This window comes from Bacillus sp. BC08 (genome assembly GCF_054326875.1).
In genome coordinates, this window is the sequence record NZ_JBTGPA010000035.1 from 284,653 (window position 1) to 746,025 (window position 461,373).

499 protein-coding genes, 3 tRNA genes, 5 pseudogenes, 3 riboswitches and 11 other annotated features (1 of these 521 only partly in view) are annotated in these 461,373 nt (G+C 36.4%); of the genes and pseudogenes, 391 read left to right on the forward strand and 116 right to left on the reverse strand.

Annotated elements, in window-relative coordinates:
• Positions 1–75 precede the first annotated feature (75 nt).
• Positions 76–196, forward strand: a sequence feature (ribosomal protein L20 leader region).
• A gap of 62 nt (positions 197–258) precedes the next feature.
• The 5 genes from infC (at position 259) to ACXVYO_RS19580 (ending at position 3,495) form a co-directional block, all read left to right on the forward strand.
• Positions 259–762, forward strand: coding sequence for a translation initiation factor IF-3 (infC, locus tag ACXVYO_RS19560; RefSeq protein ID WP_000973214.1), 504 nt, complete (start codon positions 259–261; stop codon positions 760–762).
• A gap of 21 nt (positions 763–783) precedes the next feature.
• A complete protein-coding gene (rpmI, locus tag ACXVYO_RS19565; protein ID WP_001125946.1) occupies positions 784–984 on the forward strand; it encodes a 50S ribosomal protein L35 in 201 nt (66 codons plus the stop codon).
• A 37-nt stretch (positions 985–1,021) separates the two neighbouring features.
• Positions 1,022–1,378 carry a 50S ribosomal protein L20 gene (gene rplT / locus ACXVYO_RS19570; RefSeq protein ID WP_001138364.1) on the forward strand — a complete coding sequence of 119 codons (357 nt, stop codon included), beginning with the start codon at positions 1,022–1,024 and terminating at the stop codon, positions 1,376–1,378.
• Positions 1,379–1,848: 470 nt separating this feature from the next.
• Positions 1,849–2,340 (forward strand): dUTP diphosphatase, encoded by a 492-nt coding sequence (locus ACXVYO_RS19575; protein WP_000365057.1) that lies wholly within the window; start codon positions 1,849–1,851, stop codon positions 2,338–2,340.
• Positions 2,341–2,409: 69 nt separating this feature from the next.
• Positions 2,410–3,495: a M42 family metallopeptidase gene (locus tag ACXVYO_RS19580; RefSeq protein ID WP_458468260.1), complete on the forward strand. Its 1,086-nt coding sequence runs from the start codon at positions 2,410–2,412 to the stop codon at positions 3,493–3,495.
• 40 nt (positions 3,496–3,535) lie between these two features.
• On the opposite strand, the gene ACXVYO_RS19585 is transcribed toward ACXVYO_RS19580, so the two are convergent.
• The gene (locus ACXVYO_RS19585) at positions 3,536–4,153 is read right to left on the reverse strand and encodes a TetR/AcrR family transcriptional regulator (protein WP_458468261.1); all 618 of its coding nucleotides are present in this window, start codon (positions 4,151–4,153) and stop codon (positions 3,536–3,538) included.
• Between the two features lie 297 nt (positions 4,154–4,450).
• Here ACXVYO_RS19585 and ACXVYO_RS19590 point away from each other — a divergent pair, with 297 nt between their 5' ends.
• A complete protein-coding gene (locus ACXVYO_RS19590; RefSeq protein WP_458468262.1) occupies positions 4,451–5,104 on the forward strand; it encodes an HlyD family secretion protein in 654 nt (217 codons plus the stop codon).
• A gap of 12 nt (positions 5,105–5,116) precedes the next feature.
• A complete protein-coding gene (locus ACXVYO_RS19595) occupies positions 5,117–6,904 on the forward strand; it encodes a DHA2 family efflux MFS transporter permease subunit (RefSeq protein ID WP_458468263.1) in 1,788 nt (595 codons plus the stop codon).
• 21 nt (positions 6,905–6,925) lie between these two features.
• Here the strand turns inward: ACXVYO_RS19595 and ACXVYO_RS19600 are convergent, their stop codons facing one another.
• Positions 6,926–7,282 (reverse strand): ammonia permease, encoded by a 357-nt coding sequence (locus ACXVYO_RS19600; RefSeq protein ID WP_458468264.1) that lies wholly within the window; start codon positions 7,280–7,282, stop codon positions 6,926–6,928.
• Positions 7,283–7,320: 38 nt separating this feature from the next.
• Positions 7,321–7,664, reverse strand: a pseudogene (locus tag ACXVYO_RS19605) (DNA-binding protein).
• Positions 7,665–7,836: 172 nt separating this feature from the next.
• Between ACXVYO_RS19605 and ACXVYO_RS19610 the strand changes: the two are divergent.
• On the forward strand, positions 7,837–8,379 hold the full coding sequence (locus ACXVYO_RS19610; protein WP_458468265.1) for a sigma-70 family RNA polymerase sigma factor: 543 nt from the start codon (positions 7,837–7,839) through the stop codon (positions 8,377–8,379).
• Positions 8,380–8,400: 21 nt separating this feature from the next.
• A complete protein-coding gene (locus ACXVYO_RS19615) occupies positions 8,401–9,426 on the forward strand; it encodes a DUF4179 domain-containing protein (RefSeq protein ID WP_458468266.1) in 1,026 nt (341 codons plus the stop codon).
• Between the two features lie 27 nt (positions 9,427–9,453).
• On the opposite strand, the gene ACXVYO_RS19620 is transcribed toward ACXVYO_RS19615, so the two are convergent.
• The 4 genes from ACXVYO_RS19620 to sspI all read right to left on the reverse strand — a co-directional run bounded on the left by ACXVYO_RS19620 (position 9,454) and on the right by sspI (position 12,175).
• Positions 9,454–10,128: a CPBP family intramembrane glutamic endopeptidase gene (locus ACXVYO_RS19620; RefSeq protein ID WP_458468267.1), complete on the reverse strand. Its 675-nt coding sequence runs from the start codon at positions 10,126–10,128 to the stop codon at positions 9,454–9,456.
• A 250-nt stretch (positions 10,129–10,378) separates the two neighbouring features.
• Positions 10,379–11,092: a CPBP family intramembrane glutamic endopeptidase gene (locus tag ACXVYO_RS19625; protein ID WP_458468268.1), complete on the reverse strand. Its 714-nt coding sequence runs from the start codon at positions 11,090–11,092 to the stop codon at positions 10,379–10,381.
• Between the two features lie 139 nt (positions 11,093–11,231).
• A complete protein-coding gene (locus ACXVYO_RS19630) occupies positions 11,232–11,789 on the reverse strand; it encodes an HD domain-containing protein (protein WP_061677062.1) in 558 nt (185 codons plus the stop codon).
• A 176-nt stretch (positions 11,790–11,965) separates the two neighbouring features.
• Positions 11,966–12,175 (reverse strand): small acid-soluble spore protein SspI, encoded by a 210-nt coding sequence (gene sspI, locus ACXVYO_RS19635; protein ID WP_000009509.1) that lies wholly within the window; start codon positions 12,173–12,175, stop codon positions 11,966–11,968.
• An 82-nt stretch (positions 12,176–12,257) separates the two neighbouring features.
• Here sspI and ACXVYO_RS19640 point away from each other — a divergent pair, with 82 nt between their 5' ends.
• From ACXVYO_RS19640 to ACXVYO_RS19660, 5 genes are all read left to right on the forward strand, one after another.
• Entirely contained in the window at positions 12,258–13,055 is a 798-nt protein-coding gene (locus tag ACXVYO_RS19640) for a TrmH family RNA methyltransferase (protein ID WP_458468269.1), read from the forward strand.
• Between the two features lie 48 nt (positions 13,056–13,103).
• Positions 13,104–13,332, forward strand: a binding site (T-box leader).
• Positions 13,333–13,375: 43 nt separating this feature from the next.
• The gene (gene pheS, locus ACXVYO_RS19645) at positions 13,376–14,410 is read left to right on the forward strand and encodes a phenylalanine--tRNA ligase subunit alpha (RefSeq protein ID WP_000388217.1); all 1,035 of its coding nucleotides are present in this window, start codon (positions 13,376–13,378) and stop codon (positions 14,408–14,410) included.
• Between the two features lie 18 nt (positions 14,411–14,428).
• Positions 14,429–16,849, forward strand: a complete 2,421-nt coding sequence (gene pheT / locus ACXVYO_RS19650; protein ID WP_458468270.1) for a phenylalanine--tRNA ligase subunit beta — start codon at positions 14,429–14,431, stop codon at positions 16,847–16,849.
• Positions 16,850–17,002: 153 nt separating this feature from the next.
• Positions 17,003–17,254: a binding site (T-box leader), on the forward strand.
• A 52-nt stretch (positions 17,255–17,306) separates the two neighbouring features.
• Positions 17,307–18,698: an asparagine--tRNA ligase gene (gene asnS, locus ACXVYO_RS19655; protein WP_000432171.1), complete on the forward strand. Its 1,392-nt coding sequence runs from the start codon at positions 17,307–17,309 to the stop codon at positions 18,696–18,698.
• A 92-nt stretch (positions 18,699–18,790) separates the two neighbouring features.
• Positions 18,791–18,925, forward strand: coding sequence for a YuzL family protein (locus tag ACXVYO_RS19660; RefSeq protein ID WP_060486527.1), 135 nt, complete (start codon positions 18,791–18,793; stop codon positions 18,923–18,925).
• A gap of 44 nt (positions 18,926–18,969) precedes the next feature.
• Here ACXVYO_RS19660 and ACXVYO_RS19665 read toward each other — a convergent pair whose 3' ends face one another.
• Together ACXVYO_RS19665 and rnhC are read right to left on the reverse strand one after the other, a co-directional pair.
• On the reverse strand, positions 18,970–19,221 hold the full coding sequence (locus ACXVYO_RS19665; protein ID WP_458468271.1) for a hypothetical protein: 252 nt from the start codon (positions 19,219–19,221) through the stop codon (positions 18,970–18,972).
• Positions 19,222–19,772: 551 nt separating this feature from the next.
• Positions 19,773–20,708, reverse strand: coding sequence for a ribonuclease HIII (gene rnhC / locus ACXVYO_RS19670; RefSeq protein ID WP_458468272.1), 936 nt, complete (start codon positions 20,706–20,708; stop codon positions 19,773–19,775).
• A gap of 124 nt (positions 20,709–20,832) precedes the next feature.
• On the opposite strand from rnhC, the gene zapA reads away from it, so the two are divergent.
• The 12 genes from zapA (at position 20,833) to srtB (ending at position 35,913) form a co-directional block, all read left to right on the forward strand.
• Positions 20,833–21,102 (forward strand): cell division protein ZapA, encoded by a 270-nt coding sequence (zapA, locus tag ACXVYO_RS19675; protein ID WP_000082701.1) that lies wholly within the window; start codon positions 20,833–20,835, stop codon positions 21,100–21,102.
• A 1-nt stretch (position 21,103) separates the two neighbouring features.
• Complete coding sequence (locus tag ACXVYO_RS19680; RefSeq protein ID WP_000565411.1) at positions 21,104–21,643, forward strand: CvpA family protein; 540 nt, start codon at positions 21,104–21,106, stop codon at positions 21,641–21,643.
• A gap of 55 nt (positions 21,644–21,698) precedes the next feature.
• On the forward strand, positions 21,699–23,417 hold the full coding sequence (polX, locus tag ACXVYO_RS19685) for a DNA polymerase/3'-5' exonuclease PolX (protein ID WP_458468273.1): 1,719 nt from the start codon (positions 21,699–21,701) through the stop codon (positions 23,415–23,417).
• Between the two features lie 19 nt (positions 23,418–23,436).
• Positions 23,437–25,797, forward strand: coding sequence for an endonuclease MutS2 (locus tag ACXVYO_RS19690; RefSeq protein WP_458468274.1), 2,361 nt, complete (start codon positions 23,437–23,439; stop codon positions 25,795–25,797).
• A 196-nt stretch (positions 25,798–25,993) separates the two neighbouring features.
• Complete coding sequence (locus tag ACXVYO_RS19695) at positions 25,994–26,683, forward strand: 23S rRNA pseudouridine(2604) synthase RluF (protein ID WP_458468275.1); 690 nt, start codon at positions 25,994–25,996, stop codon at positions 26,681–26,683.
• A 109-nt stretch (positions 26,684–26,792) separates the two neighbouring features.
• Positions 26,793–27,043 (forward strand) — a binding site (T-box leader).
• A 113-nt stretch (positions 27,044–27,156) separates the two neighbouring features.
• Positions 27,157–28,482, forward strand: a complete 1,326-nt coding sequence (gene brnQ6, locus ACXVYO_RS19700; RefSeq protein ID WP_458468276.1) for a branched-chain amino acid transport system II carrier protein BrnQ6 — start codon at positions 27,157–27,159, stop codon at positions 28,480–28,482.
• A gap of 498 nt (positions 28,483–28,980) precedes the next feature.
• Complete coding sequence (isdC, locus tag ACXVYO_RS19705; RefSeq protein ID WP_458468277.1) at positions 28,981–29,688, forward strand: heme uptake protein IsdC; 708 nt, start codon at positions 28,981–28,983, stop codon at positions 29,686–29,688.
• A gap of 19 nt (positions 29,689–29,707) precedes the next feature.
• Positions 29,708–32,395: an NEAT domain-containing protein gene (locus ACXVYO_RS19710; protein ID WP_458468278.1), complete on the forward strand. Its 2,688-nt coding sequence runs from the start codon at positions 29,708–29,710 to the stop codon at positions 32,393–32,395.
• Between the two features lie 69 nt (positions 32,396–32,464).
• Positions 32,465–33,346, forward strand: coding sequence for a heme ABC transporter substrate-binding protein IsdE (gene isdE, locus ACXVYO_RS19715; protein WP_458468279.1), 882 nt, complete (start codon positions 32,465–32,467; stop codon positions 33,344–33,346).
• Between the two features lie 27 nt (positions 33,347–33,373).
• On the forward strand, positions 33,374–34,357 hold the full coding sequence (locus ACXVYO_RS19720; protein WP_001036817.1) for a FecCD family ABC transporter permease: 984 nt from the start codon (positions 33,374–33,376) through the stop codon (positions 34,355–34,357).
• Positions 34,347–35,117: an ABC transporter ATP-binding protein gene (locus ACXVYO_RS19725; RefSeq protein ID WP_458468280.1), complete on the forward strand. Its 771-nt coding sequence runs from the start codon at positions 34,347–34,349 to the stop codon at positions 35,115–35,117. Before ACXVYO_RS19720 ends, ACXVYO_RS19725 begins: the two co-directional genes overlap by 11 nt.
• Before the next feature lie 31 nt (positions 35,118–35,148).
• Positions 35,149–35,913, forward strand: a complete 765-nt coding sequence (srtB, locus tag ACXVYO_RS19730) for a class B sortase (protein ID WP_458468281.1) — start codon at positions 35,149–35,151, stop codon at positions 35,911–35,913.
• 65 nt (positions 35,914–35,978) lie between these two features.
• Here srtB and isdG read toward each other — a convergent pair whose 3' ends face one another.
• The gene (isdG, locus tag ACXVYO_RS19735; RefSeq protein WP_458468282.1) at positions 35,979–36,302 is read right to left on the reverse strand and encodes a heme oxygenase; all 324 of its coding nucleotides are present in this window, start codon (positions 36,300–36,302) and stop codon (positions 35,979–35,981) included.
• A gap of 300 nt (positions 36,303–36,602) precedes the next feature.
• Here isdG and ACXVYO_RS19740 point away from each other — a divergent pair, with 300 nt between their 5' ends.
• The gene (locus tag ACXVYO_RS19740; protein ID WP_458468283.1) at positions 36,603–37,802 is read left to right on the forward strand and encodes a class I SAM-dependent rRNA methyltransferase; all 1,200 of its coding nucleotides are present in this window, start codon (positions 36,603–36,605) and stop codon (positions 37,800–37,802) included.
• A 39-nt stretch (positions 37,803–37,841) separates the two neighbouring features.
• On the opposite strand, the gene ACXVYO_RS19745 is transcribed toward ACXVYO_RS19740, so the two are convergent.
• The gene (locus ACXVYO_RS19745; RefSeq protein ID WP_001014310.1) at positions 37,842–38,036 is read right to left on the reverse strand and encodes a YwbE family protein; all 195 of its coding nucleotides are present in this window, start codon (positions 38,034–38,036) and stop codon (positions 37,842–37,844) included.
• Positions 38,037–38,210: a hypothetical protein gene (locus ACXVYO_RS19750; RefSeq protein ID WP_001293582.1), complete on the reverse strand. Its 174-nt coding sequence runs from the start codon at positions 38,208–38,210 to the stop codon at positions 38,037–38,039.
• Between the two features lie 169 nt (positions 38,211–38,379).
• Here ACXVYO_RS19750 and ACXVYO_RS19755 point away from each other — a divergent pair, with 169 nt between their 5' ends.
• The 7 genes from ACXVYO_RS19755 (at position 38,380) to ACXVYO_RS19785 (ending at position 43,579) form a co-directional block, all read left to right on the forward strand.
• Positions 38,380–39,072 (forward strand): response regulator transcription factor, encoded by a 693-nt coding sequence (locus ACXVYO_RS19755; RefSeq protein ID WP_458468284.1) that lies wholly within the window; start codon positions 38,380–38,382, stop codon positions 39,070–39,072.
• Position 39,073: 1 nt separating this feature from the next.
• Positions 39,074–40,009 (forward strand): HAMP domain-containing histidine kinase, encoded by a 936-nt coding sequence (locus ACXVYO_RS19760; protein ID WP_458468285.1) that lies wholly within the window; start codon positions 39,074–39,076, stop codon positions 40,007–40,009.
• Between the two features lie 126 nt (positions 40,010–40,135).
• Positions 40,136–41,059 (forward strand): ABC transporter ATP-binding protein, encoded by a 924-nt coding sequence (locus ACXVYO_RS19765; RefSeq protein WP_458468286.1) that lies wholly within the window; start codon positions 40,136–40,138, stop codon positions 41,057–41,059.
• Positions 41,052–41,213, forward strand: a complete 162-nt coding sequence (locus ACXVYO_RS19770) for a hypothetical protein (RefSeq protein WP_176523314.1) — start codon at positions 41,052–41,054, stop codon at positions 41,211–41,213. Before ACXVYO_RS19765 ends, ACXVYO_RS19770 begins: the two co-directional genes overlap by 8 nt.
• Before the next feature lie 34 nt (positions 41,214–41,247).
• A complete protein-coding gene (locus ACXVYO_RS19775; RefSeq protein WP_458468287.1) occupies positions 41,248–41,952 on the forward strand; it encodes an ABC transporter permease in 705 nt (234 codons plus the stop codon).
• Positions 41,953–41,989: 37 nt separating this feature from the next.
• Positions 41,990–42,859, forward strand: a complete 870-nt coding sequence (locus tag ACXVYO_RS19780) for a DUF4097 family beta strand repeat-containing protein (protein WP_458468288.1) — start codon at positions 41,990–41,992, stop codon at positions 42,857–42,859.
• Positions 42,860–42,883: 24 nt separating this feature from the next.
• A complete protein-coding gene (locus tag ACXVYO_RS19785; protein WP_458468289.1) occupies positions 42,884–43,579 on the forward strand; it encodes an ABC transporter permease in 696 nt (231 codons plus the stop codon).
• 62 nt (positions 43,580–43,641) lie between these two features.
• Here ACXVYO_RS19785 and ACXVYO_RS19790 read toward each other — a convergent pair whose 3' ends face one another.
• From ACXVYO_RS19790 to ACXVYO_RS19800, 3 genes and pseudogenes are all read right to left on the reverse strand, one after another.
• A complete protein-coding gene (locus ACXVYO_RS19790; protein ID WP_458468290.1) occupies positions 43,642–43,974 on the reverse strand; it encodes a YfjL-like protein in 333 nt (110 codons plus the stop codon).
• A gap of 138 nt (positions 43,975–44,112) precedes the next feature.
• Complete coding sequence (locus tag ACXVYO_RS19795; RefSeq protein ID WP_458468291.1) at positions 44,113–44,616, reverse strand: DinB family protein; 504 nt, start codon at positions 44,614–44,616, stop codon at positions 44,113–44,115.
• 171 nt (positions 44,617–44,787) lie between these two features.
• Positions 44,788–45,024: pseudogene (locus ACXVYO_RS19800) on the reverse strand (iron chelate uptake ABC transporter family permease subunit); the annotation flags it as partial.
• A gap of 154 nt (positions 45,025–45,178) precedes the next feature.
• On the opposite strand from ACXVYO_RS19800, the gene ACXVYO_RS19805 reads away from it, so the two are divergent.
• The 8 genes from ACXVYO_RS19805 to uvrC all read left to right on the forward strand — a co-directional run bounded on the left by ACXVYO_RS19805 (position 45,179) and on the right by uvrC (position 54,034).
• A complete protein-coding gene (locus tag ACXVYO_RS19805) occupies positions 45,179–46,351 on the forward strand; it encodes a BclA C-terminal domain-containing protein (RefSeq protein ID WP_458468292.1) in 1,173 nt (390 codons plus the stop codon).
• Positions 46,352–46,541: 190 nt separating this feature from the next.
• Positions 46,542–48,227 carry a long-chain-fatty-acid--CoA ligase gene (locus ACXVYO_RS19810; RefSeq protein ID WP_063261313.1) on the forward strand — a complete coding sequence of 562 codons (1,686 nt, stop codon included), beginning with the start codon at positions 46,542–46,544 and terminating at the stop codon, positions 48,225–48,227.
• Between the two features lie 106 nt (positions 48,228–48,333).
• Positions 48,334–48,921 carry a TetR/AcrR family transcriptional regulator gene (locus tag ACXVYO_RS19815; RefSeq protein ID WP_080492543.1) on the forward strand — a complete coding sequence of 196 codons (588 nt, stop codon included), beginning with the start codon at positions 48,334–48,336 and terminating at the stop codon, positions 48,919–48,921.
• Positions 48,922–48,932: 11 nt separating this feature from the next.
• Entirely contained in the window at positions 48,933–49,709 is a 777-nt protein-coding gene (locus ACXVYO_RS19820) for an enoyl-CoA hydratase (protein WP_458468293.1), read from the forward strand.
• Positions 49,710–49,787: 78 nt separating this feature from the next.
• Complete coding sequence (gene etfB, locus ACXVYO_RS19825) at positions 49,788–50,561, forward strand: electron transfer flavoprotein subunit beta (RefSeq protein ID WP_063261310.1); 774 nt, start codon at positions 49,788–49,790, stop codon at positions 50,559–50,561.
• Positions 50,562–50,597: 36 nt separating this feature from the next.
• Positions 50,598–51,575, forward strand: a complete 978-nt coding sequence (gene etfA / locus ACXVYO_RS19830; RefSeq protein WP_061677092.1) for an electron transfer flavoprotein subunit alpha — start codon at positions 50,598–50,600, stop codon at positions 51,573–51,575.
• 211 nt (positions 51,576–51,786) lie between these two features.
• Positions 51,787–52,101: a thioredoxin gene (gene trxA, locus ACXVYO_RS19835; protein WP_001018943.1), complete on the forward strand. Its 315-nt coding sequence runs from the start codon at positions 51,787–51,789 to the stop codon at positions 52,099–52,101.
• A gap of 148 nt (positions 52,102–52,249) precedes the next feature.
• Positions 52,250–54,034: an excinuclease ABC subunit C gene (gene uvrC, locus ACXVYO_RS19840; RefSeq protein ID WP_061677093.1), complete on the forward strand. Its 1,785-nt coding sequence runs from the start codon at positions 52,250–52,252 to the stop codon at positions 54,032–54,034.
• Positions 54,035–54,148: 114 nt separating this feature from the next.
• On the opposite strand, the gene ACXVYO_RS19845 is transcribed toward uvrC, so the two are convergent.
• Positions 54,149–54,598 carry a YslB family protein gene (locus ACXVYO_RS19845; RefSeq protein ID WP_000042227.1) on the reverse strand — a complete coding sequence of 150 codons (450 nt, stop codon included), beginning with the start codon at positions 54,596–54,598 and terminating at the stop codon, positions 54,149–54,151.
• Between the two features lie 300 nt (positions 54,599–54,898).
• Between ACXVYO_RS19845 and sdhC the strand changes: the two genes are divergently transcribed.
• The 4 genes from sdhC (at position 54,899) to ACXVYO_RS19865 (ending at position 58,625) form a co-directional block, all read left to right on the forward strand.
• Positions 54,899–55,525, forward strand: coding sequence for a succinate dehydrogenase cytochrome B558 (gene sdhC, locus ACXVYO_RS19850; RefSeq protein ID WP_000678354.1), 627 nt, complete (start codon positions 54,899–54,901; stop codon positions 55,523–55,525).
• A gap of 13 nt (positions 55,526–55,538) precedes the next feature.
• Positions 55,539–57,332: a succinate dehydrogenase flavoprotein subunit gene (gene sdhA, locus ACXVYO_RS19855; protein WP_064472621.1), complete on the forward strand. Its 1,794-nt coding sequence runs from the start codon at positions 55,539–55,541 to the stop codon at positions 57,330–57,332.
• Entirely contained in the window at positions 57,325–58,086 is a 762-nt protein-coding gene (gene sdhB, locus ACXVYO_RS19860; RefSeq protein ID WP_001291830.1) for a succinate dehydrogenase iron-sulfur subunit, read from the forward strand. Before sdhA ends, sdhB begins: the two co-directional genes overlap by 8 nt.
• 92 nt (positions 58,087–58,178) lie before the next feature.
• A complete protein-coding gene (locus tag ACXVYO_RS19865; protein ID WP_097844056.1) occupies positions 58,179–58,625 on the forward strand; it encodes an acyl-CoA thioesterase in 447 nt (148 codons plus the stop codon).
• Between the two features lie 36 nt (positions 58,626–58,661).
• Here the strand turns inward: ACXVYO_RS19865 and ACXVYO_RS19870 are convergent, their stop codons facing one another.
• On the reverse strand, positions 58,662–59,441 hold the full coding sequence (locus ACXVYO_RS19870; protein WP_458468294.1) for a M15 family metallopeptidase: 780 nt from the start codon (positions 59,439–59,441) through the stop codon (positions 58,662–58,664).
• 265 nt (positions 59,442–59,706) lie between these two features.
• Between ACXVYO_RS19870 and motA the strand changes: the two genes are divergently transcribed.
• Positions 59,707–60,501, forward strand: coding sequence for a flagellar motor stator protein MotA (gene motA, locus ACXVYO_RS19875; protein ID WP_076540523.1), 795 nt, complete (start codon positions 59,707–59,709; stop codon positions 60,499–60,501).
• Complete coding sequence (gene motB / locus ACXVYO_RS19880) at positions 60,491–61,279, forward strand: flagellar motor protein MotB (RefSeq protein WP_098238397.1); 789 nt, start codon at positions 60,491–60,493, stop codon at positions 61,277–61,279. The genes motA and motB overlap by 11 nt, the downstream gene beginning before the upstream one ends.
• Before the next feature lie 26 nt (positions 61,280–61,305).
• Here the strand turns inward: motB and ACXVYO_RS19885 are convergent, their stop codons facing one another.
• The gene (locus ACXVYO_RS19885; protein WP_097844053.1) at positions 61,306–62,133 is read right to left on the reverse strand and encodes a 5'-nucleotidase, lipoprotein e(P4) family; all 828 of its coding nucleotides are present in this window, start codon (positions 62,131–62,133) and stop codon (positions 61,306–61,308) included.
• Between the two features lie 344 nt (positions 62,134–62,477).
• On the opposite strand from ACXVYO_RS19885, the gene ACXVYO_RS19890 reads away from it, so the two are divergent.
• The 3 genes from ACXVYO_RS19890 to ACXVYO_RS19900 all read left to right on the forward strand — a co-directional run bounded on the left by ACXVYO_RS19890 (position 62,478) and on the right by ACXVYO_RS19900 (position 65,134).
• Positions 62,478–63,362 (forward strand): ABC transporter ATP-binding protein, encoded by an 885-nt coding sequence (locus ACXVYO_RS19890; RefSeq protein ID WP_340421147.1) that lies wholly within the window; start codon positions 62,478–62,480, stop codon positions 63,360–63,362.
• Positions 63,363–63,364: 2 nt separating this feature from the next.
• Positions 63,365–64,585 carry an ABC transporter permease gene (locus ACXVYO_RS19895; protein WP_132131029.1) on the forward strand — a complete coding sequence of 407 codons (1,221 nt, stop codon included), beginning with the start codon at positions 63,365–63,367 and terminating at the stop codon, positions 64,583–64,585.
• Between the two features lie 117 nt (positions 64,586–64,702).
• The gene (locus ACXVYO_RS19900) at positions 64,703–65,134 is read left to right on the forward strand and encodes an Rrf2 family transcriptional regulator (RefSeq protein WP_000512998.1); all 432 of its coding nucleotides are present in this window, start codon (positions 64,703–64,705) and stop codon (positions 65,132–65,134) included.
• A 59-nt stretch (positions 65,135–65,193) separates the two neighbouring features.
• Here ACXVYO_RS19900 and ACXVYO_RS19905 read toward each other — a convergent pair whose 3' ends face one another.
• Positions 65,194–65,859: an MIP/aquaporin family protein gene (locus ACXVYO_RS19905; protein ID WP_000913204.1), complete on the reverse strand. Its 666-nt coding sequence runs from the start codon at positions 65,857–65,859 to the stop codon at positions 65,194–65,196.
• A 143-nt stretch (positions 65,860–66,002) separates the two neighbouring features.
• The gene (locus tag ACXVYO_RS19910; protein ID WP_458468295.1) at positions 66,003–66,968 is read right to left on the reverse strand and encodes a DMT family transporter; all 966 of its coding nucleotides are present in this window, start codon (positions 66,966–66,968) and stop codon (positions 66,003–66,005) included.
• 100 nt (positions 66,969–67,068) lie between these two features.
• On the opposite strand from ACXVYO_RS19910, the gene ACXVYO_RS19915 reads away from it, so the two are divergent.
• Positions 67,069–67,641 carry a helix-turn-helix domain-containing protein gene (locus ACXVYO_RS19915; RefSeq protein WP_098764102.1) on the forward strand — a complete coding sequence of 191 codons (573 nt, stop codon included), beginning with the start codon at positions 67,069–67,071 and terminating at the stop codon, positions 67,639–67,641.
• 65 nt (positions 67,642–67,706) lie between these two features.
• Here ACXVYO_RS19915 and ACXVYO_RS19920 read toward each other — a convergent pair whose 3' ends face one another.
• Positions 67,707–67,892 (reverse strand): PspC domain-containing protein, encoded by a 186-nt coding sequence (locus ACXVYO_RS19920; protein WP_000044335.1) that lies wholly within the window; start codon positions 67,890–67,892, stop codon positions 67,707–67,709.
• A 180-nt stretch (positions 67,893–68,072) separates the two neighbouring features.
• Between ACXVYO_RS19920 and ACXVYO_RS19925 the strand changes: the two genes are divergently transcribed.
• From ACXVYO_RS19925 to ACXVYO_RS19950, 6 genes are all read left to right on the forward strand, one after another.
• Complete coding sequence (locus tag ACXVYO_RS19925; protein WP_458468296.1) at positions 68,073–69,314, forward strand: amidohydrolase family protein; 1,242 nt, start codon at positions 68,073–68,075, stop codon at positions 69,312–69,314.
• Positions 69,315–69,416: 102 nt separating this feature from the next.
• Complete coding sequence (locus ACXVYO_RS19930; RefSeq protein ID WP_458468297.1) at positions 69,417–70,712, forward strand: purine/pyrimidine permease; 1,296 nt, start codon at positions 69,417–69,419, stop codon at positions 70,710–70,712.
• 165 nt (positions 70,713–70,877) lie between these two features.
• On the forward strand, positions 70,878–71,102 hold the full coding sequence (gerE, locus tag ACXVYO_RS19935; protein WP_000659484.1) for a spore germination transcription factor GerE: 225 nt from the start codon (positions 70,878–70,880) through the stop codon (positions 71,100–71,102).
• Between the two features lie 382 nt (positions 71,103–71,484).
• On the forward strand, positions 71,485–72,261 hold the full coding sequence (locus ACXVYO_RS19940; RefSeq protein WP_458468298.1) for an HNH endonuclease: 777 nt from the start codon (positions 71,485–71,487) through the stop codon (positions 72,259–72,261).
• Between the two features lie 198 nt (positions 72,262–72,459).
• The gene (locus ACXVYO_RS19945; protein WP_458468299.1) at positions 72,460–73,122 is read left to right on the forward strand and encodes a type 1 glutamine amidotransferase domain-containing protein; all 663 of its coding nucleotides are present in this window, start codon (positions 72,460–72,462) and stop codon (positions 73,120–73,122) included.
• A gap of 155 nt (positions 73,123–73,277) precedes the next feature.
• The gene (locus tag ACXVYO_RS19950) at positions 73,278–73,916 is read left to right on the forward strand and encodes a TetR/AcrR family transcriptional regulator (RefSeq protein ID WP_458468300.1); all 639 of its coding nucleotides are present in this window, start codon (positions 73,278–73,280) and stop codon (positions 73,914–73,916) included.
• Between the two features lie 49 nt (positions 73,917–73,965).
• Here ACXVYO_RS19950 and ACXVYO_RS19955 read toward each other — a convergent pair whose 3' ends face one another.
• Complete coding sequence (locus ACXVYO_RS19955) at positions 73,966–74,649, reverse strand: type 1 glutamine amidotransferase domain-containing protein (RefSeq protein ID WP_458468301.1); 684 nt, start codon at positions 74,647–74,649, stop codon at positions 73,966–73,968.
• Positions 74,650–75,172: 523 nt separating this feature from the next.
• On the opposite strand from ACXVYO_RS19955, the gene ACXVYO_RS19960 reads away from it, so the two are divergent.
• From ACXVYO_RS19960 to ACXVYO_RS19995, 8 genes are all read left to right on the forward strand, one after another.
• Positions 75,173–76,498: an MFS transporter gene (locus ACXVYO_RS19960; RefSeq protein ID WP_458468302.1), complete on the forward strand. Its 1,326-nt coding sequence runs from the start codon at positions 75,173–75,175 to the stop codon at positions 76,496–76,498.
• A gap of 189 nt (positions 76,499–76,687) precedes the next feature.
• Entirely contained in the window at positions 76,688–77,497 is an 810-nt protein-coding gene (racE, locus tag ACXVYO_RS19965) for a glutamate racemase (protein ID WP_458468303.1), read from the forward strand.
• A gap of 130 nt (positions 77,498–77,627) precedes the next feature.
• Complete coding sequence (gerM, locus tag ACXVYO_RS19970; RefSeq protein WP_458468304.1) at positions 77,628–78,677, forward strand: spore germination protein GerM; 1,050 nt, start codon at positions 77,628–77,630, stop codon at positions 78,675–78,677.
• Between the two features lie 128 nt (positions 78,678–78,805).
• The gene (gene rph, locus ACXVYO_RS19975) at positions 78,806–79,543 is read left to right on the forward strand and encodes a ribonuclease PH (protein ID WP_001261765.1); all 738 of its coding nucleotides are present in this window, start codon (positions 78,806–78,808) and stop codon (positions 79,541–79,543) included.
• Positions 79,544–79,554: 11 nt separating this feature from the next.
• Entirely contained in the window at positions 79,555–80,163 is a 609-nt protein-coding gene (locus ACXVYO_RS19980; protein WP_000815930.1) for an XTP/dITP diphosphatase, read from the forward strand.
• A gap of 13 nt (positions 80,164–80,176) precedes the next feature.
• Positions 80,177–80,680 (forward strand): metallophosphoesterase, encoded by a 504-nt coding sequence (locus tag ACXVYO_RS19985; protein ID WP_064474675.1) that lies wholly within the window; start codon positions 80,177–80,179, stop codon positions 80,678–80,680.
• A gap of 109 nt (positions 80,681–80,789) precedes the next feature.
• Positions 80,790–80,863: transfer RNA gene (locus ACXVYO_RS19990), tRNA-Gly, on the forward strand.
• Between the two features lies 1 nt (position 80,864).
• Positions 80,865–80,938: transfer RNA gene (locus ACXVYO_RS19995), tRNA-Arg, on the forward strand.
• Between the two features lie 165 nt (positions 80,939–81,103).
• Here ACXVYO_RS19995 and ACXVYO_RS20000 read toward each other — a convergent pair.
• Positions 81,104–81,460, reverse strand: a complete 357-nt coding sequence (locus ACXVYO_RS20000) for a DUF6572 domain-containing protein (RefSeq protein WP_458468305.1) — start codon at positions 81,458–81,460, stop codon at positions 81,104–81,106.
• 12 nt (positions 81,461–81,472) lie between these two features.
• Positions 81,473–82,083: pseudogene (locus tag ACXVYO_RS20005) on the reverse strand (pre-toxin TG domain-containing protein); the annotation flags it as partial.
• A gap of 190 nt (positions 82,084–82,273) precedes the next feature.
• On the opposite strand from ACXVYO_RS20005, the gene ACXVYO_RS20010 reads away from it, so the two are divergent.
• A complete protein-coding gene (locus tag ACXVYO_RS20010) occupies positions 82,274–82,474 on the forward strand; it encodes a cytoplasmic protein (RefSeq protein WP_088021607.1) in 201 nt (66 codons plus the stop codon).
• 85 nt (positions 82,475–82,559) lie between these two features.
• Here ACXVYO_RS20010 and ACXVYO_RS20015 read toward each other — a convergent pair whose 3' ends face one another.
• Positions 82,560–83,174 (reverse strand): PH domain-containing protein, encoded by a 615-nt coding sequence (locus tag ACXVYO_RS20015; RefSeq protein WP_000473869.1) that lies wholly within the window; start codon positions 83,172–83,174, stop codon positions 82,560–82,562.
• Between the two features lie 483 nt (positions 83,175–83,657).
• On the opposite strand from ACXVYO_RS20015, the gene ACXVYO_RS20020 reads away from it, so the two are divergent.
• The 7 genes from ACXVYO_RS20020 to ysxC all read left to right on the forward strand — a co-directional run bounded on the left by ACXVYO_RS20020 (position 83,658) and on the right by ysxC (position 93,097).
• Positions 83,658–83,906: a hypothetical protein gene (locus tag ACXVYO_RS20020; protein ID WP_087957083.1), complete on the forward strand. Its 249-nt coding sequence runs from the start codon at positions 83,658–83,660 to the stop codon at positions 83,904–83,906.
• A 197-nt stretch (positions 83,907–84,103) separates the two neighbouring features.
• Positions 84,104–85,102, forward strand: a complete 999-nt coding sequence (locus ACXVYO_RS20025; protein WP_000358261.1) for a hypothetical protein — start codon at positions 84,104–84,106, stop codon at positions 85,100–85,102.
• Positions 85,103–85,411: 309 nt separating this feature from the next.
• Complete coding sequence (gene tig / locus ACXVYO_RS20030) at positions 85,412–86,689, forward strand: trigger factor (RefSeq protein WP_458468306.1); 1,278 nt, start codon at positions 85,412–85,414, stop codon at positions 86,687–86,689.
• Positions 86,690–86,953: 264 nt separating this feature from the next.
• On the forward strand, positions 86,954–88,213 hold the full coding sequence (gene clpX / locus ACXVYO_RS20035) for an ATP-dependent protease ATP-binding subunit ClpX (RefSeq protein WP_000472286.1): 1,260 nt from the start codon (positions 86,954–86,956) through the stop codon (positions 88,211–88,213).
• Between the two features lie 106 nt (positions 88,214–88,319).
• The gene (lonB, locus tag ACXVYO_RS20040; protein WP_458468307.1) at positions 88,320–89,990 is read left to right on the forward strand and encodes an ATP-dependent protease LonB; all 1,671 of its coding nucleotides are present in this window, start codon (positions 88,320–88,322) and stop codon (positions 89,988–89,990) included.
• A gap of 183 nt (positions 89,991–90,173) precedes the next feature.
• Positions 90,174–92,504, forward strand: coding sequence for an endopeptidase La (gene lon / locus ACXVYO_RS20045; protein ID WP_458468308.1), 2,331 nt, complete (start codon positions 90,174–90,176; stop codon positions 92,502–92,504).
• Entirely contained in the window at positions 92,501–93,097 is a 597-nt protein-coding gene (ysxC, locus tag ACXVYO_RS20050) for a ribosome biogenesis GTP-binding protein YsxC (RefSeq protein ID WP_000869115.1), read from the forward strand. Before lon ends, ysxC begins: the two co-directional genes overlap by 4 nt.
• Before the next feature lie 35 nt (positions 93,098–93,132).
• On the opposite strand, the gene ACXVYO_RS20055 is transcribed toward ysxC, so the two are convergent.
• Entirely contained in the window at positions 93,133–93,549 is a 417-nt protein-coding gene (locus ACXVYO_RS20055) for an organic hydroperoxide resistance protein (protein ID WP_061677128.1), read from the reverse strand.
• A gap of 2 nt (positions 93,550–93,551) precedes the next feature.
• Positions 93,552–94,004 (reverse strand): MarR family winged helix-turn-helix transcriptional regulator, encoded by a 453-nt coding sequence (locus tag ACXVYO_RS20060; RefSeq protein ID WP_000138544.1) that lies wholly within the window; start codon positions 94,002–94,004, stop codon positions 93,552–93,554.
• Positions 94,005–94,419: 415 nt separating this feature from the next.
• Between ACXVYO_RS20060 and hemA the strand changes: the two genes are divergently transcribed.
• The 32 genes from hemA to pheA all read left to right on the forward strand — a co-directional run bounded on the left by hemA (position 94,420) and on the right by pheA (position 127,877).
• Complete coding sequence (hemA, locus tag ACXVYO_RS20065) at positions 94,420–95,754, forward strand: glutamyl-tRNA reductase (RefSeq protein ID WP_063261285.1); 1,335 nt, start codon at positions 94,420–94,422, stop codon at positions 95,752–95,754.
• Between the two features lie 17 nt (positions 95,755–95,771).
• On the forward strand, positions 95,772–96,605 hold the full coding sequence (locus tag ACXVYO_RS20070) for a cytochrome c biogenesis protein (protein WP_000008998.1): 834 nt from the start codon (positions 95,772–95,774) through the stop codon (positions 96,603–96,605).
• A 15-nt stretch (positions 96,606–96,620) separates the two neighbouring features.
• Complete coding sequence (gene hemC, locus ACXVYO_RS20075; protein ID WP_458468309.1) at positions 96,621–97,550, forward strand: hydroxymethylbilane synthase; 930 nt, start codon at positions 96,621–96,623, stop codon at positions 97,548–97,550.
• A 2-nt stretch (positions 97,551–97,552) separates the two neighbouring features.
• Positions 97,553–98,305 (forward strand): uroporphyrinogen-III synthase, encoded by a 753-nt coding sequence (gene hemD / locus ACXVYO_RS20080; RefSeq protein WP_458468310.1) that lies wholly within the window; start codon positions 97,553–97,555, stop codon positions 98,303–98,305.
• Between the two features lie 69 nt (positions 98,306–98,374).
• The gene (gene hemB, locus ACXVYO_RS20085) at positions 98,375–99,364 is read left to right on the forward strand and encodes a porphobilinogen synthase (RefSeq protein ID WP_001087079.1); all 990 of its coding nucleotides are present in this window, start codon (positions 98,375–98,377) and stop codon (positions 99,362–99,364) included.
• Positions 99,364–100,653 (forward strand): glutamate-1-semialdehyde 2,1-aminomutase, encoded by a 1,290-nt coding sequence (hemL, locus tag ACXVYO_RS20090; protein WP_048541355.1) that lies wholly within the window; start codon positions 99,364–99,366, stop codon positions 100,651–100,653. Before hemB ends, hemL begins: the two co-directional genes overlap by 1 nt.
• A 109-nt stretch (positions 100,654–100,762) precedes the next feature.
• On the forward strand, positions 100,763–101,746 hold the full coding sequence (gene spoVID, locus ACXVYO_RS20095; RefSeq protein ID WP_458468311.1) for a stage VI sporulation protein D: 984 nt from the start codon (positions 100,763–100,765) through the stop codon (positions 101,744–101,746).
• A gap of 63 nt (positions 101,747–101,809) precedes the next feature.
• Positions 101,810–102,835 carry a spore coat protein YsxE gene (gene ysxE / locus ACXVYO_RS20100; protein WP_458468312.1) on the forward strand — a complete coding sequence of 342 codons (1,026 nt, stop codon included), beginning with the start codon at positions 101,810–101,812 and terminating at the stop codon, positions 102,833–102,835.
• A gap of 119 nt (positions 102,836–102,954) precedes the next feature.
• Positions 102,955–103,186, forward strand: a binding site (T-box leader).
• A gap of 38 nt (positions 103,187–103,224) precedes the next feature.
• Positions 103,225–105,870, forward strand: coding sequence for a valine--tRNA ligase (locus tag ACXVYO_RS20105; protein ID WP_458468313.1), 2,646 nt, complete (start codon positions 103,225–103,227; stop codon positions 105,868–105,870).
• Positions 105,871–105,962: 92 nt separating this feature from the next.
• The gene (locus ACXVYO_RS20110; protein ID WP_458468314.1) at positions 105,963–107,264 is read left to right on the forward strand and encodes a bifunctional folylpolyglutamate synthase/dihydrofolate synthase; all 1,302 of its coding nucleotides are present in this window, start codon (positions 105,963–105,965) and stop codon (positions 107,262–107,264) included.
• A 165-nt stretch (positions 107,265–107,429) separates the two neighbouring features.
• Positions 107,430–108,392 (forward strand): stage II sporulation protein B, encoded by a 963-nt coding sequence (locus tag ACXVYO_RS20115; RefSeq protein ID WP_458468315.1) that lies wholly within the window; start codon positions 107,430–107,432, stop codon positions 108,390–108,392.
• Positions 108,393–108,613: 221 nt separating this feature from the next.
• Positions 108,614–109,189, forward strand: a complete 576-nt coding sequence (locus ACXVYO_RS20120; protein ID WP_458468316.1) for a Maf family protein — start codon at positions 108,614–108,616, stop codon at positions 109,187–109,189.
• Positions 109,190–109,236: 47 nt separating this feature from the next.
• Positions 109,237–109,914, forward strand: a complete 678-nt coding sequence (gene radC / locus ACXVYO_RS20125; RefSeq protein ID WP_001013378.1) for a DNA repair protein RadC — start codon at positions 109,237–109,239, stop codon at positions 109,912–109,914.
• A 157-nt stretch (positions 109,915–110,071) separates the two neighbouring features.
• Positions 110,072–111,091 carry a cell shape-determining protein MreB gene (gene mreB / locus ACXVYO_RS20130; protein WP_000466737.1) on the forward strand — a complete coding sequence of 340 codons (1,020 nt, stop codon included), beginning with the start codon at positions 110,072–110,074 and terminating at the stop codon, positions 111,089–111,091.
• Positions 111,092–111,132: 41 nt separating this feature from the next.
• Entirely contained in the window at positions 111,133–111,984 is an 852-nt protein-coding gene (gene mreC, locus ACXVYO_RS20135; RefSeq protein WP_458468317.1) for a rod shape-determining protein MreC, read from the forward strand.
• A gap of 14 nt (positions 111,985–111,998) precedes the next feature.
• Positions 111,999–112,544 carry a rod shape-determining protein MreD gene (gene mreD, locus ACXVYO_RS20140; protein ID WP_458468318.1) on the forward strand — a complete coding sequence of 182 codons (546 nt, stop codon included), beginning with the start codon at positions 111,999–112,001 and terminating at the stop codon, positions 112,542–112,544.
• Between the two features lie 35 nt (positions 112,545–112,579).
• Positions 112,580–113,266 (forward strand): septum site-determining protein MinC, encoded by a 687-nt coding sequence (gene minC, locus ACXVYO_RS20145; RefSeq protein ID WP_000391511.1) that lies wholly within the window; start codon positions 112,580–112,582, stop codon positions 113,264–113,266.
• A gap of 2 nt (positions 113,267–113,268) precedes the next feature.
• Positions 113,269–114,066 carry a septum site-determining protein MinD gene (minD, locus tag ACXVYO_RS20150; RefSeq protein WP_000503310.1) on the forward strand — a complete coding sequence of 266 codons (798 nt, stop codon included), beginning with the start codon at positions 113,269–113,271 and terminating at the stop codon, positions 114,064–114,066.
• A 133-nt stretch (positions 114,067–114,199) separates the two neighbouring features.
• A complete protein-coding gene (gene spoIVFA / locus ACXVYO_RS20155) occupies positions 114,200–114,946 on the forward strand; it encodes a stage IV sporulation protein SpoIVFA (protein ID WP_144612403.1) in 747 nt (248 codons plus the stop codon).
• Positions 114,939–115,799 (forward strand): stage IV sporulation intramembrane metalloprotease SpoIVFB, encoded by an 861-nt coding sequence (gene spoIVFB, locus ACXVYO_RS20160; RefSeq protein WP_097818280.1) that lies wholly within the window; start codon positions 114,939–114,941, stop codon positions 115,797–115,799. Before spoIVFA ends, spoIVFB begins: the two co-directional genes overlap by 8 nt.
• A 67-nt stretch (positions 115,800–115,866) precedes the next feature.
• Positions 115,867–117,255 carry an Rne/Rng family ribonuclease gene (locus tag ACXVYO_RS20165; RefSeq protein ID WP_458468319.1) on the forward strand — a complete coding sequence of 463 codons (1,389 nt, stop codon included), beginning with the start codon at positions 115,867–115,869 and terminating at the stop codon, positions 117,253–117,255.
• Between the two features lie 77 nt (positions 117,256–117,332).
• Positions 117,333–117,410: a sequence feature (ribosomal protein L21 leader region), on the forward strand.
• Positions 117,411–117,424: 14 nt separating this feature from the next.
• Positions 117,425–117,733, forward strand: coding sequence for a 50S ribosomal protein L21 (rplU, locus tag ACXVYO_RS20170; protein ID WP_000270907.1), 309 nt, complete (start codon positions 117,425–117,427; stop codon positions 117,731–117,733).
• 11 nt (positions 117,734–117,744) lie between these two features.
• A complete protein-coding gene (locus ACXVYO_RS20175) occupies positions 117,745–118,089 on the forward strand; it encodes a ribosomal-processing cysteine protease Prp (protein ID WP_048565744.1) in 345 nt (114 codons plus the stop codon).
• A 3-nt stretch (positions 118,090–118,092) separates the two neighbouring features.
• Positions 118,093–118,383, forward strand: coding sequence for a 50S ribosomal protein L27 (rpmA, locus tag ACXVYO_RS20180; protein WP_000944957.1), 291 nt, complete (start codon positions 118,093–118,095; stop codon positions 118,381–118,383).
• Between the two features lie 63 nt (positions 118,384–118,446).
• Positions 118,447–118,995, forward strand: coding sequence for a sporulation initiation phosphotransferase B (locus ACXVYO_RS20185; RefSeq protein WP_061677164.1), 549 nt, complete (start codon positions 118,447–118,449; stop codon positions 118,993–118,995).
• Positions 118,995–120,281: a GTPase ObgE gene (obgE, locus tag ACXVYO_RS20190; RefSeq protein WP_458468320.1), complete on the forward strand. Its 1,287-nt coding sequence runs from the start codon at positions 118,995–118,997 to the stop codon at positions 120,279–120,281. The genes ACXVYO_RS20185 and obgE overlap by 1 nt, the downstream gene beginning before the upstream one ends.
• A gap of 138 nt (positions 120,282–120,419) precedes the next feature.
• Positions 120,420–121,127: a response regulator transcription factor gene (locus ACXVYO_RS20195; RefSeq protein ID WP_063261314.1), complete on the forward strand. Its 708-nt coding sequence runs from the start codon at positions 120,420–120,422 to the stop codon at positions 121,125–121,127.
• Positions 121,117–122,199, forward strand: a complete 1,083-nt coding sequence (locus ACXVYO_RS20200; protein WP_458468321.1) for a HAMP domain-containing histidine kinase — start codon at positions 121,117–121,119, stop codon at positions 122,197–122,199. The genes ACXVYO_RS20195 and ACXVYO_RS20200 overlap by 11 nt, the downstream gene beginning before the upstream one ends.
• Before the next feature lie 93 nt (positions 122,200–122,292).
• Complete coding sequence (locus ACXVYO_RS20205; protein ID WP_000114530.1) at positions 122,293–123,069, forward strand: ABC transporter ATP-binding protein; 777 nt, start codon at positions 122,293–122,295, stop codon at positions 123,067–123,069.
• Positions 123,044–124,966 (forward strand): ABC transporter permease, encoded by a 1,923-nt coding sequence (locus ACXVYO_RS20210; protein ID WP_458468322.1) that lies wholly within the window; start codon positions 123,044–123,046, stop codon positions 124,964–124,966. The genes ACXVYO_RS20205 and ACXVYO_RS20210 overlap by 26 nt, the downstream gene beginning before the upstream one ends.
• A 49-nt stretch (positions 124,967–125,015) precedes the next feature.
• Positions 125,016–126,929: an FtsX-like permease family protein gene (locus ACXVYO_RS20215; protein WP_458468323.1), complete on the forward strand. Its 1,914-nt coding sequence runs from the start codon at positions 125,016–125,018 to the stop codon at positions 126,927–126,929.
• Positions 126,930–127,025: 96 nt separating this feature from the next.
• Positions 127,026–127,877, forward strand: coding sequence for a prephenate dehydratase (gene pheA / locus ACXVYO_RS20220; protein WP_458468324.1), 852 nt, complete (start codon positions 127,026–127,028; stop codon positions 127,875–127,877).
• A 93-nt stretch (positions 127,878–127,970) separates the two neighbouring features.
• On the opposite strand, the gene ACXVYO_RS20225 is transcribed toward pheA, so the two are convergent.
• The 3 genes from ACXVYO_RS20225 to ACXVYO_RS20235 form a co-directional block, all read right to left on the reverse strand.
• Complete coding sequence (locus ACXVYO_RS20225; RefSeq protein WP_458468325.1) at positions 127,971–128,618, reverse strand: MOSC domain-containing protein; 648 nt, start codon at positions 128,616–128,618, stop codon at positions 127,971–127,973.
• Between the two features lie 79 nt (positions 128,619–128,697).
• Positions 128,698–129,240, reverse strand: a complete 543-nt coding sequence (locus ACXVYO_RS20230; RefSeq protein WP_458468326.1) for a 3H domain-containing protein — start codon at positions 129,238–129,240, stop codon at positions 128,698–128,700.
• Entirely contained in the window at positions 129,240–130,382 is a 1,143-nt protein-coding gene (locus ACXVYO_RS20235) for an IscS subfamily cysteine desulfurase (protein ID WP_458468628.1), read from the reverse strand. Before ACXVYO_RS20235 ends, ACXVYO_RS20230 begins: the two co-directional genes overlap by 1 nt.
• A gap of 152 nt (positions 130,383–130,534) precedes the next feature.
• On the opposite strand from ACXVYO_RS20235, the gene nadB reads away from it, so the two are divergent.
• From nadB to ACXVYO_RS20260, 5 genes and pseudogenes are all read left to right on the forward strand, one after another.
• Complete coding sequence (gene nadB / locus ACXVYO_RS20240) at positions 130,535–132,064, forward strand: L-aspartate oxidase (protein ID WP_458468327.1); 1,530 nt, start codon at positions 130,535–130,537, stop codon at positions 132,062–132,064.
• A gap of 19 nt (positions 132,065–132,083) precedes the next feature.
• The gene (nadC, locus tag ACXVYO_RS20245) at positions 132,084–132,917 is read left to right on the forward strand and encodes a carboxylating nicotinate-nucleotide diphosphorylase (RefSeq protein WP_458468328.1); all 834 of its coding nucleotides are present in this window, start codon (positions 132,084–132,086) and stop codon (positions 132,915–132,917) included.
• Positions 132,918–132,947: 30 nt separating this feature from the next.
• On the forward strand, positions 132,948–134,054 hold the full coding sequence (gene nadA / locus ACXVYO_RS20250) for a quinolinate synthase NadA (protein WP_458468329.1): 1,107 nt from the start codon (positions 132,948–132,950) through the stop codon (positions 134,052–134,054).
• A gap of 226 nt (positions 134,055–134,280) precedes the next feature.
• Positions 134,281–134,437: pseudogene (gene safA / locus ACXVYO_RS20255) on the forward strand (SafA/ExsA family spore coat assembly protein); the annotation flags it as partial.
• Positions 134,438–136,205: 1,768 nt separating this feature from the next.
• Positions 136,206–136,853 (forward strand): YhcN/YlaJ family sporulation lipoprotein, encoded by a 648-nt coding sequence (locus ACXVYO_RS20260; RefSeq protein ID WP_061677182.1) that lies wholly within the window; start codon positions 136,206–136,208, stop codon positions 136,851–136,853.
• 33 nt (positions 136,854–136,886) lie between these two features.
• Here the strand turns inward: ACXVYO_RS20260 and ACXVYO_RS20265 are convergent, their stop codons facing one another.
• Positions 136,887–137,321 carry a branched-chain amino acid ABC transporter substrate-binding protein gene (locus ACXVYO_RS20265; protein WP_458468330.1) on the reverse strand — a complete coding sequence of 145 codons (435 nt, stop codon included), beginning with the start codon at positions 137,319–137,321 and terminating at the stop codon, positions 136,887–136,889.
• Between the two features lie 445 nt (positions 137,322–137,766).
• Here ACXVYO_RS20265 and ACXVYO_RS20270 point away from each other — a divergent pair, with 445 nt between their 5' ends.
• The 3 genes from ACXVYO_RS20270 (at position 137,767) to ACXVYO_RS20280 (ending at position 139,735) form a co-directional block, all read left to right on the forward strand.
• Positions 137,767–138,087 carry an ArsR/SmtB family transcription factor gene (locus tag ACXVYO_RS20270; protein ID WP_458468331.1) on the forward strand — a complete coding sequence of 107 codons (321 nt, stop codon included), beginning with the start codon at positions 137,767–137,769 and terminating at the stop codon, positions 138,085–138,087.
• A 67-nt stretch (positions 138,088–138,154) separates the two neighbouring features.
• Positions 138,155–139,084, forward strand: a complete 930-nt coding sequence (locus ACXVYO_RS20275; RefSeq protein ID WP_458468332.1) for a DMT family transporter — start codon at positions 138,155–138,157, stop codon at positions 139,082–139,084.
• 120 nt (positions 139,085–139,204) lie between these two features.
• Positions 139,205–139,735: a BofC C-terminal domain-containing protein gene (locus ACXVYO_RS20280; protein ID WP_088022447.1), complete on the forward strand. Its 531-nt coding sequence runs from the start codon at positions 139,205–139,207 to the stop codon at positions 139,733–139,735.
• A 10-nt stretch (positions 139,736–139,745) separates the two neighbouring features.
• Here the strand turns inward: ACXVYO_RS20280 and ACXVYO_RS20285 are convergent, their stop codons facing one another.
• Entirely contained in the window at positions 139,746–140,690 is a 945-nt protein-coding gene (locus tag ACXVYO_RS20285; RefSeq protein ID WP_458468333.1) for an iron-hydroxamate ABC transporter substrate-binding protein, read from the reverse strand.
• Positions 140,691–140,878: 188 nt separating this feature from the next.
• On the opposite strand from ACXVYO_RS20285, the gene ruvA reads away from it, so the two are divergent.
• Genes ruvA through yajC form a run of 6 tightly spaced genes read left to right on the forward strand, consistent with a single transcriptional unit; the run spans position 140,879 to position 145,211 of the window.
• Complete coding sequence (gene ruvA / locus ACXVYO_RS20290) at positions 140,879–141,496, forward strand: Holliday junction DNA helicase RuvA (protein WP_061677193.1); 618 nt, start codon at positions 140,879–140,881, stop codon at positions 141,494–141,496.
• 5 nt (positions 141,497–141,501) lie between these two features.
• Positions 141,502–142,503, forward strand: coding sequence for a Holliday junction branch migration DNA helicase RuvB (gene ruvB, locus ACXVYO_RS20295; RefSeq protein WP_000344450.1), 1,002 nt, complete (start codon positions 141,502–141,504; stop codon positions 142,501–142,503).
• Positions 142,500–142,700: a DUF2905 domain-containing protein gene (locus ACXVYO_RS20300; protein ID WP_101164916.1), complete on the forward strand. Its 201-nt coding sequence runs from the start codon at positions 142,500–142,502 to the stop codon at positions 142,698–142,700. The genes ruvB and ACXVYO_RS20300 overlap by 4 nt, the downstream gene beginning before the upstream one ends.
• 19 nt (positions 142,701–142,719) lie before the next feature.
• On the forward strand, positions 142,720–143,772 hold the full coding sequence (queA, locus tag ACXVYO_RS20305) for a tRNA preQ1(34) S-adenosylmethionine ribosyltransferase-isomerase QueA (protein WP_458468334.1): 1,053 nt from the start codon (positions 142,720–142,722) through the stop codon (positions 143,770–143,772).
• Between the two features lie 12 nt (positions 143,773–143,784).
• On the forward strand, positions 143,785–144,924 hold the full coding sequence (gene tgt / locus ACXVYO_RS20310) for a tRNA guanosine(34) transglycosylase Tgt (RefSeq protein WP_000125362.1): 1,140 nt from the start codon (positions 143,785–143,787) through the stop codon (positions 144,922–144,924).
• Between the two features lie 26 nt (positions 144,925–144,950).
• Entirely contained in the window at positions 144,951–145,211 is a 261-nt protein-coding gene (gene yajC, locus ACXVYO_RS20315) for a preprotein translocase subunit YajC (RefSeq protein ID WP_001068068.1), read from the forward strand.
• Between the two features lie 36 nt (positions 145,212–145,247).
• On the opposite strand, the gene ACXVYO_RS20320 is transcribed toward yajC, so the two are convergent.
• Positions 145,248–145,631 carry a TIGR04086 family membrane protein gene (locus tag ACXVYO_RS20320; RefSeq protein WP_073516596.1) on the reverse strand — a complete coding sequence of 128 codons (384 nt, stop codon included), beginning with the start codon at positions 145,629–145,631 and terminating at the stop codon, positions 145,248–145,250.
• A 103-nt stretch (positions 145,632–145,734) separates the two neighbouring features.
• Here ACXVYO_RS20320 and ACXVYO_RS20325 point away from each other — a divergent pair, with 103 nt between their 5' ends.
• Positions 145,735–146,391, forward strand: coding sequence for a DUF421 domain-containing protein (locus tag ACXVYO_RS20325; protein WP_458468335.1), 657 nt, complete (start codon positions 145,735–145,737; stop codon positions 146,389–146,391).
• 29 nt (positions 146,392–146,420) lie between these two features.
• Here ACXVYO_RS20325 and spoVB read toward each other — a convergent pair whose 3' ends face one another.
• Positions 146,421–147,980, reverse strand: coding sequence for a stage V sporulation protein B (gene spoVB / locus ACXVYO_RS20330; protein ID WP_098341754.1), 1,560 nt, complete (start codon positions 147,978–147,980; stop codon positions 146,421–146,423).
• Positions 147,981–148,165: 185 nt separating this feature from the next.
• Between spoVB and ACXVYO_RS20335 the strand changes: the two genes are divergently transcribed.
• From ACXVYO_RS20335 to ACXVYO_RS20385, 11 genes are all read left to right on the forward strand, one after another.
• Positions 148,166–148,450, forward strand: coding sequence for a post-transcriptional regulator (locus ACXVYO_RS20335; protein ID WP_048562231.1), 285 nt, complete (start codon positions 148,166–148,168; stop codon positions 148,448–148,450).
• Positions 148,451–148,720: 270 nt separating this feature from the next.
• Positions 148,721–150,985 carry a protein translocase subunit SecDF gene (gene secDF, locus ACXVYO_RS20340; protein WP_458468336.1) on the forward strand — a complete coding sequence of 755 codons (2,265 nt, stop codon included), beginning with the start codon at positions 148,721–148,723 and terminating at the stop codon, positions 150,983–150,985.
• Positions 150,986–151,138: 153 nt separating this feature from the next.
• Complete coding sequence (locus ACXVYO_RS20345; RefSeq protein WP_270729377.1) at positions 151,139–152,032, forward strand: cation diffusion facilitator family transporter; 894 nt, start codon at positions 151,139–151,141, stop codon at positions 152,030–152,032.
• A gap of 101 nt (positions 152,033–152,133) precedes the next feature.
• Positions 152,134–154,473, forward strand: coding sequence for a single-stranded-DNA-specific exonuclease RecJ (recJ, locus tag ACXVYO_RS20350; protein ID WP_458468337.1), 2,340 nt, complete (start codon positions 152,134–152,136; stop codon positions 154,471–154,473).
• 47 nt (positions 154,474–154,520) lie between these two features.
• Complete coding sequence (locus tag ACXVYO_RS20355) at positions 154,521–155,033, forward strand: adenine phosphoribosyltransferase (RefSeq protein ID WP_000346221.1); 513 nt, start codon at positions 154,521–154,523, stop codon at positions 155,031–155,033.
• 210 nt (positions 155,034–155,243) lie between these two features.
• Positions 155,244–157,427: a GTP diphosphokinase gene (gene relA / locus ACXVYO_RS20360; RefSeq protein WP_001262800.1), complete on the forward strand. Its 2,184-nt coding sequence runs from the start codon at positions 155,244–155,246 to the stop codon at positions 157,425–157,427.
• Between the two features lie 17 nt (positions 157,428–157,444).
• On the forward strand, positions 157,445–157,885 hold the full coding sequence (locus ACXVYO_RS20365; protein WP_001266958.1) for a D-tyrosyl-tRNA(Tyr) deacylase: 441 nt from the start codon (positions 157,445–157,447) through the stop codon (positions 157,883–157,885).
• 166 nt (positions 157,886–158,051) lie between these two features.
• Complete coding sequence (locus ACXVYO_RS20370; protein WP_001242605.1) at positions 158,052–158,228, forward strand: hypothetical protein; 177 nt, start codon at positions 158,052–158,054, stop codon at positions 158,226–158,228.
• 54 nt (positions 158,229–158,282) lie between these two features.
• Positions 158,283–158,513: a binding site (T-box leader), on the forward strand.
• A gap of 69 nt (positions 158,514–158,582) precedes the next feature.
• Positions 158,583–159,854 (forward strand): histidine--tRNA ligase, encoded by a 1,272-nt coding sequence (gene hisS, locus ACXVYO_RS20375; RefSeq protein ID WP_327799537.1) that lies wholly within the window; start codon positions 158,583–158,585, stop codon positions 159,852–159,854.
• 12 nt (positions 159,855–159,866) lie between these two features.
• Complete coding sequence (gene aspS, locus ACXVYO_RS20380; protein ID WP_000840887.1) at positions 159,867–161,642, forward strand: aspartate--tRNA ligase; 1,776 nt, start codon at positions 159,867–159,869, stop codon at positions 161,640–161,642.
• 501 nt (positions 161,643–162,143) lie between these two features.
• Entirely contained in the window at positions 162,144–162,911 is a 768-nt protein-coding gene (locus tag ACXVYO_RS20385; RefSeq protein ID WP_000903182.1) for a tRNA threonylcarbamoyladenosine dehydratase, read from the forward strand.
• 460 nt (positions 162,912–163,371) lie between these two features.
• On the opposite strand, the gene ACXVYO_RS20390 is transcribed toward ACXVYO_RS20385, so the two are convergent.
• Together ACXVYO_RS20390 and ACXVYO_RS20395 are read right to left on the reverse strand one after the other, a co-directional pair.
• The gene (locus ACXVYO_RS20390; RefSeq protein WP_458468338.1) at positions 163,372–164,013 is read right to left on the reverse strand and encodes an RsfA family transcriptional regulator; all 642 of its coding nucleotides are present in this window, start codon (positions 164,011–164,013) and stop codon (positions 163,372–163,374) included.
• Between the two features lie 37 nt (positions 164,014–164,050).
• Positions 164,051–165,337, reverse strand: a complete 1,287-nt coding sequence (locus tag ACXVYO_RS20395; RefSeq protein ID WP_458468339.1) for a replication-associated recombination protein A — start codon at positions 165,335–165,337, stop codon at positions 164,051–164,053.
• A 294-nt stretch (positions 165,338–165,631) separates the two neighbouring features.
• On the opposite strand from ACXVYO_RS20395, the gene cymR reads away from it, so the two are divergent.
• From cymR to ACXVYO_RS20430, 7 genes are all read left to right on the forward strand, one after another.
• Positions 165,632–166,048 carry a cysteine metabolism transcriptional regulator CymR gene (gene cymR, locus ACXVYO_RS20400; RefSeq protein WP_000704116.1) on the forward strand — a complete coding sequence of 139 codons (417 nt, stop codon included), beginning with the start codon at positions 165,632–165,634 and terminating at the stop codon, positions 166,046–166,048.
• Positions 166,049–166,083: 35 nt separating this feature from the next.
• A complete protein-coding gene (locus ACXVYO_RS20405) occupies positions 166,084–167,229 on the forward strand; it encodes a cysteine desulfurase family protein (RefSeq protein WP_458468340.1) in 1,146 nt (381 codons plus the stop codon).
• Between the two features lie 16 nt (positions 167,230–167,245).
• On the forward strand, positions 167,246–168,361 hold the full coding sequence (gene mnmA / locus ACXVYO_RS20410; protein ID WP_048531354.1) for a tRNA 2-thiouridine(34) synthase MnmA: 1,116 nt from the start codon (positions 167,246–167,248) through the stop codon (positions 168,359–168,361).
• A gap of 110 nt (positions 168,362–168,471) precedes the next feature.
• A complete protein-coding gene (locus ACXVYO_RS20415) occupies positions 168,472–169,131 on the forward strand; it encodes a tetratricopeptide repeat protein (RefSeq protein ID WP_097844006.1) in 660 nt (219 codons plus the stop codon).
• A 97-nt stretch (positions 169,132–169,228) separates the two neighbouring features.
• Positions 169,229–171,565, forward strand: a complete 2,337-nt coding sequence (gene recD2, locus ACXVYO_RS20420) for an SF1B family DNA helicase RecD2 (protein ID WP_458468341.1) — start codon at positions 169,229–169,231, stop codon at positions 171,563–171,565.
• Between the two features lie 127 nt (positions 171,566–171,692).
• Positions 171,693–171,881 carry a hypothetical protein gene (locus ACXVYO_RS20425; RefSeq protein WP_000469281.1) on the forward strand — a complete coding sequence of 63 codons (189 nt, stop codon included), beginning with the start codon at positions 171,693–171,695 and terminating at the stop codon, positions 171,879–171,881.
• An 18-nt stretch (positions 171,882–171,899) separates the two neighbouring features.
• A complete protein-coding gene (locus tag ACXVYO_RS20430) occupies positions 171,900–172,028 on the forward strand; it encodes a YrzQ family protein (RefSeq protein WP_001053553.1) in 129 nt (42 codons plus the stop codon).
• Between the two features lie 34 nt (positions 172,029–172,062).
• Here the strand turns inward: ACXVYO_RS20430 and ACXVYO_RS20435 are convergent, their stop codons facing one another.
• Positions 172,063–172,275: a hypothetical protein gene (locus ACXVYO_RS20435; RefSeq protein ID WP_000242555.1), complete on the reverse strand. Its 213-nt coding sequence runs from the start codon at positions 172,273–172,275 to the stop codon at positions 172,063–172,065.
• A gap of 176 nt (positions 172,276–172,451) precedes the next feature.
• Here ACXVYO_RS20435 and ACXVYO_RS20440 point away from each other — a divergent pair, with 176 nt between their 5' ends.
• Positions 172,452–173,519 carry an AI-2E family transporter gene (locus ACXVYO_RS20440; protein WP_458468342.1) on the forward strand — a complete coding sequence of 356 codons (1,068 nt, stop codon included), beginning with the start codon at positions 172,452–172,454 and terminating at the stop codon, positions 173,517–173,519.
• A gap of 38 nt (positions 173,520–173,557) precedes the next feature.
• Here ACXVYO_RS20440 and ACXVYO_RS20445 read toward each other — a convergent pair whose 3' ends face one another.
• Positions 173,558–173,902, reverse strand: a complete 345-nt coding sequence (locus tag ACXVYO_RS20445; RefSeq protein ID WP_458468343.1) for a PH domain-containing protein — start codon at positions 173,900–173,902, stop codon at positions 173,558–173,560.
• A 222-nt stretch (positions 173,903–174,124) separates the two neighbouring features.
• Positions 174,125–174,344 (forward strand) — a binding site (T-box leader).
• Positions 174,345–174,384: 40 nt separating this feature from the next.
• Between ACXVYO_RS20445 and alaS the strand changes: the two genes are divergently transcribed.
• The 12 genes from alaS (at position 174,385) to ACXVYO_RS20505 (ending at position 186,471) form a co-directional block, all read left to right on the forward strand.
• The gene (gene alaS, locus ACXVYO_RS20450; RefSeq protein ID WP_458468344.1) at positions 174,385–177,027 is read left to right on the forward strand and encodes an alanine--tRNA ligase; all 2,643 of its coding nucleotides are present in this window, start codon (positions 174,385–174,387) and stop codon (positions 177,025–177,027) included.
• Between the two features lie 76 nt (positions 177,028–177,103).
• Positions 177,104–177,370, forward strand: coding sequence for an IreB family regulatory phosphoprotein (locus tag ACXVYO_RS20455; RefSeq protein WP_000348590.1), 267 nt, complete (start codon positions 177,104–177,106; stop codon positions 177,368–177,370).
• A 3-nt stretch (positions 177,371–177,373) separates the two neighbouring features.
• Positions 177,374–177,787: a Holliday junction resolvase RuvX gene (gene ruvX / locus ACXVYO_RS20460; RefSeq protein WP_001221203.1), complete on the forward strand. Its 414-nt coding sequence runs from the start codon at positions 177,374–177,376 to the stop codon at positions 177,785–177,787.
• A gap of 12 nt (positions 177,788–177,799) precedes the next feature.
• Positions 177,800–178,078: a DUF1292 domain-containing protein gene (locus tag ACXVYO_RS20465; RefSeq protein WP_000392245.1), complete on the forward strand. Its 279-nt coding sequence runs from the start codon at positions 177,800–177,802 to the stop codon at positions 178,076–178,078.
• Positions 178,079–178,297: 219 nt separating this feature from the next.
• Positions 178,298–179,368 (forward strand): endolytic transglycosylase MltG, encoded by a 1,071-nt coding sequence (gene mltG / locus ACXVYO_RS20470; RefSeq protein ID WP_458468345.1) that lies wholly within the window; start codon positions 178,298–178,300, stop codon positions 179,366–179,368.
• Between the two features lie 202 nt (positions 179,369–179,570).
• Entirely contained in the window at positions 179,571–180,212 is a 642-nt protein-coding gene (locus ACXVYO_RS20475; RefSeq protein ID WP_458468346.1) for an O-methyltransferase, read from the forward strand.
• A gap of 7 nt (positions 180,213–180,219) precedes the next feature.
• On the forward strand, positions 180,220–181,149 hold the full coding sequence (locus ACXVYO_RS20480; RefSeq protein ID WP_458468347.1) for a peptidase U32 family protein: 930 nt from the start codon (positions 180,220–180,222) through the stop codon (positions 181,147–181,149).
• 18 nt (positions 181,150–181,167) lie between these two features.
• Positions 181,168–182,448 carry a peptidase U32 family protein gene (locus ACXVYO_RS20485; protein WP_000217964.1) on the forward strand — a complete coding sequence of 427 codons (1,281 nt, stop codon included), beginning with the start codon at positions 181,168–181,170 and terminating at the stop codon, positions 182,446–182,448.
• A gap of 18 nt (positions 182,449–182,466) precedes the next feature.
• On the forward strand, positions 182,467–183,105 hold the full coding sequence (udk, locus tag ACXVYO_RS20490) for a uridine kinase (RefSeq protein WP_000537082.1): 639 nt from the start codon (positions 182,467–182,469) through the stop codon (positions 183,103–183,105).
• 278 nt (positions 183,106–183,383) lie between these two features.
• A complete protein-coding gene (gene greA / locus ACXVYO_RS20495; RefSeq protein ID WP_000179964.1) occupies positions 183,384–183,860 on the forward strand; it encodes a transcription elongation factor GreA in 477 nt (158 codons plus the stop codon).
• A 92-nt stretch (positions 183,861–183,952) separates the two neighbouring features.
• The gene (locus tag ACXVYO_RS20500) at positions 183,953–185,707 is read left to right on the forward strand and encodes a peptidoglycan D,D-transpeptidase FtsI family protein (RefSeq protein ID WP_458468348.1); all 1,755 of its coding nucleotides are present in this window, start codon (positions 183,953–183,955) and stop codon (positions 185,705–185,707) included.
• A gap of 116 nt (positions 185,708–185,823) precedes the next feature.
• Positions 185,824–186,471, forward strand: coding sequence for a YrrS family protein (locus ACXVYO_RS20505; protein ID WP_458468349.1), 648 nt, complete (start codon positions 185,824–185,826; stop codon positions 186,469–186,471).
• A gap of 35 nt (positions 186,472–186,506) precedes the next feature.
• On the opposite strand, the gene ACXVYO_RS20510 is transcribed toward ACXVYO_RS20505, so the two are convergent.
• Positions 186,507–186,722 (reverse strand): YrzA family protein, encoded by a 216-nt coding sequence (locus ACXVYO_RS20510; RefSeq protein ID WP_000010984.1) that lies wholly within the window; start codon positions 186,720–186,722, stop codon positions 186,507–186,509.
• A gap of 136 nt (positions 186,723–186,858) precedes the next feature.
• Between ACXVYO_RS20510 and ACXVYO_RS20515 the strand changes: the two genes are divergently transcribed.
• From ACXVYO_RS20515 to ACXVYO_RS20575, 13 genes are all read left to right on the forward strand, one after another.
• Positions 186,859–187,497: a class I SAM-dependent DNA methyltransferase gene (locus ACXVYO_RS20515; protein WP_063260761.1), complete on the forward strand. Its 639-nt coding sequence runs from the start codon at positions 186,859–186,861 to the stop codon at positions 187,495–187,497.
• Between the two features lie 14 nt (positions 187,498–187,511).
• Positions 187,512–188,207, forward strand: a complete 696-nt coding sequence (mtnN, locus tag ACXVYO_RS20520; protein WP_001217038.1) for a 5'-methylthioadenosine/S-adenosylhomocysteine nucleosidase — start codon at positions 187,512–187,514, stop codon at positions 188,205–188,207.
• 82 nt (positions 188,208–188,289) lie between these two features.
• Entirely contained in the window at positions 188,290–189,213 is a 924-nt protein-coding gene (locus ACXVYO_RS20525; protein WP_073516577.1) for an O-acetylserine dependent cystathionine beta-synthase, read from the forward strand.
• Positions 189,214–189,216: 3 nt separating this feature from the next.
• On the forward strand, positions 189,217–190,350 hold the full coding sequence (locus tag ACXVYO_RS20530; protein WP_061677223.1) for a bifunctional cystathionine gamma-lyase/homocysteine desulfhydrase: 1,134 nt from the start codon (positions 189,217–189,219) through the stop codon (positions 190,348–190,350).
• 260 nt (positions 190,351–190,610) lie between these two features.
• Entirely contained in the window at positions 190,611–193,214 is a 2,604-nt protein-coding gene (gene adhE, locus ACXVYO_RS20535) for a bifunctional acetaldehyde-CoA/alcohol dehydrogenase (RefSeq protein ID WP_458468350.1), read from the forward strand.
• A gap of 126 nt (positions 193,215–193,340) precedes the next feature.
• Complete coding sequence (locus ACXVYO_RS20540) at positions 193,341–193,568, forward strand: YrhC family protein (RefSeq protein WP_458468629.1); 228 nt, start codon at positions 193,341–193,343, stop codon at positions 193,566–193,568.
• Between the two features lie 157 nt (positions 193,569–193,725).
• Positions 193,726–194,673, forward strand: coding sequence for an ABC transporter substrate-binding protein (locus ACXVYO_RS20545; protein WP_458468351.1), 948 nt, complete (start codon positions 193,726–193,728; stop codon positions 194,671–194,673).
• Between the two features lie 5 nt (positions 194,674–194,678).
• Complete coding sequence (locus tag ACXVYO_RS20550) at positions 194,679–195,707, forward strand: FecCD family ABC transporter permease (protein ID WP_458468630.1); 1,029 nt, start codon at positions 194,679–194,681, stop codon at positions 195,705–195,707.
• Entirely contained in the window at positions 195,694–196,512 is an 819-nt protein-coding gene (locus tag ACXVYO_RS20555; RefSeq protein WP_458468352.1) for an ABC transporter ATP-binding protein, read from the forward strand. The genes ACXVYO_RS20550 and ACXVYO_RS20555 overlap by 14 nt, the downstream gene beginning before the upstream one ends.
• Complete coding sequence (locus ACXVYO_RS20560) at positions 196,479–196,874, forward strand: ankyrin repeat domain-containing protein (RefSeq protein WP_458468353.1); 396 nt, start codon at positions 196,479–196,481, stop codon at positions 196,872–196,874. The genes ACXVYO_RS20555 and ACXVYO_RS20560 overlap by 34 nt, the downstream gene beginning before the upstream one ends.
• Before the next feature lie 236 nt (positions 196,875–197,110).
• On the forward strand, positions 197,111–197,689 hold the full coding sequence (locus ACXVYO_RS20565) for a GNAT family N-acetyltransferase (RefSeq protein ID WP_458468631.1): 579 nt from the start codon (positions 197,111–197,113) through the stop codon (positions 197,687–197,689).
• A 56-nt stretch (positions 197,690–197,745) separates the two neighbouring features.
• Positions 197,746–198,204 (forward strand): GNAT family N-acetyltransferase, encoded by a 459-nt coding sequence (locus tag ACXVYO_RS20570; RefSeq protein ID WP_458468354.1) that lies wholly within the window; start codon positions 197,746–197,748, stop codon positions 198,202–198,204.
• Between the two features lie 109 nt (positions 198,205–198,313).
• Positions 198,314–198,691: a hotdog family protein gene (locus tag ACXVYO_RS20575; RefSeq protein ID WP_000025011.1), complete on the forward strand. Its 378-nt coding sequence runs from the start codon at positions 198,314–198,316 to the stop codon at positions 198,689–198,691.
• Between the two features lie 33 nt (positions 198,692–198,724).
• Here ACXVYO_RS20575 and ACXVYO_RS20580 read toward each other — a convergent pair whose 3' ends face one another.
• On the reverse strand, positions 198,725–199,270 hold the full coding sequence (locus tag ACXVYO_RS20580) for a helix-turn-helix domain-containing protein (protein WP_001020698.1): 546 nt from the start codon (positions 199,268–199,270) through the stop codon (positions 198,725–198,727).
• Positions 199,271–199,426: 156 nt separating this feature from the next.
• Here ACXVYO_RS20580 and ACXVYO_RS20585 point away from each other — a divergent pair, with 156 nt between their 5' ends.
• Together ACXVYO_RS20585 and ACXVYO_RS20590 are read left to right on the forward strand one after the other, a co-directional pair.
• Complete coding sequence (locus tag ACXVYO_RS20585; RefSeq protein WP_458468355.1) at positions 199,427–199,831, forward strand: DoxX family protein; 405 nt, start codon at positions 199,427–199,429, stop codon at positions 199,829–199,831.
• A gap of 20 nt (positions 199,832–199,851) precedes the next feature.
• Positions 199,852–200,709, forward strand: coding sequence for a VOC family protein (locus tag ACXVYO_RS20590; RefSeq protein ID WP_458468356.1), 858 nt, complete (start codon positions 199,852–199,854; stop codon positions 200,707–200,709).
• Between the two features lie 15 nt (positions 200,710–200,724).
• Here ACXVYO_RS20590 and ACXVYO_RS20595 read toward each other — a convergent pair whose 3' ends face one another.
• The 3 genes from ACXVYO_RS20595 to ACXVYO_RS20605 all read right to left on the reverse strand — a co-directional run bounded on the left by ACXVYO_RS20595 (position 200,725) and on the right by ACXVYO_RS20605 (position 206,412).
• Entirely contained in the window at positions 200,725–201,039 is a 315-nt protein-coding gene (locus ACXVYO_RS20595) for a 4a-hydroxytetrahydrobiopterin dehydratase (protein ID WP_000979537.1), read from the reverse strand.
• Positions 201,020–202,774 carry an aromatic amino acid hydroxylase gene (locus tag ACXVYO_RS20600; RefSeq protein ID WP_458468357.1) on the reverse strand — a complete coding sequence of 585 codons (1,755 nt, stop codon included), beginning with the start codon at positions 202,772–202,774 and terminating at the stop codon, positions 201,020–201,022. Before ACXVYO_RS20600 ends, ACXVYO_RS20595 begins: the two co-directional genes overlap by 20 nt.
• A gap of 163 nt (positions 202,775–202,937) precedes the next feature.
• Positions 202,938–203,165: a binding site (T-box leader), on the reverse strand.
• Positions 203,166–203,215: 50 nt separating this feature from the next.
• Positions 203,216–203,444, reverse strand: a binding site (T-box leader).
• A 220-nt stretch (positions 203,445–203,664) separates the two neighbouring features.
• Positions 203,665–206,412, reverse strand: a complete 2,748-nt coding sequence (locus tag ACXVYO_RS20605) for a S8 family serine peptidase (protein WP_458468358.1) — start codon at positions 206,410–206,412, stop codon at positions 203,665–203,667.
• Between the two features lie 296 nt (positions 206,413–206,708).
• Between ACXVYO_RS20605 and ACXVYO_RS20610 the strand changes: the two genes are divergently transcribed.
• The gene (locus ACXVYO_RS20610; RefSeq protein ID WP_458468359.1) at positions 206,709–207,947 is read left to right on the forward strand and encodes an eIF2A-related protein; all 1,239 of its coding nucleotides are present in this window, start codon (positions 206,709–206,711) and stop codon (positions 207,945–207,947) included.
• Between the two features lie 43 nt (positions 207,948–207,990).
• On the opposite strand, the gene ACXVYO_RS20615 is transcribed toward ACXVYO_RS20610, so the two are convergent.
• Both ACXVYO_RS20615 and ACXVYO_RS20620 read right to left on the reverse strand, forming a co-directional pair.
• On the reverse strand, positions 207,991–208,113 hold the full coding sequence (locus tag ACXVYO_RS20615) for a DUF4023 domain-containing protein (RefSeq protein ID WP_000071861.1): 123 nt from the start codon (positions 208,111–208,113) through the stop codon (positions 207,991–207,993).
• A gap of 69 nt (positions 208,114–208,182) precedes the next feature.
• Positions 208,183–208,521, reverse strand: coding sequence for a phosphoglycerate mutase (locus tag ACXVYO_RS20620; protein WP_242253306.1), 339 nt, complete (start codon positions 208,519–208,521; stop codon positions 208,183–208,185).
• A 68-nt stretch (positions 208,522–208,589) separates the two neighbouring features.
• Here ACXVYO_RS20620 and ACXVYO_RS20625 point away from each other — a divergent pair.
• The 3 genes and pseudogenes from ACXVYO_RS20625 (at position 208,590) to ACXVYO_RS20635 (ending at position 210,614) form a co-directional block, all read left to right on the forward strand.
• A pseudogene (locus tag ACXVYO_RS20625) lies at positions 208,590–209,295 on the forward strand (histidine phosphatase family protein).
• Between the two features lie 17 nt (positions 209,296–209,312).
• Complete coding sequence (locus ACXVYO_RS20630) at positions 209,313–209,849, forward strand: delta-aminolevulinic acid dehydratase (RefSeq protein ID WP_458468360.1); 537 nt, start codon at positions 209,313–209,315, stop codon at positions 209,847–209,849.
• Between the two features lie 264 nt (positions 209,850–210,113).
• Positions 210,114–210,614, forward strand: a complete 501-nt coding sequence (locus ACXVYO_RS20635; protein WP_458468361.1) for a DoxX family protein — start codon at positions 210,114–210,116, stop codon at positions 210,612–210,614.
• 41 nt (positions 210,615–210,655) lie between these two features.
• Here ACXVYO_RS20635 and ACXVYO_RS20640 read toward each other — a convergent pair whose 3' ends face one another.
• Both ACXVYO_RS20640 and ACXVYO_RS20645 read right to left on the reverse strand, forming a co-directional pair.
• Positions 210,656–211,540: an alpha/beta fold hydrolase gene (locus ACXVYO_RS20640; protein ID WP_073516563.1), complete on the reverse strand. Its 885-nt coding sequence runs from the start codon at positions 211,538–211,540 to the stop codon at positions 210,656–210,658.
• Positions 211,541–211,555: 15 nt separating this feature from the next.
• Positions 211,556–212,389 carry a GNAT family N-acetyltransferase gene (locus tag ACXVYO_RS20645; RefSeq protein ID WP_458468362.1) on the reverse strand — a complete coding sequence of 278 codons (834 nt, stop codon included), beginning with the start codon at positions 212,387–212,389 and terminating at the stop codon, positions 211,556–211,558.
• Between the two features lie 261 nt (positions 212,390–212,650).
• Between ACXVYO_RS20645 and ACXVYO_RS20650 the strand changes: the two genes are divergently transcribed.
• Positions 212,651–214,036: an alkaline phosphatase gene (locus ACXVYO_RS20650; protein ID WP_458468363.1), complete on the forward strand. Its 1,386-nt coding sequence runs from the start codon at positions 212,651–212,653 to the stop codon at positions 214,034–214,036.
• Positions 214,037–214,090: 54 nt separating this feature from the next.
• Entirely contained in the window at positions 214,091–214,561 is a 471-nt protein-coding gene (locus ACXVYO_RS20655) for a hypothetical protein (protein ID WP_458468364.1), read from the forward strand.
• 152 nt (positions 214,562–214,713) lie between these two features.
• On the opposite strand, the gene ACXVYO_RS20660 is transcribed toward ACXVYO_RS20655, so the two are convergent.
• Positions 214,714–215,364 carry a GTP pyrophosphokinase gene (locus ACXVYO_RS20660; protein ID WP_073516560.1) on the reverse strand — a complete coding sequence of 217 codons (651 nt, stop codon included), beginning with the start codon at positions 215,362–215,364 and terminating at the stop codon, positions 214,714–214,716.
• Between the two features lie 337 nt (positions 215,365–215,701).
• On the opposite strand from ACXVYO_RS20660, the gene rpmG (ACXVYO_RS20665) reads away from it, so the two are divergent.
• A complete protein-coding gene (gene rpmG / locus ACXVYO_RS20665; RefSeq protein ID WP_001265617.1) occupies positions 215,702–215,851 on the forward strand; it encodes a 50S ribosomal protein L33 in 150 nt (49 codons plus the stop codon).
• Positions 215,852–215,919: 68 nt separating this feature from the next.
• Positions 215,920–217,419, forward strand: a complete 1,500-nt coding sequence (locus ACXVYO_RS20670) for a YcdB/YcdC domain-containing protein (RefSeq protein WP_458468365.1) — start codon at positions 215,920–215,922, stop codon at positions 217,417–217,419.
• 159 nt (positions 217,420–217,578) lie between these two features.
• On the opposite strand, the gene ACXVYO_RS20675 is transcribed toward ACXVYO_RS20670, so the two are convergent.
• Positions 217,579–218,373: a hypothetical protein gene (locus ACXVYO_RS20675; protein WP_458468366.1), complete on the reverse strand. Its 795-nt coding sequence runs from the start codon at positions 218,371–218,373 to the stop codon at positions 217,579–217,581.
• A 187-nt stretch (positions 218,374–218,560) separates the two neighbouring features.
• Here ACXVYO_RS20675 and sigK point away from each other — a divergent pair, with 187 nt between their 5' ends.
• Both sigK and ACXVYO_RS20685 read left to right on the forward strand, forming a co-directional pair.
• Positions 218,561–219,274: an RNA polymerase sporulation sigma factor SigK gene (gene sigK / locus ACXVYO_RS20680; protein ID WP_000051382.1), complete on the forward strand. Its 714-nt coding sequence runs from the start codon at positions 218,561–218,563 to the stop codon at positions 219,272–219,274.
• Between the two features lie 290 nt (positions 219,275–219,564).
• Positions 219,565–220,353 (forward strand): phosphatidylserine decarboxylase, encoded by a 789-nt coding sequence (locus ACXVYO_RS20685; RefSeq protein ID WP_458468367.1) that lies wholly within the window; start codon positions 219,565–219,567, stop codon positions 220,351–220,353.
• A gap of 148 nt (positions 220,354–220,501) precedes the next feature.
• Here ACXVYO_RS20685 and sda read toward each other — a convergent pair whose 3' ends face one another.
• A complete protein-coding gene (sda, locus tag ACXVYO_RS20690) occupies positions 220,502–220,657 on the reverse strand; it encodes a sporulation histidine kinase inhibitor Sda (protein WP_000850097.1) in 156 nt (51 codons plus the stop codon).
• 247 nt (positions 220,658–220,904) lie between these two features.
• Here sda and ACXVYO_RS20695 point away from each other — a divergent pair, with 247 nt between their 5' ends.
• From ACXVYO_RS20695 to ACXVYO_RS20730, 8 genes are all read left to right on the forward strand, one after another.
• Positions 220,905–221,417, forward strand: coding sequence for a YqeG family HAD IIIA-type phosphatase (locus ACXVYO_RS20695; RefSeq protein WP_000765308.1), 513 nt, complete (start codon positions 220,905–220,907; stop codon positions 221,415–221,417).
• 3 nt (positions 221,418–221,420) lie between these two features.
• Positions 221,421–222,527 (forward strand): ribosome biogenesis GTPase YqeH, encoded by a 1,107-nt coding sequence (gene yqeH, locus ACXVYO_RS20700; protein WP_073516556.1) that lies wholly within the window; start codon positions 221,421–221,423, stop codon positions 222,525–222,527.
• A 15-nt stretch (positions 222,528–222,542) separates the two neighbouring features.
• Positions 222,543–223,376, forward strand: a complete 834-nt coding sequence (aroE, locus tag ACXVYO_RS20705; protein ID WP_458468368.1) for a shikimate dehydrogenase — start codon at positions 222,543–222,545, stop codon at positions 223,374–223,376.
• Positions 223,377–223,381: 5 nt separating this feature from the next.
• Positions 223,382–223,675: a ribosome assembly RNA-binding protein YhbY gene (yhbY, locus tag ACXVYO_RS20710; RefSeq protein WP_046957575.1), complete on the forward strand. Its 294-nt coding sequence runs from the start codon at positions 223,382–223,384 to the stop codon at positions 223,673–223,675.
• Positions 223,676–223,813: 138 nt separating this feature from the next.
• Positions 223,814–224,383 (forward strand): nicotinate-nucleotide adenylyltransferase, encoded by a 570-nt coding sequence (gene nadD, locus ACXVYO_RS20715; RefSeq protein ID WP_001226041.1) that lies wholly within the window; start codon positions 223,814–223,816, stop codon positions 224,381–224,383.
• On the forward strand, positions 224,373–224,942 hold the full coding sequence (gene yqeK / locus ACXVYO_RS20720) for a bis(5'-nucleosyl)-tetraphosphatase (symmetrical) YqeK (protein ID WP_458468369.1): 570 nt from the start codon (positions 224,373–224,375) through the stop codon (positions 224,940–224,942). Before nadD ends, yqeK begins: the two co-directional genes overlap by 11 nt.
• A complete protein-coding gene (rsfS, locus tag ACXVYO_RS20725) occupies positions 224,939–225,295 on the forward strand; it encodes a ribosome silencing factor (RefSeq protein ID WP_000653203.1) in 357 nt (118 codons plus the stop codon). The genes yqeK and rsfS overlap by 4 nt, the downstream gene beginning before the upstream one ends.
• A complete protein-coding gene (locus ACXVYO_RS20730; protein ID WP_000873065.1) occupies positions 225,292–226,041 on the forward strand; it encodes a class I SAM-dependent DNA methyltransferase in 750 nt (249 codons plus the stop codon). The genes rsfS and ACXVYO_RS20730 overlap by 4 nt, the downstream gene beginning before the upstream one ends.
• A gap of 171 nt (positions 226,042–226,212) precedes the next feature.
• Here the strand turns inward: ACXVYO_RS20730 and comER are convergent, their stop codons facing one another.
• On the reverse strand, positions 226,213–227,040 hold the full coding sequence (gene comER, locus ACXVYO_RS20735; RefSeq protein WP_458468370.1) for a late competence protein ComER: 828 nt from the start codon (positions 227,038–227,040) through the stop codon (positions 226,213–226,215).
• 77 nt (positions 227,041–227,117) lie between these two features.
• Between comER and ACXVYO_RS20740 the strand changes: the two genes are divergently transcribed.
• From ACXVYO_RS20740 to ACXVYO_RS20750, 3 genes are all read left to right on the forward strand, one after another.
• The gene (locus ACXVYO_RS20740; RefSeq protein ID WP_458468371.1) at positions 227,118–227,717 is read left to right on the forward strand and encodes a helix-hairpin-helix domain-containing protein; all 600 of its coding nucleotides are present in this window, start codon (positions 227,118–227,120) and stop codon (positions 227,715–227,717) included.
• A gap of 63 nt (positions 227,718–227,780) precedes the next feature.
• The gene (locus ACXVYO_RS20745; protein ID WP_458468372.1) at positions 227,781–228,338 is read left to right on the forward strand and encodes a ComE operon protein 2; all 558 of its coding nucleotides are present in this window, start codon (positions 227,781–227,783) and stop codon (positions 228,336–228,338) included.
• A gap of 14 nt (positions 228,339–228,352) precedes the next feature.
• Positions 228,353–230,674, forward strand: a complete 2,322-nt coding sequence (locus tag ACXVYO_RS20750; RefSeq protein WP_458468373.1) for a DNA internalization-related competence protein ComEC/Rec2 — start codon at positions 228,353–228,355, stop codon at positions 230,672–230,674.
• A 29-nt stretch (positions 230,675–230,703) separates the two neighbouring features.
• Here ACXVYO_RS20750 and ACXVYO_RS20755 read toward each other — a convergent pair whose 3' ends face one another.
• On the reverse strand, positions 230,704–230,838 hold the full coding sequence (locus ACXVYO_RS20755) for a YqzM family protein (RefSeq protein ID WP_000997609.1): 135 nt from the start codon (positions 230,836–230,838) through the stop codon (positions 230,704–230,706).
• A gap of 347 nt (positions 230,839–231,185) precedes the next feature.
• Here ACXVYO_RS20755 and holA point away from each other — a divergent pair, with 347 nt between their 5' ends.
• Positions 231,186–232,196: a DNA polymerase III subunit delta gene (holA, locus tag ACXVYO_RS20760; RefSeq protein WP_073516550.1), complete on the forward strand. Its 1,011-nt coding sequence runs from the start codon at positions 231,186–231,188 to the stop codon at positions 232,194–232,196.
• An 83-nt stretch (positions 232,197–232,279) separates the two neighbouring features.
• Here the strand turns inward: holA and rpsT are convergent, their stop codons facing one another.
• Positions 232,280–232,537 carry a 30S ribosomal protein S20 gene (gene rpsT, locus ACXVYO_RS20765; protein ID WP_001274014.1) on the reverse strand — a complete coding sequence of 86 codons (258 nt, stop codon included), beginning with the start codon at positions 232,535–232,537 and terminating at the stop codon, positions 232,280–232,282.
• 181 nt (positions 232,538–232,718) lie between these two features.
• On the opposite strand from rpsT, the gene gpr reads away from it, so the two are divergent.
• From gpr to ACXVYO_RS20925, 32 genes are all read left to right on the forward strand, one after another.
• Positions 232,719–233,822, forward strand: coding sequence for a GPR endopeptidase (gene gpr / locus ACXVYO_RS20770; protein WP_000662642.1), 1,104 nt, complete (start codon positions 232,719–232,721; stop codon positions 233,820–233,822).
• Positions 233,822–234,184 carry a DUF3679 domain-containing protein gene (locus ACXVYO_RS20775; RefSeq protein WP_141524218.1) on the forward strand — a complete coding sequence of 121 codons (363 nt, stop codon included), beginning with the start codon at positions 233,822–233,824 and terminating at the stop codon, positions 234,182–234,184. The genes gpr and ACXVYO_RS20775 overlap by 1 nt, the downstream gene beginning before the upstream one ends.
• A gap of 210 nt (positions 234,185–234,394) precedes the next feature.
• The gene (lepA, locus tag ACXVYO_RS20780; RefSeq protein ID WP_063260785.1) at positions 234,395–236,218 is read left to right on the forward strand and encodes an elongation factor 4; all 1,824 of its coding nucleotides are present in this window, start codon (positions 234,395–234,397) and stop codon (positions 236,216–236,218) included.
• Between the two features lie 149 nt (positions 236,219–236,367).
• Positions 236,368–236,742: a winged helix-turn-helix transcriptional regulator gene (locus ACXVYO_RS20785; protein ID WP_001293536.1), complete on the forward strand. Its 375-nt coding sequence runs from the start codon at positions 236,368–236,370 to the stop codon at positions 236,740–236,742.
• Between the two features lie 51 nt (positions 236,743–236,793).
• Positions 236,794–237,933 carry a radical SAM family heme chaperone HemW gene (hemW, locus tag ACXVYO_RS20790; RefSeq protein ID WP_458468374.1) on the forward strand — a complete coding sequence of 380 codons (1,140 nt, stop codon included), beginning with the start codon at positions 236,794–236,796 and terminating at the stop codon, positions 237,931–237,933.
• Positions 237,934–238,066: 133 nt separating this feature from the next.
• Positions 238,067–239,083, forward strand: a complete 1,017-nt coding sequence (gene hrcA / locus ACXVYO_RS20795; protein ID WP_458468375.1) for a heat-inducible transcriptional repressor HrcA — start codon at positions 238,067–238,069, stop codon at positions 239,081–239,083.
• Between the two features lie 114 nt (positions 239,084–239,197).
• The gene (grpE, locus tag ACXVYO_RS20800) at positions 239,198–239,764 is read left to right on the forward strand and encodes a nucleotide exchange factor GrpE (RefSeq protein WP_000392717.1); all 567 of its coding nucleotides are present in this window, start codon (positions 239,198–239,200) and stop codon (positions 239,762–239,764) included.
• Between the two features lie 26 nt (positions 239,765–239,790).
• Entirely contained in the window at positions 239,791–241,626 is a 1,836-nt protein-coding gene (gene dnaK / locus ACXVYO_RS20805; protein ID WP_000034698.1) for a chaperone protein DnaK, read from the forward strand.
• Positions 241,627–241,819: 193 nt separating this feature from the next.
• Positions 241,820–242,935, forward strand: coding sequence for a chaperone protein DnaJ (gene dnaJ, locus ACXVYO_RS20810; RefSeq protein WP_000043953.1), 1,116 nt, complete (start codon positions 241,820–241,822; stop codon positions 242,933–242,935).
• 28 nt (positions 242,936–242,963) lie between these two features.
• Entirely contained in the window at positions 242,964–243,902 is a 939-nt protein-coding gene (prmA, locus tag ACXVYO_RS20815; protein ID WP_087956980.1) for a 50S ribosomal protein L11 methyltransferase, read from the forward strand.
• A gap of 144 nt (positions 243,903–244,046) precedes the next feature.
• Entirely contained in the window at positions 244,047–244,796 is a 750-nt protein-coding gene (locus ACXVYO_RS20820) for a 16S rRNA (uracil(1498)-N(3))-methyltransferase (protein WP_458468376.1), read from the forward strand.
• A 6-nt stretch (positions 244,797–244,802) separates the two neighbouring features.
• The gene (mtaB, locus tag ACXVYO_RS20825) at positions 244,803–246,155 is read left to right on the forward strand and encodes a tRNA (N(6)-L-threonylcarbamoyladenosine(37)-C(2))-methylthiotransferase MtaB (RefSeq protein ID WP_061677306.1); all 1,353 of its coding nucleotides are present in this window, start codon (positions 244,803–244,805) and stop codon (positions 246,153–246,155) included.
• 423 nt (positions 246,156–246,578) lie between these two features.
• Positions 246,579–246,752: a 30S ribosomal protein S21 gene (gene rpsU / locus ACXVYO_RS20830; protein WP_000048061.1), complete on the forward strand. Its 174-nt coding sequence runs from the start codon at positions 246,579–246,581 to the stop codon at positions 246,750–246,752.
• 15 nt (positions 246,753–246,767) lie between these two features.
• A complete protein-coding gene (locus ACXVYO_RS20835) occupies positions 246,768–247,211 on the forward strand; it encodes a GatB/YqeY domain-containing protein (protein WP_000054579.1) in 444 nt (147 codons plus the stop codon).
• Positions 247,212–247,319: 108 nt separating this feature from the next.
• A complete protein-coding gene (gene yqfC / locus ACXVYO_RS20840) occupies positions 247,320–247,613 on the forward strand; it encodes a sporulation protein YqfC (protein ID WP_000732264.1) in 294 nt (97 codons plus the stop codon).
• A 178-nt stretch (positions 247,614–247,791) separates the two neighbouring features.
• Positions 247,792–248,991, forward strand: a complete 1,200-nt coding sequence (gene yqfD, locus ACXVYO_RS20845) for a sporulation protein YqfD (protein WP_458468377.1) — start codon at positions 247,792–247,794, stop codon at positions 248,989–248,991.
• Positions 248,992–248,994: 3 nt separating this feature from the next.
• Positions 248,995–249,954 (forward strand): PhoH family protein, encoded by a 960-nt coding sequence (locus tag ACXVYO_RS20850; protein ID WP_458468378.1) that lies wholly within the window; start codon positions 248,995–248,997, stop codon positions 249,952–249,954.
• Between the two features lie 193 nt (positions 249,955–250,147).
• Positions 250,148–252,292: an HD family phosphohydrolase gene (locus ACXVYO_RS20855; protein WP_458468379.1), complete on the forward strand. Its 2,145-nt coding sequence runs from the start codon at positions 250,148–250,150 to the stop codon at positions 252,290–252,292.
• Positions 252,289–252,759 (forward strand): rRNA maturation RNase YbeY, encoded by a 471-nt coding sequence (gene ybeY, locus ACXVYO_RS20860; protein ID WP_000054689.1) that lies wholly within the window; start codon positions 252,289–252,291, stop codon positions 252,757–252,759. Before ACXVYO_RS20855 ends, ybeY begins: the two co-directional genes overlap by 4 nt.
• The gene (locus tag ACXVYO_RS20865; RefSeq protein ID WP_000715483.1) at positions 252,756–253,109 is read left to right on the forward strand and encodes a diacylglycerol kinase family protein; all 354 of its coding nucleotides are present in this window, start codon (positions 252,756–252,758) and stop codon (positions 253,107–253,109) included. Before ybeY ends, ACXVYO_RS20865 begins: the two co-directional genes overlap by 4 nt.
• A 99-nt stretch (positions 253,110–253,208) precedes the next feature.
• Positions 253,209–253,607, forward strand: a complete 399-nt coding sequence (locus tag ACXVYO_RS20870; RefSeq protein ID WP_458468380.1) for a cytidine deaminase — start codon at positions 253,209–253,211, stop codon at positions 253,605–253,607.
• Entirely contained in the window at positions 253,600–254,505 is a 906-nt protein-coding gene (gene era / locus ACXVYO_RS20875) for a GTPase Era (protein ID WP_061677310.1), read from the forward strand. The genes ACXVYO_RS20870 and era overlap by 8 nt, the downstream gene beginning before the upstream one ends.
• Positions 254,506–254,681: 176 nt before the next feature.
• The gene (locus ACXVYO_RS20880; protein WP_000883924.1) at positions 254,682–254,825 is read left to right on the forward strand and encodes a YqzL family protein; all 144 of its coding nucleotides are present in this window, start codon (positions 254,682–254,684) and stop codon (positions 254,823–254,825) included.
• A gap of 33 nt (positions 254,826–254,858) precedes the next feature.
• On the forward strand, positions 254,859–255,605 hold the full coding sequence (gene recO, locus ACXVYO_RS20885; protein ID WP_000487012.1) for a DNA repair protein RecO: 747 nt from the start codon (positions 254,859–254,861) through the stop codon (positions 255,603–255,605).
• Between the two features lie 107 nt (positions 255,606–255,712).
• Positions 255,713–256,345: a helix-turn-helix transcriptional regulator gene (locus tag ACXVYO_RS20890; protein WP_000583755.1), complete on the forward strand. Its 633-nt coding sequence runs from the start codon at positions 255,713–255,715 to the stop codon at positions 256,343–256,345.
• A gap of 29 nt (positions 256,346–256,374) precedes the next feature.
• The gene (locus ACXVYO_RS20895) at positions 256,375–257,187 is read left to right on the forward strand and encodes a pyruvate, water dikinase regulatory protein (protein WP_000368939.1); all 813 of its coding nucleotides are present in this window, start codon (positions 256,375–256,377) and stop codon (positions 257,185–257,187) included.
• Positions 257,188–257,554: 367 nt separating this feature from the next.
• Positions 257,555–257,710, forward strand: a complete 156-nt coding sequence (locus ACXVYO_RS20900) for a hypothetical protein (protein WP_175562452.1) — start codon at positions 257,555–257,557, stop codon at positions 257,708–257,710.
• A gap of 330 nt (positions 257,711–258,040) precedes the next feature.
• Entirely contained in the window at positions 258,041–259,837 is a 1,797-nt protein-coding gene (gene dnaG, locus ACXVYO_RS20905; protein WP_073516535.1) for a DNA primase, read from the forward strand.
• A gap of 59 nt (positions 259,838–259,896) precedes the next feature.
• The gene (gene rpoD, locus ACXVYO_RS20910) at positions 259,897–261,024 is read left to right on the forward strand and encodes an RNA polymerase sigma factor RpoD (protein WP_000764063.1); all 1,128 of its coding nucleotides are present in this window, start codon (positions 259,897–259,899) and stop codon (positions 261,022–261,024) included.
• Between the two features lie 385 nt (positions 261,025–261,409).
• On the forward strand, positions 261,410–261,766 hold the full coding sequence (cccA, locus tag ACXVYO_RS20915) for a cytochrome c550 (RefSeq protein ID WP_000828147.1): 357 nt from the start codon (positions 261,410–261,412) through the stop codon (positions 261,764–261,766).
• A 165-nt stretch (positions 261,767–261,931) separates the two neighbouring features.
• Entirely contained in the window at positions 261,932–262,639 is a 708-nt protein-coding gene (locus tag ACXVYO_RS20920) for a tRNA (adenine(22)-N(1))-methyltransferase (protein ID WP_458468381.1), read from the forward strand.
• Complete coding sequence (locus tag ACXVYO_RS20925; RefSeq protein ID WP_458468382.1) at positions 262,636–263,757, forward strand: Nif3-like dinuclear metal center hexameric protein; 1,122 nt, start codon at positions 262,636–262,638, stop codon at positions 263,755–263,757. The genes ACXVYO_RS20920 and ACXVYO_RS20925 overlap by 4 nt, the downstream gene beginning before the upstream one ends.
• Before the next feature lie 39 nt (positions 263,758–263,796).
• Here the strand turns inward: ACXVYO_RS20925 and ACXVYO_RS20930 are convergent, their stop codons facing one another.
• Together ACXVYO_RS20930 and vrrA are read right to left on the reverse strand one after the other, a co-directional pair.
• Entirely contained in the window at positions 263,797–264,747 is a 951-nt protein-coding gene (locus ACXVYO_RS20930; protein ID WP_458468383.1) for a 4-hydroxy-3-methylbut-2-enyl diphosphate reductase, read from the reverse strand.
• 89 nt (positions 264,748–264,836) lie between these two features.
• A complete protein-coding gene (vrrA, locus tag ACXVYO_RS20935) occupies positions 264,837–265,577 on the reverse strand; it encodes a VrrA/YqfQ family protein (RefSeq protein ID WP_458468384.1) in 741 nt (246 codons plus the stop codon).
• Between the two features lie 180 nt (positions 265,578–265,757).
• Here vrrA and ACXVYO_RS20940 point away from each other — a divergent pair, with 180 nt between their 5' ends.
• Together ACXVYO_RS20940 and ACXVYO_RS20945 are read left to right on the forward strand one after the other, a co-directional pair.
• Positions 265,758–267,068 carry a DEAD/DEAH box helicase gene (locus tag ACXVYO_RS20940; protein WP_458468385.1) on the forward strand — a complete coding sequence of 437 codons (1,311 nt, stop codon included), beginning with the start codon at positions 265,758–265,760 and terminating at the stop codon, positions 267,066–267,068.
• Positions 267,069–267,259: 191 nt separating this feature from the next.
• Positions 267,260–268,156, forward strand: a complete 897-nt coding sequence (locus tag ACXVYO_RS20945; RefSeq protein ID WP_000912459.1) for a deoxyribonuclease IV — start codon at positions 267,260–267,262, stop codon at positions 268,154–268,156.
• 26 nt (positions 268,157–268,182) lie between these two features.
• On the opposite strand, the gene ACXVYO_RS20950 is transcribed toward ACXVYO_RS20945, so the two are convergent.
• Positions 268,183–268,437 carry a DUF2624 domain-containing protein gene (locus ACXVYO_RS20950; RefSeq protein WP_001048965.1) on the reverse strand — a complete coding sequence of 85 codons (255 nt, stop codon included), beginning with the start codon at positions 268,435–268,437 and terminating at the stop codon, positions 268,183–268,185.
• 149 nt (positions 268,438–268,586) lie between these two features.
• On the opposite strand from ACXVYO_RS20950, the gene ACXVYO_RS20955 reads away from it, so the two are divergent.
• From ACXVYO_RS20955 to ACXVYO_RS20970, 4 genes are all read left to right on the forward strand, one after another.
• Positions 268,587–269,465, forward strand: a complete 879-nt coding sequence (locus ACXVYO_RS20955; RefSeq protein ID WP_000435956.1) for a YitT family protein — start codon at positions 268,587–268,589, stop codon at positions 269,463–269,465.
• A 243-nt stretch (positions 269,466–269,708) separates the two neighbouring features.
• Entirely contained in the window at positions 269,709–270,479 is a 771-nt protein-coding gene (locus tag ACXVYO_RS20960) for a metal ABC transporter ATP-binding protein (RefSeq protein ID WP_458468386.1), read from the forward strand.
• On the forward strand, positions 270,479–271,312 hold the full coding sequence (locus ACXVYO_RS20965) for a metal ABC transporter permease (protein ID WP_078417931.1): 834 nt from the start codon (positions 270,479–270,481) through the stop codon (positions 271,310–271,312). Before ACXVYO_RS20960 ends, ACXVYO_RS20965 begins: the two co-directional genes overlap by 1 nt.
• Positions 271,313–271,325: 13 nt before the next feature.
• Positions 271,326–271,739, forward strand: a complete 414-nt coding sequence (locus ACXVYO_RS20970; protein WP_001054512.1) for a Fur family transcriptional regulator — start codon at positions 271,326–271,328, stop codon at positions 271,737–271,739.
• Between the two features lie 77 nt (positions 271,740–271,816).
• Here the strand turns inward: ACXVYO_RS20970 and ispG are convergent, their stop codons facing one another.
• The 3 genes from ispG to ACXVYO_RS20985 all read right to left on the reverse strand — a co-directional run bounded on the left by ispG (position 271,817) and on the right by ACXVYO_RS20985 (position 274,286).
• Positions 271,817–272,920: a flavodoxin-dependent (E)-4-hydroxy-3-methylbut-2-enyl-diphosphate synthase gene (ispG, locus tag ACXVYO_RS20975; RefSeq protein WP_075308387.1), complete on the reverse strand. Its 1,104-nt coding sequence runs from the start codon at positions 272,918–272,920 to the stop codon at positions 271,817–271,819.
• A 164-nt stretch (positions 272,921–273,084) separates the two neighbouring features.
• Positions 273,085–273,456, reverse strand: a complete 372-nt coding sequence (locus ACXVYO_RS20980) for a hypothetical protein (RefSeq protein ID WP_000825411.1) — start codon at positions 273,454–273,456, stop codon at positions 273,085–273,087.
• 71 nt (positions 273,457–273,527) lie between these two features.
• On the reverse strand, positions 273,528–274,286 hold the full coding sequence (locus tag ACXVYO_RS20985) for a DUF1189 domain-containing protein (RefSeq protein WP_458468387.1): 759 nt from the start codon (positions 274,284–274,286) through the stop codon (positions 273,528–273,530).
• Between the two features lie 242 nt (positions 274,287–274,528).
• Here ACXVYO_RS20985 and ACXVYO_RS20990 point away from each other — a divergent pair.
• From ACXVYO_RS20990 to glcK, 14 genes are all read left to right on the forward strand, one after another.
• Positions 274,529–274,602 (forward strand) — tRNA-Ile (locus ACXVYO_RS20990).
• A 221-nt stretch (positions 274,603–274,823) separates the two neighbouring features.
• A complete protein-coding gene (gene sodA / locus ACXVYO_RS20995) occupies positions 274,824–275,435 on the forward strand; it encodes a superoxide dismutase [Mn] (RefSeq protein ID WP_001052034.1) in 612 nt (203 codons plus the stop codon).
• 116 nt (positions 275,436–275,551) lie between these two features.
• Positions 275,552–276,829: an MFS transporter gene (locus tag ACXVYO_RS21000; protein WP_458468388.1), complete on the forward strand. Its 1,278-nt coding sequence runs from the start codon at positions 275,552–275,554 to the stop codon at positions 276,827–276,829.
• 109 nt (positions 276,830–276,938) lie between these two features.
• Positions 276,939–279,065 (forward strand): peptidoglycan D,D-transpeptidase FtsI family protein, encoded by a 2,127-nt coding sequence (locus ACXVYO_RS21005; protein ID WP_458468389.1) that lies wholly within the window; start codon positions 276,939–276,941, stop codon positions 279,063–279,065.
• Positions 279,066–279,394: 329 nt separating this feature from the next.
• Positions 279,395–280,312 (forward strand): phosphate ABC transporter substrate-binding protein PhoX, encoded by a 918-nt coding sequence (gene phoX, locus ACXVYO_RS21010; protein ID WP_458468390.1) that lies wholly within the window; start codon positions 279,395–279,397, stop codon positions 280,310–280,312.
• A gap of 27 nt (positions 280,313–280,339) precedes the next feature.
• Positions 280,340–281,290, forward strand: a complete 951-nt coding sequence (pstC, locus tag ACXVYO_RS21015) for a phosphate ABC transporter permease subunit PstC (RefSeq protein WP_458468391.1) — start codon at positions 280,340–280,342, stop codon at positions 281,288–281,290.
• A 1-nt stretch (position 281,291) separates the two neighbouring features.
• On the forward strand, positions 281,292–282,158 hold the full coding sequence (pstA, locus tag ACXVYO_RS21020; protein WP_458468392.1) for a phosphate ABC transporter permease PstA: 867 nt from the start codon (positions 281,292–281,294) through the stop codon (positions 282,156–282,158).
• A gap of 28 nt (positions 282,159–282,186) precedes the next feature.
• Positions 282,187–283,002: a phosphate ABC transporter ATP-binding protein gene (gene pstB, locus ACXVYO_RS21025; RefSeq protein ID WP_000226681.1), complete on the forward strand. Its 816-nt coding sequence runs from the start codon at positions 282,187–282,189 to the stop codon at positions 283,000–283,002.
• Between the two features lie 165 nt (positions 283,003–283,167).
• A complete protein-coding gene (phoU, locus tag ACXVYO_RS21030; protein ID WP_458468393.1) occupies positions 283,168–283,824 on the forward strand; it encodes a phosphate signaling complex protein PhoU in 657 nt (218 codons plus the stop codon).
• 380 nt (positions 283,825–284,204) lie between these two features.
• Positions 284,205–286,559 (forward strand): sugar phosphate nucleotidyltransferase, encoded by a 2,355-nt coding sequence (locus ACXVYO_RS21035; RefSeq protein WP_458468394.1) that lies wholly within the window; start codon positions 284,205–284,207, stop codon positions 286,557–286,559.
• Positions 286,560–286,628: 69 nt separating this feature from the next.
• Complete coding sequence (rpmG, locus tag ACXVYO_RS21040) at positions 286,629–286,778, forward strand: 50S ribosomal protein L33 (protein WP_001265616.1); 150 nt, start codon at positions 286,629–286,631, stop codon at positions 286,776–286,778.
• Between the two features lie 104 nt (positions 286,779–286,882).
• Complete coding sequence (locus tag ACXVYO_RS21045) at positions 286,883–287,461, forward strand: 5-formyltetrahydrofolate cyclo-ligase (RefSeq protein ID WP_270605872.1); 579 nt, start codon at positions 286,883–286,885, stop codon at positions 287,459–287,461.
• Between the two features lie 102 nt (positions 287,462–287,563).
• Entirely contained in the window at positions 287,564–287,764 is a 201-nt protein-coding gene (locus ACXVYO_RS21050) for a YqgQ family protein (RefSeq protein ID WP_000253699.1), read from the forward strand.
• 19 nt (positions 287,765–287,783) lie between these two features.
• The gene (gene glcK, locus ACXVYO_RS21055; protein ID WP_073516517.1) at positions 287,784–288,767 is read left to right on the forward strand and encodes a glucokinase; all 984 of its coding nucleotides are present in this window, start codon (positions 287,784–287,786) and stop codon (positions 288,765–288,767) included.
• Between the two features lie 80 nt (positions 288,768–288,847).
• Here the strand turns inward: glcK and ACXVYO_RS21060 are convergent, their stop codons facing one another.
• On the reverse strand, positions 288,848–289,021 hold the full coding sequence (locus ACXVYO_RS21060; RefSeq protein WP_000524846.1) for a DUF2759 domain-containing protein: 174 nt from the start codon (positions 289,019–289,021) through the stop codon (positions 288,848–288,850).
• Between the two features lie 170 nt (positions 289,022–289,191).
• Here ACXVYO_RS21060 and ACXVYO_RS21065 point away from each other — a divergent pair, with 170 nt between their 5' ends.
• Positions 289,192–289,821: an MBL fold metallo-hydrolase gene (locus ACXVYO_RS21065; RefSeq protein WP_237979501.1), complete on the forward strand. Its 630-nt coding sequence runs from the start codon at positions 289,192–289,194 to the stop codon at positions 289,819–289,821.
• A gap of 9 nt (positions 289,822–289,830) precedes the next feature.
• Positions 289,831–290,943 (forward strand): class I SAM-dependent methyltransferase, encoded by a 1,113-nt coding sequence (locus tag ACXVYO_RS21070; RefSeq protein WP_458468395.1) that lies wholly within the window; start codon positions 289,831–289,833, stop codon positions 290,941–290,943.
• A gap of 144 nt (positions 290,944–291,087) precedes the next feature.
• Here ACXVYO_RS21070 and ACXVYO_RS21075 read toward each other — a convergent pair whose 3' ends face one another.
• The 4 genes from ACXVYO_RS21075 to metI all read right to left on the reverse strand — a co-directional run bounded on the left by ACXVYO_RS21075 (position 291,088) and on the right by metI (position 294,758).
• Positions 291,088–291,378, reverse strand: coding sequence for an ArsR/SmtB family transcription factor (locus tag ACXVYO_RS21075; protein WP_000894375.1), 291 nt, complete (start codon positions 291,376–291,378; stop codon positions 291,088–291,090).
• A 433-nt stretch (positions 291,379–291,811) separates the two neighbouring features.
• The gene (locus ACXVYO_RS21080; RefSeq protein ID WP_458468396.1) at positions 291,812–292,324 is read right to left on the reverse strand and encodes a cysteine hydrolase family protein; all 513 of its coding nucleotides are present in this window, start codon (positions 292,322–292,324) and stop codon (positions 291,812–291,814) included.
• A 161-nt stretch (positions 292,325–292,485) separates the two neighbouring features.
• Positions 292,486–293,649: a cystathionine beta-lyase gene (gene metC, locus ACXVYO_RS21085; protein ID WP_073516513.1), complete on the reverse strand. Its 1,164-nt coding sequence runs from the start codon at positions 293,647–293,649 to the stop codon at positions 292,486–292,488.
• The gene (metI, locus tag ACXVYO_RS21090) at positions 293,646–294,758 is read right to left on the reverse strand and encodes a cystathionine gamma-synthase/O-acetylhomoserine thiolyase (RefSeq protein ID WP_458468397.1); all 1,113 of its coding nucleotides are present in this window, start codon (positions 294,756–294,758) and stop codon (positions 293,646–293,648) included. Before metI ends, metC begins: the two co-directional genes overlap by 4 nt.
• A 241-nt stretch (positions 294,759–294,999) precedes the next feature.
• A riboswitch (SAM riboswitch) is annotated at positions 295,000–295,109 on the reverse strand.
• 203 nt (positions 295,110–295,312) lie between these two features.
• Positions 295,313–295,422: riboswitch (SAM riboswitch) on the forward strand.
• A gap of 70 nt (positions 295,423–295,492) precedes the next feature.
• Between metI and ACXVYO_RS21095 the strand changes: the two genes are divergently transcribed.
• The 6 genes from ACXVYO_RS21095 to ACXVYO_RS21120 all read left to right on the forward strand — a co-directional run bounded on the left by ACXVYO_RS21095 (position 295,493) and on the right by ACXVYO_RS21120 (position 303,195).
• Entirely contained in the window at positions 295,493–297,325 is a 1,833-nt protein-coding gene (locus ACXVYO_RS21095; RefSeq protein ID WP_458468398.1) for a bifunctional homocysteine S-methyltransferase/methylenetetrahydrofolate reductase, read from the forward strand.
• A complete protein-coding gene (metH, locus tag ACXVYO_RS21100; RefSeq protein WP_458468399.1) occupies positions 297,325–300,723 on the forward strand; it encodes a methionine synthase in 3,399 nt (1,132 codons plus the stop codon). Before ACXVYO_RS21095 ends, metH begins: the two co-directional genes overlap by 1 nt.
• A gap of 18 nt (positions 300,724–300,741) precedes the next feature.
• Positions 300,742–301,800 carry an undecaprenyldiphospho-muramoylpentapeptide beta-N-acetylglucosaminyltransferase gene (gene murG / locus ACXVYO_RS21105; RefSeq protein ID WP_458468400.1) on the forward strand — a complete coding sequence of 353 codons (1,059 nt, stop codon included), beginning with the start codon at positions 300,742–300,744 and terminating at the stop codon, positions 301,798–301,800.
• 66 nt (positions 301,801–301,866) lie between these two features.
• The gene (locus ACXVYO_RS21110) at positions 301,867–302,157 is read left to right on the forward strand and encodes a DUF3966 domain-containing protein (protein ID WP_097864753.1); all 291 of its coding nucleotides are present in this window, start codon (positions 301,867–301,869) and stop codon (positions 302,155–302,157) included.
• A gap of 95 nt (positions 302,158–302,252) precedes the next feature.
• Positions 302,253–302,627: a nucleoside 2-deoxyribosyltransferase gene (locus ACXVYO_RS21115; protein ID WP_458468401.1), complete on the forward strand. Its 375-nt coding sequence runs from the start codon at positions 302,253–302,255 to the stop codon at positions 302,625–302,627.
• Positions 302,628–302,706: 79 nt separating this feature from the next.
• Positions 302,707–303,195, forward strand: coding sequence for a hypothetical protein (locus tag ACXVYO_RS21120; protein WP_000764239.1), 489 nt, complete (start codon positions 302,707–302,709; stop codon positions 303,193–303,195).
• Between the two features lie 38 nt (positions 303,196–303,233).
• On the opposite strand, the gene ACXVYO_RS21125 is transcribed toward ACXVYO_RS21120, so the two are convergent.
• Positions 303,234–303,545, reverse strand: a complete 312-nt coding sequence (locus ACXVYO_RS21125; protein ID WP_001093241.1) for a hypothetical protein — start codon at positions 303,543–303,545, stop codon at positions 303,234–303,236.
• Positions 303,546–303,797: 252 nt separating this feature from the next.
• Here ACXVYO_RS21125 and ACXVYO_RS21130 point away from each other — a divergent pair, with 252 nt between their 5' ends.
• Positions 303,798–304,013: a DUF3912 family protein gene (locus ACXVYO_RS21130; RefSeq protein ID WP_073516506.1), complete on the forward strand. Its 216-nt coding sequence runs from the start codon at positions 303,798–303,800 to the stop codon at positions 304,011–304,013.
• Between the two features lie 216 nt (positions 304,014–304,229).
• Here the strand turns inward: ACXVYO_RS21130 and ACXVYO_RS21135 are convergent, their stop codons facing one another.
• From ACXVYO_RS21135 to ACXVYO_RS21145, 3 genes are all read right to left on the reverse strand, one after another.
• Positions 304,230–305,624 carry an L-cystine transporter gene (locus ACXVYO_RS21135; RefSeq protein ID WP_001094341.1) on the reverse strand — a complete coding sequence of 465 codons (1,395 nt, stop codon included), beginning with the start codon at positions 305,622–305,624 and terminating at the stop codon, positions 304,230–304,232.
• Between the two features lie 106 nt (positions 305,625–305,730).
• Positions 305,731–305,973: a DUF2626 domain-containing protein gene (locus ACXVYO_RS21140; protein ID WP_000440719.1), complete on the reverse strand. Its 243-nt coding sequence runs from the start codon at positions 305,971–305,973 to the stop codon at positions 305,731–305,733.
• 125 nt (positions 305,974–306,098) lie between these two features.
• Complete coding sequence (locus ACXVYO_RS21145) at positions 306,099–306,794, reverse strand: helix-turn-helix transcriptional regulator (RefSeq protein ID WP_458468402.1); 696 nt, start codon at positions 306,792–306,794, stop codon at positions 306,099–306,101.
• Between the two features lie 205 nt (positions 306,795–306,999).
• Between ACXVYO_RS21145 and comGA the strand changes: the two genes are divergently transcribed.
• The 10 genes from comGA to ACXVYO_RS21195 all read left to right on the forward strand — a co-directional run bounded on the left by comGA (position 307,000) and on the right by ACXVYO_RS21195 (position 312,765).
• The gene (comGA, locus tag ACXVYO_RS21150) at positions 307,000–308,043 is read left to right on the forward strand and encodes a competence protein ComGA (protein ID WP_458468403.1); all 1,044 of its coding nucleotides are present in this window, start codon (positions 307,000–307,002) and stop codon (positions 308,041–308,043) included.
• Entirely contained in the window at positions 308,036–309,067 is a 1,032-nt protein-coding gene (comGB, locus tag ACXVYO_RS21155) for a competence type IV pilus assembly protein ComGB (RefSeq protein WP_458468404.1), read from the forward strand. Before comGA ends, comGB begins: the two co-directional genes overlap by 8 nt.
• A gap of 11 nt (positions 309,068–309,078) precedes the next feature.
• Complete coding sequence (gene comGC, locus ACXVYO_RS21160; protein ID WP_088022485.1) at positions 309,079–309,378, forward strand: competence type IV pilus major pilin ComGC; 300 nt, start codon at positions 309,079–309,081, stop codon at positions 309,376–309,378.
• Positions 309,375–309,830 carry a comG operon protein ComGD gene (gene comGD / locus ACXVYO_RS21165; RefSeq protein WP_000810390.1) on the forward strand — a complete coding sequence of 152 codons (456 nt, stop codon included), beginning with the start codon at positions 309,375–309,377 and terminating at the stop codon, positions 309,828–309,830. The genes comGC and comGD overlap by 4 nt, the downstream gene beginning before the upstream one ends.
• Entirely contained in the window at positions 309,823–310,125 is a 303-nt protein-coding gene (gene comGE, locus ACXVYO_RS21170; protein ID WP_458468405.1) for a competence type IV pilus minor pilin ComGE, read from the forward strand. The genes comGD and comGE overlap by 8 nt, the downstream gene beginning before the upstream one ends.
• Entirely contained in the window at positions 310,095–310,565 is a 471-nt protein-coding gene (gene comGF, locus ACXVYO_RS21175) for a competence type IV pilus minor pilin ComGF (RefSeq protein ID WP_458468406.1), read from the forward strand. Before comGE ends, comGF begins: the two co-directional genes overlap by 31 nt.
• On the forward strand, positions 310,562–310,933 hold the full coding sequence (gene comGG / locus ACXVYO_RS21180) for a competence type IV pilus minor pilin ComGG (protein ID WP_458468407.1): 372 nt from the start codon (positions 310,562–310,564) through the stop codon (positions 310,931–310,933). Before comGF ends, comGG begins: the two co-directional genes overlap by 4 nt.
• A 326-nt stretch (positions 310,934–311,259) precedes the next feature.
• Positions 311,260–311,910: a 2OG-Fe(II) oxygenase gene (locus ACXVYO_RS21185; RefSeq protein ID WP_458468408.1), complete on the forward strand. Its 651-nt coding sequence runs from the start codon at positions 311,260–311,262 to the stop codon at positions 311,908–311,910.
• A gap of 118 nt (positions 311,911–312,028) precedes the next feature.
• Positions 312,029–312,526 (forward strand): shikimate kinase, encoded by a 498-nt coding sequence (locus ACXVYO_RS21190; RefSeq protein WP_458468409.1) that lies wholly within the window; start codon positions 312,029–312,031, stop codon positions 312,524–312,526.
• A 38-nt stretch (positions 312,527–312,564) separates the two neighbouring features.
• A complete protein-coding gene (locus tag ACXVYO_RS21195) occupies positions 312,565–312,765 on the forward strand; it encodes a YqzE family protein (protein WP_000106080.1) in 201 nt (66 codons plus the stop codon).
• 67 nt (positions 312,766–312,832) lie between these two features.
• Here the strand turns inward: ACXVYO_RS21195 and ACXVYO_RS21200 are convergent, their stop codons facing one another.
• Positions 312,833–313,465, reverse strand: a complete 633-nt coding sequence (locus ACXVYO_RS21200; protein ID WP_001073110.1) for a VC0807 family protein — start codon at positions 313,463–313,465, stop codon at positions 312,833–312,835.
• 141 nt (positions 313,466–313,606) lie between these two features.
• Positions 313,607–313,723, reverse strand: a complete 117-nt coding sequence (locus tag ACXVYO_RS21205) for a GTP pyrophosphokinase (protein ID WP_071721462.1) — start codon at positions 313,721–313,723, stop codon at positions 313,607–313,609.
• Positions 313,724–313,796: 73 nt separating this feature from the next.
• Between ACXVYO_RS21205 and ACXVYO_RS21210 the strand changes: the two genes are divergently transcribed.
• Together ACXVYO_RS21210 and ACXVYO_RS21215 are read left to right on the forward strand one after the other, a co-directional pair.
• On the forward strand, positions 313,797–314,024 hold the full coding sequence (locus ACXVYO_RS21210; protein ID WP_000032702.1) for a hypothetical protein: 228 nt from the start codon (positions 313,797–313,799) through the stop codon (positions 314,022–314,024).
• A gap of 97 nt (positions 314,025–314,121) precedes the next feature.
• Entirely contained in the window at positions 314,122–314,253 is a 132-nt protein-coding gene (locus ACXVYO_RS21215) for a hypothetical protein (protein ID WP_087956938.1), read from the forward strand.
• A 36-nt stretch (positions 314,254–314,289) separates the two neighbouring features.
• Here the strand turns inward: ACXVYO_RS21215 and ACXVYO_RS21220 are convergent, their stop codons facing one another.
• Positions 314,290–315,084 carry a YqhG family protein gene (locus ACXVYO_RS21220; protein ID WP_458468410.1) on the reverse strand — a complete coding sequence of 265 codons (795 nt, stop codon included), beginning with the start codon at positions 315,082–315,084 and terminating at the stop codon, positions 314,290–314,292.
• A complete protein-coding gene (locus ACXVYO_RS21225) occupies positions 315,071–316,753 on the reverse strand; it encodes a DEAD/DEAH box helicase (RefSeq protein WP_458468411.1) in 1,683 nt (560 codons plus the stop codon). Before ACXVYO_RS21225 ends, ACXVYO_RS21220 begins: the two co-directional genes overlap by 14 nt.
• Before the next feature lie 392 nt (positions 316,754–317,145).
• Here ACXVYO_RS21225 and gcvT point away from each other — a divergent pair, with 392 nt between their 5' ends.
• The 12 genes from gcvT to ACXVYO_RS21285 all read left to right on the forward strand — a co-directional run bounded on the left by gcvT (position 317,146) and on the right by ACXVYO_RS21285 (position 326,276).
• Positions 317,146–318,246 (forward strand): glycine cleavage system aminomethyltransferase GcvT, encoded by a 1,101-nt coding sequence (gene gcvT, locus ACXVYO_RS21230; RefSeq protein WP_000631760.1) that lies wholly within the window; start codon positions 317,146–317,148, stop codon positions 318,244–318,246.
• A 20-nt stretch (positions 318,247–318,266) separates the two neighbouring features.
• Positions 318,267–319,610 carry an aminomethyl-transferring glycine dehydrogenase subunit 1 gene (gcvPA, locus tag ACXVYO_RS21235; RefSeq protein WP_063260821.1) on the forward strand — a complete coding sequence of 448 codons (1,344 nt, stop codon included), beginning with the start codon at positions 318,267–318,269 and terminating at the stop codon, positions 319,608–319,610.
• Positions 319,607–321,082: an aminomethyl-transferring glycine dehydrogenase subunit 2 gene (gcvPB, locus tag ACXVYO_RS21240; protein WP_061677399.1), complete on the forward strand. Its 1,476-nt coding sequence runs from the start codon at positions 319,607–319,609 to the stop codon at positions 321,080–321,082. Before gcvPA ends, gcvPB begins: the two co-directional genes overlap by 4 nt.
• Before the next feature lie 363 nt (positions 321,083–321,445).
• Entirely contained in the window at positions 321,446–321,649 is a 204-nt protein-coding gene (locus ACXVYO_RS21245) for a DUF3929 family protein (RefSeq protein WP_061677400.1), read from the forward strand.
• 70 nt (positions 321,650–321,719) lie between these two features.
• On the forward strand, positions 321,720–321,911 hold the full coding sequence (locus tag ACXVYO_RS21250; protein ID WP_000535935.1) for a hypothetical protein: 192 nt from the start codon (positions 321,720–321,722) through the stop codon (positions 321,909–321,911).
• 118 nt (positions 321,912–322,029) lie between these two features.
• Positions 322,030–322,404, forward strand: coding sequence for a GntR family transcriptional regulator (locus ACXVYO_RS21255; protein ID WP_001021351.1), 375 nt, complete (start codon positions 322,030–322,032; stop codon positions 322,402–322,404).
• A 3-nt stretch (positions 322,405–322,407) separates the two neighbouring features.
• Entirely contained in the window at positions 322,408–323,280 is an 873-nt protein-coding gene (locus tag ACXVYO_RS21260) for an ABC transporter ATP-binding protein (RefSeq protein WP_458468412.1), read from the forward strand.
• Positions 323,261–323,929 (forward strand): ABC-2 transporter permease, encoded by a 669-nt coding sequence (locus tag ACXVYO_RS21265; protein ID WP_098373999.1) that lies wholly within the window; start codon positions 323,261–323,263, stop codon positions 323,927–323,929. Before ACXVYO_RS21260 ends, ACXVYO_RS21265 begins: the two co-directional genes overlap by 20 nt.
• Positions 323,930–323,943: 14 nt before the next feature.
• Positions 323,944–324,576 carry an ABC-2 transporter permease gene (locus tag ACXVYO_RS21270; RefSeq protein WP_458468413.1) on the forward strand — a complete coding sequence of 211 codons (633 nt, stop codon included), beginning with the start codon at positions 323,944–323,946 and terminating at the stop codon, positions 324,574–324,576.
• A gap of 31 nt (positions 324,577–324,607) precedes the next feature.
• Positions 324,608–325,231 (forward strand): ABC-2 transporter permease, encoded by a 624-nt coding sequence (locus ACXVYO_RS21275; protein ID WP_458468414.1) that lies wholly within the window; start codon positions 324,608–324,610, stop codon positions 325,229–325,231.
• Positions 325,215–325,841, forward strand: a complete 627-nt coding sequence (locus tag ACXVYO_RS21280; RefSeq protein WP_458468415.1) for an ABC-2 transporter permease — start codon at positions 325,215–325,217, stop codon at positions 325,839–325,841. The genes ACXVYO_RS21275 and ACXVYO_RS21280 overlap by 17 nt, the downstream gene beginning before the upstream one ends.
• 249 nt (positions 325,842–326,090) lie before the next feature.
• Complete coding sequence (locus tag ACXVYO_RS21285) at positions 326,091–326,276, forward strand: hypothetical protein (RefSeq protein WP_458468416.1); 186 nt, start codon at positions 326,091–326,093, stop codon at positions 326,274–326,276.
• Positions 326,277–326,292: 16 nt separating this feature from the next.
• On the opposite strand, the gene ACXVYO_RS21290 is transcribed toward ACXVYO_RS21285, so the two are convergent.
• The 5 genes from ACXVYO_RS21290 to ACXVYO_RS21310 form a co-directional block, all read right to left on the reverse strand.
• Positions 326,293–326,550, reverse strand: coding sequence for a DUF3975 family protein (locus ACXVYO_RS21290; protein WP_458468417.1), 258 nt, complete (start codon positions 326,548–326,550; stop codon positions 326,293–326,295).
• A gap of 15 nt (positions 326,551–326,565) precedes the next feature.
• Positions 326,566–326,880 (reverse strand): DMT family transporter, encoded by a 315-nt coding sequence (locus ACXVYO_RS21295; protein ID WP_000312621.1) that lies wholly within the window; start codon positions 326,878–326,880, stop codon positions 326,566–326,568.
• 1 nt (position 326,881) lies between these two features.
• Complete coding sequence (locus ACXVYO_RS21300; RefSeq protein ID WP_131934236.1) at positions 326,882–327,214, reverse strand: DMT family transporter; 333 nt, start codon at positions 327,212–327,214, stop codon at positions 326,882–326,884.
• 71 nt (positions 327,215–327,285) lie between these two features.
• A complete protein-coding gene (locus ACXVYO_RS21305) occupies positions 327,286–327,867 on the reverse strand; it encodes a TetR/AcrR family transcriptional regulator (RefSeq protein WP_002073006.1) in 582 nt (193 codons plus the stop codon).
• A 97-nt stretch (positions 327,868–327,964) separates the two neighbouring features.
• Positions 327,965–328,942: a LacI family DNA-binding transcriptional regulator gene (locus tag ACXVYO_RS21310; RefSeq protein WP_458468418.1), complete on the reverse strand. Its 978-nt coding sequence runs from the start codon at positions 328,940–328,942 to the stop codon at positions 327,965–327,967.
• A gap of 378 nt (positions 328,943–329,320) precedes the next feature.
• Here ACXVYO_RS21310 and ACXVYO_RS21315 point away from each other — a divergent pair, with 378 nt between their 5' ends.
• Entirely contained in the window at positions 329,321–329,857 is a 537-nt protein-coding gene (locus ACXVYO_RS21315) for a DNA polymerase III subunit delta (RefSeq protein ID WP_458468632.1), read from the forward strand.
• 39 nt (positions 329,858–329,896) lie between these two features.
• On the opposite strand, the gene ACXVYO_RS21320 is transcribed toward ACXVYO_RS21315, so the two are convergent.
• Positions 329,897–330,280 carry a rhodanese-like domain-containing protein gene (locus ACXVYO_RS21320; RefSeq protein ID WP_048531103.1) on the reverse strand — a complete coding sequence of 128 codons (384 nt, stop codon included), beginning with the start codon at positions 330,278–330,280 and terminating at the stop codon, positions 329,897–329,899.
• Between the two features lie 171 nt (positions 330,281–330,451).
• On the opposite strand from ACXVYO_RS21320, the gene ACXVYO_RS21325 reads away from it, so the two are divergent.
• Positions 330,452–331,288 (forward strand): lipoate--protein ligase family protein, encoded by an 837-nt coding sequence (locus tag ACXVYO_RS21325; protein ID WP_000514071.1) that lies wholly within the window; start codon positions 330,452–330,454, stop codon positions 331,286–331,288.
• A gap of 28 nt (positions 331,289–331,316) precedes the next feature.
• Here ACXVYO_RS21325 and ACXVYO_RS21330 read toward each other — a convergent pair whose 3' ends face one another.
• From ACXVYO_RS21330 to ACXVYO_RS21340, 3 genes are all read right to left on the reverse strand, one after another.
• On the reverse strand, positions 331,317–332,156 hold the full coding sequence (locus tag ACXVYO_RS21330) for a hypothetical protein (RefSeq protein ID WP_088022494.1): 840 nt from the start codon (positions 332,154–332,156) through the stop codon (positions 331,317–331,319).
• A 200-nt stretch (positions 332,157–332,356) separates the two neighbouring features.
• Complete coding sequence (locus ACXVYO_RS21335; RefSeq protein ID WP_458468419.1) at positions 332,357–333,028, reverse strand: DUF1129 family protein; 672 nt, start codon at positions 333,026–333,028, stop codon at positions 332,357–332,359.
• A 5-nt stretch (positions 333,029–333,033) separates the two neighbouring features.
• Positions 333,034–333,351 (reverse strand): PadR family transcriptional regulator, encoded by a 318-nt coding sequence (locus ACXVYO_RS21340; RefSeq protein ID WP_000556083.1) that lies wholly within the window; start codon positions 333,349–333,351, stop codon positions 333,034–333,036.
• A 156-nt stretch (positions 333,352–333,507) separates the two neighbouring features.
• Here ACXVYO_RS21340 and splB point away from each other — a divergent pair, with 156 nt between their 5' ends.
• The 3 genes from splB to ACXVYO_RS21355 all read left to right on the forward strand — a co-directional run bounded on the left by splB (position 333,508) and on the right by ACXVYO_RS21355 (position 335,822).
• Positions 333,508–334,533, forward strand: a complete 1,026-nt coding sequence (gene splB, locus ACXVYO_RS21345; protein ID WP_270339969.1) for a spore photoproduct lyase — start codon at positions 333,508–333,510, stop codon at positions 334,531–334,533.
• Positions 334,534–334,677: 144 nt separating this feature from the next.
• A complete protein-coding gene (gene mntR, locus ACXVYO_RS21350; protein ID WP_001143071.1) occupies positions 334,678–335,106 on the forward strand; it encodes a transcriptional regulator MntR in 429 nt (142 codons plus the stop codon).
• Positions 335,107–335,159: 53 nt separating this feature from the next.
• The gene (locus tag ACXVYO_RS21355) at positions 335,160–335,822 is read left to right on the forward strand and encodes an HAD family hydrolase (RefSeq protein ID WP_458468420.1); all 663 of its coding nucleotides are present in this window, start codon (positions 335,160–335,162) and stop codon (positions 335,820–335,822) included.
• Here the strand turns inward: ACXVYO_RS21355 and ACXVYO_RS21360 are convergent.
• Both ACXVYO_RS21360 and ACXVYO_RS21365 read right to left on the reverse strand, forming a co-directional pair.
• Complete coding sequence (locus ACXVYO_RS21360; protein WP_046956360.1) at positions 335,819–336,220, reverse strand: SA1362 family protein; 402 nt, start codon at positions 336,218–336,220, stop codon at positions 335,819–335,821. The two genes, ACXVYO_RS21355 and ACXVYO_RS21360, sit on opposite strands and share 4 nt — an antisense overlap.
• A 79-nt stretch (positions 336,221–336,299) precedes the next feature.
• On the reverse strand, positions 336,300–337,220 hold the full coding sequence (locus tag ACXVYO_RS21365) for a DUF1385 domain-containing protein (RefSeq protein WP_000807116.1): 921 nt from the start codon (positions 337,218–337,220) through the stop codon (positions 336,300–336,302).
• Between the two features lie 244 nt (positions 337,221–337,464).
• Here ACXVYO_RS21365 and ACXVYO_RS21370 point away from each other — a divergent pair, with 244 nt between their 5' ends.
• Genes ACXVYO_RS21370 through efp form a run of 4 tightly spaced genes read left to right on the forward strand, consistent with a single transcriptional unit; the run spans position 337,465 to position 340,091 of the window.
• A complete protein-coding gene (locus ACXVYO_RS21370; protein ID WP_073516477.1) occupies positions 337,465–337,953 on the forward strand; it encodes a YqhR family membrane protein in 489 nt (162 codons plus the stop codon).
• 52 nt (positions 337,954–338,005) lie between these two features.
• Positions 338,006–338,446, forward strand: a complete 441-nt coding sequence (gene aroQ, locus ACXVYO_RS21375; RefSeq protein ID WP_000757087.1) for a type II 3-dehydroquinate dehydratase — start codon at positions 338,006–338,008, stop codon at positions 338,444–338,446.
• 4 nt (positions 338,447–338,450) lie between these two features.
• Entirely contained in the window at positions 338,451–339,512 is a 1,062-nt protein-coding gene (pepQ, locus tag ACXVYO_RS21380) for a Xaa-Pro dipeptidase (protein WP_458468421.1), read from the forward strand.
• A gap of 21 nt (positions 339,513–339,533) precedes the next feature.
• Positions 339,534–340,091: an elongation factor P gene (gene efp, locus ACXVYO_RS21385; RefSeq protein ID WP_000626520.1), complete on the forward strand. Its 558-nt coding sequence runs from the start codon at positions 339,534–339,536 to the stop codon at positions 340,089–340,091.
• 35 nt (positions 340,092–340,126) lie between these two features.
• Here efp and ACXVYO_RS21390 read toward each other — a convergent pair whose 3' ends face one another.
• Positions 340,127–340,447, reverse strand: coding sequence for a hypothetical protein (locus ACXVYO_RS21390; RefSeq protein ID WP_458468422.1), 321 nt, complete (start codon positions 340,445–340,447; stop codon positions 340,127–340,129).
• 289 nt (positions 340,448–340,736) lie between these two features.
• On the opposite strand from ACXVYO_RS21390, the gene ACXVYO_RS21395 reads away from it, so the two are divergent.
• The 9 genes from ACXVYO_RS21395 to ACXVYO_RS21435 are packed head-to-tail and all read left to right on the forward strand — an operon-like array spanning position 340,737 to position 346,258.
• On the forward strand, positions 340,737–341,018 hold the full coding sequence (locus ACXVYO_RS21395) for a YqhV family protein (protein WP_000816054.1): 282 nt from the start codon (positions 340,737–340,739) through the stop codon (positions 341,016–341,018).
• A gap of 27 nt (positions 341,019–341,045) precedes the next feature.
• Positions 341,046–341,972, forward strand: a complete 927-nt coding sequence (gene spoIIIAA, locus ACXVYO_RS21400; protein WP_458468423.1) for a stage III sporulation protein AA — start codon at positions 341,046–341,048, stop codon at positions 341,970–341,972.
• Positions 341,966–342,481, forward strand: a complete 516-nt coding sequence (gene spoIIIAB / locus ACXVYO_RS21405; protein WP_073516470.1) for a stage III sporulation protein SpoIIIAB — start codon at positions 341,966–341,968, stop codon at positions 342,479–342,481. The genes spoIIIAA and spoIIIAB overlap by 7 nt, the downstream gene beginning before the upstream one ends.
• A gap of 14 nt (positions 342,482–342,495) precedes the next feature.
• A complete protein-coding gene (gene spoIIIAC, locus ACXVYO_RS21410) occupies positions 342,496–342,699 on the forward strand; it encodes a stage III sporulation protein AC (RefSeq protein WP_000020914.1) in 204 nt (67 codons plus the stop codon).
• 23 nt (positions 342,700–342,722) lie between these two features.
• Positions 342,723–343,106: a stage III sporulation protein AD gene (gene spoIIIAD / locus ACXVYO_RS21415; protein WP_077393170.1), complete on the forward strand. Its 384-nt coding sequence runs from the start codon at positions 342,723–342,725 to the stop codon at positions 343,104–343,106.
• A 10-nt stretch (positions 343,107–343,116) separates the two neighbouring features.
• Positions 343,117–344,289: a stage III sporulation protein AE gene (spoIIIAE, locus tag ACXVYO_RS21420; protein WP_458468424.1), complete on the forward strand. Its 1,173-nt coding sequence runs from the start codon at positions 343,117–343,119 to the stop codon at positions 344,287–344,289.
• 12 nt (positions 344,290–344,301) lie between these two features.
• Positions 344,302–344,934, forward strand: a complete 633-nt coding sequence (gene spoIIIAF, locus ACXVYO_RS21425) for a stage III sporulation protein AF (RefSeq protein ID WP_458468425.1) — start codon at positions 344,302–344,304, stop codon at positions 344,932–344,934.
• A complete protein-coding gene (gene spoIIIAG, locus ACXVYO_RS21430; protein ID WP_144612675.1) occupies positions 344,924–345,586 on the forward strand; it encodes a stage III sporulation protein AG in 663 nt (220 codons plus the stop codon). The genes spoIIIAF and spoIIIAG overlap by 11 nt, the downstream gene beginning before the upstream one ends.
• 15 nt (positions 345,587–345,601) lie before the next feature.
• Positions 345,602–346,258: a SpoIIIAH-like family protein gene (locus ACXVYO_RS21435; protein WP_073516467.1), complete on the forward strand. Its 657-nt coding sequence runs from the start codon at positions 345,602–345,604 to the stop codon at positions 346,256–346,258.
• Positions 346,259–346,357: 99 nt separating this feature from the next.
• Here ACXVYO_RS21435 and ACXVYO_RS21440 read toward each other — a convergent pair whose 3' ends face one another.
• Complete coding sequence (locus ACXVYO_RS21440; protein ID WP_033678013.1) at positions 346,358–346,552, reverse strand: hypothetical protein; 195 nt, start codon at positions 346,550–346,552, stop codon at positions 346,358–346,360.
• A 469-nt stretch (positions 346,553–347,021) separates the two neighbouring features.
• On the opposite strand from ACXVYO_RS21440, the gene accB reads away from it, so the two are divergent.
• From accB to ACXVYO_RS21515, 15 genes are all read left to right on the forward strand, one after another.
• Entirely contained in the window at positions 347,022–347,510 is a 489-nt protein-coding gene (accB, locus tag ACXVYO_RS21445; protein ID WP_000472874.1) for an acetyl-CoA carboxylase biotin carboxyl carrier protein, read from the forward strand.
• Positions 347,511–347,526: 16 nt separating this feature from the next.
• On the forward strand, positions 347,527–348,879 hold the full coding sequence (gene accC, locus ACXVYO_RS21450) for an acetyl-CoA carboxylase biotin carboxylase subunit (protein WP_061677463.1): 1,353 nt from the start codon (positions 347,527–347,529) through the stop codon (positions 348,877–348,879).
• 23 nt (positions 348,880–348,902) lie between these two features.
• Complete coding sequence (locus ACXVYO_RS21455; protein ID WP_000807630.1) at positions 348,903–349,295, forward strand: Asp23/Gls24 family envelope stress response protein; 393 nt, start codon at positions 348,903–348,905, stop codon at positions 349,293–349,295.
• A 347-nt stretch (positions 349,296–349,642) separates the two neighbouring features.
• Positions 349,643–350,035, forward strand: coding sequence for a N utilization substance protein NusB (nusB, locus tag ACXVYO_RS21460; RefSeq protein WP_000830249.1), 393 nt, complete (start codon positions 349,643–349,645; stop codon positions 350,033–350,035).
• Between the two features lie 23 nt (positions 350,036–350,058).
• Complete coding sequence (gene folD / locus ACXVYO_RS21465; RefSeq protein ID WP_000226732.1) at positions 350,059–350,919, forward strand: bifunctional methylenetetrahydrofolate dehydrogenase/methenyltetrahydrofolate cyclohydrolase FolD; 861 nt, start codon at positions 350,059–350,061, stop codon at positions 350,917–350,919.
• A 26-nt stretch (positions 350,920–350,945) separates the two neighbouring features.
• Positions 350,946–352,304 (forward strand): exodeoxyribonuclease VII large subunit, encoded by a 1,359-nt coding sequence (gene xseA, locus ACXVYO_RS21470; protein WP_458468426.1) that lies wholly within the window; start codon positions 350,946–350,948, stop codon positions 352,302–352,304.
• The gene (gene xseB, locus ACXVYO_RS21475) at positions 352,294–352,524 is read left to right on the forward strand and encodes an exodeoxyribonuclease VII small subunit (protein ID WP_000428423.1); all 231 of its coding nucleotides are present in this window, start codon (positions 352,294–352,296) and stop codon (positions 352,522–352,524) included. The genes xseA and xseB overlap by 11 nt, the downstream gene beginning before the upstream one ends.
• Positions 352,524–353,414 carry a (2E,6E)-farnesyl diphosphate synthase gene (gene ispA / locus ACXVYO_RS21480; protein ID WP_073516463.1) on the forward strand — a complete coding sequence of 297 codons (891 nt, stop codon included), beginning with the start codon at positions 352,524–352,526 and terminating at the stop codon, positions 353,412–353,414. Before xseB ends, ispA begins: the two co-directional genes overlap by 1 nt.
• Before the next feature lie 302 nt (positions 353,415–353,716).
• Positions 353,717–355,609, forward strand: a complete 1,893-nt coding sequence (dxs, locus tag ACXVYO_RS21485; protein WP_097818201.1) for a 1-deoxy-D-xylulose-5-phosphate synthase — start codon at positions 353,717–353,719, stop codon at positions 355,607–355,609.
• Positions 355,610–355,612: 3 nt separating this feature from the next.
• On the forward strand, positions 355,613–356,452 hold the full coding sequence (locus tag ACXVYO_RS21490) for a TlyA family RNA methyltransferase (protein ID WP_061677472.1): 840 nt from the start codon (positions 355,613–355,615) through the stop codon (positions 356,450–356,452).
• Positions 356,453–356,594: 142 nt separating this feature from the next.
• Positions 356,595–357,044: an arginine repressor ArgR gene (gene argR, locus ACXVYO_RS21495; RefSeq protein WP_001032581.1), complete on the forward strand. Its 450-nt coding sequence runs from the start codon at positions 356,595–356,597 to the stop codon at positions 357,042–357,044.
• Between the two features lie 267 nt (positions 357,045–357,311).
• A complete protein-coding gene (gene recN / locus ACXVYO_RS21500) occupies positions 357,312–359,051 on the forward strand; it encodes a DNA repair protein RecN (RefSeq protein ID WP_073516461.1) in 1,740 nt (579 codons plus the stop codon).
• Positions 359,052–359,169: 118 nt separating this feature from the next.
• The gene (gene spoIVB, locus ACXVYO_RS21505) at positions 359,170–360,468 is read left to right on the forward strand and encodes a SpoIVB peptidase (RefSeq protein WP_458468427.1); all 1,299 of its coding nucleotides are present in this window, start codon (positions 359,170–359,172) and stop codon (positions 360,466–360,468) included.
• A gap of 287 nt (positions 360,469–360,755) precedes the next feature.
• The gene (gene spo0A, locus ACXVYO_RS21510) at positions 360,756–361,550 is read left to right on the forward strand and encodes a sporulation transcription factor Spo0A (RefSeq protein WP_033656399.1); all 795 of its coding nucleotides are present in this window, start codon (positions 360,756–360,758) and stop codon (positions 361,548–361,550) included.
• Between the two features lie 291 nt (positions 361,551–361,841).
• Positions 361,842–363,368: a hypothetical protein gene (locus tag ACXVYO_RS21515; RefSeq protein ID WP_458468428.1), complete on the forward strand. Its 1,527-nt coding sequence runs from the start codon at positions 361,842–361,844 to the stop codon at positions 363,366–363,368.
• 186 nt (positions 363,369–363,554) lie between these two features.
• Here the strand turns inward: ACXVYO_RS21515 and ACXVYO_RS21520 are convergent, their stop codons facing one another.
• Complete coding sequence (locus ACXVYO_RS21520; RefSeq protein ID WP_001247671.1) at positions 363,555–363,701, reverse strand: YycC family protein; 147 nt, start codon at positions 363,699–363,701, stop codon at positions 363,555–363,557.
• A gap of 50 nt (positions 363,702–363,751) precedes the next feature.
• On the opposite strand from ACXVYO_RS21520, the gene ACXVYO_RS21525 reads away from it, so the two are divergent.
• Positions 363,752–364,480: a glycerophosphodiester phosphodiesterase gene (locus ACXVYO_RS21525; protein WP_262740597.1), complete on the forward strand. Its 729-nt coding sequence runs from the start codon at positions 363,752–363,754 to the stop codon at positions 364,478–364,480.
• Between the two features lie 203 nt (positions 364,481–364,683).
• On the opposite strand, the gene ACXVYO_RS21530 is transcribed toward ACXVYO_RS21525, so the two are convergent.
• Positions 364,684–364,917, reverse strand: coding sequence for a DUF2627 domain-containing protein (locus tag ACXVYO_RS21530; RefSeq protein WP_073516457.1), 234 nt, complete (start codon positions 364,915–364,917; stop codon positions 364,684–364,686).
• A 136-nt stretch (positions 364,918–365,053) separates the two neighbouring features.
• Between ACXVYO_RS21530 and ACXVYO_RS21535 the strand changes: the two genes are divergently transcribed.
• The 19 genes from ACXVYO_RS21535 (at position 365,054) to ACXVYO_RS21625 (ending at position 383,893) form a co-directional block, all read left to right on the forward strand.
• Positions 365,054–367,126: a sigma 54-interacting transcriptional regulator gene (locus ACXVYO_RS21535; RefSeq protein WP_458468429.1), complete on the forward strand. Its 2,073-nt coding sequence runs from the start codon at positions 365,054–365,056 to the stop codon at positions 367,124–367,126.
• Positions 367,127–367,321: 195 nt separating this feature from the next.
• Entirely contained in the window at positions 367,322–368,221 is a 900-nt protein-coding gene (gene yqiS, locus ACXVYO_RS21540; protein ID WP_458468430.1) for a phosphate butyryltransferase, read from the forward strand.
• Between the two features lie 34 nt (positions 368,222–368,255).
• Positions 368,256–369,356 carry a leucine dehydrogenase gene (locus ACXVYO_RS21545; RefSeq protein ID WP_000171356.1) on the forward strand — a complete coding sequence of 367 codons (1,101 nt, stop codon included), beginning with the start codon at positions 368,256–368,258 and terminating at the stop codon, positions 369,354–369,356.
• Between the two features lie 87 nt (positions 369,357–369,443).
• Positions 369,444–370,547 carry a butyrate kinase gene (gene buk, locus ACXVYO_RS21550; protein ID WP_000056194.1) on the forward strand — a complete coding sequence of 368 codons (1,104 nt, stop codon included), beginning with the start codon at positions 369,444–369,446 and terminating at the stop codon, positions 370,545–370,547.
• A gap of 4 nt (positions 370,548–370,551) precedes the next feature.
• On the forward strand, positions 370,552–371,973 hold the full coding sequence (lpdA, locus tag ACXVYO_RS21555) for a dihydrolipoyl dehydrogenase (RefSeq protein WP_000090438.1): 1,422 nt from the start codon (positions 370,552–370,554) through the stop codon (positions 371,971–371,973).
• Positions 371,974–372,000: 27 nt separating this feature from the next.
• On the forward strand, positions 372,001–373,002 hold the full coding sequence (bfmBAA, locus tag ACXVYO_RS21560; RefSeq protein ID WP_000852551.1) for a 3-methyl-2-oxobutanoate dehydrogenase subunit alpha: 1,002 nt from the start codon (positions 372,001–372,003) through the stop codon (positions 373,000–373,002).
• A gap of 13 nt (positions 373,003–373,015) precedes the next feature.
• Positions 373,016–373,999, forward strand: coding sequence for a 3-methyl-2-oxobutanoate dehydrogenase subunit beta (bfmBAB, locus tag ACXVYO_RS21565; RefSeq protein ID WP_000290073.1), 984 nt, complete (start codon positions 373,016–373,018; stop codon positions 373,997–373,999).
• Positions 374,000–374,014: 15 nt separating this feature from the next.
• Positions 374,015–375,331: a dihydrolipoamide acetyltransferase family protein gene (locus ACXVYO_RS21570; protein WP_000257676.1), complete on the forward strand. Its 1,317-nt coding sequence runs from the start codon at positions 374,015–374,017 to the stop codon at positions 375,329–375,331.
• Positions 375,332–375,671: 340 nt separating this feature from the next.
• A complete protein-coding gene (locus ACXVYO_RS21575; RefSeq protein WP_000831199.1) occupies positions 375,672–376,850 on the forward strand; it encodes an FtsW/RodA/SpoVE family cell cycle protein in 1,179 nt (392 codons plus the stop codon).
• 106 nt (positions 376,851–376,956) lie between these two features.
• A complete protein-coding gene (locus tag ACXVYO_RS21580) occupies positions 376,957–377,661 on the forward strand; it encodes a DUF421 domain-containing protein (RefSeq protein WP_458468431.1) in 705 nt (234 codons plus the stop codon).
• Positions 377,662–377,730: 69 nt separating this feature from the next.
• Complete coding sequence (locus tag ACXVYO_RS21585) at positions 377,731–378,195, forward strand: NUDIX hydrolase (RefSeq protein ID WP_458468432.1); 465 nt, start codon at positions 377,731–377,733, stop codon at positions 378,193–378,195.
• A 122-nt stretch (positions 378,196–378,317) separates the two neighbouring features.
• Complete coding sequence (locus ACXVYO_RS21590) at positions 378,318–378,725, forward strand: YjdF family protein (RefSeq protein ID WP_458468433.1); 408 nt, start codon at positions 378,318–378,320, stop codon at positions 378,723–378,725.
• A 143-nt stretch (positions 378,726–378,868) separates the two neighbouring features.
• The gene (locus ACXVYO_RS21595; RefSeq protein ID WP_002008492.1) at positions 378,869–379,282 is read left to right on the forward strand and encodes a BrxA/BrxB family bacilliredoxin; all 414 of its coding nucleotides are present in this window, start codon (positions 378,869–378,871) and stop codon (positions 379,280–379,282) included.
• Positions 379,283–379,685: 403 nt separating this feature from the next.
• On the forward strand, positions 379,686–380,465 hold the full coding sequence (locus tag ACXVYO_RS21600) for a transporter substrate-binding domain-containing protein (protein WP_458468434.1): 780 nt from the start codon (positions 379,686–379,688) through the stop codon (positions 380,463–380,465).
• A 36-nt stretch (positions 380,466–380,501) separates the two neighbouring features.
• Positions 380,502–381,161 (forward strand): amino acid ABC transporter permease, encoded by a 660-nt coding sequence (locus ACXVYO_RS21605; RefSeq protein ID WP_073516447.1) that lies wholly within the window; start codon positions 380,502–380,504, stop codon positions 381,159–381,161.
• Positions 381,154–381,876 carry an amino acid ABC transporter ATP-binding protein gene (locus tag ACXVYO_RS21610; RefSeq protein WP_073516446.1) on the forward strand — a complete coding sequence of 241 codons (723 nt, stop codon included), beginning with the start codon at positions 381,154–381,156 and terminating at the stop codon, positions 381,874–381,876. Before ACXVYO_RS21605 ends, ACXVYO_RS21610 begins: the two co-directional genes overlap by 8 nt.
• 100 nt (positions 381,877–381,976) lie before the next feature.
• Positions 381,977–382,945 (forward strand): aromatic acid exporter family protein, encoded by a 969-nt coding sequence (locus tag ACXVYO_RS21615; protein ID WP_073516445.1) that lies wholly within the window; start codon positions 381,977–381,979, stop codon positions 382,943–382,945.
• Between the two features lie 16 nt (positions 382,946–382,961).
• On the forward strand, positions 382,962–383,522 hold the full coding sequence (locus tag ACXVYO_RS21620; protein WP_458468435.1) for a L,D-transpeptidase: 561 nt from the start codon (positions 382,962–382,964) through the stop codon (positions 383,520–383,522).
• A gap of 131 nt (positions 383,523–383,653) precedes the next feature.
• Positions 383,654–383,893 carry a DUF3894 domain-containing protein gene (locus ACXVYO_RS21625; RefSeq protein WP_061678088.1) on the forward strand — a complete coding sequence of 80 codons (240 nt, stop codon included), beginning with the start codon at positions 383,654–383,656 and terminating at the stop codon, positions 383,891–383,893.
• 72 nt (positions 383,894–383,965) lie between these two features.
• Here the strand turns inward: ACXVYO_RS21625 and prli42 are convergent, their stop codons facing one another.
• A complete protein-coding gene (gene prli42, locus ACXVYO_RS21630; protein ID WP_458468436.1) occupies positions 383,966–384,058 on the reverse strand; it encodes a stressosome-associated protein Prli42 in 93 nt (30 codons plus the stop codon).
• A gap of 189 nt (positions 384,059–384,247) precedes the next feature.
• Between prli42 and ACXVYO_RS21635 the strand changes: the two genes are divergently transcribed.
• A complete protein-coding gene (locus ACXVYO_RS21635; protein WP_033657628.1) occupies positions 384,248–384,793 on the forward strand; it encodes a GNAT family N-acetyltransferase in 546 nt (181 codons plus the stop codon).
• Positions 384,794–384,920: 127 nt separating this feature from the next.
• Positions 384,921–386,039, forward strand: coding sequence for a tripeptidase T (locus ACXVYO_RS21640; protein WP_458468437.1), 1,119 nt, complete (start codon positions 384,921–384,923; stop codon positions 386,037–386,039).
• A 44-nt stretch (positions 386,040–386,083) separates the two neighbouring features.
• On the opposite strand, the gene ACXVYO_RS21645 is transcribed toward ACXVYO_RS21640, so the two are convergent.
• Positions 386,084–386,284, reverse strand: a complete 201-nt coding sequence (locus ACXVYO_RS21645; RefSeq protein WP_375810881.1) for a hypothetical protein — start codon at positions 386,282–386,284, stop codon at positions 386,084–386,086.
• A 141-nt stretch (positions 386,285–386,425) separates the two neighbouring features.
• Here ACXVYO_RS21645 and ACXVYO_RS21650 point away from each other — a divergent pair, with 141 nt between their 5' ends.
• Positions 386,426–387,664 (forward strand): DNA polymerase IV, encoded by a 1,239-nt coding sequence (locus ACXVYO_RS21650; RefSeq protein ID WP_458468438.1) that lies wholly within the window; start codon positions 386,426–386,428, stop codon positions 387,662–387,664.
• Positions 387,665–387,922: 258 nt separating this feature from the next.
• Here the strand turns inward: ACXVYO_RS21650 and ACXVYO_RS21655 are convergent, their stop codons facing one another.
• A complete protein-coding gene (locus ACXVYO_RS21655) occupies positions 387,923–388,174 on the reverse strand; it encodes a DUF3932 family protein (protein ID WP_000656495.1) in 252 nt (83 codons plus the stop codon).
• Positions 388,175–388,363: 189 nt separating this feature from the next.
• Here ACXVYO_RS21655 and rnz point away from each other — a divergent pair, with 189 nt between their 5' ends.
• The 4 genes from rnz to sdaAA all read left to right on the forward strand — a co-directional run bounded on the left by rnz (position 388,364) and on the right by sdaAA (position 391,478).
• Entirely contained in the window at positions 388,364–389,287 is a 924-nt protein-coding gene (gene rnz, locus ACXVYO_RS21660) for a ribonuclease Z (RefSeq protein WP_458468439.1), read from the forward strand.
• 451 nt (positions 389,288–389,738) lie between these two features.
• Positions 389,739–389,876, forward strand: a complete 138-nt coding sequence (locus ACXVYO_RS21665; RefSeq protein ID WP_426831303.1) for a hypothetical protein — start codon at positions 389,739–389,741, stop codon at positions 389,874–389,876.
• A gap of 45 nt (positions 389,877–389,921) precedes the next feature.
• Positions 389,922–390,581: an L-serine ammonia-lyase, iron-sulfur-dependent subunit beta gene (sdaAB, locus tag ACXVYO_RS21670; RefSeq protein WP_000877441.1), complete on the forward strand. Its 660-nt coding sequence runs from the start codon at positions 389,922–389,924 to the stop codon at positions 390,579–390,581.
• An 18-nt stretch (positions 390,582–390,599) separates the two neighbouring features.
• Positions 390,600–391,478 carry an L-serine ammonia-lyase, iron-sulfur-dependent, subunit alpha gene (gene sdaAA / locus ACXVYO_RS21675; protein ID WP_458468440.1) on the forward strand — a complete coding sequence of 293 codons (879 nt, stop codon included), beginning with the start codon at positions 390,600–390,602 and terminating at the stop codon, positions 391,476–391,478.
• 205 nt (positions 391,479–391,683) lie between these two features.
• Here sdaAA and proI read toward each other — a convergent pair whose 3' ends face one another.
• The gene (gene proI, locus ACXVYO_RS21680; protein WP_458468441.1) at positions 391,684–392,523 is read right to left on the reverse strand and encodes a pyrroline-5-carboxylate reductase ProI; all 840 of its coding nucleotides are present in this window, start codon (positions 392,521–392,523) and stop codon (positions 391,684–391,686) included.
• Between the two features lie 165 nt (positions 392,524–392,688).
• On the opposite strand from proI, the gene ACXVYO_RS21685 reads away from it, so the two are divergent.
• Complete coding sequence (locus ACXVYO_RS21685) at positions 392,689–393,642, forward strand: MBL fold metallo-hydrolase (RefSeq protein WP_458468442.1); 954 nt, start codon at positions 392,689–392,691, stop codon at positions 393,640–393,642.
• A 9-nt stretch (positions 393,643–393,651) separates the two neighbouring features.
• Positions 393,652–394,446 (forward strand): SDR family oxidoreductase, encoded by a 795-nt coding sequence (locus ACXVYO_RS21690; protein WP_458468443.1) that lies wholly within the window; start codon positions 393,652–393,654, stop codon positions 394,444–394,446.
• A 30-nt stretch (positions 394,447–394,476) separates the two neighbouring features.
• On the opposite strand, the gene ACXVYO_RS21695 is transcribed toward ACXVYO_RS21690, so the two are convergent.
• Positions 394,477–394,662 (reverse strand): YqzH family protein, encoded by a 186-nt coding sequence (locus ACXVYO_RS21695; protein ID WP_048530994.1) that lies wholly within the window; start codon positions 394,660–394,662, stop codon positions 394,477–394,479.
• Between the two features lie 224 nt (positions 394,663–394,886).
• Here ACXVYO_RS21695 and argC point away from each other — a divergent pair, with 224 nt between their 5' ends.
• From argC to ACXVYO_RS21730, 7 genes are all read left to right on the forward strand, one after another.
• Positions 394,887–395,924: an N-acetyl-gamma-glutamyl-phosphate reductase gene (argC, locus tag ACXVYO_RS21700; RefSeq protein ID WP_458468444.1), complete on the forward strand. Its 1,038-nt coding sequence runs from the start codon at positions 394,887–394,889 to the stop codon at positions 395,922–395,924.
• A 10-nt stretch (positions 395,925–395,934) separates the two neighbouring features.
• On the forward strand, positions 395,935–397,158 hold the full coding sequence (gene argJ / locus ACXVYO_RS21705; protein WP_458468445.1) for a bifunctional glutamate N-acetyltransferase/amino-acid acetyltransferase ArgJ: 1,224 nt from the start codon (positions 395,935–395,937) through the stop codon (positions 397,156–397,158).
• Between the two features lie 11 nt (positions 397,159–397,169).
• On the forward strand, positions 397,170–397,937 hold the full coding sequence (argB, locus tag ACXVYO_RS21710) for an acetylglutamate kinase (protein WP_458468446.1): 768 nt from the start codon (positions 397,170–397,172) through the stop codon (positions 397,935–397,937).
• Positions 397,934–399,094: an acetylornithine transaminase gene (locus ACXVYO_RS21715; RefSeq protein WP_458468447.1), complete on the forward strand. Its 1,161-nt coding sequence runs from the start codon at positions 397,934–397,936 to the stop codon at positions 399,092–399,094. The genes argB and ACXVYO_RS21715 overlap by 4 nt, the downstream gene beginning before the upstream one ends.
• 12 nt (positions 399,095–399,106) lie before the next feature.
• On the forward strand, positions 399,107–400,057 hold the full coding sequence (argF, locus tag ACXVYO_RS21720; RefSeq protein ID WP_458468448.1) for an ornithine carbamoyltransferase: 951 nt from the start codon (positions 399,107–399,109) through the stop codon (positions 400,055–400,057).
• 179 nt (positions 400,058–400,236) lie between these two features.
• Positions 400,237–400,797: a DUF2062 domain-containing protein gene (locus ACXVYO_RS21725; RefSeq protein ID WP_458468633.1), complete on the forward strand. Its 561-nt coding sequence runs from the start codon at positions 400,237–400,239 to the stop codon at positions 400,795–400,797.
• Positions 400,798–400,855: 58 nt separating this feature from the next.
• Positions 400,856–401,062, forward strand: a complete 207-nt coding sequence (locus ACXVYO_RS21730) for a hypothetical protein (RefSeq protein ID WP_458468449.1) — start codon at positions 400,856–400,858, stop codon at positions 401,060–401,062.
• A 24-nt stretch (positions 401,063–401,086) separates the two neighbouring features.
• Here ACXVYO_RS21730 and ACXVYO_RS21735 read toward each other — a convergent pair whose 3' ends face one another.
• On the reverse strand, positions 401,087–401,533 hold the full coding sequence (locus tag ACXVYO_RS21735) for a MarR family winged helix-turn-helix transcriptional regulator (RefSeq protein ID WP_000445817.1): 447 nt from the start codon (positions 401,531–401,533) through the stop codon (positions 401,087–401,089).
• A 74-nt stretch (positions 401,534–401,607) separates the two neighbouring features.
• Positions 401,608–402,387 carry a GDSL-type esterase/lipase family protein gene (locus ACXVYO_RS21740; protein ID WP_458468450.1) on the reverse strand — a complete coding sequence of 260 codons (780 nt, stop codon included), beginning with the start codon at positions 402,385–402,387 and terminating at the stop codon, positions 401,608–401,610.
• Between the two features lie 357 nt (positions 402,388–402,744).
• On the opposite strand from ACXVYO_RS21740, the gene cpdB reads away from it, so the two are divergent.
• Positions 402,745–405,045, forward strand: a complete 2,301-nt coding sequence (cpdB, locus tag ACXVYO_RS21745) for a bifunctional 2',3'-cyclic-nucleotide 2'-phosphodiesterase/3'-nucleotidase (RefSeq protein WP_458468451.1) — start codon at positions 402,745–402,747, stop codon at positions 405,043–405,045.
• 51 nt (positions 405,046–405,096) lie between these two features.
• On the opposite strand, the gene nhaC is transcribed toward cpdB, so the two are convergent.
• Positions 405,097–406,470, reverse strand: coding sequence for a Na+/H+ antiporter NhaC (nhaC, locus tag ACXVYO_RS21750; protein ID WP_458468452.1), 1,374 nt, complete (start codon positions 406,468–406,470; stop codon positions 405,097–405,099).
• Positions 406,471–406,747: 277 nt separating this feature from the next.
• Positions 406,748–406,968: a binding site (T-box leader), on the reverse strand.
• A gap of 142 nt (positions 406,969–407,110) precedes the next feature.
• Between nhaC and ACXVYO_RS21755 the strand changes: the two genes are divergently transcribed.
• The 8 genes from ACXVYO_RS21755 to ACXVYO_RS21790 all read left to right on the forward strand — a co-directional run bounded on the left by ACXVYO_RS21755 (position 407,111) and on the right by ACXVYO_RS21790 (position 413,873).
• On the forward strand, positions 407,111–407,467 hold the full coding sequence (locus tag ACXVYO_RS21755; protein WP_458468453.1) for a hypothetical protein: 357 nt from the start codon (positions 407,111–407,113) through the stop codon (positions 407,465–407,467).
• 122 nt (positions 407,468–407,589) lie between these two features.
• Entirely contained in the window at positions 407,590–408,978 is a 1,389-nt protein-coding gene (gene bioA / locus ACXVYO_RS21760) for an adenosylmethionine--8-amino-7-oxononanoate transaminase (protein ID WP_458468454.1), read from the forward strand.
• Positions 408,978–409,706, forward strand: coding sequence for a dethiobiotin synthase (gene bioD / locus ACXVYO_RS21765; RefSeq protein WP_458468455.1), 729 nt, complete (start codon positions 408,978–408,980; stop codon positions 409,704–409,706). Before bioA ends, bioD begins: the two co-directional genes overlap by 1 nt.
• Complete coding sequence (gene bioF / locus ACXVYO_RS21770) at positions 409,672–410,859, forward strand: 8-amino-7-oxononanoate synthase (RefSeq protein ID WP_458468456.1); 1,188 nt, start codon at positions 409,672–409,674, stop codon at positions 410,857–410,859. The genes bioD and bioF overlap by 35 nt, the downstream gene beginning before the upstream one ends.
• Positions 410,856–411,596 carry an alpha/beta fold hydrolase gene (locus ACXVYO_RS21775; protein ID WP_458468457.1) on the forward strand — a complete coding sequence of 247 codons (741 nt, stop codon included), beginning with the start codon at positions 410,856–410,858 and terminating at the stop codon, positions 411,594–411,596. The genes bioF and ACXVYO_RS21775 overlap by 4 nt, the downstream gene beginning before the upstream one ends.
• Complete coding sequence (gene bioC, locus ACXVYO_RS21780) at positions 411,562–412,371, forward strand: malonyl-ACP O-methyltransferase BioC (RefSeq protein WP_458468458.1); 810 nt, start codon at positions 411,562–411,564, stop codon at positions 412,369–412,371. Before ACXVYO_RS21775 ends, bioC begins: the two co-directional genes overlap by 35 nt.
• Position 412,372: 1 nt before the next feature.
• Positions 412,373–413,371 (forward strand): biotin synthase, encoded by a 999-nt coding sequence (gene bioB, locus ACXVYO_RS21785; RefSeq protein ID WP_000815865.1) that lies wholly within the window; start codon positions 412,373–412,375, stop codon positions 413,369–413,371.
• Between the two features lie 181 nt (positions 413,372–413,552).
• The gene (locus tag ACXVYO_RS21790) at positions 413,553–413,873 is read left to right on the forward strand and encodes a hypothetical protein (protein ID WP_000549787.1); all 321 of its coding nucleotides are present in this window, start codon (positions 413,553–413,555) and stop codon (positions 413,871–413,873) included.
• A gap of 29 nt (positions 413,874–413,902) precedes the next feature.
• On the opposite strand, the gene ribH is transcribed toward ACXVYO_RS21790, so the two are convergent.
• The 5 genes from ribH to ACXVYO_RS21815 form a co-directional block, all read right to left on the reverse strand.
• Positions 413,903–414,364: a 6,7-dimethyl-8-ribityllumazine synthase gene (gene ribH, locus ACXVYO_RS21795; RefSeq protein ID WP_458468459.1), complete on the reverse strand. Its 462-nt coding sequence runs from the start codon at positions 414,362–414,364 to the stop codon at positions 413,903–413,905.
• A gap of 18 nt (positions 414,365–414,382) precedes the next feature.
• Positions 414,383–415,576, reverse strand: coding sequence for a bifunctional 3,4-dihydroxy-2-butanone 4-phosphate synthase/GTP cyclohydrolase II (ribBA, locus tag ACXVYO_RS21800; RefSeq protein ID WP_458468460.1), 1,194 nt, complete (start codon positions 415,574–415,576; stop codon positions 414,383–414,385).
• A gap of 12 nt (positions 415,577–415,588) precedes the next feature.
• Positions 415,589–416,233, reverse strand: coding sequence for a riboflavin synthase subunit alpha (gene ribE / locus ACXVYO_RS21805; protein ID WP_229133811.1), 645 nt, complete (start codon positions 416,231–416,233; stop codon positions 415,589–415,591).
• The gene (gene ribD, locus ACXVYO_RS21810) at positions 416,215–417,327 is read right to left on the reverse strand and encodes a bifunctional diaminohydroxyphosphoribosylaminopyrimidine deaminase/5-amino-6-(5-phosphoribosylamino)uracil reductase RibD (RefSeq protein WP_458468461.1); all 1,113 of its coding nucleotides are present in this window, start codon (positions 417,325–417,327) and stop codon (positions 416,215–416,217) included. The genes ribE and ribD overlap by 19 nt, the downstream gene beginning before the upstream one ends.
• Positions 417,328–417,636: 309 nt before the next feature.
• A riboswitch (FMN riboswitch) is annotated at positions 417,637–417,780 on the reverse strand.
• A gap of 190 nt (positions 417,781–417,970) precedes the next feature.
• The gene (locus ACXVYO_RS21815; protein ID WP_001151582.1) at positions 417,971–418,177 is read right to left on the reverse strand and encodes a CDGSH iron-sulfur domain-containing protein; all 207 of its coding nucleotides are present in this window, start codon (positions 418,175–418,177) and stop codon (positions 417,971–417,973) included.
• Positions 418,178–418,316: 139 nt separating this feature from the next.
• Here ACXVYO_RS21815 and ACXVYO_RS21820 point away from each other — a divergent pair, with 139 nt between their 5' ends.
• Entirely contained in the window at positions 418,317–418,562 is a 246-nt protein-coding gene (locus ACXVYO_RS21820) for a YqkC family protein (RefSeq protein ID WP_458468462.1), read from the forward strand.
• Between the two features lie 9 nt (positions 418,563–418,571).
• Here the strand turns inward: ACXVYO_RS21820 and ACXVYO_RS21825 are convergent, their stop codons facing one another.
• Positions 418,572–419,495, reverse strand: coding sequence for an alpha/beta hydrolase (locus ACXVYO_RS21825; RefSeq protein WP_458468463.1), 924 nt, complete (start codon positions 419,493–419,495; stop codon positions 418,572–418,574).
• Positions 419,496–419,576: 81 nt separating this feature from the next.
• Here ACXVYO_RS21825 and ACXVYO_RS21830 point away from each other — a divergent pair, with 81 nt between their 5' ends.
• Positions 419,577–420,056 carry a GNAT family N-acetyltransferase gene (locus ACXVYO_RS21830; protein WP_458468464.1) on the forward strand — a complete coding sequence of 160 codons (480 nt, stop codon included), beginning with the start codon at positions 419,577–419,579 and terminating at the stop codon, positions 420,054–420,056.
• 102 nt (positions 420,057–420,158) lie between these two features.
• Positions 420,159–421,022, forward strand: coding sequence for a LacI family DNA-binding transcriptional regulator (locus tag ACXVYO_RS21835; RefSeq protein ID WP_458468465.1), 864 nt, complete (start codon positions 420,159–420,161; stop codon positions 421,020–421,022).
• A 23-nt stretch (positions 421,023–421,045) separates the two neighbouring features.
• Here ACXVYO_RS21835 and ACXVYO_RS21840 read toward each other — a convergent pair whose 3' ends face one another.
• Together ACXVYO_RS21840 and ACXVYO_RS21845 are read right to left on the reverse strand one after the other, a co-directional pair.
• Positions 421,046–422,365: a Na+/H+ antiporter family protein gene (locus ACXVYO_RS21840; RefSeq protein ID WP_000994830.1), complete on the reverse strand. Its 1,320-nt coding sequence runs from the start codon at positions 422,363–422,365 to the stop codon at positions 421,046–421,048.
• A 130-nt stretch (positions 422,366–422,495) separates the two neighbouring features.
• Positions 422,496–423,494 (reverse strand): alpha/beta fold hydrolase, encoded by a 999-nt coding sequence (locus ACXVYO_RS21845; protein ID WP_458468466.1) that lies wholly within the window; start codon positions 423,492–423,494, stop codon positions 422,496–422,498.
• Positions 423,495–423,615: 121 nt separating this feature from the next.
• Here ACXVYO_RS21845 and ACXVYO_RS21850 point away from each other — a divergent pair, with 121 nt between their 5' ends.
• On the forward strand, positions 423,616–424,092 hold the full coding sequence (locus tag ACXVYO_RS21850) for a ribbon-helix-helix domain-containing protein (RefSeq protein ID WP_458468467.1): 477 nt from the start codon (positions 423,616–423,618) through the stop codon (positions 424,090–424,092).
• 124 nt (positions 424,093–424,216) lie between these two features.
• Here ACXVYO_RS21850 and ACXVYO_RS21855 read toward each other — a convergent pair whose 3' ends face one another.
• A complete protein-coding gene (locus ACXVYO_RS21855) occupies positions 424,217–425,806 on the reverse strand; it encodes a bifunctional metallophosphatase/5'-nucleotidase (protein WP_458468468.1) in 1,590 nt (529 codons plus the stop codon).
• 201 nt (positions 425,807–426,007) lie between these two features.
• On the opposite strand from ACXVYO_RS21855, the gene ACXVYO_RS21860 reads away from it, so the two are divergent.
• The 3 genes from ACXVYO_RS21860 to ACXVYO_RS21870 all read left to right on the forward strand — a co-directional run bounded on the left by ACXVYO_RS21860 (position 426,008) and on the right by ACXVYO_RS21870 (position 427,814).
• Complete coding sequence (locus ACXVYO_RS21860) at positions 426,008–426,271, forward strand: YqkE family protein (RefSeq protein ID WP_000727552.1); 264 nt, start codon at positions 426,008–426,010, stop codon at positions 426,269–426,271.
• 69 nt (positions 426,272–426,340) lie between these two features.
• Positions 426,341–426,865: a GrpB family protein gene (locus ACXVYO_RS21865; protein ID WP_458468469.1), complete on the forward strand. Its 525-nt coding sequence runs from the start codon at positions 426,341–426,343 to the stop codon at positions 426,863–426,865.
• A gap of 121 nt (positions 426,866–426,986) precedes the next feature.
• Positions 426,987–427,814: an aldo/keto reductase gene (locus tag ACXVYO_RS21870; protein ID WP_458468470.1), complete on the forward strand. Its 828-nt coding sequence runs from the start codon at positions 426,987–426,989 to the stop codon at positions 427,812–427,814.
• Positions 427,815–427,843: 29 nt separating this feature from the next.
• Here ACXVYO_RS21870 and lolS read toward each other — a convergent pair whose 3' ends face one another.
• Together lolS and mciZ are read right to left on the reverse strand one after the other, a co-directional pair.
• Positions 427,844–428,758: an aldo/keto reductase gene (gene lolS, locus ACXVYO_RS21875; protein ID WP_458468471.1), complete on the reverse strand. Its 915-nt coding sequence runs from the start codon at positions 428,756–428,758 to the stop codon at positions 427,844–427,846.
• 198 nt (positions 428,759–428,956) lie between these two features.
• Positions 428,957–429,091: a Z-ring formation inhibitor MciZ gene (gene mciZ / locus ACXVYO_RS21880; protein ID WP_000870297.1), complete on the reverse strand. Its 135-nt coding sequence runs from the start codon at positions 429,089–429,091 to the stop codon at positions 428,957–428,959.
• A gap of 74 nt (positions 429,092–429,165) precedes the next feature.
• Between mciZ and ACXVYO_RS21885 the strand changes: the two genes are divergently transcribed.
• The gene (locus ACXVYO_RS21885) at positions 429,166–429,705 is read left to right on the forward strand and encodes an NUDIX hydrolase (protein WP_000067041.1); all 540 of its coding nucleotides are present in this window, start codon (positions 429,166–429,168) and stop codon (positions 429,703–429,705) included.
• Between the two features lie 24 nt (positions 429,706–429,729).
• Here the strand turns inward: ACXVYO_RS21885 and ACXVYO_RS21890 are convergent, their stop codons facing one another.
• Positions 429,730–430,281: a GNAT family N-acetyltransferase gene (locus tag ACXVYO_RS21890; protein WP_458468472.1), complete on the reverse strand. Its 552-nt coding sequence runs from the start codon at positions 430,279–430,281 to the stop codon at positions 429,730–429,732.
• 155 nt (positions 430,282–430,436) lie between these two features.
• Between ACXVYO_RS21890 and spoIIM the strand changes: the two genes are divergently transcribed.
• The 9 genes from spoIIM (at position 430,437) to corA (ending at position 438,493) form a co-directional block, all read left to right on the forward strand.
• On the forward strand, positions 430,437–431,054 hold the full coding sequence (gene spoIIM / locus ACXVYO_RS21895) for a stage II sporulation protein M (protein WP_226544967.1): 618 nt from the start codon (positions 430,437–430,439) through the stop codon (positions 431,052–431,054).
• A gap of 106 nt (positions 431,055–431,160) precedes the next feature.
• Complete coding sequence (fur, locus tag ACXVYO_RS21900; RefSeq protein ID WP_000392657.1) at positions 431,161–431,616, forward strand: ferric iron uptake transcriptional regulator; 456 nt, start codon at positions 431,161–431,163, stop codon at positions 431,614–431,616.
• Between the two features lie 103 nt (positions 431,617–431,719).
• Complete coding sequence (locus ACXVYO_RS21905) at positions 431,720–431,950, forward strand: YqzK family protein (RefSeq protein ID WP_001250433.1); 231 nt, start codon at positions 431,720–431,722, stop codon at positions 431,948–431,950.
• A 6-nt stretch (positions 431,951–431,956) separates the two neighbouring features.
• Complete coding sequence (gene xerD, locus ACXVYO_RS21910; RefSeq protein WP_000390083.1) at positions 431,957–432,847, forward strand: site-specific tyrosine recombinase XerD; 891 nt, start codon at positions 431,957–431,959, stop codon at positions 432,845–432,847.
• Between the two features lie 145 nt (positions 432,848–432,992).
• Positions 432,993–433,736 (forward strand): FixH family protein, encoded by a 744-nt coding sequence (locus ACXVYO_RS21915; RefSeq protein ID WP_458468473.1) that lies wholly within the window; start codon positions 432,993–432,995, stop codon positions 433,734–433,736.
• Positions 433,737–434,138: 402 nt separating this feature from the next.
• On the forward strand, positions 434,139–435,323 hold the full coding sequence (gene deoB / locus ACXVYO_RS21920; protein ID WP_061679094.1) for a phosphopentomutase: 1,185 nt from the start codon (positions 434,139–434,141) through the stop codon (positions 435,321–435,323).
• A gap of 12 nt (positions 435,324–435,335) precedes the next feature.
• On the forward strand, positions 435,336–436,157 hold the full coding sequence (locus ACXVYO_RS21925; protein WP_458468474.1) for a purine-nucleoside phosphorylase: 822 nt from the start codon (positions 435,336–435,338) through the stop codon (positions 436,155–436,157).
• 7 nt (positions 436,158–436,164) lie between these two features.
• Positions 436,165–437,469 (forward strand): pyrimidine-nucleoside phosphorylase, encoded by a 1,305-nt coding sequence (locus ACXVYO_RS21930; protein WP_458468475.1) that lies wholly within the window; start codon positions 436,165–436,167, stop codon positions 437,467–437,469.
• Positions 437,470–437,530: 61 nt separating this feature from the next.
• Positions 437,531–438,493 (forward strand): magnesium/cobalt transporter CorA, encoded by a 963-nt coding sequence (gene corA / locus ACXVYO_RS21935; protein WP_002008459.1) that lies wholly within the window; start codon positions 437,531–437,533, stop codon positions 438,491–438,493.
• Between the two features lie 36 nt (positions 438,494–438,529).
• Here corA and ACXVYO_RS21940 read toward each other — a convergent pair whose 3' ends face one another.
• Together ACXVYO_RS21940 and ACXVYO_RS21945 are read right to left on the reverse strand one after the other, a co-directional pair.
• Positions 438,530–439,819 carry an NCS2 family permease gene (locus ACXVYO_RS21940; RefSeq protein WP_458468476.1) on the reverse strand — a complete coding sequence of 430 codons (1,290 nt, stop codon included), beginning with the start codon at positions 439,817–439,819 and terminating at the stop codon, positions 438,530–438,532.
• 134 nt (positions 439,820–439,953) lie between these two features.
• Positions 439,954–440,625 carry an SIMPL domain-containing protein gene (locus ACXVYO_RS21945; protein ID WP_001161443.1) on the reverse strand — a complete coding sequence of 224 codons (672 nt, stop codon included), beginning with the start codon at positions 440,623–440,625 and terminating at the stop codon, positions 439,954–439,956.
• 159 nt (positions 440,626–440,784) lie between these two features.
• On the opposite strand from ACXVYO_RS21945, the gene ACXVYO_RS21950 reads away from it, so the two are divergent.
• Together ACXVYO_RS21950 and ACXVYO_RS21955 are read left to right on the forward strand one after the other, a co-directional pair.
• Positions 440,785–441,204 carry a MarR family winged helix-turn-helix transcriptional regulator gene (locus tag ACXVYO_RS21950; protein WP_001003309.1) on the forward strand — a complete coding sequence of 140 codons (420 nt, stop codon included), beginning with the start codon at positions 440,785–440,787 and terminating at the stop codon, positions 441,202–441,204.
• 102 nt (positions 441,205–441,306) lie between these two features.
• Complete coding sequence (locus ACXVYO_RS21955) at positions 441,307–441,852, forward strand: hypothetical protein (protein ID WP_458468477.1); 546 nt, start codon at positions 441,307–441,309, stop codon at positions 441,850–441,852.
• 24 nt (positions 441,853–441,876) lie between these two features.
• Here the strand turns inward: ACXVYO_RS21955 and ACXVYO_RS21960 are convergent, their stop codons facing one another.
• Genes ACXVYO_RS21960 through ACXVYO_RS21975 form a run of 4 tightly spaced genes read right to left on the reverse strand, consistent with a single transcriptional unit; the run spans position 441,877 to position 445,274 of the window.
• Entirely contained in the window at positions 441,877–442,941 is a 1,065-nt protein-coding gene (locus ACXVYO_RS21960; protein WP_458468478.1) for an ABC transporter permease subunit, read from the reverse strand.
• Between the two features lie 12 nt (positions 442,942–442,953).
• Positions 442,954–444,018 carry an ABC-2 transporter permease gene (locus ACXVYO_RS21965; protein ID WP_458468479.1) on the reverse strand — a complete coding sequence of 355 codons (1,065 nt, stop codon included), beginning with the start codon at positions 444,016–444,018 and terminating at the stop codon, positions 442,954–442,956.
• A complete protein-coding gene (locus tag ACXVYO_RS21970; RefSeq protein WP_458468480.1) occupies positions 444,008–444,889 on the reverse strand; it encodes an ABC transporter ATP-binding protein in 882 nt (293 codons plus the stop codon). The genes ACXVYO_RS21965 and ACXVYO_RS21970 overlap by 11 nt, the downstream gene beginning before the upstream one ends.
• On the reverse strand, positions 444,855–445,274 hold the full coding sequence (locus ACXVYO_RS21975) for a GntR family transcriptional regulator (RefSeq protein WP_063260891.1): 420 nt from the start codon (positions 445,272–445,274) through the stop codon (positions 444,855–444,857). The genes ACXVYO_RS21970 and ACXVYO_RS21975 overlap by 35 nt, the downstream gene beginning before the upstream one ends.
• 166 nt (positions 445,275–445,440) lie before the next feature.
• Between ACXVYO_RS21975 and dacF the strand changes: the two genes are divergently transcribed.
• The 14 genes from dacF to ACXVYO_RS22045 all read left to right on the forward strand — a co-directional run bounded on the left by dacF (position 445,441) and on the right by ACXVYO_RS22045 (position 456,059).
• Positions 445,441–446,631 (forward strand): serine-type D-Ala-D-Ala carboxypeptidase DacF, encoded by a 1,191-nt coding sequence (gene dacF, locus ACXVYO_RS21980; RefSeq protein ID WP_000831998.1) that lies wholly within the window; start codon positions 445,441–445,443, stop codon positions 446,629–446,631.
• 170 nt (positions 446,632–446,801) lie between these two features.
• Entirely contained in the window at positions 446,802–447,152 is a 351-nt protein-coding gene (spoIIAA, locus tag ACXVYO_RS21985) for an anti-sigma F factor antagonist (RefSeq protein WP_000059133.1), read from the forward strand.
• Complete coding sequence (gene spoIIAB, locus ACXVYO_RS21990) at positions 447,153–447,593, forward strand: anti-sigma F factor (RefSeq protein ID WP_001243399.1); 441 nt, start codon at positions 447,153–447,155, stop codon at positions 447,591–447,593. It abuts the gene before it with no gap.
• Between the two features lie 12 nt (positions 447,594–447,605).
• Positions 447,606–448,364, forward strand: a complete 759-nt coding sequence (gene sigF, locus ACXVYO_RS21995) for an RNA polymerase sporulation sigma factor SigF (protein ID WP_000350734.1) — start codon at positions 447,606–447,608, stop codon at positions 448,362–448,364.
• Between the two features lie 133 nt (positions 448,365–448,497).
• Complete coding sequence (locus ACXVYO_RS22000; RefSeq protein ID WP_458468481.1) at positions 448,498–450,024, forward strand: sodium-dependent transporter; 1,527 nt, start codon at positions 448,498–448,500, stop codon at positions 450,022–450,024.
• Complete coding sequence (locus ACXVYO_RS22005; RefSeq protein WP_000016826.1) at positions 450,024–450,122, forward strand: methionine/alanine import family NSS transporter small subunit; 99 nt, start codon at positions 450,024–450,026, stop codon at positions 450,120–450,122. Before ACXVYO_RS22000 ends, ACXVYO_RS22005 begins: the two co-directional genes overlap by 1 nt.
• A gap of 116 nt (positions 450,123–450,238) precedes the next feature.
• Complete coding sequence (spoVAA, locus tag ACXVYO_RS22010; RefSeq protein WP_458468482.1) at positions 450,239–450,859, forward strand: stage V sporulation protein SpoVAA; 621 nt, start codon at positions 450,239–450,241, stop codon at positions 450,857–450,859.
• Positions 450,852–451,268 carry a stage V sporulation protein SpoVAB gene (gene spoVAB, locus ACXVYO_RS22015; RefSeq protein ID WP_000572949.1) on the forward strand — a complete coding sequence of 139 codons (417 nt, stop codon included), beginning with the start codon at positions 450,852–450,854 and terminating at the stop codon, positions 451,266–451,268. The genes spoVAA and spoVAB overlap by 8 nt, the downstream gene beginning before the upstream one ends.
• 14 nt (positions 451,269–451,282) lie before the next feature.
• The gene (spoVAC, locus tag ACXVYO_RS22020) at positions 451,283–451,741 is read left to right on the forward strand and encodes a stage V sporulation protein AC (protein ID WP_458468483.1); all 459 of its coding nucleotides are present in this window, start codon (positions 451,283–451,285) and stop codon (positions 451,739–451,741) included.
• 13 nt (positions 451,742–451,754) lie between these two features.
• Entirely contained in the window at positions 451,755–452,771 is a 1,017-nt protein-coding gene (gene spoVAD / locus ACXVYO_RS22025) for a stage V sporulation protein AD (protein WP_458468484.1), read from the forward strand.
• Between the two features lie 3 nt (positions 452,772–452,774).
• On the forward strand, positions 452,775–453,125 hold the full coding sequence (gene spoVAE, locus ACXVYO_RS22030) for a stage V sporulation protein AE (protein WP_029439815.1): 351 nt from the start codon (positions 452,775–452,777) through the stop codon (positions 453,123–453,125).
• Between the two features lie 5 nt (positions 453,126–453,130).
• Complete coding sequence (locus tag ACXVYO_RS22035) at positions 453,131–453,700, forward strand: stage V sporulation protein AE (protein WP_073516360.1); 570 nt, start codon at positions 453,131–453,133, stop codon at positions 453,698–453,700.
• A complete protein-coding gene (gene spoVAF / locus ACXVYO_RS22040) occupies positions 453,687–455,159 on the forward strand; it encodes a spore germination protein SpoVAF (protein ID WP_458468485.1) in 1,473 nt (490 codons plus the stop codon). The genes ACXVYO_RS22035 and spoVAF overlap by 14 nt, the downstream gene beginning before the upstream one ends.
• Positions 455,160–455,255: 96 nt before the next feature.
• On the forward strand, positions 455,256–456,059 hold the full coding sequence (locus ACXVYO_RS22045; protein WP_458468486.1) for a Cof-type HAD-IIB family hydrolase: 804 nt from the start codon (positions 455,256–455,258) through the stop codon (positions 456,057–456,059).
• A 30-nt stretch (positions 456,060–456,089) separates the two neighbouring features.
• Here ACXVYO_RS22045 and ACXVYO_RS22050 read toward each other — a convergent pair whose 3' ends face one another.
• On the reverse strand, positions 456,090–456,956 hold the full coding sequence (locus ACXVYO_RS22050; RefSeq protein WP_000850509.1) for a DUF1002 domain-containing protein: 867 nt from the start codon (positions 456,954–456,956) through the stop codon (positions 456,090–456,092).
• 187 nt (positions 456,957–457,143) lie between these two features.
• On the opposite strand from ACXVYO_RS22050, the gene ACXVYO_RS22055 reads away from it, so the two are divergent.
• The 3 genes from ACXVYO_RS22055 to ribT all read left to right on the forward strand — a co-directional run bounded on the left by ACXVYO_RS22055 (position 457,144) and on the right by ribT (position 458,420).
• Positions 457,144–457,581: a peptidylprolyl isomerase gene (locus tag ACXVYO_RS22055; RefSeq protein WP_000853785.1), complete on the forward strand. Its 438-nt coding sequence runs from the start codon at positions 457,144–457,146 to the stop codon at positions 457,579–457,581.
• A gap of 220 nt (positions 457,582–457,801) precedes the next feature.
• On the forward strand, positions 457,802–457,984 hold the full coding sequence (locus ACXVYO_RS22060) for a hypothetical protein (protein ID WP_458468487.1): 183 nt from the start codon (positions 457,802–457,804) through the stop codon (positions 457,982–457,984).
• 67 nt (positions 457,985–458,051) lie between these two features.
• Positions 458,052–458,420 carry a GNAT family N-acetyltransferase RibT gene (gene ribT / locus ACXVYO_RS22065; RefSeq protein ID WP_060632142.1) on the forward strand — a complete coding sequence of 123 codons (369 nt, stop codon included), beginning with the start codon at positions 458,052–458,054 and terminating at the stop codon, positions 458,418–458,420.
• A gap of 19 nt (positions 458,421–458,439) precedes the next feature.
• Here the strand turns inward: ribT and ACXVYO_RS22070 are convergent, their stop codons facing one another.
• Together ACXVYO_RS22070 and ACXVYO_RS22075 are read right to left on the reverse strand one after the other, a co-directional pair.
• Positions 458,440–458,958: a DUF309 domain-containing protein gene (locus tag ACXVYO_RS22070; protein WP_458468488.1), complete on the reverse strand. Its 519-nt coding sequence runs from the start codon at positions 458,956–458,958 to the stop codon at positions 458,440–458,442.
• A 97-nt stretch (positions 458,959–459,055) separates the two neighbouring features.
• The gene (locus ACXVYO_RS22075; protein WP_000510194.1) at positions 459,056–459,151 is read right to left on the reverse strand and encodes a YjcZ family sporulation protein; all 96 of its coding nucleotides are present in this window, start codon (positions 459,149–459,151) and stop codon (positions 459,056–459,058) included.
• A 169-nt stretch (positions 459,152–459,320) separates the two neighbouring features.
• On the opposite strand from ACXVYO_RS22075, the gene scpA reads away from it, so the two are divergent.
• From scpA to ACXVYO_RS22090, 3 genes are all read left to right on the forward strand, one after another.
• The gene (scpA, locus tag ACXVYO_RS22080) at positions 459,321–460,064 is read left to right on the forward strand and encodes a segregation/condensation protein A (RefSeq protein WP_458468489.1); all 744 of its coding nucleotides are present in this window, start codon (positions 459,321–459,323) and stop codon (positions 460,062–460,064) included.
• Positions 460,065–460,223: 159 nt separating this feature from the next.
• Positions 460,224–460,796: a segregation/condensation protein ScpB gene (gene scpB / locus ACXVYO_RS22085; RefSeq protein ID WP_458468490.1), complete on the forward strand. Its 573-nt coding sequence runs from the start codon at positions 460,224–460,226 to the stop codon at positions 460,794–460,796.
• 78 nt (positions 460,797–460,874) lie between these two features.
• A protein-coding gene (locus ACXVYO_RS22090; RefSeq protein ID WP_458468491.1) for a ComEC/Rec2 family competence protein crosses the window boundary here: on the forward strand, positions 460,875–461,373 show its 5' portion. 404 nt of this gene lie beyond the right edge of the window; only the first 499 of its 903 coding nucleotides appear in the window; the start codon lies at positions 460,875–460,877; the stop codon falls past the right edge of the window.

The window sequence follows — 461,373 nt, forward strand, 5'->3', positions numbered from 1 at the left end:
TAAAACACATCGCGTCTTCTTGACAGACGTCATGTCCTATGATAAACTCATCAAGGATAATAGAATATTGTTTTGTGGAACAAGTAGAAGCACCCGCTTCTCACCTGATGGACGCATTCGCAGTTTACAGGTAAATGTATTTCTTACTTAAGAATTTACAAGTGTGGGTGTCGTATGCCCGCACTTTTTTTGTCGGGTTCTATGACTACAAAATATGTTCTGAGAAAACCTTGGAGGTGGCTTACTATTAGCAAGGATATGATGATTAACGAGCAAATTCGTGCACGTGAAGTACGTTTAGTTGGTGCCAATGGCGATCAACTTGGAATCAAGTCTCGTAATGATGCTTTAGACTTAGCTGCAAATCTTAATCTTGATTTAGTATTAGTTGCTCCAAATGCGAAACCGCCAGTATGCCGCATTATGGACTACGGTAAATTCCGCTTTGAGCAACAGAAGAAAGAAAAAGAACAGCGCAAAAATCAAAAAGTAATTAGCATGAAAGAAGTTCGTTTAAGTCCAACAATTGATGAACACGACTTTAACACAAAACTTCGTAATGCTATCAAGTTTTTAGAGAAAGGCGACAAGGTTAAAGCGTCAATTCGCTTTAAAGGACGTGCCATTACTCATAAAGAAATCGGTCAACGTGTTTTAGATCGCTTCTCAGAAGCTTGTGCTGAAGTTAGTACAATTGAATCTAAGCCTAAAATGGAAGGACGTAGTATGTTCTTAGTTTTAGCACCGAAAAACGATAAGTAATAGATAGAGGAGGAAATACCTATGCCTAAACAAAAAACTCATCGCGGCTCTGCAAAGCGTTTCAAAAAGACTGGATCAGGTAAACTGAAACGTTCTCACGCTTACACAAGCCATTTATTCGCTAACAAATCTACAAAAGCTAAACGTAAACTACGTAAAGCTGGTGTAGTAAGCGCTGGTGACTTCAAACGCATTCGTCAAATGCTTGACAACTTAAAATAAGTTCGGCTGATATATAGAACAATTAGGAGGTAATATTATGCCAAGAGTAAAAGGTGGTACAGTTACTCGTCAACGTCGTAAAAAAGTTATAAAATTAGCAAAAGGTTACTACGGTTCTAAGAGTACATTATTCAAGGTTGCTAACCAACAGGTTATGAAATCTCTAATGTATGCATTCCGTGACCGTCGTCAAAAGAAACGTGACTTCCGTAAATTATGGATTACACGTATCAACGCAGCAGCTCGTATGAATGGTCTTTCTTACAGCCGCTTAATGCACGGTCTTAAAAATGCTGGCATCGAAGTTAACCGCAAGATGCTTGCTGACTTAGCTGTTCATGACGAAAAAGCTTTCGCTGAATTAGCAACAGTTGCAAAAAACAACATTAACTAATTAATTAGTTGAAACCTTAGAAGATTTTTCTTCTAAGGTTTTTTTATTTGTATGCAAAGAGAAGTATGTCGTTATCGATATGACAAAATCAATATAAAAGCTATAGCGATATAGAAGAATATATATATGAAGCTAGGAGAATTCTCCTAGCTTTTTTCAATTATCCCTCATTGGAAAGAAGAGTATCTTTCCTACCTGAAACGACACTGCTATAATGGAAAGATGATATGGAACTTTCATCAGATAAAATAAATTTTTTATCAGTGGACAATCCCCGGATAATGATTAACTATCACCAATCGGAGTGAACAATCTAATAGTGATGATTGAAACGTATTTGTAAATTAAGGACAAGCTATTTTGTAAAGAGATAAATGGCTGACTTATTAATAAGAAACGAAAAATAATAATGAACTTTGAGATGAAACAACATTGTTGCGTAAAATGCGATGTTGGAGGAGGACAATAGAATGGACTTACTACAACTATTTAAATTACAAAAAGAATTAGATGACCGTATTGTGAAAGAGCATGATTTACAACCGAAAAAGTTGTTAAAAGAAAAAATGTTAGCTCTTCTTGTAGAAATTGGAGAACTTGCAAATGAAACACGTTGTTTTAAATATTGGAGCAACAAACCAGCATCAGAACGTGAAGTAATATTAGAAGAATACGTAGATGGCTTGCATTTTATTTTATCAATCGGAATTGATTTAGGTATTGATAAAAACTTCCTATTCTATAAATGTGCACAAACGAATAAAACACAAGTAGAAATTTTCTTAGACACATATGCGAAAGTAATTCGTTTTACGGATCAACCATCTATTACGAACTATATTGAATTATTTACAAGCTACCTTCGACTTGGGCAAGCGCTAGAGTTTGAGCAAGAAGAGATTGAAAAGGCATATTTAGATAAAAATGAAGTAAATCATCAGCGTCAAACACAAGGATATTGATTTAATTTTTGAATATTTCAATTTCCTTTTGTATAATGAAGTGACTGAAGAAAAAGGAGGGTGTTGGCAATGACAAAATTAGACGCGACATTGACAATGCTAAAAGAATTAACAGATGCACGTGGCATTGCGGGCAACGAGCGTGAACCACGCGAAGTAATGAAGAAATATATTGAGCCGTTTGCGGACGAACTTTCTACTGATAATTTAGGAAGTTTAGTTGCGAAAAAAGTAGGGGAAGAAAGCGGCCCGAAAATTATGGTTGCAGGTCATTTAGATGAAGTTGGCTTTATGATTACACAAATTGATGACAAAGGTTTCCTTCGTTTCCAAACAGTGGGTGGCTGGTGGTCACAAGTTATGCTTGCGCAGCGTGTGACAATTGTAACGCGTAACGGAGATGTAACAGGTGTAATTGGTTCAAAACCACCGCACATCTTACCTCCAGAAGCGCGTAAAAAGCCAGTAGATATTAAAGATATGTTCATCGATATTGGTGCTTCTAGCCAAGAGGAGGCAATGGAGTGGGGCGTACGACCAGGAGATCAAGTTGTACCTTACTTTGAATTCCAAGTGATGAAGAATGAAAAAATGTTACTTGCAAAAGCATGGGATAACCGAATTGGTTGTGCAATTGCAATTGATGTATTAAAACAATTAAAAGATGAAAAGCATCCAAACGTTGTATATGGCGTAGGGACTGTACAAGAAGAAGTCGGTCTTCGTGGTGCGAAAACATCTGCAAACTATATTAAACCAGATATCGCGTTCGCAGTAGATGTTGGTATCGCTGGTGACACGCCTGGTGTAACGGCAAAAGAAGCACAAAGTAAAATGGGTGATGGACCACAGATTATTTTATATGATGCGTCTGTTATTGGTCATACTGGTTTACGTGATTTTGTAGTTGATGTTGCTGACGAATTAGAAATTCCATATCAATATGATTCAGTAGCGGGCGGTGGAACGGATGCAGGTGCAATTCACATTGCTGTAAATGGTATTCCGTCTATGGCAATTACGATTGCAACGCGCTACATTCATTCTCATGCGGCGATGTTACACCGTGATGACTATGAAAATGCAGTGAAGTTAATTGTAGAAGTTATTAAACGTCTTGATAAAGAGGCTGTACATAACATTACATTTAATTAATAGAAAAAGCGAAGGAGGTGCTCCTTCGCTTTTTTGTATTTTAAAAAGGTCTTTCTAATCCAGCGGCAGTATGAGCTCCTAAAATAATTAAACGAGTTAATTGCATGGCCATAAAATGAGGAGTGTATATCATCCCTCTTTTTAACCATGACATAATCATCCCGATATGAGCCCCTGTCACATAGCTAATCAAAATATCACGAGGAACCATAAGATCTTTATCATCTGGCTGTGAAATCGATAAGCTTAATGTTAAGTGAGTTTGTATTGTTTTCATCATTTTATAAGAGTAGTTTCCGGCAGCTTTATCGCCAAGCATAACGTTATAGAAGTTCACATTTTCTGCAATATGTTCGAATAAAGCTAAAAAGGTTGGATTTGGTGAATCAAATGTAAGTTGAAACTCTTCTTTATTTCTATTTTTTGGTTTAATAACTTCTGCTAATTTTTCTAGCATTTCTTCAATGCTTTTGTCTAATAAGTCATATTTATCGTGGTAATGGCTATAAAACGTAGCACGATTTACAGGAGCGCGTTCTGCGATATGTTGAACAGTTACATCGTCAAATCCTTTTTCGCCTACTAAAGCGACAAAAGCATCCTGTATGAGTTGTCTCGTCCGCTTTACACGTGGATCATTTGTATTTTTAATAGACATTTTTACTTCCCCTCGTTTAATTTTCTATACTTAAACAACATATAGGTATTATATTGTTGTTTAAGCAACATTTCATACGTAAATTGTCGGTTGTAGATTCGAAATAATTATTTATAATTATAAACGATAGTCCTTCAGAAATCAGCACCGCTCGCAGGTAGATAAATTTCGATTTACACCGCAGATGGTGTGATTTTTTTGTTTAAAAGTTAATATAATTAACAATTAAACAGTCTAAACAATAAGGACGTAAATAGTTTAGAAAAAAATTATATGCGATATAAGGAGAGGAATGCAATGAATCAGTTTCGAAGAATGGTGATTATCAACATTATCACATTAATTGTACTAGTTGGCGGCGGTATTGGCGGTTATTACTATTACAATCAAGCGGAAAATTATTTAAAAACAGAAAATGCAAAAATTGATGGAAAAGTAATTCCAATTGCATCACCAGTAGCAGGTAAATTAACTGACTGGAAAGCTGAAGTAGGAAAGAATTACAATGAGAACGATAAATTAGGTGCTGTTACTGTAGCAGCAGCAAATGGGGAACAAACAGTAGATGTAACAATTCCGCAAAATGCAACAGTTGTACAATCAAACGCGACGACAAATGCTTTCGTTGGAGCGGGTAGCCCAATTGCTTATGCATTTGATATGAACAATTTATGGGTAACAGCAAATATTGAAGAAACAGATGTTGACGATGTACAAAAAGGTCAAGACGTAGATGTGTATGTAGATGCATACCCAGATACAACGTTATCAGGAAAAGTAGAGCAAGTTGGATTAACAACAGCTAACACATTCTCTATGTTACCATCAAGCAACGCAACAGCGAACTATACGAAAGTAAAGCAAGTTGTGCCAGTTAAAATTTCTTTAGACCATAGTAAATCAGTAAATATTGTTCCTGGAATGAATGTGTCAGTTCGTATTCATAAGTAAGGGGGAGATGAGATGTCCTCAATTGCAATTGTAGGATATGCACTATTTTGTATAATCGTCTTCTTCCTTGTAAATCGTCTTTTACGAAAGAAAAAAACGAACGCGGGAGAAGAACAAGTCCCAGCCGTAAGTAAAATAGAAGTAAGTAAAGTAGAAACAGAAGAGAAAAAGCAAGAAGCAGAAATTTCTAATGTAGTTGAATTAGAAACAGGCAAGCAAGAAGAAGTAAAACAAGAAAAAGAAATACCGAAAAAACAAACGTCTATGCCTATAGAGAATGTAAATGTAAAAGCAGTTGTAACAGTATTAATTCTTGGTATGTTCGTTTCTATTTTAAACCAAACGATCATTAACGTTGCATTGCCTCCATTAATGAATGAATTTAACGTATCAACTTCAACAGCGCAATGGTTAATTACAGGCTTCATGCTTGTAAATGGTATTTTAGTACCGATTAGTGCCTTTTTAGTTTCACGATTTACGTATCGTAAATTATTTGTAGCGGCCATGTTATTCTTCACGGTAGGATCTATCATTTGTGCTATATCAGGAAACTTCACAATGATGATGACAGGTCGTATTATTCAAGCGGTCGGTGCAGGTATTTTAATGCCAGTTGGTATGAATATTTTCATGACATTATTCCCGCCTCATAAGCGCGGAGCAGCGATGGGATTACTAGGCGTTGCAATGATTTTAGCACCAGCTATCGGACCAACTGTAACAGGCTGGGTTATTGAAAACTATAGCTGGAACTTAATGTTCTACGGAATGTTTGTAATTGGTTTAATTATTACGTTCTTATCTTTAAAATTCTTTACACTAGCTCAGCCAGTGTCTAATACAAAATTAGATGTATTTGGTGTTGTTAGTTCAAGTATTGGACTAGGTAGCTTATTGTACGGATTTAGTGAAGCAGGAAATAATAGTTGGACTAGTGCAGAGGTTGTTATTTCACTTATCATTGGTGTAGTAGGTATTGCGGTATTTATTTGGAGAGAGCTAACAACGGACAATAAAATGCTTGATTTACAAGTGTTTAAATACCCAGTATTTACTTTTACTTTAGTAATTAACGCAATCGTTACGATGGCATTATTCGGAGGTATGTTATTACTTCCAGTATATCTGCAAAACATTCGCGGCTTTACGCCGATTGAATCAGGTTTATTATTACTACCAGGATCATTAATTATGGGTATCATGGGACCTATTGCAGGTAAACTATTTGATAAATACGGTATTCGTCCGTTAGCGATTGTTGGATTAGCCATTACAACGTTTGCGACATATGAATTCACAACGTTATCGATGGATACACCGTATAGCGTTATTATGATGGATTATATTATACGTTCAATTGGTATGTCATTCATTATGATGCCAATTATGACAGCTGGTATGAACGCACTGCCGATGAAATTAATTTCTCACGGTACAGCAACGCAAAATACGTCAAGACAAGTAGCTGGTTCAATTGGAACAGCGATATTAATTACACTTATGACGCAACAAACGACTGCTCACGTAGCAGATTACGGCAACATGTTAACAACGTCAAATCCAATTTTAGTTGATAAAGTACACGGTATGGGCCAAAGTTTAGCAGCAATTGCTGGATCGGCTCAAGCAGGAGATGCGATGAGCACGCAGCTATTATTTGGACAAATTTCGAAGTTATCTGCAATTAACGGTATTAACGATGCCTTCTTAATTGCAACGATACTCGCAGGTATTGCTTGGGTATTATCGTTCTTTTTACCATCAGGCAATAAACCAAATAGAAAAGCAGGGAATTAAATTCCCTGCTTTTTTGTCTTTTTAAAGAGTTAGATATAAAAAATGGTAACCAGTTACGGAGCACAGACCTGTTATAAACAAAATCGTTCCCATAGCACGAAGACTTGATATTTGTCTTCCGCTTATAATAGCTAATAGTCCAGCTAAAGAGAAAAAACTCCAATATAAAGTTCCTGAAATTGGAACGATCCCCTCTAAATCCATTCCATAACCTATACAAATGATAGGAACAAAGATAAGCGATATGCTAATCAAACCAGCTATAATAGTAAGTGATTTACGATATTTAATGCCAGCAATAATTAAAAAAATGCCAACGATGAATTGGCATAACATCAAAGTAAGAGCTAAAATCATCCAAGTTAATATTCCAAACACTTCTGTATTACCTCCGATTTATGAATTTCTAAAAAATATTATATATAGAATGAATCACCTACAGACATGAGCTCCCAGAAGATACCCCCTAATACTCCATCTGTACAAATAATGAATCCCATATTACGTATACTTTTAAGTTTTGCTTGTACTCCACTTATCCCTGCTAATAATCCAGTTAAAGAAAATAGCGTCCAATATAAAGTAGTTGAAATAGGGAGGATTGTATCGATATGAATCCCTACACTTAAAAAAACAAAAGGTAGTGTGACAAAGGAGAAGCTAAGTAGCCCCATTAAACCAATAAATAATTTATGGTGTTTCATGCTAGTAATAATTAAAAAATACCACCGAAAAATCCACATAAAACAAGGAGTGGCATATAAACAACCTAAAGCAAGCTCAACATATATAATCTCCTTCTATGCAATCAGTTATATTTTACTACATGAGGTTTATTTTGGATATTATTAATAAATATGTATAAATTGATAGAAATGAGAAGTAACGATACGAATTAATAGATATAGAGAACGTTAGAGAGGAGGGTGTATATGAAAATTACAGAAGAGAACGTTGCAATACAGCTAAGGAAAAGGAACGAAAAAGCATTATACTTTATTATCGACCAGTACGGTGGACTTATAAAAAGTATTATTCAGAAGCATTTAGCTTCGTTTCAAGATGTGCAAGAGGAATGTATGGATGATGTGTTATTGGCGATTTGGAATCATATTGAAAAGTATGATGAAGAGAAAAATACTTTAAAAAATTGGATCGCAGCTATTACAAAATATAAATCTATCGATTATGCGAGGAAATATGCGAAAACAGTAAATGAAAAAGGGTTAGATCAAATAGGTGAAATAGCGGTGCATACCGATAAGACTAAAAATGAAATTAGCAATGATATGGAACATATATTAGATCATTTAAAGAAGAATGATAAAGAAATCTTTATGAAGCATTACGTGGAAGAAGACAGTGTAGAAAATATTGCAGAGAAAATGGGAGTGAAAACTTCTTTTATATACAATCGTCTATCTAGAGGACGGAAGAAGTTAAGGTCATTATTTTTACATAACCGGATGAAATAAATAAGAAAAGAGGTGAAGAAAATGAAAAATCCATATGAAATGTTAAATGATATAAAAATGGATGAGAATGAATATGAAGAGGTTAACTTAACTCACATAGAGAAACAGAAAATAAAAAAGCGAATTCGTAAAAAAATAAACAAGAACAAAGCTCATACGAAACGGAATGTAGCGATTGTAACATCGGCTGCGGCATTATTTATTATGATGATGACTGTAGATATGAGAAGGATGATTGCGGATATACCGTTAATCGGAAGTAAAATGGAAGACTACGTAAACAGTAGAGGGGAACCTTTAAAAGAATATAAAACGACAATAGGACAAACAGTTTATGATAACGGTGTAGAAGTACGGTTAGATGAAGTGATGATAGATGAAGGGCAGATTATTGTTAATAGTACGTTTAAGTCTAGTCGAATCAATTTAGAAGGTTCTTATCCTAGTCCTGATATTTATATAAATGGAAAACAGTTAAATGGAAGTGGTAGTGGTGGAGACAAGAAAATAAATGAGTACACATATACATTTTTCTCAAATATAGATTTAAAAGATGATGAAATGGATCCTCTAGAAATTCGTGGAGAATGTGATGTACAAGTTGTATATAGGGATATTTCTTTAAAAGAGGGCAATTCAACATGGAAAGGAGAATGGGGCTTTTCCTTCAAAGCGTCTGGAGACAAAATAAAAGCTGAAACGAAAACAATCCCAATCCATAAGCATTTTAAATTAGAAAATGGTCAAAAAATAGAAGTGGAAGATTTAAAAGTGTCTCCTATATCTGCAAAGTTGAACTATAAAATGTTGAATGGAACGAAATTAGAGGTGAAATTTATCGCGAAAGATCAAGATGGAAAAGAGTTAATACCACATTCAGGCCTTACATTATCGAAAAATAGTTATTGGCGATTTGAAAAACTAGAGGATAGTGTAACGAAAATTGTACTGACGCCTGTGCTAACTTCTGGTGAAGAGGAAGAAACGAAAACGGATTATCGAAAAGTGTTAACGGAAGAAGAGTTTGAAGTTGTTATAAAAGAGTAAAGAGAGGTATCGTGATGATACCTCTCTTTATCCTAAAAAGGCTAACATATTATTCATAATATGAAGTAATATAGCTGGAATAATGGATTTTGTTTTTTTACATAAAATGGCCATAAATAGACCCATGATGAACATACTAAACATCACACCAGTTGAGTATATATGACCTATTCCGAAGAGGAAGCTAGACCCAAACGCTGCAATCCAAAATGGGAAGCGCTGTTGTAGGAAGTGAAGAATAATACCGCGGACTATAAGTTCTTCAAAAATAGGTACAAGTATAGCGCCACCTATTAGCAATAATAGTTTGTATTGTTTTAACATTTCTAGGTCTAAAGCGGATGACTGCTCTTTTACCGCATCAGGAAAAAGATTACTAATTATAAATATATCATTAACGATATGTAGTCCATAAAAAAGAATGATATAGATGTATGTGCTTACTTTTTTTAATGCTGTAAAGTTTAGTGTTGGGACAATTAAATTTCTTAATGGCTTATATGCATAAATCAAAATTAATAAAATGCATAATACAAATAAATGCCTCCCAAAAGTAGTAAGTGATTTTGTTAAAGCAATTTGTTTTGGATCGGTTAAACCTTCTGTATAAATAACGGTAGGAAGACCTATAAAGAGGTCGGCTAGGAATCCTGTTCCCCAAATCGCAAAAACGAGTGAAAATAGAAATTGTGAGAGTGACATAGGTTGTTTTTGTGGGTAAGTTAGTTGCGTGGCTTGTATAATAGTGAATCACCTATCCTTGTTCGTTTTGTAGTTATATATAAAGATTATAGGATATTTATGTAAAAAAGTCATTATTGTAGTCAAAATGATATTTTGAAGCTAATATTTACAGACAGTAATGATTTTACATTGATGTTATGTGCAAACGGAAGAAGAGTTTGCAGTTGTTACAAAAGAGTAGGGAGAGGTATCGCGATGATACCTCTTTCTAACTCAAGAATGCCAACGTATTATTCATAATATGAAATAACATAGCTGGAATAATGGATTTTGTTTTTTTACATAAAATAGCCATTAATAATCCCATGAAGAAAGTAATTACCATTACTCCAAGTGAGTATGTATGAGCGATACCGAAGAAGAAACTTGTTATGATGGCTGCAATCCAAAATGGAAAGCGCTCTGAGAAGAAGCGAAGTATAAAGCCACGGAAAATAAGCTCTTCAAAAATTGGTGTAAGTATTGCGAAACCGAGAAGTAATAATATTTGATACTGCTTAAAAACGTCTAAGTTTAATGCGGAAGATTGCTGCTTTGTTGCGTCTTGGAACACATAATTTAACAAGATGTAGTTGAGTAAAATGTTTATAGCGAAGAAAAGAAGTAAGTATACGTATGTACGCCATTCTTTAAGTGCTTTAAAGTTAAATGATTGTAGTAGTAATTTTTTTGCGGGTTCGAATTTGAAAATGAAGAACAACAATACGGCTAGTTGTAATACGATACTTGCAGTATTTACGATCGATTCGTACAGGGCAATTTGTTTTTTATCTGTAAGACCTGTTGTATAAATTGTTAAGGGCATTGCGAGGAACACAGTAATAAGTCCGGTTCCGAAAAAAGCGAATAAAACGGAGCTAATAAATTGTCCCCATGACATAGAGTATTTCTGCTCATTAGAAAGTTGTGTAGCGGGTTGCATGTATAAAATCACCTCTTTATATTTGTATATTTAATTATAAGGTGTTTTATTTTTATATGTAATATTTAAATATTACATATAAAGGTGTATTTTTCGCAAAATAATAAAAGAGGTATCACCCTATAGTGATGCCTCTTTCTCATTGATAACTATGTTCTGCTTTATTATTAGATTTTTGTTGCTCTATTTGCAATTCACGTTCTACCAATCGGTCTAACTGTTGAATAGCTTTTAATGCTTTTTCATAAGAAATCGTTCTATAATGGTGCGCTCCGCCCGGTTCTTCATCTGCTTCGTCTGCCCATTTAATAATGTTTTGAAGAGATGTTCTTTCAATTTCTTGCTGTACTAAGAAAGAATCTGTATGAAGAAGAATCGCGATAGAAATTTCTTTTGCTAGTTTCGGATGTTCTCCTAATCTAATAAGCAATTTATGAGCTCTTTCTGCTCCTTTAATCGCATGGATATCATTCTTTTTATACAAGTCATAGTCCCATTCTCCCTCACTGTACCATGTGTGATGTCCGATATCATGAAGGAAACCAGCTTTTGTTGCAGCATCGACTGAGGCGTGATGCTTTTTTGCTAAGTGAAACGCATGGTAAGCGACAGCAATCGCGTGGACCATTCCGGAACGGTTCACATATTTTTGTGTAATGTGGTGTTTAAAAACTTGTTCAAGCGTAATACGTTGCATAAAACATTCACTCCTTTTTATCTAATGGTGTCTATAAGAAAATCGATCGGTTTAAATGTATTTTGAACATTGTACTCCATCGGGGTAGCGTTAGTAAAGTAGAAATGTTTAGGAGAAGGAAAAAATTTTTCGTAAAAAAATCACCTTAGCTTATGCGAAGGTGATTTTCAAATTGCTTATTTTTTTAGTCCTTGCTCTAATGTTTCTAACATTTCGTGCTTTTCATTTTCATCAGCATTTTTCCAAATGACTTCGAATAAAACACCAAGACCTGGAAGCATTTTTTCTTCACCGCTTTGAATTGCATCGACAATTGTTTCTTGTAATTGATCTTGTGAATTTCCAGATACATTTGCTAATACAGCACCACGTAAATTAAAACTCATTGCTTTCACCTCTTCTTCAGAATTGAAACTGACGTTAGTTTTTGTTCTTTTTTATGTAAATATGTATGAAAAATAGGCTATAATGATAAGACAAGAAGAGAGGGAAATACATATTATGAAAAACATTGATTCAGTACAAAATCCGCGTGTGAAGCAGTGGAAAAAGCTGCAAACGAAAAAAGAGCGCGATAAAAAGGGTTTATTCTTTGTAGAAGGATTCCACTTAGTCGAGGAAGCTTTAAAAGCAGGAGTTGTAACAGAACTGATCGCTTCTGATCAGACAGATCTTCCGAAAGATTGGACAGTTAATGATGTGGAAATGTATATCGTACCTGAAGCAATCGTAAAAATACTTCGTGAAACAGAAACGACGCAAGGCGTATTTGCTGTTTGTGAGAAACACGAGAGTGAAGTGGCTCTTGCTGATGGGAAGTTTCTTTTATTAGATGGCCTGCAAGACCCAGGTAACTTAGGGACAATTATTCGTACAGCTGATGCAGCTGGTATTCATGCCGTTGTGCTTGGAGAAGGCTGCGTTGATGCATATAATAGTAAAGTGCTTCGCTCTACACAAGGTTCTATTTTCCATTTACCAGTTGTAAAAGGTAACTTAGAAGAATGGGTAGACAAGTTAAAAGAAAACAACGTTCCTGTATATGGAACAGCTCTTGAAAATGGAGTTCCGTATGGTGAAGTAACACCAGCTGGTAGTTTTGCATTAATTGTAGGAAATGAAGGAAGCGGCGTAAGCCAAGAAATTCTTGCGAAAACGGATCAAAACTTGTATATTCCGATTTACGGCGGGGCAGAATCATTAAATGTTGCGGTTGCAGCAGGGATTTTAACGTATTATTTGCAAAGCCCAGTTGCGAACAAATAAAAAACTTCTTATAATAAGTTGAAGTATATTATATTAAAAGTTAAATAACGAAAAACGTTGATAGAGAAGAGTAACTTACAAAATCGCCATATAGGGAGAGAATGCCTTAGACTGAAAGTATTCTTATGGTAGACGGAAGTGAATTCACCTCTGGAGTTGACGCCAGGACCATATATATGTAAAGGCGTTCCGGTCAGAATTGATCGTTATAACTAATGAGTGGGCAGACTTGTTCTGTCAATTTAGGGTGGTACCGCGAATTTACCTCGTCCCTTTTTGGGAGCGAGGTTTTTTTATTTTTAAAATTAGGAGGGTTCCAAATGGAAGCACGTTTAAAAGAGCTAAAGCAAAAAGCGTTAGAGCTTATTGAAGAAGCGAAAGAGCTAAAAGGCTTAAACGACGTACGCGTAGCGTACTTAGGAAAAAAAGGTCCAATTACAGAAGTATTACGCGGCATGGGGAAATTATCAGCAGAAGAGCGTCCACGTATGGGAGCATTAGTAAATGAAGTACGTGAAGCGATTCAAACGCGTCTAGACGACAAAATTGGTAACTTAGAAAAAGCAGTAATTGAAGCGAAATTAGCTACTGAAACAATTGATGTTACACTACCAGGTCGTCCTGTTGAAACAGGTTGTCACCATCCGTTAACAGCTGTTGTTGAACAAATTGAAGATGTATTCATCGGTATGGGTTATGAAGTAGCTGAAGGAACAGAAGTAGAAAAAGACTACTACAACTTCGAAGCATTAAACTTACCGAAAGATCACCCAGCGCGTGATATGCAAGATACATTCTACATTACAGAAGAAACGTTACTACGTACACATACATCTTCTGTGCAAGCACGTACGATGGAAAATAATAAAGAAAAAGGTCCGATTAAAATTATTTGTCCTGGTAAAGTGTATCGCCGCGATGACGATGATGCGACGCATTCACACCAGTTCATGCAAATTGAAGGTCTTGTAATTGATAAAAACATTCGCATGAGTGACTTAAAAGGTACACTGCAAGTATTCGTGAAAAAGATGTTCGGTGAAGATCGTGAAATTCGTCTTCGTCCAAGTTTCTTCCCATTCACAGAGCCATCTGTAGAGATGGATATTTCTTGTATGATGTGTCACGGCAAAGGTTGCGGCACTTGTAAAGGAACTGGCTGGATCGAAATTTTAGGCGCAGGTATGGTTCACCCGAACGTACTTGAAATGGCTGGTTATGATTCAAAAGAATATCAAGGTTTCGCATTCGGTATGGGCGCAGAGCGTATCGCAATGTTGAAATACGGCGTAGATGACATTCGTCATTTCTATACAAATGATGTACGTTTCTTACAACAATTCAAACGAGCGTAAGGGAAGGAGAGGATAAGTATGTTCGTATCATATCGTTGGTTACAAGAGTATGTAGATATTAAAGATGTAACAGCACAAGAACTAGCAGACAAAATCACGAAAAGTGGTATTGAAGTAGAAGGTGTTGAAGTATTAAATAAAGGTGTAAAAGGTGTTGTAGTTGGTCACGTATTAGAATGTGAAAAACACCCAGAAGCTGATAAATTAAGCAAATGCTTAATCGATATTGGTGAAGAAGAGCCAGTTCAAATTATTTGTGGAGCTGCTAACATTGCAAAAGGTTTAAAAGTACCAGTTGCAAAAGTTGGAGCTGTACTTCCTGGCAACTTCAAAATTAAAAAAGCAAAACTACGTGGTGAAGCTTCTCACGGTATGGTTTGTGCTCTTCAAGAGCTTGGTATCGATGGGAAACTAGTTGCGAAAGAATACGCAGACGGTATCTTCATCTTCCCAAGTGACGCTGAAGTTGGTGCAGATGCACTTGAAATTTTAAACTTACATGATGAAGTACTTGAGCTTGGTTTAACACCAAACCGTGCAGATTGCTTAAACATGTTAGGTGTTGCATATGAAGTCGCTGCTATTTACGGCCGTGAAGTAAAACTTCCAGCTATCAACTTACAAGAAACAGCAGAAAAAACTGCTGATTACATTTCTGTAAGTGTAGAAGCGAAAGAAGAAAATCCGTTATATATTGCGAAAATGGTAAAGAACGTAAAGATTGGTCCATCACCAATGTGGATGCAAACGCGCCTTATGGCAGCTGGCATTCGTCCAATTAGCAATGTAGTTGATATTACAAACTACATTTTAATGGAATATGGTCAACCGTTACATGCATTCGATTACGATAAATTAGGTTCAAAAGAAATCGTTGTTCGTCTTGCAAAAGAAGGCGAAAAAATTGAAACGTTAGATGATCAAGAGCGTACGTTACAAGATCACCATCTTGTAATTACAAACGGTACAAAAGCTTTAGCTGTTGCTGGTGTAATGGGCGGAGCGGATTCTGAAGTTACAAACGAGACAGTAAACGTTTTAATTGAGTCTGCATACTTTGCAGGTCAAACAGTACGCCGTACATCAAAAGACTTAGGTCTTCGTAGTGAATCAAGTGCACGTTTTGAAAAAGGAATCGATCCAACACGTACATTTGAAGCAATTCAACACGCAGCTGCTTTAATGGCGAAATACGCTGGCGGAGAAGCACTTGAAGGTGTAGTAGAAGCTGATAACTTACAAGTACAAGAACGTACAGTATCTGTTACTGCTGAAAAAGTAAACCGTGTATTAGGTACAAATATTTCTGCAAGTGAAATGGGTACAATGTTCACAAACTTGAAGTTCCCATTCACAGAAGTAGAAGGAACATTCCATGTGAATGTACCAGCACGTCGTCCTGATATTACAATTTCAGAAGACTTAGTAGAAGAAGTGGGTCGCCTATACGGTTATGACCACATTCCAGTTACATTACCTTCTGGAACAATGACTCGTGGTAAATTAACATCAGCACAAACGAAACGTCGTAAAGTACGTCGCTTCTTAGAAGGTGCTGGTTTATATGAAGCAATCACGTATTCATTAACAAGCGCTGACAAAGCGAAACAATATATGGTTGAGCCAAACGAAAAGGCGCCGGTAAACCTTGCACTTCCAATGAGTGAAGAGCGTAGCCAACTTCGTTTAAGCTTAGTACCGCAATTACTAGAAGCAGTTTCATACAATGTTGCACGTAAAAACGATAGCGTTGCTTTATACGAAGTAGGTTCTATCTTCTTACCGACAGAAGCAGGAGAACTTCCGAAAGAAGAACAACATCTTGCAGGTGTTATGACAGGTCTTGCTCTTCACCATGCATGGCAAGGTGAGAAGAAAGTAGTAGACTTCTTCGTTGTGAAAGGTGTACTAGAAGGATTATTCGACGTACTTGGCGTTTCAAACCAAATCACTTATGCACCAGCAAAACGTGAAGGTATGCACCCAGGTCGTACAGCTGACATCGTATTAGATGGCGAAGTAATTGGTTTCATCGGTCAATTGCACCCAGAAGCAGAAAAACAATTAGATGTGAAAAATACATTCGTATTCGAACTATCTCTTGTAAAAGTATTCGGTGCAGACGCAGAAGAAACATACTATGCAGCAATTCCACGTTTCCCATCTATGACACGTGATATGGCTGTTGTTGTAACGAAAGAAACAAAAGCTGGCGAAATGAAGCAAGTCATTGCTGAAGCTGGTGGAGAACTTCTGAAAGACGTAACACTATTCGACTTATACGAAGGTGAAAAAATGGAAGAAGGCAAGAAATCACTTGCATTCTCTATGACTTACTTCGATGCAGAACGTACGTTAACAGATGAAGAAGTAACAGAAGCACATAACCGTGTATTAACAACGGTAGAAGAGAAATTTGGTGCGGAGTTACGTAAGTAATGAGAAATTGCCGGATTCATTCCGGCAATTTTTTTTATGGCATGATTGTCTGGAAATGTCGGTAAGTCGATCCGTGATAAAAATCGCCGATAAATATTAAGGCATCTTGCATCTTTCTCTCGAATGTAGTACATTAATTTTAGTTTAACAAAATGAAAGACGATGATAAGGAAAAGTAGTATATACTATAATCCAAAGCGAGTCAGGGACGGTGAGAGCCTGATGAGGCGGTATATGTGAAGAACACCTTGGAGTTGCTAACCGAAATTGAATCTTGTATTCAAGAGTAGACTTAGACGGGAATCCGGCCTGTTACAAACCGGGAAGTATGTATTACATACGAGTTAAAGTTGGTCTTTATGACAAATTGGGTGGTACCGCGAAGTTTAACCTTTCGTCCCTTTATGGATGAAAGGTTTTTTTGTATTTAAATATATCAGCAAAGGAGAATTTCACTATGGAAAACACATTAGTAAAAAGTCTGTATAGAGATACAGATAAATATGCAGGTCAAACAGTACAAGTATCAGGGTGGATTCGTAACTTACGTGATTCAAAAGCATTTGGTTTCATCGAATTAAACGACGGTAGCTTCTTCAAAAGCGTTCAAATCGTTTTCGATACAGAGTTAGAAAACTTCAAAGAAATTGCAAAACTTCCACTTAGCTCTTCAGTTAAAGTAGAAGGTAAAGTAATTGCAACGCCTGGAGCGAAGCAACCATTTGAAATCAAAGCAGAAAAAATTGATATCGAGGGCTTATCAGATTCTGATTACCCACTTCAAAAGAAACGTCACACGTTTGAATACTTACGTACAATCGCTCACTTACGTCCAAGAACAAATGCATTCTCTGCAACGTTCCGTGTACGTTCTGTCGCAGCATTTGCGATTCACCAGTTCTTCCAAGAGCGTGGATTCGTACATGTTCACACACCAATCATCACTGGTAGTGACACAGAAGGTGCAGGCGAAATGTTCCGCGTAACAACGCAAGATTTAAACAACGTACCAAAAGGTGAAGACGGACAAGTTGATGAATCAAAAGACTTCTTCGGCAAAGAAACAAACTTAACAGTAAGTGGACAGCTGAACGCTGAAGCTTATGCATTAGCATTCCGTGACGTATACACATTTGGACCTACATTCCGTGCGGAAAACTCAAACACAACTCGCCATGCTGCTGAGTTCTGGATGGTTGAGCCGGAGATTGCATTCGCTGAATTAGGCGATGTAATGGATCTTACAGAAGATATGCTGAAATATGCAATGAAATACGTACTAGAGCATGCACCAGAAGAAATGGAATTCTTCAACAGCTTCGTTGATAAAACAGTTCTAGAGCGCATGAACAATGTAATCAACTCTGACTTCGGTCGTATCACATATACAGAAGCAATTAAAGTGCTTCAAGAGTCAGGTGCTGACTTCAAATACCCAGTAGAATGGGGTATTGACTTACAAACAGAGCACGAAAGATACTTATCAGAAGAAATCTTCAAACGTCCTGTATTCGTAACTGACTATCCAAAAGACATTAAAGCGTTCTACATGCGTATGAATGAAGATGGAAAAACAGTAGCTGCTACTGACCTTCTAGTTCCTGGCATCGGCGAATTAATCGGCGGAAGTCAACGTGAAGAAAGAATGGACGTTTTAGTAGATAGAATTAAAGAACTAGGCATGAACGAAGAGGACTACTGGTGGTACTTAGAACTTCGAAAATACGGCGGTACAAAACACGCTGGATTCGGTCTAGGTTTCGAGCGCTTCCTAATGTACATCACAGGCATGGCTAACATCCGTGACGTAATTCCATTCCCAAGAACTCCAGGTTCTTCTGAGTTCTAAAATATGAAAAAAGCGAGAGGATTTCCTCTCGCTTTTTATTTTGCATAGTTTATTAGCTCGTAGCAAAAAGTAACGCGAAGGGGTGAATATAAATGAGTAAAAAAGTGAAAAAAGATCATTCAAGATCAAGCCTTGGTTCTCCAGAAGTAGAAGGACAAGGAACGACGGCACATGAAACAGGTTCTCATAAAGTATCTTCATCAAATAAGAAGCAGAAAAGAAGTTAACATAAAAAAGGAGAGTCTTGGCGGCTCTCCTTTTTTTATATGTATTACACCTTATTATCATTAATTTCTTTTGTAATCTTATCTACATCTTTGTCTAATCGATCTAAATAGAAAAACCATAGTAAGCTCATGAGCACGTAATAGATGGCCATCACACCAAAATTATCAGATATATTTTCGAATGTGGATTTAGTAGTGAAAAAAGCTCCCCAAATGGTAGAAATAGTGAGGTAAGAAAGCGGGCCTACAAGGTGTGCAAAAACATATAATAACTTTTTAACTTTTACAGCATTCATATGAATTCCCTCCTTATGTAAACAATCCTTTTCTTCTAATCATAAACTCAAGTTCCTCACAGAAGTGTTGTAGTTTTGTTGGATTATGTATTAACAAGCGGGCATCGTGTTTCCTGATAAAGTGAAACTTTAATCAGTGGGGGTTTTCTTCATCCCCCACTGATTATTAGTTGAACCAATCGGACTTTTATGGACAGTTGATCCCCCACCTAACTTCTTTGCTTTCGCTGAAATTTGAGGTGGGGGTCTTACTGTCCATTAAAGCGGGATAAATCTTCGAATCCGAAAGTTTAATAAGAAAGACCGGCCATAACGCTCTATTAAATCGTTGAACTCTCGTTGCTCACTTAGTAGCTGAATGTTTTCTCTAATTTCAAACTGTCTTTCGTAGGGATCGCCTAGTAAAATATTTAGAATCATTTGTAGAAGTATCTATGGAAATATCCTCCTACATTAGAATAATCTGTATATTTTAAATGTAACAAAATAATAAGGATAATAGTAGAGTGAAACAAAAAACAGGAGTTTGTAGGCTCCTGTTTTTGTCGATACTATTTTAATAAGCGAAGCGCCTTCTCCTTATTAGCGAAATGCATTTTCACAAACTCAGGTAATCGTTCTTTACCAAGTTTTTGAATTAATTTAGCAGCGGCGATATCAACTTGTTTACCGGCACCTTTTGGAAGTGGCATACCAGCTTTTTTGCTTAGTTCGTCAAACTGTTTTACGAATGAGTAACGAGCTAAAATAGAAGCTGCAGCTACTGCTAAATGGACGCTTTCGCCTTTCGTCGCGAAGTAAACATTTTCACGCTGTACCTGTTTTTGTTTAGCTAAATATTTATAGTATGTATCAGGTTGTGTGAATTGATCGATTAAGACGCCTTCAGGCTTTGTAGGTGCGATTTTTGCTAATAAGTTTGTAATAGCTTTATTATGTAGTAAAGCTTTTAACTTACCTTGGTTGTTTCCTTTATCAAATAGTTCGTTATATTTTTCATTATGAAGGACAAGAGAGCTGTAAGGAACAACATGTAGAAGTTGTTTTGCAATGGCAGTAATTTGATCGTCATTTAAGTTTTTAGAGTCTTTTACACCAAGTTCTTTTAAAAGTGGAATTTGCTTCGCATCCACATATACAGCAACTACTGTCATCGGTCCGAAGAAATCACCAGTACCAACTTCATCTGATCCTACGATAGACATTGTACCGATGGAAGCAGGGGGTGCATAACGGTGTGAATCGACAGATTTTTTTACAGCTGTTTTCGGTGTTTGAGAGACAGTTTGCCAACGAGAAGCTTCTGCTTCAGCACGGCTTCCTTGGAACATCACTTTTCCAGATTTATACGCTGTAATCGTGCAAGATGGCACCTTTGCCATGAAGATTCCGCCTTGTGGAATCTTCGGGCTAAGCGATTGTTTATATTGTTGTTTCATGTCTTCAATTACTGTAGAATTTGTTTGAATTACGATAGAATTTGACATAGTGGTCGCCCCTTTTTTTATATTGTTATTTTTATCATATCGGATTGTTCTTTCTGTTTCCATAATATGATGGTTCATGGTATGATAAACTTTAGGATTCTGTACGTGATTGGAGGCCGGTGAGTTGTCACAACAAAAGGGAAAGAAAAGTCGAATTAATGTAGAAATCTATGGTCAACAATATTCAGTTGTTGGCGATGAAAGTACAAGTCATATCCGCATGGTAGCAGCGATTGTGGATGATAAAATGCGCGAACTCAATGCCAAGAATCCTTCGCTTGACACGAGTAGACTAGCGGTATTGACGGCGGTAAACGTCATACACGATTACATAAAATTAAAAGAAGAACATGAGAAATTGAAAGAAAGTATGACAAAAAAAGGAATGGAATAACATGATTGATATTATTATCATTTTACTGCTTGTTATGGGATTTTTCCTCGGCTTACGCAGAGGGTTTATTCTGCAACTTGTAAAGTTAACAAGCTTTATTATCGCATACCTTGTTGCATACTGGTACTGTAAAGATTTAGCGCCAGCACTTGCGAAATTTATTCCGTATCCATTTGATAAAAACGTATCTGTTCCAGAATGGATTGATGCAAATAATATTGAGACAGTATTTTATCAAGCACTTGCGTTTATCATATTGTTTATTATTACAAAAATTGCACTTTCATTACTTGGTAATTTGTTAAATATGTTTGCAGAAATACCGGTTTTAAAGCAAGTCAATGCGTTTGCGGGGGCAATCCTCGGATTTTTAGAAGTATATATTATTTTGTTTGTTTTAATTATCGTTGGAAACATCCTTCCGATTGAGCAAATACAAACACCATTACAAAAATCATCAATTAGCAAAATAATTGTAGACGATACACCGATTCTTTCTGAAAAGGTGAAGGAACTATGGCAGACAGGTAGCAGAGTATAACTTCTCTTTTTTCGGAAAGAGGAGTTTTTTTCTATGAAAGAAAGGCGGGGCAATGATGAAAGTAAATAAAAAACAAGTTATTAAATTATTAGAGACAATCGGCCTGTTTATGGAACTAAAGGGCGCGAATCCATTTAAAATATCTGCATTTCGTAAAGCGGCAGCAGCACTAGAAAGTGATGATCGTAGTCTTTCTGAGATTGAAGATTTCACGAAGATTCCGGGCATTGGAAAAGGAACAGCAGCAGTGATTCAAGAATATATAGAATCGGGAACATCTGAAGTGTTACAAGAGCTTGAACAAGAAGTGCCAAGTAGCTTATTACCGTTATTAAAATTGCCAGGCCTTGGTGGTAAAAAGGTAGCTAAGTTATATAAAGAACTTGGTGTTGTTGATATGGAATCGCTAAAAGCGGTTTGTGAGGAAAATAAAGTACAAGCTTTAGCAGGCTTCGGTAAGAAGACAGAAGAGAAAATATTAGAAGCAATCGATCAAGTAGGATCTCGTCCAGAGCGTTTACCAATCGCAATGGTATTGCCTATTGCCGGGGAAATAGAGGAGAAATTGTCGAATATTGCTGAAGTAATTCGTTTCTCTCGTGCTGGTAGTTTGCGCCGTGTTCGTGAAACAGTGAAAGATTTAGACTTTATCATTGCAACGACAGAACCAGCTGCAGTACGTGAGCATTTACTTCAATTTGATAATATGATTGAAGTAATCGCAAGTGGAGATACGAAAGTTTCTGTTCGTCTTCAATATGAATATGATATTTCAATCGATTTCCGTTTAGTAAAACCAGAAGAATTTATTACAACCCTTCACCATTTCACAGGATCAAAAGACCATAACGTAAAAATGCGTCAAATCGCGAAAGATAGAGGCGAGAAAATTAGTGAGTACGGGGTAGAAAACTTAGAAACAGGTGAAGTGAGAACATTTGAAACAGAAGAGGAGTTCTTCGCTCATTTCGGTCTTCCATTTATCCCGCCAGAAGTGCGTGAAGATGGAAAAGAAATTGAATTAATTAAAGAGTATCCAAACTTAATTCAATTCTCTGATATACAAGGTGATTTACATATGCATACAACATGGAGTGACGGTGCTTTTTCAATTGAGGAAATGGTACAGGCATGTCGTGCTCGTGGTTATAAATTTATGGCAATTACCGACCACTCTCAATACTTAAAAGTAGCGAATGGTTTAACGAAAGAGCGCCTTTCTGAACAAGCGAAAGAAATTGAACGTATGAACGAAAAGTATCCAGACATTACAATTTTACGCGGAATTGAAATGGATATTTTACCGGATGCAACACTTGATTTTGATGATGAAGTATTAGCAGAATTAGATTATGTTATTGGGGCGATTCACTCTAGCTTCTCACAAGACCGTGAAACGATTATGAAACGTCTTCGCGCTGCGCTAGAGAATAAGCATGTCACAATGATTGCTCATCCGACAGGACGTCTTCTTGGACGACGCGCAGGCTATGATGTAGATACAGATTTATTAATCGAACTCGCAAAAGAAACAAATACAGTTTTAGAATTAAATGCGAATCCAAACCGTCTAGATTTAAGCGCGAAATTATTAAAACAAGCACAAGATGCTGGTGTAAAAGTAGCGATTAATACGGATGCTCATACGCTTGAAATGTTAGAAGATATGGAAACAGGTGTAGCAGCAGCACGTAAAGGTTGGATTCAAAAAGATAACGTGATTAACACGTGGGATATTGAACGTTTATTAGACTATATTAAACGTAATAAGTAACACAAGGGGGACCTGCAACATGTTAGAAAGAACGTTGCGTGTATTAGAATATAATAAAGTAAAAGAGCAATTACTTGAACATACAGCCTCTTCACTTGGCCGTGACAAAGTGAAACATTTAGTGCCGAGCACTGATTTTGAAGAAATTGTAGAAATGCAAGATACAACGGATGAAGCAGCGAAAGTCATTCGTTTAAAAGGTAATGCACCATTAGGTGGTATTACGGATATTCGCTCAAATGTGAAGCGTGCAAAGATTGGAAGTATGTTAAGCCCAAATGAACTACTTGATATTGCCAATACGATGTATGGTAGTCGCAATATGAAACGTTTCATTGAAGATATGGTTGATAATGGTGTTGAGCTGCCAATTTTAGAAACTCATGTCGCTCAAATTGTATCTTTATATGATTTAGAAAAGAAAATTACAAATTGTATTGGTGACGGCGGAGAAGTAGTCGATAGTGCGAGTGATAAACTGCGTGGTATTCGTACTCAAATTCGTACTGCGGAAAGCCGTATTCGTGAAAAGTTAGAAAATATGACGCGTTCTTCAAACGCGCAAAAGATGCTATCTGACGCGATTGTAACGATTCGTAACGAACGTTACGTAATCCCAGTAAAACAAGAATACCGCGGCGTATATGGCGGTATTGTTCACGATCAATCAGCTTCTGGACAAACGTTATTTATTGAACCGCAAGTCATTGTAGAATTAAATAACGCGCTTCAAGAAGCACGAGTGAAAGAAAAACAAGAAATTGAACGCATCTTATTGATGTTAACAGAAGAAGTGGCAGTAGAAGCGGATATCGTTTTATCTAACGTAGAAGTAGTTGCGAATCTTGATTTCATTTTTGCGAAAGCTTTTTATGCGAAGCGTATTAAAGCAACGAAGCCAATCGTAAATAACGAGCGTTATATGGATTTAAGACAAGCGCGCCATCCGCTTATTGATCCAGAAATTATCGTGCCAAATAACATTATGTTAGGTAAAGATTTCACGACAATTGTTATTACAGGACCGAATACAGGTGGTAAAACAGTTACGCTGAAAACAGTTGGTATTTGTGTATTAATGGCGCAATCTGGTCTTCACATTCCAGTAATGGATGAGTCAGAGATTTGTGTATATAAAAATATCTTTGCTGATATCGGTGATGAGCAATCGATTGAACAAAGTTTAAGTACGTTCTCTTCACATATGGTGAACATTGTTGATATTTTAGAAAAAGCTGATTTTGAAAGCTTAGTTTTATTCGATGAATTAGGTGCTGGAACAGACCCGCAAGAAGGGGCTGCACTAGCAATTTCAATTTTAGATGAAGTATGTAATCGTGGTGCTCGCGTTGTTGCTACGACGCATTACCCAGAATTAAAAGCATACGGATATAATCGTGAGCAGGTTATTAATGCGAGCGTTGAGTTCGACGTGAATACATTAAGCCCAACGTATAAATTATTGATCGGTGTACCAGGACGTAGTAATGCCTTTGAAATTTCGAAGCGTCTTGGCTTATCTGATCGCGTGATTGATCAAGCTCGTAGCCACATTAGTACAGATACAAACAAAATTGAAAATATGATTGCGAAGTTAGAAGAAAGTCAAAAGAACGCAGAGCGTGACTGGAACGAAGCAGAAGCACTTCGCAAGCAATCTGAAAAACTGCATCGCGAATTACAGCGTCAAATTATTGAATTTAATGATGAGCGCGATGAAAAATTATTAAAAGCGCAAAAAGAAGGGGAAGAAAAAGTCGAAGCTGCAAAGAAAGAAGCAGAAGGCATTATTCAAGAACTTCGTCAATTGCGTAAAGCACAGCTTGTAAACGTGAAAGACCATGAACTTATTGAAGCGAAGAGCCGTCTAGAAGGTGCGGCGCCAGAGCTTGTGAAGAAACAAAAAGTAAACGTGAAAAACACAGCACCAAAACAACAATTACGTGCAGGCGATGAAGTAAAAGTATTAACATTCGGTCAAAAAGGTCAATTACTTGAAAAGGTAAGTGATACAGAGTGGAGCGTACAAATTGGTATTCTGAAGATGAAAGTAAAAGAATCCAATATGGAATACATTAATACACCGAAACAAACAGAGAAAAAAGCAGTCGCAAGTGTGAAGGGTAGAGATTACCACGTTTCATTGGAACTTGATCTTCGCGGTGAACGTTATGAAGATGCAATGATGCGCGTTGAAAAATATTTAGACGATGCACAGCTGGCAAGCTATCCTCGTGTATCAATCATTCACGGTAAAGGAACAGGAGCACTTCGCCAAGGTGTACAAGATTACTTGAAGAAGCATCGCGGTGTGAAAAACTACCGCTACGGTGACATGGGCGAGGGAGGCCTAGGCGTAACAGTGGTCGAATTAAAATAGCAAACAATGAAACAAAGGGGAAACCATTATATGTTTATGGACAAACTTGCAAAAGTATTGTTAGCTTGTTGTGGAATATTTTTGGTGATTGGGGTTATTTATTTAGTTGTTTTTGCGAAGTAAAAAAAGCGTCAATCGTGGCAGAATGATATTGCCATAGATTGACGCTTTTAATATATATGAAAAGGAATAAAACATGAAAATCAACCAATACATAAGTGAAGCAAAATCTTGCTCAAGACGTGAAACAGATCGCCTTATCAAAGCAGGACGCGCTGCAATTAACGGCGAAATTTGTAAGCACGGCGCAATCGTGAACGATGGTGATGTTGTAACGATTGATGGACAGGTTCTTGCAAAAGAAGAGAAAGAAAAGGTATATATCGCCTTTCATAAACCAGTTGGTATTACTTGTACAGCAGCTGATCATATTGAAGATAATATTATTGATTATATTAATTATCCAGAGCGTATCTTTCCTGTGGGACGATTAGATAAAGCGTCGGAAGGACTTATTTTATTAACGAATGACGGCGGGATTGCGAATCAAATTTTACATGGTGATCATGAGCACGAAAAAGAATATGTTGTTACTGTCGATAAGCCGTTTACAGATTGGTTTATTAATGAAATGTCCAGCGGTGTAAAGATTAAAGATGGAATGACGAAGCCATGTAAAGTGACGAGAGTGGATCAATCTACATTTCGCACCGTTTTAACGCAAGGAATGAACAGACAAATTCGTAGAATGAGCCGTGCCTTCGGGTTTACTGTAACTAAGCTAAAGCGAGTTCGTATTATGAATATAGAGCTAGATGGATTGGAATCTGGAAAGTGGCGGGATGTTACAGCGGAAGAATTAGAAATATTAATAGGGCAGTTATAGGGAGGAAATATTTTCTCCCTATATTTTTTTGTCAGAAAAAATAAAACTATTGATTTTTTAAAAAATAGCCCATATAATAAAAAAACAACAAGTTTCGACAAGATATTTTATAAAAGTAATGATGAGGACATGAGTTGTTTTTGACGATTCTCAGAGAGGGAAGCCTAGGCTGTGAGCTTCCTAATACGGAAAGACAAACTTACCACCTCTAAACTTCAAGAGTGAACTGCATGATGCATTGTAATTCTTGGCGGATAAAACCGTTATTAATTTACACGAGCTATAAAATGAGCTTATTTTGCTATAAATTCATTTTATTAGAATAAGGGTGGAACCACGATTTCAACACTCGTCCCTTTGTTAGGGACGGGTGTTTTTTGCGTTCTTTTACGGGGAAGTATGCTTGAAAGAGGACATATGACGGATTTTAATTCAGAATATTTTGTCAATAAATTATTTAGGAGGTAGTAGAAATGAAATCATCTTTAAAGTTTTCTGAGATGTTTGCAATAAGTTTAATGTTATTTGCACTATTTTTCGGTGCAGGTAATATGATTTTTCCGCCAGCGTTAGGACAAGGTGCTGGAACAGATGTATGGATTGCGTTGTTTGGTTTTATCGTAACAGGTGTTGGGTTGCCTTTATTAGGAGTTATCGTTATCGCTCTAAAAGGAGATATTAATGAGCTAGCAGGACGTGTACACCCTGTATTCGCGCTCGTTTTTATCACTGCAATTTATTTATGTTTAGGCATATTTGTAAGTGTTCCACGTACAGGAACTGTTGCTTATGAAATGAGTGTTGCACCGTTTTTACCAAGTGAGATAGCTGGTCAATCGTATCCACTTGTTATCTTTACATTCATTTTCTTTGCCGTAACTTTCTATTTAGCTTTAAACCCATCGAAATTAGTGGGCCGCATCGGTAAAGTATTAACTCCGATTTTATTAGCTGTTATTGCAATTATCGTAGGTAAAGCGCTTATTACACCAATTGGAGAATTTGGTGCACCGACAGAAGCGTATAGTGCTCCGCTCTTTAAAGGTTTTATTGATGGATATTTAACTTTAGATGGACTTGCAGCACTTGTTTTCGGAAATGTTGTTATTAATGCGTTAAAAACAAAAGGTGTTACAAATAAAAACAGCATTGCAAAAGTAACAATCTTTGCAGGGTTTATTGCAGCGCTTGGTTTACTACTTGTTTATTTAGCGCTTGCTTACCTTGGAGCTTCTAGTGTGTCTCTTGGAATGGGGGCAAACGGAGGAATTATTTTAACAAACGTTGTAAATCATTTATTTGGTAGTTACGGAACTTTATTATTAGGAATTGCAATTACAGCAGCATGTTTAACAACTTCTGTAGGTATTGTTGCAGCTTGTGGGGAATATTTTTCTTCCTTATTACCAAAGCTTTCTTATCAAAAGGTTGTTTTCATCTTCTGTGTATTAGCATTTATGGTAGCAAACCTTGGATTAACTCAGTTAAACGCATTAGCATTACCGATTTTAATTGCAATTTACCCAATTGGTATCGTACTGATTGTATTATCACTTGTTGAAAACTATATTCGTCTTCCATTAGCTATGTATGTAGGCGGTATTGTAGGTTCATTTGCAATTAGCTTCTTTGATGGATTGCATAATGCAAATCTTCAAGTAGCGGCCCTTGCTCCTATCTTAGATAAGATTCCATTATATAGTGTAGGGATTGGTTGGCTAGTTCCGGGTATCATTGGAATTGCAATTGGATATGTAGTTTCTTTATTCCAAAAGCAAGAAGTTGCTGTAGAAAAATAGTGAAAAGAGGCTTTCTATGAAAGAAAGTCTCTTTTTTTGTAGGGAAAATCATATATAGGGAAATTTAGATATTAAAAGTTTTATACGTAATATAGTTGACAAAAAAATTAGCATTAGGCTAAGATTGATTTAGTTGTGGAAATATTGGAAGGAAAGTGAGGAGTGAAAGGTATAAAGTTTTCTATAACGATATCATTTTTGTAGATAGAGGTGATAGAGTAGGTGAATGGTAGTTTTATTTTTTTTGATCTCCATTGAGAATGATAATCAACAAAAGAGATAGGGACTTATGTTAAAATGCGAATCGCTCTTTATAAGGAATAGGGAGGGATATTATTTTTAACACGCAGTGAGAATGATAATCAATAATATCTATAGTACATAAACAAATTACAGGTAAATAATGATAGAGGATTATTATTTTTTTCTCATAAATTGAGAATAATTATCATTTTCAAAAAGTATGGATGAAGGATAAACAAGGAGGAAGTAAGCCAAATGAGAAAGATTTCTGTATTACCCGCTTTTATTATAACGTTCGTATGTATGCTAGCTTTTCTTGTCATGCCATATGGGAAAGTTTCAGCACAACTAGCTGACGGTACGTATGATATTAACTATGTCATTCAAAAAGCGGAAAATGATTCAGCTTCAATGGCAAATGATTATTTTGAAAAACCAGCTAAGCTAGTTGTGAAAAATGGCGAAATGAAAGTACAAATTCCGATGAATCATAGTGCTTGGATTACAGAATTTAAAGCACCTGAGAACGGGAATTTTGTTGATGCAAAAGTTGTTAGTAAAGATGAATCAGCAGATAAAAGAACTGTAGAGTTTAAAATAGACGATTTATCTAAGCCAGCAGCTGCAAAAATTCACGTTGTTGTACCTAACGTAAATTATGACCATAACTACACAATTCGCTTTGCGTTTGATGCAAATGTAAAAGCGGTAGGTGGAGAAAATAAAGCAACTACTGTAACAAAGAATAATGATCAAACAAAAACAGATACACAAGTAAAAGAAGAAGAGAATAAAGAAGAGAATAAAGAAGCAAATAAAGAGGCGAGCAAAGGAACAAATGAAAGTGGAAAAGCTGAAAAAACAGATAATCCAAAAACAGGTGATGAATCACGCATCGGATTATTTGCAGCGTTAATTCTTATTTCAGGTGTTTTCTTAATTCGTAAAGTACGTCAAAACTAAATAAAGGAGCGTTATTCCATTGAATAGATATCTTAAAATTGTTGTTGCGATGTGCTTAATGATATTTACGTTCATCTCAACATTACAACCTCTCGCAGTTCAAGCAGCAAGCCAACTAGCTGACGGTGAATATTCAATCGGTTTCAAAGTTCTTAAGGATACATCAGATGAAGAATCTATGATGAATCAATATTCTGTAAGTCCAGGAACTTTAAAAGTGAAGGATGGGAAGAAGAAGGTATCCTTTACGTTAGAACATAGTTCATGGATTACGAAGTTTGAAACAGAAAAAAATGGCCAGTTTGTTGCAACAAATGTAATTAGTGAAGATAAAGAAAAAGATACAAGAGTAGTAGAATTTGAAGTGAACGATGTAGAGAAAGTATTAAATGCGAAAGTAAAAGTAGACATAGACTTTTTAAATTATCATCATGACTATGATGTGCGTATTGCATTTGATCAAAATAGTATTACACCGATTCATGTAGAAAAACCAAATGAAAAAGAGGATCCAGCAAATAAGCCAGATCCAAATGAAAAACCGGATCCAAGTCAGAAGCCCGACCAAAAGCCTGACCCAGATCAACAACCCAATTCTAACACAATTAACGATGGAAATTATAGTATTCCATTTAAAGTGTTAAAAGATCAAACAGATGAAGAATCTAAGATGAATACTTACATGGTAAATCCAGGAGTATTAAAAGTAGAAAACGGTAAGAAAAAGGCAATTGTAACACTAAAAAGTAGCTCATTAATTAAAAATTTCCAAACGGAAAAAGATGGTGCATTTGTTGATGCAAAAGTAGTGAGTGAAGATAAAGAAAAAGATACAAGAGTAGTAGAGTTAGAAGTGGACGATTTATCAAAAAAACTAAATACAAAAGTATTTATCGAAATGGCATCAAGAAACTATAAGCAAACACATGATGTACAACTTTTATTTGAACAAGATAAACTTGAGCCAATTAAAAACGAAGAAAAGCAACCAGACGGTGATAAAAAGCCAGAGGTAGAGAAACCAGAAGTAGAGAAGCCGAATGTTGAAACAATTAAAGACGGCGAATACAGCATTAACTTTAAAGCGTTAAAAGATCAATCAGAAGAAATTTCAATGATGAACACGTACACGAAGAGTCCAGGTGTGTTAAAAGTGAAAGATGGTAAAAAATATGTATCATTCACATTAACGAATAGTGCATGGATTACAAAGTTTGAATTTGAGAAAAATGGTTCGTTTGTTGATGCGAGTGTATTAAGTGAAGATAAAAAAGCTGATACACGCGTAGTGGAAGTAGAAGTAGATGACTTATCGAAAAAATTAAATGGAAAAGTAAAAGTAGATATCGATTCAATGAATTATCATCATTTCTACGACATTCAATTTGCATTTGATAAAGATAGCATTAAACCGTTAGACAACCAAGGTGGAAATGGCAACCAAGGCGGAAACAACAACCAAGGCGGAAACGATAACCAAGGTGGAAACAACAACCAAGGCGAAAACAATAACCAAGGCGGAAACAATAACCAAGATAATAACACAACCATTGATCCAAAAGCTCTTAAAGATGGTGAATACAGTATTGGCTTTAAAGTTTTAAAAGATAAAACAGAAGAAATTTCAATCATGAACACATATACAAAGAGTCCGGCTGTACTAAAAGTGAAAGATGGCAAGAAGTATGTATCGTTTACATTAACGAATAGTGCATGGATTACAAAATTTGAGTTCGAGAAGAATGGCTCTTTTGTTAACGCAAAAGTGTTAAGTGAGAATAAAGAGCAAAATACAAAAGTAGTAGAGTTAGAAGTAGATGATTTATCGAAAAAATTAAATGCAAAAGTAAAAGTGGATATTGATGCAATGAATTATCATCATTTCTACGATGTTCAATTTGTATTTGATGAAAATAGTATTAAAGCTTTAGGTAACCAAGGCGGAAATGATAACCAAGGCGGAAATGATAACCAAGGTGGAAACGACAACCAAGGTGGAAACAACAACCAAGGCGGAAATGACAACCAAGGTGGAAATAATAAACCAAAAGTAATAGTTGATCCAAAAAATTTAGTAGATGGTGAATATGATATTCCATTTAAAGTGTTAAAAGATAAAACAAATGAGCTTTCAAAGATGTATGACTACACTGTACATCCAGCAAAATTAATCGTTAAAGATGGTAAAAAGTACATTGAAATGACACTGAAAAATAGTGCGTGGATTACGAAATTCCAAACAGAAAAAAATGGTCTATTTGCTGATGCAAAACTCGTGAGTGAAGATAAAAATGCAAATATGAGAGTAGTGCAATTTGAAGTAAGTGATTTATTTGCAAAATTAAATGCAAAAGTAAAAGTTGATATCAATGAAATGAACTACCACCATTTCTACGATGTCCAAATTCAGTTTGATACAAATAATATTGGTGCGTTAGGAACGATTAAAGAGGATCCAAAAAAAGATCCGAAAAATGATCCGAACAATCCAGTGATTACACCGAAAGTAGATAATGTAAAAAAAGTAGATAATCCTAATTTTAACCGAAATGCAGATGATAAGAAGAAAAAAGAAGAACAAAAAAATGATCCAAAAAAAGAGAAAAACTCAAAAACGGCAGATACAGCACAACTAGGTTTATACATGGTGCTACTGCTTGGATCACTTGCTTTGCTAGTTCGTAAATATAGAGCAGGTAGATTGTAATTTTTGAAGTCTTGATGCATGTTCGCATGCATCAAGACTTGTTTCATATTGTTTGGAAAGGAGTGGTGATTGAGAGTGAAGAAACTTGCAAGTGTACTAATGGCTATCATTTTATTAGTGAGTATAGCTGGATGCTCGGCGCCCAAAAAAGAAGCAGCAAAGCAGGTAAAGAGTGAGAGTAAAGAGAGAGTTGTTGCCACGACAGTCGCTGTTACTGAAATTATGGATGCGTTAGAAGTAGATTTAGTTGGTGTTCCAACAAGTACGAAAGATTTACCAAAGAGATATAAAGGTATACCTGAAGTCGGGAATCCGATGAGTCCTGATATGGAAAAGGTAAAATCATTAAAGCCGTCAGAAGTATTATCCGTGACAACACTTGAATATGAATTAAAGCCAGTTTTTGATGGTATAGGTATGAAAGCAAACTTTGTAGACTTAACTAGTTTAAAAAATATGCAAAATTCCATTAGTAAATTAGGTAAGCAATATGGACGTGAGAAGCAGGCGGAAGCAGTTGTAACGAAGTTAGATAACAAAGTTACAGAGATTCAAAAAGCAGTAAAGGGAAAGAAAGAACCGACAGTGCTTATTTTATTAGGTGTGCCGGGGAGTTATTTAGTAGCAACGGAGCATTCTTACATTGGAGATTTAGTGAAGCAATTAGGCGGTAAAAACATTGTACAAGGTGAGCAAGTAGAGTATTTAGCCTCTAATACAGAGTATTTAAAAAAAGCAGATCCAGACATTATTTTACGAGCGGCACATGGTATGCCTGATGAAGTTGTAAAAATGTTTGATAAAGAATTTAAAACAAATGATATTTGGAAACACTTCGCTGCAGTTAAAAATAATCGTGTTTACGATTTAGAAGAGCGTTTATTTGGAACGACAGGAAATTTAGAAGCAATTGAAGCGTTAGATGAATTGAAGAAAATGATGTATCCGTGATGCATTTTAATATAAAGGAAGAGTGGAATGAATAAAAAAACTTGGAGTTTCTTCATTGTTACTGTATTACTTATTGTTATGACATCATTGTCAGCAATGAAAGGGAGTTTAGAAATAGGGATAGTGGACCTTGTGCAAGGAATATTTACAGGAGCCAATGAAGATGTTGAAGTAATTAAAGATTTACGTTTCCCGCGTATTATTATTGCGCTGTTCACCGGGGCGGCTCTTGCTGTTTCAGGTGTGCTTTTTCAAGCGGTTATGAAAAATCCACTTGCTGATGCTGGAGTGATCGGTATTTCTTCAGGAGCAAGTTTTATGACACTTGTTATTATTACGTTATTCCCGCAATTCTTTTTCTGGACACCAGTATTCGCCTTTTTAGGTGGTGCGTTCGCATGTTATCTCGTTTATGCATTTTCGTGGAAGTCAGGGCTAAGTCCACTTCGCATTATTTTAGTTGGTATAGCGATTAATGCGATGTTTACTGGATTAAATGAATCATTCATTACAATTTGTGGATATTTCATTAAGAGTATTAAGCAAACGACGACTTCTAACATAACGATGAAGACGTGGGGCGATGTAGAAATAATGGTTACGTATGGAACAATTGGTCTTATTCTTGCTCTGTTTGTAGGAGCGTGGTGTAACTTATTATCGCTACAAGATAAGACTGCGAAAAACTTAGGTTTGCACGTGACGAGAGTTCGTCTTATTATCTCTGCTATTGCAGTACTTTTAGCGGCAGTATCAACAGCGATTGCAGGTGTTATTGCTTTCGTAGGATTACTCGTTCCGCACATTTCAAGACAATTAGTCGGTTCAGATCATAAAGTATTAATTCCATTTTCTGCTCTTGCAGGAGCGTTATTAATTTTGACGGCGGATACGATTGGAAGGTTAATTGTGCCACCTAACGAAATTCCAGCGGCGACGATTATGGCAGTTATTGGTGGCCCATTCTTAATATTCTTGCTTAGAAAGAGTGATAAAGTTCATGGAAATTAAAAATGTAACCTTTTCGTATGATAATGTAACGGATCGATTAAAGTCGGTTAGTAGTGAAATAGAAATTGGTAAAATTACAACAATTATTGGTCCAAACGGCTGTGGGAAATCGACATTACTTGGCGTGATGTCAAGAAATTACGATCCTCGTAGCGGAGAGGTAATACTGGATGGGAAGGCGATTAGCCAATATAAACCGAAAGAGTTTGCTAGAAAGTTAGCCGTTGTCCATCAACAAAATGAAGCACCGGCAGATATGACGGTGGAGAAATTAACAAGTTTTGGTCGTATGCCTCATAAAAATATTTTTTCCTCGCAAACTGATGAAGATAGAGAAGCAATCGAAAGGGCTTTAGCATGTACGAATTTACTAAGTAAACGTGATAAAGAGATTCATGCTTTATCTGGTGGAGAAAGACAACGTGTTTGGATTGCTATGACGTTAGCTCAGAAAACACCAATGCTCTTTTTAGATGAACCGACCACCTATTTAGATATTTATTATCAACTTGAAATATTAGAGTTAGTAAAAGAGTTAAATGAAGTACATGGATTGACGATTGTTATGGTATTACACGATATTAATCAGGCGATTCGCTATAGTGATCATATCATTGTTATGAAAGACGGTGAGATTGTTACGAAAGGTAAGCCGAATGATGTTGTGACAGAAAGTATGATAAAGACGATATACGGTGTAGATGTCGTTGTAAAGCAAGATGAAGATACAGGGCTGTATATGGTCCCAATGGGTATTTAAATATGCGAACAATCCGTTTTGAGGTGATAATTTGAGTAGTAAAAAAGAACGGAAGAAGAATTCTTTTTTTCAACGAATACTTACAGTTGTTTTTTTAGGTACCTTTTTCTATTCAGTATATGAATTAGGGGATATTTTCATGGATTACTATGAAAATCGTAAAGTAATGGCCGAAGCACAAAACATTTATGACAAAAGTCCGATGGAAGAGCAATCACAAGACGGGGAAGTGCGTAAACAGTTCAAAGCTCTGCAGCAAATTAACCAAGAAATAGTTGGGTGGATTACGATGGATGATACACAAATTAATTATCCAATCGTTCAAGCGAAAGACAATGATTACTATTTATTTCGTAATTATAAAGGTGAAGATATGAGAGCAGGAAGCATCTTTATGGACTATCGTAATGATGTGAAATCTCAAAATCGAAATACTATTTTATATGGTCACCGTATGAAAGATGGTTCTATGTTTGGAAGTTTAAAGAAAATGTTAGATGAAGAGTTTTTCATGTCACATCGTAAATTATATTACGATACATTATTTGAAGGATATGACCTTGAAGTGTTCTCGGTGTATACAACAACAACTGATTTTTATTACATTGAAACGGATTTTAGCAGTGATACAGAATACACATCATTTTTGGAGAAAATCCAAGAAAAATCGCTGTACAAAACGGATACAAAATTGGCAGCAAGTGATCAAATCGTAACACTTTCGACGTGTGACTATGCACTTGATCCGGAAGCAGGAAGGTTAGTCGTGCATGCGAAACTAGTAAAAAGACAGTAAATAAAAAAGTATAGAATATGAGAAGTGGTAACGCTTCTCATATTCTATACTTTAAAGAAATATGTTTACTGTGCTGCAGCCATTGGCATACGTACAACTTTCACATCATAGTAAGAGATTTTATTATCAAGAATATAATCTGGCATTCCGCCTTGATGTGAGTGAGCTGCTTTAAATGCTGAGCTCTTCGTCCAACCTTGGAAATCTTCTTTTGCATTCCAGCGTGTGCTAATTGTTACTTCATCATAATCAACTGTATTTTGAGTTAAAAGAACTTCTAATCCTAAAAAGCCTGACATCGTTTCAACTTGACCTACTTTATTAAAACGATCAATTAATTTATGTCCATTTCCCTTTGTAATTTTAGCTGTATTTGTAACAATAATCATGTTTTATTCCTCCTATTAAATGTAGCCTGTATTTTCGAGAACTCATATACATTAAATGATAATGAAAATCATTATCATTGTCAATGGTAAATATGAAATATATAAGGATTTTTTCTATTATGTTGGACAGTAAGAAATTCAGTTCAAAATGTAGTAAATATGGGGCAGTTAAGCGAGAGAATGAGCGAGTTGTACTAGCAAAGCAATAATATGGTATAGTGAAACGAGGCTGTTTTTTTCAGTCTCTTTTTTTAAATGCTTCCTCTTGAGAAAGCATGCAAATGGAAAGGAAGTTATTATATGCGATCAGAAGTTACTATAAAAATAAAATCGAAATTTATAAAAGAAATTAAAAGTGGATATCCGCTTATTTTAAAAGATGCAATTCAAAATTTAAATGATGTTCAGGAAGAAGGAACAATCATTAAAGTAGTAGATGAGAAGAACCATTTTGTCGGAAAAGGTTATTATGGAAAACAAAATAAAGGATACGGCTGGATTTTGACGAGAAAAGAGAGTGAACAAATTAATCAATCTTTCTTTGAAAGTAAAATAAAATCTGCCTTACATAAACGAAAGCAATTTTACAAATCAAGTGATACAACAGCATTCCGCGTCCTGAACGGTGAAGGTGATGGTCTTGGAGGCTTAATCATCGATTATTATGATGGCTATTATGTAGTAAGTTGGTATAGTGAAGGGATTTATACTTTCAGAGATGAGATTATAGCAGCTCTTCAAAAAGTAGCAAACTTTAAAGGTATTTATGAGAAAAAGCGTTTTGATACGAAAGGGAAATACATTGAAGGTGATGATTTCGTAGCAGGAGAGCGTGGCGAGTTCCCGCTTATCGTAAAAGAAAATGGTGTGAACTTTGCGGTGTATTTAAACGACGGAGCGATGGTTGGTGTATTTTTAGATCAGCGTAACGTTCGAAAACAAATTCGTGATACATATGCAAAGGGAAGAACCGTGTTAAATATGTTCTCTTATACAGGTGCTTTTTCTGTATTTGCAGCGCTTGGCGGAGCGAGCAAAACGACGAGTGTGGATCTTGCAAATCGTAGTTTAAGTAAAACGATTGAGCAGTTTAGTGTAAATGAAGTTGATTATGAAGCACAAGATATTATTGTAGAAGATGTCTTTCTGTACTTTAAATATGCAGCGAAGAAAAAGATGAAATTTGATATGGTCGTACTTGATCCTCCAAGCTTTGCACGCTCAAAGAAATATATATTTAGTGCAGCGAAAGATTATAAAAACTTATTAAAAGAAACAATTGCCATTACAGAAAATAACGGGATTATCGTTGCTTCTACAAATTGTAGTGCGTTCGATATGAAAAAGTTTAAAGGATTTATCGATACGGCATTTAAAGAAATGAATGGCAAATATAAAATATTAGAAGAACATTCTTTACCAGAAGATTTCCGTACCATTGATCAATTTAAAGAAGGAGACTATTTAAAAGTAGTTTTCATCGAGAAAATTAAAGGTTAATAAAGAAAAAGGAGCTCGAGTTTACTTGAGCTCCTTTTCTTATTGAACGATATTTTGTACTCTACCGACTTGCCCGTCCTGCAATCGCACTTTAATGCCATGCGGATGGGAAGGGGAATTTGTTAAAATATCTTTTACAATTCCACGTGTTAATTTGCCTGTGCGTTGATCTTGTTTTAATACAATATCAACTTCAAGGCCGGGTGCGATATTAGAACGTTTTTGTCCGTTCATTTATACACCTGTACGTCTACGTTGGTTGTTTGTTTTCTTCGTTTGTTGGTTTTGTAATTTTTTTGTTTCTTGGCTTTGGTTTTTGGCAGTTTGACCGTTACCGTTACCTTGCTTTTTCTTTGCAAGTTGTTCACGCATTAAATCAGCTAAGCTTACTTTTTTGTTTTCTGACATGATAAGTCTCCTTTATATAAAGTTAATTATGAACTATCGTAGTAAATTTCATCATATCATTGTTATGGAAGGAAGGGAAGTTGGTTTGAAAATTCATATAATTCTTCACAGTATTCATTCGTTACGATACAATTAAAATGCTAATGTTTGTAAAAAAGGGGATAGACATATGTCAAATCAAATTTTATTAGTTGAAGATGATATTTCAATTCAAGAGATGGTGGAAAAGTATTTAATAAAAGAAGGCTTTCAAGTTACAATCGCGTCTGATGGAGAAGAAGGCGTGAACACATATTTAAAAGGTTCATTTGATTTGATTATTCTCGATATTATGATGCCAAAGTTAGATGGCTTAGAGGTTGTGCGAATCATTCGAGAAAAAAGTGCTGTTCCGATTTTAATGATGTCGGCAAAAGATACAGATGTTGATAAAGCTGTTGGATTAGGACTTGGAGCAGATGATTACATTTGTAAGCCGTTTTCTATGATTGAATTAGCTGCACGTGTAAAGGCAGGTATTCGGAGATCTACGAAATACTCGGCTACAGAAGAAACAGAAAAGATGATTCAAATTGGTGATTTAACAATTGATCTAATTAATTTTACGGTTGAAAAAAACGGGAAATCGCTCAAACTTACTTTAAAAGAATTTGAGATTTTAAAACTGTTCGTAAAAAATCAAAATCGTGTATTTACGAAAGCACAAATCTATACGTTAGTTTGGAACGAAGAGTATTACGGTGATGATAACGTTATTAACGTTCATATGAGAAGATTGCGTGAGAAAATTGAAAGTGATCCATCTAATCCAGAATATATTAAAACGTTATGGGGCATCGGCTATAAGTTGGAAGTGATGTAATATGGTCAATTTGTTACTGGGTATTATTTTTATATTGTTATGTATCATTTACATACAATATAAAATGAGAAAAAATAGTAGTAAAAATTTACGATACACATATGAAAAGTTGGGGAGTATTGTAAATGAACAAACAGGCGAGAAGTTACTCGTTATGACAGATGATCTAGAATTGCAAAAATTATTAGTGGCAATTAATCAATTATTAGATGCAAAACAGAAAACGAATGCAGATCATGCAAAAGTAGAAATTTCGATGAGAAAAATGCTTTCAAATATTTCGCATGATTTAAAGACACCATTAACAGTTATTCTTGGATATACAGAAATGTTAAATAAGGATAAAACGATGAATAAAGAAGAACAGCAAATATTACTTGAAAAGGTGCATGTGAAAACACTAGAAGTAATGGAACTGATTCATAAGTTTTTTGATTTAGCAAAATTAGAATCTGGTGACAAAGCAATTGAGATGACGAAAGTAAATATGAATGAAGTTTGTCGTGAGAAGATTTTATCTTTTTATGATTTAGTGACTGTGAAAGGATTTCAAGTTCATATTGATATACCAGAAAGAAATATATATGCACTTGGAAATGTAGAAGTATTAGGTAGAGTATTGAATAATTTAATATCAAATGCGATTACATATGGAGACGATGGAAAGACACTTGGTATGATGCTAAGAGATGATGAAACGAGTGTGTATATAGATGTATGGGATACAGGAAAAGGAATTGATGAATCTCATGTTGATAAAGTGTTTGAGCGTATGTACACACTTGAAGATTCGAGAAATAGGTTGTATCAAGGGAGCGGTTTAGGGTTAACGATTACAAAACGGCTTGTGGAAGCGATGGACGGAAAAATACATCTTTCTAGTAAGCCATATGAAAAAACAATTTTTACAGTTGTATTAAAAAAGATGCTGTTTTAGCTTGTAGAGAAGTAGATTCTACAAGCTTTTTTTTCAGCGTAAGGAATTTGTAAGGAACGGGTAAGAAAAAAGAGAATTCCGTTGTCTATTATAGAAGTATAAGGTAGTGCGAAAGGAGACAGTGACATGACATATATATTAAAAACGAATCAGTTAACGAAAGTATTTAAAGGGAAAGAAGTTATTTCTAGCGTTAACATGCATGTGAAAAAGGGAGAGATATACGGTTTCTTAGGACCGAATGGCGCAGGTAAAACAACGATTATGAAAATGATCACAAATTTAATAAAACCGACGAGCGGTGATATTGAAATTTTTGGTGAGAAGTTAACGGATACATCTTATGAATTGTTAAAGCGCATGGGGACAATTATCGAATATCCAATTTTTTATGATAAATTAACGGCGAAGGAAAACCTAGAGTTACATTGTGAATATATGGGGTATTACGATAAGAACGCAATTGATCATGCTTTACATTTAGTAAAACTGCACGGTATAGATGATAAAAAAGTAAAAGATTTTTCATTAGGGATGAAGCAACGACTTGGTATTGCAAGGGCGATCATGACAAAGCCAGAATTACTCATTTTAGATGAGCCAATTAACGGTTTAGATCCAATAGGTATTAAAGAATTACGAGACTTATTTAAAATGCTTTGCAAAGAATACGGCATTACATTATTAGTTTCTAGTCATATTTTAGGCGAGATGGAACAAATGGCAGATACAATTGGTGTGATTCAAAATGGAAAACTAATAAAAGAAGTTTCGATGAAGAGTATTAACGGAAAACAAACAGAGTACATTGAAATTACTGTTCCTGATGTGAAGCGTGCAGCTTATATTTTAGAAGATAAACTCGGTATAAAAAATTACAAAATAATGAGTGGAAACATGATTCGTGTATATGATACGTCAGCGTCTCAGCAAGCTATTTCAAAAGCACTTATTATGAACGATGTAGAAATTGAAAGTATTAATAAGAAACATAGTTCCTTAGAAGAATATTTCTTAAATGTAATGGATGGAGAAGGCATTCATGCTTAATGGATTGTTAGTGAATCTAGTAAGTGGATTGATTGTAATGTTCATAAGTGGGATTTTATATTATAAAAAACCTGAGTGGAAATGGCCGTTAATTTTACTAGTGATCGGAATGGTAAGCGTAGTTACGACTGGAATTAGAATGCTAGTAGCATAGAGATAGTTATGTCAGTAATGGAGGCTTGGTTTATATGTTTAAATTAATGAAACTTGAATGGAAGAAACATAAATTATCTAGTTACTTTAAAGGGGTAGCCATTTGTATTATAGCAATTTTTGCTGCGGTAAGTCTTATGGGGGTAGGAGCGAAAGGTGAAGGAGATGCGGCGCTCACTGATTTCACAAAGTATATGACTTTAGCAAACCTATTTATTAGGATGACTTTTCTTATTTTTAGTGCGGTCATTTTATCACGTTTAGTAATTGATGAGTATAAGAACAAAACAATGCAACTATTGTTTATGTATCCACTACAAAGGAAACTGCTAATGAGAGCGAAATTAACACTTGTTTTTAGTTTTTGTTTTATTAGCATGATTATCGCTACGTTCACTATTAGTTTGCTCATATTTTTTATGAACCCAATGATAGGGCTAATTGAAACACCTATTACGATGGGGGAAATAATAGCTACCGTTCCAGCTACTTTTATAAGTGCATTTATGATATCTGGTATTAGTTTAATTCCTTTATTTTTTGGGATGAGAAAGAAATCGGCACCGACAACGATTACTTCTGCAGTAATAATTGGGATGTTAGTGAACAGTAACGTTGGTCCTGGAAACGGTCAAGTAAGTATGTATGATTTTATATTTATCCCAATTGTACTCTGTTTATTAGGAATGTTTATTAGTTATCTATCGTATCGTAACATCGATAAGATCGATGTAGCGTGAAGGAAGCTTAAAACAACGACGAACTGGGGTATGAACAGTGAAAAAAATAATAGTAATTGCAATATTACTAATTACAATTGCTAGTGTGGTTTTTGGCTTTAAGACATCTCAGGGGAAAGATTTTAAGAAAGAAAAGTCTTTTGAGATAAATCATATAAAAGAAATAGAAGTGGACAATGAAAACTGGGATGTTGAATTTAAAAGTACAGACGCTAATAAAATAGTAATTTCCGCTCAAGGTCAACGAGTAGATAAAGAGGTAGATCCTGTCGAAATAGAACAAGCGGGGAATAAAGTTATAGTTAAGCAAAAACAAAAGGCGATCAGATTTTTTAATGGTTTTACGTTTCGGAAGAAAAATAGTATATCTATAGCTATTCCAAAGAAAGAAATAGATAAAATTGTATTAAATAATAAATCGGGTGATGTGAAAATAAGCGATATAGTAGTAAAAAGTATCGTGACAAAAAGCAAGTCTGGAGATGAAATGGTTGTAGGACTATCAGCCGAGAAAGGTGAATTCATATCGCAAAGTGGAGAGTTAGCTGTAAAAGATAGTTCAGTACAAGAATTAAATATAAAGTCTACGACTGGTGATAACTATATAACAAATGTAAAGAATTTAAATATGAACATCACTTCAACATCCGGTGAAGTATTACTGAAAGATATGAAAGAAGGAAAATCATTATTTGTAGAAACAAAATCAGGAGATATTGGTGTACGGTATAAAGGTGTTCCGACATCTTTAAAACTTGCGGCTAAAAGTAATTCGTCTGACGTAATGGTGAATGTAAATGGAATTAAAAAAGATAAAAATACAGAAAAAATAAAAGAAGGAACGATTGGTGATGCAAAAAACGAAGTGAAGATTTTAAGTAAAACAGGAGCGATTTATATCGATTAAAATGTAAAGGAAAGGAGGACTATCATGCTACGTCTTATGAAACTAGAAATGAAGAAGTTTAAGCTTGGATGGTATGTACGGGGAGCGATTATTGCAAATATCGCTATACTGGCATTATTGATCTCTATGAGCATCGTTTCTCAAATAGAAGGAGATCCAGAAATAAGAGATCCGCAGATGATTTTGTTAGCGGCTAGTACGTTAGTCAGAGCAACATTTATTATTTTTGGTAGTGTATTAATCGCAAGGTTAATAATTAATGAATATAAAAATAAAACAATACTACTTATGTTTTCTTATCCAATTAACCGAAAGAAAATGATGGTTAGTAAGTTGGCTATTACAGCAATATTAACATTTATAACAGTCATTTTATCTAATATTTTAGTAGTAGGAGTGTTCTTTGGGATAGATAGCTATTTTTCAATTCTTCCTAATTCATTCACAGTAGATCAATTGACGCGAGAAGGGATAAACCTTGTTCCTTTAGCTATTGCCACTGCTGGAATAAGTTTAATACCTCTATACTTCGGAATGCGTAAACGTTCAGTGCCAACTACAATTGTTTCATCCCTTATCGTTGTAGCAATTGCAATTAATAACAATCCAATGTTATCTACAGCAACTTTTCTTCCCCTTCAACTAGCACTTGCAGCAATTGGAGTTGTAATTGCATATTACGGAATTAAAAATATAGAGAAGGAAGATATAACTGTATGATAAGAATAAGAAAAAAGAGTTGGCGTTACACCAACTCTTTTTTGTATATGTATGCTTCGTTACTACTCTGTAAATTTGGAGTGTTTGCTTAAATACTCTTGCACTCCTGGAGAAATATTAAAGTTATTAGGACTTTTATATTCGATAGTAAATTCTCCATCTCTACTTGTCTCAAAGGAGATGGCATAGCTATTCATTTTAGCATCGTAAGAAGTATTTTTGACTTCCGCATCTAGATCAAAGTATTTTGTAATATATTCTTTTGATTCTGTAACTGCTGTTTGTTTCCCCCAAGGGGTACCATAACTTGTGAAATAAAGAGTTGCGCTAATAACTCCAATAATAGAAGTTAGTAAAATAGTTCCCATAACTATTTTTTTATTTTTTGTATTCAATTTGGTTACTCCTCTTCATAATATGTATTTATTTTAACCTATCTTTTCCATAAAACAACCATTTAGTAAAAAATAGTTTCACATGAAACAAGTTACAGAAAAAGACAAGGTTTGTAAATCCCTTGTCTTTTTTTGTTGTTACATTTTAGGAGCTTCCATTCCAGCTGCAGCCCATTCTTCTTTTGCTGGGCCATATACGCCAGGGACTGTTAAGCCAGCTTGTCGCATTAAAACCGTCATTTGTCCGCGATGGTGATTTTGGTGATTAATAAGTGTCATTAAAAATATAGAATTTGGCATAGGACGACCAAAGAAGTCATTAATAGTAGCTAAGTCTTTATCCATCCATTCGCCTTGAAGAGCTTCAACAAAAGCTACATTCACTTTACAGTATTGATTAGCAATTGTTGTTGCAGAAGTTGGTACAGGATAATCCTTCGTTTCTCCTTCAAACTTAAGCCCTGTGCCAGATAGTATAACAGGAATTGCAGTCACGATATGCCAAGCAACTCTGCCTAATGTCCAGTGCCCAGATGCAATTTCTTGTGATAAAGACTCATCTGTTAATGCATCGAGCATCTTTTGAGTAGACTCAGCTTCGTATGTCCATGATTGCAAGAAGCCTTCAATAGTTTGGTACATATTTATCCCTCCTAGTTATGTTCATAAGTTACATTCGTGAAAAAAAGATAGTTTCCTTTTGAACTATAAGAACGAATATAAAAAAAAGGCTTCTAACAAGAAGCCTCTTTTTTAACTAACCTTCTTCCCACTCTTCCTCATCAACCATAAGAAATAAGGTGCTTCAAGTACAGCAACGTTCAAGTTTGTGCTAACGATAAAGATTTGCATAATCGCTGAGCTAAGGGCTGAAATACCGATTCCTATTAAAGCAAGGGCTGTTGGGCTAAATCCTGATTTCCATGAAAAGAAAAGAACAATTCCAACTGCAAGTAGTCCGCTGATAAATGCACCAATTGGATTGAAATTTATATGTATATGCAGAATGGAGAAAAAGAATTTCGTTTGAGCAAGAAGGCGAAAGTACAAGCAAAAAGAGAGAGAATCGCATGTAATAATTACTAGAGTGTATGGAATGAATCTGTGTTTATCCCCACTAGGTAAAGTATTTCTTTGTTATTTAGATAGGTGTTCTAACTCGGTGATTGTACTTAAAAGATTGAATGTAAAGGACGTGATCAACATGTCTTCATGGAGCAATAATATAAATGGATATTGTGGGTGTAATAATCAAAATGGTGTACATGTTGATTCATGCTGTTTTAGTTGTGATGGGACAGTTCCTAAGCTGGGTCCAACAGGTCCGACGGGAGCAACGGGAATAACAGGAGTAACAGGTCCAACGGGAGCGACGGGAGCAACAGGAGCAACGGGTCCAACAGGTGACACAGGTCCAACGGGAGCAACGGGAATAACAGGAGCAACAGGTCCAACAGGAGCGACAGGAATAACAGGAGCAACGGGTCCGACGGGAGCAACAGGAATAACAGGAATAACAGGAGCAACGGGTCCGACGGGAGCAACAGGAATAACAGGAGTAACAGGTCCAACGGGAGCGACGGGAATAACAGGCCCAACGGGAGCAACGGGAATAACAGGCCCAACGGGAGCAACGGGAGCGACGGGAATAACAGGCCCAACGGGAGCAACGGGAGCAACGGGAGCAACGGGAGTAACAGGTCCAACAGGAGCGACGGGAATAACGGGAGCAACAGGTCCAACAGGAGCGACAGGAATAACAGGAGTAACGGGTCCGACGGGAGCAACAGGAATAACAGGAGCAACAGGTCCAACGGGAGCGACGGGAATAACAGGTCCAACGGGAGCAACGGGTCCAACAGGAGCGACAGGAATAACAAGCCCAACGGGAGCGACAGGAATAACAGGAGCAACGGGTCCAACGGGTCCAACAGGAGCAACAGGAGACACGGGGGCAACTGGTACAAGTATAACGGCAACATACGCTTTTGCAAATAATACATCGGGAACAGCGATATCGGTACTTCTTGGTGGAACGAATGTCCCGCTTCCAAATAATCAAAATATTGGTCCAGGTATTACTGTTTCTGGGGGGAATACAGTATTTACGGCTGCAAATGCTGGGAATTATTATATTTCATATACGATTAATATAACGGCTTCATTATTAGTCAGTTCGCGGATTACAATTAATGGTGCACCTCTTGCTGGAACGATCAATTCTCCAGCGTTAGCAACTACATCATTTAGTGCAACAATTATTACGACTCTTGCGGCTGGAAGTGCCATTAGTTTGCAACTATTTGGTTTGTTAGCTGTTGCAACGTTATCCACAACTACACCAGGAGCTGTGTTAACGATAATAAGATTAAGCTAAATAATAACTCTCTTATTCTTTTATAGATTAGGAGAGTTTATACATATAATAAGAAGTTAATGGAGTGAAGCATAGTTATATAAAAGTCAGAATATTATGATTGTAACGTTATGGCGACTATAATATAATGAAAACAACCATCATGAATGAACATTCATTTATTTTTTATGTATTTGAAGGGGGAATGAAGGTGGAAAAACCATGGTTGAAAAGTTATCCAGAAGAAATTCCAAGTACGATTTCTTATGATATTCAGCCGCTTCATGGATATGTGGAACAGGTGGCTTCTCGCTATCCAGAAAAGAAAGCGCTTCACTTTTTAGGGAAGGATATTACATTTTCAGACTTCCATGATAAGGTGAAGAGGTTTGCAAATTATCTCCAAAAGCTCGGTGTGGAAAAGGGTGATCGAGTTGCTATTATGTTGCCGAACTGTCCGCAATCTGTAATTGGTTATTATGGTACATTACTTGCAGGAGGTATCGTAGTACAAACAAATCCACTATATACAGAAAGAGAATTAGAGTACCAGCTTCATGACTCGGGAGCAAAAGTAATTCTTTGTCTTGATTTAGTGTTTCCAAGAGTAACAAATGTTCAAGCTGCTACAAAAATTGAACATATTATCGTAACCCGTATTGCGGACTTTTTACCCTTCCCTAAAAATTTACTTTACCCATTTGTACAAAAAAAGCAGGCAAATCTTGTTGTGAATGTGTCGGAAAGTGAAACGATTCATCTATGGAAATCAGTAGAACGAGAAAGTAATGTTAATGTTGAAGTTCCTTGTGATCCTGAAAATGATCTAGCTCTTTTACAGTATACAGGGGGAACAACGGGATTTCCAAAAGGGGTTATGTTGACGCATAAAAACCTTGTTTCGAACACTTTAATGGGAGCACATTGGCTATATAATTGTAAAGAAGGAGAAGAAGTAATTCTTGGTGTTCTTCCGTTCTTTCATGTGTATGGGATGACAGCTGTAATGAATTTAAGTATTATGCAAGGGTATAAAATGGTGCTGATTCCGAAGTTTGATATGAAAATGGTTTTTGAAGCAATAAAAAAACATAAAGTCACACTATTTCCAGGGGCACCAACCATTTATATTGCTCTATTAAATAGTCCCCTCTTAAAAGAATATGATATTTCTTCTATCGAGGCTTGTATTAGTGGATCTGCCCCGCTTCCTGTAGAAGTGCAGGAAGAGTTTGAGAGAGTTACAGGTGGCAAATTGGTAGAAGGTTATGGATTAACGGAGTCGTCGCCAGTTACACATGGGAATTTTTTGTGGGAAAAACGCGTGCCAGGAAGTATTGGTGTGCCGTGGCCAGATACAGAGGCAAACATTATGTCACTTGAAACTGGAGAGGCTTTACCTCCGGGTGAAATTGGTGAAATTGTTGTAAAGGGTCCTCAAATTATGAAAGGGTATTGGAATAAGCCAGAAGAAACAGCCGCTGTATTACAAGACGGATGGCTTCATACAGGGGATGTTGGTTACATGGATGAAGATGGATTTTTCTATGTGAAAGATCGTAAGAAAGATATGATTGTTGCGAGTGGATTTAATGTGTATCCTCGTGAAGTAGAAGAAGTATTATATGAGCATGAAAAAGTGCAAGAAGTAGTAACGATTGGAATTCCAGATCCGTACCGAGGAGAAACAGTTAAAGCATTTGTTGTGTTAAAAGAAGGTATGGAGTGTTCTGAGGAAGAATTAAACCAGTTTGCGCGTAAATATTTAGCGGCTTATAAAGTGCCGAAAGTATATGAGTTTAGAGATGAACTGCCGAAAACGACAGTCGGAAAAATTTTACGTCGTGTCCTAATAGATGAAGAGAAAAAAAAGAATGAGGATGAGCAAACGGGCTAAGGCCCTTTCTTTTTGAAAAAATAGGATTGACACTTTTCTAAATAGTCAGTATTATAAGAATATGAATGACTATTCATTCAGTCATCTTCTTGAAGGGGACAGTAAAGTGAAGAAAAATAGACCGAAATACAATCAAATTATTGATGCGGCAGTCATTGTGATTGCGGAGAATGGGTACCACCAAGCGCAAGTTTCTAAAATAGCAAAGCAAGCTGGGGTAGCTGATGGCACGATTTACTTATATTTTAAAAATAAAGAAGATATATTAATATCCTTATTCCAAGAGAAGATGGGAGAATTTGTCGAAACAATTCGTCAAAAAACAGCAGGAATTGAAAGCGCTGTATCGAAATTGTTCATGTTGGTAGAAACGCACTTCTTGCTGTTGTCACAAAATTTTCCTCTTGCTATCGTTACGCAATTAGAGCTAAGACAGTCCAATCAAGACTTACGCCTGAAAATAAATGAAGTATTAAAAGGCTACTTACAAGTTATGGATGAGATTTTAGAGACAGGTATAAAGCAAGGTGAATTCCAAGCGGATTTAAATGTTCGCGTGGCAAGACAAATGATCTTTGGAACAGTAGATGAAGTTGTGACCAATTGGGTAATGAGCGATCATAAGTATGATCTGGTCGCACTTTCAAAAACGGTACATGGGCTACTTATTGCAGCTTGTGGTTATCGTCAATAATGGGAGGGATCATGTTGAAATTCCTATCTGTAAGAGTTGAAGATCATATTGGGGTGGCGACGTTAAATCATGCGCCAGCTAACGCGATGTCTTCACAAGTTATGCATGACGTTACTGAATTAATTGATCAAGTGGAGAAGGATGATAACATTCGTGTTGTTGTTATTCACGGTGAAGGGCGCTTCTTCTCGGCGGGAGCAGATATTAAAGAATTTACATCTGTTACTGAAGCGAAGCAAGCGACAGAATTAGCGCAGCTTGGACAAGTTACGTTTGAGCGTGTTGAAAAATGTTCAAAACCAGTTATCGCGGCAATTCATGGAGCGGCACTTGGCGGCGGCCTTGAGTTTGCTATGTCTTGCCACATGCGCTTTGCAACTGAAAGTGCAAAACTTGGTTTACCTGAGTTAACACTTGGATTAATTCCTGGATTTGCAGGTACACAGCGATTACCACGTTATGTTGGGAAAGCGAAAGCTTGTGAAATGATGTTAACAAGTACACCGATTACTGGTGCAGAGGCATTAAAATGGGGACTTGTTAACGGAGTTTTTGCTGAAGAAACATTTTTAGATGATACGCTTAAAGTTGCAAAACAGATTGCTGGAAAAAGCCCAGCGACGACTCGTGCTGTACTAGAGTTATTGCAAACGACGAAATCGTCTCATTATTATGAAGGTGTACAACGCGAAGCTCAAATCTTTGGTGAAGTATTTACGGGTGAAGATGGAAGAGAAGGTGTAGCAGCGTTTTTAGAAAAGCGTAAACCTTCATTTAGTGGCAGGTAGTTCAATTATTTTTTTAATATAAATTAACAGAAAATTAAAATTGATAGAATCTTTCTGAAAAACAAGGGGGTAAATGGAATGAACATCTACGTACTCATGAAACGAACATTTGATACAGAAGAAAAAATCGTAATTAAAAACGGTGCAATTTACGATGGCGAAGCGGAATTCATCATCAACCCTTACGACGAATATGCGATTGAAGAAGCAATTCAAGTAAGAGACGCACAAGGTGGCGAAGTTACTGTTGTAACAGTCGGTGGCGAAGAAAGTGAGAAAGAACTTCGTACGGCATTAGCGATGGGCTGCGATAAAGCGGTATTAATTAATATTGAAGATGATGTTGAAAATGGTGACCAGTTCACGACAGCAAAAGTACTTGCTGAATATTTAAAAGATAAAGATGCAGATTTAATTTTAGGTGGGAACGTTGCAATTGATGGTGCATCTGGACAAGTTGGTCCACGTGTAGCTGAAGCGTTAAATATTCCATACGTAACGACAATTACAAAACTTGAAATTGACGGTACAAATGTGAAGATTGAGCGTGATGTTGAAGGTGATACGGAAGTGATTGAAACTTCATTACCAGTTTTAGTAACAGCACAACAAGGTTTAAATGAACCGCGTTATCCATCGCTTCCAGGTATTATGAAGGCGAAGAAAAAGCCACTAGAAGAAGTAGAATTAGATGATTTAGATTTAGAAGAAGATGATGTGGAAGCAAAGACAAAAACAATTGAAATCTATTTGCCTCCTAAGAAAGATGCAGGAAAAGTGTTACAAGGCGAGCTGCAAGATCAAGTAAAAGAACTTGTATCGTTGCTCCATACAGAAGCGAAAGTAATCTAATAAAATACGAAATTATATATGCAGGAGGGAAAATCTATGGCTCGTAAAGTATTGGTAATGGGTGAGGTTCGTGATGGATCGCTACGTAACGTTTCGTTTGAAGCGGTAGCAGCAGCAAAAACAATTGCAGAAGGCGGTGAAGTAGTAGGTCTTCTAGTTGGAGACAGCGTTGCCTCTTTTGCAAATGAATTGATTCATTACGGTGCAGATCGCGTTGTGACAGTTGAAAATGATAAATTAAAATCATATACATCTGATGGATATGCACAAGCATTTTTAGCTGTATATGCTGAAGAAAAGCCAGAGGGTATTGTATTTGGGCATACAGCACTTGGTAAAGATTTATCACCAAAATTAGCAGCGAAACTTGAAGCTGGTCTAGTTTCTGACGTAACTGCTTTAGAAGTTGAAGGTGGAAATGTTATCTTCACACGTCCAATCTACTCTGGTAAAGCATTTGAGAAGAAGATTGTAACAGACGGTATCTTATTTGCGACAGTGCGTCCAAATAACATTGCAACGCTTGAAAAAGATGAGTCTCGCAGTGGTGACGTATCTTCTATTACAGTAGATGTAAAAGACCTACGTACAATCATTCAAGATGTCGTCCGTAAAACTGCAGAAGGTGTTGATCTTTCTGAAGCGAAAGTTATTATCGCTGGCGGACGCGGTGTGAAGAGTGAAGAAGGATTCAAGCCATTAAAAGAGTTAGCTGACGTATTAGGCGGCGCTGTTGGAGCATCTCGTGGTGCTTGTGACGCTGAGTATTGCGATTACTCATTACAAATTGGTCAAACTGGTAAAGTTGTTACGCCAGACTTATACATTGCATGCGGTATTTCGGGCGCGATTCAGCATTTAGCTGGTATGTCTAACTCGAAAATAATCGTTGCGATTAATAAAGATCCAGAGGCAAGCATCTTCAAAGTAGCTGACTATGGTATTGTTGGTGATTTATTTGAAGTCTTACCTCTTTTAACAGAAGAGTTTAAAAAGTTAAAAGTACATTCATGATTTGAGTACCCTTGAGTTCCAAGTGAAGTACCCCTATATATAGAAAAAGGTGAGAGATCCCCTGTCTCTCATCTTTTTAGTATGTAATCCGTATTTTTATATAGTATAAAGGAACACTTTTTTGTTACAATACATAACGATACATATTATTCGCCACGTATATAAGTTAATGATATACTCTTGGTAGAATATACTTGAAGGAGGAAATAAAATGGCAATTGTAAACGCAAATGACCAAAGCTTCGCAGCTGAAACTAGCGAAGGTGTTGTATTATTAGATTTCTGGGCACCATGGTGTGGACCTTGTAAAATGATCGCTCCTGTATTAGAGGAAATTGATGCAGAACTAGGCGAAAAAGTAAAAGTAGTAAAAGTAGACGTGGATGAAAACCAAGAAACTGCTCGTCAATTCGAAGTAATGAGTATTCCAGCTCTTTTCGTATTAAAAGACGGTAAAGTAGTTGATCAAGCGTTAGGTTACAAACCGAAAGAAGCGTTAGTAGAATTAGTTTCTAAACACTTCTAAAATAAAGGAGCTGCCATTTGGTAGCTTTTTTTATTTTCCTTTTTTACACCTTTCCGTTACAATGAAAGAACGTATGTTGGGTGTTTTGGCATAGTATGTTTTCATGTGAAAATAAAGATGCTAAGCATGTAGAAATGGAGGGTGACGAGTGCACGAACATTTAAAAGAGAAGCTGGCTATTTTACCAGATCAACCTGGTTGTTATTTAATGAAAGATAAGCAAGGAACGGTTATATATGTCGGAAAGGCAAAAGTGCTTAAAAATCGTGTGCGCTCGTACTTTACTGGTTCACATGATGGAAAAACACTTCGGCTTGTAGGAGAAATTGTAGATTTTGAATATATTGTAACCTCCTCAAATCTAGAGGCTCTCATTTTAGAGTTAAATTTAATAAAAAAACATGATCCAAAATATAATATTCAATTAAAAGACGATAAAACATATCCTTTTATTAAAATTACAGCTGAGAAACAGCCGCGATTACTCATTACACGAAACGTAAAAAAGGATAAAGGAAAGTATTTTGGCCCTTATCCGAATGCACAATCAGCTCATGAAACGAAAAAATTGCTAGATCGTATGTATCCGCTTCGTAAGTGCTCAAATATGCCTGATAAAGTTTGTTTATATTATCATATGGGTCAATGTTTAGCACCGTGTGTGAAAGAAGTGACGGAAGAACAAAACAAAGAAATTGTAGATGAAATTATTAAATTTTTAAATGGTGGACATAAAGAAGTTCGTTCAGAATTAGAAACAAAGATGTATGAAGCTTCAGAGAAACTAGAATTTGAACGTGCAAAAGAGTTACGTGATCAAATTGCGCATATCGATGCGATTATGGAAAAACAAAAGATGATCATGAGTGACTTAGTGGATCGTGATGTGTTTGGATATGCAGTTGATAAAGGATGGATGTGTGTTCAAGTTTTCTTCGTTCGAAAAGGAAAGCTAATTGAACGTGACGTTTCTATGTTTCCAATTTACGATGAACCAGAAGAGGGGTTTTTAACGTTTATTGGTCAATTTTATGAGAACAGCAGTCATTTTAAGCCGAAGGAAGTTGTCGTTCCAGGAAGTATAGACTCAGAGTTAGTAGAGCGCTTTTTAGAAGTGGAAGCGACACAACCGAAACGTGGTAAGAAAAAAGATCTTGTAGAATTAGCAAATAAAAATGCGAAGATTGCTCTTGAAGAGAAATTCTATTTAATTGAACGTGATGAAGAGCGAACGATTAAAGCGGTAGATCAGTTAGGAAAGCAGCTTGGGATTGAAACACCTTATCGTATTGAGGCGTTTGATAACTCAAATATTCAAGGGACGAATCCTGTTTCTGCAATGATTGCTTTTATCGATGGGAAACCAGCTAAGAAAGAATACAGGAAATATAAAATTAAAACGGTTCAAGGGCCAGATGATTATGAGTCTATGAGAGAAGTTGTGAGACGCCGTTATACAAGGGCACTGAAAGAGAGTTTGCCTTTACCAGATTTAATCATTATTGATGGTGGAAAAGGTCATCTGGCAGCTGTAAGTGATGTTCTAGAAAATGAACTCGGTTTATATATTCCGATGGCAGGTCTTGTAAAAGATGACAAACATAAAACCTCCCATTTAATTATTGGAGATCCACCTGAACCTGTGATGCTTGAGCGAAATAGCCAAGAATTTTATTTATTGCAGCGCATTCAAGATGAAGTGCATCGATTTGCGATTACATTTCATCGTCAATTACACGGGAAATCTGTTATTCAATCAGCACTAGATGATATTCCAGGAATCGGTGATAAACGGAAAAAGGTATTGTTAAAACATTTTGGTTCATTAAAGAAGATGAAGGAAGCTTCTGTAGCTGAATTTGTCGAAGCGGGTATGCCGAAAAATGTCGCAGAAACGATTTATACTTATTTAGCGGATAAGAAGACGTTGTAGTTTACAACGTCTTCTATTTCTTGGTATAATTTCTGAAGATTTAAAATAAACCTAACTGAATGAAAATACAAAAAAGTCAACTAAACTTATATGTCTAGTTGACTGTAGGTAATGCTACACTTCAATGAGATCTTTTATATCCCATTTCACAAGAAATGTAATAGAGTCTGAACGTTTTTTCTTTTCTTCATAGGACTCTGCAACGACGTTTCGTTGTTTTTGAATTTGTTCAGCGATGAATCCAGCTTCTAATTGATAAGAAGAATGTCTGTTTTGTTTTTGGCGTTCAGCGATGAGTGTGCCTTTAAGTTGGAACTGCATTTCACGACGCTTATGTTCAATAATGCTTAAAGTGCCCCAGCCAGCTTTTTCGAAGAACTGAATGACTTCTTCAGTTGTTTCTAGTGGATATTTTCTTGCAAGGTTTCTACCGGACCAGTATAAAATACCATCTAAATCGTTACCGATTAAATCAGGTAGTAATTCTTCACGTAGCAATTCATAAGCGAAGGCGTTCAATGAAACATCTTCTAAAGATGTTGTATCGATTGTATTTTTACTCACAATATTCCCCTCTTTCTATAGGGATTATTATATAACATTTCTCATTTATAAAAACAGATTTTTCTTTGGGAAAATCTGAATATATAAGAAGAAAAAAAGAATTGGCAAATTATATGCAAATTATGTATACGTTTTCTTGACGCTTCGACAAAAATAGGAGTAAAATGAACTTGGTATCAAATTATGCTGAAATATTTCGAATAATTTTTTCAGTTTTTCTTATGCCAATAGTGAAAAAACATTATTGTTGTAAACTAATCTGAAAACAGCAGTCAAACATTCAAGGGGGGTAATGGGGACATGAAAGGCCGCGAGTATACGTTTCGTAAGTGGCACTCATTAATGGGGGTCATCCCGGTTGGTGTCTTTTTGACGCAACATTTAATTGTAAACAACTTTGCAACACGAGGAGCAGAGGCTTTTAACAAAGCTGCAGGCTTTATGGAGCTCCTTCCATTCCGGTACGCGCTAGAGATTTTCATCATCTTTTTACCGATACTGTACCATGCTATATATGGCTTATATATTGCATTTACAGCTAAGAACAATGCGGTTTCTTACGGTTATTTCCGTAACTGGATGTTCGTCTTCCAAAGAATTTCAGGTATCGTTACGCTGATTTTCATTTCTTGGCACGTCTGGGAAACTCGTATTCAAGCAATGTTAGGTAAAGAGGTAAACTATGATATGATGGCAGATATTTTAAACAATCCAGCTATGTTTGCATTCTACTTAGTCGGTGTTGTTTCAACAATTTTCCACTTTGCAAATGGACTATGGACATTCTGCATCAGCTGGGGAATTACAGTATCTCCACGTTCACAAAGAATCTCTACTTATGTAACATTAGCTATTTTCTTAGGTCTATCTTATGTAGGTGTGAGTGCATTATTAGCGTTCATCGATCCACAGCTAGCAAACCAGTAAGGAGTGGGAGAGCATGAAAGGGAAACTTATAGTAGTCGGCGGTGGCTTGGCTGGCTTAATGGCAACGATTAAAGCGGCGGAAGCAGGAGTAAATGTTGAACTGTTTTCTTTAGTACCAGTAAAACGTTCGCATTCTGTATGTGCCCAAGGTGGAATTAACGGTGCCGTAAATACGAAAGGTGAAGGGGATTCTCCATGGATCCACTTTGACGATACAATTTATGGTGGGGACTTCTTAGCGAACCAACCACCAGTTAAAGCAATGTGTGAAGCAGCACCTGGTATCATTCATTTAATGGACCGTATGGGTGTTATGTTCAACCGTACGGAAGAAGGACTTCTTGATTTCCGTCGTTTTGGTGGAACACAACATCACCGTACAGCATTTGCTGGTGCAACAACTGGACAGCAATTACTATACGCATTAGATGAGCAAGTACGTCGTCACGAAGTAGCAGGACTTGTAACGAAATACGAAGGTTGGGATTTCTTACGAGCTGTTGTGGATGACGAAGGTGTGTGCCGAGGAATCGTTGCACAAGACTTACAAACAATGGAGATTAAAAGTTTCCAAGCTGATGCCGTGATTATGGCAACAGGGGGCCCTGGTATCATCTTTGGAAAATCAACTAACTCTATTATTAATACAGGTACAGCAGCTTCTGCTGTATATCAACAAGGCGCATATTATGCAAACGGCGAGTTCATTCAAATTCATCCAACGGCAATTCCTGGAGACGATAAATTACGTCTTATGAGTGAATCTGCACGTGGTGAAGGTGGCCGTGTTTGGACATATAAAGATGGTAAACCATGGTACTTCCTAGAAGAAAAATATCCGGCTTACGGAAACCTTGTACCTCGTGATATTGCAACGCGTGAAATCTTTGACGTTTGCGTAGAGCAAAAACTAGGTATTAACGGTGAAAACATGGTGTACTTAGATCTTTCTCATAAAGATCCAAAAGAACTAGATATTAAACTTGGTGGAATTATTGAAATCTATGAGAAGTTTACAGGTGATGATCCTCGTAAACTACCAATGAAAATCTTCCCAGCAGTTCACTATTCAATGGGCGGACTATGGGTTGATTATAAGCAGATGACAAGTATTCCAGGTTTATTTGCAGCAGGTGAGTGTGATTATTCTATGCACGGTGGTAACCGCCTTGGTGCGAACTCACTATTATCAGCAATTTACGGTGGTATGGTAGCAGGACCGAATGCGATTGAGTATATGAAAGGTCTTTCTAAATCATCTGATGCAGTTTCATCTACTGTATATGAACAAAATGAATTAATCGAAACAGAGAAATTTAACAATATTTTAACGCTCAATGGTAACGAAAATGCGTATGTTCTTCATAAAGAGCTTGGAGAATGGATGACAGATAACGTTACAGTAGTTCGTGAAAATAAAAAGTTATTAGAAACAGATGCGAAAATTGAAGAGCTAATGGCTCGTTACAAACGTATTAACATTAACGATACAGCAAGATGGAGTAACCAAGGTGCTTCATTTACACGCCAACTTGCGAATATGTTTGAATTAGCACGTGTTATTACAATTGGCGCATATAACCGTAATGAGAGCCGCGGGGCGCATTACAAACCTGAATTCCCAAATCGTGATGATGCAAACTTCTTAAAAACTACGATGGCGAAATTTGAAGGAGAAGGAAATGCACCAGCATTCCATTACGAAGAAGTGGATGTTTCATTAATTAAACCACGTAAACGTGACTATTCCTCAAAACATGATGTAGCTGCTAAGGGTGAAGAGAAGGGGGATAAGCAACATGTCTGAGAAAACAATCCGCCTCATCATTACGAGACAAGATGGACCAGATGCACAAGAGTTTGACCAAGAGTTTGAAATTCCATATCGTCCAAATATGAACATTATTTCGGCACTGATGGAAATTCGTCGTAATCCTGTTGATTCAAAAGGAAATCAGACGACTCCGATTGCATGGGATATGAACTGTTTAGAGGAAGTATGTGGCGCATGTTCGATGGTGATTAACGGAAAACCACGTCAATCATGTACAGCTCTTATTGATCAGTTAGAACAACCAATCCGCTTAAAGCCGATGAAGACATTCCCAGTTGTACGTGACTTACAAGTTGACCGTAGTCGCATGTTTAACGCTCTAAAACGCGTTAAAGCTTGGATTCCAATTGATGGTACGTATGACTTAGGACCAGGACCAAGAATGCCTGAGAAGAAACGTCAATGGGCTTATGAGCTTTCAAAATGTATGACATGTGGTGTTTGCTTAGAGTCATGTCCAAACGTAAATAGTAAATCTGACTTTATTGGACCAGCACCGTTATCACAAGCTCGTTTATTCAACTCACATCCAACGGGTGAAATGCATAAAGCAGATCGCTTACGTGCAATTATGGGAGATGGAGGACTTGCAAACTGTGGTAACTCTCAAAACTGTGTGCAATCATGTCCAAAGGGTATTCCATTAACAACTTCAATTGCGGCATTAAACCGTGATACAACAATTCAATCGTTCAAAGATTTCTTTGGTAGCGACAATAACTATTAATAAATATTGCCTCTTCATGTTGAAGAGGCAATATTTATAACTTTATTTTTCTGTTTATTCTGTTTATTTTAAGGCGAAAAGGAGAGGGAACAATGAAGAGAATTTCTTATATTGAAGATTTTGAGCAATGGGAAAGTGGTTTTTCATTTTATAATCCTGTAAAAGTTCGTTTTGGTGAAGTAGATATGTTTGGACATGTAAATAATGTCGTTGCCTTTACTTATTTTGAAGAAGCACGTATCGCATTGTTTAAAGAACTTGGATTTATGCAAGAATGGACGCATGAATCTTCAGAAGCGATGATCGTTGTTGCAGATTTACAATGCAATTTTATTAAGCAAATATATTTTGATGAACAGTTGAAGGTGTATGTAAAAGCGGGAGCGGTTGGGAATTCTTCTTTAGATTTGCATTATATGGTGAAGAATGCAGAAGGAGAAGTTTGTTTAGTTGGTCGTGGAATGATGGTTCAAGCATCGAAAAAAACAGGAAAAGGCGAACCGTGGCCTGAAGAGTGGAAGAAAAAATTACTACAATGATAGAGTAAAAGAAAAATAAGAGAGCAATTTGCTCTCTTATTTTTTGTCTTTCATTGCTTCTTCTAATGTTAAATGATGTTTATATATGTATGTAGCGTATGGATTACCAACGTAGCGCAAATGCCACGGTTCATATGCGTATTCTGTTGTTTCTGTTTTATCTTCTAAATAGCGAATGACAAAGCCAAATTCATGAGCATGTTCCGCAACCCATTTTCCTTCGGCTGTCTCTCCGAAAATAGGCTCTAGTTGGAATTTAGCAGATTTTGAACTAATATCCATTGCTAAACCAGTTTGATGTTCACTCGTACCAGGAATGGCACTTACTGAATCAGCTTCAGCTTTTCCTTGACGTCTAACGTATGTATCATGTAATGATTTCTGGCGTTTGTATGAACGATAACCAGATACAGCTGTAAGTTCTAGTCCTTCTTTCTTTGCTGCTTCAAACATATTTTCAAGCGCATCTGCAGCATCTTTACGCAGCAATGTTTTTTCTTTATCTTTTGGACTAGTAAATGGTACGTTTGGTCTTGTTAAGTCTTCAGGTATGTATCCGTCTGGTAGTTTTCGATGTTTATTAACTAAGACAAGGTTAGACTCTGGATTTGTTACAACGGAAAAATCATTCTCTAGCTTCTTTGCATTATGATCAGCTTTTGGAAAAGCAGGAATCTCTTCTTTTTGGTGATTACTATGCTGTTGACTTTCGACAGCTTTCGCCTCATTTTGTAGTGGTGATTTAGAACTAAAGTAAGCGAAAGAAGTGATACCGATTACAATAGTAGTGGCAGAAATAATGATTATCTTTTTCATGATACCTTGTAATCACATTCCTTTCTTAATAAAATATGTATCGTTTTTTATTATAAGTCTAGTTTACTGAAAAAGAAATATAAGAGTCGTAACGTAATAGAAATGCAAAGAAAATGTCAGAAAATGTGTGAAATTGTAGTATTTTTTCATTTAATTCATTTCTTATCTTTCATGAAATGAATTTTTTATGTAATATATATACATAAGAAGATGTAGCGATTATCGAGAATAAAGAACTTCTTGTATAGACTAGGAGTGAATGGGAATGGATTTTGCAACAATTATTGGGCTTATTTTAGGATTTGTAGCGGTAGTAGTAGGGATGGTCGTCAAGGGCGCTGACGTAAATGCCTTATTGAATCCTGCCGCAGCATTAATTATTTTTATCGGTACATTTGCTGCAGTATGTATAGCATTTCCGATGAATCAACTAAAAAGGGTTCCAAAATTATTTAAAGTTCTTTTTGGTTCAAATAAAAAGGATTTAAGTTATGAACAGTTGCTAGAATTGTTTGTTCATTGGACATCAGAAAGTAGAAAATACGGTATTTTGTCTTTAGAGCAACAATTAGACAAAATTCAAGATGAATTTCTTTTGCGTGGTATGAAATTTGTGATTGATGGCGTATCCGCAGAAGATTTAGAGCAGATTTTAGAAGCTGAATTAGAAGCAATTGAAGAAAGGCATGCAAAAGGAGCGGCAATTTTTTCTCAAGCTGGTACATATGCACCGACATTAGGGGTATTAGGTGCTGTTATTGGTCTTGTAGCTGCACTTGGCAATTTAACTGATATTGAAAAGTTAGGTCACGCTATTTCGGGTGCGTTTATTGCAACGATTTTTGGTATTTTTTCAGGCTATGTATTATGGCATCCATTTGCAAATAAATTAAAGCAAAAATCTGCAGCTGAATTAGAGAAAAAACGTTTAATTATTGATTGTTTATTAATGTTACAAGAGGGTACATATCCGTTTATTATGAAGAACCGCATTTTAGGTGCACTTTCTGCAACTGAGCGTAAAAAGCTTGAAAAAGGGGCAGAAAAAAATGCGGAGTAAAAAAAATAGAAGACGTAAGAAGAAAAAGCATGATGAACATATCGATGAAACTTGGTTAATCCCTTATTCTGATATGTTAACGTTGTTATTTGCATTGTTCATCGTTTTATTTGCGATGAGTAGTATAGATGCTGCGAAGTTTAAACAGATGGCAGTTGCTTTTCGAAGTGAATTAGCCGGTGGAACAGGTAACAAAGAATTTTTAAGTGATCAAAAGCCAAATGATGAAAAAGAATTATCAGCAAGTAGCCTTGAGGCAGAACAAGCAAAAAAACAAGAAGAAGCTAGAGCGAAAGAAAAAAAAGAGATGGATGAATTGAAAGCATTACAAAAAAAGATTGATCAATATATTAATGAAAAACAATTATCCTCTTCTTTTCAAACTAAATTAACTGAAAAGGGATTAATGGTGACAATATTAGAGAATATACTGTTTGATTCGGGGAAAGCAGATGTGAAATTAGAATCTTTAGGGATTGCAAAAGAGATGTCTAGCTTACTTGTTTCAGCGTCACCTCGTGAAATTACAGTATCGGGCCATACGGATAATGTCCCTATTGCCAATGCGCAATTTGCATCGAATTGGGAATTAAGTACGCAGCGGGCAGTTAATTTTATGCAAGTATTACTGCAAAATAAAGAATTACAACCAGAAAAATTTAGTGCGATTGGTTACGGAGAATACCGTTCGATTGCTCCAAACGATACACAAGAAGGAAAGGCAAAGAATAGACGTGTGGAAGTATTTATCTTGCCTTTAACAGAGAAAGTAAAATAAAAGAGGATGGCGAATGCCATCCTCTTTTATTTTGCATCAAATGATTTTAAGTTGTCGCGACGGATTTTATCTTTTTCTGCATCTGATTTTTTGAAATCATAATCATATAAAGCGCCTTCCCAATCACCATACATCGGATTCGGGAAAATAATAAATTTCTCACCAAATTGTGCTTTTGAATCTGCGACTGCTTGATTTCGATCTTTTACAGATTTTCCATCAAAACCAGTGAAATCAGATAAGTTATCGCCGAAGAATAAGACGATATCATGTGTTTGCGAAACGAGTTCACGGCGTTTTTCTTTTCCTTTTTCTTTCGGATCTTGTAGTAATATATGTTCTTTCGTTGCTTGAGGAGCACCTACACGCTCAAGATTTTTAATTGTTGCATCTAGTTGATTCGTTTTACGATTTGAGATGTAGTAAATATCTACACCTTTAGATTCTGTATATTTTAAGAAATCAATTGCGCCTGGAAGGGCTTCAGCTTCAGCTTTATTAATCCAGTCATCCCATTTATACGGGTAGCCTTTTCCTGTCTTTACACTCATTGCTTGATGAGGACTGTTATCTAAAACAGTTTCATCTAAATCCAGTACGATAGCAGGTTTTTTCTCTGTCCCTTTTGCAAGAATTGCATCGAGCTTTAATTGACCGATATTGTATCCTTGGTAGTAAAGTGCTTTCGTCTCACCAGCTGTTTGATACCATAAATCAGCCATTAATTGCTGGTCTGTTAATTTTGCCGTCTCTTCTTTCGCCACAGTTTTCTCTTGTGTTCCTGAACATGCTACAAGCGATGTAGATAGAACCGCTACAGATAATAAAGTGGTAATGCCCCTCTTCATCTTCATATGTATCCTCCTTGATGTTAGAAAATCAGTTAATATTATATATCGAAAAATAATATTTTTTGTATGAACATTTGCATATTGTCTTTTGTATATATAGTAGTATGTCCTATATTAGAAAGATGAGAAAAAATGATGGGAATTATTTTGACAAGTTTAATTGTCGAAATGACAATTATAATTGACAAATCGCATGATATTATTTACAATTTTAACTAAATAGAACAAATGATGGATTAAGGAGATGTTACATTTTAAAAGGGTGAAGCGTAGTGCTATATTTTATCCTGCATAAACATAGTCTTTGAAAGAGAGTATGAATGATATTAAAGGGGAGGCTTTATACTTTGAGTTTACAAATTCAAAACTTAACGAAACTATTTGGAGAATCAAAAGCAGTTAACGGCTTGCAAATTTCGTTACCTAAAGGTGAAGTGCTAGGATTACTTGGGCGAAATGGTGCAGGGAAAACAACGACAATCAAAATGCTTCTCGGATTATTAACGCCTAATGAAGGCTCTATTACATGGGATGGAAAAACATTTGGGACTAGTGGGGTAACAATTGGATATTTACCAGAAGAGAGAGGTTTATATACAAAAAGTAGAGTAATAGACCAGTTGCGATATTTTGGTAGATTAGAAGGAATGACGAAAAAAGAAGTAGATCTTGCTATTGATCACTGGTTAGAGCGATTGGCAATACCGGAATATAAATTTAAAACGGCAGGAGAGCTTTCAAAAGGGAACCAGCAAAAAATCCAATTGATTGCTGCTCTTCTTCATAATCCTGAACTTCTCATTTTAGATGAACCATTTAGCGGACTGGATCCAGTTAATGCTGGGATGTTAGCTAGCATTATTGAAGAACAAGTACAGAGCGGAAAGACAATTATTTTATCCAGTCATCGTATGGAACAAGTAGAGGCTTTTTGCCAACATGTATGTATTTTGAAAAAGGGCGAAGCAGTCGTAAAAGGCCAGTTAAGTGATATTAAAAAAGAATACGGTTTCCGCAATTTAACGATTGAAGATACAGAAGAGAATGCGAAGGGATTAAAAGCTATTCATGTATCGTATGAAAAACAACAAGGTCTTCTTTATGTGCAAGTACAAGATGATGCAGAAGCTCTAAAGATTTTACAACAGTTGCAAGAACAAGGTATTAGCTTACGACAATTTAAAATGTTAGAGCCGACGTTAAACGAAATCTTTGTAGAGAGGGCGAAATAACGATGCGTAAATTTTCTCATGTATTTTCATTTTATTTCAGGGAAGCGTTTTTATCTAAAAAATCATTAATTACGAGTGCGATTTTATTTTTAGTTGTGTTTGGGCTTTTCGCATTTAATCATTTCACTGCTGATAACGATAAAGGAAAAGATAAATTTGCGGTAGTAACTGAAAGCGATACTTATAAAGTGCAAGAAAGTGATGTAACAAAGTTACTTCCGTCTGCTAAAGTAACTGTAGAAAATAAGGATAAATTTAATGAGCTACGTAAGCAAGTGGAAGATGGGGATTTAGACGGTTTATTCCATATTACAGAAAAGAATGGTATTCCAGAAGTGACGTATATGTATAGTGGTTTTCCGAGCCAATCAACGGCTACACTTATGGCAAGTTATTTAAAAGAACAGTATACAGCGGTAATGATTGAAAAAAATAATGTATCTGCAGAAGTAGCCAAACAGTTACAGATGGAAATTCCGTTAAAGCAAGAGGCAGTAAAGGATCATGCATCTTCCTTTGGAATTGGTTATGTTTTCTCGTTTGCCTTATATATGTTTATTATTGTGTTTGGAACTGCAATTGGGATGACGATAGCATCTGAAAAGTCATCTCGTGTTATGGAGTTAATGCTTCCGAAAGTAAAACCATTAACAATGCTACATGCTAAAATTTTAGCAATTGTTTCTAGTGCTTTACTATTACTAGTTATTGCTTCCTTCGGCTTTCTTGTACCATATTTATTAGGTTGGGTAGATTTAGAAAACGCATCTTTAATAGGACTTACACTAGACTTTTCTAAATTGGATGCGGTAGTAATTAGTATGTTCGTTGTATATTTTGTTACGGGCTACTTACTATATGCAATGTTATATGCAGCGGTTGGGGCTGTTGTATCAAAAATTGAGGATGTGCAATCTCTTTCGTTCCCAATTACAATGTTAGGTGTAGCAGCATTTTTCATTAGTATTAAATCATTATTTGATCCTAATAGTACATTAGCTGTAGTTAGTTCATATATTCCATTCTTTACACCTATGGTTACATTTTCAAGACTTGTAGCTGGTGAAGCTGGGGCTGTAGAAATTGGTGTGACGTTAGTAATTTTATTGGTGACTATCGTTATCATCAATATGCTTGCAAGCCGCATTTATGTAAACGGCGTAATGAATTACTCAGACAAAGTGAAATTTAAAGATTTAGCGAAATTTATAAAGCGTCAATAATGAGAGAAAGCATGATTTCCTATTGAAATCATGCTTTTTCTTTATGTATAAATTAAAAATAGTATATAATAATAAGAGTCGTCTTTTAATAGAATGAATGCAAAGGAGGGTGTGCAGATGGGAATTAGTAGTCGTTTTACAGTAGGTGTTCATATGTTAACGTTACTTGCGATTGATCGAAACTCTCGCTGTACCTCTGAATGGATTGCTGGTAGTGTGAATACAAATCCGGTTGTGATTCGTCGCATTACAGGAATGTTGAAGAGAGCAGGACTTGTTGATGTACAAGCTGGTAAAGGTGGTACAACACTTGCTCGTGATTTAGAAGAAATTACATTACTTGATGTATATAAAGCAGTGGAAGTTGTAGAAGAAGGACAGCTATTTTCCTTCCATGAAAATCCCAACATTGAATGTCCAGTAGGAGCTAATATTCAATCAGTATTAGAAATTATTTTAATGCAAGCGCAAGAAGCGATGGAAAACGTACTTGCAAATGTAACGGTAGATCAATTAGTTACAAACTTAAAGTCTAAAATGAAAGAGTAAAAAAGCGAGCATCCTCATAATGAGGGCTCGCCTTTTTTTATTCAGAAATATTGAAAATTCTATTTTTCAGTATTTAAAATAAATTTACCAACAATAGCTGCTACGATACCACCAAGAATTGGTGCAACGATGAATACCCATAGTTGAGAAAGTGCTTCTCCGCCAGCGAATAAAGCTGGTGCGATACTACGAGCTGGGTTAACAGAAGTTCCAGTTAACGGGATACCTAATAAGTGAACTAAAACTAATGTGAAACCAATTACTAATCCTGCTAGAGAAGAACTTCCTTTTTTACCTGTTACAGCAACGATCACTAAAATGAATACGAAAGTTAAAATAAATTCAACTAGAAATGCTCCAGATAAACCAAGAGTTCCAAAACCATTTTGTCCTAAATTATCTAAAGGTGTTTTAGCAGAGCGTAAAATTGTTACTAATGTTGCAGTTCCTAATAAACCACCTAAAATTTGAGCTAATACATAATAACAAAGTTCCATAGCGTTCATTCTTTTGTTGATGAACATAGCTACTGATACTGCTGGGTTGATGTGACATCCAGAAATTGTTCCGATGCTATATGCCATAGCCACAATAGATAGACCGAAAGCCATAGCGATTCCTAATGTTCCAATTCCTTCAATTCCGCCGCCAATGACAGCTACTCCAGTTCCGAATAATACAAGTACAAATGTACCAATAAATTCAGCGATTGCTTTTTTTAACATAATTTACCTCCTAATATTGCGCATGAAACGTATTATAACATAGGTTTTAGTATAAACAGCTAATGAAATACTATTCTGATAAGGCGAAATAGGGGGACAATAAAAAAAGAGTATGGTTCTTTGTTATAGAACCATACTCTTTTTTATGCTGTTTTTTTCTGCTTAACGATTGGAACGGATCGATTTAAAATACTATTTGCAACCATTCCTAACATAATAATAATCATTCCAAGTAGGGAAAGCCCACCAGGGAATGAACCATTCAAGAAAACAATTTCGCCAAGCACGGTAAAGACCATCGTTCCAGCCTGCGTTGCTTCAACAGCTCCAAGTAGGGCGAGGTTATCTTTTGCTAAGTCAGTAGCAAAGAAAAATGTCATCGTTGCAATTACGCCTGAACATAATGCTAACAAAAAGCCTTGCAGCATTTGGCTTGATGTTGGAATACCGGTAGTAGAAAATCCATATATACCAAGTAAAATTGTTATAGGAAGACTTCCGATTGCCATTCCTAATACGCGTTGGAACGTATCGAGACGGCCGCCAACAAGCTCCATCATTTTTCGGTTGCCGAATGGATATAAGAAAGCAGCCACCACGACAGGTAAAAATCCTGAAATAAACTGAGTCATTGTAATATGACCTGCTGTAGTTGCTTGCATACAAATTACACCAAGTAAAATAAATAATGCAACATATAAACTACGAAGTGGAATTTTTCCGCGTACAAGTTTTGCGCCTGATTTCGTTTCTATTTTAACGAAGAACAATGGTGATAAAAGTAATCCTGCTAATATCGTAACTTGCCAAGTTCCAGCAACGAGCCACGCTGGAGAAAAGACAGCTGCGAAACTTAATAAAGAATAGAAACCAATACCAGCAACGGAACCCCATCCGATCCACGCTAATGGATGTTTCTTTAATTCTTCCCATAACCCCCTTAAGTTTTTGCGAAATAAAACGATAAAGAATAAAATAGGGAGAGCGAATAAAAAACGGAAGGAAGCTGTCCAAGCCCAGCTCGTTCCAGATACATTCATCGCTCTATTAATAATAAAGGTTGCAGAAAAAAAGGCTGATGATAAAAGGCCTAATAAAATTGCGCGCATGAAGTATAGCACTCCTTTCGGGATTTGATAATTATGTATAGTATAATATACTTAAAAATAATAAAAGTAAACTATTTTATACTTTAAGGTGGTTTTATAGATGAAAGAACATGAAGATATGCAAACGAAAGAAGTCATTCAGCAAGTAGGTCAGCTATTAAGACAAATTCGAAATGAACAAAAATTAAGTTTAGAAGAATTAGCTCAAAAAACAGGTGTTAGTAAATTAACATTAGGAAAGATTGAAAGAGGCGAAACGAATCCGACGTTAGCTGTCATTTGGAAAATAACGAAAGGGTTATCGATTCCTTTATCGAGATTGATGGTTGTTGGAGAACCTGTAGCTGTTGCGCGCTGCGGAGAAGGATTTGCAGTAGATGTAGGACAAGCATGGCACTTAGAAACGATGTTCCGTTATACGAAAGAAACAGGGATGGAAATGCATCGTGCTTGTTTAAGATCGAATAGTATATATGAACCAGAAGCTCATCATGAAGGTGCTATTGAGCTTGTAACGGTCATGAAGGGGAAAGTATCGATTCAAGTGGAAAACGATGTATACGAATTAAATGAGTTTGACTCTATTCAATTTGAAGCGAACAAAAAACATAGTTATAGAAATGAAGAAGATGAAGTAGCGGTATTACATTTAACGATGAAATATTCTTCATAAAAAAATCACCTATAGAATTCTATAGGTGATTTTTTATATTTCGATTAAGTATATGCAGGATGACACTAGTACGAACGTGGCATAAGTAATAAACAAATGAAATAAACTAAAAAACCAGTCCCAAAACATAAAATAGCAATGACCCAAAGTATGCGAATGAGGGTAGAGCTAATATCAAAATATTCTCCTAAACCGCCACATATACCAAATAGCATTTTATCAGTTTCGGATTTACATAACCTTTTTGACATCTTTCAATCCACTCCTTTTTTAGCAAGCTATATACTTCTATTCTATATAGAAATTTATGAGAAGACTATGAGGTTGTATTACATTTTTTTAGGGAACAGTCGTAATAATTGTCTTAATTTTCAGTTGATATTAGAATTATAGGTAAGAGGTAACTTTTAATAAAGGGTGGGGGAATAGAGATGACAGTATATTGGTTGACTAATGTAATGCTTGAATCAGGGTATACATATGAAGAGGGGAGAATTTCCCAAACAGAAACAGAGTTATGTAGTTTACTCATTGAGGATGGACGAATTAAAGAAATAATAGCAGGGGCTGTTCAAGAGGAAGGGATACTGATTCTTGATGCTAATCGTTTATTAATTTTGCCTGCTTTCGAAGAAATGCATATTCATATTGATAAGACGTATTATAGTGGCCCTTGGAAAGCTTGTATGCCAGCAGAGAATATTTTTACACGTTTTAATGAAGAAGAAAAAATTTTGCCGAAGCAATTAGCAACTGCTCAAGATAGGGCGGAAAAGATGCTAGCGTTATTGCTTCAAAATGGTGCAACGAATATAAGAACGCATTGTAATGTTGATCCGATTATTGGACTTGGTAATTTGGAGGCGACGTTAGCGGCGCTGGAAACATATAAAAATCAGGTTTCTGGTAGAATCGTTGCTTTTCCGCAACATGGATTATTGCGCAGTAATTCTGTGCAGCTTGTGAAAGATGCGATGCGTATGGGTGCGGATCTAGTCGGTGGAGTAGATCCAGCTACAGTGGATAATGATATTGAAAAATCATTACATACCATTATGGATATCGCAGTAGAATTTAATGCGGATGTTGATATCCATCTGCATGATGCGAATAATCTTGGAACGTTTACAATGAAGAGATTGGCAATTCTAACAGAAGAAGCGGGATGGCAAGGCCGCGTAACAATTAGTCATGCGCTTGGACTTGGTGGTGTTACGGATAAAGAAGCTGAAGAAGTGGCGGAAAGACTAGCTGCTTTAAAAATTGATATTACTTCAACGGTGCCAATTGGGAAACAAGTAATCCCAATACCATTATTAGATAAAAAAGGTGTGAAAGTTTCATTAGGAAATGATAGTATTACTGATCATTGGTCGCCGTTTGGCACGGGGGATATGCTACAAAAGGCAAATCGATTAGCGGAGCGTTTCGGATGGAGTGATGAAAGGTCTTTAGGAAAAGCACTTCGCTTTATTACAGGAGGAAAAGAAACGTTAAACGATGAAGGGAAGCGAGCTTGGCCAAATGTAGGAGATGAAGCGAGTTTTGTTTTGACAAATGCAACATGCGTCGCTGAAGCAGTAGCGCGTCAAACAGAGAAGTGTTTCGTTGTACATAAAGGAAATATTGTTGTTGGTAGTTTAAATGAGGTGGAATTAAATAATCTTGTGTAAAAGAATCGTTTGAATGTTTTGAGGAGGGTTCTAATTGTGAGTGTAGAACCCTTCTTTTTTATGCTTACAATATATTTCTTATAGGTTAGCTAGCTAGGAAGGATGAAAAATTTGGACAATCAACATAACCAAAATCATATTATGGGAACTTTGCAATGGTTTATATTTTTATTAGCGAATTCAATCGCTTTACCAATTGTCGTTGGCGGATTATTTCATCTTACGACGGAAGAAATATTTTATTTAATGCAGCGTACATTCTTTGTAGTTGGTATATCTTCTTTTTTACAAGGTTGGCTTGGACATAGACTACCAATTGCGGATGGACCAGCTGGATCTTGGGTTGGCGTATTTACCGTACTTGCTTACGCAACTGCCGGACAAGATCAATTACATAGTACGTTGCAAATTTTAGAATTAGGAATGATAATTTCCGGTGTTGTTTTAATAGGATTAGGAATTACTGGTTTTATCGGACGTATTTTATTTTTATTTACGCCGCTTGTGACAGGAACGTTTTTACTTTTATTATGTTTACAGTTAAGTGGTGTGTTTCTAAAAGGAATGCTAGGAATTACTGCTACCGTTTCTCAAATCGATGGATTTACAGCAATAATTGCGTTTAGCATATTTCTTTTTGTTATTATACTATCTAACTTCGGAAAAGGTTTTGTCAAAAGTTATGCGGTTTTAATAGGATTAATTAGTGGGTGGATTCTTTTTCTAATTGCAGGAAAAGTGACGATTCCATCTCAAGTAACTCATTTTGTGCAACTTCCACAAATATTTGCTTGGGGACTTCCGAAATGGAATACAGGTATGGCTGTATCAAGTTTCGTTATGGTATGTATTTTAGTTTCTAATACAGTGGCAGCTATTATAGCAATTAATCAAGCTACCATTCAAAAAGGGACTATTGAACAGAAACAGTTGAAGGATGGTACGTGGGTTGGAGGGATTTCTCATATCATTTCTTCTGTATTTTCAACTGTAGGTGTCGTGCCATTACCAGCAACGGCAGGATTTATACGTTTAACGAAACAAAAATATATAAGATCGTTCTTACTAGCATGTATGTTACTAGTCGTAATGTCGCTGTTTCCGAGTATTATTCGTTACTTAGCATCGTTGCCATCCGCTGTCGCATCTGCGGTTTTAATGGCTTCGTTCGTACAGCTAATTGGAATTGGATTTCATAATATAAAACAAGTGCCGATGGGCGAAAGGAATGTAACGATTTTAGGAGTTGCTGTATTATTTGGAAGCGGTGTTATGTTTTTACCGTCTGGAGCACTCCAATCACTGCCGTCTGTGATGCAATATATATTCGGAAATGGTTTGTTTGTAGGTACAGTTGTCAGCATATTACTAGAACAAATATGGCGTACTGAAAAGTGAGTGGATACAAAGAGTGTCTGCACTGTATAAAAGTCTAAAATAACATGTGAAATAAAGCCCATTTTCATTCACCACCCGCACATTTCGTTCATACAATATCTTGACTAAATAAACACCCAACTTACACATACACGGCTCTGGCTTAAGCAAGGAGGGTTATACCAGTTGAAGGAAAAAGCGTATCAATCTAAACCGTTACTCACAAAGAGAGAGAGAGAAGTATTTGAATTACTAGTTCAAGATAAAACAACGAAGGAAATTGCAGGTGAACTTTTTATCAGTGAAAAAACAGTACGCAACCACATCTCAAACGCAATGCAAAAGCTAGGAGTTAAAGGACGTTCACAAGCAGTTGTTGAGCTTCTTCGCATGGGAGAGCTCGAACTATAAAAAGAAAGCCGACTTTTAAATGAAGAGTCGGCTATTTTTCTGTTTATATTTTGAAGTGCGTAAAGGTTCTTGAGCTTAAGGAAGTAATGGGAAGAATCCGTCGCGATGATAAGTGATTATATGCGTTTCATAATGCATAAATCCGAATAACTATAATGTGAAGAGACTAGTAAGAGATGCAGAAATTTAAAGGTTAAGAGAATAGGTGAAAGAAAAGTTTAATGCGGATTTACTAAATTGAAGAAAATATTGTTTATCCTAATGAGATGATTGATATAACATACACTGCATTGATGGTTGAATGTTTTTATGTGGTTTATATAAAAGGTCAGTTAAACTTGACTATTATTTGTTATAGTTAAAATAAAAAGGGGTTAAGGATATGAAGTGGATAATTTCAGCAAACCCGAACAAATATGACGTAGTAAGTGCTTTTAATCAATATGATTATATTGATTGGAGCCAAAGTGCAAATCACGAGATTGGGGATGTTATTTACATTTATTGTTCGGCTTTTATAGGGAAAATAAAGTTTAAATGTATTGTAGAAGATGTAAATATACCGTGGGAAAACGTTAACGATGAAGATGAATTTTGGATGGAGAAAGAAGATTATCAAAAGGCGAAAACAAAAAGATTTATGCGTTTGTGTTTACAGCAACAGATTGAGTCTGACGATTTAGCTCTTGAAAGGTTAAGGGAAAACGGATTGTTAGGCAATATTCAAGGTCCAATGAAATTAGAATCAAAAGTTGATTTACTAAGCTATATTGAAGAATGTTTTAATGAGGATATTTCAAAATCCGTCTATCCAGATGAGGTGCCAGAACAATTATCTATTATGGAAGGGCATCGAAAAACAGTAGTCGTCAATCAGTACGAGCGTAGTGCTGTAGCAAGAAGGAAATGTATTGAACACCATGGTTGTTATTGTCACGTTTGTCATTTTGATTTTGAAAAACAATACGGTTCTTTAGGCAAGGGATTCATTCATGTTCATCATAAAATACCACTTAGTGAAATAGGGGATGAGTATGAGGTGGATTATGTGAATGATTTGATACCAGTTTGTCCTAACTGCCATGCGATGCTTCATAGAAAAAGCATGAATGGTTCCTTTTTAACACCTGAAGAATTGAAATTGTTAATGAATAAATAATGTAAGATGGGGGAATTGTGGGTGTTATTTGAAGGGGATTTAATCTGATATTAGAGAACGGCTAGATTAGATACTGAATCATTTGATGTAGAAGAAAGTAGCCGACTTATATAAAGAGTCGGCTATTTTTCTGTCTGTTTCATGTTCTATAAGAATGATAAGAACACTCCATACATAAATAGGTAGTAAGGAGGGGATATGTTGAAAAGGGTATTGTTAGTTTCAACAAGCGCTCATGATATGAATGGACACCCGACTGGTTTGTGGCTGGAAGAGCTCGCAGCTCCTTATCATGTATTTAAAAAGGCTAAGTTCGATGTTGATATTGTGTCGATAAAGGGTGGTAGAGTACCTATTGATAGAGTGTCTATTCCGAACGGGATACCTCGTGAATTTAAGCATGTTGCTTCTTTATTGCAAAATACGAAGCCGATCTCAACGGTTCAGTTTTCGGATTATGATGCGGTTTTATTTGGTGGTGGGCACGGAGCGATTGTAGATTTTCCAGGTAATCCATATGTTGCAAATTTGATTGAGAATATGTACAACAATAACAGGATTGTAGCAGCTGTTTGTCACGGAGTAAGCTCTTTAGTCCGTGTGAAAAATAAAGATGGCTCGTTTTTTGTTGCCGGTAAGCGTATAACAGGTTATACGAATGATGAGGAAAAAGCTGTACATTTAGAAAAGCGAGTGCCTTTTTTATTAGAAAGTAAATTGAAAGAAGAAGGGGCTTTGTTTTATGTTGCTCCAAATTTCACGCCACATGTCGTAGTAGATGGGCGTTTAATTACAGGGCAAAATCCGCAGTCTAGTATGGAAATAGGGAAAGCAATAAGAAGAGCTATAAATAAATTATAGAAAAAGTGCTCGTTACTCATAAAGGTAGCGGGCATTTTTTCTATAGTATAAATGACTCTTAAACTAAAAAGATGTATTGCGTATAGTGACTTCATTTATAATTAATCGTGAATTTGCTATACTATTTTGTATGGACAAAAGGGGAGGCTCTTTTAATGAGAAAAGTTGCGTGTGCAAACACTTATATTAATAAAATAAAGCCCGTTATTAGAAAAACGAGTTTTAGCCAATTGAAAATAGATGAAATTGCGAGATATATGGATATTAGTAAAGCTACTTTATATAAACGTTTTTCTTCAAAAGATGAGATTATTGAAGCTGTGGTAGAAGATTTTATGAACTACCTTCTTGAAGGAGATGCGGATAATCAAGATGAAAATATGTCTTTTGCAGAACGTTTCCAAAAGACGTTTATCCACTCTTTAAAATGTGTGACATATATTTCTGATGTCTTTTTACAAGATTTGAAAGAGGCATATCCGCACTTATCTGATCAGTTAGTCGCTGCACAACAAAATCGTAATCATAATTTGCAAATGTTTTTTGAAGCTGGTATGGAACAAGGCTACTTTAATAAAATGAACGCACAATTATTTATGGTGCAAGATGACGTGATGTTAAGACGTATTATAGATCATTCTTTTTGTATTCAGTACGATATTACGTTAAAGAAAGCGATACTTGATTTTTATCAACTAAAGAAGTATCAACTGTTTAAACCAGAGTATATAGAAGCAATTGATGATTCTGAAGTTGAAAAAGAAGTTATTGCTATTTTGCAAATGATTTCGTAAAAAAGAAGATTTTCCTATAGTAATGGAAAATCTTCTTTTTTATTACCTATTATTTGTTTATATGTTGTAATACTAATTCAGCTACTGGGCCACCTGAAGCTGGGTTTTGACCGGTGATAATACGATTATCTTCTACAGCGTAAGCTTCCCAAGGTTGCGCAGCTTTTTCGTAAAGCCCTCCGTTTTTAATGAGTTCATCTTCTGTTAAAAATGGAACGAATTGATCTAATTCAGCCAATTTCTCCTCTTCATTTGAGAATCCTGTTACTTTTTTTCTGCTAATTAAACGTTCTCCATTACTTAATGTGATGTGAAATAAACCAGCAGCTCCGTGACAAACAGAGGAAACAATTCCGCCATTTTCATAAATGTTGCGGCTAATCATTTGAAGTTCTTTATTTTCTGGGAAGTCCCAAATTACACCGTGGCCGCCTGCATAATAAATAACAGCGTAGTCTTCTGGGTTCACTTCACTCGGCTTCATTGTAGAACCGAGACGATTCATAAATTCTTTCTTGTGATACCATTCCCAATCGATGCTCTCCGCCATTGCTAAACTATGAGGATCAATCGGTGTATAGCCGCCTTGTGGGCTGACATAATCTACTTCGTAACCAGCGTCTTCTACTTTTTTAACAAAATGGACAGCTTCACCAAGCCAAAGACCAGTAGCTCGATTTAAATTTGGATATTTTTCTACGCTCGTTAATACGACTAACATTTTTTTCTTCATCATAACCCTCCTGTGATGTTTCTTCTATATAAAAATTCTTTATTTACTTACTTGGTTTTATTAAGTTAGAAATTGCAAATTTGAATAACCATGTCAGTCCTTCTTATATCGGATTCGAAATTAGTGTATAACAATTTTTGAACAAAGTAAACTAAAAACACCAAATTAGTTTACTTTGTATATTTTTCGTTGACAAACTGTAATGCTGAAATTATGATAGTTCCATGAATATCGAACAACGTACATGTCTCGTTTCAAATTCAATTTGTCGTGCGATGAATGTATACATTTGATGAAGTTGTTTAGTGGTAATAGGGGAGCTAAAAAACTTTACCACGCATTAACGGGCAGTAAGATCCTCCACCTCTAAATTCAGCGAAAACAAAGAAGTTAGGTGGAATCAACTGTCCGTAAAAGCCCGATTGGTTCAACTAATAATCAGCGGGGGATGAAGAACCCCCGCTGATTAAAGTTTCACTTTATTTTTCATTTACAGTTACTACAATCAGGAGAGGTGTTACACATGGGGAAAGATATAAGTAACCATTCAAAATGGTTTGTTTTCACATTATGTTTTATCGTTTTATTAGGACCGATGAATGCAGTTTTATTTAATGTAGCGTTAGAGGATATGGCGCGTGATTTATCCATTAGCCAATCGAAGGTAAGTTGGGTTGTAGTAGGTTATTCCTTAGTTGTCGGTATTGGTTCGATGATATATGGAAAGCTGGCTGATCGTTACAGTGTAAAAAAACTATTAATTATTTCAATTATCATATTTGTAGCGGGTTCTATTATTGGATTTATGAATCAATCTTATGCGGTTACCATTCTTGCAAGATTAGTGCAGGCGAGTGGAGGAGCGGCGTTTATTGCGCTTAGTATGATTGCAGTGGCAAAGTTAGTTGTTCCTGCTAAGAAGCCTGGTGCGTTAGCTATGATTAGTTCTTCTATTGCATTAGCGATAGGTATCGGTCCTTTAGTTGGCGGCGCTATTACAAATACATTAGGGTGGCCATATTTATTTTTATTTATGGTTATTTCAGTAGTGGGGATTTTCTTGCTTATAAAATTTATGCCAGAAGAAGTGCGGCATACGGACGAAGCGTTTCATTTTGATTACACCGGAGCGGCGTTATTATTTGCATTCATTACGACTGTTTTATTAGGAGTAAATATTAATAGTTGGCTATTTGTGTTATCGGTTGTTTTCTTATTTTTATTCACGGTTCGTATGAAGAACACGGAGCATCCATTTATTGATATTGAGTTGTTTACAAATAAACCATTTCTTCGTTTAATAGCGGTCGGATTTATAATGAATGTGGCGCTATGTGCTAGTTTATTATTATTGCCATTATTGTTAGGGAGAGAGCACGGATTGTCTCCATTCGTTATCGGAATTGCACTGTTTATTGCATCACTCTTTGGTATTGTATCTAGTTTTCTTACTGGAAAGATCGTCCCTTCGTTTGGAAATGTGAATATGATTTATGTAGCATCTGCCATTATGATCGTTGGCTTTTTAATTTTAGGGCTTATTCCAAACGGGAACATAGCCGTTATTGTATTGGCGATTATTTTAACGTTTATGAGTTATTCAGCTATTCAAGTATCAGTAAACACATTTATACCGAAAACATTACATCCAGCTAAAGTTGGAGTCGGTCTTGGTTTATATAATTTAATTAACTTTTTCGGTATGGCATTTGGACCAGCTGTATCGAGCAAAATTATGGAATCTACAAATAGTTATCGTTTGAATTTTATTTTAATTGTCATGTTAATTTCCGCTCATTTCTTCTTATTAATAGGAATGTCTTCTTTCCAAAAAAAGATGGAGCAATAAATATGCGCTTTATATAGAAGGTCGGTTATTTTTCTGTCTTGCAAATTATGAAAAAAAGGAGCAAAATAAAAAAGGTCCTAGTCTATACAGGTACAAATGAAAATTTTCATACAGAAGCAGTTTAAGTTAGCGAACTTAAAGTGTGTAAAATATAATGATAAAAAAAGATGATGAATGAGAAAACGGGTGATGAAGTTGAATAGAGCAATCGGTGTTATCGATTCAGGAGTTGGCGGTTTAACAGTAGCGAAGGAATTAATTCGTCAGTTGCCGAAAGAGCGTATTATATATTTAGGGGATACGGCACGTTGCCCTTATGGTCCACGTTCTCGAGAAGAAGTGCGTCAATTTACGTGGGAAATGACGGAGCATTTACTAGATTTAAATATCAAAATGTTAGTTATTGCGTGTAATACAGCAACTGCGGTTGTATTAGAAGAGATGCAGAAACAATTACCAATTCCAGTGGTAGGAGTTATTCACCCAGGATCACGTACAGCTTTAAAAGTAACAGACACGTATCATGTTGGGATTATTGGAACGATCGGAACGGTGAAAAGTGGTGCATACGAAGAAGCATTAAAGTCGATTAATAACCGTGTTATGGTAGAAAGTTTAGCGTGTCCGCCTTTCGTTGAACTTGTAGAAAGTGGCAATTTTGAAAGTGAAATGGCATATGAAGTTGTAAGAGAAACGTTGCAACCGCTGAAAAATACTGATATTGATACACTTATTTTAGGTTGTACACATTATCCGATTTTAGGTCCTGTTATTAAAAAAGTAATGGGAGATAAAGTGCAACTAATTAGTTCAGGTGATGAAACAGCACGCGAAGTAAGTACAATTTTATACCATAGTAAAATGTTGAATGAGGGAGAGGAACAAAGTGATCATCTCTTCTTAACAACAGGAAAAATAGGCCTATTTAAAGAAATTGCATCAAAATGGTTCGGTCAACCGATTGAAAATGTGAAACATATTTATTTAGAAAAAGAATAATAGTAGAATTCATATAAGTGAACTCCTGAGAAATCAGGAGTTTTTTGTTTAGAAGAAGCACAGCTTGTTCTAAAACATGAAACAGCTCGTATACATAATAGTACAAACTTAGATTTTAGGGGGGAATGGCATGCCTAAATCCACTTTTAAATGGGTTGTTGGTGCTACTGTGAGCGCTGTTTTACTAACGGGGTGTGGCTTTATAAATCAGGAAAAAGCAACGGAACAAATTGATCCGCCAAAACAAGTTACGTATACAGAGGGTGGAAAGAAAGACGTAGCTAAGAAAGATAAGCAAGGACAAATGGTGAATAGAGAACTATACCTTGTTGATAAAAATGGTTATGTTGTACCACAAACGTTAGCTGTACCTACTCCGAAAGCAAATGAGGTTATTCAGCAAACGTTAGAGTACCTTGTGAAAGATGGACCGGTAACGAATTTATTACCGAATGGGTTCCGTGCAGTCATTCCAGCGAATACATCAATGACCTTAAATTTGAAAAAAGATGGGACGGCAGTCATTGATTTCTCACAAGAAATGAAAAACTATGCAAAAGAAGAAGAGCGTCAAATCGTTGAGTCAATAGCGTGGACGTTGACGCAATTTAAAGAAATAAAACAAGTGCAGTTCCAAATAAATGGTGAGAAATTGGCGAAGATGCCTGTTGGTGGTACACCGCTTGGTGAAGGGGTGAGCCGTGCTAACGGTATCAACTTCGATGATGAGCAAGTAGCGGATGTAACAAATACAAAACCAGTAACACTTTATTTTATGGCACAAAATAATAATAAACAGCAATACTACGTACCAGTAACACGCCGCGTTGTAGAAGGAAAAGAAAATGATTATGCAGCAATTATAGATGAGCTTGTAAAAGGACCGATTCATCAGTCGCTTCTAAATGATTTTAATCCAGGAGTTAAGCTTATTACGAACCCGAAATTACAAGATGGAAATCTTACATTAAACTTTAACGAAAATATATTTATAAACCCAGATAAAAATATGGTTTCGAATTACGTATTGAAGTCGTTAGTTTTATCTTTAACAGAAAAGAAAGGCGTGAAAAGTGTTTCTATTGAAGTAAATGGTAAAGCAAATCTTATAGATGAAAAAGGCGGAAAGTTAATAAAACCTGTAGATCGTCCAGAAAACGTGAATACAGGTAGTTTTTAATCGTCAATAATTTGATATACTTAAGTAAGAAAGGGGAATTGCTTTTTGGGTTCCTCTTCTTTTATTGTATACATATCATACATTTAAATTTGGCTATACTAACAAGTAGTTATGAGGAGGTTATTTTTATGCGAGTAGATGGTAGAGAGAAAACAGAATTACGCCATATACATATTCATACGAATTATTTAAAACATCCAGAGGGATCAGTATTAATTGAAGTTGGGGATACAAAGGTAATTTGCTCAGCGACAATTGAAGAGCGTGTCCCGCCGTTTATGCGTGGAGAAGGAAAGGGCTGGGTAACAGCTGAATATGCGATGATTCCACGTGCAACAGAACAACGTACAATTAGGGAGTCAAGTAAAGGGAAAGTAACAGGACGTACAATGGAAATCCAGCGCTTAATTGGACGAGCTTTACGTGCGGTAGTTGACCTAGAAGCACTTGGTGAAAGAACAGTTTGGATTGATTGCGATGTTATTCAAGCGGATGGTGGAACGAGAACTGCTTCTATTACAGGTGCATATGTAGCAATGGTATTAGCGTTTGAGAAGTTATTACAAGCAGAAAAAGTATCTAAAATTCCAGTAAAAGATTATTTAGCAGCAACGTCAGTAGGGATTGTTGAAGAACAAGGTGTTGTTTTAGATTTAAACTACGCAGAAGATTCTAAAGCAGACGTGGATATGAACGTAATTATGACTGGAAAAGGTCAGTTTGTTGAAGTGCAAGGAACTGGAGAAGAAGCGACGTTTAGCAGAGCGCAGTTAAATGAATTACTTGATGCTGCTGAACAAGGTATTTTCCAACTGATTGACATGCAAAAAGAAGCGTTAGGCGACATCGTATCTCATATAGAGTAGAGGTGGAAAGTATGAAACAAGTTGTTGTAGCGACAAAAAATATGGGGAAAGTACGTGAATTTGCTGAGTTATTTGAGCGATTTGATTTAGAAGTGAAATCATTACACGATTTTCCTCATATTGAAGAAGTCGAAGAAACTGGTGAAACATTTGAAGAAAATGCGATTTTAAAAGCGGATAGTCTGAGCAAACAGCTAAATGCGATCGTAATTGCGGATGATTCAGGTCTTATTGTAGATGCTTTAAATGGAAAACCAGGCGTTTATTCAGCTCGTTTTGCTGGAGAGCCGAAAGATGATCAAGCGAATATTGATAAAGTGTTACAAGAATTAAATGAGGTAGCGTTTGATAAGCGTAAAGCTCGCTTCTACTGTGCATTAGCAGTGGCTTTCCCTGAAGGTGATAAAAAGCCTGTCATTGTAAACGGGACGTGCGAAGGGTATATTTTAGAACAGCGCCGCGGAGAAAACGGCTTTGGATATGATCCGATTTTTTATGTGGAAGAATATAAAAAAGCGATGGCGGAACTAAGTTCAGATGAGAAAAATGCCATTAGTCACCGCGGACGTGCTCTTCGTAAGCTAGAAGAAAAAATCCCTGAATGGTTTTTAGGAGAATAAGGGAGAGAGATTGATGAAAGCTTTAATCGTAAGCGATAGTCATAGCTCTGTGAAGGAATTACAGCAGTTAAAAGAGAAATATGAAGGGAAAGTAGATATCATGATTCATTGTGGTGATTCAGAGCTAACGCCTGCTCATGAAGAGCTGCAAGGTTTCCATGTTGTAAAAGGGAATTGTGATTATGCTAACTTTCAAGATGAAATTGTAACTGATGTAGATGGCATTCGTTTCGTAGTTGTGCACGGACATCGTCATAACGTGAAAATGACACTACAAACATTAGCGTATCATGCAGAAGAGGTAGGAGCGCAAGTTGCATGCTTCGGACACTCTCACGTATTAGGTGCGGAATTAATCGATGGCGTTTTATTTATTAATCCAGGTAGTATTTTATTACCACGTCAACGTGTAGAAAAGACATTTGCTTTATTAGAAATGGATGAAAATCAAATGGAAGTTCGTTTTGAAACATTAGACGGGCAACTAGTTGAACAAGCAGTTTTTAAAAGAGGATAAGAAAAATTATCCTCTTTTAAAAAAGGTGTTGACTTTATGTATGGTTATACATATAATAAATATTGTCGATAGGGCAACGGCGCTAACGAAGAAAAATAAAATGACATATGCGGGTGTAGTTTAGTGGTAAAACAAGAGCCTTCCAAGCTCTGGTCGAGAGTTCGATTCTCTTCACCCGCTCCATGTCCCAGTAGCTCAGCCGGATAGAGCATACGCCTTCTAAGCGTACGGTCGGGAGTTCGAATCTCTCCTGGGACGCTAAAAAAACCTTGTTATCTTTTGATAACAAGGTTTTTTGTTTGTCTAAAAATTGATGTATGTGCAAGAGGTTTAAAAAATATAACGTAACATACGGTAATTATTATATACAACAGACTAAAGTGCATTAAAAAGAGCGCCATTTATGCGCCCTATTCCTCTTATTTAATTTAAAGAATCAATAGGTTTATGATGGAACTCAAATCCATATCCAGATTCTCCTAATTGTTCACTTACAATATTATAAAACTTTTTCCCGTAAAAACTAGGTTCATTCTGCGAATACACTTGTATAATGAAATGTGTTCTTCCTATTGTACTTGGAACTTTTTCGTAGATTTCATCACTTTTAATGAATCCTAAATATGTATTGATTTTGTCTTGTAAAAGTAAAATGTGTTCATCGTCAAGTTCTTCGCTTTTATTCCACTCTAAAGCATCAAAGATTGTTAAGTATACATTATCTTTATTATCCTCATCTATTAAAACTAAATCGACTTGATCTGTATCATGTAATGCCATATAAAAGCCTCCTTATTCTTCTTTTCTTATTACATTTATTTTCGTTGGTGGAATCTCTTCTAAATGTTCAAATGGTGGTTTGTTCCTACTTTTAACTATTGCACCTGATTCCGCAATTTCAGGGAAGGCTTTTTTCTGATTTTTAGTAAGAGGTGCAGTAGGTGAAGATTTTAACTCTACTAAGTCAATCTTGCCATTTGCGTCCTTGCCTCCTGTATCTATACGAGTGCGTACACCCGATTTTGTTTGTACGGTTATTTGTTCATTCAATTCAGATTTAGGTTTTTGTTGTTTTATAACCTCGAACATTTTTGTTTCGTATTCTTTACCTGCTAAGCTATTAGCTTTTAAAGTTTTCCGTTGTTTTTCTAGTGTGGCTGCTGCATCTATTGCATTGGAAACTTTTATGCGCCTTTGACTACTTTTATTCCCTTACCAACAGGCGTAAGTCCCGCAAAAACCATGACACCAGCACCAGTGCGTTCCCACCATGAAAGTTTTTCGCCAGTATCGGGATCAACACCTTCTATAACACGTCGTACATCGTATTCTCCCAATAACTCGCCCACTAGGTCTCTAGTAACTTTCTCTAAACTTTCACCATCTTTTTTCGAAGAAGATGCCCCTAATTAATCACTTACAATGTTATAAAACTTTTTACCATTCTAGTACGATTGAGCACCCGTTGTCGGAACTTATCCCCGGCAGTGTGTTACAATTAATAGAAGCGGAAAACGAGAATCTCCAATTGACTGGACGTGTGATTGATTGGACAGTTTAAGAAGGTTGTATAAAAAGGGAGATGGCGCAAAGATGGCGAGATCAAACGAGAATAATTTAACGGAGAAATTGGCAGAAGGTCACCGGAAATATGGTGACGGCAACTTTACAGTACAGAACATCGGTGATGAAACTAACCCGAATTGGACTGTTGTAAAAAATGTGAGGAAGGGATCGGCAGGCATTCGCGAAGGAGAAGATATATTAAGACTGCGATCAAAATATATAAAATAGTACGGAAATGGGCGGAGCGGGAGTTCGAATCTCTCCTGGGACGCTAAGAAAACCTTGTTATCTTTTGATAACAAGGTTTTCTTGTTTAGTTATTAATAAACTTCTCAAATACAAAACCATAATCTTTCACGTTATATTGTTTCTTCGTATCAACGAGCCAGTTAAAGGCGATTTCGTTCATTTCTTTAAACTGTTCTGCTAAATTTACTTGTGCGTTTGAAATACGGCTGAAAGCGTTAGATGCCATATCTAGACTTTTATGTGCATACTGCAATGTAATATCGTTGTCGTATGAAATTTCTTCGATCTTAAGTAAAGCTTTATATAAATCTTTTAATTCTTCAATATGTTTTTTATGAACATCAATTGAATAATGCTCGTCGCCCATCTGGAACTTAATTTCTACATCTAAATCAATTGTTCCCGCAGTTTCAAGTGCTACGTTTTTAATTTGATATTTACTATAGCTAAAGCGGCGTAGTGTCCGTTTTTTACTCGTTGCGCTTGTTCCATCTAGGTGGATTAATCCTTTGTTTGTGAAACAATATTCATCTGATTTTGATTTAATTAGAAAATAAATTTTCTCCCCATCTTCATGCATCACGTAATCATCAGCATCAACTTTATCGTAATCTTTCGGTGTGATGACAGATCCTACATCACTTAGTCCTAATACATCTGCAGCCATTTTTTTAAACATATATAATCCCCCTTTTAAATTCTTAATTGTACAAAAATATATTAACACGATTTCAGTAAAGTGTTTTCTTATAATTAAAAACATTTGAAGGTAAGTTAGGGAAAGTAACGAATATTTAGTAAATCTACTAGTTTAAGAGTGTAATCTCCGAAAAATAACCAAGAGAAAAACAAGTGATTATAGAGAAATTCCGTGAAGACCTCTCAAGTGATATGAGGTGTTTTTCTATCCTTTTTTGAAATCTTACAATTCTGTAAGGTAACTGTAAGGAAGTTCGATGGAAACAAATTGCTAATCCACTATAATGAAGGTAACAACGATAAAACGAGGAGGAAGAAATGATGAAAGGGTTAATCGTAACGGGTTTAACAGTTGCTTTTGGATTTGTAGCGTATGAGAAATTAACGTATGTAGTTGATGTTGTAAAACATTTAATCGCTTAGTAAAAAACTGCCATGAGAGGGAAAGGGAATGAGTGAATGAATGGAATGGTTATTTGGAATTATAGGTACTTGTAGTGTAGTGTTATTGTTCTTTGTCCCGAGTGGTATACTTAGTTCGGCAACGAGTTTGTTCTTCTTAAGTTTGTTTGCTTGTACGATGCTTATTATTATGTTTTTAATGAAGCGAAGTAAACCAATCTTCTATTTTAGCATGATTGTTATGGCAATTATTGTTCTCCAAATTATTACCCTTGTTATATACCCCACTATTATAAAAGCTTTCCATTAATGATGAATCCTCTGCTTTAATTGCTGAGGATTTTTATTTGCACATTTTTAATTTTTAGTAAGGATTTGTTTATATTGAAATATAAAAATTAAATATTTTCATATTTCAAACAAATGGTTTTGGGATGTTGTGTTCTCATTACTCATTTGATATATTTACTTTAAAGATAATTAAAATCTAGAAAAAGAGGCGGACGTATGGATAAAAAAGAAAATACGGTCGTATTGTTTCCGCAACTATCAGAGCGATATATTGATGAAGGTTTTTTAGCACTGAAAGAGCGGAAATTCGAAGATGCATTGCGCTGCTTTGAAATATTACGTCAGTATAATGCAGAAACGGAACAAACGGAACTCGCTTCTGTTATTTGTTTGTTAGAATTAAAACATATGGAAGAAGCGAAAGACAAATGTGAACAGTTACTTGAAACAGGGGCTGTATTATTTGGTGATATTCTTGAAACATATGTGACGATTTTAGTTCAAACAAATGATTATGAAGGTGTCATTGAAATCGTTGAAAAGGTTTTGCAAACGAAAGATGTAATGCCTGAGCAAAAGGAAAAATTAGCACAGCTCGCTTTATTTGCAGAAGGTATGTTAAGTGAAGTAGATACGTCACTAGTCGATTCGAATTTTGAATTGGATGAGTTTACTAATGAAATGTTTGGAGAAAACTTTGGACAAAAGCTAAGAGCGATTCAGCAACTGTCGTTAAAAGACTTGGATCTTGCATTACCTATTTTAAAGAAATTTTTAATAGACGAAAAACAGCACCCTTATTTGAAAACTTCTATTTTATATAAAATGATAGAAAATCAAATAGAAGAAGAGATAGAGGTAGAAAAGTTTGGGAATACGATCAAGGTGATTCCAGCATTTACAGGTCATAATGAGGAGCAATCCGATAACATTATACATACATTATCAAGCCGATTAGAGCAAAATTATCCCGATATATTTGATGCGATGGTTACATATTGGAAAGAATTGCGAATTAGCGTTTTCCCATTCGCTCTATTAATGGATAAAGTGGAGATTTGGGCTGCTGTTTTAGAGAGAATTGGAAGAAAGCGTTTCGGATTGACTATTGATGAAGAAGAGCTTATGACAGCGTATAATATTGAATTGGAAGAGTTTCATATTGCCTATCAATGGTTATTACGTGTTGAAAGAGAAGGATATTTGCCCGTATAATTATGAAAAAGAATCGTTCGGTTCTTGAAACGAGCATATTCTATGTTATAATGTAAGGGTTGCAAAAGGCAGAAATCTGCCTGTTTGTAAGAGAAGAGAAGTGTAATTCTCTTACTTAATATGTTTCATATTATTCTCGAACAAAATATACCGTAGTTGTCTTTTAGGCAATTAGTAGATTGGAACATTATATCTGAAAGCTTTTGCTAGAGGATTATTTGTACTTTTGTTATTTCAAAAAAGAGATAATGAAGATTTTAATCTATAAAGGTATGTGCATACATTATTATAGTTGGAGGGAAAGAATAAATGGCTACAAAATGGGAAAAATTAGAAGGTAACGTAGGCGTTTTAACAATCGAAGTTGATGCTAAAGAAGTAAACAACTCTATCGACGCTGCGTTCAAAAAAGTAGTACAAACAATCAACGTACCAGGTTTCCGTAAAGGAAAAATGCCTCGTCCGTTATTCGAACAACGCTTTGGTATCGAATCTTTATATCAAGATGCTATAGATATCATCTTACCAAAAGCATACGGTGAAGCAATTGATGAAGCTGGTATCTTCCCAGTTGATCATCCTGAAATCAACATCGAGAAGTTCGAAAAAAATGCTAACCTTATCTTCACTGCAAAAGTTACAGTGAAACCTGAAGTTAAATTAGGTGAGTACAAAGGTTTAGCAGTAGAAAAAGTTGAAACAACTGTAACTGATGAAGATGTAGAGAACGAATTAAAATCTTTACAAGAGCGTCAAGCTGAACTAGTTGTTAAAGAAGAAGGAACTGTTGAAAACGGTGATACAGCTGTAATCGACTTCGAAGGTTTCGTTGATGGCGAAGCATTTGAAGGCGGAAAAGGCGAAAACTACTCTCTTGCAATCGGTTCTGGTACATTCATCCCAGGTTTCGAAGAGCAAGTAATTGGTCTTAAATCTGGTGATTCTAAAGACGTTGAAGTATCATTCCCAGAAGAGTACCACGCTGCTGAATTAGCTGGCAAACCAGCAACATTCAAAGTAACAATTCACGAAATCAAAACAAAAGAACTTCCTGAGTTAAACGACGAGTTCGCTAAAGAAGCTGACGAAGAAGTTGCAACTCTTGATGAATTAAAAACAAAACTTCGTACAAACTTAGAAGAAGGCAAAAAGCACGAAGCTGAGCACAAAGTACGTGACGAAGTAGTAGAATTAGCTGCTGCTAACGCTGAAATCGAAATTCCAGAAGCTATGATCGACACTGAGTTAGATCGTATGGTTCGTGAATTCGAGCAACGTTTAAGCCAACAAGGTATGAACCTTGAGCTTTACTACCAATTCACAGGTACTGACGCTGACAAGTTAAAAGAGCAAATGAAAGAAGACGCTCAAAAACGCGTAAGAATCAACCTTGTTCTTGAAGCTATCATTGAAGCTGAAAACATCGAAGTTACTGAAGAAGAAGTAACTACAGAAGTTGAAAAAATGGCTGAAATGTACGGTATGCCAGTAGACGCTATCAAGCAAGCTCTTGGAAGCGTAGACGCTTTAGCTGAAGATCTTAAAGTGCGTAAAGCTGTAGATTTCTTAGTAGAAAACGCTGCATAATAAAATAACAAGGCACGATTTTAATCGTGCCTTGTTTTATAAATATAGAAATATATTTATAAAACTTTTTGATGAAGAAGGAAAAGTTCCTTTGTAAGTCGAATATACATATTTCAAAAGTTTTAAAATTTTTTTATTTGTACATAACTAGTCATATTATTTGTATTTCTCGCTACGTAGTGACATAATATGTATTTACATACGATACATTTATCGTGTACATACGAAGGCAAGAGGTTAGCACTTTGTAAGGGGTGTGAAAATATGTTTAAATTTAATGATGAAAAAGGTCAATTAAAATGTTCTTTCTGTGGTAAAACACAAACGCAAGTTCGAAAGTTAGTTGCAGGTCCAGGTGTTTACATTTGTGACGAGTGTATCGAACTTTGTACTGAAATTGTACAAGAGGAGCTTGCGAAGGACGAAGAAGTAGAATTCAAAGATGTACCGAAACCGGTAGAAATTCGTGAAATCCTAGATGAGTATGTCATCGGACAAGATAACGCGAAAAAAGCACTAGCGGTAGCGGTATATAACCATTACAAACGCATTAATTCTAACAGCAAAATTGATGATGTAGAATTAGCGAAGAGTAATATTTCACTTATTGGGCCAACTGGTAGTGGTAAAACATTATTGGCACAAACATTAGCGCGTATTTTAAATGTTCCATTTGCGATCGCGGACGCAACATCTTTAACAGAAGCTGGATACGTTGGGGAAGATGTAGAAAACATCTTACTAAAATTAATCCAAGCAGCTGATTATGATGTAGAGAAAGCGGAAAAAGGAATCATTTATATTGATGAGATTGATAAAGTGGCACGTAAGTCCGAAAATCCATCAATTACACGTGATGTATCTGGTGAAGGTGTGCAGCAGGCACTTCTGAAAATTTTAGAAGGTACTGTAGCAAGCGTTCCACCTCAAGGTGGTCGTAAGCATCCGCACCAAGAGTTTATTCAAATTGATACAACGAATATCTTATTCATCTGTGGTGGAGCGTTTGATGGCATCGAGCCAATTATTAAACGTCGTCTTGGTGAAAAAGTAATTGGATTTGGTTCTGAGAAGAAAAATGCTGATGTAAATGAGAAGCATGTTTTATCTCACGTATTACCAGAGGACCTTTTAAGATTTGGTTTAATTCCAGAATTTATCGGTCGTCTTCCAGTTATTGCGAACTTAGAGCCGCTTGATGAAGATGCTCTTGTTGATATTTTAACGAAACCAAAAAATGCACTTGTTAAGCAATTCCAAAAACTATTGGAGCTTGACGATGTTGAGTTAGAGTTTGAAGAAGGTGCACTAATTGAAATTGCGAAAAAAGCAATTGAACGTAAAACAGGTGCTCGTGGACTTCGTTCTATTATTGAAGGCTTGATGCTTGATGTAATGTTCGAGCTGCCATCTCGCAAAGATATTGAGAAGTGTATTCTTACGAAAGAAACAGTAGCTGATAATGAACCGCCGAAATTGGTGTTACAAGACGGTACTGTACTTGATACAAAAACATCTGCATAGTGCAAAGGAGAAACAGCAATTTTTATAATTGCTGTTTTTCTTTATGTTTAGCTATGTTCCTCCGCGGAAATACTAAGGGATAAAACATTGCGGGAGGAAATAAATTATGAGCTGGACAAATATATTTTTACTTGTTCAACTTGTTTTTGGTGTAATTGTCGGATTGTATTTTTGGCACTTACTTCGAAATCAGCGAACACAAAAAGTTTCAATTGATCGAGAATCGAAAAAAGAATTAGAGCAGCTTCGTAAAATGCGCGAGATTTCTTTAACAGAGCCGCTTGCGGAAAAGGTGCGTCCTACATCCTTTTTAGATATTGTAGGGCAAGAGGACGGGATTAAGTCGTTAAAAGCGGCTCTTTGTGGTCCGAACCCGCAACATGTGATTATATATGGTCCACCAGGTGTTGGAAAGACAGCGGCAGCACGTCTTGTTTTAGAGGAAGCGAAACGAAATCCAAAATCTCCATTTCGCACGAATGCAACATTTATTGAACTGGATGCGACGACAGCTAGGTTTGATGAACGTGGTATTGCAGACCCTTTAATCGGTTCGGTACATGATCCGATTTATCAAGGTGCAGGTGCAATGGGGCAAGCGGGTATTCCGCAACCGAAAAAAGGTGCGGTAACAGATGCACATGGTGGTATTTTGTTTATTGATGAGATTGGCGAACTACATCCGATTCAAATGAACAAAATGTTAAAGGTGCTAGAAGACCGGAAAGTTTTTTTGGAAAGTGCATACTATAGTGAAGAGAATACGATGATTCCAACATATATACATGACATTTTTCAAAAAGGTTTGCCAGCCGATTTTCGCTTAGTCGGGGCGACGACACGTTCGCCAGAGGAGATTCCACCTGCTATTCGATCACGCTGTTTAGAAGTGTTTTTCCGTGAGTTAGATACAGAAGAAATTCAAAAAGTAGCGAAGAATGCGGCTGATAAAGTGGAAATGCAAATAGGTGAGAACGGTATTGAAATGATCGGGATGTATGCAAGAAATGGACGAGAAGCGATTAACCTTGTACAAATTTCTGCTGGTATGGCAATAAATGAAGAACGTCCTTTCATTAAAGATGAAGATATAGAGTGGGTTGTTCACTCTAGTCAACTTACACCGAAATATGAAAAACATATTTATCCTATTCCAAGAATCGGTCTTGTAAATGGACTTGCTGTATACGGACCGAATACAGGCGCGTTATTAGAAATTGAAGTAACAGCAATCAAGGCGAAAGATAAGGGATCGGTAAATGTTACCGGAATTGTTGAAGAGGAAAGTATTGGTAGTCAAACGAAATCCATTCGTCGTAAAAGTATGGCGAAAGGTTCTGTAGATAATGTATTAACAGTACTTCGTTCTCTTGATGTGTTGCCAGAAGGGTACGATATACATATTAATTTTCCAGGTGGTATCCCAATTGATGGGCCTTCGGCAGGTATTGCTATGGCAACGGGTGTATATTCAGCAGTGCATCGTACGTATGTGAATAATGAAGTAGCAATGACCGGTGAAATAAGTATACACGGTGAAGTGAAACCTATTGGTGGTGTGTACGCAAAAATAAAAGCTGCGAAAAAAGCAGGTGCGAAGACAGTCATCATTCCTGCTGAAAACATGCAACCGTTTTTGTACACAATAAAAGGAATTGAAATCATTCCTGTTCGTAAGTTAAAAGAAGTATTTGAGCTAACATTTATGCAGGAAAATATGCATCGAGATATTGATATACATACTACTGTAGACGAAACAGATGCACAATCAATGTGAGAATGAACGATAATAAAATTTGCCAGACTTCGTTTAAGTTTGTATGCTTAAGCGGAGTCTTTTTTCTTTTTAAAAGGGAGAAAAAACGAGGGATTTACAATTGCGGAAAATCTCTGCAATTGCATCTAGATGTATTGTAATATAAAATAGTTGAACAGGAGTTTAATTTATTATGGAGGTGCTATGTCTAGTATGAATACGAATGAAAGAATCGTACCCCTCCTACCATTAAGAGGCGTTCTCGTATATCCAACGATGGTTCTGCATCTTGATGTAGGACGTGATAAATCGATACAAGCACTAGAGCAGGCGGCAATGGATGAAAATATCATCTTTTTAGCGATGCAAAAAGAAATGAATATCGATGATCCGAAAGAAGATGACATATATAGTGTAGGTACAGTGGCGAAAGTGAAGCAAATGTTAAAATTGCCGAACGGTACGCTTCGTGTCCTTGTAGAAGGTTTACATAGAGCTGAAGTAGTAGAGTTTATCGAAGAAGAAAATGTAGTGCAGGTTTCTATCAAAACGGTAACTGAAGAAGTGGAAGATGATCTAGAAGAGAAAGCTCTTATGCGTACATTACTGGAGCATTTCGAACAATATATTAAAGTTTCGAAAAAAGTTTCAAATGAAACATTTGCAACGGTAGCTGATGTAGAAGAGCCAGGAAGATTAGCTGATTTAATTGCTTCTCACTTGCCGATTAAAACGAAACAGAAACAAGAAATCTTAGAGATCGTATCTGTGAAGGAACGATTACATACACTTATTTCAATTATTCAAGATGAACAAGAGTTACTTAGTTTAGAAAAGAAAATTGGACAAAAAGTGAAACGTTCAATGGAGCGCACGCAAAAAGAATACTTTTTACGTGAGCAAATGAAGGCGATTCAAACTGAACTTGGCGATAAAGAAGGTAAGGGCGGGGAAGTTGAAGAACTTCGTGAGAAAATTGAACAGTCGGGAATGCCGGAAGAAACAATGAAGGCTGCACTGAAAGAATTAGACCGTTATGAAAAGTTACCAGCAAGTTCTGCGGAGAGCGGTGTTATTCGCAATTATATAGATTGGTTATTAGCTCTTCCATGGACAGAAGCGACAGAAGATATGATTGATCTTGCTCATTCTGAAGAGATTTTGAACAAAGATCATTACGGTCTTGAGAAAGTGAAAGAGCGCGTACTTGAATATTTAGCTGTACAGAAGTTAACGAATTCATTAAAAGGACCTATCCTGTGCTTAGTAGGACCTCCTGGGGTCGGAAAAACTTCGTTAGCGCGTTCGATTGCAACATCATTAAATCGTAATTTTGTCCGTGTATCTCTTGGTGGTGTACGTGATGAATCTGAAATTCGTGGTCACCGTCGTACGTACGTTGGGGCAATGCCAGGACGCATTATTCAAGGTATGAAAAAGGCGAAAACAGTTAATCCAGTCTTTTTATTAGATGAGATTGATAAAATGTCTAACGATTTCCGTGGAGATCCATCAGCAGCATTACTTGAAGTGTTAGACCCGGAGCAAAACCATAACTTCAGTGATCATTACATTGAAGAACCATATGATCTATCGAAAGTTATGTTTGTAGCAACTGCGAATACACTTTCAAGTATTCCAGGTCCGTTGCTTGACCGTATGGAAATTATTTCGATTGCTGGCTATACAGAACTTGAAAAAGTGCATATTGCCCGTGAACATTTATTGCCGAAACAATTAAAAGAGCATGGTTTACGAAAAGGTAATTTACAAGTACGTGATGAAGCGCTTCTTGAAATTATTCGTTATTATACACGTGAGGCTGGTGTTCGTACACTAGAGCGTCAAATTGCAAAAGTTTGTCGTAAAGCAGCAAAAATTATCGTTACAGCAGAACGCAAGCGTATTGTAGTAACAGAGAAAAACATTGTTGATTTACTTGGTAAGCACATATTCCGTTATGGGCAAGCTGAAAAAACAGACCAAGTTGGTATGGCGACAGGGTTAGCGTATACAGCAGCAGGCGGCGATACACTTGCGATTGAAGTGTCTGTAGCGCCAGGTAAAGGGAAATTAATTTTAACTGGGAAACTTGGGGATGTTATGAAAGAATCCGCACAAGCAGCGTTTAGCTATATTCGTTCTCGTGCAGAAGAGCTTCAGATTGATCCGAATTTCCATGAGAAAAATGATATTCATATTCATGTTCCAGAAGGAGCAGTTCCAAAAGATGGACCGTCAGCGGGTATTACGATGGCAACGGCACTTATTTCTGCACTAACAGGTATTCCTGTAAGTAAAGAAGTGGGGATGACAGGTGAAATTACACTTCGTGGTCGTGTATTACCAATTGGTGGTTTAAAAGAAAAAACATTAAGTGCTCACCGCGCAGGCTTAACAAAAATTATTTTGCCAGCAGAAAACGAGAAAGATTTAGATGATATTCCAGAAAGCGTAAAAGAAAACCTTACGTTTGTGCTTGCATCTCATTTAGATGAAGTATTGGAGCACGCATTAGTAGGAGTGAAACAATGAAAGTAACAAAAGCAGATATTGTAATTAGTGCTGTTAAACCAGAACAATATCCAGACAGTGATTTACCAGAAATTGCATTAGCAGGTCGTTCAAATGTCGGGAAGTCTTCCTTTATTAATAAAATTTTAAATCGTAAAAAGTTAGTACGTATTTCTTCTAAACCAGGGAAAACGCAAACGCTGAACTTTTTCTTAATCAATGAGATGATGCATTTTGTTGACGTTCCAGGTTATGGATATGCGAAAGTATCTAAATCAGAGCGCGCAGCATGGGGCAAGATGATTGAAACATACTTTACAACGCGTGAGCAATTAGACGCAGCTGTATTAGTAGTTGATTTACGTCACCAACCAACAAACGATGACGTGATGATGTATGATTTCTTAAAGCATTATGAAATCCCAACAATTATTATTGCGACGAAAGCCGATAAAATTCCGAAAGGGAAATGGCAAAAGCATTTAAAAGTTGTAAAAGAAACGCTTGCTGTTGAAATTGGCGATGAAATTGTTCTATTCTCTTCTGAAACAGGACTTGGAAAAGAAGAAGCGTGGAAGGCAATTCATAGAATGACAAAAACAAAAAACGCGTGACGAATGTCGCGCGTTTTTTTATTTACTACATTTTTTTATTTTACGTTTAATGTAACCTCAATATTACCTCTTGTTGCTTTCGAATAAGGACATACACCGTGAGCAGCTTCTACAAGTTCTTGTGCTTCAGCGTGAGAAACACCAGCAACGTGTACATCAAGTACAGCAGATAGGCCGAAACCGCCATCTGTATCTTTTCCGATAGAAACGTGAGCAGTTACTTCTGTGCTTTCTACTTTCACACGTTTTGTACGAATGACAAGTTGTAATGCACTATCAAAACAAGCGGCATAACCAGCAGCAAATAGCTGTTCAGGATTTGTTGCCTCTCCGCCTGCACCACCTAGTGCTTTCGGCATTTTTACATCAAGATTTAATATGCCGTCATCTGAAACTACTTTTCCGTTTCTTCCACCTGTAGCAGTTACTGAAGCAGTATATAATTTATCCATGTTTATTCCCCTTTTCTATCATTAATTGTTTTCATTGTTTCAATTAGTTTATTTAATTGAATTAATAAAGAACGATATTCTTGTTCTGTAATTCCTAAATTTGTTGCCATTGTTGTCGGCAATGAACAAGCCTTCTCTTTTAAATCTTTACCTTGTTCTGTTAATTCAATACAAACTTTGCGCTCATCTTCTTTGGAACGAACGCGTTTTACAAGTTGCAATGATTCCATTCGTTTTAACATAGGTGTTAACGTACCAGAATCTAAAAATAGACGTTCTCCAATTTCTTTTACTGTTAGTCCATCTTGCTCCCATAGTACGAGTAAAGTAATGTACTGGGGATACGTAATGCCCATCTCTTCTAAATATGGTCGATAAAAGCGGGTCACTTCTTTAGAACAGGCGTAAATGGAAAAACAAAGTTGATTATCTAGATGTAAAGAATTCTCTGTCATACATAACTCCTCTCTAATTAAGTTGTGCACAATTTAATTTTGTAAAATCAATATAACGAAAAAGAAATACAATGTCAAATACATTGTATTGAGAAAGTTTGTGCTACAATTTGGAACAATCATACATATTTTCCTTCATGATGAAAGAAGATAGGAAAGATGATGTTATAATTCATATGGAATAGTTTCCATCACTTGATTATGAGGACTTTTTTTGGTAACGTACAAATAGAGTTATTAATTTATAATCATTATAAAGTAGAAAGTCTTTATTAGTTTTACTGAATCTCCTTTATTACATACGGAGAATAAATAAAAAATAATCGGTTGTTCACACGATTGTCAGATTCATAAGAGGAAAGTTGTATTATGATAGTAGATAAAGTGATAAAACGGGTGAAGGGGGACATGCTGCGTGCATATTCTTGTTGTTAGTGTAAATTATCGAACAGCCCCTGTAGAATTTCGTGAGAAACTCACATTTCAGGCAGCAGAGCTAGAGCAAGCAATGACTACATTACAAAATCAAAAGAGCGTGTTAGAGAATGTCATTGTATCCACTTGTAATCGCACTGAGATTTACGCTGTTGTCGATCAATTACACACGGGACGGTATTATATTAAGAAGTTTTTAGCTGATTGGTTTCAGCTTGAAATAGAAGAAGTCGCACCATATTTAACGATTTTTGAACAAGATGGTGCAATAGACCATTTATTCCGCGTAACGTGCGGTTTAGATTCTATGGTAGTCGGAGAAACGCAGATTTTAGGTCAAATAAAAGATAGCTTTTTAGAAGCACAACAAGTAAAAGCAACAGGCACAATTTTTAATGAATTGTTTAAGCAAGTGGTGACGTTAGCGAAACGTGCGCACTCAGAAACGACGATTGGTGAAAGTGCGATGTCGGTAAGTTATGCTGCTGTCGAGCTTGGGAAGAAAATATTCGGCGAGCTAACAGATTGTCACGTACTTATTCTTGGTGCTGGCAAAATGGGTGAACTGGCACTGCAAAACTTATATGGAAGCGGTGCTCGAAAAGTAACAGTTATGAATAGGACGTTTACGAAAGCGGAAGTAATGGCTGAGAAATATATGGGACATGCAAAGCCTTTAAGTGAATTGCAATGTGCATTATTAGAAGCGGATATTTTAATTAGTTCAACTGGTGCATCTGAGTATGTTATTACGAAAGAGATGATGACAAAAGTAGAGAAAATGCGCTCTGGTCGTCCGTTATTTATGGTGGATATTGCAGTGCCGCGTGATATTGATCCAGCGATTGATGAACTAGAAGGTTCTTTCTTATATGACATTGATGATTTGCAAGGAGTAGTGGAAGCAAATCGTGCTGAGCGTTTGAAAGAAGCAGAGAAAATTCAATTTATGATTGAAGAGGAAATTGTTTTATTTAAAACGTGGTTAAGTACACTTGGTGTTGTTCCGTTAATAGCAGCTCTTCGTGATAAGGCACTTGCTATCCAAAGTGAAACGATGGAAAGTTTGGAACGCAAAATACCGAATCTTAGTGATCGTGAGAGAAAAGTAATTAGTAAGCATACGAAAAGTATTATTAATCAATTATTAAAAGACCCAATTTTAGTAGCGAAAGAAATAGCTGCTGAAGAGGGAGCAGACGAAAAATTAGCGTTATTTGCAAAGATTTTCGATTTAGAAATGGAAGACGTAGAGAGTAGTGCGGAAGAAGTAGAACATAAAAGAGCGTGGACACCATCCGTTCCATCTTTATAATTTGGAAGGATGATCGGATGAGTTTTTTAAATAACAGTATTATTTATCATATTGCAATTATTTTATATGCTTGTAGCATTAGTTTATATTTTATAGATTATTTCCAAAGTAACCGAAAGGCGAACCGATTTGCTTTTTGGTTACTTTCGATTGTATGGGTTCTGCAGTCTATCTTCATGTTACTTCGGGCTACAGATTCAGAAACGAACCCTATATTAACTTTATTATCAGGGATTTATTTTTATGTTTGGCTATTGATTACGATGTCGTTAGTCATTAATCGCTTTATGAGAATTGACTTTTTAGTCTTTTTTACAAATGTTGTCGCATTTGGCGTAAGCGCTTTTTCTATTTTTACACCGCTCGGAAAGATGTCGCCGGTACTTGCGGAGCAACTAGTTTCAGAACTTGTATATGTACATGTCGGTATGGCTATTATTTCTTATGCAACTTTCACTGTATCGTTCATTTTTTCTATTATGTATTTATTGCAATATCGCCTATTAAAAAAGAAAAAATGGAATGCGAGATTAAGAAGGTTAGGGAATTTACCGAAGTTAGAATCGATGTCTTACGGATTAAATTTATTTTCTGTTCCATTTTTCCTACTAGCTATTTTATTAGGGTGCATTTGGGGATATACGAAATTGGATAATTTCCATTGGTATGATACGAAAGTTATCGGATCTTTTGTCGTTCTATTTGTATATTGTGCTGGCCTATATTTACGAGTGGCAGATGTGTTGCAAGGGAAGAAAATCGTGCAGTGGAACATCGGAGCATTTCTCGTAATGTTAATCAATATTTTTCTATTAAGCAGTTTATCCAACTTCCACTTTTGGTATTTATAATGAGGAGAGAGAATTATGCGCAAAATTATTGTAGGGTCACGAAAGAGTAAATTAGCATTAACGCAAACAAACTGGTTTATTGATCAGTTAAAAGCGCTAGGTTTACCATATGAATTTGAAGTGAAAGAAATCGTCACAAAAGGTGATGTTATTTTAGATGTTACTCTTTCAAAAGTAGGCGGAAAAGGCTTGTTTGTGAAAGAGATTGAACATGCGTTACTTACGAAAGAAATTGATATGGCTGTACATAGTATGAAAGATATGCCAGCCGTACTTCCAGAAGGATTAATGATTGGTTGTATACCGAAGCGTGTTGACCCTCGTGATGCTTTTATCTCAAAAAGCGGAGCATCGTTTAAAGATTTAGTAGAAGGCGCTATTTTAGGTACGAGTAGTTTAAGACGCAGTGCACAATTATTAGCTGCAAGACCAGATTTACAAGTGAAGTGGATTCGAGGAAATATCGATACACGTTTACGTAAATTACAAGAAGAAGATTACGATGCAATCATTTTAGCGACAGCTGGATTACAAAGAATGGGCTGGGATAATGAAGTTATTACAGAACATTTAGATGAGACGTTATGTGTACCTGCTGTAGGACAAGGTGCATTAGCGATTGAGTGCCGTGAGGACGATAAGGATTTACTACAGCTGTTGGCGCATATGAATGATGCAGTAACAGAAAGAACAGTGGCAGCAGAGCGAGTATTTCTTCATAAACTTGAAGGTGGATGCCAAGTTCCGATTGCTGGATATGCAACCCTTACAGAAAACGATGCAATCGAATTAACAGCTCTTGTCGGTTCTATGGAAGGTTCTGTTTTATTGAAAGAGACAGTAGTAGGAACTAATCCAGAGGAAGTAGGATTAGAGGCTGCGGACCGTTTAATTAAACAAGGCGCAAAGGAACTCATCCTTGCTGCAAATAAGGGGCAACAATAAATATGAACGCTCTCGCTGGCAAAACGGTATTGATTACACGTGCCCAGCATCAAGCAAAACAAATGAGTGTAGTGGTGAAAGAAAAGAGCGGAATTCCATTGGAAATTCCGCTTTTGCGTATGGAAGGTATGTCCCATAGACAGATTCAACATATAGCAGGACAACTACATTCGTATGACTGGGTTATTTTTACGAGTAAAAATGGGGTAGCTTTTTTTCTAGATAGTTTGAGAAACAGGCTTCCCGTAACGACTAAAATTGCTGCAGTAGGCGTGAAAACAAAGTTAGAGTTAGAAAAGCGGGGCTATGAAGTGGACTTCGTTCCAACTGCATTTGTTGCAGAGGTGTTTGCAGAAGAGTTTGTAAAAAGACTAAGTGGAAACGAATGCATTTTATTTCCGAAAGGGAATTTAGCAAGAGATGTAATTCCAGTTGCACTTCGCGAAATTGGTGTTTCTCTAGATGAGCTAATCGTATATGGTACGAAAGAAAATGCAGAGAAAAAACAAGAGTTGATAGAAGCGTTAGAAGTAGGGAAAGTAGACATTATTACATTTACGAGCCCTTCAACTGTTACTAGTTTTGTTCGTTTACTTGAGGGTACAAACTGGAGAGAATGGACAAAAAAATGTACAATTGCTTGTATAGGGCCTATTACGGAAAAAGAGGCGAGCCTTTATTTTCCGCATATTATTATGCCGAAAGAGTACACTGTAGAAGCATTGCTACAATGTATTTGTGAATCTATAAAGTGAAACTTTAATTAGTAGGGTCTTACTGCCCGCAAATAGCGGGATAAAATAAAAGAATGGGGATAGAAATCTATGAACTCTTTACAATTTAATCGTCATCGTCGCTTAAGACAAAGTGGTAATATGCGTGCGCTTGTGCGTGAAACGTTTTTACATACGGAAGATTTTATTTATCCTATTTTTGTATTAGAAGGAGAAAACGTTCGTAATGAAGTGCCTTCTATGCCAGGCGTATATCAAATGTCTTTAGATTTATTGCAAGCTGAAATGCAAGAGGTTGTTGATTTAGGTATCCGTTCTGTTATTGTATTTGGTTTACCTGCTGAAAAAGATGAAGTTGGATCATCAGCATATTGTGATCATGGAATTGTGCAACGTGCAATTCAGCAAATTAAAGGTGAATTCCCTGAGTTAGTAGTAGTTGCGGATACATGTTTATGTCAATTCACAAGCCATGGTCATTGCGGTGTAATTGAAGATGGTATTATTTTAAATGATGAGTCTCTTGCAGTTCTTGCGAAAACAGCTGTCAGCCAAGCGAAAGCGGGAGCGGACATTATTGCGCCATCAAACATGATGGACGGATTTGTAACAGCGATTCGCCACGCATTAGATGAAAATGGCTTTGGACATGTGCCAGTAATGTCGTACGCTGTGAAATATTCATCAGCATTTTACGGGCCATTCCGTGATGCGGCGCACGGTGCACCACAATTTGGTGATCGTAAAACATATCAAATGGACCCAGCGAACCGTATGGAAGCGTTCCGTGAAGCGGAATCAGATGTAATGGAAGGGGCAGATTTCTTAATTGTAAAGCCAGCTCTTTCTTACTTAGATATTGTTCGTGATGTGAAAAATAACTTTAATTTACCAGTTGTTGCTTATAACGTAAGCGGCGAATATTCAATGATTAAAGCGGCAGCGCAAAATGGCTGGATTAATGAAAAAGAAGTTGTACTTGAAAAATTAATTAGCATGAAACGTGCAGGAGCAGATTTAATTATTACGTATCATGCGAAAGATGCAGCAAGATGGTTACAAGAAGGAGGCGCTAAATAATGAAAAAGTTTGATAAGTCGATTGCGGCGTTTGAAGAGGCGCAAGATTTAATGCCTGGTGGCGTAAATAGCCCAGTTCGTGCCTTTAAGTCTGTTGGTATGAATCCGTTGTTTATGGAGCGTGGAAAAGGCTCTAAAGTATATGATATCGATGGAAATGAATACATCGATTACGTATTATCATGGGGACCTTTAATTCATGGTCATGCGAATGATCGTGTTGTTGAAGCTTTAAAATCTGTTGCTGAAAGAGGTACAAGCTTCGGTGCTCCAACGGAAATTGAAAATAAATTAGCGAAACTTGTTATTGAGCGCGTACCATCAATTGAGATTGTACGTATGGTTAACTCTGGAACAGAAGCGACAATGAGTGCGCTACGTTTAGCGCGTGGTTATACAGGTCGTAACAAAATTTTGAAATTCATCGGTTGTTACCACGGTCATGGTGATTCGTTATTAATTAAAGCGGGTTCTGGTGTGGCGACGCTAGGTTTACCAGATAGCCCTGGTGTACCAGAAGGTGTAGCGAAAAATACGATTACAGTAGCGTATAACGATTTAGAAAGTGTGAAATACGCTTTCGAACAATTCGGTGATGATATTGCTTGTATAATTGTAGAACCAGTAGCAGGGAATATGGGTGTTGTTCCTCCGCAACCAGGATTTTTAGAAGGTCTTCGTGAAGTAACAGAGCAAAATGGTGCATTGCTTATTTTTGATGAAGTAATGACAGGATTCCGAGTTGCTTATAATTGTGGACAAGGTTATTACGGTGTAACACCTGATTTAACTTGTTTAGGTAAAGTAATCGGTGGTGGATTACCAGTAGGAGCATACGGTGGTAAAGCAGAAATTATGCGACAAGTTGCACCGAGCGGACCGATTTACCAAGCGGGTACTTTATCAGGTAACCCACTTGCAATGGCAGCAGGTTATGAAACGTTAGTACAGTTAACGCCAGAATCATATGTAGAATTCGAGCGTAAAGCTGAAATGTTAGAAGCTGGCTTACGTAAAGCGGCTGAAAAACATGGCATTCCGCATCATATTAACCGTGCGGGTTCTATGATTGGTATCTTCTTTACAGATGAACAAGTTATTAATTACGATGCAGCAAAATCTTCAAACTTAGAATTCTTTGCAGCTTACTATCGTGAAATGGTAGAGCAAGGTGTATTCTTGCCGCCATCTCAATTCGAAGGCTTATTCTTATCGACAGCACATAGTGATGCAGATATTGAAGCGACAATTGCAGCGGCTGAGATTGCCATGTCAAAATTAAAAGCTTAATTGAATAAAGAAAATCGCTCTCCATAAGGGGGGCGATTTTTTTTATTCATAAAGTCAGCTTTCCGTACATAAATCTGTAATGACATATAGTTTGGGAGGGGGAAAAGAAGTGGCAACAGATCATTCATTACGTTTTTCATTAAAAGAATCTGTTTGGTTCCAAAAAGGACAGGAAGTCGAAGAACTTTTGTCAATTTCGTTAGATCCAGACGTTGAGATAGAAGAGCTTGATCATGAAGTTATCGTGAGAGGGCAATTAGATTTAACGGGAGAGTATGTTGCAAGGCAAGATGATTCGGCTTATTCATTAAGAGATCTATCACCAGCGAAGTCAATTGATTATGTAGAAACAAGAGAAGATGGGGTTAATGAACTTGTTCATTCCTTTCCGCTTGAAATATCAATTCCGAGAAACCGTGTGAAACTAATTGAAGAACTATATGTATCTATTGAGGAATTTGATTATGAATTAAAGGAAAATGGTTGCTTACAATTATTAGCGGATATATCTATTACAGGTTTATGTGATGAAGAAAGAATTGAGGATGAAGAGGAAGAAACGGCGTATGCTGAGTTAGAGGATGATGTAGCGCAAGAGTATGAAACTAGACCGACGCCACAAGTAGAAGAACCAGCTTATAAGGAATCAGATGAGTGGGAAGATTACGCATTTGAACCGTTCCAACTAGAAGAAAGAAAAGAGCAGGAAGTAGAGGAAGAGGAAATAGAAGAACATGAATTTGTAGAGCGCGAAGAAGAGAAAGAAACAACGCCGCAATTTGAATTGTTCGGACGAAAAGATTTCAAGAAAGAGAAAGATAAAAAGAAAAAGCAAGAAGAGCAAGAAGAAGAAGCGTATTCACAGCGAGATGAAAATGCGCTGTATTTAACGAAATTATTTACGAAAGAGCCAGAAGAAGAATTTACAAAGTTAAGAATGTATTTCGTGCAAGAAGGAGATACGATCGAATCCGTTGCAGATCGTTATGAAACGTCTGTACAAAACTTATATCGTGTCAATCAAACAGAAGATATATATTTAACAGCAGGGCAAATTATTTATATTCCCGTTTCAAGGGCAAAAGCGAAATAAGTGAGTGTTTTTCACTCACTTATTTTCCTAAAGGCTATGTTTTGAATAGAAAGGGTTATTCGTATGGATATGGAATTACGAAATCGCTATGAACCCATTGTAAGGCAATATAGATTGGATACGCAGCATATGGAAGAGCACGGAAGCGTAACGAAAATTTACACGAATCAAGGTCCATATGCGCTCAAGAAAATAGAAGGCAGAAAGTTAGAGCGGAATAACTTTCTGCACCATATTCAATATTTGAAAGAGAAAGGTTTTTCAAATTATGTACCTATATACCATGCGACGGATGGTAATTATATTTTAAATGATGGTACGTATAATTATTATTTAATGCCTTGGTTAGAACGTGCGGAAGGGAACGGCGAGGATAATGATCAATACCATAAAATGTTCCAGACTCTCGGAGCGTTGCATCAAAAAACGGTAAAAGAAGAAACGTATACAGAAGAAGATTTAGAGAAACATTATACAAATATATCCGATCGTTGGGAAAATGATGGTGAGATGTTAGAAGAGTTTCTTGTAGAATCTGAAGCGAAGTGGTATATGTCTCCGTTTGAATTGCAATATTGTACGTATTATCATCATGTCATGAGGGCGCGTGAGTTCGCAACGAAGCAATTAAATGAGTGGAACGATGCGATGAAGGAAAAAGAAAAAACACGTATTACTTTTGTGCATGGTAACGTATCACTTAATCATTTTTTATTTGATTATGAACGGAACGGCTATTTTATTAGTTTAGAAAAATCGAAGTTTGCAACACCGGTGCAAGATATAGTAGGGTTTTATTCTCGGTCTTTAAACACATATCCAATTGCGCGAAGTGATCGGTTTGAATGGTATCAAATGTATCAAAAAAATTTCCCTTTTACGAAAGAAGAGCAACTACTCATGTTTGCGTATATGACGTATCCATCGCAATTTATTCGGCAAATCCAGTCTTATAAGAAAAGAAGAGAGAGTCGCAATGAGGAAAATGAACTTCTCGGAGTAAAGAGCTTACAACAATCGCATTGGCTCGTTAGCAATATAGAATATTTCCTTTCGCAATTACAAGCTGCCCAGCAAGGGAACGGATAAAAAGATAAGTAGCATCCTCTACTTATCTTTTTTGTGCGTCAAAAATTCGTAGTCTTAAATTTATCTTGACGAATAGGGTTTCGTTTTTTACACTATTGTATATAATAATTAACAATCATATAAATGCCTTGAAGGGGAAGAGTATAACAAGAAACGTCTTCAGAGAGGAGAATCATTAGCTGGGAGATTCTCTAGATAGTTATGTTAGAAGGTAGCCCTGGAGCATCTTTTCTGAACGGAATAGTTCTCATTAGGAAAAGACGGATTTGTCCGTTATCAAATTAAGAGTATAAGCAAATTCTGAATTTGTTTGTAAATAAAGGTGGTACCGCGATGTCCCTCGTCCTTTTTTGGATGAGGGACATTTTTTATTTTAAGGAGGGAAAATAATGTCAAACACGGAAAAGAATTTACCAACTAAATATGATCATATGTCCGTTGAAGAAGGCCTTTATCAGTGGTGGTTAGAAGGCAAATATTTTGAAGCAACAGGAGACGAGAAGAAACAACCGTATACAATTGTAATTCCACCTCCGAACGTAACTGGTAAGTTACACTTAGGTCATGCTTGGGATACAACTCTTCAAGATATTTTAACTCGTACGAAGCGTATGCAAGGCTACGATGTATTATGGCTTCCAGGAATGGACCATGCGGGTATTGCAACACAAGCGAAAGTAGAAGGGAAACTTCGTGAAGAAGGTATTTCACGTTACGATCTTGGCCGTGAGAAGTTCCTTGAAAAAGCTTGGGAGTGGAAAGAAGAATACGCGTCTCACATTCGTCAACAATGGGGGAAAGTTGGTTTAGGACTAGACTATTCTCGCGAGCGTTTCACATTAGACGAAGGTTTATCTGATGCAGTTAATAAAGTATTCGTTCAATTATACGAAAAAGGCTTAATTTACCGCGGTGAATATATCATTAACTGGGACCCAGCAACACGCACAGCTCTTTCTGATATTGAAGTAATTCATAAAGAAGTTCAAGGTGCATTCTACCATATGAACTACCCATTAACAGATGGATCTGGTCATATTCGTCTTGCGACTACTCGTCCAGAAACGATGCTTGGTGATACAGCGGTAGCAGTTCATCCAGAAGACGATCGTTACAAACATTTAATCGGAAAAACAGTTACACTTCCAATCGTAGGCCGTGAGATTCCGATTATTGCTGATGAGTACGTAGAAAAAGATTTCGGAACAGGCGTTGTAAAAATTACACCAGCTCATGACCCGAATGACTTTGAAGTAGGTAACCGTCATGACTTACCACGTATCTTAGTAATGAACGAAGATGGATCGATGAACGAAAAAGCTGGTAAGTATAACGGCATGGATCGTTTCGAATGCCGTAAAGCGTTAGTAAAAGATTTACAAGAAGCGGGCGTATTAGTAGAAATCGAGCCTCATATGCATTCAGTAGGTCATAGTGAGCGTAGTGGTGCAGTTGTTGAGCCTTACTTATCGACACAATGGTTCGTAAAGATGGCTCCACTTGCGGAGAAGGCAGTAGCGCTTCAACAAAAAGAAGAAGAGAAAGTAACGTTCGTACCAGAGCGTTTCGAAAACACATATTTACGTTGGATGGAAAACATTCACGATTGGTGTATTTCTCGTCAATTATGGTGGGGACACCGCATTCCAGCTTGGTATCATAAAGAAACTGGTGAAGTATACGTAGGTACAGAAGCACCAGCAGACATTGAAAACTGGAATCAAGATAACGATGTACTTGATACATGGTTCAGTTCAGCACTATGGCCATTCTCAACACTTGGTTGGCCAAATGAAGATGCAGCAGACTTCAAACGTTACTATTCAACAGATGCACTAGTAACGGGTTATGACATCATCTTCTTCTGGGTATCTCGTATGATTTTCCAAGGTTTAGAGTTTACAGGCGAGCGTCCATTTAAAGATGTATTAATTCACGGCTTAGTTCGTGATGAGCAAGGACGTAAAATGAGTAAATCTCTTGGTAACGGTATTGATCCAATGGATGTTATCGAGAAGTACGGTGCAGATGCAATGCGCTATTTCTTATCAACAGGAAGTGCACCAGGTCAAGATTTACGTTTCAGCATGGAGAAAGTAGAATCTACTTGGAACTTCATTAATAAAATTTGGAATGCATCACGTTTCGTATTAATGAACATGGATGATATGAAGTATGAAGAAATCGATTTAACTGGTGAAAAATCAGTTGCGGATAAGTGGATTTTAACTCGCTTAAACGAAACAATCGAAAGCGTAACGCGTAACATGGATAAATATGAGTTCGGTGAAGCTGGTCGTTCATTATACAACTTCATTTGGGACGATTTCTGTGACTGGTACATTGAAATGGCGAAACTTCCATTATACGGTGAAGATGAAGCGGCTAAGAAAACAACTCGTTCTATTTTAGCTTACGTATTAGACCAAACAATGCGTCTATTACACCCATTCATGCCATTCGTAACAGAGAAAATTTGGCAACATTTACCACATGAAGGCGAGTCTATTACAGTAGCAGCGTGGCCAACAGTTCGCGAAGATTTACAAGATAAAGAAGCGGCAGCAGAAATGCACCTTCTAGTTGATATTATTCGCTCTGTTCGTAACATCCGTGCAGAAGTTAATACGCCAATGAGCAAAAAAGTTCAAATGCAAATTAAAGCAAAAGATGAGGCTATACTTGCTCAACTTACAAAAAACAGCTCTTACATTGAGCGTTTCTGTAACCCAAGCGAATTAATAATTCAAACGGATTTACAAGCACCAGAAAAAGCAATGACTGCAATCGTATCAGGTGCAGAGTTATTCTTACCGTTAGCTGATCTTATCAATCTTGATGAAGAGAGAGCACGTCTTGAGAAAGAATTTGAGAAGTTCGACAAAGAAGTAGAACGTGTACAGAAGAAACTTTCAAACCAAGGTTTCGTAGCGAAAGCTCCTGCAGCAGTTATTGACGGAGAGCGTGCGAAAGAGCAAGACTACCTAGAAAAACGTGAAGCAGTTCGCCAACGTCTAGCAGATCTTGAGAAATAAAATGTTTTTTAGAGACTCACTATATTGGTGAGTCTCTTTTCTTTGCGTATAATAGGAGTATGAAGGTTGTCTTTTGAAAGGGGAAAGCATACGTGATACATACATACGAAGAAGCGATAGGGTGGATTCATAGCCGATTGAAGTTTGGTATAAAACCAGGATTAGAAAGAATGAGATGGATGCTAGAAGAGCTTGGAAATCCAGAGCGTCACATAAAATGTGTTCATCTTGCTGGTACAAATGGAAAAGGTTCAACGTTAACATATATGCGCTACATGTTAGAAGATGCAAAATATAAGGTAGGAACATTTACCTCTCCTTATATTGAAACATTTAACGAACGTATTAGTGTGAACGGAACACCAATTGCAGATGAAGAGATTACTGAACTGGTAAAGATGGTAAAGCCAGTCGTTGAAAAACTAGATGAGACGGATTTAGGGGAAGCGACTGAGTTTGAAATTATTACTGTTATGGCAATTTGTTATTTCGGTAAAGTTAATTTCTGTGATGTTGTTTTATTTGAAACAGGGCTTGGAGGACGCTTTGATTCTACGAATGTTATTCATCCTGTTCTCACGATTATTACAAATATCGGCCATGACCATATGCATATTTTAGGGAATACAATAGGAGAAATTGCATATGAAAAGGCGGGGATTATTAAGTCTGGTGTTCCGGTTATTACTGGTGTACAAGATGAGGAAGCATTGCAAGTCATTCAAAAGGTTGCAAAGGAAAATCATGCAAACTTATACGAGATGGGCAAGCATTTTACAGTGTTACATAAACAGTCTAGCGAAAATGGAGAACAGTTCGATTTCACTTGTCCTTTCGCTACTTTTGAAGATGTGCGAATCTCAATGAAAGGTAGTCACCAAGTAGGAAACGCAGCACTTGCACTTATGGCAGTCATGTATGTCAAAACATACTTATCATTTTTAATTGAGGAAAAAGAAATGAGAACTGGATTACAGGAAGCGTATTGGATTGGACGATTTGAAAAACTGCAAAGTAATCCAGATATTATTATAGATGGTGCCCATAATCCAGAAGGTATCGAAAGTCTTGTGAAAACAGTAGAATCACATTACAAAGATAAAAATGTAATAGTTTTATTTACTGCCCTTGGTGATAAACAGTTGCATAATATGGTAGGTCAATTAGAAACAATTGCCGATGAAATTATTTTTACAACATTCGCCTTTGATCGAGCTATTTCTGCTGATAAGCTTGCATCGTATGCAAAGAAAGAGTCAAAACTAGTTTTTGAAAATTGGAAAGAGGCAATTGATACGAAGGTTGAAATGATTGGAGAAAATGATGTTTTTATCATAACAGGTTCTCTTTATTTCATTTCGGAAGTTCGAAAATATATTCGCGAGAAAAACTAGATAGTCTTTGCTATCTAGTTTTTTTGTTCTACAAATGAAGTCAAATGCATACATATAAGATAAATATATAGGGTTATTTGGCGAATTCCTCTGACAAATATCTCGTTTTTTTGTGAAAGGAATATGATATGATGCGGACAACGATAAGAGGTGAGGTGTGAGTGTATGGACAAGCAATCACGAACGATCTCAGTGAAAGTGAATGGAACAGAAGCGAAGTATGAGGAGAAAAAGAAAGATGAATTTGAATGGATGGTAGTAGAAAGCGAAAGGCCGAAAAACGTTGTTCCGTTTCAAAAAGCGAAATTAGTGTCTACGGAAAAAAAACGAAAGAAGTGGAGCAATACGTTAATTGCAATCGTTGCAACTGCGATTATTATTGGTACGGCGTTTGGGATGGGAATGCTACAGTTACTTAAAGGGCAAGGAGCGACAGGCGGAAGTGAAGTAACAGCTTCGAAGCAGGTGCAAAATGAAGAAGCAAAGGTGGGTGGAACGTCAGAAAAAACACCGGCACAAAAAGAGGAAAAACAAAAAGCGCAGACAGGAACGCCATTATATCCAATGAAATTATTTTTTGTTCAAGGAGGGATTTATTCTTCCGAAGAAAAGGGACAGGCCGCTCTTGAAGAGTGGAAAGGTAATGGAGGCATAGCAGCTTTAAAACCGAGCGGTGATAAGTATGCATTAGTTGTTGGTATTGCTAGTGATGAACAAGGCATAAACCAATTGATGACGCAGTATAAAAATGATAACGTCTCTGTATTGAAAAAGAACTGGGATATAACAGATAAAGCGTTACTCAAAGATGATAAAGAAGTTGGGGCATTTTTAACAAAAGTACAGCCATTATATACTCATTTAGCAAAATATGCTTCTAGCTTACAAGCTAGTGGAAAAAGTAATGCAAAAGATATAGGTGCGATTGAAAAAGAGTGGAAAGCAATTGAAAAAGAAGGAAAAAGTATGAAACAGGAAGAAGCGAAGAAATTGTATATGTATACGTCAGTAGCTGTGCAAACAGTGAAGGATGGAAAAGGTGATAAGGAATCTTTGGCAAAATTAAATCAAGTTATTATTGATGGTATACTTTCATATGAAAAAGTTGTTTCACAAAAGGTGAAATAATAGGATAATGAAATGACGAAGGAAGAAGTATAGGTACTTCTTTCTTTTCTTTTGAATTTAGAGCAAAGTGCTTTCTCTACGGCAGGAATATAATCGTATTTTAGTAAAAAAGTATTATTTTGTTTAGAGAAAATAATATTTCTTTCATTTGTGGACAAACTATTCCTTTGATACGATTAATATAAATGATTCTGCTTCATGTGAGAAAGGAAGGAGAAAATATGAGAAAAATCATTTTAGCATCAGGGTCACCTCGCAGGAAGGAACTGCTTGAGTTAGCGGATGTACCATTTGAAATCATTGTAAGTGAAGTAGAAGAAACGATAGGTGCGTACTCATCACCTTCTGATATTGTTATGTCCCTTGCCCTGCAAAAAGCATCTGCGGTAGCGGAAAATAACTGTGATCATATTGTGTTAGGTGCAGACACAATTGTTACATATGAATCGCGTATTCTTGGAAAGCCATCTAATGAGGCTGAGGCGAAAGAAATGTTGCAATTATTATCAGGGAAAACACATGAAGTGTATACTGGTGTTGCAATTATAACAAAAGACAAAACAGTCACTTTTTACGAGCGTACAGAAGTTACGTTTTGGGAATTAACAGAAGAGGAAATTGACGCATACGTTGCATCAAAAGAGCCTCTTGATAAAGCAGGAAGTTATGGAATTCAAGGTAAAGGATCTATTTTTGTTCAACATATTCAAGGGGACTACTATAGTGTAGTTGGTTTACCGATTTCACGTCTTGTTCGGGAGTTAAAACAATTCAATATTGATGTAACCCATGCGTAAAATTGCATGGGATTTTCTTTGAGAGAACAAATAAAAGGGGTGGAGAAATGAACGGTATTCGTGATGTTGTCAAAGAAGAACAGCCACGGGAGCGTTTATTGTTAGAAGGAGCAGGAAGTTTATCGAATCGGGAGCTTCTTGCGGTGTTACTCAGAACAGGTTCTAAAGAAGAAACAGTTTTAAAGTTATCAGATAAAATTTTACATCACTTTGATGGTTTACGTATGTTGAAAGATGCAACGTTAGAAGAGCTTGTTAGTATACATGGTGTTGGGATTGCAAAGGCAGCCCAGCTTATAGCTGCTTTTGAACTTGGTAGAAGAATGGTACGTTTAGAATATCAAAATAGATACAGCATTCGAAGCCCAGAAGATTGTGCGAGATATATGATGGAAGAAATGCGCTTCCTGCAGCAGGAGCATTTTGTATGTTTATATTTGAACACAAAGAATCAAGTTATACATAGGCAAACGATTTTCATTGGAAGTTTAAACACATCAATTGTACATCCAAGGGAAGTTTTTAAAGAAGCGTTCCGCCGTGCAGCAGCCTCTATCATATGTCTTCATAACCACCCTTCAGGAGACCCCACGCCGAGCCGAGAGGATATTGAAGTAACAAAACGCTTAGTAGAATGTGGCCAGATTATCGGAATTGAAGTGCTTGACCATATTATAATAGGTGACCATAAATTCGTGAGTTTAAAGGAAAAAGGTCATATTTAAGACTATGCTTTTTACTTATTTTGTTTTATAATGTGATTTATGAGTTTTTTGTAGAAATTTATCTACAAGAAGGATAAAGATATAAAAAACGTACTGTTTTTATAATATAAAGTAAGAAAAAATGAGTCCGTGAAAACAAGAAAGGAAGATAAATAATATGTTTGGATTTGGTGGCTTTACTCGCGATCTTGGAATAGATTTAGGAACTGCGAACACGCTTGTATATGTAAAAGGAAAAGGTGTAGTTTTACGTGAACCTTCAGTAGTAGCGTTACAAACTGATACGAAACAAATCGTTGCTGTAGGTAGCGATGCAAAACAAATGATTGGTCGTACACCAGGAAACGTTGTGGCACTTCGCCCGATGAAAGACGGTGTAATTGCTGATTACGAAACGACAGCAACAATGATGAAATACTACATTCAACAAGCTCAAAAATCAAATGGATTCTTCTCACGTAAACCATATGTAATGGTATGTGTACCTTCTGGTATTACAGCTGTAGAAAGACGTGCAGTAATCGATGCGACTCGTCAAGCGGGTGCTCGTGATGCTTATCCAATCGAAGAACCATTTGCAGCAGCAATTGGTGCAAACTTACCTGTTTGGGAACCAACTGGTAGCATGGTTGTTGATATCGGTGGTGGTACAACAGAAGTTGCAATCATTTCTTTAGGTGGTATTGTAACAAGTCAATCAGTTCGTGTTGCTGGTGATGATATGGACGATTCAATCATTCAGTACATTAAGAAAAGCTACAACTTAATGATTGGTGAAAGAACAGCTGAAGCATTAAAATTAGAAATCGGTTCTGCAGGCGAGCCAGAAGGTATCGAGCCTATGGAAATTCGCGGTCGTGATTTAGTAAGTGGTTTACCAAAAACAGTACTAATTCAGCCCGAAGAAATTGCAGATGCATTAAAAGATACAGTAGATGCAATTGTAGAATCTGTTAAAAATACGTTAGAGAAAACTCCACCTGAATTAGCGGCAGATATTATGGACCGTGGTATCGTATTAACAGGTGGCGGAGCATTACTACGTAACTTAGATAAAGTGATTAGTGAAGAAACAAATATGCCAGTTCTTGTTGCAGAAGACCCATTAGATTGCGTAGCAATTGGAACGGGTAAAGCATTAGACAATATCGACCTTTTCAAAACTGCTGCTCGATAATATTGCAAAATAAAAATCAATGAAATTAAGAGGGTGTGAACGTGCCACAGTTTTTCTTAAACAAAAGATTAATTGTTTTGTTAGTTAGTATTATTCTTCTCGTGGCATTGATTGGAATCTCATTGAAAGAACGGAACAGTTTAACATGGCCAGAGCAGTTTGTTAAAGACACTGTCGGTGTTGTAGAACGTGTATTCCAAAAGCCAGCGAAATACGTAGCTGGATTCTTCGAAAATGTAGAGGATGTAAAGCGCACGTATGAAGAGAATAAAGAATTAAAAGCAAAATTAGATAATTATGCAGGTCTATCAGGGAAAGTAAAACAATTAGAAGATGATAACAAGAAGTTACAAGAGTTAACGGGTAAAAAAGAGTTGAATAGCCAATATACTGAAATTCCATCTACTGTTGTTTCTCGTAATCCAGACAAATGGTACGATTTAATCGGAATTGATAAAGGAGCACAGCAGGGAATTAAAAAAGATATGGCTGTAGTAACTTCACAAGGTCTAGTTGGACGAGTGAAAAGTGTATCCCAGTTTACATCATCAGTAGAATTGCTAAGCTCTATGAGCCGAACAAATCGTGTTTCTGCTATCGTACAAGGTGATGAGAAAATCTTCGGATTGATTGAAGGTTACGACAAAGAAAAGCACTTACTTCTTTTCACAAAGATTGGCTCTGATGCAGAAGTAAAAAAAGATCAATTAGTTGTAACATCTGGACTTGGTGATATTTTCCCGAAAGGTCTTGTAATTGGAACAATCGTTGATGTTCAGCCAGATCCATACGGCTTAACAAAAACAGCTTATGTAAAACCGGCCGCTGACTTGAATGACGTAGAGCATATTATGGTTGCTAAACGTGCAACGCCTTCAGCGCCATTAGAATAGGAGGGGGAGAAGAGATGATGAAGATTTTAAAAAGAGCAGCTCTTCCTCTTTTGCTCCTTTTTGTTTTTCTATTTGAAAATATGTTTGCTACTATTGTTCCAACAGAGGTTTTTTGGAAAAACAGTATAGCAGCACCACATTTCTTTATAATTGTGTTATGTTTTATTACTGTGTACTATAGTCCGGTCCAAGGGATTTATTACGGACTCTTATTTGGTTTCTTATTTGATACCGTATACACAGAACTTGTCGGTATATATATATTTGCGTATCCGATCTTAGCTTATTTAGTTTATAGTGTGATGAAGGTACTACAATTGAATTTATTTATTGTTGCTTCTATTGTACTAGCTAGTATTGTAGCACTAGAGTATTATGTGTATGGATTTTTAACTTTGTTAGGACGTACTCATATGTCAGCGTATGTCTTTTTCACAGATCGTCTCCTGTCTACTGTATTGCTAAATGCAATTTTCTTATTGATAGTTTGTTTCCCACTGAGACGATATTTAGTGCGTCTTTCAAAAGCGATGGAAGAAAAAGAAAAAAGGATTTTCTAATTTTATGTCGAATTGAATCGGTGGGGTGAACTTTAGTGGAAGAAAAAAAGCAACAAAATGTAACAATAAAAGGGACAAAAGATGGAATAACGCTTCATTTAGATGATTGTTGTTCATTCTCTGAATTACTGGAGGAATTGGATGAAAAGCTTTCTACACATTACTATGATGGTGATGGGCGCTCTTTAATTGAAGTGCATGTGAAAGTGGGGAATCGTTATTTAACAGAAGTCCAACAAGAAGAGATTCGTACGTTAATTCGTAATAAAAAGAATCTTGTTGTGGATTCAATTGAAAGTGATGTTATAACGAAAGCAGAAGCAATAGCTTGGAAAGAAGAAACAGAAATTGTCCCTATTTCCAAAATTGTTCGCTCTGGACAAGTTTTACATGTAAAAGGAAATTTATTGTTAATTGGAGATGTTAATCCAGGCGGAACGGTTATCGCTGGGGGGAATATTTTTGTCGTAGGATCATTAAGAGGAATTGCACATGCTGGGTATTATGGGGATTCGGATGCTGTAATCGCTGCATCTGATATGAACCCGATGCAACTTCGAATTAGTGATGTGGCAATGCGGGCTCCGGAAGAGAAAGAAGACGGAGCGGAGGCGGCAGAATGTGCGTATATTAATGAGAACAATCACATTGTTGTCGATCGACTGCAACTTCTCACTCATCTTAGACCTAATTTAACAAAGTTAGAAAGGGGAATTGTATAGCTGTGGGAGAGGCAATAGTAATTACATCTGGAAAAGGCGGAGTAGGTAAAACTACAACGTCTGCGAACATTGGTACAGCCCTAGCGTTATCTGGAAAGAAAGTGTGTTTAATTGACACAGATATCGGTCTTCGAAACTTAGACGTAGTAATGGGGCTGGAAAATCGTATTGTATTTGATCTTGTTGATGTCGTTGAAGGGCGTTGCCGTTTACCTCAGGCGCTTATTAAAGATAAGCGTTTTGATGATCTTTATTTATTACCTGCAGCACAAACGAGTGATAAATCAGCGGTAACACCTGAACAAATGGATGAATTAATACAAGTATTACGTCAAGATTATGATTACATATTAATTGATTGTCCTGCGGGGATTGAGCAGGGATTTAAAAACGCGGTAGCTGGTGCGGATAAAGCAATCGTTGTTACGACGCCAGAAGTATCCTCAATGCGCGATGCGGATCGTATTATCGGGCTTTTAGAAAAAGAGGATATTGAACCACCAAAACTTGTTATTAATCGTGTGCGTAGTCATATGCTTCATGAACAGGATATGTTAGATGTTGATGAAATCGTACGTACATTGTCAATCGAGCTTCTTGGTGTTGTTGAGGATGATGATGAAGTTATTCGTGCTACAAATACAGGTGAGCCTGTAGCGTTGCAACCGAGCGGAAAAGCAGCGTTAGCTTATCGTAATATTGCAAGACGCTTGTTGGGTGAGAATGTACCATTGCAAGCATTTGAACAAGAAAAGGTATCGGTATTTACAAAGATGAAAAACTTCTTTGGAATCCGTTAAAAGCACTTCGCACATATGCGAAGTGCTTTCTTTTTTCTTCACACGAATATCTTTCTTTCTTAGCTCATACATATGTACAAACTGTATACAACTGTTTCTAATTTAATTAGCTTAACGAAAGAAAGGAGACAGTATGAAGAATAGACGTGTAGAAGAAATTAAAAAACGGATTGCGAAAAGGAAGGCAGAGCAAGAAAGGATGGAGGAAGAGCAGTATTTTGCTGGAGGGAATTTTGATAGTGAAACAGTATTTATTGAAGATGGAGAAAAGGAAATTCATCCTTTATTTCGAAAAGAAGTATTTTTCTTCAAAGTTTTGTTATCAGCAATATTAGTTCTTTCTGTCGCTATTTTATATAAGAATGCACCCTCTTCTTTCGACGGTGCTAAAGCTGTTACAGAAAAAGTGATGAAAGAAGAATTTCAGTTTGCTACTGTGGCGAAATGGTACGAAAAGCAGTTTGGAAAACCGCTCGTATTTTATTCACCTACTGAGAAAAAAGAAGGAACCATTCAGCAAAAAGATTATGCAATTCCTGCTTCCGGAAAGGTAATGCAAGGGTTTCAAAAAAATGGCCAAGGTGTATTTGTTCAAACAGCTACTAATGCAACTGTTGAGTCAGTGAATGAAGGGCTAGTTGTTTTTGCAGGAAAGAAAGAGGAACTTGGTAATACAGTTCAAATTCAGCATGCAGATGGAACGGAATCGTGGTATGCGAATTTAAATGACATGTCAGTGAAATTATATGATTACGTTTCAAAGAAACAAAAAATTGGAACGGTGAATAATGATGCAAATAATAAAAATGGTAAGTTTTATTTCGCGATAAAAAAGAATGAAAAATTTATTGACCCGATTCAGGTGATTTCATTTGATTAAATATAGAGAAGTTTTAACGAAGATTTCAGTGCATCCGTTGTTTTGGGTTATTATTGTCATTGGTATTTTTACGGCACGTTTTAAAGAGTTACTACTGTTATTTTGTATCGTTCTTATCCATGAACTTGGGCATGCCTTTGCGGCGGCACACTACAATTGGCGTATTAAAAAGATTCAACTTTTACCGTTTGGCGGTGTGGCTGAGCTTGAGGAACATGGGAATAAGTCATTGAAAGAGGAACTCGTTGTCGTAATTGCAGGGCCTATACAACATATTTGGATGATGGCAGTAGGTTATATAGTGTTTGAAGCTGGTTGGCTGGGTGCGGATTTATATTATTTCTTTATATGGAATAATATAATTATTTTAGCATTTAATTTACTGCCTATTTGGCCGCTTGATGGCGGGAAAGTATTGTTTAACGTATTATCATATCGTTTTCCTTATTTACAAGCACATGAAAAGATGATGAAATTATCATGTGTTTTTTTTAGTGTAATACTAGTGTGGCAGTTACTTTGGAATAGTAACAATATTATGATGTGGGTACTACTCATATTTTTAGCGGTGTCGTTATATCAAGAGTGGAAACAAAAACAGTATGCCTTTATGCGTTTTTTATTAGAACGTTATTATGGGAATAAAAGAGGAATTGAAAAGATTGCACCTATTGAAGTGCAATCAGAAGATCGTTTATATACGATCTTCACAAAATTTCGTAGAGGGTATAAGCACTCTATTATCGTACATGGAAAATATAAAGAACATTACACATTGGATGAAAATGAATTACTCTATGCGTATTTTACTGAAAAACGAACAACTTCATCTGTTGAAGAATTAATCGGTTAGTGTTGACGATAGCACTAACCTTTTATTATTGTAAAAGCAAAGAAGATTATAAAGTGAGGAAAGAATTTTGAAAACGTTATATATGAACTACGCAGGATCGGAAAAACGCGTTGCAATTGAAGAGAAGAAAAAAATTGTTGAGTTTTTATGGAAACGAAATGAAGAACAAGAGATTGTTGGGCATATTTATGTCGGACGTATTGTAAGAACGATAGCTGGAATGAATGCAGCATTTGTAAACATCGGTTTAGAAAAACATGCGTACCTTTCATATGATGATGTACCATCTTCCTATCGTATACATGAAGGGCAAGCGGTGCTCGTACAAGTTGTGAAAGAGGCAATTGATACGAAAGGGCCGAAATTGACAGCAAACATAGAATTTACCGGGAAATATGTCGTTTATATGCCATATGATGAAATGCGTGCAGTTTCTCGAAAGATAAAAAATAATAAAAGAAAGCAACAGCTACTCCAAATTGAGGTAGAAGGGACAGGAGGGTACATTTTCCGCTCTGCTTCTGAAAAAGGAGAAATTGAAGAAGTACAAGCTGAAATGCAAAGGTTACAGCAGTTATATGAAGAGTTAAAAAGAAAAGAGGGGCAAGGAAAGGCACCGTTACTACTTCATCGACCGGCGACCTTTTTAGATCGTGTATTTCAAGAGAATCCAATTGAAACGATTGAAAAAGTAGTTGTAGATACAAGAAGTATAGTGAAAGAATTAGAAGAAAAAGTAGGAAAAGAAAAAGTATCTTTTTATAATGAAAAATCTTCAATGTTTAACCATTTTGGAATAGAGCGTGAGATTGAGAAAGCACTTCAAAAAATTGTGTGGCTCCCGAATGGTGCTTATTTAATTGTGGAACAAATGGAGACGATGACTGTAATTGATGTGAACACGGGAAAGTTTACTGGAAAACAGAATTTACAAGATACAGTCCTTCTTACAAATGAGGCGGCAGCGGAAGAGATTGCACGTCAATTAAGACTGCGTGATATCGGTGGTATGATATTAATTGATTTTATTAATATGAAAAGAAGAGAAGATAAAGAAAAGGTAAGAGAATGTCTCATGGCTGCTATGCAAAATGATCGCACATATACGAGAGTGCTCGGGTTTACAGAGTTAGGGATTTTGGAGATGACACGTAAACGTAAGAAACATTCCTTACGCGACGTATTACTAGAAGAGTGTGTACCGTGCAAAGCGACGGGGTATGTAATGTCAAATGAAACAATTGCGTATGAATTAGAGAGAGAGCTAATTACATATGGCGATATAGAGGATGAGGCAGTATTAATCGCTGCACCTAAAGAATTACAAAAACAATTTATGCAAAAAGAATTACAAAAAAATATTCCATTTGAAATTTATTTCAAAGATGATATGATCGAAAAGTACGCCATTATCCGTTTTGGAAGCAAAAAAGAAATTGTAGAACGGAAAAAATAGTTAGCAGAACATTTATTGACAACCGTCTATGATTCATGATAACATCTTTATGTTATAGTTTATAGCACCTAAACGGCTATATGCTACAACCGCACAAAACAGGTTCCCTAAAGACATTTATGTCTACCTCGTTTTTGGCGAGTCTTAGTAATTAAGAGGAGGTGCAAGTATGTACGCAATTATCGAAACAGGTGGAAAACAAATTAAAGTTGAAGCTGGTCAAGCAATCTACATTGAAAAATTAGATGTTGAAGCTGGTGAAACTGTTACTTTTGACAAAGTTCTTTTCGTTGGTGGCGAAAACGTTAAAGTTGGTAGCCCAGTTGTAGAAGGTGCAACAGTTACTGCGAAAGTTGAAAAACAAGGTCGCGCTAAGAAAATCATCGTTTTCAAATACAAAGCGAAAAAGAACAATCGTAAGAAACAAGGTCATCGTCAACCTTACACTAAGCTAGTTGTTGAAGCTATCAACGCTTAATCCAGGTTAACATGATTAAAATTACGATAAGTCGCACGAAATTAGGAAGTATCCAATCATTTAAAATGACTGGACATGCCAATTATGCGCCACATGGACAAGATCTTGTCTGTGCAGCAACTACAGCGGTTGTGTTTGGTTCTATAAATGCAGTGGAAGAACTTTGTAATGTGCAGGCAACTATTGAACTCGGAAGTGATGGCGGATTCTTAACGTATGAATTGCCTAATGATTTAGACGTTCATGCAGCAGAAAAAGCACAAACGCTTTTAGAAGGATTGGTTGTTTCGCTTAAGACGATCGAACTTGATTACGGAAAGTATATCCGTTTAATAGAAAAAGTGCAGGAGGTGTAACGTATGTTAAGATTAGATCTTCAGTTTTTCGCATCTAAGAAAGGTGTAGGTAGTACAAAGAACGGTCGTGACTCTCAGTCAAAACGTCTTGGTGCTAAACGCGCAGATGGTCAAACGGTTTCAGGTGGTTCAATTCTTTACCGTCAACGCGGTACAAAAATTTATCCAGGTGTTAACGTTGGTCGTGGTGGCGATGACACTTTATACGCGAAAGTTGACGGCGTAGTACGCTTTGAGCGTCTTGGCCGTGACCGCAAACAAGTGAGCGTATATCCTGTTGCTCAAGAAGCATAAGAACTCACGGAAAACTCTAACCTGAGTGCAGGTTAGAGTTTTTCTATATTAAGGGGTATCTAAATGAATGAAAAATGGACAATTATAGATGCGTTGCGTCATTCAAGACATGATTGGCTCAATCGTATGCAGATGGTGAAAGGAAACCTTTCCCTTGGAAAAGTGGAAGAGATTCATAGTCTCATCGATCGTTTTGTCCAAGAAGCGAGACAAGAATCCAATCTGATAGGGCTATCAATGCCTTTATTTTCAGAGTGGATTTTAACATATAATTGGAAACAGCAGCCGTGCTTATTGGAGTACGAAGTATTAGGGAAATTACATAACTTATCTCACTTAGATGAGACTGTATGTACATGGACGAATCAATTTTTCTCAATGCTTCAGCATAGTTTAGACGTATATGTTGAAAATTATGTTTGTATCACAATTGAATGTGACGCGGAGAATGCTCGTTTCTTTTTTGATTTTCGTGGTAAGCTAACGAGTGTAGAAGAACTACAGAATTGGCTTGCGACCCAAAACAATAAATGGTATTCCATTTCTTATACAGTACGAGACGAAGAAGTCTCAGTTATATTACAACCAATTGAAAAAAGTGTGGTGAAATAATGTTTGTAGATCAGGTCAAGATATATGTAAAAGGCGGCGACGGTGGTAACGGAATGGTTGCGTATCGTCGTGAGAAGTATGTACCTAAAGGTGGCCCAGCAGGTGGCGACGGTGGTAAAGGTGCAGATGTTGTTTTCGTTGTTGAGGAAGGCTTACGTACATTAATGGACTTCCGCTACCAACGTCATTTCAAAGCTGATCGTGGTCAGCACGGAATGAGTAAAGGTCAGCACGGTCGTAAATCTGAAGATTTAATCGTAAAGGTTCCACCAGGAACAATAGTAAAAGATGAAAAAACAGGACAAATTCTTGCCGATTTAGTAACGCATGAGCAAACAGCTGTAATCGCAAGAGGTGGTCGTGGTGGCCGTGGTAACTCACGTTTCGCAACAGCAACGAATCCAGCGCCAGAAATCGCTGAGAACGGGGAACCAGGTCAAGAACGTGATGTCATTCTAGAACTTAAAGTACTAGCAGATGTTGGACTTGTTGGATTCCCAAGTGTAGGTAAATCTACATTATTATCTGTTGTATCATCAGCGCGTCCGAAAATTGCAGAGTATCACTTTACAACAATCGTTCCAAATCTTGGTGTTGTTGAAACGGGTGATAACCGCAGCTTCGTTATGGCTGACCTTCCTGGACTAATTGAAGGCGCACATGCTGGCGTCGGACTTGGACACCAATTCTTACGTCATATTGAACGTACACGTGTAATCGTACACGTTATTGATATGTCTGGTTTAGAAGGCCGTGAACCATATGAAGATTACGTAACAATCAATAATGAATTAAAAGAATACAATATGCGTTTAACAGAGCGTCCACAAGTTGTTGTTGCAAACAAAATGGATATGCCAGATGCAGAAGAAAATTTACAAGCATTTAAAGAGAAAGTGGGAGACGAAGTAAAAATCTTCCCAATCTCAGCTGTAACGAAACAAGGTGTTCGTGACTTACTATTTGAAGTAGCGAACTTACTAGAAACAACACCAGAATTCCCAATGTACGATGTTGTCGAAGAGTCTGAAACAAGTGTAATGTACAAATTTGATGCTGAAAGTCTTAAATTTGAAATTACACGTGAAAGTGACGGCACGTTTGTTATTTCTGGTTATGATATTGAGAAGACATTCAAAATGACAGACTTCTCACGTGATGAATCTATACGTCGTTTCGCTCGCCAAATGCGCGGAATGGGTATTGATGAAGCGCTTCGTGCACGTGGTGCAAAAGATGGAGATATTGTAAAAATTCTTGAATATGAATTTGAATTTATCGACTAAGACTGCCGAAATATGGCAGTCTTTTTTTTATGTAAATGTCTGATTCATATAGGAAAAAATACCCACTAATTAAATTTTCAATTTATAATAGAACAAGGAGTGGTGTTGGAAGAATTTTTTTATGGGGAGAAAACGAACATGTATAAAATATTAATTGTAGAAGACGATGAAAAAATAGCTGGAATATTAGAGGAGCATTTAGAAAGGTATGGATATCAATCATTTAGAGCAAGTGATTTACGCCATATAAAAGATGAATTCGTGAAAATAAATCCTCATCTCGTATTACTGGATATTAATTTACCATACTTTGATGGGTTTTATTGGTGTCGTCAAATTCGTACAGTATCGAATGCGCCGATTATTTTTGTTTCTGCAAGAACAGGGGAAATGGATCAAGTAATGGCGATCGAAAATGGCGGAGATGATTACATTACGAAGCCGTTCCATTTAGATATCGTAATGGCAAAGGTGAAAAGTGCACTTCGCCGTGGCTATGGTGAGTATGCCTCTGTTGCTGAGAGTGATTGTTTAGGTGTAAATGGACTGTTGTTATTCCCGTCACAACACATTGTTGAGTGGCAGGGACAACAAACGGAGCTGACAAAAAATGAATTTTACTTATTAGAGTGTTTAATGAAACAAGCAAATCAATATGTAACGCGCGAAGAACTGTTAGAAGCCCTGTGGGATGAGGTAGCTTTTGTTGATGATAATACCTTAACCGTTAATGTAAAACGCGTAAGGAAGAAACTAGAGGAGCTAGGCATTAAGAATGCAATTGTAACGAAACGTGGATATGGTTATGCGCTTCTTACAGAGTGGGGCGAAGGGCATGAAGGTTAAAAATTACCTCATGGACCGCTTTTCTTTACTTCTTTCTTATATTGTTAGCCTTTGTTTATTTGGGCTTGTACTGCAGTTGCAAAGTCTTTTAGAAAAGCGATCCATTGATTGGAGTACGTGGTTATATGGGCTTTTATTAGGGACAGTTGTATTTACTGTATACCTCATTTACGATTATCGAAAACGAAGTGTGTTTTTAAAAAGAATTGAAAAATATGTTGCCAGCGGAAATACATTACACGATTCTTTACTTATTGATACTTCTTATACGTCAGAGCAAGAGATGGTCGTTGAATCATTTACGCTATTAAGACAGCAATATATGAATGAAATTCATAAACAACACGCGAAAGAACAACAGCAAATGATATTTATGAACCAGTGGATTCATCAAATGAAAACACCAGTATCGGTTATAGAATTACTATTACAGAAGTTTGGTAAAGAGCATCGTGAAGCAAGAGCAACAGTTGAAAGTATTCGTGAAGAAAATAACCGTATACTAAATGGTTTAGATTTAGCGTTACATATGGCAAGGTTAGAGCAATTTGCGAAAGATTATAAAGTAGAAGTAGTAAATGTGGTAGATATTATTCGAGGTATTATTAATGAAAATAGAAAGTCGTTCATTCAATCGTCTGTATTTCCAAAAGTAATGTTTGAAGAAGATACTTGTATGGTTGCATCTGATAGAAAATGGCTCAGTATTGCTATAGGGCAAATTGTTGTAAATGCAATTAAGTATACAAAAATTTCAGAAGTAGAGAAAAAGGAAATTCAATTTCAAATTGAAGAGAAAGATCAAAAGGTGTTACTACATATTAAGGACAATGGAATTGGTATTCCAGAGCAAGATGTAAAGCGAGTATTTGATCCGTTCTTTACAGGAATAAATGGCCGCAAAACGAGAGAAGCGACTGGAATGGGTTTATATATTACAAAGGAAATTTGTGATAATTTACACCACGGTATTTATGTGCAATCGGCTGAAGGAGAAGGGTCAACATTCACGTTCCAATTTGCAAAAGATGAAGAATATCATACATTAATGAGAAAAATGACAAAACTGTAAGATAACAAAACGTTTTGTAAGGGAAATCACTCGTTTCTATTTCTTATTTTTCTTATAGTAAATGTAAGAAGAAAACGCATAGGGGGATTAGAAATGAGTGTTCTTGAAGTAAAAGGATTAACAAAGGTGTATCAATCAAAAGGTTCAGTAGCGACGACTGCTTTAAATGATATAAATTTTAAAATAGAAGAAGGCGAATTTGTAGGGATTATGGGTCCTTCAGGAAGCGGGAAAACAACGCTTTTAAATTTATTAGCAACAATTGATAAGCAAACTTCAGGTCATGTGCTTGTAAATGGTGAAGAAATTAATCAAATGCGTGCTGCAAAATTAGCAGAGTTTCGCCGTACACATTTAGGGTTCATTTTCCAAGATTTTAACCTACTTGATACGTTATCGATTAAAGAAAATATTATTTTACCACTTGTCATGGCGAAGAAATCTGTAAATGAAATCGATGCAAAGGTGCTTGAGATTGCAAAGTTTTTAAATATTGAAGAAATTTTAAATAAAAAAGTATATGAAGTATCAGGCGGACAACAACAACGTGCAGCAGCAGCGAGAGCAATTATTCATGAGCCTACGTTAATTTTAGCGGATGAACCAACTGGTAACTTAGATTCGAAGTCAGCAAAATCATTAATGAGTGCGTTGCAAGACTTACATGAACAAAAGAAAGTAACAATTGCAATGGTAACGCATGACCCAGTAGCGGCGAGTTATTGCGAACGTATTCTATTCATTCGCGACGGAGAAATTTTCTCGGAAATACATAAAGGAAGAACGAAACAAGCCTTTTTCCAAGAAATTCTGGACGTACTTGCGATGCTAGGAGGAGAATATCATGAACTTTCGCCAGCTCGCGCTTAATAACGTAAAAGGAAATTGGCGTAATTATAAAGCGTTTCTTATAAGCAGTTGCTTATCGATAGTCGTATTTTTCATGTATGCTTCCTTTATTTATCATCCAGATGTCGTAAGCGGTAATATTAGTATGAGGGAGATGATTTCAAAAGGATTAGAATCGATGAATTATATTGTAGTCATCTTCTCAGCACTCTTTATTTTATATGCAAATTCAACATTTTTACGTGCAAGGAAAAAAGAGTTTGGTCTACTAACATTAATAGGTGGAACAAAATCACAACTTGGCCGAATGATTATATTAGAACAGCTTATGTTAGGTAGTATTGCAATTGTAGTAGGTATTGGGCTTGGTATGCTTTGTTCAAAATTATTCTTCCAAGCATTAAGTGTAATATTGAAAATAGATAAAACACTTCCACTCGTATGGAATAGTAAAGCAGTTTTGATTACAGCAGGTGTATACTTTATTCTATTTTTAATCTTATCATTGTTTAGCGTTTGGACAGTAGGACGCTTACAAATTATTGATTTATTAAGAGAAGCAAGAAAACAAAAAGTAGAACCTTTTGCATTTACATCGTTATGTGTAGTTGGTATAGGATGTATTATTGTTGCATATGTACTTAGCTTCCAAGTGACATTTATGAATTTTATCATGCTGTTTTTACCGATTGTAGGGCTTACGATAGGCGGAACTTATTTACTGTTTACACAAGGTAGTACAGTCGTATTGAAGGCGTTACAAAAACGAAAAAAATCTTTTTATACATATCCAAATATGTTCGTACTTAGCAATCTTATTTATAAAATGAAAGATAATGCTCGTTTTCTATTTGTAATTTCTATCATTACGGCCGTTGTATCTTCAGCAGTTGGTACACTGTATGTATTTTTTGAGGATATGAGTTATAAGGCAGTAACTAGTACCCCGCATGCTATTTCGTATGAGGAAAAAGGAATTCATACGCATAATGTTATAAAAGAAGGAAAAACAAAAGAATTAATAAAAAGACACGGATTTGAAGATGCGCGAGAAGTAACGTATGTAAAACTTCCTGGAACTCAAAAAATCACGATGTTTAATAGTGAACATGAAGTACCGATGGCGATTGTTTCAGAAAAAGAATATAATGCTGAAGTACGTAAACAAAAAAGAGAGCAAGTTAGAGAAGTTCATAATGCACCAGGTAGTGCAACGATGGTCATAATGGATATGGCGAACGATATGATGAAGCTAGATCTTGCCAAACCGTATGAAATTAAAATTAACGGACAAACGCAGTCTGTTCAATTAAATGAGCCAACTACATTTTCTGTTTTTAATGATAGTGAATATCTCATTGTAAATGATCAAGATTTTGAGAAATACGCAAAGCTCGTACCAGATGAAGAAAAGACGAAATATTACGGTTATTATATAGAAGACTGGAAAAGTACGGAAGATCTTGTATTAGATTTGAAAAAGGAAGTTGCACCAGATAAGCAAGAGGAATTAAATAACTCGGTGCTCGCTTATAAAAATATAAGGGAATCAGGAGCGATTACGATGTTTATCGGTTTCTTTGTAGCTGTACTGTTCTTCTTCTTCGCTTGTAGTATGACATACTTTAAATGGTTTAACGATAAAGAACAAGATCGTATTCAATTTAAATCGTTAAAGAGAATCGGTATGACAGATAAAGAAATTCGTAAAATTGCCATTCGACAAATGGGCGTTATCTTCTTTATCCCAATTTTGATCGGTGCAATTCATAGTGGATTTGCTCTTCATACGTTAGGGAAAATGCTTTATATTGATTTATGGAAATCAGGTGCGATTGTAATTGGAACATACGTTGTGGCTTCTGCGATTTACTTTATGATTGCACAAAGAGGATATTTGAAACACGTGCAAAGCTAGAGAAACCTCTAGCTTTTTGCTTATGTAGTAAGTTATAGGGGGACGATAGATGAACATTCGGCAACTAGCGCTGCAAAATATAAAAGGAAATTGGCGTAATTATAAAGTGTTTTTCTTAAGTAGTTGTTTTGCAATATTTGCGTCTTTTGCATACATGTCTGTCATTGTACATCCGTATATGCAGGAGACGATTTGGTATCAAAATGTACGCTGGGGACTTATCATATGTAATGTTATAATCGTTTCTTTTTTCGTCATATTTATTTTGTATTCTACTTCTATTTTCATAGAGGCACGTAAGAAAGAATTAGGATTATATATGTTAATGGGAGCAACGAAATCTAACGTAATAGGAGTGATTATGACCGAGCAAATATTAATCGGGGTATTTGCTAATATTTGCGGGATTGGGCTTGGTATAATCTTTTTAAAGCTCTTTTTCATGGTGTTTAGTATGTTACTAGGGCTTCCGAAAGAACTCCCTGTCATATTTGACGTGAGAGCAATTGGGGGAACGTTTATTGCGTATATGGTCGTATTTGTTGTCTTATCATTTATAAGTGCTTTACGTATATGGAATATAAAAATCATTCGGCTATTGAAAGAATTTCGAACAGATAAAAAAGAGAAGAAAACATCGATGTGGCTTTGTATATTCGGTTTTATTTGTTTAGGGATAGGATATGCGTTAGCGTTACAAGCGACGATGCCAACGATAGCATTCTATTTTTTTCCTGTATCTATACTTGTCTTTTTCGGAACGTATTTTTCTTTTACACATGGAACTGCTCAAATATTAGAAGTGATAAAACGAAATAAAAAGATTATGTATACATATCCGTATTTATTTATAGTGAATCAATTGTCACATCGAATGAAGGAAAATGGTCGTTTTTTCTTTCTAATGTCAATGGCAACGACGTTTGTAGTTACGGCAACAGGTACGGTGTTCTTGTATTTTTCTGGTATGCAAGATATGTGGCGGGACGGGGGAGTACACTCATTTTCTTACATAGAAAAAGGCACTTCTTCTCACGAAGTCTTTGCGGAAGGTACGGTTGAACAATTATTGCATCAATATGGGTATAATGATTTTCAATCTATGAGTTTTGTTGGAGTGTATGCATATTTTCAGTCCAACAAGGGAGAGACAGAGGAAGCGCCGCTCATTAAAGAAAGTGAATACAATCAAGAGGCAAGAAAACAAAAACAGAAAACGTATCATCCTAAAAAAGGAACAGTTACACTCGTTTATTATAGTAAATACAATCATCCGTATTTATATGATAAAAAAGAGATTCAATTACAAGTAATGAAACAAACATATGCATTCGTATTTAATGGTCAGAAGGAAGGGGTACAATTTAACCATCACCCTTCGCACATTAATGGTCTGTTCTTCGTCATGAATGATGAAGACTTTGACAGTATAGCAAATAAGGTTCCTGATTCTGAAAAAATGATATATAGAGGCTATACATTACCAAATATCGAAAATACGAAAAAATTAAATGAAGATTTACGGAAACATATGAAACAAGATAATAATCATGCATTTCGAAGTAATATGGAGTTGTATTTGAATATGAAATCGTTCGGTGATATTACTCTATTTATCGGTTCATTCATTAGTATATTATTTTTCCTTACATCGTGTAGCATCGTATATTTTAAATGGTTTCATAATATTGCATCGGATCGTAAAGAGTACGGGGCGCTCTCTAAGCTTGGAATGACGAAAGAAGAAGTGTGGAAAATTTCCCGTTGGCAATTGTGTATGCTATTTTTTGCGCCAATTATAGTAGGGAGTATGCATAGTGCAGTTGCGTTATATACGTTTCATAATACGTTCTTTATGGATGGTTCATTACGAAAAGTAGGCTTGTTTATTCTATTTTATATCGCTGCATGCATCATGTATTTCTTTTTCGCTCAAAGAGAATATAGGAAACATTTAGACTAGCGAATGCTAGTCTTTTTTAAATATTCGAAATTTACATAGAAGAATATAAAAAAGTATGGTATAACAGTAAGAAAACGAAAAAGAGGGGAAAAGACGATGATTCGAGTAGGATATTTAGGACCAGAAGCAACATTTACAAATATGGCGGTGAGTCGTTTTTTTCCGGAAGCAGAGCATGTACCGTATCGCACGATTCCAGATTGTATTGATGCAGCTGCAAATGGAAATGTAGACTTCGCAGTTGTACCGTTAGAAAATGCCATAGAAGGTTCAGTGAATATAACGGTTGATTATCTTGTACATGAGCAGCCGCTCTCCATTGTAGGAGAAATTACAGTACCAATTCAGCAGCATTTACTTGTACATCCGCAGTATGCAGAAGTGTGGGATGAAGTATATGCGGTGCATTCTCATCCGCATGCTATTGCACAATGTCATAAGTTTTTAAATGAAGAATTAAAAGGGGTAACCGTCCGAGATATGACATCAACAAGTGCAGCTGCGCAATATGTGAAAGAACATCCTGAAGAAAAAATCGCCGCCATTGCAAATGAAGCGGCCGCAGAAAAATACGGTTTAACAATTGTAAGGCGTGATATTCATACGCACAAAAACAATCATACACGCTTCCTCGTGCTCCATAAGAAAAAGAAAGCCATACTCTCAAATAACGGAGAAAACCGCGGAGAGAAAACGACGCTTATGATAACGTTACCTGCTGATTATGCAGGGGCACTATACCAAGTGTTATCAGCTTTCGCATGGAGAAAATTAAATCTATCAAAAATCGAATCTCGCCCGATGAAAACAGGTCTTGGAAATTACTTTTTCTTAATCGATGTCGATAAAGCATACGATGATGTATTATTGCCAGGCGTAACGATGGAACTTGAAGCACTCGGCTTTTCTGTTACTGTGCTGGGGAGTTATTCTTCTTATTGGTTGTAAAGGGGAGTATTTGTAGTTAAGTCGATATCATTTCAGTCGCTAGTATAATGCGCGATAGATAAATAAAATCCCACCTATAAATGGTGGGATTCTTTATTTTAATTTCGCAAGACGATCCTCTAACTGACCACGCCAAATATCGGCTAGTTCTGGAACAGCAAGAATTTTTTCAATGCCATCTTTATCTTTTCTATTATGAAAATAAATTTCGTTAGAGAACAAAACAGAAACATTGCTCGGTTGACGTTCTAGTAATGTGATTTTTGAATCTTTACGTACAGTACCTTCTTGAAGAACACGGCATAAGTAGCCAGTAAATCCAGTTGCTACAATGCGCGGCAAAATGCCAGGGATGCCAAGACGTTTTGAAATTGTGCTACAAGGTACTCGCGATTGTGTCACTTGAATGATTGCTTCACCTAGTTGATATGTATCTCCGATGCATACATCACGCTCTAACATATTTGTTACGGTAATGTTTTCACCAAATGTGGAAGCTGGAAGTTTTGTTTGAAATTCCTCTTCCCATAGTGCGTAATGCTCATGTGGGTATACACAAACAGCGCGATCAGGTCCCCCGTGATGTTTTAAATCTGCTACGTCATCACCAAGGAAGCCATCTTTTGAGAGAAAAGCTTCTTCTATAGAATCTTTACATATACCTGTTATCATTTCTTTATCTTCGCCATATTTCATTTGTTTCGGTTTGCCAATGCTAAAGTGAACGAGTTCAATTCCCATATGTGATCTCCTTTACGATTGATTACAATATTATAGCACTAAAAAAGCACAGAGAATGATAAAAACTCTGTGCTTTACATTAATAAACGAGAAATCCTGCTTTATCTAAAGCCTCGCAAGCAGCGTCTAATTTTTCTTTAGAATCTGCTTCAATTGTATGTAAGTGAATACCATCGGTTAGTTGCGAAAGATAGGAAGCATTTGTGTTTTCGATTTTTTGTAAATATTGCTCTACATCAAAGCGATTACTTACCATGATGGATGCTGTTAAGTCACCGTATACAGGATGCTCAACTTTCACATCTTTAATTGTAACGCCGTGGTCAACAAGCATTGTAAGTTCTTTACGTACTTCCGCTGGTTTATGTTGGCATACAATTACGCGTTCAAAAGCTTGTTGTTTCTCTTGTGGTTTTAAATATAAATACCCTTGAGCAGTTGCAATAATCGGTTCGTTTCGTGCTTTAAGTAAGGAAATATCTTGCACGATTACTTGTCGACTTACGTTTGTTTTTTTCGATAGTTCATTCCCAGATAACGGTTCATTTGCAGCAAGAAGCCACTGAAGGATAAGTTGTCGTCTTTCTTCGCCTAAAATCTTTTTTTGTTCATTTTGTTTCATTATGATTTAACACCTCTATAAAATTGATTTCCAATTGTGTGTAGTGCATGAATAGTAGTATCAATTTGATCTTTCGTTGTTTGTTTCCCGAAAGAGAAGCGGACATATTGTTTCGCCTCTTCATACGTTTTTCCAATTGCAAGCATTGTTTTCGAAGGTTCTTGTTTACCGACTTGGCAAGCACTTCCGGTGGAAATGGCAATACCGTGGCGATTACATTCTAGCATTGTATATTGACCTTCTATTCCTTTTATTGTAACCCCAATAATATGTGGTAAACAAGAAGTAGAATGACCTTCTACTTGAATTTCTATAGGAAGTGTTTGTAATCGCTCTAAAAAGTAGGATCGTAACTCTTTAAAACGTAAGCTTTCTTCCTGTTGATTTTTTAATATATTCTCAGCAGCTGTTAAAAAAGATGCGATGCCAGGAACGTTTACTGTACCTGGGCGAAACCCTTTTTCATGAGAAGTTCCCGGAAATATTTGTGCCCAGCGAACTTGCGGATTTATATAGCAAGCACCAACACCCTTTGGTCCGTATATTTTATGTGCTGAAACAGAAAGACTATCAATTCCCATCTCAAAAACATTGATAGGAAGTTTACCAAATGTTTGCACACAATCTGAATGAAATAAAACGTTATATTTTTTTAAAAGTGCCCCGATTTCTGCGATGTTTTGAACGGTTCCAATTTCAGAGTTTCCGTGCTGTATGCTTGCTAGAACAGTATTTTCTGTAATAGCTGTTTCTAAATCATCTAAATGAATTAGCCCGCCTTCATCAACAGGAATTTCAGTAATTGTATACCCTTCTGATTGTAAGGATTGAAAATAACTTCGAATGGATGCATGCTCCATAGGTGTTGTAATAATATGTTTCTCGCTTCTAGCCTTTAAAAGAGATTGAATCGCAAGGTAGTTGGATTCCGAGCCACCGCTCGTGAAGAATACCCCTTGTTCCTTTCCACCAATCATGTCAGCAAATGTTTTTCTGCAAACTTGTAGTAAAGAAGAAGCTGTTCCTCCAATATCATGTAAACTTTGTTCATTTCCGAAGTATTGCGATGCTGCTTTCATATATGTTTGTAATGCTTCTTCACTCATAGGTGTAGTAGCTGCATAGTCAAGATATATCATTATGTAAGTTCCTCTCCCTAGTAAGAGTTACATTTCTTGTATTTTTTAAATGGTAGTGAAAATAAGAATTATAAAAAAACTCTTGTCATTATTTTAAAACTATGTAAATATAGGTGTCAAGACAGTTGAAAAGTGTAAAGTAGGAGGCAACAATTATGCCAAGTGCAGATGTCTTAATTATTGGAAGTGGCGTTGCGGCACTTCGTGTTGCGAAAGAGATTTGTCACGAAAAGAATGTAATTATTATCACAAAGGAAACGAATCGTAATAATAATACATATTTAGCGCAAGGTGGAATTGCAGCAGCGGTTGCTACATATGACAATCCAAATGATCATTTTGAAGATACGTTAGTAGCAGGATGTCATTATAACAATGAAGATGTGGTCCGTTATTTAGTCGAGGAAGGACCGAAAGAAATGAATAATCTCATTGAAAATGGAATGAAATTTGATGGAGATGAAACGGGTCCTCATCTTGGAAAAGAAGGCGCACATCGAAAGCGTCGTATTTTACATGCAGGTGGCGATGCAACAGGAAAGAATGTATTAGAGTATTTCATTCAAGAAGTAGCTCCGCACGTTACGGTAGTGGAACAGGAAATGGTGCTCGATTTTATTATAGAAAATGATAAATGTATTGGAGTTTTAACAAGAACTAGTGAAGGGAAGTTGAAGCGTTACGTTGCAGATTACACAGTGTTAGCAACAGGTGGGATTGGGGGTTTATATGCCTTTACTTCTAATGATAAGACGATTACGGGTGATGGACTTGCAATGGTGTACCGCGCAGGCGGGGAGCTCGTAGATTTAGAATTTGTACAATTTCATCCAACAATGTTATATGCAAACGGGAGATGCTGCGGCCTCGTCTCTGAAGCTGTCCGTGGTGAAGGAGCTGTCCTTATGAATGGAAAAGGGCAGCGTTTTATGATGGATATACACCCTGATCACGATCTCGCGCCGCGCGATGTAGTAGCAAGAGCGATTCATGAGCAACTTTTGGTGGGTGAAAAAGTGTATGTAAATATCGAGTCTATCCAAAATTTCGAAGAACGTTTTCCGACTGTATCATCATTGTGTAAAAAGAATGGTGTCGATATAAATGAAAAACGCATTCCAGTCGTACCTGGTGCTCATTTTCATATGGGCGGCGTGAAAACGAACTGTGATGGGGAGACATCCATTCCAAATTTATATGCGGTCGGTGAAGTAGCTTGTAATGGTGTTCACGGTGCAAATAGGCTAGCAAGTAATTCATTATTAGAAGGTCTTGTGTTTGGAAAAAGAATAGGACAACATATTTTAACGAAAGCGACAAAAGAAAGCTGGAACAACGTGGCTGAGAAGGAAAAGAAGTTTATTGTTCTGAATCATTTGCCGGCGAAAGAAGAAATACAAGAATGCATGATGAAATATGTTGGGATTGTGCGAACAGAGCAAAGTTTATCTTATGCAAAGAGATGGCTTAGTAAGTACGGTGTTCGAAATATGATCTTACAACATGATGCTCTTTCAAATGAAGAGATAACGCTTATTAATATGTTAACAGCCTGTGAGCTTATAGTCGTATCAGCTTTGCAAAGAGAAGAAAGTATTGGTGGCCATTATCGAAGTGATTATCCAGATAGAAATAGCGTAAAAAAAGAGATTGTTCGAGTGAAAAGAAAACTACAACTTGTGTGATGAAGGGAAGAGGGGCTTTATGAACACGATAAAAGTGAAAGAAGCATTAAATCGATTTTTTCTAGAAGATATAGGAGAACGAGATGTAACATCTCAGCTTATTTTTCCAGACAATTTACTTTCAAAAGGAACGTTTCTTGCGAAGGATACAGGGGTCTTTGCGGGGCGTTTAGTAATTGAAGAAGGATTTAAATTAATTGATGAAAGAATTGAAGTGGAGCTTCATAAAAAAGATGGAGATCTTGTAGAAAAGGGCGAAATAATAGCAACTGCGCAAGGACCGATTGCTTCGTTATTAACGGCAGAGCGCGTTATATTAAACGTTATCCAGCGTATGAGCGGGATAGCTACGATGACACATAAAGCTGTACTTGCTTTAGATAGCAGCCATACACGTATTTGTGATACGCGAAAAACGATGCCAGGGCTACGTATGTTTGATAAGTATGCAGTCGTGTGCGGAGGTGGATTTAATCACCGTTTCGGTTTATATGACGGTGTCATGATTAAAGACAATCATATTGCTTTTTCTGGTTCTATTACGAAAGCTGTTACATCGGTGAAAGAAAAATTAGGACATATGGTGAAAGTAGAAGTGGAAACAGAAACAGAGGAACAAGTGAGAGAAGCTGTAGCTGCTGGTGCGGATATCATTATGTTTGATAATCGTACGCCAGATGAGATTCGGGAGTTTTCAAAGATTGTACCAAGTGCCATCGTTACGGAAGCATCAGGAGGCATTACAATTGAAGATTTATCGAAATATGGAAGAACAGGGGTAGATTATATTTCACTTGGAGCGTTAACACATTCAGTGAAAGCACTTGATATTAGTTTCAATATTGAGGCGTAAGGAAAGTGGCTTAGAGGGGGAGAAAGGAATATGAGTATTTTAGAAAAAGTACAACCGATTGAAACGATGTTACCAGAGCGTTATTACACGATGTCAACAGAAGATATGGAAAAGCGTGTGCGTGAAATTAAAGAAAAAATGGGGAAAACACTATTTATTCCAGGACATCATTACCAAAAAGATGAAGTGGTACAATTTTCTGATGCAGCAGGAGATTCACTTCAGCTTGCACAAGTTGCAGCGAGTAATAAAGAAGCGAAATATATTGTATTTTGCGGCGTACACTTTATGGCAGAAACAGCAGATATGTTAACGACAGACGATCAAATCGTTATTTTGCCAGATATGCGTGCAGGCTGTTCGATGGCAGATATGGCAGATATTGAACAAACAGAAAGAGCGTGGAAAGGGCTCACGAAGTTATTTGGAGATACGATGATTCCGTTAACGTATGTTAACTCTACAGCTGCAATTAAAGCGTTTTGTGGTCGTAATGGCGGAGCAACAGTAACTTCTTCTAATGCAAAACAAATGGTATCTTGGGCGTTTACAGAAAAAGAGCGTCTTGTCTTTTTACCGGATCAACATTTAGGAAGAAATACAGCATACGATTTAGGTATCCCGTTAGATAAAATGGCAGTATGGGACCCACATACAGATTCATTAGAGTACGATGGAGATATAGAAGAAATTCAAGTGATTTTATGGAAAGGGCATTGTTCGGTTCATCAAAACTTTACAGTGAAAAACATTGAGAATGTACGGAAAAATCATCCGGATATGAATATTATTGTACATCCAGAATGTTGTTATGAGGTTGTTGATGCTTCTGATTACGCAGGATCAACGAAATATATTATTGATATGATTGAAGCAGCGCCACCTGGAAGTAAATGGGCAATTGGTACAGAGATGAATTTAGTGAATCGAATTATTCAGCAACATCCAGATAAAGAAATTGTTTCACTTAATCCTTTTATGTGTCCGTGTTTAACGATGAACCGAATTGATCTGCCGCACTTATTATGGGTGCTTGAAACGGTAGAAAGAGGAGAAGAAATTAACGTTATTAGCGTAGATAAACAAGTGACCGAAGAAGCGGTTCTTGCATTAAATCGTATGTTAGAGCGTGTGTAAAGCAGCGGGATTTCCGTTGCTTTTTTTCGTACATATAATCATAACGAGAATGAAATGGGCATACATTGTTGTGAAGAAATCATTGCGATTTTTTTATACTTATTCCACTTCGAACTATATTGAAAATAGAAGAAGTGTTAAAAGTGAAAAGAAGTTAACGTTATTTAGAAGATGTTACTTCATGAGATTTGTTACTTATAGATAAGTTATACAGGAGGGGGAAAATTTGAAAATTCATATCGTGCAAAAAGGGGATACCCTTTGGAAAATTGCGAAAAAGTACGGAGTGGATTTTGATACGTTGAAAAATACAAATACACAACTTAGTAATCCGGATTTAATCATGCCAGGTATGAAAATTAAAGTACCATCAAACAGCGTTCACGTAAAACAACATGCTGGAGCAGGTTCAGCACCTCCAAAACAATACGTAAAAGAAGTGCAACAAAAAGAATTTGCAGCAACGCCAACTCCGCTTGGAATAGAAGATGAGGAAGAAGTTACGTATCAATCAGCACCAATTACACAGCAACCTGCTATGCAACAAACACAAAAAGAAGTGCAAGTAAAACCACAGAAGGAAATGCAAGTGACACCGCAAAAGGAAATGCAAGTGCAGCCGCAAAAAGAAGTACAGGTAAAACCACAGAAGGAAATGCAAGTGACACCGCAAAAGGAAATACAGGTAAAGCCACAAAAAGAAGTGCAAATAGAAAAACCAGTTGAAAAACCGTCTGTTATTCAAAAACCACCGGTTATAGAAAAACAAAAACCAGCAGAAAAAGAAAACACAAAGTTTTCGGTAAATGTATTACCACAGCCACCGCAACCACCAATAAAAGCGAAAAAAGAATATAAAATTTCAGATGTAATTAAAAAAGGAAGCGAGTTAATTGCTCCTCAAATTACTAAAATGAAACCTAATAACATCATTTCTCCGCAAACGAAAAAAGATAATATCGTGTCACCACAAGTAAAGAAAGAAAACATAGGAAATATCGTGTCACCACAAGTAAAGAAAGAAAACATAGGAAATATCGTGTCACCGCAAGTAAAGAAAGAAAATGTAGGGAATATCATGTCACCGCAAGTAAAGAAAGAAAATATAGGGAATATCGTGTCACCGCAAGTGAAAAAAGAAAATGTAGGAAATATCGTGTCACCGCAAGTAAAGAAAGAAAATGTAGGGAATATCGTGTCACCGCAAGTGAAGAAAGAAAATGTAGGAAACATAGTGTCACCAAATGTATCGAAAGAAAATGTAGTTATTCCACAAGTAATACCGCCAAATATTCAAATACCAAACATCATGCCAATCATGGACAATATCCAACCACCGAATATTATACCGATCATGGATAACAATCAACCACCAAATATCATGCCAATCATGGATAACAATCAACCGCCAAACATCATGCCAATTATGGATAATAGCCCAATACCAAACATGATGCCGATAATGGATAACAATCAAATGCCAAATATGATGCCGATAATGGATAATAATCAAATGCCAAACATGATGCCGATAATGGATAACAATCAACCGCCAAATATGATGCCGATAATGGATAATAATCAACCACCGAATATGATGCCATATCAAATACCATACCAACAGCCTATGATGCCGCCAAATCCGTACTATCAACCACCAAATCCATATCAAATGCCATATCAGCAAGGAGCACCGTTTGGACCGCAATATACGTCTATGCCAAATCCAAATATGATGCCAATGGATAATAATATGCCGCCGCTCGTGCAAGGTGAGGAAGATTGTGGATGCGGAGGAGAGAGTAGGTTATATAGTCCGCAACCAGGTGGTCCGCAATATGCGAATCCTTTATATTATCAACCAACTCAATCGGCATATGCACCACAGCCAGGAACGATGTATTACCAACCAGATCCACCAAATGTATTTGGAGATCCAGTTTCAGAAGAAGAGGACGAAGAGGAAGTTTAAAAAAGGTGGGATTATTCCCACCTTTTTTGTATGTAGAGTCGTTCTGAAAATGGAAGATTTACATCAAATGTTAGAAAATCCCCAGTGAAATATTAACAGTGTAAAAACCTTATCTGTTACTCATCATAAGAGGGAGCTTTTCAGAAGAGAAGTTCATTCTAACAGAGGGGGTTTTTGTATTGAATACGAAAGTAAAAGTGATTGCTGCTTCTTTGTTAGTTACCAGTGCATTAGCTGCATGTGGTACACCAAAAGATAACAATGCAATGGATGGACGTAACTACAATTACGAGCGTACATCTTATAATGATACACATCAGTATCGTGATAATGTAACGCGTAATGATCGTTATACAGATTATGTAACATATAGAAATGGTCGTAACGATACAGGATATAACAATTATTACCGCGATGTAAATTACAACGGTCAAATTGCTAATCCGCATCCAACACGTAATATTACAATGAACAATTCATACATTAACAATGATGGTAAAACAGCAGAAAGAATTACAAATCGTGTGAAACGTATGAATAACGTAGACCGCGTGTCTACAGTTGTATATGGAAACGATGTGGCGATTGCGGTAAAACCGCGTAATCCAGTATCAAATGAAACGGCACTTGCAAATGAAGTTCGTCAAGCTGTTGTAAATGAAGTTGGAAACAGAAATGTATATGTTTCTGTAAGAAATGATATGTTTACTCGTGTCGATGCAATGAGTACACGACTACGTAACGGTACAGTTACAAACGATTTTAATCGTGACATAACAAATATGTTCCGAGACATTCGTTACGGTTTAACTGGTACTATGCGATAGCAAAACAAAAGAGGAAGGGGTAGCCCTTCCTCTTTATTCATCGTCGTCTTGTAATCGACGTTTTTTTATAAAATAACTAACGGAGTAAGAACCTAAAAAGCATATGAAGAGAATACCACCTGTTAAAATAGCTTCAAAGAGAGGTCTTTCTGGACTGAAAATAATATAAATAACAGCCATAACGATTCCTACAATAAGAGAGCGTAAAACAATTTTGTAATAAGGAGTTAACTTTATATCCTTTTCGCTTTCTTCTACATCGATAGAAACGCTTAACTGCAAATAACTGAGTACGATACTCGTAAGTATAAATAATAGCCATAATGGAGATTTTGTAATTTGATCCATTCCTTCAGTGAATCCGATATAGCCTAAAATGCCAATTATACCGAGTGATTGAAAAAGAAAAGCGATGCGTATGTTTTTTAATGTTTGTAGAATGAGACGTTCATCCTTTATTTTTTTCACAATATCCATCCCCTGTTTATTATGATTTCGCTGTTATATTAATTGTAACATATATATTACATTTATCAATTTATAATTTACATATAATTCGTTTGGATGAAAGAGAAAATAAAATATTTTTATAAACATGTTGCACTTATACGTTATTAATGTTATATTAGCAAAGCGATGAGCTAATTTACGTAAGACGAGAGATATGCTTAAGTGCTAAACACGCGAATGTGGTCGCCTGGTCTCTCGCCGTAAACGCATCAAGACGCCTGCTTTGCAGGCGTCTTTCATTTTATATGAATGTAATGGGAAGAATGGAGAAATCCAAGCTTCCCTTTTTTATTGGAATAAAAGTCGGAAAATAAAGTTATTTACAAGTATATATGAAAGAGTTACTATTTAATGGTAATATATTACATGTTTTTTAGATATAAAAAGTTGGGATGAATAGGATATGGAGAACTTTGAATGTAGAAATACAGAAGTTGTATTAGAGAAATTTCAGGTCGTAACCCCTATATTTCAGGCGTTGGGAGATGAGAATCGTCAGCAAATTATTATGCTGTTATTAGAAAATAAACAGATGAATGTAACGCAAATAACAGATGAAATGGGGATTTCTAGACCGGCTGTTTCGCATCATTTGAAAATTTTAAGACAAGCAGAACTAATTGTAGCGGATCGAAATGGAAAAGAAATTTTTTATTCTATAATAGCTGGAGAATTTTTAAAACAGGTGAAGGATTTACTTCAAGCAATAGAATCAAATTATTAATTTTTTTTAACTAACACGTAAACAAGTTTAAACTTTTAAACTTGTTTACGTGAAAGGGGTAATAAAAATGAACAGAATAAATAGTATGTATTTCATTATGTTGCTTGTTCCGTTATTTTGGGGTGGATCTTTTGCAACAGCAGAGCATGTTATTACTGAAATTCCACCGATTACTGCGGCAACAATTCGTTTTGGCTTAGCGGGTTGTATTTTAATAGGCATCGTGTTTATGAAATCTGAGTGGAATACAAGTTTGTTATTAAAGAATTGGAAAGGACTGTTATTTGTATCGTTAACAGGTATTTTTGGCTACAATGTTTTCTTCTTTATGGGACTTAACTATACTTCCACTCTGAATGGCTCGCTTATTATTGCTACAATGCCCGTTTTTGTAACATTGGGAGCAATATTGTTTTTTAAAGAGTCTTGGAGTATAAAAGTCGGAATAAGTTTAACTTTGTCCCTTGTTGGTGTAATAGTGGTTATTATGGGTGGTTCAATGAATATACTTATGTCTTTGTCATTTAATAAGGGAGATCTTTTATTTATAGCTGCTTTAACCTGTGGGGTTTTATATAGCTTAACAGGAAAAAAGGTTATGAGTGGTGTCTCCCCTTTGTTAACAACAATGAGTATGACGGTATTGGGTACTGTGTTTTTAGCAGGCCTTTCTCTATATGAAGATGGGTGGGGAAAGGTTGCAACGCTCTCTTTACAGGGATGGATAGAAATGTTGTATATGGTCGTATGCGGGACGTTAGTTGGATATATCGTGTTTAATAAAGGGGTTGAAGAACTAGGTGCAAGCAAAGCTAGTATGTATTTAAATCTAACTCCTATTGTGGCTACTGGTATATCAGTTATATTGTATGGAGCAGCTGTTTCGTGGCAACAAATAGTGGGGATGATAATTGTATTAATTGGGGTTTATATAGCAACGGTACAATCAAATAAAGGTATAAAAAAGTTTTCACGTAATCAATACGTTTCGAAATAGGTAGAAATCATTGGACTCTATAAGTCTTAATGAGAGTAATCTATGAGTTAGGGATAAAACCCCCATTTCCGGAAAAACTACTAATGAAAGTTTGATCTTTCCTAAAAGAGGTGAACGGAAATGAGATGGATACTGATTGCGATGCAAGCTTTCGTTATGATGTTTTGTTTCGTTTATGAAACGAATGTGAAGGCGGAAGGTCCAGTACCAGAAGTAACAGAAAAAGAGCCTGAAGTTACAATTTTATTAGAGCGAATGTATGTTGATGGAGAAGTAAGTGAGGAAATCTTTACAGAAAAAGTAGCGGACTTAGAAAAGTTTTTACAGCAATATAAAGAATGGCAGCTCGTTGATCGTGATGATGTACAAATCGTATTACAAAAGAAAGTTGATGATATTTCTCCGTTATTAAAGACGAGCGGTTATTTCGGTGTGTCAGAGGAAGGGATATTACAAATTTTCAAAGGTGTACCGAAAAGTGATAATGCGATTCATTCCTTCTTTCAAATTGATATGAAAAAGCTGGAGAGTTATGAGCGTGCAAAATTGAAGCGTGGTATTCGGATTAAATCAAAAGAAGGTTTTGTGAAGACGATTGAAAAAATGAAGCAATACGCAGTGCAAAGTAAGAAAAAAAGCAGCTCATGGTGAGCTGCTTTTTTTACTTGTTTTTATCTAGAATTTGTTTTGCGATTTCATCAATTAACATATCTTTTCCGATTGGATTGAAAGCTTTCGTATTGAAGATTTCATTTGATACTTCATATACGTGATTGTTTTTTACGGCTTTATTGTCTTTCCAAACGGCACTATTTTTGTAGTCTTCGTAAACTTTATCAGCTTCGCCGCCGAAGTTTACAACGAACATTTGATCAGGTTGGAATGCAACAAGACCTTCTAGCGATACTTGTGCCATCGTTTGTTTTAAATCTGTACCTTTTGTTGCTGGAAGTTTTAAGTCGTTAAAGATGATGTCACCGTATCCGAAGCTACCGTATACACGGAAGTTTTGTGGTGTAACTGCGACGAACATAAAGTTTTCATCTTTTGTTTTTTCTTTAATTTTTTTAGATAAAGAGTCTGCTTTTTTATCGTAGTCTGCAATCCATTTGTCTGCTTTCTTTTCTTCGTCAAATAGTTTACCTACTTCTTTAAACTTACCACGCCAGTCTTCTAAGTTTGTTTCTAGAACAACTGTCGGTGCAACCTTTTCTAATTGATCATAAATCTTCAATTGACGATTATTTAAAATAATTAAGTCTGGTTTTAAAGCAGTAACAGCTTCTAAATCAACTTTAGGTGCCCAGTACCAACCTACTGCTTTTACGCCATCTAATTTCTCTGTTAAATGATTTTGGATTTTATCTTTATATGTATTTGCTGTACCAACAGGTTTGTGTCCAAGAAGTAATAATTCTTCTGTTGATCCAGATAAGTCAACAATTCTCTTTGGATTTACTGGAATTGTCGTTTCCCCTTTAGCGTGTTTTACAACTTTTGTTTTCGGTTGTTCTTTTGCTTTCGTTTCCTCTTTTTGAGAAGAACAGCCAACGATAGAAAGAACAACTAGCATAATCGTAAATAAAATAAATAGCTTCTGTTTCATCCTGATGTAACCCCTTTAATTAGTATTGATAATCATTATCGACTTCTGTATATTAAGGTGATTTTTATTTTCTGTCAATGGAAAATAACAGAAGTTTCTAATAGAGAACATTTGTTGGGGTAGTCTCGCTTTTCTATCATTAAATATGTTAAAATGGAATACATGATTTAAGAGGGAGAGATCGTATTTTGTTTGAATATGTTACAGGTTACGTGGACTATGTAGGACCGGAATATGTCGTAATTGACCATAATGGAATTGGGTATCAAATTTTTACACCAAATCCGTATGTATTTCAAAGAAGTAAGCAAGAAATCCGTGTCTTTACATATCATTATGTGAGAGAAGATATTATGGCACTTTACGGGTTTAAAACACGTGAAGAGCGTTTATTATTTACAAAGTTGTTAGGGGTATCTGGCATTGGACCAAAAGGCGCTCTTGCAATTTTAGCTTCTGGTCAAACAGGACAGGTCGTTCAAGCGATTGAACATGAAGACGAGAAGTTTTTAGTGAAATTCCCGGGCGTCGGAAAGAAAACAGCACGCCAAATGATTTTAGATTTAAAAGGAAAGCTAGCAGATGTCGTACCAGATGCATTTGTTGATTTATTCTCAGATACAGAACGTTTTGATGAGAAGAAAGGTTCATCAGCTGAGCTTGATGAGGCGCTGGAAGCCCTGCGCGCACTTGGATACGCAGAACGAGAAGTTTCTCGCGTTGTACCAGAGTTATTAAAAGAATCATTAACAACGGATCAGTATATTAAAAAGGCACTTAGTCTTTTACTAAATGGTAAGAGGTGAGTATAATGGACGAACGTCTCCTTTCAGGGGAATCTGCATATGAAGATGCGGATTTAGAATATTCATTACGGCCACAGACGCTCCGTCAGTATATTGGCCAAGATAAAGCGAAACATAATTTAGAAGTATTTATTGAAGCGGCGAAAATGCGTGAAGAAACGTTAGATCACGTGCTTTTGTATGGACCACCAGGTCTGGGTAAAACGACGCTTGCAAATATTATTGCAAATGAAATGGGCGTTAATGTTCGAACAACTTCAGGTCCAGCAATTGAAAGGCCAGGAGATTTAGCAGCTGTATTAACAGCGCTTCAGCCAGGGGATGTATTATTTATTGATGAAATTCATCGCTTGCATAGATCGATTGAAGAAGTGCTATATCCTGCGATGGAAGATTTTTGCCTTGATATTGTAATTGGGAAAGGGCCATCAGCTCGGTCTGTACGTTTAGATTTACCGCCATTTACATTAGTTGGAGCGACGACACGTGCAGGGGCATTATCAGCGCCGCTTCGTGACCGTTTCGGTGTACTTTCGAGATTAGAATATTACACAGTAGATCAGCTTTCTGCGATTGTTGAACGTACAGCAGAAGTATTTGAAGTTGAAATTGATTCGTTAGCTGCACTAGAAATTGCAAGACGTGCTCGTGGTACACCTCGTATCGCGAATCGTTTATTACGACGTGTACGAGATTTCGCACAAGTTCGTGGTAACGGAACAGTTACAATGGAAATTACACAAATGGCGTTAGAACTACTGCAAGTAGATAAATTAGGTCTAGATCATATCGACCATAAATTATTGCTTGGTATTATTGAGAAATTCCGCGGTGGCCCAGTCGGGTTAGAAACGGTTTCGGCAACGATCGGAGAAGAATCTCATACGATTGAAGATGTGTATGAGCCGTATTTATTACAAATTGGCTTTTTACAACGAACGCCAAGGGGCCGAATTGTAACGCCGCTTGCATATGAGCATTTCGGAATGGAGATGCCAAAAGTATGATGGAGATGCCAAAATTGCTTATTACAGCAGGTATCTTACTCATTGTTGTCGGATTAGCTTGGAAGTTCATTGGAAGACTTCCAGGCGATATTTTTGTGAAAAAAGGAAACGTTACCTTTTATTTTCCTATCATTACATGTATTGTGTTAAGTATTGTATTATCTTTTATTATGTATATAATAAATCGATTCAAATAAGAAATAGGTGGATATAGTTATGGATATAAATCTGTTTGATTTTCATTTACCAGAAGAACTTATTGCACAAGTCCCGTTAGAAGATCGTGAAACATCAAGATTAATGGTGTTAGACCGTGAAACAGGCGATATTGAGCATAAACATTTTACGGACATTCTTTCTTACTTACATGAGGGGGATTGCTTAGTTTTAAATGAAACGAAAGTTATGCCTGCTCGTTTACACGGTGTGAAAGAAGATACAGGCGCGCACATTGAAGTACTTCTTTTAAAACAAGAAGAAGGCGATACGTGGGAAACGCTTGTTAAGCCAGCAAAACGTGTAAAAGAAGGAACTGTTATCTCTTTTGGCGAAGGGAAATTAAAAGCAACTTGTACAGGAACTGCAGATCAAGGTGGACGTCAGCTTGAATTTTCATATGATGGCATCTTCTATGAAATTTTAGATGAACTTGGGGAAATGCCACTTCCTCCATATATTAAAGAGACGCTAGAAGATCGCGATCGCTATCAAACTGTATATGCGAAAGAAATCGGCTCAGCAGCAGCGCCAACTGCAGGACTTCACTTTACAGAAGAGTTACTGGAGAAGTTAAAACAAAAAGGCGTCGGATTAGCTTTCATTACACTTCACGTAGGGCTTGGAACATTTAGACCAGTTTCTGCCGATACGATTGAAGAACACCATATGCACGCAGAATATTACCATATGTCTGAAGAGACAGCGGCATTATTAAATCGTGTGAAAGAGAGTGGTGGACGTATTATTACGGTAGGTACGACTTCAACTCGTACGTTAGAAACAATTGCGACAGATCATGACGGCAAGCTTTGTGCTGCTTCTGGCTGGACAGACATTTTTATGTATCCAGGTTATGAATTTAAAGCAATTGATGGTTTAATTACAAACTTCCATTTACCGAAATCAACATTAATTATGCTTGTAAGTGCATTTTCAAACAGAGATAATGTACTTCATGCTTATAATGAAGCAGTAAAAGAAAAATATCGTTTCTTTAGTTTTGGTGATGCAATGTTCGTTGCATCTCATGCTAAGATGGGAAACAAATAAAAGGAGTAAATTATGACAGCAATTCGTTATGAATTTATTAAAACTTGTAAACAAACGGGTGCCCGTTTAGGACGTGTACATACGCCGCACGGTTCATTTGATACACCAACATTTATGCCAGTTGGTACACTTGCAACAGTTAAGACAATGTCACCAGAAGAATTAAAAGCAATGGATTCTGGCATTATTTTAAGTAATACGTATCACTTATGGCTACGCCCAGGTCACGAAATTATTCGTGAAGCAGGTGGTTTGCATAAATTTATGAACTGGGATCGTGCAATCTTAACGGATTCTGGTGGTTTCCAAGTATTCAGTTTAAGTGACTTCCGTCGTATTGAGGAGGAAGGCGTTCATTTCCGTAATCACTTAAATGGAGATAAATTATTCTTATCACCAGAAAAAGCGATGGAAATTCAAAATGCATTAGGATCAGATATTATGATGGCATTTGATGAGTGTCCACCGTTCCCAGCTACTTTTGAATATATGAAGAAGTCTGTAGAGCGTACAAGCCGCTGGGCAGAGCGTTGTTTAAAAGCGCATGAACGTCCACAAGATCAAGGTTTATTCGGTATTGTACAAGGTGGAGAGTTCGAAGAGCTTCGTCGTCAAAGTGCAAAAGATCTTGTTTCAATGGACTTCCCTGGTTACGCTGTAGGTGGTTTATCTGTAGGTGAGCCGAAAGATATTATGAACCGTGTACTTGAGTTTACAACGCCACTTCTTCCAGATAATAAGCCACGTTACTTAATGGGAGTAGGTTCTCCTGACTCATTAATCGATGGTGCAATTCGTGGTATTGATATGTTTGACTGCGTACTTCCAACTCGTATCGCTCGAAATGGTACATGTATGACAAGTGAAGGCCGTCTAGTTGTGAAAAATGCGAAATTCGCAAGAGACTTCGGTCCACTTGATCCAAATTGTGATTGCTATACATGTAAAAATTACTCTCGTGCGTACATTCGTCACTTAATGAAATGTGATGAAACGTTCGGAATTCGTTTAACGTCTTATCACAACCTTCATTTTCTGTTAAACTTAATGGAGCAGGTGAGACAAGCTATTCGTGAAGACCGTCTTGGCGATTTCCGCGAAGAATTCTTTGAACAGTATGGCTTTAATAAACCGAATGCTAAAAACTTCTAATACATAATTTAAAAGGAGGAAAAAAGATGAATCCAGGTATGATGAATATCGTTATGATCGTTGCGATGTTTGCGATTTTCTATTTCTTATTAATTCGCCCGCAACAAAAGCGTCAAAAAGCAGTTGCTCAAATGCAAAGTGAGTTATCAAAAGGTGATGCTATCGTAACAATCGGTGGTTTACACGGTACAATTGAATCAGTAGATGATACGAAAATCGTTATTAAATCTGGTGGTTCACATTTAACTTTCGATCGCAATGCGATTCGTGAAGTTGTGAAAAACTAATGAGGAAGGCCCTGCATGAAATATGCAGGGCTTTTTTTAGTTATTTTGTTTTGACATATTTACCCCGAAAATACCACCGAGTGTACTCGCCCCCATTAATGCTAATTGATAAAGTAACTGTGAGTTCGATAAAGTTTGAGAGAAGCCTAAATAGTTAACTAGAAAAACAAGTATAGCGAATGTAAGACCTGTTGTGAAACCTACTAGCCAACCTTTCCCTTGTGCTTTTTTGCCGGCAGTAAATCCGGATATAAGCATAGATAAAAGAGCAAGTATAAAAATAGTAACGGCTAATGTCCCTTCATTCATATCTGTAAACTTTAATAAAAGAGCCATAACCATGCTAATAATTGTTGCCAGAAGTAATAAGGTAATGATACCAAAGCCGATTGCGGTTGATAATTTTTTCGTTCCATCCATTTATACATTCCCCCTTTTTAATACAAGCATATTTTCTTTTTGCTGAAGTTAGACTAGTTTATTTTTTATAGGGGAGTCTATATGTAAAAAAGGAGATGTAGAAATGGAATGGGTATCAATCATTGGCCGGACGATGCTTTTGTATATCATTATATTAATTATTTTTCGTCTTATGGGTAAACGTGAAATTGGAGAGCTAAGTGTATTAGATTTAGTCGTATTCATTATGCTTGGTGAAATGGCTGTAGTCGCAATTGAAAATACCGATAAATCACTTTGGCACCAATTAGTTCCGATGACTTTTCTTATGTGTATACAGATCATTTTGTCAGTCATTTCATTAAAGTTTCAACGATTTCGGCATTTAATAGAAGGTGAGCCGGCTATTCTTGTAAACGCGGGAAAGATTGATGAAAAGAAGATGAGAAAGCAACGTTATAATATAGATGATTTAATGATGCAATTAAGGGAGCAGGGAGTCGGGGATGTAAGGGATGTAGAATACGCCATTTTAGAACCTTCAGGAAAGTTATCTGTCTTTCAAAAACAAAAAAGTAAAAAGAGTCAAAATGATACGCCGGTTTTTACACTCCCGTTAATTATTGATGGAGAAATCCAATCGAATCATTTACAAATGATTGAACATACAGACGAATGGCTTATTGAGAAATTAAAAAACTTAGGTTATAACGATATCGCGCAAATTTTATACTGCAGCTTTCAAAATGGACAATTTTTTGTTGATGCGAAAGAAAACTAGAGGCTTACTATATGAAATAGTAAGCCTGTTTATTTCAAAAATGAAAGTTTTCGGATGATAGGGAGCCTACTTAACTCTTCTTTTCGAATGAGTTTGAAAGTGAAGAGGAGGATAATATAAACGATTGTTGTTAAAGTAATTTCCCATAATGTTTGTACGCCCAGTGAATGAGAGAAAATCATATATTTATGAAGGTAAAAACCGAAAGCGCCTGCAATGCCGATGGCAAGTCCACCGAAAATATAGTCCTTTGCGTAAATGGTAAATGTAATTTTCTTTAAAACAGTAGCGTAATGAAGGAATGTTACCGTTACTATATTTGCAGCGATAGCGAGTGCAACCCCCATCATCTGAAAATCTGGCCTTGAAGCTAGTACAAAAATAACAATTAATTTCACGATGGCGCCAATAAATGTATTCATCATCGCAGCCCGTGCTAAGTTTAAAGCTTGTAAAACAGAGGTAAGTGGACTTTGAAAGTAATGAAATAAAAAGCAAGGTGCAAGAAGCTGGATGAATGCTGTTGCACTATCTGATCCATACATAAGAGTTAAAACAGGAGAAGCAAACACGTATAATATAACAACTGACCACCCACCAGTAATTAATGAAATGCGAAGAGCTTGTTGCAAGCGGTGTTCCACTAATTTATGCTGTCTTTTGGCCATCGCTTCACTAATAGACGGAACGAGTGCTGTAGAAAGAGCGTATGTAATAAAGGCTGGCAGTGATAATAGCGGGAAGGCATAACCGTTTAATATACCGTATTGCTGGGTTGCGACAGAGGCAGCAACGCCGGCAATCGCTAAGCTTTGCATAACGACGATAGGCTCAAAGAAATATGAAACGGAACCGATTAAACGACTTCCTGTAGTTGGAAGAGCGATATCCATAAGAGAATAAAATGTCCCCTTGCTTTCCTTTACAGTAGTGAAAAATCCAGAGCGTATAGATAAATGTTTTTCGCGCTGAAATAAAGTGAGTAAAAATAATAACGATGCAACTTCACCGAGAACGGCTGATAACATAGCACCAGCTGCAGCATATTCTACACCGTAAGGTAAGAATAACTGAATGCATATAGCGATAATTGTAATGCGGACAACTTGTTCTATAACTTGAGCGTAAGCACTAGGTTTCATATTTTGTTTTCCTTGGAAATAGCCGCGTAAAACAGAAGAAACAGCAATAACAGGAACGACAGGTAAAATGGCCATTAATGGATAGTACGTTCTTTCATCAGTTAATAATGTTTTTGCTAAAATAGGTGTGAGGAGCATAATTCCAATTGTTAAAATGATACTAATAACGGATGTAACAGCTAATGATACTGTTAATATTTTTTTTACTCTTTGTTTATCGTTCACTGCTTCCGCTTCTGCTACAAATTTTGCGATTGCGACAGGAAGACCGATTTGTGTTAATGTAATTGCTAGAATGAATGTAGGAACGGCCATCATATAAAGACCAACGCCTTCTTCCCCTAAAATACGTGCCATTACAATCCGGTTAATAAATCCAAGGATTTTGGTAATAAAGCCGGCTATCATTAAAATAAATGCGCCTTTTAAAAAGCTTTGTCTCGTCATGGTCTTCTCCTACCTTCTCAAAATCAGTGGAATGATTTACAATAATTTATATGCACGTATGAGACAAGAATGACAAGCATTTAAGAGAGTGAAGCATGAGAGTGCTCTTGAAAGTAGTTATTGCTGTCCATTAGAGCGGGATTAAAAGCGACTTTTCGTGCTGAAATAAGAAGGAGATGTTATATATGTTAGAAAAAGAGGCTTTGGTAGAATCGTACCGCGGACAGTTACAAGTCGTTTTAGAAAGTAAAGTAGAAGAGTTTCACATGTTTGGTTACGACCGAGTGACAGATAATGATATTTGGAAGTTTCTTAAAGTGAAAAAGTGGAAAAAGATAAACGGTGATGTTAGATTATATGAATTAGTAAATGATGTATTAAGAGTAAGTACTAATGAATATATGAATTATTTAACTGTTGAAGCATATCAAGCGCCACTTTGGTCATTTGATGAATATGAAAATAAATAACCGACTGCAATTGGTTTGTTCTTCCTTTTGCAGTATAATGATAGGTATTGATGAAGAGGAATTAATTATGTCTAAGATTATATATAAAGGGGGTAGTGAAGAGAGAAAATAAATAATGAAAGTGTAGGTATTGTGAAAAACTTACCGACACAGCTAGTGATGAACTAGCAAAATTATAGAAAGGAAGTCTACTAACTAGGCGTATGCACACGTGTAAAAGTGAATCGTAAGAGATTTATTTAAAGTGTTAGTAGCAGAAAGAGGGTACATATGGCAAAGCGTGGTACGAGAATTGCCGCCTTTTTCCTCATCGTTTTATTAATCGGTGGAGTAATTGGTGCGGCAGGAAAAGACATAGCAAAAGGAATTAGTCTAGGACTAGACCTTCGCGGTGGTTTTGAAATTCTGTATGAAGTAAAACCAGCCAAAAAAGGTGATAAAATTGACCGAGAGGCACTTGTAAGTACAGTAGGTGCTCTTGAAAATCGTGTCAATGTTCTCGGTGTAAGTGAGCCGAATATTCAAATTGAAGGACAAGATCGAATTCGCGTACAGCTTGCTGGTGTACAAGATCAGCAAAAAGCACGTGAAATGTTATCAACACAAGCGAAATTAACATTCCGTGATGTAGATGACAACCTTCTTATGGACGGAACGGATTTAAAAGGCGGCGGAGCGAAACAAACATTTGATGAGCAAGGCCGTGCGAGCGTAGGTCTTACACTAAAAAGCGCTGATAGATTCCGTGAAGTAACTGAAAAAATTTCAAAAATGCCACCACCAACGAATTTAATGGTAATCTGGCTTGACTTTGAAGAAGGAAAAGATTCGTATAAAGCAGAATCTGCAAAACCGAATCCGAAGTTCTTATCAGCAGCAACAGTAAGCCAAGTGTTTAACCAAGCTGAAGTATCTATCGTAGGTGGAAACTTCACAGTTGAAAGTGCGAAACAACTTTCATCTTTATTAAATGCAGGTGCACTTCCTGTTGATTTAAAAGAAATGTATTCAACATCAGTTGGAGCGAAATTTGGTCAACAAGCATTAGACCAAACGATTTTCGCTAGTGCGATCGGTATCGCTCTTATTTTCTTATTTATGCTTGTATATTACCGTTTACCAGGGCTTGTAGCTGTAATTATGTTAGGTCTATACATTTTTGTTACGCTACTTGTATTTAACTGGATGCATGCGGTTCTTACATTACCAGGTATTGCGGCATTAGTGCTCGGGGTAGGTATCGCGGTTGATGCGAATATTATTACGTACGAGAGACTGAAGGAAGAGCTGAAAATTGGTAAGTCAATGATGTCAGCATTCCGTGCTGGTAACCATCGTTCATTAGCGACAATTTTAGATGCAAACGTTACGACTCTTGCAGCTGCAGGTGTGTTATTCGTATATGGTACAAGCTCAGTACAAGGGTTTGCGACAAGTTTAATTGTAAGTATTTTAGTTGGTTTCGTTACGAACGTATTCGGTACTCGTTTCTTATTAGGATTACTTGTAAAGAGCCGTTACTTTGATAAAAAACCAGGATATTTCGGTGTGAAACAAAAGGATATTATTCCGTTAACAAAAGGTGTAGTACATCCACCAACAAGATTTGATCGTATTAACTTTGTAAATATCGGTCATAAATTCCTTGTCTTCTCGATTGTAGTTGTAATTGCAGGTGCAATTATACTACCAATTTTCAAATTGAATCTTGGTATTGACTTCGCGAGTGGTACACGTATGGACTTGCAATCAAAACAAGCACTTACTGTGTCTGATGTTCATAAAGATTTTAAAGAATTGAAAATTGACGTGAAGGAAGAAAATATTGTACCGACTGGAGATGACAATAAAGGGTTCGCAGTTCGTACATTAGGTGTTCTATCAAAAGATGAAATTGCGAAAACAAAAACATTCTTCCATGATAAATATGGTACAGATCCAAACATAAGTACAGTTTCACCAACAATTGGTAAAGAAATTGCACGAAATGCATTTATCGCTGTACTGATTGCTTCTGCAGTTATTATCTTATACGTAAGTATTCGATTCCGCTTTACGTATGCATTATCTGCAGTACTTGCATTACTACATGATGCATTCGTTATGGTTGTTATGTTTAGTATTTTCCAATTAGAGGTAGACTTAACGTTTATCGCTGCAGTATTAACAATCATCGGTTATTCTATTAATGACTCGATTGTTACATTTGATAGAAACCGTGAATTATACAAACAGAAAAAACGAGTTCGCGATATAAAAGACTTAGAAGAAATCGTAAATGCAAGTATTCGCCAAACCCTTGGTCGTTCGATTAACACCGTATTAACAGTGTTATTCCCAGTAATTGCGTTACTTATCTTCGGTAGTGAGTCATTACGTAACTTCTCGTTTGCTTTACTTGTCGGATTAGTTGTAGGTACGTACTCTTCTGTTTTCGTTGCTTCTCAAATTTGGTTAATGCTTGAAAACCGTCGTTTGAAAAAGGGCAAAAACAAGAAAAAGGTTGAGAAAGTAGAATCTGAACCGCAAGTATAAAAAGGATGATGTCTCTTTATGAGGCATCTCTTTTTTCGTTTGTGGATACAATAAGATAGCAACTTTGAAATAGAAAAGTGGAAGAAAGTGGGGATATTATCGCTGTTTTTGCTACAATAAAAAGATAGGTTAAGAAAAGAAGGGATTTTAATTATGGAAAAAGATGAACGTTTTAAACAGGCCGAGTTTGGTGCTATTGTCGGGATCGTTGGTAATATTATATTAGCGATTGTAAAGGCGGTAATTGGTTATATTGGGAACAGTAAAGCGCTATTAGCGGATGCCGTGCATTCTGCATCAGATGTAATTGGTTCGCTAGCTGTACTGTTTGGATTGCGAGCAGCAAAGCAGCCGCCTGATGAAGATCATCCGTATGGTCATGGTAAAGCGGAATCGATTTCAGCGATTATTGTTGCAGTATTATTATTTATTGTAGGAATCGAGATAGCAATTTCGTCTATAAAAGCTTTTTCGCAAGAACTAGAACCACCGAAAGGAATTACGATTTTTGCTGTTGTTCTTTCGATTGTCGTGAAAGAAGGAATGTTTCAATATAAATTCCGATTAGGGAAGAGGGTAAATAGTGATGCAATTATTGCAAATGCATATGAGCACCGTTCGGATGTGTTTTCTTCAATTGCAGCTTTAATCGGTATTTGTGCAGCGATTATCGGTGGTAAGTTCGGATTAGATTGGCTTGTATATGCCGATCCAATTGCAGGATTATTTGTTTCACTTCTTGTTGCAAAAATGGCGTGGAGTATTGGGGCAGAAGCAATTCATGCAACGCTTGATCATGTTCTGCATGAGGAAGATGTTGTTCCGCTTAGAAAAGCAGTACTTCAAATAGATGGTGTGAAAAAAATCGGTTCTTTATATGCAAGGGAGCATGGCCATTACGTCATTGTTGATATTAAAGTTTCTGTAGACCCATACATTACTGTAGAAGAAGGGCACCGCATTGGAAAGCATGTGAAAGAAACACTTATGGAACAAGATAACGTACAAAATGTGTTTGTACATATAAATCCGTATTCTCCAAATTAAACATTATTAACATTTTGGTATATAGATATTGCATCGTAGTTTGCATAATATTGTCACCCCTTAATCTGTCTTGTATAATGAACAGGTTAAGGGGTGATTTCGTGTTACAACCGAAGACGCGTTGGAAAGAAAAAGAATATAATAATGAGCGAGTGAGTGAATTAGCAAGTAAATTACAATTATCACCACTTGTCGTTTCGTTATTCCTCGGTAGAGGACTAGATACAGAAGATAAGATTTTAGATTTTTTAAATACAGAAAATCAAGAATTTCATGATCCATTTTTATTAGAAGGAATGGATAGAACGGTAGAACGTGTAAATAAGGCAGTTCAAAATGGAGAGCAAATATTAATATTTGGTGACTACGACGCGGACGGAGTAAGTAGTACGACTGTGTTATATCTTGCCTTGCAAGAATTAGGTGCAGACGTAGAATTTTATATTCCAAACCGTTTTACAGAAGGGTATGGACCAAACGAAGAAGCATTTCGTTGGGCACATAGCGCAGGATTCTCACTAATTATTACTGTCGATACTGGTATCGCAGCAGTACATGAAGCGAAGGTAGCGAAGGAGCTTGGAATAGATCTTATTATTACAGATCACCATGAGCCACCACCAGAATTGCCAGAAGCACTTGCGATTATTCATCCGAAATTAGATGGCGGTGTATATCCGTTTCACTATTTAGCTGGTGTAGGTGTTGCGTTTAAAGTTGCACATGCACTACTAGGCCGTGTACCAGAACATTTATTAGAAATTGCAGTAATTGGTACAGTAGCCGATTTAGTGTCACTTCATGGTGAGAATAGATTGCTAGTGAAGCGCGGTTTAAAGCATATGCGCATGACGAAAAATATCGGACTAAAGGCGCTATTTAAAGTTGCTAACGTTTCGCAAAGTGAAATTACAGAAGAGAGTATTGGATTCTCACTCGCACCGCGTATTAATGCAGTTGGACGTTTAGAAGATGCTACGCCGGCTGTACATCTTTTATTATCAGATGATCCAGAAGAAGCGAAAGAGCTAGCTGAAGAAATTGATGAGCTGAACAAACTGCGAAAAGATATTGTAAAGCAAATTACAGAAGAAGCTATTGCTGAAGTGGAAAATAATTTCCCGTCAGAAGACAATAAAGTACTAGTACTGGCAAAAGAAGGCTGGAATCCAGGTGTAATTGGAATTGTCGCATCTAAATTAGTTGAACGTTTTTATCGTCCAACGATTGTATTATGTATTGATCCTGTAAAAGAAACAGCAAAAGGTTCAGCACGTAGTATTGCAGGATTTGATTTATTTGCAAACTTGTCAGATTGTAGAGAGTTATTGCCACACTTCGGAGGACATCCGATGGCAGCGGGAATGACGCTACATATGAATGATGTAGCTGAATTGCGCCGCCGCTTAAATGAACAAGCAGAGGTAATTTTAACAGAAGAAGATTTTATTCCAATTACAGCTGTTGATGTTTTTTGTAAAGTGGAAGATGTAACACTTGCAGCAATTGAAGATATGCAAAAGTTAGCGCCATTTGGTGTTGGGAATCCAAAACCACGTATTGCAGTGAAGGATGCAGAGCTAGAAAGTATTCGTGCAATCGGATCAGATGGTTCTCATTTGAAAATGGCTCTTCGCGATGGACAAGCGACACTGGATACAATTGGATTTGGTTTTGGTGCGTATGCGAAAGAAATTTCTCCAGTTGCAAAGGTATCTGTAATAGGAGAAGCATCTATCAATGAATGGAATAATTTTAAGAAGCCGCAATTAATGGTACAAGATATTGCTGTAGAAGCGTGGCAATTATTTGATTGGCGTAGTATGCGTAACGTAGAAGCGAATGTAGCAGAACTTCCGAAAGAAAAAATTACGATGGTGTATTTTTCTGAAGAGGTATTGAATAAATTTTCTTTAGAAGACTATAAAGAGCATATTGTGCATGCATCAGAAGTAACCCAATTGGATGATCAATACATCGTGTTACTTGATTTACCAAAAGGAACAGATGAATTACGAGATTTATTTAAAGTTGGGTTCCCATCGCGAATTTATACGCTATTTTATCAAGAGAATAATCATTTATTTAGTACTGTTCCAACGAGAGAACACTTTAAATGGTACTATTCGTTCTTGAGCCAAAAAGCACCATTTTCTTTAAGGCAATACGGAGCACAACTCTGTCAACATAAAGGTTGGTCAAAAGATACAGTAAATTTCATGACACAGGTGTTTTTTGAGTTAGAATTTGTTACAATAAAAGATGGCGTCATTTTTATGGCAGACAAAAAACAAAAGCGTGATTTAATTGAATCGAACACATATCGTGAGAAAATGAACCACTTACAATTAGAAAAAGAATTGGTTTATAGCACATATCAGCAACTATATACATGGTTTGAAACGATTCGTAATCATAAAGAAGTAGAACAGTTAGGGTAAAGGATTTGTATTTACAAACCTTTTAGATCTGAGGAGGATTCAGAAATATGGATTTCAAGCAACATATCGCAATTGTACCGGATTATCCAAAAGAAGGTATTGTATTTAAAGACATTACACCGTTAATGAATGACGGTAAAGCATACAAAGCAGCAACAGATGCAATCGTTGAGTATGCAAAGAAAAGAGACATTGACGTTGTAGTGGGGCCAGAAGCACGTGGCTTTATTATCGGTTGCCCAGTTTCTTATGCATTAGAAGTAGGCTTTGCACCAGTTCGTAAATTAGGAAAATTACCACGTGAAGTAATTACAGTTGACTACGGTAAAGAATATGGTAAAGATGTTTTAACAATCCATAAAGATGCAATTAAGCCAGGTCAACGCGTATTAATTACAGATGATCTATTAGCTACAGGTGGAACAATTGAAGCGACAATTAAGCTAGTTGAAGAACTTGGCGGAGTTGTAGCAGGAATTGCATTCTTAGTAGAGCTTACTTACTTAGATGGTCGTAAAATGTTAGATGGTTACGATGTATTAGTATTAGAAAAATACTAATCACTATATAGGTAAAACTACGGTGATAAGAAGTACCCGTGAATCTCTTGGAGAGGAGCGGGTACTTTTGTATAATTGCACAAAAAAACAAGGTAAAATGTCAGTAAAATCTTTTCCTTTTCACAATTCACAATCATTAGGTTATAATGATAGAATATAATTTATTCTACTTAATTAAGATAAAGTCAATTTTCAATAAAAGGTGATTCGATGGCAAATGAGCAGGTACTAACAGCTGAACAGGTACTCGAGAAAGCAAGTCAATATTTAGCAGATGAAGATATTGAGCTAGTGGCACGTGCCTATGAATATGCACGTGATGCGCATAGCGAACAATACAGAAAATCGGGTGAACCGTACATTATTCATCCAATTCAAGTTGCAGGTATTTTAGTTGATTTACACATGGATCCAGCTACAGTATCAGCAGGTTTCTTACATGATGTAGTGGAAGATACAGAGATTACATTAGAAGATATTGAACGGGAATTTAATAAAGAAATTGCTATGCTTGTCGATGGTGTAACAAAGCTCGGAAAGATTAAATATAAATCTCATGAGCAACAACAAGCAGAAAACCATCGCAAAATGTTTATTGCAATGGCTCAAGATATTCGAGTTATTTTAATTAAACTAGCTGATCGTCTTCATAATATGCGTACATTGAAACATTTGCCTCAAGAGAAGCAGCGTCGCATTGCGAATGAAACATTAGAAATCTTTGCACCTTTAGCACATAGACTCGGAATTAGTACTATTAAATGGGAGCTAGAGGATACGTCACTTCGCTATTTAAATCCACAGCAATATTATCGTATTGTAAATTTAATGAAGCGTAAACGTGCAGAGCGTGAAGAGTATTTAGATGAAGTAATGACTGGTATTCGTGAGAAGTTAAAAGAGGTTTCAATTCAACCTGAGATTTCTGGAAGACCAAAACATATTTACAGTATTTATCGTAAGATGGCACTGCAAAATAAACAGTTCAATGAAATTTACGATTTACTAGCTGTACGTGTCGTTGTCAATAGTATTAAAGATTGTTATGCAGTACTTGGAATTATTCATACGTGCTGGAAACCGATGCCAGGTCGTTTTAAAGATTATATTGCAATGCCGAAAGCAAATCTATATCAATCTCTTCATACGACTGTAATTGGGCCGAAAGGTGATCCGCTTGAAGTGCAAATTCGTACGAAAGAAATGCATGAGATTGCAGAATTCGGGATTGCGGCGCACTGGGCGTATAAAGAAGGAAAAACAGCAGAAACAACAGGTACATTAGAGAAGAAACTTACTTGGTTCCGTCAAATATTAGAATGGCAAAATGAAGCTTCTAATGCAGAAGAGTTTATGGAGTCATTAAAAATTGATTTATTCTCTGACATGGTATTCGTCTTTACACCAAAAGGCGACGTAATGGAATTGCCACTTGGATCTGTTCCGATTGACTTTTCGTATCGCGTGCATTCAGAGATTGGAAATAAAACAATTGGTGCAAAAGTAAACGGCAAAATGGTGACGCTTGATTATAAATTAAAAACTGGTGACATCATTGAAATTTTAACATCGAAACATTCGTATGGACCAAGTCAAGACTGGGTGAAACTTGCTCAAACATCTCATGCGAAAAACAAAATACGTCAATTCTTTAAGAAACAACGTAGAGACGAAAATATTGAAAAGGGCCGTGAACTTGTTGAAAAAGAAGTACGTGGCTTAGAGTATGAGATGAAAGAAGTGCTAGCTCCTGACAATTTAAAACGTGTTGCTGAGAAGTTCAATTTTGCAAATGAAGAAGATATGTTTGCAGCAGTTGGATATAGCGGGATTACAGCGTCGCAAATTGTTACGCGACTAACGGACAAATTCCGTAAGCAACGTGAAGAAGAAGAAATCGTTGAAGTTAAAGAAGTTCGTAAACCGATGAAAATTCGAAAATGGGATTCTGGCGTTAAAGTAAGTGGTGCGGATAATTTATTAATTCGTTTATCAAAATGCTGTAACCCGGTTCCAGGTGATGATATCGTTGGGTATATTACGAAAGGCCGAGGTGTATCGATTCACCGCCGTGATTGTGTAAATGTTCATACAGAAGAAGCTATAGAACGTTTATTGGAAGTAGAGTGGGAAGGTAGCCCTGAAAAAGAAATTGAGTATAATGTTGATATCGAAATTTCAGGTTACGATCGCCGTGGCTTATTAAATGAAGTATTACAAGCTGTTACAGAGACGAAAACGTACATTTCGGCAGTTTCTGGTAGAAGTGACCGTAATAAGATGGCGACAATTAATATGTCAATCTCTATTCGTAACTTACAGCACTTGAAAAAAGTAGTAGAACGCATTAAACGTGTTCCAGAAATTTATGCAGTACGACGCATGATGCATTAATAGGGAGTGTAGAAAAGATGAGAGTTGTTTTACAACGATCAAAAGAAGCGTCTGTCACAGTAGACGGTGAGATCGTAGGACAAATTCCGTTCGGTTTAACATTACTAGTTGGCATTACGCATGAAGATACAGAAAAAGATGCAACTTACATTGCAGAAAAAATTGCGAACTTACGTATTTTTGAAGATGAGAGCGGAAAGATGAACCATTCTGTACTTGATGTAGAAGGACAAGTTCTATCAATTTCGCAGTTCACATTATACGGAGATTGCCGCAAGGGAAGACGTCCAAACTTTATGGATGCTGCAAAACCTGACTATGCAGAGCGTTTATACGATTTCTTTAATGAGGAAGTTCGTAAGCAAGGATTGCATGTAGAAACAGGGACGTTCGGAGCAATGATGGATGTTTCTTTAATCAATGATGGTCCGGTGACCTTAATTGTGGATAGTAAATAGTGTTACTTAAGAAGAGGGTGTGATATCATCCTCTCTTTTTTATACATTTTTGTATGTTTTGTTCACTTACTTTGGAATCAATAGCGTTTTCGTTTATGTATAACTCTCTAATCAATATGGAACAATAAAGAGTAAAACATCCATATTGAATGTGAGGGATATACGTATGCGTATGAATGAAAAAGGGCATTCTGTTACAAATGGTGCAAATCAATTGTTTAACGTGAATTTTCATGATTTTATTTCAAAAGAGCAAAACAATACTTCAATGGAGCTCGCTTCTGAGTTTGGAATTTCTCTTCAAGATGTAAAGCGTTTAAAGAAGCAGATTGAACGCTCTTAGAGTACTTGACAATCCTACTCAACAAACGTATAGTAATTTTATATTTACATATGAATATAACCGTTGATAGAGAAGAGTAAATGAGACACACATGGCAAGAGAAGAAATGTCTTAGGCTGAAAACATTTCTACATGATGACTGATTGAATGACACTCTAGAGGTTTCAACTTGAACGGCGTATATGCTTAGTAGGGATGAACGCACATTTAAGCGTTATTAAAAAAGTGGAAGCATACGTGCTTCAATTAGGGTGGCACCACGGGTATAATACTCTCGTCCCTACTGTTCAAACAGTAGAGGCGGGAGTTTTTTTATTTTTATTAAGATTAAAACAATTTGAGGAGGAACTGAATATGTCTATTCAAATCCCACGCGGAACGCAAGATATTCTTCCAGGTAGCGTTGAGTTATGGCAGTATATCGAAGGGCAAGCACGCGAAATTTGCCGTCGTTACAATTATAAAGAAATTCGTACACCAATTTTTGAACACACTGAGTTATTTTTACGTGGTGTTGGTGATACGACAGATATCGTACAAAAAGAAATGTACTCATTCCAAGATCGTGGAGAGCGTAGTTTAACATTACGTCCAGAAGGTACGGCACCTGTTGTACGTTCTTACGTTGAAAACAAAATGTTCGGTGACGCAACTCAACCAACGAAATTATACTATATCGGTCAAATGTTCCGTTATGAAAGACCACAAGCAGGTCGCTATCGTCAATTCGTACAATTCGGTATTGAAGCAATCGGTAGTAACGATCCTGCAATTGATGCAGAAGTAATTGCACTTGCTGTAGAGTTTTACCGCGGCATGGGCTTAAAAAATATTAAAGTTGTATTAAACAGCTTAGGTGATGCGGCGAGCCGTCAAGCGCACCGTGATGCGTTAATCGCACACTTCGAGCCACGTATCGGCGAGTTCTGTTCTGACTGTCAATCTCGTTTAGAAAAGAACCCTCTTCGTATTTTAGATTGTAAGAAGGACCGTAACCATGAATTAATGGGAACAGCACCATCTATTACAGAATACTTAAACGAAGATTCAGCAGTGTACTATGACAAAGTTCAAGAGCTATTAACGATGATGGATGTTCCATTTGAAAAAGATCCGAACTTAGTACGTGGTTTAGACTACTACCAACATACTGTTTTTGAAATTATGAGTGAAGCAGAAGGTTTCGGTGCTATCACAACATTAAGCGGTGGCGGCCGTTATAACGGACTTGTACAAGAAATCGGTGGACCAGAAATGCCAGGTATCGGTTTTGCGATGAGTATTGAACGTTTAATTATGGCACTAAAAGCTGAAAACATCGAATTACCAATTGAACATAGTATCGATTGTTACGTTGTAGCTCTTGGTGAAAAAGCGAAAGACCATGCTGCAAAAGTTGCGTTTGATCTTCGTAAAGCAGGATTATCAGTTGAAAAAGATTATTTAGATCGTAAAATGAAAGCACAATTTAAATCAGCAGATCGTCTAAAGGCAAAATTTGTAGCTGTATTAGGGGAAGATGAGCTAGATAAAGGCATCATTAACTTAAAAGATATGACAACAGGCGAACAAGAAGAAGTAGCATTAGATGTATTTGCTTCATACGTAGCAGAGAAATTAATATAGGGGGAACTTACAGTGGCTGAAAGAACACATGCATGTGGAAAAGTAACAGTAGAAGCAGTTGGACAAACAGTTCAATTAAAAGGTTGGGTACAAAAACGCCGTGATTTAGGTGGATTAATCTTTATCGACTTACGTGACCGTACAGGTATCGTACAAGTTGTATTTAACCCAGAAACATCAAAAGAAGCGCTAGAAGTAGCAGAAACAATTCGTAGCGAGTACGTATTACACGTAGAAGGTACAGTTGTTGAGCGTGGTGAAGGCGCAATTAATGACAATATGGCAACTGGTCGTATTGAAGTGCAAGCAACGAAAGTAAACGTATTAAATGCAGCGAAAACAACGCCAATCATTATTGCTGATGATACAGATGCATCAGAAGATGTGCGTTTAAAATATCGTTATTTAGACTTACGTCGTCCTGTAATGTTCAACACATTCAAAATGCGTCACGACGTAACGAAAACAATTCGTAACTTCTTAGACACAGAAGATTTCTTAGAAGTGGAAACACCAATTTTAACGAAGAGCACACCAGAAGGAGCTCGTGACTATTTAGTACCAAGTCGTGTACATGATGGTGAATTCTATGCATTACCACAGTCTCCACAGCTATTTAAACAGCTTCTTATGGTCGGCGGATTTGAGCGTTACTATCAAGTAGCACGTTGTTTCCGTGACGAAGATTTACGTGCAGACCGTCAACCAGAATTCACGCAAATCGATATCGAAGCTTCATTCTTAACACAAGATGAGATTTTAGATATGATGGAGCGCATGATGACGAAAGTTATGAAGGATGCAAAAGGTGTAGAAGTGAGTGCACCATTCCCTCGTATGAAATATGCTGATGCAATGGCTCGTTACGGTTCTGATAAGCCAGATACACGTTTTGAAATGGAACTAACAGACCTATCTGAATTTGCAGCAGGTTGTGGCTTTAAAGTATTTACAAGTGCTGTAGAAAGCGGCGGACAAGTAAAAGCAATTAATGCAAAAGGTGCTGCGAGCAAATACTCTCGTAAAGATATCGATGCATTAACTGAATTCGTAAAAGTATACGGTGCAAAAGGTCTAGCTTGGCTTAAAGTTGAAGAAGACGGCTTAAAAGGACCGATTGCGAAATTCTTCGGTGAAGAAGAAGCGAACGCGTTAATGGCTACATTAGAAGCTACTGCTGGCGACTTATTACTATTCGTAGCAGATAAGAAAAGCGTTGTTGCAGATAGCTTAGGTGCACTTCGTTTACGTCTAGGTAAAGAGCTTGAGTTAATTGACGAAAGTAAATTTAACTTCCTATGGGTAACGGATTGGCCACTTCTTGAGTATGATGAAGATGCAGATCGTTACTTCGCAGCTCACCACCCATTCACAATGCCATTCCGTGAAGACGTTGAGCTATTAGAAACAGCACCAGAAAAAGCACGTGCACAAGCATATGACCTTGTATTAAACGGTTATGAGCTTGGTGGTGGATCACTTCGTATTTACGAGCGTGACGTACAAGAAAAAATGTTCAAAGCACTTGGATTCTCACAAGAAGAAGCGCAAGAGCAATTCGGATTCTTATTAGAAGCATTTGAATACGGTACGCCACCACACGGCGGTATCGCATTAGGTTTAGACCGTCTTGTTATGTTACTTGCAGGCCGTACGAACCTTCGTGATACAATTGCATTCCCGAAAACAGCAAGCGCAAGCTGCTTATTAACAGAAGCTCCAAGCCCAGTTGCAGAAGCACAGCTTGAAGAGTTGAACTTAAAATTAAGCTTAAAAGAAGAGAAGTAAGAATGAAGTCTAGATGGTTATACTATAGCCGTCTAGACTTTTTTTGAGAGGAAGTTTAAAAAGTCCGGTTCAGAGGGCAGGCGCATCTCGTCGTTGCTTCGCCAGTCCGGTGCTCGAGTAGTAACGCTACACTGCGCTCCTCCTGGCCTCAGCGCCTCGATCTGCTTGGCCCTCTGAATCCTCCTTTTTAAACGTGTATTGAAAGGAAGTTTAAAAAGTCCGGTTCAGAGGGCAGGCGCATCTCGTCGTTGCGTACGCTAGTCCGGTGCTCGAGTAGTACTTCTACACTGCGCTCCTCCTAGCATACGTGCCTCGATCTGCTCGGTTCTCTGGATTCTCTTTCTAAAACGTGTATTTGGGAAGAACTAAAATCCGGTTTATACTATGTTTTTATGCTCGAAATATGTATTTTTAGGAATTCTATAACTTTTTCTATACAAATAGTCGGAAAAACGCTAGAATACATGGTAGACCATTTTTGTAATAGGAGTGTAGAGCTGAATGTTACATCAATTTTCACGTAATGAATTAGCCTTCGGTAAAGAAGGACTTGAAATATTAAAAAATAGTACAGTCGGTATTTTAGGAATTGGCGGCGTAGGGTCATTTTCGGCAGAGGCGTTAGCGCGTTCTGGCGTTGGGCGTCTCGTATTAGTTGATAAAGACGTTGTAGATATTACAAACGTAAACCGTCAAATTCACGCTTTAGTATCTACTGTAGGACGTTCAAAAGTAGAGTTAATGAAAGAGCGTATCGCAGACATTAACCCAGAGTGCGAAGTAATTGGACTAGAAATGTTTTATACTGATGAAACATATGAAGAGTTCTTTAAACACGGTTTAGACTTCGTAGTGGATGCATCGGACACGATCACGTTCAAAATTCATTTAATTAAACAATGTTTACGTCGTAAAATTAAAATTATCTCATGTATGGGTGCAGCAAATAAAATGGACCCAACTCGTTTCCGTATTGCAGACATCTCTAAAACACATACAGATCCAATTGCGAAAGTAATTCGTACGAAACTTCGTAAAGAGGGTATTAAAAAAGGTGTAAAAGTTGTCTTCTCTGACGAAAACCCAATCGTAATTCGTGAAGAAGTACGTAAAGAAATCGTACCAGACGAAAATGCAAAAATTCGTAAAGCGAAATTACCACCTTCATCAAATGCATTCGTACCATCTGTGGCAGGCTTAATTATGGCAAGTCACGTTGTACGTGAACGCATTAAAAACGTAGAAGTGAAACGTGTAGGGCAAGAATAAAGTAAAAGCATATATCCATTTTGGATATATGCTTTTTTTGTATGTATTAAAGAAATAGGGATATTTGCATTACTACTAGTTCAAATGTAAGTAAGGCTAGTAAGTAATGATCATATTTATCTGATTTATAGGCGGACGTCTTTTTTAAACTGTTAATGGTGAAAAGAGCCAAAGTTAGGACGAGAACACCGAGTGTTATTTTGAAAACTATTAAAGAAATAGTAACCAGCTCCCTTTAAAAGTATATGTTTATAATAACATTTAAGCGGAAAATATCCAATTATTTCCGGGTGTTTCCTTGTTTGAACTTAAGGGTTTTTATTGTCAACTTTTGTCGGTAAGTCGATATATTTGAAAAATCGTTGATATAATTTCATTTACCGACACACACATACATATATACTCTCCACCAAAAAAACAAAAAGGGATGTCACTCAGTCAAAAAAGTGACATCCCTTTTCTAATTCTCTGCAGAATATATAATATCTAAATTTCCATTTTGATCTGTCTTGAAAATGGGAGCGATCTGTTCTTCTTGTTCTTCAACTGAAACGAGTTTTCGAGCGCGGTCCATAATTCTAACAAGCATTGCATAATCTTCTTCGATTGCTTGTTGTTTTTTTGAGAGTACTGCTAATTTTGCTTCGAGTTCATGATTCGTTTTTTGCAAGGACGTGAGCTGAGATTGTAATACGTCATTTTCAGTTTGTAACTTTGCGAGTGAAGGATTGGTATGCTCCAAGTTTTGCAAAAATGAAATGACACTTTGCATCGTAAGTTCTTGTTTATTTGGCGTAAGGTCTTCTGAAAACTCGGCATCAATTACAAGTTGTTTCGTTTGCGTGAAATGTTCTTTTTCTATTTTAGCTTCAGAGCGTTTTAATTCTTTCCGTTGTTTTTTTGCAAGCTGCACCGCATCTTCGTAATTCGGCCGTACTTCAGCATTCCATCTAAATCCGCAAGCGGCTGAAGTACGGTTTAATGTATCGCCGACTTCATCGAATGCTTTTATTTGTGTACTGCCGCTACGAATATGTCGTAAAACAGTTTCTGCTAAAAGGAGATCGTCTTCTCTTGTCCATGCATCTTGACGTGTTTTCATAAGCGAAGCCTCCGTAATGGTGACGTTTTCGTTTATGTTACCCTTTATTTTTCGTTTTATTCGAACTTTGTAATCTTTCATAAACAGTAGAAAGTGCTTGCTCAAATTTCCCTGTTGTTTTCGGTTTATAATATTGCTTGTTTTTTATTTTATCAGGTAAGTATTGTTGGTGTACCCAGCCATTTGGATGGTCATGTGGATATAAGTATCCAATGCCTCGACCTAACGATTCAGCGCCTTTATAGTGACTGTCTTTTAAATGACCTGGAATGTCACCTGTTTGACCGTTACGTAAATCGTGCAATGCAGCATCAAGTGCTTTATAAGCTGAATTTGATTTTGGTGATAAGCATAGCTCGATAACGGCATTTGCAAGTGGTATGCGTGCCTCTGGGAATCCAACTCGTTCAGCTGACTCGATCGCTGCTAGTGTACGCGGTCCGGCTTGCGGGCTAGCAAGTCCGATATCTTCATATGCCATAATAAGAAGCCGTCTACCAATGCTCTGTAAATCACCAGCTTCAATAAGGCGTGCTAAATAATGAAGTGCTGCATTTACATCACTTCCGCGCACCGACTTTTGAAATGCCGATAATACGTCATAATGAGCATCTCCACCTTTGTCGTGAACGAAGCTCTTTTTTTGTAAGCATTCTTCCGCGATTTCTAGCGTAATTTCCGCAGCTTTTTCATCTGTTGTAAAGCTAGATAAAACAGCTAGTTCAAGTGCATTATAAGCGGAACGCATATCTCCGCCTGAAGCATTTGCAAAGTGATGTAATGCTTCAGGCGTAACAGTTACATCATATTCCCCAAGACCTTTTTCTTTATCTTCAAGTGCTCGTTTTAAGCCGATTAAAAGATCATCTTCTGTTAATGCGTGTAATTCGAAGATTTGACAACGACTTCGAATAGCAGAATTAATAGCATGGAACGGATTACTCGTCGTTGCACCAATTAAGGTAAGGAGTCCGCTTTCTAAATGAGGTAATAGAAAATCCTGTTTTGCTTTATCTAGACGGTGTACTTCATCTAAAATTAAAACGAGGTGTCGATGCATCTTTGCCTCTTGTACGACAACTTCCATATCTTTTTTATTATGAGTAACAGCGTTTAATAGGCGAAAAGGGGTTCCGGTACTTCCTGCAATTGCGCTCGCAATGGATGTTTTTCCAGTGCCTGGAGGGCCGTATAAAATCATAGATTGAAAATGATTCGCTTGGACCATTCGCCATAAAATCTTTCCTTCACCAACTAAATGTTGTTGTCCGATAATTTCTTGAATATTTGTAGGGCGCATTCGATGTGCGAGTGGTTGTTTCATTTTTACCGTCTCCCTTAATGTATATAATCTCTTTCTATCGTATCATTTTTTTTAGTGGAATTTGAAATGGGATGCTGTTTTGTGGAAAAAATGAACATAAATATTTTCATTTTTCTTTCAATTGTAATAATTTCCGAGTTTTTCAATGTGATTTTATGTTATCATTTTGATACACAAGTTGAAATTTCTTATAATACTATATTATGCTATAATTTCATAGGATTTTAAATTGTGTTCTTTTATAAATAAGATATAACCAATAGAAGTGAAAATTTGAAAAGAGGTGCAAAATAGATGAAGATTTCAACGAAAGGCCGCTACGGCTTAACAATTATGATCGATCTTGCAAAAAAGTTTGGTGAAGGTCCGATTTCCTTAAAATCAATTGCGCAGGCACATGATTTATCGGAACATTACTTAGAGCAATTAATTTCACCACTTCGTAACGCTCGTCTAGTAAAGAGTACGCGCGGAGCATATGGCGGATATGTATTGTCAGATCAGCCAGCTAACATTACAGCTGGGGATGTAATCCGTGTACTAGAGGGTCCAATTAGTGTTGTAGAAATGATAGAAGAAGAAGAACCAGCACAACGCCAATTATGGATGCGTGTTCGTGATGCGGTGCAAGAAGTGTTAGATAGTACAACGTTAGAAGATTTAGTACGTTATGAGGAAGAAAATCACGGGGGCTATATGTTTTACATTTAATTCCTTGTGAAACGATTTGGAAAGAAGGAGATTTAATGGAACGCATTTACTTAGATCATGCTGCGACATCTCCGACTCACCCAGAAGTGGTCGAAAGGATGATTCCATATATGACAGAAACATTCGGAAACCCGTCTAGTATTCACTTTTATGGACGTCAAACGCGCCATGCAGTAGATGAGGCGAGACGCGTGTGCGCGCGTAGCATTCATGCGAATCCGAATGAAATTATATTTACGAGTGGTGGTACAGAAGCTGATAATTTGGCACTTATCGGTGTAGCACGTGCGAATCGCCATAAAGGTAACCATATTATAACGACGCAAATTGAACATCACGCAATTTTGCATACGTGTGAATTATTAGAGCGTGAAGGGTTTGAAGTCACATATTTACCTGTTGATGAAGCAGGACGCGTTCAAGTTTCTGACATACAAAAGGCATTAACGGAAGAGACAATTCTCGTATCCGTTATGTTTGGGAATAATGAAGTTGGAACGATGCAATCAATTGCGGAAATAGGTAAGCTGTTAAAAGAGCATCAAGCTTATTTCCATACAGATGCGGTACAAGCTTACGGATTAGTAGAAATAGATGTGAAAGAGTTCGGCATTGATTTATTATCGATTTCAGCTCATAAAATTAACGGGCCGAAAGGTGTAGGGTTCTTATTCGCTGGTGCAAATGTGAAATTTGAACCGTTATTAATAGGCGGGGAGCAAGAAAGAAAACGCCGTGCTGGTACTGAAAATGTACCGAGTATCGTTGGTTTACAGCACGCAATTTTGCTAGCTGAAAAAACTCGTGAGCAAAAAAATGCCCAATACGAAGAGTTTAAAGATATAATGGTATCTGTCTTCAAAAATGAAGACATTACTTTCGAGGTAAACGGAAACTTAGAATATCGCTTACCGCATGTGCTTAATATTAGTTTTACAGGAATGAACATTGAACCGTTTCTTGTGAACTTAGACTTAGCTGGCATTGCGGTATCAAGTGGTTCTGCTTGTACAGCTGGTTCAATTGATCCATCACATGTATTAGTAGCGATGTTCGGAAAAGACTCCGATCAAATACGTTCATCCGTACGCTTTAGTTTCGGACTTGGAAATACGAAAGAGCAAATTGAGAAAGCGGCGTACGAAACAGTGAAAATCGTGAAGCGATTAACACAAAATTAGCATAGGAGGTGACATGATGAACAAACTACCTCAAGAAACACGCGTTGTCATCGGGATGTCCGGTGGCGTCGATTCATCTGTGGCAGCTCTTTTATTAAAAGAGCAAGGTTATGATGTAATCGGAATTTTTATGAAAAACTGGGATGATACAGATGAGAATGGTGTCTGCACAGCAACAGAAGATTACAATGATGTAATTGAAGTGTGTAACCAAATTGGCATTCCATATTATGCAGTAAACTTTGAAAAACAATACTGGGATAAAGTGTTTACGTACTTCTTAGATGAGTACCGAGCTGGTCGTACACCAAACCCAGATGTAATGTGTAATAAAGAAATTAAATTTAAAGCATTTTTAGAGCATGCAATTGCGCTTGGTGCTGATTATGTAGCGACAGGCCATTATGCACGCGTTGCTTATATGGACGGCGAATATAAAATGCTTCGCGGCGTTGATGACAATAAAGACCAAACGTATTTCTTAAATCAATTAAGCCAAGAGCAATTATCAAAAACAATGTTCCCGCTCGGTGAACTGAAGAAACCACAAATTCGTGAAATGGCGAAAGAAGCTGGTTTAGCAACAGCGGCGAAGAAAGATAGTACTGGTATTTGCTTCATTGGTGAGCGTAACTTTAAAGATTTCTTAAGTAACTATTTACCAGCACAACCAGGTGTGATGCAAACATTATCTGGTGAAGTGAAAGGAAAGCATGACGGTTTAATGTACTATACAATTGGACAACGTCATGGCCTTGGTATTGGTGGTAACGGTGATCCGTGGTTTGCTGTTGGGAAAAACTTAAAAGAAAACATTTTATATGTTGATCAAGGATTCCATAACGAACTTTTATATGGTGATGAAGTTATTGCTACGAATATCGGCTGGGTAAGTAATGAAGCGAAAGAAAAAGAATTTAAGTGCACAGCGAAATTCCGTTATCGTCAAGAAGACAATAAAGTAACGGTTCAAATCGTTGATGAAAATACAGTTCGTATTCTTTGTGACGAGCCAATTCGTGCAATTACACCAGGACAAGCAGTTGTTTTCTATGATGGAGATGAGTGCTTAGGCGGTGCTACAATTGATGAAGTGTACCGTAGCGGTAAGAAATTGGATTATTTAGGATAAAACGAGAAGCCTCTGCCGATTCGCGGTTAGAGGTTTCTTTTACATAAAGCGAATTTTCGTTCGCTTGGAAAATACATTCTTTGTTATAATTTGTTGTAGAGGTGAAGGACATGTCAAACAAACTTGAAACAGGTATTCAATATATGCAAGAAGGAAACTGGGAAGAAGCTGCTAAAAATTTCACAGAAGCAATCGAAGAAAACCCGAAAGATGCGCTTGGATACATTAATTTTGCGAACTTATTAGATGTACTAGGTGATAGTGAAAGAGCAATTTTATTTTATAAACGTGCATTAGAGTTAGATGATAAATCTGCTGCTGCTTATTATGGATTAGGAAACGTTTATTACGGTCAAGAGCAATTTGCAGAGGCTAAAGCTGTATTTGAACAAGCGATGAAAGCTGGATTACAATCAGCTGATGTAACATTTATGCTAGGCATTACACATGTGCAACTTGGAAATGATCGTCTTGCGCTGCCATTTTTACAAAGAGCAACAGAATTAGATGAAAACGATGTAGAAGCTGTGTTCCAGTGCGGACTTTGCTTTGCACGTTTAGAACATATTCAAGAGGCAAAACCTTATTTTGAAAAGGTATTAGAAATGGATGAAGAGCATGCAGATGCGTATTATAATTTAGGTGTTGCGTACGTATTTGAAGAAAATAACGAGAAGGCTCTTGCTTTATTTAAGAAAGCAACTGAAATTCAACCAGATCACTTTTTAGCTGGTAATGGTGTTCGTTTATTAGAGCAAGAAGCTGAATAAGATGAAAATATAGTTTAATGGGTAGTTATCCCTCATCTAAAAAGGTGGGGGATGTACTGCTCATTAAAGTGAAATGAAACCGGAAAGGAGAGGAAGAATGGGAAATCAACATGCAATGGATTTGTTTGAAGAAGAGAAAAAGTTTATAAAAGCGCAAGTTCTTCATACCATTTTCCACAACGAAGAAAACCTCTATTCCGTTGTCAGTATGAAAGTCATTGAAACGAATGAAACGTACGACGAAAAAAAAGTGATGATAAACGGTCATTTTCCCCGCATGCATGAAGATGAAGTGTTTACATTGACAGGGCATTTTAAAGACCATCCGAAGTATGGGAAACAATATTTAGTTGAAACGTTTAAGAAAGAATTACCGCAAACAAAAGCTGGTATGGTGCAATATTTAGCGAGTGATTTATTTAAAGGGATAGGAAAGCGTACAGCTGAAAAAATCGTGGACCATCTCGGGGAACATGCCATTTCTAAAATTATGGATGATCCTGATGCGTTAAATGGCGTTGTCAACAAACAAAAAGCTCAGGAAATATATGAGACGATTGTTGAACATCAAGGGTTAGAGAAAGTAATGAGCTTTTTAAATGGCTACGGTTTTGGAACGAAGCTTTCTATTAAGATTTACCAACAATATAAAGAGATGACATTAGAAGTGATCCGTAATAATCCATATCAGCTTATTGAAGAAGTGGATGGTATTGGATTTGGAAGAGCGGATGATATAGGACGTGCATTAGGGATATCGGGTAATCATGATGATCGTGTCCGTGCGGGATGTTTTTATACGTTAGAAAATGTATCATTGCAACTTGGTCACGTTTATATGAGGAAAGATCAACTCGTAAGAGAAACGATGTCACTTTTAAATAATCAAGAAGGAAGAGTGACGGAGGAAGATATTGTAGGTTGCGTTGAAATGATGCAAAGTGAAGGGAAAGTTATCATAGAAGAAGAACGAGTGTATTTAGCTTCGTTATTCTACTCTGAAAAAGGTGTTGTAAAGTCTATCCGCAGGCTCATGAATCAAGAGGAAACACCTTCATTTCCTGAAGCAGAAGTATTAAAGACGTTAGGGCAAATTGAAGAACAGCTGAATGTGCAGTATGCACCATTTCAGCAAGAAGCGATTCAAACGGCACTTCATAAACCGATGATGTTATTGACAGGTGGACCAGGAACGGGTAAAACAACAGTTATTAAAGGCATTGTTGAAATGTATGCATCACTTCACGGGCTATCGTTAAATCCGAATGAATACAGTGATGATAATCCATTTCCGATATTATTAACGGCTCCAACAGGAAGAGCAGCGAAGCGAATGAGTGAATCAACAGGGCTTCCAGCTTGTACAATTCACCGTTTACTTGGCTGGACGCCAGAAGGGTCTTTCCAGCGTAATGAAACGGATCCGGTACAAGGGAAATTACTCATTATTGATGAATTTTCAATGGTTGATATTTGGCTTGCAAATCAGTTGTTTAAGTCATTGCCGACTAACATTCAAGTTATCGTTGTAGGCGATGAAGATCAATTACCATCTGTAGGCCCTGGACAAGTGTTAAAAGACTTATTGAATGCAGGTGCAGTTCCGACAGTAAAGCTTACTGAAATTTATCGTCAAGCGGAAGGCTCATCTGTTATTCAACTCGCCCATGCGATAAAAAATGGAACGCTCCCGCCAGATTTAGCGCAAAATCAAAAAGATCGTTCATTTATCGGCTGTACAGGAGCTCAAATTGTTGAGGTTGTTAAGAAGGTTTGTGACAATGCTAAAACAAAAGGGTTTAGCGCAAGGGATGTACAAGTACTGGCCCCGATGTACCGTGGACCTGCCGGTATTAATGTACTAAACGAAGCGTTGCAAGAAGTGTTTAATCCGAAAAGGGAAAAGAGTAAAGAAATTGCTTACGGTGATGTTGTATACCGAAGAGGCGATAAAGTATTGCAGCTCGTTAATCAGCCGGAGAGCCAAGTGTTTAATGGTGATATCGGAGAAATTGTTTCGGTGTTTTATGCGAAAGAAAACGTTGAGCAACAAGATATGATTATTGTTTCATTTGATGGAATTGAAGTAACGTATACAAAGCCGGACTTAAATCAAATTACACATGCCTATTGCTGTTCGATTCATAAGTCGCAAGGTAGTGAGTTCCCGATTGTGATCATGCCGATAGTAAAAAGTTACAATCGTATGTTACGACGTAATTTAATTTATACTGGTATTACAAGAAGTAAGAAGTTTCTTATTATTTGCGGGGAGGAAGCCGCTTTCCAGTCTGGTGTAAATCGCCTTGATGATGCAATGCGTCAAACAACTTTAGCGAGTCGCTTGCAAGAATCACAAGGAGAAGTACAGATGGTAACAGTGAATGGCGAAGAAATGGACGTGGAAAACATTACACCGTATGATTTCATGTAACAAGGTGAAATTATATAGTGAAACTTTCAAACGTATAACGTTGAAAGGCTCCAGCAATGTATAAATGAATGCGGTTTGGACATAATGGCGAATAGAATCTGGGAGACTGTAAGGAGATGAAAGCCATATGTTCATTTGTCCAAATTGCAAAGGGAAAGACATTGGGAAAATAGGTGTCAACCAATTTTATTGCTGGAATTGTTATATCGAATTATCGGTTTCAAAGGGGAAAATCCATACGCATCAAGTAGAAGAAGATGGTTCATTAAGCTCACTTGATGATTTATTTGATGAGAACGAAAGAACGATCGGATAACGAAAAGGGGGATTTACTTTGAATCTACGCAATTCATTAATCGCGTTAGGTGTTGGAGCGGCAGCATACCAATATGCTCGCAAGCAAGATGTATTTTCAAAACGAAATATGAAAAAAGCACGTAAGATGATTAAATCTTATCTATAAGCGCAAAAAACTCCCTTCATCATAAGGGAGTTTTTTATGCACTTGTATGTAAATATAAAAGTCCAATTTCAGAGAAGAGATAAGATAGGCCGTAACATCCAACGCCAAGCATTCCGTAATGAAATAATTGCTTCGCTCTTTCTTTTCGTGAGGAACGAATAAAGAAACCTTTCCAAATACCAAACCCGATACAAACCCATTCAAGAATCATAAAAAGTGCTGATAATACGAGCATAAATAAAACCATCATGAACCCTCCTGATTATATTGTTTCATGCTGCATTCTCAGGGGTGGTTGTCCTTGTTATGTTATGTATATGTACGTCTTTACAAAACAGTATGGTCTGGATAAAAAGATTTTAAAACTTTTGCACATAACCTACCCTATTTATTTTCAAAATAAAGGTGGAGGAGGTTTTTCGTGTGAAGAATCTTAAAATTATTTGGATATATCGTTTAGGGTTATTGTTACTCGTATTTCTTTGCTTGCTCGTCTTTTTAAAAATTAAGCCGCTATGGGCACCGATTGTTTTTGTATTTAAAGTGGCCATTACACCGTTTCTTATTGCGTGTTTTATTGCGTATTTATTGCATCCTTTAATTGAAAAAATTCATAAGGAAGGGATGCCACGCACACTCGCTATTTTGCTCATTTACATCCTTTTCTTTGGTGGGATTGGTTATGGAATTTATAAAGGAACGCCAGTTGTGATTAAGCAATTACAAGAAATCAATGAACAATTCCCGCAGTTTACAAAAATGTATGATTCTTGGATGGATGGCGTTACGGAACAAACAGCGAATTTCCCATCATTTATTCATGAAAAGGTGAAACAAATTTTTGGTGGAGTAGAAACGAAGATACAATCACTTTTGAATAAAGTGATGAGCACAGCTCGTGGTGTACTCGATTCGTTACTCATTATTTTCTTAATACCGTTCATTGTATTTTACATATTAAAAGATTACGGTGAGTTTTATCATATCTTTTGGAAACTAGTCCCGAGTAAGTGGCGGAGTACTGGGCAAATGCTGGCGAAAGAAATTGATAAGTCACTCGGAAGTTATATTCGAGGACAGCTATTTGTTTGCTTAGTATTAGGGGGCGTATCTGTTCTTTCTTTTTGGTTTATCGGTATGAAATATCCATTATTACTCGGCATTATTATTGGGGTAACGGATATAATCCCGTACTTCGGTCCTATTTTAGGAGCTATCCCGACATTAATGATTGCGGCAACGGTATCAACGAGTTTACTTATTAAGGCGGGAATTACGATTGCTATTTTGCAGTTTTTGGAAAGTAACATTTTATCCCCTTACATCGTTGGTAAGTCGCTTCGCATGCATCCTGTTATTATTATGCTTGCATTACTGGTTGGAGGAGAAGTGGCAGGAATTGTAGGATTATTAATATCAGTTCCAATTTTAGCAGTCATTCGTACAGTGATCGTTCATGTAAGGCCTCTTTTGAAAAAAGAAAATGTGTAATAGGAAAGCCCTCTACCTATAAAGGTAAAGGGCTTTCCTTATTTAGATAGTTGTGCGTGTATTTGTTGAACGAGAGAGCTTACATCATTTGTTTGAATATGTTTTATTTTTTTCCATTCATTATTATACATAAAGATAATTTGATTGCTGAAAAGGCGCTTTTGTTCTTTTAGGTCAGAAATTTTTTCGAAAGAGTACTCCTCAAATAATGGATTCTTACTTACATCTGGTCCATAAAAGAAGAGCCGTTTGTTCGTTAAAATTAACAGACCTGGCCTTGCGACGGAGCGATAAATAAATATATCTAATGAACATGCTACGTAAAACAATATTGTCTCGTCAGTCGTTAATATGTTTTTGGCTTTGCTTAATAAGGTTGTCATTGTAATCGCTCCTTTATTGTTGATAATTTAATTATAACAAAAATATAATATTCAGAAAAGTTTGTAGAGGTAGCGCAATTTGTTAATACATGCATAATATATGAAAAGGCTGTTAAGAATGACTAGTAGAATAGCTATGATTAATAAGCAATTGATATAATATAAATGATTATCTACATTGACAAACTTAAGAGAATTCTATTATATTTAGTCATATAATACATTAAATCAATGACGGAACAAGTACGTTACAGTCCATTTATAGAGAGAAGCTTCCATATGGCTGAAAGAAGCTTTAAATGAAGGGTAACAGAAAGCTAATCCTGAGAGCAGCTAATCACTGCCGTTTTGCCACGTTACGGCACCATGAGGTGATGAGTTGATTGTTATAGTAATCAATTCATAATTAGGGTGGTATCGCGAGTTAACTCTCGTCCCTTTTATAGGGGCGGGAGTTTTTTATATTTAAGGAGGAAAATACAATGAAACAACTAACAGGCGCACAAATTCGTCAAATGTTTTTAGACTTTTTCCAAGAAAAAGGACATGCAGTAGAACCTAGTGCATCACTAGTTCCACATGAAGATCCATCTCTTTTATGGATTAACAGTGGTGTAGCAACATTAAAAAAATATTTTGATGGACGTGTAATCCCGCAAAATCCACGTATTACAAATGCTCAAAAATCAATTCGTACAAACGATATTGAAAACGTAGGGAAAACAGCTCGTCACCATACATTCTTTGAAATGTTAGGAAACTTCTCAATCGGTGATTACTTTAAAGAAGAAGCAATTACTTGGGCTTGGGAGTTCTTAACGAGCGACAAATGGATTGGATTCGATAAAGAATTACTTTCAGTTACAATCCATCCAGAAGATGAAGAAGCATTCACAATTTGGAATGAGAAAATGGGTGTTCCAAAAGAGCGCATCATCCGTTTAGAAGAAAACTTCTGGGATATTGGTGAAGGACCAAGTGGACCGAACACAGAGATTTTCTATGACCGCGGAGAAGCTTATGGTAATGACTTTAGTGACCCAGAATTATATCCAGGTGGAGAAAATGAGCGTTACTTAGAAGTATGGAACCTTGTATTCTCTCAATTTAACCATAATCCAGACGGTTCATATACACCACTTCCTAAGAAGAACATCGATACAGGGATGGGTCTAGAGCGTATGACATCTATCGTTCAAGATGTACCTACAAACTTTGACACAGACTTATTCATGCCGATGATTGGTGCAACAGAATCAATCTCTGGTGAGAAGTATCGTAATGGTGACTTAGAAAAAGATATGGCGTTTAAAGTAATTGCTGACCATATCCGTACAGTAACATTCGCTGTTGGTGACGGTGCTCTTCCATCTAACGAAGGCCGTGGTTATGTATTACGTCGTTTATTACGCCGTGCGGTTCGTTATTCGAAGAAATTAAACATCAACCGTCCATTCATGTTTGAATTAGTGCCAGTTGTTGGAGAAGTAATGAAAGACTTCTATCCAGAAGTACTTGAGAAGAAAGATTTCATCGCAAAAGTTGTGAAAAACGAAGAAGAGCGTTTCCACGAAACACTTCATGATGGTGAAGCAATTTTAGCTGAAGTTATCGCAAAAGCAAAAGAAGAAAAAACAACTGTTATTTCGGGAGTAGATGCGTTCCGTCTATATGACACATACGGTTTCCCGATTGAATTAACAGAAGAATATGCAGAAGAAGCTGGTATGACAGTTGATCAAGAAGGCTTTGAAAATGAAATGGAAAAACAACGTGAGCGCGCACGTGCTGCTCGTCAAGACGTTGACTCTATGCAAGTTCAAGGCGGTGTCCTTGGAGAAGTGAAAGTAGCGAGTGAGTTCGTTGGTTACGGTACAGTTGCAACAGAAAGTAACGTTGTTGCACTTGTGAAAAACGGCGAATACACAGACAGCTTACAAGCTGGTGAAGAAGGACAATTAATGCTTGATGTAACACCATTCTATGCTGAGAGCGGCGGACAAATTGCAGACCGTGGTTACCTTCTTGCTGACGGCGTGAAAGTTCTTGTAAAAGACGTACAAAAAGCACCAAACGGTCAAAACTTGCACAAAGTTGTTGTTGAAGAAGGTACATTAACGAAAGATGCTGCTGTGAAAGGTATCATTGATACGAAAAACCGTAGTAGCGTTGTGAAAAACCATACAGCAACTCACTTACTACACCAAGCATTAAAAGACGTACTTGGAACGCACGTAAACCAAGCGGGTTCTCTTGTAACTTCTGAACGTTTACGCTTTGACTTCTCTCACTTCGGTCAAGTACAAGCTGACGAATTAGAAAAAATTGAGCGTATCGTAAACGAGAAAATTTGGGAAAGTATTGATGTTGAGATTTCTCAAAAAGCAATCGAAGAAGCGAAAGAAATGGGCGCAATGGCATTATTCGGTGAAAAATACGGTGATGTTGTACGCGTTGTACAAGTTGGCGATTACAGCTTAGAGCTTTGTGGTGGTTGTCACGTTGATAACACAGCTTCTATCGGTATTTTCAAAATCGTTGCTGAGTCTGGTATCGGTGCAGGAACTCGTCGTATTGAGGCGGTAACTGGTAAGTCTGCATACGAATTAATGAACGATCAAGTAGGTTTATTAAAAGAAGCAGCAGGAAAAATGAAAACAAATCCGAAAGATATTTTAACAAGAGTTGACGGTTTATTTGCTGAAGTAAAACAACTTCAAAAAGAAAACGAATCTCTTGCGGCAAAATTAAGCAATATTGAAGCTGGAAACTTAACTGATTCAGTAATGACAGTTGATGGCGTGAACGTATTAGCAGCAAAAGTAAATGTTGCAGATATGAACAACTTACGTACGATGATGGATGACCTAAAAAATAAATTAGAATCTGCAGTTGTCGTATTAGCGTCTGTAAATGATGATAAAGTAAACATCTTAGCTGGCGTAACGAAAGATTTAATTAGCCAAGGATACCATGCTGGTAAACTTGTGAAAGAAGTAGCTTCTCGTTGTGGCGGTGGCGGTGGTGGCCGTCCTGATATGGCACAAGCGGGCGGTAAAAACCCAGCGCAAGTTGAGGAAGCTTTAGCATTTGTACAAGAGTACGTTAAATCTGTTTCAAAATAAAGAGATAGTAGTGTACAATGGTAGGGAGAGGAGAAGTTCTTCTCCCTATACTTACTATATAAGTGAGGTGCTTGAAATGGACGGTTTTGATAAAACAATGAAGTTTAGCATTCAAGATGAAAAACAGAGTGTCCATGTAAATGATGTACTTTTAACTGTGTATGATGCACTTCAAGAAAAAGGTTATAATCCGATTAACCAAATCGTCGGTTATTTATTAAGTGGAGACCCAGCATACATACCTCGCCATAAAGATGCACGAAGCATCATTCGCAAGCTTGAACGTGATGAGTTAATTGAAGAGCTTGTGAAGTCTTACTTGAAACATCATCGTGAGGAGTAATTTATGCGGATATTAGGTTTAGATGTAGGTACAAAAACAGTCGGAGTTGCGATGAGCGACGAAATGGGCTGGACAGCGCAAGGACTGGAAACAATCAGGATTAACGAAGAACGAGGCCACTTTGGTTTTGATCGTATTTCTGAGTTAGTAAAGCAGTACAATGTGGACAAAATAGTAGTAGGTTTACCTAAAAATATGAATGGTACAATTGGCCCACGTGGTGAAGCGTGCCAACAATTTGCAGAAAACCTACGAGAGCTGTTACAATTAGACGTTGTAATGTGGGACGAGCGTTTGTCGACGATGGCAGCGGAACGTCTGCTCATTTCAGCTGATGTAAGTCGTAAGAAGCGAAAGCAAGTAATCGATAAGATGGCTGCAGTCGTAATCTTACAAGGATTTTTAGATAGTAAATAAGAGGTGACCAAAATGGAAGAAAATCAAATTACAATTGTAGACGAAAAAGGTAACGAACATTTATGTGAAATTATTTTCACTTTTGATGCTGAAAAATTTGGCAAAAAATCATACGTAGTCTTCTCTCCAATCGGTGAAGTAGACGAAGATGGAGACCCAATTTATGATGCAATGGCTTATGAGCAAAATGAAGAAGAGGGCGGAAGTTTACTTCCAATCGAATCTGAAGAAGAGTGGGAAATGGTACAAGAAATGTTCAACACTCTAGCTGATGAGCAAGAAGCTGAATAATAAGTACTGAAAAGATGGACGACATATAGTCCATCTTTTTTTATATGTAAAATGAAAGATTTTTTGTCGAAACCTTGCAATCCTTTGTAGTATAATGAGACGGATTGTAGAAAAATAAAATGTCTATCTCAAAAAGATAAATAAATTTATTGTGTTTTTATGTCGTGTTGTATAGAAAGATATACATACGGTCTACAATTTAATTAAGGAGGAAGAGTGTTGATAGAGAATCAAGTGAAAAAGAAGCGTAGACGTCTTTTTTTATTTTCGATTATTGCACTGCTTTTAGTTTGTGGTTCAGTCTATGCGTATATTTCATCCGCATTAGGACCAGTTGATAGCGGGAATAAAAAAGAGATTGAAGTAGAAATTCCCAAGGGATCATCTACTAGTAAAATTGGTGAGATTTTAGAAGAAAAAGGTGCTGTGAAAAACGGTACAGTTTTTAGTTTTTATACAAAGGCTAAATCGAAAAATTTACAAGCGGGTACATATTTATTAAATCCTTCAATGAGTGCTTCAGATGTAATTGAACAAATGTCATCTGGTAACGTTCATCGTCCAGCTCTTTATAAAGTGACGATAAAAGAAGGGGCGCAAGTAACTGAAATTGCAGAAATGGTTGCAAACGAATTAAAGTGGAATAAAGATGATGTTGTACGTCAATTAAACGATAAAGCATTTATTCAAAAAATGCAGCAAAAGTATCCGAAGTTATTAACGGATAAAATCTTTGATAGCAATATTAAATATCCATTAGAAGGTTATTTATATCCTGCGACGTACTCTTTCTATAAAAAAGATACAACGTTAGAAGAAATTGTAATTCCGATGCTTGAAAAAACGAATGCAATCATTGTTCAAAACGAGGCGAAAATGAAAGCGAAGAACTGGGATGTTCATCAGCTGTTAACATTGTCTTCACTTATTGAAGAAGAGGCAACAGGCTTTACAGATCGTCAAAAAATCTCTAGTGTCTTTTATAATCGTTTAGCGAAAGGTATGCCACTGCAAACTGATCCAACGGTATTATACGCACTTGGAAAGCATAAACAACGTGTATTATACGAAGATTTAAAGATAAACTCACCGTACAATACGTATGTTGTGAAAGGATTGCCAGTTGGTCCAATCGCAAACTCTGGTAAACATTCAGTAGAGGCGGCGTTAGAGCCTGCGCAAACAGATTATTATTATTTCTTAGCTGCACCAACTGGTGAAGTGTACTATGCGAAAACATTAGAAGAGCATAATGCATTAAAGCAAAAATATATTACGAAAAAACAGTGAAATGGGGAGGGATAGCGAAAAAAGTCGCACATCCCTCTTTTTTGTGGTAAAATATATCGGGTTAAAAACTGGCAGAAGAATCGTTTTTAATATCAAAACGGGACGTACAAGCTAAGGGTGAAACTGGCTTGTATTTTTATTGCATTCTATGTGTGAAAAGACGTCATAGAGGCACTTCTCCATGTAAATAAGGAGGACCATTATGGAGGATGCAGTTAACGAGTACCTATTATCATTTATTGATCCAAAAGATAAATTAATTCTTGAAATGGAAGACTATGCGAAAGAAAATCATGTGCCGATTATGGATCGACTTGGAATGGAATTTATGCTGCAATTTTTACGTTTAATTGGACCAAAAAGTATTTTAGAGCTTGGTACAGCAATTGGTTATTCTAGTATTCGTATGATGCAAGTTATTCCAAATTCTCGTATTGTGACAGTTGAACGCAATCGCGAGCGATATGAAAAAGCACTTGAATATATAGAACGTTCACCAGTTAAAGAGCGTATTTCTGTTATTTACGGTGATGCTTTAGAAACAGGTGAGCAAGTAGAAGAACATGGAACATTTGATGTTATTTTTATTGATGCAGCAAAAGGACAATATCGTCGCTTCTTTGACTTATATGAACCGTTATTAAATCCTGGTGGCGTAATTATTTCAGATAATGTTATGTACCATGGGCTTGTAACGACAAAAGAGAAAATTGAAAACAGACGTACACGTGGTTTAATCCGTCGTATTAAGACGTACAATGAATGGCTTATGAATCATGAAGGATATGATACAACGATTTTCCCAATTGGTGATGGAGTAGCTGTTAGTAAAAAGAGAGGGTGACCAAGGTATGAAGAAACCTGAATTGTTAGTAACGCCAAAAGCAGTGGCGGATATCGAACCTCTTGCGAAAGCAGGAGCAGATGCGGTAATGATCGGTGAGCAAAAGTTTGGTTTACGTTTAGCAGGGGAATTTTCACGTGAAGATGTGAAACAAGCTGTGAAGATTGCACATGAGAACGGTGTGAAAGTATACGTAGCAATGAACGCTATGTTTCACAATGATAAAGTAGACGCATTAACAGATTATGTTGCATTTTTAAACGAAGTAAGTGTAGATGCAATTGTTTTCGGAGATCCAGCAGTATTAATGGCGGTCCGAGAAGTAGCGCCAAATATGCAATTGCACTGGAATACAGAAACAACAGCAACAAACTGGTTTACTTGTAACTACTGGGGACAAAGGGGAGCCAAACGTGCTGTATTAGCTCGTGAGCTTAGTTTAGATGAAATTGTTGAATTAAAAGAAAATGCTGAAGTGGAACTTGAAGTACAAATTCACGGTATGACTTGTATGTTCCAATCGAAGCGTTCATTAGTAGGAAACTACTTTGAGTATCAAGGACGTAATCTTGACATTGAAAAGAAAAAATATGAAGAGAATATGTTCTTATATGACCCAGAGCGTAACAATAAATATCCAATTTATGAAGATGAAAATGGTACTCACATTATGAGTCCAAACGATATTTGTTTCATCGATGAGTTAGAAGAGCTAATTGATGCTGAAGTCAATAGCTTAAAAATTGATGGTGTACTAAAAAGCTCTGCATACATTATTGAGGTAACGAAGAAATATCGTAAAGCAATTGATTTATGTGTAGAAGATCGTGATGCGTATTATGACGTGAAAGACGATTTATATAAAGAGATAGAAGAAATGCAACCAGTAAATCGTCCGTTAGACACAGGATTCTTCTTTAAAGAGACGGTTTACTAAACGAGGAGGGTGTAGGAAATGACTGTACAAGAAATTTCACGAGTGATCGATGGCAAACGCGTTATTGTGAAGAAACCTGAACTGTTAATCCCTGCGGGTAACTTAGAAAAATTAAAAGTAGCTATCCATTATGGGGCAGATGCTGTATATTTAGGTGGACAAGAATTTGGTCTTCGTTCGAATGCAGGTAACTTTACACTGGAAGATATGGCAGAAGGTGTTGAATTTGCGAAGAAATATGGAGCAAAAATATATGTAACAACAAATATCTTTGCACATAATGAAAATATGGACGGGCTAGAGGAATATTTAAAAGGGATTGAAAAAGCTGGCGTAACGGGAATTATCGTTGCTGATCCGCTTATTATTGAGACTTGTAAACGTGTAGCGCCTTCTGTTGAAGTGCATTTAAGTACACAACAATCACTATCCAACTGGAAAGCGGCACAGTATTGGAAAGAAGAAGGTTTACATCGTCTTGTGTTAGCTCGTGAAGCAAGCTATGAAGAAATGAAAGAAATTAAAGAAAAAGTGGATATTGAAATTGAAGCATTTGTCCATGGTGCAATGTGTATCGCATATTCAGGCAGATGTACGTTAAGTAACCATATGACAGCACGTGACTCTAACCGTGGTGGTTGTTGTCAATCTTGCCGTTGGGACTATGATTTAGTTCAAACAGTATCACAACATAAAGATGCAAAAGAGCTTCCTCTATTCCAAGAAGAAGATGCTCACTTTGCAATGAGTCCAAAAGACTTAAATTTAATTTTATCAATTCCAAAAATGATTGAAATTGGAATTGATAGCTTAAAAGTTGAAGGACGTATGAAATCAATCCATTACGTAGCGACTGTAGCAACGGTATACCGTAAAGTAATTGATGCGTATTGTGCGGATCCGGATAATTTTGAGTTTAAACAAGAATGGTTGGATGAGCTTGATAAATGTGCAAATCGTGATACAGCTCCGGCATTCTTTGAAGGGGTTCCAGGACATCAAGAGCAAATGTTTGGAAATCATAGTAAGAAAACAACGTATGATTTCGCTGGTTTAGTGTTAGATTATAATGAAGAAACGGGCATCGTAACGATTGAGCAACGTAATCATTTCAAACCAGGACACGAAGTGGAGTTCTTTGGACCAGAAATAGAAAACTTTACGCAGACGGTGGAGAAAATTTGGGATGAGGATGGAAACGAATTAGATGCAGCGAGACATCCGCTGCAAATCGTGAAATTCAAAGTGGATCAACCAGTGTATGTGAATAATATGATGCGCAAAAGCATACTTCAATAAGAAAGAGTTGATAGTCGAATGGGGACGAATAAGCCTGTTGTAATTGGAATTGCTGGTGGTTCGGGGTCAGGTAAAACGAGTGTAACGAAAGCGATTTTTGACCATTTTAAAGGTCATTCTATTTTAATCTTAGAGCAAGATTATTATTACAAAGATCAAAGCCATTTACCAATGGAAGAGCGTTTAAAAACAAATTATGATCATCCGCTTGCGTTTGATAATGATCTGTTAATTGAACATTTGCAGCAGTTACTTGCATATGAGCAAATTGATAAGCCTGTATATGACTATACATTGCATACGCGTTCAGAAGAAGTTATTCCAGTTGAGCCGAAAGATGTAATCATTTTAGAAGGAATTCTTATTTTAGAAGACCCACGTCTTTGTGAGTTAATGGACATAAAGCTATTCGTTGATACAGATGCAGATCTTCGTATTTTACGCCGTATGCAGCGTGATATTAAAGAACGCGGTCGTACTATGGATTCAGTTATTGATCAATACGTAAGTGTTGTACGTCCAATGCACAATCAATTTATTGAGCCTTCTAAGAAATTTGCGGATATTATTATCCCTGAAGGTGGACAAAACCATGTTGCAATTGATATTATGGTGACAAAAATTGCAACAATTCTTGAACAAAAAGTAAATTTGTAATAGCATAGTAAAAGATATACGATAGGAAGGGATTTTTTCCCTTCCTATCGAATACAATGAAACATGCAACCTCATCTATATATAGGTGAGGGCATATTTATATCAACTTTCCATACATATCTTCTTTATATAAAGAAGAATTGGGAATACGGGGTTGTATGTGACAACTCCGCTAGTACAGGCGTGCTAGAAACCTCCGCTATATATATAAGTGGGGGAGTTTTCATATGGAACTCCTCTTTTTTTCGGGGGATTGGTATATAAAAGGAGTGGAAAATATGGCAACAGAAAAAACATACCCTATGACGCAAGAGGGTAAGCAAAAGCTAGAGAACGAACTTGAAGATTTAAAAACGGTAAAACGTAAAGAGGTTGTAGAGCGTATTAAGATTGCACGTAGCTTCGGAGATCTTTCTGAGAACTCTGAGTACGATGCAGCGAAAGATGAGCAAGCGTTCGTAGAAGGACGTATTACACAATTAGAAAACATGATTCGTAACGCAGTTATCATCACAGATAACGGTGAAGAATCTACAGTTGTTACATTAGGTAAAACAGTAACATTTAAAGAGTTACCAGGTGGAGATGAAGAATCTTACACAATCGTAGGTAGCGCAGAAGCAGATCCATTTGAAGGAAGAATTTCTAACGATTCTCCAATTGCAAAAAGCTTATTAGGTAAGCAAATTGGTGAGAAGGTAGCAATCCAAACTCCAGGTGGAGAAATGCAAGTAGAGATTATCTCTGTAAAATAATAAAAAATCACTCGTGAAAAAGCGAGTGATTTTTTTATTTGTATAAAAGATGAAACACTCCGTCCAAACTATAATAGACGAGGTGTTTTTTTATGAAAATAAAACGGAGAATCACAATTGTTTTAATTTGTTTTATATGTATCATGTTTATTTTACTTTGTCGTTTAATTCAAATACAAATTATAGATACAGAATCATTTACAGATCGTAAGATAAATTTAATTGAAAAAAGTGTTACACAACGGACGCAGTCCATTACGGTAGATGATGGACGAGGTCATTTTATAGATCGGAACGGTAAGGAAATAGGTGAGAAAAAGTATCCTGTTTTAATTGTTTTTCCATTTCTACAAATAAAAAATGACATGTTAGAGAAAATTGCGCATATCATTGGTGTGTCGAGACAAGAGATTGAAAGTCAAATGAAAGACAAGAAAAGTGCATTTATCATGCAAAGGGGAGATGGACCATTTCACTTGGCACGAGAGCAGATGGAGAAGGTGAATCAATTAAATGTATTAGGTATTGTAGCAGCTGAAGTTCGTTTACGGAAAACTGACGCGATGAATCATTTAATTGGCAATGTGGGGGAGAATGAACGAGAATTTCAAAAACGATACGGAGAAGTAAGAAAAATTTCAAGGAAAACGCCAATTGGCATTTCAGGATTGCAGCAATCATTTGATGAATTTCTTTTGACCGATGGAGAGGCGAAAGTATTGTATCAAGTGGACCGACAAGGAGAACCGATTTTTGGAAAACAAGCGAAATATACTGCGTCAGGAAATCCATTTTATCCAGTGACGATTCAAACTACTTTACATAACGGGTTACAGCAAAAAGCAGAAGAAGTGGTTGAAGCAAGCGAAATAAAGAAGGGAGGACTAGTATTACTTGATGTAAAGAAAAATGAAATTTTAGCGATGGTCAGTAAACCATCTGTGCAGGTGAAGGATGAGCGCTTATATACAACTACACTTGAAAATCAAATGTTAACACCACATTTTCCCGGTTCTGTTTTTAAAACAATAGTTGCAGCGGCAATGATTGATCAAAATGAAAATGTGTTAAATCGTACATTTAATTGTAATCAAGATTTATATGGTGAAGACAACCCGCAAGTTATGATGGGTACACTTAGTTTTAAAGAGAGCTTTGCTAGAAGCTGTAACAGGACGTTTTCAGAGTTAGGTAATGAGCTAATACAAAAGGATAAGATGGTGTTAGAAACTTACGTAGCAGCTTTAGGAGCCGCTGGTAAGGTTGGATGGAAAGGTTCTGTATTTCATACAACTCATTTTGAGCAAATGCCAGAGGAGAAGAAGGGTACGATTTGGGGGAGTGAAGGAAATAAGAATAGTAAAAAGGCGGTAGCGCAAACAGCGATTGGACAGAAAGATGTACGTATGTCACCTCTAGCGCTTGCAAATATGATGGCGACGATTGCTAGGGATGGAGAAAAGATGGAAGTGAAAGCTGTGGAAAAAATAATGTATAAAAATGGAACGGACTTTTATACATTTGAAGACCATACATTAGGTGGAAAACAGCTTTCGTATGAAGCGGTAAAAACATTACAAGAGTTATTAAGAGGCGTTGTAACAACAGAGAAAGGAACAGGAGAAGCATTCAGGTCGTTGCCACTAAGTGTCGCCGGGAAATCTGGGACAGCGCAAACAGGAAAAGGGACGAAAGTGAATCGTTGGTTTGCAGGTTATTTTCCATATGAAAACCCAAGATATGCTTTAGTTGTCGTGGATATAGAAACGAATAGCGGTGAAAATAAAGTTACACCTATTTTCAAAGCTATCGTAGAATCAATCTATCGATTAGAGAATGAAAAGTAATCTTGCAATTCATAGTGAAATGTTTTCATTTCGTGAAAATATTATTGTAAATGTTCAACCTTTCTAGATTTAATGTTACAATAGCAAGTATGAAAAACTGCATGGAGGTTTGAAGAATGGCAGGAGGATCTAGATTCCAACAGAAACAACAAAAACGTCGTCAAAACGGTGTTTTAAATATTGCAATCGCAATTGTATTAATATTAGTAGCTATTGTATCATATCAATTGTTTGTTCCTGAAAGAAAAGAACAAGCGTCTTCTAGTGATAAAAAAGCAGCTCAGCAAACAACGAAAGAGAATAAGACTGAGAAAGCTAAAGGTAAAGAAGAGACGAAGAAGAACGAGCAAGATGAGGCAGATGCTAAGAAGCAGGAAGAAGAGAAGCAAAAGGCTGAAGAAGAACAGAAAAAAGCTGAAGAAGAAGCGAAAGCTAACGAGAAAGTATCAGCTGAAAAAACACAGCCAAAGGCAACTGACGCTTATACGAAACCTTCTTGGAAGCCAGTAGGTACAGAGCAAGGTGCAACACCTGCGATGACGTTTAAAAAAGGTACAGCAGATTGGAATGAGATGAATCAAGCTATTTCAGCTGCAATTGACGTTCCAGTAGAGCAATTAGTTATCCATAGAATTGGAAATAACGGTAAGAATAAAGCTTACGGTAACGTACAAGATAAACAATCAGGCAAAAAATATTATGTGAATATTGATTGGGTAGACAATGAGGGCTGGAAACCAGTACTTGTTCAAACTCTAAACTAAAAAAGAGAAGCTCCTTAGGGGCTTCTCTTTTTTAGTTAGCGTAATTTCTTTAATTTAAAATGAACAACCGCGCTATAATATGGTCTTTTGCTTTCGGGATCCATAACCATTTGATGCGAGATGTGATGAACTTCAAGCATAAGTGCTTTATTATTATCGATTTGTTCACTAATTTTTCGTTCCAAAGAAGCTAAGTCTCCTGCTTCGAAAAACTCTACTTTATCTTCTAACATTTCAAAGGTAAATGACACGAAGACGACCCCTCTCCTATGTAATCAACTATAGTGTAACAAAGAAAAGAAGGAAATACCATGTACATTTCAATTGACATTTTTGGAAAGAGGGCATATTATACTGATAAAACCGATAAGAAAAAGGGGAATTTTTATGGGTACAGAATTTAATGGTTTATTTGATGAGTGGGCTCATACGTACGACTCGTTTGTACAAGGCGAAGATATACAATATAAAGAAGTTTTCGCCCGTTATGAGGACATTCTAGAGGATGTAGTTAACAAGTCATTTGGTAATGTATTAGAATTTGGTGTTGGTACAGGTAATTTAACAAATCAATTATTACTTGCTGGCCGCACAGTTTACGGTATAGAACCGTCACGTGAAATGCGTATGATTGCAAAAGAGAAATTACCGCAAGAGTTTTCCATTACAGAAGGTGATTTTCTTTCTTTTGAAGTCCCAAATTCAATTGATACCATAGTAAGCACCTATGCATTTCATCATTTAACAGATGATGAAAAAAATGTAGCGATTGCGAAGTATAGTCAATTGCTAAACAAAGGTGGTAAAATAGTGTTTGCTGATACGATATTTGCAGATCAAGATGCATATGATAAAACTGTTGAAACAGCAAAGCAAAGAGGCTTTCATCAGTTAGCGAACGATTTGCAAACGGAATACTATACACGTATTCCAGTCATGCAGTCTATTTTTGAAAACAATGGCTTCCATGTAACGTTTACGAGATTAAATCATTTCGTTTGGGTAATGGAGGCAACTAAGCAATAGAAAGAGGGATTAGATTGAGAATTGCTGTAATTGGAGCAATGGAAGAAGAAGTACGTATTTTACGTGACAAATTAGAACAAGCAGAAACAGAAACGGTTGCGGGTTGTGAATTTACGAAAGGACAATTAGCAGGACATGAAGTAATCTTGTTAAAGTCTGGTATTGGTAAAGTAAATGCAGCGATGTCAACGACAATTTTATTAGAAAGATATAAGCCTGAAAAAGTAATTAATACGGGTTCAGCTGGTGGCTTCCATCATTCTCTAAATGTTGGAGATGTAGTTATTTCAACAGAAGTTCGTCATCATGACGTAGATGTAACAGCATTTAACTATGAGTATGGTCAAGTACCAGGAATGCCGCCTGGATTCAAGGCTGATGAAGCATTAGTTGCACTAGCTGAGAAATGTATGCAGGCAGAAGAAAATATTCAAGTTGTAAAAGGTATGATTGCAACAGGTGATTCATTTATGAGTGATCCGAACCGCGTTGCAGCAATTCGTGATAAATTTGAAGATCTTTATGCAGTAGAAATGGAAGCAGCAGCTGTTGCACAAGTATGCCACCAATATGAAGTTCCGTTTGTTATTATTCGTGCACTTTCTGATATTGCTGGTAAAGAATCAAATGTTTCATTTGATCAATTTTTAGATCAAGCAGCTCTTCATTCTACAAACTTTATCGTAAAAGTACTAGAAGAGTTAAAGTAATGTAACAAAAAGGCAACTGTCTCATATAAAGAAAATACATACAGTTGCCTTTTCTTTATTGGCAAATAAGGGGGAGAACACGATGAATGTATATCGTGGAGTTCATGAGTTGATTGGTCATACACCAATTGTAGAAATTACTCGTTTTTCACTTCCGGAAGGGGTCCGTTTATTTGCAAAGCTTGAATTTTATAACCCAGGTGGAAGCGTTAAGGACCGTTTAGGAAGAGAATTAATCGAAGATGCGTTAGAAAAAGGGCTTGTTACCCAGGGTGGAACAATTATTGAACCGACTGCTGGAAATACTGGTATTGGACTGGCACTTGCAGCGTTACAATATGATTTACGCGTTATTGTTTGTGTACCAGAGAAATTTAGTATTGAAAAACAAGAATTAATGAAAGCACTAGGCGCAACGGTCGTGCATACACCAACTGAGCAAGGAATGACCGGTGCAATTGCAAAAGCAAAAGAATTAGTAAATGAAATACCGAATTCGTACTCTCCAAGTCAGTTTGCGAATGAAGCAAACCCGCGTGCTTATTTCAAAACACTAGGTCCTGAACTTTGGTTGGCACTGAACGGAGAGATTAACATATTTGTTGCTGGGGCAGGAACTGGTGGTACATTCATGGGGACTGCATCTTATTTGAAAGAAAAAAATGTAGATATAAAAACGGTTATTGTGGAACCAGAAGGGTCCATTTTAAATGGTGGTAAAGCTGGTTCGCATGAAACCGAAGGGATTGGCCTTGAGTTCATCCCACCATTTTTGAAAACATCTTATTTTGATGAAATTCATACAATTTCTGATCGAAATGCATTTTTACGAGTGAAGGAATTAGCCCAAAAAGAAGGACTGCTTGTTGGGAGCTCGTCAGGAGCAGCATTTCATGCAAGTTTACTTGAAGCAGAGAAAGCGGCGCCAGGTACAAACATTGTAACGATTTTTCCTGATAGTAGTGAGCGCTATTTAAGTAAAGACATATACAAAGGATGGGAATAAAAAATGAGAGCAAAGACAAAGTTAATTCATGGTATTCGCATAGGAGAACCTTCGACTGGATCTGTGAATGTACCGATTTATCAAACAAGTACGTACAAACAAGAAGCAGTTGGTAAGCATCAAGGATATGAATATTCACGTACAGGCAACCCAACACGTGCAGCTTTAGAAGAAATGATTGCTGTATTAGAAAACGGTCATGCTGGTTTTGCATTTGGTTCAGGAATGGCTGCTATTACAGCTACAATTATGTTGTTCTCAAAAGGTGACCACGTTATTTTAACAGATGATGTGTATGGTGGAACGTACCGCGTTATCACGAAAGTATTAAATCGCTTCGGTATTGAGCATACATTTGTAGATACAACAAATCTAGAGGAAGTTGTAGAAGCAATTCGTCCAAACACGAAAGCGATTTATGTGGAAACACCAACGAACCCATTACTGAAAATTACTGATATTAAGAAAATATCTACTCTTGCTAAAGAGAAAGATTTATTAACAATTATCGATAACACATTCATGACGCCATATTGGCAGTCGCCGATTTCTTTAGGAGCAGACATTGTACTTCATAGTGCAACGAAATATTTAGGAGGTCATAGTGACGTAGTTGCAGGCCTAGTAGTTGTAAATAGCCCGCAATTAGCAGAAGACCTTCACTTTGTACAAAACTCAACAGGAGGCATTCTTGGCCCGCAAGATAGCTTCTTACTACTTCGTGGTTTAAAAACATTAGGAATTCGAATGGAAGAGCATGAAACGAATTCACGTGCAATTGCTGAGTTTTTAAATAACCATCCAAAAGTAAATAAAGTATATTATCCAGGTCTTGCATCACATCAAAACCATGAATTAGCAACAGAACAAGCAAATGGATTTGGTGCTATTATCTCATTTGATGTAGATAGTGAAGAAACATTAAATAAAGTACTAGAGAAATTACAATACTTTACACTTGCTGAAAGTTTAGGAGCAGTAGAAAGTTTAATTTCTATCCCATCTCAAATGACACATGCATCAATCCCAGCAGATCGCCGCAAAGAATTAGGAATTACAGATACATTAATTCGTATTTCTGTCGGTATTGAAGACGGTGAAGATTTAATTGAAGATTTAGCACAAGCGCTAGCGTAATAAAAATGCACTGCCCATATAGAGCAGTGCATTTTTATTATATTATTTTGTGAAATATTTCACAAAAAAGACATACACAAATGAAATAATTTCATGTATATTAAGTTCATGAAGTATTACTCACGAACAAACTTGTGAAATACTTCACAAACAATGAGATTCATGTAGGAAAGCAATTCTATTTTTTTTGCGCTAATCGGGACTTATTATGACCTATAGGGTCTTATTTAGTCCATAGTAGCTGAATAGGAGGAATTTACATGGTAGTCAAAGAGAAAGTTGTAAATGAAATGCAGGAAGTAAAAGAGATGATTGATACGTTAGTGAATAACGGTCAAAAGGCCTTACAAGCATTAGAAAGTTTTACACAAGAGCAAATTGACAACATTGTTCATGAAATGGCATTAGCAGGTGTTGATCAGCATATGCCGCTTGCGAAGTTAGCTGTTGAAGAAACGGGTCGTGGTGTATATGAAGATAAATGCATTAAAAATATTTTTGCTACTGAATATATTTGGCATAGCATAAAGAAAGATAAAACAGTAGGGATTATTCACGAAGATCCTCATGAAGAAATAATAGAAATTGCGGAACCTGTCGGTGTAGTAGCTGGGGTAACGCCAGTAACGAATCCAACATCGACAACAATGTTTAAAGCATTGATCGCGATAAAAACGAGAAATCCAATTATTTTCGCATTTCATCCTTCAGCACAAAACTGTTCCATTGCAGCGGCGAAAACAGTATATGATGCAGCGGTGAAGGCGGGTGCACCAAAACATTGTATTCAGTGGATTGAAAAACCTTCTGTAGAAGCAACGAAACAATTAATGAACCATGAAGGTGTTGCGCTTGTTTTGGCAACTGGAGGAGCAGGTATGGTGAAATCAGCTTATTCTACTGGAAAACCAGCACTAGGTGTAGGTCCTGGTAATGTACCATGCTATATAGAGAAATCAGCGCATATAAAACGAGCTGTTAATGATTTAATTTTATCAAAAACATTTGATAACGGTATGATTTGTGCATCAGAACAAGCAATCATTGTAGACAAGGAAATTTATGATGATGTGAAAACAGAAATGATTGCAAACAATTGTTACTTTGTAACAGAAGAAGAGAGAAGAAAATTAGAAAAGCTTGTTATTAATGAAAATACATGTGCAGTAAATAGTGATATTGTAGGGAAATCAGCACAGTATATTGCTGCATTAGTTGGAATTGCTGTGCCTGAAAATACAAAAATGCTTGTAGCTGAAATACAGGGTATCGGAGCAGCATATCCACTATCTCGTGAGAAACTGAGTCCAGTATTAGCTTGTGTAAAAGCAAATTCACTAGAAGAGGGACTTACATATTGCGAAGACATGTTAGACCTTGGTGGTTTAGGACATTCAGCAGTCATTCATTCTACAAATAAAGAAGTACAAAAGCAGTTTGGATTACGTATGAAAGCTTGCCGTCTTATTGTAAACGCCCCTTCATCACAAGGTGGAATCGGTGACATATATAATGGATTTATTCCATCACTTACGCTTGGTTGCGGTTCGTATGGGAAAAACTCAGTTTCTCAAAACGTAACAGCAACGCATTTATTAAATATAAAAAGGTTGGCAAATAGAAAAAAGAATATGCAGTGGTTCAAATTACCACCAAAAATTTATTTTGAAAAACATGCGACAGCATATTTAGCAAATATGCCTAACATTTCACGTGCATTTATTGTAACGGATCCAGGAATGGTTGAGCACGGATATGTAGATACGGTTACGCATTATTTACGTAAACATGCAAATGATGTAAAAGTTGAAGTATTCTTTGAGGTTGAGCCAGATCCATCAGATGAAACTGTCTTTAAAGGTGCGGAAATGATGAGAAGTTTTAAGCCAGATGTAATTATTGCACTTGGTGGTGGTTCAGCGATGGATGCAGCGAAAGGGATGTGGCTTTTCTATGAGCACCCAGAAACAACATTCTATGGAATTAAACAGAAGTTTTTAGATATAAGAAAACGTACATGTAAATATCCGAAATTAGGAAGTAAGGCACAGTTTGTTGCCATTCCAACAACATCAGGAACAGGATCAGAAGTGACGCCATTCGCGGTTATTACAGATAAGAAAAATAATATAAAGTATCCACTCGCAGATTATGAATTAACACCAGATGTAGCAATTGTTGATCCACAGTTTGTAATGACAGTACCACCACATGTAACAGCAGACACTGGTATGGACGTTTTAACGCATGCAATCGAGGCGTATGTGTCTGTTCTAGCAAATGACTATACAGATGGATTTGCATTAAAGGCCATTGATCTCGTATTTAAATATTTACCAAGAGCATTTAAAGATGGAAATGACGAAGAAGCACGAGAAAAAATGCATAATGCTTCTGCAATTGCAGGGATGGCATTTGCAAATGCTTTTCTAGGTATTAATCACAGCTTAGCACATAAAATTGGACCGGAATTTCATATTCCGCATGGGCGTGCGAATGCAATTCTTATGCCGCACGTAGTTCGCTATAATGCTATTAAGCCAAGAAAACACGCATTGTTCCCAAAATATGAGTACTTTGTAGCTGATGAACGCTATGCACATATTGCGAGAATGCTTGGGCTTCCAGCAGGCTCAACAACAGAAGGCGTGGAGTCACTCGTCCAAGCAATTATTGAACTTGGAAAAAGTTTAAATATTAATATGAGTATCGCGGGACAAGGAGTTGCTAAAGACCAGTTTGAAGAGGTTGTTGGATTATTAGCAGAAAGAGCTTTTGAAGATCAATGTACAACAGCTAATCCAAAATTACCTCTTATTTCAGAGCTGAAAGAAATTTATATGGAAGCATATAAAGGAGAGTAATGCTTATGAAAGAGTCGCAATAAAGCGGCTCTTTTTCTTTTGGAAAACATCTCCCAGAATGTCTGTATTTACTTGTCTTTAAGTGTAATAGAATATGATACAGTGAAATGGAGGAGTGAGAATATGATGAAAGAATTACAAGAAAAAATAGCAGATTATACTCGTTTCGGACAAATTCTTCTCGCTGTAAGTACATTGTTAATGGTTGGCTTGTTGATTCCGAATGGAGCAAAAGAAGCAATACAATCTTTTGTTATGATGGGGAGCATCGTTATATTTTTAAGTTTATCCTTCTTTTTCTTCCAGCGTGTGAAAGTGATGCGAGATGAGTTAGAGGAAAACGAATGTGAATAATATTGATAAATAGAGCGTTATAAAAAGCAGGAATCTTTTTTGTAACGCTTTTTGTTTTTTCTAGAAAATGTATGCGTTTTATATTGACAATGATAATCCTTATCAATTAAAGTAGAGTAGTAGTTAATGATTATCATTATCAGTTAGAGGTGGAAGAATGAAAAAATCTATTACGCTATTCACAGCGATTTTATCTATTTTTTTCTTGTTAATAGGTTGCAATGCAAAGGAAAACGAAAAAGCATCTGCAACAAAAACGGAAAAAGGAAAAGAGAAAATCGAAGTTACCGACCTGTCAGGAAGAAAGGTAACATTCGATAAGGTGCCAGAGAGTTTTGCAACATTAAGTATGGGAGACATGAATATTATTCATGCGTTAGGCGGAAAAATAGTAGGTCGTCCGGATGCAAAAATAACTCTTCCAGAGGATATAAAGAAAGTACAAGTAATCGGGAATGCGCATCAGCCGAATTTTGAGCAAATTGCCAGCTTAAAGCCAGATGTACTTATTGCTAATAATGGGTTTCAAAAGAATGTTCCAACGGTGGAAAGACAAGGAACGAAAGTAATGATTTCTTCTGCAAATTCTGTACTAGATATTCAAAAGAATATTGAACTATACGGAACGATTATGAAGAAAGAAGATAAAGCAAAAGAACTTAACCAAAAAATTAATGATCAAATGAAGACATATGAGAAAAAAAGCGATGTAAAAGCATTGCTAGTGTATGGGGCACCAGGTACGTATTTAGCGGCATTACCAACATCTTTATCAGGTGATATTTTAGAAAAAACAGGCGGAAAAAATATTGCAGCTGATTTTCCGGAAATGAAGGAATATCCGCAATATGCGCAGCTAAGTGTAGAACGTATTATTGAGGCAAATCCAGATGTGATTTATTTAATTACACATGGAGATCCAAATAGCGTTAAAAAAGCATTTGAAGGCGAAATGATGAAAAATGAAGCGTGGAAAAATTTAGATGCAGTAAAACAAAATCGTGTAGTGATTTTGCCACCAGGCTTATTTGGATCAAATCCTGGAACAAAAGTTACAGAAGCGATGGACTTTATGTATAAAAGTATACAAGATGTAAGGAAATGATACGTATGGAAAGTAGTGAAGTGGTAAGGGAAAAGGAACATCCTTTTGCGAAAAAAAGATGGATAATAGCAGTTACCTTAGCAGTATTAACGATTTTAGGTCTTTTTTACGGCCTTTTCGCAGGAAGTTTATCCTTTTCATTACGAGATATTCTGGTAGGGATACAAGATGAAGATTCGACGGTTCATCGAATTGTATGGGATCTTCGTATACCGAGAGTGCTCGTTGGATTTATAGTAGGAACGTGTTTAGCAGCATCTGGTGCCCTGCTACAAGGGGTTATGAGGAACCCTCTTGCAGACCCTGGTATAATCGGGGTTTCATCTGGAGCAGGCCTTGTAGCAATTGTAATTATGATTTTATTCCCTCAGCATATGGCTTTTTTACCGTTCGGAGCGTTTTTAGGAGCTTTCATAACGGCGATGGTCATTTATGCTTTATCGTGGCAAAAGGGGGCACCGCCTTCAAGGATTGTTTTAGTAGGTGTGTCAATCAATGCATTAATTGGCGCAGCCACGTCAGCGTTAATGTTATTACATAGTGATAAAGTACAATCCGTGTTGCCATGGTTAGCAGGTGGCATTGGTGGTGTAAGTTGGGCGCATTTAAACATGATAATTTATTATGCAATATTCGCTATTATATTGGCCTTCTTTGGCATTAAGCATATTCGAGTATTAATGCTTGGAGATGAAATGGCGAAATTATTAGGACATAACGTGGAGAGAAGCCGGTTTTATTTAATAGTTGTAAGTACACTATTAGCTGGAATTGCGGTTAGTGTTTCTGGTCTTATTGGATTTGTCGGTCTTGTCGTACCACATATGTTACGTTTATTAGTTGGAAATGACTATAAATATTTACTGCCATTATCATGCCTTGGCGGAGGAATATTACTTGTTTTCGCGGATGCGATAGCTCGAAGTTGGTTCGATCCAATTGAATTGCCAGTTGGTATTTTATTATCCTTCTTAGGCGGTCCGTTCTTCTTATATTTAATTCATAGAGGAGGGAAACAGAGTGATTTCCGTTAATAAAGTGTTTTACGCACATTCTGAAAGATTTCAAATGCAGAATATGAATGTACATATTAAAGCTGGAGAGGTCGTTAGTTTAATTGGGCCGAATGGATCGGGGAAATCTACTTTGCTTCGTTTAATGGCAAGACTACTTAAACAAAGCGAAGGGGATATCATTCTAGATGGAAAAAATATTCATACGATGAAAAGTGCCGATGTAGCGAAGCAATTAGCGATGTTACCACAAATGCATGATCATCAATTAGATTTAACAGTGAAAGAATTAATCGAATTTGGAAGAGGCCCTCATAAATCATGGAGCAGTCGCTTAAATAAAGAAGATGAAGAAATTGTTGATTGGGCATTGTCAGTTACAAATCTTGAAGGGTATGAATATCGTCTTTTACAATCTTTATCAGGAGGAGAAAGACAACGAGCCTGGATTGCAATGACGCTAGCACAACGTACAAATGTTTTATTATTAGATGAGCCAACAACCTTTTTAGATATCGTTCATCAGTTGGAAGTAATGGAACTTGTGAAACGATTAAACGAGGAGTTTGGCATGACAATTGTAATGGTTTTACATGATATTAATCAAGCGGCTCAATATAGTGATCGTTTACTCGTATTAAAGCGAGGGCAGCTTCAGTATGATGGTATACCAGAAGAAGTGTTATGTCATGAAATGTTTCAACATGTGTTCGGCATCGAGGTAGATATTTTTCAAGGAAGCGACAAGCCATTTTTTACACCGAAAAGAATTTCTAAAAGGAGAGAAGCGCGATGCGAACAGAAGAACGTATTACCACTGAGTTAGTGAGAGAATTTGTTATGGCAGCTCACGGAGATTTAGAAAAAGTACAAGAACTGTTGGCTGAATCGCCAAGCTTACTTCATGCAGCTTACAATTGGGGTGGATCAGATTGGGAAAGTGCATTAGGAGCAGCGGCACATGTAGGCCGTAAAGATATTGCTCTCTATTTACTAGAAAAGGGTGCTCGAATGGATATTTTCGCAGCCGCGATGCTTGGAGAATTAGAAGTTGTACAAGCTATTTTAGTGGCACAACCAGAGGCATTGCGTGCATCGGGTCCACATGGTATTTCCCTTCTTCAACATGCACGAATGGGTGGAGAAAAAGCGCAGCGTGTATTTGAGTACTTAACGGTGCTCTCTTAATGACCGCAAAGGTTCTTGTGTGCGGTAAACTTTTCACTTTCATATAATTGAAAAGTTTACCGCCCGTTAGAACGGGATAAGTATCTAGTATATTTGAAAATCCTACACCCCCCTCAATTGTAGTTTTCTTTATGCTAGTTATGATATGGATGCAGTAGACAATATTTGTCTACTGCCTTTTTTATATTTAGTGAAATTGAATATTCTGCGTTTTGTTGCGGAGTCATTTATAATAAATAGTAACAATTCATATACATACAAAACATGATCGTGTAGTTAAGTACAAATTTGCGGGAAGGAGTGCAGAAATGTTTCATACAGATCGTTTACAAATTCGTAAATATACAATGGATGATTTACAGTTCTACGCTTCACTATGGGGAAATGAGAAGGTAATGCGCTATATTGGAAATGGGATGTTAAAAACATATATGCAATGTAAAAAAAGTTTGGAGGAGTGGGTGATTCCTAGCTATAAAAACGGCCTCGGTTTATTTGTATTGATTGAAAAAGAAACGGGGATACGAATTGGTCATGCAGGATTAGTAAAGCAGCAGATAGATGGAAAAGAGGAAATTGAAATTGGGTATTGGCTACTGCCTCAGTATTGGGGAAAAGGGTATGCGAAAGAAGCAGCGGCAGCATTTCGAGACTATGGCTTCCAAGCGTTACGAATGAATAAATTAATTTCTCTTATTAATCCGGACCACCCGGCCTCCATCTTTGTTGCTAGAAAAACAGGACTTAGTTATGAGAAAACAACTTCATTTCATGGGATGGATGTTCTCGTTTATTCCATTAAGCGCGTTGGATGAAAAAGGGTAAATTACATCTTTTGAAGAATGGTATATAAAAATAAAGGGGGGATTACATGTATATTTATCATAATGGACTTATTATTCGTGAGGGAACGAATGGTGTACCTGCATATGCAATTAAAACTTTATTCGAAGATGCCGGTTGGAGCAATGATGATATCCCTTCTTGGCAAATTGAAAAATTCACGATAGCATTTGAAAATTCAACATGGGCATTCACAATTTGGGATGAAGAAGAGATGATTGCGATGGTTAGAGTCATTTCTGATGGAATTATGGTCGCGAACATAGTAAATTTAGTTGTGAAATGTGAATATAGAGGGAAGGGATTAGGTAAGAAACTTGTCGCTCTTTGTTTGCAAAAGCTGCCACATGGTGATTGGTTTGCGCATACATCTGCTAGTAATTTTGATTTTTATAGAAGTTGTGGCTTTGAGGTGAGGGAGTTATCGAGAAATGGAACATGTGCGTACTACGGGTATCAAGCAGCAAAAAAAGATGGGTACCGATAAAAATAAGATAATGTAGAAAAAGGATCGCTATTTTAATAATATAAACTGAACTGAGACTCCTTTTATGATAAAATGAAAGAAAATTCTGTTTATTATTAGGGGGATAAAAATGAGTATAAAAGTTGGGGATGTATTTAAATACGAAAGAAGATTTACTGAGGAAGAGGTTTTTGAATTTGCAAATATTACAGGAGATAAAGGTAGGCATCATATGGAATATGATGAAAATGGACGTTTAATGGTTCATGGTTTATTGACTGCTAGTATTGGAACGAAAGTAGGCGAAGAATTACATTACATAGCAAGAGAATTAGTAAGTGAGTTTATTAGACCGGTTTTTACAGGGGATACGATCACTTGTGAATTGACTTTAACAAATGTTGAACAGATGGAAGGATACAAAAAGGTTTCAATCGAGTCAGTTTATCGCAATCAACACGAAAAGACTGTACTAGTTGGGACAAGCTATGGAGTTATAAGGGGATAAAAAAGAAGCCTAATTTACAGGCTTCTTTTTTATTTAATAAACACGTTTTCGATTTTCTGCATGACTAGAGATGAGTAATAATGCCGTTTCTTCTCCTATATTACGCACGATATGAGGAACACATGCATTCCAAGAGAAAGAATCCCCTTCTTCTACAATTGCAATATCTTCTCCATGTTGAACTTCTAGTTTTCCGCGTAATACAAGGTGACACTCTTCCCCCTCATGGGCATTTGGTGAGTTTTCTTTCGGAAACCCAGCAGGAATTTCTACAAGATTGAGGCGGAGGCCACCTTGCTCTGCAACATGTTCAATTCTTTGTTCATCTTTTCCGTATACACTGTATTTACGCTCTACCTTTTTGACAACTTTTAACCGATCTTTTTGTTCTAACAATAAATAGGGAAGAGGAACGTTTAAAAAATTGGAGATCGTTTCTAAAGTTGAGATAGATGGTGAAGTTTTATTATTTTCAACCTGACTCATAAATCCTTTAGAAAGACCTGTTCCCTCACAAATTTGTGCGATTGTTATGCCTCTACGTTGACGAATTTCACGTATTGCAGAACCAATATTCATAAAATCAAGCTCCTTTTTGTAAACAACTATTTGTATCATAGCAAAAAAAATATATTTTTTCCCAGTGAAAATGAATTGACGAATAAAAAAAAGTAGTGTATGTTTTGTAATGTAAATAAAAGTTTTGTATAAGGAAACTATAAAGGAGAGAAAGAAATGAATCAACATATCGGTAACTTAATTATTCGTATCGTGTTAGGGGTAACGTTCTTTATGCACGGTTTAACAAAATTTCAATCGGGGATTGACAATATTGCAGGGTGGTTTACAAGCATTGGTTTACCAGGAGGACTTGCATACGGAGTAGCAACAGCGGAAGTAGTTGGTGGTATATTGTTAATTCTAGGTTTAGGAGTAAGATATATTGGATTATTATTTGCACTTGTTATGGTTGGAGCAATTGTGAAAGTAAAATGGTCAGCTGGTTTATTAGGAGATGGAAAAAATCCTGGCTTCGAATTAGAGCTTGCATTGTTAGCAATGGGTGCGTACTTATTTGTTGCGAAAGTAGACGGTTTTGTAGATAATTTCTTAAAAGAGAAAATGTTAAAGAAGAACTAAATGAAATGGGGGCTAACAAGATGAGTTTTCAACTTCATCCCGACACAACACTTGATGTTGTTCATTTATATGTATCAAATATAAAGAAATCACTAGAGTTTTATACAGAAGTACTAAGTATGAAAGTACTAAAAGAAGATGACATGGTCGTTACATTTGGGAATGAAAATAACGAACCACTCCTTATCATTGAAGAAAAGAAAGAAGCCTTACCAAAGCAAAGAGGGAGAACGGGGTTATATCATTACGCAATTTTATTACCGAGCAGACAAGATTTAGCGAATATTCTTCGTCATCTTGTAGAAATGGTATATCCACTGCACGGCGGAGCCGACCATTACTTTAGTGAGGCCCTTTATTTAGCTGATCCAGATGGAAACGGGATTGAAATTTATCATGATCGCCAAAAAGAAGTTTGGCGTGATGAGAATGGAGAACTACCGTTTGTTAGTAACCCGTTAGCTGGTGAAGAATTATTACAACAGGGAAGTGTGTGGAATGGTTTTCCAACGGGTACTGTGATGGGGCATGTTCATTTCCATGTAGCTGATTTAGAAGAAGCAAAACGTTTCTATGTGGATGGTCTTGGTTTTGAAGTAACAATCCCAGCTCGTAATGGCGCGTTGTTCGTATCGGCAGGTGGCTATCATCACCATATCGGTTTAAATACGTGGCAAGGTGAAGGAATACCACCGCAAATGCCAAATTCTGTTGGCTTGAACTATTTCACAATTGTACTAGCGGATGAAAAACAAAAAGAGCAAGTATGTGAAAGCTTAAAAAATATTGGCAAGATTGCTACGTACAAAGATGGAATATTGCAAGTCGAGGATCCATTTGGACATTGTATCCAATTCAAAGTAAAAGGAGAAGCCTAAAAAGGCTTCTCTTTTTTATTTTCTTATAATCGCTTTTTCGTTTTGTAAAAATAGTTCATCAAATTGCTTTGCAAGCTCAAAATCTAGTTTCGTTAAACCTTTTGCATTCCAAGATGACAAAGTAATAATGACTGCTTTATACTGGATAAGGATAAATGGATGGTGATTATGTTCTTCTGATAGTTTGGCGGCTTCAGAGACAAATTCGACTCCTTTTAAGTAGTCGGAAAACATATATTTTCGTTCAATCCATTTCTCATCTTTTACCATCCATTTATCTACCTTCAATAATTCCTCGTGAACTTCTTCTTCAGTTAATCTTAGCATCATTTTTCACATCCTTTATTGGAAGTAACGCAAGACCATTGTTAATAAGGCGTGTTACAGCTTCGTCAGTTGTGAAAGTAGAAAGTTGATGTAGTAATGTTGCCGATGTTTCATGCCCTTTGTTATGCTCTAAAAGTAACTCTAATACTTCAAGGCGCAGCAACCATTCTTTCGTATAAAATTTATTTAATACTTCTTGAATTGCTACTAATTGATCGATATGCGCGTCGTGTAAGATCCCCTCACTTCGAATATCTCGAACTGTTTGATACATACGTTCAAGTTCATTCAGTACAAGTGGAGCAGGAATTTCTTGAACTTCTTCATCCATTGGGAAAAATGCTGCTGCATCTGCGGCACCTGGGAATACGGAAGTGATTTGTGAGCCAACAGCCATATCAAATGCGCCCCATGAAGCATCAAATAAAACGCGGGCGTTATAAGTAACTGTGCAATCGATAAAGGAAATAAGAGCAATTTTCTTATTGTTTTTTACAATATCTGTTACTGTTCCTTTTACATGAATACCACTTGCAAAAGTAAACTCAGCGATAGTTCCAATTGTAATTCCTAATGATTGTAGTTGTTCGTCTATACAAGTTTCTAATGCAATATTTTCAGTGAGTAATCCAATCGGTGTTCCAAATCCATCACTGTGTACAGAAGTAGAATGATTCGCTAACTGTTTATTATGAAGCGCTAAAGCCGTTGGCGAATTTGTTCGCATGTAAATTAATTCACCTGCATCGTTTTCAATTGTCTCGCTAAATGTACCTGTAATTTGTAATCCGCTATTTAGCTCAGCAGTTGCATAGTTCTCGGAGCGAATTGCTTTTTCTAAACCTTCTTTTCCACCTGTTTTAAAGGCCATCGTTTTAGAAAATGTTTCAAGCGCATCTGTTAATTCTTCAAAGGATTTACAAACAAATAGTTGTGGTTGCATTTTTGTTACGTCATAAGTTGTCCCTGTACATGCTTCGATAGAAAATGGAACCTTTTCTACAGCGTCTGTTAAGCAATGTTTGCTTTCGCCAACAGAAGAAAGGAGGCCAGCACCATATATTTTTGGATCATCTATATTTCCAATCAATCCATATTCTACTGTCCACCAGAAAAGACGTGAAATTTGTTCAGCTTCTGATAAACCAGAAACTAAGTTTTGTTTTTCAATTACAGCATTTTCAGCAGCCTTAACTTCATCAGGAGTAGAAGTAGGGCTTTCTTTTACTATCGTTAATGTACGAACAGCTTCAAATGTATCATGTTCTTCTTTTGTAGAGAAAGCTTTTGCACCAATTTGTCCAAAACGTTTCACATATTTTGCATATGTAGGATCAAGTAAAATCGGTGCGTGTCCTGCTGCTTCGTGTACGATATCTGGAGCTGGTGTGTACTCGATATTTTCTACTTTCCGAATATCTGTTGCGATCGGTAGTAATCCATGTCCTTGAAAATCGAAGAATGCTACGCCGGGAATAAGTCCGTCAATCGTTACAGCCCCCCAGCCACTTGGTGCCAAACACTCATTCATTTCTTCTACTTTTGGAATTGCATCTATATTAATACCAGATGATTGTAGTCCGTTCACATAGGCTGGATGAGCAACGTCTTTTAAGAAGCTATGATTTTGTCTCATAATATAACGCCACACAGCGTGATTCACCGGTGTGTATTGATCATAATGTTGTGTGGATACGAATGGTTTTAAATGCGATGGAATTTCTGTTTTCTTTGTCATTTAGACATCCTCCTTTTTTTCAATAAAATTGAATATCGATTTCGTATAGCTTGTATCACCTCCTTTCATTTTTTGTAAGCGCTTATAAAATTTTATCATAAGATTCGGAATTATTTAACATCTGTTTCTGTGAGAAATAGAAAAAGCCCCTATCGGAAAATCCGATAGGGGCGAAAGAATCGCGGTACCACCCTATTTGTAAGTGAAAATATACTTACATCTCAATTAATGATAACGGAAAAATTCCGTCTTTTCCTTCATGCATAAAAGCACTACGAAAAAGAAGCTCCAGAATTGTAATTCATACTTATATATGTGCTAATTTCCACCGACCATTAGCTCTCTGTAACAGGGATATAAGATACTACTGCGATTCTTTCAACGCGTATATATGAAATTGTGTAAGAGGTTGGGCGCAAAAAAGTCCCTATCGGAAAATCCGATAGGGACGATAAAAATCGCGGTACCACCCTATTTGTAAACAATTAATTGTTTACCACTCACTTTACGATAACGGAAAGATCCGTCTTTCTCTTCATGCATAAAAAGCACTACGGGAAAGAAGCTCCAGAATTGTAATTCACCCTTGTATATGTACTGATTCGCACCAACCATCAGTTCTCTGAGACAGTGATATAAGTCGCTACTAGTATTCCTTCAAAGCCGATATATAATTCGTTCAACTAAACTATGTTTTGTATTATAAAACTATATTAAAAAAATTGTCAATAAAAATTTTTCATCCCATGTTAATGAGCAGTAAAACTCCTACCTCAAAATTCGGTGGGAGTAAAGAAGTTAGATGGGAGACTAACTACTCGTGAACCCCGAGTGGTGAAGGCTAATAATCAGTGGGGGATGAACAAAACCCCACTGATTAAAGTTTCACTTTATTTTACTTCTAAATCAACATTTAAATTAGTTGTATTTCCAGCTGCATCTGTTGCAACAAGATGAATTGTATTCTTTCCTTGTTGTAATTGGTTACGATCGAAATAAATGTCATAACTTTTCTCCCAAGGATTCAGGAACGCACTTTCCCACATACCATTTCCGTTAATTTCATATTGCATTCTCACTGGAATGCCAGGTGCAACCCAACCGGATTCTGTCATCCAATCTAGTAGAATATCGTCAACTTTTCCTCTAATTATGAGGTTTTCTTGATCAACTTCGTGCGTTAACTTAGGTGCTGTTCGGTCAACAAACACAGCTCCTGTTTGCTTTGTTTCTCCACCAGAGTTAGAAGCAACAGCTTCGATTTGGTATAAGCCATCAGGCAACGGAGATCCGTCAGTTCTTGTACCATTCCATTTGAAAGATTTATAACCTGGTGTTTCGTTTTTACCTTGATATACTGTGCCTTGATATGTCACACGGTCTTTCGTAATTAAATTGGCATGAAACGCTATATCTTCAACTGGTGTAACTAAATAGTAATTGATTAGGTTGTCATCTAGTATTTTGTCATTATTTGGACTGAAAGTAGAATTAATGATTTCAAGGCCATCAATACGCTTGTATTCTTTCGGATCGATGCTAAATGTAAATGGAATACGCATCTCTTCAGTTTTCCCTTGCTCTTTTACATACAGATTCCCTGTATATACGCCTTGTGGTAAGGAGCTATCTACAGTAATAGTAAAAGGTTTTTCAATATTACTATTCGGTTTCATACTAATAGAAGAAGGGAAAGAAGTCTGGATTTTTGTTTTTGTATCTAATAATTCAATACGAGTTGAAAAGTTTTTCTTTTTGTTAGAAAGATTTTCTAAAGTAATATTTTGTGTTAGTTTCAGTTTGCCGCTATTCGGTTTAATAAGACCGAAGCTTACGTTGTTCGGTTTCACTAACGCATCCGTTTGAGCTGCTTTCGGAATGTTAATTAAACCTGATCCTTGCGCCATGACAGGATATGTATTTTCATTGACATCCTTTAATGTTTTTGCAGTGTTGGCAAGAGCAGATTTCACTTGTTCTGTCGTCCAATCAGGATGCATTTGACGTAGTAAGGCAACGGCTCCTGCTACTTGTGGCGCAGCCATACTTGTTCCGTTGTGAGATTCATAGCCACCCCTTGGTACCGTACTAGTAATTTGTACGCCAGGTGCAACAACATCAGGTTTTATGAGCCAACTTCCTTGTGATGGTCCTCTTGAACTGAAGTTACCAATCAGTTCGGTTTTATTTGGTTGTCCAATCTTTATGTTTTTCTTTCGTTTTGTAATTAAATTTTTCAACTCTTCGCCATTTGTATTTGATAGTTGCATAACTGGAAGAGCTATATCTTCACGTCCAAAATATTCGGGCATGATATTAATTTCTTTTTCGTTAGAAATTAATAGCACGCCGAGAGCACCAGCTTGTTTTGCTTGCTCTGCCTTTACTAACGTGCTCGAAGTTCCTTGTAAAACAAGGGCGAACTTACCTTTCACACCTTGTTTAGCGTAATCGCTTGAATTACCGTAGCCAACATAGACAAGCTGGGCATCGTTTCCTACTTGGAAGTCCGCTTTTGATAACGGTAATCCTTGATAAGATTTATTAGAACCAGCTACTTGGAATGTTGGAAATGGAATAGAAACAGTAGATGCACCAACAGAGATGACGCTACTCGCGTTACCAGGAGCATCAACAGACCAAGGCTTTGGTCCATCATTTCCATTTGAAACGACTGCAGTAACACCAAGTTTTGCTGCACGTTCTAACGTCATTGTTACAGGTTGATCAGGGACATTCAAATCTTGACCGAGAGATAGATTTAAAACGTCAGCGCCATCTTGAATAGCACGCTCAATACCTTGAAGAATATCTTCGGTCGTACCAGTACCGCTATCATTCATTACACGATAGGCTAGAATAGACGCATTTGGAGCAACACCTTTAATTTTTCCGTTACCAGCAATAATGCCAGCTACATGAGTACCGTGTACGTTGCCATCCATTGGATCGTTATCCTCATCGACAGTATCATAGCCACCGATATAGTTTGCTTGCAAGTCAGGATGTGTATAGTCTACGCCAGAATCAATAATAGCGACTTTCATACCTTTTCCATCAAGCGGTTTGCCAGATGGATCTTTTAAATTCCATGCTTCAGGTGCACCGATTGTCGGTCCGCCGATATTTGGCGCTTCTTCTTTAGTAGCGCTTTTTGCTGTTTCATGCAATTTATATGTTAAGTTTGGATAAACAGCTTTTACTTCAGGTAAAGAAGCTAAAGCAGCAACTTGATCTCCTGGGATAGAAATAGAGAATCCAGAAAATAACGTACTATACGTTTCTTTTATCTTTGCTTTTGGTGCTTTTTCTTTAATTTTCTTTGTTGTATCCTCTTGTGCCTTTTTTAATTGTGCATGGTATGATTGCGCATTTCCATTTTTTAAATCTGGAGCGTGCTGAATGTTACTTTGTGAAGCGAGCGGAGCATGTTGCAATTCTACAATGACTGAAATTTCTTTTGCTGTTTTTGTTTCAACATTTTGCGCGATTTTGTTTTCTCCCCATTGCTCAATATTGGCTTTTAACTGTGGACTAAATTGCTTCTCCTTTTGCAGCGATTCAGCATGCGCGCTTAAAGCTCCAAAACTAGAAAAGACAAGCGCCATACTTAATATTGCAGATGTAGTTTTTTTCATTGAAACTCCCCCTAATAAAAAGTGCTAATATTCCGAAAAGTTATCTTACATTTTTGTTATGAAATATAAAATCGAATGTTGGCTAAACTATACTTTCGACATAATTCATACCAATCCTCTTTGAATTAAAAATTTCTTGGGAAATCTTTTGGGATTATGTCGAATGGCTCATATTCAGTGAAGAAAGCCCATTCTTATTGAGGATAAATCCACACCAATTCTGCAATTAATAAGGAGTGAAATTCGCATATAGTAAGCGAAATATGAGGAATGCTATAAGAAAAATGGAGGAATGTATGAAAAAAATTATCGTGAGTAGTAGTTTGGGTTTATTCATTTTTATATCTTCAATTTTTAGTGCGAGTGCGGAACATAATGGGGCGAAAGTTGCTTTCATTCGTCATCATGACCTTTGGATTAAAATTGATGGAAAAGAAAAACAAATAACAAAAGGTGAGTACATAACAGGGCCGAAGTGGTCTCATGATGGCGAATGGATTGCCTATGCTAAAGGAAAGCAGCAAAATACTTTTGAATTGTACCGACTGGAAGATGGAAAGAAAGTTAGACCATTTCAATCTGAAGTATCAAATTATCAATGGTCACCGAAAGAGAATATAATTGCATTTGTATTTACGAATACATTAAATACGTTTGATGTCCAAAAAAAGAATGCAGATTTTGAAAATGTATCAGCTGGTGTAGGTGATTATGCATGGTACCCTGATGGAAAGAAGTTTCTTGTATCTTCTGAAGCACACTTACTTCCAACAGGATGGACAGGAGCCCAGCTATATGAAGTGCAAAAAGATGCACATATGAACCCTCATAAAATGAAACATTTATATGCATTACCAAATGAACATGATGATTTTCTAGCGCTAGTTGCAAGCGGGTTTGAGTGGTCACCAGATCGAAAGTGGATTTCATTTTTAGCGGTACCGACAGCTTCATGGTCAGCAGATAGTAATACACTTTGCTTAGTTCGAGCAGATGGCAGTCGGTTTGAAAAAGTAGATCAAATGTTATTAAACACAGAATGGCTCAAATGGGCGCCATCCAACAATATATTAGCTTATATTGAAGGAAGCGGGAGAGTTGCGTTAGAGAATAAACATTTAAAAGTAAAAGAACTGCCAGCACTTCAGCAGAACACATTTACGCCGAAAGGATATGTCGATTGGGATTTTGCATGGAAGAATGATAAAGTAATTATCGTTTCACGGGCAAAAGAGGCAGGGATAGAAACTCCGCCAGAAAAAAGGCCACTGCCATCTTTATATGAGATCAATCGTACAAGCGATAAACAACAGCAAATCACAAAGCCGCCTCATAAGCAAGGTGATTATCATCCGATTTTTATGAATAAGAGCAATCAATTAGTATGGATACGTTCAGACCGTAAGAAAGCCAATGTATGGGTCGCCAATAGTGATGGAAAACAGGAAAAGAAGTGGATTGAAAATATAGATGTACCAGAGTGGTATTATGAGAAATGGAATTGGGAAAATGTTATTTCGGTGAAAGCAGAATAAAAAAACGTGCCTAAAAGATAATTTTAGGCACGTTTTTTTATTGTTATTTATGTGTTTTATTTGGCTTTTTTTTCGCTGGGTTCCCGTTTCCCTGACGCTTTCTGTTTTGTTCATCTTTTGCTTGTTTTTCATGCAGTGTATCTAAAAAATCATTCGAGTTACTCATTTTTATATCGCTCCTTTCATTTCGTCCTAATTACTATAACCATTTAGGAGGATAATCATGAGATAAAAGTTAAGCACTTAATTTTCTTCGATAATATATATAAAATATGCCATACGTAATAAATAGCATAAATAAAATTTGTAACTCTACATTTTCTTTTAAAATAGTTGAGACAGAAGATGGTAAGTAAGGGGATGTATCGCTCGTTCCTATACCTAACCATTTGTTTAAGAGGTTAATGGTACAAAACATAAAAACACCAGACCAGCTTGCAATAATTGCCTTCTGTTTAATTTTTGTTTCACGTTCATCATCTGTAATCCAAGGATTAGCAGTTTTATCACTACTAAAAAATCCGTTTATATATCCCCATATAATCATTCCGATTAAGATGGTTATCCATTTCATATTTGTGATTCCCCTCTCTCTTGTAAAAAGTATTTTACATATATGATTGTAATATTTCCCAATTGTTTGTGTCAAATCTTTTTTACATATCGTTTTTTCTTATAGCAGGAATAATGAATGAGATAGGGAAGGAATTATGTTGAAGGATTTCATAGAGAGAGGAGGATGGGTATGAAACTCGTTTTTGTTCGGCATGGTGAAGGTGAACATACAAAAGATTTGCCGTCAACTTTACAAGTATTGCATCCATCATTAACGGATGAAGGAAGGAATCAGGCTAAATTACTTCAATGCAATGTGCCATTGCAAGAAACGGATATATTAATTGCTAGTCCTACACTTAGAACTTTACAAACGGCGGCAATATGGAGTGAGAAGGTAACTTGTCAAAAAATCGTCCATCCATATGTATCCCCGCGTATTTTTCCTTATCGAGAAGGAGCGAAAACATTACCATGTGATCACATAGTAGATCAGGAAATGATAGCAAATTTATTTCCACATTTTTTGATAGAGAAAAGCACAAATAAGCAGTTATGGACGGAGGGTATAAATATTATTTCAGAGAATAGCTTTCAGCAAATAGTAGATGAATTTCTTCTTTGGTGTTATGAGCTAGGCGCTGAAAGAATTTGCATTGTATCTCATGACGGGACGATTACAGCATATAGGCAATATTTACAGAAAGTCGTTTTAACTAGATCTGATTTTTTGCAAGAAACGGGTATATATGAAATGGAGGTATCCCATAAAAGTCTGATTGATGAAATCTAATGATGGGGTGAGAGTATATGTTGAATGTTGCACTAGTAGTTGGCTTTAATTCCGATTTAGAGGCGCAATCAATCAGGGCATCACTTGAATATTTTGGGGCAAAAGTTATAACATACTGGATTGGTAGACCGAAAGAGTTCATCGATATTCTTTCTGGAAAGAGTTTATATAATGATATTAATTATGTTGTCTTTTGCTTTCATGGTGAGGAAGGAAAGTTTGTCATGGAAGAGTTAGGTGAAGATATATATGAACAAGATGAACCGAGGGGATACTTTGGTACAGTAGAAATTTATAAATATGCAAAATTGCATAATACACATATTGTAAATAGTGGGTGTACGTTAGGGGATCGAAAACTAGCAGAATCTTTCTTACGTAGTGGGGCGAAATCGTATATTGGATCGATAGATTATGTAGATGGGAATGCAGCACTTATGTTTACAATACGCTTATTTTACGGGCTTATTAACCATGAAAAAAAGTTGGGAGAGGCTTTTGAAGAAGCACGGTTAATTGATAAAGAGACACATACATTTCGATTGTATAAGTAGTGTGAAACACATTTGTTCTATATTCGAATAAATGTGTTTCACATTTAACTCACATTTTTTTTACATTTTCTTCAATGAAAACCATTATCACTTATGGTATGATATGTTCAAGTTTTTACAGGTAATAGAAGTTACTATATAAACGTTAGTTTTTAATGCTTCATACACATGTCACAAATTATTCGTAATTAACATTTGAAAAATAAGTAACTAATGTTATTATATTATCTGTAACTAACTTAATTACAACTTTAGGAGGAAGATATGGTTATTCAATTTTTAAGAGAAAATAAAGCAGTTTCTTTTGTGTTAGCAGTAATTCGAGTATATCTTGGTTACACATGGTTAATGGCTGGAATCGGTAAATTACAAGGAAAAGGATTCGATGCAACTGGCTATTTACAAGGTGCAATTGAAAAATCTAAAGGAGCACAACCGGCTGTTCAATCTTGGTGGGCATCATTTTTACAAGATTTCGCAATTCCAAACGTTGATCTATTTAATTCACTTGTAATGTGGGGAGAGATTTTAGTCGGAATTGGTTTAATTGTAGGCTGTTTAACAAAAACAGCGGTCTTTTTCGGCCTTCTAATGAACTTTTCCTATATGCTTAGTGGGTCAATTGGTGTAAACCCTGAAATGGTTATTCTATCCATGTTCGTTCTAGTCTCTAGTATGAATGCTGGTAAATTTGGAATAGATGGTTTCGTTATTCCGAAAGTACTGGGATCAAAAACTCAAAAACGCCAAAAGCAAGCTGCTTAATATATGAAAGCGGGTATCTCAAAATGAGATACCCGCTTATGTTATTTTTCAACTTTGATTGGATTGTTTTTAAAGAATTCTTTTACATAACCTACAAATTCTTGTGGCTCTTGACGAAATGGTGCATGATAACCTTTTTCAATAATATGGAAAGTACTATTTTTTAAGAATTGATGATATGTTTCTCCTTCTTTCCAAGAAACGCTACTATCATTTCTTCCCCATATAATTAAGGTTGGTTGTTTCAGTTCATTTGCATTGATTTGAAGACGTCTCGGCCATAATTTCATTTTATTGTAATGCTCTTCATCGTTACGTTTAAATTTCACTTTGCTTTCATCATAATCTGCAACAGCAGAAACGGTATTTAAATCAGTCGACAATTGTGGTTTTGGTGACCCTTGTTTATTAACGAGTGTATGAGGACCACCTGTAGCATCAGTTAAAATAAGGTGGGTAACGGCTTCAGGATATAAATACGTTAAATTAAGGGAGATTTCTCCGCCCATTGAGTGGCCCAGTATTGCAAACGAATCATAACCTAGTTTTTTCATTAATTTATAATACAAATTTGCATGGGTTGGGAAGGAATAATAAAAATCCATTGGCTTAGATGAGCGCCCGAATCCTAAAGCATCTACAGAAATAATTGTATGATCTTTTGCTAAGTCTGAGTAAATCTTTTGAAAACCATCTGACGATCCTCCAAATCCATGGATCATAAGTAAAGGTGGCTTTTCATTACCAATCTTTTTAAAGTAAATGGTTTGCCCATCTATTTCTACCATTTTTTCCTCGGTAGCTAGTTTCGCTGTAAGTGTATTTTTCACTTGTTTTACTTGTTCTACTGGCTTTTCTGCTGCACTACATCCTACTAATAGTGTAAGAGTAAGACAACCTACCATAAAATAGCTAAATCGCTTCAATGAGGTGTCCCCTTTCTAACATAACGCTGTATCTATCATAGCAAATAGCATATTACGATTTCCAGGAAGTTGGCTACCATTTTTTATCATAAGAGGTGAAAGGAGCGTTTCTTGGAAATTTTCTGTTTGAAGAAATTGACGAAATGAAAGTTGTGAATGTGGGACATCAATCCTTACTGTGCCATTCCAACATTCACAGATTCTCTTAAATAATTGAATAGCATCCTTCTCTTGCTTTGCGATAAGTGGATTGACGCATAATATATTACCTTTTTGTACACATAAGGAAAAAGCTTCTATACAGTTATTTCTCTCAATTTTAAAAGATTGGCTCGTTCTCGGTAAGAGTAACGAATAAAGTAAAGAACGATTAGCGCCAGTTGTAATTTGATCGAGAGAAATAAGTGATACAAGGTCCGGTTCTTTCACTTGTTGTGTATGAGTAATATGTGTCTTAGTCGTTTGCTTTTCAAAACGATGAATTGTCGTTACTGTTTGAAATCCGCACGATGTATAAAGAGGCTCGCCAGCTTCTGTTGCAATAAGTGCAATTGTTTGTTTTGGGGAGGTGTGTTCTAAGCAGCGATTAAGCAACATACGTCCGATGCCTCGGCCTTGAAAATTAGGATGGACGATTAACATGCCAATAGTAGAAAAACTATCTTTAAAAGGAAATACTCCTCCAGCTGCAATCAGTTTATTTTCATGCATATAACCGATAAGTGTGCCAAGAGAAAAGTACATTTCGAATTGTTTTTTCATAAATGCTTTATCTTGTAACCATCCAATAGCTTTACAAAGGTCGAGTAAATCAAAAATAAAAGATTCATCTAGCTTTATTGTTTTCATAAATACTCCCCACATTTCTATTAATTTTTATAAAAGCAGATTGAAAATGTTAAATAAGAGATTTGCGTTACATGAAATCCAACTTGTTTATATTTTGATTGTAAAGGCGAAGAAGGTTGGTATGGAAAGACAAAGTTATACAAATTATAACTTATATTTACATAAGTTAACAAAAAATTTACATATAACTAATTTTCTCTTAATAGTCTTCTATTAAATTTGATAGTGGGAAATGAATAACCTAATTAGGGGGACAATATAGTGAAAAAGTTTGTAAAAAAAGCATGGCCATTTGCAGTTGTGGCATCGTTAGCTGTTACTTCGGTAGCAACATGGAATTTTACTCGTTCTAGTGAGGTTAATGCAGATGAGAGCGGAAGCAATGCAAAGATTAAAAATGTCATCGTATTAATTGGGGATGGTATGGGACCTTCATATATGACGGCTCACCGTTATATGAAAGATAATCCAAAAACTTTTGAGATGGAATCTACAGAATTTGATAAGCATCTTGTAGGAACGCAAAAAACATATCCGGAAGATGAACATGAAAATATTACAGACTCTGCATCTGCAGCAACTGCTATGTCAGCAGGAATTAAAACATATAATGCAGCAATTGCAGTTGATAATGATAAAGCAGAAGTGAAAACGGTTCTTGAACAAGCGAAAGAAAAAGGGAAATCAACGGGACTCGTTGCTACTTCTGAAATTACACATGCAACACCAGCTGCGTTCGGTGCGCATGACATTAGTCGTAAAAATATGGACGCAATTGCAAATGATTATTTTGATGAAAAAATTAAAGGGAAGCATAAAGTAGACGTTATGCTTGGCGGCGGAGTAAATAACTTTGTTAGAAAAGATCGTAATCTTACAGAAGAATTTAAGAAATCTGGTTATAGCTATGTAACTGATCGCAATCAATTGTTAAATGATAAAAATGATCAAATTCTAGGTTTATTTGCGCCAGGCGGTTTAGATAAAATGATTGACCGTGCCGATAAAACACCTTCATTAGAAGAAATGACAAATGCAGCAATTGAACGTTTGAACAAAAATAAAAATGGTTTCTTCTTAATGGTTGAAGGAAGTCAAATCGACTGGGCTGGACACGATAATGATATCGTTGGTGCAATGAGTGAAATGGAAGACTTTGAAAAAGCATTTAAAGCAGCGATTGAGTTTGCGAAAAAAGATAAAAATACGTTAGTCGTTGCAACGGCAGACCACGCTACTGGCGGATTATCTTTAGGTGCGAATGGCGAGTATAACTTTAAAGTAGATCCAATTAAAGCTGCAAAACGCACACCAGACTTCATGGCAAATGAGATTGCAAAAGGTGCAAATGTAGAAGAAACATTGAAAAAATATATTGATTTACAATTAACACCAGAAGAAATTAAAGCGGTAAATGATATTGCTCCTTCAAAAGATGTAACAAAGATTGATAATGCGATTGAGGATATTTTCAATAAGCGTTCGGTTACAGGCTGGACAACAGGCGGACATACAGGGGAAGATGTAAATGTATATGCATTTGGCCCTGGTAAATACTTGTTCTCTGGCGTTCAAGAGAATACAAATATCGCTAAACGTGTCTTTGATATTGTTGGCGGTGGCGATCCAAATAAAGGAAGACGCTAATTATAAATGAAAGTGAGGCCAAATGCCTCACTTTTCTTTTTAGGAGATGGGAAAATGAGTTCTTTTTTCAGAGGGATAGGATCTCTTCTAATAGGGGCATTATTGCTAGTGGGATGTCAATCGAAGGAGAATCATATAGAAGAACAAAAATCTACTACTACAAAAACTGAGGAAAAGGTACAAATAACGAAAGAAGAAGAGAAATCGATTCAAGATGTGGTGGAGAAATTTGTACGGACGACAAATGAAAAAAATCTTGCTGAACATATGGACTTATTCTCAAAGAAGATGCCTAGCGCTGAAGACTTAAAAACACAAAAAGAAGCAGCTTTTCAAAAGGGAAATAAGAAAATTGAATTGGAACATATAGACATGAAAGCTAGTAAAGCAGGGTATGTTGTTGTTGAGACAAAGGAAAAGGAAATAGAGGGAGAGCTCACTCTTCAGAAGAAAGTACAGTATGCGCTTGGAAAAGAAGAGGACGGATGGAAAATTGAAGAGGTTCGCACGATAGGGAAGAAATAAAATGAAACTTTAATGGGCAGTAAGACACCCACCTCAAAATCAGCGAAAGCAAAGAATTTAGGTAGGGGGATCAACTGCCCATTAAATTCCGATTGGTGAGGGCTGATAATCAGTGGGGGATAAACAAAACCCCCACTGATTAAAGTTTCACTTTATAGTGGTAACATAATTTGATTTGAGCATGCTTCGATATCATCAATATCTTGGCGGATTGTTGCCATTTTATTATCGAGGTCTTCAGCTTTCATTGCTGCATCATGTAGTTCATCTTTTAAATACTCAGGTATTTTCCCTTCATATTTATAATAAAGTTTATGTTCTAAACTTGCCCAAAAGTCCATTGCGAGTGTACGCAACTGAATTTCTGCAAAGACTTCTTTTGTACCAGAATTCAGTGATAAAGGATACTTAATAATCATGTGTAAACTTTTATAGCCGTTTCCCTTTGGATTAGCGATATAATCTTTTACCTCTAGGATTTCCATATCTTCACGTTTTTGAATGACTTCTTTTAAATGATAAATATCTTCTACGAAGCAACATGTAATACGAATGCCGATGATATCTTGTAAATGCGTTTGCGCATTTTCAATTGTCGGTAATAAATTTTTACGCTCAAGCTTTTTAATAATACTTTCAGGTTGTTTTAATCTTGTTTTTATATGTTCAAACGGGTTGTAATCCTCTAAAAATTGGGCTTCCCGGTTCATAATTTCAAATTTAGTTTTTAACTCTTCTAAAGCAAATGTATATGGTAGTACAAAAGCTTTCCAGTAGTTAACCGTTGATTGATTATATTCCATTTATATACACACCTTTTCCTATTTACAAGTGAGGTTGTTATTATACTAAATACCAAATCATATAAGCGCAAGCAGCAAATGATGAGATCATAAAACGATATTTAGTTTTCATACTTTCAACTCCTTTCGAGTAAGATTCTATATGAATAAACGTGATTGTTAATAAGTTCACTATGTACAATTCCTATAGTAATAGATTCATGTGAATTTCGTATGAACTAATTGTTTCAGCTTTTTGTCTTTTTTTATAATTGACAAATGGAATGAAGTTATATAATGTATAAATCGTAATCATTACGTTTTGTTTTGCGATCTTTGAAAGAAAGGAGAATGACATATGCGTGTAAATATTACACTAGCTTGTACGGAGTGTGGTGATCGTAATTATATTTCTAAAAAAAATAAGCGAAACAATCCAGAGCGCATCGAACTAAAAAAATATTGTCCACGATTAAAACGAGTAACGTTACATCGTGAGACGAAGTAGAAGACTAGAGATATCTCTAGTCTTTTTTGTTTGTTATAATCACCTTAAATTGTAATAAAAGGAGAGGTATGATGAATCAAAAAGATAAAGAAAGAAAAGAGCAAGTGGCTCATATGATTGACATTCCAGATGATTATAGACTTGTAGTAGACGATCAAGAAGGCGTAGATGACCCGTATCATCTATTATGGTGGGAGCATAAAGAGGATGAGGAGAGAACGATACAAATTACGTTGAATAGACATACTGGTAATTTAATTGAATTTAGTATAGATGATGAAAATTCTTTTGCGAGCGGTAAGGAAGCGCTAGAGGAGAATAAAGCAAGAGAGAATGCAAATGTATTCTTAAAAAAATATACAAAAGAAGGATATGAATTTTATACATATGTAAAGGTTAAGGACGACAGGTGTGGTCGGAAAGAAGTAAATTATATGCAAGAAGTAAATGGCTATCCATTGCCGAATACAGGGTGCGTTTTGCTAGTTCATCCTTCAGATAATGTAGTGCATTTTCGTTATAATGGACAAAAAGCTATCGAGAAAAAACCGTTATGGCCAAGTAAAATCGTTGAAGAGAACGTCGTCTTAGAAAATTTGAAAGCTAGACAAGATATGAGACTTGTATTTGTAGATTTAACACACTCTTCATGTGAGTATGAGAATGGAGAAGAAGTAAAAGGGTACCATCTTGTATATGAACCAGAACCTAGTCATGCGTTTATTAATGCAAGTACAGGTAAAGATTTATTTGGACCCGATCATTATAAATTGCCTTCAACTGTAGCTGTTGAAAAACCGAAAAAAGGCAGCAAACAATATGATATATTCGATTTGCTTGACTGGGATAAAGAAAGTTTTACAAAAGTAGCTGAGACGGAAAATGATGATGAAATAAGAATGAAATTTGTTCCGAAAGAGGAACTGCAGAAACAGAAAGAAGAAAAGAATCCCTATTTAATGAATGAATTCTTTAAGAAGCATTTACCGATGTTAAAATATAATAATTTAATTGGCATTACGGTTGATAAATCTACCAATGAATTAATTGGCTTTATAAAATTGACAGAAGATAAAGAAGTAAAATCAATATTGTCTAGAGAGGAATGTTTACAAAAAGCACTTCAATTTTTGGAACAAGTTATTCCAGATGTCACACAATATCTACGCCTTTGGGAAGAACGTGAAGAAGCAGAAGATGGGATTGAAAGATTTATCTTTTCCGTATATGTGAATGGTATTCCAGCAGAGTATAAGCAATTTATGGTCAACATCAATACAGAAAATGGAGCTGTGATGCATTATTCCGGAGAGTCTAGCAACTTTATAAAAGGATTACTTACATACGAAACAACACCAAAAGTAACAAAGGAAAAAGCGTTAGAAATATACAGAGGGGCCATGCGAGTTCATTTAGAATGGTTTTTAGAGAATGATGTAGAGGAAACTAGCTACGAACTATTGTATAAACAAACAACGGATGAAAATTATAAAGAATCCTTCGATTGTAGTCGAGAACTGCGTTATATTGATGCGCATACCGGGGAGAAAGTTTGGAGTAAATATTAGTAAAAGCCAATCGATACGTATCGATTGGCTTTTACTACGTTCTTAGAATCATTTATCCCGCTTTAATGGGCAGTAAGACCCCCACCTCAAAATTCAGCGAAAGCAAAGAAGTTAGGTGGGGGAATGAAGAAAACCCCCACTGATTAAAGTTTCACTTTATTAATTGCCGTTAAGTGGTTGAAGAATACCATCTTGAGCTTTTGACCAATCATATAGGTTTCCGTCAGATCCCACTGCAAAATTTAGAGCACGAGAGTTCTCAGGAGATTCGCGTCCGTATAAGACGTCGTATAGCTTAATCCCATTTATTGTGCCAATTAGTTTGTCTTCGCTGGAGCTGTAACGAATTTCATTTGAGCGAGCTCCCATTCTTTTTTCTAGAACTTTTATAGCATCTTCACTTGTGAATGTAATAGTATCAGTTTGTTTATTTGGTTGCTTAGCTGGTTGTTGCTCTTTTTGTGTGTTTTTAGATTCTGCTTCAGGTTTTGTGTTGTTCTCAGTTTTTACATTGTCTTTAGTTGTTGCATTGTTCTCGTTTTTTGAGTTGTTTTTAGTTGTTGAGTTGTTCTCAGCTTTTGAGTTGTTCTCAGCTTTTGAGTTGTTCTCAGCTTTTGGGTTGTTCTCAGCTTTTGAGTTGTTCTCAGCTTTTGAGTTGTTCTCAGCTTTTGAGTTGTTCTCAGCTTTTGAGTTGTTCTCAGTTGTTGAGTTGTTCTCAGCTTTTGGGTTGTTCTCAGCTTTTGAGTTGTTCTCGTTTTTTACATTGTTCTCAGCTTTTGCGCTGTCTTCAGTTTTTTGGCTATCTTCCGTTTTTGTACTGTCTTTTGATACGGCAGTATCTTGTTTAGTAGCTTCGGTTTTTGTAGGAGACGTTTGTTGTCCACAAGCTGAAAGTAAGAAAAATGATGATGTGAGTATTACAAGGTTTCTAATTTGTGACGTAGCGTATCGCATGAAAACACCTCTTTCAAAATTTTGGAATCTCACATATTGTAATACATTGGAAAAAATATTCAAGATATGAAAGACTTATTTCGTTCGACAAAAAGCTAAGAATTCCATATTTATATCGTACAGACACAAACAACCTCACGCCCACATACACATAGTAAAGACCACTATTTTGGCGGAGGTGAAAGGTTTGAGTCTATTCGCCGCAATTGGATATATGGTTCGAGAAGTGTTTGTCTTTGTTTCTTATGTGAAGAATAATGCGTTCCCGCAGCCGTTATCGTCAGACGATGAGAGAAAGTACTTAGAGTTAATGGAGCAAGGTGATGCTCAAGCGAGAAATCTGTTAATTGAACATAATTTACGGCTTGTAGCTCATATCGTTAAAAAATTTGAAAACACAGGGGAAGATGCAGAAGATTTAATTTCAATTGGTACAATTGGGCTCATTAAAGCAATCGAGAGCTATTCGGCAGGAAAAGGAACAAAACTTGCAACGTATGCAGCGCGCTGTATTGAAAATGAAATTTTGATGCATTTACGTGTACTGAAAAAAACGAAAAAAGACGTTTCACTTCATGATCCAATCGGGCAAGATAAAGAGGGGAATGAAATATCGCTTATTGATATATTAAAATCAGAGTCTGAAGATGTAATTGATATGATCCAGCTTAGTATGGAGTTAGAAAAGATTAAAGAGTATATCGATATTTTAGACGAACGAGAGAAAGAAGTAATCGTGAAGCGTTTTGGACTGGGGCTTGATAAGGAGAAAACGCAACGAGAGATTGCGAAGGCACTTGGTATTTCCAGAAGCTACGTATCAAGAATTGAAAAGCGCGCTTTAATGAAAATGTTCCACGAATTTGTAAGAGCTGAGAAAGAGAAAAAAGCGAAAGAATAATGTACATTACAAGCAGCCTTATTTTAAAATGGGCTGCTTTTCTTTTTGGAAATAAGGAAAGAAAAAGAGTTGTGTTCAGAAGAAATCTATGTTCACTGTTGAAAATGACGGATTCTATCTGTAATATTAGAGGGTGCTAAACAATTTAAGAATAATACCATACTTAGTTTTCCACATGTATAATATGGCGGTTCTATATGATATGTGGGAATAAGAACCAATTTTACATATGATATAGAAGGAAAAGAAGGGGAAGCTAAAGTTATAGACTGATTAGGAGGTTTCGCAATTTGCGACGTACATTATATCGACTTATGATCGAACTTACAAATGGTCGTTTTACTTCTTATATATTACGTAAATTTGCACAATCTCGTTTGAGCTCTATCATTATTCCATCGTATGCGAAAGTTTTTCAAATTAATCAAGATGAGATGGAAAAGGGTTTGAAGGAATATCGAACATTGCATGAACTATTTACGCGTAAGCTAAAAGAAGGAAAGCGTCGTATTGATACAGATGCATTGAGTATCGTTAGTCCTGTTGATGGTGTTTTTGCTGATCACGGTCCTATTGAGGACACAAAGACATTTGATATTAAAGGAAAGCGTTATTCAATCGTGGATATGCTAGGTAATGAAGAACGTGCACAGCGATATGCAGGTGGTACATACATGGTTATTTATTTAAGCCCAAGTCATTATCATCGTATTCATAGTCCGCTTTCTGGTTCCGTGACTGAAAGGTTTGTACTTGGTAGAAAATCATATCCGGTAAATGCAGCTGGTATGGAATACGGGAAAGAGCCATTGTCAAAAAATTATCGCTCTGTTACAGAAGTAAATAGTGACGGTGAACATATGGCGCTTGTAAAAGTAGGAGCTATGTTTGTTAATAGTATTGAGCTGCTGCATGAAAGAGACACTGTTCAAAAAGGTGAAGAAATGGCATACTTTACATTTGGTTCAACAGTTGTGTTATTGTTTGAAAAAGATATGATAGAAGTAGTGCAGAATTTGAAGAGTGGACAAGAACTTCGTCTTGGTGAAAAAATTGCTACTCGATTGGCTCATAAGTAAAGGAAATATTTTATAAATGTAAGCAAGAGTTATGGACAAAGATGCTTAATGATGAAATTCCCTAGATGGGAGTACTTGTTTATTCGAGAGCCATCATAGGATGGCTCTTTTTACAAGTTAGCTAGTTAAAATTTCACTTTATATGTAATCAAGACGATTTGACAAGCTTGTCCTCTAATGAGCGTCTAATCATTTCTTGTTTTATAAGTAAAATGAAGTCGGGATTTAATTTTAGTTCTTTTGCTTTATAATAAGACTCAGTGAGTAACTCAGTAGATAACTGTTCCATATGTTTTGTTTTCAAGGTGAGTCACCTCCTAATAATTTAAGGGTTGATTCGTTGTTGCATTTAATGTACCAAAAAAATATGACAGTCACAAACGAGTGGTTATCCACATACCTAGGTGGATAAAATGTGTATAGATTGTTAGTAAATTCCAAATTGACTGAAAAATTAATGTGGAAAATGTGTACAATTTTATCCACAGGTCATATATCGAAAAATGTTGTCGAAAAATTTTTATGAAAACTCCTCAAAGAGGTGAAAGAAATTGAAGCTATTTTTACCAAATGAATATGTGAAAAATGTATATCATGTTCAACCAGAAGATTTGAAAAAACGTGGAATTAAAGGTGTCATTACTGATTTAGATAACACGTTAATTGAATGGGATCGTCCAAATGCAACGCCACAACTTGAAGAATGGTTTTTGAAAATGAAAGAGCAAGGCATTCAAGTAACGGTCGTTTCAAATAATAATGAGCAACGTGTGAAAGACTTTGCTGATCCATTAGGTATTCCGTTTATTCATAGTGCGCGTAAACCATTTGTTCGCGCATTTAAGCGTGCGATACAAGAGATGCATCTGCAACCAGATGAAGTTGTAGTAATTGGAGATCAGTTACTAACGGATGTTTTAGGTGGAAACCGAGTGGGACTTCATACGATTTTAGTTGTTCCGGTAGCACAAACGGACGGATTAGTAACGCGCTTTAATCGAAAAATTGAACGAAGAATTATGAGAAATATGAAGAAAAAAGGTTTAATCAACTGGGAGGAATAAAGTTTGACTGAAACAATTAAATGTATTGGTTGCGGTGTAGAAATTCAAACAGAAGATAAAAATGAAGTAGGATATGCTCCTGCCTCATCTTTAGAGAAAGAACAAGTAATTTGTCAACGCTGTTTTCGCTTGAAGCATTACAACGAAATTCAAGATGTATCATTAACAGATGATGACTTCCTACGTATTCTAAACGGAATTGGAAAATCAGATGCATTAGTAGTTAAGATCGTAGATATTTTTGATTTTAATGGTAGCTGGTTACCTGGCTTACATCGTTTCGTGGGAAATAATAAAGTATTACTTGTTGGAAATAAAGCTGATTTAATTCCTAAGTCAGTAAAACATGATAAAGTAAAGCATTGGATGCGCTATAGTGCAAAGCAGCTAGGATTAAAGCCGGAAGATGTCTTTTTAATTAGTGCAGCAAAGGGACAAGGGATTGCTGAGCTGGCAGATGCTATTGAGTATTATCGCGGCGGAAAAGATGTTTACGTTGTTGGATGTACGAATGTAGGGAAATCAACATTTATTAATCGCATGATTAAAGAATTTAGTGATGAGACTGAAAATGTAATTACAACATCTCATTTCCCAGGAACAACACTTGACTTAATTGATATTCCGTTAGACGAAGAATCTTCTTTATATGATACGCCGGGTATTATTAACCACCATCAAATGGCTCATTATGTTGGAAAAGAAAGCTTAAAGCTTATTACGCCAACAAAAGAAATTAAGCCAATGGTGTTCCAATTAAATGAAGAACAAACATTATTCTTCAGTGGATTGGCACGTTTTGATTATGTAAGTGGTGGTCGTCGTGCATTTACTTGTCACTTCTCGAATCGTTTAACAATCCATCGTACAAAGCTTGAGAAAGCAGATGAATTGTATAAAAATCATGCTGGGGATTTACTAAGCCCGCCAACACCAGAAGAATTAGAAAATATGCCAGAATTAGTGAAATACGAATTTAATATTCGTGAACCAAAAACGGATGTTGTATTCTCTGGATTAGGATGGGTTACTGTGAACGAATCGGGAGCAAAAATTGTTGCACACGTACCAAAAGGAGTAAGTGTTTCATTGCGTAAATCTTTAATTTAATATGGAGAGGGATTTATGAAACAATTATATGGTGTAATCGGAAATCCAATTGGACATTCATTATCACCCGTTATGCATAACGATGCATTTGAACACTTGAATATGGATGCCCATTATCATGCATTTCTTGTTAAAGAGGAAGCGCTAGGGGAAGCAGTAAGAGGTTTAAAAGCATTAGGTATTTCAGGATTTAATGTAACAACTCCGCACAAAGTTGCTATTATGGATTATTTGGATGAGATTGACCCGCTAGCAAAACAAATCGGTGCAGTAAATACAGTGGTTCATAAGGATGGAAAATTGATTGGCTACAATACAGATGGAATTGGTTTTGTCCGAGCATTGCAGTCAATTAGTAGTGAACCGCTTCAAGAGAAACGTATTTTATTGCTTGGTGCAGGTGGTGCTAGTCGAGCTATTTATTTTTCTCTTGCTGATGTAGGTGTGAAAGAGATTGATGTAGCTAATCGTACAGTAGATAAGGCGAAAGAACTTATTGCTGCGTGTACGGCTACTGTTTCTTCTGTTGCTTTATCGCTAGAAAAAGCAACAGAAGAACAAGGAAATTATGATATTATCATTCAGACGACAACAATAGGTATGCATCCACGCGTTGAACATACGCCATTACAAATTTCTTCGTTAAAAAAAGGAACGATTGTATCAGATATCATTTATAATCCATTTGAAACGAAAATTTTATGTGAGGCAAAAGAGCAAGATGCAGTGGTTCAAAATGGTATTGATATGTTTGTTTATCAAGGGGCGCTTGCATTTGAAATGTGGACAGGGTGTGTACCAAATATCGATAGAATGAAACAATTAGTTATAAGAAAGCTTGGAGGCTAACATATATGTTAACAGGAAAACAAAAAAGATTTTTACGTGCACAAGCACATCATTTAACACCAATTTTTCAAGTAGGAAAAGGCGGAGTAAATGAAAATATGATTAAACAAATCGCAGATACTTTAGAAGTTCGTGAATTATTTAAAGTAAGTGTGCTACAAAACTGTGAATTCGATCGTCGTGAAGTTGCAGAAGAACTTGCAAAAGGCGCACGTGCTGAAATCGTTCAAGTAATTGGAAGTACGATCGTTTTATACAAAGAATCTAGAGAAAATAAACAAATTAAACTTCCACGATAAAAAGACTAGCATACGCTATTTTTATCGTTAGTGGGTAATGATGTAGAGAGCGAAACCAATTGAACTTTTATTAACAGTGAACTCTCTTCGGATAGGAATGAAGAGAGTTGCTGTACGTAAAAGGAAGGGGCGTTTCTTTTGAGGAAAATTGGCATCATTGGCGGTACATTTGATCCGCCACATTATGGGCATTTGCTAATTGCAAATGAAGTATATCACGCTTTAAATTTAGAAGAAGTATGGTTCTTACCGAACCAAATTCCACCGCATAAACAAGGGCGGAATATTACAAGTGTAGAAAATCGCTTGCAAATGTTAGAGCTTGCGACTGAGGCGGAGGAACATTTTTCCATTTGTTTAGAAGAGCTAAGCAGGAAGGGCCCATCTTATACGTATGACACTATGTTACAATTGACGAAGAAGTATCCGGATGTGCAGTTTCACTTTATTATTGGTGGAGATATGGTTGAGTATTTACCGAAGTGGTATAACATTGAGGCGTTACTCGATCTCGTGACGTTTGTTGGGGTTGCAAGACCTGGTTATACATTGCGTACACCTTATCCAATCACTACTGTGGAAATTCCGGAGTTTGCAGTTTCTTCATCTTTATTGCGTGAGAGATATAAAGAGAAGAGAACATGTAAATATTTACTTCCTGAAAAAGTACAGGTGTATATCGAGAGGAATGGGTTGTATGAATCGTGAGAAAGCACTTCATATTGTCAAACAACAAATGCATGAAAAACGTTATATACACACAATTGGTGTAATGGAGACAGCAATTGAACTTGCTAAGTTATACGGTGTGGATGAAAAAAAGGCTGAAGTTGCAGCTATATTCCATGATTATGCGAAGTGTAGAGCGATTTCTGAGATGGAAGAGATTATTAAAAGTGAAGATTTGCCGAAAGATTTACTTTGTTATAACAAAGAGTTATGGCATGCACCTGTTGGGGCATACTTAGTAGAAAAAGAAGTAGGCATTACGGATCCTGAAATCCTGCAAGCTATTACATATCATACAAGTGGTCATGAGAACATGACGATGTTAGATAAAGTAATTTATGTAGCTGATTACATTGAGCCTGGGCGAAAGTTTCCAGGTGTGGAGGAAGCTCGTAAACTCGCATATATGGATATAAATCAAGCTTTATTATTTGCGTTAAAGCGAACAATTCAATTTTTAATGGAAAAAAATCAAACGATTTATCCATTAACATTCCAAACATACAACGCAATTATCAAGGAGGAAATTAGTAAATGAAAGATAAAGATTTATTAGTATTAGCAGCAAAAGCGGCTGATGATAAGAGAGCAGAAGATATGGTTGTCCTAAATATGCAAGGTATTTCACCAATTGCAGATTATTTCATTATTTGTCACGGTAACTCAGATAAGCAAGTGCAAGCAATTGCACGTGAAATTAAATCAAAAGCACATGAGTTTCAAATCGACGTACAACGTATGGAAGGTTTTGACGAAGCACGTTGGGTATTAGTTGACCTTGGAGATGTAGTTGCTCATGTATTCCATAAAGATGAGCGTAATCATTATAATTTAGAGCGTCTTTGGGGCGATGTGCCGCGTGAAGATATTACAGACGAGCTAGACCAATGAAATACGAACAATTTGCATTGTTGTACGACGAACTAATGAATGATGTTCCTTATGATAAATGGGTGGAATTCACAGAGGAAAGTTTACAACAAGCGGATATGAAAGAGGCGAAGATTCTTGATGTAGCATGCGGTACTGGTAATGTAACACTTCCGCTTGTACAAAAGGGTTACGATTTAATCGGTGTCGATCTTTCAGAAGAAATGTTAACGGTCGCTCAGCAAAAACTAGGCGGAGAAGGACATTTTATTCCTTTTTACCAGCAAGACATGCGAGAGCTTGATGTTCCAGGTGAGTTTGACTGTGTAACGATCTTTTGTGATTCATTAAATTATGTATTGCAAGAAGATGGAGTACAAGAAACATTTCGAAGAGTATTTCACCATTTACGTCAAGATGGTTTGTTTTTATTTGATGTACATTCTTTATATAAAATACATCATGTATTTCAAAATGAAACATACACAGTAAATGGAGAAGAAATATCTCTTATTTGGAATTGCTTCCCTGGTGAAGAATCAAATAGCGTAGAACATGATTTAACATTTTTTGTTCAAGACCCGGAAGAAGATGTGTACCATCGTTTTGACGAATGTCACGTGCAACGTGCATATCCGGTTGAAGAGTTAACGAAATGGCTTGAAGAAGCTGGTTTTACAGTGCTTCGCGTAACCGGTGACTTTGAGCGACTTGAAGTTACAGAACAAACAGAGCGTATTTTCTTCATGGCGAAGAAAAACGGATAAAACAAAAGCAACCGAGAAGGTTGCTTTTGTTTTGTAAAGAAGATGTAATTTTAGTTCTAGCATAATAAGAAGATGATATACGTGAAGTGTGAAAATGCTAGTTTAAGTAAAAATGTAATGTGAAAAAGTAAGTATTTATAAAAAGGATTTGGAATGACGATGACGTATTTATTATGTGTGTTTATTGAATTGCTGATCAACGCATTTTAAATCTTCATCAAATTTCTCGTGTGTCCGCTCAATTAATTTATGAAACATATCCCCAACATGTTCTTCTAAAACACGAATGCCTTCTCCTGTAACGCCGCCTTTAACACATACTTTTTCTTGTAAAGTAGGCAATGTGAAAATCCCTTTTTCAAGTAGTTTCCCCATTCCAACGACCATTTCACTTACTAAAGTAGTGGCTTCTTCATGTGTAATATTTGTTTTATCTACAGCAGCGTTAATGAAACATTGTAATAAATAACTAAAGAATGCAGGGCCGCAGCTTGCTATATCAGATGAAACGCGCGTTATATCTTCTTTTATTACAAGGGGAGTAGAAATGTTTTTGAATAGGTGAAATAGTTTCTGTTGCCACTCTTCAGAGCATTTACTTCCGAATGTAAATAGTGATGCGCCAGATAGGGCACGGTTTGTAATGCTCGGAATGATACGGGCAACGTGGCAAGGTACAAGTGTCTCTAATTGTGATGGAGATATTGGACTTGTGATAGAAACTAAGCACTTTTCATCAGAAAAATGTTCAGTGTATTTTTGCAAGATCGGGTATATATCTATTGGTTTTACACAAATAAAAATAAGATGTGATCGTTCGATTACCTCATCAATAGTTTTGGCTATATGAACAGAAGGGTATTTTTCCTTTATATGATATGCTTTGGCGGGCGTTCGATTAATGATTGTAAGGCACGAAGGTTTGACAACACGGGTTTCTAAAAATGCATCGATTAGTATATTCCCCATGTTTCCTGTCCCTATAATTCCTATGTTCAATGTTTCATCCCTCCTTCGTAACAGCTTTCTCCTAAACAATATGAATGATGTTGTAAATTTATGATTAGAGGTGAAAAATGATGTGGGATTTTCCAAAGAAATGGTTAGGATTAGTAGCTATTATTGGAACTGTACTTTTTCTTCTTTTTTGGAAAACAAACCAGTACACAGAGCGAGCGGTCATTGCAACGGATGTGCAAGCGAAAGAGATAGAGAAAAAAAGTAAACCGAAAATATCGGATACAAAAGAGCAGAAAAAAATAATTGTAATTGATATGAAAGGGGCTGTTGTTAAAGAGGGGGTTTATGAAATGAAAGAAGGGGATCGGGTCAAGGATGCCATTGAAAAGGCAGGCGGTTTTTTGCCCGAGGCAGATAGGATGAAGGTAAATTTAGCACAGGTGGTACAAGATCAAATGATCCTTTATGTACCGAATAAAGACGAACAAGTGCAAGAAGCAGCTGCTGCCTCAAAGGGAGAGGGAAAAGTTCAAATAAATGCAGCTTCTAAAGAGCAACTTGAAAAAATTACAGGCATTGGTTCTCGGAAAGCAGAAAGTATTTTGAAATATCGAGAGGAACATGGTCCGTTTCAGAAAATAGAAGATTTGTTAGAGATTGATGGGATCGGTGTGAAGTCATTGGAAAAAATAAAAGATCAAATTATTATTCCGTAAAAGATTGACGAAGTTTTTCTTCATTCGCTACACTACAGGTAGACAAAAAAGTAGGTGAAAAAGATGGAACGAATTTCATGGGATCAATATTTTATGACGCAAAGCCATTTGCTATCTTTACGTAGTACATGTACAAGGCTTGCAGTAGGAGCGACAATCGTTCGTGATAAACGAATTATTGCTGGTGGATATAATGGTTCAATTAAAGGTGGCGTACATTGTATAGATGACGGATGCTACGTTATTGATAATCATTGCGTTCGTACAATTCACGCAGAAATGAATGCTTTATTACAATGTGCAAAGTTTGGTGTGAAAACGGAGGAAGCGGAAATTTATGTTACGCATTTCCCTTGTTTGCAATGTTGTAAGGCGATTATTCAAAGTGGTATTACGGCAGTTTATTATGCGCAGGATTATAAAAATCATCCATATGCAGTCGAGTTATTTGAACAAGCGAATGTAAAGGTAAAACACGTTCCGCTAGAATATGATATTGCAGCATTAGAGGATCAAAAGCGTCATATGGAGTTAAAAGAACTATTTGCATCTTTAGAAAAAGAGAATTTATCGATGGAAGAATTACAGCATGTATTCACGAAAGCAAAAATGATGCTATAAGGAGTGAGTATAAGTTGCATGGACAATGGGGCTATGTTGCAATCTCATTTATAATAGGGATTGCAATTGCCTTTTCCACTTCAATTTTAGTGCTGATTTGTTGTCTCATTTTGTATGTTTTCTTTTGTTTATATCGTACTTCGCGTAAAACCTTCCTTTATTGTATGATAGCGTGTTTTAGCGGCGTTATGTACACTACGTATGTTCAAGGGCAAAACAAGCCTTTAGGAGAGCCTTACGAAGCTACAAGAGGGGTGATACACAATACACCTCTTATTAACGGGGATCGCCTATCATTTCAAATTGAAGATCAGAATAAAAATATAGTGCAGTTAAGTTACAAAATTAAATCAGCCTTGGAAAAGAAACAACTGCGGCAATTACATGCAGGAGTATCATGTGTATTCGAAGGTGAGAGGAAAGAACCACCAATAGCTCGGAATTTTCATGGTTTTAATTATCGTGATTATTTGTATAAGCAAAATATTCATTTCATATTAGATGCTACATATATTTCTGAATGTCATAAAACATCGTTGTCACTCGTGCAATGGATTCTTCTTTTGAGACAACAAGCAATCTCCGGAGTTACAGAAATGTTTCCAGCGCAATCAGGTGCTTTTATGAATGCGTTAGTATTTGGTGATAGACAACAAATGACATTTGAAGTTGAAGAGCAATATCAGCAATTTGGTCTTGTACATTTGTTGGCGATTTCAGGATCGCATATCGTATTGTTAATGGTGATTGTGTATTTTATTTTGCTAAGAAGTGGTGTGACGAGAGAGGTAGCGACAGTATGTCTTATTTTTTGTATTCCTCTATATATGATTTTAGCAGGAGCATCACCGTCTGTTATAAGAGCTTCTATAACAGGAGTTTTTATGTTGGTTGCTTTCATATGTTCTATTCGTTTATCTAGCTTAGATGCTTTAAGTATTACAGCTATATGCATGCTTATATTTGATCCGTATCTGGTTTTTAATATTGGCTTTCAGTTTTCTTTCGTTGGTAGTTTCGCCTTGCTTTTGTCAGCTCCGCTTTTACTAGAGGGTAGTAATGGAGTGGTCCGAAATTCCATTTATATTTCTCTTATTTCGCAGCTCGTTAGTACTCCGATTTTGTTATATCACTTCGGTTATTTTTCCCCATATAGTATTTTTCTTAATATTCTATACGTTCCGTTTTTATCTCTCATTGTATTGCCGTGTAGTATTATTATTTTGGTATGTATACCGATCGTCCCGTTTCTTGCAAAAGGACTTGCGAATGTACTATCAATAGGTTTGAATCTTTCTAATGATTTTCTAATTTATTGTGAAAATTTACCGTTTATTCGCTTTGTTTTCGGGCAAACGCCTTTACTTCTTGTAGCTCTATATTGCGCGAGTATTGTTAGTATATTGATGCTGTGGGAAAGGCGAGTGTCGAAGAAAATTATGTTCATAGCTTCGGGTATATTTCTTTTTGTTTGTATATGTCATTATGTATATCCGTATTTTCGAGAAAGTGGGAGTGTGACATTTCTTGATGTTGGACAGGGAGACGCAATATTAATTCGTCTCCCGTATGACAAAGAGATTTATCTTATTGATACTGGTGGAACAATTCGTGTAAATAAGGAAGAATGGCAACGGAAAAAGCATGAATTTTCTGTTGGACATGATATTTTAATCCCTTATTTACAAAAGGAAGGGATTAAAACAATCGATAAATTAATCGTAACGCATGGAGATGCGGATCATATAGGTGCTGCGCAAGAGTTATTATCAAATATAACTGTAAAAGAAGTTGTATTTGGTCGAAAAGAACAAGAGGCGGTATTAGAAAAAGTGTTAAAGAAACAGGCATTAGAAAAGGAAGTGAAAATAAGTGAAATGGGGGACGGGGAGAGTTGGAGCGTAAATGATGCGGAATTTTTTGTGTTAGCTCCAAAAGGAAAAGCAAGGAGTGAAAATAACGCTTCAATTGTAATATGGGCAAAATTAGGAGGGTTAACGTGGCTGTTTACAGGTGATTTAGAAGAAGAAGGAGAGAAGTTTTTAATAGCGATGTATCCAGATTTACGGGCGGATGTTTTAAAGGTTGCTCATCATGGGAGTAATACGTCATCTATAGCGCCTTTTTTGAGCGCTATACAGCCTGATATAGCGATTATTTCTGCCGGTGAGCGTAATAGGTATGGGCATCCTCATAAGGAAGTTATAGAGCGTTTTGAGAAGATGGAGATTGAAATATGGCGTACGGATAAGCAAGGCGCTATTTCCTATGTTTTTAAAGCGGAACACGGAACCTTTCGTAGCAAAATCACATATGATGAAACACATAATAGATAAAAAAGAAGACTGCCAGTAAGCAGCAGTCTTTAAGAACCGATAAATTTAATAACAGTTGCAATGATGAAAAGTGTTGCGAAAAAACCAAATGAGACGATAAATCCTACCCCTGAATCAATAGCGTCATTGCGTTTACTTTGAACGTTTTGTTCAAAATCATTCATTTAGAATCCCTCCCCAACATTCCACTTTAGTATAAAATATTGTCAGAAAAAAATCTACAATTTCCAGTATGAAGAGAAATCGAGCGTTCTTACTACTTTTAGATCATGAAGGAACGGGAGTTTTTTGTTTCCAAGCATGTTAACAGTTGGCACTTATACTCGAATTTTTATTGTGAATAATAAAGGGAAGGTGATTACCGCACACCAATAAGAAACCCGGGACTTATTGTGTGGCGTTTAATATAAATAAAGGGACGGGTTATACAGCCTGTTCCTTTGTACTTGTAAAACGAAAGCTAGGGCATTAGTATAAATATATATTGCCAAGTTAGGGAGTAGGAAAAAGTATGAGTGATGTACATAAAAAGATTAAAAAGAAGCAGTTTGCTCCGTTGTATTTAGTGTATGGAACGGAAGCGTTTTTTATAAATGAAACGATAAAGCTTATTACAACAGAAGCGCTTGAAGAGGAAGATCGCGAGTTTAATGTTGTGACATATGATTTAGAAGAAGCGTATTTAGAAGATGTGATTGAGGATGCGCGTACGCTTCCTTTTTTTGGAGAACGTAAAGTGTTATTAATAAAATCACCACTATTTTTAACTTCACAAAAAGAAAAATTAGAGCAAAATATAAAAATTTTGGAAGAATATATTGGGGAGCCTTCTCCATTTTCTATTCTTGTTTTTGTTGCGCCTTACGAAAAACTTGATGAACGAAAAAAAATTACAAAACTATTAAAGAAAACAGCGGACGTAGTAGAAGCGAATGCGATGCAAGTGCAGGATGTTCAGAAGTGGATCGTTGCTCGTGCAGATGAAGTGCATGTGCATATTGATAATGCAGCTGTTAGTTTGTTGTTAGAGCTTGTGGGAAGTAATGTAACGATGTTGGCGAAGGAAATGGACAAGTTAACGTTATACGTTGGTATGGGTGGAGAGATTACACCGAAACTTGTTGCAGAGCTTGTGCCAAAATCGGTTGAACAAAATGTGTTTGCTTTGACAGAAAAAGTGGTAAAAAAAGATATCGCGGGTGCGATGCAAATTTTGGATGGATTATTTACGCAGCAAGAGGAACCCATTAAATTGCTTGCTTTATTAGTAAGTCAATTCCGCTTGCTGCATCAAGTGAAAGAGTTACAGCAGCGTGGTTATGGACAAAATCAAATTGCGTCTCATATTGGTGTGCATCCATATCGTGTAAAGTTAGCGATGAATCAAACGAAGTTTTTCTCTTTTGAAGAATTAAAAAAAGTGATTATAGAATTAGCAGAAGCTGATTATAGTATGAAGACTGGAAAAATGGATAAGAAACTTGTGCTTGAATTTTTCTTAATGCGGTTAAATCATATGTGATGAAACAAAAAAGTTCACGTGCTAGGCACGTGAACTTTTTTGTATATAAAAAAACGATCCAAATGGATCGTTTTTTAAACGCCTTACGCGTTTACTTGTTTCGCTAAGCGAGATTTTTGACGAGCTGCAGCGTTTTGGTGGATAAGACCTTTACGAGCTGCTTTGTCAAGTTTTTTAGAAGCAGTTTTGAAAGCTTCTTTAGCATTTTCAAGATCGTTATTAGTAACTAAAGCTTCTACAGTTTTAACAGCAGAACGCATGTCAGACTTGATAGAAGCGTTATGTGAACGACGCTCTTCGCTAAGTTTAGCGCGTTTGATAGCAGATTTGATGTTTGCCATACTTTTCACCTCCCTGGTGCAATCGAATGACTCGATTCTTAACATAGAACAAGTGATATTCTATCAAACGGTGAAGAGAATTGCAATAGTATATCAATGAAATTTCACGTAAAGGAAAGAATGACCTTATATAACTTTGGGAAATCTAACGATATTTACTATGAATTACGGAGGAGATACGATGAAAGAACCATTAGATTTAAGTAAATATAGTGTTAGAACTGACCTTGCTGTAGAGGCACATCAAATGCTGCAAGAGAGTCAAGAAGAACAAAAAGGGATACAAGGGGTTATTGTAAAAGAGAGGGAAGAAGAAGGTATTACCATTACAAAAGTAACGATTGATGAAATTGCCTCTGAATCGATGGGTAAAAAACCTGGGAGTTATTTAACGCTTGAAGTACAAGGTATACGTCAACAAGATACGGAACTGCAACAAAAAGTAGAGCGTATTTTTGCAAAAGAATTTTCTTATTTCTTAGAAGAGGTTGGTGTTACGAAAGAAGCAAGTTGTTTAATTGTTGGTCTTGGGAATTGGAATGTAACGCCAGATGCGCTTGGGCCGATCGTTGTAGAAAATGTATTGGTAACGAGACATTTGTTTCAATTGCAGCCTGAAAGTGTCGAAGAAGGCTTTAGGCCAGTTAGTGCAATTCGGCCGGGGGTGATGGGAATTACAGGAATCGAAACGAGCGATGTCATTTATGGAATCATTGAGAAGACGAAGCCAGACTTTGTCATTGCAATTGATGCATTAGCTGCCCGTTCTATTGAACGAGTAAATAGTACGATACAAATTTCTGATACGGGAATTCATCCTGGATCGGGTGTTGGGAATAAGCGTAAGGAACTTAGTAAAGAAACATTGGGTATTCCTGTTATCGCGATTGGTGTTCCGACTGTGGTTGATGCCGTTTCGATTACAAGCGATACAATTGATTTTATTTTGAAACATTTCGGCCGGGAGATGAAGGAAGGAAACAAACCTTCCCGATCTTTGTTACCAGCTGGGTTTACATTTGGAGAAAAGAAAAAATTAACAGAAGAAGATATGCCGGATGAAAAGAGTCGGAATATGTTTTTAGGTGCTGTAGGTACACTGGAAGATGAAGAGAAGAGAAAATTAATTTATGAAGTGTTATCTCCTCTTGGCCATAATTTAATGGTTACTCCAAAAGAAGTGGATGCTTTCATAGAGGATATGGCAAATGTAATAGCGAGTGGTTTAAATGCAGCCTTGCATCATCAAATTGACCAAGATAATACAGGAGCATATACACATTGATGGGAAGAGACGATAATCATTTAAGCCGCTTTTCGCTTTTATGTATATGTAGTGCGGCCATATGTTTACTTATGATAATAGCAGGGGTGGCACTTGCTAATCATGGTTTGAAAAGTATGAAAGGTTATCAGCAAATGTCGTATGAACAAATCGCTCATATGACAGGAACAGAGGGTGCGGGTGCAGAATCAGAAATTTTGGGAGGTTCGTTTTCCGTTACCGAAAAACAAAAGCAATTAGAAAGTTTAAAGAGTTTTAATGTTGTAGAAGGAATTGGTATGGCAATAGCAAGTGCTACTTATGAAGTAACAAAGTTTGGAACGGATATAGTTATTGGGAAAGTGAAAGAGATTTTTAGTTAAGGGTAGCAAGAAGAACGGTTGTCTTACCATTTTGTACGACAGCCGTTTTTTAATTTGAAAAAGGTTTGTCTCTTATGGTTTGTTCGCATAAGATATAGATAGAATGATTTGTATTGTAAGCAGCACGAGTTTTCATTGAATCTTTGCTGCTCTATTGATATAATCAGTGCTAGTGTATATTGGCGAGACTATTAGGAGTTGAGAACATAGATGAACAAAGAAGAAAGAGCAAAAAGACAGTCCAAAATCCGTAATTTCTCTATCATTGCTCATATTGACCACGGAAAATCAACGTTAGCAGATCGTATTTTAGAGAAAACAAACGCGTTAACACAACGTGAAATGAAAGCTCAATTGCTTGACTCTATGGATTTAGAGCGTGAGCGTGGTATTACAATTAAATTAAACGCAGTACAGTTAACGTATAAAGCGAAAGACGGTGAAGAATATATTCTTCACTTAATTGATACACCAGGACACGTCGACTTTACGTACGAAGTATCTCGTAGTTTAGCGGCTTGTGAAGGTGCAATTCTTGTAGTGGATGCAGCGCAAGGTATTGAGGCGCAAACGTTAGCGAACGTATACTTAGCGCTTGATAACAATTTAGAAATTTTACCGGTTATTAATAAAATCGACTTACCAAGTGCAGACCCAGAACGTGTACGCCAAGAGGTAGAAGATGTAATCGGTTTAGATGCATCAGAAGCTGTACTTGCTTCTGCAAAAGCTGGTATTGGTATTGAAGATATTTTAGAACAAATCGTTGAAAAAGTACCAGCACCAACAGGTGATTCAGAAGAGCCGTTACAATGTATGATCTTTGACTCTTTATATGATCCGTACCGAGGTGTAATTGCTTATATCCGTGTTGTAAATGGAACGGTAAAAGTTGGCGATAAAGTACGTATGATGGCAACTGGTAAAGAATTTGAAGTAACAGAAGTAGGTGTATTTACACCGAAGACTACGCAACGTGATGAGTTAACTGTAGGTGATGTAGGTTTCTTAGCGGCATCGATTAAAAATGTTGGTGACACGCGTGTTGGTGATACGATTACACATGCGAAACGTCCAGCTGCAGAGCCGTTAGCAGGTTATCGTAAATTAAACCCAATGGTATTCTGTGGTTTATATCCAATTGATTCTGCACGTTACAACGATTTACGTGATGCGTTAGAAAAATTAGAGTTAAACGATTCTGCACTTGAGTTTGAACCAGAAACATCTCAAGCACTAGGATTTGGTTTCCGTTGTGGATTCTTAGGACTTCTTCACATGGAAATCATTCAAGAGCGTATTGAACGTGAATTTAAAATTGACTTAATTACAACAGCGCCAAGCGTTATTTATAAAGTGTATTTAACAAACGGTGAAGATGTAATTGTTGATAATCCATCTAATATGCCAGATCCACAGTCTATCGATCGCGTAGAAGAGCCGTTTGTGAAGGCTTCAATTATGGTTCCGAATGACTATGTTGGAGCTGTAATGGAAATTTGCCAAGGTAAACGTGGAACGTTTATTGATATGCAATATTTAGATGAAACGCGTGTTACATTAACATATGAAATCCCATTATCAGAAATCGTATATGATTTCTTCGATCAATTGAAATCAAATACAAAAGGGTATGCATCATTTGATTACGAGTTAATTGGTTATAAACCATCTAAACTTGTGAAAATGGATATTCTTTTAAATAATGAACAAGTGGATGCTTTATCATTTATCGTACACCGTGATTCAGCGTATGACCGTGGTAAAGTAATCGTAGAGAAATTAAAAGAATTAATTCCGAGACAACAGTTCGAAGTGCCAATTCAGGCAACTATCGGAAACAAAGTTGTAGCACGTTCTACAATTAAGGCGATGCGTAAAAACGTACTTGCAAAATGTTACGGTGGTGACATTTCTCGTAAGCGTAAACTTCTTGATAAGCAAAAAGAAGGTAAAAAACGTATGAAGTCTGTCGGTTCTGTAGAAGTACCGCAAGAAGCATTCATGGCTGTACTGAAAATGGATGACAACTAATAATTGATTGTTATTTCATGCGAATTGATATAAAAAAGAAGTCGTCTATACGGCTTCTTTTTTATATCACTACTTTTTAGACAACGTAGCTTCTCTCATTTACAATGGTGAGAGAGCTTTTTAGTTCATATAGAGTTAGGAGTTTGTTAATGTCCGAAAATATTCGAAAAGATATTCACGAGAAAATACAAAATGGCAATTTTAATTGTGAAAAGGAATTGACGCTTTCTATTATTAGCGGGAAGTGGAAAGTTGTGATACTGTGGCATCTTGGTGTGGAAGGGCCTCATCGTTTTAGTGAATTGCAACGATTATTCCCGAGCATTTCTCATAAAGTTTTGTCGAATCAATTAAAAGAGTTAATGGAAGATGGGATTGTTGATAGAACAGTATACCCAGAAATTCCTCCGCGAGTGGAGTATTATATGACGGAATTAGGCATGTCGCTTTTGCCAATCGTTGAAATGATGTATGATTGGGGAAAAATGCGAATGGAGCAAATTCGTAATACGTTAGAGAAGTAAAGAAGCCTCCCGAGCGCGGAGGTTTTCTTTTTAGAAAGGTAGGAGTTATATTTGGTGCAAGCTGCATATATTCATATTCCGTTTTGTCAGCATATTTGTCACTATTGTGATTTTAATAAAGTGTTTATTGAACGCCAACCGGTCGATCAATATTTAGAGTATTTAGAGAAAGAAATAATAAATACAGTCCAAAAGGTCCCATTTGATAGTATGAAAACGATTTTTGTTGGTGGAGGAACCCCGACAGCGTTAAATATGGAGCAGACAAAAAAGTTACTCGATATTATAAACCGTCGTTTACGTCCATTTGCTCCGAATTGTGAATTAACATTTGAAGCGAATCCAGGTGATTTACCGAAAGAGAAGTTACATGTATTGCTAGAAGGTGGAGTGAACCGAATTAGTTTTGGCGTGCAAACATTTCGAGATGAATTGCTTGAGAAAATTGGGCGCAAGCATACGAGGGAAGATGCATTTGTAGCAATTAGAGAAGCGCAGGAAGTGGGCTTCAAAAATATAAATGTAGATATTATTTATGCTCTGCCAGGGCAGACGATAGAAGATGTGAAAGAAACGCTAGATATTGCTTTTACGCTCGGTGTACAACATTTCTCGGCCTACTCATTAATTGTGGAACCGAAAACTGTTTTTTATAACTTAATGAATAAAGGGAAATTAAGACTTCCAGGTGAAGACCATGAAGCAAAAATGTACGAAATGGTAATGGATGAAATGGAGAAACACGGCTATACCCAGTATGAAATTAGCAATTTCTCAAAAGGTGATAATGAAAGTAGACATAATCTCACATACTGGAATAATGAAGAGTATTATGGATTTGGAGCTGGGGCACATAGTTATGTAAATGGAGAACGTATCCAAAATGTAGGACCGCTCAAGCAATACTTCAATAAAATCGATGAAACTGGATTTCCATATTTAGATGTTCACGCGGTGACGGAGAAAGAAAGAATGGAAGAAGAGTTGTTCTTAGGACTTCGAAAAACAAAAGGTGTATCTAAAATAGGATTTCAAAAGAAATTTAATATGGAAATGGATGAAGTTTTCGCGAAGCAGTTACAAAGCAACGAAGAACAAGGGTTGCTTGAAGAGAGCGATGGATATGTTCGTTTAACGCGAAAAGGAAAATTATTAGGGAATGAAGTATTCCAATCATTTTTGATTGACTAATTAAATGTTCCATTAACGTGAAAAAGTTTCATTATTTCGTGACGTTTCCGTTGACAATTGAATGTCAATTTTGGTAAGTTATTAATAGATTTAGCACTCGAAGACAAAGAGTGCTAACAGAGGTGATGATGAGATGCTTACGGAACGTCAGCTCTTAATTTTACAAACAATTATTGATGACTTTATTGGATCAGCGCAACCTGTTGGGTCGAGGACGTTGGCTAAGAAAGATGAAATTACGTTTAGTTCAGCTACTATTCGAAATGAAATGGCTGATTTAGAAGAACTAGGATTTATTGAAAAAACGCATAGTTCTTCAGGACGTGTTCCTTCTGAAAAAGGATATCGTTTTTATGTAGATCATCTTTTAGCGCCGCAAAACTTACCGAACGATGAAATTGTACAAATTAAAGATTTATTTGCTGAAAGAATTTTTGAAGCAGAAAAGATTGCACAGCAATCGGCTCAAATTTTATCAGAGCTTACGAATTATACGGCCATTGTTCTTGGACCGAAGTTAAGCACAAATAAACTTAAAAACGTACAAATTGTACCGCTTGATCGTCAAACTGCAGTCGCTATTATTGTAACGGATACAGGGCATGTACAAAGCAAAACGATTACCGTTCCGGAATCTGTTGATTTATCAGATTTAGAAAAAATGGTTAATATTTTAAATGAAAAGCTGTCGGGCGTACCAATGGCAGAATTGCATAACAAAATCTTTAAAGAGATTGTTACAGTTTTACGTGGGTATGTTCATAATTACGATAGTGCAATAAAAATGTTAGATGGTACATTTCAAGTTCCTTTATCGGAAAAGATATACTTTGGAGGAAAAGCAAATATGCTTTCGCAACCAGAGTTCCATGACATTCACAAAGTAAGATCCTTACTGACGATGATTGATAATGAAGCCGAGTTTTATGACATTTTGCGTCATAAACAAGTAGGTATTCAAGTGAAAATTGGTAGGGAAAACTCTGCGACGGCCATGGAAGATTGTAGTTTAATTTCTGCAACCTATTCGATTGGAGACGAGCAACTTGGAACAATTGCTATTTTAGGTCCGACAAGAATGCAATACTCTCGGGTAATTAGTTTGTTACAGTTATTTACGAGACAATTTACTGATGGACTTAAAAAGTAAATGAGAGTAATACATTCGCTCAAGTAATGAAATTTTCATTGCTGTGTGTAATATATAATGCTTAGGTAATTGTGTTCAGCATAATACCTAATACCTTTTAAGGAGGTGAATATTGTGGAAGAGCGTAACGAACAAGTGGTAGAAGAAGTAAAAGAAGCGCAAGTTGAAGAAGCTGTCACGACAGAAAACAGTGAAAAAACTGTAGAAGAAAAAAGTGAGGCTGCTCTTTTACAAGAAAAAGTAGATGAGTTACAAGCGAAACTAACGGAAACGGAAGGTCGCACATTACGTCTACAAGCTGATTTTGAAAATTATAAGCGTCGTGTCCAAATGGATAAACAGGCTGCTGAAAAATATAGAGCACAAAGTCTAGTTTCAGATATTTTGCCAGCTCTTGATAATTTTGAAAGAGCGATGCAAGTGGAAGCAACTGATGAGCAAACGAAGTCCTTGTTACAAGGTATGGAAATGGTGCATCGTCAATTGTTAGAAGCGTTGACTAAAGAAGGTGTTGAAGTGATTGAATCTGTTGGTAAACAGTTCGACCCTAATGAACACCAAGCTATTATGCAAGTGGAAGATAGTGAATTTGAATCAAACGCGGTAGTTGAAGAATTCCAAAAAGGTTATAAACTAAAAGACCGTGTGATTCGCCCATCAATGGTAAAAGTAAATCAATAATTTACATAAAAGTAGGAGGATTCGCCATGAGTAAAATTATCGGTATTGACTTAGGTACAACAAACTCTTGTGTAGCTGTTATGGAAGGTGGAGAACCAAAGGTTATCCCAAATCCAGAAGGAAACCGTACAACACCTTCTGTTGTAGCTTTCAAAAATGAAGAGCGTCAAGTTGGGGAAGTTGCAAAGCGTCAAGCAATTACAAACCCAAATACAATCATGTCTGTTAAACGTCATATGGGTACAGACTACAAAGTAGAAGTTGAAGGTAAAGATTATACACCTCAAGAAATTTCTGCAATCATTTTACAAAACCTAAAAGCTTCTGCTGAAGCATACTTAGGTGAAACAGTTACGAAAGCTGTTATTACAGTACCTGCATACTTCAACGATGCAGAACGTCAAGCAACAAAAGATGCTGGTCGTATCGCTGGTTTAGAAGTTGAGCGTATCATTAACGAACCAACAGCAGCAGCGCTTGCTTACGGTTTAGAAAAACAAGATGAAGAGCAAAAAATCTTAGTATATGACTTAGGTGGCGGTACATTTGACGTATCTATCCTTGAGTTAGCAGACGGAACATTCGAAGTTATTTCAACTGCTGGTGACAACCGTCTTGGTGGAGATGACTTTGACCAAGTTATTATTGACCACTTAGTAGCTGAGTTCAAAAAAGAAAATAACATTGATTTAAGCCAAGATAAAATGGCACTTCAACGTTTGAAAGATGCAGCTGAAAAAGCGAAAAAAGATCTTTCTGGCGTAACACAAACACAAATTTCATTACCATTCATTAGTGCTGGAGCTGCTGGCCCATTACACTTAGAATTAACATTAACAAGAGCGAAATTCGAAGAGCTTTCAGCAGGTCTTGTTGAAAGAACGTTAGAGCCAACTCGCCGTGCATTAAAAGACGCTGGTTTTGCTCCAAGCGAATTAGATAAAGTTATCCTTGTTGGTGGATCTACTCGTATCCCAGCTGTACAAGAAGCTATTAAACGTGAAACTGGTAAAGAACCATATAAAGGTGTAAACCCTGATGAAGTTGTAGCGTTAGGTGCTGCAGTTCAAGGTGGCGTACTTACTGGTGATGTAGAAGGCGTACTATTATTAGACGTAACTCCACTTTCTTTAGGTATTGAAACTATGGGTGGTGTGTTCACGAAATTAATCGAGCGTAACACTACAATTCCAACAAGTAAGTCACAAGTATTCTCAACAGCTGCTGATAACCAACCGGCAGTAGACATTCACGTATTACAAGGTGAGCGTCCAATGTCAGCTGACAACAAAACATTAGGTCGTTTCCAATTAACAGACCTTCCACCAGCACCACGTGGTATTCCACAAATCGAAGTAACATTCGATATTGATGCGAACGGTATTGTTAACGTACGTGCAAAAGACTTAGGAACAAGCAAAGAGCAAGCTATTACAATCCAATCTTCTTCAGGTCTTTCTGATGAAGAAGTAGATCGTATGGTACAAGAAGCAGAAGCGAATGCTGACGCTGACCAAAAACGTAAGGAAGAAGTTGAACTTCGTAACGAAGCTGACCAACTTGTATTCCAAACGGATAAAGTTGTAAAAGATTTAGAAGGTAAAGTGGATGCAGCTGAAGTTGCAAAAGCAACAGAAGCGAAAGAAGCATTACAAGCTGCGATCGAGAAGAACGAGCTTGAGGAAATCCGTGCGAAAAAAGACGCTTTACAAGAAATCGTACAACAATTAAGTGTTAAATTATACGAGCAAGCTCAAGCAGCTGCAGGGCAAGCAGAAGGTGCACAAGGAGCACAAGATGCTGGCGCGAAGAAAGACAATGTAGTAGACGCTGAGTTTGAAGAAGTAAAAGAAGATAAGTAATATAAATAAGTAAGATGACAAAAAGTCAAAGTCAAGCGTGCCTTGGCTTTGGCTTTTTTCATGAATGAGAAGAAAAGTGTGAGGTTCTTAAGTTTTTTACTTTGCATACTGTAAGTGAGGAAACTTTGTTGCAAAGCACTTTCTTTCGGTGTTAAAATTACGTTTATGTGAAAGATTCGGGGGTTGTAAATTTATGAGTAAACGAGATTATTATGAGGTCCTTGGACTTAGCCAAGGTGCTTCAAAAGATGAAATAAAAAAAGCGTATCGTCGTTTGGCTAAAAAATACCATCCAGACGTAAGTAAAGAAGAAAATGCAATTGAAAAGTTTAAAGAAGTACAAGAAGCATACGAAGTATTAAGCGACGACCAAAAGCGCGCACAATATGATCAATTTGGTCATGCTGGTGCAAATCAAGGTTTCGGTGGCTTTGGCGGCGGAGGAGACTTCGGCGGTGGTTTCGGTTTCGAAGATATCTTTAGTTCGTTCTTTGGCGGCGGTGGCGGTAGACGTCGTGATCCAAATGCTCCGCGTCAAGGTGCTGACTTACAATATCAAGTTACTTTAGAGTTTGAAGAAGCTATTTTTGGTAAAGAATTAAATGTCGAGATTCCAGTAGAAGATCCATGTGATACTTGTAAAGGTAGTGGAGCGAAACCAGGAACTTCAAAAGAAACATGTAAACATTGTTCAGGTTCAGGGCAAGTAAGTGTAGAACAAAATACACCATTTGGTCGTATCGTAAACCGTCAAGCTTGTGGTCATTGTTCAGGAACTGGTCAAATGATTAAAGAAAAATGTACGACATGTCACGGTTCTGGTAAAGTACGTAAACGTAAAAAAATCAACGTTAAAATTCCAGCAGGTATCGATAATGGTCAACAAATCCGTGTATCTGGAAAAGGTGAAGCGGGTGTAAATGGCGGACCAGCAGGAGATTTATATGTTGTTGTTCATGTAAGAAATCATGAATTCTTTGAGCGCGAGGGAGATCACATTATTTGCGAAATGCCATTAACATTTGCGCAAATGGCACTTGGTGCTGAAGTGGAAGTTCCTACCGTTCATGGGAAAGTGAAGCTGAAAATTCCAGCAGGAACACAAACAGGAACAGAATTCCGCTTAAAAGGAAAAGGTGCTCCGAATGTACGTGGATACGGTCAAGGAGATCAATATGTAGTCGTTCGTGTTGTTGTACCAACGAAATTAACTTCACATCAAAAAGATTTATTACGTGAATTTGCGGGACAAGAAGAGCAGGATGATAGTCTATTTGGAAAGCTTAAACGTGCTTTCAAAGGGGAATAATGGAAATAAAAAATGGAGTTGGTAAATTGTGAAATGGTCAGAAATTAGTATTCATACAACAGAAGAAGCAGTAGAAGCTGTCTCTCATATTTTACATGAAGCTGGTGCTAGTGGAGTTGCGATTGAGGACCCAGCGGAGTTGACGAAAGAGCGCGAGCAACAATATGGTGAAATTTATGCATTGAACCCAGATGAGTATCCGGCGGAAGGTGTATTAATAAAAGCATATTTCCCGCAAACGGATTCTTTACATGAAACGATTGCAGGTGTAAAATCATCTATTGATATGCTTCCATCTTACGACATCGAAATTGGTACTGGAAATATTACAGTTAACGAAGTCAATGAAGAAGACTGGGCTACTGCTTGGAAAAAATATTACCATCCAGTACAAATTTCTGATACATTCACAATTGTGCCGACGTGGGAAGACTATACACCATCTTCTCCGGAAGAAAAAATTATTGAATTAGATCCAGGTATGGCGTTTGGGACGGGAACTCATCCGACAACAACGATGTGTATTCGTGCTTTAGAAAAAACAGTTCAGCCAGGTGACACTATTATTGATGTAGGAACAGGTTCTGGTGTACTTAGTATTGCAGCAGCAAAATTAGGTGCGTCTTCTGTTCAAGCGTATGATTTAGATCCGGTTGCAGTTGAAAGTGCAGAAATGAATGTACGTTTAAATAAAACAGATGATATTGTGTCTGTTGGACAAAATAGTCTTTTAGAAGGCATTGAAGGTCCTGTTGATTTAATCGTAGCTAACTTATTAGCAGAAATTATTCTATTATTCCCCGAAGATGCAGCGAGAGTTGTGAAGTCGGGCGGATTATTTATTACATCGGGCATTATTGCTGCTAAGGAAAAAGTAATTTCTGAAGCGTTAGAAAAAGCTGGATTTACAATTGAAGAAGTGTTAAGAATGGAAGATTGGGTAGCAATTATTGCACGAAATGCGTAATATAGATTTTAGTCTATAATGAAAAGGGGAGTCTCTCACTATAAAGTGAGGGACTTGCCGTTTGTTATATGAAAAATGATAACGTTTCGTTCTTTTCGTAAGTATTGACTTACGAAAGGAACGAAACTCTACTAAGGTGATTATATGCAACGTTATTTTGTAGAAGAGAAATATGTAAATGAGACAAGTATTCGCATTGTAGGTGATGACGTACATCATATCGCAAGAGTGATGCGTATGTCAGCTGGTAATCACATTTATTGCTGTGTAAACGGAGAAACAGCCGTATGTTCAATTGATGAAATTACCAGTGAATTTATTAATACGGCTATTGTAGAATGGGTAGAGGCGTCAAGTGAACTTCCTGTTTTCGTGACGATTGCAAGTGGACTGCCGAAAGGAGACAAGCTAGAGTTGATTTTTCAAAAAGGAACTGAGCTTGGGGCAGCTGCATTCTTACCATTTCAAGCATCTCGATCTATTGTAAAATGGGATGCAAAAAAAGCTGATAAAAAAGTTGAGCGTTTAAGAAAAATTGTGAAAGAAGCTGCGGAACAATCGCATAGAAGTGAAGTTCCAGAAGTACATGCTCCGGCATCATTTAAACAATTGCTTTCGATGAGTGGTGAGTATGATGTTTGTCTTGTTGCTTACGAAGAGGAAGCAAAACAAGGGGAGAAATCTAACTTTGCGAAAGCTTTAACGACGATGAAACCAGGTCAAAAGCTATTGATTGTATTTGGCCCAGAAGGCGGTTTAGCTGAGGAAGAGATTACAACGCTTCGTGAACATAAATTTGTACCATGTAGTTTAGGACCAAGAATTTTAAGAACAGAAACGGCGCCGTTATACGCGTTAAGTGCTGCTTCGTATCATTTTGAATTGATGGGGTGATGATCAATGTCAACTGTTGCGTTCCATACGTTAGGTTGTAAAGTAAACCACTATGAAACAGAAGCCATTTGGCAATTGTTTAAACAAGGTGGATATGAAAGAACTGAATATGAAAAGAAATCTGATGTATACGTTATTAATACGTGTACAGTAACGAATACGGGAGATAAGAAAAGCCGTCAAGTTATTAGACGTGCTGTTCGCCAAAACCCGGATGCGGTTATTTGTGTAACTGGATGTTATGCACAAACATCTCCAGCGGAAATTATGGCGATTCCAGGTGTAGATATTGTAGTTGGTACACAGGATCGTGAAAAGATGTTAGGATACATCGAAGAATTCCGCAAAGAGCGTCAGCCAATTAATGCTGTCCGCAACATTATGAAAACACGTGTATACGAAGAACTGGATGTACCTTATTTCACGGATCGTACACGTGCATCTTTAAAAATACAAGAAGGTTGTAATAACTTCTGTACATTCTGTATTATTCCTTGGGCACGTGGTTTAATGCGCTCTCGTGATGGGAAAGAAGTTATTAAACAAGCGCAGCAATTAGTAGATGCAGGCTATAAAGAAATCGTATTAACAGGTATTCATACAGGTGGGTACGGTGAAGATATTAAAGATTATAACTTAGCTGGATTACTTCGTGATATGGAAGCGGAAGTAGGCGGATTAAAACGTCTTCGTATTTCTTCTATTGAAGCGAGCCAGATTTCAGATGAAGTAATTGAAGTGTTAGATAAGTCTGAAGTAGTTGTACGTCATTTACACATTCCATTGCAATCTGGATCTAATACAGTATTAAAACGTATGCGTCGTAAGTATACGATGGAATTTTTCCAAGAGCGCTTAGATCGTTTGAAAGAAGCGTTACCAGGTCTTGCGATTACATCGGACGTAATCGTTGGTTTCCCAGGTGAAACAGAAGAAGAATTCATGGAAACATACAATTTCATTAAAGAGAATCGCTTCTCTGAGTTACACGTATTCCCTTACTCAAAACGTACGGGAACACCTGCAGCGCGTATGGAAGATCAAGTTCCTGAAGATGTGAAGAACGATCGCGTTCACCGTTTGATTGAACTATCTAATCAATTAGCGAAAGAGTATGCGTCACAGTTTGAAGGCGAAGTACTTGAAATCATTCCAGAAGAGCAATTTAAAGAGGGCGACCGCGAAGGGTTATATGTAGGTTATACAGATAACTACTTGAAAATTGTATTTGAAGGTTCAGAAGAATTAATTGGTAAACTAGTGAAAGTGAAAATTACGAAAGCTGGTTATCCATATAACGAAGCGCAATTTGTTCGTGTTCTTGAAGATGATGTAAAAAAAGAATCAGCAAGCGCATAAAGTGAAACTTTAATCAGCGGAGGATTCATCCCCCGCTGATTATTAGCCTTCACCAATCGGGCTTTTACTGCCCGGTAAATAGCCGGGAAAAAAGCATGCCAACGGAAACGATTTGCATGCTTTTTTTTCGTGGAGGAGTTAAGTACTGAAAAGGCAGGTACGTTGAATGAGTAGTTATTTGATGTTTTCTTGTATTAAACAAGGTGTAAAGATAAAAATATAGTTGTCTTCAGAGGAAAAGGATAATAGCTATCTACATAGCTTTTGAACAGGGAAGGGCATCTATTCTTCTTTTATTCTGCCAAATAGTTGACCTGAAGTGATAAAATGTATTATAATCGTAAAAGACATGCTGAAGAAGGGTTTCTTTTTGCATGCTGAAATTAGTATGTAAGTGTGATGTTTCGGAGGGAGGGAAAGAGAATGTCAAAAACAGTCGTTCGTAAAAACGAGTCTTTGGAGGATGCACTTCGCCGTTTTAAAAGATCGGTTTCTAAAACTGGTACACTTGCTGAAGCAAGAAAGCGCGAGTTTTATGAAAAGCCAAGTGTAAAACGTAAGAAGAAATCTGAAGCGGCAAGAAAGCGTAAATTCTAAGAGAGGGTGTAAGTTATGAGTCTTCTCGGTCGTTTAAACGATGATATGAAACAAGCGATGAAGAATAAACAAAAAGAAAAATTAACCGTTATTCGTATGGTTAAGGCTGCTTTACAAAATGAAGGTATTAAACTGCAACATACTCTTACAGAAGAAGAGGAATTAACAGTTTTAGCTCGTGAAGTAAAACAGTATAAGGACTCCCTCCTTGAATTTAAAAAAGCTGGTCGTGAAGACCTTGTTAATAAACTGCAAAGTGAAATTCAGATTTTAAGCGCATATTTGCCGGAGCAATTAACAGAAGAAGAACTAGCGAATGTAATTAAGCAAGTTATTTCTGAAGTTGGTGCGACTTCTAAAGCAGATATGGGTAAGGTGATGACTGCTGTTATGCCGAAAGTAAAAGGTAAAACAGACGGATCACTTGTGAATAAGTTGGTTATCCAGCTATTAGCATAAAAAAACGTCTCATTTCGTATGAGACGTTTTTTTATGCTTTTTTTCAGTTTGGACGTGATATTACAAGCTCTTTTTTCATACATATGGGATGAGAGGGGGTCTTTTGAGATGAAAAAATTAGAACAAATGAAGAATTGGTTAACAAAGCAAATAGACCTGCCAGTGGATGTGCTAATGGATCTACCTCGGATCACGCTTGTTGGGCAAGTGCATATCTATATAGAAAATCATCGGGGGTTATTAGTGTTTTCAGATAAAGAAGTAAGATTGTTATTAAAGCACGGTCAATTATTAATTAAAGGGCAATCTTTTATTATTAAAACAATCCTTCCAGAAGAACTTTTGCTTGAAGGGATAATTGAGCAAGTGACGTTTTTAGAAAACGAAAAAAAAGAGGAGTGAGGGAAACTTCCATATGTGAAGTTTTTCTTCGTTATTTTCGTGATTCGACCTTACTAGTCAGTTTATCACGCTATTTATGGGTGGTAGAACTCTTTATTTCATTTTCGTACGAGCTATTTTGCTAATTAAAGTGAAAAAAGTAGTGTGTATACTTTTGGAAAGGTAGTGGAGATAGTAGATGAAAAATAAATGGTTTATAAAGTGGCTTGGATATGTAAAAGTACGAATTGAAGGTAGAGGAGCGGAACGGTTCGTTAACGAATGTGTACGTAGAAAATTATTAGTTTGGGATGTTAAGAAGATTGCTGATGAAACGTTAGTTTTTTGTATGTTATTACGAGATGTGAAGAAAATAAAACCAATTTATAGAAAAAATGAATGTAAACTATATTTTATTGGGCGTTACGGTTTTCCTTTTTTGAATAAGCGTTTAATTAAAAATAGTGGATTCTTAATTGGTTTTTTAATTTTCTTTTTTGGCATGATTGCATTATCCAATATGGTTTGGAAAATTGAAATTACAGGAGCGAAACCTGAAACAGAATATATATTGATGAAAGAATTGGACAAAATGGGTATTAAAAAAGGAAAATTACAATTCCAGATGCCTAATGTAGAAGATGTGCAGCGTCACTTGACGGACAATATTAATGCGATTACTTGGGCGGGACTAGAAATAAGAGGAACGACGTACCATTTTAAAATTGTTGAAAAGAACGAGCCAAAAAAAGAAAAGGAACAAAGGCCGCAAAATTTAGTAGCAAAAAAAGAAGCGATTGTGACAAAAACATTTGTTGAAGTAGGAAAACCAGTTGTCTTGAAAAATGACCATGTCGAAAAAGGACAGCTTCTCGTATCAGGGATATACGGTAATGAGGAGAGTCCGACGATTGTTTCGGCCAAAGGTATTGTATATGGAGAAACGTGGTACACATCTGAGGTGAATGTGCCACTAAAGACGCAATTTCAAGTATATACTGGCAATGCATATAATGAGCATTACCTTACATTTGGGAGTACGAAAATAAAAATATGGGGATTTCAACATGATAAGTATAAACGCTCTCGTACTGAAAGTGTAAAACACGATGTGAAACTATTTGGTTTTACACTGCCGATCGCGTACGAAAAAGATATTGTGCGAGAAGAGGAAGAAGCGAATCGGGAATATACAGAAAAACAGGCAATGAAAGTAGCGAAAGAGATGGCAGAAAAAGAACTAAAGAAAAAATTGGATGAACATGCTATGATTGTAAGTGATAAGATTTTGAGTAAAGAGGTTGAGGCGGATCAACTAAAAGTTACATTGCATTATACTGTGATCGAAAATATTGCAGAGCCACAACCAATATCCGAATCCGATATTCAAGGAGACTGAGTAATGGCAGAACAATTAGTAGAAATGAACCAACAATTGGAAAATACTAACGAAGCAATCGCTCTTTTTGGAGTCAATGATGCTCATTTGAAAGTAATTGAACGGGAACTGAATGTATCGATTGTAACTAGAGGTGAAACTGTTCATGCATCTGGAGCGGTTGAAACTGTGGCACTCGTAGAAAAAATCTTACAGCAATTACTTGTTGTTATTCGAAAAGGTGTATCAATTACAGAAAGAGATGTTGCGTATGCAATTCAGCTCGCGCAACAAGGGAATATTGCTCAATTTGAAGAGTTATATGAAGAAGAAATCTTTAAAACGGCAAAAGGTAAATCCATTCGTGTAAAAACAATGGGGCAAAGAAGATATATTCATGCAATGAAGAAGAATGATATTGTATTTGGAATAGGACCTGCTGGGACTGGGAAAACATACTTAGCTGTAGTAATGGCTGTGAGAGCTTTAAAGCAAGGGTATGTAAAGAAAATTATTTTAACGAGACCGGCTGTAGAAGCTGGAGAAAGTTTAGGCTTTTTACCAGGAGATTTGAAAGAGAAGGTAGATCCGTATTTACGTCCATTGTATGATGCGTTGCACGATATTCTTGGACAAGAATATACGCAACGTATGATGGAGCGAGGCGTAATTGAAATCGCGCCTCTTGCTTATATGAGAGGGCGTACGCTTGATGATTCATTTGTTATTTTAGATGAAGCGCAAAATACAACGGGTGCACAAATAAAAATGTTTTTAACAAGATTGGGTTTTAGTTCTAAAATGGTTATTACGGGGGACCCTTCACAAGTAGACTTACCAAAAGGGGTAAAATCAGGGCTTTCGCTAGCTTCTAACATTTTATCTGGTGTATCGGGTCTTTCGTTCATTACATTAGAACAAACGGACGTTGTGAGGCATCCGCTGGTGCAACGTATTATTGAGGCATATGATAAAATGGAATGATCCTATTTGTCAGGATCATTTCTTTTTGTATTAAGGTTGGCGAACGGCATATTTTTTACTATCATAAAAGATAAGAGAAATAAACTATAGGTACTGATGTATCAAAATGTTATCTAAAAGTATCGTTGGCTAGAAGAAATGAAAGCTATAAATAGTTTCACTTTATTTCTGGAGAGGAGAAGGTATTGAAATCATGTTAAGAGCTCAAGAAATTTCTAAGTGGTTTCGTAATTTACAACATTCGAAAAAACTAAGTTGGATTTCTTACGTTTTGTTAGGAGCAGTGCTGTTTTTTGCACTTATGAATAATGTAAAACCAGAGCAATTAGATGTTGATATGTATTCTATTGCGAAAAAAACAATTCATTCTCCTATTAAAATTGAAGATAAGGTTATAACGGACAGAAAAAAACAAGAGGCCGCTCAAAAAGTGGGAGATCAATATACATATAGAAGTGAATATAAACAAAATAGAGTAGATATTGTAAATGATGTTTTTGCTAAGGTAAATGAAGTGATTCAAGAGATGAAAGCTGCTGGACCTGAAGAGCAAAAAAAGATGACCGATGCAAATAAATTAGAAAAGTTGAAGAAGAAGTTACCATCTAATTTAACAAAAGAATTATCTGATGAGAATTTATTATACTTTATTAATGCAGAACCGGATCAATTAGAATTAGCAAAGAACGCGGCTCTAACGTCTGTTAGTGTTATTATGGGTGGAAATATTAAAATGTCCGAAGAAATAGCAGCAAAAGAGCGATTTGTTAATGAAATGAAAAGCCTCAATGTGAATAGCGGATTGAAGGAAGCTGTGAATGCGCTAGGATCATATGCGATTACAGCAAATTATTTTTATGATCCGGCTGTAACGAAAGAGAAGAAGAAAGCGGAAGAAGATTTAGTTCCACCTGTTTATATTCTTCAAGGACAAGTTATTGTTAGAGAAGGTGAAACAATTTCAAGTGATATGTATAATCAGTTGAAATTAGTCGGTTTATTAGAGAAAGGTAATAGTTTTCAGCCTTATGTTGGATTAGCGGTGCTCATTGGTGTGTTACTGTACTTTATGCATAAGCAGTTTGAAGTATTTTTACAGCGTAAAAGAGAAGATAGACCGTATATTTTAGCGTATATTACAATTTTGTCTATCACGATTGTTTTAATGAAAACGATTAGTTTGTTTCAAAAGCTTGAATATGCAGGAATTGCGTATGTTGTCCCAGTTGCGATGGGAACAATACTTGTAAAACTAATGATTGGCGATCGATTTGTATTTTTAACAAGTATGATTTTTTCTGTGTGCGGAAGTATTATGTTTAATGAAGGAGTAACAAGTACACTGAATTATAGTGTAGGTATTTATGTGCTACTAAGTTCATTATCAGTAAGCATTTTCTTACGAGAAAAAAATCGTCGTACAATGATTTTGCAAGCTGGTATACTCGTTTCTATCTTAAATGTAGTCGTCTTAGCGGCGTTATTATTATTACGTAATGGGAATTTTTCACCTCTTGAAATTGGAACACAATTATTGATGGCTTCCGTTTCAGGGATTATCTCATCCGTTTTAGCGATGGGGATATTACCATATTTAGAGAGTGGACTTGGAATTGTATCAAGCATGAAGCTTATGGAACTATCAAGCCCGAATCACCCGCTCTTACGTAGAATTTTGTTAGAAGCGCCAGGGACATACCACCACAGTGTAATGGTAGCGAATCTTTCTGAGGCAGCATGTGAAGCCGTTGGAGCAAATGGTGTATTAGCACGTGTAGGGGCTTATTATCATGATGTAGGAAAAACAGTACAACCGCAATTCTTTATTGAAAACCAGATGGGAATTGAAAATCCACATGATAAATTAGATCCTGTGACGAGTAAAGATATTATCATTGCTCATGTAACAGATGGAGTCAGAATGCTCGAAGAATACCATATTCCGCAAGAGATTATCGATATTGCGGGACAACACCATGGTACAACATTACTTAAATATTTTTATTATAAGGCGATTAAAGAAGATAAAGAAAAATATACAGAAGAGATGTTCCGCTATCCGGGATCAAAAGCAACTTCTAAAGAGTCGGCAATTGTTGGTATTGCTGATAGTGTTGAGGCAGCGGTACGTTCTATGAATCACCCAACGCCAGATCAAATAAATAATTTAGTACAAAGTATTATTAAAGATCGCCTGCAAGATGGGCAATTTAGTGAATGTGATTTGACGTTTAAGGAACTACAAATCGTTGGAAAAACGTTATGTGAAACGTTAAATGGTATTTTCCATTCGCGTATTACATATCCGGAACCACCGGAAGAGAAGGAGAAAGAATGAGTTTATTAATTGATTTCATTGATGAAACAGAAGAAGTGAAAGAAGAATATGTGAATTTAATTCGTGAGATATTAGAAAAAGCAGCTCAAATGGAAAAAATAGAGGATGGTGCGGAGTTATCAGTGACATTTGTAGATAACGAACGCATTCGCGAGATTAATCGTGATTACCGAGATAAGGATCAGCCTACGGATGTCATTTCCTTTGCTATGGAAGAAATGGGAGAAGGAGAAATGGAAATTGTAGGTGCAGAGATGCCTCGTATGTTAGGTGACCTTATTATTTCTATTCCGAGAGCGAAAGAACAAGCTGAAGAGTATGGACATTCTTTTGATCGTGAACTTGGCTTTTTAGCGTTACATGGCTTTTTACATTTACTTGGTTATGACCACATGACAGAAGAGGATGAAAAAGAAATGTTTGGAAGACAAAAAGAAATTTTAGAGGCATTTGGATTAGGTCGATGAAAAAAGGAAAACTTATAAATAGTTTTGGATATGCTATAGCAGGTATATTCTTTTGTCTTCGTCATGAACGAAATATGAAAATTCATTATTTAGCCGCAGTCATTGTTATATGCTGCGGCTTTTATTTCCATATTACGAAAGTAGAGTGGATGGTATTACTTATTGTAATAGGAATTGTAATGAGTTTAGAGATGGTAAATACGGCTGTGGAAAAAACAGTAGATTTAGCGACTACCGATATACATCCGTTTGCGAAAATTGCAAAGGATGTCGCAGCCGGAGCGGTTTTATTGTTTGCGATAATAGCCGTTATAATTGGTGCTATTATCTTTTTGCCGTATGTGGTATAGTTGCATTCCAAAGCTTTTATTAAGCTTTGGAAGTGCCGTAAAGGCCTTTAATCAGAGAGTGTATCTATTCACAGCTGTGGACAGGAAGGATGCGGGAATATGAATAGTGAACAATTAATTCAAGAAGCAATCGAAGCGCGTAAACAAGCGTACGTACCATATTCTAAATTTCAAGTAGGTGCAGCATTATTAACACAGGATAGAAAAGTATATCGTGGATGTAATGTTGAGAATGCATCATATGGCTTATGTAACTGTGCAGAAAGAACAGCTTTATTTAAGGCAGTTTCTGAAGGAGATAAAGAGTTTGTAGCTATCGCGATTGTGGCGGATACAAAGCGTCCGGTACCTCCTTGTGGAGCATGTCGACAAGTTATGGTAGAATTATGTAAACAGGATACGAAAGTATACCTATCAAATTTACATGGTGACGTTCAAGAGACGACAGTCGGAGAATTGTTGCCAGGAGCATTTTTAGCGGAGGATTTACATGAATAGAAAAGGTTATAAATCAGGTTTTGTCTCTATTATTGGCAGACCGAATGTTGGGAAATCTACATTTTTAAATCGTATTATCGGCCAGAAAATTGCCATTATGAGTGACAAGCCACAAACAACTCGTAATAAAATTCAAGGCGTATATACAGAAAATGATTCACAAGTAATTTTCATTGATACACCAGGAATACATAAACCTAAACATAAATTAGGCGACTTCATGGTGAAGATGGCTCAAACGACATTAAAAGAAGTTGATATTGTTCTGTTTATGGTCAATGCAGTTGAAGGATTTGGTCGTGGTGAAGAATTTATCATTGAGAAATTAAAAGAAACGAAACAACCAGTATTTTTAGTAATTAATAAAATCGACCAACTTCATCCAGAGCAATTATTAGAGTTAATTGATCAATACCGTAAACTATATGAGTTTGCAGAGATTGTACCGATTTCTGCATTAGACGGTAATAATGTGGACGCTTTAATTGGAACAATTAAAAAGTATTTACCAGAAGGACCACAATACTACCCAGATAATCAAGTAACGGATCATCCAGAGCGATTTATTATTTCAGAGCTTATTCGTGAAAAAGTATTACATTTAACACGTGAAGAAGTGCCGCACTCTGTAGCGGTTGTTATTGATGCAATTCAAAAACGCGAAGGCGGGGCAGTTTATATCAATGCAACGATTGTTGTGGAACGTCCATCGCAAAAAGGGATTATTATCGGAAAACAAGGGAAGATGTTAAAAGAAGTTGGTAAGCGAGCACGTTTTGATATTGAAGCATTACTTGGTTCTAAAGTATTTTTAGAAGTATGGGTAAAAGTGCAAAAAGATTGGCGTAATAAAATGTCTCAGCTTCGTGACCTTGGTTTCCGCGAAGACGAGTACTAAAATAGAGTAAAGCTGTAATCAGCGGATGTTTTGTTCATCCGCTGATTATTGGTTTTTATGAGTTTTGATAAATTAGGAAAAATTTTTCTCACATGAAAATGGACAAAATGGGTCAATTTAATAACAACAAAGGAAATTGGTTTATAGGCTACGCTTATTGAGAAAGGTGGATTCTTATGCTAGATTTTACCTGGAAGTTTTTCTCCAAAACAGGAAGCATTGAAACGTACTTGCTTTTGAAAGAAATGGAAAAAGACGTAAACGATGAGATGGATCAACATGAAGAGGAGCTAGCGCATCTAGACTCTCCAATTTCTTGACCCGTTTTGTTCAAACCTTGGATGGTGACGAACATGTTTCAAAAAGTTGAGGGCATCGTTATCCGTACGACAGATTACGGAGAAACGAACAAGATTGTTACAATATTCTCAAGAGAATTGGGTAAGGTAAGTGCAATGGCAAGAGGAGCGAAAAAACCGAAAAGCCGGTTAGCATCTGTTTCGCAACTTATGACACATGGTAATTTTCTTATTCAAATGGGATCTGGACTTGGAACTTTACAACAAGGCGAGATTATTTCAACTATGAAAGAAATTCGCGAGGATATATTTTTAACTGCTTATGCATCATTTATTGTTGAGTTAACTGATAAAGCAACAGAAGATAAAAAACATAATCCATATTTATTTGAAATGTTATATCAAACGTTGCATTATATGTGTGAGGGTGTTGATTCAGAAGTATTATCACTAATTTATCAAACGAAAATGCTTCCGGTATTAGGGATGCGCCCGTATTTTGATACATGTGCGATTTGTCATCAAGAAACAGATTTTGTCGCCTTCTCTGTCCGAGAAGGCGGTTTTCTGTGCTCGCGTCATGCAGAGCAAGACCAGTATCGTATACCAGTGGGGGAGGCTGTTCATAAATTATTACGTCTTTTCTACCACTTCGATTTACATAGACTTGGGAATGTATCAGTGAAGGATAGCACAAAAAAACAAATGCGTTTAGTATTGAATACATATTATGATGAATATTGCGGGATTTATTTGAAATCAAGACGTTTCTTAGAACAACTTGATAAGTTTCAAATATAATTTGGGGCCGTATACGGCCCTTTTTACATCCTATCTTTTTCAAATAGCATATTTAGTATATAATATTTAAGAGATAGTATAACTTTTTTCGTTGTGCACTGAAGGTGGTGATTATCATAGAGCTGAATAAACGGCAAGAACATATCATTCAGATTGTAAAAGATCACGGTCCTATTACAGGGGAGTCAATTGCTGCGCAATTAGGATTAACACGTGCAACGCTAAGACCAGACTTAGCAATTTTAACGATGGCTGGTTATTTAGAAGCGCGTCCACGCGTAGGTTATTTTTATACGGGTAAAACTGGGGGGCAGCTATTATCTGAAGCTGTTAAGAAAATTAAAGTACAAGATTATCAATCTAGACCGGCTGTAATTGATAAAAATGTATCAGTATACGATGCGATTTGTACGATGTTTTTAGAGGACGTAGGTACATTATTCGTTGTAGATCAATCGACTCTATTAGTTGGCGTTGTATCTCGTAAAGATTTATTACGAGCTAGCCTAGGAAAGCAGGATTTAACCTCTCTTCCGGTTAATATTATCATGACAAGGATGCCAAACATTGCGATGTGTCGTAGAGAAGATTCTTTATATGATATTGCGATGGAATTAATAGAAAGACAGATTGATGCGATGCCAGTTGTCAAAGATACGAAACAAGGTTTAGAAGTGATTGGACGAATTACAAAAACAAATATTACACGTGCGTTTGTAAACTTAGTAAATAACGAATAAGTGTAATTTGTTTAAAGTGAGGTAATGTAATGGATAATAAAATCGTATATGTCGTATCTGATTCTGTTGGAGAAACGGCTGATTTGGTTGTTCGAGCAGCGATGGGGCAATTCCCATTCGCTCCTGATATTAGACGTGTACCGTATGTAGAAGATACAGGGACATTAAAAGAAGTGATTTCAATTGCTAAGAGCAATCAAGCACTTATTTGTTTCACTTTAGTAAAGCCTGACATGCGCCAGTATTTAGTGACAGAAGCCGCGAAAGAAGGCGTAGAGGCATATGATATTATCGGGCCTCTTATCGATCAGATTGAAGAAATTACAGGGCAAGTACCAAGATATGAGCCGGGTGTTGTTCGTAGATTAGATGAAGAATACTTTAAAAAGATTGAAGCGATTGAGTTTGCTGTAAAGTATGATGATGGTAGAGACGCACGTGGTATTTTAAAAGCAGATATCGTGTTGATTGGGATTTCGCGCACATCAAAAACACCACTTTCTCAATATTTAGCTCATAACAAACGTTTGAAAGTTGCCAATGTACCGCTCGTACCAGAAGTAGATCCACCTGAAGAATTATATCAAGTGGCTAAAGAAAAATGCTTTGGTTTGAAAATTACGCCAGATAAGTTGAATCATATTCGAAAAGAGCGATTGAAATCACTTGGATTAAGTGACGGTGCAACATATGCCAATATTAATCGTATCAAAGAAGAAATTGATCACTTTGAGAATGTAGTCGGTAAAATAGATTGTCAAGTAATTGATGTATCGAATAAAGCGATTGAAGAAACAGCTAACATTATTGTGAATGCAGTGCAAAACCAAAAATTGTTTTAGCACATTTACCAAAGGTGAATGTGCTTTTTTCGCTCATGAAAAACACAATGCTTGTTGATTTCGTAATAGATTATAGTTGAGTGGTTATACTTATATTCTTCTGTCTTTTTATTATGCAAAAGGCATGGTTTCGTTATCCTGAAATAGAAGATGAAAAAATAAAGGGATATGTAGCGCAGTTGAAGAAAATATATTATAATAAAAAATTGTGATAAAAACCTATATTTTACGTTTAGACTTTAATTTTTCAGAATAAACTAGGGATAGGATTTACGAAAAGACATGTAATTACGTTAAATCGACAAAATCTATACAAGAAAACGCACATTATGGAAGGATTCGCAGAAGGGATGTAGAATACAGAAATATGCAAAACATCAATATCGTATTAGTTGATGCAGATGCATATCCTGTGAATGCTGAAAATTGTGCAAGTTGGAACGAAAGTTCATGTCGAAATTTTGTTTGTCACATCGTATGCTCATCGTTTAAGGAAGTAGCAAGAAAAATTGGATCTATGTAGATGCTGAATAAGCTAAAGTTGATTTTTTATATGTATCAACATGCAAAAGAAACAGATCTCGTGATCACATAGGATATGGTGCTTGCTAGTCTTCTTGTAAAAAAAGTGTATATGTATTGTCTCCAGGAGGTACATTTGTAACAGGTGAGCAAATGGATACAATTTTATATAGTAGGTACGTATCTGCGAAATTACGCAGAAAAAGGCCTGCAAAATCGTTTGATAACGTGATCGACAACACTTTCTAATAAGTTTAGAAAAAATATTGTCGAATTATAAAGGAATTTTTTAATTTATATCGAATACAAAATACGACACGGAGATGGATTTATGGGGAACAGAATTCCCGAAGAAGTTGTTGAACAGATTCGGACGTCATCGGATATTGTAGAAGTGATTGGTGAATACGTTCAACTTAGAAAACAGGGGCGTAACTATTTCGGCCTTTGTCCATTTCATGGTGAGAATTCTCCTTCATTCTCTGTTTCATCGGATAAGCAAATTTTTCATTGCTTTGGATGTGGAGAAGGTGGAAATGTATTTTCTTTTCTAATGAAAATGGAAGGATTGGCTTTTACCGAGGCTGTTCAAAAGCTAGGTGAAAGAAATGGAATTGCGGTTGCAGAGTATACATCAGGGCAAGGACAACAAGAAGACATATCTGATGACACTGTCATCATGCAACAGGCTCATGAACTTTTGAAAAAGTATTATCATCATTTATTAGTAAATACAGAAGAAGGAAATGAAGCACTTTCGTATTTGTTAAAACGTGGTATTACGAAAGAGATGATTGAGAAGTTTGAAATTGGTTATGCATCACCTGCTTGGGATGCAGCAACGAAAATTTTACAAAAAAGAGGTTTATCGCTGTCTAGTATGGAACAAGCTGGTCTTCTCATAAGAAGCGAGAAGGATGGTAGTCATTATGATCGCTTCCGTGGAAGGGTTATGTTTCCAATCTCTACGTTACAAGGTAAAGTGATAGCGTTTAGTGGAAGGGCGCTAGGAGATGATACTCCGAAGTATTTAAATAGCCCTGAAACACCAATTTTTCATAAAAGTAAATTGTTGTATAACTTCCACCAAGCGAGGCCGTTTATTAGAAAACGTGGGCAAGTGGTCCTTTTTGAAGGATATGCCGACGTACTAGCTGCGGTAAAAAGTGGTGTGGAAGAAGCTGTTGCGACAATGGGAACAGCTTTAACTGAAGAACAAGCAAAACTTCTGCGACGTAACGTTGAAACTGTTGTTCTTTGCTATGATGGTGATAAAGCAGGGCGAGAAGCAACGATGAAAGCAGGGCAATTATTGCTAAAAGTTGGTTGCCAAGTGAAAGTTACATCCTTGCCAGATAAGCTTGACCCTGATGAATATGTGCAACAATATGGGACAACTGCTTTTGAAAATCTTGTGAAATCAAGTATAAGTTTTGTTGGTTTTAAAATAAATTATTTGCGTTTAGGGAAAAATTTGCAAGATGAGTCTGGCAAAGAAGAATATGTGAAAAGTGTTTTAAAAGAGTTATCGTTGCTACAGGATGCGATGCAGGCAGAATCATATTTGAAGTCATTATCGCAAGAATTTTCGTATTCAATGGAAACACTTTTGAATCAATTGCACCAATATCGCAAAGAACAAAAGGTACAGCAAAAACAAGTAAAGCAGGTTTCTAAGCCGTCTCAAATTGTTCAAACAAAACCGAAGTTAACAGGTTTTGAAAGGGCAGAAAGAGAAATTATTTACCATATGTTGCAAAGTCCAGAAGTGGCTGTTCGTATGGAATCCCACATAGAAGATTTTCACACAGAGGAACATAAAGGGATTTTATATGAACTATACGCATATTATGAGAAGGGAAATGAACCTTCAGTCGGAACATTTTTAAGTTGGCTCTCTGATGAGAAGTTGAAAAATATTATCACTGATATTTCGACGGATGAATTTATTAATCCAGAATACACAGAAGAAGTGTTACAAGGCCATTTGGAGACGCTTAGACGTCATCAAGAAAAACTTGAAAAGACGGAAATCATATTTAAGATAAAACAAATGGAAAAAACAGATCCTGTAGAGGCTGCTAAATATTATGTAGCATATTTACAAAATCAAAAAGCGAGAAAATAGCTTTTTTGATAAATTTTTAGTATAATGAATGTTTGTATCTCGCGTAAGGAGGGGAACAGATGGCTGACAAACCAGCTCGTTCTAAACAAATTGAAACTGAAATGACCCTTGAGCAAGTGAAAGAACAACTCACTGAGCTCGGAAAAAAACGTGGCGTTCTTACATATGAAGAGATTGCAGAACGCATGAATGGATTTGAAATTGAATCCGATCAAATGGATGAATACTATGAATATTTAGGTGAACAAGGGATTGACTTAGTTGGTGACAATGACAACGAAGAAGGTCCTAACAATCGTCAAATTTCAAAAACAGAAGAAGAATTCGACCTTAATGATTTAAGTGTACCACCTGGGGTTAAAATCAATGATCCTGTTCGTATGTATTTAAAAGAAATTGGTCGTGTAGATTTACTATCTGCAGAAGAAGAAATTCGACTTGCAACGCGTATTGAAGATGGCGATGAAGAAGCGAAACGTCGTCTTGCAGAAGCAAACTTACGTCTTGTAGTAAGTATTGCAAAGCGCTACGTGGGCCGTGGTATGCTTTTCTTAGACTTAATCCAAGAAGGGAATATGGGTCTAATTAAAGCGGTTGAAAAGTTCGATTATCGTAAAGGTTTCAAATTTAGTACGTATGCAACTTGGTGGATCCGCCAAGCGATTACACGTGCGATTGCAGACCAAGCACGAACAATTCGTATCCCAGTTCATATGGTTGAAACGATTAATAAGTTAATTCGTGTGCAACGTCAATTATTACAAGATTTAGGACGCGAACCATCTCCTGAAGAGATTGGTGAAGAAATGGATCTTGCTCCAGAAAAAGTACGCGAAATCTTAAAAATTGCACAGGAGCCAGTTTCTCTTGAAACACCGATTGGTGAAGAAGATGACTCCCATTTAGGTGATTTCATTGAAGACCAAGAAGCAACATCGCCTGCGGACCATGCAGCGTATGAATTGCTAAAAGAACAATTAGAAGATGTGTTAGATACACTAACAGATCGTGAAGAAAATGTTCTACGTCTTCGTTTTGGTTTAGATGATGGACGAACTCGTACGCTTGAAGAAGTTGGGAAAGTATTCGGCGTAACAAGAGAACGTATCCGTCAAATTGAAGCAAAAGCACTTCGTAAATTAAGACATCCAAGCCGTAGTAAGCGTCTTAAGGATTTCTTAGAATAGGTTCTTTTTAAGTTTACTTCACCTTTGTGAAGTAAACTTTTTTAATTTGTTAACTTTTGTTAAACTTTAGCTATCGGCAACGATTACAATTTCTTGTAATTTATTTTACAGAATTGTCTTTTGATTTGCAAATGCTCATTTTTCGATTTTTCGATTAATTTTGTTTATTCTATACAAAAATATATGTAGAAAAGTGAAAAATATGATGAGAAACGTTAATAATTATCGAAATAATAAGCGATATAACAATAAAAAACAATAAACTGAATTTATGGAATATTTTTAACGATTAGTAGTTTACTCTTTTCTGATAGAGCGTTTTCAAGTACAATGGAAATGACTGAATCATCTAACTATTTAGGGGTATAGAGGGGGGAGAAGAGATATGAAACGTAATCCGCTGATTCCGTTCGCTCTTATTGCAGCATTAGGTATTATCGTTATGTTTGTATTTTCATTTCAGGGGCTAAATAAATCTAAAGAGTTAGCTGATGCAAAAAATGGCGGGAAGCCAGCGCAAACAGCATCGAAGCCAGAGGATATTGTGAAGCAAAGCTGTACGAGCTGCCATGGTGACCAGTTACAAGGGGCAGTAGGGCCTAATTTACAAAAGATTGGTGGGAAACTTTCGAAAGAAGAGATTCAAGAAGTTATTTCGAAAGGAAAAGGAAATATGCCGCCAAATATAGTTCCAGCTGATCAAGCGGCTAAAGTAGCTGATTGGTTGTCGAAGAAAAAATAAAGTTCCGTATGACAAGCCTTTTGCTTATGCAAAGGGCTTGTTTTTCTATATTTTCTAAAATACGATGAGTGATAGAGAAGTGAATTGTTGTTATGGGCTTGCAACAACTACTATAAATTCATTATCATGGAGACAGACTGACAAGAGAAGGAGTAATGGAAATACATGAATGAAGTAAAGCTTTCAAAACGATTAGAAGAAGTTGTGCGTGAAATACCAGTAGGATCTACAGTTGCTGATATTGGATCGGATCATGCGTATTTACCGTGTTATACAATTATAAATAATATTGCTACAAAAGCAGTTGCAGGAGAGGTTGTAGATGGACCATTTCGCTCTGCACAAGCAACTGTAGCTGAAAGTGGCTTACAAGATAAAGTGGATGTGCGTAAAGGGAATGGATTAGCTGTTATCGCGCCAGGAGAAGTGGATGTAATTACGGTTGCCGGAATGGGCGGAGCGTTAATTCGTGACATTTTAGAAAGTGGTAAAGAAAAATTAGAAGGTGTAACACGTTTAATTTTACAACCGAATATTGCAGCGCATCACATCCGTGAATGGTTTATTGAAAATGGATGGGAGCTTATCCATGAAAAAATCGTAAAAGAAGATGGGAAAATTTACGAGATCTTAGTAGGAGAGCGTGGAAACATCGTAATGCCTTACTCTGAAAATAAACAAGCTGAATTGTTTATGGGTCCATTTTTAATAAAAGAAAAAGGTGAAGCTTTCGTTGAGAAATGGGAAGGAGAATTAAAAAACTTCCAAAATATTTTAAAACAGTTAGAGCGTGCGGCTGATTCTGAAGAAACAAAAGCGAAACGTGCAGAAGTAGAAGCGAAAATGAAAATGATAGGGGAGGTTTTATCATGAGTAAAATTCCAAACGGCCATGAAATTATTTCTTTATTTGAAAGTATGTATCCGAAGCATTTGGCGATGGAAGGAGATAAGATTGGTCTGCAGATTGGAGCGCTTAATAAATCTGTACAGCACGTATTGATTGCGTTAGATGTAACGGAGGAAGTTGTGGAGGAAGCGATTCAATTAGGAGCGAATGTCATTATTGCGCATCATCCTTTAATTTTTAATCCGTTAAAAGCGATTCATACAGATAAAGCGTACGGAAGAATTATTGAAACGTGTATTAAAAATGATATTGCTATTTATGCAGCGCATACAAATGTGGATGTTGCCAAGGGTGGGGTAAATGATTTACTTGCTGAGGCATTAGGATTGCAAAATACAGAAGTTTTGGCACCGACATATGCAGAAGAAATGAAAAAAGTTGTTGTGTTTGTGCCAGTAACTCATGCAGAAGAAGTACGAAAAGCATTAGGAGACGCAGGTGCTGGTCATATAGGCAATTATAGCCACTGTACGTTTAGTAGTGAGGGTACAGGTATGTTTGTACCTCAAGAGGGGACAAATCCTTATATCGGGGAAACTGGACAGTTAGAGCGCGTAGAAGAAGTGCGAATCGAAACGATTATTCCAGCTTCACTACAGCGAAAAGTGATTAAAGCAATGGTAACAGCACATCCATATGAAGAAGTAGCGTATGATGTGTATCCACTTGATAACAAAGGCGAAACATTAGGGCTTGGGAAAATAGGATACTTACAAGAAGAAATGACACTTGGACAGTTTGCAGAACATGTAAAGCAATCATTAGATGTAAAGGGTGCACGAGTTGTTGGGAAATTAGATGATAAAGTGCGCAAAGTAGCTGTACTTGGTGGCGATGGTAATAAATACATCAATCAAGCTAAATTTAAAGGAGCGGATGTATATGTAACAGGTGACATGTATTATCATGTTGCTCATGATGCAATGATGCTCGGTTTAAATATAGTTGACCCAGGACATAACGTTGAAAAAGTAATGAAGCAAGGTGTGCAAAAGCAATTACAAGAAAAAGTGGATGCAAAGAAACTCAATGTACACATTCATGCTTCGCAATTACATACAGATCCATTTACATTTGTATAAGAAAAATAAAACCGTTGCTCATATAGGCAACGGTTTTTATTATTGTTCTTTTTTCACTTTTACACGAGGTAATATTTTTTGTAACGGTACTTTTCGAACTCTCTCCCACGTAGCGGGATTCATTGGGTCATATTGATCCAAGAAAGCAATAACTTCTTTCGTAATTGGAGTTGGAGTAGAAGCACCTGCTGTAACAGCTACGTTTTCTACACCTTGTAGCCACTCTAATTTAATCTCACTTACGTCTGCAACGCGGTATGCTTTCGTACCAGCGATTTCTTGTGATACTTGTGCTAAACGGTTTGAGTTGTTACTTTTCGGATCACCGACAACAATTGTTAAGTCTGCAACATCAGCTTGTTTAGCGACCGCTTCTTGGCGCACTTGAGTTGCTAAACAAATTTCCTTATGGAATTCTGCTGTTGGGAATTTCTTCTGAATGTCCTCCATTAAATGCTGAACATCCCATTGGCTCATCGTTGTTTGATTTGTAACTAAAATTTTATCCGTTGGAATTTCTAGTGTTTTTAAATCATCAGCTCTTTCGATAAGGTGAACGATGTCAGGTGCAATACCAACTGCGCCCTCTGGTTCTGGGTGATTTTTTTTGCCGATATAAATGACATGGTAACCTTCAGCTTTCTTTACTTCAATAAGGTCATGTGTTTTTGTAACATCTGGACAAGTGGCATCGATTGTCGTTAAACCTTTTTCTTTTGCACGTTGTTTAACTTCTGGAGAAACACCGTGTGCAGTGAAAATAACAGTACCAGATTCGATTTTATCTAAAATTTCTAATCGACTTGGACCGTCCAATGTAATGATGCCATCTTCCTCGAATGCATCTGTTACATGTTTGTTGTGAACAATCATACCTAAAATATAAATAGGTCTTGGTAATGATGTATCTAATGCGGCGTTACGTGCAATAACCATCGCGTCCACAACACCGTAGCAATAACCACGAGGGGAAATTTTAACAATTTTCATATGAGTAATCCTCTCCTTCTAAACAAGGGATACTTTTGTGCATAGTCTTTTACATTATAAAGGAGGAGTGGATAGAAAACAAAGGATTGTTACACATATAGTTTTGGTTTTGTTGCTATTTTTTGAACAGGCTCCTCTCGTAATTCTTTTTCTATGACAGGCTCAATCACTATTTTTTTTCTTTTTCTTTTTTTTTGTGGAGGAGGCGGAGTTGCTACTTCAACTTTTTCTGCTATGTCTTCAGCTTGATCTTCAGTTGAATCTTCTTCCGTACTTTTTCCAGAGGTGAGGATTTTAACAATGCTTGGTAGGTTACGCATAATAGGACCGTACTGTTCGACGACAGGGCTTACAGATTGAACGACTTGGGATACTTTCTCAATATTGTTTATCATATTAGTTGGATTTGAAATTAAATTCGCAAAAAAACTGCCGATGCCACTACTTGATGATGCTGTAGTTGCTGCACCGCTGCGCGTTTCATTTGATTCATACATTTGAGGGGGGATCATTTGCTCTGGATGTTGCTGCATGTATGGTTGATATTGTTGTGAGTATGGCTGCGGGTATTGTTGTTGGTATTGGTATTGTTGTTGATATTGGGGCGGCGGTTGCTGGTGTTGGTGCATCATTGGCGGCGGTCCTTCCATTTGTCGATAAGGTGGAACCATTTGCATGAAAGGCTCGGTTGGGTCGTGTTTTTTAAAGAGTTTAGCAAGGAATCCTTTCTTTTTTTGTGCCATCGGTGGTAACTGTGGAATTGGATATGGTGTATAAGGTTGCTGTCCTGGATTCGGATACATTTGCCTTGTAGGGGATTTTGGAAACATGTGAGAAATCCTCCTTTCTTCAGTTAGGTATATACACATACAATATGCAATAAGAGGGAAGAAGGTTAGTTTTTGAAGTAAAAACCTAAACTAAAGATGGATTTTACTTGTAGATTTCGATATAATGTAGACTTGACTGATTTGTGCGCGCAGTAGAAATTTAGAAAGAAGGTGTAACTTATGACACAACAAACTTTTACACAGTATGATTTTAAACCATTTTTAATAGATGCAGTTCGTGAACTACGCTTTACAGAGCCGACAGGAATTCAAAAGAAAATTTTCCCGGTCGTGAAAAAAGGTGTAAGTGTAATTGGACAATCCCAAACAGGTTCTGGGAAAACACATGCATACTTACTTCCTACATTGAACAGAATTAATGCAAGTCGTGAAGAAGTACAACTTGTTATTACAGCGCCTACTCGTGAGTTAGCACAACAAATTTACGAAGAAATCGTGAAATTAACAAAGTTTTGTGCGGAAGATCAAATGATTACAGCACGTTGTTTAATTGGTGGAACTGATAAACAACGATCAATTGAAAAGTTGAAAAAACAACCTCATATTGTAGTTGGAACACCAGGACGTATTAAAGATTTAGTAGAAGAGCAAGCGCTATTTGTTCATAAAGCAAATACAATTATTGTCGATGAAGCAGACTTAATGCTTGATATGGGATTCATTCATGATGTAGACAAAATTGCATCACGCATGCCTAGAAACTTGCAAATGCTAGTTTTCTCTGCAACAATTCCTCAAAAACTAAAACCGTTTCTGAAGAAATATATGGAGAATCCAGAGCATATTCATATCAATCCAAAACAAGTTGCGGCAGGGAATATTGAACATTATTTAGTACCTTCTAAACATCGTAACAAAATCGATTTAGTGAACAAAATGTTGCTACAATTTAAACCGTATTTAGCAGTTGTTTTCACGAATACGAAGAAGATGGCGGATCAGGTTGCTGACGGATTAATGGAACGTGGTTTAAAAGTTGGACGAATTCACGGAGATTTATCACCGCGTGATCGTAAAAAAATGATGAAACAAATTCGTGACCTTGAATTCCAATATATTGTTGCAACTGATTTAGCAGCACGTGGTATTGATATTGAAGGAATTAGTCATGTTATTAACTACGAACTTCCATCAGACTTAGATTTCTTCGTTCACCGTGTTGGAAGAACAGCACGTGCAGGGCATTCAGGTATTGCAGTGACGATTTATGATCCAGCAAACGAAGAAGCGTTAGATAGTTTAGAAAAACAACGTCATATTGAGTTCAAGCATGTAGATTTACGCGGAGATGAGTGGGCGGATTTAGGTGAACGTCGTCGTCGTAAGAGCCGTAAAAAACCAAATGATGAACTTGACGTTATGGCAACAAAAGTTATTAAAAAGCCGAAAAAAGTAAAACCAAACTATAAACGTAAACTTGCAACAGAACGTGACAAAGTGAAGAAGAAATATAGCAATAAAAAAAGATAAGGGGAGCCCCCTTATCTTTTTTTATCTGGTTATTTGCGGGATAATAATCATTGGGGAATGGAAAAAACATTGATTAAAGTTTCAGTGTAGCTAGTTACAATTTGCGTAGTGTTTTAGGAACAAACAATTCACTACATATTTCTACAAATTATGCTATCATTATATCTATTGTATATTGAAGAGGTGATTGTATGTTAAAGATTGGATCTCATGTTTCCATGAGTGGTAAGAAAATGTTATTAGCAGCAAGTGAAGAGGCTGTTTCATACGGTGCAACGACGTTTATGATTTATACAGGTGCGCCGCAAAATACACGAAGAAAACCAATTGAAGAATTGAATATAGAAGCAGGAAGAAAACATATGGAACTAAACGGTATTGAGGAAATTATCGTACATGCGCCATACATTATTAATGTTGGGAATACGACGAAGCCAGAAACATTCCAATTAGGTGTAGACTTCCTTCGCATGGAAATTGAAAGAACATCGGCATTAGGTGTGGCGAAACAAATCGTTCTTCACCCAGGTGCACACGTTGGGGCAGGAGCGGATGCTGGAATTCAACAAATTATTAAAGGGCTTAATGAAGTGTTAACGCCAGAACAGACGGTTAATATTGCGTTAGAAACGATGGCAGGAAAAGGAACAGAATGCGGTCGTAGCTTTGAAGAAATTGCAAAGATTATTGATGGTGTAAAATATAATGAGAAATTATCAGTATGCTTTGATACGTGTCATACGCACGATGCAGGATATGATATTGTAAATGATTTTGACGGCGTATTAAACGAATTCGATAAGATTGTTGGTATCGATCGTTTGCAGGTACTTCATATTAATGATAGTAAAAATGTACGCGGCGCAGGAAAGGACCGTCATGAAAATATCGGATTCGGTCATATCGGTTATAAAGCGTTACATCATATTGTGCATCATCCACAGTTAATGCACGTACCAAAAATTCTTGAAACGCCATATGTAGGTGAAGATAAAAAAGATAAGAAACCACCATATAAATTAGAAATCGAAATGCTGAAAAATGGTACATTTGATGAAGGAATTCTTGAGAAAATTAAAGCGCAATAAGCAATAAGGAGGGGATTTTCCCCTCCTTATTTTAGTAGTTGTTGAAATAAAGTATTTACTTGTTGGGCAGTAGCAGGGGAGGTTACTTTTGCTATTTGTTTTAAGAGCTCTAGTCGTTCGTCATTATCGTAAATGTTAATATTCTTTCCTTTCATAAGTAAAACAATTTGATCAGCTTGTGCAGTCGTAATAGAGACTTCATATTCTTTGCTATATTTCAATAACTCTTTTGTAGAAATATGATTTAATTTTTTATTTACAAGTTGTTTAATGAGGTTCATCGAGTTATCCTCCTTCATACGTTCTTCTATCGAAATATATGAGTGCGTAGCTTGTACATATTCGTATAGAGTTTCTTTTTTCATGAGAAAAAGAAGCGTATGTTATAATATAAGGACAAAACTATAGAAAAAGAGTATAGGGAGGATCTATGGAGCAGAAGCAACATCGAAAAGAAAGTGTTATCCATCTTATTTATCGTTTAGTTATGATTATTTTTGGGGCAGCATGCGCAGCGGTAGCAATTGAACTATTTTTAATGCCAAATAAAATTATTGATGGTGGAATTATTGGTATTTCTCTTATATTAGATTATCTTACTCCTAATATTTGGTGGTTAAGTTTCTCTACTTTAGTCGTTATTCTCAATATCCCATTTATGTATTCGGGTTATAAGCAAATTGGAAAAACGTTCATGCTATCTTCAGCGTTCGGTATTGTAGCTTTAGCATTTATTGAATCAACGTTACATGCTGTTCCACCATTTACAACAGAGCCAATTTTAGCAACAGTGTTTGGTGGTCTTATTTTAGGTATTGGTGTAGGGCTCGTTATTCGTCATGGTGGATCAATGGACGGAACAGAAATTATGGGTATTTTATTAACGAAGAAATTACCTTTCTCTGTTGGCGAATTTGTAATGTTTGTGAACTTATTCATTTTTGCATGGGCAGCATTTGTATTTGGTGTTGAACAAGCTATGTATTCTGTTATGACGTATTATATTGCCTTTAAAACAATTGATACAGTCATTCAAGGTTTAGATGAAACGAAAGCAGTTTTAATTGTATCAGATCAATATGAGGAAGTATCAAATGCGATTTTGCATCGTCTTGGTCGTGGAACTACAAAGCTTGTAGCGAAAGGCGGTTACACGGATAAAGAAAAAGAAGTTATTTATGCAGTTGTAACGCGTCTAGAAGTGACAAAGTTAAAATCAATTGTGTATGAAATTGATGCGAATGCGTTTGTTACGATTATGAGTACGCAAGAGACAAATGGTGGTAAGTTTAAATCGGCTATTCACTAAAACATGTATCCCGCTATTTGAGGGTAAATAATCGGTAGGAGAGGGCCTCATCTGATTAAGGTTTCATTTTATAGGAATATTTTTCGAAAGCAGAGAATTTTTCTCTGCTTTTTGTTATAATAGTAAGGTTTCTTGAAAAAAATGATATATTTTAGGCAGATTGGTTTACAACTATAATAAGCTGTACTATAATTCAAATAGATATAAATCGGAATCATTCTGAATTAAAATAGGTGAGATGCTATGAATAATATATTAGAAATAGAAGGATTGTCATTTCGATATGAAGATCGAAATGTGTTAGAAGATATTAATTTGCAAGTTCCGAAGGGAGCTTTTTTAGGTTTAGTTGGGCCAAATGGTTCTGGGAAATCAACTTTGCTAAAATGTTTATTAGGCGTTTTAAAGCCAAAACAGGGAAGTATTCGTTTGTTTGGTGTTGATAGTAAGAAGTTTAAAGAATGGAACAAAGTTGGTTATGTGTCGCAAAAGGCAAATAGCTTTAATTCTGGTTTTCCGGCAACTGTTTTTGAAGTTGTATCAATGGGACTCGTTTCGAAAAAAGGGCTGTTTCGCTTTTTTACGAAAAACGATAAGGAAAAAGTGGAAAAAGCGATTGCTGATGTAGGGATGACTGAGTTTCAAGGGCGCAATATCGGAGAACTTTCTGGTGGACAACAACAGCGTGTATTTATTGCTCGTGCGCTCGTTAGTGATCCTGAATTACTTATTTTGGACGAGCCCACTGTTGGAATCGATGTGAAGAATGTAGAAAGTTTTTATGAGATATTAGAGGATTTAAACAAAAGGTTAGGAATCACATTAATTCTCGTTACTCATGATATGGGAGCTGTTACGGAAAAGGTAACACATGTTGCATGCTTAAACCAACATCTACATTTCCATGGAAATGTAGAGAAGTTCCGAGAGTTAGAAGATGCGGAAATGTCCGTCTTATATGGACATCATGTTCATCGTTTAGAACACGAGCATGGGCATCACGGGAGGATATAATGATACAAGATTTTTTACAATATGACTTTTTACGTAACTCTTTATATGCAGGAATTTTAATAGGGCTTGTTGCACCGCTTATCGGTGTGTTTGTTGTCATTCGCCGTATGTCGCTTATTGCGGATGCATTAAGTCACGTGACATTATCGGGTATTGCTGCAAGTTTGCTACTAGAAAAAACAATTTTTACAGGAGGATTTTTAAATCCTTTATATATGGGAATGTTTTTTTCTATTGGTGGGGCGTTACTAATTGAAAAATTACGTACTGTATATAAACATTATCAAGAATTAGCAATTCCGATTATTCTTTCAGCAGGAATGGGGATTGGGGTTATTTTTATATCACTTGCAAATGGATTTAACACTGATTTATTTAGTTATTTATTTGGGAGTGTAAGTGCTGTAACAAGTACAGATTTAATCATTATTGGCATTGTAGCAATTGTTGTTATTGTAACGATTACTTTATTATACAAAGAGTTATTTTTACTATCGTTTGATGAGGAATACGCTGTATCAACTGGTTTGAGTGCAAAGTGGATTCATTTTATTTTCATTATATTGGTTGCTCTTGTTATTGCAGTATCAATGCGTGTAGTAGGGGTTCTTCTCGTATCATCATTAATGACGTTACCAGTTGCAGCAAGTATTCGTATTGCGAATGGATTTAAACAAACAATTTTCTTTTCCATTTTATTTGGTGAGATTGCAGTAATTGGTGGAATGTTTGCTTCGTATCAACTTGATCTAGCACCAGGTGGTACAATTGTTATGATAGCAGTTCTTATTTTAATTGGTGCGATTTTATGGAAAAAGAAAAAAACTGCATAAAGTAGGGATAGATATGAATCTAACAGAAGCTTTACGCCTAATGAAAGATAAAGGATACAAACATACTGGGAAAAGGGAAGAAATGCTCAGGCTATTTGCAGCTCATAATCGTTATTTAACGGCGAAAGACGTTTTAGAGCATATGAAGGATGATTATCCAGGTCTTAGCTTTGATACGATTTATCGTAACTTAACGGTGTTTGCTGAAATTGGTGTTCTGGAACAAACGGAATTAAATGGTGAAAAACATTTTCGTTTTACATGTTCTATTATGGAACATCATCATCATTTTATTTGTTTAGATTGCGGGGGGACGAAAGAGATTACTTCCTGCCCGATGGATTTTATGAATAAAGATTTTAACGGTTATGAAGTAACCGGTCATAAGTTTGAAATATACGGCCGTTGTCCAAAATGTGCAAAGTAAAAGCTCGTCAGTTATATAACTGACGAGCTTTTACGTAGAAAAGAAGGTTGCTCACAAATATTGTGGCAACCTTCTTTTTATTGTTCTTGTGTTTCTTTTTCTTTTTCTCGTTCAGCAGCCATTTCAGCAGCGATTACGTCGATTTCTTTTTTCAGTTCTTCTACCATGATTTCTTCTGGTACTTTACGAACAACTTGCCCTTTACGGAATAATAATCCTTCTCCACGTGCACCGGCAATACCGATATCAGCTTCACGAGCTTCACCCGGACCGTTTACAGCGCAGCCAAGTACTGCAACTTTAATTGGTACTTTTAGTGTAGAGATGTATTCTTCTACCTCGTTAGCGATGCTAATTAAGTCAATTTCAATACGACCGCAAGTTGGACAAGAAATAAGTGTTGCTGCATTAGATGCAAGGCCGAATGACTTTAATAGTTCACGTGCAACTTTTACTTCTTCAACTGGGTCAGCACTTAATGAAATACGTAGTGTATTTCCGATGCCTTTATTTAAGATTGCTCCAAGACCAGCGGCACTTTTTACAGTTCCGGCAAATAATGTTCCAGATTCTGTAATGCCTAAATGTAATGGATAATCAAAAGCACGTGCAGCTTTTTCGTATGCTTCAATTGCTAAATTAACATCAGAGGCTTTCATAGATACGATAATATCGTGGAAATCTAAGTCCTCTAAAATTTTAATGTGATGTAGGGCGCTCTCGACCATACCATCTGCAGTTGGGTATCCGTACTTTTCTAAAATGTGACGCTCTAATGAACCTGCGTTTACACCGATACGGATTGGAATACCGCGTTCTTTTGCTGCATTTACAACAGCTTCTACTTTATGGCGACGACCAATGTTACCTGGATTGATACGTACTTTATCAATGCCACCTTCAATTGCTTTTAAAGCAAGGCGATAATCAAAATGAATATCAGCAACAAGTGGAATGTTGATTTGTTTTTTAATATCAGCAATAGCATTTGCTGCGCGTTCGTCTGGAACAGCAACACGCACGACTTGACAGCCAGCTTCTTCTAAACGTTTAATTTCAGCAACTGTTGCTTCAACATCATGTGTTTTTGTTGTTGTCATACTTTGTATAATTAATTCATTATTACCGCCAATTGTTAAATTACCGACTTTAACTGGACGTGTTTTTGTACGATGAGTCATTTCATTCACGAATAGATCGCTCTCCTTATAAAAGAAGTTTCTTATTTAGTCCCTCATATCAATGATAGTATACGTGATACAGGGCTATAGAAACCGAAGTGCTCGGTTTCACTTTTACTATTGTATCAGCGCCTTGATGTAATTGACAAGGATTAAGTGATCGCTTATTGATATAACGGGAATTTATAAGACTTTCCAATTTGTATTTTTGTAGCAGATGTATTTTTATTTAATTGTTTAAAATCATCAATTACTTTTTCGATAGAAGGAATTTTCTTCTTATTGATCGCTTCTGTAATGGAAAGAACCGTATCACCTGTTTTGACTTCTATTGTTTTATAAGTGACATCTGTTTCTTTTTTTGTTTCTGTTTTGTTCTCTTTATTTTGTTTTGTATCTGTACTTTCTTGTTTTAACGTTTGGGCCGCATTCGTTTTTTTATATGAACTTAACATCGGTAAAGTGCCGATTTTTATATCGTAATAAAATATATAACCAAGAACAAGCACGAATAAGAATATACCTAATCTCTTCATATTCTTCACTCCTTTGCTAGGAATATATGCTTGTCCAAAAAAAAAATGCCTATTTAGGCATTTTTTCGTTCTTATTTTTCTTTCGGTTTTGGAACTTCTTTAATCGTTAAGTATAGAACAATTAAAACAACTGCGATATAAATGAATGTTGAACCAGGTACAACGATTTTGAATAAATCCATAATCATAAAGAAGATTGTTGGAATTGTGTAGCTGTAAGCAGTTAATGTCCATACTTGCTTATAAGATAATTTACGTTGACCACTCATAGCAGAACCTATAAACGCAAGTAAAGTAATTCCTAAGAAAGTAATGAACAATTGGAATAGGTACACTAACACGCCAATAACGGCTAGTAAAATTGGATAAATACTATCGAATACAGAAATAAAATCTTGCAAATCTTTCTTCTCAAGAGATGTCCCTAATAAATCATTATAGGAGTATGTTTGTTGCTGACCATTTCCTATAGAAACTACTTTATCTTTTAAAATAAATAAACCAGTTTTGTTTTGATATTGTTCTATATCTGTTGTATTGGGATCAAATACGAAAAGAGCATCTCCCTCTTCCTTTTGAATAGGTTGTTCAATATCAGCTTTTAGTTCACCATTTTCGATTTTGAAATCAGGTAAATCTTTTTCGATAGCTTGATTTACCATAGTAACACTATCTTGGATAAAGCTACCGTAAAAGAATGTTCTTGGAATAGTAGTGATTAGACAAAGTAGCATAATATACAAAATGGTTTTTCCGATTTTTTGAAAACGGAATAGCGCCATATCTTTAGGCGAATATACGCTTTTTGCTAATTGGGTAAATATGGACATAGATTCACTTCCTTTATGTATGTATAAAATCATTGTAACGTAGGAATCTAGAGAATCTCAAGATATATTATATTTACATATAGTGGAGATAACTAAATTTCTTTTTATTAATTTTCTTCTTTCACATGAGAAAAATACAATTGACACTTTTCTTTTCTATATGGTAAATTTATCTTACATTTCTTAAAGGATATATCCGATAGGAATTCCTTTATTTGATATGTTGTTACATACATAATTGTGGACCCTTAGCTCAGCTGGTTAGAGCAGACGGCTCATAACCGTCCGGTCGTAGGTTCGAGTCCTACAGGGTCCATATCCATTTCACATGTTTATTACGTCAGTAGGAAGCTTCCTTGTAGAAGGGAGCTTTTTTTACGGAATATATGAGCATTTTAATTGAAAAGAAGTGGGAATTTTGCTACGTTAATGATAGCAAGACAATGTGATTTATTTGTTTGCACCCTATGGCAATTAGGGTAGAATAAAGTTGTATGTCACTTAAGTGGCAATACATAAACTGGGAGGAATATAACAATGGCAAAACACGAATTACCAAATTTACCTTATGCGTATGATGCTTTAGAGCCTCACTTTGACAAAGAAACAATGAACATCCATCATACAAAACACCATAACACGTACATTACAAACTTAAACGCTGCTTTAGAAGGTCATGCAGAATTAGCTGACAAAAGCGTAGAAGAATTAGTTGCAAACTTAAACGAAGTACCAGAAGCAATCCGTACAGCAGTACGTAACAATGGTGGCGGACATGCTAACCATACATTCTTCTGGACAATCTTATCTCCAAACGGCGGCGGACAACCAGTAGGCGAACTTGCAACTGCAATTGAAGCGAAATTCGGTAGCTTCGATGCATTCAAAGAAGAATTCGCAAAAGCTGGCGCAACTCGTTTCGGTTCTGGTTGGGCTTGGTTAGTAGTAAACAATGGTGAGTTAGAAGTAACAAGCACGCCAAACCAAGATTCTCCTCTAACTGAAGGTAAAACTCCAGTTGTTGGTTTAGATGTTTGGGAACATGCTTACTACCTAAATTACCAAAACCGTCGTCCGGACTACATCGGTGCATTCTGGAACGTTGTAGATTGGAACGCTGCTGAAAAACGTTACCAAGAAGCAAAATAAATGTAATAACGATAGAAAAAAGCTAGGAGAATGCTCCTAGCTTTTTTCTATGCTTTCCTTTACATAATTGGGCTTGTCTTTGGAAGAATAGAACATGAAGTAAAGGAGAGTTGTGTATGAAGTTGAAGCATATAATTGGTGACGTTGAAGTGAATCGGGATTTAGTGTTATTGCTCCTTATTGGAGGCTTATACACGCTCGCAATTTCTTTATCGAATACGTTTGTTAATATTTATTTATGGAAACAAACACAAAATTATGTGAATCTTGGCTTGTATAATTTGGCCAGCGTTGTATTACAGCCTCTCACATTTCTTGTAGGTGGGAAATTAGCGAAACGTATTGATCGCTCAATCTTGTTACGAATAGGCGTAGGCACGTTAGCAATTTTTTTTATCGTTGTTTTAGTAGCGGGAAAAAGCGCTTCTCACTATATTTTATTAATGGGGGCTCTTTTAGGAGTCGGGTATGGTTTTTACTGGCTTGCGTTTAACTTATTAACATTTGAGATTACAGAACCAGAAACAAGAGATTTCTTTAATGGGTTTCTTGGACTTCTTACATCCTTCTCTGGCATGATTGGACCGATAGCAGCTGGATACACAATTTCACGTATGGAAAAATGGAGTGGCTATACGGTCATATTCTTTCTTTCGTTACTGTTATTTGCAATTGCTGTCATTTTAAGCTTTTTTGTATCTAAGAGAGAATGTGAAGGACGGTATGAAATTGTACAAGTATTGAAAGAGCGGCAGATTGATAAAAATTGGGGAAGAATTACACGTGCTCATTTTTTCCAAGGTCTGAGAGAGGGAACGTTTATTTTTGTGATTTCAGTATACGTGTATTTAGCAACTGATAGTGAGCTCGCATTAGGGAAGTATAGCTTAGTAAATTCGGCTGTATCATTTGTGTGTTACTATTTAGTTACTCGGATGTTAAAGAAAGAATGGCGAAAAAAAGCAATTTTGCTTGGAGGCATTATTTTATATGCTGTCGTATTTTTAGTTATATTCAATGTTACATACACAAAATTACTTATTTATGCAGCTTGTATTGCGATTGCATACCCTATTTTACTCGTTCCGTACGGGTCCATGACATATGATGTAATTGGCAGAGCGAAAAATGCGAGAGAGTGGCGTGTAGAGTATGTAGTTGTCCGAGAATTATGGTTAAATGCAGGAAGAATTTGTTCGATTTTAAGTTTTTTATGTGCTGTACTATTCTTTCCGCCTGAAAAAAGTTTACCTTACTTATTATGTATTTTAGGTGCAGGACATTTTCTAATCTATTTTGCAGTTAAAAATGTCAAATATGATGAGGGAAATGCGAGTAAAACAAGTGCTGTAACGCAAGCGACTGCGCAGAATCAAACAGAATCAGAAGGTTAACTTCTCGGTTGTTTTATGCTAGAATAGAAAAAGATGTAAGACAGCAGTGAGGACACCTGTATGAAGGTGTCCCTTTCACATTACATAGCTGTTGGTAGAGGGGGTTTGTATGAGCAAGAAGCAGAAACAACAAAAGAAAAAGACTCACGTTCCTTTTCGGTTAAACGTGCTGTTTTTCTGCGTGTTTTTAATGTTCTCCGCGGTTATTGTAAGGCTTGGATATGTACAAATTGTTCGCGGTGAGGAATATAAGAATGAAGTGGAGAGGAAAGAGAACTCGACAATAAGTAATCCTGTACCACGTGGGAAAATATTTGACCGTTATGGACGAGCTGTAGTAGATAATGCAGCTGTACGTACGATTACATTTACAAAAATGAAAGGATCAACTGCAGAGGCTCGCTTAGAAACAGCGGAAAAGCTAGCAGATTTGATTGAAGTACCGACAGATAAATTAACAGATCGCGATAAAAAAGATTATTGGCTTGCTATGCATAAAGAGGAAGCCAAAGAAAAAATTACGAATAAAGATCGTCAAGAGTTAAAAGATAAAAAAATTGACGATAAAGAATTAGATGAGCGTCAACGAAATCGCGTGACAGAAGAAGAAGTGAATCAATTATCCGCAAAAGATTTAGAAATACTAGCGATTAAAAGCAAAATGGACGGCGGATATGCAATGACACCTCAAGTTATTAAAAAAGATGCTACAGAACAAGAATACGCGATTATTAGTGAAAATCTAGCAACATTACCGGGTGTAGATACGAATGTTGATTGGGATCGAAAGTATATTTATGATGATTTATTCCGAAGTGTACTTGGCGGGGTGTCAACGTCTGATGAAGGTTTACCTAGAGAAAGACTAGATTACTATCTTGTTCGTGATTATAATCGAAATGATCGCGTAGGAAAAAGTTATCTTGAGCAGCAATATGAAGATAGTTTGCACGGTAATAAAGCAGAAGTGAAAAATATTACAGATAAAAACGGTAATATTTTAGAAACGATTAATGTATCAAAAGGGCAAAGTGGTAATAACCTGAATTTAACAATTGATATGGAATTACAAAAGCGTGTAGAAGAAATTATCACTAAAAATTTATTGAGATATAAAGGGGGACAACCTCTTTTAGATCGTGCATTCGTTGTAATGATGAATCCAAAAAATGGTGAAGTTTTATCTATGGCAGGGAAACAGTTAGTGGAAGAAAATGGAGAAACAAAAGTGCAAGATTTCGCATTAGGAACGATGACAAGCTCTTATCCGATGGGATCAACTGTAAAAGGTGCGACAGTACTTACAGGATATCAAACAGGTGCAATTCAACCGGGTTCATTTCAGCTTGATGAACCAATCAGATTAAAGGGAACGCCACAAAAATCTTCGTGGAAGACGATGGGATATATTAATGATCTGACAGCATTAAAAATGTCTTCTAACGTATATATGTTTAAAACAGCGATGAATCTCGCAGGTGTTCAATATGTGAGAGGTGGTACGTTAGATATACCACAAAAAGCATTTGATACGATGCGTTATTATTTCGGACAGTTTGGACTTGGCGTAAAAACAGGTATTGATTTACCGAATGAATCTGCGGGTCAAACAGGTAGAGGAAATCAGCCAGGTTTCCTATTAGATTTATCAATTGGACAGTATGACACGTATACACCACTTCAATTAGCACAATATGTTTCGACAATTGCAAATGGTGGTTATCGTATGCAACCGCAAGTTGTAAAGGAAATTAGTCAACCGGCAGTGAAACCAGAAGAAACTGGAAAAGTTGTTCATTCAATGGAACCGAAAGTACTAAACCGTATTGATATGCCTGAATCACAAATTAAACGTGTTCAGGAAGGATTTAGACAAGTATTTAATGAGTCTGGTGGTACAGCTGCGAAATACTTTACAGGCGCACCATATAAAGCTGCTGGTAAAACAGGTACAGCTCAAACTGTGTATGGCGGAGATAAAGAGATTGGTAGAAAAGCAAACGGTGAGCGTAAAGAGACATATAACTTAACATTAGTAGGTTATGCGCCACTTGAAGACCCTGAAGTAGCATTTTCTGTTGTTGTACCTTGGGTAGATGATAAATCAGGTATTAACGGATATATTAGCCGTGACATTATGGATGCGTACTTTGATTTGAAAAAAATAGAAAATGGTGAAGCTACAAAAGAGGAAATAGATAATAAAAAGAAAAATAAAGAGCAAGATGATGAATAAAAAAGTTGTAAAAAAAGCACACTATCTGAAAAGATAGTGTGCTTTTTTTTATGGTTCATGCATACGTTTTAATAAAGTGGACAAGCATATCATATCGGAAAATCAAGGGCCTCATAAATGATACTTGTGCATCTTTCTGGAGGACAACGGTTTTATGGACCAATCATCAGTGAAGATGAACAATGGCTACGGATTAAATTTTTACTTAATGTTGATTCTTGTGGAACTTTACAAAACTTTTACAAACAATTAAAACCGAATTAATAGTTTAGCAGTATTCTTATATCTGTAATCCTGTTATTTCCGGTTACTTCTAGGAGGAAGAACACGTGAAATGGATAAGTGCATCGATTAAAGTTTTCATACTGTCGACATGTTTCCTTTATGTTGGCACGTCTACTGCATTTGCTGTGAATGAAATGGGGGAAGTGAGAGTTGATGGATCCTCAACAGTTTTTCCTATTATAGAAGCGGTAGCGGAGGAATATACAAAGGTGCATCCAAACGTGAAAATTTCCATCAGTGTTTCTGGAACAGGAGGAGGATTTAATCGTTTCAGTAAAGGAGAAGTAGATATAAATAATGCTTCGAGAGCAATGAAACAAGTGGAAGAAAATGAAATGAAGAAAAACTCCATTCAGTTTACACCGTTTGAAGTCGCTTACGATGGCCTTACGATTGTTGTAAATCGCCAAAATACTTGGGTAGACAATATGAAGGTAGACGAGTTACGTCTATTATGGAGTGAAGATGGAAGCGAAAAGCGATGGTCACAAATTCATTCATCATGGCCACGTGAACAGGTGAAGTTTTATGCGCCAGGTGTAGACTCTGGTACGTATGATTATTTTCAAAATGTCATCTTACAAAATAGTCGCATTGTAAAAAAAGTCTCTTTGTCTGAAGATGATCAAGTTATTATGCAAGGGGTAATGAATGATAAAAATGCCATTGCTTTTGTAGGATATGCTTATTATATGGCCAATCGAGATAAGGTGAGAGCAATAAAAGTGAATGGTGTACTTCCGACGAAAGATACCATTCAATCAGGTAAGTATAAGCCATTATCTAGGCCGCTATTCGCTTATGTGAATGATGCATCTATCCGAAATAAAATGAATGTAGCAAATTATATTGAGTTTATGATTCAGCATGTAGGTAATCTTGCTGAAGAGGTTGGATATGTAAAATTACCAAAAGAAAAATACAATGAACAGCTGCGGATGTTAACAGAAATAAAAAGGTAATGTCAGGGTGGAAAGGGGTTTTCATCTTTGGCTCATAATGACAAAAGTCAAATTACATTTTCTGTGCAACATTTGATTGAAAGAAATACAAAACAAAGAAAAAAAACGCAGCGAATCAATCGAATCGTTCCATTATTACTAAAAATAATTGCTAGCGTTTCTATTGTAACGACACTTGGAATTATTTTTACATTGGCAAATGAAACATTGATGTTTTTTCAAAAAATACCATTACTGTCCTTTTTGACGGGAAAAGAATGGTTACCTTTTTTTGAAGATCCTAAATTCGGTATATTACCACTTATATGTGGAACGTTCCTTGTAACAGTAATTGCCATGCTCGTAGCAATTCCTATCGGTTTAGCGTGTGCCGTATTTTTAAGCGAATATGCTTCGAACGGTGCAAGGAAAGTATTAAAACCGATGTTAGAACTATTAGCAGGTATTCCGACAATTGTATATGGTTTTTTTGCATTAACAGTTGTCACACCGCTTTTACAACGGATTATACCAGATTTACAGTTTTTTAATGCGATCAGTCCAGGTATTGTTATTGGCTTTATGATGATACCTACAATTGCGTCTCTATCTGAAGATGCGATGAGAGCTGTAGCGAAAGGAACGAAAGAAGCTTCGTTAGCACTTGGAGCAACTCGGTTTGAGATGGTAAAACAAGTCGTGTTTCCTTCAGCTTTTACAGGGATTATGGCAGCGATCATATTAGCTGCTTCCAGAGCAATTGGTGAAACGATGATCGTTGTAATTGCAGCGGGATCTACACCGAATATATCGCTCGATCCGACACACTCTATTCAAACGCTAACAGCCTATATTGTGCAAGTGAGCTTAGGTGATGCTCCGCATGGAACAATTACGTATTACAGCATGTATGCTGTAGGCGCAACTTTATTCTTATTTACTTTTATCATGAACATCATTTCGCAGTCTATTATGCGCCGTTTTAGGAGGGTGACATAATATGCGAATGTTGAATCATAAAAAAATACAAGAGAATATGGCATCACGTTTTTTAAAAGACCGAGTTTACAAATTGTTATTTTATATAGCAATTTTATTTTCAATAGTAATACTGCTTATTTTACTTTTTCAAATTTTTGAAAGAGGTATAAGTTACCTTTCGTTAGATTTCTTTATAAACTTCGCTTCGCGTAATCCGAAAGAAGCTGGGATTGCTGCAGCTTTGTCAGGAACAATATTATTTATGAGTATTGTTATACCAGTCTCCTTTATATTTGGAGTCGGAACTGCTCTTTATTTAGAGCAATATGCGAAGGAATCTATATTTAAAAAGGTAATAGAAATTAATAATCAAACGTTAGCAGGAGTACCTTCCGTTGTATTTGGATTACTCGGCTTAACTATTTTTGTATATGCTCTTCATTTAGGTGAGAGTATTATTGCGGCGGCACTGACGATGAGTTTACTCGTTTTACCGACTGTTGTTGTAGCGAGTCAAGAAGCGATACGATCTGTACCAAGTTCATTATTAGAAGCTTCTTACGGATTAGGTGCTACGAAGTGGCAAACGATGTATCGAATTGTATTGCCATATGCTTTCCCAGGAATTATAACGGGTTGTACGCTAGCGATATCAAGAGCGATTGGAGAAGCGGCACCGTTATTAGTTATCGGGGCACTTGCATTTGCAAATTATGTTCCATTTAGTATGTTTGATAGATTTACAGTTTTACCAATTCAAATTTTTAATTGGATGAGTAGACCGCAAGAAGATTTTCAGTATGTAGCTGCTGCTGGGATGATTGTTTTGTTAGGTTTGTTGCTCTTTATCAATATATTTGTCTTATGGTTACGAAATCGAAAATAAGTTGGAAATGGATGAAAGGGGAATTCAAATGGTAGCAACAGTAGTAAATGTACAGGTGAAAAACGAGGAGAAAATCGAGACTGCACCAAAGAAAGTAGTATTTGATACGAAAAACTTAAATTTATGGTACGGAGAAGACCACGCTTTAAAAGATATTAACTTAAGCATTCATGAGAATGAAGTTACAGCAATTATCGGGCCAAGTGGTTGTGGTAAATCAACGTACTTAAAAACATTAAATCGTATGGTAGAGTTAGTACCGATCGTGCGAACTACAGGTGTAATTGAATATAGAGAGCGCAATATATTTGATAAATCATACCCAGTTGAGGAATTAAGAACTCATGTGGGAATGGTGTTCCAAAAGCCAAATCCATTTCCAAAATCTATTTATGAAAATGTAGCATATGGACCGAAAATTCATGGTATTCGTGATAAGAAAACGTTGGATGAAATTGTTGAAAAAAGTTTACGTGGAGCAGCAATTTGGGATGAGTTAAAAGATCGTTTGCATGATAATGCATACGGTTTATCTGGTGGGCAGCAACAGCGTCTGTGTATCGCACGTTGTTTAGCAATTGAACCAGACGTTATTTTAATGGATGAGCCAACATCGGCACTAGATCCAATTTCAACATTAAAAGTAGAAGAATTAATTCAAGAGTTAAAGAAAGACTTTAGTATTGTTATCGTAACACATAATATGCAACAAGCAGCACGTATTTCAGACAAAACTGCTTTCTTCTTAAGTGGAGAAGTTGTGGAATATACAGATACAAATAAATTATTTACGACACCTTCAGATAAGCGTACAGAAGATTATATTACAGGCCGATTCGGTTGATATCTTTGCAAGGATAAGAGTAAATACCCTCTTAACAGAGGGTATTTCTTATTTTTACCTCATTTAATTAGAGAAGTAATACTTCTCCTATCTTAACACTTATTACAAGTAGGATAGGTAGGAGATCTATATATAATGGCACATAATATTGAGGGGGAAGAAACAATGGTAAGAGAACAATTCCAATGTGATTTAAAAATGTTACAGCAAAAGGTGATTGAGCTTGGAGAGCTTGCGAGGGAAGCTTTATTGCTTGCTATGGAAGGTCTTCATAAAAGGGATGTAGAGAAAGCGTTAGAGGTAATAGATGGTGATTATCGTATGGATAATTTAGAAGAGGAAATAAATGATCTTGCGCTTATGCTTATTACGAAGCAGCAACCTGTAGCAAGTGATTTAAGAAGGATTTTCATTTCAATTAAAACAGCGACAGATTTAGAGCGTATTGCAGATCATGCCGTTAATATTGCGAAATCAACAATTCGTCTTGGGGAAAGAGAAGTGGTTGTTAGTTTGCACAATCTTGATGAAATGTTTGCAATTGCAAATAAGATGTTACAGTTAGCGTTGGAAGCATATGAGCAAGAAAATTTAACTTTTGCGAAACAAATTGCCGAAATGGATGATTCAGTTGATGAAATATATGGGAAAGCGATTCGTGAATTTATATCTTCAGTTCCAGAACAACCAGAAGCAATTACACAAATTACACAATTATCCTTTGTGGCAAGATATATCGAGCGTGTAGCAGATCATATTACAAATATTGCTGAAAATGTTTTTTATTTAGTAAAAGGAAAGCATTACTTATTAAATGAATAAAGAAAAAAGGCAGGTGAAACATCACCTGCTTTTTTTAGTCAAAACATGACAAAAAAAGCTCGTTGTTTCCTTTAGTTTATGATGATAAGATGTATCATAATATAATGGAAAAAATAGGACATATATGTTATTCATTTCATAAGTAATATTTTACTGAGTTAATAGTAAGCGCTTTCTTTCATGGTGTTTAAAAGGTACATGTATATAGGGTGTTTTACTGTCTGTAAAAGCCTGAGTGGTCAGGGCTAATAATCAGTGGGAGATGCAGCAAAATCCCTACTAATTAAAGTTTCATTTTATACTGCTAGTTAATGCGGGGTAGATAATATACATATCGTATATGAAGTTACTGAACATTATATAAGTGGAGGCTGAAGTATATGAAGGGGGTTATTTTAGCTGGAGGAAAAGGACGACGCCTTAGACCATTAACATGTAATACTCCAAAGCCAATGTTACCATTATTAGAAAAGCCAGTTTTGGAATACAATATTGAATTATTACGTCAGCATGGTATTCGTGAAATTGCAATTACTGTTCAGTATATGAGCACAGCTATTAAGCGATATTTTGGTGACGGTAGCAAATGGGGCGTCAATTTGTACTACTTTGAAGATTCTCCACCGCTTGGAACTGCAGGGAGTATTAAACAAGCGGAAACATTCTTAGATGAAACGTTTGTTGTGATAAGTGGGGATGCGTTAACTGATTTTCAATTATCAGAAGGAATTACGTTTCATGAACAAAAGAAAAGAATGGTAACTATGTTTGTAAAGGAAGTAGAAAACCCACTCTCATTTGGTTTAGTTGTAATGAACAAAGAACAAGAGGTTACACGATATATAGAAAAACCGAGTTGGAATGAAGTAGTCTCTAATATTGTGAATACAGGTATATATATTATGGAGCCAGAAATTTTTTCTTACATACCGCCCCAAGAATTTTTTGATTTCAGTCAAGATGTGTTTCCATTATTGGCAAATAAGAACGCATTATTTGCATATTTGTCAGAAGGCTATTGGTTAGATATCGGTACATTTGATCAATATCGACAAGCACAATTTGATTTGTTAACGAAAAAATTACAAGTACCTATTCCTTATACGGAAGTATTGCCGATGGTATGGATGGGGGAAGGTGTGGCGATTGGAAAAGGAACGAAAATTCACGGTCCTTCTTTTATTGGGGAAGGAGCAAAGATTGGTGCTGGAGCTGTAATTGAGCCGTACTCTATTATCGGGAAAAATAGTATTGTTTCAAGTTATTCTCATCTTCAAAAAAGTATTGTTTTTGCAAATGCGCACATTGGGCAGTATTGCGAACTATTAGAAACGACAATAGGAGAGCATACAATGGTGGAAGATGACGTTACACTGTTTCAAAAAAGCATTGTAGCGGATCATTGTCATATAGGGAAAAGTACGGTAATTAAGCAAAAGGGAAAACTATGGCCATATAAGGCGATTGACAGCTATTCGGTAGTAGGATCGGCTGGTGTTCAAGAAAGTGAAAAGAGTGCAGGTTGGTTGCAAAAAAGCCGCATTGTAGGAAGAGGTAATGTTGAGATCACTCCTCAATTTATTGTGAAGGTTGCGATGGCGTATGGATCTCTTTTTGCTAAAGGAGAAAGTATATTAATCGGGAGTCAAGAACATATAGAAACGACTTCTTATAAAAATCTCTTTCTTCATGCGATTCATGGTATCGGGGTTCATACAATGGAATGCAAAGAAATGAACGAGTCGCTTTTTCAGTATAGTATTCAGGATTTGCAATGTGCAGGTGGGGTTTTCATTCAAGTGGAAAATGAAAAAGAGGTTGTAATAAAGTTGTATGGTAAGGATGGGGTACAATTAACGTATAAGCAGCAAAAAGCGATAGAACAAGTATATATGTCTGAGTCGTTTTATTACGTATGTGAGAAGGAAATGGGACGGAATAAGCTAGTGCACGTTTCTTTACATGATTATATAGAAGCTGTATTAGAACGCATTGATATTGAAAAAATACAAAAACAGAAGTTTCATCTTCTTATTAATAAAAGAAATGATATGTTACAACATTTACTTATGCTCTTTTTGCAAAGACTCGGATGCACAGTTACATGGATTTATGCAGGTGAACAAAAAGATCATGTGAAAGCCTTGATGAAATCAAGTAAAGCAAATATGGCACTTATGTTTTCGGAGCAAGGAAATTATTTCGAGTTATATGATAATCATAGTAATATTTACCAAGGTACAGATTTTGAGGAGGTAGATATTCCGGATTTATTGCTTGAATCGACAGGAAATATTTACCCAATGTCTTTGAAATTAGGAGAATGTTACCTTCTATTTTATACGCAGGATGAAAAGAAGTCATTCCAAGCGAGATGGAAGAGAGATATTTTATATCGAATAGGAAAATTATTTGAGCTAATAGCATTGCAGGGAAAAACATTTCTCAGCATAGTAGAGCAATCACCTCCACTTTATTTACTGTGTGATGAAGTTGTATGTTCATGGAAGGAAAAAGGGAAAGTAATGAGGAAATTATTAGCTGATATGGAAAGAAAAGAAGAAGGTATATTTGAAGGAGTACAATTCAAATATACCGAAAAAGAGTGGTCTTATATCGTTTCTGACACAAAACAACCGAAATTTTTAGTGTATTCGCATGCTAGAAACCCAGTAATAGCAAGGGAAAATATGAAAAATCTTATAGAAAAAATTAGACAATATCAAAAGGTGTAGAATTTTTATTTTAAAAGTGGTATTATAGTATAGTCTGATTTAAGTTATTAGTACTGGAGGGAAATAAGAATGCGTGTGAATATTACTCTAGCATGTACAGAATGCGGAGATCGTAACTATATCTCAAAGAAAAACAAACGTAACAACGCTGAGCGTATCGAGCTTAAAAAGTATTGCAAGCGTGACAAGAAGTCTACGTTACACCGTGAAACAAAGTAAGCAGTAGGAATATTTTCCTACTGTTTCTTTTTTTATTCGATTCCTCTGTTAAAAGTGATACACTATCATCGTAGAGAAAAGTATCACTGTGAGGGGGAAAATGTGTGAGAGAAGAGAAACTACGTTTACGTAAACAAATAATAGAGCACATGAATTCTTTATCAGAAGAACGGTATACAACTTTATCAGAACAAATTGCATTTTCGTTGTATGCGCAAAAAGAGTGGGCTGAAGCTAAAACAATCGGAATCACTCTCTCAATGGAAAATGAAGTGAATACATATCCTATTATCGAAAAAGCTTGGGAAGAGGGAAAGAACGTTGTTGTTCCGAAGTGTAATAAAGGAACACGAACAATGTCCTTCCGACAAATTAGTAATTTTGATCAATTAGAAACAGTGTATATGAATTTACGTGAACCAATTCCAGCGCTTACGGAAGAAGTGGGTGCAGATGACATTGATCTTCAAATCGTGCCGGGCGTAGCTTATACAGGGCGAGGAGAACGGATTGGATATGGCGGTGGCTATTATGATCGTTATCTTGTGCATTATAAAGGGAAAACGCTATCATTAGCTTATAGTTTTCAAATGGTGGAACATATTCCAGTAGAGCCGTTTGATAAAAATGTAGAAAAAATTATTACAGAAAAAGGAACAATGGTTAAAAATGGGCTTGTATAGACAAATAAAAATTGACGAGACTTTTTCTTCTTGATTATAATAAAATATGTGAACGTTTTCTTATTATAATTTTTATAGTAAGTGAGCATAGAGGGTGATGAAATGGTATCTATTTATGATATTCAGCAATTGCTAAAGAAATTTGGTACGATTATTTATACGGGTGATCGAATTGCAGATTTACAATTAATGCAAGATGAATTGCGTGAATTAAATCAATCACAGCTAATCGATCCACAAGACTATCAAACAGCTTTATTTTTATTGAAGCAAGAAATTCAAAAAGAGCTAAATAAGAATTAGATAAAGGTAGGTAAGCAACATGGAAGAGAAATGGTTAGTTGGTGTTGACCTTGGTGGTACAACGATTAAATTAGCATTTATTAATGTGTACGGTGAAATTTTACATAAGTGGGAAATCCCTACGAATACAAATGAGCAAGGAAAACATATTACGCTTGATGTAGCGAAAGCTATTGATAAAAAGTTAGAAGAGTTAGGCGAATTGAAAAGCAAGTTAATCGGTATTGGTATGGGAGCTCCTGGTCCTGTACACGTGGCATCTGGAATGATTTACGAAGCGGTTAACTTAGGATGGAAAAACTATCCGTTAAGAGATTTATTAGAAGTAGAAACAGGATTACCTGTTGTTATTGATAATGATGCAAACTTAGCAGCGCTTGGTGAGATGTGGAAAGGTGCCGGTGAAGGAGCAAAAGATTTAATCTGTATGACACTTGGCACTGGTGTTGGCGGCGGTGTAATTGCCAATGGTGAGATTGTACACGGCGTAAGTGGTGCTGCTGGTGAGATTGGACACATTACAGTCGTTACAGAGAATGCTTTCCCATGTAATTGCGGGAAGTCTGGTTGCCTAGAAACAGTTGCATCTGCAACAGGTATTGTGCGTGTTGCTATGCAAAAAATACAAGAGACTGATAAAGAGAGTATGCTACGTTCTATGTTAGCAGAAGAAGGGCGCATTACATCAAAAGATGTGTTTGAAGCACTTGGACAAGGTGACGAGCTAGCAGGCGAAGTAGTAGAAAAAGTAGCTTCTTATTTAGGATTAGCTGTAGCGAACCTTGCTAGTACGTTGAACCCAGAGAAAATTGTTATTGGTGGCGGTGTGTCTAAAGCTGGAGATGCACTATTAGAGCCAATTCAACGTTATTTCGAGCAATATGCTTTTTCACGTGCTGTAAAGAGCACGAAGTTAGCGATTGCAATACTTGGTAATGATGCAGGTGTTATCGGAGGAGCTTGGCTTGTAAAAAAGCACAAATACGAAGCGAAGATGGTATAAGTTGTGAAATATGAAAAGAGGAAGGGGAAACCCTTCCTCTTTTTGTGTGAAATCTTGATGAAGAATAACATGTTAATGAATTAAGCTGCTGGTGGGTACCCGTTATATAGAACAGTCATGATCGTAAACCATCCGAAAACGAGTACAGTTGCAATTGCAAAGCCGCCTGCGAAAAAGTTCTTTTCACGAAGTGTTCTAAGCGTAGCAAATACAGCTAACAGAGTGACTAGCGCAAAAATAATAACAAGGCCCATACAATATCCTCCTCTGTCTACCCATTCCTTAATATGAGTTTTTGGAATATTTACTCTTTTATATTGTACATGTTTTAAAAATGATTGTCGAGATAGCATCCTTTCTTTTCCTAAGAGAAAAAAATGTTGTATCATTGAAAGTAAGTTTAATAATTGGAGGAGATTTTCATATGAAATGGATACAAATGCCGTTAGGCCCATTACAAACGAATGCTTATATTTTAACGAATGATCAAAATGAGTGTATTATCTTTGATCCTGGTCACGAAGGAGAGAAGCTCGTTACATATTTACAAGAAGAACAATTAAAGCCACTGGCTGTTTTATTAACACATGCTCACTTCGATCATATTGGCGCTGTTGATGCGGTAAGAGACGCTTTTCATATTCCAGTGTACGTACATAAAGAAGAAGCAGATTGGTTAGGCGATGCAACTGTAAATGGCTCTCAAATTTTTATGATGAATCGCAGCATTACAGCAAAACCAGCAGATCGTATTATTGATGCAGAAGGTGCATTAGCGATTGGTTCATTTAATTTTGAGATTTTTGAGACGCCAGGACATTCTCCGGGTAGTATTTCTTATTATTGTAAAGAGGCGAATGCTGTATTTTCTGGAGATGTATTGTTCCAAATGAGCATCGGAAGAACAGATTTACCTGGTGGAAGTTTTGCTGAATTGATTGGAAGTATTGAAGAAAAATTATTTGTATTACCAGATGAAACAGCGGTGCTATGTGGACATGGTCCAGAAACAAGCATTGGTTTTGAAAAAGAAAATAATCCATTTTTACAGTAAGGAGTCATTATGGGGATGGAGCTCATTTTAAAAGAATGGATGGGGAAAGAGAAGGATTATTCAATTTCGTATAGTACGTATATGAACCTTGTATTGTATACAGAGGGGCATGGCTATTATATGAAAGAACGTGAAAAAATTGGAAGGCAAGGGGATTTTTTTACAAGTAGCAATGTATCCTCTGTTTTTGCAAAAACCTTTGCTAAGTTTTTTATTCGTCTTGTTGAAAGTGGTGAAGTTGCTCCGAATATTTGTGAGATTGGTGGGGGAACAGGAAGGTTTGCCTATGATGTTTTACAAGAATGGAAGCAAGTCTCTCCAGAAACCTTTATTGATTTAAACTATTCAATGATTGAAATGAGTCCTTTTCATAGAAACTTACAGCAGAAAAATCTTTGTTCGTTTTCAAATGTTTCGTATTTTACGTCGCATAGTGAAATGAGAGAATCGTTCGATGGGATTCTTTTTTCGAATGAGTTATTTGATGCATTTCCTGTTGAAGTAATTGAGAAGAGAAATGGAATGTTGTATGAGGTACGTGTTACGTACACGGAGGAAGGGAAACTTGCAGAAGTAAGGAGGCCGTTACATAAAAGCATCGGTCGATACTTATTGAGATATAATATTCATCTTGCAGAAGGTCAGCGTTTTGAAGTGCCAATTGCGATGGAAGAATATATAAAAGACATTGGGAAATGGTTTCAAAAAGGTATATGTATTACAGTTGATTATGGATATACAAAAGAAGAATGGATGCATCCTGCACATCAAGAAGGAAGTTTACGAGGATATTACGAGCATAAGCTAATCCGTAATCCTTTAGCACATCCAGGTGAAATGGATCTTACTGCTCATATTCATTGGGATGAACTGAAAGAGATGTTTAGCTTGCAAGGCATGGATACAGTATGGCATAAGAAGCAGTCTGAATTCTTGTTAGCAGCAGGAATACTAGATCAGCTTACGGGTCACCAAGATAGAAATCCTTTTTCTGAAACTCAAAAACAAAATCGTGCAGTTCGTTCTATGATTTTGAGCGGAGGGTTAGGGAGTGCATTTGATGTTGTGATACATACGAAACATATGCAACAGTTACACCTGAATCGGTATTTGAAAATATAAAAAAACAAGACACAGCATATGTCTGTGTCTTGTTTTTTAATACGACTTATGTAGCATCATATATTTCCTCTCATGATATATATTTATATTAAAGATATGAGATAAAAAATATAGAATACGTCCTTTTTCTCTGTTTATGAGTCCCTAACCCAATAATACGCGAACGAGTTGAATAATTGTCTCGTTTTCTACTTTGTAATAAATTTCTAATCCTTTTCTTTCACTTGAAACGATTTTAGCACTTTTTAACTTTGCTAAATGCTGTGAAATTGTAGATTGTGGCATGTTTAAGCCAGTGTACATTGTAGAAACGTTGCTTGGACCGCGTTCAATTAATCCTTTTACAATACATAAGCGAACAGGATGAGCAAGTACTTTCAATAATTCTGCATTGCTTTCATATAGTTCTATTTCTTTTTGAAAGGTTTCTAACATGTTCTTTTCCACCTCCGTGTGAGCTGTTATACCATACTATACATACCAAAAAATTAAAGAAAAGAAAACAGTTGTTGCAGAAAAAAAGTCCTAAAGTAAAGAAATTGTAAGAAAAGAGACCCTGATGTAAATAAAGTAGATAAATTAGCACGGTTTTGTAAAATGGCATTTTTGGGTGAAAATTTCGATGCGTTTTAAAAATTGAAAGATATAGATATATTTGTAACACAATTTTATCATGAATTTCTTATTCTTTCAAATGAATATACGAAATTTTTAAAATAATATGACAAAGGAATTATAATGTTATATATAGAATATAAAACAGGTTATAAGAAAAGAAGCTGAATGTAGTCAGCTTCTTTATGGTGAAAACGAAATGTTTGAATATAGCTGATAAATCTTAGAATTACCAAGAAATTAGTTATATATTCTAGCGTTCACCTTGTATCAATTTTAAAAATCTGTGATTCCATATATTTTCATAAAAATCAATTGTATCTTTTGCAGACATAAATGGATTATTTAACGTAGAGGTTGCTTTCTGTACCATGAAGTTTTCGTACCCTAGTCCATGAGCGAATTTAATCGTAGCATCCATACAGTACTCTGTTTGGGCACCACAAAATTCAATACAACTTACAGATAGTTGATCTAAAATTTCTTTTAAGTTTGTTTTATAAAATGAATTGGCGTGTGTTTTTCTTAAAAAAAAATCTTGTTCTTGAACATCTAGATCAGCATGAATAGCCCAAAGTTCTTTTTCGGGTACTAAATCATCATCACAATGTTGAACGAAAAGAATGGGTTTGTTTAATTTTCTGTAGGAAGAAATTCTGTTATTTACTTTTGTAAGTAGGTTTTGTAAGTCAAATAAATGTTCTTCGTTATAACATACTCCATTTTGTAAATCGATAACGATTAAAACATCTGCACAAGTATCCATTATTTTTGCCCCTTTTTTTACTTCTTAATATATCAATTAATTTATTACTTGGAAATAGATGGTGCTCTTTCGTTTTTTTATGAACTATACGAAAAGTAAAAAATATACTCAACAGCATAAAAAGAAGATATGAAAACTTAATTTCATATCTTTTGTTCGTCCTATGCATTTACAGGTTCTTCTACATAAGAAAGGGCATTTTCAAAATCGGATATTAAATCGTCTACATTTTCAAGACCGACGGATAATCGAAGTAATGAATTAGAAATGCCTCTTTCATCACGAGCTTCTTGTGATAGTGCGGCATGTGACATTTTAGCTGGGTAGGAAAGAATCGATTCGACAGCTCCTAAACTAACGGCAAAGACAGGCAATTTTACTTTTGATAAAAATTGGCGGAGTGCGTCTTCTGATTGTAAAGTGAAAGATAGGACAGCTCCGGCTGATGTAGCTTGAGATTGTTGAATGTCAAATCCAAGATGTGTTTGTAAACCAGGATAATAGACATTTTGAACTTTAGCGTGCTCTTGTAAATAGTGTGCAATTTTATTGGCGTTAGCAGCTGAATGTTCAAGACGTACATGCAATGTTTTTAGGCCGCGAAGCACGAGAGAACAATCTTGAGGACCTAAAATAGCGCCGAATGCATTTTGTAAAAATCCAAGTTTTTGGGCGAGTTCGGCATCTTTTACAACAGCTAACCCGGCAGTAACATCACTATGACCGGCAATGAATTTTGTGGCACTATGAAGAACGACGTCGGCACCAAGATCAAGTGGCTTCTGGAATAATGGTGTCAAAAATGTATTATCAACAAAAGTAAGGGCATTAATAGATTTGGCAAGTTGAGAAACAGCACGAATATCTGTCACTTTTAAAAGTGGATTAGAAGGTGTTTCTACATAAAAGAGTTTTGTGTTTGGCTTAATGTTCTGCTTTATTTCTTCCAAATTGGTCATATCAACAAATGTATGTGAAACACCGTAACGTGAGAGAACTTCAGTTATAATTCGATAAGTGCCTCCGTATACGTCTTCTGAAATGAGTACGTGATCACCTTGTGAAAGAAGGAGGAATGCAGTAGAAATCGCTGCAATTCCCGATGCGAAGGCAAATCCTTTTGTTCCGCCTTCTAATAAAGCAATGATATCTTCAAGCGCTTCACGTGTTGGATTACCAGAGCGGCTATAGTCATATTTCCCGAACGTATCTACATCAAATTGGTGGAATGTTGATGTGTTATAGATGGGAACGTTAACAGCTCCTGTTTGCGAGTCGTGTTTATATTGGTTGTGTAGTAAAAGTGTATCTATAGAATAACTCATATTCTTACACCTTCTTTTACAAGTTTAATGGCTTGCTGTAAGTCTTGAATTAAATCGTTACTATTTTCAATACCGACGGAAAATCGAAGAAGACGATTACATACACCGTTTGCTGTTCTGATTTCTTCAGGAATATCAGCGTGTGTTTGTGTTGCCGGATATGTCATTAAACTTTCAACACCACCGAGACTTTCAGCAAATGTAATTAAGGATAAAGATTGTAGGAATGGATTGATCCAAGTTTCATCTTTTAAACGAAATGAGATCATGCCGCCTCTTCCAGGATAAAATACATCTGTCACACCATCTTCATCATTTAAATAAGCAACAACTGCTTTTGCATTTTCTTCATGTTGTCTCATGCGAAGCGCTAACGTTTTCATACCACGAATTAATAGCCATGAATCAAATGGGCTTAAGACCGCGCCTGATGCATTATGATAATGAGCGATTTCCTCACAAAGTTCCTTTCCTTTTGCAACGACAAGTCCGCTTAGTACATCGTTATGCCCGCCTAAATATTTCGTTGCACTATGCAGTACAATGTCTGCACCTTCTGTTAATGGCTGCTGTATATAAGGTGTGTAGAATGTGTTGTCGACAATAAGGAGTAGTCCGTGTCTTTTTGCTACAGTTGCGACAGCGGTAATATCAGTAACTTGCATTAATGGATTAGTCGGAGTTTCTATGAAAATAGCTTTCGTTTCAGTTGTGATAGCTTTCTCAATTTGTTTAATAGATTGTGTATTTACGTATCTACATCGAACGTTCCACTTTTTTTCGTGCTCAGAAAATAATCGATAAGTGCCACCGTATAAATCTTCAGACACAATAAGTTCGTCTCCAGAACGGAATAGCGAAAGGACGAGGAGAACAGCCGCCATTCCGGAGCTACAGGCATAACCTTGTTCGCCGTATTCTAAGTCTGCGATTGCCTGTTCTAAAAGACCGCGAGTTGGATTTCCAGTTCGTGAATAGTCAAAACCAGTAGATTTACCAATTCCTTCGTGACGATAAGCAGTTGAGAAATAAACAGGCGGATTAACAGTTCCTGTTGTAGTTTCGCTCCGGTTTCCGATTTGTGCTAGTTTTGTTTCAATAGTTGACATGTAAAAATTCCTCCTTTTTAAATTAACAATTAAGTGAATGTAAAGTGAAACATTAATCAGTGAGGGGGCATCCCCCACTGATCATCAGCCCTCACCAATCGGGCTTTTACGGGCAGTCGATTCTCACCTAACTTCTTTGCTTCAGCTGAATTTTGAGTTGGGAATCTTACTGCCCTCAAATAGCGGGGGAAAATAAAAAAAGCCTTCTAAGAAGAAGGCTTTCGGTTTGAATAGAGTCTTCTTCTCATCTGTCAAATTTTTCACAATTTGCTGGAATTAGCACCTTATTAACAAATGTTAATGGTTGCTGAGGCGTCATAGGGCCAGTCCCTCTACCTCTCTAGATAAGAATGTTCGTATGAAATTTTATTATGTTTTTAACTTTACAACAAAAGATAATTGAATTGCAACTTTATTTTAAATAATTTTTATTTTTCCGCAAGTGTCATTGACTTTTGCATTTGTGCATGCTAAATTTATTAAAAAATTAACAAACATTGTTAAAAGGGGAACGTATTTCCTTTTAGCTACATAAATAAAATAATAAAGACAAACTCTTATTGAGAGCGGTGGAGGGAAAGGCCCTGTGAAACCCGGCAACCTTCAAACAAAATGTTTGAAACGGTGCTAATACCTGCAAAACGAATGTTTTGCATGATAAGAGGAGGATTGATTATGTCCCCCTCTTCAAAGTGAAGAGGGGGTTTTTATATTGATAGAAATGAGGGAGATTTGTGAAATTACTAGATTTATTATCAAAAGGAATTGTAATAGGTGATGGGGCGGTTGGAACGTTATTACATTCACATGGCTTGCAAAGTAGTTTTGAAGAATTAAATATATCTGATCCGGATTTAATTATATCGATTCATAAGCAATATGTAGCTGCTGGGGCTGATGTAATTCAAACAAATACGTACGGAGCAAATGAAGCGAAATTACGTATGTATGGTTTAGAAAATCAAGTTACTGAAATTAATAGAGCGGCAGTAAAATTGGCGAAAGCATCTGTGACAGAGAGAAATGCAATTTTAGGAACAATTGGTGGCATGAAACATATCGGAGCTGTTACAACAACTGATATGGAGCGAGAATTTATGCTACTTGAGCAGGCAAGTGCATTACTAGAAGAACAGGTTGATGGACTGCTATTAGAGACTTTCTATGATGAGTTTGAATTACTTCATGCTGTTCAGGTGTTACGAAAACAAACGAATATTCCAATTGTAGCTCAATTAGCATTGCATGAGGCAGGCACAACTCAAAATGGAAATGATGTAAATGAAATCTTAAAACAACTTCTAGATTACGGTGCAAATGTTGTTGGATTGAACTGCCAACTAGGACCGCTTCATATGACGGAAGCTTTTAAAATGATATCGATTCCGCAAAATGGATACTTGTCAGCATATCCGAATGCAGGTCTCCCAAATTATGTGGAGGGACGTTACGTATATGAGGGAAGTCCAGCTTATTTCGAAGCGATGACACCAAAATTTATTGAGCAAGGTATTCGGTTATTAGGTGGTTGTTGTGGCACGACTCCAGAACATATTGAAAGTATGAAACGTGCAATTGCAAATGTTACACCTGTAATAGAAAAGGATACGATTCAAAGACCAAAAGTAGTTCATACACACGAGAAACGTTCGAAAGCTCATGTCACATTAGCAGAGAAAGCAAAAAAACAAACAACAGTAGTAGTGGAATTAGATCCACCGAAAACATTAGATACGCAGCGATTTTTTGAAGGCGCAAAAGCATTGAAAAGAGCTGGAGCAGATGCTATTACTCTAGCAGATAATTCATTAGCATCGCCTCGCGTCTCGAATATGGCAATGGGGGCATTATTAACGAAGCATGATATTCCGGTATTGACGCATTTAACGTGTAGAGACCATAACGTCATCGGACTACAATCTCATTTACTAGGCTTATCAGCGTTAGGCATGGAAGAAGTGCTAGCTTTAACTGGGGATCCAGCACGTGTTGGTGATTTTCCAGGTGCTACTTCTGTATATGATTTGTCCTCTATTGAGCTCATTAAGATGATCAAAGAAATGAATGATGGGCGCTCCATTTTAGGGAAATCAATAGGACCAGCAACAAGATTTTCAGTAGGAGGTGCGTTTAATCCGCATGTAAGACATTTAAAAGCAGCGGTTAAGCGGATGGAACGGAAAATAGATGCTGGAGCGGAATATTTCTTAACACAGCCAATTTACGATATAGCGTTAATTGAAGAAGTGTATGAAGCGACAAAGCATTTGGAACAACCTATTTTCATTGGGATTATGCCATTAATAAGTAAACGGAATGCAGATTTTCTTCATTTTGAGGTGCCAGGAATTACGCTACCTGAAGAAATAAGGGAGAGAATGGATGGACATGAAACGAAAGACGCAGCAATTGAGGAAGGGATTCGCATTTCACAAGAATTGATTGATGCAGCGATGAAATATTTTAACGGCATTTATCTTATTACACCATTTCTAAAATATGAAATTACAGAACATCTTGTTAAATATGTGAGAGAAAAGCAAGAAGTGAAAGAAGGTATTAACTGATGAAATGTATAGAAGAAAAATTACAAAATAACATCTTAATATTAGATGGTGCAATGGGAACAATGATCCAGCAAGAGGACTTAACTGCGGAAGATTTCGGAGGAGAAGAGTACGAAGGTTGTAATGAATATTTAGTAGAAACAAGGCCGGATGTCATTTTAAAGATTCATAAAGCTTATATTGAAGCTGGAGCGGATATTATTGAAACAAATACATTTGGGGCGACAAATATTGTATTAAGTGATTATGAGTTGTCTCATTTAGATGAGGAACTAAATGAGAAGGCAGCGCGTTTAGCAAAGCAAGCGGTTAACGAAAGTGGGAAAGAAGTATATGTTGCGGGAGCAATGGGACCGACAACGAAAGCGATTAGTGTTACTGGTGGTGTGACGTTTGAAGAATTAATTGAAGCCTATACACGGCAGGCAAGAGGATTATTAAATGGCGACGTAGATGTATTACTCGTTGAGACGAGTCAAGATATGCGTAACGTGAAGGCTGCTTATATTGGAATTCAAGCAGCTTTCGACGAGCTAAATAAAATTGTACCCATCATGATTTCGGGAACGATTGAACCGATGGGAACGACTCTGGCTGGGCAAACAATTGAGGCTTTTTACTTATCGGTAGAACATATGAAGCCATTGTCTGTTGGATTAAACTGTGCGACTGGTCCGGAGTTTATGAGAGACCATATTCGTTCCCTGTCTGATTTGTCGGAGTGTTACATTTCTTGCTACCCAAATGCAGGTCTTCCTGATGAAGATGGACATTATCATGAATCTCCATCTTCTCTCGCTGAAAAAGTGAAGCGATTTGCTGAAGAAGGATGGGTTAATATTATCGGTGGTTGTTGTGGCACAACACCAGAACATGTAAAAGCAATGAAATCTGCGTTAGCGTCTCTTAAGCCGCGTGAACAGCAAGAGAGAGCTGGGCATGGGGTTAGTGGATTAGAGGCACTTCAATATGATGATTCTATGAGACCGTTATTTGTTGGTGAAAGAACAAACGTTATTGGATCACGTAAATTTAAACGATTGGTAGCAGAAGGGAAATTTGAAGAGGCTGCTGAAGTCGCAAGGGCGCAAGTGAAGAAAAATGCTCATATTATTGATATTTGTATGGCAGATCCTGATCGCGATGAAATAGAAGATATGGAAAACTTCTTGGCAGAAGTTACGAAAGTGTTAAAAGTACCGATTATGATTGATTCAACAGATGAAAATGTGATGGAGCGAGCTCTTACTTATATTCAAGGAAAAGCTGTTATTAATTCAATTAATTTAGAAGATGGAGAAGAACGATTTAAAAAAGTGACACCGCTTCTTCGGAAATATGGTGCTGCTATTGTTGTAGGAACAATTGATGAAGATGGTATGGCGGTTAGTGCAGAACGAAAACTTGAAATTGCGAAAAGAAGTTATGAGTTATTGACGACGAAATATGGTATACGCCCGTCAGATATTATTTTTGATGCACTTGTATTTCCTGTAGGTACAGGTGATGAAGAATATATTGGCTCGGCGGCAGCGACGATACAAGGAATTCGCCTTATTAAAGAAGCGTTACCAGAGTGTTTAACGATTTTAGGTGTAAGTAACATATCATTTGGTTTACCACCAGCTGGACGCGAAGTATTAAATTCCGTCTTTTTATATCATGCAACGAAAGCAGGGTTAGATTATGCGATTGTGAATACGGAAAAATTAGAGCGGTATGCGTCAATTCCTGAGGAAGAAAAACGTCTTGCAGATGCATTGCTTTTTGAAACGACGCAAGAGACGTTAGAAAAATTTACAAACTTCTATCGCGTGGCAAAAAAGAAAGATGTTGTTATCCAAGAAACATTAACTCTTGATGAAAGGCTAGCAAATTACATTGTAGAAGGTACGAAGCAAGGGTTACAAGAAGATTTAAGTCTTGCACTTACAGAAGGAAGAAAGCCTTTGGATATTATTAATGGCCCACTTATGACAGGGATGGATGAGGTGGGACGATTATTTAATAATAATGAGCTTATCGTTGCTGAAGTATTGCAAAGTGCTGAAAGTATGAAAGCTGCCGTAAGCTATTTAGAGCCACATATGGAATCTAGCGATAGTGCGAAAAAAGGGAAAGTATTACTAGCAACTGTTAAAGGTGACGTACATGATATTGGGAAAAATCTCGTTGAAATTATTTTATCGAATAACGGATATGAGATTATTAATTTAGGAATCAATGTTCGCTCGGATCGAATTGTACAAGAAGTACAAGAAAAGAAGCCTGATATTATTGGTCTTTCTGGTTTATTAGTAAAATCAGCGCAACAAATGGTAACGACTGCTGAAGATTTAAAAGCAGCAAATATTGATGTTCCAATCGTTGTAGGCGGGGCAGCGTTAACGAGAAAGTTTACAGATAACCGTATTTCACCATCATATAAAGGGCTCGTATGCTATGCGAGTGATGCGATGACTGGTCTTGATATTATTAATAAGCTTCAAAAGGAAGAAGAGCGTGAGAAGATGAAACAAGATAAAAAAGAGCGTCATCTTCATATCGTAGAAAAAGAGGAGAAGAAAGTAGAGATTCCAGCAGTAATTGAGCCATTACCGAAGGCAGAGGTCATAGTGCCTGATTCAACAAAGCGAATTGTATTACGTGATATTCCAGTTGCTCATCTCGCTCCATTTTTAAATAGACAGATGTTACTTGGACATCACCTTGGATTAAAAGGAAATGTGAAGAAGCTTCTGCGAGAGGGAGATAAAAGAGCACACGAATTAAATGATTTAATAAACGAACTATTGCAGGAAGGCCAATCTTGGTTAAAACCGAAAGCGGTGTATCAATTTTTCCCAGCGCAAAGCGACGGACAAAATATTGTAATATATGATCCAGAAGATCATACGCGTGTTATAGAGCGTTTCACATTCCCAAGACAAGGAAAAGCACCATATCGTACTTTAGGTGATTATTTACGACCAGTTGGAGATGAGATGGACTATGTTGCTTTCCTATCTGTTACGGTTGGGGAAGGCGTTCGGGACATTGCTGAAGAGTGGAAGGCGAAGGGTGATTATTTACGCAGTCATGCCATTCAATCGTTAGCGCTTGAACTAGCAGAAGGACTTGCGGAAAAAACACATATGCTCATTCGTGATCGCTGGGGTATCCCAGATTCACCAGAATTGACGATGGAAGAACGTTTCCGTACGAAATATAGAGGGATACGCGTGTCCTTCGGTTATCCAGCATGTCCAGAACTTGCGGATCAAGAAAAGTTATTTCGCCTTATTCATCCAGAAGAAATAGGTATTTCATTAACGGAAGGATTTATGATGGAGCCAGAAGCATCTGTGACGGCTATGGTATTTTCTCACCCTGAGGCAAGATATTTTAGTGTATTATAGTGTAGAAGGGGGAGACGTATGAAGAAAATAGTCTTTACAGGTGGCGGTTCGGCAGGGCATGTAACACCTAATTTAGCCATCATTCCACATTTACAAGAACAGAATTGGGATATCTCTTATATCGGTTCACATCAAGGAATTGAGAAAACGATTATAGAAAAGGAAGGCATTCCATACTATAGTATTGCGAGCGGAAAGCTACGTCGTTATTTTGATTTAAAAAATATAAAAGATCCTTTTCTTGTAATGAAGGGTGTTATGGATGCGTATGTAAGGATCAGAAAACTAAAACCGGATGTGATTTTTTCAAAAGGTGGTTTCGTATCTGTACCAGTCGTAATTGGAGGATGGCTAAATAGAGTCCCTGTTTTATTACATGAATCTGATATGACGCCAGGACTAGCAAATAAAATTGCGCTCCGTTTTGCTTCGAAAATATTTGTTACATTTGAAGAGGCTGCGAAACATTTACCGAAAGAAAAAGTAATCTATACAGGATCTCCTGTACGTGAAGAAGTGCTAAAGGGAAATCGAGAAAAAGGTTTAGCATTTTTAGGTTTTTCACGTAAAAAGCCAGTTATTACAATCATGGGAGGAAGTTTGGGCGCAAAGAAAATTAATGAAACGGTTCGAGAGGTGTTACCGGAACTTCTGAAAAAATATCAAATTGTTCATCTTTGCGGAAAAGGTAATCTTGATGAAAGTTTACAAAATAAAGAAGGATATAGACAATTTGAATATATACATGGAGAGCTGCCAGACATATTAGCGATAACAGACTTTGTTATTTCACGTGCGGGCTCTAATGCCATTTTTGAGTTTTTAACATTGCAAAAGCCGATGGTTTTAATTCCGCTATCGAAATTTGCAAGTCGTGGAGATCAAATACTAAATGCAGAGTCTTTTGAAAGACAAGGATATGCTTCCGTACTGTATGAAGAAGATGTGACTGTTAAATCTCTTATAAAGCATGTCGAAGAATTAAATCAAAATAATGAGATGTATAAAACAGCGCTAAAAAAATATAATGGAAAAGAAGCAATTCAAACAATCATTCAACACATTTCAGAGGCATGATGAAACAATCATGTCTTTTTTTATAGGATGAAAGATTCCAAGGATTGATATTTTTATGTTACAATAATGAATGGATTAGTAGGGAAATTCCAATTAAAGAAGCGTGAAAATACGAATGGATTAGGAGTGACTGTGTTGGAGCTAAGTCTCTATGAAAATACTGCACTTATTATATGCTTTGTGTTGTACGTTGGTAGTGTTATTGTTTATATTTCAAGGAAATTTTCGCAAGAAAGAGAGCTTGAAAAATCAGAAATAACAGCTGAACTAGAAATGTTAGCTGATGAAAGTTATAAAAAGAAAAAAATAAAAGAAGAGCACGAAGAATCCCATCATTTAAACGCAAATAAGTTTTAAAGATGGGGATTTTTTTTTGAGGTCGTTCTTTTATTATGTGTATAGCAAGTAACGCTAAAAGGAGTTTCCCTTACATAATGAAGGAGTGTATATAAATGAATTTTTATGTCGCCTCAGGATTCCAAAATAAACATCTTGTACGTTCTATAGCAAATGAACTGAAACATGCAGGATGGCACCATACATATGATTGGACAAGAAACGAAAGAGCAGTGAATCAAGATCAATTAAGAGAAATTGGTCAGGCAGAAAAGAATGCTATAAAAGAAGCGGATGTCTTTTTACTTATATTAGATGGCGGAAACGGGAGCCATACAGAGTTTGGAATGGCGATTGCGCTAGAGAAAATGATATATGTATACCATGAAGGAAACCCGCTTCAAACAACGTTCTATCATTTGCCAGAAATAAATATTTTTGAAGGAGATGCAACTGAATTTGCATCTTATGTTATGGATCACGTGAAATAATAGTAACTGTCTAAAAGGTTATAAAAGTGATCTTTTGGGTACAGTGATGATAAGAAACCTATATAAAGGAGTATATAATATGAAATTAGAAAATGGATGGGAAACGAGCTTTTTAGAAGTCGTACAAAAAAGTGAATTTAAGAAAGATGCACTTCTTAGTCAATTGCTTTGTGAGGATAGTGAAGAAGTTGAGGAGCTTGTTGATGATTATGGTTATGAAGAAATTATTGACCGCGAACATGATGAAGAATTAGCTGATATTTTAGGAGAAGAACTTTTTAGTGAGATGGAACGATGCGTATTCTTATCTTCACAGCCAGAAGAAAAACTTATTTCATTCGTAAATGGATTAGGTTTTCACGTGTTAGATTGGATCGTTCTTCTTGAAACAGAATTTGGAATTGATAGTGCAAACTTTACGTCGGACGCCGTGAAAATGTTAGAAAAGCGTTTTAGACAGTTTCCATACATAGAAGATAAAACAATTTTTGATATGACATTTGGAGAAGCAATGGATGTATTACAATCCATTACAGGATTACAACTGAAGGAAAAGATGAACGTATAATGTAAAAAAAAGAACGTGATATCTTCACGTTCTTTTTTTTACATTATAATAATTTTGTCATCTAGTTTTGTCTGTCCGCTAAGAAGTGCGTTTAAATATTCCACTTTTCTTATACAGGCCTGTATATGTCTTTCAACCTCTTGCAACTCTGCTTGGTGATGTGTTTCAATCGGATGAATTTGTACGTTGAATTTTTCAAATTGACTACTATATGTTATTTCTGCATAGCCGCTCATAATATCCATTTCGTTATGAAATAAAAATTGCTTCGTTTTGTCACAGAATGATACATTCTGAAAGCCATATACTTTTAATGCTTCAATTACTTTTTTTATCATTTTTGTATTCATTTTTTAACCCTCTTTACGAAGTTCTACTTATATAGTATAACATAAAAAATTACATAGAAAGCGCTTCCAAGTGTATTTTATTATAAACTTTACGTTTCGATCACAAAAATGAAACAAAGAAAAAATAATTGTAAAGAAGGAAGGACTCTTTTATTGTTTCGTCATATATATAGAGAAATAGTGCAAGGAAAGGAAATTTTCCGGATTTGAGTTCGTATTTCAAATTTAAGCGCAATAAAAGAGGTGAGAGTCTTGAACTTTGATATTGTAGGACAAAAAGCATATATAAAAGATGGACCGCATCGGAACCGAATTGGAATTGTAAAGAACAGCGAGACAAAATTAGAATCGCAGTTTGCTATTGTAATTGGAGAACAAAGCATTGATGTAGAGCTAAAGGATATCGTGTTAGTTGGAGTAGATGTAGGACAATTTCATAAATGGTGCGAACAAAATGGTTATTTGTGAGAAGGACGGGCTGTGAGATAATGAAATATATTTGAGAAAAGAGAATATGTTATTATATTCTCTTTTTCTATGTGTAAGGAGACGGAAATGAAGTATAAATAACGAGATTTTACATAGTGTTTGAAACAATATGTTATGCCTTATGTATAAAAGACAAAGAGGAAGATGAAAAGAACTAAAAAAGGACGCTAACAGTTTTTGTTAGCGTCCTTTTCATTATGAAGCAATTTCACCAGTTTTTGTATCATCTTGATTGTACGTATCTTGATCTAATTCACCAAGCCATTTACTAGAAATAAGACCTGCTGTCATAGAACCACTTACGTTAAGAGCTGTACGACCCATATCAATTAATGGTTCAACTGAGATAACAAGAGCGACAATACCGATTGGTAAGTTCATTGTAGATAGTACGATTAACGCTGCGAATGTTGCACCGCCACCAACACCGGCAACACCGAATGAGCTAATAGCAACGACAGCGATTAAAGTTAAAATAAATTGTGGTTGTAATGGATCGATTCCTACAGTTGGAGCGACCATCATTGCAAGCATTGCTGGATAAATACCTGCGCAACCGTTTTGTCCGATAGATACTCCGAATGATGCTGCGAAGTTGGCAATCCCTTCGGAAATACCAAGCTTTTCTTTTTGCGCTTCAATATTTAATGGCATTGCACCAGCACTAGAGCGAGATGTGAATGCAAATGTTAATACAGGGAACACCTTTTTTAAATATTGAATTGGATTTAAACCAGATAGAGCAATTAATAATAAGTGGATAACGAACATTACGATAAGTGCTACGTAAGACGCTAACACGAAGTTACCAAGTTTTAAAATAGCATTTATGTCGCTACCAGCAACTGTTTTTGCCATAAGAGCTAATACGCCGTATGGAGTAAGACGTAAAATTAATGTTACCATACGCATTACGATTGCATATACAGCATCAAGCATTTTCTTAAATAGTTCTGCTTGTTCTGGATATTTTCGTTTTACACCTATAAAGGCGATACCGATAAAGGCTGCAAATATTACAACAGAAATTGTTGATGTTGGACGAGCTCCTGTTAAATCAAGAAACGGATTTGTAGGCAATAGTTCTAATAATTTATCTGGAATTGTTGTTTTTTCAATAGAAGTAAATCTTTCTTCAACTAGCTTCAGACGAGCAGATTCTGCATCACCTTGTTGCAGGCCTGTTGCAGATACATCAAATCCTGCACTTGCAGCGATACCGACAGCTGCAGCGATTCCTGTAGTAAGAATTAAAATTCCGATAATAAGACCACTAATTTTACCAAGGTTTTTCGTTAACTGTAATTTTGTAAAGGCTGAAATAATAGATACTAAAATAAGTGGCATAACGATCATTTGAAGTAATTTCACATAACCGCTACCGATTAAGCCAAACCAAGTATTTGATTCAATAATTACTTTAGAAGTTGGTTCATAAATAAATTGTAATATAAGACCGAATATAATTCCGACTCCTAAAGCAGTAAATACACGTTTATTAAAAGATACATGCTTACGTTGCATATAATATAATACGCCAACTAAGATGAGCATGACTGCAACGTTAATTCCGACAAGCAGTGTATTCATGTTGATTCCCCCTAATTCCAATCTGTTATATAGAATATAAGGTAATAAAACCTATAAGTCAACTAGGAAATTGCGGAATTAAAAAAAGATGGCAAAATGCCATCTTTTAATGTCCAGCCCCAGGGACAAGTAAAAACGTCGTGTAGTATGTAAATCCTATGAAGAAAACAGTTAAATATGCCCCAAATACGTATATATACATACGCTCTGTTAAATTTAAATAGCTTAAAAGTACGAAGAATCCTGTTTGTCCTAAAAATAGTAGTGCGGCCTGTTGCATATCCCCTACGTAAAACATAACCGAGAAAATTCCAGTCCAAAAGCCGAGAACGCGAAACATGCGCTCCATGCCATCTCCCTCCTTTTCTAAAAAAAGTAAACCTCACCTCATTATAGTTTATTTTTCTTACTATTGTAAATATTCGTTCATATAAAAAGAAGCCAATTATAATTGGCTTCTTTTTATATGAGAAATTAAATTGTTAGTTTATAATTACAAGATTTACATCCATCTAGTAGACTATCATTTCGTGTTAATTCCGTGTTAGGGAATAGGATTTCAAAAATCCCTTTCATCATATCTCCGTGCATGTTACAAATTTCAGTTGGGTGATGAACAGCAACTTCTTTAAATGGACAATTGTGTACATCATAGAAAATTTTCGTTCCATCTGCACTTAATTCAAATGCAGGTGATAAGCCAGCTGTTGAGAAAGCTTCTTTTGCAATTTGAACTTTTTGCTCGACTGTTAAAGCATCTTCATTCACATTTAAACGATGCATGTGTTGTTGCATTAATTCGGCTCCGAACTGTTTTCCAGTTTCGTATAGCGCTTTTTCACCAGCAGCGCCAAGGCTAAGTAAAGAATTAAATGCGATTCTTGCTAACAATTGATAATCGCGGAATGGAAATTGTAATTGAATCACATCTTCAGATAATACATATAATCTGCTTGGTCGTCCGCCTTTTCCAGTTTTCTTCGTTTCCGATTTCAGCATATGAACATCTTCTAGTTTAGATAAATGTAAACGCGCTACGTTTGGATGAATTTCAAACTCATCTGCAATTTCTTGTACAGTCACGTAACTATGTTTTTGAGAAATATATTTATAAATGTAATAACGAGTTGGATCAGATAATACACCTGTAATTTTTAAAGCTTGTTCCATGAGGATCTCCACCTTTATCACTTTATCCAAGATAATAACATTATAATACAGATAAACTTTCATATAGGTAATTTCAGACAATAATTCGGAAATTGTTCATAATTTCACAAACATATTTTCCCTTTTTGCTTTAGTGAAAATACAAAAATGCTGATTTTTCTTATGCATTTTTTCATGTTATATACATAGTGGGGAGGGAAAAATTATGAATGGAATTGAAAGCTTTGCGAATACGATTTTGAAAGAAGCGTGTAGGGTACAAGCGTCGGACTTACATATTGTGCCCCGGAAGAAGGATGTAGTGGTTCAACTACGTATAGGAAAAGATTTAATGATGAAACATTGTATCGAAAAGGAATTTGGAGAAAAACTTGTTTCACACTTTAAATTTTTAGCATCCATGGATATAGGGGAGAGGCGGAAGCCACAAAATGGTTCACTGTATTTACAAATGGATGGGCAAGAAGTATATTTACGCCTTTCCACGCTACCAACTGTATATCAAGAAAGTCTCGTTATCCGTCTTCATTTACAAGCATCTATTCAGCCGTTATCCCATCTTTCGTTATTTCCAAGTACAGCGAAGAAACTACTCTCTTTTTTACACTATTCACATGGGTTACTCGTATTTACTGGACCAACTGGTTCTGGAAAGACAACAACAATGTATGCATTATTAGAGGTCATTAGAAAAAAGAAAACACGTCGTATCGTTACGCTGGAAGATCCAGTTGAAAAAAGAAATGACGATGTATTACAAATTCAAATAAATGAAAAAGCAGGTATCACATATGAGGCAGGATTAAAGGCTATTTTACGTCATGATCCGGATATTATTTTAGTCGGTGAAATTCGTGATGAAGAAACAGCGAAAATTGCTATAAGAGCAAGTTTGACTGGACATTTAGTAATGACGACACTGCATACGAATGATGCGAAAGGGGCGATACTCAGGTTCACGGATTTTGGTATAACGAGGCAAGAAATTGAACAATCTTTATTGGCTATAGCTGCACAGCGACTTGTCGAATTGAAGTGTCCGTTTTGCAAAAGAAAGTGCTCAACTTTATGTAAATCAATGAGGCAAGTAAGACAAGCGAGTATTTATGAGTTGTTATATGGATATGAGTTAAAACAAGCGATTAAAGAAGCAAACGGGGAATGTGTCACATACAAGCACGAAACATTAGAGTCTTCGATACGAAAAGGATACGCTTTAGGATTTTTAGAAGAGGATGTGTATGTTTAAGAAAATATGGAGTTTAAGTGATCAAGTAGTATTGCTGAAACGATTAGGAGAACTATTAGAAAAAGGATACTCCCTTTTGCAGGCATTAGAATTTTTACGGTTTCAATTACCTTTAGAAAAGAAAGTACAAATGCAGCGTATGATTGATGGATTAAAAGATGGAAAAAATCTACACGATTCTTTTCATCAATTAAAGTTTCATCAGGAGATGTTAAGTTATTTATATTATGCCGAGCAACATGGTGATATTTCTTTTGCATTGCAACAAGGGAGCGCACTTCTTTATAAAAAGGATAAGTATAGGAAAGATATGATGAAAATAATGCAGTACCCTATGTTTTTGGCGTTCTTTTTAATAATCATGATTTTGATTTTTAACCGTATTTTATTACCGCAGGTTGATATGGTATATAGTTCATTCGGTTCTACAGCATCGTTATTTACAGAAAAAATATTAAGTGCAATTAAGCTACTACCCTATCTTATTTTTAGCACTATTTTTATCGTTATAATTGGTTGTAGCGTATATATATTTTACTTTCGGAAACTTCCGCATATGAAGCAGGTGAAAATTAAACTTCGTATCCCCCTCGTAAAAACATTTCTTATTTTAAAGCATTCACATTATTTCGCCACTCAATTAAGCGGTTTATTACACGGCGGACTATCAGTACTGGAGGCCCTAACAATAATGATGGAGCAAAAATATCATCCGTTCTTTCAGTATGAAGCGAGCCGAATTGAACGCCAATTAATTGCGGGAGAACCGTTGCAATCTATTATTGCTAGAAGCGGATATTATGAGGAAGAACTTTCTTATATTATTACGCATGGACAAGCAAACGGTAATTTGGCCATTGAATTAGGTGACTATAGCGATCTTATTATGGAAAAGATGGAGCAAAAAGTTAACCGTATGTTAGTGATCATTCAACCAATTTTATTTACGTGTATTGGAGGAATGATCGTTCTTATGTATTTAGCGATGATTATGCCAATGTTTCAAATGATGAATTCTATTTAGGAGGTGTTTACATGCAGAATGAGGAAGGATTTACCCTTTTAGAAATGTTATTAGTTATGGTCGTCATCACTGTATTATTACTATTAATTATTCCGAATGTAATCACACAGCGTTCATCCGTCGAAGGAACAGGATGTAAAGCCTATGTCAAATCTATAGAAGCTCAAATACAAGTATACCAATTACAACATAATAAAATCCCCTCGCTAAAAGAGCTAAGGGATGAAAAATATATTACAGCTGATAAGTGCCCGAATGGTGAATCCATTCATATTTCAAATGATGGCACAGTAACAACTGGGAAACTGTGAAACAAAAAGGATTTACTCTTTTAGAAATGCTACTCGTTCTATTTGCAATTTCTGTACTAAGTATGGTCACGTATTTTAACGTACATTCATTACATGAAAAACAAAAAGTCGAACAATTTTTAAGACAGTTTTCAAATGATATTTTGTATATGCAACAATTAGCGATAAATCGGCAAAAACACTATACATTACGATGGCATAAAGATAGACATGCGTATTATATAGGGGAGCTAAGTACGAATCTTACCATTATTAAAAGAGAATATGATAGCGATATACAAATTGATTTGAATACTTTTCCAAATCCGATGACATATAATCCGAGTGGAAATATTAATAGAGGTGGTACTATTTTACTTTCGTATCGAAGTTATAAATATGAGATTGTATTTCAGCTTGGAAGAGGGAGATTTACGTATCGTGAAATGTCAAAAAGGGTCAGTGATGGCTGAGATGCTTGTAGCGTTAAGTATAGTAATGATGGCAGTGTCTTTACTACTTCCGCAAACAGTATTGATTATGCAAGAACGAAAAAACATACAAATTCGTTATAAAGCATTTGTATTATTAAAAAGAGAAGCAGCTTTATATATGTATGAGAATGGTGCAAAACAACAGCAAGAAAAAGTCGTAAATGGAAATGTATATTACACATATTGGGGAGGAAATGAAGTTTGTGCTATGTGGAAAGATGTGAAAGGAAGAATGATGGAGCAATGCTTTTATGCAGGAGAGAAAATAAATTAGAAGTTGGGTTTACATTAATAGAAATGATCGTATGTTTTTTTCTGTTATCACTGTTCTTTTTACTCTTGCCACGTTTAAATTTTATTGGAATAGAAAACAACCAATCAAAAGGATTAAATAATTGGGAATGGGATGTGTTTTTAGGACAAGTACAGTTAGAGTTTCGTGAAGTATCATTTGTAGAAAAAGTAGTCAATGAAAATAAAGATAGTCTTTTGCGTTTCCACCTTCGCAATGGAGATGAAGTGACGTATGAAAAATTGAATAATCATCTTATAAGAAAAGTGAATATGCGCGGAAGAGAATTTATATTACAAAATGTTGGAATGGTTTCGTATGAAGTAACACCTCATTTGCTTTTTATAAGTGTGAAAGATAGGAGTGGGAAAATATATGAAGGTGTAGCTGTAAGGTATAGCGAAATGGAAATAAATATATGAGAAAACAAGATGGATTTACGATGCCAGGAACAATCATTTTTCTTGTATTATTAACTTCGTTCTTTGTATACGAAACGAATATGTTACTTATAGATAAAAAATTTTATATTGAAATAGAGCAAAAGTTTGTAATGGAGGAACTACTAAATCGATCAATTACAAGTATAAAAAAAGACTTGCGGCAAAAAGAAAAGGAAGATACATTTTTCTTTCAATATGAAAAGGGCGAAGCAAGTGGAAATTACATCTTTGAAAACGATGATATTCTCGTTTCGTTGCAGTGCAAAATAAAGCAGGAAATTTTCTATAAAGTAAGCTTTCGGTATAGAAAAAAGGATGAAAAAATATTCGATTGGATAGAAGGATAGTCTGTTTAATGTGTGAACAAAAATCATAATTTCTCATTTTAAAACAGGCTGTTTTTTATCCCGCGTTAACGGACAGTAAAACTCCCACCTCAAAATTCAGTTGGAGCAAAGAAGTTAGGTGGGAGATCAACTGTCCGTAAACGTCCGATTGGTTCAACTAATAATCAGTGTGGGATGAACAAAACCCCCACTGAATAAAGTTTCACTTTATAGGAAATGGATAAATAAAACAATTGAAAGTTTAAATTTTCTCAAAAAAGAGAAAGGTAGAAAGAATATGATATATTCAAGCTATCCAAACATATTTTTTTAGGGAGAATAGGGAAATGACAAATAACAATCAAATAGGTGAAAATAAGGAACAAACTATTTTTGATCATAAAGGAAATGCGATTATGACAGAAGATAGGGAAATACACATTATTTCAAAATTCGAAGAACCTCTTGTTGTCGTGTTAGGAAATGTATTAAGCAATGAAGAATGCGATGAATTGATTGAATTGTCTAAAAGTAAGTTGGCACGTTCTAAAGTTGGTTCATCACGTGATGTAAATGATATTCGAACGAGTAGCGGTGCATTTTTGGACGATAATGAACTTACTGCGAAGATTGAAAAACGAATTTCATCTATCATGAATGTTCCTGCGTCGCATGGAGAAGGATTACACATTTTAAATTATGAAGTGGATCAACAATATAAAGCGCACTATGATTATTTTGCAGAACATAGTAGATCAGCTGCTAATAATCGTATTAGTACGCTTGTCATGTACTTAAATGATGTAGAAGAGGGCGGAGAAACGTTCTTCCCGAAATTAAATCTTTCTGTGCACCCTAGAAAGGGAATGGCAGTATACTTTGAGTATTTTTATCAAGCCCAATCATTAAATGAGCTTACGTTACATGGAGGGGCACCTGTAACGAAAGGTGAGAAATGGATTGCGACGCAGTGGGTAAGAAGAGGCGCTTATAAGTAAAAGCGTGTATGAAACGTTTTGTTCTTCATTTTATAAGAAGAACAAAACGTTTTTTTATTAAATAATGAAATCTTTCGTTATAATAACAAATAATAACGGATGATTGAGAGGAACGAACATGAAATCTATATACATAACCGGTTATATGGGAGCTGGGAAAACAACAATTGGAAAAGCATTAAGTAAAGAACTTCATATGGATGTTGTCGATACAGACCAAAAAATTGAAGAGAAGCAGAAGAAGGCAATTCGTAATATTTTTGCCGAAGAAGGTGAAATGACTTTTCGGGAATATGAAAGTGAAATGTTACGTTCACTACCCAGTTGTAATGTAATTATTACAACTGGTGGTGGAATCATTGAGCGGGAGGAAAACCGAAAGTGGATGAAGGAAAATGGAACTGTCGTGTATTTATATTGTGATCCACATGTAATTGCAGAAAGGCTTCGTGAAGATACGACGCGTCCACTATTTCAGAAGAAAGATATAGAGGCATTTGTGGCAAAATTTGAATCGCGCCGAGCTTATTATGAAGAGGCTCATATTCATATTGATACGACGAATAAGTCTGTAAAGCAAATTATGAATGAATTAAAAGAAAAGATTAATGAATAAAAAAGTGGACATACTAATCAAGTAGAGGTGATGATAATATGTCTACTAATGATTATGTTCGCTTTGTGACACAGCAGTTTGTGTCGTATATGGATGCTCCAAAAGAAGATCGTAAACAAAAGAAAGAACAACGCCGTGCTGAAAAAGAGCCATTTATGAATAAGTGGTTCGGTGTGATGCCGCTAAGTGCTGCTTTGTTTTATCGAAATGTAAAAGATAAAAGAAAAAAATCAAGTTAACGATTTTGTAATATGTGTAGCAAAATGAAAATCCCCTAGTAGCATCATACTACTAGGGGATTTTCATTTATTGCACGGATTCTTTTTCTTCTGTAACGGCATGTATTTTATTATTTACCCAAACAAATCCAATTCCGATACAAATGGAAATGCCCCATCCAACAGCGGTCATAATCGCTCTCATTTCACCATAGCCATCTACACCGAAAACAGAGATGAAATAAATTTTTAAGAAGCTTTTTAATATGAATTGTAGACCGAAAAATAGCGTTAAATATTGTAGTGCTGGATAAATACGACTATCACGATACAGTTCACGACTTTTATCACGGTCATGACCTTGTAGTGCGGCAATATCTGCTGCGAAATATAACATAAGTGGTTTTTTTATAAAGATTGTACATATGACGATAATGCCGAGTACGATGTGGTAATATGCATCGTTCCACAGCATTCGTTCAGCTGATCCAGATAATAGATCTACCGTTGTATTAGAAATAAGTGTAATTAAAATAAAGAACCCTGTCACGTTAAACTGTTTTTCTTTTTTAAAGGTATACAGTGTATAAATAATCCCTGGAACAGAGGAGAGTAACATCGCGTAATAAGGGTCGATATAAGGTTTTGCAAATTTCCAAATGAGGAATGGGATTACGAGATAAAAGACAAGATCTAATATAGCTTTTTTATTTTGATTCATACAAATCCTCCTTAAGTCATACATATATTTTATAATATAATTTCTGAAAATTGTATAAGGTTTAATAGGAAAAGGAAAAATATATCAGTTTTTGAGGGATTAGTAGATTGAAAAAAATTGCCCCTAGCGTAGTAAGTTTTTTTAGTATATAATAAAGGAAACGCTTTCATTTTTATTTTGTTCACAAAATGGACGGAAAATCACATATTTACTATCGATATGTTGCTTTATAATGAAACTAATTAAATATACATGCATACAATATTGTGAAATAAATAACATAAATAATTTATATAAATGTAAACGTTATCAAAAGAGAGAGGTGGAGACAATGAGTAAATTTTTCTTCAATCATAATCCAGCAACAGTAGAGGATGGAAGGCTTGTTAAATATGCTGAAATTATTTATGGAGAAGGCGGCCGTTCTGTATTAGAAAATTTAATGGTGAAGGCATCTATCAGATTGCGTGATCGTTATCCGAATAAATCTGACGAGCAGATCTCGAACTTAGTAAATAAAGGCATCCATGATATGTTTCAAAAATACGTGAGCGAGTAAGAGTAGCCAATGGCTGCTCTTATTTTTTTGTATAAGGATTGTATCTCTAGCTGAAAATAAGGGTGTATTTTGAAAGACATAAGAAGGAGTGGAAAAGATGAGTAATGGAATTGGCCGTTCAAAAGAAAACCTTCCTACTGATGCAAATCATGTTAGTGCAAAAGATCGTGCGCATCAAAAACGTATGGCAAAGCAAAAACAACAAGGGCGTAATGAGGATAGAGGATAACTCAAAAAAAGCTCCTTCTAAAACAGAAGGGGCTTTTTAAGATAAAAAATGATTCGCGGTAACATAAAAAAGTCCGCCATTAATAATTTGCACTGTAATGCGTGGTTCATATTGTTCTTGCAGTGCTTGCTTTTCAATTTCATAGCTTTCGGGAAGTTCATCACTTTCTTCATAAAAACGATTTAAAAGGTCTAAATCGTGATTCCAGCGCACTCTTGCTTCTTTCGCCCACGTATGGTCATCTTCTGCAATAATATTTTTTAAAGCGTCCTCTATACGTTGTAAACCGCTTTGCGGTTTAATGATAGGTGAGAGAGTAAAACAAAAATCAGGTATTTTCGGTGTAAGTTTAATTTTAGTTAATGTTTCATGAAAGTTTGCAATCATTGTGCCAGAAATGAGATGAATCCCAATGGAGTGAAGGATGTCTTTTTTTCGATCACATTGATAGGAAACTTTAATATTTACACCGAGCCACGGATGGAGCGGTGTATGCGTTGCCCCGCTATGCCGTACTTCCTCATATAAACGTATGTAAGAGCCTAATTCTTTTGTCGTTTGGAAAATTTGATGAAGACGTGGTGAACCGTAGTGAATAAGCTCGCCATCGTTTTCTTCATTTTCTGGATTTGTAATAAGAGTAAGGCGCATCGGATTCGGTACGCCTCCTGTTTTCTCAAGATAGTGCCAATAAAAAGGGCGATTCATTAATAATTTATCCATCTCAATTGTTAACTGCACATCTAATAGATGAGGGGAGCGCTGTAAAATTTCACAGTTATTCGCCTCGAAAAAATTGTATAAGTAATTATGAATTTCATGTTGCTGCATAGCCTTGCACCTCAGCTTCATTTCGTTTGGCGAAGTCGATAATAGATGTTAAGTTTTCCATCTTAATTCGGATTTCTCCTTCGCTTTTTGACTGCGCAAATATTTCTTGAATGTGCGCATCGATGTTTTTCATATTAATTCTCGTTAAAATTTCATCAAGTTCCCCGATAACACGCTCAAATAAATTGATTTTTTCATATAACAGTTTCAAAATATGTTCTTCAACAGTGTGTTTTGTAGCTAAGTTATAAATATGAACATCATTCTTTTGACCAAGACGGTGAATACGTCCGATTCTTTGTTCAAGGCGCATTGGATTCCATGGCAAATCATAATTGATCATATGGCTACAAAACTGTAAGTTAATCCCTTCACCACCAGCTTCAGTGGCAATTAATACTTGTGCGTGGTTTTGGAAAAGCTCCTTCATCCAGTCTTTCTTCCCACGTTTAAATCCGCCGCGGAATGGAACGGAAGAAATGCCGTGTTGTTGTAAAAACCATTGTAAGTACATTTGTGATGCTCGATATTCTGTGAAGATGACGACTTTATCGTCAATTTCTTTTATAAGCTCAAGAGCTTTATTCGCCTTTGAGTTGAAAGGAATATGATTAATGTTGTCCATTAGCACATCAATATGCGGGTCTTTTATGTAATGCTCATTTTCCTTCTGCCGTTTTTCTACATGTTTTTTTAATGAATAGTAAACGGCCTCCCGACTACTACACGCTTCTCGTTTTAAAGTTAACGATGAGAAAGCAGATGTGAAGGCATCTTGTCCACGCCAATTTTCAATCCCGTTATACAAAGCTTGCTCTTCTTCATTAAACTCAACGAAAATTGTACGTACATGTCTCTTTGGCCAATCAATTCCGGTATTATGCCGTCGATTTCGGACCATTACTTTATTAATAAGAGCTTTTAAATCTTCATCAGATTCGGCTGAACGATTTTTTGAAGCGTAATATTCTTCAAAGTTGGATTGATTGCCTAAATGTCCTGGTTTTAATAAAGAAACAAGGTTGAAAATTTCATCAATCTTATTTTGAACAGGAGTAGCAGTTAATAATAAGCAAAATTTCTTTTTTAATCGCTGTGCAAATTCATAGTTTTTTGTTTTATTATTTTTAAGTTTATGTGCTTCATCGATAATAATAAGATCATATTCTAAGTTCAAAACGATATCACGATGCGGTGAACGTTTTGCAGTATCAATTGATGATACAATCACATCGGCTTGTTCCCATGAATAGCTTTTCTTTTGGGCTACAGCTGGAATGAAAAACTTTGTATTTAGTTCGTATGCCCATTGTGATACGAGAGAGGCAGGGACGAGTATAAGTACTTTTTTCACAAGGCCGCGGACCATATATTCTTTTAAAATAAGTCCAGCTTCAATTGTTTTCCCAAGTCCCACTTCATCTGCGAGTATCGCTTTGCCATTCATTTGTTCAATGACATTTTGAGCGACTTCTAATTGATGCGGAAGTGGTGTGAAATGAGATAAATGCTTCGGTGCTTGTAATCCATCGAAAGTAGGAACAAGTAACGATTTTTCTGTTTTATAAGCTAAATGATATAAATCCCAGTTTGTCCAAGGGCCATCTTCGTCAATTCTATTTAAAAAATTGTTTTGCCACGTTCGATCTACGGAAATATCGACATTCATTACGACTCTCCCACCTTTTATAAACTAAATTAATTATTAAAAAAATCTTTATTATATAAACCTTGTAATAAGGCACTATTACACATACTAAAAGTTAAAGAATAGGCAAAGATAAAGGGCTAAATTTTGAAAGTTGTATTTAATTAGATTAAGAATAAAAAATTCTAAATTATTTTTTATGCTAGAATATTGATGAAATATAGCGAATAATGTTAGGATAATGGTGTGAAATGTGTGGAATCTTTCGTATTTTATCCAAGAAAGTGATTTTTTATTTACGCTTTCATAAAAAAATATAAGGAGATTCCGTATATCCTATCTTTTCAGAGTGAAAATGTTTAGATATGGCGAGCAACTTTTATTGATTTGTCAAAGCATAAGGGGGAGAGAGCATGATTACATTACAACGTACACCGTTATTTGATGTATACGCGAAGTATGGTGGGAAAACAATCGACTTCGGTGGTTGGGAATTACCAGTTCAATTTTCAAGCATTAAAGAAGAACATGAAGCTGTACGTACAGCGGCAGGTTTGTTCGATGTGTCTCATATGGGAGAAGTTGAGGTAAAAGGTGTAGATAGTTTAGCATTTTTACAACGTGTTGTTACAAATGACGTTTCTACCTTAAAGGTAGGAGGCGCACAATATACAGCTATGTGCTACGAGAATGGTGGTACAGTAGATGATTTATTAATCTACAAACGTGGTGAAGAAGACTATTTATTAGTAATCAATGCATCAAATATCGAGAAAGATTACGAATGGTTAGCTAGCCATGTAATTGGCGATGCGAAAGTAGTCAATGTTTCTAGTGAAGTTGCACAGCTTGCAATTCAAGGACCAAAAGCAGAAGGCATTTTACAAAAAGTTGTGTCAGAAGATTTGAAAGAAATTAAGTTCTTTAAATTTAAAAACGATATTCTTGTAGATGGAATTCCAGCACTTGTATCTCGTACGGGTTACACAGGTGAAGATGGATTTGAAATTTACTGTAAGAGTGAAGATGCTGCAAAACTTTGGGAGAAACTTCTTGAAGTTGGAGCAGAAGAAGGCTTAAAAGCATGTGGTTTAGGTGCTCGTGATACACTTCGCTTCGAGGCAACATTACCACTTTACGGTCAAGAATTATCAAAAGATATTACACCGATTGAAGCTGGAATTGGCTTTGCGGTAAAACCAAATAAAGAAGCAGACTTCTTTGGAAAAGAAACGTTAAAAGAGCAAAAAGAAAACGGTGCGCCTCGTAAGCTAGTCGGCATCGAAGTAATCGAACGTGGAATTCCTCGTACACATTACCCTGTATTTATTGGAGAAGAAAAAATAGGGGAAGTAACGAGTGGTACACAATCTCCAACGTTAAAGAAAAGCATTGGTTTAGCACTAATTGATGTAAAATACGCAGCAGTTGATACAGAAGTAGAAATTGAAATTCGTAATAAACGCGTCAAAGCAGTAGTTGTTCCAACACCATTTTATAAACGTTCAAAGTAACGGGGAGAGGGGTAGATTTCATGTTGCATCGTTATCTTCCAATGACAGAAGAAGACAAAAAAGAAATGTTACAAACGATCGGCGTTCAAACGATCGATGAGTTATTCTCTGATATTCCAGAGAGTGTTCGTTTTAAAGGGGATTTAAAAATTAAAGAAGCAAAATCAGAGCCAGAGCTTTTAAAAGAGTTATCTCAAATGGCTAGTAAAAATGCTAACTTAAAAGAATACGCTTCTTTCTTAGGAGCAGGCGTATACGATCATTACGCTCCAGTAATTGTAGACCATGTTATCTCTCGCTCAGAATTTTATACAGCTTACACGCCATACCAACCAGAAATTTCACAAGGGGAATTACAAGCAATCTTTGAATTCCAAACAATGATTTGTGAATTAACAGGAATGGATGTAGCAAACTCTTCTATGTACGATGGAGGTACAGCTTTAGCTGAAGCGGCAATGCTAGCAGCTGGCCATACTCGTAAAAAGAAAATTCTTGTATCTAGCGCAGTTCATCCAGAATCAAGAGCAGTACTTGAAACGTATGCAAAAGGTCAACATCTTGAAGTTGTTGAAATTAATCATAAAGATGGTGTAACAGATTTAGACGTATTACAAAGTGAAGTAGATGATACAGTTGCTTGTGTAATCGTTCAATATCCAAACTTCTTCGGACAAGTTGAAAAATTAGCTGATATTGAAAAAATCGTTCATCAACAAAAATCATTATTTATCGTTTCTTCAAATCCATTATCATTAGGCGCATTAACACCACCAGGAAAATTTGGTGCTGATGTTGTAATCGGTGATGCACAACCATTTGGTATTCCAACGCAGTTTGGTGGACCACACTGTGGTTACTTTGCAACAACGAAAGCATTTATGCGTAAAATTCCAGGACGTCTTGTTGGACAAACTGTAGATTCAGATGGTAAACGTGGATTTGTATTAACGTTACAAGCGCGTGAACAGCATATTCGCCGTGACAAAGCGACGTCTAACATTTGTTCAAACCAAGCGTTAAATGCATTAGCAGCATCAGTTGCAATGACGGCACTTGGTAAACAAGGTGTGAAAGAAATGGCACGTCAAAACATTTCTAAAGCACAATATGCAAAACGTCAATTTGAAGCGAAAGGCTTCGCTGTAACATTTGCTGGACCATTCTTCAATGAGTTCGTTGTAGATTGCAAGCGTCCAGTGAAAGAAGTAAACGATGCATTATTACAAAAGAATATTATCGGTGGTTACGACCTAGGCCGTGATTATAAAGAGCATGAAAACCATATGCTTGTAGCAGTAACTGAGCTTCGTACAAAAGAGGAAATTGACACACTTGTAAACGAAATGGGGGCTATCCAATGAAGAACCAAGACCAAGCACTTATCTTTGAAGTGAGTAAAGAAGGACGCATAGGATATAGCCTACCAAAATTAGATGTAGAAGAAGTGAAACTAGAAGACGTGTTTGAGAGCGATTATATTCGAGTAGAAGATGCAGAGCTACCAGAAGTATCTGAACTTGACATTATGCGCCACTATACAGCACTTTCAAACCGTAACCACGGTGTTGATTCTGGATTCTATCCACTTGGATCTTGTACGATGAAATATAATCCGAAAATTAATGAGAATGTAGCTCGTTTCGCAGGATTTGCAAATATTCATCCGTTACAAGACGAAAAGACGGTACAAGGTGCAATGGAATTAATGTACGACTTACAAGAGCATTTAATTGAAATTACAGGTATGGATACTGTTACATTACAACCAGCAGCTGGTGCACATGGAGAATGGACAGGCTTAATGTTAATTCGTGCATACCATGAAGCAAATGGTGACTTTAACCGTACGAAAGTAATTGTTCCTGACTCTGCTCACGGAACGAATCCAGCATCTGCAACTGTAGCTGGTTTTGAAACAATTACAGTAAAATCAAATGAAAATGGTCTTGTTGACTTAGAAGATTTAAAACGTGTTGTAAATGAAGAAACAGCAGCACTTATGTTAACAAATCCTAATACATTAGGTTTATTCGAAGAAAATATTTTAGAAATGGCAGAAATCGTCCATAATGCAGGTGGTAAATTATACTATGATGGTGCAAACTTAAATGCGGTATTAAGCCAAGCACGCCCAGGAGATATGGGATTTGACGTTGTGCATTTAAACCTTCATAAAACATTTACAGGTCCTCACGGCGGCGGTGGCCCAGGTTCTGGTCCAGTAGGTGTGAAAGCTGATTTAATTCCGTACTTACCAAAACCAATTTTAGAGAAAACGGAAAATGGCTATCGCTTTAACTATGATCGTCCAGAAGCAATTGGGCGCGTAAAACCGTTCTATGGTAACTTCGGAATTAACGTTCGTGCATACACATACATTCGTTCTATGGGTCCAGATGGACTACGTGCAGTAACGGAGTATGCGGTATTAAATGCGAACTATATGATGAGAAGATTAGCACCATTCTATGATCTTCCATTCGATAGACATTGTAAGCATGAGTTTGTATTATCAGGTCGTCGTCAAAAGAAACTTGGTGTACGTACATTAGATATTGCAAAACGCCTGCTTGATTTCGGTTACCATCCACCAACAATTTACTTCCCATTAAATGTGGAAGAATGTATTATGATTGAGCCGACAGAAACAGAATCAAAAGAAACATTAGACGGTTTTATTGATAAGATGATTCAAATTGCTAAAGAAGTAGAAGAAAATCCAGAAGTTGTACAAGAAGCGCCTCATACAACAGTCATTAAACGTTTAGACGAAACGATGGCTGCACGTAAACCAGTTTTACGTTATGAAAAACCAGCTCCTGTACAAGTTTGATTAGAATAACAAAGGAAGAACTCGCTATATGCGGGTTCTTTTTTTTGTATAGAGAATTTGTCCCGCGATTTGCGGGCTGATAATCAAGGGGGATGAACAAAAATCCCCCACTAATTAAAGTTTCGCTTTATGCAGAAGTGGTGAAGAAAATGTTACTATTTTATATTTTTTGTTTCATAATGGCGTAAAGAAGCAGTTTCATAGGTGATTTTGTTGAAAAAGTCGGTTTGATAAAAGTATTTATTTTTGTTAGAATTTTATTGAAATTAAGAAGATGTAATGAGATAGGAATGACTCATTTTTATGTATATGTGAAAAAACGAGCAAGCTGGGGGTGAAAATGTGGGATATCGGTGTTATAGAATGATATACCATTTAGAAAACGGAAAAACGATTAAAGATATAAAAGAATTTTGTTATCGAGATCAAGGAAAAGTACTAGAAAGAGTAGCGCATCGTGTAATGGATAATAGAGAAGTGACGGCAATTGATAAGCAAGGAACGATCATTTCAATAGCATGTGAGGACATTGTAAAGGTGGAACTTGATTACATAACAGAAAGTTAACCTTGAGTCATATCGAATTATTCGATAAAATATACTGTTGAATGGTGAAGTGAGAAGAGAGGAGTTTATCATGGGTAGCACAAGACACTTTTATATGTTTATCTTAGCGTTTGTTCTTGTTGTCGCATTAACGATTTATTTAATTGTTGATAGCACTTGGTACAACACAGTTCATCCTGCGTTCCTTCTGTTTATGTATGTAGGAATTGCGGTAGTGAGTTTCGGAATGAGAGATGAGATGTTAGATCGCTTTGAAAAGTGATACATATACGAAAGACCAACAGGGAAATGTTGGTCTTTTTTTCTTGCCAAAAATAGGATGGTGTGTATATACTGTGTATATAAGGTATACACAGTATATACACAAACTGGAGGAAAACATGAATATTATTATTTCGAATTCTTCCCAAGACCCTATTTATGTGCAAATAAGAAAACAATTAAGCCAGCTTATTTTAAATGGTGGTTTAAAGGGTGGAGACCAATTACCGTCTATTCGTAGCTTAGCGAAGGAATTACAAATTAGTGTAATTACAACGAAGCGTGCGTACGAGGAGCTTGAAAAAGAAGGATATATAGAAACTGTTGCTGGGAAGGGGACTTATGTTTCACGTAAAAATAATGAACTACTAAAAGAACAGCGGCTACGTTTACTGGAAAGTAAAGCGGAAGAGATTGTGAATGAAAGTAAAGCGTTGCAGCTGTCACTTGAAGATTTACAGCAGATGATTGCGTGTTTATATGAGGGGGAATAAGAGATGTTAGAGCTAAAAAATGTTTGTAAAAGTTATCAAGATTTTGCAGTGAAAAATATAAGTTTTACATTACCACGCGGATATATTATGGGATTTGTCGGACCGAATGGGGCCGGGAAAAGTACGACGATCAAGATGATTATGAATTTAATTCGAAAAGATAGCGGCGATATAAAAATTTTTGGCAAGGACAATAAGAAAGCCGAAAAAGAAATAAAACAAAATATCGGTTTTGTATATGATGAAAATCATTACTATGAAGATTTAACGTGTGAACAAATGAAGCGTATTATTGCGCCGTTATATAAAAAGTGGGACGAAGAGCAGTATCAATCGTATATGCATAGATTGCAAGTTCCGAAGTATAAAAAAATTAAAGAACTATCAAAAGGGATGAAAATGAAATTTGCAATTGCCATCGCACTTTCGCACCACGCGGAGTTTATTATTATGGACGAACCGACAGCAGGATTAGATTCAGTTGTTCGAAGTGAATTACTTGATATGCTGCAAGAAATTGTAATGGAAGATGAAGTATCTGTATTATTCTCAACTCATATTACAACAGACTTAGAGCGTATCGCAGATTATATTACGTTCATCAACGATGGAGAAATTATATTTACTGGTGAAAAAAACGAACTAATGGAGAACTACGTAGTCGTAAAAGGAAGTAACGATTTATTAGACCGAGAAGGAAAAGAACTATTTGTGGGATTACGAAAAAATAAATTTGGTTTTGAAGGTTTAGCGAAGGATAAACAAGCAATTGTCGATTGGTTTGGAAATGAGGTTGTACTAGAAAAGCCTACATTAGATGATATCATCGTTTACACCGCGAAAGGAAGAGGTGCCTATGCGTCAGCTCGTATATAAAGATTTGTTCTTTTTTCGAGGGATATGGCCAGTATATCTTACTATACCCTTTATATTCTTTTTATTTGAAAACGGTGATGGAATGCTGTTTCCTATGAGTTGTTTATTTGTAACGCTTTCATCAATTACGATGTTAATTGTAATTGATGAACGGAATACCAGTGACATTATTATCAATAGTTTACCGTTAAGTAGAAAAAATATCATAATTGCTAGATATATTTCCAGTGCAATATTTATTGTAGGTGGTATGTTCTCTACTATGTTGTTTATTTTCCTTATAAGAGGTATTGCTGTTTTTGATGATATCGGTGCATATCATCCTAATCTATACATTGAAATTCCGTGGTATGAAGTAATAAATGGGGTTGTTTACGCCGTATTTTTAGTTGTCACCTTTTTCCCTAGTTATTATGGTACAAAATCGAAGGTAGTAAGAAGTCTAGTATCAGCAGCATCAATAGGAGTGGGTGGGATACTTTGGATATTTATTAGTGATGGGCTGAATGAAACAACACCTCCATTCCTTGAGTGGATTATGAATCCTCTGCATATTGGTGTATTTATATTTGGATTCATTGCATTAGTCAGTATTTATATCGCTTCTATGTTTCTTACGATCAAAATTTATGAAACGCGTGATTTATAGAGAGGAGAATTCATATGCAACAGTTGATTTTGAAGGAGTTTTTCTTACAGAAGAAGATGTTTCCTTTTTATTTTTTAATACCTATGTTATCTATTTTTAGGGATTCCGTCCAACCAATGGGGATTGCAATAGGATTATTTATGACATGTAGTACGATTATTTATATTTCTTTTTATCATGAAGAGAAAAAGAAAACAGAAAAAGTATTAGTGAGCTTGCCTATAACGAGACAAGAGATAGTTATAGCTAAATATATTTCAAGCACATTATTTATTATAGTCGGTTTGAGTATAACCTCTATAGTCGTAATATTAGGAAATATTTTATTAAACAGAGATATAGTTATTCCTGGATATGCAATATTTTCAGCAATAGTAGCAACTTTGATTTATTGTGTAGTAACGATACCTACTAATTACATTGGGGGATATAAAGCTATTACTGTCTTGAATGTGATTATGATTTTTCCTTTAATGGGTATGATTGGCCTTATGTGCAATATTTTTGGTGATAAAACAATTATGTTAAAAGTACTCTACTCTCAAGAGGCTACACTAGCAATGGGTGTTCTTGGTATCGGAGTGTTAGTAAGTATAGTCATATCAATGTTTCTCTCAATGAAAATGTTTCAGGAGGCAGAGTTATAGAAGGTTCATTTTCATATTAGGAGGGTAAAACATGATCAAGCAATTAGTCTTAAAAGATATGATGTTGCAAAGAAAGTTAAGTTTTGTGTATCTAATATGTTTGTTTTTCCTTGCTATTGTTGATTTTCGTAGTGATAGTTTTCTGATGCCATTTATTATGTTTATACCTGTTCTTGGAATGATGCTGTCAATGAGTTATGAGAATAGGAATAAAAGTGAAATGATAATAAATAGTTTACCGTTTCAGCGTAAAGAAATTGTCATAGCAAAATACATATTTGTAAGTATTTTAGTTACTTTAGGCGGAGTTTTCTCACTTGTGGTTAGTTTAATCCAGTTGCAAAATGAAAATACAACTGTGTTTATGCTATGGGGAGAAATTCTTGGCGGAATCACGGGAGGATTGGTTTATAGCATGATTGTACTCCCAATTGAATTTTCAGTGGGATATAGCAGTGCAAAACAAATTGCACCCTTCATCGGAATTGCATTTGGGTATTTAAGTGGACTGATTGTAAGTAAAGTGTGGTTAGATATAGAGAATGTTTGGAACACGAGTCTTGTTGTAAATAGTTGTTTTATAGCAGGGCTGCTTCTTTTATATGTTATGTCTATGTTTTTCTCAATTCATTTGTATAATGAGCGTGATTTATGAGGGGAGGAGAATAGTTTTGAAACAACTAATTTTAAAAGATTTCATCATTCAATGGAAATTTTTAATTTGGTACATACTGTATCCTGTTTTCTTTTATATGGCTTTAACAGATACGGAAAATCTGTTCATAATTATGTCAGTAATTTTTACAATTGGGGCAACAGTAAAAACATTTGAAGCAGATAGTAAAAATGAGAGTGAAGTTATAGTAAACAGCTTACCAATATGGAGAAAACAAATTGTGTATGCAAAATATATAGTAGCAATTATTATTCTTTTTATAAGCGTAACGGTCGGTTGTTTCACGATGGGAATGAAGAATGGGGTTAACCTATTTGAATTTATTGAAACGAAAATGGTTGCTAGTATTAGCTTTATTTTAGTGTATTTAAGTTTTGTTCTACCGATATCGTTCAAGTTAGGGTATAAAAAAACTATTTTTATTACGATAGTAATATTCATGGCACCGATTGTTATTTTAGAAACTTTGTTTCAAATCAACCTAGAACAAATTCAACTATATAACAGTGTGTTATTCGTTAGTTCAATATGCATGTTCATAATATCTATCTTCGTTTCAGTGAAATTGTATGAGAAGAGAGAATTTTAAAAGGTGCCTTATGTAAGGCACCTTCTTCAATAACGACAATATGAAAGTAAGAGTTTATAAACAGAGAGGCTATTCGGTACAACATCTTTTGGAGTATGTAATATAAAGCTGAGAATGATAACGAGAATGAGAAAGAAGAAAAATAAAAATAGGATCTGCTTATGTATAGAATTTTGCATAGTATTCACTCCTTTTTTAGGTAGTATGTCCAAAAGAAAGGAGTGTATGAAAAATGTTAGGGGGAGAATGATGAACAAAAGAAAATGGTTATATAGAATAGGGGTACTTTTATTTTCAATTGGTCTCATATTAGCAAATTTTTATTCAGATATCCCATCACCATTTCCTAATTTGGATAAAGGGATTGGTATAAGTATTGTCATAGTTGGTCTTCTTTGTCTTATCACATCAAACTTCTACAGAAAGTCTGAATGAATACAAAAAAGGACAGTTACTCTTTTTCAGAAGTACTGTCCTTTTTAAATAATTTATTCCATAGTTTGGCGATACTCCATATAATGACGATTGCAATGGAGGCAATAATAGACCAAGCAATAGATGCAATTTCAAGTGCCATGCTAGGAAGAAATGTAAGAATGGATATTACTTTATGAAACAACCATTCTATTATGTGAAAACTGATTTGCAGTAGAATGACAATCCCAAGTGTAATCCATGCTAACATTTGTTTTCCTTTTTCTTTCCACATGACATTCACCTCACGTTAGCTTAATAGTTTTAAGCCAACAGCGCCGCATAGAATGCAGCTTAGGAAGGCAAGACGACGCCAATCCGCTGATTCACGGAAAATAAGAATACCTAGAAGTGCACTTCCGGCAGTTCCGATTCCAGTCCAAATCGCGTAAGCAGTTCCCATCGGTAATGTGTCCATCGCAAGAGATAAGAAGAAGAAGCTTACGCCGAAGTTGGCGATTAAAATAACTTTTGGTGCCCAGCCTTTCTTTTCAGTGGCTACTTTCATAAAGAGTACACCAATAATTTCACAAATACCAGCTAGAATTAAAAATACCCAAGCCATTTTATGCGGCCTCCTTCGCTTCTTTTTCTTCTGTTACTCGTTTTAGACCAATTACGCCGAAGAAGATTAAGCCGATTAATAAAACTTTTACAATAGAGAAAGGTTCTCCGAAGATGAAAATCTCTGTCAGAACGATCCCTCCAGCTCCAATTCCTGTAAAGACAGCATATACAGTGCCGACAGGTAAATCTTTATAAGCTCTAAATAATAAGACGAAACTAATTGTAATTAATAATGCAACGCCAGCCCATTCAAGTGGTGCCTCCGCGTGTTTTAGTCCAATGACCCAAAAGATTTCAATAATACCAGCTATGATTACATAAATCCATGCCATATGTCATTTCTCCTTCCTACCAGTCGTTAGGTAAAGGGCTTAAAAACGACGCATTGCAAAGGAGCAATCCGTCAGTTTGAAAGGCCTCGCCAAAATACTTGCCAAGAGGCGTTTAAACGAGTCTCAAAGCGATTTAAACCTGCAAATAGTAGCTCAACCATAAGTCCGTCTAGTAAGCATAGAAAAGCTTCTAGAGCGTCTTCTACTTCAATGTTATGCAGTTCACTTTGCTCGTTTGCCCGTTTAAATATAGGGAATAAAAGTTTTCCGACGTTCTCAATGTGTGTATTCGCTTTTTCGATAATTTGTTCGCGAAATGCATCGGGCGGAAAATAAGAAGTTCGTAACCAAAACATTGATTCTTCGCTTTCACCAAATCGTTTTGCATAGCCCTTTAGTAACTGTAAGAGCGATTCTTCAGTAGACGAATTTGAAAAATTTTCGATATCGTCTGTGAAGCTTTGTAAATCTTTTTGAAGAGCGGATTCTAAGCATATAAAATATAGCTCTTCTTTTCCTTTAAAGTGTGCGTAAATCGATGGTTTTTTAATCCCAACTTCTTGAGCAATATTTGCTAATGAAGTTCCTTCGTAGCCGTAGCGTGCGAAATGAGAAAGTGCTACAGCTTTAATGCGGTTTGCTGTCATTTTCATCCCCTACCTACCGTTCGTTAGGTTTATTATATGAGATGGAAGATATAAAGTCAATAGGAGAAGAGCTGAAAAAGAGCGCTATAGGTAACGCTCTTTTTTAGACAGTATCTCGCTCAATTAAATGGAATGAAAGCTCTTCTGCGTTCCCGGCAATTTGCTCGCTTTGGATCTGTTTATAGAATAAAGAAAAAGCATGTGAGCCCATTGTAAGGCCAGGATGCTCAATTGTTGAAATTTCTAATGCCTTTGAAATTTCATGATTATCAAATCCGAGGATAGCAAGTTCTTCAGGGACTCGAATGCCATGTTTTCGCGCCTCTGTTAATAAACCAGCTGCAACTTGATCATTCGCTGTGAAAATAGCGGTTGGACGATTTTTCATGTTTAAAATGCGATGAAGTATTTTTGCACCATCCTGCATCGTATAGCACTGATGAAAAATCCAATCTGGATGTACCGTTTTACCTTCGTTATGAAGCGTATCAGCAAATGCTTTTTCGCGCTCCATAGAATTGGCGCTTGTTTTTCTTGCTAAACAGATTCCGATTTTTTCATGGCCTTTACTTAGTAAATAGGAAGTGCCGAGACGGAAGCCTTCATAGTGATCTACGTAGACGGATGAAATGAGGGGATGCTTCATCTTTTCACATGAAATAATAGGGGCAAATTTTGCGAAAGGTTCAATTTGTTCCCAAGAACTCGTTCGAGAGCAAATAATCATTCCGTCGAATTGTTTCATTTTCATCATTTCAAGAACACGAATCTCTTCGAGGCTATCGTAATTCGTTTGACATAAATTAATATGATATCCAGCTGCTAACGCTTCGTTTCCGATGCCTTCAATAATGGTACTGAAGTATGGGAGGTTAATGAAAGGGAGCATAACCCCGATTGTATAGGTTTTTCCCTTTATTAAATGAATAGCATTTATATTTTTGGCATAGTTCAATTCTTCAACAGCATCTAGAACACGCTTACGTTTTTCTTCTTTTACGTAAGGGTGATTATTAAGGACGCGGGAAACAGTTGATATGGATACACCAGCGGTTTTTGCAATTTGTTTTATATTGGCCATATGTATCACCTCTTTCCCCTATTATAAAGGGAAAATAATAAGAATGAAAAAATCTTGACCTGAAAAGCTTTTCATAAACTATGGTATGAATAAGGCTTCTTTTTATTCGCGTAACCTTTTCACTTGGGCGTAAGAATGATAGGGGTCTTTTTGTTTGCAAAATAGTTTTGTCAAAATGTGTGAGAATAACGTGGAAAGTTTTCAAAGGGGGAGTTTGTTAATGAAGCGAATATGAATAGCATACAAAGTGAGACTGTAATCAGTCGGGCATCTCCCGCGGATTATTAGTCCCACCAATCAGGCATTAACGCTTTATTCATAAAGAGAGCGGTATGAAGAAAGGGCGGAAACAAATTGAAAAAAAGAATCATTTGTTTCGTGTTTTCTAGTCTAGTGCTAAGTTCATGTTCGTTTCAGCAAACGATGCAGGAGGAAAAAAGCTTTGTGGGAACAACAGGGGGAGCTATGGATCGTGTTACGGATCCAATTCCGCTGAAGGAGCTTCCAAAATATTTTCCAGTGAAATTTAAAGTTCCGGCGTTTTTACCGTATGACATTACGAGTGATATGAAGGGGGAAGTCAGAACGATTGGAAAAAAGAACACTGTTTTGATGATTAAATATAAACAGCGGGAGCCGGGGAGAAATGAGTATATTGAGTTAAATGTTGCGAACTTTCCTTATAGTTTTCCGGATCTCGTGGAAGAGAAGCAATTTCAAGAACAAATGAAATTGAATAATGGAGCACTCGCTTATTTTAAAAATAAGGATGATTCCGAGCGAGGAGATGAATTTGCTACGCTTATCTGGAAAGAGAAAGGACTTGAATATCAGCTGCTGTACCGGAATGCACAAGAGAATGATAAAGATGTGATTAAGCAAAATTTATTATACATTGCGAATAATATGGAATGAAAAAACTAGCTGAATCATTCAGCTAGTTTTTGTATGTTATTATTTCTTTTTAATTTTTCCAGTCCACGTTTTGAATCCACCTTGTAATTGGTAGAAATCTTTGTAGCCTTGTTTCTTTAAGTATTGAGCCGCACGACCAGTACGGAATCCGCTTTGGCAGTATAAGTAAACTGGTTGATCTTTACGAAGTTCTTTATGACGAAGGCGAATTTGTGATAACGGAATGTTACGTGCGCCTAAAATATGCCCTGCAGTATATTCGTCCGCTTCGCGAATATCGATAAGTTGTGCTTTACGGTAGCCAGCGCGAAACTCTTCTTCTGAAAGTGTTTTAATTAATTTTTTCTGATAGAAATACATCCATACAGTGTAGCCGATGAACGCTACGATTACGGCTAATAAAATAATCCAAGTTGTTGACACGGTTCTATCGCTCCCTTTTTTCTTATCCTACTTTCAATATTATAATGCCCGTATGTATTTATGCAACAGATTCATTTGCATAATAAGAAGAAATTTCGTATTCTTTCACAAATTTTGTCGAATTTGGTAGACTAGAGAATGTGAAAAATAATTGGTTATATGAGGTGCAGGATGGGAAAAGAAAAATGGTGTTATATTAACTCTGGTCAATGTTCACCGGCATTTAATATGGCGTTAGATGAATGTTTATTAAATTGGCAAAGTGAAAAGAAAATGCCACCAACCATTCGTTTTTATGAATGGGAAGTACCAACATTAACAGTTGGGTATTTCCAGCGTGTTGAAAAAGATATTAATATGGATGTAGTTAACGAAAAGAAATACGGATTCGTTCGTCGTCAAACAGGCGGCAGGGGTGTACTACATGATAAAGAATTAACTTACAGTGTTATTGTGTCTGAAGATCATCCAAATATGCCAAAAACAGTTACAGAAGCGTATCGTATTATTTCGCAAGGTTTATTAGACGGTTTTAAGGCATTAGGATTAGAAGCGTATTATGCAGTTCCAAAAACGGAAGCAGACCGTGAAAATTTAAAAAATCCACGTTCAGGCGTATGCTTTGATGCACCGTCTTGGTATGAAATTGTAGTAGAAGGAAGAAAAATCGCAGGTAGTGCACAAACACGTCAAAAAGGTGTGATTTTACAGCACGGATCGATTCCGTTAGAAATAGATTTAGATGAATTATACGATCTGTTTTTATTCCCGAATGAACGTGTAAAAGAGCGTATGAAGAGTATGTTCTCTTCTAAAGCGGTAGCAATTAATGAATTAACAGACCGTACGTTTACAATTGAACAGTTGATTAAAGCGTTTGAGGTTGGGTTTGAAAAAGGATTAGATGTAGAGCTTGTTCCATATGAATTAACAGAAGAACAGTTACATGAAGTGCAAACATTAGCAAAAGAGAAGTATGAAAGTAAGGAATGGAATTATAAAAAATAAGAGGTGGCAAGTGCCACCTCTTATTTTTTTATAGTAAATTAAGTACTTTTTCTACTTTGATTCCTTTATCTTGTAAAGAACGAAGGCGATTTACAACGTCCATAATTTCTTTGTCAAATGTAACGCTAATACCTTGGCTTTGTAGTTCTTGTTTTAAGCTTTCAATAGAATCATCTATGTCGATGCCAAGCTCGTAATCTTGACAAACTTCAATTGTCTTTTTCACGAGTTTCACATAATTTTCTTGTAGTTTTGTGTTTGTTTCAGTCAAAGCAGGTTGCTTCGGTTTTGCAGGTGCAACCGGTGCTGTCTCTTGCTTTGTAACTGGAGTTGGTACTGCTTTTTTTACAGGTGCTGGAGTAGATAATTCCACAGCTGCTTCTACACTTACTGGCTTCGGCGTTGGTACTGGAGTAGGTTTAGGTGCTACAGGTGTTTCTACTCGCGTAACAGGTTTTGGAGCAGCTGTAACTGCTTTTGGAGCTTCTACAACTACTTCTTTTTTCGGAGTAGCTTCTACAACTGTTTCTTCTTGCTCAGCAGCTTCTTTATTTTCTTTGCTCCACATAACGCGTTCAACTTCTAGAGAAACATTATTTTTGTTCATCGCTGTTAATGTAACTTTACCAACTTCAGCGTTCCCAGTGAAATCAACAATTTTATAAATAACACTCTTGTTCCAATCCACGTTTCCGCTCAAAAATAATTCTTCGTTACATTTTGGCGTTAAGCCCTCGATTTTAATTTCTGCGTTTACACCGTTTTCACTATATACCATAATTAGCGAAGCATTTACATCTTCGTCTGCTAACATTAGTTCACGTACCATTTTGCCGGTGCGTACTTGCGTTTTCTTCTTAACTGACATCTAATTTCTCCTCTCAAAAATTCAGTAATAATAAAAAAATCGTATAACGAAAAATAATTGCTCACGAAGATTTATGATACCGATAATAAAAGCATCACGTCAACAATTAACTTTAATTATTTTGCATTTTTCTTATTTTCTTTATGAAATTTTTCAATTTGTAAAATTAGACAGAAGAAAAACAGCCTTTTGAAAGGCTGTTAAAAATTTGATTTTTTATATAATAATTTATATAAAGCAAAAAATAAGATAGCGATTAAGGCGTTTTGCCAAAAAGTTAGATGGTAAAGGAGATAAGGTTGTTTTCTAAAATAAATATTTACGAATATAGCTGAACAAAATGGAGTAGCAAAAGTGAGTCCGAATAGAATTCGTCTTTTCCAATTTATTTTTTTATTAAAAGAGTAACGCTTTAATAAATATAATATAAGCAGTATTCCTAGAATAATGAGTGAAACAGACAAAGTAGTTCCAGGGATGCTAAAGGGTGGGCTTGTTATATCGGTATTTTTTTCAAACAGGAAAATGAAAAGAGAAGCAAGGGCATCCATTCCAAACTGTATAGCAAGAAGTAAGCTAATAACAAAACCGATTAAAGAAGTTTTTTCTAACTTTGTTTGGGTTGGTAAAGCTGATATAAGTTCATCGCAGTAAGATTGTAAATCATTTCCGAAAATGTCATAAGCATTTTTATTTTCTGTTTGTGCTTCGATAAGGTGGTCTAATATTTCTAACAAAAGTTCTTCTACTTGATGTTCGGGTACATTAGATAACCGAAGGTATACTAACATATCGCCATAAGCAGTTTCGTTTTTGGAAGTTAAAAGCTCACGTTTTTTATTATTCAATTCAATCATGTCTTGTGCATTCATCCCTATCACTCCCCTTGTAATAAGTTGTTTACGGTCGTTGAAACCATTCCCCAGCTTTGTTTAAATTCTTCAAGCTGTTCTAATCCTTTATCGGTTACGTGATAATATTTACGTTTTGGACCGAGTGAGGAGGCTTTTAATGTTCCTTCAATCAACTTTTCTTTTTGCATACGTAACAATAACGGATATATGCTTCCTTCGCTTACGAATGTAAATCCGTGTTTATTTAATTTTGTACTCAGTTCATATCCGTACACTTCTTCTTGTGAAATGATGTATAGGATGCAACCTTCGAGCACACCTTTTAACATTTGGCTGTGCATGATTTCACCACCTTTTATTCAGGTAACTTGCGTTGCAAGGTAGCTGATATCCAAATTATAACATTCAGTAACTTGCAACGCAAGTTACTGATGTGGAAAACTTTTATGAGTGTTAATTTCTCAACGTTCCCCATACTAACGAGAGGAGGGAAGCGTATGAAACCATTTATGCCAAAACTCGTTTACTTTGAGCCGAAGGCACTTGAATATCCGCTTGGAAAAGAGCTGTATGAGAAGTTTACGAAGATGGGATTAGAAATTCGTGAAACGACATCTCATAATCAAATTAGAAATTTGCCAGGTGAAAATGATTTGCAAAAGTATCGTAATGCAAAGGCAACACTTGTAGTTGGGGTGAGGAAGACATTAAAGTTTGATACGTCAAAACCGTCAGCTGAATATGCAATCCCGCTCGCAACAGGGTGTATGGGGCATTGTCATTATTGTTATTTGCAAACGACACTTGGGAGTAAGCCTTACGTTCGCGTGTATGTTAATCTTGATGAAATATTTGAGAAGGCAAAGCAATATATGGATGAAAGAGCACCTGAAATAACACGATTTGAAGCGGCTTGTACATCAGATATCGTTGGAATTGATCATTTAACACATGCATTAAAGCGAGCAATTGAATTCATTGGGGAAAGTGAGCATGGGCGTTTACGTTTCGTTACGAAATATTCGCACGTTGATCATTTATTAGATGCAAAACATAATGGGAAAACCCGTTTTCGGTTTAGTATTAATTCACGGTATGTGATTAAAAATTTTGAGCCGGGGACATCACCTTTTGAAGAGCGTATTGAGGCGGCACGTAAAGTAGCAGGCGCGGGTTATCCACTTGGATTTATAGTTGCGCCACTTTATATGCATGAAGGATGGGAAGAAGGATACCGTGAATTATTTGAGCGACTGTACAATGCACTAAAAGATTTATCCATACCGAATTTAACATTTGAATTAATTCAACATCGCTTTACAAAACCAGCAAAAAAGGTCATTCAAGAGCGTTATCCAAACACGAAACTTGAAATGGATGAAGAGAAGCGTAAATACAAATGGGGACGATACGGCATCGGGAAATACGTATATAAAAAAGATGATGCGGAAGTATTGGAAGAAACAATAAGAGGTTATATACATGAGTTTTTTCCTGATGCAGAAATACAATACTTTACTTAAGAGGAGTCTGTATACAAATACAGATTCTTTTTTGTTTTATATATTTAGGCTTGTTTTCAACTTGTCACGTTATTCTTTCTGGTGTATCATTTTATTGATTGCTTCGTACGGAATGAGCAAAATGAAATTGGATGGAGGAAACCGATGCCTACCCCTAGTATGGAAGATTATATTGAACAAATTTATTTGTTGATTGATGAAAAGGGTTATGCCCGCGTATCTGATATTGCTGAAGCGCTGAGTGTACATCCATCCTCTGTAACAAAAATGGTGCAAAAATTAGACAAAGATGAATATCTAATTTATGAAAAATATAGAGGGCTTGTATTAACATCAAAAGGTAAAAAAATCGGAGAACGTCTCGTATACCGTCATGACTTGCTAGAGCAATTTATGCGTATTATCGGTTTGGATGAAAGCAAGATTTACAATGATGTAGAAGGAATTGAACATCATTTAAGTTGGGAAGCAATTGACCGCATCGGTGATTTAGTGCAATACTTTGAACAAGATGAGGTTCGAGTGGAAACACTTCGTGGTGTTCAAAAAGCAAATGAAGAGAAAAGTAATTAAGGGGAACGTATGTCGTTTCCTTTTTTATTTCAATCGAAAAGGATGGGAGAATTATGAAAGCAATTATTTTTGATTTTGATGGATTAATTGTGGACACAGAAACAATATGGTTTCACTCTTTCAGAGACGCCGTTCGTGAGTATGGCGGGGAGTTACCTTTAGAGGAATTTGCAAAATGTATTGGAACGACAGATGATGTACTATATGCATATTTAAATGAGCAATTAAAAGAGAAGTTTAACAAGGATGCATTAAAAGAAAAAGTGAAAACTTTACATAAAGAGAAAATGAAAATACCAGAAGCTCGTGACGGGGTAAAAGAATATTTAGAGGAAGCGAAAGAGATGGGATTGAAAATCGCATTAGCTTCCAGTTCATCTAGAGAATGGATTATTCCTTTTTTGGAGGAACTACAAATTCGAGATTATTTTGAAGTCATTAAAACGAGAGAAGATGTTGAAAAGGTAAAACCGGATCCAGCACTTTATCGATTTGCGATAGAAGATTTAGGGATCAATCCGTCTGAAGCAGTTGTATTTGAAGACTCGTTAAACGGCTTGAAAGCAGCGATTGCAGCAGGATTAAATTGTGTCGTAGTACCTAATGATGTGACACGGAACTTACCTTTTGAAAATCATCACCTTCGAATTGAAAGTATGAAAGATAAAAGTTTGAAAGAAGTACTGCAAAATATAAAAAAAGACCGTATTTCCTAAAAGGAAGCACGGTCTTTCTTTTTTGTTTTTTTACCTTCAATGACAGTTAAATGAGATTGTTTTCTTTTTCGCTTCAAAGTGGAAGGAGTGCCTTTTTTCCCTTTGTCATTAGAAGCGTTTGATTTAAATAAAGAATTGCTTAGGGGTGCTACATTTTGTTTCCCATGTTTGCGGTTCGATTGTTTTGCAGCACGCTTATAAGAGCTTTGCGAATTTGCAGAACCACTAGAGTTTGTAAACATTTTGTAGAGTAAATAAAAGATACCAACGACAGCCAACATGATACCAATATTTCTTAACACTCCCATTGGATCTGTAATGACAGATGAAACAAGGCCGAATATTGCTAATCCGATAATAAGCACAAATATAGCGAAAGTAAACGAACGACCGTTCATAAGGAACACCTCCTAAAAACATATATTAAAAATAGTATATTAACGATGAGGAAAGGAGTTGAACACCATTTTTAAATAATTATTGTTTGTTTTCTAAACGTAATAATTCTTCAAACGATGCAATGGCTACTTCCACTTGATCATCTGTTGGTTCTTTCGTTGTTAACAGTTGCAGCCATAATCCGGGATATCCAAGTATGCGTAATACTGGAATATCGCGTAATCGATTTGTAAATTGTAACACTTCGAAAGAAATGCCGAGAACGACTGGAATTAATAAAATTCGGTTTACGACTCTGGCCCAAAGTGGATCTGTAGGGACAAGGAAATAAACAAACATTCCAATAATGACTGTAAATATAATAAAGCTACTGCCACAGCGATAATGAAGGCGAGTTTGTTTTTGCACATTTTCTACAGTCATTGGAAGGTTATTCTCATAGGCATTAATTACTTTATGCTCCGCACCATGGTACTGAAATACCCGCTTAATAAGTGGGGTTAAAGAAATAAAGTATATATAGCTCAATAATAGCATGAGCTTAATGACACTTTCGACAATGATTTGCCCTGTATGAGAGGGGAAAATCGGTCTCGTTAATTCAGCTAGTAGTGCAGGAACTGCTGTGAAAATGACTTTACCAAATATGAAAGATAAAACACCAACTGCTGCAACTCCTAATACCATCGTTAATTTCGATTGTTCTTCTTTGTTATTTGCAATTTGTTCGTCTTCTTCTGGGTGGACATCAAATCGTTCTGAAGCAAAGTTTAAATGTTTTGCTCCGTTTGCACTTGCATCCACAATAGCGGCAATACCTCGTAAAAATGGAATTTTCTTCAGGATAGATAATGCTTTATTACGAACGCGTGGTAATCGATAAAATTCAATCGATTTATCTTTACGACGAACCGCTGTAACAGTATATTCTCTACCGCCAAACATAACTCCTTCTATGACTGCTTGCCCGCCATATATTTGTTTTGACTCTTCTGCCATGTTAACACCAACCTGTATTTGTTTCTCTCTTATGTAGAAAAAGAGGCAATTGTCATACTGGGTTCTGTCATTTTGAAATAAGACAATCACCGAGTTTCCTTTATTTTATCGACAAATACAAGTATATGACAAGGAAAAATGTTACGAGAGTCGGACATTTCTTATTCTTTTTATAGACAAATTTCGCAGTATTTAAACATGGTTCAAAATAGTTTCGGGCATACTATTGAGCGGAGGTGTCGATGTGAGTCAAGAACAATTAGGAACAAGAAATTTTGTACAAATTGGTTTATTTGGTGGAGTCTTTTGGGGAGGGATATGGTATTTCCTTCATATATTTTCATTTACGGAAGCAGGACCGAACTATTTACTTTTACCATTTGCCTTTGGAAGCTGGAAAGAAGGGGTATGGGGCAATGTGTCAGGAATCGTTTGTATGGGACTACTTTCGATTTTAATTGCCTTTTTGTATAAAGCGTTTTTAGCAAAGTTTGAAGGAATTCTGCCAGGGATGATTTATGGTCTATTTTGGTGGGCGTTACTATTTTTCGGAATGGGGTTAATAGCGCCTGCTATTAAAAGCGCACTCCATTTACCGAAAGAAACAATTGTGACGACGATATGCATTTTTATATTGTATGGTGTGTTTATAGCATATTCTGTTTCCTACGCAGTAAATACCAATAAAGCTGAGCGAGAAGGGGAAGAGAAGACGAACTATTCAAATAAGTAACTCCTATGTTAAAATGTTGTATAGATATTTAATATTAAGGAGTTTTAAGCATATGAAAAAGGTACTCCTCGTAAACGGTCCTAACCTAAATCGCCTCGGTGTCAGGGAGGTAAATGTATATGGAAAGGGCACGCTAGCGACACTTGAAGCAGATATGAAGCAAGAAGCAGAAACAATGGGAGTGGAGTTAGAATGTTTCCAATCGAATCATGAAGGTGCGATTATTGATCGTATTCATGAGGCGGAAGATATATATGAAGGGATCATTTTAAATCCTGGAGCATTTACGCATTATAGCTATGCGATTCGAGATGCGATTGCGAGCATTTCGATTCCTGTTATTGAAGTACATATTTCTAACATTCACCAGCGTGAGTCGTTCCGTCATGAATCTGTGACGGCAGCTGTTTGTGCGGGACAAATTGTTGGATTTGGTTTTTATGGCTATAAGTTAGCGTTATTTGCATTAATGGAGAAATTGAGGGAGGCATAAAGTAATGGAGAAAATCGAAAGAGTAAGAAGTGCATTTGATGAGGCTGGTATTGACGGTATTTTGTTAACAAATGAACATAGTCGTAGATATATGGCTAACTTCACAGGAACAGCTGGTGTTGTACTGATTTCGAAAAATCGTGCTCAATTTATTACAGATTTCCGTTATGTAGAGCAGGCTAGTAAACAAGCAGTTGGATACGAGATTATACAGCATGCAGGATTAATCATTGATGAAGTTGCAAAGCAAGTGAAGGAACTAGGAATTCAAAAGCTTGGCTTTGAGCAAGATACTCTTACATATAGTTCTTATTCAGCGCATAAAGAAGCGATCGATGCTGAATTTATCCCAACTTCTGGGCTTGTAGAAAAGTTACGCTTGATAAAGACTGATTCAGAGATTAAGATATTAAAGGAAGCTGCACAGATTGCAGATGCTGCCTTTGAACATATTCTATCATTCATTCGCCCGGGAGTATCTGAAATTGAAGTGTCAAATGAACTTGAATTTTTCATGAGAAAACAAGGAGCAACATCTTCTTCGTTTGATATTATCGTTGCTTCAGGTCTTCGTTCGGCATTACCGCACGGCGTGGCATCTGAAAAAGTGATAGAAACAGGAGATTTCGTTACATTAGACTTCGGCGCTTATTACAAAGGATATTGCTCTGATATTACTCGTACGATTGCAGTTGGTGAACCATCTGATAAATTGAAAGAAATTTATAATATCGTTTTAGAAGCACAACTACGTGGTGTGAACGGTATTAAAGCTGGTTTAACAGGCCGTGAAGCGGATGCGTTAACGCGCGATTACATAACGGAAAAAGGATATGGTGAATACTTCGGACACTCTACTGGTCATGGAATCGGTCTTGAAATCCATGAAGCACCAGGTTTAGCGTTCCGTTCTGATACAGTTCTTGAACCAGGTATGGCTGTAACAGTAGAACCAGGTATTTATATTCCAGGTATTGGCGGCGTACGTATTGAAGATGATATCATTGTAACAAGTGAAGGTAATGAAGTAATTACGAAATCACCAAAAGAACTTATTATTTTGTAATATACAGGAGGATTTTTTTACATGATTTCAGTAAACGATTTTCGTACAGGTTTAACAATTTCAGTGGACAATGCCCTTTGGCAAGTAATGGATTTCCAACACGTAAAGCCAGGTAAAGGTGCTGCATTCGTTCGTTCTAAACTACGTAACCTTCGCACAGGATCTGTTCAAGAGAAAACATTCCGTGCAGGTGAAAAAGTAGAAAAAGCACACATCGAAAACCGTCGTATGCAATACTTATACGCGAGCGGTGAGTCTCACGTATTTATGGATAACGGAACTTATGAACAAATCGAACTTGGTGAAAAACAAATCGAGCGCGAACTTAAATTCCTAAAAGAAAACATGGAAGTATCTATTATGACATACCAAGATGAAGTACTTGGTGTTGAACTTCCAAACACAGTTGAATTACAAGTTACAGAAACAGAGCCAGGTATTAAAGGAGATACAGCTTCTAACGTAACAAAACCAGCTACATTAGAAACTGGTCTTGTTGTACAAGTACCAATCTTCATTAACGAAGGCGAAATGCTTATCATCAACACTGGTGAAGGTAAATACGTTTCTCGTGCATAGTAGAAAAGCACTCGTGATTATCACGAGTGCTTTTTTTATAGGAAATAGGGCAGATAATAAATCGTGGTTATAACAAAACTAACTAAGACAAGTGAAAGAGTACCCATAATGTACGGAGTCAAAACAATTTGAAATGGTTTTATCTCGCCAGTCTCAACACCAGTCAGTGTTTTACTGATTGCATGATCTGTAATGTTGTTTCTATGATTACTCATAATAATTAGCCACGTAATTGCAAATATCGCTAAACTACCAAGGAAAAAGGTCTCCATAAATGACCAACTGACCACTAATGAAAAAAGATAAATAAGAGCCAATTCTAATACAATCGTTAAACTAATTTTTAATACCTTCATATTTTCCCCCCTCATTTTGCACATATAGTCAATTTTAAAAAATGGCGTGATACGATATGTAGTACCCAAGATGACTTTAGTTTTATCTCTCGTGCTGCATCGTCTATACTCCCTATTACTATTAAATATACCATAATATCCCATGTAATAAGAATATTCGGGATGAGATTAGGCGATAGAGAAAAATTATGTTTTTACTTCTGAAATAGACAACCCCTGCATATGGTTGTACAAATATACTCTTTTGTAGCAGACAGCAATAGTAACCGTTATGGGAGAAGGTGGGAGAATGAAACAGTGGCTAGCGGCAATGGAAACATCCGTGCTTGTAATGGGGTTACTTCGGTTGTTTTCAGGTAGCGCGGAAATATTCGCCGCTTTGCTTATGCTTTATGTGAATGATGCGAAGAAAGCATTGTTTATAAATGGTATGTTGGCGTTTGTTGGACCGACCGTATTAATTTTAACAATGACAATAGGCATAGCGAGTGTGGCAAGTGAAATTTCTTTCTTGAAACTCTTTTTTCTAGCGCTTGGAATTGGCTGCATTTTTATCGCGTTGTTGAAATAGTAAGTCGAGTATAGTGGGGAGAAGCTGATGAAAGAAGTATTAGAAGTTTTACCGAAAACGATGAAGCAGTTAGTGGAAAGTTGTAAGTGGTGCGATGCTCTAGAGGAAATTCGTGTTCGAATTGGAAGACCGCTAGAGTGTATTGCTCATGGCGAAGTGTTTTTTTATGACTATATCGTTACAGCAGAGGATGCCATTTACTTATTGAATAAGTTAAGTCAATTCTCAATTTATACGATGGAAGAGGAATTAAAAAGAGGCTATGTGACACTTCGAGGGGGACATAGAATCGGCTTAGCTGGAAAAGTCATTACAGAAAAAAGCGCAGTGAAAATGATTCGAGATGTCTCTTCCTTTAATATTCGTATCGCTCGTCAAAAAATAGGAATAGCTGAACCACTTTTGCCGTATTTGTATGAATCACGATGGTTAAACACAATGGTAATTGGCCCACCGCAAACGGGGAAAACAACACTTTTAAGAGATGTAGCACGTTGCATGAGTCAAGGTGTAAGTGCTTCGAAAATTCCTTCTTGTAAAGTTGGGATTGTAGACGAACGGTCAGAAATTGCAGGCTGCGTGAAAGGTATTCCGCAATATGACTTCGGCACACGAGTAGATGTGTTAGACGCATGTCCAAAAGCTGAAGGAATGATGATGATGATTCGTTCTATGAGTCCAGATGTTTTGATTGTAGATGAAATCGGACGTAAAGAAGATAGTGAAGCAATTATGGAGGCGGTGCATGCAGGGGTTCAGCTTTTTATAAGTGCACATGGATTTTCTTATGATGATGTTGTGAAACGTCCATCACTAAAAGCGGTGATGGAGCTCGGTATATTTGATAGGTTTGTGGAGCTATCAAAAGCAAGAGGGCCAGGAACAGTTATGCAAGTGAAAGATAAATATGGAAAATCGGTATTACCTCATAGAAAGGCTGAGGGCGTATGGTAAAAATATTTGGTGCAGTGTTAATCGTTGCGGTCAGCACCTTTTTCGGCTTTTCATACGCAAAAAAATATAGCGAAAGGCCGCGGCAACTTAGATTATTAAAAGCGGCACTTCAATCATTAGAGGCAGAAATTATGTATGGGCATACACCTTTGTCTGAAGCCGCCGAGCGATTAGTGAAACAAATGCCAAAGCCGTTAAATTGGATATTTCAAAGTTTCGCTAGAAGGCTAGAAAGCGGAGAACAAACAGTAAGAGAAGCTTGGATAGATAGTTTGAAAGAAAATTGGAAGCTAACAGCATTTCAACAAACTGAGTACGAGATTTTGCAGCAATTTGGCGAAACGCTCGGACAACATGATCGTGAATCACAACAAAAACATATTCGCTTATGTATTACACATTTGGAGAGAGAAGAAGGCGAAGCGAAAGCTTTACAAATGCAATATGAAAAAATGATTAAGAGCTTAGGGGTACTAGCGGGGCTACTTATCGTAATTTTACTGCTATAGGAGGGAGAAAGGCGATGTCCATTGATGTTGGATTAATATTTCAAATCGCCGGAATCGGCATTGTTTTAGCTTTTATTCATACCGTACTAAAAGAATTAAAGCGAGAGGATATTGCAAATTGGGTTATCCTTGTCGGTTTTGTCGTTATTTTATTTCATGTGGCATTTTTAATTAATACGCTATTCGACAAGATTAAGAGTGTCTTTCTCTTCCAGTAAAGGAGGCGGTTCGAATCGAAATTATACAAATTGTCGGATTAGGCCTCGTTGCTACGTTTTTAGCGGCTGTATTAAATCAGCATAAATCTAGCATTACGTCGTTATTTATTGTGTTCGTAGGTAGCGTGATGTTTCTTATTTTAATTGATCAAATTCACTCTATTTTACAAATGATTGAGAGAGTAGCGAGTGAAGCGAAAGTTAGCAACGTATATGTAGAAACGTTGCTAAAAATTATTGGGATTGCTTATATTGCTGAGTTTGGAGCACAAATTACAAAAGATGCAGGGCAGGGTGCAATCGCTTCAAAAATTGAATTAGCTGGAAAAATCTTAATTTTAGTAATGGCGATCCCTATTTTGACAGTTGTAATTGAAACTATTCTCGGATTTTTACCGACGGGATAAGGGGGAGTGAATGTTGAGGGAGTTTGGAGCTAAGCTGCTATTTGCTTGCTTCCTTTTCTTTTCTTTACCGGTTGTTGTACAAGCTTCTCCTGTAGAAACAAACGTCGTTGATCAACAATTGGATAAGCTCGGAATTGAAGATGTGAAGCAATTTTGGGACGGGCTTGTTACAAAATATGGAGGTTATTTACCAGAGAGTCAAAAAGGTAGTTTTATGGAATTTGTAAAGGGAGAAAAAGAAATTTCTATAAAAGAGTGGATGCTAGGTTTATTAAAGTATTTATTTCACGAGCTTGTTGCAAATGGCAAGCTACTTGGAACGCTCATTATGCTTACAATTTTTAGTGCATTGTTGCAATCACTGCAATCTGCATTTTCAAAGAGTAGTGTAAGTAAAATTGCTGATGCTGTTGTATATATGGTACTGATTATTTTCGCATTAAATAGTTTTTATGTCGTCATGACATATGCTAGAGAAACGATACAAACAATGGTAGATTTCATATTAGCGCTATTGCCAATCTTACTTGCACTCATAGCAACTGGAGGTGGTGTTGTATCTGTATCGTTTTTTCATCCGATTATCATCTTCTTAATGAACACGAGCGGGCTTTTGATGAATTATATCGTTCTACCACTTTTATTACTTGCAACGATATTAAGTATTGTAAGTACGATGAGTGATCAATATAAAGTTACGAAATTGACCAAGCTTCTGCAAAACGTAAGCGTTGGGATTATCGGTATTTTTTTAACGATTTTTTTAGGGGTATTATCTGTACAAGGAACAGCGACAGCTGTTGCTGATGGAATCGCTGTGAAAACTGCTAAATTTGTAACAGGGAACTTTATTCCTGTAGTAGGAAGAATGTTTACAGAGGCGGCGGATACTGTTATTAGTGCATCGGGGTTATTAAAAAACACAGTCGGAATTATAGGGCTCGTCATTCTATGTTTAATTGTTGCTTTTCCAGCGATTCAAATTTTTTGTATCGCGTTTATTTATAAATTCGCAGCAGCAGTATTACAGCCAGTTGGCAGCGGAGCAATTATTCAATGTTTAGATATTATCGGACGAAGCATTATTTATGTATTTGCTTGCTTAGCTATCGTATCATTTATGTTCTTTTTAAGTATCACAATTATTATTGCTGCGGGGAACATTACACTTATGATGCGGTAGGAGGTGAAGGGTATGCAATTTGTTACAGAGTGGATTAGAAATATTATCGTTTTTTTACTCTTAGCGACAATGCTGCATCTTATTCTTCCAAATTCTAATTTGCAAAAGTACGTTAAATTCGTTGTAAGTCTATTATTAGTTGTATTAATCTTAACGCCTCTTTTTAAACTATTGCAAACCGATGTGAATGAAGTAATCGCAAATTTTAATGAAGAGAAGTACGTAGCAGAAGGATCTGTAAAAAATTCAATAGATTCGAAGAAAAAAGAAATACAAGCTCTAACACGTGCATATAGTTTAGAAGAGATGGCTACCAAAATGAAAAAAGAAGTAGGAAAAGAATTCGAGAAAAAGTATGGTATGACAGTCTCTGAAATACAAATAGTCGCAGCGGAAAGTACAGCGGAAGTAAAGTCAGCGAAAGATATTCAAACTGTTGTTGTGACGCTGAAAGAAAAAGAACGTAGTAAAAATGATGCAATCGAAACAGTAAAACCAGTTGAAATTAACACGAAAGAACCAACGAAAAAAGTAGAAGAAACGAATGTAGAAATGAAAGACTTCTTTTCAAGCAGGTGGCAACTAGAGAATAAACAAATCCAAGTTCAAATGGAAGGGAGGACAGGTAGAGTAAATGGACAATAAAGATAAAAATTCGAAGTTCTCATTTTTTCGAAACTTATTGAATGGGGATGAAAAAGAAAGCAATGAGAAGGGAAAAAAGGTGACACCTAAGTTTTTACTTGTCCTACTCATACTTGGAATTTTGCTTATGTTTTCTAGTAGTTTATTTTCAAGTAAAAAAGAAGAAGTACCTGTATTTAAAGAACAAAAAACGCAAAACCAAGAAAAAGACGTACCAACTTTTGGACAAAAAAATAACGATAGTATGTCAAATGTAGAAAAGTATGAAAAAGCGTATGAACAAGAATTAAAAGCAGCCTTAGAAGAAATAGCAGGAGTAAAAGATGTAACGATTAAAGTGAATTTAGATTCATCTGAAGAAAAAATATTAGAGAAAAATACAGTGAAACGTTCACAAACAACAGGTGAAACAGATAAGACAGGTGGTAAGAGGGAAGTAGAAGATGAATCCCTTGATGAAAAGACAGTTATTATACGTGAAGGTGATAAAGAAACTCCCGTTGTTTTACGAACAGAGAAACCGAAAGTGCGAGGTGTCCTTGTCGTAGCAAAGGGAGTGGATAATATACAAGTTAAAGCGATGGTAAAAGAAGCTGTAATACGGCTGCTAGATGTACCAGCCCATCGTGTTTCAGTTTCGCCGAAAAATTGATAGGGAGGAAATAAAGTGTTAAAAAAACAAACGGTTTGGCTATTAACGATGTTAAGTTTAGTTGTTGTACTATCTGTTTATTACGTAACAACTCCTGACAAAATGAATACTGCATCGCCGGCAACAGGTGAAAAGATTGGACAAGAAAAACAAGGTACTGATAAAGCGGTAACAAATGAAGCACCGAAAGAAACGCCAAAAAAAGAAACTACAAGCAAAGAAACATCAAATAAAGAAACAAACAAAGAAACAAACAAAAAAGAGAGTGCTAGCAAAGAAACAAGTAAAAAAGATGCTAACGTAACAGTTCAATCAAGTGATGAAAATTTCACAGCGTTACGTATGCAAATGGAAGATCAGCGAAGTGAAGAAAAATCAAGATTACAAGAAGTGATGAATTCAGCAAAATCTTCAGCAACAGAAAAGAGTAAAGCAAAAGATAATTTTGATGCAATCACTACAATGGAAACGAAGCAAGAATTACTTGAGACAGTGATTAAGTCTCAAGGAGGATATAAAGATGCCCTTGTAAGAGCTGACGGAACTGACATTAGAGTAACTGTGAAAGCAGCGAAGCATTCACAAAAAGAAGCGAATAAAATTATACAGCTTGTAAGAAGTGAAGGCGGCTCAAAAGATGTAGGTGTGAAATTTGATCCACCAACAAAATAAAAGCTAATAATCCGCGGGGAAATCCTCCGCGGATTATTAGCTTTTACGAATTGGATTGTTTGAAAATAGTTAGATAAAAATAATAATAGAAAAAAGCTATCATTTTCGATAGCTTTTTTCCGTTTCGTCTTTGTAGTTGTTTTTACTATGTTCAACTCGGAACGGAGAAATACGTTGTGAGTAAAAGATTAGCGGTTCATGGTAACGATGATTACTTTTTCCGGATTTGACGTGGATGAAGAGAACGAATGCCCAGACCATTACGGCAGGTAGGAAGAGAATGAGCCATATCATGTGTCCACACCTCGATACAATATATTTTCTACACTTTGAACATACTATTCTTATATGAAGGAATGATGAACGACGTGTAAACAAAAAAATAATATTTGGTAAAAATATGTTGTTGACTATAGATGAGGTGAAGAGTGGAGCGGTAATGATACGTTTACTTTGTGGCATTTTGAAAAAGTAAGAAATGTTTTTTAGGAAGTGGTCTTGCCAATTTCGTATGAAACTTGGTATTATTACTAGGTAATAAATTATTATTGAAATAATATTTTTACAGGAGTTTCGATTTATTATAAAGAAATATAAATTGGAATGTTTAAAAAATTTATCGTAAGATGGAAATAGCAATTATTTCTATTAGTAAATGAAATGCATTTTCTAATAGAGTACATCGTATTTTTACAGTCAATCTAGTTTTAGTGACGAGAATCTGTAAAAACGGGACAAACAAGAGTATGGGAGTGGATTTTACATGTTTAAAATTCAAGAAGTTCGTGAATTAATTAAATTAATTGATAGCTCTAATATTGATGAATTTGAATACAAAAAAGATGGTACGACAATCAAAATGAAAAAGCGTGGTAATGAAGTTGTTGCTGTGCAAGCACCTGTAGCAAAACAAGTCGTGCAACCAGTAGCACCTGTTGAAGTTGAAACAACAGTAGCGGCAGCACAAGTGGAAGTACCAAAACAAGAAGAGAAAAAAGCTGTTCAAAATGAAAACCTACACAAAATTACATCACCAATGGTAGGTACATTCTATTCTTCTTCTTCGCCTGATACACCTGCATATGTGAGTGTAGGGGATAGAGTATCGAAAGATTCTATCGTATGCATTGTCGAGGCTATGAAATTATTTAACGAAATCGATGCTGATGTAGATGGTGAAATTGTTGAGATTCTTGTTAATAATGGACAACTTGTGGAATATGGACAACCGCTATTTCTTGTAAAAGCGTAATAAGGGAGTCTTTGTGATGATAAAAAAAGTATTAATAGCCAATCGTGGGGAAATTGCTGTACGAATTATTCGTGCTTGTAAAGAAATGGATATTGAAACAGTCGCAATTTATTCAGAAGCAGATAAAGAGTCACTTCACGTACAAATTGCTGATGAGGCGTATTGTGTAGGGCCAACGATTTCGAAAGAAAGCTATTTAAATTTGACGAACATTATTAGTGTTGCGAAGTTAACAGGCTGTGATGCTATTCATCCGGGATACGGATTTTTAGCAGAGAATGCAGATTTTGCAGAGCTATGCCGTGAATGCAACTTGATTTTTATCGGTCCAAGTCCAGAAGCTATTTCAAAGATGGGCACAAAAGACGTTGCTCGTGATACAATGAAAGAAGCAGGGGTTCCGATTGTACCAGGTTCACAAGGGATTATTAAAAATACCGAAGAAGCGATTGAGCTTGCTAATCAAATTGGATATCCAGTTATTATTAAAGCAACTGCAGGTGGCGGCGGAAAAGGTATTCGTGTTGCACGCCATGAAGAAGAGCTTGTAAAAGGAATTCAAATTACACAGCAAGAAGCTAGTACCGCTTTTGGGAACCCTGGTGTATACTTAGAAAAGTACGTTGAAGATTTCCGCCATGTTGAGATTCAAATAATGGCAGATACACACGGAAATGCCATTCATTTAGGAGAGCGTGATTGTACAATTCAGCGCCGCTTGCAAAAACTACTAGAAGAAAGTCCATCACCTGCACTTGATGAAAATGTTCGCAAGCAGATGGGTGAGGCGGCAGTTAAAGCGGCGGTAGCGGTTGATTATACAGGTGCTGGTACGGTTGAGTTTATTTATGAATATAGAACGAAAAGCTTTTATTTCATGGAGATGAATACGAGAATTCAAGTTGAGCATCCAGTTACTGAAATGGTAACAGGGATGGATTTAATTAAAGAACAAATTCGTGTTGCTTCTGGAGAAAAGTTATCGTTACAGCAAGAAGAAGTACAATTTAATGGTTGGGCAATTGAATGCCGAATTAATGCGGAAAACCCTGCCAAAAAATTTATGCCATCTCCAGGTAAAGTAGAAATGTACTTGCCACCAGGCGGATTTGGTATTCGCGTCGATTCAGCTGTATATCCGGGATATTCAATCCCACCTTTCTATGATTCGATGGTTGCTAAATTAATTGTTCACGGAAAAACACGTGAAGAGGCAATTGCAAAAATGAAGCGTGCACTCAGTGAGTTTGTCATTGAAGGCGTACATACAACAATCCCGTTCCATTTGCAATTGCTAGATCATCCTGATTTTGTAAAAGGTGAGTTTAATACGAAATTTTTGGAAGAGCATGAACTTGTGACGCAGTGATACATTAAAGGAGGTTTTTTTTCATGGCTGAACATATGTTAGATATGGGTCAAGATACAACTCTTGGTAAAGTAGAAATTGCACCAGAAGTAATTGAAGTAATCGCAGGTATTGCAGCTGCTGAGGTAGAAGGTGTAGCGGCAATGCGTGGTAATTTTGCTACAGATGTTGTTGAGAAGTTAGGTAAGAAAAATCATGGTAAAGGTGTAAAGGTTGAATTAGCAAACGAAGATATTATCGTTGACCTTTATGTTGTGATGTATTTTGGTGTAGCAATTCCGGTTGTTGCACAAAAGATTCAAGACAACATTCGCCAGGCACTCTTTACAATGACAGGGCTTGAGCCAAAAGAAGTGAATGTTCACATCGTTGGCGTAACATTCGAAACACAAAAAACAGAAATCGAACCAGTGTAAGAATGAAAAAGGTGCCTAGTAACATAGGCACCTTTTTTATCGTTTCATTTCTTCACAAATTAAAACCCTCTAATTATTATACTATTTCAAAAAATAAGAAATCAAAAAGGAAATGTTTCGTTTTTCCAAAAAACGTACATTGTGATAAGATATGGAACTTGAAGTTAATCTTTTTATTATTTTTCAGCCTTGTAACCCGTGTGTGAAACGATAAATTGTGTTATTATCATTGTATTATAAGGTTGGAAAATCAATGAAAACTGTAAGAGTAAGTGAATTGACGGCTTATAAATTATAATAATATAACAAAGCATAAGGAAAGACTTGAAGCATAAAGGAGAGTTACAATGAAACGTAGGACGGCTAGAGAAAGAGCGATGCAAGCATTATATCAAATGGATATTACAGGTGAATTAGAACCGAAAGTAGCTGTGGAAAACACGCTAGATGAAGGTGAAGAAACAAATGAATTTCTAGAATCACTTGTAGTAGGCTTTGTAGAAAATAAAGAAGTAATTGATGAAGCGATTCGTCAAAACTTAAAAAAATGGAAGCTGGAGCGTATTAGTATTGTCGATCGCAGTATTTTACGTGTAGCTGTGTATGAAATGAAATACATGGAAGAAATTCCACACAACGTAACAATTAACGAAGCGATTGAAATTGCTAAAACATTTGGGGATGAGGAATCTCGTCGTTTTATTAACGGCGTTTTATCTAATATAAAAGATACACTGTAATTTCTTTAAGGGGGAATCTTAAAATGGTAGCAGTAATCATCAAAGGAAATGAAGTTGCGGAGAAAAAACGAGCACAATTAACAGAAGAAGTTGTGAAGTTGAAAGAGCAAGGGATTGTACCAGGATTAGCAGTTATTCTAGTTGGAGAAGATCCAGCATCTCGTTCTTATGTAAAAGGAAAAGAAAAGGGCTGTGAACAAGTAGGAATCTATTCAGAGCTAATTGAACTTCCTGAAACAATTACTGAGGAGCGTTTGCTTGCTGAAATCGATCGCTTAAATGGCGATGACCGCATTAATGGCATATTAGTGCAATTACCTTTACCAAAACATATTGAAGAAAAAGCTATCATTGAAAGAATTTCACCAGAAAAAGATGTAGATGGATTTCACCCAATCAGCGTGGGACGTATGATGACGGGACAAGATACATTCCTTCCATGTACACCGCACGGTATTGTAGAATTAGTAAAAGAAACAAATCTTGATATTTCAGGAAAACATGTTGTAGTAATTGGAAGAAGTAATATTGTCGGCAAGCCAGTGGGACAATTGTTCTTAAATGAAAATGCAACTGTCACATACTGTCATTCTAAGACGCAAAATATGAAAGAGTTATCGAAGTTAGCTGATATTTTAATCGTAGCAGTTGGACGACCTAAGATGATAACAGCTGATTATATTAAAGAAGGAGCGGTTGTAATCGATGTTGGTGTAAACCGTTTAGAAACAGGCAAACTTTGTGGCGATGTTGATTTTGACAACGTGTTAGATGTTGCAGGTTACATTACACCTGTGCCAAAGGGTGTTGGTCCAATGACGATCACAATGCTTCTTCATAATACTGTTGAATCTGCTAAACGTGCAGGTGTCGTTTGTAAATAATTTGAGTCGGCTATGAGGAGAGAGAAATGGAGAAACAATATTTAACCGTTACAGCGTTAACACGCTATATAAAAACAAAAATAGAATATGATCCGCATTTGCAGTCTGTTTGGTTAAAAGGTGAAATTTCCAATTTTAAAAATCATAGTCGTGGTCATATGTATTTTACATTGAAAGATGAAAATGCAAGAATCGCAGCGGTTATGTTTGCGGGTCATAATCGTAATATTAAATTCAGACCTGAAAATGGGATGAAGGTACTTGTGAAAGGGAAAATCTCCGTTTACGAGGCGAGCGGTTCTTATCAAATTTATATTCAAGACATGCAGCCGGACGGAATCGGAAACCTGCATTTAGCTTACGAACAATTAAAGGTTCGTTTAGAGGAAGAAGGTTTGTTTTCTCAAGTTTATAAAAAAACAATTCCTCCTTATGCTAAAACAATAGGTGTGATTACGTCGCCAACAGGAGCTGCGATTCGTGATATTATAACAACGATTAAACGTCGTTATCCAATCGGAAATATTATTGTGTTTCCGGTACTTGTACAGGGGGAGTCAGCAGCTCCCTCAATTGTACAAGCGATTCGTACAGCGAATGAAATGGGAGAGATAGATGTCCTAATCGTTGGGCGAGGGGGAGGCTCTATTGAGGAATTATGGGCGTTTAATGAAGAAGTGGTTGCAAGGGCAATCTTTAAGAGTGAGATCCCTATTATTTCGGCAGTAGGTCATGAAACGGACTTTACAATTGCGGATTTTGTTGCGGATTTACGTGCGCCAACACCGACTGCAGCAGCTGAGCTGGCAGCGCCTAACATTATAGAGTTACAAGAAAAGGTATTACAAAGAACTCTAAGATTGCAAAGAGCAATGAGAGATTTAGTACATAAAAAAGAAGAAAAACTACAAGTATTGCAAAAATCTTATGCGTTCCGTTATCCAAGACAAGTATATGAGCAAAAAGAAGAGCAATTAGATAGAGCGTTAGAACAGCTTGTTTTAGCGAAAGAGCGCTATATTGATAAAAAGGTAAATCAGTTAAAACAGCTTTCATTTTATTTAGAGAAGCACCACCCAGCTCAAAAAATTATGCAAACAAAGGTAGCGGTTGAAACATTGCAAAAGCAATTGCAACGTGAAATGCAAACATTACTTCAAACGAAAGAATTTGCCTTTGTAAGAGCTGCTCAAAAACTTGAAGCGTTAAGTCCGCTCAAAGTAATGATGAGAGGGTACGGGCTTGTATATGATGAAGAGAAGCAAGTGTTAAAAAGTGTGAAAGATGTCAGCCTTGGAGATGCTGTTTCAGTTCAATTACAAGATGGAATACTAGATTGTAGCGTATCAGGCATAGAGGAGCGTGAATTGAATAATGGAAAATAAATTAAGCTTTGAAGAGGCAATTTCGCAACTTGAGCATCTCGTTTCTAAGCTAGAGCAAGGTGACGTACCTTTGGAAGAAGCAATTTCTTATTTTAAAGAGGGTATGGAATTATCTAAGCTTTGTGATGAGAAGTTGAAGAACGTACAAGAACAAATGGCAGTTATTCTTGGGGAAGATGGAGAGCTTGAACCGTTTACTGCTTTAGGAGATGAAGCATAGTGACTATTGCTTTTGATACTTTTTTGAAAGAAAGTAAAACTTTCGTAGAAGAGAAGCTTGTAAGCTATGCAAATGAATTACAATGTCCAAATGTACTTCGTGAAGCGATGGCATATTCTTTGGAAGCGGGTGGAAAGCGTCTCCGCCCGTTACTTTTATTTGCGACATTACAAGCGTTTGGTAAAGAAAGAAATCTTGGAGTAGGTGCAGCTTGCGCTCTTGAAATGATACATACATACTCGTTAGTTCATGATGATTTACCTTGTATGGATGATGATGATTTAAGAAGAGGGAAGCCCACAAATCATAAAGTATTTGGTGAAGCGATGGCAGTTTTAGCAGGCGATGGTTTGTTGACGTATGCTTTTCAAGTTATTATGGCATATGAACAAAAGGAAATCTCTGCTGAAAAAAAAGTAAGACTTGTACTTGAGCTAGCAAAAGCGGCAGGACCAGAAGGAATGGTTGGTGGACAAGTGGCAGATATGGAAGCTGAAGGGAAACAGCTTACGATTGATGAGTTGGAGTATATTCATAAGCATAAGACTGGGAAACTACTTGAATTCGCTGTACTTGCCGGATCGATACTTTCTGATGCCACAGAAGAACAAGAAGAAAAATTACTTGCGTTTGCGAAATATATCGGCCTAGCGTTTCAAATTCGAGATGATATTCTAGATGTGGAAGGAACCGAAGAAGAGATTGGAAAACCGATTGGTAGTGATGTTTCCAACGAAAAGAGCACATATACGACGTTATTTACTGTAGATAGAGCAAAGGATATTTTAGAAGATACAATTGCAAAAGCAAAAGATGCTATTGGTTCCTTGCAATTACAAGATGAATATTTACTATCTATTTGCGATTTGATTGCAAAACGTAATAACTAATATAACAGCGTTTCCATTTGTTGAGTCATTCATCATTTTATGATATAAATGTAGGAAAAGGTTTTTCTTTTCTTGTTATTGGCAAAAATATATGTAGATTACATTGCCGTTATCACTTCGTGTTAGCGGCTATTTTTTTCATCGCCTAAAGAAATATGGTTTATAATAGGATTAGGGCGCAATAGACTGGTTAATAGCGGGACAAGGTGGAAAATAAAAAAAGATAATTTCTTGTTTTGTGTAAATGTTTTTTATAATATTTGACATGTTGACAGATTATGAAATGAAAGTGAGTGATCCATGTGGATCTAACGCAAATTCAAAACCCTAGTTTTTTGAAAGATATGTCTATCGGTGAACTAGAGGGATTGAGTGAGGATATTCGTAAATTTTTAATTGAAGAGCTCTCTCAAACAGGTGGACATATTGCACCTAATTTAGGTGTAGTAGAACTCACAATTGCTCTGCATAAATTATTTGATAGTCCGAAAGATAAATTTTTATGGGACGTAGGACATCAATCCTATGTACATAAAATTTTAACAGGACGTGCAAAGGAATTCGGTACATTAAGGCAATATCAAGGTCTATGTGGTTTCCCAAAACGTTGCGAGAGTGAGCACGATGTATGGGAAACTGGCCATAGCTCGACATCATTATCTGCTGCAATGGGAATGGCTCTAGCACGTGATTTAAAGAAAACGAAAGAATATGTTATACCAATCATTGGAGATGGTGCTCTAACAGGCGGAATGGCTTTAGAGGCATTGAACCATATTGGACATGAAAAAACAGACATGATTGTTATTTTGAATGATAATGAAATGTCAATTGCACCAAACGTTGGTGCGCTTCATAATGTGCTTGGACGTCTACGTACCGCAGGGAAATACCATTGGGTAAAAGATGAACTAGAGTATATATTAAAGAAAATCCCAGCAGTTGGTGGGAAAGTTGCTGCGACAGCAGAGAAAATAAAAGATAGTCTTAAATATTTACTAGTATCCGGTGTCTTTTTCGAAGAATTAGGCTTTACATATTTAGGTCCAGTTGATGGGCACGATTATGAAAAGTTATTCGAAACGTTGCAATATGCAAAGAAAACAAAAGGCCCAGTGCTTGTTCATGTTATTACGAAAAAAGGAAAAGGTTATAAACCAGCTGAGAGTGATGTTATTGGAACTTGGCATGGAACAGGACCTTATAAAATTGAATCAGGTGACTTCGTTAAACCGAAAGAAGTTGCACCAGCATGGAGTGCTGTTGTTAGTGATACAGTACTTAAGCTAGCGAGAACGGATGAGCGTATCGTTGCGATTACACCTGCAATGCCTGTTGGATCGAAACTGGAGAAATTCCAAAAAGAATTCCCGGATCGTATGATTGATGTAGGTATTGCAGAACAGCATGCTACAACAATGGCAGCGGGTATGGCAACGCAAGGTATGAAACCATTCTTAGCGATTTATTCAACATTCTTACAAAGAGCATATGACCAAGTTGTTCATGATATATGCCGTCAAAATTTAAATGTCTTCATCGGAATCGATCGTTCTGGTTTAGTAGGAGCAGATGGTGAAACGCATCAAGGTGTGTTTGACATTTCATTCTTACGTCATTTGCCGAATATGGTACTTATGATGCCGAAAGATGAAAATGAAGGGCAACATTTAGTATATACGGCGATGCAATATGAAGATGGACCAATCGCATTACGTTATGCGCGCGGTAATGGACTTGGTGTTCATATGGATGAAGAATTAAAGGCGATTCCAATTGGTACTTGGGAAACGTTAAAAGAAGGTACACAAGCGGCTATTTTAACATTTGGTACGACAATACCAATGGCAATGGAAGCAGCTGAGCGTCTTGAAAAGGCTGGAGTTTCAGTGAAAGTAGTGAACGCTCGCTTTATTAAACCGATGGATGAAGCATATTTACATGATCTCTTAGGGAAAAATATACCGATTTTAACAATTGAAGAAGCTTGCTTAATTGGTGGTTTTGGAACGGGAGTAGTTGAATTTGCGTCTGAGAGCGGGTACCATAGTGCGTTAATTGAACGAATGGGTATTCCAGACCGTTTCATAGAGCACGGTAGTGTAACAAAATTATTAGAAGAAATTGGTTTAACGACAGATGCTGTTGTAGACCGTATTCATACAATGATTCCATCAAAACAAAAAAGGGCGTAACAAATGAGTGCAAAAAAAGAAAGAGTAGATGTACTATTAGTAGAGCGAGGACTTATAGAAACACGTGAGAAAGCAAAACGCGCCGTTATGGCCGGACTTGTATATGCGAATGAGATGAGACTTGATAAGCCAGGAGAGAAGATTCCACAAGATACGGAGATTACGGTGAAGGGACAAGTTATGCCGTATGTAAGCCGTGGTGGTTATAAACTTGAAAAGGCATTAGAGACATTTCATCTGGATTTACAAGATAAAGTTATGATAGATATTGGTTCATCAACTGGTGGCTTTACCGATTGTGCGCTTCAAAACGGAGCGAAATTATCTTATGCATTAGATGTAGGATACAATCAACTTGCGTGGAAATTGCGTCAAGATGAGCGTGTTGTCGTAATGGAACGGACAAACTTCCGTTACGTGACACCAGCAGACTTAGACCGTGGTTTACCGCAATTTGCTAGTATCGATGTTTCATTTATATCATTAAAGCTTATACTGCCGGTTTTAAAAACAATGCTTATGCCTAATGGGGATGTAGCGGCGTTAATTAAACCACAGTTTGAAGCTGGAAGAGAGCAAGTTGGGAAAAAAGGTATCGTTCGTGATCGAAAAGTACATGAGGCTGTCGTGGAAATGATTGTCGACTTTGCTATAAAAGAAGGATACGACGTAGAAGGTTTAACATTCTCACCAATTACGGGCGGGGATGGTAATATCGAATTTTTAATTCATCTGAAATGGCATGGTGAACGCGAGAATGGCGAAAATCATTCTCCAGTTTCTGTTGAGCAAGTAGTTACAGAGGCGCATGATGTCCTAAAACAAAAAGGAAAAGGGGAATAACATATGTTGTTCCTCTTTTTGTTGTAATTGTATAATGATTGTAAAAACAATTGTGTACAAGCAACGAATTATAAGTTAACATAAATAAGTGAAGTATACCAATGTTTAAACTATGGTAAGAGATAGTGTGAGGTGCAAATGTATGAATAAAGGTCAGCGCCATATTAAAATCAGGGAAATTATTGCGAACAAAGAAATTGAAACACAAGATGAATTAGTTGATATTTTACGTAATGAGGGATTTAATGTAACACAAGCAACAGTATCGCGCGATATTAAAGAACTGCACTTGGTGAAAGTGCCATTACATGATGGTCGCTATAAATATAGCTTGCCAGCAGATCAACGATTTAACCCGTTACAAAAATTAAAACGTAATCTAGTGGATTCATTTGTAAAATTAGACACGGCAGGACATATGCTTGTGCTAAAAACATTGCCTGGTAACGCTCATTCACTTGGAGCACTTATTGATCATTTAGAGTGGGATGAGATCATCGGAACCATCTGTGGTGATGATACTTGCTTAATTATTTGCCGTACACCTGAAGATACAGGTGTTGTCTCTGATCGTTTCTTAAATATGTTGTAACAAAAAAATCTTGTTTGCTTTCCTCTGTAAAGTGGAAAGTGAACAGGATATTTTTATTGGTTAAAAATGTGAATTCTTAATTGTAATATAATATTTTCTTTGAATAAAATTAGAAAATAGGTGGATTGACCCGTAAAACAAATGTTTGGTACAATGGAGCGGTTAGAAAAGTAATTTATACATACAAACATATAGTATGACTATTTGAATGAAGAACTGAGAAAAGCCCTTAATAGGGGATTAGTTTATAACGAGGTGAATGGGGCATTGTTATCGGAATTATCGATTAGAAACTTTGCTATTATTGAGGCATTAAATATTTCTTTTCAAAAAGGGTTAACGGTTTTAAGTGGTGAAACAGGGGCCGGAAAATCGATTATTATTGATGCGATTAGTTTACTTGTAGGTGGCCGTGGTTCAGCGGAATTTGTTCGATACGGAACAGAAAAAGCTGAGATAGAAGGGCTATTTTATGTAGAAGATGATAAGCATCCATGTATTGAAAAGGCAGAAGAATTGGATATAGAAATAGAAGACGGCATGATTATTTTGAAGCGTGATATCGCTGCAAACGGAAAAAGTGTATGTCGTGTAAATGGGAAACTGGTTACCCTTAGTATATTAAAGGAAATTGGAAAAACACTTGTTGATATTCATGGGCAGCACGAAACACAAGATTTAATGAATGAAGAGCGTCATATGTTTATGCTTGATCATTTTGATGGAGATCGCATTGTTAAACAATTGGGTATATATCAAAATGTATACGCTGACTATGAGAAGTTAAAAAAACAGTTAAAATCGTTAAGTGAAAATGAACAACAAATGGCGCATCGTTTAGATTTAATTCAATTCCAGCATGAAGAAATCCGTAAGGCGGATTTAAAGATGGATGAAGAAAATGAATTAACTGAAGAACGATTGCAAATTTCTAATTTCGAAAAAATTTACAAAGCATTAGGCGATGCATATCGCTCATTAAGCGCTGACGGACAAGGATTAGATAATATACGAAGCGCAATGGGACAAATGGAGAGTATTACACATTTAGATGAAGTGTATCAAGAAAACCATGATTCAATTGCAAATAGCTACTACTTATTAGAAGAAGTTGCATATCAACTTAGAGAAAAGCTCGATATGATGGAATATGATCCGAATCGTTTAGACGAAATTGAAACGCGTTTAAATGAAATTCGTATGCTAAAGAGAAAATATGGAAATACTGTAGAAGAGATTTTAGCGTATGCAGATAAAATTGAACAAGAAATTTTTACGATTGAAAATAAAGACGTTCATATTGAAACGACGAAGAAGCAATTAAAGGAACTAGAAAGTGTTATTCTGAAAGAAGCAACGTCGTTAAGTAATATGCGTCATGAGCTTGCAGAGCATCTTACAAATGCCATTCATCAGGAATTAAAAGAATTGTATATGGAAAAAACAAAATTTGAAGTAAGAATTATGAAGCGAGTAGGAAATGCTGAAGAGCCTCTTGTAGAAGGAGCACCGGTAAGACTTACGGCGGATGGCTACGATCATGTGGAATTTTATATTTCAACAAATCCAGGTGAGCCGCTAAAACCACTTTCAAAGGTCGCTTCTGGCGGAGAGTTATCTCGTATTATTTTAGCTTTAAAAAGCATTTTTTCTAAGCATCAAGGTGTTGCATCAGTTATCTTTGATGAAGTGGATACTGGTGTAAGTGGTCGAGTTGCACAGGCTATTGCGGAAAAAATTTATCGAGTATCAGTAAACTCGCAAGTACTTTGTATTACGCACTTACCTCAAGTGGCTTCAATGGCGGATTCGCATTTATTTATTCGGAAACAAGTAGCGAATGATCGAACAATTACATCAGTTACCGTTTTAACTATGGAGGATAAAGTAACAGAAATCGCTCGAATGATTTCTGGTGTGGAAATTACAGATTTAACGACAGAACATGCGAAAGAATTACTTACGCAAGCGCATCATTTTAAACAGACAGCAGAGGCTATCCAGTAATGGATAGCTTTTTTTCTCAAATAATGATTTCTTAATTCTTCCGGTTATAAATAAAGCACTGCAAGGAGAGATTAAAAAGTGAAGCCAAAAGGCTGAATGTGGGGTAGGAGCGAGGAGAGTGAACAAATTGAAATTAGAAAGATTTCGCAAAATAATAGGTATTTGTCTCCTTGTTTCTTTAGTTTTTATTGGGTGTTTTAAACCGCTTCGGACGTTTATTTCATCTCCGAAGCAACTTGTTGTTTTTGAAGGGCAACAATCAGAAATAGCGTCATTATCAGTTTTTAAAGCTTCATCTACAGATCGTCATGTGTTTACAGTAAGTTCAAATGAACAAAAACAAGGACTTATGGTAAATTCTCATCAAAATGGTGAAGCAGATATGGTGTTTCAGCTTGCTGGTTTTCCAGTAAAAAAAGTAAATGTGAAAGTATTGAAAGATTTTAAAGTTATTCCAGGCGGACAATCAATTGGTGTGAAGTTAAATACAAAAGGGGTACTTGTTGTAGGCCATCATTTAATTCAAACTGAAAAAGGGAAAGTATCTCCTGGTGAGACAGCTGGTGTGCAAATTGGAGATATGATTACTGAAATTAATGGTAAAACAATTGAAAGAATGAGTGATGTAGCACCGTTTATTCATAATAGTGGTGAAACAGGTGAACCGCTTAATCTTGTTTTGTTAAGAGATGGAAAACATATCCGCACTAAGTTAACACCACAAAAAGACAGTGGAGAATCGTCTTATCGCATTGGTTTATATATTCGTGATTCGGCAGCCGGAATCGGAACAATGACATTTGTTCATCCTGATTCTATGAAATATGGGGCACTTGGTCATGTCATTTCTGATAACGATACGAAAAAGCCGATTCAAGTCGAAGATGGACAAATTATGCGTTCGACGGTTACATCAATTGAAAGAGGTAGTCATGGGAATCCAGGAGAGAAATTAGCGAGGTTCTCACCAGATCGTGAAGTGATTGGTAATATTACAATAAATAGTCCATTTGGCATATTCGGAAAATTAAATACAAATATACCAAATGGTGTAATGGATAAAGCAATGCCGATTGCACTATCTCATCAAGTAAAAGAGGGACCAGCAAAAATATTAACAGTTATTGATAAAGATAAAGTGGAAGCGTTTGATATTGAAGTTGTTAGTACAGTACCGCAAAAGTTTCCGGCTACAAAAGGCATGGTAATAAAAGTCACGGACAAACGTTTATTAGCGAAAACGGGTGGTATTGTACAAGGCATGAGCGGAAGTCCAATTGTACAAAATGGAAAAGTAATTGGTGCTGTTACACATGTATTTGTAAATGATCCAACATCAGGATATGGTGTTCATATTGAATGGATGTTACATGAGGCTGGAATAAACATTTATGAACAAGAAAGAAAAGCGAGCTAATTAATAATTAGCTCGCTTTTCTGTTGAAAAATTCGTTGAAATTTTGTAAAAGCTCCGCAAGAGGTGTTTTTTGTTGTAAAATAAAAGAAAAGGGTTGAACGTTTCGTTGTATTTCTATGATGGAATGTGTTGCGAAAGGGAATAAATGAGCGATAAACATATTTTTTTGTGATTTTATCGGAAAGTAACAAACTTTAAAAGGGAATTTTCACACAATTGTCGAACAATTCATGTAGCCTAGAAGGATACACATGTCGGAGAATCGATTCGGTAAGGGAGGAAAAGCTGTGGAGAAAATTAAAGTATGTCTTGTGGATGATAATAAAGAATTAGTATCAATGCTAGAGAGTTATGTAGCTGCTCAAGATGATATGGAAGTAATCGGTACTGCTTATAATGGTCAAGAGTGTTTAAATTTATTAAATGATAAGCAGCCGGATGTACTTGTTTTAGACATTATTATGCCACATTTAGATGGTTTAGCTGTACTAGAGAAAATGCGACATATTGAAAGGCTAAGACAGCCTAGCGTAATTATGTTGACAGCATTTGGACAAGAAGATGTGACGAAAAAAGCAGTTGACTTAGGTGCTTCATATTTCATATTAAAACCATTTGATATGGAGAATTTAACGAGTCATATTCGTCAAGTTAGCGGTAAGGCGAACGCTACCATTAAACGTCCACTTCCATCTTTCCGCTCAGCAACGACAATAGATGGAAAGCCGAAAAACTTAGATGCAAGCATTACGAGTATCATTCATGAAATTGGTGTGCCTGCTCATATTAAAGGGTATATGTATTTAAGGGAAGCGATCTCTATGGTGTACAATGATATCGAATTACTGGGATCTATTACGAAAGTATTGTATCCAGATATCGCGAAGAAATATAATACAACAGCAAGCCGCGTCGAGCGTGCAATCCGTCACGCAATTGAAGTAGCATGGAGTCGAGGAAATATTGATTCTATTTCGTCCTTATTCGGTTATACAGTATCCATGTCAAAAGCAAAACCTACGAATTCCGAGTTCATCGCAATGGTTGCGGATAAGCTAAGACTTGAACATAAGGCTAGCTGAGAGTAAAAGTAGTAAGAGGTTTAAGTTTTAGTAAAGCTTAATCATTCCTTAAATTTATACTCGATATTAAATGTAAAACCAATGAACTTTTTATGTAATGACCAATGAATTTTAGAATTCGTTGGTCTTTTTATTTCCTTGGATTTAAGGATTTTGAGGGATATATATAAATCTATGTAGAAAAATGCAGTGAACATAAGGATATGTACAGGAGATACGTGGGTTTGACATCATAATCTCTATAACGTATCATTGATTGGGAAAAGTTAAGAGATATAGGAGAATGGATGAATGACTTTTAAAAAGATAGTGAATCGAGCTTACCCAATCATTGTTATGATGGTGTTTTTATCTATATTTTCAATGATAGTAAGTAAATTTTTTATCCCGAAAACAATTTTGATGAGTGGTGAATTTCCTTATCCGACTGAGGAGTATACTCCCAAAAAGGTCGGTGCTGTTATAGGGGCAACGTTGCTTTTATTTGCGCTCTTCTTTATGTATTATAAATGGGTTATTAATAAAATGAAAAGAACGTACACAAGTATTATGATTGCTTTAGGTATCGTAATTATTTTAACGATGGAAATAATTATTACTTCCATAGCATTTAACCCTGTTGTAGGAGATTATGCCATCCTTAAAGAAGGAATTGTCTCTGTGTTTAAGGGAGATAATCATTTTTTAGAAATGGGACAGCTTCTATTTTATCCATATAATACACATATTGTATTATTAGGAGGATATTTTGCTAAATTGGTAGGAAGTGTAGATATAGCAATAAAAATATTACCAATAGTATGTATAACAGGTAGTATCATTTTAAATGTATTGATTTTAAAGAAAATTACAAACTTTAAAGTTGCTCACATATCGATTGTATTATCTGTGCTAAACATTTTTATATATTGGCAGGCGCCAGTTTTCTATACGCATACATTAGTAATATTTTTTATTTCAGCAACGATGTATACATATTTATGTTTGAAAACAGCGGAAACAAAAAGAATGAAGATTATTTTATGGGTTTTATTAGGAGTTTTCGCAGCTTGTACTTATATTATAAGACCGACAGCGTTGGCGGTAGCGTTAGCGATTTTAATTGAAAATATTTTTAAGTTTCGTAAGGAGTATTCCGTAAAGGTATTAAGTAGTGTTATATTTTGTTTAATCCTTATTGTAAGTTTTAAAGGTATAACGACAAAGTTAAATCTCAGCACTGATAATGAAATTGAAAAAATTCCATATACCCATTGGGTACAAATGGGTTTGAATAAAGATACGTATGGTGTTTGGAATCAGGCGGATACAGATTATATTAATGATGAAAACATAAAAAATACAAAGGATTTGGATGAACATAATAAAAAAGTTATAGTGCAGCGTTTTAATGAACTTGGCGTAATGGGATATGTACGGCATTTAAATGAAAAAATAACTAGAGAATGGGTATCGAGTCAGTTCTCCATGTACCGTATTGGAGAATGGTTTGAGCAGAAGAACGACACGATAACTAATTACGTATCGAACTATAGTACAACGAATTATAAAATCGTTACTGTATATTCGTATGCTATCAAATTATTTGTTTATGTAGCTGTTCTGGCGGCTGTTATACTTTATAAAAAGAAAGATGAAAATGAATCGGAAGTTATACGGATTGCGATGATTAGTACGTTAGGGGTGTTTACTTTCTTATTACTATGGGAAACGGCTCCTCATTATACTTATGAAGCATTTGCATTTATGAATATTCCAGCTTCTTTAGGATTATATAAATTGTTTATGATTTTTAACAAAGAAAAGAAAAATGCATAATTTGAGTAATTGAAACGAGTAGTAAGAACCCCCTCTTTTATTAAAAGAGGGGGTTTAATGTATTGATTATAAATGTTTGAAGAAACGATTAAATTGAATCATAGTATATCTGTTAAAGGATTTTAGTAGGGAAGGCATCCATGATATAATAGAAAATAATAAAAAGCCCTGCAAAACAGGACTGTATTATTCTTCGTCTTTATTTTGTTTTTCTAATTCAACTAACTTTTGAATTAAAATGTGCTGCGGCATATGCATCAGTTGTTCGAGTGGAACACCTAATGCTTTTGATAGGCGGACTGCAGTGTCTGGAGAAATTTGTAATGGTCTCATAGAAGTACCTCCTTTTTCGTATAGTATAGCATAAGATTGGGGGAGTGAGGATGACTCTTATATTTGCACATCGTGGTGCAGCGGGAACGTACCCCGAAAATACAATGATTTCATTTGAAGCAGCTGAATCTTTTAGAGCAGATGGAATTGAACTTGATGTTCAATTAACGAAAGATGGAAAGGTTGTCGTCATTCATGATGAAACAGTGAACAGGACAACAAATGGAAAAGGTGCGGTTCGAAATTATGTATATGAGGATTTATGTAAATTAGATGCGAGCTACACATTCAGTGATAAAGTAGGATTTTGTAAAATACCTCTTTTAGAAGAGGTGTTAGAATGGATTGAAAAAACAGAGTTGCTACTTAATATTGAACTTAAAAATAATAAAATCCCATACAGAGGTTTAGAAGAAGAAGTTATAACGCTTGTGCGGAAATATAATCTAGAAGATCGTGTTATATTTTCTTCATTTAATCACTACAGTATGAAAAAGTGTCATATGATGGCTCCTGATATTCAAACAGCGATTTTATATCGTGAAGGTTTGCATAGTCCATGGGCGTATGCAAAAAAAATGGGTGCTACAGCAGTACACCCGAATTATCGTTATCTGCAAGATGCCGTTGCTGAATTAACAATGGAGAGTGGTGTAGAGGTTCGTCCTTATACAATTAATGAAGAAACGCTTATGCGAAAATATTTTGATATGAATATTTCGGCGATTATTACTGATTACCCTGAAACGGCAAGAATGTTATTGCCAATAAAAAAATGAGACCGTTACACGCGGTCTCATTTTTTTATTTATCCCGCTATTTGCGGGCAGTAAGACCCTCGTCTCAAAATTCAGTGAAAGCAAAGAAGTTAGTTGGGGGTCGGGCTGCCAGTAAAAGCCCGATTGGTGAGGGCTGATAATCAGTGTGGGATGAACAAAACCCCCACTGATTAAAGTTTGACTTTATAAATAGTGGGGCTTTCTTATCTTCTAAAGCGAGCTTGTACTTTATTTCGTTTACGGTCTCGGTGTAAGACGAAGCCACCAAAAATATAAAACCCGAACGCGAAGCAAAGAGCGCCAATTAAAAATTGTAACCACAGTATAGAGAGTGGCGGAAATAGAATCCCAAATACAGTATCTCTCATTAACTTAATGCCAAACACAGCTAATGAAATAGGGATGAGTGCTAATGATAGAGCAAGGTAACGCTGCATAAAAACGCTCCTTTTCAGATTATTTTGTTTATTTTAATGATGTTATATGGGAAGGGGGTTTGTCAAGAGGGGGTTGAACGAGTAAGATAAGGGTGTGAAAAATTTTGCAGAGATACTTCGAGAGGAAGTGTAATATATGAAACAAAAAGTGTTAATTGTTGGTGCCGGTGAAGGTGGTAGTACACTACTGAATCTGTTACAAAGTTCAAATATATTTCAAATTATAGGGATTATTGATATAAATCCGTTAGCGAAAGGATTACAAATGGCTACGGAATATGGGGTTACGATTGGAGAGAGTGTAACGCCGTTTCTTGCTATGCACATTGATGTAATGTTTGATATGACAGGTGACGCTGATTTACATAAAGTTTTATTAAAGAAGAAGCATAAAGATACGCTTCTTATACCAGGCGATATTGCGAAAATTGTTACGAGATTAGCACATGAGAAGGAAGATTTAATTGGAAAATTAGAAGAACAAACGCAGCAAGGGGATTTAATTTTAAATTCTACACATGACGGTATGATTGTGATTGATCGAGAGGGACAAGTTCGCCTGTTTAATAAAAGTGCAGAGCGTATTATCGGATATAAAAAAGAAGATGCGGTAGGGAAATATATTTTAGAAGTTATTCCGACTAGTAAATTGCTTCGGATTATACGTACGAAACAAATAGAAGTAAATTATGAACTGACATTAGAGAATGAAAAGAAAATTATTACAACCCGTATTCCAATATTAAAAGAGGGAGGAGAGGTACAAGGGGCATTTGCGATTTTTAAAGATATAACAGAAGTTGTAGATCTTGCGGAAGAAGTTACAGATTTAAAGGAGATTCAAACGTTACTTGAGGCGATTATTAACTCGTCTGAGGAAGCGATTTCGGTCGTGGATGAAAAAGGAAGAGGGTTAGTAATTAACCCTGCGTATACGAAATTAACAGGTTTAACAGAAGAGGACATTATTGGAAAGCCAGCTACAACTGATATTGTAGAAGGTGAAAGTATGCATATGAAAGTACTTCGAACGCGTAGGGCGGTACGAGGGATACATATGAAGATTGGGCAAAAAAAGCGAGATGTAATTGTAAACGTAGCACCAGTCATTGTGGATGGGATATTGAAAGGGAGCGTTGGTGTAATTCGTGACGTATCAGAAATTCAAAAATTAACAAATGAATTGAATAGGGCAAGGCAAATTATTCGAACGTTAGAAGCGAAATATTCATTTGATGACATTGTCGGAAATTCTGATGAAACAACGGCGGCTATCGAGCAGGCAAAACTTGGGGCGAATACACCAGCGACAGTATTACTACGCGGAGAATCTGGAACGGGTAAAGAATTGTTTGCACATGCCATCCATAATGGAAGTAATCGAAAATATAATAAATTCGTTCGTGTAAACTGTGCTGCTATTTCGGAGACGTTGCTAGAAAGTGAATTATTCGGTTATGAGGAAGGTGCATTTTCTGGCGCGAAAAGAGGCGGAAAACGTGGATTCTTTGAGGAAGCAAATAACGGTAGTATCTTTTTAGATGAAATAGGGGAACTATCTGCAAATACGCAGGCGAAACTCCTTCGCGTGTTGCAAGAAAAAGAAATTGTAAAAGTTGGTGGAACGAAAGCGATACCTATAAATGTCCGGGTAATTGCAGCGACACATGTGAATTTAGAAAAAGGCATTCTAGAAGGAGAGTTTAGGGAGGACTTATATTATCGATTAAATAAAATTCCAATTCAAATTCCATCTCTTCGTCAGCGTAAAGGGGACATACCGGCAATCGCAGAAAGATTAATTCAAAAAATTAATCAAGATTATGGCCGAAATATAGAGGGGCTCACTGATCCAGCTATTTTATATTTACAATCATATGAATGGCCAGGAAATGTGAGAGAACTTGAAAATATTTTGGGGAGAGCTATTATCTTTATGAATTATAACGAGACCTATATTGATGTGCACCATTTACCGCCATTACATAATGAAGAGCAGGTGGAGTCAAAGCAAACTCATTTATTACCCGAGTTGGAGGAAAAGCCACTTGAACATTTAGTGACAGAGTTTGAAGGGAATATCATTCATGAATATTTAGAGAGGTTTGGCGGAAATAAAACACAAACGGCAAGAGCGTTAGGAATTTCGGTTCGAAATTTATATTACAAGCTAGAAAAGTATGAGTGTGCAAAAAATAGCATGCAATAAATTGCGTACCATGCAATTTATTGCATGGTATACAAAATGCGACAAATCAAGACAGAATATTTTGTTATTTTCCAAAGTATTGATTTTACTGCATTTTGAATGCGTTTTCATTATTGGTAGGACCACTTTCAAAAGTTGGCACGGTATTTGCTTTATAAATAGACGAGGGACGACGGAAAGGGTTGATTACAAAATATGAAGTTAGAACACTTAATTGATCAAGCAGTAGGACAGCCTAAAAAAACTGTGGCTGTAGCAGTAGCTGAAGATCATGAAGTAATTGAAGCTGTAGCGAAAGCAAGTACATTACAGCTAGCTCAATTTCGTCTATATGGAAATCAAGAAAAAATAATGGGGATGTTACAAGAACATGGTTTACAAACTTCAGAACATATTGAAGTGATTGCAGCAGCATCAAGTGCTGAGGCTGCAGAACTTTCTGTTAAGGCTGTAAGAAATGGCGAAGCAGATGTGCTTATGAAGGGAAACATCCCAACAGCAAATATTTTGAAAGCTGTATTAAATAAAGAGTGGGGACTTCGTAAAGGTAGCGTACTTTCACACGTTGCAGCATTTGAAGTTCCAAATTACGATCGTCTAATTTTTGTTACAGATGCAGCGATGAATATTGCACCTGATGTAACACAGAAAGCTGCTATTATACAGAATACTGTAGAAGTTGCCCAGGCAATAGGAATGGATTTGCCAAAGGTAGCACCAATTGCAGCGGTAGAGGTTGTGAATCCTGCGATGCAAGCGACAATTGATGCAGCGATGTTAACTCAAATGAATCGCCGCGGACAAATTAAAAACTGTGTCGTTGATGGACCACTTGCTTTAGATAATGCAGTATCACAAATTGCAGCAGAACATAAAGGCATAGTAAGTGATGTAGCAGGTAAGGCAGACATTTTACTCGTCCCAACGATTGAAGCTGGAAATGTGCTATACAAATCACTCGTATACTTTGCGGATGCAAAAGTAGGAGCAATGATTGCTGGCGCAAAAGCACCGATTGTTTTAACGTCTCGTGCTGATTCAGCAGAAACAAAAGTATATTCATTAGCATTGGCAGTTGCGACTGCTTCAAAATAAACCAAATAGGGTAAAACACTAGGGGGAAACGACAATGACATTAGAAATCTTCGAATACTTAGAAAAATATGATTATGAGCAAGTAGTATTTTGTCAAGATAAAGAATCTGGTTTAAAAGCAATTATTGCAATTCATGATACAACACTTGGACCAGCTCTTGGTGGAACAAGAATGTGGACATATGATTCTGAAGAAGCGGCGATTGAAGATGCATTGCGTCTTGCAAAAGGGATGACATATAAAAACGCAGCAGCTGGCTTAAACTTAGGTGGTGCGAAAACAGTAATTATCGGTGATCCACGTAAAGATAAGAGCGAAGCGATGTTCCGCGCATTAGGACGTTACATCCAAGGACTAAACGGGCGTTACATTACAGCTGAAGATGTTGGTACAACAGTAGATGATATGGATATTATCCACGAAGAAACTGACTTTGTAACAGGTATTTCACCATCATTCGGTTCTTCTGGTAACCCATCTCCAGTAACTGCATACGGTGTTTACCGTGGGATGAAAGCAGCTGCGAAAGAGGCTTTCGGTACTGATAATTTAGAAGGAAAAGTAATTGCTGTCCAAGGCGTTGGTAACGTAGCATATCACCTATGCAAACATTTACACGCTGAAGGAGCAAAACTAATTGTTACAGATATTAATAAAGAAGCTGTACAACGCGCGGTAGAAGAATTCGGTGCATCAGCAGTTGAACCAAATGAAATTTACGGTGTTGAATGTGATATTTACGCACCATGTGCATTAGGCGCAACAGTTAATGACGAAACTATTCCACAACTTAAAGCAAAAGTAATCGCAGGTTCTGCAAATAACCAATTAAAAGAAGATCGTCACGGCGACGTGATTCATGAAATGGGTATTGTATACGCACCAGACTATGTTATTAATGCAGGTGGTGTAATTAACGTAGCAGACGAGTTATATGGATACAATAGAGAACGTGCACTAAAACGTGTTGAGTCAATTTATGACACAATTGCAAAAGTAATCGAAATTTCAAAACGCGATGGCATTGCAACTTATGTAGCAGCAGATCGTCTAGCTGAAGAGCGCATTGCAAGCTTGAAAAACTCTCGTAGCACATACTTACGCAACGGTCACGACATTATTAGCCGTCGCTAATCATTCATATATTACTTTTACAAAAGGTGTGGTTACCTCTTATGAGGTTTCCACTTCCTTTTGAATTTATTAGTGGAGGTAGCAACAGTGTCCTTAAATCGAATTCTTGTTATTAATCCGGGTAGTACATCCACAAAAATTGGTGTTTTTGATAATGAAAGACCCGTTTTAGAAGAGACTATTCGTCATGACGAAGAACAAATTGGAAAATATAAGAGAATTATCGACCAATATGAATTTCGTAAAGAAACGATCTTAGAAGTTCTACATTCTCACGGTATTAACATTTCAAAGTTAAACGCAGTTTGTGGGCGCGGGGGATTACTTCGTCCAATCGAAGGCGGAACATACACAGTAAACGATTCGATGTTAGAAGATTTAAAAAATGGATTTAGTGGTCATCATGCTTCAAATCTTGGAGGCATTTTAGCATATGAAATCGCTTCTGGATTAAATATTCCAGCATTCATAGTAGATCCTGTCGTTGTAGATGAAATGGAGCCGATTGCTCGTATAAGCGGTATTGCTGGTATGGAACGTAAAAGCATTTTCCATGCATTAAACCAAAAAGCAGTTGCTCGTAAAGTAGCTGAAGAATTAAATCACAAATACGAGGATTTAAATTTATTAGTTACACATATGGGCGGCGGTATTACAGTTGGTGCTCATAAAAAAGGAAAAGTTATTGATGTGAATAACGGCTTAAACGGTGAAGGACCATTTAGTCCAGAGCGTGCTGGTACAGTACCGGTAGGGCAATTAGTTGAGATGTGTTTCTCTGGTGAGTATTACCGTGACGAAATGATTAAAAAGCTTGTTGGACAAGGTGGACTTGTAAGTCTAATCGGTACAAATGATGCGATTAAAGTAGAACAAATGGTTGAAAAAGGTGATCCGGAAGCAACTCTTATTTATAAAGCAATGGCATATCAAGTTGCAAAAGAGATTGGCGGAGCTAGCGCTGTACTTCACGGAAAAATTGATGCAATCGTTCTAACTGGTGGACTTGCGTACAGTAAAATTCTTGTCGATGAAATAAAAGAACGTGTGGACTGGATTGCTGATGTTATCGTACATCCAGGGGAAGATGAATTACAAGCATTAGCAGAAGGAGCACTTCGTGTATTACGTGAAGAAGAAGCGCCGAAAGAGTATGTTGTACGAGAAAAACAAACAGTAGCTAGGGGTTGAGATAATGGCAAGAGAATATGATTTAGTCATCGTTGGCGGCGGTACTGGTGGATATGTTGCTGCTATTCGAGCATCGCAACTAGGTTTAAAAACTGCACTTGTTGAAAAAGAAAATCTTGGTGGTACTTGTTTGCACAAAGGATGTATTCCTAGTAAAGCTCTTTTGCGTAGTGCGGAAGTATACGCAACTGCTAAAAAAAGCGAAGAGTTCGGGGTTATTGCAAGTAATGTAGAACTAAACTTTGCGAAAGTGCAAGAGCGTAAAGAGAAGATTGTAACGCAACTTCATAAAGGCGTTCAGCACTTAATGAAACAAGGTAAAATTGATGTGTTTGAAGGTATTGGCCGTATTCTTGGCCCATCTATTTTCTCTCCAATGCCAGGGACAATTTCAGTTGAACTTGCAAGTGGAGAAGAGAATGAAATGTTAATTCCAAAAAATGTACTTGTTGCAACAGGTTCTCGTCCGAATTCATTACCAGGTTTAGAATTAGACGGAGAGTATGTAATGTCTTCCGATCATGCCCTGAAAATGGAAACGCTTCCTAGCTCGATTATTATCGTTGGTGGCGGTGTAATTGGTATTGAGTGGGCATCTATGCTTGCTGACTTCGGTGTAGAAGTTACAGTATTAGAGTATGCGAAAACGATACTACCACTAGAAGATCAGGACGTTTCAAAAGAAATGCAACGTCTATTCAAGAAAAAAGGTATTAAAGTGGTAACTGGTGCAAAAGTATTACCAGAAACATTGGTAAAAGATAATGGAGTAACAATTCAAGCTGAACATAACGGTGAGAATAAAGAATTTAAAGCAGAAAAAATGCTTGTATCTGTAGGAAGACAAGCCAATACGCAAAATATTGGTTTAGAGAATACGGATATCGTTGTGGAAAAAGGATACATTCAAACAAATGAGTTTTATCAAACGAAAGAATCTCATATTTACGCAATTGGAGATGTAATCGGTGGCTTACAACTTGCTCACGTTGCTTCTCATGAAGGAATTGTTGCAGTAGAACATATTGCGGGTAAAGAAGTTACACCAATTGATTATTCTATGGTATCAAAATGCGTATATAGTAGTCCGGAAGTTGCTTCTGTCGGTTTAACAGAACAAGAAGCGAAAGAAAAAGGCTATAAGTTAAAAGTAGGTAAGTTCTCATTCCGTGCAATCGGAAAAGCACTTGTATACGGCGAATCAGATGGTTTCGTAAAACTTGTAGTTGATGAAGAAACAAATGACATTCTTGGTGTTCACATGATTGGACCACATGTAACAGATATGATTTCTGAAGCTGGTCTTGCAAGAGTACTTGATGCAACACCGTGGGAAGTAGCACATACAATTCATCCGCATCCATCATTATCTGAGGCGATTGGTGAAGCAGCATTAGCTGTAGATGGAAAAGCGTTACACGCATAAAAATGTGGATTTAGGAGGTTATGAAAAATGGCAGAAGTAAAAGAAAAGCGCCATGAAGAGCTTGGCTTAAGTGATGAGCAAGTATTAGAGATGTTCCGTACGATGTTACTTGCACGTAAAATCGACGAACGTATGTGGTTATTAAACCGCGCTGGTAAAATTCCATTCGTAATTTCTTGTCAAGGACAAGAGGCGGCACAAGTTGGAGCAGCATTCGCTCTTGATAGAGAGAAAGATTATGCATTACCATACTACCGTGATATGGGTGTTGTACTAGCGTTTGGTATGACAGCTAAAGAACTTATGTTGTCTGCTTTCGCGAAAGCTGGAGATCCAAACTCTGGTGGTCGTCAAATGCCTGGTCACTTCGGTCAAAAGAAAAATCGTATTGTGACAGGATCATCTCCAGTAACAACGCAAGTACCACATGCAGTTGGTATTGCATTAGCTGGAAAAATGGAAAAGAAAGATTTAGTAACGTTTGTTACATTTGGAGAAGGTTCTTCAAACCAAGGTGACTTCCATGAAGGTGCAAACTTTGCGGGCGTACACAAACTACCTGTTATTTTCATGTGTGAAAATAATAAATACGCAATCTCTATTCCAGTTGAAAAACAATTAGCATGTAAAAATGTATCAGATCGTGCAATTGGTTACGGTATGCCTGGATATACAATAGACGGAAACGATCCACTTGCAGTATATAAAGCTGTAAAAGAAGCTGCAGACCGCGGCCGTCGTGGTGAAGGCCCAACTTTAATTGAAACAGTATCATATCGTTTAACAGCACATTCTAGTGACGACGATGATCGTGTTTATCGTGATAAAGAAGAAGTAGAAGAAGCAAAGAAAAAAGATTCAATTATAACATTTGCTGCTTATTTAAAAGAAGCTGGTGTGTTAACTGAGGAATCTGAAAAACAAATGTTAGACGAAATTATGCATATCGTAAATGAAGCAACAGAATATGCAGAAAATGCTCCGTATGCAGCACCTGAAGATGCATTGAAGCACGTATACGCAGAATAGGGGGGAACGTTTCATGGCTGTAATGTCTTATATTGATGCTATTACATTAGCAATGCGCGAAGAAATGGAACGCGATGAGAAAGTATTCGTTTTAGGTGAAGATGTTGGTAAAAAAGGTGGCGTATTTAAAGCGACACATGGTTTGTATGATCAATTTGGTGAAGATCGTGCGCTTGATGCACCGCTTGCAGAATCTGCAATTGCTGGGGTAGCAATTGGTGCAGCAATGTATGGTATGCGTCCAATCGCTGAAATGCAGTTTGCTGATTTCATTATGCCAGCAGTAAACCAAATTGTTTCTGAGGCAGCAAAAATTCGTTATCGTTCTAATAACGATTGGACTTGTCCAGTTACAATTCGTGCCCCATTTGGCGGGGGGGTTCACGGTGCATTGTATCATTCACAATCTGTGGAAGCGATGTTTGCGAACCAACCAGGTTTAAAAATTGTTATCCCTTCTACACCATATGATGCAAAAGGCTTATTAAAAGCAGCAATTCGTGATGAAGATCCAGTATTATTCTTTGAACATAAACGTGCATACCGCTTAATCAAAGGTGAAGTGCCAGAAGATGATTACGTATTACCAATTGGAAAAGCAGATGTAAAACGTGAAGGTGATGATATTACTGTTATCACATACGGATTATGTGTTCATTTTGCTCTTCAAGCAGCTGAAAAGTTAGCACAAGATGGCATCTCTGCACACGTTCTTGATTTACGTACTGTATATCCATTAGATAAAGAAGCAATCATTGAAGCAGCTTCTAAAACAGGTAAAGTTCTTCTTGTAACAGAAGACAATAAAGAAGGAAGTATTATCAGTGAAGTGGCAGCAATTATTGCTGAAAACTGTCTGTTTGATTTAGATGCGCCAATCGCACGTCTTGCAGGTCCAGACGTTCCAGCAATGCCATATGCACCAACAATGGAAAAATTCTTTATGGTAAATCCAGATAAAGTTGAAAAAGCAATGCGTGAACTTGCGGAATTTTAATCGGGGGGACTATACATGGCTGTAGAAAATATCACAATGCCTCAGCTCGGGGAGAGCGTTACAGAGGGTACAATTAGTAAATGGCTCGTTAATGTTGGCGATCACGTAAATAAGTATGATCCGCTTGCAGAAGTAATGACTGATAAAGTAAATGCTGAAGTACCATCTTCTTTCACTGGTATTGTGAAAGAGTTAATCGCTGGTGAAGGTGAGACGTTAGCTGTAGGTGAAGTAGTTTGTGTTATTCAAGTAGAAGGCGCAGATGAAGTAGCAGCGACAGCTGTTGAAGAAAAAACAAAAGAAGAACCAAAGGCAGAAGTAGCTACGCCTGAAAAAGCACCGAAAGCAAAACAACCAACTGATGGAAAACCACGTTTTTCACCAGCTGTTTTAAAACTTGCGGGTGAGCATAACGTTGATTTAGATCTAGTAGAAGGTACGGGAGCAAATGGCCGTATCACTCGTAAAGATATCTTAAAGCTTGTGGAATCTGGAAATATTCCACAAGCAGGTGCTAAGAAAGAGGAAGCGGTAGCAGCAGTAGTAGAAGCTCGTCCAGAAGCACCAAAAGCAGCGCCAGTCGCACAAAAAGTAGAAGCGGCAAAACCAGTTTCTGTACCAACAATGCCTGGCGATATCGAAATTCCAGTAACAGGTGTGCGTAAAGCAATTGCAGCGAACATGTTACGTAGTAAACACGAAGCGCCACACGCTTGGATGATGATTGAAGTAGATGTGACAAACCTTGTGTCATACCGTAATTCAATTAAAGGTGATTTCAAAAAACGCGAAGGCTTTAACTTAACGTTCTTTGCTTTCTTCGTAAAAGCAGTAGCACAAGCGTTAAAAGAATATCCTCAAATCAATTCAATGTGGGCTGGCGATAAGATTGTTCAGAAGAAAGATATTAACCTTTCTATCGCTGTTGCAACAGAGGATGAACTATTTGTACCAGTAATTAAACACGCGGACGAGAAGACGATTAAAGGTATCGCTCGTGAAATTACAGAGCTTGCAGGAAAAGTACGTACGAAATCGTTAAAAGCGGACGAAATGCAAGGTGGAACATTTACAATTAATAACACAGGATCATTCGGTTCTGTTCAATCTATGGGTATTATTAATTACCCACAAGCGGCTATTTTACAAGTTGAATCAATTGTAAAACGCCCAGTCATTATGGATAACGGTATGTTCGGTGCTCGCGACATGGTTAACTTATGTTTATCACTTGATCACCGTGTACTAGATGGCCTAATTTGTGGTAAGTTCTTAGGACGTGTAAAAGAAATTCTAGAAAATACGTCAGAAAATAATACATCGGTATATTGATAAAAAGCTCGCTTATGCGAGCTTTTTATCATCTTATTTCTTCATTTACATCCTACTATATGTACAACACTTTTCCCGGCAATCTTACAATGAACGAGTATGTATTAGAAATTTACGAAAATACATTGCTGATATATGGTATATAGATATAAAATAAGAAAAGAATAATTTTTTTGGCAAATCTTACTGACGAAACTGTAGTATAATATATTGTATTGTATGAAAAAGAGAGTTATTCTATATAAGTGTTTTATAGATAATGTGTAATCAGTCGTCAAAACATGAAGAATGTTGACTCCTGGTTTTTTATTTTGCTGTAACAATGTTTCAGGAGGATGTCATGAAAAGAAGTACCGAGTTTCTAAAAAGTTTAGATGTAAAATTAATATTAATTTTGTTTGCACTATGTGTTACGAGTATAGCTGCTATATATAGCAGTCAGCAAACTGGCCAATATGGAGAGGCAAACTTTGCGATGAAACAGGGTTTGAACTACATAATTGGAGTTGTATTGTTACTGCTTGTTGCAAGCATCGACTTAGATCAATTACAAAAATTGTCTTGGCCACTTTATATCGTTGGATTTGGTTCACTTATTCTTTTGAAAATACTACCAGTTTCCACCTTTACACCTGAAAAATTAGGTGCAAAAAGATGGTTTGTGTTTCCGTTAGTTGGACAAATTCAACCATCTGAGTTTTTCAAAATTTCATTGCTTCTCGTAGTAGCAAGTATAGCGGTGAAGCATAATGCACAGTATATGGCAAGAACATTCCAAACGGATTTACAATTAGTAGGTAAAATTATGCTAGTATCCCTCCCGCCTATGGCTGTTGTATATAGCCAACCGGATACAGGGATGGTGTTCTTATACGCTGCTGCTATTGCATGTATTTTATTTATGTCAGGTATTCAGAAGAAATTGATAGCGTTATGTACAGTTATTCCGGTGACCGTATTATCTACGTTAATATTTATTTACGTAAGGTATGAGGATTTCTTCTTTAATAATTTAGTTACGTTACTAAAACCTCACCAACAATCACGTATTGTAGGTTGGTTAAATCCATTTGAAAATGCAGATCAAGGTTATCAAACACAGCAATCGATTTTAGCTGTAGGTAGTGGCGGTATGGAAGGGAAAGGCTTTGGTGAAGGGAACGTCTATATCCCTGAGAAGCATACTGACTTTATTTTTGCTACAATTGCCGAAGAAGGTGGATTTATCGTAGCAGCGTTAGTTGTATTCTTGTTCCTATTACTACTATATAGAACAATTATTATTGGTTATTCTGCTGATAATTTATTCGGTACATTATTATGTGCTGGATCAATTGGGATATTAACGGTTCAAATATTCCAAAACATCGGTATGATCGTTGGATTAATGCCTGTAAAAGGGATTGCATTACCTTTCTTATCATATGGGGGAAGTTCCTTGTTCTCGAATATGATTATGATGGGTCTCATATTATCGGTACGGAAAACGTATAAAAAGTATATGTTTTCTGTTAAGTAAAAAAGCTGGTTCGTGTAAATGCGAACCAGCTTTTTTACATATATGCTCTTAAACGTTGCAAACTAAAACAGAATAGCAGTTTGAGACGGGTAAGGAGTGCAAAGTGATGCATATGCATATTTTTGAAGGGGCACGGCATCTTTCTAATAGTGAGTGGGTTATTCGGGCTATTATAGCATACATATTTTTAATATTAGTTGCGAAAGCGATGGGACAAAGGTCCATCGCACAACTTCGTTTCTTAGATGTCGTATTAGTGTTATTGCTTGGTGGGAATATTTCTAACGCATTATCTGATGAAAAAGTGGGATTACTCGGCTCGATGATTACAACGTTCATACTCGTTGTACTTCACATTATAAGCTCAGTCTTAATGTTGAAATGGGATAGATGGAGACGCTTTTTAGAGCCAGCACCTATTATTCTTATACACAATGGTTCCATTGATTTTAGCAATTTGAAAAAAGCGAGAATTACGGTGGAATATTTATTTTCGGAACTTCGTATGCGAAATGTGAGTGATATTCAAACGATTAAATTAGCATTGTGGGAAGCGAATGGTGTTGTTTCGATATTTCAGTATCCAGAATATGAAGCAGTTTCGCGGCTTGATCTGAAAGTAGCGGCAAAAAAATCTCCAGTTTCTTTTGTATTAGTAAAGGATGGGAGCATTCAGCAAGATGTTCTAGCTTTAGTAGGGAAAACAGAAGAGTGGGCGAGAGAATTTCTAGAGAAGAGTGCAGAAGTCGAATCCATTATGTTAGCTACAGTAGATGAAGCTCATAAAATAAATATTTTGTTAAAAAAATGAAAAATATACGCATTTTGTCGTTTCATACATATGATACAATAGTGTGGACAACGAAAAAGGAGGGATACGATGGGATATGTAGAGGAGTTACGAAAAATAGTTGGTCATCGCCCTTTAATTTTAGTTGGTGCTGTTGTACTCGTTATAAATGAACATGGATATGTATTATTACAGCAAAGAACAGAGCCTTACGGAAAATGGGGATTGCCTGGCGGATTAATGGAGCTTGGCGAATCACCAGAAGAAACAGCTTGCCGTGAAGTATATGAAGAGACAGGAATAGAAGTGAAGAACCTGCGATTAATTAATGTATTTTCAGGAGCGAACTATTTTACAAAACTAGCAAATGGTGATGAATTTCAATCCGTAACGACAGCCTATTACACCGAGGAATACGAAGGGGAGTTTGTTATGAATAAAGAAGAAGCGGTTCAGCTTACATTCTTCCCACTAACAGAACTACCTGACTATATTGTAGGATCGCATAAAAAAATGATTGTTGAATATATGAAGATTATGGAAAAAAAGATATAATAATAGTGAAAGAAATACAAAAACACAGTTCTGGTCGGTAGTCCAGACGCATGATTTCATGTCAGTAACCTTCCCCTCCGGGATGTCCAGTATTTCTAAATTTTTTTTAGGAGGGGCTGTCAATGGAGTTGACAGTATATCACGATGGTCAATTTTTTGTTGGAATTATTACATGTAAAGAAAAAGGGAAGTTGTATGGAGCAAGGTATATTTTTGGAATGGAACCTTCAGATGAAGAAGTACTTATATTTGTGAATGGTCCAATGTTAGCATATTTCCAGCATGTTGCAAAATGTGGTGTGGAAGTGAAAGAAAAACAGCGTCCCAAAAATATAAAACGTATCATACGACAAGCGGCAAAAGAAGTAAATGTAAAGCGTTTTACTAAGGCACAAGAAGCAATTAGCTTATCCTATGAACTGCATAAACAAGAAAAGAAAGTGCAATCTAAGGAGAAGCGAGAAGCTGAAAAACAAAGAAGACGTTTAATCAAAGTACAAAAAGCAAAGCAAAAGCATCGTGGCCATTAAGAAAAGGTGTTAGAGCAAGAGCTCTAACACCTTTTCTATACCCAAATACAAGTAAACTTACTTGTATTTCATAAACATTAACTGGTAAGATACAAATAGGTAGTTTTAGAGGAGGGAAAAGATTGATTAATTTTAACTTTTTTATGAATGATGTTGTCCGCCAAGCGCGTGAAGAGATTGTCTCTGCTGGATATACAGAATTGACGACGCCGGAAGCAGTAGAAGAAGCGTTTAAAAGAAATGGAACAACACTTGTAATGGTAAACTCTGTATGTGGTTGTGCAGGTGGTATTGCTCGTCCAGCTGCTGCGCATTCCGTACATTATGATAAACGTCCTAACCATCTTGTAACGGTGTTTGCAGGTCAAGATAAAGAAGCAACAGCAACAGCTCGTGAATATTTCGAAGGATATCCACCTTCTTCTCCATCATTCGCTTTATTAAAAGATGGAAAAATTGTAACGATGGTAGAACGTCATGAAATTGAAGGTCATGAACCAATGCAAGTTATTGCAAAACTACAATCTTATTTCGAAGAGAATTGCGAAGAGCTATAAAAATAAGCAAAAAGGCGGTACGCCCACAATCAAGTGGATGTACCGCCTTTTTTATTTAGTATTAAAATTTATCCCGCTTTAATGGGCAGTAAGACCCCCACCTCAAAATTCAGCGAAAGCAAAGAAGTTAGGTGGGGGTCGGGTTGCCCATAAAATTCCGATTGGTGAGGGCTAATAATCAGTGGGGATGAAGAAAACCCCCACTGATTAAAGTTTCACTTTATGGGACATGCATAGTTATGTTGTTTTATGCATTATTTTATGCATGTGAAACGCTATTAATATTGTTGTTTAATTTATTTTTATTTTATATATTGCATAAAAATGAAAGTGCTGATACAATACAAACATCGAATAAATATTCTATTAAACTTTTAAATATACATTATTAGGGGGAAGAAAGATGAAGAAGTTAGTATCAATATCGTTTGCACTTATTTTAATTATAAGTATGTTCAGTGCTTGTAGTAATGGGGAAGAAAAGGCTAGTGGAAAAAATAAAAAGGTACTGGTTATGGGGACTTCAGCAGATTATAAACCATATGAATACGTGGAAGCTTCAAAAAGTGATGAAATTATCGGCTTTGATGTCGATGTTGCTAAATATATCGGAAAAGAACTTGGTTATGAAGTGAAAGTGAAAGATATGGATTTTGGTGGTTTATTAGCATCTCTTAGCTCAGGAAAAGTTGATTTCGTAATGGCAGGTATGACGCCGACTGCAGACCGTAAAAATAATGTTGATTTCACAGATATTTATTTTGTTGCGAAAAACATGGTCGTTTCTAAAAAAGATTCTAACATTCAATCTGTAGAGGATTTAAAAGGGAAAAAAGTAGGGGTACAAACAGGATCTATTCAAGAAGAGAAAGCGGCAGAATTTAAAAAACAAGTAGATTTCAAAGTTGAGGGACGTGACCGTATACCAGAAATCGTACAAGAAATTAAAGCTGGTCGTTTTGACGCTGCAATTATAGAAGATACAGTTGCTAAAAATTATGTGAAAAAAATGAAAGAATTACAAGGAATTGAAATTCAAGAAGCACCAGAAGAAGTAGGAGCAGCAATTGCCCTTCCGAAAAACAGTGATAAAACAGTAGAATTTAATAAAGTGATTAAAAAAATGCAAGAAAATGGAGAAATGGATAAATTAGTGAAGAAATGGTTTGGCAGCGAAAAATAAGCTGCCTTTCACTTTTCAGTGAGGGGAATGAAAAGAATGAACTTAGATTTTTCGGCGATTACGCCTTCGATACCATATATACTAAAAGGCCTAGAAGTTACTTTGAAAATTGTAGCAGTATCAGCGCTAGTAGGGTTTATTTTAGGAATGTTATTAGCACTTTGCAAAATTGCTAGAATACGAGCATTAAATATAGCGGCAGATTTTTATACATCAATTTTCCGTGGTACACCACTTGTATTGCAATTAATGATTATTTATTTCGGTGTCCCGCAAATAATTGGTTATGAAATACCAGCATTCGTAGCAGCTGTATTAGCATTTAGCTTAAATTCAGGTGCATATATGTCAGAGGTAATTCGTGCCGGCATTCAAGCGGTTGATAAAGGACAAACAGAAGCAGCGATGGCTTTAGGGATTCCTTACGGGAAAATGATGCGAAATATCATTTTCCCTCAAGCATTAAAAAATATATTACCAGCGCTTGTGAACGAGTTTGCGACACTTACGAAAGAATCGGCTGTAGTAACAGTAATAGGAGCGACAGATTTAATGCGCCGTGCTTACATTGTAGGCGGTGAGACGTTTAAATATCTTGAACCATTACTTTTTGTTGGACTAATTTATTATATGTTAGTCATTATTCTTACATTAGTCGGGAAGGCAATTGAAGGGAGAATGAAGAAAAGTGATTAAAATTGAAAACCTTCATAAATCATTTGGAAAAAACGAAGTATTAAAAGGGATTACAACAACGATTGAAAAAGGGGAAGTAGTAGCAATTATTGGACCGTCTGGGTCAGGGAAATCAACATTTTTACGTTGTATGAATGTGCTAGAAGCACCGACAAATGGTCACATTTGGATTGGAACGGAAGAAGTAACGAATCCAAAAACGAATATTATGCACGTTCGTGAAAATGTCGGAATGGTATTTCAGCATTTTCACCTATTTCCTCATATGACTGTATTAGAAAATATTACGTATGCTCCTATCAATGTAAAAGGAATAACGAAACAGGAAGCTGACAAGAAAGCCGAGAAACTTTTAGAAAAGGTCGGTTTATTAGATAAAAAAGATACGTATCCAAACCGTCTTTCGGGAGGACAAAAGCAACGTGTAGCAATTGCGAGAGCGTTAGCGATGGAACCAGAAGTTATGTTATTTGATGAACCAACATCAGCGCTAGATCCAGAGATGGTAAAAGAAGTGCTAGAAGTTATGAAATCATTAGTTACGACAGGAATGACAATGGCGATTGTTACACATGAAATGGGATTCGCAAAAGAAGTAGCGGATCGTGTTCTCTTTTTAGATGGTGGAAAGCTTGTAGAAGATAGTGCGCCAGCAGAATTTTTTGCAGCACCGAAAAGTGAACGTGCGCAACAATTTTTACAAAAAATATTGTAATATGTAACGGTTACGTGAATAATAAGTAGAAAAGGATGACATTGTGTCATCCTTTTTTTATACTAGCTGTAAATACGTTTATACATATAGGAGCAATGCTATGTTCAAAATTGGATACCGTACAGTAAAAACAGCAATAGGGACAGGCGCAGCAGTTTTTATTGCTCAGTTATTAGGATTAGAATTTTATAGTTCAGCGGGCATTTTAGTTATATTATGTGTACAAAATACGAAACGTAAATCACTTCAAGTATCGTTACATCGTTTTTTAGCTTGTGTATTATCAATGGTATTCGCGTTTTGCATTTTTGAAACAGTTGGATATACACCGCTAGCAATTAGTATATTATTACTTACATTTATTCCGACTGCAGTTATGCTTAAAATTCAAGAAGGTATTGTCACGAGTTCAGTTATTGTGATGCATCTATATTCATTGAAACAAATTACATGGCTTATTGTTGGAAATGAAATTGCGATATTAACGATAGGAATTAGCGTTGCTTTATTAGTGAATATGTATATGCCAAGTAGTGAAAATAAGCTAAAAGAGTATCAGGATACAATAGAAAGCAATTTTAAAACAATTTTGTTTGAAATGGTCGTTTATTTACGAAACAGAGAAAGTAGTTGGAGCGGGGCAGAACTTATTGAAACTGAAAATATGTTAAATGAAGCAAGGGATTTATCTTTTAAGAAACTTGAGAATGCATTTATGCGAGAAGATGGCTATTACTATCGTTATTTTAATATGCGCATGCAACAATTCGAAATTTTAGAGCGGATGATACCATTAGCAGCTTCTTTATCATGGACATATGAACAAGCTGACATGATTGCGGATGTGGTTGAAAACATTGGGAATGCTATTAGCCCTGAGAGTACTGGGGTTATTTCCTTAAGACAGCTGCAAGAAATGAGAGAATTATTTAGAGACATGCCATTGCCAGTTACACGTGAAGAGTTTGAGATACGTGCGAAGCTTGTTCAACTTGTGTATGAAATGGAGCAATATTTACTCATTAAAAGTCGTTTTAAGGGAAAGGATAATATAAAAGAACTTATATAGAAGGTAGGAATTATTTATGCCGTATCTTCTCTCTTTCATATTATGTCTTTCTTTATCACCTATTTGGCCTCTTGGTGATAATCCACGTGCCGGAGATCCTTTCATTATTGTAAATAAAGCGACGAATAAACTAGCTTATATTGACGATGGAAAGATTCAAAAGGTTTTTCCAGTAGCGACAGGGAAAACAAATGAATTAACTCCAGAGGGAACTTTTGATGTTGTAATGAAAGCGAAGGATCCGTATTATATTGCGAAGGATATTCCAGGGGGATCACCGAAAAATCCGCTTGGGTCAAGGTGGATTGGATTTAATGCAAGAGGAACTGATGGAAGTAAATATGGAATACATGGAACAAACCAACCTAGTTCAATTGGAAAGTATATTTCACAAGGATGTATAAGAATGAAGAAAAACGATGTGGAGTATTTATTTGATCGCATTCCAATTGGAACGAAAGTATGGATTGTGAAGTCAAAGAAATCATTTCAGCAATTGGCAAAACAAAAAGGAGCCATTGCATATGAAAAAGCCAACAAAAAGGTTGGCTTTTTCTATTGTAATAAGTTGTCTTGACATGTGTACATAACCATGAGTTAATGAGAGTATAGAAAGATAAAGTGAAACTTTAATCAGTGGAAGGTTTTTACCCGCTGATTATCAGTCCGCACCAATCGGGGTAAAAATTAGATAAAGGGGTTGCTCATATGTACCTGAATCCAAAAATTTCGTATATGCAATTTTTTATGGGATTTCTATTTGTTATTACATTCATATTGGCAACTTTTAATATATGTTCTTATCTTGTAGCAATTGTATGTATGGCTTTACTCAACCTTACTTTTGTTATTGGAGCATTTCAGCAGAAACAATATACAAGTTTTATAACAGCACTTATAATGTCATTTTCCTTTAGTATTGTAGCGATTGTGCTTTATATAAAATAAACCATCTCGATATCGAGATGGTTTATTTTGTTATGTATAAAAAGTAAAAAAAGGACGAACACATCGTCCTTTTTACCAAAACATACTTGCGCCAGCAAGTAATGTTGTTATAAGCATAGAAATTAGCATTACATAGACCATAACTTTTTGAGCTTTTTTATGCATCGTTATACCTCCTTGCAAATCAGTACAATATCATTGTAACGAGAAATGATATTGTGGACAAGAGGAGAGAAGTGACAAAATTCGAGAAGTGTGTGTAAAGTATAACAGGAAATTTGTATGTATGTAGAGAATATATAATAATGATAGAGTATAAGTTTTTTGTTATGCAAGCTGAAGAATGGAGATACGATGATGAAAATATATGAAACAAATCGTTTACATTTAAGGGAAATTGATGAGTCGTATGCTGAAAAAGTTCTTCAATATTACGACAGAAATCGTGAATTTTTAAAAGCTTGGGAAGAGTATAGACCGGACGATTTTTTTACGTTAGATTATCAAAAGAAAAAGTTACAAAAGGATAGAAAAGAGTTTGCAGAAGGTAAAATCATCAGACTTTGGATTTTTAAAAAGGGTGATGATACAAAAATTATTGGGTGTATTTCATTTAATTTAATTGTTCGCGGCATTTATCAATCTTGTGTGCTCGGCTATAAATTAGATAAGGCAGAATTAAATAAAGGCTATACGACAGAAGCACTTAGAAAAGCTATTCAAGTTACCTTCGAAGAGTTTCAGTTACATCGTATAGAAGCACCGATTATGCCACGAAATTTAGCATCTATACAAGTAGTGACAAAGATAGGCTTCCAATATGAGGGCGTGTCTAGGAAGATGTTAATGGTAAATGGAGTATGGGAAGATCATATGCGCTGGGTATTGTTAAATGAGTAATAGAAAGCAGATGGTTATCTAGACATATAAACCGTCTGTTTTTTGTCTTGTATTTCGAAACTTTTGCGAAATTCTGTTATAATTAATAGTGTTACATACATAATGGTAGTGCAGGAGGCGCAGTCTTATGATTAATCAAGAACGTTTAGTAAATGAATTTATGGAATTAGTACAAGTAGATTCTGAAACGAAATTTGAAGCAGAAATTTGCAAAGTATTAACAAAGAAATTTACAGATTTAGGTGTAGAAGTATTTGAAGATGACACAATGACTGTTACTGGTCATGGTGCAGGTAACTTAATTTGTACTTTACCAGCAACAAAAGATGGTGTTGATACAATTTACTTTACTTCTCATATGGATACAGTAGTTCCTGGTAATGGAATTAAGCCTTCTATTAAAGATGGATATATCGTATCAGATGGTACTACGATTTTAGGTGCAGATGATAAAGCAGGATTAGCATCAATGTTCGAAGCAATTCGTGTTTTAAAAGAGAAAAATATCCCGCATGGTAAAATTGAATTTATTATTACAGTTGGAGAAGAATCTGGTCTTGTTGGTGCAAAGGCATTAGATCGTGAGCGCATTACAGCGAAATACGGTTATGCATTAGATAGCGATGGAAAAGTTGGTGAAATCGTTGTTGCAGCTCCAACACAAGCGAAAGTGAATGCAATTATTCGCGGGAAAACAGCTCACGCTGGTGTAGCACCAGAAAAAGGTGTATCTGCAATTACTATCGCAGCGAAGGCAATTGCGAAGATGCCACTTGGTCGTATTGATTCTGAAACAACTGCAAATATTGGACGTTTTGAAGGTGGTACACAAACAAATATCGTTTGCGATCATGTACAAATCTTTGCAGAAGCACGTTCTTTAATCAATGAAAAAATGGAAGTACAAGTTGCGAAAATGAAAGAAGCATTTGAAACAACTGCAAAAGAAATGGGTGGTCATGCAGACGTTGAAGTAAACGTTATGTACCCAGGATTTAAATTTGCTGATGGCAATCACGTTGTAGAAGTTGCAAAACGTGCAGCTGAAAACATTGGTCGTACACCTTCTCTTCACCAAAGTGGTGGCGGAAGTGATGCAAACGTAATTGCAGGACATGGTATTCCAACAGTTAACCTAGCGGTTGGTTATGAAGAAATTCATACAACTAACGAAAAGATTCCTGTTGAAGAATTAGCAAAAACAGCAGAATTAGTTGTTGCAATTATTGAAGAAGTAGCGAAGTAATGTAATAGGAAAAGCGTGTAAATCATAATTGATTTACACGCTTTTTATTTTGATTCGATTGCTTTTACAAGGCGGATCAGCCAATACAAGAAAATCCATGGCAGTATATCATTTGTTATAATGCCCAGTAGACTTGGAAGGATTCCTGCTACGTTTATATCAAAAATAGGGAGTAATAAATAATTAATTAAGATGATTAATATAATAACGAGAAATGTATAGTTGAGTTTACTGTGTGATTTCATAACAAATCACTCATTTTACAATAATATCCATAACTCGTATTAAGTATAGCAAAAATAGGGATAAAAAGAATAAGTAATTATTATATTGTGCATGAATTTGATATAATGAAGGAACAAATGTTCTTTGAAGGGGTGAGTACTATGCGAGAAATGTATCCGAAAAAGGGTCGTGTTATTTTACATGTAGATATGAATTGTTTTTTCGCATCTGTTGAAATTGCTCATGACCCATCATTACAAGGAAAGCCGTTAGCGGTTGCTGGAAATGAAAAAGAAAGAAAAGGAATTATCATAACATGTAGTTATGAGGCGAGAGACTATGGAATACGTACGACGATGCCTCTTTGGGAAGCAAAGAGGTTATGTCCACAATTAGTTGTAAGGCGTCCTAATTTTACATTATATCGTGAAGCTTCATTTCAAATGTTTCAAATCCTTTCCCGTTTTACGGAAAAAATACAACCAGTCTCAATAGATGAAGGGTATTTAGATATTACAGATTGCTACGCACTCGGTTCGCCTCTTGAAATAGCAAAGATGATTCAACAAGCATTATTAACAGAGTTACAGCTGCCGTGTAGCATCGGAATTGCTCCTAACCTTTTCCTAGCAAAAACAGCTTCTGATATGAAAAAACCTTTCGGTATTACGGTGCTTCGAAAACGAGATATTCCAGAAATGATTTGGCCACTTCCAGTTGGAGCGATGCATGGGATTGGAGAAAAGACAGCTGAAAAATTAAATGATATTCATATACAAACAATTGAGCAGTTAGCAAAAGGAAACGAACATATCATTCGCGCTAAAATTGGAAAGCATGGTGTTGATTTACAACAACGGGCAAAAGGTATGGATGATAGGGAAGTTGACCCGAGTCAAATGGGACAACATAAAAGCGTTGGTAATTCGATGACTTTTTCAAAGGATATGGATGAAGAGAAAGAGTTACTTGATATGTTAGAACGGCTATCAAAATCAGTGAGCAAAAGATTACAAAAGCGAACTCTTGTCAGCTATAATATTCAAATTATGATTAAATATCATGATAGGCGGACAGTAACGCGGAGTAAGCAATTGAAAAATGCGATTTGGGAAGAACGAGATATTTTTCAGGCAGCATCTCGTTTATGGAAGCAACATTGGGACGGTGATTCCGTTCGTTTACTAGGTGTTACAGCTACAGAAATAGAGTGGAAGACAGAATCGGTGAAACAATTAGATTTGTTTTCATTTGAAGAAGATGCGAAAGAAGAGCCGCTACTTGCTGTCATCGATCAAATTAATGATAAATATGGAATGCCTCTTTTACAACGAGGTAGCCAATTATTACGTAAGCAGGAAAAGTCTTTTCAACAAAAATTAGAAAATAAGTTTATGTAGAAGGTGTCATGAGGCTGTACATATCATGACACCTTTTATTTTTAAAATTAATTATGAAATTTTTACTATAAAGTTTTTATAGAAAACAAATTGTTTCTTTTTCACTACAAGCAAAAGAGTTATTGAATAAATCAAGTGAAAAGATAATTTTGGATGAGTTTGATTAAAGTCTGTATAAAAATTTTTGGACGGGATATGGCGATTTGCTAAATAAGTATAAATAAAAAAGCACTGTAACCAGTGCTTTTTTATGATAGATTATGAGATTGTAGCATTTTCAAAAATAACAATTTCTGAACTGTTTGTTGTTGAAACGCGTTGTGCATAATATGTTAAAGCTGAAGAAATATATGTTGGTAACGAATCATTTGTATGTGTTGTTGTATATTCATGGATTAATTCTTTCAAAGTCGTCCATTCTAATTGTGCTGGGTGATCAGACACGAAAGAACTTACCCAGCGATCAAATGAAGATGAAAAATCAGTTTGTAAACGAAATGCTTCTTTCATAATAAAACGCTCCCTTAAAATGTAGTATAATCATTTTAACATAAAACACGAACGATTACTAAGTTTTTTGAGTATAACGTTCGTGATATATAGTTGTCTAGATGATTGGTTATGTAAATTCGATTTGCCATTTGAAATAACATTCCGTAAGATGAAAGATAGATTATATAAAGAGCTGGAGGAAAGAAAGTGGAATTTGTATTTTTAGGAACTGGTGCAGGTGTTCCTTCGAAAGGAAGGAACGTTTCGGCAATTGCTTTGCAATTGTTAGAAGAACGAGGACAGACTTGGTTATTTGACTGTGGCGAGGCGACGCAACATCAAATATTACATACATCAGTACGCCCACGCCGCATTGAAAAAATATTTATTACGCATTTACATGGTGATCATATTTTTGGCTTACCTGGTTTATTAGGAAGCCGTTCATTTCAAGGAGGGACTACACCTTTAACAGTGTATGGACCAAAAGGAATTAAACAATTTATTGAAGTGGCATTATCAGTAAGTACGACACATGTAAAATATCCACTTGAAATTGTTGAGATAACAGAAGAAGGTACTGTATTTGAAGATAATGAATTTCACGTGGAAACGAAAAGATTGTCACACGGCATCGAATGTTTTGGGTATCGCATCGTAGAGAAAGATATACAAGGCGCCCTTTTAGTCGATAAATTGCTGGAGATGGGTGTGAAACCTGGCCCGCTCTTTAAACGTTTAAAAGATGGAGAAGTAGTTGAATTAGAAGATGGTACGATACTAAATGGAAAAGACTTTATTGGTCCGCCTCAAAAGGGAAGAATTATTACCATTTTAGGTGATACAAGATATTGTGAAGCGAGTAGAGAGCTGGCACAAGACGCTGACGTACTTGTTCATGAGGCAACTTTTGCGGCAGAAGATGAGCAACAAGCGTATGATTATTTTCATTCTACATCTAAGCAAGCTGCGAGTATTGCACTTCAGGCAAATGCAAAACGATTAATATTGACTCATATTAGTTCTCGTTATCAAGGAGATACATATAAGGAATTATGGAAAGAGGCGAGAGAGCTATTTTCTAATACAGAAATAGCTACGGATTTGAAAATATTTCCAGTGGATAGATAATAAGGGTGTGAAAAAATGGTGACGAAAGGTTACCATTTTTTTATTTCTAAAAAAATTTAAAATAAATCTGTTATCATTTTCTGCTTATATTGGATGAAACAGAAAATTTTTATGATGTGAAGATATAGGATAAAAATACATAGTATCGATTATTTAGAAAAACTGTTATATAAGTCAGACGACATACGAGTGGTACAAATAGCGAAAATGGATTGTTATTCAGAACTTTTAAAATTCATTAAAAGTAAGCGTTTTATTAAAAACAAGCTATAATGAGGACAGATTATAATTTATCCGCTATTTGTGGGCTAATAATCAGTGGGATGGATAAAATCTCTACCGATTAAAGTTTCACTTGTTTATGCTATCCTTGTAAGGGGTTCTGTGTTAAACTTTGGATTGCTACCAGACTTTATTCTGGATTAGCTTATATTATTTTTAAATGAAGGTAATGCTAAATTTCTTATTTATTATGATAACCGGTATTATTTCAGGATATATTGTTTCACTTTTATTCAAAAACGATTCAATTCGTACAGCGGAACAAATTCGTCGTACAACTGGAAAAGCAACCGATTCGGTAGCTTAATAGAATAGTAAAAATTTTTTTCATAGAGGTTTAGGGGGAGTTATGATGAAGTATCGCTCAGTATTTGATATTATTGGTCCAGTTATGATTGGTCCATCAAGTTCACATACAGCAGGCGCAGCAAGAATGGGGCAAGTTGCTCGCCAGCTGTTTCGTCATGAACCAGAAAGAGTAAGCATTTCATTATATGGATCATTTGCAAAGACGTATCGAGGGCATGGTACGGATGTAGCACTGATCGGTGGGATATTAGGGTTTGAAACAGATGACTTACGTATTCCAGAGGCGCTAGACATAGCAAAAGAGCGCAAAATCGAAGTAGAATTCATTGAAGAAGATGCAAATGCACCTCACCCAAATACAGCGAGAATTCGTTTGTATAAAGGTGAAGAAGAAATTGAAGTTGTTGCTTGCTCAATTGGTGGCGGTAAAATTGAAGTTGTAGAATTAAACGGATTCGATCTTCAATTAACAGGCACGAGTCCAGCACTACTTATTGTAAATAACGATCGCTTCGGTGCTATTGCAGCAGTAGCTTCAATCCTTGCGAAACATGAAATTAACATTAGTACAATGAGTGTTTCTCGTAAAGAAAAAGGAAGAAGAGCGCTTATGGTCATCGAAACAGATGAATTATTAGCAGATGAAGTGATTGAAGAAATAAACGCGCAACAAAATATTTGTCAAGTAACTATTATGGAATAATTGCAGGGGGGACACACCATGTTTCGGAACGCAGCGGAACTAGTGGCGCAAGCTAAAGAACAAAATGTAAAAATCGCAGAAATTATGATTCAATGTGAAATGGAAACAAGAAGTATTTCACGTGAAGAAGTAATTGCTGGTATGGAAAAGAACTTAGTCGTAATGGAGCAAGCAGTAGAACGTGGTATTCGCGGAGTGAAATCACCAACTGGTTTAACTGGCGGAGATGCTGTAAAAGTTCAGGCGTATATGAATAGCGGAAAAGGCTTATCTGGAGATACGATTTTGGACGCGGTGAGTAAAGCTGTTGCAACAAATGAAGTAAACGCGGCGATGGGAATTATTTGTGCAACACCAACAGCAGGGTCTGCTGGAACAGTGCCAGGTGTACTGTTTGCACTGCAAGAAAAATTAAAACCGACACGCGAAGAGATGATTGAATTTTTATTTACAGCAGGAGCTTTCGGTATGGTTGTTGCGAATAATGCTTGTATTTCCGGCGCGGCAGGAGGTTGCCAAGCTGAAGTAGGTTCAGCAAGTGGAATGGCAGCAGCAGCTGCAGTTGAGATGGCTGGTGGAACGCAAGATCAAGCAGCTACAGCGATGGCGATTTCATTAAAGAATATGCTTGGTTTAGTATGTGATCCTGTTGCAGGGCTTGTAGAAGTACCTTGTGTAAAACGTAATGCAGCAGGAGCTGCGAATGCGATGATTTCAGCTGATTTAGCATTAGCTGGCGTAACGAGTACAATTCCATGTGATGAAGTAATTGAGGCAATGTTTAGAATCGGACAAACGATGCCAGTAGCACTTCGTGAAACAGCTGAGGGTGGACTTGCAGCAACACCAACCGGTCGCCGTCTGCAAGAAGAGATTTTCGGGAAGACTAATAACTAAACGATATATGTTTATAAAAAAATGGAGCTCAAGTAAGATTGAGCTCCATTTTTTATCCCACTTTAATGGGCAGTAAGACCCCCACCTCAAAATTCAGCGAAAGCAAAGAATTTAGGTGGGGGATCAACTGCCCATAAAAGTCCAATTGGTGAGGGCTAATAATCAGTAGGGGATGAAGAAAACCCCCACTGATTAAAGTTTCACTTTATTTTTCTTTTGTTAGTTGCTCTAATGTTTTCCCAAGGTTATGTGATCTTTGTGTAGCCTGTGTAATACAAGAAATAAGTGCTTGTTGAAATTTATGTTCTTGTAATACTTCAATGCCTGCCTCGGTCGTTCCGCCAGGCGAAGTAATTTCCTTTCGCAAAACAGAAGGGTGTTTTTCGCTTGCTTTTAGCATTTCAGCAGCACCAATCATCGTCTGAAGAATAAGTGACTTTGCAACATCTTCTTTTAAACCAATTGTTTTTGCGGCTTCTTCCATCGCTTCCACTACGTAATAAATATAAGCGGGTCCACTTCCAGATAATGCAGTGACAGCATGCATATCTTCTTCCTCTACAACAGAGACGAGACCGATCGTTTCAAATAAAGCTATGGCAGTGCGAATATGTTCCGCTGTTGCATGTTTTGAAGGCGAGATAGCAGTAGCTGATTTTAAAATAGCTGCAGATGTATTTGGCATCGCACGAATAATCGGAACATCTTTTTGAAGTAGGTTTCTAATTGAGTGAGTAGAAACACCTGCTAATAACGAAATAATAAGCAGATTATTATGTATATCTTCTTTAAAAGGAGTAAGCGCTTCTGCAACATCCTTCGGTTTCATTGCTAGAAAAAGAATATTTGTATCAGTAAGTAGCTCTTTTTTATTATGCGTACCTTTGACGCCGTATTTTTTATGTAGCTCCTGCAACCTTGTCTCGTTAGAACGATTACTTACTGTAATTTGTTCGCCTTTCACAACATTTGCATGTAATAAGCCACCAATAATAGCTTCAGCAATAGAGCCTGCACCGAGAAAGGAAATATTTTGAATAGACATGATGTTCCTCCTTTAAATTTGGTTAGAAATTCTTATAAATGTACATACATTCGTTTTTTTATAGGAAACACCTCTTTTTATCTGAAAATAATGACAAATATATGTAGAAGTTGTAAACTGAAGAAGTATTCATTTTTGAACCGGAAAGAGACAGGGGGGCTAAGCATGACGGCGATTCACCGAATGGAGATTCCTGTGCCATTTGCAGTTGAAACTGTGAATGTGTTTTTAGTTGAGGGGGAAACATTAACATTAATTGATACAGGGACGAATACAGAAGAGGCAAGAAATGCGTTAGAAAGTCAATTAGGTGCATTAGGATATATGATAGAAGATATTGAAACAGTGGTCATTACGCATCATCATGCGGATCATTGTGGGCTTTTAAATATATTTTCTGAGAAAACGAACATTATTGGACACCCTTGGAATGAGCCTTGGATCACGCAAAATCCAGAATTTTTAAAGCAGTATCATGAGTTTTTTAGAGAGACAGCTTTGCAATTTGGTGTTCCAGCATCATTTTTGAAAGAAGAGGCGTTATTGACGACAAGGACACTGAAATATTCTTGTAATAGATCGTTAACGCATACTGTGAGAGAGGGAGATCGTATTGAGTCTTTACCTGGGTTTACAGTTATTGAAACACCAGGTCATGCTTCCACTCATATTTCATTATATAGAGAATCTGATGGAATATTAATTGGTGGGGATGCTCTCATTAGTCATATTTCTTCGAATCCCATATTAGAACCACCATATGAGGGACAAACAGAAAGGGCACGCCCATTATTACAATATAATCAAACGTTGAAGTGTTTAAGTGAAATGAATATTTCGCGCATTTTATCAGGACATGGAGAAGATGTTCTAAATGTGAAACAACTTATTGAAACGAGATTACAAAAGCAAGAAACACGTGCGTTTAAAGTACTTGAGTTATTAAAGGAAAAACCAATGACAGCATTTGAAGTATGTGTAAAACTATTTCCAGTATTATATAAAGAACAATTGCCACTTACTATTTCAGAAACTGTTGGACAATTAGACTTTTTAGCATATAATCAACAAGTGATGATTGATGAATCTTCACGACAATTGATTTATTATGCAAAGTAGGTGACAGCAATGACGGGACGTTTACAAAATAAAGTAATCGTCATTACAGGTGCTTCTAGTGGAATTGGAGAGCAAGTTGCAATGCAAGTTGCAGAGCTGGGGGCGACTCCAGTATTAATGGCTAGAACAGAAGAGAAATTAAAAGCGTTAGCACACAAAATTAAAGAAACTTATAATACGCCTTGCTATTACTATGTATTAGATGTAAGTGAAGAGACAGAAGTACAATCTGTTTTTTCAAAGGTATTACAAGAAGTAGGACGTATTGATATATTAGTAAACAATGCGGGATTTGGTATTTTTAAAACGTTTGAAGATGCGTCAATGGATGAAGTGAAAGATATGTTCCAAGTAAATGTATTTGGATTAGTAGCTTGTACGAAAGCGGTACTACCTTATATGGTGAAAAGAAACGAAGGGCATATTATTAATATTGCTTCACTTGCTGGGAAAATTGCAACTCCGAAATCGAGTGCGTATGCTGCGACGAAACATGCAGTATTAGGGTTTACGAATAGTTTACGCATGGAGTTATCTAGTACAAAGGTTTTCGTAACAGCGATTAATCCAGGTCCGATAGATACGAACTTTTTTGAAATAGCTGATCAATCTGGTACATATGTGAAAAATATGGGACGATACATGTTAAAACCAACATATGTTGCAGAGCAAATCGTAAAATCAATGCAAACGAAAAAGCGTGAAGTAAACTTACCGAAGTGGATGGGCATGGGCCCGAAACTTTATGCTCTATTCCCAGGTTTATTTGAGCGTGTTGCAGGCAAATCATTAAGTAAAAAATAGGAGATTTCCATATGGAAATCTCCTATTTTTTTATTTTCCAGTCACATAATCGTAAACGATATCCTCAACTGCCTCGTATACATCAATTTCAGTATTTGAATGAATTATCGTTTGAATATGTTTAATTAGTATTTCCTGATCCTCATTTGACATAGGATTACATTGATATTGTTGAAAACTTTTTATAATCATTTTCTCAATTAATTTCTCATTCATGTTTTCCCCCGCCTGTATGTATACATGTATTGTTTTATTGTACTTGAAGTGAAATGAAAAAACTAGCATACACTACTTATGTATAAAAATTCGGATGTGTATATTGTTTTTCTAGTAAAATTAAGTTTTTTAAGTTTATAAAATTTATAAATATTTAATTGACTCTATAAATATACAATATTATAATCATACTTAATTTAAATAATCGATATGAGGAGGAGCATATGAAAGTCGCGATTATTGGAGCAACTGGGTATGGAGGTATTGAGTTAATTCGGTTATTAGAGCAACATCCATATTTTTCGATAGCATCTCTTCATTCTTTTTCGCAAGTTGGCGAGTGTATAACAAATGTATATCCGCATTTTCAAAATGTTCTTGTTCATACGTTACAAGAAATTGATGCGGAGGAAATAAAGAAGAAAGCAGAAATTGTATTTTTAGCAACCCCAGCAGGAGTATCAACAGAGTTAACTCCGAAATTATTAGCAGTAGGTTTAAAAGTAATTGACCTATCAGGAGACTTTCGTATGAAAGATCCTTCGACATATGAACAATGGTATAAAAGGGCAGCTGCAAAAGAAGAAGTTCTTAGGGAAGCTGTATATGGGTTAAGCGAATGGAAAAGGTCCGAAATTCAAAATGCAAATTTAATTGCAAACCCAGGATGCTTTGCTACAGCTACATTATTAGCGATATTACCGTTAGTATGTAGCGGCATGATTGAAGAAGATTCCATTATTATTGATACGAAATCAGGAGTATCTGGAGCAGGCAAAACGCCAACAACGATGACGCACTTTCCTGAGTTATACGATAACTTACGTATTTATAAAGTAAATGAGCATCAACACGTTCCTGAGATTGAGCAAATGCTTACGGAGTGGAATAGGGAAACGAAGCCAATCACGTTTAGTACACATTTAATACCGATATCACGAGGGATTATGATTACACTTTATGCGAAAGTAAAACGAGAAATGGAAAGAGAACAGCTTCAAAGGTTATATGAAGAAACGTATGAACAATCGCCTTTCATTCGAATTCGCACACAAGGAGAGTTTCCAAGTCCGAAAGAAGTGAGGGGATCAAATTATTGTGATATGGGTATAGCTTACGATAACAGAACAGGAAGAGTGACAGTCGTTTCTGTTATAGACAATATGATGAAAGGTGCGGCTGGGCAAGCGGTTCAAAATGCAAATATAGTAGCGGGACTAGAAGAAACAACAGGCTTACAACATATGCCGCTTTATCTATAAGGGGGACATGATGATTAAAGTAGAGTCTATTACAAAATTAGAAAATGGTTCCATTGTAACGCCAAAAGGATTTTCGGCAATTGGTACTGCAAATGGTTTGAAAAAAGAAAAAAAGGATTTAGGTGTAATCATTTGTGAAGTGCCAGCATCATGTGCCGCTGTTTATACAACGAATCAAATACAAGCAGCCCCGTTGCAAGTAACGAAAGAAAGTATAGGGGCTGAGGGGAAATTACAAGCTATTATCGTCAATAGTGGAAATGCAAATGCTTGTACAGGAATGAAAGGCTTACAAGATGCTTACGAGATGCGTGCATTAGGGTCGGAACATTTTGGAGTGAAAGAACATTACGTTGCAGTAGCTTCAACAGGTGTAATTGGTGTTCAGCTGCCGATGGATATAATTCGAAAGGGAGTTGTAACTCTTATCCCGACGAAGGAAGTAAGTGAAGCTCATTCTTTTTCTGAAGCGATTTTAACGACGGATCTTATAACGAAAGAAACGTGCTATGAGATGATTATTGATGGAAAAAAAGTGACGATTGCTGGTGTTGCGAAAGGTTCAGGGATGATTCATCCAAATATGGCAACGATGCTAAGTTTTATTACGACAGATGCTCATATAGAGCATAACGTATTACAAACAGCATTATCACAAATCACGAATTGTACATTTAATCAAATTACGGTAGATGGAGATACTTCTACGAATGATATGGTCATCGTTATGGCAAGTGGATTATCAGAAACGAAGCCAATCAATATGGAACATGCAGATTGGGAAACTTTCGTATTTGCTTTACAGAAGGTATGTGAAGATTTAGCGAAAAAAATCGCACAAGATGGTGAGGGTGCTACGAAGTTAATAGAAGTAAATGTGCTAGGAGCTCGAACGAAGGAAGAGGCAAAGAAAATTGCAAAGCAAATAGTCGGTTCGAGTCTTGTGAAAACAGCAATACATGGTGAAGATCCAAACTGGGGGCGAATTATTAGCAGTATTGGACAAAGTGAAGTCGCGATTAACCCAAATACAATTGATATTACTCTTCAATCTATTGCGGTGCTGAAAAATAGTGAACCTCAAATGTTTTCTGAAGAGGAAATGAAAATGAAATTAAAAGAACATGAAATTATGATTAATGTGTATTTACATTTAGGAGAAGAGACAGGATCAGCTTGGGGCTGTGACCTAAGCTATGAATATGTGAAAATAAACGCTTGTTATCGTACATAAGGAGAGAGAAGATGAGCGATTATATTGTAGTGAAATGCGGCGGTAGTATGTTGGATCAATTAAATGATGTGTTTTTTGATTGCATAAAGAAATTGCAACAGAAGTATAAAGTAGTGATTGTTCATGGTGGTGGCCCAGAAATTGATGCGCAATTAAAAGATTGTAGCATCAAAGTAGAAAAAAGAGATGGGTTACGAGTAACACCAAAAGAAGTTATGGATATTGTTCAAATGGTGCTATGCGGAAGTACGAATAAAAAATTTGTAATGAAGTTGCAAAGGCATAATTTACTTGCGGTAGGTTGTTCAGGGTGTGACGGCAATTTACTTCAAGTTCAACCTGTCAGCGAAGAAATAGGATATGTGGGAGAAGTAAGTTATGTCGAAACAACCTTACTAAAAGGATTGATAAATCTGAATTATATTCCTGTTATTGCTCCGGTCGGGATACATGATAATGAGCTTTATAACATAAATGCGGATACAGCTGCAGCTGGAATTGCGGCCGCATTATCCGCAAAAGAACTCATTTTTATTACGGATGTAGATGGGATATTACGTGAAGGGAAATTAGTAAAGAAAACGGATGAATCGGAAATTCTTACTTTAATAGAAAAAGGAGTTATTACAGGCGGGATGATTCCGAAAGTACAGGCGGCACTAACGTCATTAAAAATGGGAGTGCAAAAGATAAGTATTGTGAACGGTACAAAAGATTTTACTGAAGTTACGGGTGAGTGTATCGGAACGACGGTAACGAAAGGAGTAAGTATCGTATGACAAGTCATCTTTTTCAAATGTATGGGAGAAGAAATATTGAGCTTGTAAAGGGAAGTGGAACGGAAGTTATTGATGAAAATGGTAAGCAATATTTAGATTTCACATCAGGAATTGGCGTATGTAATTTAGGACATTGTCATCCTACGGTTATGAAAGCTGTCCAAGAGCAACTTCATGATATATGGCATATATCTAACCTGTTTGCAAACAGCTTACAAGAAGAAGTAGCGTCATTATTAACAGAAAATACAGTGTTAGATTCTGTTTTTTTCTGTAATAGCGGGGCAGAGGCTAATGAAGCTGCTTTGAAGTTAGCTCGTAAGCATACTGGAAAATCTCTCGTCGTAACATGCGAGCAGTCTTTTCACGGTAGAACATTCGGAACGATGAGTGCGACGGGACAAAATAAAGTAAAAGAGGGATTTGGTCCATTACTTCCATCTTTTTTACATATTCCTTTTAACGATATTAAGGCATTGGAAGAGGTAATGAATGAAGAAGTAGCGGCAGTAATGGTAGAAGTTGTTCAAGGTGAGGGAGGAGTAGTACCTGCTAATCTAGCCTTTTTGAAAGAGATTGAAACATTATGTAAGAAGTCCGGTTCCCTATTTATTATAGATGAAGTACAAACTGGAATTGGAAGAACTGGGACATTATTTGCTTACGAACAAATGGGAATACATCCTCATATCGTTACTACCGCTAAGGCGCTTGGAAATGGCATTCCAGTTGGAGCAATGATTGGCCGGAAAGAACTTGGAACATCGTTTCCTGCAGGATCACACGGTTCAACGTTTGGTGGAAATTATATTGCAATGGCTGCAGCGAAAGAAGTATTGCAAATAACTAAGAAACCATCGTTTTTAAAAGAAGTAAAGGAAAAGGGCGAGTACGTATTACAGAAGTTGCAAGAGGAATTACGACATGTCGAATGTATTCAAAATATACGTGGTAAGGGGCTTATGATTGGAATTGAGTGTACGCATGAGGTTTCAAGTTTTATAGAACAGCTAGAGAAAGAAGGGCTTCTCGTATTACAAGCAGGACCTTCTGTTATAAGACTATTACCACCACTTATTGTGACGAATGAAGAATTAGAACAGGCAGTATATATGATAAAAAAAGTAGTTTGTACAAAAAACGTATCAATTATATAAGGGGGAAGTTTCATGTCAACTGTACAAGTACCGAAATTAAATACGAAGGATCTTTTAACATTAGAAGAACTGACGCAAGAAGAAATTATTTCTTTAATTGAGTTCGCTATATATTTAAAAAAGAATAAGCAGGAGCCTTTATTACAGGGCAAAATATTAGGGCTTATCTTTGATAAACATTCAACTCGTACTCGCGTATCTTTTGAAGCAGGAATGGTACAACTCGGAGGACATGGCATGTTTTTAAGTGGGAAAGAGATGCAAATCGGAAGAGGAGAGAGCGTTTCAGATACTGCGAAAGTATTATCTCATTATATTGACGGGATCATGATACGTACATTCTCACATGCGGATGTAGAAGAGCTTGCAAAAGAATCGAGCATACCTGTAATTAACGGTTTAACGGACGATCATCATCCTTGTCAAGCATTGGCAGACTTAATGACAATATATGAAGAAAAAAATACATTTAAAGGAATAAAATTGGCTTACGTAGGTGATGGAAATAACGTATGTCATTCATTGTTGTTAGCGAGTGCGAAAGTCGGAATGCATATGACTGTTGCAACGCCTGTAGGGTATGAACCGAATGAGGAAATTGTAAAAAAAGCATTAATGATTGCTGAAGAAACAGGAGCGAAAATTGAAATTTTGCATAACCCTGAACTAGCAGTGAATGAAGCAGATTTCATTTATACTGACGTTTGGATGAGCATGGGGCAAGAGGGAGAAGAAGAGAAATATACGTTGTTTCAACCATACCAAATCAATAACGAACTTGTTAAGCATGCGAAACAAACATATCGTTTCTTACACTGTTTACCTGCCCATCGCGAAGAGGAAGTAACAGGAGAAATTATAGATGGACCACAGTCTATCGTTTTTGAGCAAGCTGGTAATCGATTGCATGCGCAAAAAGCATTATTAGTAAGTTTATTTAAAAATGTAGAAGAGCTTTCTTAAATGATGTGCACCCCAATTGTTAGGCACGAATAACAATTGGAGGTGTGCTTTTTTACATTGAAATGTCGTATGTACATTTGGTTAATCATCTCTATATCATTTATAATAAAAGGAGTAAACTACATTTGTTTTTCATATCATGTAAGGACATACTAGATAGAAAAAATATAGTTAAAGAGATGATGAATTTGAAAGCACCTAAGAGAACATATTCGTTTTTTCAGCGGATGTGGAGAATATTAAAGTTTCAATATTATAAGTTGATTCGATCACCAGAAGGAGCAAAGAAAGTATCGTTAGGTTTTGCAATTGGGTTTGGTTTAGAGATGTTGGTCATATATACGGCATCGCTCATATATGTAATATTTTATCCGATTGTTCGATTAGCGAAGGGATCTTTTCCTGCTGCGGTTATTGGCAATATTATTGGGAAAATATCGTTTTTACCGGTATTTTTATTTCCAGTTGCTTATGCGTTAGGAAAAATGATTTATCCATTTCATGTGAAAAAAATACATCATGAACCATTTACGATATCTGACTTGTTTTCAAGCCATATTTTCACAATGTTAAAGAGCTTATTACAGAGTGAAGTGTATGTATTGATTGGTATGACGATAATAGGAGTTGTATTTGGAGTAATTTCATATTTTGTTGTGCATTATTTATATGAAAAGAACCGTAAGTTACGTTTGAAGAACAGGAAGAAACGAGTGAGAGAACCACTTGTACAAATATAAAGAATGGCACATTCATTTTCTCCTTTGAATATGTTTAAGAAAAAGGGGGAGAGAATGAATGTATTATTATTACGTACCGCAAGTATACCCATATGTAAATTATTATCCGGTAAATGATATGAGACAGCAATTTGGAGTGTATCAGCAGCAACAATTTCAGCAATTACCACAAATACCACTACAACAATCTACGCAAGAACAAAAACCATATTTAACGACATGGCCGTATTCAAATGTATACTACGGTAATTATTACGAATCATAAAGCTGCTTCTAGTTAGAAGCAGCTTTATGCGTTTGTTTTCAAAATTAAATTTTGAATGGTTTGAAGAGAGTGAATGAGTTTTTCACGTTCTTCCTCAGATAATGTTTGGAAATTTTCTTTTAATTTGTCTAAAATGAATTGTTGATACTGATTTACTAACAATTTCCCTTCAGCTGTTAGGGAAATTAAAATGACCCGTCGATCTTTTTCGCTATAATGACGCTCTATCAATTCTTCTTGAATCAGTTTGTTTAATAGAGGTGTCATGTTAGGCCGTGAAATCGCTAGCCGCTTACCGATTTCGGAAACTGCTAATGTGCCATTTTCATGCAGAAGCAGCAATACTTGTGTATGTGATGGCGGCATATGTCTTTGAGAAGAAAATTCTCCAGGAAGCATAAATTTGCGATAAAAAAGAGGCACTAGCGAAAGAAGATGGTCAACAATACGTTCCCACTCGCGTGATTCCATATAAAGGCCCCCTTCCACACTATCATTGTAACAAAAAAGACAGGGTATAAAAATAGAATTGTTTCATGACCGCTTTAATATTTGTAGGATAACACTTGCTTTGTAAACGCATTAGCAATAATAGTATAGCCGTTATCATTTGGGTGTACTTGGTCAAATAATAACTCTTTTTTATCATTCGATATTAATTTACGAACTGGCAAAACGATAGATGGTTGATTTGCTTTTGAAATGGAATAAACGGATTCATTCCAGCCATCTAAAAACATATCTGCATAACTGGCGATGGAGTCATCGAGTTGTAACGGGTTATAGAGCTCTGAGAGAATGAGTAAAGCGTCCGGGTTTTGATCGCGAACTGTCTTTACAATGGTTTTTATATCCGCTTCAAAATGAGCTTTTTCTTTATTTAACATTTTAATACCGTCTATAACACCGACATCACGATTTAAGCGAAATAAATTATTTCCTCCAATATTAATCGTAATGATATTTGCTGCTCTAATCTTTTGCTTTACATCTTCTGATTGAACTTTTTTAGCGAGACGATCTGTTGTAAGACCGTTTATCCCAAGATTTTCTACGGTAATTGGTTTATGAATTTGTGCTTCTATTTGTCTAGAAGCTAATTCAGCAAATCCCCCTTGTGTCGATCCATATCCTTTGGCAAGTGAATCACCTAGTACGAGATGATAAAAGGACTCGTTTGTTTGTTTATCAATCCAACTTGGAGTAGATGTTTTTTCTGTTTTTTCTTCAGGTTCATTTTGTTTTGTCTCATCGTTCTTTTCAAAATAAGAATAAGAAATGATTAGAAGGAGGAGACAAACAATTGTTAAGATGACTTTTTTCATAAATTCATCCTCCTTGTAATTGGTAATTGTATCATATTCAGCAGTATTAACAATGTAAGGGCATATTATATGTTTATGAAAAGTTTACAATAACTTTACAGAAAATTTGTAGAAGTATGTCAAAAAATATTGACGATATGAAAGTACATTATATATGATTATGTCAGATAAGGTGAAATTTTAATTAGTAGGGCTGTATTTCCCGATAAGTAAAATCTCACCAATCGGGCGTTTAAGGGGACGACTCATTAGCGCAGGGTGAAATGAAAATCAAATCTCTAATAGAAGAAAAAAGGTATGTGATTAGAGACAGATTCATTTCATTATTCTTTGGTAATTGTATAAGGGGGATTTTTTGTGAAAAAGTCAAAAAAAATGCTAGCTGGAGCAACTCTTGCTATCGGTGTAATAGCACCGCAAGTATTGCCAACAACAGCTCATGCGGATGAGAACAATGGGGAGAGTACGGTTAACTTACGAATTCTAGAAACATCAGATATTCACGTTAACTTAATGAATTACGATTATTATCAAACGAAAACAGATAATAAAGTAGGTCTTGTACAAACTGCAACACTTGTTAATAAAGCACGTGAAGAAGCGAAGAACTCTGTCCTATTTGATGATGGGGATGCATTACAAGGGACACCGCTTGGAGATTATGTAGCGAATAAAATAAATGATCCGAAGAAGCCTGTGGATCCTAGTTATACACATCCATTATATCGTTTAATGAATTTAATGAAGTATGACGTCATCTCTCTTGGGAATCATGAATTTAACTACGGTTTAGACTATTTAAACAAAGTAATTAGTAAAACAGAGTTCCCGGTTATTAACTCGAACGTCTATAAAGATGATAAAGATAATAATGAAGAGAACGATCAAAATTACTTTAAACCATATCATGTTTTTGAAAAAGAAGTAGAAGATGAATCAGGTCAAAAACAAAAAGTGAAAATTGGCGTAATGGGATTTGTTCCACCTCAAGTTATGAACTGGGATAAAGCGAATTTAGAAGGAAAAGTGAAAGCAAAAGATATAGTTGAAACAGCGAAGAAAATGGTGCCAAAAATGAAAGCAGAAGGTGCAGATGTTATCGTTGCACTAGCGCATTCTGGTGTTGATAAGAGTGGATACAACGTTGGCATGGAAAACGCTTCGTATTATTTAACAGAAGTTCCTGATGTAGATGCAGTATTAATGGGACATTCACATACTGAAGTGAAGGATGTATTTAATGGTGTTCCGGTCGTAATGCCTGGTGTCTTTGGAAGTAACTTAGGTATGATTGACATGCAATTGAAAAAGGTAAACGGAAAATGGGAAGTACAAAAAGAGCAATCAAAGCCGCAACTTCGTCCAATTGCTGATAGTAAAGGGAACCCATTAGTAAAATCTGATGAAAAATTAGTTAATGAAATTAAAGATGATCATCAAGCGACAATTGATTATGTGAATACAGCTGTAGGAAAAACGACAGCACCAATTAATAGTTATTTCTCATTAGTACAAGATGATCCTTCTGTACAACTTGTAACAAATGCACAAAAATGGTATGTAGAAAAGTTATTTGCTGAAAATGGACAGTACAGCAAATATAAAGGAATTCCAGTTTTATCTGCAGGCGCACCATTTAAAGCAGGTGGCCGAAACGGTGCTACATACTATACGGATATTCCAGCTGGAACGTTAGCAATTAAAAACGTGGCAGATTTATATGTATATCCAAATACGTTATATGCTGTAAAAGTAAATGGGGCACAAGTGAAAGAATGGCTTGAAATGTCTGCAGGTCAGTTTAATCAAATCGATCCAAAGAAAACAGAAGAACAACCATTAGTAAATATAGGCTATCCTACATATAACTTCGATATTTTAGATGGCTTAAAATACGAAATTGATGTAACACAACCAGCGAAATACGATAAAGATGGAAAAGTTGTAAATGCAAATACGAATCGTATTATAAATATGACATATGAAGGTAAGCCAGTAGCTGACAATCAAGAGTTCATCGTTGCTACAAATAACTATCGTGGAAGTAGCCAAACGTTCCCGGGTGTAAGTAAAGGGGAAGTTGTATACCAATCACAAGATGAAACTCGTCAAATCATTGTGAAGTATATGCAAGAAACACCAGTTATTGATCCAGCAGCAGATAAAAATTGGACGTTTAAACCAATTGTTGCAGATAAATTAAATACAACATTCGATTCTTCACCAAATGCACAAAAGTATATAAAGAAAGATGGGAAAATATCATATGTTGGACCATCTGAAAATGAATTTGCTAAATATGCAATTGATATAACGAAGAAGAACGATGATGATAAGGAAACTGGTGGAGAGAATCCAACAACACCACCAACAGGTGAAGGAAATAATGGAGGAAATCCAACGCCACCACCAACAGGTGAAGGAAATAATGGAGAAAACCCAGCGACACCGCCAACAGATGAAGGAAATAATGCAGGATCTGGACAAACTACAACGGATAATCAAAATGCAAAAGAAACAACAACTGTAAGTGAAAATAAAGAAGAACGTGATTTACCGAAAACAGGTACAAGTGTTGCTTCTACAATTGGAGCAGGCTTGGCGTTTGTTGGAGCGGGATTACTTCTGTTATTTAGAAGAAAGAAAGCAAATAGATAGTCGAGAAATATAAAAAAAGGATTACCGATTCAGGTAATCCTTTTTAGTATATTATGAAATTGTTACTGCTTTTTCTTTCTTCCATGAAAGGCCAAATCCAGTAAAGCCGACGATAATCGTTAAGACTGGGCAAGCTAAACAGAAAATTGCGTATGGAAGGTAATCGAATGTTGGAACGCTAAGGACGTTTGTTAAGAATACACCACTTACCCCCCATGGTACGAGCGGGTTAATAACTGTACCTGCATCTTCTAATACGCGTGATAAATTACGACGCTCTAAACCAACTTCATCGTATTTTTTAGCAAATGCTTGTCCTGTTAAAACGATGGATAAGTACTGCTCACCAAGTAAGAAGTTTACACCAATTGCAGTTGAAGCAGTAGAAATAATTAAGCGTGTGCTATTTTTTACGAAGCTAGAGATAATATTCATTAGCTGCGTGATAATACCCATTCCTTGTAATAATCCTCCCATACAAAGAGCTAGGAAAATAAGTGCAATCGACATCATCATGCTTTGTAGACCACCGCGAGATAGTAAGCTATCAATGTCTTTAATACCAGTTTTAGAAACGTAGCCGTCTTGCATAATTTTCATTAAATCAGCTAAAGAAGTGCTAGGTGTAAAGATAAAGAGAATAATAATTCCTACCACAATTCCTGCAAGCAATGTTGGAACGGCTGGAACTTTTTTAAATGCGAATAAAAACAGTAATAAAATTGGAATAAGTGTAACGATAGAAATCGTTGTGTTTTTCTCTAATGTGCTAATAAAGTTTGTGAAGTCAACTTCTCCACCAGTGCCGCTTCCTAAAATGAAAAATGCGATAAAAGCAATAATGAAAGCTGGAACTGTTGTCCAAAGCATGTTACGAATATGCTCAAATAAATCTACCCCCGTTACAGCAGGAGCTAAGTTAGTTGTATCAGATAAAGGAGACATTTTATCGCCAAAGAATGCACCAGAAATAATTGCACCAGCGATTAGAGCCGGATCGTATCCGAGAGCACTACCCATGCCCATAAAGGCAAGTCCTACAGTTGCGGCAGTTGTAAAGGCACTACCGATACTCGTTCCAACAATTGCACAAACAACGAAAACAGTTGGAATGAAAATTTTAGGAGATACAAGCTGGAAGCCGTACACCATTAAAGTTGGAATTGTTCCAGCAGCGATCCAAACACTAATTAATACGCCCACAAGTAAGAAAATAAAAATAGATGGAATACCAGCTGAAATACTACTGATCATCCCTTTCTCCATAGTAGACCAAGAGATTTTTTTCATAAATCCAAATGCTAATAAAAGAACGATACCAAATAAAATTGGGATGTGTGGTGAAACTTCTAATTGAATAACACTAAAGCCAATACAGAAAAAGATAAATAATGTTAAAAGAACAGATTCAATTTTTGAAACCATTGTTTTTCCCTCCTAAGTAATCTAAAATAGCTCTTTTTTATATAAAATTCGCCAATATTGTATATTTCCTTCTAAAATTTAGAATTTTGTGACAAATTACCGGTAATTGTTGATCCTTCAATATGATACGGAAATGATTGGATAAAAAAACGTCCCTGCATATAATTATGCAGGGACGAAGAAATCGCGGTACCACCCTAGCTTGTGAAATGAATGTATCACAAAATAAAGGGTCGTATGATATGCGCTAATAAAATAAAAACGCCCCTGCAATATATGCAGGGACGAAAAATTCGCGGTACCACCCTAAATTGTGAAACAGTTTCGTTTCACCACTCTTTAGATATAACGGTCTATAACCGTCTTTCACTACTCCTTACGTTTCGCAAAAGAAGCTCCAGGGGGTAATTCATAATTCGCTCTGTACTGGTTCGCACCGACCACCAGCTCTCTGAAATCAGAAATCGAAATACTACTAAATCCTATCAATGCCGATTCATATGATGTTAGTTAAATTTTTATCACATTTTTATCTTATATGTCAATAAAAATGTGCAATATTTTTTTAGGGAAATAAAGGTTAAATGTTTTTAATGTTCTAAATTTGTGCGTTATAATGAATTTGAAAGGGGAGGAAAGAGTGAAGAAAAAAATAATTCTTTTTACCACCTTATTAGTCATTGGCGGAAGTGCTGGAATTTACACAGCTTTTGCAGCTGAATCAGAACAGGTGAAGCAAAAGCAAATACAGCAGTCAGAAGTGAAGAAAGTGAAAGAAACGGAAGAGAAGAAGTCGATGGAAAAAGCAGCTGAGAAACTAGGAGTTTCTACTGAAGGGAAAACAAAAGAAGAGGTTACGAAAGAAGTAAATACCGCAAGATTTGAGAAACGCCATGATTTATTGATTGAACATGCAAAACAACTTGGAATTGATACAGAAGGAAAAAAAGATGAAGAGATTATTTTGGAAATCGGAAAGATACAACACGGAAAGTAGAACAACTTATCGTATGATAAGTTGTTCTTTTTTAAGAACTATTTGATTTAAAAATAATTGACAGTCATTTAAATTTAATGTTAACTATATTTATAAACTAGTTAACATTAGGGGTGGCAATTGTGACTGTTAATAGTAATATGACTGAAAAATCGTCTTATACATATGAAGAATTATCGGAGAAAAATAAAGCTTATGTATGGCATCCGTTTACACAAATGAAAGATTATTTAGAAGAAGATCCTATCATTATTGAACGTGGAGAGGGGAGAAAGCTATACGATGTAAATGGAAATGAATATTGGGACGGTGTTTCATCTATTTGGTTAAATGTTCACGGACATCAAGTACCAGAATTAGATAAAGCAATTCGTGAGCAATTAAATAAAATTTCCCATTCTACGATGCTAGGACTTGCTAACGTTCCATCTATTTTATTAGCAGAAAAAATAATTGAAGTTGTACCAGAAGGTTTGAAGAAAGTATTTTATTCAGACTCTGGTTCTAGTGCCGTTGAAATTGCAATTAAGATGGCTTTTCAATATTGGCAGCATAAAGGAAAACCGAAGAAACAAAGATTTGTTACATTAAAAGAAGCGTATCACGGTGATACAATTGGAGCCGTTTCAGTAGGAGCAATAGACTTGTTTCACCAAGTGTATAGTTCACTTTTATTTGAAGCAATTAAAATGCCTTATCCATATACATATCGTTCTCCTTATGGAAATAATAAGGAGGAAATTGTAAAAAAACATTTAGAAGAAATGGAAGAGTTGCTGAAAGATAAACATGAAGAAATTGCGGCGCTTATTGTAGAACCTTTAATGCAAGGTGCTGGCGGTATGATTACAATGCCAAAAGGATACTTAAAAGGGCTACGTAATTTATGTACAAAATATAATGTTTTACTTATTACAGATGAGGTAGCGACTGGATTTGGGCGTACCGGGAAAATGTTTGCATGTGAACATGAAAATGTAACGCCGGACATTTTAACAGCCGGAAAAGGTTTAACGGGCGGATATTTACCAGTTGCAATCACCGTAACGACAGATGAAATTTATAATGCCTTTTTAGGTGACTATGAAGAACAAAAAACGTTTTTCCACGGTCATAGTTATACAGGGAATCCGCTAGGGTGTGCGGTAGCAATTGCGAATCTAGAACTATACGAGAAAACAAATTTAATAGAAGAAGTGGCACGTAAGACAGAATATGTGGCGACGCAATTGGAAGAGCTCTTTGCATATAAACATGTAGGGGATATTCGTCAGTGCGGGTTAATGGTTGGAATTGAACTTGTGAAGAATAAGGAAACGAAAGAAGCGTTTGAATGGACAGAGAGAGTCGGTGTTCAAGTATGTAAACGCTCAAGAGATCTGGGCATGATATTGCGACCACTCGGTAATACGATTGTATTTATGCCTCCTCTTGCTTCTACAATGGATGAGATTGATGATATGTTACGTATTTTGTATAAAGCAATCTCGGATGTTACGGAGGGAGAATAATGAGTGGTTTTTTTGTAACAGCAACGGATACTGAAGTGGGGAAAACTGTAGTTGCAGGTGCATTAGCAGGTGTATTTAGAGAATTGGGATATAACATAGGGGTATACAAACCGTTGCAAAGTGGACACTTTGCATCAAATCCAGAGGGAGATGCAGCAAGGCTAAAAGCATTATCGGGTGTACCGACAAAAGAAGATGAAATTTGTCCTTATTCTATTGAAGAACCGCTTGCTCCGAGACTTGCCATGAAAAGAGCTGGAAGAGTAGTACATGTAAAAGACATTATGGATCACTATAATGAACGATTGAAAGAGTTTAATAGTCTACTTGTAGAAGGAGCAGGCGGACTGGCCGTTCCGTACACAGAAGATGCTTTAGTAATTGATTTCGCAAAAGAATTACAGCTTCCTCTTATTGTAGTAGCACGTCCTACATTAGGAACAGTAAATCATACCGTTTTAACGATTGCTTATGCAAAGGCACAGGGCTTAACAGTAGCAGGTGTAATTTTATCCGGCTGCAAAGAATGTGAAATGGAAAGAGTACAAGAAAATAAAGAAATGATTGAAGAACTAAGTGGGGTACCGGTTTTAGGTTTATTACCATTCTTTGAAGGTGCATTTACAAAAGAAGAAGTCTTGGAATCTGCAAAAGAGTGTATAATGATTTCAAAATTAGAGGAGTTCATCCGAAATGGATCAAACGTGGCGCACACATCTTCAATCTAAATTGCAACAATTAAATGAGCAAGGGCAGTATCGCAATTTGCATGTAACAGAACAAGCAGAAGAGACATGGCTTATTCGAGATGAAAAAAGGATGCTAAATTTAGCGTCAAATAATTATTTAGGGTTAGCTGGAGATGAGAGGTTAAAAGAAGCTGCTATAGCATGCACAAGAAAATATGGGACTGGGGCGACAGCATCAAGGCTTGTTGTAGGAAATTATTCGCTGTATGAAGAGACTGAGAGAAGTATATGCAATTGGAAAGGTACTGAAAAAGCCTTAGTTGTAAATAGTGGATATACGGCAAATGTTGGAGTGATTTCTTCATTAGCCTGTCGTCACGATATTGTGTTTAGTGACAAATTAAATCACGCAAGCATCGTTGATGGGATTATATTAAGCGGGGCAGAGCATAAAAGATATCGTCATAATGATTTAGATCATTTAGAGAAGCTGTTGCAAGTAGCACCGCCCAAAAAGAAGAAATTAATCGTAACGGATACGGTTTTTAGTATGGATGGTGATACTGCATATTTACGAGAGTTAGTGCACATAAAAGAGAAATATGGAGCAATGATTATAGTTGATGAAGCACATGCGAGTGGAATATATGGAATGAATGGAGCAGGATTGTCCCATATAGAAAAAGATGTTGCTCAAAAAATTGATATACACATGGGGACGTTTAGCAAGGCTTTAGGGTGTTATGGTGCGTATTTGACAGGCGATGCAATTTATATAGAGTATTTACAAAATATGATGAGAAGCTTTATTTTTACTACTGCATTACCGCCAGGAACATTAGGAGCGGTACAAAAAGCAATTGAAATTGTGAAAGAAGATAATGAAAGAAGAGAGAGACTTATAGAGAATGGAGCATATTTTAGGACATATTTGCAAGAAGCTGGTTTTGATATTGGGAATAGCTCAACTCATATTGTACCGATTGTAGTCGGTTCAAATGAAGCAGCTTTACGGTTTAGTAAAAGGTTGCAAGAGGTAGGTATTGCAGCAATTGCAATTCGTCCACCAACGGTTCCAGTGAATAGTTCACGGGTCCGTTTTGCAGTTACGTCCCAACATACAATAGCTGACTTGAACTGGGCTATTCAGCATATTATACGCATTGGTAAAGAAGAGGGGTTTTTAGTATGAAAGAGCTAAAGATTATTTTTATTCCTGGGTGGGGAATGGAAGAAGGTGTTTGGACTTTAGTTCTGCCGTATTTTAAAGGATATTCTGTTCAATGTATCAATTGGCGTAATGTGAAAGAACAAAGTGAATTTGCGGGGCGAATAATAGATGTAGCAAAAGATGAAAATGTGATTTTAGTTGGATGGTCACTAGGAGCATTAGCGGCAGTTCAAGCTCATAAAAAGGTTAAGGCAAAAGGTATCGTACTAATTGGTGGCACTGCTAAATTTACAAATACGAGCGACTATACGAGTGGATGGAATGCTTTGCATGTAGAACGGCTAAAAAAGAATGTAGTGAGAAAGAAAGAAGATACGCTCAAGCGGTTTTATGAAAATATGTTTACAAAAGATGAGCTGAAAGAGAATAAAAGGTTTGAAGATATGATAAAACACTTTAAAGGTGATTCTATTCAGTCTTTGCAATTAGGTTTGGAGTATTTAATAGAAGCAGATATGAGGGAAGAACTGAAAGAAGTTAAAGTACCTATACTACTTATTCACGGAGAGCAGGATGTCATATGCCCATTATCTGCAGCGTGTAGTATGGCTGAGACTGCCACTGCCACGCTCAAGGTAGCGAGTGAGGCTGGACACGCATTATGTGTAACGAATTTTGAATATTGCGGAAATGAGATAATTCGATTTGTAGAGGGGATACGAAATGATCAACAAAACGTTACTACAAAAACGGTTTAACGTGGCAGCTGTATCCTACGATCAATATGCAAATGTACAAAAAAAGATGGCACATTCATTACTCTCTACTTTGAAGCGGCGATATAGTGCAAATTCAACGATACGTATTTTAGAACTTGGATGCGGGACAGGATATGTTACAGAGCAATTATCAAGCTTATTTCCAAAAGCGCATATTACAGCCATTGATTTTGCTGAAAGTATGATTGAGGTTGCGAAAACTAGACACAATGTAAAAAATGTAATGTTTTACTGTGAGGATATCGAAAGATTACGACTAGAAGAAACGTATGATGTCATTATTTCGAATGCCACATTTCAATGGCTAAATGATTTAAAACAAGTGATAAGAAATTTATTTCATCATTTGTCTATAGATGGGATATTACTCTTTTCAACGTTTGGGCATGAAACATTTCAAGAATTGCATACTTCGTTCCAGCGGGCGAAAGAAGAAAAAAATATAGAAAATGAAACATCGATTGGGCAACGTTTTTATTCGAAAAATCAGTTGCGCCATATATGTGAAATAGAAACAGGGGATGTGCATGTTTCTGAAACATGTTACATAGAGAGATTTACAGACGTTAGGGAGTTTCTACACTCTATTCGAAAAATAGGAGCGACTAATAGTAATGAAGAATCCTATTGTCAAAGTCCCTCACTCTTTCGTGCGATGCTTCGCATATACGAAAGAGACTTCACGGAAAATGAAGGGATAATGGCGACGTATCACGCTTTATTTATGCATATAACAAAAGAGGGGAAGAGATGAAATGAAACAAGTACAAACAAAAAGGGATTGGAAAAAACTTGCATATGACGTAGTAGAAGAGAAAATGATTACGAAGGAGGATGCAATAGCGATATTAGAAGCTGATGAGACAGAAGTGTTAGAAATTATGAATGCTGCTTACATCATTCGCCATCATCACTTTGGTAAGAAAGTAAAATTAAATATGATTATTAATACGAAATCTGGATTATGTCCTGAAGATTGCGGATATTGTTCACAGTCTATCATTTCAGAGGCGCCAATTGATAAATATGCATGGCTAACGCAGGAAAAGATTGTAGAAGGGGCACACGAAGCAATTCGCCGTAAAGCGGGTACATATTGTATTGTAGCATCTGGTCGTCGTCCGACGGATAAAGAGGTGAATCACGTAATTGGAGCTGTTAAGGAGATTCGTGAAACGACAGATTTGAAGATTTGTTGTTGTTTAGGTTTCTTAAACGAAGATCAAGCAGGACGTTTAGCGGAAGCGGGTGTACATCGTTATAACCACAACTTAAATACACATGCGAATAATTACGAAAGTATTTGCTCCACTCATACGTATGACGATCGTGTTGATACAGTTCAAAAAGCGAAACAAGCGGGTATTTCACCATGCTCTGGGGCGATTTTTGGAATGGGAGAGACAATAGAAGAACGTGCTGAAATTGCATTTGAATTACAACGTATAGATGCAGATTCAATTCCATGTAATTTCCTTGTTGCTGTAAAGGGGACGCCGCTTGAAGGACAAAAAGAATTAACGCCGGTAGAATGTTTAAAAGTGCTGGCAATGATGCGTTTTGTAAACCCGACGAAAGAAATTCGCATTTCAGGAGGACGTGAAATCAATTTACGCTCTGTGCAACCAATCGGTTTATTTGCAGCAAACTCTATCTTTGTCGGGGATTATTTAACGACAGCTGGACAAGAGCCAACCGCAGACTGGGGTATGATTGAAGATTTAGGGTTTGAGATTGAAGAATGTGCATTATAAGATAGATAAAAAGCAAACTTGTAAAAAAGTTTGCTTTTTTTGTAAATAAAATGTAATAAATAGTTGTGAATGCTTGATATTATTGGTTTTTGAGCGAAAAAAAGAATTTTGGTGGACGAATTTTCCAAGCCCCAATTGTACATAGTAAATATGTAATTTATATTGGGTTGGAGGATTTTACATGCACAAATATATATTAGCGATTATGACTTGTCTAATTTTGCTAAAAGCAATAAGTACTGATCCAGTTAAGGCCGCCGAAAATCCTGAACAAAAAGAAATGCAACAACGAATTGAACAACATTTTCGAACGAAAGCTGAACATTTTGGATTGAAAACAGAAGGGAAAGATTTAAAGGAAGTGCGAAAAGAAATTACTATTATAGAAGAAGCGAAGAAAAGAGAGAATGTATGGAGAACAGCACAAACGCTTCGTATACAAACAGAAGGAAAAACAATGGATGAATTAATAAAAGATGTACGGAAAAAAGTGAAAAAATAAAAAAGAGGCCGCAGCCTCTTTTTATTTTTTTATGCCCATTGTTTTGATAAATGAGCCATTTCAATCGCAGCAACGGCGGATTCATAGCCTTTATTACCAGCTTTCGTGCCCGCGCGTTCAATCGCTTGCTCGATTGTTTCAGTCGTTAATACACCGAAAATAACTGGGATGTCTGTTTGTAGTGATAAAGATGCAACTCCTTTTGCTACTTCATTACAAACGTAATCGTAATGTGTTGTAGCACCGCGAATTACAGTGCCTAAAGTAATAACAGCATCATACTTTCCGCTACTAGCCATCTTTTTAGCGATTAAAGGAATTTCAAATGCGCCAGGAACCCAAGCAACATCGATATTGTTTTCTTCTACACCGTGGCGCTTTAATCCGTCTAAAGCTCCGCCAAGTAACTTACTTGTAATAAATTCATTAAAACGTCCAACAACAACTCCAACTTTTAATCCTGTACCAACTAAATGACCTTCGAATACCATAATGAATCTCTCCCTTTATTATAAGTTTAGTAAATGTCCTAATTTGTTTACTTTCGTTTGTAAATACGTTTTATTCTCTTCTTTTGTTGGCATTTGCAATGGTACACGCTCGATTACTTCTAAATCGTAACCTTGTAAGCCAGCAATTTTTCGCGGGTTATTTGTTAATAACCGTAAATGTTGTAAACCTAAATCTTTTAAAATTTGAGCGCCAATACCGTAATCACGCAAATCAGCTGGGAATCCAAGTTTTTCGTTTGCTTCTACAGTATCGAATCCTTCTTCTTGTAACTTATAAGCGCGAAGCTTATTAAGAAGGCCGATGCCTCGTCCTTCTTGTCTCATATAGAGAAGAACGCCTTTTCCTTCACGCTCAATTTGAGCAAGTGCAGCATGGAGTTGTGGTCCGCAATCACAACGGCATGAGCCAAATACATCACCTGTTAAGCACTCTGAATGGACGCGTACAAGTACAGGCTCTTCTGTTGAAATATCACCTTTTACGAGTGCGATATGTTCTTTCGTATCTAATGAATTAGAATAGCCAATTGCATGGAAAATACCAAAATCTGTAGGTAATGTAATTTCTACTTCTCTCGTCACTAGTGTTTCATGGTGGCGGCGATAAGCAATTAAATCTTCTATTGTAATCATTTTTATATCAAATTGTTTTGCACACTGTAGTAAATCAGGTACGCGTGCCATCGTACCGTCCTCATTGATAATCTCGCAAATAACTCCAGCTGGTTCTGCTCCGCAAAGCTGTGCTAAATCAACAGCAGCTTCTGTATGACCAGCGCGGCGTAGGACACCGCCTTCTTTCGCGATTAATGGAAAGATATGTCCAGGGCGATTGAAATCAGCACCTTTTGATGCAGGATTTAACAATTCTTGTATCGTAGTTGCACGTTCGTGAGCGCTAATTCCTGTTGTTGTAGAAATGTGATCAATGCTCACCGTAAATGCAGTATGATGCGAATCTGTATTATGAGCTACCATTGGTTCTAACTGTAGACGTTCTGCGTATTCTTCCGTAATCGGTACACAAACGAGGCCACGTCCATGTGTAATCATAAAGTTAATCGTTTCCGGCGTAATATACTCTGCTAAAGCGATAAAATCGCCTTCATTTTCACGGTTTTCATCATCACATACGATAACGACTTTTCCTTGTTTTAAATCTTCTAGAGCTTCTTCAATACGATGAAACATCATGCTTCCCCCTTATAGAAATCCGTTTTCTTGTAAAAAGCTTTCGCTCATTGAACCTGTTCGTTTTACAGGCTTAGAAATAAAGCGTTCGATATATTTACCGATCATGTCACACTCAATGTTTACGATGTCACCGGCATTCTTTTCTCCGATAACAGATTCACTTACTGTGTGCGGGATGAGTGAGATTGTGATGGAAGATTCGTCTATATCAAATATTGTTAAGCTCGTTCCATCAACAGCAACGGATCCTTTATGCAAACAATAGCGCAGCAATTCATCAGCAATAGCTATTTTGTAATAGACGGCATTATAGTGTTGTTTTTTGTTTAATATCGTTCCGATGCCATCAATATGTCCTGAAACGAAATGTCCACCGAATCGTCCGTTTGCAGCCATCGCTCGTTCTAAATTTACTTTAGAGTGTGGTTTAAGCATGCGAAGTGATGTTGATTGCATCGTTTCAGGCATTGCGTCCACTGTAAATGAAGTTGTTGTGAAACTCGTTACAGTTAAGCAAATACCGTTAACCGCGATACTATCACCTAAGTGAGCATCTGATAAAATTTTATTTGCATGGATCGTTAACTTCATCGCTTCTCCGCTTTGTTGCATGTTTGTAATCGTTCCTAATTCTTCTACAATTCCTGTAAACATTCCGTCACCTCGATTCGGGCATTCGCAACGATTTTTATATCATCGCCAATTTGTTTCATCTCTTGAATTTTCAAGGAAAGTGCATCTTGTAATGTTGAAAAACCATTTCCGCCAAATAAAGTAGGGGCATCATTCCCGCCAATTAATATCGGGCTTATATAAGTTATAATTTCATTGAAATTCTTTGTTTGTAAGAAGCTTGCATGAATCGATTGGCCTCCTTCAACGAATAAAGAAAGAATTTGCTTCTCTCCAAGAAAGAAAAGGAGGTCCTCAATTTCAATTTGCTTCGTTTTCATTTTGAATATAGCTACATTTTCAGATTCATAAGAAGCTATTTTCTCTTTATTTACATCCTTACCGACAAAAATCCATGTCGGTGCTAAACCATCTGTGATGACATGAGAAGATGGTGGTGTTCGTAAATGGGTATCTAAAATAACGCGTATAGGATGTTTACCCCCGTTAGGAATTCTTGTCGTTAAATGCGGATTATCAGCTATAACTGTATTTACTCCAACGAGAATCGCATCATGTGTATGGCGATATTGGTGAACATCAGCTCGTGCTTCTTCACCTGTAATCCACTTACTTTCACCAGTGACAGTTGCTGTTTTTCCATCTAAGCTCATCGCTGTTTTTATTGTTACAAATGGATGTTTCGTTTTCATGTAGTGAAAAAAGAAACGATTTAATAAGGTAGCTTCTGCTTCAAGAACACCGGTAGTTACGTCGATGCCAGCTTCTTCTAATCTCCTTTTTCCATTACCAGAAACGAGAGGATTACAATCAAGAGTAGCAATTACAACTCGTTTGACTCCGTTTTTGATGAGCAATTCACAGCAAGGTGGTGTTTTTCCGAAATGGCTACACGGTTCAAGTGTTACATACAGGGTAGCTCCTTTTGCTTTTTCACCAGCCATATGAAGAGCATGAACTTCTGCGTGTTCTTCACCAGCACGCAAATGAGCTCCCATACCGACGATGTTTCCATCTTTTACAACAACAGCACCAACCATAGGATTTGGACTTGTTTGTCCCGATGTTCCTTCTGCTAACTGCAGGGCAATCCTCATATATTCTTGATCTGTCATTCTCTTCACCTCTCCTGAAAAAATCAAAAAACCCCAAGGATTTTATATCCTTGGGGTTTGGGAGACGTGATTTCTAGAAATATAGTTCGAATACGAAAGTATAGGAAAGAAACCTAACGATGATTGATATTTTTGCATAAGGAAAAAACCTAGCAAAATATCGAATTTTTCAAACGCTAGTCGTATCTTTTTATTCCAGTATAGAAACAAAAGTATACAAAATAAAACATATATAAAGATTCAAAATGAAACTTTAAAAATATGCATACTGAAATAAAAGTGTATTCGCTATATAAAATTACTAGAAAACATATCCTTCTCCCATCCAGACTATACTGTCGGCTCTAGAGTTTCACTAGATCCACCGTTTTCGAGTTGAAAACGGGTCACGGACTTAGAAGTTTGCACTTCATCACCGCCGGTTGGGAATTTCACCCGACCCCGAAGGATGTTGTTTGCTCAAATTATAGCACAAAAAAGAAAAAAGGCTAGTGAAAAATATTCGAATGTGAAGAATTGTGTGAAAATATATGTAGCTTGGCATGGAGACAAAAGTATGAGAAATGTTGTAAGGAGAAGGGATATGACGGAGGTGTAAAAAAGAAAAAACATGCACAAAAAAATGTGCATGTCACATGTGGAATTATTCTGCCTCTGGTGCTCTAACAACAGATTCGAATTTACCTTTATGCGAAGCATCGCAATAAGGCATATTTTTTGATAAACCACAACGGCATAAAGAAAATGCCGGTTTTGCTGGGAATACATTCCCTTGTGAATCGACTAATTCCACGTCCCCTGTAACGCGAAAAGAGCCATTATCATTTACTTTAATTTGTACTTTAGCCAACGCTATCCCTCCTTCCCAAACGCTTAATTTCATCATATAATTAAGAGAAGTACTTGACAATATCAAATGAGCACTTTCTTTGGGAGAGAAGAGAGTGTTATAATGTTTTTTATAACTGACTAGAGTAAGGTGACGAAAGATGGATAAACAATTACGTACATTACGAAATATTGCAAATGAGCGCACGTGGGCATCATTTTTGAATGATAATCATCCATATAGTTTGTTACACTGGTCCATTGCAGGTGTAGGACAAGAATCAAAGGATGTTTGGTTACTTCAAGATGAAGTAACCTTTCAAACGACAGAATTTCCCACATTAGATGATGCAATGCAATGGATTTCTGAAAACATGGAACAAATTACAGACGTTTTAGCGCAATAAAAAACAGGCTTATGCAAGCCTGTTTTTTGTTTCTTTTACATATGAGTTTAAAAATTGATCAACGGCTGCTTCATACTCTTCTTTATTTTCGTTATAAGAGCAAGCGTGTGCGCCGTGTTCTGCAATATAAAGTTGTTTATTGTTTTCTTTTGCTTCATATAGTGCTGTCGTCATATCAGCTAAAATATAATCATCATCTTTACTATGAATAAAGAGGACGGGATTGTTAATGTTTTTTATACAATCGATTGGTGAAACTTCGCAAATCGTATAACCGTCACGCACTTTTAAAAAAGCGTTTGCTAAAGGTAATAAAGGCCATTTAGGTAAATGGAATTCAACCTTTAAACGGTGTTGTAATTGCCCGTAGAAATCAGAAAAAGGACAATCTGCAATATAGAAATCAGCACCATCTTCTACAAGTCCTGCGTATTGAAGAAGTGTTGCAGCTCCCATAGATTCACCATGAATACCGAGTGTTATATTTGTTCCAAAACGACTTTTTAGCCAGTCAACTACTGATTTTAAATCATGTTTTTCATAGTATCCATAGCTTGTTGTTTTTCCGCCAGTTTTACCATGACGACGATGATCATAAATAACGACATTATACCCTCTGTCTAAAAATAACCTTGCATATTTTACAGAGTTCATTTTATTTACAGTTACGCCGTGGCAAAAAATCATAAACTTATTGGAATGACCAGCAGGAATGTAATATCCGTGAAGATCATATCCGAATTGTGAAGGGATATGAATTTCTTCTTTATGAAGAGCATCAAAATCCTCTATACGAAAATGTTTTTTCGTTTCTCTTTCGAGTACTTCTTCCTCTGTTTTTTTCTTTAAGTACATCACTTTATTTGTAAAGAAAATCCCAAGGGCAGTTATCGCACCTAGTATAGTAAACAATGCTGCAAAAAAACGTTTCATACTTTACCTCATCCTCCAAATACCGTTACATGTGATACACTTATATTGTATCACAATGAGAGAAAAGGGGAGAAATAGGAAATGGTGTATATACAAAAAATTACGCCAGCGATGAAAGCAACAATCCGAATGTTCATGTGTGAGAACTGGGGGAGTTCATTGATGGTTTCACGTGGGAAGGGGCATCAGTTAGAAGAGTTGCCAGGATTTGTTGCGCTCTTTGATGACAGAATAATCGGAATTATAACGTATGAAGTGACCGGAAATATGTGTGAAATTGTATCGTTAGATAGCTTTGAAGAAAGCAAAGGAATAGGGACAAGACTTGTGGATTCTGTATTACAAGTTGCGGAAGAAGAACGGTGCGGGCGGGTGTGGCTCATAACAACAAATGATAATATGAATGCGTTACGTTTTTACCAAAAACGTAATTTTGTGATGACGAATTTATATGTGAATGCAGTGGAAGAGGCACGAAAAATAAAGAAAGAAATTCCACGTATGGGGTATGATAATATCCCTATCTTACATGAAATTCAGTTAGAGTATCGTTTAGTGTAATGATGTAACAATTTTCAGAAATATAAGTTATTAACCTTGACGAATATTTTAATTTAGGTTACCGTAAAATTGTAATCTATTACCATATTAAGGGGTGACGATGTGGCAACTATACGTGATGTTGCAAAATTGGCAGGTGTTTCAGTCGCAACCGTTTCACGAGTTATTAATGAAAAAGGATACGTTCATGAGGACACAGTAAAACAAGTAAAGGAAGCAATTGAGGAATTACGTTATAGGCCAAATAGTACAGCAAAGCCATTGTTTAAAGAGAATTCAACGATAATTGCATTACTTGTAGATAATTTATATAACCCATCAAACATCACTTTGCTACATTGTATTGAGGAAATAGCATATAAAGAAGGATATCAAATCATTGTTTGTAATATAGAGAATAAAGATAGATACATACATATGTTGAAGGAAAATAACGTTGCAGGTGTTATTTTGACAAAATCAGTTTTTAAAAGTATAGGAGAAATTCCGCTTCCGTTTGTTGTGATCGAGGAAAAAAAATCACATGCAAATTATTATGAAAGTGGACAAAGAGCGGTTTCTTTATTAAAAGAGAAGGGTTGTCATTTTCTTGCTTATTTCGGTGAGGGAGAAGATAGTGAAGCAATGGAAGAGCACATATCGGGATTTTTAGACGCTGTTTGGGAGGAAGGAATCTCTTATCGAGAAGAATGTGTACAAGGGTATACGAATAAACAGTTTATTACATTATTGCAAACTTATCCGTATATTGATGGAATTGTAACTTCAAGTGATAAGGTTACTTTTGAGTTAATTCGAGCAGCGAAAAATTTAAATATCTGTATACCGGATAAATTAAAAATTACTGGACTGAACGGGAGCGTAGACAGTGAATGGATAGGCCCGCCACTCATAAAAATTGAAAGTTGTGACGAAGAAAATGGGAAAATAGCTTTGCAACAATTAAAAGGAAAAATAAAAAAGTAAAAGGTGCGTATAAAACGCACCTTTTATAATGTAATTGCGGCAATAAAGCCGAATATAAGTAACGGTATATTATAGTGTAGAAACGTTGGTACACATGTATCCCATATATGATGGTGTTGACCATCAGCATTTAAACCAGATGTTGGTCCAAGTGTACTATCTGATGCTGGTGACCCGGCATCGCCTAGCGCTCCGGCTGTACCGATAATTGCAATTGTGGCCATTGGACTAAATCCAAGCTGCATGCAAAGAGGTACAAAAATTGTTGTTAAGATAGGGATGGTTGAAAAGGATGAACCAATTCCCATCGTAACGAGAAGTCCAATCACAAGCATAAGAAATGCAGCCAGTGGCTTGTTATTTCCAATTATATGTGCACTCGTTTGCACAAGAGATTCAACATGTCCTGTTTTTCGAAGAACAGCGCCAAATCCAGCGGCAGCGATCATAACAAAACCGATAAAGGACATCATGCGCATTCCGCTTGTTAATATTGCATCTGCTTCTTTAAGAGGTAGACTACCACTTACTGATAAGACGATAATCCCTGCTAAAGCACCGAAAATCATTGATTCTGTTGCTAATTGAACAGTTAATGTAGCTATGATAGATAATAATCCGAAAGTAATGCTACGTTTTGTGTAGGGAACGATTTCATTTGCGGTAGTATGAACTTGTTCTGTTTCATACGTACGAGGTTTCCGGTACGTAATGAATACCGCTACACATAATCCAATAATCATACCGATTGCTGGAATAGTCATTGCTTTTGGAATAAGTGCGACATCAAATGTAAGACCGCTTTGCGCAGCATTTGTTTGCAATACGTCATGGTAAATTTTTCCGAACCCCGCTGGAATCCACATATAAGGAGTAATCAATCCGAATGTAATAATACATGTAACAAGTCTGCGATCCACTTTCAGCTCATTTAGTACTTTTAATAGTGCTGGAATTAAGATGGGGATGAAAGCGATATGAACAGGAATCACATTTTGTGAGAAGCAAGCCATCGTTAAAATGATGAATAAAATTAGTATTTTAGAATAAACTTGTTTTTTCGTGTCTTGTTCATTGCCGATCCATTTTAGTGCAGTTTGAATCATGGCATCTGGAAGTCCTGTTTTGGAAAGGGAAATAGCGAAACCGCCAAGCATTGCATAACTTAAAGCGATTGGAGCGCTGTTTCCAAGACCAGTTGTAAAAGTGTTAATCGTTTCTGAAATACCGAGTCCGCCGATAATTCCGCCTGTTAAAGCTCCAACAATGATGGCGACAATGACCTGGACACGTAACAAACTAAGCAATAGCATAACTGCTACTGCGACGAGTACAGCATTCATAATAAATGTAATCTCCCTAAATTTTTATTGTGCTCAAGCAAGTAAATATGAAGCACTTTGCTATATTTATACATAGTTGCGACATATTATTATAAAGTGTTTTCTATGAAATGTAAAAGAGCCTTTGTTACTAATGCTGAAAAGCTAGCTCTTGTTTAATTGATTGTAAAGAATTAGCGAATAATTCTGGTTCTTCTAAATCAGGAGAATGTGCTGAATTTGGGAACCAAATCATCTTTTTTATGGGTGCTTCTATCACATCGCAATATTCCTGAACGAGTGCATAAGGAGTTTGATAATCATAGCGACCAGAACAAAAATAAACCGGAATAGATAAACTTGAAATAGAAGAAAAGAAATCGATTGTCAGCATTTCTTCCCATAAAACGCTAGATTTTAAATTTCCTGCGAGAAACTTGAACCAATCTAATAGCGTATATTCAGGAGAAAAGAAGCCTTTTCGTATGAAAGAAAAGGAAGATCCGTTTTGGATTGCACCTCCGAATGTGCCAAGCCACTTTCTTTGAATAATAAGGCGTCTCGTATCTAAAAATGGTGGTTTGCCTAATTTTAAAAGGGACGCTAATGCTTTTTTATGATCATGTTTTTTTGCAGAACGAATTAAATGCTGATATAGCAATTCTTCGTTTTGTTTCATATGTACAATCTGCCCAATACCGATGTAAGCCTCGATATACTGTGGATATTGATGTGCTATGTTAAGCCCAATAATGCTTCCCCAAGAATGACCAGCGAGAAATAGTTTCTGCTTATTGAACTTTTTAAGTACATAGTGAATCACTTCTTTCGCATCGGAAACGAATTGTTCGATTGTAAAATTCGCTCCGAAATCTTTCATTGAAAAGGATTTACCTGCCCCGCGCTGATCCCAATTAATAACGATGAAATGTTTCTCCAATTCTTTTTGAAAATGACGAATAAATCCGATTTGTGCCATGCCTGGTCCACCATGACAGCATAATAAAATAGGTTGCTCTACGTTTTGCCCGCGAATAAGGAGAGTTTGTTTTCGATTATGAATCATAACGCTTTCCATCGTAGCGATACTATTAGGAATGAGTTGTTTATTTTCATTATAAAACTGTGGGGTATGGCTACGAAAAAGCATATTGAAAACCTCCTTTTCTGAAATCGTATGAATCGCACAGGCTATTTGTTTTGCATATACTGTTAGAAAGTCATTGTAACATACCATACTAGTGTCATTTCAACACGGGAGGAGGGAAATTGTGACGATTGGAGAAATTATAGATTGCTTAAATAGACGTGAATCCATCGCTATCATAGCAAAACGTCTTGAAATAAGCCCGTATACATTATCAAAGAAATTAAGATTGATTGGATATGAATATGATGGAGAACGGAAGAAACGTATTTTTGTAGGAGATGGAGAAGAACCTCGTCACTTACAACTCCAAGAAGCGACAGCCCTTCAATATGCGAAAACGGATTATCAATTATTAATTTATGAACAATTACAAAGCATTTATGAATTGTTAAGCAAGAGAGAAGAAGTAATTATGCCAATTATGAGTATAAGTACAGAAAAAAAGAAACGTACTTTTTCTATTAATAAAGAAATATTAGCAAAACTAGACGTTATATCAGAAGCGAAAGGAATTCAAAAATCTAAACTTGTAGAAGAGGCGTTACAACAATTTTTACAGCAATATGACTTTAACAAAACAGCACGTTTGGATGACTAAAGAAAAGGATACTAAGTTCATTGTAAGAACGAGTATCCTTTTTAGGTTTTACTAATATTGTGGATTAAGTAAGTATAAGCGTACCCTTTACAATAAAAATCTGGATCGCATATTAGGGAAATACTTAATTTATTTTTTGGATTCTACCATCAATAACTGGCTGAATTGGTTCTTTTAATTGTTTTACATAATCGACTAGCGCTTCAAAGTCGTTTGGACCAGTTTCTGAATTCTTCCCATTTTTAAATGATACAAATCCGTCACCGCCAGAAGCTAAGAAAGCATTCGCAACTACGCTATACGTTTTATATGGAGATAATTCTTCTCCGTTTGTTAAACATATATTTGTAACTTTTTCACCGTTTGGTTTATTGGCATCCCACGTATATTGAATACCTGAGATTTGAAGCATTCTCGTCGTACCTTTTTGCCATTGCTGATTTAAAATGTCGCGAATATCTTGGCCTGTTAAATCTACTTTAATCAATTGGTTTCCAAAAGGTTGAATGCCGTATAATTCGCCCCATGTAATATCGCCAGCATCTAAGTCATTACGAATGCCACCCGGATTCATAAGTGCGATTTGAGCTTGCATTGTTTGACGCTGTGCGTCGGCAATTACATTTCCAAGAGTAGATTCACCAGCATCATTTTGTTTACGGTCAATAGCTGCTGTAGATTTTCCAACAACTTCATTTACAAGTGGTGCGATTTTTTCTTTATATTGATCTAGTTTTTGTTTTACTTGTTTATCAGGTTCTACACCTTCATGATATGTTGTAATCACTTCAGCTTTTTTCTTTACAATATCTTTTGTTTTACGATCGATTGTTACATCTACGTCCGAGAAAGCTGTTCCATAAGAGTTCGCTTGGACGATTAGTTTATTATTTACAGTACCATTTACATACGTGTGACTATGCCCGCCGAAAATAACATCAACTTCTGAATCTGTTTCATTTGCAATTCGAGTAAGGTCTCCATTTGTCACGCCAGATTCATCAGTTGTTCCGCCGACATGGGCAAGGACGACGATGGATTTAACACCGAGACGCTTTAATTGTTGCGTTGATTTATTAATTGCTTCTACTTCGTCAGTGATCTGTACATTTTTAAGCATAGTAGGCATCACGACATTTGGTGTATCAGTTGTAACAACGCCAATGAACCCTACAGGAACACCATCTACCATTTTTACAGTAAATGGTGGTAAAAATAAGCGGCCAGTTGATTTGTTATAGAAGTTAGCAGCGACATAAGGGAAGTTAGCACCTTTAAAATTTCCTGTTTTCTCGTGATATCCACCGTAAATGAGGCGTTTCATTTCATCGATACCTTCATCAAATTCATGGTTTCCGATTGTACCAACATCGAATTTTAAATCATTTAAAAATTCAATCGTTGGTTCGTCTTGTAACAATGCTGAAACTGGTGGACTAGCTCCAACAATATCGCCAGCATGTACGAGAAGTGTATTCGGGTTTTGTTTTTTACGTTCTTTTAAATAAGTAGCTAAATAATCAGCGCCACCGGCTTCTTTGTTATTAATTTTTTTAACCGTATCTAGTTGTCCATGGAAATCATTAATACCAAGCATTTGTACGTCTACGTAGCGGTTTTGTTCAGCTGGAGTCTGGGATGGGGGAGCGGCAAATACGCTTGAAAAAGTTATGGTGCTTAAAATGGCAACAGCAGGAATAATTTTTTTCCACATAATTCATTTCTCCTTTTTTTATAATCTGACATCATACGACATAATTTTAATAGATTCATAGGATTATATCTATATAAAAATTTAGTTTTTTCGAAAAATTAACATATTTACAAAAGCTGAATAATAGAGTAAAGAACCTTTTTTATTGTCGAGTTCATTGTGTATCTACTATAATGGAGAAAAAAGTAAAAGGTGAGTAGCATGAAGAAAAAGAAACAAAGACAAATGCAAAGACAATCGCAAGTGAATAAACCAGAGAAAGAGTCGCTTACATTAGGCGATCAATTAAATGATTCACTCATGCAGCAATTAAAAAATAAGAAGAAAGAATTGCAAGTGAGAGAAGAGAAAAAAGAGGCAGCTGAACTGGAAAGAAAGCGCCAAGAACAAAAAGAACGTGAAAAGAATAAATCATTTGAAGAACTGTTAAGTGAAAGTAGCCTTACTTGGAAAGACTTTAAATAATATAAAAAAATGATCAGTGCATTCCGCTGATCATTTTTTTGACGAGCTTGTAAGAAAAGGGGAGTGTAAATGAGAAAAATTGTAGTCGTTCCGCATGAAAATCATTGGAACGAAAAATTTCAAATAGAGGCCGAACGATTAAAATCGGCGATGCCAGAAATGGTGAAAGTCCACCATATTGGAAGTACGTCAGTGCCAGGACTGGCAGCTAAACCAATTATAGATATGATTATGGAAGTAGAGAGTATCGCCAGAGTAGATCAGTGGAATGAACGTTTTGACGAGCTTGGTTACATCGCAAAAGGGGAAAATGGTATTTCAAGACGTCGTTATTTTATTCATGGAACGGAGGAAAAACGTTCGTATCACTTACACGTGTTTGAAAAAGGAAACCCTGAGATAGTAAGGCATTTAGCATTTCGTGATTATATGATGGCCCATTGCGAAGAAGCTGAGGCATATGCAACTTTAAAGAAAGAATTAGCTGAAAAGTATACATATGATGGTACGTTATATTCGGAAGGAAAAACTGAGTTTGTGCGTAATGTTGATGAAAAAGCGAAAGAATGGAGAGAAGGAAATGTGAATAATTGAGTTAAACCTTTAGTGTATAAAATTATTATGTAAACTGTACATATGTTTTGACTTTTTGGTTGAATCTTGTTCAAATAAAGTGGTGGCTTATAAAAAATGTAAGAATGAGAGGGAGACGACTGTGCACATTCCAACAACTACACTTCATAATGGCGTGAAAATGCCGATGATTGGTCTAGGCGTTTATAAAGCGAAAGAAGGCGACGAAGTAAAACAAGCAGTAAAAACAGCGTTAGAAGTTGGATACCGTTCGATTGATACAGCGACTGTATATGAAAATGAAAGCGGTGTCGGAGAAGCGGTTCGTGAATCAGGAATTCCGAGAGAAGACATATTTATTACAACAAAAGTTTGGAACGACGATCAAGGATACGAGGAAACACTTGAGGCGTTTGAAAAAAGCTTAAAGAAATTACAAATGGACTATGTAGATTTATATTTAATACATTGGCCAATAAGAGGGAAGTATGTCGATACGTACCGAGCGTTAGAAAAGCTGTATGAAGAAGGTAGAGTGCGCGCGATTGGTGTTTCTAATTTTCATAAACATCATTTAGAGCTATTATTACCAAATTGTAAAGTCAAGCCGATGGTAAACCAGGTAGAACTTCATCCGATGTTAGCGCAATTTGAATTGCGTAATTTCTGTCAAGGTGAGCAAATTCAAATGGAAGCATGGAGCCCATTAATGAGAGGCGGGGAAGTATTCGAGCACCCGATTATTCAGGCTATTGCTACTAAATATGAAAAAACACCTGCGCAAGTTATATTAAGATGGGATATTCAAAGCGGGGTAGTGACAATTCCTAAATCTGTTACACCATCTCGCATTAAGGAGAACTTTTCTATCTTTGATTTTTCACTAACAGAAGCAGAGATGACTCAAGTTAATACGTTAAATCGTAATTTACATGTAGGAACGAATCCTGATAAATATGATACGCTATAAAAAGACGCTACCAGTATGGTAGCGTCTTTTTAACGATGTAAAGCGTAAGTATCACATTTAGCAATTTGCTGAAGTTGTACATATTCTGCTGTTGTTAACTGTGTTTGTTTACTAGCCTGTACATTTTCTTGTAATTGCTGGATAGAGCTTGCACCAGGTATAACAGCTGCAACAGTTTCGTTATGTAAGCAATATTGAATAGCTGTTCCAGTTAAGGAGCTTCCTTGGGTTATTTCTTTTACACTTGCAAGCGTCGCATATAATTCATCGTAAGAATAAGAAAGGTATTCTTTTTCTTTTACTCTTTCTATCTTTCTTGCATTATTGTCAGTTAGAATTCCTTTTGCAAGTGGTCCGCGAGCGATAATGCTAATTTGATGTTCACTGAAAAGTGGGAACCATTCTTCAGGGCGACGATTTAAAAGGCTATATTCCATTAGCACACTAACGATATTTGAACGTTTTGCATACTCACGGATGACATTTGGACGTATAGAAGAAATGCCGTAGTGGCGAATGATACCTTCTTTTTTTAATTCTTCAAAGGCGTCAATTGTTTCATCTATTGGATCTTCAATCGTCCCGCCGTGAAGTTGATAAAGATCAATATAATCAGTTTGAAGTCTACGTAAACTTTCTTTCACTTCAGCCTTTATGTAATTTTTAGAAGGATCCCAAGACCAGCCATGTTTTTCTTCTGTCCATCGATTTCCAACTTTCGTTGTAAGAACAATTTGGTCTCGTTTCCCTTTTAATGCTTTTCCAACAAACTCTTCATTTAATCCATAATCATATAAATCCGCTGTATCAAAAAAATTGATTCCTAAATCGATTGCTTCATCGATAATACGCATAGCTTCTGTTTCAGATGTACCGAGAGACATACAGCCAAGGCCCATTTCTGTAACAAACAAATCTGAGTTTCCTAATTGACGTTTTTTCATAGGTCAACCTCCTTACCTTTATTGTACGCAAGGGAAAAGAGGTTGACAAACGTTTACTTTTTACCCCGCTTTAACGGGCAGTAAGACCCCCACTTTAAAATTCAGCTCATACGAGGAAGTTAGGTGGGAGATTAACTGCCCGTTAAAGCCCGATTCGTTCAACTAATAATCAGAGGGGATGAACAAAACCCCCTCTAATTAAAGTTTCACTTTATTTGCTGTAATCCACTCTTGTACAGTTGTATACTCTTTGCCATATTGTTTTAGTTTATGGCGAATTTGCCATGCTTTTCCGACTAAAGTGACGCGATTTGGTAAAATATAAACTTTCATTTCTATCACGCTCCTTTCAATGTGGTAAAATGTATGAGGAAAGAATAGGAAATAGAACAGGGAGATGAAGTAGTATGAGTAATCTTGCAGAGAGAACAGTAAAAACTGAGCCGATTTTTGATGGTAGAGTTATAAAAGTTCGTGTTGATGATGTAGTATTACCAAATGGAGCAATGAGTAAACGTGAAATTGTAAATCACCCTGGTGCAGTTGCTATTATTGCTATTACTGATGAGGGGAAAATCGTGCTTGTTGAGCAGTATCGTAAAGCGCTTGAAAAGGCGATTATAGAAATTCCAGCCGGCAAGTTAGAACCTGGTGAAAAACCTGAGGTGACAGCAGTTCGTGAATTAGAAGAGGAAACAGGATATGTATGTGAAAATATGGAACTTATTACTTCTTTCTATACATCTCCAGGATTTGCAGATGAAATTTTATATGTATATAAAGCGACAGGTTTGACGAAAAAAGAAAATAAAGCCGAGTTAGATGAAGATGAGTTTGTGGAATTGATGGAAGTATCGTTAGAAGAAGCGATTACTCTTATGAAAGACCTTCGTATTCATGATGCGAAAACGATGTTTGCAGTACAATATTTACAACTACAAAAATAAACACTCGCCAAAGGCGAGTGTTTTTTAATTGATTTTTGCGTATACGCGTGCATCACGTAAGCCACCGTCTGGTGCTATGAAATCATTTTCCATTGTACCTTCTAGAATAAATTCTAAACGTTCTGCTAGGTTACATGCATTTGTATTTGTTGCATCAATACGAATTTCAATTCTTCTAGCACTTAGCTTATCAAAAGCAAATTGAATGGCACCTTTAATGGCTTCAGTCATATAGCCTTGTTTTGTATAAGCACTATGCAGCCAGAAGTGAAGTGAAAACTTTGGAATATCCCAGTTTTCAGGCTTAAGTGTTATAGCCCCGATGAATGTACCAGATACTTTATCGTATAAGTGAAAATCAAGTGTTTCACGAAGTAAAAACTGTCCGTGAGCGTTACGAACGATTTCTTCAGCACTTTCTTCTGTTTCAGCGTTAATTGGCATCCACGGTACTAAGTCTTCTAGAGAAGCTTGGATTGCTTCATACACTTCTGCACCATCACCTGGAAATGGCTTACGAACTTGTAAGCGTTCAGTTTGAAATAATGTTGGAAAATCTAATAATAATGGTTTCAAGTGAAATCCCTCCTATTCTCTACTTTTTAGTTTAGCAAAGTAGAGCGGAATTTCAATGTTAATTCGTCATACTTTTTTCTTTCTTTCATACATTTTTAGTAAGAGTGTGAACGGAGGGAAGAAAAATGTGGAGAAAAACTTGGCAAGGCCGTGTAATGTCTCACATACAGGAAAACTCTTCATTATATATATTTAACGCTGTTTTATTATTGATGGGAGTAATATTTGGGGCCATTCTTGTAAATAGTCTACAATTAAATCAAAAACAAGATTTATCATTTTATTTACAACGTTTTTTTGGACAAGTTTCTAAAGGAGAATTTGCTATTGCAAGCGAAATGTTTCGAGAAAGTTACTTTTCGCAATTAAAATACATTGGATTTATTTGGATTTTGGGGATTTCAATTATTGGATTGCCACTTATTTTTATTTTATTGTTTGTAAAAGGAGTAGTTGTCGGATTTACAGTAGGTTTTTTAGTCAGTCAGCATGGATGGAATGGATTATTATTAGCATTCGTTTCTGTATTGCCACAAAACCTCATTATTATTCCAGTATTTCTCGTTATGACAACAATTGCCGCAAGTTTTTCCTTACGCATGATTCGGCATCAATTTATTCGGAAGATAACCGAGCCGCTATTACCGTTATTAATTCGTTATACATGCTTCTTTCTTGTAATTGGAGCGGTGTTAGCTCTTGCTTCTAGTGTAGAAGCTTATGCATCACCAGTTTTAATGAAAGAAGTCGTTGAGGCTATTAATAAACAATAAATATTTTATGAGAATAATTATCAATTTGTTTTTATTGTTTTTCTTTTGACAGAAGCCCTTCTTCTGATATAATGGTGTAAGAGTGGCGAGGAGGGAGTAGTACCGAATGGAAGAAAGAATTGAACGAATTAAGAAGCAATTACATGCAGCGAGCTACAAGTTAACACCGCAACGTGAAGCAACAGTTCGTGTGCTGCTAGAAAATGAAGAAGATCATTTAAGCGCAGAAGATGTTTACCTCCTTGTAAAAGAAAAGTCGCCAGAGATCGGATTAGCAACCGTCTATCGAACTTTAGAACTATTATCTGAGTTAAAAGTTGTCGATAAGATTAACTTCGGAGACGGTGTTTCACGCTATGACTTACGCCAAGAAGGTGCGCAGCGTTTCCACCATCATTTGATTTGTACACAATGTGGTGCTGTACAAGAAATACAAGAAGATTTACTTGGTGAAGTGGAAAGGAAAGTAGAACGTGACTGGAGCTTTAAGGTGAAAGATCATCGTTTAACATTCCATGGGATTTGTAAAAATTGTCAAGAAAATGAAACGGATGAAAAATAACCTTTTCCTATTTATCTAGGAAGAGGTTTTTTATTTGAATAAGGTATAAATTGGTGAAAGCTTGGCATATGTTGTAATAACTTATATTTTGGAGGAGTTTACAATGCGCCGAGCTTTAAAATTAACTTTTGATGGAATAAAAGTATTTTTATTATTTACAAGTTGTACGATTTTGTTTTATTTCGCTATACTATGGATAAATGAAGAATATGAAAGCTATCATCGTTATGAAAAGCCACAAGAAGAGACTGTAGAAAAAGTATCAGGGAATGAAGAGCCGGCAAAGGATGCTTTCGTAAATAGAATGATGTTTTTCTATGAAAATGGGGAGTAGTGTAGATTGGAAGATCAATTAAAAGATTTTATTCATTATATGGTTGTCGAAAAAGGGCTTGCGAAAAATACAGTAGTATCTTATGAACGTGATTTAAAAAGTTATGTAAAGTATTTGCAAAATGTAGAACAGGCGAAAAGCTTTCATGAAGTGACACGCTTGCACATTGTTAATTTTCTGCAGCACTTAAAAGAAAACGGAAAATCTTCGAAAACATTAGCACGTCATATCGCATCGATTCGTTCGTTTCACCAATTCTTACTTCGTGAACGAGCGGTAGAGCACGATCCATCCGTACATATTGAAACGCCGCAAGGAGAACGGAAATTACCGAAAGTACTATCAATTGATGAAGTCGAAGCGTTACTTCAGACACCAAAAATGACGAGTGCTTTTGGGGTTCGTGATAAAGCGATGCTAGAGTTATTGTATGCGACAGGGCTTCGTGTTTCAGAATTAATTGCCTTAAATTTAGAAGATGTACATTTAACGATGGGATTTGTTCGTTGCATAGGGAAAGGGAATAAAGAAAGAATTATTCCACTAGGAAGTCTAGCGACGGAAGCGATTCAAAAGTATATTGAAAAGGGAAGAAGAGAATTGATGGGTAAAAAAGTAGTAGATGCACTCTTTTTAAACCATCATGGGAATCGATTATCAAGACAAGGGTTTTGGAAAATTTTAAAACGATTAGCGAAAGAAGCGAATATTGAAAAAGAGCTTACACCGCATACGTTGCGCCATTCTTTTGCTACGCATTTATTAGAAAATGGAGCAGACTTGCGTGCAGTGCAAGAAATGCTAGGACATGCAGATATTTCAACGACGCAAATTTATACGCATGTTTCAAAAGCTAGATTAAAAGATGTATATAAACAATTTCATCCGAGAGCATAGTTACTATGCTCTTTTTTTTCATAGATTCAAAAGGCTATAGCACTTCACAAAAACTTCACAGACATTTCGTATATTGTTTTCAGCAGAAGACTAGAATATTACAATGTATTTCCTCTATACTAAATAAAGTATGAAGGAGGAAATGATGATGAAAAAACTTATTATGACTTTATTTATCGCGATGCTAGCATTGGCTGGCTGTAATACAAACAAAGAGGAACCGAAAAAAGAACAGAAACTAGAAGCTGTAAAAGTAGCAGTTCAAACAAATCCGAAAGAAATTAAACCTGGTGAAAAAACAGAAGTACAAGCACTTGTTACGCAAGGAAAAGAAAAAGTAACAGATGCTGATGATGTAAAGTTTGAAATTTGGAAAGCTGGCGACCAAAAGCACGAGATGTTAGATGGTAAGCATAAAGGTAAAGGTGTTTATGCAGTAGAGAAAACGTTCGAGACGGATGGAGTATACCATATTATCGCTCACACAAATGCACGTGAAATGCATGTTATGCCAGAAGTAAAAGTGGCTGTAGGAAATGCGAAAGTAGAAGATGCGAAAAAAGAAAATAGTGATCATGGTGCAGGGCATGGCGATCATAAAAGTGATACAATGATCCACCTTATGGCTGGTGACATAAAAGCAAACGCTGAGTCGACTATGAAAGTTCATTTAAAACAAAAAGAAGAAGCGTTAACTGGTGCTGAAGTACAACTTGAGATTTGGAAAGATGGTGTTGAAAAACACGAATTTATTCCAGCGAAAGAAGGAAATAAAGGAGAGTATGAAACGAAACATACTTTCAAAGAAAACGGTGCTTACAAAGTGAAAGTTCATGTTAAAAAAGGCGAGCTGCATGAACATAAAGAAGAAACAGTAGAAGTAAAATAAAAAGTAGCTCTTTAGAGCTGCTTTTTTTATTTTTATCTCGTTATTTGTGAGCTAATTAATTTTTCGCTTTACATGAAGAAATAAATCATGAAATAATTAGCACTTCTTTGCATAATGGATTACAATAGAAGTGTGAAGAAAATGAGAAAATCTACGAAAATGTATTAAAAAGAAAGCGTAAACATGGTATGATATCCGTATCAGATGTCTGACATCTGACTTAGAAAAAACTAGAAATGTTTTTGAGTCGTTTCAAAGTGAACGAAATAGGTTAGAGAATCATTTAAAGAAGTACTGTTTGACAATGAGAACGAAAGATAATTCTTATGGAGAACAGTTTCACTTTATAGCGTTTTGAACATACTACAAGAAGTAGAACTGAACTTATAGGAGGTCGCAGTTATGAATAAATATAAACGTATATTCCTAGTCGTAATGGATTCTGTTGGAATCGGTGAAGCACCAGATGCTGAACAATTTGGTGATTTAGGATCTGACACAATCGGTCACATTGCTGAACATATGAATGGGTTACAGATGCCTAATATGGTGAAATTAGGTCTTGGTAACATTCGTGAAATGAAAGGTATCTCTAAAGTAGAAAAGCCACTTGGGTATTATACAAAAATGCAAGAAAAATCTACTGGTAAAGATACAATGACAGGACACTGGGAAATCATGGGTCTTTACATTGATACACCATTCCAAGTGTTCCCTGAAGGATTCCCAAAAGAATTACTTGATGAATTAGAAGAAAAAACAGGTCGTAAAATCATCGGTAATAAACCAGCTTCTGGAACTGAGATTCTTGATGAACTTGGCCAAGAACAAATGGAAACAGGCTCTTTAATCGTTTACACTTCTGCTGATAGCGTATTACAAATCGCAGCACACGAAGAAGTAGTGCCGCTTGATGAGTTATATAAAATTTGTAAAATTGCACGTGAATTAACGTTAGATGAGAAGTACATGGTAGGTCGCGTTATTGCTCGTCCATTCGTTGGTGAGCCTGGAAACTTTACACGTACACCAAACCGTCATGATTATGCATTAAAACCATTTGGCCGTACGGTAATGAATGAATTAAAAGATAGTGACTACGATGTGATTGCTATCGGTAAAATCTCTGACATCTATGATGGTGAAGGAGTAACTGAATCACTTCGTACGAAGTCTAATATGGATGGAATGGATAAGCTTGTAGATACATTAAATATGGACTTTACAGGTCTTAGCTTCTTGAACCTAGTTGACTTTGATGCATTATTTGGACACCGCCGTGATCCACAAGGATACGGAGAAGCTCTGCAAGAATATGATGCTCGTCTTCCAGAAGTATTCGAAAAACTAAAAGAAGATGATTTATTATTAATTACAGCAGACCATGGTAATGATCCAGTTCACCACGGTACTGATCATACACGTGAATATGTACCGTTATTAGCATATAGCCCAAGCATGAAAGATGGCGGACAAGAATTATCACTTCGCCAAACATTCGCTGATATTGGTGCAACGGTAGCAGAAAACTTCGGTGTGAAAATGCCAGAACACGGAACAAGCTTCTTAAACGAGCTAAAGAAATAGGGGGATAAACAAATGAATCGTGAACTTATTACAAAATCAGCTTCATACTTAAAAGAGAAATTTCAAGAAACGCCACAAGTAGGACTAATCCTTGGATCAGGACTAGGTGTATTAGCAGATGAAATCGAGAATGCAGTAACAGTACCTTACAGTGAAATCCCTGAATTCCCAGTATCAACTGTAGAAGGACATGCAGGTCAATTAGTATTCGGTACACTTCAAGGTGTAACAGTAGTAGCAATGCAAGGACGTTTCCACTTCTATGAAGGATACGACATGCAAAAAGTAACATTCCCAGTTCGTGTTATGAAAGAACTAGGTGTAGAAACAGTTGTTGTAACAAATGCAGCTGGTGGTGTAAATACATCATTCGAGCCAGGCGATCTTATGTTAATTTCAGACCATATTAACTTCATGGGTACAAATCCATTAATCGGACCAAATGATTCTGAAATGGGTGTACGATTCCCTGATATGTCTACATCATATACGCCAGAGCTTCGTGAAATGGCGAAACAAGTCGCAACAGACTTAAATATTAAAGTACAAGAAGGTGTATACGTTGGAATGACAGGTCCTGTATATGAAACACCTGCTGAAATTCGTATGCTTCGTACACTTGGCGGAGATGCAGTTGGTATGTCAACAGTACCTGAAGTAATTGTAGCGCGTCATGCAGGTATGAAAGTACTTGGTATTTCTTGTATTTCAAATATGGCAGCTGGTATTTTAGATCAGCCACTACACCACGATGAAGTAATCGAAACGACAGAACGTGTTAAAGCTAACTTCTTAGCATTAGTAAAAGCAATCGTAAAACAAATGAAGGGGTGACCTCACAATGAGAATGGTGGACCTAATTGCAAAAAAACGTGACGGACATGCATTAACGACAGAAGAAATTAACTTTATTGTTCAAGGATATACGAATGGTGATATTCCTGATTATCAAGTAAGTTCACTTGCAATGGCAATTTTCTTCCAAGATATGAACGATCAAGAGCGTGCTGATTTAACAATGGCAATGGTAAATAGCGGTGATACAATCGACTTATCAGCTATTGAAGGGATAAAAGTAGATAAGCACTCAACAGGTGGCGTTGGTGATACAACAACACTTGTATTAGGTCCATTAGTAGCTGCTTTAGGTGTACCGGTTGCAAAAATGTCTGGACGTGGTTTAGGACATACTGGTGGTACAATTGATAAATTAGAAGCAGTTCCAGGATTCCATGTTGAAATCGAAAATGATGAATTCATGCGTCTTGTAAATGAAAACAAAATCGCAGTTATTGGTCAAAGTGGAAACTTAACACCTGCGGATAAAAAATTGTATGCACTTCGTGATGTAACGGCAACAGTAAACTCAATTCCGCTTATTGCAAGCTCGATTATGAGTAAAAAAATTGCTGCTGGTGCAGATGCAATTGTTCTTGATGTAAAAACTGGAGCAGGTGCATTTATGAAAACAGATGAAGATGCAAAACGTTTAGCAGAAGCAATGGTGCGTATTGGTAATAACGTTGGTCGTAATACGATGGCTGTTATTTCTGATATGAGTCAACCACTTGGTGAGGCGATTGGTAACGCACTTGAAGTACAAGAAGCAATTGATACGTTACAAGGTAAAGGACCAAAAGATTTAGAAGAGTTATGTTTAACACTTGGAAGTCAAATGGTATACCTTGCTGGACAAGCTTCATCTTTAGAAGATGCACGTGAGAAATTAATTGAAGTCATGAACAACGGTAAAGCGCTAGAATCATTTAAAACGTTCTTATCAGCGCAAGGCGGCGATGCATCTGTTGTTGATGATCCTTCAAAATTACCACAAGCACAGTTTAAAATTGAAGTAGAAGCGAAAGAAGACGGTTATGTATCAGAAATCGTTGCAGATGAAATCGGAACAGCAGCAATGCTTTTAGGAGCAGGACGTGCGACGAAGGAATCTGAAATTGATTTAGCAGTTGGCTTAATGCTTCGCAAAAAAGTAGGGGACAGCGTGAAAAAAGGTGAATCCCTTGTTACCATTTACGCAAACCGTGAAAATGTGGAAGATGTAAAAGCAAAAATTTATGAGAACATGAAGATCTCTAAAGACCACGTAGATGCACCAACTTTAGTGCATGGTATTGTAACGAAGTAATAAAAAAGGCCGAGGAGTATTTCTCCTTGGCTTTTTTTGCTATTTTTTGTTTATAATAATAATGGGTGAAATTATGATTAGAATTTGTGCAATAACAAAAACAGATGAAGTATTATATGATGTTTCGCTAGAAGAAACAACGAAAGACCATATTGTATGGTATTGGCTAGATTTATATAAGCCAACGAAAGAAGAGTATACATACATTTTGCAAGATCATTTTAAGTTCCATCCCCTTGCAATTGAAGACTGTATAGAATATGTACAGAGGCCAAAAGTTGATTTTTATGATGGATATAACTTTTTAGTTCTTCATGCATTTGGTGAGGATGGATTAGAACCGCACGAGATCGATTTATTTATTAGTGATCGTTTCATTGTTTCTTTCCACTTTTCGCATAACAATGCAATCGAAAGAGTATGGAAAACACTTGGAGAAAAGAAGCGTATTAAAAATAGTCCTTTACACGTAGCGCATACTATAATCGACCAAATTGTGGACGATTATTTTGCGCCTGTATATTACATTGAGGATCATTTAAATGCAATTGATGATAATTTAACGGGCGAGACAGCAGGAAGTGTGCTAGAAGAAGTATTTGATATACGTGCAGATTTATCGAAGTTAAGGCGCACAATCATTCCGATGCGTGATTTATTGTATCGTATTTTAAATTCGACTCGTTTTTACGGTATAAGTGATCATGAAATTTACTTTAAAGATATACATGATCATTTGCTGAAACTGACAGAAATGATTGAGGCAAGCCGGGAGTTAACGGCAGATATTCGAGATAGTTATTTTTCATTAAACTCACATCATATGAATAACATTATGAAAACATTAACAGTATTCTCGACTATTTTCATGCCATTAACATTTATTGCGGGAGTATACGGAATGAACTTTACGCATATGCCGGAGCTTGGTGGACAATATAGTTATTTTATTTGTCTACTTCTAATGGCGCTAATTGGCGGTGGTATGATGGCTTGGTTTTATAAAAAAGGATGGTTTAAGTAAAAAAAACACCGAGGGAAATTCCTCGGTGTTTTTTACTTAACCAATAGCATGTAATACGAACATGGCTAAGAATAAGCATGTAACGATATACATAGACGGTGCGACTTCTTTACGCTTTCCAAGAGCAACTTTTAAGATAGGATAAGCAATAAATCCGAACGCAATGCCATCAGCGATACTATATGTGAGCGGGATCATGACGATAATTAAGAACGCTGGAAATCCTTCTGAAAAATCGTTCAGAGGAATTTGCTGAATGCTTGTAATCATCAGGCCGCCAATAATAATTAAGATTGGTGCAATGGCACTATCAGGAATTAGTTTGACAAACGGAAGTGCGAACAGTGATGCAAAGAATAACAACCCTGTAACGATAGACGTCAGACCTGTCTTTCCGCCTGCAGTAATACCTGCGGCACTCTCTACTGTTGATACGGTAGGGCTTGTGCCAAATAGACCACATGTCATTGCTGAAATTGCATTGGCTTGGTAAGCACGTGGGAATTTACGGTCATCTTCTAATAAACCGTGCAGAAGTCCCATGTTCTCAAAAATAAGCACCATGCTTAAGGAGAATGTTGCAATCCAAAACGGTAAGGAAGAAAGTTTGCCAAATGACATAGCTCCAAACACATCGCCGTAATTAGCAAATGAGAATGAACTCTTTCCGATTTGACTTGTATCAACAAGACCAAATAGCCATGCGATACCAGTTCCTATTGCAATCGTCCATAAAAAGTTTCCACGTACGTTACGAATAAATAATACAAGTGCAACGATAAGAGTAAGTAGTGTCGCAAGAACGACAGGGCTACTTAATTTCCCCATTGCAACAGCAGTATTTGGATTCGAAACGACTAAACCACCTTTTTGCAATCCGATAAATGCTAAAAATAATCCGATACCGACAGTAATAGCTTCCTTTAATGACTTTGGAATCGATACTGAAAGCACGCGAGCGATTGGTGTAAACGCAGCAATTGCAAAAATAATACCAGAGATGAAGACAGCTGCTAATGCTTCCTGCCAAGTTAATCCGAGCGTATGCACAGCAGTGTACGTGAAGAATGCATTTACACCCATACCAGGGACAAGAATAGCAGGTGCGTTTGCCCAAAATGCCATGAGCAGACATCCGATAAATGAACTGAAAACAGTTGCTAAAATTCCAGCTTCAAGAGGAATGCCAGCATCGGATAAAATGGATGCATTTACAATCATAATATATACGATCGTGAAAAATGACGTAACTCCAGCTAAAACTTCTTGTTTTGGTGATGTTTCGTGTAAACCTAATTTAAATGTTCTTTCAAGTATTCCTTTCATGTTAAACCTTCTTTTTCATATCCCTCTCCCACCCGTGATATCTCTTTCGTAAGAGCTCACCGTCCTTTATTATATCAGAACATCATGTTTTTACAACAAGGAAAATGATAACGTTTACTTATAAATGAAATTATTTATAAATACGTAAAAATCGCTCGTATTGTTGAAATGATTTCTAATTCTCCCGATTGAATGGGCGGAGCGGCTTGCGCATGTAAAGTAGCAAAGGACGCAACTTCTCGTGGTAATTGAGCAGATTCTTCAACGAATGAGAGTGGAACAGGATTAATGTTTAAATTGTATGTACTCGCAATAGCACGAGCTTTTTCTACCGCTTGTTGCAGAGCTTGAATGAGAGCTTGCTCATAATATTTATTTGGATGAGATATCCGAAAACGTAAACCTTTTGCTAAGTTTGCTCCATTTGAAACGGCTATATCATATACTTCCCCTGCTTTTTGTACATTTAAAACGGTAATTTCATACAAATGTTCCACACGGTATCCTTGTAGTAATGCTTTATCATTTACATATTCGTACTGGGGTGTAATCGTATACGAAATGGTTTCTATATTTTTGTCGGCAATCCCTAATTGTTTTAGTGCATCTAATAATTGTTTAGACTGCACTGCATTCTCTTCTTGTGCCTGTTTTACATTTTTATGATCTGTACGAATACCAATTGTTAATATAACAACATTTGGTTTTGCTTTTACAACACCTTCACCTTGCACCGTAATGGTAGCTTCTTTACCAGTGTTTGCTGTACGTACGTTGTGTAAATAAGGATTCATTCCACCTTGCATTTTCCATCACCATCCTTATTTATATGTATATGTGTGAACAAAAAAGAAATTTGTATGAAAAAGTTACATAAATGGGAATGTTAGAGAAAGAAAGCATATACAACGAGGGTATTTATAGATTATAATATGTGTAAATATGATAAAAAAGGGACGAGGCTAGTGAACGAAAAAAGAGAAACACTGATTTTAGAGTTATCCGGATCATTTCGAAAGATGATACGTTTATTACAAAATGATATTAATACACGTTTTGCAGAACATATGCCATACAATGAATTTTCTGTATTACGCGCGTTATTTTTAAAAAGTCCACAGATGGCTTCGCAAATTGCGAGTGAAGTAAACGTAACCTCCAGTCATATTACAGCTGTTACTGATCGTCTCGTACGAAAAGGCTTTGTAGAAAGAAAGCGTTCAAACTCTGACCGTCGCATCGTGTACTTAGAAATTACAGAACACGGAAGAGAAGTAACTGAAAAACTTGAAGCTGTGCGTAAAGAATATTATAAAGAGAGATTTAAAGGTTGGAGCGACCAAGAAATAGAAATGGTGTTAGAGCTATTTGGCCGCGTATTATAATAAATGAGGATAGGAAGCGAAAGCTTTCCTATCCTTTTTCTTTTGAATAAAAACATTTTGAAACTCCAATACTTTAATTAAAAAGAATCGGAGTGAAAAATTATGAAACGTATTTCTATGCTTTTCATTATGATCGGAAGTTTTTTCTGCTTTAATCAATTCGCGGATGCCGCATCGCCTCTTCAAGTCGTTCAAAAAGAATTAAAACACATTTCAAATAAGCAACCTGTTTTATATTCAAAACTATGGATTCGTTCAATGCAGAATGCTATTTTATTTCATCATAGTGATAACATTCGGCATGAAGATACGATCAGTAATGTAACAAAGTCTTCTCTTGTAAAAGTAAAACAACTGCCACTTCAAAAAGCATCGCAGTACATCCCGAGATTATCACAATATATTTCTAAGTTTGAAGCTGAGAATGTGCAAGTGTATTATGTTGCAGCGCGTTATGAAGTGAAAAAAGAAAATTCGTATCAATTAAATGGAATGAATTATTTTATGCAAGTGTTTATTCAACAAGGGGGGGAATGGAGAATTGCTGAAAGCATAGTTGCTCCGACAGATCAAATCGTGGCAAATGGTGACGGATTTGGAACGAAGCAAGAAAAAGAGTATGGGAAAAGAAGAGAGAATGTGAAATAACCTCCTCATCGAGAGGAGGTTATTTTATTTAAAATTCCAAGAGACTTTCCATTTTAATATTTTAGGTAGGAAGAAATACGTAATGAAACTAGTCACTAAAAATCCGATGTAAAAGCTGGACAATGACTGCTTGTGACTTAGTATTAAACCTCCAGTGATCCCACCAAAGAAAATCGCACAAGCTAAAACTACTTTTTGTAGTTTTGGATATAGTAAGTAGTTACCATTTCGCTCATTGGCTGAACGGGCATATAAATATATACCGAGTGGTAATAAAACAATGATATGTGCGATAGATCCAATCAATGTTTTTGCCGGTGGAATCTTTGTAAAGTTTGGTTCGTTATGACGCACTCCATTCTGATCGGTATAAGCGCTTTGTGGATCATAATTAAAGTCAATATAAAAATCTTCTGCTGGACTAGAAATACGTATGTTTTCCATCACATTATGTATAAGACTTTTGTCCTCATGAAATTCAGTGTTTGAGTGAACAACAATGACTCCTGAGATAAGTGATGGAAGTAAAGCTGGGAAGAATAGTATAACTGCAGTGAGAAATCCTTGCGATATAATATTCCCTGCAATGGTTCCTACACATAAGGCAATTGTATAAATTGCGAATAATACAATTAACATGTATATAAAGTAACTATGAAATGGGGAGAATACTTGATATTTATTATGAAAAGTCAACTTTTTCATAATAGCAAATAGTCCCCAGTTTAAAACGACAACAGCGGCGATATTACAGAGTCCAAATAACCATTTCGTTATATAGAGGTGTGAACGTTTAAATGGCATAGACCATAACAAGTCGCTATAGTTATTTTGTCTTTCCCAGCCGATTAATGTACAGGCCAGAACGATAAGTGCAGCACCTTGAAATATGACAGGTTCCATAAGTGATAAATCAAAATTGTAATGATATATAATTTTCGATTCTTTATTCATATTTAGAAAATATTGCTGTTGAATAGAAGTCATATAGTATTTATATGACAAAGTATAGAAGCTGACGAGCCAAAATAACCATACAACATATTTACTTTGTTGATATGTTCTTAGCCACAGTGCTTTTTGAAACATAGGATCTCTCCTTTAAAAAACTTTATAATTTGTTAGGCGTGATAATACAACATAAGTAATGATTCCAGCGAGAAACAAACTGATATAGTAGTTAGGTAAGAAATAAAATTGATTTATTTTATAGCCACCTAGTAATGCAAAGTAAATGGTTGTCCCCCATATCCATATTTTTAAATGTTTTTGGAAAATAAATATCTTTTGACTATTTTCATTTGGTGACCGCATATATAAGTATGTCCCAAGTAGTAAATAAAATATTGTATAGAAAATAGGGACTAACATTGATTTGGCTGAATAATATTTATGAGATACTGGATTTCTTAAAGTAGTTGGATCGTTGTCCTGCTTTCGGTATTCTGGATCATAGTTATAATCAATAGAAAAGCGATATATTGGTGCAACTATATTTGTTTTTTGATTGATTTCATAAAGTTGTTCATATAGCTTATAATTTTTAGGATCGGTAGCTTCTAAATGATTTATCGTAAAAGTGTAAACTAGTGGAATAAATGTAAGTCCCATTAATAGCCACGGAATACAAAAAACAACCTGGGAAACAATGCTTCCAGTAAAAGTACCGATGCAAAGTGCAGCTGTATATACTGCAACATAAGAAACAATCGCATAAAGAAAGTATCGATGAAACGCACTAAATGATTGATAATCAAAATGAATAGTTGTTCTATAAATAACATACATAAGAATCCAATTTATAAGTAATGAGCTCACAATACAAAATGAACCGAAAGCCCATTTCGATAAGAAAACATCTTTTCTTTTAAACGGCATCGTCATAAGTAGTGTATTAGATTGGTTACTACGTTCCCAACCTATCAATAGGCAAGCTAAAGCAATGATAAGAAGAGTTAACCAAAAACTATTACCTTCTCCTGAAGAAAAGGTATAAAAATAATAATACTGTTTCCCTTTTTCTTGTAATTCGTAATATTTATCGAGTTCCATCTGAGCACTTCTATAGTATCCTAAAGATAAAAGATAAAGCGAACTAAAGAAGAATAGTAACACAGCATATTTCCCGCGTTTCCAATTCCACATCCACAACGCCTTATGAAACATACCCATCCTCCTCCAGTGTCGTAACGAAGACATCTTCAAGTGACATTGTTAATTCCTCAATGAGTATAGGTTGTTCTTTGTAAAACTTCTCCAGTGTTGTAGCTACATTTCCCTCAATTAAGATTGTAAATACTTTTCCTGTTTGATTTAATATTTTAATATTGCTTAAGTTTTCTAGTTTTTGAGGTAATGACCGTTCATAAGCTACTTGTATTTTTGCAAATCGTGATTTTGCATCGTCTAGTGATGTAATAGATGAGATAGTATGGCCTTTTAATATAATGATTGTATCTGCGATTTGTTCTACCTCATCTAAATGGTGAGTTGAGATGAAAATGGTAATCTCTTTATCTGCAACTTCTCCAACGAGAAATTGGAGGATTTGCCGTTTGACGATAGGATCAAGTCCGTTTGTCGGTTCATCTAAAATGATATATTCTGCTTTTGTAGAAACAGCTAAAATGATGGCAAGCAGTGCTTTCATTCCTTTTGAATAGCTACGAATTCGTTTGTTAGGTAAGTTAAAACGTTCTAACAGTTCATAGAAATATGCTTCATCAAATGCGGCATAAACTTGCTTGTAAAACTTTACAATTTCTTTTACCGTATATCCGTTCAATATGTTAGTAGAATCCGGAACATATACGATTTTTTGCTTTATTTCAGGACACTGATGAATATTTGTATCTTCATATGTAACAGTCCCTGCATCAGGGTCTAAAATGCCTACCATCGTTCGTAATAAAGTTGTTTTCCCCGCGCCGTTTCTTCCGAGTAATCCGATGATACTACCTCTTTGTAATGTGAAAGAAACATCGTCTAAAATCGTTTGATTATCAATTGTTTTCTTCACGTTCGTCACTCTCAGCATCCGCATTTCCTCCAATCTCTTTATAGTATGAATCTATCCAATCATGAATTTTATCTTTTGTAACACCAAGATAAGAGGCTTCTAATAGTAATTGATGAAATTGCTTTTCAACCATAGCGATTTTCCTTTCGTCTAATGTTGGGGTAATCGATTGGGATACAAATGTTCCTTTTCCTCGTAATGTTTCAATAATCCCTTGTCGCTCTAACTCTTGGTACGCTTTACTTACTGTATTTGGATTTATAACGAGTAAAGAAGCGAGTTCGCGTACAGAAGGTAGTTTGTCACTTGGAGCTAACATGTTCTTTAATACGAGTTCTTTTATATTTTGAACAATTTGTTCCCATATCGGAGTGTTGCTTCTTGGGTCAAGTTGAATATGCAAGAGCAATGTCTCCTTTCTGACTTGTATTAAGTGTACTACTTCATGTAATACACTTAATACAATATAGGAGATGAATGTATTTGTCAACTGAAAATATTAGAAAAATATGGTATTAAAAAATAAAAAATTGGAAAAAATAGGTCTGATATAGAATGGAGGGTTAGTCATGAAGCGAGTTTTTGGAATACTTGTTTGTTTCATGTTATTGCTTTCTGGTACTTCAGTTAGTTTCGCACAATCTGAGAAAACGAAGCAGGAGAAAACAGAAGAAACAACACCGAAGTTAGCGGAACAAGCGTCGTCAGCAATTGTAATTGAACAAGATACAGGTAAAGTTTTGTTTGATAAAAATCCAAATGAGAAGTTACCACCTGCTAGTATGACGAAGATTATGACAATGCTATTAATTATGGAACAAGTTGAAAAAGGAAAACTAAAACTGACCGATAAAGTTAGAGCAAGTGAGCATGCAGCTTCAATGGGTGGATCACAAATCTTTTTAGAGCCTGGTGAAGAGATGACTGTAAATGAAATGCTAAAGGGTATTGCCATTGCATCTGGAAATGATGCGTCTGTTGCAGTAGCGGAGCATATCGCTGGTTCAGAAGAAGGTTTTGTAAATATGATGAACAAAAAAGCGAAAGATTTAGGACTGAAAAACACTCATTTCCAAAACCCAACAGGTCTTCCGGCTAAAGACCATTATTCTACAGCAAATGATATGGCTATAATGGCGAGAGAATTAATGAAGTATCCGCTTATTCGCAAATACACAGGCAAATACGAGGACTATTTACGTGAAGATACGGATAAGAAGTTTTGGCTCGTGAATACGAATAAGTTAGTACGTTTTTATCCTGGAGTAGATGGCGTGAAAACAGGCTTTACGACAGAAGCAAAATATTGTTTAACAGCATCGGCTGAAAAGAATGGGATGCGTGTTATTTCAGTTGTTATGGGTGCACCTACATCAAAAGAACGGAACAATCAAGTAACGAAGCTTCTTGACTATGCATTTGGTCAATATATGACAAAGAAATTGTATACACGAGGCGAAAAAATTAAGACTGTCCAAGTAGGAAAAGGAAAAAAAGAAAAAGTAGATTTAGTTGCGTCAGACAATGTGTCTCTTCTTATGAAGAAGGGCGAAAATATGGACAAAGTAAAGCAAGAAGTAATTGCTGAAAAGAAAGTGAAAGCGCCGATTAAAAAGGGCGATGCACTAGGTACACTTGTTATTAAAAAAGATAAAGATGTTTTATTAAAACAAACAATTGTAGCAAAAGAAGATGTTGCTGCAGCGAGCTGGTGGGAGTTATTTAAAAGAAGTTTTGGGATGTTTTCAACATCAAAATAGCGGCAAATATTTTGCCGCTTTTCTATTCGTATGAAAGTAAATAATTGCTGAATGGTTTCACTTTATGACGAAATAGTTCTTCTTTTGTCAGTAGGAAGGATTCTTATGTTGAATCACGAAAATCTTTATGTATGTAAATGAGTAAAGTTTGAGCATAAGGAGGAAATCGTGTGAGTCTTTCCATGCAATTAGAAGTAAAACGTGACGTCCTATGTGTGAGATTAGCGGGTGAATTAGATCATCATACTGCTGAAGAGTTGCGAACGAAAGTAACAGATATGATTGAGACACATGGTGTTCATCATATTGTTTTGAGCCTAGAGAACTTATCGTTTATGGATAGTTCTGGTTTAGGTGTTATATTAGGCCGATATAAGCATGTAAAGGGATTAGGTGGAGAAATGGTTGTTTGTGCAATTTCACCACCTGTTAAACGTTTATTTGAAATGTCGGGCTTATTTAAAATTGTTCGCTTAGAAGAAAGTGAAGCGCATGCGCTCGCGACGTTGGGGGTGGCATAAATGAGAAATGAAATGAACCTTCAATTTTCAGCATTAAGTCAAAATGAATCGTTCGCTCGTGTTACGGTAGCTGCTTTCATTGCGCAACTAGACCCAACGATGGAAGAACTTACGGAGATTAAAACAGTTGTGTCAGAAGCAGTTACAAATGCAATTATTCATGGGTACGAAGGAAATGCAGAAGGTGTTGTTTATATTTCTGTAATTTTGGAAGAGGCAATGGTGAAACTCACGATTCGAGATGAAGGGATTGGCATCTTTGATTTAGATGAAGCAAGACAACCCCTTTTTACAACTAAACCTGAATTAGAGCGTTCCGGAATGGGATTTACTATCATGGAAAATTTTATGGATGAAGTAGAAGTTATTTCAAACGAATCTTTCGGGACAACAATCCATTTGACAAAATACTTATCAAATAGTAACGCTCTATGCAATTAAGGAGAATAGCCTATGGACATAGAGGTCAAAAATGAGAAGAAGAAACCTCAGTTAAAGGACCACGAGCTAAAAGCGTTAATTCAACAAAGTCAAGATGGAGATCAACAAGCGAGAGATACAATCGTTCAAAGTAATATGCGTCTCGTATGGTCGGTTGTGCAGCGTTTTCTTAATCGAGGATACGAACCAGACGATTTATTTCAAATTGGATGTATTGGGCTCTTAAAATCGGTAGATAAATTTGATTTATCTTTCGACGTGAAATTTTCAACATATGCAGTTCCAATGATTATTGGAGAAATACAACGATTTTTACGTGATGATGGATCAGTGAAAGTAAGTAGGTCTTTAAAAGAAACAGGAAATAAAATTCGAAAGATGAGAGACGAGCTTTCGAAAGAATTCGGAAGGGCTCCAACGATTAATGAAGTGGCCGAAGCGTTAGAACTAACGCCAGAGGAAGTGGTTCTTGCGCAAGAAGCGAGTCGAGCTCCTTCATCCATACATGAAACGGTGTATGAAAACGACGGGGATCCGATTACTATTTTAGATCAAATTGCTGATCAATCTGAAACGAAATGGTTTGATAAAATTGCTTTAAAAGAAGCAATTAGAGAACTAGATGAGCGAGAACGTTTAATTGTGTATTTACGCTACTATAAAGATCAAACTCAATCAGAAGTAGCAGAGCGCATAGGCATTTCGCAAGTACAAGTTTCAAGACTTGAAAAGAAAATATTAAAACAGATGAAAGATCGAATAGATGAATAACTATTCGATCTTTTTTTATGCCTTTACTAGGAAGAGATTGTAAACTTTCGTAAAAATTAACAGAATTTATTGATAATTTAGTAAATTTAAAATATAATCCAAGTATGAACTTGCCACAAAGGGGGAAGGAAATATGGAAACGAGGCAACAATGGGGGACGAGGGCTGGATTTATTTTCGCAGCGGTCGGCTCTGCCGTTGGATTAGGAAACATATGGCGTTTTCCTTATACAGCGTATGAAAATGGAGGAGGCGCATTCTTTTTACCGTACTTATTCGCATTATTAACGACTGGTATTTCATTATTGGCGTTTGAATTTGCTCTTGGGCATCGTCACCGCGGTTCAGCGCCGCTTACGTTCTTCCGTATTCATCCGCGTGCTGAATTCATTGGATGGTGGCAAATGTGTGTAACGTTTATCGTTTCAACATATTATGCAGTAATTATTGCTTGGTCTATTTCATATACGTATTTTTCAATTACTGGAGCGTGGGGGAAAGACACGCAAACATTTTTATTTAAAGAGTATTTGCATGTTGCAGATAAGCCAGGGCAGTTTGGAGGGCTCGTACCGGAAGTATTAATTCCATTAGCTCTCGTTTGGATTATTGTGCTCGGTGTAGCATTCAAAGGAGTTAAAAAAGGAATTGAAGTTGTTAACCGCATTTTCATTCCTTTACTAGTTGTTATGTTCCTTATTATCGTAGTTCGTGCGGTGACGATGGAAGGAGCGATGCAAGGATTAGATGCATTCTTTAAACCAGATTGGAGTCGTATTTTTGATGGGAAGGTATGGCTTGCTGCTTATGGTCAAATTTTCTTTAGCTTATCTTTAGCATTTGGAATTATGATTACGTATTCTAGTTATTTACCGAAAAACTCAGATACAACAAATAATGCCTTTATTACTGGCTTTGCAAACTCAGGATTTGAATTATTAGCAGGGATTGGGGTCTTTGCAGCTCTTGGATTTATGGCAAACAATATGGGAGTACCAGTTGATAAAGTAGCAAGTGCTGGTGTAGGACTTGCATTCGTAGTATTCCCGCAAATTATTAATGAGTTACCGATGTCACCGCTATTTGGCGTATTATTTTTCTTATCATTAACGGTTGCCGGAATTACATCTCTCATCTCGCTTGCAGAAGTATGCTTCGCTGCCGTATCTGAAAAGTTCAGCTTAAGTCGCCAAAAAACAATTGGAATTATGGGGACGCTTCTCGTACTAGTTTCTCTTGTTTTTGCAACACGTGGCGGGCTTATGTTCCTAGATGTTGTTGATTATTTCGCTAATAACTTCGGATTAATTTCAATTGCATTAGCGGAAGTAGTTACGATAGGACTCATTCTACGCCGTTTACCAGTTTATCAAAATCATGCAAACTTCGTATCTGATATTAAGTTAGGGACATTTTGGAGAGTGAGTTTACTCGTTATTACCCCGCTTATGCTAGGGTACATGTTAATTGATGGTACAATCCAAAATATTAAAAAGAACTACGGAGATTATCCAACGGAGTTTGTCGTAACATATGGTTGGTCAATTGCAGCAGCATTCCTTATCGTTGCACTAATCATTAGTTTAAAGAAATGGAATGCACAAATACATTCAGATTCTGCTAAGCTTGAAAAAGAATGGAAAGATCGGGGTGTTTCATAATGAGCGGATCAGCGATTATGATGATGGTTATTGGTATAGTAGTCATTTGGGGAGGGCTCGCATTAAGTATTGCAAATTTATTTAAGAAAAAGGCATAAACTAAAAAACATCTGTACCGAAACGGTACAGATGTTTTTTTATGAAAAAATTGTATTAGAAAAAAATTCAATAACCATACTACAACTACGAGGAAGAGTGAAGAGGTGAATGGAAATTGGAACAAACAATTTATATTAAAATGCGTAATCGGTTAAAAGTTTCTCCTACGTATGAAGTGAAGCTGGGTGATGTTGCTCAACTTGCGGGAGATGCTTTGGTAGTTCAGTCGTTACAGGATGAGGTAGTTTACAAAATAACAGCTCATGATAAGACGCATGTCGTAATTGATATTATGAAAATAATTGAGATTATTAGGCGGAAAGCGGCTCATATACAAATTAATTTACTCGGTTCTGGACAAACTCTTGTTGAAATTATATATGAAAAAAAGAAAGTACATCCAATTTTCTTCGGACTTGTATGGTTGTTACTTTTCATTGGAGCGGCCCTTGCGATCATTTACTTTCATGAAGATGTAAGCATGCAACAAGTGCACCAACGGTTATATTACATGATTACGGGAGAATTTAAGGCACAACCACTTTTATTTCAAATTCCTTATTCGTTAGGTCTTGGGTTAGGTATGGTCTTATTTTTTAATCATGTATTTCAAAAGCGAATTAATGAAGAGCCGAGCCCGTTAGAAGTGGAGATGTTCCAATATCAGCAGTCACTTGACCAATATGTAATTGTTCATGAAAACAAGGACAATATGAAACAACTTGCCGATGATTGAGTCTGGGCTTGTTATTTTAATTGGTTTAGCGGGAGGGATTGCAGTAGGTAGCGGATATGTCGCATTTTTAGCTGTACTTGGTATAATCCCTCGTCTAGCTCAATTAACGAGAAGTGGAAAGCACATTCAATATTTTGAGTGGGCAGTTATTGCAGGTACGTTAACAGGGGCTTGGTGTAGTTTGAAAAACATTACATTTCAAACGTCGCAATATTGGCTTGTTATATTAGGAATATTTTGTGGCACATTCGTTGGAATGCTTGCAGCCGCATTAACAGAAGTGTTAAATGTTTTACCTATTTTAGCGAAACGAGTAGGAGTAGAGGGGAAAATTGTTGTTTTACTCGTTGCTCTTGTACTTGGGAAAGTAATAGGCTCGTTGTTTCACTGGATTTATTTCGTAAAGTAGGAGGCAATATATAAATGACAGGGCGAAAACTAAAGGATGATTACATAAATAAAGTGAAGGAGTACCATCCGAAACCAAATTATTTCATAAATTGTGTTAAGGCATTTCTTGTAGGTGGGCTCATTTGTACAATCGGGGAAGTATTGATGAAAATTTATATACATTATTTTCATTTCAGTGAACAAGAGGCAGGAAATCCGACGGTCGCAACTCTTGTATTATTATCAGCGATTTTAACAGGTTGTGGCGTGTATGATAAAATCGGTCAATTTGCTGGAGCTGGATCGGCAGTACCTGTTACGGGATTTGCGAATTCTATGGCGAGCGCTGCGCTAGAACATAAGAGTGAAGGGATTGTACTTGGGATTGCTACCAATATGTTTAAGCTAGCGGGAAGTGTTATCGTTTTTGGGGTCGTTGGGGCGTACATTATTGGGCTAATAAGATATACTTTTAACATTTTTATGTCTTAAAGGAGGGGCTAGTATGAGGTTGACTGGAAAACAAACGTGGGTATTTCAAAATGATATTTATGTGAATGCAACCGGTACTGCTGTCGGTCCAAAAGAAGCTGAAGGCCCTCTTGGAAAGGGTTTTGATATTTCATACGATGATTTACATTGCGGAGAGGAAAACTGGGAACTTGCTGAACGAAGATTAATGTCAGATTCAATTCAACAAGTCTTGCAAAAAGGAAATGTAAAAACATCACAAATTGATTTCTTTTTAGCGGGTGATTTATTAAATCAAACAGTGACAGCAAATTATGTTGCGCGTAAGTGGGGGATTCCCTTTTTAGGGATGTTTAGCGCTTGTGCGACCTCGATGGAGACTTTAGCAGTTGGAGCAGCCTTTATAGACGGTGGATTCGCAAATCGTGTTTTAGCGACAGTAAGTAGTCATAATGCGACGGCTGAAAGACAGTTTCGTTATCCAACAGAGTATGGGGGACAAAAACCAGGAACAGCAAATTCCACTGTTACAGGTGCGGGATCCATATTAATTAGTAAAGAAAAAAGTACCATTAAAATTACGGCAGCTACGATTGGGAAAGTGCAAGATTTAGGGATTGCCAATCCTTTAGATATGGGATCGGCGATGGCACCTGCTGCTGCTCACACAATTCAACAACATTTTGAAGATTTGAAGAGAAGTGCAGCAGATTATGATTTGATTGTTACCGGTGATTTATCAGCTATTGGGACACCAATCGCGAAACAACTGTTACTGGAGGAAGGTTATGATCTTGGGCATATATATAATGATTGCGGATTAATGATTTATAATTCCGATCAAGAAGAAGTATTTGCGGGTGGTAGTGGCTGTGCTTGTTCAGCTGTTGTCACGTATGGTCATTTATTAAGCGAGATGCAAAAAGGAAATTTACAACGGATTTTTGTCGTTGCTACTGGTGCGTTATTAAGCCCGATGATGATGCAGCAGAAAGAAACTATTCCAACAATTGCACATGGTGTTGTATTTGAGAGAGTGAAGGGAGAGTGAATTGTGGATTTTATATATGCATTTCTTGTAGGAGGTGCCATTTGTGTAGTTGGACAAGTATTGTTAGATTTTGCAAAGTTAACACCAGCCCATTTAATGGCTACCTTTGTAGTTATAGGAGCAGTTTTAGATGGATTCGGATTGTACGATAAGCTTATAAAGTTTGCTGGTGCTGGGGCGACAGTTCCTATTACAAGTTTTGGCCATTCACTATTACATGGGGCAATGCATGCGGCAGAAAAACACGGATATATAGGGATTGGTATGGGGATGTTTAGTTTAACGTCTGCAGGCATTTCTGCAGCGATATTATTTTCATTTTTTATAGCACTTATATGTAAACCGAAAGGATAAATCAAATGAGACGAAGGGTTGTTTTGGTTACAGATGGAGATGAATATGCAAAGCGAGCAATTGAGCTTTTAACGAAGGAATTTGGGGGAAGGTGTATTTCAGCATCACAAAGTAATCCAACCAAATTGACAGGGAAGAAAGTTGTTGAGCTTATTATGCAAACGCCATATGACCCTGTATTTGTCATGTTTGATGACAGTGGATTTATTGGAGAAGGATCTGGTGAAAAGGCTTTAAAATATGTAGCCACACATAAACAAATTGATGTACTGGGGATTTTGGCAGTAGCGTCTAATACACATCATTGGGAATGGGCACGTGTAGATGTAAGTGTAGATCGAAACGGGAATTTAACCGAATACGGTGTTGATAAATTTGGACTTCCAGATGGTGAAATTGGCAGAATTAGCGGCGATACAATTTATTGTTTAGATGATCTGAATGTTCCTGTCATTGTGGGAGTTGGTGATATTGGTAAGATGTGTGGCAATGACGAATGGGAGAGAGGATCACCAATTACTAAAAAAGCAATTCAATTAATTTTGGAAAGGAGTGGATTTTATGACGAAGCCTAAAAAAGTGGATATCCCTATTTCATCTTTTTTGAGTGATAATGAAAATTATTTAAAGCAAACAGTTGGACTAGGGGTTACATATGATGTTGGCATACGTAAATTTCAAATTTTAAATAAAGAAATTGGTGTGTTGTTTGTAAATGGACTTTGTGATACGAATTATATTATCCCTATTTTAGAAGAAGCGGTAGATACAAATGAAATAAGGGATGTAGAAGAAGATACAGTGAAGCTTTTAGAAAATCGTTTAATTCATCAACAAGTAAGTAAAGTGAAAACGATGGATGAGGTAATGCTCCAAGTATTATCAGGACTCATCGTTATATTTGTAGAAGGTGAAACGGAAGCGTTCGCAATAGATGTTCGTAGTTATCCGGGCCGGACGCCGACAGAACCAGATACAGAAAAGGTAGTACGTGGGGCAAGGGATGGATTTGTTGAAAATATCGTTGTAAATACAGCGTTAATCCGTAGAAGGATACGTGACCCGCGTCTTCGAAATGAAATGATTCGAGTAGGAGATAGATCGCAAACGGATATTTGTATTACATATGTACAAGATGTTGCAAATCCGGATTTAGTTAAGATTATAAAACAAGAATTAAATAACATCGATGTCGATGGAATTACGATGGCGGATAAAACAGTGGAAGAATTTGTTGTAAAGCAAAGCTATAACCCATTCCCGCTTATTCGATATACAGAAAGACCAGATGTAGCAGCAAACCATTTATTAGAAGGACATGTGTTAGTACTAGTTGATACATCACCGAGTGCTATGATTACTCCAACAACATATTTCCACCATTTACAGCATGCAGAAGAGTTTAGACAAAATCCGGCTGTCGGTACATTTTTACGCTGGGTACGCTTTTTAGGTGTCTTATTCTCCTTATTTTTACTACCGTTTTGGTTAGTATTTGTATTTGATCCAACTCTTTTACCAGAAAATCTTGCTTTTATTGGACCGACTAAGATGACGCATTTACCAATTCTATTACAGGTGTTAATGGCAGAGGTCGGACTTGAGTTTCTAAGGATGGCAGCCATTCATACTCCAACGCCGTTATCGTCTGCAGCAGGATTAATTTCCGCCATATTAATTGGTCAAATAGCAATCGATGTAGGTTTGTTTGTACCAGAAGTTATTTTGTATGTTGCAGTTTCTATGATCGGTGCATATGCAACACCGAGTTATGAATTAGGACTCGGAAATAAGGTTGGAAAATTGTTTGTTATTATTTTGACAGGTCTCTTCCATGAGATGGGATTTGTAATTGGTATGACGATATTGATTTTATTTTTAACGTCTATCAAAAGTTTACAAACACCATACTTATGGCCGTTTTTACCATTTGATTGGGGTGCATTAACAAAAATTTTACTCCGTCCGACGATGTCTAGTTTAAAAGTACGACCAAGTATCGTAAGACCTCAAAATGTAAAAAGACAAAAATAAACGGGATTATACACCCGTTTATTTTTTTAGCAAAAATTTATTGTTTTTTAACAAAAATCAAACATTTTTTGTGTACACTTAGAGTAGATATTGTGTATGGAAGGGGAAGAGGGCATGATTAAATTATTTGTAAGTGATTTAGATGATACGCTCGTTTACAATGTGAATCATATGCAAAAAGAAGATGAACGTGCACTTATTTGGTTAGCTGAAAAAGGGACAAATATTTGTTTTGCCTCTGGTCGCTTTACTCATCGAATTGATGAAGTTGTAAATAGGTTCGCATTCCCGTATTACACAACGAGTTTAAATGGAGCGACGATGTTACTGCCGGATGGGAAAATATTTCATGAATCAAGTTTTGAAGATGGGATTGCCCAGGAAATATATCGATATATCCAAAAAAAAGGACTAGCAGATATTGTTTGTGCAAATGAGCAACGGTATACAAAAAGAAAGAATGAACATCATCATAATTTTGAAACGTATATGGGCGTGCATATTGCTGAGATAGAAGCATTAGAAGAGGAATTTGGTAAGACTGTACATCCTGCGAAATTGTTTGTTTTTGGGGAAGAAGAGACAATTGCAGCATTAGATCAAGAATTACGAGATACATTTCAGAGCGAAGCGGAAGTTTTTATGTCTGGTAAACGCTATGTTGACATTATGCCAAGGGGAGTAAGTAAAGGGAGTGCTTTAAGGCGACTAATGGAACATTTGAAAATTGAAGCAAATGAAGTTGCGTGTATTGGAGATTCTTTCAATGATATTTCTATGTTTGAAGTAACCCCGCATTCATTTACTCTTCATCATGCTCATCCATATGTGAAGGAGAAGGCAAATCATATTGTTCGTTCGGTTGAAGAAGCTGTTATGAAATTGCCGTTACTTGTATAAAAAAGAAGCTCGTCACTGACGAGCTTCTTTTTACTTGAATAACGATTTAACAAAATCAATGATACTTGAGAAGAAATCTTTAACTTTATCTAGGAAACCTTGCCCTTCTTCAGATCCTAAAAAGGCAGAAACGTGTTCTTTTGCTTTATTTAACTGACTGCCAACTTGATTCCAATCGATATTAAGATTTTTCATTTTATCAAATAGCGCAACTAAGTTATCTAACTGTTCATCTGTTAATGTAATACCAAGTTGATCCGCAATTTTTTTTATTAATGAACGTAAATCTTCAGTCGTTTTTGGCTGTTCTTTGGCAATTTCTTCTTTAATTTTTGCAACAAGTTGAACTGCTTTTTCTTCACCAATTTTATCGCCGAGCTGGGCTGTTTGCACCATTTCTTCATTTGCTACTTTTTTTACTTCCTCAGGAATTGCTTTGTTCGATGTTGTTTCGTAGGCTTTCATTAAACCGGTTAAAGCAGCAGTTCCTGAAACTTTAAATGGTGCAGTAATTTGAATTTCTGCATCTTTCACACCTGCTGTAATAAGTGCGTTTGTGTACATTGCATCTGTTATCGAATTAATGTTTTTTGAACGTACAATGAGACCAGATCCTGGCTTTGTGTATGTAATCATAGAAGAGGAAATTGCTCTCGTACCAATTTGTGCTTTTGGAACAATCCCTTCTAGAAATTTATGTTCTTCCGCATTAGACACAGTAATGATTGTAGCATCTTTTGGTGCTTTCATTTCTTTTAACAGATCTTGTTTTTGTTGTTCAGACAAGTTTTCTCCTAGTGTAACAATTGATTCTCCTTCGATGATGTCTGCAAACGAAGCTGTTGGCATCATAAATACCGTTACAGCTAATAGCAGAGCTAGTAATTTCGTTTTCACGAAAAATCGCTCCCTTTCTCTTTCTAAAATTTTCGGGCAACACAGTTATTATAGTATATATTTCTTATTTGTCACCTAGCTTTTTCCACATTTCAAAAAAGAAGTATGTAGATTGTCGGATTCTTTTTGTTTCTAGTCATGAATGTGGTAATATAGTGCTGAGATAGTTGAAAGGAGACATATACATATGAAAACTTTAGGATACATATTAATGGAAAATGGTGAAAAAATCGATTTAGAATTTTTCCCAGAAGAGGCACCGAAAACAGTAGAAAACTTTAAAAAACTAGCAGAGCAAGGATTTTATGATGGTGTGACATTCCACCGCGTTATTCCTGGCTTCGTAAGCCAAGGTGGAGATCCAACAGGAACAGGTGCAGGTGGCCCAGGTTACTCTATCCCATGTGAAACTGATGGGAATCCTCATAGACACCTAGTAGGATCACTTTCTATGGCTCACGCTGGCCGTAACACTGGCGGTAGCCAATTCTTTGTTGTTCATGAGCCACAACCACATTTAGATGGTGTACATACTGTATTCGGTAAAGCAACAAGCGGTATTGAAACAGTATTAAACATGCGTCAAGGCGATGTAATGAAAGAAGTTAAAGTTTGGGAAGAATAAGTTAATGGGAAAAGAGAGCTATGGCTCTCTTTTTTGTTTTTTTAATAGGAATGGGTATTTCGTTTGCGGTACATGATACAAGTAGTGCTGTTATTGTAGTGAAAATATGACGCTTATGAGAACAAAATTTTAACAAATTACATAGAATACATTAGATTACATGTTTCAATAAATATTTTTTATTATATTTATTTTGCTAGAATTCATTTGCTCTTAGGTGATGAATATTGAAATGATAATGAGCGGTGGATGTTTCTTTTCGCATTCATATAACAACGCCTCAGCTTCTATCTACTTAGAAAAAATAGTACTGAAACATATATTTGACTTTCTTCTTTTCGCTTTGTATGATTATCAAGTTGTTTTAAGCCCTTCTCACTCTGTTGAAAATATTGTAAAATGAATATGATATGAAAAGAGTGGTTGAGGGGATTAATAGTTTGTAACTTTTGTAAGAAGGGATAAGGGTTATGTTAATTCGTTTTAAAAAAAGTTATGAAAAGATTGCAATGGGGCTTCTTTCATTTATGCCAACGGAAAAAGATGTGAAAACATTACAATTGACTATGAAAGAGTATGAAGCAAAAGATGATTGGCAATTGTATTTGTGGAAACAAAACGAAGATTTTGTTGGGATAATGGGGATTGTAAAAAAAGAGAATCAAGTTTTGGAAATTCAGCATTTGAGTGTGAACCCATCTCACCGTCATATGGGTATTGGGACGAAGATGGTGCAAGAGTTAAAGAGCAAATTTCTTGAGTTTACAATTTGCGGAAATGAGCAAACAGCAAGTTTTTGCAAAAAGTGTAAAGGGCTTGAACAAAATATACATTCGTGAAAACAGAGATAGTAGTTTATTATCTCTGTTTTCTTTTTTGTAATTGCTCGTTTCGTTCAGTAATGACTTCCGTTCGATCACGTAATGTGTGCTTATGTACTATATATTCACTAGAAGAAGCATTCACGTCTTTCCAAGGGAGGTTTTGTTTCTGACATAATTCCATGCAATGTTTTTCTAATGCTGTATCTGATAATGGTAAAAATAATGGTGTGAAATTTTTTTCTTTCTGTATAGATTGCAATCTATCCTTGAGTAAAAAAAGGAGTTGTGTGGAGTTTATTCCCAAACGTAGTAAAGGTGCACTATTTTTTTCTAAAATCGTTATGGCGCTTTTCATCATCTTTTCTGCGCCATTCCAGTTAGAGCGTCTTTGATGGTATAAAGAAACTGCAATTTGAATGAGACCAACTAAGTACTGATCACGATCTCCTCTTGGTTTTTCTTTCCAATATTCTTCCAGTATTTCATGGCATTCAAAATAATCGTAATCTCCGTGAAAATGAATTAAAAATTGTATGTATTCGGTAGGATACATGTTCTTCACCCCTGTTTAACGGTTATAAATACAAGTGTATCATAGAAATATGAACAATAAACGACTAGGGAATTTTCCCTAGTCGTTATTGTTCATATTAGCAGAAGCAAGCTGCTCCTACAATAATTAGTAAAATAAACAATACAACAAGTAATGCGAACCCACCGCTAAAACCGCAATCAACGTGACCCATAGTTTTTTGACCTCCTACATTGTTCTTACTACACTGTTATCATATGAAGCGATGGGCATGATGACATAGGCATCGGTCTATTTTTAATTAAATTTCTTAAAAAGGTTGGATAGAACATGAGTATGCTCTATACTTATGTTGTTATAGAAAAAATGTGGTGGGATGCTTTGTGCAGTATAATTTTAAAGTAGAGGCTTTTGAAGGGCCTTTAGATTTATTGTTACATTTAATACATCGTTATGAAATTGACATATATAATATTCCTGTAGCGGAAATTACAGAGCAATATTTATTTTATGTTCATACGATGAAAGAACTACAATTAGATGTTGCAAGTGAGTATTTAGTAATGGCTGCGACTTTATTACAAATTAAAAGTAAAATGTTGTTGCCGAAACATGAAGAAGATGTACTTGATAACGGTGATGACTTTATAGATGATCCTCGTCAAGAATTGATGGAGAGGTTAATTGAATATAAGAAATATAAGCAAGTTGCTACTGAACTAAAAGAAAGAGAACTAGAAAGAGCACAGCTATATACACGTCCGCCAATTGATTTTACATCATTGCAGCAAGAAGAGGAGACAAACTTGCCTCTTGATGTTACGTTATATGATATGCTAGCGGCATTTCAAAAATTAATGCGCCGAAAAAAAGCAAAGAAACCTGTAACAACACGTATTACTCGTCAAGAAATACCAATTTCACAGCGCATGACTGATATTTTAAAGCAGTTAGAAATACAAGGTGGTCGTCAAAGTTTTTATGATTTGTTTGTTGATGATGAACGGGAAATAATGGTTGTAACATTTTTAGCGGTTCTTGAGCTTATGAAAAATCAACAAATTATAATTGAACAAGAACATAATTTTGATGAAATTTTCGTATCAAGCTCTACTAAATCTGCATAGAGTTAGTATGGTAAATGAGATAGAAATAGTTATATCTCATGCTAGGTTTGAATGTATCGTTTGGAACAAGAGAAAAAATATTGAACCGAACGCATGAATTGTGATTCGGTTTTTTGATGTGTATTTTTATGGAGAAAATAGGAGGAAGGAGCTCGTAAAATGGATAGAGCAGAACAGAAATCAATCATTGAAGGGCTTTTATTTGTGTCTGGTGATGAAGGAATTTATCCAGAACAAATAGCGAAAGTCCTTGAAATTGAAGGAAATGAAGTAATCGATATTTTAGAAGAAATGCAAAAAGAATGTGAAGGTGCACACCGCGGTTTGCAAATTGTACAGTATGCAAAAATATATCGTTTTGCTACAAAGAAAGAACATGCTTCGTACTATCAAAAATTAATAGATATCCCAACAGCTGCTTCACTCTCTCAGGCTGCTCTAGAAACGTTAGCGATTGTGGCATATCGTCAACCGATTACAAGGACTGAAATGGAAGAGATTAGAGGCGTAAAAACCGATAAGGCGTTACAAACGTTAGTTTCACACTTACTTATAAAAGAAATGGGAAGAGCAGAAGGGCCAGGGCGTCCTATTTTATATGGAACAACGAAAGAATTTTTGGATACATTTGGACTGAAAACATTAGATGATTTACCGGCACTTTCTGAAGAGAATGAACAAATGAATGAAGCAGATTTATTCTTTGGTTCTTTACAGGAGATATCGAAATAAAAGCTTAGCATTTTGCTAAGCTTTTTTTGTATATCAATTTTATACCGTGCCATACTAATTGAAAAAAGGAGACGAGTTATGAGAAGTATGCGAAGTATCTTATTGTTAGTTTCTGTTTTGTTATGCTTTTCTTTAAATAGTACATCGGCAAAAAGATATATGATGTCTATTCATACCGCGTCTCCTTTACATACGCAGCGGCAACATTTTGGTAAAATGAAAGTGAGTTTTTTAAAAGTTGGCCAAGGTGATGCAACACTTATTACATTGCCAAATGGACAAACGATGTTAATTGACGGAGGACCTTATGAAGCCGGTGAGGTTATTATTCAAAAACTAATCGAAAAAGGGATTAACCATTTGGATGTTATCGTCAGTACGCATCCGGATATGGATCATATTGGGGGATTGATTCCGATTGTAGAGCAAATGCCGGTATCACTTATATTAGATAGTGGAAAAACGTATAGTTCTTTTACGTATCACACATACCGGAATCATATTAAAAAAAGAGGAATTCCTTTCGTTTCAGTAAAAGAGGGACAATACATACCACTAGATCCGCATGTTTCCATAC

Excerpts from the sequence above, each read along its gene's own strand:
- infC (WP_000973214.1), top strand. The coding sequence starts at position 259 with ATGATGATTAACGAGCAAATTCGTGCACGTGAAGTACGTTTAGTTGGT.
- rpmI (WP_001125946.1), top strand. The coding sequence starts at position 784 with ATGCCTAAACAAAAAACTCATCGCGGCTCTGCAAAGCGTTTCAAAAAG.
- rplT (WP_001138364.1), top strand. The coding sequence starts at position 1,022 with ATGCCAAGAGTAAAAGGTGGTACAGTTACTCGTCAACGTCGTAAAAAA.
- ACXVYO_RS19575 (WP_000365057.1), top strand. The coding sequence starts at position 1,849 with ATGGACTTACTACAACTATTTAAATTACAAAAAGAATTAGATGACCGT.
- ACXVYO_RS19580 (WP_458468260.1), top strand. The coding sequence starts at position 2,410 with ATGACAAAATTAGACGCGACATTGACAATGCTAAAAGAATTAACAGAT.
- ACXVYO_RS19585 (WP_458468261.1), bottom strand. The coding sequence starts at position 4,153 with ATGTCTATTAAAAATACAAATGATCCACGTGTAAAGCGGACGAGACAA.
- ACXVYO_RS19590 (WP_458468262.1), top strand. The coding sequence starts at position 4,451 with ATGAATCAGTTTCGAAGAATGGTGATTATCAACATTATCACATTAATT.
- ACXVYO_RS19595 (WP_458468263.1), top strand. The coding sequence starts at position 5,117 with ATGTCCTCAATTGCAATTGTAGGATATGCACTATTTTGTATAATCGTC.
- ACXVYO_RS19610 (WP_458468265.1), top strand. The coding sequence starts at position 7,837 with ATGAAAATTACAGAAGAGAACGTTGCAATACAGCTAAGGAAAAGGAAC.
- ACXVYO_RS19615 (WP_458468266.1), top strand. The coding sequence starts at position 8,401 with ATGAAAAATCCATATGAAATGTTAAATGATATAAAAATGGATGAGAAT.
- ACXVYO_RS19620 (WP_458468267.1), bottom strand. The coding sequence starts at position 10,128 with ATGTCACTCTCACAATTTCTATTTTCACTCGTTTTTGCGATTTGGGGA.
- ACXVYO_RS19625 (WP_458468268.1), bottom strand. The coding sequence starts at position 11,092 with ATGCAACCCGCTACACAACTTTCTAATGAGCAGAAATACTCTATGTCA.
- ACXVYO_RS19630 (WP_061677062.1), bottom strand. The coding sequence starts at position 11,789 with ATGCAACGTATTACGCTTGAACAAGTTTTTAAACACCACATTACACAA.
- sspI (WP_000009509.1), bottom strand. The coding sequence starts at position 12,175 with ATGAGTTTTAATTTACGTGGTGCTGTATTAGCAAATGTATCTGGAAAT.
- ACXVYO_RS19640 (WP_458468269.1), top strand. The coding sequence starts at position 12,258 with ATGATAAGACAAGAAGAGAGGGAAATACATATTATGAAAAACATTGAT.
- pheS (WP_000388217.1), top strand. The coding sequence starts at position 13,376 with ATGGAAGCACGTTTAAAAGAGCTAAAGCAAAAAGCGTTAGAGCTTATT.
- pheT (WP_458468270.1), top strand. The coding sequence starts at position 14,429 with ATGTTCGTATCATATCGTTGGTTACAAGAGTATGTAGATATTAAAGAT.
- asnS (WP_000432171.1), top strand. The coding sequence starts at position 17,307 with ATGGAAAACACATTAGTAAAAAGTCTGTATAGAGATACAGATAAATAT.
- ACXVYO_RS19660 (WP_060486527.1), top strand. The coding sequence starts at position 18,791 with ATGAGTAAAAAAGTGAAAAAAGATCATTCAAGATCAAGCCTTGGTTCT.
- ACXVYO_RS19665 (WP_458468271.1), bottom strand. The coding sequence starts at position 19,221 with ATGAATGCTGTAAAAGTTAAAAAGTTATTATATGTTTTTGCACACCTT.
- rnhC (WP_458468272.1), bottom strand. The coding sequence starts at position 20,708 with ATGTCAAATTCTATCGTAATTCAAACAAATTCTACAGTAATTGAAGAC.
- ACXVYO_RS19680 (WP_000565411.1), top strand. The coding sequence starts at position 21,104 with ATGATTGATATTATTATCATTTTACTGCTTGTTATGGGATTTTTCCTC.
- polX (WP_458468273.1), top strand. The coding sequence starts at position 21,699 with ATGAAAGTAAATAAAAAACAAGTTATTAAATTATTAGAGACAATCGGC.
- ACXVYO_RS19690 (WP_458468274.1), top strand. The coding sequence starts at position 23,437 with ATGTTAGAAAGAACGTTGCGTGTATTAGAATATAATAAAGTAAAAGAG.
- ACXVYO_RS19695 (WP_458468275.1), top strand. The coding sequence starts at position 25,994 with ATGAAAATCAACCAATACATAAGTGAAGCAAAATCTTGCTCAAGACGT.
- brnQ6 (WP_458468276.1), top strand. The coding sequence starts at position 27,157 with ATGAAATCATCTTTAAAGTTTTCTGAGATGTTTGCAATAAGTTTAATG.
- isdC (WP_458468277.1), top strand. The coding sequence starts at position 28,981 with ATGAGAAAGATTTCTGTATTACCCGCTTTTATTATAACGTTCGTATGT.
- ACXVYO_RS19720 (WP_001036817.1), top strand. The coding sequence starts at position 33,374 with ATGAATAAAAAAACTTGGAGTTTCTTCATTGTTACTGTATTACTTATT.
- ACXVYO_RS19725 (WP_458468280.1), top strand. The coding sequence starts at position 34,347 with ATGGAAATTAAAAATGTAACCTTTTCGTATGATAATGTAACGGATCGA.
- isdG (WP_458468282.1), bottom strand. The coding sequence starts at position 36,302 with ATGATTATTGTTACAAATACAGCTAAAATTACAAAGGGAAATGGACAT.
- ACXVYO_RS19740 (WP_458468283.1), top strand. The coding sequence starts at position 36,603 with ATGCGATCAGAAGTTACTATAAAAATAAAATCGAAATTTATAAAAGAA.
- ACXVYO_RS19745 (WP_001014310.1), bottom strand. The coding sequence starts at position 38,036 with ATGAACGGACAAAAACGTTCTAATATCGCACCCGGCCTTGAAGTTGAT.
- ACXVYO_RS19750 (WP_001293582.1), bottom strand. The coding sequence starts at position 38,210 with ATGTCAGAAAACAAAAAAGTAAGCTTAGCTGATTTAATGCGTGAACAA.
- ACXVYO_RS19755 (WP_458468284.1), top strand. The coding sequence starts at position 38,380 with ATGTCAAATCAAATTTTATTAGTTGAAGATGATATTTCAATTCAAGAG.
- ACXVYO_RS19760 (WP_458468285.1), top strand. The coding sequence starts at position 39,074 with ATGGTCAATTTGTTACTGGGTATTATTTTTATATTGTTATGTATCATT.
- ACXVYO_RS19765 (WP_458468286.1), top strand. The coding sequence starts at position 40,136 with ATGACATATATATTAAAAACGAATCAGTTAACGAAAGTATTTAAAGGG.
- ACXVYO_RS19770 (WP_176523314.1), top strand. The coding sequence starts at position 41,052 with ATGCTTAATGGATTGTTAGTGAATCTAGTAAGTGGATTGATTGTAATG.
- ACXVYO_RS19775 (WP_458468287.1), top strand. The coding sequence starts at position 41,248 with ATGTTTAAATTAATGAAACTTGAATGGAAGAAACATAAATTATCTAGT.
- ACXVYO_RS19785 (WP_458468289.1), top strand. The coding sequence starts at position 42,884 with ATGCTACGTCTTATGAAACTAGAAATGAAGAAGTTTAAGCTTGGATGG.
- ACXVYO_RS19795 (WP_458468291.1), bottom strand. The coding sequence starts at position 44,616 with ATGTACCAAACTATTGAAGGCTTCTTGCAATCATGGACATACGAAGCT.
- ACXVYO_RS19805 (WP_458468292.1), top strand. The coding sequence starts at position 45,179 with ATGTCTTCATGGAGCAATAATATAAATGGATATTGTGGGTGTAATAAT.
- ACXVYO_RS19820 (WP_458468293.1), top strand. The coding sequence starts at position 48,933 with ATGTTGAAATTCCTATCTGTAAGAGTTGAAGATCATATTGGGGTGGCG.
- etfB (WP_063261310.1), top strand. The coding sequence starts at position 49,788 with ATGAACATCTACGTACTCATGAAACGAACATTTGATACAGAAGAAAAA.
- etfA (WP_061677092.1), top strand. The coding sequence starts at position 50,598 with ATGGCTCGTAAAGTATTGGTAATGGGTGAGGTTCGTGATGGATCGCTA.
- trxA (WP_001018943.1), top strand. The coding sequence starts at position 51,787 with ATGGCAATTGTAAACGCAAATGACCAAAGCTTCGCAGCTGAAACTAGC.
- sdhC (WP_000678354.1), top strand. The coding sequence starts at position 54,899 with ATGAAAGGCCGCGAGTATACGTTTCGTAAGTGGCACTCATTAATGGGG.
- sdhA (WP_064472621.1), top strand. The coding sequence starts at position 55,539 with ATGAAAGGGAAACTTATAGTAGTCGGCGGTGGCTTGGCTGGCTTAATG.
- sdhB (WP_001291830.1), top strand. The coding sequence starts at position 57,325 with ATGTCTGAGAAAACAATCCGCCTCATCATTACGAGACAAGATGGACCA.
- ACXVYO_RS19865 (WP_097844056.1), top strand. The coding sequence starts at position 58,179 with ATGAAGAGAATTTCTTATATTGAAGATTTTGAGCAATGGGAAAGTGGT.
- ACXVYO_RS19870 (WP_458468294.1), bottom strand. The coding sequence starts at position 59,441 with ATGAAAAAGATAATCATTATTTCTGCCACTACTATTGTAATCGGTATC.
- motA (WP_076540523.1), top strand. The coding sequence starts at position 59,707 with ATGGATTTTGCAACAATTATTGGGCTTATTTTAGGATTTGTAGCGGTA.
- motB (WP_098238397.1), top strand. The coding sequence starts at position 60,491 with ATGCGGAGTAAAAAAAATAGAAGACGTAAGAAGAAAAAGCATGATGAA.
- ACXVYO_RS19885 (WP_097844053.1), bottom strand. The coding sequence starts at position 62,133 with ATGAAGATGAAGAGGGGCATTACCACTTTATTATCTGTAGCGGTTCTA.
- ACXVYO_RS19895 (WP_132131029.1), top strand. The coding sequence starts at position 63,365 with ATGCGTAAATTTTCTCATGTATTTTCATTTTATTTCAGGGAAGCGTTT.
- ACXVYO_RS19900 (WP_000512998.1), top strand. The coding sequence starts at position 64,703 with ATGGGAATTAGTAGTCGTTTTACAGTAGGTGTTCATATGTTAACGTTA.
- ACXVYO_RS19905 (WP_000913204.1), bottom strand. The coding sequence starts at position 65,859 with ATGTTAAAAAAAGCAATCGCTGAATTTATTGGTACATTTGTACTTGTA.
- ACXVYO_RS19910 (WP_458468295.1), bottom strand. The coding sequence starts at position 66,968 with ATGCGCGCAATTTTATTAGGCCTTTTATCATCAGCCTTTTTTTCTGCA.
- ACXVYO_RS19915 (WP_098764102.1), top strand. The coding sequence starts at position 67,069 with ATGAAAGAACATGAAGATATGCAAACGAAAGAAGTCATTCAGCAAGTA.
- ACXVYO_RS19920 (WP_000044335.1), bottom strand. The coding sequence starts at position 67,892 with ATGTCAAAAAGGTTATGTAAATCCGAAACTGATAAAATGCTATTTGGT.
- ACXVYO_RS19925 (WP_458468296.1), top strand. The coding sequence starts at position 68,073 with ATGACAGTATATTGGTTGACTAATGTAATGCTTGAATCAGGGTATACA.
- ACXVYO_RS19930 (WP_458468297.1), top strand. The coding sequence starts at position 69,417 with ATGAAAAATTTGGACAATCAACATAACCAAAATCATATTATGGGAACT.
- ACXVYO_RS19940 (WP_458468298.1), top strand. The coding sequence starts at position 71,485 with ATGAAGTGGATAATTTCAGCAAACCCGAACAAATATGACGTAGTAAGT.
- ACXVYO_RS19945 (WP_458468299.1), top strand. The coding sequence starts at position 72,460 with ATGTTGAAAAGGGTATTGTTAGTTTCAACAAGCGCTCATGATATGAAT.
- ACXVYO_RS19950 (WP_458468300.1), top strand. The coding sequence starts at position 73,278 with ATGAGAAAAGTTGCGTGTGCAAACACTTATATTAATAAAATAAAGCCC.
- ACXVYO_RS19955 (WP_458468301.1), bottom strand. The coding sequence starts at position 74,649 with ATGAAGAAAAAAATGTTAGTCGTATTAACGAGCGTAGAAAAATATCCA.
- ACXVYO_RS19960 (WP_458468302.1), top strand. The coding sequence starts at position 75,173 with ATGGGGAAAGATATAAGTAACCATTCAAAATGGTTTGTTTTCACATTA.
- racE (WP_458468303.1), top strand. The coding sequence starts at position 76,688 with ATGAAGTTGAATAGAGCAATCGGTGTTATCGATTCAGGAGTTGGCGGT.
- gerM (WP_458468304.1), top strand. The coding sequence starts at position 77,628 with ATGCCTAAATCCACTTTTAAATGGGTTGTTGGTGCTACTGTGAGCGCT.
- rph (WP_001261765.1), top strand. The coding sequence starts at position 78,806 with ATGCGAGTAGATGGTAGAGAGAAAACAGAATTACGCCATATACATATT.
- ACXVYO_RS19980 (WP_000815930.1), top strand. The coding sequence starts at position 79,555 with ATGAAACAAGTTGTTGTAGCGACAAAAAATATGGGGAAAGTACGTGAA.
- ACXVYO_RS19985 (WP_064474675.1), top strand. The coding sequence starts at position 80,177 with ATGAAAGCTTTAATCGTAAGCGATAGTCATAGCTCTGTGAAGGAATTA.
- ACXVYO_RS20000 (WP_458468305.1), bottom strand. The coding sequence starts at position 81,460 with ATGGCATTACATGATACAGATCAAGTCGATTTAGTTTTAATAGATGAG.
- ACXVYO_RS20010 (WP_088021607.1), top strand. The coding sequence starts at position 82,274 with ATGGCGAGATCAAACGAGAATAATTTAACGGAGAAATTGGCAGAAGGT.
- ACXVYO_RS20015 (WP_000473869.1), bottom strand. The coding sequence starts at position 83,174 with ATGTTTAAAAAAATGGCTGCAGATGTATTAGGACTAAGTGATGTAGGA.
- ACXVYO_RS20020 (WP_087957083.1), top strand. The coding sequence starts at position 83,658 with ATGGAATGGTTATTTGGAATTATAGGTACTTGTAGTGTAGTGTTATTG.
- ACXVYO_RS20025 (WP_000358261.1), top strand. The coding sequence starts at position 84,104 with ATGGATAAAAAAGAAAATACGGTCGTATTGTTTCCGCAACTATCAGAG.
- tig (WP_458468306.1), top strand. The coding sequence starts at position 85,412 with ATGGCTACAAAATGGGAAAAATTAGAAGGTAACGTAGGCGTTTTAACA.
- clpX (WP_000472286.1), top strand. The coding sequence starts at position 86,954 with ATGTTTAAATTTAATGATGAAAAAGGTCAATTAAAATGTTCTTTCTGT.
- lonB (WP_458468307.1), top strand. The coding sequence starts at position 88,320 with ATGAGCTGGACAAATATATTTTTACTTGTTCAACTTGTTTTTGGTGTA.
- lon (WP_458468308.1), top strand. The coding sequence starts at position 90,174 with ATGTCTAGTATGAATACGAATGAAAGAATCGTACCCCTCCTACCATTA.
- ysxC (WP_000869115.1), top strand. The coding sequence starts at position 92,501 with ATGAAAGTAACAAAAGCAGATATTGTAATTAGTGCTGTTAAACCAGAA.
- ACXVYO_RS20055 (WP_061677128.1), bottom strand. The coding sequence starts at position 93,549 with ATGGATAAATTATATACTGCTTCAGTAACTGCTACAGGTGGAAGAAAC.
- ACXVYO_RS20060 (WP_000138544.1), bottom strand. The coding sequence starts at position 94,004 with ATGACAGAGAATTCTTTACATCTAGATAATCAACTTTGTTTTTCCATT.
- ACXVYO_RS20070 (WP_000008998.1), top strand. The coding sequence starts at position 95,772 with ATGAGTTTTTTAAATAACAGTATTATTTATCATATTGCAATTATTTTA.
- hemC (WP_458468309.1), top strand. The coding sequence starts at position 96,621 with ATGCGCAAAATTATTGTAGGGTCACGAAAGAGTAAATTAGCATTAACG.
- hemD (WP_458468310.1), top strand. The coding sequence starts at position 97,553 with ATGAACGCTCTCGCTGGCAAAACGGTATTGATTACACGTGCCCAGCAT.
- hemB (WP_001087079.1), top strand. The coding sequence starts at position 98,375 with ATGAACTCTTTACAATTTAATCGTCATCGTCGCTTAAGACAAAGTGGT.
- hemL (WP_048541355.1), top strand. The coding sequence starts at position 99,364 with ATGAAAAAGTTTGATAAGTCGATTGCGGCGTTTGAAGAGGCGCAAGAT.
- ysxE (WP_458468312.1), top strand. The coding sequence starts at position 101,810 with ATGGATATGGAATTACGAAATCGCTATGAACCCATTGTAAGGCAATAT.
- ACXVYO_RS20105 (WP_458468313.1), top strand. The coding sequence starts at position 103,225 with ATGTCAAACACGGAAAAGAATTTACCAACTAAATATGATCATATGTCC.
- ACXVYO_RS20115 (WP_458468315.1), top strand. The coding sequence starts at position 107,430 with ATGGACAAGCAATCACGAACGATCTCAGTGAAAGTGAATGGAACAGAA.
- ACXVYO_RS20120 (WP_458468316.1), top strand. The coding sequence starts at position 108,614 with ATGAGAAAAATCATTTTAGCATCAGGGTCACCTCGCAGGAAGGAACTG.
- radC (WP_001013378.1), top strand. The coding sequence starts at position 109,237 with ATGAACGGTATTCGTGATGTTGTCAAAGAAGAACAGCCACGGGAGCGT.
- mreB (WP_000466737.1), top strand. The coding sequence starts at position 110,072 with ATGTTTGGATTTGGTGGCTTTACTCGCGATCTTGGAATAGATTTAGGA.
- mreD (WP_458468318.1), top strand. The coding sequence starts at position 111,999 with ATGATGAAGATTTTAAAAAGAGCAGCTCTTCCTCTTTTGCTCCTTTTT.
- spoIVFA (WP_144612403.1), top strand. The coding sequence starts at position 114,200 with ATGAAGAATAGACGTGTAGAAGAAATTAAAAAACGGATTGCGAAAAGG.
- rplU (WP_000270907.1), top strand. The coding sequence starts at position 117,425 with ATGTACGCAATTATCGAAACAGGTGGAAAACAAATTAAAGTTGAAGCT.
- ACXVYO_RS20175 (WP_048565744.1), top strand. The coding sequence starts at position 117,745 with ATGATTAAAATTACGATAAGTCGCACGAAATTAGGAAGTATCCAATCA.
- rpmA (WP_000944957.1), top strand. The coding sequence starts at position 118,093 with ATGTTAAGATTAGATCTTCAGTTTTTCGCATCTAAGAAAGGTGTAGGT.
- ACXVYO_RS20185 (WP_061677164.1), top strand. The coding sequence starts at position 118,447 with ATGAATGAAAAATGGACAATTATAGATGCGTTGCGTCATTCAAGACAT.
- obgE (WP_458468320.1), top strand. The coding sequence starts at position 118,995 with ATGTTTGTAGATCAGGTCAAGATATATGTAAAAGGCGGCGACGGTGGT.
- ACXVYO_RS20195 (WP_063261314.1), top strand. The coding sequence starts at position 120,420 with ATGTATAAAATATTAATTGTAGAAGACGATGAAAAAATAGCTGGAATA.
- ACXVYO_RS20200 (WP_458468321.1), top strand. The coding sequence starts at position 121,117 with ATGAAGGTTAAAAATTACCTCATGGACCGCTTTTCTTTACTTCTTTCT.
- ACXVYO_RS20205 (WP_000114530.1), top strand. The coding sequence starts at position 122,293 with ATGAGTGTTCTTGAAGTAAAAGGATTAACAAAGGTGTATCAATCAAAA.
- ACXVYO_RS20210 (WP_458468322.1), top strand. The coding sequence starts at position 123,044 with ATGAACTTTCGCCAGCTCGCGCTTAATAACGTAAAAGGAAATTGGCGT.
- ACXVYO_RS20215 (WP_458468323.1), top strand. The coding sequence starts at position 125,016 with ATGAACATTCGGCAACTAGCGCTGCAAAATATAAAAGGAAATTGGCGT.
- pheA (WP_458468324.1), top strand. The coding sequence starts at position 127,026 with ATGATTCGAGTAGGATATTTAGGACCAGAAGCAACATTTACAAATATG.
- ACXVYO_RS20225 (WP_458468325.1), bottom strand. The coding sequence starts at position 128,618 with ATGGGAATTGAACTCGTTCACTTTAGCATTGGCAAACCGAAACAAATG.
- ACXVYO_RS20230 (WP_458468326.1), bottom strand. The coding sequence starts at position 129,240 with ATGAAACAAAATGAACAAAAAAAGATTTTAGGCGAAGAAAGACGACAA.
- nadB (WP_458468327.1), top strand. The coding sequence starts at position 130,535 with ATGCCAAGTGCAGATGTCTTAATTATTGGAAGTGGCGTTGCGGCACTT.
- nadC (WP_458468328.1), top strand. The coding sequence starts at position 132,084 with ATGAACACGATAAAAGTGAAAGAAGCATTAAATCGATTTTTTCTAGAA.
- nadA (WP_458468329.1), top strand. The coding sequence starts at position 132,948 with ATGAGTATTTTAGAAAAAGTACAACCGATTGAAACGATGTTACCAGAG.
- ACXVYO_RS20270 (WP_458468331.1), top strand. The coding sequence starts at position 137,767 with ATGGAGAACTTTGAATGTAGAAATACAGAAGTTGTATTAGAGAAATTT.
- ACXVYO_RS20275 (WP_458468332.1), top strand. The coding sequence starts at position 138,155 with ATGAACAGAATAAATAGTATGTATTTCATTATGTTGCTTGTTCCGTTA.
- ACXVYO_RS20280 (WP_088022447.1), top strand. The coding sequence starts at position 139,205 with ATGAGATGGATACTGATTGCGATGCAAGCTTTCGTTATGATGTTTTGT.
- ACXVYO_RS20285 (WP_458468333.1), bottom strand. The coding sequence starts at position 140,690 with ATGAAACAGAAGCTATTTATTTTATTTACGATTATGCTAGTTGTTCTT.
- ruvB (WP_000344450.1), top strand. The coding sequence starts at position 141,502 with ATGGACGAACGTCTCCTTTCAGGGGAATCTGCATATGAAGATGCGGAT.
- ACXVYO_RS20300 (WP_101164916.1), top strand. The coding sequence starts at position 142,500 with ATGATGGAGATGCCAAAATTGCTTATTACAGCAGGTATCTTACTCATT.
- queA (WP_458468334.1), top strand. The coding sequence starts at position 142,720 with ATGGATATAAATCTGTTTGATTTTCATTTACCAGAAGAACTTATTGCA.
- tgt (WP_000125362.1), top strand. The coding sequence starts at position 143,785 with ATGACAGCAATTCGTTATGAATTTATTAAAACTTGTAAACAAACGGGT.
- yajC (WP_001068068.1), top strand. The coding sequence starts at position 144,951 with ATGAATCCAGGTATGATGAATATCGTTATGATCGTTGCGATGTTTGCG.
- ACXVYO_RS20320 (WP_073516596.1), bottom strand. The coding sequence starts at position 145,631 with ATGGATGGAACGAAAAAATTATCAACCGCAATCGGCTTTGGTATCATT.
- ACXVYO_RS20325 (WP_458468335.1), top strand. The coding sequence starts at position 145,735 with ATGGAATGGGTATCAATCATTGGCCGGACGATGCTTTTGTATATCATT.
- spoVB (WP_098341754.1), bottom strand. The coding sequence starts at position 147,980 with ATGACGAGACAAAGCTTTTTAAAAGGCGCATTTATTTTAATGATAGCC.
- ACXVYO_RS20335 (WP_048562231.1), top strand. The coding sequence starts at position 148,166 with ATGTTAGAAAAAGAGGCTTTGGTAGAATCGTACCGCGGACAGTTACAA.
- secDF (WP_458468336.1), top strand. The coding sequence starts at position 148,721 with ATGGCAAAGCGTGGTACGAGAATTGCCGCCTTTTTCCTCATCGTTTTA.
- ACXVYO_RS20345 (WP_270729377.1), top strand. The coding sequence starts at position 151,139 with ATGGAAAAAGATGAACGTTTTAAACAGGCCGAGTTTGGTGCTATTGTC.
- ACXVYO_RS20355 (WP_000346221.1), top strand. The coding sequence starts at position 154,521 with ATGGATTTCAAGCAACATATCGCAATTGTACCGGATTATCCAAAAGAA.
- relA (WP_001262800.1), top strand. The coding sequence starts at position 155,244 with ATGGCAAATGAGCAGGTACTAACAGCTGAACAGGTACTCGAGAAAGCA.
- ACXVYO_RS20365 (WP_001266958.1), top strand. The coding sequence starts at position 157,445 with ATGAGAGTTGTTTTACAACGATCAAAAGAAGCGTCTGTCACAGTAGAC.
- ACXVYO_RS20370 (WP_001242605.1), top strand. The coding sequence starts at position 158,052 with ATGCGTATGAATGAAAAAGGGCATTCTGTTACAAATGGTGCAAATCAA.
- hisS (WP_327799537.1), top strand. The coding sequence starts at position 158,583 with ATGTCTATTCAAATCCCACGCGGAACGCAAGATATTCTTCCAGGTAGC.
- ACXVYO_RS20385 (WP_000903182.1), top strand. The coding sequence starts at position 162,144 with ATGTTACATCAATTTTCACGTAATGAATTAGCCTTCGGTAAAGAAGGA.
- ACXVYO_RS20390 (WP_458468338.1), bottom strand. The coding sequence starts at position 164,013 with ATGAAAACACGTCAAGATGCATGGACAAGAGAAGACGATCTCCTTTTA.
- ACXVYO_RS20395 (WP_458468339.1), bottom strand. The coding sequence starts at position 165,337 with ATGAAACAACCACTCGCACATCGAATGCGCCCTACAAATATTCAAGAA.
- cymR (WP_000704116.1), top strand. The coding sequence starts at position 165,632 with ATGAAGATTTCAACGAAAGGCCGCTACGGCTTAACAATTATGATCGAT.
- ACXVYO_RS20405 (WP_458468340.1), top strand. The coding sequence starts at position 166,084 with ATGGAACGCATTTACTTAGATCATGCTGCGACATCTCCGACTCACCCA.
- mnmA (WP_048531354.1), top strand. The coding sequence starts at position 167,246 with ATGAACAAACTACCTCAAGAAACACGCGTTGTCATCGGGATGTCCGGT.
- ACXVYO_RS20415 (WP_097844006.1), top strand. The coding sequence starts at position 168,472 with ATGTCAAACAAACTTGAAACAGGTATTCAATATATGCAAGAAGGAAAC.
- recD2 (WP_458468341.1), top strand. The coding sequence starts at position 169,229 with ATGGGAAATCAACATGCAATGGATTTGTTTGAAGAAGAGAAAAAGTTT.
- ACXVYO_RS20425 (WP_000469281.1), top strand. The coding sequence starts at position 171,693 with ATGTTCATTTGTCCAAATTGCAAAGGGAAAGACATTGGGAAAATAGGT.
- ACXVYO_RS20435 (WP_000242555.1), bottom strand. The coding sequence starts at position 172,275 with ATGGTTTTATTTATGCTCGTATTATCAGCACTTTTTATGATTCTTGAA.
- ACXVYO_RS20445 (WP_458468343.1), bottom strand. The coding sequence starts at position 173,902 with ATGACAACCTTATTAAGCAAAGCCAAAAACATATTAACGACTGACGAG.
- alaS (WP_458468344.1), top strand. The coding sequence starts at position 174,385 with ATGAAACAACTAACAGGCGCACAAATTCGTCAAATGTTTTTAGACTTT.
- ACXVYO_RS20455 (WP_000348590.1), top strand. The coding sequence starts at position 177,104 with ATGGACGGTTTTGATAAAACAATGAAGTTTAGCATTCAAGATGAAAAA.
- ruvX (WP_001221203.1), top strand. The coding sequence starts at position 177,374 with ATGCGGATATTAGGTTTAGATGTAGGTACAAAAACAGTCGGAGTTGCG.
- ACXVYO_RS20465 (WP_000392245.1), top strand. The coding sequence starts at position 177,800 with ATGGAAGAAAATCAAATTACAATTGTAGACGAAAAAGGTAACGAACAT.
- ACXVYO_RS20475 (WP_458468346.1), top strand. The coding sequence starts at position 179,571 with ATGGAGGATGCAGTTAACGAGTACCTATTATCATTTATTGATCCAAAA.
- ACXVYO_RS20480 (WP_458468347.1), top strand. The coding sequence starts at position 180,220 with ATGAAGAAACCTGAATTGTTAGTAACGCCAAAAGCAGTGGCGGATATC.
- ACXVYO_RS20485 (WP_000217964.1), top strand. The coding sequence starts at position 181,168 with ATGACTGTACAAGAAATTTCACGAGTGATCGATGGCAAACGCGTTATT.
- udk (WP_000537082.1), top strand. The coding sequence starts at position 182,467 with ATGGGGACGAATAAGCCTGTTGTAATTGGAATTGCTGGTGGTTCGGGG.
- greA (WP_000179964.1), top strand. The coding sequence starts at position 183,384 with ATGGCAACAGAAAAAACATACCCTATGACGCAAGAGGGTAAGCAAAAG.
- ACXVYO_RS20500 (WP_458468348.1), top strand. The coding sequence starts at position 183,953 with ATGAAAATAAAACGGAGAATCACAATTGTTTTAATTTGTTTTATATGT.
- ACXVYO_RS20505 (WP_458468349.1), top strand. The coding sequence starts at position 185,824 with ATGGCAGGAGGATCTAGATTCCAACAGAAACAACAAAAACGTCGTCAA.
- ACXVYO_RS20515 (WP_063260761.1), top strand. The coding sequence starts at position 186,859 with ATGGGTACAGAATTTAATGGTTTATTTGATGAGTGGGCTCATACGTAC.
- ACXVYO_RS20525 (WP_073516577.1), top strand. The coding sequence starts at position 188,290 with ATGAATGTATATCGTGGAGTTCATGAGTTGATTGGTCATACACCAATT.
- ACXVYO_RS20530 (WP_061677223.1), top strand. The coding sequence starts at position 189,217 with ATGAGAGCAAAGACAAAGTTAATTCATGGTATTCGCATAGGAGAACCT.
- adhE (WP_458468350.1), top strand. The coding sequence starts at position 190,611 with ATGGTAGTCAAAGAGAAAGTTGTAAATGAAATGCAGGAAGTAAAAGAG.
- ACXVYO_RS20540 (WP_458468629.1), top strand. The coding sequence starts at position 193,341 with ATGAAAGAATTACAAGAAAAAATAGCAGATTATACTCGTTTCGGACAA.
- ACXVYO_RS20545 (WP_458468351.1), top strand. The coding sequence starts at position 193,726 with ATGAAAAAATCTATTACGCTATTCACAGCGATTTTATCTATTTTTTTC.
- ACXVYO_RS20550 (WP_458468630.1), top strand. The coding sequence starts at position 194,679 with ATGGAAAGTAGTGAAGTGGTAAGGGAAAAGGAACATCCTTTTGCGAAA.
- ACXVYO_RS20560 (WP_458468353.1), top strand. The coding sequence starts at position 196,479 with ATGCGAACAGAAGAACGTATTACCACTGAGTTAGTGAGAGAATTTGTT.
- ACXVYO_RS20570 (WP_458468354.1), top strand. The coding sequence starts at position 197,746 with ATGTATATTTATCATAATGGACTTATTATTCGTGAGGGAACGAATGGT.
- ACXVYO_RS20575 (WP_000025011.1), top strand. The coding sequence starts at position 198,314 with ATGAGTATAAAAGTTGGGGATGTATTTAAATACGAAAGAAGATTTACT.
- ACXVYO_RS20580 (WP_001020698.1), bottom strand. The coding sequence starts at position 199,270 with ATGAATATTGGTTCTGCAATACGTGAAATTCGTCAACGTAGAGGCATA.
- ACXVYO_RS20585 (WP_458468355.1), top strand. The coding sequence starts at position 199,427 with ATGAATCAACATATCGGTAACTTAATTATTCGTATCGTGTTAGGGGTA.
- ACXVYO_RS20590 (WP_458468356.1), top strand. The coding sequence starts at position 199,852 with ATGAGTTTTCAACTTCATCCCGACACAACACTTGATGTTGTTCATTTA.
- ACXVYO_RS20595 (WP_000979537.1), bottom strand. The coding sequence starts at position 201,039 with ATGATGCTAAGATTAACTGAAGAAGAAGTTCACGAGGAATTATTGAAG.
- ACXVYO_RS20600 (WP_458468357.1), bottom strand. The coding sequence starts at position 202,774 with ATGACAAAGAAAACAGAAATTCCATCGCATTTAAAACCATTCGTATCC.
- ACXVYO_RS20605 (WP_458468358.1), bottom strand. The coding sequence starts at position 206,412 with ATGAAAAAAACTACATCTGCAATATTAAGTATGGCGCTTGTCTTTTCT.
- ACXVYO_RS20610 (WP_458468359.1), top strand. The coding sequence starts at position 206,709 with ATGAAAAAAATTATCGTGAGTAGTAGTTTGGGTTTATTCATTTTTATA.
- ACXVYO_RS20615 (WP_000071861.1), bottom strand. The coding sequence starts at position 208,113 with ATGAGTAACTCGAATGATTTTTTAGATACACTGCATGAAAAACAAGCA.
- ACXVYO_RS20620 (WP_242253306.1), bottom strand. The coding sequence starts at position 208,521 with ATGAAATGGATAACCATCTTAATCGGAATGATTATATGGGGATATATA.
- ACXVYO_RS20630 (WP_458468360.1), top strand. The coding sequence starts at position 209,313 with ATGTTGAATGTTGCACTAGTAGTTGGCTTTAATTCCGATTTAGAGGCG.
- ACXVYO_RS20635 (WP_458468361.1), top strand. The coding sequence starts at position 210,114 with ATGGTTATTCAATTTTTAAGAGAAAATAAAGCAGTTTCTTTTGTGTTA.
- ACXVYO_RS20645 (WP_458468362.1), bottom strand. The coding sequence starts at position 212,389 with ATGAAAACAATAAAGCTAGATGAATCTTTTATTTTTGATTTACTCGAC.
- ACXVYO_RS20655 (WP_458468364.1), top strand. The coding sequence starts at position 214,091 with ATGAGTTCTTTTTTCAGAGGGATAGGATCTCTTCTAATAGGGGCATTA.
- ACXVYO_RS20660 (WP_073516560.1), bottom strand. The coding sequence starts at position 215,364 with ATGGAATATAATCAATCAACGGTTAACTACTGGAAAGCTTTTGTACTA.
- rpmG (WP_001265617.1), top strand. The coding sequence starts at position 215,702 with ATGCGTGTAAATATTACACTAGCTTGTACGGAGTGTGGTGATCGTAAT.
- ACXVYO_RS20670 (WP_458468365.1), top strand. The coding sequence starts at position 215,920 with ATGATGAATCAAAAAGATAAAGAAAGAAAAGAGCAAGTGGCTCATATG.
- ACXVYO_RS20675 (WP_458468366.1), bottom strand. The coding sequence starts at position 218,373 with ATGCGATACGCTACGTCACAAATTAGAAACCTTGTAATACTCACATCA.
- aroE (WP_458468368.1), top strand. The coding sequence starts at position 222,543 with ATGAAACAATTATATGGTGTAATCGGAAATCCAATTGGACATTCATTA.
- yhbY (WP_046957575.1), top strand. The coding sequence starts at position 223,382 with ATGTTAACAGGAAAACAAAAAAGATTTTTACGTGCACAAGCACATCAT.
- yqeK (WP_458468369.1), top strand. The coding sequence starts at position 224,373 with ATGAATCGTGAGAAAGCACTTCATATTGTCAAACAACAAATGCATGAA.
- rsfS (WP_000653203.1), top strand. The coding sequence starts at position 224,939 with ATGAAAGATAAAGATTTATTAGTATTAGCAGCAAAAGCGGCTGATGAT.
- ACXVYO_RS20730 (WP_000873065.1), top strand. The coding sequence starts at position 225,292 with ATGAAATACGAACAATTTGCATTGTTGTACGACGAACTAATGAATGAT.
- ACXVYO_RS20740 (WP_458468371.1), top strand. The coding sequence starts at position 227,118 with ATGATGTGGGATTTTCCAAAGAAATGGTTAGGATTAGTAGCTATTATT.
- ACXVYO_RS20745 (WP_458468372.1), top strand. The coding sequence starts at position 227,781 with ATGGAACGAATTTCATGGGATCAATATTTTATGACGCAAAGCCATTTG.
- ACXVYO_RS20755 (WP_000997609.1), bottom strand. The coding sequence starts at position 230,838 with ATGAATGATTTTGAACAAAACGTTCAAAGTAAACGCAATGACGCTATT.
- holA (WP_073516550.1), top strand. The coding sequence starts at position 231,186 with ATGAGTGATGTACATAAAAAGATTAAAAAGAAGCAGTTTGCTCCGTTG.
- rpsT (WP_001274014.1), bottom strand. The coding sequence starts at position 232,537 with ATGGCAAACATCAAATCTGCTATCAAACGCGCTAAACTTAGCGAAGAG.
- gpr (WP_000662642.1), top strand. The coding sequence starts at position 232,719 with ATGAAAGAACCATTAGATTTAAGTAAATATAGTGTTAGAACTGACCTT.
- ACXVYO_RS20775 (WP_141524218.1), top strand. The coding sequence starts at position 233,822 with ATGGGAAGAGACGATAATCATTTAAGCCGCTTTTCGCTTTTATGTATA.
- lepA (WP_063260785.1), top strand. The coding sequence starts at position 234,395 with ATGAACAAAGAAGAAAGAGCAAAAAGACAGTCCAAAATCCGTAATTTC.
- ACXVYO_RS20785 (WP_001293536.1), top strand. The coding sequence starts at position 236,368 with ATGTCCGAAAATATTCGAAAAGATATTCACGAGAAAATACAAAATGGC.
- hrcA (WP_458468375.1), top strand. The coding sequence starts at position 238,067 with ATGCTTACGGAACGTCAGCTCTTAATTTTACAAACAATTATTGATGAC.
- dnaK (WP_000034698.1), top strand. The coding sequence starts at position 239,791 with ATGAGTAAAATTATCGGTATTGACTTAGGTACAACAAACTCTTGTGTA.
- dnaJ (WP_000043953.1), top strand. The coding sequence starts at position 241,820 with ATGAGTAAACGAGATTATTATGAGGTCCTTGGACTTAGCCAAGGTGCT.
- ACXVYO_RS20820 (WP_458468376.1), top strand. The coding sequence starts at position 244,047 with ATGCAACGTTATTTTGTAGAAGAGAAATATGTAAATGAGACAAGTATT.
- mtaB (WP_061677306.1), top strand. The coding sequence starts at position 244,803 with ATGTCAACTGTTGCGTTCCATACGTTAGGTTGTAAAGTAAACCACTAT.
- rpsU (WP_000048061.1), top strand. The coding sequence starts at position 246,579 with ATGTCAAAAACAGTCGTTCGTAAAAACGAGTCTTTGGAGGATGCACTT.
- ACXVYO_RS20835 (WP_000054579.1), top strand. The coding sequence starts at position 246,768 with ATGAGTCTTCTCGGTCGTTTAAACGATGATATGAAACAAGCGATGAAG.
- yqfC (WP_000732264.1), top strand. The coding sequence starts at position 247,320 with ATGAAAAAATTAGAACAAATGAAGAATTGGTTAACAAAGCAAATAGAC.
- yqfD (WP_458468377.1), top strand. The coding sequence starts at position 247,792 with ATGAAAAATAAATGGTTTATAAAGTGGCTTGGATATGTAAAAGTACGA.
- ACXVYO_RS20850 (WP_458468378.1), top strand. The coding sequence starts at position 248,995 with ATGGCAGAACAATTAGTAGAAATGAACCAACAATTGGAAAATACTAAC.
- ACXVYO_RS20855 (WP_458468379.1), top strand. The coding sequence starts at position 250,148 with ATGTTAAGAGCTCAAGAAATTTCTAAGTGGTTTCGTAATTTACAACAT.
- ybeY (WP_000054689.1), top strand. The coding sequence starts at position 252,289 with ATGAGTTTATTAATTGATTTCATTGATGAAACAGAAGAAGTGAAAGAA.
- ACXVYO_RS20865 (WP_000715483.1), top strand. The coding sequence starts at position 252,756 with ATGAAAAAAGGAAAACTTATAAATAGTTTTGGATATGCTATAGCAGGT.
- ACXVYO_RS20870 (WP_458468380.1), top strand. The coding sequence starts at position 253,209 with ATGAATAGTGAACAATTAATTCAAGAAGCAATCGAAGCGCGTAAACAA.
- era (WP_061677310.1), top strand. The coding sequence starts at position 253,600 with ATGAATAGAAAAGGTTATAAATCAGGTTTTGTCTCTATTATTGGCAGA.
- ACXVYO_RS20880 (WP_000883924.1), top strand. The coding sequence starts at position 254,682 with ATGCTAGATTTTACCTGGAAGTTTTTCTCCAAAACAGGAAGCATTGAA.
- recO (WP_000487012.1), top strand. The coding sequence starts at position 254,859 with ATGTTTCAAAAAGTTGAGGGCATCGTTATCCGTACGACAGATTACGGA.
- ACXVYO_RS20895 (WP_000368939.1), top strand. The coding sequence starts at position 256,375 with ATGGATAATAAAATCGTATATGTCGTATCTGATTCTGTTGGAGAAACG.
- ACXVYO_RS20900 (WP_175562452.1), top strand. The coding sequence starts at position 257,555 with ATGCAAAACATCAATATCGTATTAGTTGATGCAGATGCATATCCTGTG.
- dnaG (WP_073516535.1), top strand. The coding sequence starts at position 258,041 with ATGGGGAACAGAATTCCCGAAGAAGTTGTTGAACAGATTCGGACGTCA.
- rpoD (WP_000764063.1), top strand. The coding sequence starts at position 259,897 with ATGGCTGACAAACCAGCTCGTTCTAAACAAATTGAAACTGAAATGACC.
- cccA (WP_000828147.1), top strand. The coding sequence starts at position 261,410 with ATGAAACGTAATCCGCTGATTCCGTTCGCTCTTATTGCAGCATTAGGT.
- ACXVYO_RS20920 (WP_458468381.1), top strand. The coding sequence starts at position 261,932 with ATGAATGAAGTAAAGCTTTCAAAACGATTAGAAGAAGTTGTGCGTGAA.
- ACXVYO_RS20925 (WP_458468382.1), top strand. The coding sequence starts at position 262,636 with ATGAGTAAAATTCCAAACGGCCATGAAATTATTTCTTTATTTGAAAGT.
- ACXVYO_RS20930 (WP_458468383.1), bottom strand. The coding sequence starts at position 264,747 with ATGAAAATTGTTAAAATTTCCCCTCGTGGTTATTGCTACGGTGTTGTG.
- vrrA (WP_458468384.1), bottom strand. The coding sequence starts at position 265,577 with ATGTTTCCAAAATCCCCTACAAGGCAAATGTATCCGAATCCAGGACAG.
- ACXVYO_RS20940 (WP_458468385.1), top strand. The coding sequence starts at position 265,758 with ATGACACAACAAACTTTTACACAGTATGATTTTAAACCATTTTTAATA.
- ACXVYO_RS20945 (WP_000912459.1), top strand. The coding sequence starts at position 267,260 with ATGTTAAAGATTGGATCTCATGTTTCCATGAGTGGTAAGAAAATGTTA.
- ACXVYO_RS20950 (WP_001048965.1), bottom strand. The coding sequence starts at position 268,437 with ATGAACCTCATTAAACAACTTGTAAATAAAAAATTAAATCATATTTCT.
- ACXVYO_RS20955 (WP_000435956.1), top strand. The coding sequence starts at position 268,587 with ATGGAGCAGAAGCAACATCGAAAAGAAAGTGTTATCCATCTTATTTAT.
- ACXVYO_RS20960 (WP_458468386.1), top strand. The coding sequence starts at position 269,709 with ATGAATAATATATTAGAAATAGAAGGATTGTCATTTCGATATGAAGAT.
- ACXVYO_RS20965 (WP_078417931.1), top strand. The coding sequence starts at position 270,479 with ATGATACAAGATTTTTTACAATATGACTTTTTACGTAACTCTTTATAT.
- ACXVYO_RS20970 (WP_001054512.1), top strand. The coding sequence starts at position 271,326 with ATGAATCTAACAGAAGCTTTACGCCTAATGAAAGATAAAGGATACAAA.
- ispG (WP_075308387.1), bottom strand. The coding sequence starts at position 272,920 with ATGACTCATCGTACAAAAACACGTCCAGTTAAAGTCGGTAATTTAACA.
- ACXVYO_RS20980 (WP_000825411.1), bottom strand. The coding sequence starts at position 273,456 with ATGAAGAGATTAGGTATATTCTTATTCGTGCTTGTTCTTGGTTATATA.
- ACXVYO_RS20985 (WP_458468387.1), bottom strand. The coding sequence starts at position 274,286 with ATGTCCATATTTACCCAATTAGCAAAAAGCGTATATTCGCCTAAAGAT.
- sodA (WP_001052034.1), top strand. The coding sequence starts at position 274,824 with ATGGCAAAACACGAATTACCAAATTTACCTTATGCGTATGATGCTTTA.
- ACXVYO_RS21000 (WP_458468388.1), top strand. The coding sequence starts at position 275,552 with ATGAAGTTGAAGCATATAATTGGTGACGTTGAAGTGAATCGGGATTTA.
- ACXVYO_RS21005 (WP_458468389.1), top strand. The coding sequence starts at position 276,939 with ATGAGCAAGAAGCAGAAACAACAAAAGAAAAAGACTCACGTTCCTTTT.
- pstA (WP_458468392.1), top strand. The coding sequence starts at position 281,292 with ATGCGAATGTTGAATCATAAAAAAATACAAGAGAATATGGCATCACGT.
- pstB (WP_000226681.1), top strand. The coding sequence starts at position 282,187 with ATGGTAGCAACAGTAGTAAATGTACAGGTGAAAAACGAGGAGAAAATC.
- phoU (WP_458468393.1), top strand. The coding sequence starts at position 283,168 with ATGGTAAGAGAACAATTCCAATGTGATTTAAAAATGTTACAGCAAAAG.
- ACXVYO_RS21035 (WP_458468394.1), top strand. The coding sequence starts at position 284,205 with ATGAAGGGGGTTATTTTAGCTGGAGGAAAAGGACGACGCCTTAGACCA.
- rpmG (WP_001265616.1), top strand. The coding sequence starts at position 286,629 with ATGCGTGTGAATATTACTCTAGCATGTACAGAATGCGGAGATCGTAAC.
- ACXVYO_RS21050 (WP_000253699.1), top strand. The coding sequence starts at position 287,564 with ATGGTATCTATTTATGATATTCAGCAATTGCTAAAGAAATTTGGTACG.
- glcK (WP_073516517.1), top strand. The coding sequence starts at position 287,784 with ATGGAAGAGAAATGGTTAGTTGGTGTTGACCTTGGTGGTACAACGATT.
- ACXVYO_RS21060 (WP_000524846.1), bottom strand. The coding sequence starts at position 289,021 with ATGGGCCTTGTTATTATTTTTGCGCTAGTCACTCTGTTAGCTGTATTT.
- ACXVYO_RS21065 (WP_237979501.1), top strand. The coding sequence starts at position 289,192 with ATGAAATGGATACAAATGCCGTTAGGCCCATTACAAACGAATGCTTAT.
- ACXVYO_RS21070 (WP_458468395.1), top strand. The coding sequence starts at position 289,831 with ATGGGGATGGAGCTCATTTTAAAAGAATGGATGGGGAAAGAGAAGGAT.
- ACXVYO_RS21075 (WP_000894375.1), bottom strand. The coding sequence starts at position 291,378 with ATGTTAGAAACCTTTCAAAAAGAAATAGAACTATATGAAAGCAATGCA.
- ACXVYO_RS21080 (WP_458468396.1), bottom strand. The coding sequence starts at position 292,324 with ATGGATACTTGTGCAGATGTTTTAATCGTTATCGATTTACAAAATGGA.
- metC (WP_073516513.1), bottom strand. The coding sequence starts at position 293,649 with ATGAGTTATTCTATAGATACACTTTTACTACACAACCAATATAAACAC.
- metI (WP_458468397.1), bottom strand. The coding sequence starts at position 294,758 with ATGTCAACTATTGAAACAAAACTAGCACAAATCGGAAACCGGAGCGAA.
- metH (WP_458468399.1), top strand. The coding sequence starts at position 297,325 with ATGAAATGTATAGAAGAAAAATTACAAAATAACATCTTAATATTAGAT.
- murG (WP_458468400.1), top strand. The coding sequence starts at position 300,742 with ATGAAGAAAATAGTCTTTACAGGTGGCGGTTCGGCAGGGCATGTAACA.
- ACXVYO_RS21110 (WP_097864753.1), top strand. The coding sequence starts at position 301,867 with ATGAATGGATTAGTAGGGAAATTCCAATTAAAGAAGCGTGAAAATACG.
- ACXVYO_RS21115 (WP_458468401.1), top strand. The coding sequence starts at position 302,253 with ATGAATTTTTATGTCGCCTCAGGATTCCAAAATAAACATCTTGTACGT.
- ACXVYO_RS21120 (WP_000764239.1), top strand. The coding sequence starts at position 302,707 with ATGAAATTAGAAAATGGATGGGAAACGAGCTTTTTAGAAGTCGTACAA.
- ACXVYO_RS21125 (WP_001093241.1), bottom strand. The coding sequence starts at position 303,545 with ATGAATACAAAAATGATAAAAAAAGTAATTGAAGCATTAAAAGTATAT.
- ACXVYO_RS21135 (WP_001094341.1), bottom strand. The coding sequence starts at position 305,624 with ATGAATACACTGCTTGTCGGAATTAACGTTGCAGTCATGCTCATCTTA.
- ACXVYO_RS21140 (WP_000440719.1), bottom strand. The coding sequence starts at position 305,973 with ATGGAGCGCATGTTTCGCGTTCTCGGCTTTTGGACTGGAATTTTCTCG.
- ACXVYO_RS21145 (WP_458468402.1), bottom strand. The coding sequence starts at position 306,794 with ATGGAACAAGCTTTAAAAATTACAGGTGTATTATCTGATCCAACTCGT.
- comGA (WP_458468403.1), top strand. The coding sequence starts at position 307,000 with ATGAATGGAATTGAAAGCTTTGCGAATACGATTTTGAAAGAAGCGTGT.
- comGB (WP_458468404.1), top strand. The coding sequence starts at position 308,036 with ATGTTTAAGAAAATATGGAGTTTAAGTGATCAAGTAGTATTGCTGAAA.
- comGC (WP_088022485.1), top strand. The coding sequence starts at position 309,079 with ATGCAGAATGAGGAAGGATTTACCCTTTTAGAAATGTTATTAGTTATG.
- comGE (WP_458468405.1), top strand. The coding sequence starts at position 309,823 with ATGGCTGAGATGCTTGTAGCGTTAAGTATAGTAATGATGGCAGTGTCT.
- comGF (WP_458468406.1), top strand. The coding sequence starts at position 310,095 with ATGCTTTTATGCAGGAGAGAAAATAAATTAGAAGTTGGGTTTACATTA.
- comGG (WP_458468407.1), top strand. The coding sequence starts at position 310,562 with ATGAGAAAACAAGATGGATTTACGATGCCAGGAACAATCATTTTTCTT.
- ACXVYO_RS21185 (WP_458468408.1), top strand. The coding sequence starts at position 311,260 with ATGACAAATAACAATCAAATAGGTGAAAATAAGGAACAAACTATTTTT.
- ACXVYO_RS21190 (WP_458468409.1), top strand. The coding sequence starts at position 312,029 with ATGAAATCTATATACATAACCGGTTATATGGGAGCTGGGAAAACAACA.
- ACXVYO_RS21195 (WP_000106080.1), top strand. The coding sequence starts at position 312,565 with ATGTCTACTAATGATTATGTTCGCTTTGTGACACAGCAGTTTGTGTCG.
- ACXVYO_RS21200 (WP_001073110.1), bottom strand. The coding sequence starts at position 313,465 with ATGAATCAAAATAAAAAAGCTATATTAGATCTTGTCTTTTATCTCGTA.
- ACXVYO_RS21205 (WP_071721462.1), bottom strand. The coding sequence starts at position 313,723 with ATGCATGTATATTTAATTAGTTTCATTATAAAGCAACATATCGATAGT.
- ACXVYO_RS21210 (WP_000032702.1), top strand. The coding sequence starts at position 313,797 with ATGAGTAAATTTTTCTTCAATCATAATCCAGCAACAGTAGAGGATGGA.
- ACXVYO_RS21215 (WP_087956938.1), top strand. The coding sequence starts at position 314,122 with ATGAGTAATGGAATTGGCCGTTCAAAAGAAAACCTTCCTACTGATGCA.
- ACXVYO_RS21220 (WP_458468410.1), bottom strand. The coding sequence starts at position 315,084 with ATGCAGCAACATGAAATTCATAATTACTTATACAATTTTTTCGAGGCG.
- ACXVYO_RS21225 (WP_458468411.1), bottom strand. The coding sequence starts at position 316,753 with ATGAATGTCGATATTTCCGTAGATCGAACGTGGCAAAACAATTTTTTA.
- gcvT (WP_000631760.1), top strand. The coding sequence starts at position 317,146 with ATGATTACATTACAACGTACACCGTTATTTGATGTATACGCGAAGTAT.
- gcvPA (WP_063260821.1), top strand. The coding sequence starts at position 318,267 with ATGTTGCATCGTTATCTTCCAATGACAGAAGAAGACAAAAAAGAAATG.
- gcvPB (WP_061677399.1), top strand. The coding sequence starts at position 319,607 with ATGAAGAACCAAGACCAAGCACTTATCTTTGAAGTGAGTAAAGAAGGA.
- ACXVYO_RS21245 (WP_061677400.1), top strand. The coding sequence starts at position 321,446 with ATGATATACCATTTAGAAAACGGAAAAACGATTAAAGATATAAAAGAA.
- ACXVYO_RS21250 (WP_000535935.1), top strand. The coding sequence starts at position 321,720 with ATGGGTAGCACAAGACACTTTTATATGTTTATCTTAGCGTTTGTTCTT.
- ACXVYO_RS21255 (WP_001021351.1), top strand. The coding sequence starts at position 322,030 with ATGAATATTATTATTTCGAATTCTTCCCAAGACCCTATTTATGTGCAA.
- ACXVYO_RS21260 (WP_458468412.1), top strand. The coding sequence starts at position 322,408 with ATGTTAGAGCTAAAAAATGTTTGTAAAAGTTATCAAGATTTTGCAGTG.
- ACXVYO_RS21265 (WP_098373999.1), top strand. The coding sequence starts at position 323,261 with ATGCGTCAGCTCGTATATAAAGATTTGTTCTTTTTTCGAGGGATATGG.
- ACXVYO_RS21270 (WP_458468413.1), top strand. The coding sequence starts at position 323,944 with ATGCAACAGTTGATTTTGAAGGAGTTTTTCTTACAGAAGAAGATGTTT.
- ACXVYO_RS21275 (WP_458468414.1), top strand. The coding sequence starts at position 324,608 with ATGATCAAGCAATTAGTCTTAAAAGATATGATGTTGCAAAGAAAGTTA.
- ACXVYO_RS21280 (WP_458468415.1), top strand. The coding sequence starts at position 325,215 with ATGAGCGTGATTTATGAGGGGAGGAGAATAGTTTTGAAACAACTAATT.
- ACXVYO_RS21285 (WP_458468416.1), top strand. The coding sequence starts at position 326,091 with ATGAACAAAAGAAAATGGTTATATAGAATAGGGGTACTTTTATTTTCA.
- ACXVYO_RS21290 (WP_458468417.1), bottom strand. The coding sequence starts at position 326,550 with ATGTGGAAAGAAAAAGGAAAACAAATGTTAGCATGGATTACACTTGGG.
- ACXVYO_RS21295 (WP_000312621.1), bottom strand. The coding sequence starts at position 326,880 with ATGGCTTGGGTATTTTTAATTCTAGCTGGTATTTGTGAAATTATTGGT.
- ACXVYO_RS21300 (WP_131934236.1), bottom strand. The coding sequence starts at position 327,214 with ATGGCATGGATTTATGTAATCATAGCTGGTATTATTGAAATCTTTTGG.
- ACXVYO_RS21305 (WP_002073006.1), bottom strand. The coding sequence starts at position 327,867 with ATGAAAATGACAGCAAACCGCATTAAAGCTGTAGCACTTTCTCATTTC.
- ACXVYO_RS21310 (WP_458468418.1), bottom strand. The coding sequence starts at position 328,942 with ATGGCCAATATAAAACAAATTGCAAAAACCGCTGGTGTATCCATATCA.
- ACXVYO_RS21325 (WP_000514071.1), top strand. The coding sequence starts at position 330,452 with ATGGGAAAAGAAAAATGGTGTTATATTAACTCTGGTCAATGTTCACCG.
- ACXVYO_RS21330 (WP_088022494.1), bottom strand. The coding sequence starts at position 332,156 with ATGTCAGTTAAGAAGAAAACGCAAGTACGCACCGGCAAAATGGTACGT.
- ACXVYO_RS21335 (WP_458468419.1), bottom strand. The coding sequence starts at position 333,028 with ATGAATGCACAAGACATGATTGAATTGAATAATAAAAAACGTGAGCTT.
- ACXVYO_RS21340 (WP_000556083.1), bottom strand. The coding sequence starts at position 333,351 with ATGCACAGCCAAATGTTAAAAGGTGTGCTCGAAGGTTGCATCCTATAC.
- splB (WP_270339969.1), top strand. The coding sequence starts at position 333,508 with ATGAAACCATTTATGCCAAAACTCGTTTACTTTGAGCCGAAGGCACTT.
- mntR (WP_001143071.1), top strand. The coding sequence starts at position 334,678 with ATGCCTACCCCTAGTATGGAAGATTATATTGAACAAATTTATTTGTTG.
- ACXVYO_RS21355 (WP_458468420.1), top strand. The coding sequence starts at position 335,160 with ATGAAAGCAATTATTTTTGATTTTGATGGATTAATTGTGGACACAGAA.
- ACXVYO_RS21360 (WP_046956360.1), bottom strand. The coding sequence starts at position 336,220 with ATGAACGGTCGTTCGTTTACTTTCGCTATATTTGTGCTTATTATCGGA.
- ACXVYO_RS21365 (WP_000807116.1), bottom strand. The coding sequence starts at position 337,220 with ATGGCAGAAGAGTCAAAACAAATATATGGCGGGCAAGCAGTCATAGAA.
- aroQ (WP_000757087.1), top strand. The coding sequence starts at position 338,006 with ATGAAAAAGGTACTCCTCGTAAACGGTCCTAACCTAAATCGCCTCGGT.
- pepQ (WP_458468421.1), top strand. The coding sequence starts at position 338,451 with ATGGAGAAAATCGAAAGAGTAAGAAGTGCATTTGATGAGGCTGGTATT.
- efp (WP_000626520.1), top strand. The coding sequence starts at position 339,534 with ATGATTTCAGTAAACGATTTTCGTACAGGTTTAACAATTTCAGTGGAC.
- ACXVYO_RS21390 (WP_458468422.1), bottom strand. The coding sequence starts at position 340,447 with ATGAAGGTATTAAAAATTAGTTTAACGATTGTATTAGAATTGGCTCTT.
- ACXVYO_RS21395 (WP_000816054.1), top strand. The coding sequence starts at position 340,737 with ATGAAACAGTGGCTAGCGGCAATGGAAACATCCGTGCTTGTAATGGGG.
- spoIIIAA (WP_458468423.1), top strand. The coding sequence starts at position 341,046 with ATGAAAGAAGTATTAGAAGTTTTACCGAAAACGATGAAGCAGTTAGTG.
- spoIIIAB (WP_073516470.1), top strand. The coding sequence starts at position 341,966 with ATGGTAAAAATATTTGGTGCAGTGTTAATCGTTGCGGTCAGCACCTTT.
- spoIIIAC (WP_000020914.1), top strand. The coding sequence starts at position 342,496 with ATGTCCATTGATGTTGGATTAATATTTCAAATCGCCGGAATCGGCATT.
- spoIIIAE (WP_458468424.1), top strand. The coding sequence starts at position 343,117 with ATGTTGAGGGAGTTTGGAGCTAAGCTGCTATTTGCTTGCTTCCTTTTC.
- spoIIIAF (WP_458468425.1), top strand. The coding sequence starts at position 344,302 with ATGCAATTTGTTACAGAGTGGATTAGAAATATTATCGTTTTTTTACTC.
- spoIIIAG (WP_144612675.1), top strand. The coding sequence starts at position 344,924 with ATGGACAATAAAGATAAAAATTCGAAGTTCTCATTTTTTCGAAACTTA.
- ACXVYO_RS21440 (WP_033678013.1), bottom strand. The coding sequence starts at position 346,552 with ATGATATGGCTCATTCTCTTCCTACCTGCCGTAATGGTCTGGGCATTC.
- accB (WP_000472874.1), top strand. The coding sequence starts at position 347,022 with ATGTTTAAAATTCAAGAAGTTCGTGAATTAATTAAATTAATTGATAGC.
- accC (WP_061677463.1), top strand. The coding sequence starts at position 347,527 with ATGATAAAAAAAGTATTAATAGCCAATCGTGGGGAAATTGCTGTACGA.
- ACXVYO_RS21455 (WP_000807630.1), top strand. The coding sequence starts at position 348,903 with ATGGCTGAACATATGTTAGATATGGGTCAAGATACAACTCTTGGTAAA.
- nusB (WP_000830249.1), top strand. The coding sequence starts at position 349,643 with ATGAAACGTAGGACGGCTAGAGAAAGAGCGATGCAAGCATTATATCAA.
- folD (WP_000226732.1), top strand. The coding sequence starts at position 350,059 with ATGGTAGCAGTAATCATCAAAGGAAATGAAGTTGCGGAGAAAAAACGA.
- xseA (WP_458468426.1), top strand. The coding sequence starts at position 350,946 with ATGGAGAAACAATATTTAACCGTTACAGCGTTAACACGCTATATAAAA.
- xseB (WP_000428423.1), top strand. The coding sequence starts at position 352,294 with ATGGAAAATAAATTAAGCTTTGAAGAGGCAATTTCGCAACTTGAGCAT.
- ACXVYO_RS21490 (WP_061677472.1), top strand. The coding sequence starts at position 355,613 with ATGAGTGCAAAAAAAGAAAGAGTAGATGTACTATTAGTAGAGCGAGGA.
- argR (WP_001032581.1), top strand. The coding sequence starts at position 356,595 with ATGAATAAAGGTCAGCGCCATATTAAAATCAGGGAAATTATTGCGAAC.
- ACXVYO_RS21515 (WP_458468428.1), top strand. The coding sequence starts at position 361,842 with ATGACTTTTAAAAAGATAGTGAATCGAGCTTACCCAATCATTGTTATG.
- ACXVYO_RS21520 (WP_001247671.1), bottom strand. The coding sequence starts at position 363,701 with ATGAGACCATTACAAATTTCTCCAGACACTGCAGTCCGCCTATCAAAA.
- ACXVYO_RS21525 (WP_262740597.1), top strand. The coding sequence starts at position 363,752 with ATGACTCTTATATTTGCACATCGTGGTGCAGCGGGAACGTACCCCGAA.
- ACXVYO_RS21530 (WP_073516457.1), bottom strand. The coding sequence starts at position 364,917 with ATGCAGCGTTACCTTGCTCTATCATTAGCACTCATCCCTATTTCATTA.
- ACXVYO_RS21535 (WP_458468429.1), top strand. The coding sequence starts at position 365,054 with ATGAAACAAAAAGTGTTAATTGTTGGTGCCGGTGAAGGTGGTAGTACA.
- yqiS (WP_458468430.1), top strand. The coding sequence starts at position 367,322 with ATGAAGTTAGAACACTTAATTGATCAAGCAGTAGGACAGCCTAAAAAA.
- ACXVYO_RS21545 (WP_000171356.1), top strand. The coding sequence starts at position 368,256 with ATGACATTAGAAATCTTCGAATACTTAGAAAAATATGATTATGAGCAA.
- lpdA (WP_000090438.1), top strand. The coding sequence starts at position 370,552 with ATGGCAAGAGAATATGATTTAGTCATCGTTGGCGGCGGTACTGGTGGA.
- bfmBAA (WP_000852551.1), top strand. The coding sequence starts at position 372,001 with ATGGCAGAAGTAAAAGAAAAGCGCCATGAAGAGCTTGGCTTAAGTGAT.
- bfmBAB (WP_000290073.1), top strand. The coding sequence starts at position 373,016 with ATGGCTGTAATGTCTTATATTGATGCTATTACATTAGCAATGCGCGAA.
- ACXVYO_RS21570 (WP_000257676.1), top strand. The coding sequence starts at position 374,015 with ATGGCTGTAGAAAATATCACAATGCCTCAGCTCGGGGAGAGCGTTACA.
- ACXVYO_RS21575 (WP_000831199.1), top strand. The coding sequence starts at position 375,672 with ATGAAAAGAAGTACCGAGTTTCTAAAAAGTTTAGATGTAAAATTAATA.
- ACXVYO_RS21580 (WP_458468431.1), top strand. The coding sequence starts at position 376,957 with ATGCATATGCATATTTTTGAAGGGGCACGGCATCTTTCTAATAGTGAG.
- ACXVYO_RS21585 (WP_458468432.1), top strand. The coding sequence starts at position 377,731 with ATGGGATATGTAGAGGAGTTACGAAAAATAGTTGGTCATCGCCCTTTA.
- ACXVYO_RS21590 (WP_458468433.1), top strand. The coding sequence starts at position 378,318 with ATGGAGTTGACAGTATATCACGATGGTCAATTTTTTGTTGGAATTATT.
- ACXVYO_RS21595 (WP_002008492.1), top strand. The coding sequence starts at position 378,869 with ATGAATGATGTTGTCCGCCAAGCGCGTGAAGAGATTGTCTCTGCTGGA.
- ACXVYO_RS21600 (WP_458468434.1), top strand. The coding sequence starts at position 379,686 with ATGAAGAAGTTAGTATCAATATCGTTTGCACTTATTTTAATTATAAGT.
- ACXVYO_RS21605 (WP_073516447.1), top strand. The coding sequence starts at position 380,502 with ATGAACTTAGATTTTTCGGCGATTACGCCTTCGATACCATATATACTA.
- ACXVYO_RS21615 (WP_073516445.1), top strand. The coding sequence starts at position 381,977 with ATGTTCAAAATTGGATACCGTACAGTAAAAACAGCAATAGGGACAGGC.
- ACXVYO_RS21620 (WP_458468435.1), top strand. The coding sequence starts at position 382,962 with ATGCCGTATCTTCTCTCTTTCATATTATGTCTTTCTTTATCACCTATT.
- ACXVYO_RS21625 (WP_061678088.1), top strand. The coding sequence starts at position 383,654 with ATGTACCTGAATCCAAAAATTTCGTATATGCAATTTTTTATGGGATTT.
- prli42 (WP_458468436.1), bottom strand. The coding sequence starts at position 384,058 with ATGCATAAAAAAGCTCAAAAAGTTATGGTCTATGTAATGCTAATTTCT.
- ACXVYO_RS21635 (WP_033657628.1), top strand. The coding sequence starts at position 384,248 with ATGATGAAAATATATGAAACAAATCGTTTACATTTAAGGGAAATTGAT.
- ACXVYO_RS21640 (WP_458468437.1), top strand. The coding sequence starts at position 384,921 with ATGATTAATCAAGAACGTTTAGTAAATGAATTTATGGAATTAGTACAA.
- ACXVYO_RS21645 (WP_375810881.1), bottom strand. The coding sequence starts at position 386,284 with ATGAAATCACACAGTAAACTCAACTATACATTTCTCGTTATTATATTA.
- ACXVYO_RS21650 (WP_458468438.1), top strand. The coding sequence starts at position 386,426 with ATGCGAGAAATGTATCCGAAAAAGGGTCGTGTTATTTTACATGTAGAT.
- ACXVYO_RS21655 (WP_000656495.1), bottom strand. The coding sequence starts at position 388,174 with ATGAAAGAAGCATTTCGTTTACAAACTGATTTTTCATCTTCATTTGAT.
- ACXVYO_RS21665 (WP_426831303.1), top strand. The coding sequence starts at position 389,739 with ATGCTAAATTTCTTATTTATTATGATAACCGGTATTATTTCAGGATAT.
- sdaAB (WP_000877441.1), top strand. The coding sequence starts at position 389,922 with ATGAAGTATCGCTCAGTATTTGATATTATTGGTCCAGTTATGATTGGT.
- sdaAA (WP_458468440.1), top strand. The coding sequence starts at position 390,600 with ATGTTTCGGAACGCAGCGGAACTAGTGGCGCAAGCTAAAGAACAAAAT.
- proI (WP_458468441.1), bottom strand. The coding sequence starts at position 392,523 with ATGTCTATTCAAAATATTTCCTTTCTCGGTGCAGGCTCTATTGCTGAA.
- ACXVYO_RS21685 (WP_458468442.1), top strand. The coding sequence starts at position 392,689 with ATGACGGCGATTCACCGAATGGAGATTCCTGTGCCATTTGCAGTTGAA.
- ACXVYO_RS21690 (WP_458468443.1), top strand. The coding sequence starts at position 393,652 with ATGACGGGACGTTTACAAAATAAAGTAATCGTCATTACAGGTGCTTCT.
- ACXVYO_RS21695 (WP_048530994.1), bottom strand. The coding sequence starts at position 394,662 with ATGAATGAGAAATTAATTGAGAAAATGATTATAAAAAGTTTTCAACAA.
- argC (WP_458468444.1), top strand. The coding sequence starts at position 394,887 with ATGAAAGTCGCGATTATTGGAGCAACTGGGTATGGAGGTATTGAGTTA.
- argJ (WP_458468445.1), top strand. The coding sequence starts at position 395,935 with ATGATTAAAGTAGAGTCTATTACAAAATTAGAAAATGGTTCCATTGTA.
- argB (WP_458468446.1), top strand. The coding sequence starts at position 397,170 with ATGAGCGATTATATTGTAGTGAAATGCGGCGGTAGTATGTTGGATCAA.
- ACXVYO_RS21715 (WP_458468447.1), top strand. The coding sequence starts at position 397,934 with ATGACAAGTCATCTTTTTCAAATGTATGGGAGAAGAAATATTGAGCTT.
- argF (WP_458468448.1), top strand. The coding sequence starts at position 399,107 with ATGTCAACTGTACAAGTACCGAAATTAAATACGAAGGATCTTTTAACA.
- ACXVYO_RS21725 (WP_458468633.1), top strand. The coding sequence starts at position 400,237 with ATGATGAATTTGAAAGCACCTAAGAGAACATATTCGTTTTTTCAGCGG.
- ACXVYO_RS21730 (WP_458468449.1), top strand. The coding sequence starts at position 400,856 with ATGTATTATTATTACGTACCGCAAGTATACCCATATGTAAATTATTAT.
- ACXVYO_RS21735 (WP_000445817.1), bottom strand. The coding sequence starts at position 401,533 with ATGGAATCACGCGAGTGGGAACGTATTGTTGACCATCTTCTTTCGCTA.
- ACXVYO_RS21740 (WP_458468450.1), bottom strand. The coding sequence starts at position 402,387 with ATGAAAAAAGTCATCTTAACAATTGTTTGTCTCCTCCTTCTAATCATT.
- nhaC (WP_458468452.1), bottom strand. The coding sequence starts at position 406,470 with ATGGTTTCAAAAATTGAATCTGTTCTTTTAACATTATTTATCTTTTTC.
- bioD (WP_458468455.1), top strand. The coding sequence starts at position 408,978 with ATGAGTGGTTTTTTTGTAACAGCAACGGATACTGAAGTGGGGAAAACT.
- bioF (WP_458468456.1), top strand. The coding sequence starts at position 409,672 with ATGGATCAAACGTGGCGCACACATCTTCAATCTAAATTGCAACAATTA.
- ACXVYO_RS21775 (WP_458468457.1), top strand. The coding sequence starts at position 410,856 with ATGAAAGAGCTAAAGATTATTTTTATTCCTGGGTGGGGAATGGAAGAA.
- bioC (WP_458468458.1), top strand. The coding sequence starts at position 411,562 with ATGATCAACAAAACGTTACTACAAAAACGGTTTAACGTGGCAGCTGTA.
- bioB (WP_000815865.1), top strand. The coding sequence starts at position 412,373 with ATGAAACAAGTACAAACAAAAAGGGATTGGAAAAAACTTGCATATGAC.
- ACXVYO_RS21790 (WP_000549787.1), top strand. The coding sequence starts at position 413,553 with ATGCACAAATATATATTAGCGATTATGACTTGTCTAATTTTGCTAAAA.
- ribH (WP_458468459.1), bottom strand. The coding sequence starts at position 414,364 with ATGGTATTCGAAGGTCATTTAGTTGGTACAGGATTAAAAGTTGGAGTT.
- ribBA (WP_458468460.1), bottom strand. The coding sequence starts at position 415,576 with ATGTTTCATCGTATTGAAGAAGCTCTAGAAGATTTAAAACAAGGAAAA.
- ribE (WP_229133811.1), bottom strand. The coding sequence starts at position 416,233 with ATGTTTACAGGAATTGTAGAAGAATTAGGAACGATTACAAACATGCAA.
- ribD (WP_458468461.1), bottom strand. The coding sequence starts at position 417,327 with ATGACAGATCAAGAATATATGAGGATTGCCCTGCAGTTAGCAGAAGGA.
- ACXVYO_RS21820 (WP_458468462.1), top strand. The coding sequence starts at position 418,317 with ATGGATAAACAATTACGTACATTACGAAATATTGCAAATGAGCGCACG.
- ACXVYO_RS21825 (WP_458468463.1), bottom strand. The coding sequence starts at position 419,495 with ATGAAACGTTTTTTTGCAGCATTGTTTACTATACTAGGTGCGATAACT.
- ACXVYO_RS21830 (WP_458468464.1), top strand. The coding sequence starts at position 419,577 with ATGGTGTATATACAAAAAATTACGCCAGCGATGAAAGCAACAATCCGA.
- ACXVYO_RS21840 (WP_000994830.1), bottom strand. The coding sequence starts at position 422,365 with ATGAATGCTGTACTCGTCGCAGTAGCAGTTATGCTATTGCTTAGTTTG.
- ACXVYO_RS21845 (WP_458468466.1), bottom strand. The coding sequence starts at position 423,494 with ATGCTTTTTCGTAGCCATACCCCACAGTTTTATAATGAAAATAAACAA.
- ACXVYO_RS21855 (WP_458468468.1), bottom strand. The coding sequence starts at position 425,806 with ATGTGGAAAAAAATTATTCCTGCTGTTGCCATTTTAAGCACCATAACT.
- ACXVYO_RS21860 (WP_000727552.1), top strand. The coding sequence starts at position 426,008 with ATGAAGAAAAAGAAACAAAGACAAATGCAAAGACAATCGCAAGTGAAT.
- ACXVYO_RS21865 (WP_458468469.1), top strand. The coding sequence starts at position 426,341 with ATGAGAAAAATTGTAGTCGTTCCGCATGAAAATCATTGGAACGAAAAA.
- lolS (WP_458468471.1), bottom strand. The coding sequence starts at position 428,758 with ATGAAAAAACGTCAATTAGGAAACTCAGATTTGTTTGTTACAGAAATG.
- mciZ (WP_000870297.1), bottom strand. The coding sequence starts at position 429,091 with ATGAAAGTTTATATTTTACCAAATCGCGTCACTTTAGTCGGAAAAGCA.
- ACXVYO_RS21885 (WP_000067041.1), top strand. The coding sequence starts at position 429,166 with ATGAGTAATCTTGCAGAGAGAACAGTAAAAACTGAGCCGATTTTTGAT.
- spoIIM (WP_226544967.1), top strand. The coding sequence starts at position 430,437 with ATGTCTCACATACAGGAAAACTCTTCATTATATATATTTAACGCTGTT.
- fur (WP_000392657.1), top strand. The coding sequence starts at position 431,161 with ATGGAAGAAAGAATTGAACGAATTAAGAAGCAATTACATGCAGCGAGC.
- ACXVYO_RS21905 (WP_001250433.1), top strand. The coding sequence starts at position 431,720 with ATGCGCCGAGCTTTAAAATTAACTTTTGATGGAATAAAAGTATTTTTA.
- ACXVYO_RS21915 (WP_458468473.1), top strand. The coding sequence starts at position 432,993 with ATGATGAAAAAACTTATTATGACTTTATTTATCGCGATGCTAGCATTG.
- deoB (WP_061679094.1), top strand. The coding sequence starts at position 434,139 with ATGAATAAATATAAACGTATATTCCTAGTCGTAATGGATTCTGTTGGA.
- ACXVYO_RS21925 (WP_458468474.1), top strand. The coding sequence starts at position 435,336 with ATGAATCGTGAACTTATTACAAAATCAGCTTCATACTTAAAAGAGAAA.
- ACXVYO_RS21930 (WP_458468475.1), top strand. The coding sequence starts at position 436,165 with ATGAGAATGGTGGACCTAATTGCAAAAAAACGTGACGGACATGCATTA.
- corA (WP_002008459.1), top strand. The coding sequence starts at position 437,531 with ATGGGTGAAATTATGATTAGAATTTGTGCAATAACAAAAACAGATGAA.
- ACXVYO_RS21940 (WP_458468476.1), bottom strand. The coding sequence starts at position 439,819 with ATGAAAGGAATACTTGAAAGAACATTTAAATTAGGTTTACACGAAACA.
- ACXVYO_RS21945 (WP_001161443.1), bottom strand. The coding sequence starts at position 440,625 with ATGCAAGGTGGAATGAATCCTTATTTACACAACGTACGTACAGCAAAC.
- ACXVYO_RS21955 (WP_458468477.1), top strand. The coding sequence starts at position 441,307 with ATGAAACGTATTTCTATGCTTTTCATTATGATCGGAAGTTTTTTCTGC.
- ACXVYO_RS21960 (WP_458468478.1), bottom strand. The coding sequence starts at position 442,941 with ATGTTTCAAAAAGCACTGTGGCTAAGAACATATCAACAAAGTAAATAT.
- ACXVYO_RS21965 (WP_458468479.1), bottom strand. The coding sequence starts at position 444,018 with ATGTTTCATAAGGCGTTGTGGATGTGGAATTGGAAACGCGGGAAATAT.
- ACXVYO_RS21970 (WP_458468480.1), bottom strand. The coding sequence starts at position 444,889 with ATGCTGAGAGTGACGAACGTGAAGAAAACAATTGATAATCAAACGATT.
- dacF (WP_000831998.1), top strand. The coding sequence starts at position 445,441 with ATGAAGCGAGTTTTTGGAATACTTGTTTGTTTCATGTTATTGCTTTCT.
- spoIIAB (WP_001243399.1), top strand. The coding sequence starts at position 447,153 with ATGAGAAATGAAATGAACCTTCAATTTTCAGCATTAAGTCAAAATGAA.
- sigF (WP_000350734.1), top strand. The coding sequence starts at position 447,606 with ATGGACATAGAGGTCAAAAATGAGAAGAAGAAACCTCAGTTAAAGGAC.
- ACXVYO_RS22000 (WP_458468481.1), top strand. The coding sequence starts at position 448,498 with ATGGAAACGAGGCAACAATGGGGGACGAGGGCTGGATTTATTTTCGCA.
- ACXVYO_RS22005 (WP_000016826.1), top strand. The coding sequence starts at position 450,024 with ATGAGCGGATCAGCGATTATGATGATGGTTATTGGTATAGTAGTCATT.
- spoVAB (WP_000572949.1), top strand. The coding sequence starts at position 450,852 with ATGATTGAGTCTGGGCTTGTTATTTTAATTGGTTTAGCGGGAGGGATT.
- spoVAC (WP_458468483.1), top strand. The coding sequence starts at position 451,283 with ATGACAGGGCGAAAACTAAAGGATGATTACATAAATAAAGTGAAGGAG.
- spoVAD (WP_458468484.1), top strand. The coding sequence starts at position 451,755 with ATGAGGTTGACTGGAAAACAAACGTGGGTATTTCAAAATGATATTTAT.
- ACXVYO_RS22035 (WP_073516360.1), top strand. The coding sequence starts at position 453,131 with ATGAGACGAAGGGTTGTTTTGGTTACAGATGGAGATGAATATGCAAAG.
- spoVAF (WP_458468485.1), top strand. The coding sequence starts at position 453,687 with ATGACGAAGCCTAAAAAAGTGGATATCCCTATTTCATCTTTTTTGAGT.
- ACXVYO_RS22045 (WP_458468486.1), top strand. The coding sequence starts at position 455,256 with ATGGAAGGGGAAGAGGGCATGATTAAATTATTTGTAAGTGATTTAGAT.
- ACXVYO_RS22055 (WP_000853785.1), top strand. The coding sequence starts at position 457,144 with ATGAAAACTTTAGGATACATATTAATGGAAAATGGTGAAAAAATCGAT.
- ACXVYO_RS22060 (WP_458468487.1), top strand. The coding sequence starts at position 457,802 with ATGAATATTGAAATGATAATGAGCGGTGGATGTTTCTTTTCGCATTCA.
- ribT (WP_060632142.1), top strand. The coding sequence starts at position 458,052 with ATGTTAATTCGTTTTAAAAAAAGTTATGAAAAGATTGCAATGGGGCTT.
- ACXVYO_RS22070 (WP_458468488.1), bottom strand. The coding sequence starts at position 458,958 with ATGTATCCTACCGAATACATACAATTTTTAATTCATTTTCACGGAGAT.
- ACXVYO_RS22075 (WP_000510194.1), bottom strand. The coding sequence starts at position 459,151 with ATGGGTCACGTTGATTGCGGTTTTAGCGGTGGGTTCGCATTACTTGTT.
- scpB (WP_458468490.1), top strand. The coding sequence starts at position 460,224 with ATGGATAGAGCAGAACAGAAATCAATCATTGAAGGGCTTTTATTTGTG.